The following is a 459,723-nucleotide window of genomic DNA, read 5'->3' as shown; positions in this document are numbered from 1 at the left end:
TGTCGATGACATCCGAGAGCTTCTCGGCGCCGACCACCAGGACATACTCGGCAGCGCCGGAGCGCACCAGGGCGTCGCCTTGGGCCACGCCGTAGCAGTAGCCCGCGCAGGCGGCGGAGATGTCGAAGGCGGGTGCCGGCGTCGCGCCCAAACGGTCGGTGAGGGCGGCGGCAGCGGACGGCGTGGCAAACGGGTGGGTCACGGTGGAGACGATGACGGCACCCAGCTGGGACGCTTCGATGCCGGCGTGCTTGAGTGCCTCGCGGGCTGCGCCTTCGGCCATGTCGATCACGCTGACGTTGGCGGCGGCGCGGTGCCGGGTCACGATGCCGGTGCGCTGGCGGATCCATTCATCGGAGGAATCGATCCACTGGCAGACGTCGTCGTTGGTGACGATCACATCCGGGCGGTACGCCCCGATGCCGACGATGCGCGAGTGTGCGTTGATTGGTGCCTGCTTGAGTACGGGAGTGCTCATGCCTGTCCCTCCAGTTCGGCGAAGAGTGCCAGGGCCGCGGAGAGGTCGTCCGGGGTCTTGACAGCGACGGTCTTGACGCCGGGCATGCCGCGCTTGGCGAGCCCGGCGAGGGTGCCGGCCGGGGCCAGCTCGATCAGGCCGGTTACACCGCGCTGCACCAGGGTCTCCATGCAGAGATCCCAGCGGACGGGGCGGGAGACCTGGGCGATCAGGCTCTCGACGGCGGCAGCACCGGCGCTGACTTCCTTGCCGTCGAAGTTGGACAGCAGAGGGACGGCCGGGTCATGCGGCTTCAGGGACGGCTGCAGTGCTTCCAGGGCGCTCACGGCCGGTGCCATGTGCGAGGTGTGGAAGGCGCCTGCGACCTTGAGCGGGATCACACGGGCCTTTGCCGGCGGGTTCTCGGCCAGGGCCTTGAGCTGTTCGAAGGTGCCTGCGGCGACGGTCTGGCCAGCACCGTTGACGTTGGCGGGAGTGGCACCGGCAGCCTCGATGGCGGCCAGGACCTCTGCGGGGTCGCCGCCGACCACGGCGCTCATGCCGGTCGGCGTGACGGCGGCCGCGGCGGCCATGCTGTTGGCACGCTCCCGGACGAAGGTCATGGCTTCGGCCTCGCTGAGCACGCCAGCCAGGGCCGAGGCCGTGATTTCACCGACGGAGTGCCCGGCAAGAACCACGGGCAGCGTGCTGAGCTCGACGTCGAACAGCGACTTGGCGGCCACAAGGCCTGCCGCGACGATCAGGGGCTGCGCGACGGCGGTGTCCTTGATGGTCTCTTCATCCGAGGTGGTGCCGTGGGCCTTGAGATCAATGCCTGCGATCTCGCTCAGGGCGGCCAGATGGCCCTCCGCGGAAGGCAGTTCCAGCCAGGGGGCCAAAAAACCAGGGGTCTGGGAGCCCTGTCCAGGGCAGACGATTGCAAGCACGTATCCAGCTTTCCAAATTGCCACGTGATCCACCGGTGTTTTCGTACACCAAGCTCACTGGGTCAGTTTGTAGGAAGTCTACAACGGTTCAGTTCTGTGAACGTGATCCGTGTCGTTCGGACGAGGCCTTCGGCTGGGCCGAAAGCCTTCCCACCACCAGCGCCGTTTGGAGGACAAAAGCCTCCCGCGGCAGCAGCGGATCCCATCCGGTGACATCGCAGACGCGCTTCAAACGGTAGCGCACCGTGTTCGCATGGACGAACAGTTCACGGGCGGTTGCCTCGAGCGAATGGCCCAGTTCCAGGTACGTCCCCAGCGTTTCCACCAGTCCGTTGGAGGCGGCCAGCAGCGGCCGGTAGATGTTCTTCACGAGTGAGCGACGGGCGGCGTCGTCGCCCGACACCACCCGCTCCGGCAGGAGATCGTCGGCCGCCACGGGGCGGGGGGCGGACGGCCAGGCCTTCGCGGCGGTGAGGCCCGCGAACGCCGCCTGAGCGGAACTGCTTGCCTCCAGCAGTGAACCGGCCTCAGGCCCGTACACCACGGCGCCCGGGGCAAACAATTCACTTAGCTTCACATACGCCGTGTCGCGGTCCTGCACGCCGCCCAGGATGAGGATCAGCCGGTCTCCCTGGATGCCCACCAGCGCGTCCTCGGCATAGCGTCCCGCGGTGCGGCGCAGCTCGCTGACATAGCTGGCACTGGGTTCCGACGGCGAGTTGCCCACCATCACGGTGAACCTCTCCTGTGCCTTCCAGCCGAGCGCCGCGATCCTGGAGCGCAAGGCGTCGGTGTTCTCTCCGCGCAGGATGGCATCGACAATGAGGGCCTCAAGCCGCGTGTCCCAGGAACCCCGGGACTCGGCTGCACGCGCATAGACATCGGCGGCGGCGAAAGCCACCTCGCGCGAATACCGCAGCACGGCCTCGCGCAGCGAGGGCTGGTCCGATTCCGGCGCGATCACCGGCACCTGGTCCTCCACAACCTCCACCACAATCCGGATCAGCTGGAGCGCCTTCTGCAGGCTGATGGAGCGCGTCAACTCCGTGGGGGCATTGCCGAAGACGTCCGTGAGGATCCACGACGGTGAACTCGGCCGCTCGTACCAGGTCACGAAGGCGGCGATGCCGTTCTGGGCCACCAAGCCGAGCGCCGAGCGTTCATCGGAGCTGAGGCGGCTGTACCAGGGCAGCGACTTCTCCAGCTGGCGCATGATGGTGGTGGACAGCTGGCCCACATTGGCGCGGAGCTGTTTCAGCGTCACCGCCTTTTCCGGCGTCAATGCACGCGACGGCGCTTTGCGCTTCGCGGGGGTCTCTGAGGGCTCTGCCATGGAACGAGCATACGGCCCATCACCGGCAAGCTCCATTTGTGCGAAGGCTACAACTTCCTTTGTCGTGTGTCACCCGCCGTGCCGGGCATCCGGCAGGGAAGTTAAAAGCCCGACGGCGGCCCCCACCGTGTGGTGGAGGCCGCCGTCGTGGAGTATCGCCAGGGCGATGGGTCCTTGGTGCTTAGGCGTCGCCGCCCGAGCCGCCGGTGGTGCCGGCGTTGACATCGAGGAGACGGTACTTCTCGATGGCCTGTGCCGGTGCCTGTGCGTCCACTTCGCCGCGGCGGGCCAGGAGCTGCAGGGTCTTCACGACGATGGAGTGGGTGTCGTTCTTGAAGAAGCGGCGGGCTGCCTGGCGGGTGTCGGAGAAGCCGAAGCCGTCCGCGCCGAGGGAGGCGAACTCGTTCGGGAGGAACTGGCGGATCTGGTCCGGGACGGCCTTCATGTAGTCCGAGACGGCCACGACGGGTCCGGTGGCGCCGGCGAGCTGCCGGGCCACGAAGGGGGTCCGGGCCGGGGCGCCGGGGTTGAGGAAGGCCTCTTCCTCGGCGGCGAGGCCGTCGCGGCGCAGTTCGTTCCAGGAGGTCACGGACCAGACGTCGGCCGAGACGCCCCAGTCGTTGGCGAGGATGGCCTGGGCGTCCAGGGCCCAGGGCACGGACACGCCGGAGGCCAGGAGCTGGGCGCGGGGGCCTTCGGTCTTGGCCGGGGCCAGCAGGTAGATGCCCTTGAGCACGCCTTCCAGGTCCAGGTTCTCCGGCTCCTTGGGCTGGGTGATCGGCTCGTTGTACACGGTGAGGTAGTACATGAGGTTCCGGTCTCCGGAGGCGGGCCCGTACATGCGTTCGAGGCCGTCGCGGATGATGTGGCCGATTTCGTAGCCGTAGGCGGGGTCGTAGGTGAGGACGGCCGGGTTGGTGGAGGCGAGCAGGGGGGAGTGGCCGTCGGCGTGCTGGAGTCCTTCGCCGGTGAGGGTGGTCCGTCCTGCGGTGGCGCCGATGATGAAGCCGCGGGTCATCTGGTCCGCGGCGGCCCAGAAGGCGTCGCCGGTGCGCTGGAAGCCGAACATGGAGTAGAACACGTAGATCGGGACCAGGGGTTCGCCGTGGGTGGCGTAGGCGGTGCCGGCGGCGGTGAAGGCCGCGACGGCGCCGGCTTCGTTGATGCCGGGGTGGATGAGCTGGCCCAGGGGGGATTCCTTGTAGGCCAGGACGAGGTCGCGGTCCACGGAGAGGTAGTTCTGTCCCTTGGGGTTGTAGATCTTCGCGGTGGGGAAGAACGCGTCCATCCCGAAGGTCCGCGACTCATCCGGAACCACGGGCACGAAGCGCTTGCCGAAGTTCTTGTCCCGCATCAGGTCCTTGAGCAGGCGCACGAAGGCCATGGTGGTGGCGGCCTGCTGCTTGCCCGAACCGCGCTTGGAGACCTCGTAGGACTTCTCCTCGGGCAGGGCCACGGTGGCGTGGTTGCTGCGGCGTTCCGGGACGAAACCGCCCAGCTCGGCGCGGCGTTCCATCATGTACTTGATTTCCGGGGCGTCCATGCCGGGGTGGTAGTACGGCGGCCGGTAGAGGTCGGCGTCCAGCTGCTCGTCCGTGATGGGGATGCGCAGGTGGTCACGGAAGGCCTTGAGGTCCTCCATGGTGAGCTTCTTCATCTGGTGGGTCGCGTTGCGTCCCTCGAAGTGGGGTCCGAGGCCGTAGCCCTTGACGGTCTTGGCGAGGATGACGGTGGGCTTGCCCTTGAACTCGGTGGCGGCCTTGTACGCGGCGTAGACCTTGCGGTAGTCGTGGCCGCCGCGCTTGAGCTGCCAGATCTGCTCGTCGGACAGGTCCGCGACCATGTCCTTGGTCTGCGGGGTCTTGCCGAAGAAGTGCTCGCGGACGAAGCCGCCGGACTCGGCCTTGTAGGTCTGGTAGTCCCCGTCCACGGTCTCGTTCATGATCTGCACCAGGGAGCCGTCCTGGTCCTTCTCGAGCAGGGCATCCCATTCCCGGCCCCAGACGACCTTGATCACGTTCCAGCCCGCGCCGCGGAAGAACGCCTCCAGTTCCTGCATGATCTTGCCGTTGCCCCGGACCGGGCCGTCCAGGCGCTGGAGGTTGCAGTTGATGACGAAGTTCAGGTTGTCCAGGTTCTCGTTCGCGGCGAGCTGGAGCAGGCCGCGGGACTCGGGCTCGTCCATCTCGCCGTCGCCCAGGAACGCCCAGACCTGCTGGCCGGAGGTGTCCTTGATGCCCCGGTCGGCCAGGTAGCGGTTGGACTGGGCCTGGTAGATCGCGTTCATCGGGCCGATGCCCATGGACACCGTGGGGAACTCCCAGAACCCGGGCATCAGCCGCGGGTGCGGGTAGGAGGACAGGGCGTGGCCTTCCTTGGACTTCTCCTGCCGGAAGCCGTCCAGGTCCTCCTCCGAAAGCCGGCCCTCCATGAACGCCCGGGCGTACATGCCGGGGGAGGCATGGCCCTGGAAGAAGACCTGGTCCCCGCCCGTGGCGTGGTCCTTGCCGCGGAAGAAGTGGTTGAAGCCGACCTCGTACAGGGTCGCGGCCCCGGCATAGGTCGAGATGTGCCCGCCCACGCCGATGTCGGCCCGCTGGGCCCGGTGCACCATGACCGCCGCGTTCCAGCGCATGTACGCCCGGTAGCGGCGCTCGTACTCCTCGTTCCCGGGGAACGGCGCTTCCTGGTCCACCGGGATCGTGTTCACGTAGTCCGTGGTGGTCACCATCGGCACGCCCACCGAACGGGCACCGGCCCGCTGCAGCAGGCTGCGCATGATGTACTGGGCACGCTCCGTGCCCTGCTCCTGGATCAACGCATCCAGGGACTCGATCCACTCCGCGGTCTCTTCCGGATCACGATCAGGCAGCTGGGCAGTCAACCCGCTGAGGATATGGGAGGTCTCTTCTCCTGCAGCCACGTCCAACCTCTCTTTAGGCGCATCCATCGGCGCCTCAGGTCCGGCAGGGTATCTGCCCGGCATGAACGCGTCGTGTGCGACATCTCGGTTTCAACAGCCCGGTCAGATGCGCCGGGCAGGTCTTATGGTGAGCGTATGGCTGCGCAGTAGTATTCCTGGGGCTGTTGCCCTGCAGCCAAAGCGCTCATGGCCACTCTAGCTTCGACGGCGCCGCGATGCGTAGCCGCGGTGCCGGCCGGGGCGTTGTATGTCACAGTGGGGCCAGATGTGTGACCATGGGCACGGCCCCGACTTGCAGGGGAACAGCCTGTGGTGGTGCGGAATATGGCCCATGGCAGGGACAATGGCTTGAAGCACACGCCCAAAGGGTGTTGGCTGGTAGTAATCGAAGTCACTTCAAGAGGAGGAAACGTGAGCGAGGCCGACGCCGCGACATCGGTAAATGTGGCGGAACGATTGGGTTTCAAGGACGGGGATCTGATCCAGGAACTCGGTTACGACGACGACGTCGACATGGACCTGCGTGACGATATTGAAGACGTCACGGGTTCCGAGTTACTGGATGAAGACGACCACGAAGTTGTAGACGCCGTTATTTTCTGGTGGCGTGACGGCGACGGCGACCTTGTGGATGCCCTGGTTGATTCGCTGACCACGCTGACGGAAGGCGGGGTCGTCTGGGTCCTAACCCCCAAGTCCGGCCGTGACAACTACGTTTCCCCGGCAGACATCCAGGACGCCGCACCCACGGCAGGCCTGCACCTCACCACCTCCGCAGGGGTGTCCAAGGACTGGAGCGCCACGCGCCTTGTGGCGCGGAAGAAGAACAAGTGACTGCAGTCCGGCAGGCGGCTGCCGCGACGGCGGCCGTCCCGCAGCCGGGGCAGGAGGCCCCCGACTTTGAGCTGGTCAACCAGTTCGGTGAACCGGTCCGCCTGTCCTCCCTGCGGGGACGCAACGTCGTCGTGGTCTTCTACCCGTTCGCGTTTTCCGGTATCTGCACGGGGGAGCTGTGCGAGATCCGGGACAACCTGGCCGTCTTCCAGGACGCCAACGCGACGGTTCTGGCCGTCTCCGTGGACAGCAAGTTCACGGTCCGCGCCTACGCGGACAAGGAAGGCTATGAGTTCGACCTCCTGGCGGATTTCTGGCCGCATGGGGCCGTGGCCGAAAAATACGGGGTGTTCGACGCCGGCAGCGGCATGGCCCTGCGCGGCACCTTCATCATCGATGCCGCCGGGATCATCCGGTACGTCGTGGTGAACCCCCGCGGGCAGGCCCGCGATCTGGCCGAGTACCGCCAGGTGTTGGCCGGGCTCGGGGAGAACTAGCCCCATGATGCCGCAGCGGCCGGGGGTCGGCCTGACTGGATTTGCCAGCAGGCCGCCGGCCGCCGCGGAACCACTCGGACTCGAAGAACTCGACGCTGTCCGGGAGGCGGGCGCCATCCTGGGCGGGCTGCCCCTCGCGCTGCTCACCGGCGCCGGCCTGAGCACGGACTCGGGGATCCCCGACTACCGCGGCCCCGGTTCGGCTCCCCGGAACCCCATGACCTACCAGGAGTTCATCGGGAGTCCCGCCAACCGCCGCCGCTACTGGGCCCGGAACCACATCGGCTGGGCCCACCTCCGGCACGCCGATCCCAACGCCGGGCACATTGCCGTCGCGCAGCTGGAACGCCGCGGCCTCCTGAGCGGCCTCATCACGCAAAATGTGGACCGGCTCCACGAGGACGCCGGAAGCGTCAACGTGGTGGACCTGCACGGCAGGTTCGACCACGTGGTTTGCATGGACAACGGGCACGTCTTCACTCGCAAGCTCATCGCCTCCATCCTTGAGGAGATCAACCCCGGCTACCTCGAGGCGGCCCTGGCGGGCGGAATTATCGAGATGGCGCCGGACGCCGATGCCACCGTGGAGGACCCCGGGCTCATCAGCTCATTCGTCATGGCCGTCTGCCCCGTCTGCGGCGGAGTGCTGAAGCCCGATTTCGTGTACTTCGGCGAAAACGTGCCCAAGGATCGTGTTGAGCGCGCCTACTCCATGGTGGACGCGGCCGGGGCCCTGCTGGTGGCGGGCTCGTCACTGACCGTCATGAGCGGCCTGAGGTTCGTGCGCCACGCCTCCAAGGTCGGCAAGCCGGTGGTCATCATCAACAGGGGAACCACCCGCGGCGATGAATTCGCCACCCTCAAACTTGAGGCCGGCGTCAGCGGTGCCCTGACCTGGCTGGCACGCGAATTGCCCGATCTGGAGCCGCCCGCGCCGCCGATTGGTGTTTCCGGCGCTTGATCAGGTAGAGTCTATGTTCGTTGGTCGAAGCGCTGAGGTGCGGAAGGCAGCATCCTGGGTCTTTAGCTCAGCTGGTAGAGCGCCACGTTTACACCGTGGATGTCATCGGTTCGATCCCGGTAGGACCCACCAAGATAGTCTTGTGCAAACCAAGACACCCAGTGGTAATAGAATACAAAGTTGACGTGGCAGTATCGTCTCCTTGAGAGTCATCCCCGGCCTTTTGTCGGGGGTGACTTTTTGGTTCTGGGGCTACTGTTCCGAACTGAGCAATGAGGGACGCAGACGGGTGTGGAACGCCTTCTGCCAGTGCATCGCCAGATACGTCCTCTCGACCGATACGAATATCGGAAAAGAAGGCGTCCAGAATTCGTCGGCGCTCGGTATCGGGTGCATTGCAATAGAACTCTCCTGGGCTTTCAAGTAGGGCTGTGTAGAGAAGGCCCGTGGCAACTCCTCGCTCAATAGACTCGTCGGTGGTACTCAGCCGGTCTTGGATGGCCGCCTGCTCCAACGCGAGGTCTTTGAGTTTGGCTCGGAGCCTAGTGCTGTCGAAGGCTCCATCAGCGGCAAGATTCAGAAGGTTTTCCTCTCGTACAGCAAGGGACTTGAGCTGCTTGCGGTAACTTGCTGATTGAGCCTTTCTAGCATCTTCTGATTCTTCAAGAATGACTTTGAAGGCAGCCCGGAGTTCGGTGCTTATCTCTGTCGAGAGGGAGTAGCTAGCCATGTGTTCAGCGATAGCGGCCTCAACGTCTTGAACGGGCAGCGATCCGAGCGTGCATCCGATATCCATACGCCCGGTGCAAAGGAAGTATTCGTAGGTACCGCCGTTGCCTTTTGCCTCGGCATACACTAGGCGCCGAGAATATCCACGGTCGTGACACTTTTGACAGGCGAGCATCCCTCGAAGGTAGTGGCTGAATATGCGGTCCCGTTGAGTTCGTCGAGCCCGTATCTCAAGGACCGACTGAACGGTGAGGAAGAGATCTGGCGAGACGAGGGATTCGTGCCGCCCCTTGTAGAGCTCGCCTTTGTAGCGAATGAAGCCGGCGTAGTACGGGTCTCGCAGGATCTCGCCGAGCTGGCTATCCGATACGGCCTTTTCGGCCCATCGCTTCGTTGGCCGGGTTGTCAGACCTTGAAGTTCCAGTTCCTCGACGAGTTGCATGATCGAGAATTCCCCCGTGGCGTAGGCCTGGAATCCCCACCGCACCAGCGGACCACGGATTGGATCCACATCAATGGTATTGACGAGGTGGCCGTCTATTTCCTTGCGAGTATTGAGGTAGCCAATGCGCGCTCGGCCAACGGTTCCACCTCGCTGTACTTTGTGAAGGAGCTTATCGCGGATGTCGTGGCCGCCCTTCTTCACTTGGAGCTCGTTGAAGATGTCGGTCATCCCCTCCATGGCTTCGGCGTCAGGACCCTCTCCAAAGTCATCTTTGACGCTTCGAATTTTGACGCCCATCCCTTTGAGCATGTGCTTAGTTAGAGTTGCCTCAAGGCTGTTGCGGAAGGCTCGGTGCCGCATGTAGACCAGCACATATTTTATCTCGCGGTTTTCGCGCACGAATTCAAGGAGCTCTTTGAATTCTGGTCGGTTTTCAATCGACTTTGCGGATTTTCCTGGATCAACAAATTCCTTGAGAATTGGGACACCAAGTTCCTTGGCCAAGTTCCTGGTCAGGTCACGTTGAGTTGCAATGCTGTTTCCATCTTTGTCGATGTCAGTGGCTGTCTCGGTCTGCCGCTGGGTGGAAACACGAAGGTAGGATACTGCAGCCCCCTTGGATGATCGGGTGGATGCGCGGCTCTGGGCGTACTTCCCGAGTCCAAGAGCCTGTTCCATCTCTTGCACGCTGACGTGGTCGGACACTTCTGTTTGGTTCATTGCGGTCAGGCTCCTAATAGTCGGGATTGATTCGTTTGGTGCTGCCAGTCCCGGTTGAGTGGCATGCTTGCACCGGCGCAGCGTTGGGGGCGGTCGATCAGGCCGGTGGCGATGAGGCGGAACCGGATGGAAGCTTCGGAGACGTTGAAGTACTCAGCCAGTTCGCGGGTGGATTGCATGCCGCCGAAAAACACTCTCTTGAGCAGCGGCTTGGGTATGAGCAGGCATCCAGCGAAGTGGTCTGCTGCGCGTTCGGCTTGTTCCTGCGGCGTAGTCCAGGTTGTTCCGGTGTAGAGCCGGTCAGCATGGTTGTGGTCGATGATGTGTTTGTATTCGTGAGCCAGGGTGAAGCGCTGACGGGTCCAGCTTTCGTGCCTGTTGAGTTGGATGACCCAGGAGTTTTCGTCCCAGAAGGCCGCTCCAGATACGGGTAGTTCGACGTATTCGATGCGAACTTTTGGGAGTTCCCCGATCAGTTCGACGGGGATTGGCCCGTCGGTAATGTCGTGGAGCTGGAGCAGTCTCATGGCTTGCCACTCGGCAACTCGCAGTGCTTCTTCCGGTTCGGTGACAGTGCGGTTCGGGATGAGTGAGCGGAGGCTCGACAGGACGCTCCGCTCGGTGATGGTGGTAGAAGGTAGTAGTGTCATGGGTCCTCCTTTCATGAGGTGTTAGCTATTCGTCTTGGCCAAGTGATGGGCCGCTGTTCGGGGAGATGCCGTGGCGTTTGGCGACTTCCTGGAAGTGGCGCTCGATCTCTTTCACGGCCGCTTCGGGCATGTTCTTGTATTTGGTCCTTAGGTACGGGGTGAGTTGAGGAAGGTCGTGTTCGTCAATGACGTGGGACTCGGCTAGGAGCTCCGTCAAGGGCATCTTGAGCGCTGCTGCGATGTCGCGGATGTTGTTGAGCCGGCCGCCGACCTCTCCAGCCTCGAGTCGGGTGATGGACGATGGGTACACGCCGACCCGTCGCGCGAGTTCAGCCGCCGATATGCCAAGCTCGTCACGCCTGGCTCGTATGGCATTTCCGATTCCGGAATATTCTTGATGTTTCATTTGCATTTTCTCCGAGTTGGATTATGAGCGGGCCTTTGCATTTATGCAATGAGTTAAGCGAATTCCACAACGCCCATATCTGTCAACGAAGCGTAGGCTGGGCTATATTCTGGCGTTGAAAACATGAATGGAATTTCCGGCGCGGACGGTGAAGATACTTCCGTTGGCTTGAAGGTCTCGGGCCATGGCGGCTTTGCTGATCCTCACGTAGCCTCGTAGCGACTCGGGTAGCCGTTCGTCGAGGACGGTCTCGTAGTCGAGGTCATCAATGACGTGTTCGACATAGGCCTCGATGTCTTCGTACTCGCCGAGGTAGGCCTCGGTGAAGTAGTGCCAATCTGCGGGGCCGAAGTCCGTGAAATCGAGCCAAGATGCAAACGCTGGCCCGTACTTCTTGATGTGCTCGGCGATGGCGGCCACCCGATCGATGTCGGAGAACTCAGACAGTCTGAGGGGGTCGAAGTCTTTGTAGTCGTGGATCGCCCATTCCTCTGGTGCGGGTTCTTTGGAGGCTGCGAGCATGGCCTGGATTTTCTGGTGGATGGCTCCGGCACCGATAGTGGCGTCGATCCAGGTGCCATGGAGCTTTCCGTTGACATAGTCGGCGAGGGACGCGACGTAGATTGCTGGTGATTTCGCTTCGGTGGCTTCGCGTTCCGGGCTGGCGGCTGCCTCAGGGGTCGTTGGGGCGGGTTCGTGGTTCATGGTGTTCCTCCTTTCCGAGGATGGCTTTTGGTTGATGGGCAGGGACAGCGGAGACGGGTGCCTCAACGCTGCCCCTGCCTGGTGACTCGGACTACCGGGTACGCGCTGGGTGAGGCTTGTCGCTGGCCTGTGTCGGTGTACCGAACAGGCTGGAGATGGCCTCACGACGGGCGGCGGCGTCACGTTCGATTTCTGCCATGGCGGCCTCGGCATGGGTTGCCAGGTCGCCGCCAGCCTTGACCGATGCCACGTGGGCGGTCAGGGCTTTGCGGATTTCGTCGGTGAGGGTGCTGCCCTGCAGCTGAGCGATGAGCGTCAGCTGGGCGTGCATGTCGGGTTCGAGCTGGATGCCCAGCTTCTTGACGTTGGCTTGGGCATCATTGGTGGGTGTTGTCATGACAACTCCTCGGTGCAAGCGACTGGCGGGACTCCTGGATGGAACCCTGGTCACCAGCCGCACAACACCGACGAGTTGCCAGCCGCGTGCGACTACGGGCTGCCGCGCGATTCCTTGATCCTCCGGTCGGCGATCAGGGCAAATTTGTGGTTGAGTTCGATGCCAAGCCAGTCGCGCTGGTGCTTCTCGGCGACGACTGCGGTGGTGCCGCTGCCCATGAACGGGTCGAGGACAATGCCCGGCTCGTAAGCGTCACTATGGGCACACGTTGGTTGGAGGGCGAGCCGGACGGCGGTCGAACCCAGCTTCCGGATGGGTCGGCGCCAGGCGGCATGACAGTGCGTGCAGCGGCGCTCAGGACAGCCGGCCAAGATTGCCCGCTCGGCGAGCACCTTCGGAAAAGCTGCGTGGTGGCCGCCGTAGCCGCGGACGGTCGGGATGATCCAGAGATCGGTGGGGTTCTTCCCGAGCGGGTGGCCAACCCGCCCTTGAGCCGAGAGCGTAGCCAGTCCTCCGACGGTTGAGCTGTTCGGGCCGCGCCAGCTTGGGCGGTTCGGCCTTCGTGTGCGAGCCAAGGGTGGTTTCCCTGGTTTCGTCAGGTGCGGAAGGCGGATGGCATCCAGGTCGAAGAAGTAGCGGGGTTGCTTGGCGAAGACGTAGATGACTTCGTGGGCAGCGGTAAGGCGGTCCTGGGAACGCGACGGCATTGGGTTGGGTTTGCCCCAGACGATCTTGTTTCTGAGAATCCAGCCGTCTGCGATGAGGAGCCGGGCGACGCGTTCCGGGGCGAGCATGAGGCTCTTCTTGGACGCTCCTTGGGCTGGATGGGCGGCATAGCTGTCGCCGAGGTTGAGCCAAAGTGTCCCAGTGGGTGTGAGGACACGGCGGATTTCCTGAGCTATGGCATGAAGGCTTTTGGCCCACTGTTCTGCCGTAAGTTCCATCCCAATCTGCCCGTCTGCCTCGTAGTTTCGTAGCCGGAAGTACGGTGGGCTGGTCAGGCACATGTCGATCGATTCCGATTCCAAGATTCGCAGCCTAGTGAGGGCATCTCCTATGAGGATCTGGTTGCGAGGATCAGCCATGGTGAGCCTCCCTCAGGAGTCCGTCCGCGGCAGCCGACAGTGCAAAGATCCGATAAGCGCGGGAATCGATTCTCGGGTTCCGTTCCAGCGCCCGGGCGAGGTCCCGTTGGCGTCGCTGAACAACGGCCTGTCTCGTCGCGGTCATGGCCCACACAATCACCGGAAAACCGCCGTACCGGCGCTGCTCTTCTCCGCTCTGCCGGTAACTCTCATAGGCCAGGCACTTGCCCACCAGCGTGGGAATGCTTTCGTGCCCCAAGTCGACTTCAACGAAAAAGGCAGCGACATCCTCATCGCCGGCCACTGCCGCCAGCTCGACCTCAAGATCAGGCTTGATGACCTGTGGTGTGCCAAGGAGGTCGGTGTAGTGGCGGTGGGCGGCCGGTTCAGCGGCGAGGCGCACGATCTCCGCGCCGTGTTCCCGGACTCGGTCCTGCAGCTGGGCCGCCAGGCCGGTAGTGGCCAGGGTATGGTCGAGGAACCTCGTTGAGGGGTCTCCCACTCGGCGGCGGGTCCGGGCTGGGTTTTCCTGTCGGAGGACGCGGTCGCCTACGGTATTCACGTAGTAGACGAGTCCGTCAGATCCGGCTCGGACACCACCGATGCGCTGCTCGAGCACGCCGAGAACCCGAAGTTCGCGTAGTCGGGCCAATACCCTTCGACAGGTACGTTCGGCTGAGACGGGACTGGCGTGGGCGGCGAAATGGAAGGCCATCAGCTGGGATCCGGTGACGAAGCGAAACTGGTCCACGCTGCTTAGGATGGCCAGGTCCCGCTCGCTCAGATTCGTCGCCAGAGTCTGCAACCTCTTCCTGCTCACCCTCGATGCGACGTGAGTTGCGGGAAGCGACAGGTTCCCACTTTTCGTCTCCCGTACTCCAGCAGATTTGCCGCTGACCTGGGGCAATGCCGTTGGGGAGTCCAGCACGGGCGGGTAGCCGAGCGGTAGTGCATGCAGCTCACTCACGATTGGCTCCTTCGGCGGCGATTGGAGTTGGAAGGGGGTTCAGGTTCAGTAAGGACGGCGACGCGGAAGGAAACCTCGATGTCCTTGACCGGAACGCCGTAGCCGGTACGGCTGGCCTTTTTGACTACCTCAGGCGGGGAAGTCGACTTGGACGTGTCTTGTGTCCGGCCGGAGGCCCATTCCGTCACCGCGCCGTCGTGAACGAGCTGTGCGTAGACGTGCCTGGCAGGCAGAGCCATGAAGTCCTCCGGCTCCAATCCAGGGGCCATGTCGGCGGCAGCCCTGGCGTCGCGCGGAGCGAGCTGAAAGAACACCCGAGAACGACAGTTCGCCTCAAAAGCCGTGCGCATCGAACTCGGCAATTGATCCAGGAACTGATGCGCCACATGGAACGACGCCTTCAAGCTCCTCGAGAGCGCCAGCGCATCACCAAGATCCGTCGGAAGCCGCAGGTATTCCTGCACCTCATCGAGCACGACCGTGATCGGGTGCCGATCCTTCCGCGCGATAGCGGTTCGTTCTTGGAGAGCTGCCCACAATTCAGCGACCACGAGAGCCCCCAGTAGCTGGGCTGCCTCCGGGCCAAGCTCACCCTTCTGGAGCGGCACCAGCAGGATCTTCTGCTCAGTGAGGACCTGCCGCAGGTTGAAGCGCGGCTGTCCCTGAGCCAGCACATGCCGGAGCTGCTGGCTCATCAGCGGTCGCAGCTTGTTCATGAGCGGCGCCGTCACCTGGGCGGCAGCCTCGGGGGAGAGGTTCTCGAACCAATGCCAGAACGGTCCGGCCACCAGAGGATCGGCGGCAGCAACCGACTGCACGATCCTGGCCCTGAAGGCCCTGTTCGTGAGCAGGAATGGCAGCTGCGCCAAGGTGCCTTCACCACTGCTCGCCAAAGCGAACAGGCTATTACGGAGAATGTCCGAACTACGAGGCCCGAGCGCATCACCGTAGATTGCCTGAAAGGTAGCGAAGAGTTGATCGGCCACCAGCGCAGGACGGCGCCCATGCAAACTAAGTGGGTTCATCCCGACCACGGCCTCACCATCCAGGGCATCAAGGATGACAACATCCTGCAGACGCTCTTTGGGAATATGGCTCAGCAGGTCCTTGATAAGGTCCTTCGGCTCCACCACGACCACTCCTCGTCCGGCTTCCATGTCCTGAATGAGAAGATTCAGCAGGAGCGAGGACTTGCCCACCCCCGTCGGTCCCATCGTCCAAAAGTGCCGGGTACTGTCCTCCATGGAGAGGCCCAACGACTTCCCTTCCGCACCCGGAGCGGTAGCTTCCGCCACCACACGGTCCTCCTCCTTCGCCTCAAACGAAGGCCGAATCTGGCGAGGATGCGCCGGCGGCTGACCAGGATAGAGACTGTCCTTCTCGGTCAGCGGCCAAGCGCTCAGCTGCCCCACCTCCGCAACCGTCAGATGCTGACCCAACGGCAGCAACATCGGCCAAGTGGTCACCGGTCTGTAGATCCGCTGCACAGATTCGGGACGAAACCGCAGCCGCATCCCCGGGGCCGTCAAGCCCCTCAGAGCATTGACCAGATTGCGAGTCAGCGTGTGGGCACGAGCCTCGTCACGAGCATGCACGCCAATCCGCACCAGCGCCACAAACCCGCCCTCAGCACGCTTGCTCGTGAGCCCCCGGCGCACATCACTGCGGCGCTCGCGGGCAGTCCCTGTGAGAAGGACGGAGCTGAGCGACTGGTTGACTTCAGGAACGTTGGCCGGAGTCAGGCGTGGTGGCACACGTGGTCCGAGAACGAGTTGGATAACCAGCTCTTCCCTGCCTGTCACTGCGGTCAGGGCGTTGAGGATAGTGCGGGTGGAACCATCGGCATCCGCCGCCTGGAGAGGTTGGGAGCTGGGGTGCAGGGTCACCCGGCCGGCAGAGGTCGTCGCCGTGCGGGGCGAGTCGTTCTCGACGACGATGGCCCCGGGAACGAGCTTCTCCACGTCCCGTCGGGTGACCTTGCTGAAGCGCTGCTGGGAACCGATGAGATAGCGGAGGCCTTCGCGGCTGGCCCTCGCCTCGAGGATGAGGAGCGGGGCGTGCGTCTGGGCCGACCAGGCCCGAAGGAGCCGGATGATGTGGATGTCTTCCAGAGGCTGCGGCCAGTGGATGCGCTGCCACGCCAGACGTTGGAGGAGTTGGCGGCGGCTATTAGTCACGGGGCGATTCCTCCCGTGGTGGTACCGAGGTAGCGCGTGCCTCGTGGGTAGCTTGTGCTTCCCGTTCGGCGGCGGCCTGTGCCAGGGCAATGGCAGCCCGGCCCAGCTTGCGCAGATCCGGGCGCTCGCGCTGCACGCCGGTAACGACGATGCGACGCTTGGGCTTACTCAGACGGCGAGGCCGCGATTTTGGTGAATTGGTCATAATGGTTTCCCTCCTTCCTGCCGGTGTTGTGGCCTGTGAAGTAATAGCAGCCTTTGCATTTATGCAAAGGTCTGCGCCATACTATGCGTTGCATAAATGCAATGAGCAAGGGCTTTTGTATAAAACACAACACCGGCAGGAACTGGTGATCTCCCGCATTAGGGCAACGGGATTTATTACATGAAATGGGTGGACTTAGTAGCGGTCGCGGAAGAACCTGATGATGGCCCAGCCGCCCCAAACGAGCGCGATGCCCCCTACCGCGATGATGATGAATGGCAGCATCGACTGGATGACCTGCGTGGCGCACCACAACGCCACGGCGGCCAGCAGGATCGACATGCACGCCCCGATGGCCCGGTCGAACCAGGACTTTGGGTTCTGCTCGCTCATACGGCGTTCCTGGCCATCTCCAGGGCCAGTCCCTGCTCCACGCCGTGCCTGGTGCATTCCAGGGCGAAGCGCAGCTGGTCGGACACGAACTGCTTGGTCAGGGCGTAGTAGAGGACCTGGCCCATGGCGTCGGCATAGAAGAGCTGCCACTCCAGGTCCTTCTCGGTAAAGCCGGCCTCGGCCAGCATCACCATCTGCCACCGGGCCAGAGCAAACTCATCCCGGGATGAGAAACTGAGGCCGAGCATGACGTGGTGGCAGTCATGAGCGAAGCGGAAGGCGTAATTCACTTGGGGATCCGTGAACACCACGCCGGTCGAGTTCTCACTCGACACCGGCAGAGGCCGACCATCTTGCATGGACAGTTCGAAGGCTGCTTTCAGGCCCTTGTAGGTGTTCGGTGCGATCGGTGTCGGCTGCCAGCCGAAGCCGAGCTCATCCGCCGTCGCGTTGGCGAAGCCAAGCATCCACCGACTCAGCCGGGAACGAGCCTGGGTCAGCTCCAGCTCGCTGATGTTTTTGGGCATGACAAATGACCCCTCTCTGGAGGCATCTCAAAAGGAAGACAAGGACGGGACGGAACGTCCCAAGAAGTTGCCGGAGTAAGCGGCCCAGTTATCCGCGGCGAGAGCGCATGTGCCGCAGCGCCTCACGATGCTGATGCTGCAGCCGCTCAACGGCGGCGTCCGCCTCGGCCTTGGCCCGACGATACTCGGTGATACTGTCCACCGAGGCCGCCACGAAGTAGGCAATGACAGTCAGAGCGATGATGCTGAGCACCAGAATGATCGACCAGACGAGACTATTCATGACGAGAAGACACCGCCTCGGGCCAGGTCTGGACTGCAGTCACCGCTAGGCTGGCGTACTGCTGCGACAAAAGCCGCACATGGCGGGCCGTGGCCGGATGGGTCACCTGCACGGCATTGGCCAGCTGTTCTAGGTCATTGACCAGCTGGGTCGCTTGAGCAATGAAGTAGTGCGCGGCGGCCTCATGTTCGGGGATTGAGCGTGCGCTATTCTCCCGGCCAAGCAGCGGAGGGAAACGGAAGGCTTTCATGGTTGCACACCTCCCTAGCGCAGCATGCGGCGCACTTCGTGCGCCGCACCTTCCGCGAAACTGTCGGCGATGAAGTTCAACCGCTCTGCAGTGCGAGGATCCCCATCGGCAAGGAACGCCGCTTCACGGCTGAGCATGCCGGTCAGCTGCATCCCCGCGGCGGCGACGTAGCCGGCGGCAGCCACGCGAGTACCGCTGACCAGGCCGCGGGCCACCTCGGCATTCTGTGCCCGCTGCAAGGTCTTGCCCTCTGAGCGGCTGAAGCCCTCGGGCGCCTGAGACAGTCCCTGATTGGTCGGGCGTGGGATGAGGTTCGACATGAATATGGTCCTTACTACTGGTTGAAAACTTCCCCGTGTTCCCGGGGATGTCTCAACGCTAAGAGCGCCCCGAAGAGCGCTCTGAAAGTTGGAATAAAGTTGGAAAACGCGCATCCCGGCGCGGTGAACCCATAGGGAGGCAACGGATGGCTGACCTGGATCCGGATGACGCAGCGTCGCTGGCGGGAGAGCTGGCGTGGCTGCGCAAGAACGAGGGCTTTACACAGCGTCGCCTCTACAAAGCAGCCATCGTTGATGAAGTGCTGCGGCGGTCCTTGGACGACACCTACGAGCGACTCAAGAGCAGGTTCCTCTCCGCTATCTACTCACTCCCGGACGACGAGGCCTCGCTGTTGCTGGACGTTTTCGCCTTGAGCGAGGAGACCGAGACGACGAATTCGATCCTGGAGCGGCGGAAGGTCCATGGGGTCAGGATCGGGCGCGGAACCGAGACAGTCGCCGACCGGGAGGAGCCAGCGCTGAAGCACCTGCACTCCCGACTCGTCACCGGCACCTACCCGCAGTCGCCTCTGGTGCTGCATGTGCCGGAGATGCATGGCGGCATCATCTACGAAGCCGCCAGTACTTTGATCATCATTGAAAACCGGAAATGGAAGGAGACCTGCGAGTACTTCCGCTTCGCCAACATGGTCGAGGGGCTGGAGTACGTCACGATCGGGCGATCCTACGACGGCTGGGTCAACCCGCACGCCGGCGGGGACTTCAAGGTCAACACACGCCCCGTCGATGGCGCTGGCCACGCCGACCACTTCTGGCACCTTGACGCAGCCCGCACCAAAACCGAACCCATGGCCAAGGGTGTCTATGATCTCAGATTCACCATCTACCCTGAGGATGATGGCGAGGAACAGGAGGCCATCTCGCTTGGCAGCCGGGCGTTCCACGAGCGAACCCTGCTGACTACTATCCAGGTGGTGTTCATGGGTGACAAGCCACGCAGTCTCTGGAAGTTCGAGCAGGTCAGTCCCTTTGCCAGGCCGACGGGGGCCAATGAATACAACGCCACGCAACTCGACGGCCGCGGAATCGCCACGCTGCGTTTGCGCGACGTGCATGGCGGGCTTTTCAGCGGGATCGCATGGAGTTGGTAGCCAATAAACCCCTGAAGCCCGGGCATATCTGGCTCTTCGTGAAGAACATCATGTCGAGAACGTCATCTCTGTAACAGCTCCGTCGAATGATCGTTTTTGGTCGGACGAAAGTTTCGTGGCTACTAGACTTCCGTTGGCGTTGTAGGAAATTGAGGAAGGACCGTTTCAAATCGGGGATATTGGTGGTCCTCGTTGAGCTACTGGGTGGTGTTTTCAGCCCGGATGTGGTTGGAACCGGTATCGGGAACTACAAGAAGGGTGACTAGCGGTTCCCTTAGACCCAGATCTCGGAGTATTTACTATGCAAGATGAAACGCCGACAAATCATTCGCACTTGCTAATCGTATAGAAAAGAATCGTCGTCGATAACACGGGCGTTTCGAGAATTGTCATGGCGCTTCTCTCCAGGCTGCCACTGGTCTTCTGTGTCCAGCAGGTCCACCAAATCTGGCAACCCTGAGTCTCCCTCAGCCGGGTCCGGTCGATTTGCCGCATTAAAACGATCGAACATTGTTCGAAGCCTGAACCGTTCGCGAGCTCGCGCATTGGCACGAACGTGTATCTCTGCCTCGGTCAGAGCGTCCTCCACAGCCATCCGCATCTCTGCTTTCGCTCTGCGATCCTCGCCTTTCCTTCGCCATCTATCTCGATTACGCACAATTTGCGCCCACGAATGGGCACGGTCATCAACTGCACTCATCATGTCCGCGTAACCGGTCCGGGGCAGGATCGCTCGCACAAACTTGAGAACGACTGGAGCGACCTCGAAGGCGAAGATCATCCATCTCCACAGCTGCGACTGGCGTGCAGCCCCATCTGAGTAGTACGGATTGCACTCATTAGTGGTGCCCCCTAGGGCCGATCCTGGCGCGGGCGTCGCATTTTCAACCGGTCCGCTGGCCGGAGAACTAGCGGTTGAACTAGGTGACGCGTGGCAGCCGGGGGCCGGAGGCAGGGTCAGCTGATCAAGGGCACCCATCCGAAGGAGGAGACCAGGCGAGCCCAAGACATCGGGAAAGGAATCGTGAAGGACTTGCTTGGCCTCGTCACGTGCCCCTCCTGCGACATATGCGCGAGCCTTAATGACCGCCTCCTCCGTGTCAATCGCTCGCTTGGCGCTATCCACACTGGCTTGGCTGAGATTCAGATAGGGCCCAATCGCGTTCTCGTATGCGCTGTTGGCGGCCTTCACTTCCGGTGGACAGCCCTCGTCCCACCCTTGCCGCGCTACGCCGGCGAGGTCGTACCACGTGTATGTAAATGGGTAACAGGTTGTTGTGGCACCTAGTGCAGCAGCCTGGCCGATACTCGCGTCACGCTGCTGCGTTGCAGCCTTGATCGCAGTTGTAGCATTGTTGAAGCTATCCTGAAGTTTTACCTTTCGGTCGTCAGCGGATTGAATCGTGGCTTTTGAATCACTTGAGAGTTTGTTTGTGAGTTCGTCGACCTTAGTATTCCATCTGCCTTCTTCTGCTACTTGATTTATCTTGAGTTGCTCTTGAATCTCTGCCGCAAAAACCGTCAGAAGCAAGATTTCGGCAAATAGCAATGATGTTATAATAGAGATAATTAATCGTGGCGCGATTTTTATCAATTCAACGATAAGGTGACCAGCCCAACGAGATACCATCGTAAAAGCGCCGTCAGAGGCAGTCGCGTGAAATCCTGCACGAGGATCTGTGACCAACCACCGTTCAAATCCAAGAATGAGGAAAAAGTAGACCCCGCCAACGGCAGCTAAAGCGAACCAAGGGAGATCCCAGATAATCGCCGAAGCGGAAGTTACAGACAGAGTCCCAATCGCGGCAGAAAGCAGAAGCGCACTGCCCATACCGACGTAACTCGCCCGATCGACGCCCCATTTATCTAGTCGAACTAGATCGCCCCCGGCGAGTGTAGCGAGCCAGTCACCCAGACTACTTGGCCTGCGCGCCCTATACCCATCGGAGTGGCCTGGTCCCGAGGTGTCAGTAGATGAGTTATACCCATTGGAGTGGCCTGGTCCCGAGGTGTCAGTAGAGGAGTCCGGTTCTTCTGGAAATCGATCACTCATGATCCCTCAGTATTTTTTACGCACTTGACCACAACTTGCGTTTCGTGGTGGCGGAAAATTCCTTCTCCGGATCGATAACGCGCCCATGGTCGATGCCTCAGTGGTTCAATTCCCAACATGCTCGCTTCACTCATCTCAGCTGCAGGATTCGGCCGGAGAAAGAGGGTATCTGCGTCCCCCACCAGATCACGAAAATGGCTGCGGGCGCGATGAATGTCGTCTGCCCAGATCACGGCAATCTTCGTCTGCCGAAGTGCTTCCGCTACGAGCTTCGCTGACTCCGAGGACGACAGAACATCGCAGAGAACAACCAAGGGACGCCCATCGACTGAAGCACACTCAGCTGCTGTGAGTCTCTCGACGAAAGCGTTGACGGCGCGCTCGGGGTTCGGGAAGTCCGCAAGGATCTCAGTCAAATCGCTTGGCATCAATGTAATGTCCGCGTCCCCCTGCCTTTGACGTTCTGCTCTTGCCACGTAAGCGATCCGGGCTCCGGCCATTGCAGCGCTTAGTTGGACACGAAGAGAGTGCAGAAGTTCTTCCTTACCAGACTCGTTTCCCCCCACAATAAGCAGGCTCCTTTCCCATGGATCAATCAGGATCGGCTCACCATGAACATCCTCTCGACCTAGGACGACTGCCCGTGATCGGTCAGCAAGTTGAAGCCGTTCCATGCTTTCCCCGTCAAGGACGATCGAACCGTCTCTGATCTCCAGCTCAGGCCTACAAACATCTAGGGCGACGGTAGGATTTCTGCCTACGCTGAGCACCGTTGCTAGGGAATATATCTGGACGAGATCGCCTCGTTCAGTCAGACCGAATCCTGGCAATCTGTCTTCTCGTGCAGAGCCGGATGAGTAGTTGGCCCACAACTCAACCGATGCACTGATCTCCGGTCCAACGAAACGAGAAACGTCCTCAGCACGAGGCGCTGAGATGAGTATTCCAACCCCAAACTCTCGCCCGATGCGGATTATGGTCCGAAGCCGCTCCAGCCATGCTGTGATGTTCGAGGAAGAGTCTAGGACTCCGATCAATCGATCGAAGCCGTCTATTACCAGCAAGGTGTCGATTTGCTTCCTCAAGGGTGTTTGCTCTCGCCGAGCGTTGAGAAGTGCCGACACTTGTTCGATGGTTCGTGTCACGGCCGCAACGTCCGACATCGAAGTAGCGGTCCATCCCTGGATATCCCGGCACAAGGCTGAGATGGCTACGCCTCCGTCCAGGACGATAATCTCACCGTCAGAAGCGTCCTTAATCCAGGCATTTGCAATGCTTGCGAGACAGGTGGTCTTGCCGGTACCGGTAGGTCCTGAAACTAGGAAGAGTCCACTCGAGGGTCTGAATTCGTAATCATCCTGCTTGAGGAGTGCAGGGAGATCGCGGCGGCCGACGGATATAGTCCCGTTCTGCCCATGATGTGCAGAACCTCGTAGACGGATCGGCCTCTTCTCCAGTGAAGGCATAAGCTTGACCTGGTCGGCGCGTGGTGCGTCGGTAATCGCGCTCCCAACAACACCAACTAACTCGTCGAGATCTGTCGGGTTTGTGACATCGTCATCAAGCAAGGCCAATTCAAAATCCAAATTCTCAAAGTCCTTGAACGCGCCCACACGGAAAACCTCTACCGAACTTTCACCATCGACAATTGGCTCAATGTATTTGTCGCCAAGGTACGCGGTTTGAAACTCAATCAGGACGCTTCCCTCCAATCGAAGCAGTGCGCGGCCCGGCAGGCTCCGAGGAATCAGCGCGGCTTCAGGAGACTCAATTACCAGCATCGAATCTTCCCTAGATATCGTTTGGAGGCTGATCCTGCCACGGACGTTTGCACGCACCTTCGCGCTAACAACATCGGCGGATGGGCGCTGGGTAGCAAGGACGAGATGTATGCCATATGCGCGCCCTCTTTGTGCAATGTCGAGGATAGCATCTAGCGCTTGCTCTCCGGCGTCCTGCACAAGAGTGGCAAGTTCATCAAATGCCACAACCATCCGGGGGATGACACTATTACTTGATCCTGCCCATTTTCGATACTCCTTATAATTCTTTGCATTGTTGCTATTGGCAAATATTAGCTCTCTCCGACGTATTTCTGCACGAAGGAATTTGAGTCCACGGCCGACCTCAACTCCATCCAGATCATGTACGTAGCCCGCCACGTGACTAGTGTCCAAAAGATCAGGGAACTCGAAAGGAGCAAATGTTGATCCTCCCTTGAAATCGACAAGGAAAAGACAGACATCGCGCGGGCTGTACCGCTGCAGGAGCGAAGCGACGAGTGTTTGAAGTAGCTCGCTTTTGCCGGAATTTGTTGTTCCGGCAATCAACAAGTGAGGTCCGTCGCGCTCAAAATCAAACTCCAGGAGACCAACACTCGAAACACCAAGAAGTGCGGTTAACCCGTCAACGGACGAGCGGTGGGCCCACTCGATGCGTGAAACGTCCGCGACATCTGAGAATCGAATGCGCTCGGGAATGCCTGCATTTGAACCTGTAATCCTAGGGTCGTAGAGTGGCGCAAGGGCTCTTGCAACTCTCCCTGGGTCGGCGATAAACCGACTTACTCCCAGTAAGCCATCCGAGCCGCCCCGCGGCTCCCGCCACTTCGCGACAGCATCCGGCAAAGACGCCAAGTCTACCTTTTCGGGCGAGAACTCAAGCCAGGCGTCAACTGATGCGCTCAGTGTTGTCCGACCGCTCCCAAGCCAAATGAGATGCACTGCTCCCGATCCGGTTCGGAGCGCCTCCTCAAGAATTCCTTGGTCGATCTCGACCGATTCAACAACAAGCAAAATCACATGGTGGGCTTGCCCAATACGGTCTGCCGCAAGCATCGCGGAATTCTCAAGCAGCCCAACCAAGCGCCTGAGGAAATTATCGGCGGCATCGCGACCGTAGACGACGCGGCCCTGGGGCATCAAAGGCGAAACTGAACGAACGTGAGGAATCCAATTCACCCAGTCCATCTGGCGAGTTTCGCGCCATTCAACAGGAAAAAATGCTGCAATACTCAAGTGGGCAGGCGAGTGGGCCCCAATGAGCTGAATCAGATAGTCGGTAAGGGAGGCGACGACGACTGATTCAGGCCCGACTAGCCCAAGATCATGCTCTCGCAGCTCGAAGGCTTTCGGCACACTAATGAGTCTCGGAATGATCGCATCCTCTCGGAGCGTCTTACCCCGTGTTGAAGTTCGCTCAATTAGGTCTTCGTCCTCAAGATTAACGCCAGCAGAGACGGTAATCTCGAATCGACTACTTGCATGACTTTCGCCAAGTCGAATACGCAGGAAATCGGGGTCGGTCACCCCTCTTGTCCAGAGGGGAGGAAGCCGACGATAGGCAGCTGTTGCCCATAGCTCAGTCGCAGGGCATTCTCTCGCCAAATTCTCGATCTCCACACCAGTGAGCTCGTCAAGTCGTTCTAACCCACGATCTAACCAGGATAGCCATGCGTCTCTAAGTTTCTCCGAACGCTGCCTAAATCGCTTTCGAGCTACCCAGACATTAGCAATTGTTGGAAGAGCAAGTAGCGGCATCATCCAGAGAAATTCCCAGCGATTGGACATCAATGTGAAACCAATAGGTATCGCCAGCATCGGCAGGATTTGAGCGAGCTCATACTCAGGCATCTCCCCTGGGGAAGCCGGCGGGTCAAGGCGGTGATAGCGTTCCGGCAATTCCGGCCACTGCGGAAGCGGCTCCCGTGCAACGGGAACATAGGCAATTCGGGACGTAAGGGAGCGATCTTCAACAGTCGAGTAGCGGCGCACCCCGAATGCGGCGCGGGGGGCCGAATCCAAGTCAGGAGCAATAGCAATCAAGGAACCGACCTGCAGGACATGCTGGCCAGGAGACAGCAGGGAGCCGGACAGCATTACGACGAACTCTGAACTCTCTGGGACCAGCAAGAAGAGTCCATCAGAATCATGCTGCAGTGCGATGGTTGAGTTTCCTAGGATCCGGTCATCGACGATCAGGTCTGCCTCAGGTGCCATCGCACCAAGAGTCAATTCACCTTCTGTCGGTAGGAACGTCACGCGACCCCGCGCTGTTCCAAGCTCATCGACGATGCACAGTCGGTCGACGGCCTCGAAGCCTTCCTCTCTCCCAGATTCAAGGTCCCAAACTGGGTCCGAAGCACTTGGATACGGTCGAACGACCAGGCAGAGCGAAACCCCATCGAGCAAATGGCAATGAGACAGTTGACTCGAGGCCGGAAGGAATCCCCCACGGAATTGTTCGGCCCCCGCTTCAGTTCGAATACGCAGAACTTCACGGTAGAAGGAGAGCTCGGAAACCGGCCCTAGTCGCTGGCGCTGGTCATCAGACAGGAGCCCATCATAGATCTCGCGAACAAGCTCCTCCACAGTCGATGTAGATGAGAATTTGGCTCGAATATCCAGGTAGACATCCGAATGAAACCGTCTAGGGTCGAGCTCGACACGCAAGTCGACGGTCGAAACCGAGTTCATGGCCCAACTCCTGAAATCGTAAAGTAAGAGTTCGCTGTTGTAAGCGAGTGGGGGACTTCATTCCTGACTTAGTCAATAAATTTTGGACTCACCGGATGCCACGCCGGGAGGATTTCGATAGGCCTTGGATATTTCGCGTGATCGTCTTCATATGCTTCACGTTTGGGGCGTATTGCCGTCCACGCGGGCTCACTGTCATAGTCGAAGGTCATTTCGAGAGCCAGTCCATCCCGTTTGAGACTTACTTCTGCGATATACCACGTTCCTTTCTTAGGATCGTGCATTACCTGGCGAAGTTCAGCCATGCACAAGGTCACTTCATCGGGCACCTCAACATTATGCACCTGGCCGTCTCGCCCTTCGATTTTCATCCAGGACTCCTCAACTATCGGATGGATAATACCAATCGAGAGCCAAGCAGACTCCCAATCATTGATATTTATCGTCCTTAGTATTGCATCACCAATTGCTAGTTGAATCTCATCTATTTCTCGCATTCGACCTCACCTCCTTTTAGTTAAGGAATTTTCGGGGTGGCTGCCGCGCCCCATCAATATCATATGTAACTTTTAGCATTGCCGGTCGCTGGCTGTCCTGAGGATAAACAATATCGATTGATACGTCAACAGTCTTAGGTGGGTTGCCAGAAATAGCCGCGTCCCATTCTCTCTCCATGGCATAGTATTCGCCGCGATTTACTACGTCTCTCAGCGCAACCAAATTGACGCTTTCACCGGGGCCGCCAAACATGGCGGCAAAAAGATGCGATCCTTCGTCACCAGGAAGTCGGTCCGCGCCGCCTTCTATGCGTTGTCGATATATGTTTCGCCCCTCTGAGGCCGTTGCCGGATCCACTTTCTCAATGATCGATGTCCGAGCGAATACAACTCTAGAGTTTGCGTCAGTTTTGTACTCGAAGCGGCCATCCACGACGTACGTAGTGCTAGGCTCGAGATTATTCAGGACTCGGTTCTTTCCGCTCAAGGCTGATTCAAGTCGTATCACCCGTGCCTCGCCAGCAAGTCGGTCGGCAACTGCCGAAGTGCGGGCAACACCCCGGAGGGAAGTCGCAACAAGCGTCCCGCCACCAGTCAAGAGCCCCGTGAGTATGGTCACTCCCAGCTGTGCTGCGGCGACACCCGGATCATTCTTCCAAGTCTCAAGATTGAGTGCCCCCGCGCCGAGCTTCTGCAGCGTTCCTAGGGGGTCCGTGGCGATGCCCGTTGCGAGCGCGCCCAGGGTCTCAACCGGATGGCTGATCGCGTCCCAAGTTTCGACGACGGGATCCACGAACACGCGTTTGCTCGTATCTCCAAATTCTTCAGCGAAGCCCTGCCACCACGCCCACGGGTTGACATTCACGTTCCCAGCAAAGTCACGAGACTCGCGAGCAGCACTGTCGACCTGGTTCACTCCATTACGTATCCGACGCCGAACTTCTCGTTCGATGTGCTCCATTTCGGCTTCCACTTGCCTAAGGCGGCGGGCCTCTTCTCCAGTGCCAAGTCCGAGTTCCAGCACACCGTTCTTGCTCAAGAGGTCACTCCGCGTACGAGCGAGATTTTCGTAGTAGTGACGCTTTGACAACAGGTAGGAACCCACCTCGGAGAGTGCTTCGGATGCCTTGCGGAATTCATGCGCAGCACGATCAGCGTCTCCTGCGTATCGGAGCAGTATGAGGCCAACCTCAGTGGCCGTTGGAGACTGCCACGTAGACGGCGCAATGGTTCCAGCAATATCTCGAAACGCGTCCCCAGCGCTGAATGACCTTCGTTCCGCGTCGCGGAGTGACTCAGCTGCGGAAACAAATGCGGTTCCATCAGGGATGTACCCAACAGTCACGGCGGCTATTGCCTGTCGAGGGCTTTGGCTCCCTGGCGTTCTGTTTCAGCCACAAGCCCCACATATTCAGAGATGATTGTTGCAAGTTGGTTAGCAGACTGTGACAAATTCGAACTGTCATTCGTCCAGCAGATATTGAATGTCCGTAATGATCCGGAGAGTCCCTCGTCATATATTGACCCACCAACTGCACTGGCGATCCGCCCTTGGGCCAAGTCAATCGGTGCCGTAGCGACAAGTGCAGCCATCGCGGCTCCGCGCAAGTGCTCTGTAAGCCTTGAGATAGCCGTGACATCAACGATGAGCGTGTTCACGTTCTAGAACCCATCGAGCGCTTGACGACCGCTACGCTCGATCTCGTCGTGATTGTCCGCTACCTGACGGACGATACGGGCCAAGCCTTCAAGAGCGTGGACGAGTTCACGTTCCGCCGCCTCCCAGCGTTCGTAAGCATGGGTGTATGAAGTCGCAGACTCCCCGGCCCAAACAGCCTCGGGGCTTGCTACGGCTTTCAGTGTACTGAGGTCATCTAGTCGAGCGGTGGCGTTCGACTCAAGTTTCGCGGCAATCTCGCGTGCTGCGGCTGGATCAATTCGCAATACTGACATGATCGTCGTCCTCTCTAAGGCCACTACGCGACCAGAATGTTGGCACAATGGAATACAAGTGTGATGATAGCGGTACGGAAGACGATCTAATCCTCACCTTTGAAAATATACGAAGTATGACTTCGATGAAGGGTGAAGCTTTCAGCACCACGCTATTCATTGATTCGTTACTGCGAAGAATCTCCAACCTAGACCGGTTGGAAAGGCTATCGATTCTCAGGACTTGTAAGTATTTTGGAGCAACCCACGAAACGCGTCTGGCCTGAGCAGCTGGATCCCAAGGTTCGCCACTATGGCCGAATGGGGTCACGAACACAAGATCGCTGCTGTACCTCGCTCCGTGACCCATGGACTCCCGGCTGGCACTTGGCCGGCCCAAGCCTGATATACGCATTGAAATACGTCACCCTCGCTTGTGTCTTGGTCGTTCGATAGGTGGTGTTGCGAATTCACTGTTCTTGGTTCGATGTCGAGCTGTACCCCTCGGAGTTGCAGCGCTAGGAGCACGAATGTTGGCCTTCCTTCAAGAACCGCGGAAATGAGCTGAGCGCTCTTTGATTGGCTTATGGGTGGCCGGACTCTACGGCGCTGGCGACAAGGGTTCCTGGCCTACTTCACCTCCAACCGCGCCAACAACGGCGGCACCGAAGCCATCAGGGGCATCATCGAATTCCATCGCCGACTCGCCCGCGGCTACCGAAACTACAACACCTACCGCCTCAGAATGCTCCTCGCCGCCGGCGGACTCACATCCCGATCCCCACCGGATGTTCCAAGTGCCACTCTAAGGTCCACTCGAAGGCGACGCCGGATCGAGGGAAAGCCCACCCGTGAGGGCTCAACGTGATGGACTTTTACGGGCTGTGACGGGTGTGCGCTCAATTCGAGCGGGCTTGGGTACATCCGATGAGGTCAAGGACTTTGAGCCTGATAGTCGAGCGTTACGCTCATGCCTCTTGCGGGCTGGTCCGTAGAACGTATCAGACTGGCGTGGTGAATCTTGACATTTGCTTTCCCTCTCTCGGCTGTGGAAAATCTGACCGATACCACAGCTGCAATTTCGGTCGGATCCGAACCTGTAGTGCAGGTACCCTCTTCCCCTTGACCGGAGATATTTCACTCAGCGAATGATCTCATCGGGCAGACAGCACGTTGAACCTGATCGATTCGTAGACAATACATATTGCTACTCCTGCTAGATTCATGCTGACGGGGCCTGGTTGAGACTCCGCGAATGGATCGTTGGATCTGCCTCGCCATCTACCTGTATAGTCGGCTCTCGGTCAATGGGGGCTAAGGAACCAACTCAGATCTCAAGCAGGAGCTGATATGGCGAAGCAAGTAATTTACAGACTGGTCGATGACTTGACCGGAGAACCCATTCCCGAAGGAACTGGCGAGAGTGTTCGCTTCACTTACGGTGGGACCAACTTCGAAATTGATTTCTCTGCCGAGAACGCCGAACAGTTCCACGAGACGCTCGCCAAGTACGCAAAAGCCGGCCGAAAGGTCACTGGAAGCGAGCCGCGCGTGCCTGCCACCAATCGTGGATCGGACAAAGAACGCCTGGCCAGGATCCGTGCATGGGCGGCAGAGAACGGACACAAGGTCAATGCTCGAGGCCGCGTCGCACAGACGATCATCGATTCATACGAGGCTGCTCACTAGCCTCCTGGTAATCCCGTCGCCGGCGTTGAGACACCCGGCATGTTTCCAGCTCGTTCAGCGTGCGCCGGCGCGGGAGTGCCTCACATTCGCCGTAAACAGTGCGCTTACAAAATGGACCTTGGTCATAGATCAGCAGATATGCAGTTCCTCCTTCCGCGGGTCACCCAGCATAAGAGGCGATGCGCGAACCGGTGGACCTTCCGCATAGCATATTCCTATGTCTGATCAGAAGCCGCAGCCCTCACGATTCCTTACGGTAGATCAGGCGGCTGAGTACCTAAATGTCGGGAGGCCCCTCGTTCGAGGTCTCCTGAAGTCCGGCGAGCTGCGGGGCGTTCAAATCGGCGGCCGAAACACTTGGCGAACGAGTCTTGACGATATCCATGCTTATCTTGACGAGGCCTACCGGAAGACCGCTGCGCGTATTGCCGCCGGGGAGATCGACGATTCATTGCCCGGGGAAGATGACTGAGCAGCGCTTCGAGAGCCGCGAGGAGTGGGAACTCATGTATCGGCGAGGTCTCACCCAAACGCAGATAGCCGACTTGTGCTCCGTCCCAAAACAGGACGTAAACCGGGCCATTGGATGGTCAAAGCGTCGGGATGTATCTGTGGAGCAGGAGCACTTGGTAAGTCGGCCTACTCCCACCCAGGAAGATACCGGGCTAACGCCCCTGTGGCTTGGGCGACGTGACGAACTGGCTGACTTTATGTCTAGGGAGGGCCGCACCCCATCGTCTGCAAGCGCTGAAGCAGCGGAGCGAGCCATTGCGCGGTGGGTCAGCGCTCAACGGACGGCAGCCCGACGTGGCATGCTCATGGCTGCCCAGAGGAAGTCGTTAGATGCCATCGGCCGGTGGCAGGAGTTCTCCATAGTCTTTCGCAACGCTGCGGCATGGGACTTGCGAGTACAGCATCTTGTCGCGTACTGGTCGGAGCAGCAACGCTGGCCGTCCTGCAAGACTTATGTAAATGAAGCCGAGCGCTCTTTGGGGATTTGGCTGCATGTACAGCGGCAGAGGGTTTCTCAAGGCACGTTGGCTGACACGCGGCGGATGTCTCTCGATGAGGCGACCCCGGGGTGGAATACGTGGAGATCTCGACGTTAGCTTGTGCTGTGCTCGGACTCTAGGTCCAGACGAAGGCGATGCCGGTTCGAGGGAAAACCCGCCAGTCAAAGCTCAACGTGACGAATTTGCCAGGGACGGTGACCGGTGTCCGCTCGATCTGCGCATGCTTGGTGCTTGCAATGAGGTCAAGGACGCTGACTCTGCTGATGTCGCTGTCGCTGTAGTCGGGCGTGACGCTCATGCCCTTAGTCGGCTGGTCGATATCGAAATGCAGGAGATGGCCGGCCCTCTGCGTGATCGTTTTGTAGGTGTAAGAGATCCGCACGGGCTTTCCGGCTGCGACGCTTTCGTGGCCGAGACTGACGCTGTAGGTCTGGCCGGTTTTGCGTTCAGTGCGGCGGATCAGCCGTTCGATGCCCTCGATCGTGTACTGGACGAGTTCGAAGGCTCCTTTCTTGGCTGCATCAAAGCCTGGCCGAGGGACCAGGTACCAGGTGGCCGTAGATGGGATCTCGCTCACGAGCTCACCGAATTCATCGCGGTCAGAGACGCAGGCAAAGCGCTGCACCTCATGGCTAGGTATGACGGTGTATTCCCATTTCACGGTAACGATGGATCGAGGAGCACCAGCGGCGCTCCTCTCATCTATGGATGAGAGACGGATGTCGACGTCAACGTCATGCCATCTTTCAGGGGCGCGGATAGCCTGGTCCCGAATGTCGGCATAGACCTCTTCGGCGAAGGCTCGCCGAGCCTCATGGCGAGGACGTTGCCGGCGACACTGTCGAGTAGTTCGGGAGTGGCTACTCTCTTGGGGTCTTCGCTCTCGACAGCGAAACTGCGGACAACGGCATCACGGAACCTTGGGGCAGACTCTTCCAGGAGTCGCCCAATACGTTCATCTTCGCGGGCGTCTTTGTCTTTGCCGAACCTCCCCGACTACCGCGCCATCGACACCGTGGTGCTCACGTTCGGGCAGCGCCGGATCCTGGTGGAATGCACTGCCGAGACCGGCTGCCCGTCGTGCGGGGTGATCGGCACGCGCAGCCCCTTAGGGTGTGGTCTCGTCTCGGTAATTCGCGACCCCGATGACTTCGGGTACCGGCAGCAGAGATCATAGCCGGAGGAGGACGACGATAACCACCGCATAGATGGCCACCGCTGCCAGCCATGTGTAGCCAAGAACAAGTCCCGCAACGGCCAAACTCCTTCCCCGTTCACCGCTGCGCTTTATCTGACTGAGCCCTATGTGTCCGAACGGGATTGCGACAATCCCGCCTAGCACGCCAAAAACCAAGGCGAGAACTGCCATGATGTTTTGTCCCGCCCCGGCGGGCGTGGTCGTTGGGTGGCCAGAGCCTATTGCTTCAAATATAGGAGAGCCATCGTTCGCCGTGCCTACTTGCTTCATGAGCATACGCGGCCGCAGTTCAAGTGGCCCCTTTGCTGGCTCAGTCGCTTTGGCTGGTCGGGTGCTCAGCCAGTGCAGGCCTGCGGCGACAAGGATGAGGGCGGCAGAGAATACCACGACGATGATCAAGTAGAAGACCGAATCAGCCACAAGGTTTGATGACTTGAAGTACTCGGGATTCGCTTGAATCATCGCAAATGTGTCGCGGCTGTGCCGGTCAAATATGAACGCTATTCCGTAGATCCAGGATGCAATTAGCATGAACCATGCAATAGCCGCGGGGATCATGCTAAGCCACGCAAGGCGCGCAAGCTTCTTCCACAGGATCCAGCCAATTACATTGAGAACGACCGTGCTTGCCAGGATTATGTAAATCGCCCCAGGGGATTCGATATAGAACTTGCATACGCTGGCTAATACTGTCAGGACAATGCAGGCTCCTGCAATGAGTAGCCTCAGGCTGGATTCATTTCCAGGCTGACGAAGAATTTCACTTTCTTCAAGACCCTCCAATGAATCATGTACTTGCTCGTTAGCCATGAACCCTCACTTAGTGTGTGCTTCTCCGGCCGTCAGTTGCTCAATAAAAATAGAGAAACTGTTCGGAGTTATGGTGGACAACATATTGATCGCCGCGCGGGAAATACCCACCCGATGAAGTTCCGCAGTGGTGCCGTTGCAAGTTGTGTCGGAATTGATCCGGCGCCCCGGTCAGTCACTAGGTGCTCTGCTGTGTGCGCTTCCCCGATTCAAACGCCGCCAAGTGCTGATCTAAGGAGACGGACGAGTTGGCAAACAGGTACGTTCCATCACTACCTATGATGAGAGAACCGCCACCGCGCCCCGGTTTCCACACGTATAGGGCATGGAGTTCCGGTAGATCGCGACGGCAATTTCCGGCTTCCTCAATCGAAATCCCTAAGAATGCAGCGGCTTGTGCAATGAGTTTGTCCGTGTTGAAAACACCACGTTCATTCATGATTTCATACTCCTACGTCCCAATATACGACTGGATTTTTCGGACTTCCGTAGTCAGGCGGCCATCCGTGGATTGTGCCCGTCTGACCATCTAATGCGACGACCTCATTCCCATCGAAATAGGCGTTGAACCAATGCCCAGGACCGAACAATCTGTCAATGCCGACAATGGCGTGCGACCCGGGTACTTGTCGAACGAGATGTTCGCGAATTTCTGACGAAGTCATCGGTGTCTGTTTCCGCCCGGTTGCTTTCTCTACTTCCTCAATTGAGAGGCTTGAAGCCTCTGCAGCTGCAGCCGGGCTGCCATCAAGTCTGTTGAAAACGGCAAGTGCACACGATCCACAGTTGGAAGATCTCGGATCGAACGGATCACCTGAATATCCAGGATTGATCGACTCCAGCCAGCCCCTGACGTCAGCGATCGACTGAACGGCCCTCGTCTCGGGGGCTAGCGGCGAACTTTCACCAAGCGGGCGGGCGTCGAGCGTATTCCCTAGCGTCCGGGCAACGAAATCATCCCCTCGCTGGGCTGCGCGGTCGAGAAGTACTGATGCCAGTTCAGCTGCTTTTGAGGCGTTTTGCAGCGCGGCTAATGCTTGCCGTGGTGCCGGGTGACTGGTTGTACCTATGACGGCACTGGCACGAGTGAATGCGCCGGCGAGATCCACGGCAGTTCTGTGCAAGTGGCTTGCGACTCCCCGTGCTTCCCTGCCGGTTGCATGGAGTGACCCGCAAGCTTCAACGAGGATGCTGCTCATAGTCGCGTCCTACAGTGACGATGCGAACTTCGTGACGGCTCGTTCTGCTTGTTGAAGCGCAGCGATGGCTGCATCCACTTGTTTCTCGGCGGCTCGGAACGTCTGAACCATTTCACGGTCGACGCCTTGGGCACTGCCACCTACCGCGGCCTGGACTTGAGCGATGGCTCTCGAGAATTTGGATTTGAATCCGGCAAGGCCAGCCGCCGTCGTCTTCGCATCATTCCCGATGCTCGCCAGCTGTTGTTTGACGTTTGCAAGTTGCGACATGTCTATGTTCCTTTGTGTCTCTATTGGATATTGAGGGTCATCGAATATTTGTCAGCAGCACGACTGTGACAGCGCAGATGGCAGTCGCCACAACGACGAGGACGATAGCTCGGCGACGCTTTCGTGCGGCCAATGCATGTGCCTGGTGTTGTTGCGCTTCAGCACGTTGGGCGGTGAGGGCCTGCTGTTCAAGTTCACGGCGGCGCCGAAGTGCTTCTGAAGCGTTGGCTCCGGCCTGCGCCTGACTCTGTTCGTGCTGGGACTTCTGTTGGCGTCTGCTTTGAAGAACCCGCAGGCAATCGCCGACGTCCTGGGTTGCCCTCTGCTGTTCTGCGAGGGCTCCTGCGAGTCCGTTGGCCGTAGAGTGCCCTTTGTCAGGTCGAATTTCACGAGGCATCGGCACACCGTCTCGTGTAAGTTCGGCCGCGACAGCTGAGTAGCGAGATTGAATTGATCGGCGTAGTCGGGAGACGCGGTCGAGTTCGGCTTCAAGTACCGTTTCAGCGGCCGCAGTCGATTCGCGGCATGCTTGGTCTGCTGCTTGGATTGCCGTCTTCAGTTCCCTCGGTAGGGCGCTGAGGCTTCGAAGGGCTTCTTCGTATCGCGAGTATTCACTGCCGCTGTTCGGCTCGTTTCGGTCGCTCATGTCAAGCGTCCCAATCCATGCGGAGGAACGCTTCCGCGTCTTGTCGGCAAACCGGCGCAAACGGGACCAAGATGGCTGGTTCGGGCAACTGCGTCCTATCAGCCAATAGCCCTCGATTTCGAGACATACCCCATTTCACAAATGGCCCAAGGAAGGACTGAACCGTGGCCTGATCAACGCGAAGCATCAGTAGCGCATCGATGAATCCGTCGCCACCAAATCCCAAGTGGGACTTGAGCGAGGAAGCATTCGACCACCAACCCAGCATGTGTACTGACAACGTCGGTCCTTCTCGAAGGATGCGTTGGAGGTTTTCAACGGGGCGGTTTGCGAACATGTCGGGAGCTTCGAGGTCGCCGGCCCTGTCAAGGGCAAAGCCAATCAAGTACTTCGTCGGCGCGCCATCTTCGCGAACAGTAAGCTCTCCCGCGCATTCCTGGAGATACTCGACAAAATCGCTTCGCGAGATGGTGCGGATTGGGAAGCCGAGACGCTCCATGAGCATCTCCCAGTCCTTTTGATTGTTGCGTTCGGCCGTGGCCCCATCAAGTAGGTCTAGACTCACGAATTCAGCGTCGCCTTGAGGGTGCTGCAAGGCGAGTGAAAGCGCCGCCGTATGCAGAACGCCTATCGCGCAGTTGGTCCCGCCGTCCTGGTCGCCTGCCTCGCTGGCATCCTCCCCTGCCCCAATCACCGCAAGATTGCGGCCAGGTGAGGCATCGAGGGTAATGGCTCTTGGCTGCTGCCATACGTCAAGTGGCAACCCCAAAACGGCTGCCGGGGCATTGCCGGTCGCCCGTCGACGGTCGCGCAACTGTTGGATGGCGGTAGTCGCCCACGATGGCCTGACTTGTTGACCCCCATCGAAGACATGTGGTGGGGCGATAGTTCCTTTGGAAATATGCCACCAGTGCCGACGAAGTTCATTGATCCTTTTATCGTCTGCGCTTGCAATCGAGACGGACTGGTTCGCGTCGCGTTCGCCGTAGTTAAGGTTGAGTACTGCCTGGCCGCGAAGTCGTACGCGCGCCGCCGCATCATTTCCTTGGCTGAGGGCCACGAACGATTCGGCCCTGTTGTTCTTCAGTGCTATGCGGATCGGGAACTGAGCAAACAGTCCTTGTTCGCGCGAGAGGAGTGCGGAAATCCCCGAGATCGTTTGGGATGCGAGTATGAGGTGTACTCCATAGGACCTGCCGCGTCGGGCGATTGCTTCGAGCAACCGGGCCGCTTCATCTGCAATTTCGTCCGCAGGATCGAAAAGCAAATGAAACTCGTCGATCATGACGACTATTCGGGGCATTCGGTCACTTGGCACCGCTGAACGATATTTGGCTATGTCGTCGCCGTAGGGTCTAAACAGCTTTGCTCGGCGGGCGAACTCACTTTCAATGCGGCGGAGCACGGCTAACCCGAAGTCACGGTCGCTCTCCAGCCCGAGTACTCGTGCCTGAGGTAGGAAGTCTGGGGAATCAGCGGTAGCCGCAAGCGGGTAGAGCGTAACGCCTTCTTTGAAATCAAGCAGGTATAGCTCAAGCTCATCGGGCGAGTATCGCTGGCAGAGGCTGTAGATGATTACTTTGAGAAGGTTCGACTTCCCTTGGCCAACCGCGCCGGTTATGAGCGCGTTGTGGCGCTGAGTATCCGCGTCGCCTAAAACGACGTCGACGGTCTCGTAGCCAGAGCGGCCTACTGCGAACCTAAGCCCGTCACGACTCGATTCCCCCCAGGTTGTCTCCGTCTGTTGGACATCGTCGAACGGAATTGCGGGAATCTTCGACTGGCTGGCCGCCAGGGCAATCTGGTTAACGTCGCGAACAATGAGCGCAGGATCAGCCGTCGTCGGCACAACGTTGAAGTCTGGATGCGCCTGCCATCGGACATCGCTAGATATTGAGGCAAGAACGTTTCCATTTTTCGCTAGTTCTGCCTCGTTCCACCAGGACGGCTTATCGCTTCGAGGATCGCTATGGAAGATGAATGAGATCCCTGCTGCCGGACCTGCCTTGCAGAGCGACATGATCTGTCGATGCGTTGATTCGTCGACGCCGGTTGGATAGTCAGTAAACACCACGATTTGATAGCGCTCGACCGGGTAGCCAAGTCGTGCTCGAGAATCAACCAGCGTCTCGTCAATGCCTCTGAGCAGCTCATCTATACGGCGCACGTCTGCGGTTAGCTGCGTGAGGCACGGTTCTAAGTCACGGGGGTGGCTGAGAACGGTCACAGCCTCCTCGCTGCCAGCACGAAGGGCTGCAAAAGGCGCTAAGACACCTGCCAACAACGGGTCATAAGCAATGAGGTCAAGCTGGCCGGGAGCGGTACCCTTCAGCGCAGCCAGCACAGTAGCGCGAATCAATTCAGTCCCGGTCGAACGCTCCATCCGAAAAACCAAGTTGGCCGTGCCCAATAGCGGCACAACGCATGGCAAATCAATTGGCGAATTGACGCCGACGCTCCTGGCTGACAATTGAAGGCGTCCCAGCTCGATGTGGCTAGCAACATCGAGAATGGAAGGCTCCGCTGGTCGCGTCAGCACCACAGCATCCCGCGCCGTAAGGGTGTACTCCGTAAGCGACTGGGCCGACCTATTTCGGGCCACCGCGTGGGACCTCTCGCGGGCACTTTGGGCAAGGGCGCGAGTCTTCTCTGCCTGAGCGCGAGCTAAGGTTTCAGCATTATTCAGGGAGCCCAGAGCTCCTGCTTGTGCTTCAGTCAGGCGGCGAATTGCCGTCTCAATGTCCGGCATTTATCAGCTCATTCTGGGGGCGCTGAGGACCTCTGGCTATGGTCACCCGTGAGGCGCGCAATAGGCGCCCTTCGAGAACGTAACCGGCACGATGTACCGCGCAGATGGTTCCCGCCGGGAATATCTCACTCGGCTCAATAGTCCCGACAACCTCGTGAAAGCGAGGATCAAATGAACCCCCGTCATCGACTTGTTCCAGACCCCGGCGACCAAAAACTTCTAGTAGCTCATCGACCACCGAGGCAACGAGATCCGGCGTGGGAGGATCGGAACGAAGCCGGTCAATAGCTAAGAGCGCTTCCTTGCATACATCCGCCAGCTCACGCCGCTGCAGCATTTCCTGGGACGCCCTGACCTGCTCCTGGACCGTTTCGTAGAGTGAGTTCCTGGCCCGGTCCTCCATCAGCCGCCGGCGAAACAAGTCGCTTAAGCCCGCCACCTCGTTACAGAGATCGGCAAGGACAGCCCCAGGCTCGTTTGTTTCATCGCCATCCGTCACAGCTCAAGCCCCACTCGGCTGAAGACCACTGCGGCGAACAAACTCTGGCGAACGTTTCGCTTCCCATTTCCAGCCCGGCATGAAGTGTCTCTTCACAAAAAGGACCGGCAAAAGTCCCGCGATCACCAAGAACAATAGGCCCCACATCACCGAGCCCCCACGAGTGGCGCCTGCCATAGAGAAGGCACCGAACATGCCGAAGAACGAAGCTCCAAAGACGGCCGCGTAAATCAGGGCGTTGTTTGAGCCGTACCAACTCTTGCGTTCTGCCTTTGCGCAGACAAGGGAGACTTCGTCGATATGCGCTTTCAGTTCCGGGTCCTTTACCCTGAGTCCCTCTACCATCTGGAGGTTCTTCCTTGTCAGGTCAAGCTGCGCCTCGTTCAGGATCGAGCTGCTTCCATCTGCGTAGCTTGACCACTGATCAGTGGTGGAATCAAGGAGGGCAATCGCGTAGTGGAACTTGAACAAGTCATTGTCAGGGTCCGACTCAGTAGCCTTCCTGAGAAGGGGGATTGCCTCTGCAGCCTTCTCCTGGGCTACGAGAGCTGACCCGACACCCACATTGAAAAACAAGTTGGAAGGGTCAAGGTCACTTGCCCTTTGGTACGCGGTCTGCGCACGTTCAGGGATCCCGGACGCCATGTACAGGTCGCCGAGCTCACAGTGGTAAGACGCCTCGTTCGAGTTCAAACGAATTGCCTCTCCAAGTTCGAACTCGGCATCGGCGACGTTATCGAGGACCCCCGACGTGACTCCCCGCAGATACCAAGCTTCAGCGTTGTCTGGGGTGGCACTCGTTGCCTCACGAGCGGCGTAGTTGGCCTGCGAGGCGCTTCCTGAAGCCAGGTGTTCACGAGCGACCTTCAACCAGTCCCGTCCGCCATTTGGAGAATCCTGAGCCACTGGAGGCTGATTCACATGGGCTACAAGCTGACGGTTATATCCTTCTCGCTGCTCGGGATCCAGCAAGATGCGCTCCGCATCAGACACATGCTGGGTGTACTGCTCAGCGATTGCCCTGGTTTCGGCCTTGGGATGGTTTGCCTTGCGCCGCCATTCGGTGCGCTGCTTCTGTACCGCACGGCGAATAGCCTCAGAATCAGCCGATCGTTCGAGCTCAAGCACTTGGTAGTAATCAACGAAGGTCATTGAAGTCAGTGCCTTTCTATTTGTCTTTTTTGTTACTGAACAGGTAGGACTGCGACTCGCGCTGCCGCTGCTTCGAGCTGTCGATCGTTCATGTTGGCGGCACGGTCCACTTCGAAAGTTCCAAGAGACTTCCCGCTGGTCAGGTCAAGAACCTCAACAAACACCACTTGATCGATGTCGTAGGCGTAGGTGACCCGAATCGGAGCACCTGCAGGGTAGGCAGGAATTGGCAGCGTCTTTTCGCCAACGACCACGACGAAATCCGGGTTAGGATCATCACCCTGAGTCACCTCCACGTGCAGGGCTGTCTGCTGGTCCCGCACCGTTTGAAGGTCCTGGCTGTGTTTGGCAGGAATCTTGCTGTTGCGGGGGATCACGGTCGTATTGATCTTGGTTACGCGATCGTCTTCGACAGTGACCACGCCTAGGGCCTGCGAGGTCACGTCAGAAACAACCAGTGGCTTTCCCTCGAATACCTCAATCTGACTACCTGTGGACGCAGATTCCTCAATAGCCGCTTGTACAGCTGCCCCGAGTGCCACCGCCTGATCAGGATGAATCCTGCGATTTGCGGGACGGCCGGCTCGGCGTTCCACCAACTCACGGACCATCGGCATGCGTGTCGAACCGCCTACCAACAGGACGTGGTCCAGCTGGCTCCAGGTGACACCAGCCTCCTCGAGCACAAGATCCGCCAGGTCCTCGGTACGACGAAGCAGGTCCGCCGTAATCCGTTCGAATTCCTTGCGTGCAGCTTGGACGCGGAACGGTCGCCCGTCCACGGATATGTGCACGTTGGTCGTCGCAACCGTAGTAAGGCTTCGTTTCGCGATCTCTGCCTTTTCCCGTAGAGCAGCCAGCTGCACATGGTCGTCCATAAGGTCTGGACCGCCTTGCTCCCGTACTTGCTGTGCCAGGTACTCCATGAACCTGTTATCAAAGTCAAAGCCGCCAAGATTGCGGTCTCCATCGGTGCCAATTACGTCGAATTCGCCGTTCGTGATCCTCATCAGTGTGACGTCAAAGGTTCCACCGCCCAGATCGAAAACGAGGACCACGCCTTCTTCCGAGGCATCCAGGCCGAATGACAGGGCGGCAGCAGTTGGCTCATTGAGCACGCGCAGGACATTAAGCCCTGCAATCTTTCCGGCCTGCTTGGTCGCCACCCGTCGGGCATCGTCGAAGTACGCCGGTACGGTGATCACCGCGTCGGTGACTGGCTCTCCGAGGGCGAGTTCCGCATCTTCCTTCAGCCGCTTGAGAATGATCGCAGAGACCTCTTCGGCGGTGTATGTCTGGCCCCCGGACGAGTCGAAGCGCCAGGCGGCATCCCCCATGTTGCGCTTGACGAACTGAACTACGTCATCAGGGGCGCTTGGCGCCGAGTGTTTTGCCATGGTGCCTACCAATGGCTCGTCTCGTCCGTCGAAGTTCTGGAAGAGGACAACTGAAGGGGTGATTTCCTCACCGTCTCGGTTTGGCAGGATCTCTGGTTCCCCGGACGGACGCAATACGGCGACCGCCGAGTAGGTCGTTCCTAAGTCAATACCGATAGCGCGTCCCATGTCAGGTCTCTATGCAGCTTCCAGGCGACGAATGATCTTCTTCTTCATGCCGATTACGCCACTGTCGTTGGCGATGCCATATTTTGACTGCCAGGCGGACATCCAGACGGCCACGTGTGAACCACCGTTGGGAAGAGGCGCGATCTCGATCGAGATGACCGCCGTCTTGTCGGACAAGCTGCGGCGCCGCTTGTTGATTGCGCCCGGGCCGGGAGCGTCTTTCCATAGCAAGCCAGAAAAGCACTGTTCGATGATGTCGACCGTGCGCGCCGGGCTGAGCGTCACCTGTGTCTCGAGCTGCGTCTTGGCCACGCTCGTCAGCCAAAGCCCCAGGCTCCAGACGACAATGATCAAGCCCACAAGGGTCAGAATCACTCCACTTGCTGCATCCATCGGGTCCCCACTTTCTCTTGGTGTCAGTTCCCGCCTTGGGAAGAATCTGACTGATACAGACCGTACGAAGCTCGTGGTGACAGCACACGGCCCTTGCGCTGCATGGCGCACTCTGCTAGTGCAAATTCATGCTAGACAATCCCCAGGCTTCCCTCACAACTTCCCTGACACGAGGCCATTCCGGGGTAGTCGGCGGTCGGCGAATCGAGCTGGCATAACGCACGAATTCCGGGGCGGGAATACCGGCGCATTCCAAGGCAATGCGGCGAAGGCGGCCAATTTCAGATCGAGATAATGCAATACGATCCAAGTCCGCGCCCACCGCCCATGCATTCGCCGGCACCCTGCAAGCAGCCTCCAGTAACACCGCCAAGTCTCCATCGAGCTTCAGGCCCAATTTCTGGCGCAAGGCGAACGGCGTTTCGAGGTGATACTCCTCCGGCAACCCCGCCGTAATGAGGAGCGAGGAAAGCTCACCCGAGTTGGCAGACAGCCAGGCGAGTGGAAGGACGTACCGCGCCCCTGCCTCGGCCAGCCTGAGACGGACAAATGGGCTGATTGTCCCTTCGTGAATCGCAACGACAGGAACCTGTGACGTTGCGTCGACCCCAAGCTCGCGGATCAGTGGAATCGCGCCAAAGGCATCAATCTCGCGCGCACTCTGGATCCAGACCAGCACGTAGTCCCAGACACCGACGGTTGAACGATCCACATCATCGACGCCGCTGGACCAGCACAGCACATCAGACTTACTGAGGACATGTTTGAGGCCGGCTCCGACAATCGGGTTGTCCGAGACAACAAGAACTCCGGTTTGCGTTGCCGCACCACGGAAGATCATGGGCTCTATGCCCTCGAGCCAGGCCACCATCGCCGGTTTGCCTGTTCCTCCGTTGAACTCCATCCTCAACGTCTCGACGGCTTCCCGAACCATCGAAACCGGCAGCCCACTGCGTACAAGGTCGACCAAGTATGCAAAGACTTGCGCTTCGGTCAGCAGTTCCTGACCCGACAGCGCTCGCCTGCTGGGTCGATAGCCGATATCCCCGGCATCAATGTGGGGAAAGCAATCCCGGTCAGATGCTTCCAAGTCAGACATCTGAGCACTATCAACGACGCTGCGGATACTGCGCTCAGTATCCATGTCGCGCCGCCAACTCGCGCTTCGACCCGAAGGCCCAATTGAATTCCATGTTCCCCCCGTACTACATGCATTGCCCAATCCGCTGGGCACTTCTTTTTGGACGATCTGGGCGAGTCCGCATGGGTCAAATTCGGCCGTTTCACCGCACACCTGGCGCAAGTCGCACTGGCTCGTTCCCTGCCTCAATGAGGCACAGGCTTGCTGTTGCTGCGACGAGATCACAAAGATATTCGAATAGCTTCGCGTATATCCCTTGAATCAAAGTGCCCGCCGCGCCCGGTTCCAGGATCGCTGCTATTGGAATTACTAATCGAAAACAGCCATCGCCCGTCGACCAAGCGGACCAGCTTGCTTTGCCGCCTTGATCACAAGCTCCTTCTGTTCCTTCGTCAGCGATTTGAGCCCGAATGCCTCCGCCTTCTCGACGGCCTTTTCGTAATCCTCCGCATTTGCCATGTCCCGTCACTCCTTCGAATTCCGACTCTCCCGCTGATGGGTCGAACCACTTGAACCAATTTCGAATTCATGAGATCACGGTCGCTGTCCGGCCGGACCCAAAACATACCCGGCCGGAATCTCCGGACGAACATTCCCCCTGCGTCATATAGGGCCTGAACTTCCGTTCCGCTCCTTGACTTGACTTATGATCGCCATGTTGCATGCAGCCACGCACCGACACAGTGAGGACCCAGTGACCGACGAAACTAAGCCAGAGATAGACAAAATTGAGTCATTTGCTGCTGATTTGAGGCGGCTGAGGCAAGCATCTGGCTCGCCAACCTTTCAGGCTCTGCACCGGACTACGGGCATCTCGAAGACGGTGTTGTCAGACGCGCTAAAGGGCGATCGGCTTCCAACCGAGCCCACCGTCAGCGGGCTCGTTACTGCATTCGGTGAAGATCCTGCTCCGTGGTGCGAACGCCGCGAAAGGATTCGTCGTTCTCTGAACCCCGTTGACGAACCCACAAGAACTTCCTCTACGGTGAACAAGGGCTCCGGAGGTCGAGTTATTTCGGTACGGAAAGCGGCAATTCTGGCCCTTGTTGCCTCTTTGGTTGTTGGGGCCATAGCATCCGTAACAACTGGCATTCTGGTTTCTAATCAGGCGCAAACGCCTCAGGCCAGCGCGCCCAGTCCGACTGAAACAAGTCAGGCCCTTCCCGCAGGCAAGACCGGGGACAACATCTTTGATTCAAAATGCGTCAATGACGGAAAAATCATCGCGAGCGAGGAGCGCGCCGAGAAGGCTCAGCTGCAGATCCTTATGTCGAATCGTTGCAATTCGCTCTGGGCCCGCGTCACTCGGTACGACGGCAAGGCGTATGGAAACACAATCGCAATTCGCATTTACGACAAGAACGAGCCGAGCGGCCCCCTAACACAGCAGGCGGATGCAAAAGATGTTCAGACGATCCTGACAACAATGATCGTTCAAAAGACCGTGACGGATCAGTTCTGCGCAGTCGCGAGCTACACAACAGATGGCAGGAACGTGGACCTCGGACTACCTATCTGCGTCTAGCATCGACCCTTCAGAAGCGCCGACCCCGCCAGGCCAAATGCTAGACACCCTACAGGCGGGGTGGTTCGGTCATGTGATGCAACGAAAAGTTGCCGAGCTCATTGTGGGACTACGAGATCCTGAGCCATTTGGCCATGCGGCTCAGGATTCTCATGGCTCCTCCAAAGGATTCATCCTCATCGAGAGGCAGCAGCGTGCTGAGGCTTTCGACAATTTCCAGGTTCGTCTGCTCGTCGCCGGTTAGTCCCAACTCAAGCGCAGGCCGGAACCGTTTTGCGGGTAAGAGGAAGATGACAGGTCCCGCTGAGACACCGTCCCTGCCGTATTCCTCGCTGAGTGTAAACGCCCGATAGCTGGCCAAAGCGTAGGTCACAGTGCCTTCACTGACGCCATCCTTTGTCAGCCGGTAGGTGAAGGGCTCTGAGTACCGTCGGTCAATCGTAAAGATGCCCACGATTGCGACGATGATGACTGCCGTGAAGGTCCAGTTGCCCAGCAGCGCAGACAAGCCCGCCGCGTATAGGCCGACGACGCAAATGCTGGCGTACCACCACCAACGACGCGGCCGTCCTTCATCTAGTGTCGTCCATGCAAGGTCGGTTGTCGCGGAGAGCATTGTTGAGCGGTTCTTGGTGCTTGAGGTCTTGCGCGCCTCCTTGACTGTCGTCTTCTTCGGGTTGGTCATTCGAAATCTCCGTTACGTGCTTACTGCTTGTTGATGCGATTGTGGTCGTGCGGCTCACGGTGCTCTCCGTCTACCAAGGCGATCCCGGTGCTGGTCCTGATGGACTTCCGCCACCCGAAGGAGGTGATGGCCTGCTTGTTGGTCCGCTTGTACTTGGTGGAGGTTCTGCAATCTCCTCGAGGACGGCACGGACGCCTGGCTTCATGTTGATTGCCGCCTGGCTATCCAAAGCACGTCTGGCTTCTTTGGGGTCGATATGTGCCTTTCCGGCCTCTGCGGAGGCTGGGTCCAGATCAACGAGCTTGGATGCCTGAGCACCTGAGTAGGTAGGGGCAACAGTCTCGCCCTGGTAGGCACTTCCCTGCGCTGCAGCGGCAGTACTCGCCCAGTTCGCGAGATCTGGCGCCTTCTGTCGAACAACGCTTTCGTTACGACGAGATGATTCGACGACGCTACGAGCGTGCCGTTGCATGATCGCCGGGTTCTGCATGATCTTGCGCAGTTCAGCGGTACCGCCACTGGCCAGGAGAAGGTCTGAAGCTGCTTGCATGTCGGTGTCGCTCATTGAGCTGTGCCCGGCTTCGATGTGCTTGAGGATGTCCTCGGGATTGGTGCCGACGTGGTCTTGCAGGACTTTCATCTGTTGCTTGACTGCCTCAGACTGTGCCGAAGCAGCCGTGCCGCTGGCCGCACGGACAATTGCTTCCTTTTGTGCTCGCTGCGATTCTGTCCAGCCCAGTGAGGCGAGCCCGCCTGCGGCGATGGCGGCTGCTCCGCCCCCTTCAACGCTCTTGGCGAACTTGCGGTCTCGGTAGTTGGCCTTGGCCTGTTTGCGGATCGCCCGACCGCGTCCAAAGACGCTGCCCCGGTAGGAATCCCCGAACTTCTTGCCGAGGTTGGCGTTCGCCCGACCGGACATCTTGCTCGCAAGGTTCCCAAGCATTGGCACGGACGCGAGGGCTCCCTTGAGGGCCAGCGGAGTAAGGAACAGTGGGACGACCTGGATGCCGGCCGCAACGATCTGCCCGAGCCAGTTCACGTTGCCGTTGGCTTCCGTGAAGCTGCCAAAGGAGTCACGCAGGATCACAGAGGCCAGCGTCGAGGCGCCAAAGATGAGGGAGATGATCGGGAACAGCAGCAACATGCGGGAGAAGATCTTCCACCAGCTCGTGGCCAGGCTTTTGGTGTTCGGCAGAAGCCAGAAAGCTATAGCGATCGGGGCGGTGACAATGGCGAGGACGATGATGCCTTGGCGGGCTATCAGGATGAGCAAGATCATGAACAATGCCAGCACTGCCGCAAACAGCAGACCGCCGAGCATTGAAAGCATGAAATAGCCGGCCACCACTGTGGTGCCCGCCGCGAGGATGCCGCCGGCGAGATTCGCCCAGCCGTTGGTCCCACCAAGGACGTTGCCACTGGCGGCGTCGATGGCCTTGCCTGCTCCGCTGCTCGCCTGGGACGCCATACCGGTCAGCATGTCTTTAAGGCTGTAGCCAATGATGTTGGACAGGTCGACAGCGATCTGGCAGATAAAGAAGGAGACGTTCATCAGGATGGCCGCGATGACGATCTTCGGGAGCATCTTCTTGACGCCGAGATTACTGAGGCCAACGCTCGTCAGCTGGGAGAAAATGACGAGCAAGAAGGCGATCACCAGGATGATATTGGCGAAGCCCTGCATGGTCTTCCATGTCTCGTATGTTGTGGTCGCCCCCTTCTTAGGGTCGGTGTTGACGACGCTCGTGCCGACCTTCAAGAAATCGTTCGATAGCACCGTAAACATGCTGTCAGCCAGCCCGGAGACGAACGTGATCACCGGACAGACAATCCAGCCGATGCCGTCGATGGCGCATGAGGACGTGTTCTCTGGGCACGTGCCTGTTTTCAAACACTCGGTATCTCCGCCGCCTGATTGGTTGGTGTCAGTTCCGCCGGTGCTTGCGAAGAGGGTATAGCCCTTCACGACGGCGGAGTTCGGGTCGGAGATTTGGCTGGCAATATCGCGGCACGACATCTGCGTGCCATCGTAGATGGTGACCATGTAGCCGGGCCCGCGGTCGCGATCGGCCGAACCGTACTTGGCCGGGGTGGGTGTTGTTGCCCCGGTAGCGAACTCCTGAATGGTGTAGTCGCTTCCGCCAGGTGAAAGCCGGCACTGGCTCTTGAGATTGTCGAGGTAGAGGCGGTAGGCGCCGCCTTTCGCCGTGATACTGCCGATGTCGGTAGTTCCGGACTGAAGGTGGCCTTTCCAGAAGTCGTCGAGCTTGTTCGTCCCTTCGTCGAGGTATCGGTCGTGCCCGCCGGGTGCGATGAAGTCGTTGTTGGCCCCGGCAGTCGTGTCGTCACAGGACACCCCGGATTGCTCACGGGTGAAGCCAAGCTGGCAAAGCAGCTTCGGGCCACTGTCGTAGCCCCACAGGCCAGCCGCGGCCTTGATCCAGGCCCGCCCTTCGCTGTCGCCGCAGTTTTGGTTGCCATCGCCGCTGGTGCCGCGCGGGTCGTTGAACGCTCCGACGTTGATGCCGTTGACCGTGGCTGGCCCCTGGCGGCCATTGAACCATTCGAAATCGGTGGCATTCTGCTGGCTCATCTTTTCGCTGCCGAAGGTCCCCAGGGAGTTCTTGTAAAAGCCCATACCCATGCACGAGCGCAGCGCCTTGTAGTAAGCGAACGACTTGGCTTGATCCGCCGGCGACAGCGAGCCGGTCGGTGCGGCGTTGGCCGCCTGGGCGGGGCCAGCAAGGATCATCAGGCCCGCGAGGAGAAGCACCGCGGCGAACCGGGCCGAACGGTTTAGGGTCCTAAACCACTGAAGGCAGGCCCCGGTGGGGCCTGCCTTCAGTGGTGTATCGAGCCTATGTGAATTTTTGACGCGCATTCGTGCATACATTTAAGCACAAACACGAACATTCGAGAAGGCTACTTACCGAGATTGGAAATCTTGAAGGTCTCGCCTTCCTTCACGTACGTCAGCCTGTAAGTGATCGTCTTGTTGACGCCGTCGTTGATGCCGATCTCGACGGTGGACGCACGGTTCTTCTCGGCGTTGTTGCGTGAGGTGCTGGTGATCTCGAGGACACCGCCGTCCGGCGAGCTACTCACGACCCTGATATCCCCGGTTTCTTCCCACGAGTGATATGGCTCCTTGTCCTCGGGCCAAACATGACCAGAGGTCTTGAACCAAGCGCGTACATGCTGAACGCTTATGTCAATGGATGATCTTGCGGCGTTCTTCAGCCTCTGGTTAGACTCCCAACCATTGACGTACATGTTGTCGGTAAAGAGTTTTGCGTTCTGCGTAGCGATCTCGGTGATGTAGGCGTTCTTGTCGGGGGTGTTGAGCCACTTCTCTCCGTTTTCCTTGGTCGCCCCAGCCATAACCCAAGCGGTGAGGCGCTGCTCGAACGCACGTCCGACTTCTTCCGGCGTCAAGGTCGCCGGGATTTTGATCTGTTCTGCCGTCGGCACAGGAAAGCCATTCTCTGGGCTTGGTACCGTGGGCTCCTTCGTCTCTGGCGCCTTCGCTGTCTCGACGGGGCCCGGTAGTACAGACGCACTGCTGGCAGTATCTGGGCCAGGCTGTGGCCTGCTGTTCTTTGGCTGGTCGATCGCCGCCTTCACGCCGAATACCGCACCGGCGGCAATGAGGCCGGCAGCCACGGTGGCGCTGGCGCCAATAAGGAGTCCGCGGCGCTTCCTGGCAGGCGCTTGGTGGCGCTCGATGAAGTTGGCGGTCTCTGGCGAGGCCATCTCAATGACGTCCTGAGCATGATCGGGCACCTGGTTATCCACGAGACCCTCCGCGTGTGCCTGCGGCAGCGAGGTGTTGTCGAAGGCTTCGTCGACTCGCTCGACGTGATCCGGCAAATCGGCCGGGCTGACGTTGGTCTTGTGGAGCTCTGGATGTTCGATGCTCATGTGAATGGGTTCCTTGCGCGCTTACATGGGCGCATGAAAGTTGGTGACCGCCACGATCCGCGGGAGGCCGATGCCTGCAACCGCCACTATCGGGCAATGCCTTATATATACCACAAACGGCATATATTGTAAAGACGCTCACGGTTTCCACCTCTCAAATCTGGCCAAATTAATAATGCATTATAAATCATGCAAGTGAAAATCTGGCGCTGTCAGAAGTTGGAAGGATGGCGAATGAAAATCCAGATGAAGCATGGGCGGCCTACATGGTCGAGGTGGGCCTACGGTTGCATCGGCTCCGCACGGATGTCGGCCTATCACAAGAAGTCTTGGCGAACCGTGCCGGACTCACCCGCAACCACTACCAGCTGCTCGAAAAGGGCAAGTCGACACCAATTAAGGCGGCGAATCCGCAGCTCAAGGTGTTGGCCTCGTTGGCAGAAGTGCTGAACGTGGAGCTCAGTGATCTCTTGCCGAAACCTGAAGGCATTGCCGTCGGCCGTTAGCTTCCATTGCCCACGGCGTGATGGCTATATTGCCGACGCATTCCGCGCTCGATTTGTAATTATGCGGAAAATGGATGTTCATTCATTTCCAGCCGCTAGATTGGCTCCATGAACATCTCTCTTCATGTCACGGAATCCTTTGCCAACGGTATCCCCGGGTTCAGGCATAACTGGTGGGCCCGCGATCCTGGCAGCGAAGCGTACGACTATCTACTATTTCGCGTCGGTTCAGAAGAGATTGGCCGATGCAAGGTGAAGCACACGAGTTTTCTCGCTGCCGACTACGTGAATCTCGCTCGGGCAGACGCGTATGCCGAAATCACACGCTTCCAGATCCGTGATGATCGGATCAAAGAGGGACTCGGCCGCCAAGCAATCGAACTGGTTGTAGGTCAGTATCCATCCTGTGACCTCTTCACATTTTCCTACGACGCGGACTACTTCTGGTCTAAGGTGGGCTGGCGTCGCTTCGAGAGAACTGACGGGGACGATGGGCATATGCCGCTATTTGTCCACCAAGCGGCCGCAAACAACTAGGCGCGGTCAGAACATGCCGCAACGGTCAGGCGTCCATAACCAGTCATTGTTAGGGCACCTGCGAACATAAAGCCATGCGCCTCCGACGTTCGGCCCTATTCGCAGATTTTTCCGCTGTTCATTTTGTATTAGCTTCGGACCAGGAGAATTCCTGATCTCCCGGAGTTCCATCATTTCACCGCCAGGAGACCAAAGACATGCCCCTGAACGTCACGTCGCGCCGGAGCGCGATCAAACTTAGCATGGCGGGACTTGCCATGGCCGGAATCACCTCCTGCTCGGTATCAGGAGGTATCGCTGCCGCTGGCCAGGGCGAATTCCCGCCTCGAACTATTGGAGATGCGCGCCGCGTTGATGACAATGAAGGTTTCGCCGTGTGGAAGGCCCTCCCGCAGTCAGACGAGGCGGCCAAGAAGAACCGCACCACGGAAGAATTCTTGACAACGGTGAAAGACGGAGTCGTGCGAACCCTTCAGTCGTTGGGCTTCAAAGACACTGACCTGGCGCGAGTGGAATCTGTCGCGCTGTACGTACGGGGAGACCAGCAGGCTGGGGCGGGTTCCAGTCCAGAGGGCAACCATGGCCTTGCAATGTTGGCAGCCGTCACCTTCCCCGATGGCTACAAAGTGGATCAACAGGCTCTGCTGGACTCAGCAAAGCAGAGCGTTCCTGGCGGCACTCCAGGCAAGGAACAGTCGTGGTGTGATGCTACGGGATACTTTGGATTCGGCGTGTCCAGGATTGTGATTGCCAGTGGGAGTGCCGGTGCGTCAGAGGAAGCCGCGTTGAAAGCGATGGTCGACCTGTCGGCGGCAGTTGTGGATAGCGGCTACCTCAAGTAGTCAGAGAATCCACGGAAGGCCGATTTTCGACTTTACGCAGCCGGCACAGATTAGTGCCTGTCTTTCCTGTTTGGAGAACTCGTGTGTGTGAATGTTGATGTGTGCTTTCAATTTGGCAAAAGACGAAAGTTGTGGCATAACCTCTGATCCTGCGTTAGCTACCGGATGCTAGGATCCTGTTGCAAGTTCGACACCAATACCATATGGGGGAATCAATGAAGTTAGCCGGGAACTCATATCTCATGGCAGGAACACTTGCTGTCTGTTCTCTGATCATGGTGGGTTGCGGAGGGTCAGGTCCGTCTTCAACGCCGTCGGGCTCACCGAGTGCGACCTTGCCGGTACCTGCAGTGCCCACTGCGCCATCGGTAAACGCCCCCTCAAACAGGGCAATTCTCGAGGTGGTCGGGACAGCTGTGCTCAAGACTGAACGAGGATTCACCTTCGAAGTTCGCAGTGAATGGGCGCTAAATACAGTTTCGGTAGATCCCAGCAACTCCGATCCTGGCAAGACCTCGATACTATTTGCATCTGCGGGGACGGCAACGCTGGCCAACACAACCGCTGGACGAGGTGTCCAGCCTCGTGGAATGACTTTTGTGACCACCGCTTTTTACGATGCCTCGAGCCCGGTGTGTTCCCGAACGTCCTTGGCCGGGGAGGCCCACCGCGCAGGCGATACTTGCTACGTAAGATTCTCTGGTGCTTTTCTTGGAAACCAAAAGTCCCAAACCGGCCAGTTTGATCTTCCGGCAGGGGGAACTCTTTCGGCGCCATACAGCACTAAGATCAAATCAACGCTGTTTTCGTACACGACGTCCCTGCAAGACGTTCCAGAAGACTCGTCGGATTCAGTTATTGAGGCATTAAAGACGCCAAAGTATTTGACTCTGACCGTTGAATCAAACTGGGGGTTCGACCGCGTTTCTGGTACCTGCATTACTGAGAAGGGCCAGGGAACTTCCACAACTGGAACGGCATTAGTTTTCTCGAAGCCTGAGATTCCATGCGAATCATTCGGTACATATCAGCCACACTAACCGGCTCGTCAAGGTTCCCAGTGAAAACCAAGGGATGCGGCCCAGTTTGGCCCTCGCCCCTTGACGGCGACGAGGTCGCGGCGGGCTAACCACCCGGCCGAAATCCGACGGGAGTAATCGGGCGGCGTGCTTTCATCATAGCCGTCACGGATCCACTCGAGAATTTCTATTTGATGCGTTGTCAGGGGAGGACGCGATGCCATGGCTGAAGGATGTCAGGAAGCCAGACGAATGTCGAGTGCCGGCCGACGCCGATTCACCAGGCAAGGAAGAATTCCTTGCCCAGAGTACTTCATGAGCTTGTCCAAAGCTGGCCGCACGAGCATTGCCTATCGGCGTGCTCTTGGATGACGTCCAGTCTGATCTCGCCCATCCGGATGATGTCTTCATATTCCATTGGCCAATTGCAACATTCAAGAGCGGGACGGAGAAGGCCGTCATCGACCCATGTGGAAAACTCCGCCTTGCGATGCTCTGCTATCGGGGGATCTATCACCGGTATCGTGCCCGTGGTTCAACGACCTCGACTGCCAATGCGACGTCTCGGCGTAGACGGCGGGCCGGCTCGTATCTGCAGACGTCCTGATCAGAGCTCCCTAGCTTCAGCTTCCCATTGCTTCAGAATGTCAGCACGCAGCCGATTCTCGCCCGTCACGATCCGCCGATTCTGACGGATGCGCTGGATGTAGTCGCTGAGCTTGCGAACGTCGCGCTGTCGGTAGCCAAGCTTGTAGGCATACAGCAGCAGGTCACGCTCTTCATAGGCGTAACCCTCCCTGTGAAGTAGCTGCAGGGTTTGTACGACCTGAGCCTTACCTCGTCCGTGCTTGAGGCCACTGGCCTCATCCAAAATCTCCAGTGGCCATTGAATGGCGACGCGAACGACACCTGGCAGCCGGTCAAGGAAGCCTTGTTCAGATACCGTCCCCGAAGGCAGTTGTACTGCGCCGTGAGCCTGAAGCCATAGCTCAAGCTGGTCGAATCCTGGCCAAAGGACCAAGCACAGGTCAGCGTTGCCAACGTCAACACCGTCAGTGATGGTTTCGGCAAGGACTTCGTCGGGAAACAGAATGAGCGCGGACGAGTCGGAACGAAGACCAGAGACAACGTCCGACGCATCGCCCATACGAACGTCCGGGACGCAAGCCTCGATACCGGATAACAGTTCCTTGGTGTGGTCCGGGTTCCGAGGGTCTGAATGGACTGACACGTCCTTATTCGGGCTAGTCTCTAGCCATTCGGCAAGGAAGCCAACGGCAGAGCGCTGCTGGTCCATGGCTACCCAATCGTTCCACGAGATGTAAGCGAGACCTGGTTTGCGAATGAAATCTGTCATGCGGAACAGCTTCCCATGAAGGTACGACAGTCACGTTTTGGCGTATAGCGGCATTGCACCCGTGACAACGATCCATCCTCCGGGCTTCCTGCGTAGATTTAGGACCAGCAGCGATGAAGTCCCGGGCTCAGCCATTGTCGACGGGTAGGCCTGCTTCAGCGTTGGCAAGTGCCCTTTGAAAGGAATCAGGGAACACGCCTTCCGCCACCAAGGAGTAGTTGGATTGAACCCGACGTGTTCCCTTCTTGATATGGACATTCTTGTGCTTGATTTTCCAGCCGAGCGTCCTGAGGTCACGTAGTCGACGCTGCCAGTCCTCCTGGAACGCACCCATTGAGGCGACAACGCCGATCAAGTCGCTCGGTACGAGGTCACCACCGAAGGCTCGCAGCAGCAGCGCAATTCGTCCTTGGGGCTCTGGATGATGGGTTGCCTGGGCGATGGCGTCGGCGTTCTCGTCATAGGTGGCGAACCATGCCTTCTTGCCGGCATTGCAGTCCTGGCACAGGGGTTGAAGGTTTTCCTCGTTGTTGTTGCCACCCCAAGACTGCGGAAGTTTGTGATCAACTTGCAAGACCACATCGTGAACCAGGGGAGCTCTCCCGCACATTGCACACTTGGCTGGTGCAAGCACCCGAGCACGCACGGCCTTGCTGATATGAATCTTTGAGCCAGATTGAGGCGTCACCTTGGGGCTCTCGAGTAGATATCGAGGTGCACGCTCTCCGGGGAGTCGGATCTTGGTGACTTTGAAGTACGGATACAGCTCGCGCACACGGCGGTCGACTTGGTTACGCTCTGTCGAGTCCTCTGCGTGTCGAAGCGTTCTATCAAACGCACGAATCTCGGCCATCGTAGGCGGGTTGTCGCGTCGGTCGTACAGGAAGCCGTATATGAGCTCGTGGATCTCCTGGAGCTCAAACAGTGCAGCCACATGACCCTCACCCGGAACGGGCAGATCCAAGCTGATGGCTGGATGCTCGTGCCCACCTTCAATGCTTTGCTCCATGATTGATGAGGCTAGCCGGCCGGCTGAGGGTGACTCGTTCCAACCTGGTTGTCGATCTGACAAGTGATGATGGCCACTTCCCAGCGCTTGGGCGGCAGATCCCCTTGTAGGAATGACAAGTAGGCGGTGTCCAAATCCTGTCAGTGGTCGTTGTCAGGATAGAGTTGACCCTGTCGATCGACGCCCATGGAGGAACCATCCAGTGACCACATCACTATCAGCCCTAGAGATTTGCGCCGGTGCAGGCGGCCAATCGTCCGGTCTCGAATTGGCGGGATTTGGACATTCGTTGGCGGTCGAGATCGACCGTGATGCCGCCGCTACCCTGCGTCTCAATCGCCCCTCCTGGGACGTTCACGAGGGTGACGTTCGCGAGATCGACGGACGTAAGTACAAGGGCATTGATCTTCTGGCCGGCGGAGTCCCTTGCCCGCCGTTTAGCGTGGCTGGGAAGCAGTTGGGCGCTAACGATGAACGTGATCTCTTCCCGGAAGCGCTACGGCTCGTTCGCGAGGCCAAACCGACGGCCGTGATGCTAGAAAATGTGAAGGGGCTGGCCTCTGCGCGTTTCAATGATTACCGAGAAGCAATCCGCGACGAGCTCCACCGTATGGGGTACCAAACGGATTGGCAGCTCCTCTACAGCTCTGAATTTGGCGTGCCTCAGTTGCGGCCTCGATTCATCTTGGTAGCACTTAAGAGCAGCAAATTCAGCAAGTTTGAGTGGCCGCATCCAGTTGGCTCCCCAGCCAAGGTTGGTGAAGTGCTTAAGGACCTGATGGCAGCCAATGGTTGGGCCGGTGCTGATGCTTGGGCAAAAAAGGCCAACGGCATCGCCCCGACAATCGTCGGTGGCTCCAAGAAGCACGGGGGAGCGGACTTGGGCCCCACTCGTGCGAAGGCTGGCTGGGCTGCTCTCGGAGTTGACGGAAAGGGCATCGTCGACGAGGCGCCGTCCGCTGAAACTCCAGAAGACTTTGTGCCCAGACTTACGAATCGCATGGTGGCACGCGTTCAAGGGTTTGAGGACTCCTGGCAGTTCAGCGGGCGCAAGACTTCTGTCTACCGCCAGATTGGCAACGCCTTTCCTCCGCCCGTGGCAAAAAACGTCGGGTTGTCGATTGCTACCGCGCTGGGCGCCCGGGCTACTACCACGGGCACCCAGCTGATTGCGCGTCAGGCGTCATAGATCCTCTGCAGTCGGGCTTGCCTTCTCGTCGATTCGAGGAGCAAGCCCGACTGATTCCTCAGGCCTTGCCCGCCGCCACCTAGCTCCGGCGATAAGGGCACCGGTCCCATCTTCGGATGGAACGACGCGGGTTGACACGTACTCGTCGGCAAACGGGACCGGCAGGCCTAGATCTCGGGCGATATCTGTCTGTGCCCGATAGGACCCGCCGAGAATGATGTAGCCCTCAGGTGCGAGAGCTTGCCTGGCCCCACCGTTATAGCGAACGCGTTTCTGCGCATCGAGTTGCCTGCTCACTGTGGCGACGATATTTCGATGCACAAGCATCCCCTCAGCGCTCCTGAAGAGTTGGTTGGTCTTTCTTGTGCCAGGACCTGCGGCGAAGATCTTGTCGACCTCCACTTGGGGAAGCTGTAGCAACACGTTGGGTCGAAGCGGGGCATCGCGCCAAAGCCAGGTGATGCTCGACTTGCCGCGATCATTGAGCTGGCTCTTCTTATCCCTATTCACGGACTCGCGCCGTGCATCCGCCGTGATACGCACGAGCCCGAGCGACCAGACTGAGTTCTGGTCGCTGCCAGTGGCTACAAGAGCAAGCTCGCCGAAGACTTCAGGTGGGAGCATCCAGCCACCATAGGACTGGCTCCATTTAGCATCGACTTGGTGGCCGGCGATCCGATAGTCCGTGGTGTCACCACCGTCAAACCCGAACTCGCGCTGTGCGAAAATCTCGAAGAGAGTGCCGAAGTGGGTCTTCTCAGTCTTCATGAGCTGGTCCCAGCGGTAGCGTCCTGTCTCTTGCCCGCCGTAAATCACGTCGTAGGTATGCCGGACAACTTTGGCCCACCGCATGCCAGAGCGATCGAGCTTCCGCAGTTCGGCTACAACTTCTTCGAGGGCGGCATCATGCGGAAGCTCAAAGATTTCAAGAGGCTGAGTCATCATGTCAGCCTACTGGAGTGAATTACCCCACCCCGAAACGAGCCTTCGGCAACAACAGCAGTGTCCAGGTCAGGCTGCCAGGGATTGCGGCGCTGTCGAGCTTCCGTTTTTCGGGACGAATCATTGAGCCTGGATGCCGTCCGCAAGGTAGCTTCAGGCCTGGTGGTCAGGTTTCCGCCAGAACAAAATGCTCAATTCGATCCACAAATTCAAGGGATAGCTTGTATCTAGCAATGATTTCCGCGGGGGTTAGCTCTATGAGCGCACTCGCGTAGTCGTTGTGAACTACTTGGTTACGAAGATCTCCAAGCTGCATGAAAGCACCGTGCTGCGCCTTTAGGACGTCGTCCGCCTTCAGCGCAGCCTTGAACGTTTGACCACAGACCTCACCGAAGCTTGTGAAGAACCCCTGAGCAGTTCCGCCCCGCCAGTCAAACAAGGTGTGATAGCCACGAGCCATCACCTGTTTCGCGACGAAAGCCGCAAGTCTGTCAGTTCCGTGCCGTCCGAAGATCTCAGGAACAAGGGCTTTGACCCTATCCTCCAAGCTGCTCGCGGCCGCTACAAGAAGGTGCTTATGGTAGCTACGATTCAGAGAAGAGAGGCCTGACGGACTCGTACTCAGATCAGAAACTAGTTCGACATAGTCTTGATATAGAAGGTCAACCGCATCATTCACAGTCGCCATTTTCTAGACTGCATCTTCGATGTATTTACGAAGTATGCCAATGCGATTGCGCGTGTTGATGGGTTTCGTCGATCCTTCCTGGAGAGTCTCGGCAAACTCTTCCGTCAGTTTTGCCTTACTAATTGCCTCTGAAATCCTTTGGCGGTCCACCGCTGGTCTTTCAAGTTGCTGCCACGCGGCATATGCGCTCTCAAACAGCACTCCGCTGAACTTTCCCGCACGCAGGAACGGCGAAGGGGTGTCGCTGAATAGCTCGAAAAACCCGGTTAGTCCGTCGTGGGCAGTCCGCGCGTCTTGTGAGGAAAACTTCTTAGCCTTCACGCAGTAATTATTGATGAAGTTGGCCATCGAGCCGCTGAATCCATCGGACGAGCCGGCAAGGGCAAGAGCTCGGAGGAGGAACTCGGTGTCACGCATCCGGGCGTCCGGGTTTGCAGTTCCGACGATGTGGCGCCACGCGGGATCAGAGTTGAGATTGATGACCTCAATGAAGAAGTCTGAATGATACAAGCTTGCGCGAATTTCCTGGGGTGTCAGGTTGACACCTCCGGTATTGAGCCTGTTGAAGAGTTCGAAGACGGCAGAGTTTCCCTCTGGGCTCGTTTGCTTGACTACGATGTTTCTGATCGTTCGCAGGTCAAGTGACGTTCTATCCTCTTTCAGTCCCTTATAGGTGAGGCCGTGGAACCTGTTCGGGGTACCTGATGGCGACTTCGGTAGGGAAAGCTTGAAGGACTCAAAAAATTCGTCGTCCTCCAAGAAGTCGTCATCAATGAATCCTTGCTGGAGACGTGCGCGAAGATCGCCACGAATTTTTGGCTTCGGGAATCGGCCTTTGGAGAAGAAGTAGAGGGTCAGAAGTCGCTGCTGGCCGTCAATCACGAGGAAACTATTTCTCTCCTCTTCGTAGAGAAATACTTGCGGTACAGGCAGCCCAATGAGCAACGACTCAATGAGCTTGGAGGCGCGTTTGCGATCCCAAATGTAGTTTCGCTGGAAGCTTGGTACCTTCATCGCGCCTGAGCCGATGAAGCTAACGATCGTGGAAAAATTCCAGTCGTTGGGCGAGGAGACGAGGTCGTACTCCTGCACTTCGACGTCGTCGGATTCGAGAGAAGCTTCGTCCAACCACGAAGTGTCAGCTGCACTTTCGGTGATCGGATTCGGCGAGTTTTCAAGCAATTGCACGCTATCGGTCATTTGCATCTCCGCTCATACTGCTACGTTGGTCTTCGTTAGAGCCAGAGTATCCAATTTTCATCGCCATTCCTGCCGACAAGCACTTGGTCCTTGATGTCAGTTCTTCGACGACGTCACAGCTCGGATGCAGGCACCGCTTCGGAGCCACTCCCGCTTCGACCGCTGCGAGAGCTAGGTGTCTCAGCCACGTGCAGACGAAGCACGCACTCTGTGTTAGTGCGGCAGAGACCCAGAATTCCCTATAGCCACAAAGGCCTGGGATGAGGTGGTCCGCCGGCAGCCGTGGCCTATCGTGCCCACGCGCAGCCGATCGCCTGCATTGGACCTTGGTTCCTCAGCGCCACCCGCGAGGGTTGGGATGCCGCGGTCGGTTTCGCAGCTCCGGAGAGACGGTTGCTTGGAAAGTTCGGACAGTGAATTTGTAGGGCCCTATGGTATTCCAGTCGCTTATGCAGGGTTCGAGGGCGCCTGATAGAAGTCGAACCGGTGCGATCAGACATTGGATCACGAGATGGCACCGGAGTCGCCCCCAGGACGCCTCCATGCCAGATGCCTTTGAGGAATTGTCTTATCCAGATGGTTGAATAAGAGCGACTGCAAATCGACTGGAACCTAAAGGATTCGGTGTGAGCAGCGATGCGCTCCAAGGTCCATCGCATGCTTGCACGCTAAGGCTACCCGCCGGACGCCGAGGCGAAAGCGATCGAGCTGGTGCTTGAGCAGACAGAGTTATTCGCTAAGGGGGAGGCACCTTGAGGATCACCAGAATCAAGTTTGAGAACTATCGGCGGTTGGCTGACAGAGAGCTATCAGTGCGGGATCACCTGGTCCTCGTCGGTGCGAACGATGTCGGCAAATCGTCGTTTCTGAGGGCAATTGACCTTGTGCTTGGTACGAGTACAGCTCAGCTGTATTCAAATATCTCGATTGACGACTTTCGGACTACTGAGGAACCGTTACTCGTCGAGGTTGACCTCGAAGAGTTTTCAGAAGCTGAGAAGGCGCTCTTCCCCGACGAGATTCAGTATGACCCGTTGCTAGACAAGGCGTGGCTCACTGTCAGGCTGAGTGCGACTGTAGACCCCAGCGAATCAATCTCAATCGCCCGCACGGGTCCGCATGCCGGGACAGGACGCCAACTTTCAAGAGACCAGATCACGGGGCTCGGTTGGAAATTTCTCAGTGCGACTTCGCAGACCCGTGATCTGAGAGAGGATCGTCGCTCCGCCCTCGACGACCTCCTTCGCAGCGTGGACCTCGGCTCGGAGAAGGCGGACTTTGACAAGGTGGCCGAGCGGTTCCAGCTGGAACTGAGTAACTCGGAAGTTCTCGGGAACCTTCGCACGGACCTTGCCGGTCAGCTCTCGAAGGCGCTGCCAGACAAACTGGAGAAGAAGGATCTGTCTTTCGTGAGCGGCGCGTCTGCTGATGAAGACGTACTGAGCGACGTCCGACTTCGCGTGAGTAAGGATGGTGTGGAGCACGAGCTCTCGCAGCAGTCGGATGGTACCCGGGCACTTTACGCAATCGCCCTCTACGACATGATGAGCGCCGGGGCCAATGTTGTCGGCATCGATGAGCCCGAGATTCATTTGCATCCCACCAGTCAGCGTAGCTTGGCGCGGCTCCTCAGAACCAGTACCAACCAGAAGGTTCTTGCCACTCACTCTTCGGATATCGTCGGGGCTTTCGACGCCGACTCGATCGTGGTGGTCCGCCCTGGTGGCGAGCTTGTCCAGCCTGCAGCGGGATTCCTCGCACCGAACGAGCGGACCTTCGTGCAGTGGTGGGTACGAGACAAACTTGAGCCCCTCACGGCTCGTAGGATTATTACCGTCGAAGGGCTTTCTGACCGGGTGGTCCTTGAACGCGTTGCCGAACTCACCGATCGCAACTTGGACCGGCTGGGAGTCTCAGTCATCGAGACCGATGGCTCGGCCGAGATCAAGGCCATCGCGAAGCTGTTCGGCCCGGATGGATTTGACCTCCAGATCTCACGGCTTATCGACCTTGATGCGCGGGATACGACTGAGTCAGCGACAGGCATTCCTGTCGGTGATTTCCCGACGAAGTCGATATGGGTGTCTGACCTCGATCTCGAGGATGAGTACGTCAAGGCTCTTGGCGCCGCTGAGGTGTATGAAGCGCTGAAGAGCAGCGGACAGTTCGGGAGGAATGAGCTTGCAAATTGCACGCCAACGGGGCCTGATGGGACGCATACCGAGGTCGATGTGGCTGGATTCTGCCGCAGGAGCAAGTACAAGATCCGCGCGTCATTGGCCATATTGCCGATCCTCACCCCAGGGAATGCAGAGAAGATCAGCAGCATCGACAACCTCCTCGCAGAAATCGTGGCGTAGATGATCCGTCCCACGAAATCGCAGCTCAAGATCCGAGATGCCGCTGCACGCGATCTCTTGGTGGTCGCACCCGCTGGCTGCGGTAAAACCGAGGCACTCGCTCTTCGTATCCAAGGACTGCTTCAACGCGGAGATGTCGCGGGCCCCCAGAAGATCCTCGTCACGACCTTTTCGAACCGGGCGCGTGACAACATCCGTGACCGGCTCGGCGACTATCTGCCGATCTCGGCGATGCGCGAGCGCGTCACCATCACTAACTTTCACGGACTTGCCGCTCGGCTGTTCCGAGCACATGCCAATGTGATCGATCTCAATGCTGATCTGATCCTGCCCGACGGCGACTGGGTGGGCGCGCACGCGCGATCGAAAGGTCTTGACTTCAATACCACCGCGGCGCTCCAGAAGACGTTGAGAGTGGTAAAGCAAGAGCCTCGGACAGATACTGAGGTTGATTCATTCCTGCAGAAACCAGGCCTCGAGGGCGCGCTTGCCGTAGAACGATTGCGCGTTCAAGAGGGACGTCTCACCTACGATGATCTTCCGAGATTAGCCGAGCTCATCCTTGCCCACGACGCCGTGGCCGATCTCTACCGGGCGCATTTCGGAGCTGTAGTTGTCGATGAGTTCCAGGACCTTACGCCGCAGCAGCTTCGCATTGTTAATCGGATCGGATACAAGCGAACAACATACGCCGGGGATTTGGCGCAAGGGATCTATGGTTTCGCAGGCGCCAAACCAATCGAGGTGCATTCGGCGATTCGGGTTGAGTGTACTGAGGCGGTCGAGTTCTCAGAGTCGCATCGCTCATCACCGGCTGTGCTCGCTATGGTGAATGCCATGGGGCCGCTAACCGGTGGTAGCGCTCTTACCAGTGCAGATCCGGCATCGTGGCCAAACGCAGGCTTGGCAGCCGTTGCCCATCATCAGACCGCTGAGGCTGAAGGCGAGTGGGTCGTAAAGGTTGCGCGAGCACTTGTGAGCCGTGCTTCGAACCATCGAGTTGGGGTCATTGCGCGAACCGTTGGACGTCGTCGATTCGTGGAGGCCGCCCTTGTGGCCGAAGACGTACCCTTTTTCCGGTGGGATGACGGGATCCTTGATACCGACACCGCACGGGCGATCAAGTCGATGTTGGCTGGCTTCGATCTGAAACGGTATGGAGCAGCGACGGACAAGATGGCGTTCCTGCGCGATGCATCAGCGTTCGAGTCCGTGACGGACCCGCGCGGGCGCGAGAGCCTTCTTGACGCCCTCTCCTGGTGCCACGACTTGCTCCGCGATGGCGCGTCACCGCAGGAAGTTCGTGGCCGAGTTCGAGTCGGTGATGCTATAACGCTTATTTCGGCGGCCGGGATTCACCTGCTGACTGGCCACGTCGGCAAGGGGCAGCAGTTCGATTGGGTAATCATCGTCGGTCTCGAAGACGGAGTACTTCCTGATTTCAGGGCGACGACCGCCGAGGAGAAAACCGAAGAGGCTCGGGTGCTCTCGGTCATGATGTCGCGAGCTCGGCACGGAGTTGTACTAAACCGCGCAGCTTCGGTGCCAACGGTCACCGGTTATTCGAAGAGCCGTCCTCCGTCCCCATTCCTCAGCCAAGTTGCTGCAGCTGATCCACTGGATTCAAGAGGCCTCGTTGAGTGGATCGAGCGGGCTGACTGGAAAGCGATTGCTGAAAGGTAGTGCTTTCTCCGTTGGCCGGTCCTAAGCCGAAGTGAATGTCGGACGTCGGCAGTACGGTCAAGGCATCAGCCACGAGTGAAAGAGGAACACGATGTCATCTGACGGCTATCCCAACCCGGTCGCGATCTCTCGACTCAGCGAGGGCGAGACGTCACGCGAACAACAGAACCTGCGCGCAATCACCTGGCTTCTGGAGCAGTCTGGCGGATCGGTCGTGGTCGTCACCCCGCGGAAGGACTTCGACAGCGCAAGCCTCAAGAAGCTGGTCGAACACCCGTGTCACGCATCGGACGTGGCGAGGATTTTCGGCGAACTCTCTTGCCGGCCACCGAGTGGTTCATGAATGGCCGAACCGCCAGAACCTGAACGATCTCTGGGGCGTCGGCGCGGACGCGCTCGTCGTCAGCTAGTGGAACGAACAGGAGACCGTTGAGTGGATCGCGGATGCCAGCCCTGTCCAGCTCTTCGAAGGCCGAACAGTGTCGCCTGTTGTCGAACCGGAGGATGAAATGACTAACGAACCTTTGCCCAACGGTGTCGAAGGGATTCTTGAGCATGTGGCCCACTTGGCGGCCGGCTACTCGTCCGGCTTGAAGTGGAATGAAGAGGACAAGCTCAAGGCTGACGTGATGAATCGGCCCGAGCGATGCGTACCAATCACGGTTGAGCAGGTCCGCGCTAAGTGCCGTGAGTTCGGGATGCGTCCGAACGACATCGATACGATCGCGGAGTTCCGGCAGCGGCGAAAGGCGGGACGTCGATTCAACGTGCGCAGTTCGTACCGCGATTTTCCGTTCAACTAGGCTCGCGGAGCGCCACAGGTGCTTCACCGCTGGATCGCGGTTCGCGGGCCAGACTGAGGTGTTGTCAGTGGCTAGATCTATACTCCTTGCCAGCCGCGTCCCTGCGGCTTAAACGAATGAGAGGCATTGAAGATGACGCTTTACATTGATGGATCGTGGTCAGGATGGTCGGGAGATACGATCGTGCAGCTCACTGATGGTTCGGTCTGGCGACAGACCGAGTACCACTATGAATATCGCTATGCCTACCGGCCGAAGGTCACCGTCTCTGGCGGGAAGATGATCGTCGAGGGGATGAGTAGGCCGATCCGCGTTCGTCGCCTCTGAACCGTCCGGAGCAACTCCAGCACTAGGCTGATGCGGGAGCATTTTGCCTGAGGTCGACACGGTTCTGCGTCCACGCCCGTCACCACTTCTGCGGATTTTGCCGCGTCCACTCCCGCCACCCGTCATAGCTCATTTCCGGGCGGTCGCCCTTCGGGAGCCAGATACGCCGGAACGGATCGGACTCTTCGAAGTGGATCTCGGACCAGGCCAGGTACTCGCCGAGAATCTCGGCATACTGGTGGTCCGGCCCTCGAGCCTCCACGGCTTCTCGAAGGCCGGCGACGACTTCTCTTAGCTCACGATGCCGCACGAAGTCGGTGCGGAGTTGTTCGAGTGTCTTGAGCCACCTGTCGTATCGTGCTACCTGGCTCCGGAGCTCCTCGGCGCGGCGTTGGTTCTCGAGCCGCTGGATCTCCATCTGGCGTCTGTACTCGGCTAGTTCTCGAGCCTTGACCGACATCTGCTCGATTTTTTCGACAGCGCGCACTAGCTTGTCCTCGATGCGCGTCGCCGCAGTGTCGTCGAGGGTGAGAACGTCATACGAAGCAGCGCGAATCTCAAGCCGCATTCGCTCGGTCGGGACGTATTCGTACGTCGGAGGATATGACCAGCTGTACTTTGCTTTGTCGGCCAGCTCTTTCTCCGTTGGGACGTGATTGACGCGCTTCTGCTGCATGCGCAAGCGAATGACAGCCGGGGCATCTCCGGCGTCAATCGAGAAGAGGTCTGGCCCGGGGGAGACCCGGACTCGACGATCGTTCCAGGGGCCCTTCTTGAGCGTCGCCGGATTGGCGATCACCTTCCAACCGCGGCGGAGGGCTTCTTGGGCCAGGGCGTGCAAGATAAGCAGTGCACGCTGCCGCTGTTCTACTGGAACACCCAGCCGTGCCTTATCGTCGACGATGTCCTTGACCGCACTGTGAGGCTGCCGCAGCTGGCTGGGCATTGGAATGGTCTCGTCCTTGACGATTCGCACAGGCTTCGGAGGCGATGGAGCCTGGTCAGCCGGTTCGGGGCTTACCGCTATGGAAGGGTCCTTTGCCGCTTCTGTCTTCGGCTCGGGCCTCGACGATGTCGGCTTCTTCAGCTTTGGCGCTTTCGCCTTGGGATGGCGCCCGTGCTCCAAATAGAACTTCCCTGCCTCGGTGATTGCGATGCGCCAGTGCCCGCGCCGCTTGTCGAGATCGACGAGGCTGCGGTTCTGGAGTGCTACGGCACTCGTCTTGAAGGTATCGTTCGGTGGATAATTCAAGTCGGCTCCGTCCGCGACCCACCGAAGGACGCGGAGCTGCGTGGAGTTGAGGGCGAGATCCATGGGATCAGTCTGACTGTGACCTCCTGGCGACCGCCACCTCTCGAAACTTGAACCCAGCTACGAGGTTGCGCAGCAGACAGGCCGAGCAATGCTTCGTTCTTCATCTCAGCTCCTGCAGCCTCGTTCTCGGACGGTGCCCGGTGCCCCCAATCGCGGGCACCGTCCAATTCTCTGTAGCCGAGTAGCTCGGCTGACCTTGAGGAAAGCAGGGGCGAGTACCCTACTAAAGAAGAACGCTGAACTGCGCGCAGACCGTCGAACCTTGGGGGCACTATGAGCACGCCATTTACGATCCATTCCATCAACGCTTACACGCACGGCTTACTCGGATCGATGATCGGAATGTTTGGTCTTGAGCCAAGCCAAATGCGCGAGCTGGTTCTAGACATGCATGGTCAGGTGACGGAACGCCTGCGCGCTGAGAGCATCGAATACTCTGACCTTCGGAACGCACTCACTCCGACGTCGAAGAAGCACGAAGTTGCTTTCATTTTCGATTCAACCCGCGTTGAAAGCTGGCACTACGGTCTGGAACTAGCCGAGAGTTGGATTCCTATCTTGAGCGATCTTGGGCCGGAGAAGACCGCGATAAGCGTCGGTGACATTATCGGATTGCCGGCCGAGCTGGCATGGTCGGCGTTGCATCGGCACCTCGTCGGTCCGGAGGATTTCCCGATTCTTTCCCCAGAGCTCTATTTCGTCACATACATGACGAATCTCACCGCGGGACAGCTAAAGAAGATGGACAGCGAACTACGGAACAGGACGAGCGCATACCTCGGCTATGTTGACTGTACGGTCTGGAACCCGCTGAAATTTGCGATGCTCCTGCCGCAAGTCGGTCTTCGCATCGGGAGTAAGATCATCACAACAGCCGACGAGGATGGCAATGCCAATCTGCCGGGCTATCCGTTTGAGGCCAGTGGATTTGAAACCATAGGCGTTGACGACGATCAGTACTCGATTCTCCTTGATCATCGACTGGACAACGGAGTGCCCGCTTGGGCGGAAGACGACAGTCGGATAGCCTTGAGTGTCTTGGGAGGTGACTTCTCACCACTTTCAGACGGAGATGTATTCGCGAACGACTTGAGAATTACCTATCTCCAGGAAAGTCACGGAGCATCCCTTCAACGTGCAGGCCTCTTCGGGATCGATAAGGATATTCTGTCCGGAGCCGTCAAGGAGAAGATATCCTCCGGGCTGGTCTACAACCTTCGGTTTATTGAAGGCAGCCGCGGATCAGAGCGAGTACCCGAGTTGGATGCATCGATGTTTACTGTCCAAGTTGAGTTCCCCGACGAAGAAGCTGGGGTGAAGCGCTACCAGGTGGGTTTGAAGTACCGCGCTGTAGATCACTCGAGCGAGATCACTACTTTTTTCTGAGTTCAGGACTTTTCTGTCTATTTGCTCCGCGCCCTTCAGCTGCCGCGCGTGCACAGAGTATCCTCTGCGTTCTGCGGGTGATTGGTGAGTGTGGTCGAGGCGCGGCGGAGTCGGGTTCGCAATGATCCCGGCGCTCTGCCCTGCTCGCAGAGTCCGGGCTAGCGAGACGGGAGGTCCTGCATCGTCATTGGGTGGAGCGGCGTGGGGGATGTTTTGCCGACTGGCGTAGCAGGTGCTGCATGCCTACTTCGCGGCCACAGGTCGACGTGATGAAACTCGCCGAAGCCTACCTCGCCATCGCCAAGGACATGGCACGGCGCCAGGAGGAAGACGGGCAAGAATCGCATCCAAGGGATGACTGCAACAAGGCCGGCTAACCTACCCGTCCGGTGGCCGGCTTTGAACCGCCGCGAGGGCGGAGGGTAACGCCGTTCTTGCGGAGATGGTTAGTGAGCGTTGTCGAGGGGAGTCCGAGTTGGGCGGCGATGACGGCGACGCTTTTGCCGGCGAGGTAGAGCTCCTTGGCCAGGATCATCTGGTCCTGGGTCGGGGACTGGCGGCGAATGGTCGCGTCATGTTCGCGGAGGAGCCGCAGTGCCGTGCGGATGTCGAGGTGGTACTTGGCCGCCAGAACCTTGCTTGACGCGCCGTTCTCGTAGGCGGCGACCAGTTCCTTCACCTGCTCCTCGGTGAGGATGGTTGCGCGGGTCTTGGCGGCTGAAGGCCGCGGGGCGTTCCGTGGCGTGTTTTTTGCCTGGAGATCTGCGAGCAGCGACCGCAGTTCCTCGAGTGATTTTTCAGGGGCGACTGGGTTTGCAAGGCGACCTATGTGGTCCACCGAGGAAACCCCGTCATTCCAAGTCATCGGCTTGGAGCGGCGGGGTTTTTTGCGTTGCCTGACTATTGCGTTGCCTGCGAATCGCCGGCCGGCGCCGTGGCTTGTGCGGGAGATGTACCGGGCGCGTGCCCCGGGGAACCGTCCGGGAATTGGAAGAGCTCTCCACCGCGACTATTGGGGGATGCCGCGGTGGAGAGCTCAAAAATGAATATACAGCGAATTCTTGTCGTTGGGAAACGGGATGTTCCAGGTGTTACCGGCGTCTCGTCCGGTCGAGGTTCCTGAAGGTCGGGGCCATTTCACACGCCTGCCACTATGATGGTTCGTGTTCAGTAGATTGAACGCAGGCATTCACAGACGAAGGAGAATCATGGCCGATTCCCACACCACGCGTTCCACTGAAGGTTTGGGGAGCTCTTCTCCCGCGCCGGCCGTGACACGGGCCGCTGCAGTGCTTGAGGCCTTGGCGGGATCGCCGTCGGGCCGCCTCACGCTGAGCGACCTGGCCCGCGAGCTGGGCATCCCCAAGTCATCCACCTCGAACCTGCTGCTGGCACTTGAGGAGGCCCGGCTGATCACCCGCCAGGGCATGGACTTCGCCCTGGGCCGCAAGCTCGTGGAACTTGGCGCCGCGTACCTGAGCCGCATGGACGAGGTCCAGGAGTTCTACCGGTACTGCGAGCAGGCGCCCGCCCTGTCCGGCGAAACCGTCCGGATTGCGATGCTCGACGGCGACCATGTCATCTACCTGGCCCGCTATGAGGGCCACCCTGCCGTGCGGCTGACATCGAACATCGGCGACAAAATGCCGGTTTCGCTCTGCGGTGTGGGAAAGGCGCTGCTGGCGCAGCTTCACGACCACGACATTGCGGCGCTCTTCCCTGACGGCACTGAGCTGCCGGTGATGACGGCGAAGTCGCTGCGCACGGCGGAAGAACTGAAGGCGGAGATCGTTACCATCCGCGAGCAGGGCTTTGCCTTCGAGGACGAGGAGTCCACGGTGGGAGTCGTCTGCCTGGCCGTGCCGGTTCCCACGCACGGGGCGCACGGCCCCAGCCTGGGCCTGTCCGTTACGGCACTGAAGGCCACCTATTCCCAGGAGCAGGGTGCCCTCATGGTCAAGGAGCTCAAGGAGCTTGCCCGTTCACTCGGCAATCCCATGGGCTGACGCGGCCACATGACGCGCGTCACATTTCGGACTGTTTGAATAAATCCGATTTCACCCTTGGCTGATTGTTCAGCACCATGTACGCTGTTCAATATAGTGGAAATGGCGTTGAAGCCATCGCTATCTCGCCAGGCCAACGGGGGCCTGGAGTGTTCTTGAGGGAGTGCTTGTGACAACTCGTACTAAGACAAAGCTTGCCGACGCCGACGGTGCAGTAGTTGCTCCGGACCAGCTGCGCAAGGCAACTCTTGCAAGTTCCGTAGGATCCGCGCTGGAGTACTACGACTTCTACATCTACGGCCTGGCCTCGGCCCTGATTTTCGGCCCGCTGTTCTTCAAGCCTTTGGGCGACAGTGGAGCATTGATCGCGTCGTTTGCTACCTATGGTGTCGGTTTCGCCGCCCGTCCCTTCGGCGGCATTGTGTTCGGCTACATCGGCGACCGCTACGGCCGGAAAATGGTCCTGTTGCTGACCATCGGCATGATGGGCCTGGCCAGTTTCGCCATCGGCTTGCTGCCGACATTCGAGCAGGCGGGCATGCTCGGTGCCGTGTTGCTGGTCATCCTCCGCATCGTCCAGGGCCTCGGCGCCGGGGCGGAGCAGGCCGGCGCTACGACCCTGATCTCCGAAGTGGCCCCGCGCCGTCGTCGCGGATTCTTCGCTTCGCTGCCGTTCGTGGGCATCCAGCTCGGCACGTTGCTCGGTGCCGGTACCTTTGCCCTGATCGCCCTCGCCAACAAGGACGTCCTGGAAGGCTGGCTCTGGCGGGTGCCCTTCCTGGCCAGCTTCATCCTGATCATCGTGGCGGTGTTCATCCGTCTCAAGCTCAAGGAGACCCCGGTCTTCCAGGAGTTGGAGAAGCACAAGAATGTCGTGAAGAACCCGGTCGGTGAACTGTGGAAGCACTCCAAGAAGAATGTGCTCATCGGCATCGGCCTGCGTATGGGCGAAAACGGCAACTCCTCCATCTACTCTGCCCTGCTCATCGCTTTCCTGGCAGCCAAGGATGGCGGTATTTTCCCGGGGGACAAGTTCATTGGCCCCGTTGGCCTTCTGATTGCTGCCGGCTTCGCTGCCATCATGGTGATCACGTTCGGCGCGCTGTCGGACCGCATCGGTCGGGTCCGCGTCTACCGCTATGGCGCACTGTTTCAGGCCGTCATTGCTTTGCCTGCGTTCTACCTGGTGACGCTCGGCAACGTGACCCTCGTATGGGTCGTGATGGTGGTTGGCATCGCCCTCGGCGTGCAGTCAATGCTTGGTCCCCAGTGCCCGCTGCTCCCTGAGCTCTTCGGTTCCCAGTACCGCTTTACGGGTGTCGCCCTTAGCCGCGAGCTCTCTGCCGTGTTGGCAGGTGGCCTGGTGCCTGTGGTTGGAGCCGTCCTGCTCGGCGCCACTGGCAACTCCTGGATGGTCCTGGCGATCTACTCGCTGGTCCTGGCGCTCATCTCCTTCGTGACCACATTCTTCACCCCGGAAACGGCAGGACGTGACCTCCTGCTGATCGAGGATGCCAAGTAGGCAGCACGCTCTTTCTGCAAGGCGGCGGCCGCTCCCCTAGGGAGAGCGGCCGCCGCCTTGCTGTGCCATGGAGTGCCGGGCCGTCCAGGGCAGTCCCGGAGCATCCAGCCCATGCCATTCCGGCGGATGCCTGTCTGGAGACGCGGAATCCGGAAACGCAGACAGCCCCTCCGGAATCCGGAGGGGCTGTCGGGCTGCCAGGCCGGGCGCCCGGGGAGCCGGCCTTGGTGGACGTGGCCTAGTAGAAGTGGACCGGGTCCACGAGGTGGGGGAGTTCGCCGCCGTCGAGGAAGGTCCGCAGGTTGCTGCAGAAGCGCTCGGCGATGAGGCGGTTCTCCGCGGCGCTGAGGGCCGAGGTGTGCGGGGACACCAGGACCTTGGGGTGGTTCCACAGCGGGCTGTCCTGGGGGAGGGGCTCCACGGCGAAGACGTCCAGGCAGGCGTAGGACACTTGGCCGTTCTCCAGCGCCTCGAGCAGCGCGTCCTCGTCCACCACGGTGCCGCGGCCCACGTTGACGAACACCGTGCCGGGCTGCATGGCGGAGAAGATCTCCTTGTTGAAGAGCCCTTCCGTGTAGGGCGTGCCAGGGAGGGTGTTGACGACGGCGTCGGCGTTGGCCACCAGGCCGGCCAGTCCGCTGTTGTCCGTGACCTCGTCGATGCCTTCGATGGCTTCCACGTTGCGCTTGGTGCCGCTGACCTTCATGCCTAGGGCCCGCGCCACCCGGGCGGTTTCCATGCCGATTTCACCGAGGCCGGCAATGACAACCTTGGAGCCGTTGGCCAGCTTGGTGGGGGTGCGCAGCTCGGGCCAGTGCTTGGCGGCCTGGTCCTGTGCCAGTTCGGCGCTGCGCTTGAAGCCGTTCAGGATGCCGAACGCGGAGAATTCCGCTAGGGGCAGGGCATGTACGCCGGCCGAGGTGGTGACGTGGAACTTCTGGAGCGTCGCCGTGTCCAGTCCGGAGGCCTTGACGGCACCGCCGGCGCCGGCGGCCATGGCGTGGATCCACTGCAGGTGCGGGTTGCTCTTGGCGATCCGGGCCAGGCCGGCCGGGCTCTCGTTGGGGAAGCCGTAGAGGACCTGTGCCTGGTTCAGCATGGCCCAGTAGCGTTCCTCCTGTTCCGGGGTCCGCTGGAAGGCGGGATCGCCGGAGTGGTCGGCGGGGAAGCGTTCCGGCGGCAGGAGCTCGGGTTCGTACAGCACGGTTATGGCTGGGTCCACGGCGCGGATGCGGTCCACATGCTCTGCTTCGAGCGGGACGGCGATTGCGATGGTAAGTTCATCAGTCGTCATGCTGTTCATCATACTGAATGGAGGCTAGGATATTGAACAGCTTTTCCATAAAAGACCACAAAGAAGTGAGGTGTTCGCCGAATATGACAGCCAAGAGCGTCGGATTCGTAGGGCTGGGACTGATGGGATCGCCCATGGCCGCCAACATTGCGCAGGCAGGGTGGACCGTCACGGCATGGAACCGCTCGGAGGCCGCCTTCCGGGACCTCCCCGGCGTCGGCCGTGCATCCGCCGTTGCAGAGCTCCGGGATGAACCGGTCATCATCTTCATGCTCCCGGATCTGCCCTTCATCGAAGAAGCCGCGGCGCCGCTGCTGGAATCCTGGCGGGCGCAACCGCCCGCCCCTGGAACCGCCGTCGTCGTCATGAGTAGCGTCTCTCCCACCGCCGTCCAGGACTTCGGACGCGCCGTCCACATGACCAGCGGCGGGAACGCCGTTGTCGTCGATGCGCCGGTCAGCGGAGGCACCACAGGGGCGCAGGCCGGGACGCTGGCCATCATGGCCGGCGCCACGGAGGACGAATTCCAGCGGCTGCTGCCCCTGTTCGAAACCATGGGAACCACCGTCCGCCGGATGGGGCCGTTGGGTTCCGGTTCCCTCACCAAGGCCTGCAACCAGCTGATCGTGGGGACCACGACGGCGGCGCTCGCCGAGGCCGCCGAGCTCGCCGAACGCTCCGGCATGGACGTCGGGGCCCTCTATGAGGTCCTGGCCGGCGGGCTGGCCGGAAGCCGTGTCCTGGACATCGTGGGACCCCGCCTCGCGGCCAAGGACTATGCCCCCACGGGCCCGGCCAAATTCATGCACAAGGACCTGGGATTCGTCATCCAGAGCGCCGCGGCCGCCGGCAGCGCGGTTCCCATGGCCGCGGCCGGCGTCGGACTCTACGCCGAACTCAAGCGGCAGGGCCTTGGCGAGCAGGACCTCGCCGTCGTACGGCAGGCCATCTCAAACCTCAGCGACTCCTAAGCAAACTCCCGGAACCACGTCAGCAAGAAGGAAAACAAGCAATGAGTGGACTTTTCGATCTCACCGGGCGCGTTGCGCTCATTACGGGCTCCAGCCGCGGAATCGGCAACGCCCTGGCCCATGGCCTGGCCGACGCCGGTGCCACAGTGGTGCTCAACGGCATCAACACCGAGCGCCTCAAGGCCGCGGAGACGGCCATGGCCGCCGAATACCCGGCCGGCCGCATCCACGGCTGCGCCTTCGACGTTACCAGCGACACCGAAGCCGCCCGCGGCGTCGCATGGGTCGAGGACAACGTGGGCCCGCTGGACATCCTGGTCAACAATGCCGGCATCCAGCACCGCGTGCCCATGCTGGACCTCGACGTCAAGGACTGGGAACGCGTCATCACCACGGACCTGACCAGCGCCTTCCTCGTGGGGCGCGAAGCCGCCCGGCACATGATCCCGCGCGGCCGCGGCAAGATCATCAACATCTGCTCGGTCCAGACGGACCTCGCACGCCCCACCATCGCGCCCTACGTGGCGGCCAAGGGCGGGCTGCGCAACCTCACCCGCGCCATGACGGCGGAATGGGCAGCCTCCGGACTGCAGATCAACGGCATCGCGCCGGGTTACATCCACACGGAAATGACGCAGAACCTCGTCGACGATGCCGACTTCAACTCCTGGATCCTCGGGCGCACGCCCGCGCACCGCTGGGGGACCGTCCAGGACCTGGCCGGGCCGGCCGTCTGGCTGGCGTCCGAGGCCTCCAACTTCGTCAACGGCCAGACGATCTTCGTCGACGGCGGAATGACGGTGGTGGTCTGATGCCCGGCTTCCTGCTCCCCGCCTCAGCCCCTGCCGTGGTCGCGCACGCCGCCGGGGACCTCCGCATCGAGGACGTCGCCCTGACCGCCCCCGCGCCGGACCAAGCCGTGGTGGAGATCGCCTACGGCGGGATCTGCGGTTCGGACCTGCACTACTGGCTGCACGGTGCCGCCGGCGAGTCGGTGCTCAAGGCCCCTATGGTCCTGGGCCACGAAATCGTGGGCACCGTGGTCCAGTCGGCCGCGGACGGCAGCGGCCCCGCCGCCGGAACCGCCGTCGCCGTCCACCCGGCCACGCCCGCCCCCGGTGACGCCAAGTACCCGGAGGACCGCCCCAACCTCTCGCCCGGCTGTACCTACCTGGGCAGCGCCGCGCGCTTCCCGCACACGGACGGCGCCTTCAGCCGCTACGCCAAACTGCCCTCCCGGATGCTCCGCGTCCTTCCGGCGGGACTGTCGCTGCGCACGGCCGCCCTCGTGGAGCCGGCAAGCGTGGCCTGGCACGCCGTCGCCCGCGCCGGGGACGTCTCCGGCAAGACCGCCCTGGTCATCGGAAGCGGGCCCATCGGGGCGCTCGCCGTTGCCGTGCTCAAGCGGGCCGGTGCCGCCCGGATCGTGGCCGTGGACATGCATGACAAGCCGCTTGAGATCGCACGGGCCGTGGGCGCCGACGAGGTCCTCAAGGGCGACGACGCCGAGGCCATCGCGGCCGTCGAGGCCGACATTGTGATCGAGTCCTCAGGCAGCCACTTCGGCCTGGCCTCGGCCATCAAGGGCGCTGTGCGCGGCGGAAAAGTGGTGATGGTGGGCCTGTTGCCCTCCGGCCCGCAGCCCGTGTTCATCTCGCTGGCCATCACCCGCGAGCTGGAGCTGCTGGGCTCGTTCCGCTTCAACGACGAGATCGACGAGGTCATCGCGGCACTGGCCGACGGTTCGCTCTTCGTCGATCCGGTGGTGACGCACGAATTTACCCTGGACCGCGGGATCGAGGCCTTTGAGGTGGCCAGGAACTCTGCAGAATCGGGCAAGGTCCTGCTGGACTTCCGGCCTTAACGCCGCTCCACCGGCACGAACACCCTGGGCTGGTCGTGCCAGCTCGGCGCCAGGTCCGTGATGGTCTCCCGCATGATCCTGCTGGAGGCCTCGCGGGCCTCGGCGCCGTTGCCGGCCTCGATCGCGTGGGCCACGTCCATGTGCCACTGCAGGGCATCCTTCTGGGGGTGTTCGGGCATCAGGCCGTGGAGCGTGCGGCCGGTGAGGGTCTCGGTGACCTGGCCGATCAGGTTGGCGAACATTTCATTGCCGGAGCCGGACAGCACCAGTGCGTGGAAACGGATGTCGAGTTCGAGGAAGCGCGGAACGTCCCCGGCTTCCCCGGCATCGCGCATGGCCAGCGAGATCTCCACGAGTTCGTTGCGGAGCGCCTCCGGGGCGTTGGCAGCGGCCAGTTCGGCTGCCACAGGCTCGACGGCGGAGCGGAGTTCGGCGAGGGAGCGCAGCTGGGCGCCGCGGCCTTCGCCGGCCAGGCGCCAGCGGATCACGAGGGGATCGAAGGGGTTCCAGCGGTGGGCCGGCAGGACCCGGATTCCCACGCGCTTGATGGTTTCCACCAGGCCGAGCGACTGCAGGACGCGCACGGCCTCGCGGATCACAGAGCGGGATACCTTGAGTTCATCTTCCAGATGCTCGGCCAGCATCACGTGGCCCGTGGGGAGGGTTCCGGCGACAATGCGGGTGCCCAGATTCTCAACGGCGCGGTGGTGAAGGCTGGTTGACATAACCGTAAGCATAGTAGCGAGCGGCCGTTCCGGAGTTCCACGGACATCCCCGTGCGGTGGCTTCCTGTGCGCGGCATCATAGACTGGTTTGTGACGTGGCCTGTTCCAAAACGTGGGCAGGACTTTCCCGCAACAGCTTTTAATACGTATGGTTTATTCAGCCTTTGGTTTAGAAAACGTTTCCTGTGCCCGGCGCAGGACCGTTTGCACACGATCGAATTGGAGTTTTGATGTCAGCACACATCGGTGTCACCGGCCTTGCGGTGATGGGCGCCAACCTGGCCCGCAACCTTGCACGCAACGGATTCACCGTGGCTCTCCACAACCGCTCCGTCGAAAAGACCGACGCCCTGCTGGAAAAGCATGGCACTGACGGCGACTTCGTCCGCACGGAAACACTGCAGGAACTGGTTGACTCCCTGGAGAAGCCCCGCCGCGTCCTCATCATGGTCAAGGCAGGCGCTCCCGTGGACGCCGTCATCGAGCAGCTGACGCCGCTGCTGGAGCCGGGCGACATCGTCATCGACGCCGGCAACTCGCACTACGAGGACACCCGCCGCCGCGAAGCCGCCCTGGCTGCCAAGGACCTGCACTTCGTGGGCATCGGCGTCTCCGGTGGCGAGGAAGGTGCCCTGAACGGCCCGTCCATCATGCCCGGCGGCTCCAAGGAGTCCTACGACGCTCTCGGCCCGTTGCTGGAGAAGATCTCCGCACACGTCGACGGCAAGCCCTGCTGCGCCTGGATCGGCACCGACGGCGCCGGACACTTCGTCAAGATGGTCCACAACGGCATCGAATACGCCGACATGCAGGTCATCGGCGAAGCCTTCGATCTCCTCCGCTCCGGCGCGGGCATCGAGCCGGCCGAGCAGTCCAAGATCTTCGCCGAATGGAACACGGGCGAGCTGTCCTCCTTCCTCATCGAAATCTCCGCCGAGGTCCTGGGTCACGTTGACGCCAAGACCGGCAAGCCGTTCGTTGACGTGATCGTCGACGCCGCAGGCCAGAAGGGCACCGGCCGCTGGACAGTCATCTCCGCCCTCGAGCTCGGTTCCCCGGTGTCCGGCATTGCCGAATCGGTCTTCGCCCGGGCACTGTCTTCCCAGGCCGAGCAGCGCAAGATCGCCCAGGAAGTCCTGGCCGGCGAGGAAATCGCCGTCGAGATCCCCGCCAACTTCGTCGAGGACGTCCGCCAGGCGCTCTACGCCTCCAAGCTGGTCTCCTACGCCCAGGGCCTGGACATGCTCACCTCTGCCGCCAAGGAATACGGCTGGGACCTGAAGCTGGACGAGATCGCCTCGCTGTGGCGCGGGGGCTGCATCATCCGTGCTGAGCTGCTCAAGGAAATCACCAACGCCTACGCGGCCGAGGAAAAGCCGGCCAACCTGCTGTTCGCCCCGGCTTTCACCAAGGCCATTGCCGACGTCCTGCCGGCATGGCGCCGCGTGGTTGCCACGGCCGTCCAGCTGGGCATCCCGGTTCCCGTGTTCTCCTCCTCCCTGGCCTACTACGACGGCCTGCGCCGCAAGCGCCTTGCCGCCGCCGTGATCCAGGGCCAGCGCGACCTCTTCGGTGCACACACCTACGGCCGTGTTGACGCCGAGGGCACCTTCCACACCCTGTGGAGCGAAGACAAGTCCGAGGTCGAAGCAGTCGACACCCACTAGGGATTGGGGCAGGGTCCCTGCCCACTCGGTTCCTGAAAGGTGCCCCGCTCGGTTCCTGACAAAGGCCGGTGCTTCCCCGTTACGCTGGGAGGTACCGGCCTTTGACGTGCCGGGACCGCAGCCACCCGTGGCCCTGGAGCAAGGACCCGCCATGCCGCAACGAGTCGCATTTGTCACCGGAGCCTCCACCGGGATCGGCTTCGAGGCCGCCATCAAGCTGAACGCTGCGGGCCTGGCGGTCTATGCGGGTGCGCGGCGGGTGGAGAAGATGGAGCCGCTCAGGGCCCACGGCATCACGGTGCTGCCGCTGGATGTCACCGACGACGAGTCCATGGTGGCGGCTGTGGAGACTGTCCTGCACCAGCACGGGCGCTTCGACGTGCTGGTGAACAACGCCGGCTATGGCTCCTACGGTTCGCTGGAGGAAGTGGCGCTCGATGAAGGCCGGCGGCAGTTCGAAGTCAATGTGTTCGGCCTGGCCAGGATGGCGCAGCTGGTGATTCCGGGCATGCGGGCGGCGGGATCCGGGCGGATCATCAATGTGTCCTCGATCGGCGGCAAGATCTACGAGCCGCTCGGCGCCTGGTATCACGGCACCAAGTTTGCGGTGGAAGGCCTTAGCGATTCGCTGCGCCTGGAGCTGAAACAGCATGGCATCGCTGTGGCGATCATTGAACCGGCCGGCACGGACACCGAATGGGGCGCCATCGCGGGCGAGGGCCTGCTGGCAGTCTCCGGCGCGGGCCCGTACCAGGAACAGGCGCGGATTGTGGCAGCGGCACTGGCGTCGACCTCCGGGAGCGGGCTGTCCACGCCTCCGGGGACGGTCGCGAAAGCAATAGTCCATGCGGCCACGGCCAGATGGCCCAGGACCCGCTACCCGGTGGGCAGGGGCGCCTGGACCATCCTGGCGTTGCGGAAGGTACTTCCGGACAGGGCTTTTGACGCCCTGTTCTGGAATTCCTACAAGCGTTTGGCCGGCTAGATCCGGTATTCGATGTAGTACTCGGCCGGGTCCACCGCGGGCTTGGTCTCCGACTTCGCGTCCCGGTGCCGCCAGGTGGCCGGAACGCCGGTGATGATCGATTCCGGCGGGGCGTCCTTCACGACGACGGCATTGGCGCCGATGGCGCTGTCCGCACCGATCGTGATGGGGCCCAGGACCTTCGCCCCGGCACCGATGGTCACGCGGTCACCGATGGTGGGGTGGCGTTTGACCTTGGCCAGGGAGCGGCCGCCGAGCGTCACGCCGTGGTAGATCATGACGTCTTCGCCGATCTCCGCTGTTTCGCCGATGACCACGCCCATGCCGTGGTCAATGAAGAACCTGCGCCCGATGGTGGCGCCGGGGTGGATCTCGATGCCGGTCAGGAAACGTCCCAGCTGGGAAATCAGGCGCGCCGGAAAGCGCAGCCCGGGGGACTGCCAGAGTTTATGCGTCAGCCGGTGGATCCAGATGGCGTGGAGTCCGGAGTACGCGAAAAAGTTCTCAAAAGAGCCTCGAGCCGCCGGGTCGTGAGACCGGGCGGCGTCGAGGTCTTCCTTAAGTCTTGCGACGAAGCTCACAAAGACCTTTCTACAGGAAAATGAAGGCGTGCGGGCGAAGAATCAGCCGCGGATGTCGTCAAACAGGACCGTGGAGATGTAACGCTCTCCGAAGTCCGGGACGATCGCGACGATCAGCTTGCCCTTGTTCTCAGGACGCTTGGCCAGCTCCAGGGCGCCCCACACGGCTGCACCGGCGGAGATGCCGCCCAGGATGCCTTCCTTGGCGCCCAGTGCGCGGGCGGTGGCTACGGAGTCCTCCAAGGTGGCGTCCAGGACCTCGTCGTAGACGTTGGTGTCCAGCACCTCGGGGATGAAGTTGGCGCCGATGCCCTGGATCTTGTGGGGGCCCGGGGCGCCGCCGTTCAGGATGGCGGAGTCCTTCGGTTCGATGGCGACAACCTGGACCTCGGGCTTGCGCTCCTTGAGGACCTGGCCTACGCCGGTCACGGTGCCGCCGGTGCCGATGCCGCCCACGAAGATGTCCACGGCGCCGTCGGTGTCGGCCCAGATTTCCTCGGCGGTGGTGGTGCGGTGGATCTCAGGGTTGGCCGGGTTGGCGAACTGCTGGGCCCAGATGGCGTTTTCCGTGGTGGCAACGATTTCCTGGGCCTTTTCCACGGCACCGCGCATGCCTTCGGAGCCGGGGGTCAGGACGATCTCTGCACCGTAGGCACGCAGCATGACGCGGCGCTCGGTGGACATGGTTTCAGGCATGGTCAGGATGACCTTGTAGCCGCGGGCTGCGCCCACCAGTGCCAGGGCGATGCCCGTGTTGCCGGACGTGCCCTCCACGATAGTGCCGCCCGGCTTCAGGGCTCCGGCCTTCTCGGCGGCGTCAACGATGGACACACCGATGCGGTCCTTGACGCTGTTGGCCGGGTTGTAGAACTCAAGCTTCACTGCGACGGTCGCGTCGAGGCCTTCCGTGAGCCGGTTCAAGCGGACCAGAGGGGTGCGGCCGACCAGCTGGGTGACGTCGTCGTAGATCCTTGCCATGAATGTATGCCTATCTCTGAAGTAGGGAAATGCTGAGGTCAGCCTAACGAGCGCCGGTCACCCGGGCTAAGCGGTAAGCCATGCAGAGTAATATTTCCGGGCCTTGGCGAGCTTGGGGTTGATGATCACCTGGCAGTAGCCCTGCGCCGGGAACTTGGCGTAGAAGTTTTGATGGACTTCTTCGGCCTCAAAGAAATCGGGCAGCCGGCTGACCTCGGTCACAATCGGATGGGACCACAGAGCCTGCGCGCGCTCGATCGCTTCCTCGAAAAGGATCTTCTCTTCCGTGGTCGTATAGAACATCGACGAACGGTACTGGGTGCCGACGTCGTATCCCTGCCGGTTGAGCGTGGTGGGGTCATGGAGGACGAAGAACATGTCCAGGATGACCTCCTCGGGAACCACGGTTTCGTCGAATGTCACGGCCACGACTTCAGCATGGCCCGTGGTGCCCGAGCAGACCTCGTAGTAGTCCGGGTTGCGGACGTGGCCGCCCGTGTAGCCGGACACCACCGCGCTGACGCCCCGGGTTTTCTGGTAGACGGCGTCCAGGCACCAGAAGCAGCCTCCGCCAAGTACAAAAGTTCTCATGACCTCTTCAATGGATCGGGGCGCCGGATGATTCCCGGGATACCTTACGGGACCGTGACGTTGTCCGGACACTGCCGGGAGCCCCGCGCGTGCCGCATGGGGTAAGAATAAGGGTATGGAAGCAGTAAGCACCGCACTCCCCGACGCGGACTCCGGCGAAGAGGCCGGTACCGGTGAACTCCCCGAGACCCCCACGCTGGGCCAGGTCCTCCTGGCAGTAGAAGAGCTCTGGCCCGAATCACTCGCCGAGGACTGGGACGAGGTGGGCCTGGTGGTGGGCCGGCCCACAGCCTCCATCACCAAGGTCCTGTTCGCCGTGGACCCCACGCTGGAAGTGATCGACGAGGCCATTGAATGGGGTGCCGGGTTGCTCATCACGCACCACCCCTTGCTGCTCAAGGGCGTCAACTCGGTGGCCGCCACCTCGGCCAAGGGTCTGGCCGTGCACCGGCTCATCGAAGCCGGGACGGGCCTGCTGACCGTCCACACCAACGGTGACTCCGCCGTCGGGGGTGTTTCCGATGTCCTGGCGGATGCGATGGGACTGGAAAACGTCGCACCGCTCACGCCTGCCAGCAATGGCCTTCCGGAGGAAGGCATCGGGCGTGTCGGCGAGCTCCCCGAGCTGATGACCCTGGGCGACTTTGCCGCCCGCGTGTTCGAAATGCTGCCAGCGGTGGCCGGAGGCGTGCGCGTGGCCGGGGACAAGGACGGGCTGGTGCGCCGCGTCGCTGTCTGTGGCGGGGCCGGCGACAGCCTGTTCGACGCCGTCCGGGCCAGCCAGGCGGACGTCTACGTGACGGCCGACATGCGCCACCACCCGGCGTCGGAGGCCCGCGAAGGCGCGGTGAACGGGCGCCCGTACCTGATCGACGTCTCGCACTGGGCCAGCGAATGGCTGTGGCTGCCTGCTGCGGCCGAAGCGCTCGGGAATGTGCTGGCGGACCAGGGCCACGAGGTGGAGATCCGCGTCAGCACCACCAACAGCGATCCTTGGGACTTCATTCTGACTCCCGGCTAAGCCTGGCGTAGCGAGGCAGGGGAGCACGCTAGGCGCTAGAGTCTAGATGGACGCGGGCTGAGGAGCCCGGCCGGGCCTGAGACACAGTCCCGGCACAACCAAGCGGAGGTAAGCGTGGCCAAGGCAGCACCGGCGGAACAGTTGAAATTGCTTGAGCTGCAGGGGCTGGATGCCAAGCTCAAGTCCTTGGCCGGCCGCCGCCGCGTCCTTGAACAGGACCCGCGCATCACCGACCTGCAGGACGCCCTCTCCGTGGCCAACGGGGAACTGGGCGCCGCGAAGGTGGCCGTCCACGACGCCGAGGCCGAACTGCGCCGCTCCGAAGCGGACGTGGAGCAGGTGGTTTCCCGCATTGAACGCGACGAAGCCAGGCTGAACAGCGGCACGGGACTGTCCAAGGACCTGATGGCCCTGCAAAGCGACATTGCCTCCCTCAACAAGCGCCGCTCCGACCTTGAAGACGTCGAGCTGGAAATCATGGAGCGCCTCGAGGGGCTGCGGGACCGCCAGGCGGCCCAGCAGCTGATCGTGGACGATATCCAGGGCGCGTTCGGCAGCATCCGCGCCGAACTCGACGCCGCCATCGCCGTCATCGCCGCGGAAGAGGCCGAGGTCCGGACCCAGCGGGCAGCCTTCGCAGAAGGCCTCGACGCCGGAATGCTGGCCGTCTACGAAAAGACCATCGCCAAGCGCGGCGTAGGCGCAGCACGGCTCTTCCACGGCAAGTCGGAGGGGTCCGGCATGATGCTGAGCCCCGGCGACCTCGCCGAGGTCAAGGCCGCCGCGGAAGACGACATCGTCTTCTGCCCGGACTCCGGCTGCATCCTGGTTCGCTCCGCCGAGTGGAACTAGGCACCCAGCCGGGGGGCTAGCCCGGCAGGATGATGTTGAGGGCGTGCGCCTTGCGCGCTGTCCCCTCCACAAGCTCCGCAGTCCACGCCTCGCCTGCAGCCTTCAGCAGTTGCTGCGGGGTGGCCGGCGCCCTGCCGCGCCGCGTCAGCAGGTGCCGGGCGAACTCGCCGCGGGTGTGCTTGGCGAAGTGGCTGACCACCGTGCGCTTGCCGTTGGCCTCCGTGAACACGTTGACGGCCACGGTCTGTGCGGCCGGGGGAGTCCACGCCGCCGCATAGGTGCTGGAGCGGCAGTCCACCAGGAGCTCGCCCTCCGTCCGTTCGGCGAGGGCCGCGCTGAGCTGCGGCTTCCAGAACGAGGCAAGGCGCCCGACGTCGGGCAGTGCGGTCCCCATGGACAGACGGTAGGCGGGCACGTGGTCGCCGAAGCCGATGGCGCCCCACAGCGCCGAGACCACCAGGACCGATTCGCTCGCCTTGCGCCGCTGCGTTGCCGTGAGGCTGTTGAAACCAAGGGCATCGTAGAGGACCCCGGAATACACCTGGTGGGCCGGGGCCGCTGGCTCGGCATGCAGGCGGGTGTTGCGCTCGACGTCGGCCTTCAGGGAGGCCCCGACGCCCAGCAGTGCCAGGGCATCCTCGTGCGCGCTGACCGTGCCCAGCGCCTCCAGCACCTTCGCCCGGGACGCGTTCAGGGCGGGAAAGCTCAGGGACTCCCACTCGACGGCGGGGCCGTGGGCAGCGGGGGTCTTGCCTTCGGAAGGCGGCAGCAGAATCAGCACCTGTCGATATTACCGGCGGACGGGAGCAGCCCCCGACGCCGGTAGACTGTAGGGCGGATGGGTTGACCAGGCGGCCGCGCGCCACGCAAGTGGCTCGAGGAACGTCCGGGCTCCGCAGAGCAGGGTGGTGGGTAACGCCCACTCGGGGTAACCCGCAGGCCAGTGCCACAGAGAACAGACCGCCAGGGTCCCTTGGGATCCAGGTAAGGGTGAAACGGTGGTGTAAGAGACCACCAGCTTCCCGGGTGACCGGGAAGGCTAGGTAAACCCCACCCGGAGCAAGGCCAGACAGGGCACGTTCGAGGGCTGCTCGCCCGAGTGCCCGGGTAGGCCGCTGGAGGGCGTCGGCAACGGCGCCCGTAGATGGATGGTCGCTACTCCCCTGCCGGCAACAGCAGGGGAGCACAGAACCCGGCGTATCGGTCAACCCATCCACCCCAAGCACTGTGAGTGATTTCACGCCCTACGGCGGCCACCCCTGGCAGGGTGCCACCGTAGAATGGGAGCTGAACGTGGATGTTCTGCCGCCGGGTCTGCGTTCGCAGCCGGCGGTTTTTCTTTGCTCGCGTTCAAGTGTCCCTGGGCAGACCGAAGCCCAACGGACGCGCGCGCCGCAGGATCAATCCCCGCGGCCGACTTCTGCATACGAGGACGTATGTGGTTGACCCAAGGAAGGTAGTTCTGTGAGCCAGACGTCAGATTCTTGTCTTGATACGTGGATGGGCCGGGAGGCTCTTGCCGAGGCCATGATCCCCGTGATCGGCCGGCTGTACCGCGAAAACAATGTGGTGACGAGCATCCATGGCCGTAGCCTGATCAACAAGTCGACCATGAACATCCTCAAGGCGCACCGCTTCGCGCGCCGGATGAGCAACACCGAGCTCCTGCTCGAAGAAACCGCACCGCTGCTGAACGCCCTGGCTGAACTCGAGCTCGGTGCCGCAGCAATCGACATCGCCCGCCTGACCGAGAAGTTCAAGGCCGAAGGCGCCGGAACCTCCCTGGAAGAATTCCTCCGCGCAGAACTCGCCGACGTCGTCGGCAAGCGCGGCGGGGACGACCGCACCAGCACCGACGTCGTCCTGTACGGCTTCGGCCGCATCGGCCGCCTGCTGGCCCGCATCCTCATCGAAAAGGCCGGCGGCGGACACGGCCTGCGCCTGCGCGCCATCGTCGTCCGCAAGGGCGCCGAGAACGACCTCGCCAAGCGTGCCAGCCTGCTGCGCCGCGACTCCGTCCACGGCTCCTTCGAAGGCACCATCCGCGTGGATGAAGAAGCCAACACCATCACGGCCAACGGCGTCCAGATCCAGGTCATCTACTCGGACAACCCCGCCACGGTCGACTACACCGCCTTCGGCATCCAGGACGCCCTGGTGGTGGACAACACGGGCCGGTGGCGCGACGGTGACGGCCTTGCCCAGCACCTGCAGAGCAAGGGTGTAGCCCGCGTCCTGCTGACCGCCCCGGGCAAGGGGGAACTGAAGAACATCGTCCACGGCATCAACCACGGCGACATCACCGATGCCGACAAGATCGTCACGGCTGCCTCCTGCACCACCAACGCCATCACCCCGGTCCTGAAGGCGATCAACGACAAGTTCGGTGTGGTCCACGGCCACGTCGAGACCGTCCACTCGTTCACCAACGACCAGAACCTGATCGACAACTTCCACAAGGGCGACCGCCGCGGCCGTTCCGCCGCCCTGAACATGGTCATCACCGAAACCGGCGCCGCCAAGGCCGTCGCCAAGGCACTGCCGGAGCTGCTGGGCAAGCTCACCGGCAACGCCATCCGCGTCCCCACCCCGGACGTCTCCATGGCCATCCTGAACCTCAACCTGGAGAACGGCACCACGCGGGACGAAGTCAACGACTACCTGCGTGAAATGTCGCTGCACTCGGATCTCCGCAAGCAGATCGACTACATCGATTCGCCCGACGTCGTCTCCACCGACTTCGTGGGCTCGCGCCGTGCGGGCATCGTGGACGGCCTGGCCACGATCTCCAACGACAAGAACCTCGTGCTGTACGTCTGGTACGACAACGAGTTCGGCTACTCCTGCCAGGTGGTCCGCGTCATGGAAGAGATGGCCGGGGTCAACCCGCCGTCGTTCCCGGCACGCGATGCCGCCTCCGCGCCCGCCGCTGCGGCGCGCGAGACCGTCTCCGTCTAGGGGACGTCTGATCCAGCGGCCCGTCCGAAAGGACTCCGGGGTTTCCCGGCTGAATTGCTGGAATCAGCCGGGAAACCTGACCAGAATGGAGTCATGGAAAGCGAAACGACTCTGGAACACGAAACCACGCTCGAGCGCGCCCTCGACTTGGCACGCGCCAATCACAAGGAAGCCAAGCGTCTGTACGATGCGGCCGTGGCCGGGCTCGCGTCCGGTGACGTGGGCGAGGCCCGCGTGGCCCAGCTGAAAGGGCTCCTTGAGGTCGCGGCCGAGGACGTCCAGCGGGTCATGAAGGAACAGTGACCCTGGAACAATAACCAGCAGGAAGAGGCACCGCGGAGCGCGGTGCCTCAACTGCAGTGTGACTTCTCCTACACACTGTGGATATCGGCTTTGACTGTCGGGGCCCTCACCTAGGCTCAGAGGGAACGATTTCCCCGATTGGACGGAGCCCCTTGAGTACCACCTGGACCGCATACCGGCGCGCGCGGCGCCAATCCCGCCAGGCCTGGGCTCTCCTCGTCGTACTGGCCGTGGGGGCAGCCGCCGGACTTGCCTGGTTCTTCACCAGCGGCCAGTTCGCGGCGGCCGGGCCACTGGCCTCCGGACCCAGCGAAGTCCGGGTCTATGATCCCGCATGGATGAATCCGGTTCGCCCGGTCTTGCCCGTTCCGGCAGGGACCGCGGCCGAGGCCTTGGAAAATCTCCCCGTCAAGGGCCGTGCCGCCAAGGACAACTACGAACGTACGGAATTCGGGCAGGCCTGGCTGGACGTGGACCACAACGGCTGCGATACCCGCAACGACATCCTCCGGCGCGACCTCTCCGACGTCGCCTTCACCGAAGGCTCAAAATGCCGTGTGGCCGCCGGCCGGTTCCAGGAACCCTACACCGGGCAGCAAATCGCGTTCCGCCGCGGCGCCGAGAGCAGTGCGGCGGTCCAGATCGACCACGTTGTTGCCCTGGCAGACGCCTGGCAGAAGGGCGCGCAGCAGCTGACCGCACCACAGCGGCAGAGCCTGGCCAACGATCCCCTGAACCTGGTGGCCGCCGATGGGCCAGAGAACGGCAAGAAGGGTGCCGGCGACGCCGCAACGTGGCTGCCGGCCAACAAGAACATCCGCTGCCACTATGTGGCGCGCCAGATCTCCGTCAAGGCGGCCTACCGGCTCTGGGTTACCGAAGCCGAGAAGGACGCCATGAAACGGGTACTCTCCGCCTGCCCCGGGCAGCAGACCATCCGCCCCGCTTGAGCAGTCCGCCGCAACGGTGGGCGTCGTAGCGGCGTGGCGGCTAAAGGCTGAGGCGGCCGTGGCCGATCTGCCAGGTCCCGCCGTCGTCGATCCGCTCCAGCACTACCCGCTGCAGGGACGTCTCACGCGGGAGCTTGTCCAGACGGTCCAGGCCGCGCTGCCGGAAGGTGAAGTACACGGCATCCGTGGGCTCGTCCGTGCAGCGCCCCACCGTGAAGCGCCGCGCGAAGGAGGCGATGTTGCTCTCCGGCAGCTTTGCGGCGAGGTAGGGGTCAAGCATCCACGAATCGCAGGTGGCCTCGGCAACGGGCCTCTCCGGGAAGAAGCGGGCGAAGAACTCTTTCGCCATCGTGAGGCTTTCATCCACCAGGGCGGGGGACAAGCCGCTGTCCTCCGGGATGTGCACGCCCAGGATCCACTGCCCGTCCGGGACCAGGCTGCCGGCCTCTGTGCCTACCTCGCGGATCAGGTGGTACTGGAGCCTGCCCAGCCTGAACATGTTTCCCGCCATGTGCAGGGTGAGCCAGCCCCAGGTGTCCAGGCCGAAGTCGCCGTGCACGCGGCGGTTGATGCGCAGCTGGAGGCCCAGGTCGCCCAGGATAGCCGCGGTCAGTTCCGGTGCGATGCCGTGGGTGGAATGGAATTCCAGGAGCTCCGGGGCGAAGCGGAGCAGGGCCTCGATCCAGTCCAGCTCCGTGGTGTCCTCAGCCTTGGCATACCCGGACGGGAACGTGCCAAGACGCTCCCGGAGCGCCGCCATGGCACGGACCACGCCCGGGCCGGCCGGGGAGTCCAGGAGCGCAGCGCACTGCGCTGCGTCCTCGCCTGTGATATCGAGGAGCGCGAACAGTTCGGAATGCCGGGCCGCAGTCATGTCAGTGATCGTGTCCGAAGGGATCGGGATCGACGCCAGGCATCCAGGTCAGCCCTGGAACGCCCCAGCCCTGCTTCTTGGCCTGCTTCATGGCCTTCTTCGCATAGCGGTCCACCAGGCGGTTGACGTACAGCTTGCCGTCGAGGTGGTCGTATTCGTGCTGCATGACGCGGGCGAACCAGCCCGTGGCCTCGAAATCAATGGGGTTGCCGTGGCCGTCAAAACCCTGCACCCGGACCCATTCGGCGCGCTGCAGAGGGTAGTGCTCGCCCGGGAAGGACAGGCAGCCCTCAACGTCCTCGTCGGGGTCGGGAAGGGCGCCGGAGACCTTGGACAGGGTCAGCACGGGGTTGACCAGGACGCCCTGTTCGGGGACGCCGTCGTCGTTCGGGTACTTGTAAACGAAGATGCGCCTGCCGACGCCGACCTGCGGGGCTGCGAGGCCCACGGCGTTGGCGGCGTCGTTGGTTTCAAACATGTCCGCGATCAGGGTGCGCAGTTCGTCGTCGAAGACCTCAACTTCGCTGGCCCGGCGGTGCAGAACAGGTTCGCCCCAGATGGTGACTGGCAGGACGGTCATGGCAGGTTCTTCCTCACTGGTTGTGCCAAACGGCAGTGACAGGGCCAAAAAAAACAAAGGCCGCACCGGATAACCGGTGCGGCCTTTGAGTGGAAACCGGCTCAAGAGCCAATCTCGGTGAGGGTGAGCTACGGGGGTTGAACCCGCGACCTCCTGGACCACAACCAGGCGCTCTGCCAACTGAGCTAAGCCCACCATGTGCCTTTGACGTTCAGACCGTTTGACCGGCTTTCCGTGAAGGCAACGACAAATAGCTTACCTGCTGTTTGGGGGTGCTTTTGCCAATTTCGTGCTTTTCGGCAAAAAAACCTTCAAACATGGCCCAGATCACATCTCGCCGTTGGTTCCCAGGGTCTCGGCCGTGGCCATGATCTCCTTGGAAATCCGCTGCGCGGCGGCCGTATCGGGTCCCGGGGCGGGCACGAAAACGGCCTCGCGGTAGTAGCGCAGCTCGTCGATGGAATCCTTGATGTCGCCCAGGGCGCGGTGTCCGCCGTGCTTTGCCGGCGACTGGAAGTAGGCGCGCGGGAACCAGCGGCGGGAGAGTTCCTTGATGGTGCTGACGTCAATGACGCGGTAGTGCAGGTGCTCCACGATGTTGGGCATGTCGCGGGCCAGGAACATCCGGTCGGTGCCCACCGAGTTGCCGCCCAGCGGCGCCTTGCGGGGGTCCGGCACCCACTTCTCGATGTACTCCAGGACTTCGGCCTCGGCCTCGGCCATGGTCTTGCCGTGGGGGAGTTCATCCAGCAGCTTGGACCGGGTGTGCATGTCCCGGACGAAGTCGTTCATCTGCGCCAGGGCGGCATCGTCCGGCTTGATGACGACGTCCACGCCGTCGCCGAGGATGTTCAGTTCAGAGTCGGTCACCAGGGCCGCGACCTCGATGAGGGCATCGTTCTTGAGGTCCAGGCCGGTCATTTCGCAATCGATCCAGACGATGCGTTCATTTGTAATAGGCACCCGTCCAGCCTATCGTTCAGCCGCTTCCACGTGCCCCGATGATAAGATTCTGGAGCGTGGCAGTGTCTTGATTTCCTGCCGCAGACTTCCCCGCACCGGTGCATTTGGCCCCGCGTGGGGCCTATGCCCGGCAACAGATTGGACGACGCTGAGATGACGGTGCCTGTTTCCGCGGCCCCCAAAGCCGATGACGGATCGTCGGGCGCGGCAGCAGCACTCAGCGAAGTGGACAATGCCCGCTCACCGCTGATCGCCGGCTTCATCGGCTCGGCGTTCATGGTCTTCGGTTCGCTGGGCGTCGGCTGGCTGGCACCGGTCTCGGAGCTGCGGCGCTTGCCGTTGTTCATCTGGATGCGCACGGAAGGTGTCGGCGTCGGGCTGTCCATCGTCCTGCTCGCCATCGGCGGCATGCTCCTCGTGCGGGCGTGGCTCCGGCTCGGCCAGCGCGTCCGTGTCTGGGGGCTGCAGGCCCGCAAGGCCACGCTGCAGGCAGTGCTCGCCTGGGGCCTGCCGATGATGTTCACCGTGCCTCTCTTCAGCCGCGACGTCTACGCCTACATCGGCCAGGGCCGGCTCATGGTGGAGGGGATCAACCCCTACGAGCACGGGATCTCGGCACTGCCCAACTACTTCCAGCTCGGTGCCGACAAGATGTGGACCGAGGCCCCCGTGCCGTACGGCCAGTTCTTCCTGTGGATCGAGCAGTTCGTCGTGTGGGCCACCAATGTCCAGCCCGAGGCGAGCATCATGCTCTTCCGCCTGGTGGCCGCCGTCGGGATCGTCCTGTGCATCATCTACGTGCCCAAGCTGGCCGAACTCCATGGCGTCAACCCGCACCGCGCGCTGTGGCTGACCGCGGCAAATCCGCTGTTCCTCACCAACTTCATCGCGAGCGTCCACAACGACGCCCTCATGATCGGCCTGGCCCTCGCCGGCCTGTACTACTGCGCCACCAAGCGCGTGTTCCTGGGCATCGTGCTCGTCACGCTCTCCATCTCCGTCAAACCGATCACCATCGTGTTCCTGCCGTTCATCGGACTCCTCTGGGCCGGCAAGAACGCGAACTGGCCCCGCAAGATCCTCTTCTGGTGCCTGACGGCGGCGCTGACGCTGGGGCTGCTGTATGCCATGAGCCTGGTCAACGGCTACGGATTCGGCTGGGTCAAGGGCCTGTCCGCCCCCGGAAGTATCTGGATCTGGTATGCGCCGATCGGCCTGATCGGCCTGATCGTCGCCTCGATCTTCAACGCCTTCGGGCTGGACGGCTGGGGCATGGCGAAATGGGCGTACGACGCCGGCAAGGTCCTGATGCTCGTGGCAATCGCGTGGCAGGTCTTCCGCGGCGAGCACGACCGCCTCATGCGCCGGCTCACCCTGGCATTCGCAGCGATCGTGTTCCTGGCCCCCATGATCCAGTCCTGGTACGTGGTGTGGCTGATCCCGCTCTTCGCCGTCACCGGTATCCGCAACGACTGGCAGGTCAAGGCCCTGTACTTCATGGTGTCGTTCTTCATGGTGTACGCCATTTCGGACCAGCTGGACGTGTTCCCGTACCTGCAGAGCGAAGACCTCGGACTCGCGCTGACGCTGGCCCGCAACGCGGCCGCGGTCATCGCGCTCCTGTTTGCCGTCTACCTGATCTTCGTGGACCCCAAGACCAAGAGCCTGTTCCGCAAGCGTGACGAGCCAGGGCTCCGCCCGATCATCTGAGGCTCCGCGGGCCCTGCGGTTCAGTCGGAACTGAACCTCAGCCCGCCGGTAGGCGCCTGGTGCTTTCCTTGTAGGAGAGCGGGCTCAGGCTGCCAACGTTCTCGGCGGCGAACGCGCGCACCCAGTCCGGATCGCTCTTGCTGTATTCGCGCAGCGACCAGCCGATGGCCTTTCGGATGAAGAACTCCTTGTCGGCCAGATTGGGTTTGATCACGGCGGCCAGCAGCACGGTGTCGGTCTTGGCCTTTGCGTCAAGCTGGGAAGTGATGGCCGCCCGCCGGATCCACATGTCCGGGTCGCCGGACCACGCCAGCAGGACCGGGGTCATCTTTTCGCGGTGGGCCAGCAGCAGCCCGCAGAGCCGGTGAGCCACGCCGTCCACCAGGTCCCACCACGCCCCGGTGCGGATGATCTCCTCGTAGACCGGCAGCATGTCCAGATCGCCCTGGACCAGTCGCAGCCCCGTCAGGTCGATGGCCGCGTAGCGTTCCTCCCGGTACTCCGCCTCGCGCCAGAGCCGCAGCACGGCATCCCGCAGCTCCGCGGCCGATGCGGGAGGATGCTCCTTTGCCGCGGCCTTGACCATGCGGCGGATCTCGGGGACCCGCACGCCCAGGGACGGCATTTCGGACTTCATGTACGCCTGGGCGCCCTGTGCCCTTTCCTGGTCCGCGGCGGACGTCAGTGCGGCCCGTATGTTCGCGACCAGCTCCCTGTTCTGCATGACTCAACTCTAGGCCGGTCGGAATGTCTGCAGGCCGCCACGGCATAGCCCCGCAGACGTAGAGTTGGGATGACCGCCGCCTCCCTGCCGGCGGAGTGCCGGCTTGGAAGCTTGCCGCATCGAGTGGAGGAACCGCTGTGTCAATGCTGAAAACGCCAGATCAGATAGCCGTCATGCGCGAGGCCGGACGTGTCGTCGCCAACACGCTTGCGGCAGTGAGGCGGCACGCCGCCGTCGGGGTGTCGCTGAAGGAGCTCGACGACGTCGCTGCCGCCGCCATCGCCGGCGCCGGAGCGAAACCGGCCTTCCTTGACTACCACCCGCGGTGGGCGTCGGTGCCGTTCCCGGGCGTCATCTGCACCAGCGTGAACGACGCCGTGGTCCACGGAATCCCGGACGGCTACGCCCTGCAGGACGGCGATCTGCTCAGCGTCGACTGTGGGGCCTTCGTGGACGGCTGGTGCGGGGACGCCGCCGTCAGCTTCATCGTCGGCACCGCGGATCCGGTGGACCAGGCCCTCATCGAAGCCACGGACGCCGCCCTGGCCCGCGGCATTGAGGCGGCCCGGACAGGCAACAAGATGGGCGACCTCGCCTATGCGATCGGCGGCGAGGCGAAGCGGGCCGGCTACGGGATCCTGGCCGACCACGGCGGCCACGGCATCGGCAGGACCATGCATGCCGAGCCGCCGGTCCCCAACATCGGCAGGCCGGGCCGGGGCATCAAGCTTGTGGAGGGACTGGTGATCGCCATTGAGCCCATGCTGATCCTGGGCGGCAAGGACGATTACTACCACGACGACGATGAATGGACCCTGCGTTCGTCCAACGGCAGGCGCGCGGCGCACAGCGAACACACGGTGGCCATCACCGCCGACGGGCCGCTTGTCCTGACGCTTCCCTAAGGCTTGCCCTGCTGTGCGCTGTGGGCGGCGGCCCGGGCCCTTTCGAGGCGCATGACCGCCCGGCCGGTCACCGCCGTCGGAACCGTCTCGAAGCCCGCGGCCCTGAACAGAGAAACGGTGCCGTGGTAGAGATCCCCGGGACCGGCCTTCGGCCTCTGCGCCGGGTCCACGGGGTATCCCTCGAGGACCGCGGCACCGTTGCTGAAGGCATGCCCGACGGCGGCGTGCAGCAAGGCGGCCGCCACGCCGCTGCGGCGATGGCCGGGGGCGACGACGAAGCAGCTCACGGACCAGACGCCGGCCTCCTCCGCCTGGACTTGGGCCGGGTCCTGCATATGGGCGTGGGCGGCGCGGAGAAGCCGCGAGCGTTCGATGCGCGGGTAGCAATGCCGGGGCTCCACGGCGCACCAGCCCACCGGAGCGCCGGCGCGGAAGGCGAGGACGCCCGGCGCAGGAGCGTCGTCGTCGAACCGTGTTTTCAGCAGCTCCTTGCGCGCGGTAGGCGGAGTCGCTTTCCATTCCTGGCCGTTCAGCACAAACCAGCGGCACCAGCAGCTGGCGGGCTCGCCGCGGACGCCGAAGAGCTTCTCGACGTCGGGCCAGGCCGCCGGCCCGGTGGTGACAGCGCCCGGGGGATCGGAGGGTTTCGGGTCCATGGGAACAGGGTAGATCGCCGTGGCCCGGTTTGCCGGGCATTGACCTGCGGCATCCGGCTGGGCAGTTGCCTCACAGGCCTGTAACCGTGGACTGCAAACGAAAAGAGGCCCTGAGCTGCGTTTTCGCAGTTCAGGGCCTCTTCATGCGTGCCCCAGGAGGGAATCGAACCCCCGACCGGCGGATTAGAAGGCCGCTGCTCTATCCCCTGAGCTACTGGGGCGCACGGGCGCTGCACGCAGTCTGTGCCGCGGCGCCACATAGAGTTTACATTGCGGCAGGCGCCCGTGGTGGCAGGCCCGTCCGGATGGTGCACTCCTCCTCCACAGAGGCGATCCGGACCGGGATGTCCACATACGCGAAGAGGGGTCTGCCGTGCTGCCCTGCGCCGCGTGAAGCTGAAGACGCCGGTACGGCATTTCATCTCACGTAAGGACAACACGATGAACGACATCATTACGGTCCGTGGCTTTGTGGCCTCGGAGATCAGGAGTTCCACCACGCCGGGCGGCATTGCCACTGCTTCATTCCGCATTGGCTCCACCGACCGGCGGTTCGACCGCGCCAACAACACCTGGGTGGACGGCAACACGAACTGACTGATCTACCAAAAACGTCATTTGGCGCAGCGGATGCCCCGAGAACTTGCTACACCGCTGCGATTTCAATTCGAATGCGTTGGACAAGACCTTGGAACTTGTCAAGGTTTTCAGTTCGGAGGGCTTCGGCTTCTTCTGCCGATAGTTCGCTACTGAGTAAGGTCCAGTGCCACTTCCTAAGCTCCGCACCAAGGTCATTTGCCAAGGATCGAACCTCTTTGCTACCGACAAGCCGAAGGTCAGGTGCCTTCCAGCTATTGATACTGAGTATGGCCTCCCCTAGAGCCTCTACGTCGCCTCTTCCGGCTTTCGAGAGAAGAGCGAAGGACACTTCTACCTGCTCGATCAGGTTGAGGTAGGTCTTGTACCGGAGTTCATTAGCCCACTTCGCCTTGTCACGCTGGTGAGTGGCTTCAGCCGAAAGCCTGCTGTTTCGCCCTGCCAGCCATTGCCCACCAAGGCCAGAGGTAATGACAGCAATAGCGCCAATGAGAATCTTGAGAGTGTCCGGGTCCATCCCCCAAAGTTACACAAATCGGCCCCCAGCAGGAGTACTGGAGGAAATCCTCAGCTCGCGGCTATCTGACTTTGGTGCCTACATCCAAACGTGCGGAGCGCACGAAGGCTTCTGTTAGAGCAGGAATCTCGCTAATGGCCCGCGTCATCTTTGGTCCGATTGCCATAATTGCGTCTTCGTTGGCTGAGTAGTCCAACTCAACCATTTCCCGTCTGCGTTGGCTGAGCCGGTGCATGTTGTTGACGTGTGTGCCGAAAGATACGGCTGCTGAAGTTACTCCAGGGGCACCAATGAGTCGGATCTGGCTGAGAGCAATGGCGGATCGTCGTTGCACCTCTCCAGCCTCAGCGGCGGGGGGTAACGTTGTGGAGGCTTCGACAATGGCTGATAGGAACTCAGCGTATGCCGATTGTTTGCTGTCTCGTAGCCACCGGGCATGTTCGATGGATTTGTCTTGCCCGTTCTTGATTAGCCCGAAGACGCTAGTAACTACCGCGCCACCAAGTGCGCTCCCAAGTAGGGGTATCCAGAAATCCATGACCCAAACCTACACAGGGAACCGGCTCCACCAGGAGAAGGTCAGGGACGGGCCACGTCGTTTGAAAGCTCCAAGTGGTGCTAGCTGACTTGCCTGAGTTCCTGCCGCTTGATGCGCCTTAGATAGCGCTTGATGTAGCGCGGATGGCGCTCCTTACGCTCCGACCACCGGAAACCGTGCTTTTCCAAGTAGCGACGATGGAAGTGGTCTTGCCATGGGTACACAAGGTACTCGTAGAACATGAAACGTATGGTGTGGCGGAGTGCCTGCTTCTCAATAACCCCGAGATCCTTTCGGATCGACTCTTGGAGTCGGGCAACCGACTGCGTGAGAACTGACCGTTCATTCTCATATCCGTCAGTCTTGACCGCTTCGAGAGCGCGGCGAAGACTGTACTGATTCACGTTGAGGTACGTAGTGACCTCGTCTGAGGCCACGATCAAGAGACGCGCGTTCGTAGTGTCCGTGATGTCCTTATGCTGGCTACTCGCTGGCTCCAAATTGTGGTGACGAGCATCAAGAGAATTGACCGAAGCGTGAACCTGCCGAAGCACATTCGTATAGGCTTCGATCTTCTGATTTCTTAACCACTGATCGTGTTCGGTGGTCTTTCCCAGCTTGGTTCCGAACCAGCTACCGGCCACGGCCAATATTCCAGTAGCCACCGGAACCAGGAACGGCCACCACCATTGACCCTGTTTGATCAGTTCATCCATGCCCCAACCCTACAAAATGAACGGCCTCGGCCAAGGTCTTGCGTACCTTCGTAACTGGACAGCAGACCCTTCTGAGTGACGAATCAGATGGGCTTGTACTCCAAAGTCTTAGCTGCCTCTCGTGTGAAGTCCCTCATCCGTTCCGCGTATTCCTTATTGAGCGTGCCCCATACAACTTCATGTTCTGGACGGTGTTCCTGTATTTCGGCTCTGGCAATGACATAAAGGTTCTTGCAGGCTTCCCTTGCCTTCATTGCTGGCACCGTGACGTGCTCGTCGGCGACAAACAGAAGACGTGACAGAGACGAGATAACTGCCTCTTCAAGTCTTCTTCCGGTCTCGACATCATTGTCCTTGGCGCCGTAGACCTCAGTTTGGATGAACCCCTTCATTGCTGTCAGGGCTTCGTGCACCGAACCAAACACGTCTCCGGCGTGCTGTCGGTTGAACTTTCGTTCTTCTGCTATTCGTTGCTGCTCGGCGTTGGAGTTGTGCGCGCTTGTGGTGATCCATGCCGTGAGCAAGCTCCCTAGAAGGGTGATCAGGCTGGCGGCTCGGGCAATGAGGCCGGTAACAATCAGGCGCGCAGTTTCGTTATCCATGGCCCAAACGTACACAAAATCGGCCCCAGCCAGGGTCTTGCCAACCTGCGTAACGCGGACGCGTCTTTCGAAGAATGCGATAGCATCCGGGCATGACTAACAACAATGAGTTCAACCGTTTGCTCGAAGCTTTCTCAAGCGCTTTCGCACACATGAACGAGAAGTACGACGCCGAAGAATCCGACTCAACGGCATCATTTGAGTCCAAGGAGGCGGTCGTCATCGCTATCGAAAAATACGAACAGGCTTGGCGCGAACTTGACGCCTATGTCACTGCGTCTCTTCCCTCTAAGAAGTAGCACCGCGTCATGAATGAGATTCGAGTTGGGGAAAGATTCCCACTTGATGAAACCGACGTAGGGGACTGTCCAGAGGTCACTATGAAGCTTGGCGTCATAGCGTTCTGTGTGCTCGACACGGGGCACGGTGGCCCACACGTTGCCACCAACGGAGACACTGTAGTCGAAGCTTGGACGTAGGACGCCAAACCGGCCCGTAGCAGGAGAACTACGGGCCGGTGGTCTAGAGGCCGTGGAGCTTGGTCAGGCGGACGCGTGCGGCGTTGGTTGTTGAGTTGGACTGAACACCGGTCATTCGGATTTCTAGGTTTGCGGTAGGGACTCTCACAATGGCCTCAACGAAGGATTCCCAGTATGTCGCGCTGTTCATGTGGGTTGCCTGCCCCATGTAGGTCTCGGCACCTGTAGGGCTTCCCGGCCACGTACCGGAAAGGATAATCCTGTAACCGGAGTTGCTCGGCTCGCTTGCAGGACTAATCAGCCACTGCACGCGGTAGATTCCTGGCTCAGTGAACTTGATCGTCCCGGAGAGCGATCCGGCGGTGGCAAACGTCGGCTGAGGGCTGGACATCTGAGAGGATGCGGCGCTTGACGTATCGACAGTGAGCGTTCCGGCGTCCCATGCTGACAGTGCTCCCCAGACAAAGCCAGCGTTCTTGAAGATGAGGCACTTGGGGGCCTCAAGCTTCTCTTTCATGAGCTGGGAGTAGTCCGCAATTTGGTAGAGCGGATCATCAAAGCTGAGCTGTGGAAATGTTCCAGTTGTATCCATGGTGGTTCCTATCTCGGCCCGATTGAGCGGAGGTCATTGATGGTGAGGTTGTGGAAGTTGCCGATGGGGTAGTCATTGGCGAGTTCGTCGGTGAGCAGGGAGTCGCGAGTGATCGGCACGGGTGCGGAGTAGTCCACTGGCTCGATTTCCAGCTCGACGGCGGGAGTGTTGCCAAGCACGATGCGCCCACCACGGAGCCGCTGATACTGGTTGATCTTCGGGACGCCGGAAATCTTCACGATGAGTCCGTCGCGGTAGTTCATGCTCAGCAGTTGCCAGCCTCCGGCCTGAGGGGTTAGCTCTTTCAGGAGGACGCGGACTGTGCTGGCAAGTCGCCATTTCGGTTCACTCTGTGCGGCAAGGATCTGATTGGCCTTGGTGACGATGACGCCGGTTGGCGCGGCTCCGGTGGTTCCATCCCATGCAAAATCAGATTCGATGCTGCGCTGTTGGGGGACTTTCTTGAGGCTGACCTGATCAACGGAAGACAGTGAGGTGTCATTGAACGTCGTTCGGGAATCGGTGGTCAGGCTGTACGCGAGCTTGACCTGATTGACGGTGTTGGCGTGGTCGATGACAAAAGCGTCATCTTGAATGGCCGATGCCGGAATCTCCACAATCGGAGATCCGTCCCAATAGGGAAGCTCGTTTGTGGTGATGTCTGCTGTCAGGTCAAGGCTGTTGCCATCGAAGAACGTTCCAGCTGTGGCCGTGTTCTCAAGGAGCACGCCGTCAATATCGTGTGTGGTGCCCACGGCAACAGCGCCCTGTACTTGGGCCTCAAGAAAGACGTTGGTCCAAGCTCCTGTTGCTGCGGCCCCGTCTACCTTGATGTACGTCCAGATTCCTGGCGTCAGGGTGTATGTCGTTGACGCTTTGGTTCCCACCGGCGTTGTCCCGTTGCGGAACGTCAGGACCGCCTTGATTCCGGCTGAAGGGCCGTACTTGGTGCGTACCCACATACCGCCTGACCAGACAGCGCCGGAAGCGCCTGAGAGCGTTTCTGTGTACTGCCAGCCAGCCGTACCGCCTGTAGAGGCGACAGTCCATGTGAGGGCACGGTAGGCCTGCCCACGGCGTGCGCCGCCGTCATCGACTCGGAGGTTTCCAAGGAGGAATCCGGGGGTAGCTGCTCCACCTGTTCCGGAACTGTAGGTGTATCCGGTGGAGGTCACATCACCGCTTGGGTTGGAAGACCAGTTCTTGCGGGCCTGAGATCCGGAGACGGTCTTCACCGAACGGGACTTGTCCTTGAGGCCTTCCCACGAGTACACGGCTGAGGCTGCGGTCTGGTCAGAGACAAGGACCGTTGGAAACTTCAGCGGGTCCGTAAGTCGGATAGTTCCGGCGCTGGTAGCGGTCAGGGTTGCGCCCATGGCCATGGCCACCTTCTGGACTGCTTCCAGGGCGTTGTAGGAATCAACGTCCTTGGGTGCAACGTTGGTGTCACCCATGACGGTGTACTCAACGGGGAGGGCGTCAAGGGTGATGCCTGACTGAGCCAGCAGGGTTTGGAGTCTGGCGTAGCGTGTCAGGACGCTTTCCCACGGCCACGGAGAATCCGACAGGCGAAGCTTTGCGGTTTCGGCTATGACATCGGAAGCGGTGAGATTGATCCTGTAGCCACCGGGTTCCTTGTGGTCATCCTGCGCAAGGACTGAATCCACCTTGCCCGTAAAGCAGTTGGAGCCTTCCCCATCCACGACAGCAGCTATATAAACCAAGTCCCCAAGCTTGGGCATGATGGATTCGTGGGTCTTCGGGAGCCAGAGCGACAGGCGGGCACGGGAGCCGTCCGTGTGCTCAAGGCAGGACGGAGCGCCCCACACGATTTCCAGCCCACTCATGACCGTTGGGAGGAGCGGGTAGTCTTCTGCGGCCATCCCGTAGTAGGTTTCGCCGATGTAGGCCATCGAAGTTCCAAGGACTACCAAATGGAGCCACCTCGATCGATCTTTCCGGTTCGGATTGCATCCGAGTTGATGAGTTGTGTGAGTTGTCGGGCGACGGCGTTAGAGTCCAGAGCGCCATTCACCGTGATGTTGTAGTTGTTGATTTCGGTTCGGCCAGAGCTTGCTCCGAAGCCGGCGCCGCCCATGGAGAACAGGCCGGATGCGCCCATGCCAGCGGGGAGGCCGGTGAGGTCATGGCCTATGGACATTTCGACGCCGGTCATGCCAAGGCCCATGAAGTTCATGACGTCTCGGAGCCAGCCCGGCACGGAGAATCCGTTGAACAGTCGCGATACCCAGCCGATGACGTTGGAGACTGCGCCCACGATGTTGTTGAATCCGCCCACGATGAAGTTGATGACTCCGGAGACGATGTTGCGAGCGGTGTTGAACGCATTGGAGAAGGCCGAACTGACAAAGCCGGTGACGGATGAGACGACGCCGATAATGCCCCGGATGATCCCCATGACGGCGTTGATGTACGCGCCCACGATGGAGGCCACGAAAGCGAATCCAACAGCAAAGAAGTTGCGGATGTTCGAGACGATGCCGCCCACGAAGTTTCCGATGCCGTTGAAGATCGACGCGAAGAAGTTTCCGATGTTGCCAAGGGCGTCGTTGATGAAGCCCATGAATCCGGTCCATGCGTCCGTGATGAATCCAACGAAGCCGTTCCACACGTCAGCGCAGAACTTGGCGACGGTTGCCCAGAGATCCTGGAAGAACGTTGTCTGTGTGGCCAGATAGATAATCCCGGCCACGAGTGCGGCGACGGCGACAGCCAGCAGCACGAAGGGGTTCAGTGCGGCAATGGCGTTCATGATTGCCATGGCGATGTTGATGACCAGAATTGCTGCGGCAAGGATTCCCAGACCGACAGCCAGCCCTTGTACAAGTCCGGTGTTCTGGGATACCCAGTCCACCACTACGCCCAAGATCTCAGCGGCCTTGGACATGATCGGCAGCAGGACGGTTCCCACCTTCACGCCCATATCGTTGTAGGCGGCTGTCAGGCGGGCTTGTGCGCCTGCTGCGGTGCCTGCCTCACGGGCATTGGCTCCCAGTGAGTCCGCGCCCTGCTTCTGGATGAGCGAGAGGATAGCGGCTTGCTTCTGCTGGTCGGTGAGTGCGCCGTTGACCTTCTCGAATCCCATGGCTGCGGCCTCAGCGTCGATCTTCGACTGGTTGAGGCTGATTCCATACTTTTCGATGGGGTCCATTTCGCCCTTGAGGGCTGAGGACAGAGCAGCGACGGCATCCGGAACGGTTCCACCGAACTGAGCGGCGAAGTCGGCACCTGTGTTGAGCAGCATGTCGGTCTTGCCCACGAGCTGATCCATGGAGGTTCCGCCGTTTTTGAGCTGGGAACCGATGAGCGCGGCGTACTGCTTGTAGTCGTTTGCGGACAGTCCCAGCTTCTTGGCGGACTCGGAAGCGAGCTGATCCACCTGACCGGACATGTTCTTGAATACGGCATCGACTGCGCCGGAGTTCTGCTCAAAGTCGGAGGCCATTTTTCCGAAGTCGGAACCAACCTTGAGCAGACCAGCGCCCACGGCAAGGGCCGGAAGGGTCAAAGACTTCATCTTGGACTTGAACTGATCCAGTCCGGAAGCTGCTTCGTCCGTTCCCTTCTTGAAATCCTTGGCGTCAGAAATGATCTTTACTGACAGGATTGCGGATTTTGTTGCCATGGGTTACCTCTTGGATGCCTCTTGGTAGGCGTCGTATTCCTTCTGCATGAATTCGAAATAGGTTTGGATAATCAGGTCATCCTCAAGCACCAATACGCTGTAAGGGATTCCTGTTTTATAGCTGAGGGCTACAAGGTTCTGATTAAGAAGACTTGCTTTTGGAGGGCTCTGCCTCTTCCTCGGCTTCTGGCTCGATGTTTAGAACCGTGTCGATGAAATCCTCAGGCTTGACCGTGTCGGCAATAGCTCCGGTGCGGACCAGAGAGCAATAGGAGACAAGCACCATGAAAAGGAACTGTCCGTTCTCCTGAGCCGGGAATCCGTGGCGATTACGTACGATGTCGTAGCGGGCTAGGTCGGCCATCTTGATATCAACCTTGTGGTCTACGGTGTTGCCGTTGGTTTCTGTCGTAAGTGTGAAAGACATTGTTGCCATTTTTATCTCCTGATAAATGGTGTGAATTAGTAAATGTGAGCGACGGAATCAACCGTCTTCATTAGTGCGGCCCAATACAGTTCCACCCATTCGGGTTCTGTATCTTTGGCCGCTTGGGAAAGCCAAGGTTGTTCGTCCTGAACGTGAGGCCGGCCTATGCTGTCCTGATATCCGGAAGGGGTTCCGTAGTGCGTCACCCCGGCGTAGGGAACGGCCTTGTAGCCAAAGCGGATGATGGCCTCACGGGGTGTTCCGGAGGCGCGGCCCGTGTTCTTGAGCTGTCCACCGTCTGTGGAATCAACCGGCGTCAAGGGGAGGGCTGCGGCAAGGACGATTTCAGCGGCACGCTTGTTAGCGGCCTTGAGATCCTGCATGTCTGCACCGGCTTGCTTGAGGGTGCGGACAAGCCTGTTGAGGCCCTCCACCCTGACGCCGACGAATTCCGTAGCCATGCCTTAGACGAACGTTGGAGCGCCGACTAGGACAAAGCTGAAGTCAGACGTTGGCTTGGTGTTGACGTCGCCACCGATTTCGATTGCCTCAACCACAAGAGATCCAGTGATCTTCTTGGCCTTGACGGTGTTGGGGATGAACTCGAAGACGTGAGTCTGTCCACGCATGGTGAAGAGCTTTTCCGTGGTTCCGGCTGCTGTGCCGAAGTCCTGGAGGAGAGTTCCCTCAAGGGTGAAAGACTCCGTGCGGTCACCGGCTACTGACTCGCCTGAAAGAGTGGCGATGTTGTCGCCCTGATCTACGGACGGGACCAGACGGCAAGCTGTGACTTGGCTGGAGAAGTTAACGAGTGCTGCGGCTGCTCCGATGGTGAGGCTTCCGGCACCGATGGTGATGGTATTTACTGCCATGGTGTTTCCTAAGAAATAGTTGTTTGGAGGGTGACCAGCAATGCCGGTGCGGGATTCGAAATGTTGCTGTTGGGCCTATTGATCGGAAGGGCGTCCGCGATCTTGTAGACCGTTCGGACCTTCTGCAAAAGCTCTTGGAGTTTGATCCAGACCTCAGCGCTTCCGGATACGTCAGAGGTCATGAGGAAAAGACTGAATTCCATATTGAATTCCTGATCGTCCAGATAGGGGAATTCGATCGTTGAGGGGACTACCAGAACGCCGGGAAGCTCCAACATGGTTGCTTCCGAAGTTGCGGCAATCCCAGCCGATTTGAGGCTGTCCACGATTTCGTTGATTGCTTCGGTGATCGTGGTCATCAGCCCACCTGTGGCTGTTCGAAGCCGTCAATGTGGAGCAAGCGTGCAATGTCCGAGTCATACTTGGTGATTCGGATTTGTCCGCCGTCCATAGCGCCGTCAATCGTTGCGCCGGGGGAGTTCCTGCGCTTGTACCAGCGAGCGGCAAGAAGTACGGCGGCAAACTTTGTGGTGCTCTCCCAACCGGCGACATTTCTGTCGATTTGCGGGAGAGCATCCACGTAGTAATTGACGGCAGGCACGATAAGCTCTAGGGAATCCAAATTCTGGGTAATGCCCATAAAGCCAATTACGTCTGCCGTGGTGATCATGACTAAGCGCCGGTAACGTTCGTGAACTTGATCAGTGCGCCTGCGTCAAGAGTCTTGAGGGCGTAGAACTTCACAAGCGAAATGTCCTCACCAAAGACCGGTAGGTTGTGTGCGCCGTGGCGGAAGTCCTTGGACTCGCGGAAGTCAATGGCTCGGGCGTCACCAGCAATAACGGTCTTGATGGGAAGGGCCGCGCTGGAAACGATGATCGGTCCGCCTTCAAAGGAAATTGTTCCGTTTGAGATGGAGAGCTTGCCCTGATTCTGGAGCCACCATGGAGCGTTAGCAGCCGGGATATCGCGGATGGCTGCGTGAACGTCAGGGCTGACCAGAACGAAGTCAAGGTTTGCGCCAATGGCGTTCATGGTGTCTGCGGCCTTGTTGACTGCGGCGATAGCACCGGTAGTAGCGGTAACGGCAGGGGAGTCACTAAGAACTCGGTCTACAACGATTGCTTCGGTCTGCGTGTAGTAGGAATCCAGAGCGTCAGCGTAAATGTCAGAGATGACCGAAGCGTCACCGAAGGCCACGATTTCAGCGGAAAGACCAAGAGCTACGGCCTTGGCTACCGGTCCCCACCATTCGCGGGTAGTGGTGAAACCTGGGGATGTCGGAAGCTCAACGCGGTTGCCTGCCCAGTCGGCTACCTGAGTCACGCGGGTACGGCGGGTACCGGTCAGTGTCAGGGAGGTAACGGCACCCTTGAGGAAGCGCTCAGCGATAGGACGGGACACGCGACGGGCATTCCAAAGGGTGCCCAGATCCTGATCCTTGAGGTAGATCTTGGCAGGGTCGAAGTCTGTGTGGACTTCGGCAAGAGCTGCGGTCAGCGGGCCATTCTCGCCACGAGCTGCGGCCAGAAGAGTCTGAGCAAAATCGCCAGGGTAGTTGGCTGAGGCAGCGAAGACGGGAGCAGCCTGGACAACGGAAACGGCTTCCGTTGCTTCTAGAGTTTCGGAATTAGTTTCCATGTGGGTTTCCTTTTCAGGGGTGAGGTTGCCGAAATCAGCGGCCACCAGTTGTGCATTTTTGAAAGCTGGTCGGACTACTAGCCCTGCTCCTGTGAGCTGACCGGCTGTGAGTTTGCCGTCCCTGATAATTGGGTTGGCGATTTCGACGCTGATTCCTGTGCGGAGGCCTTCAGCAGCGAGAGTTAGAGCGTCATTACCTTTGGTGGTGTTGACGATGCGGACAGTTGCCTCAATGCCGGAGTCTGTTTCCTCGACTCGAACGAACTTTCCGATTTGCTTCTTGAAATCGTGCTCTTCGTTGAGTTCCAGAGAATTCACATCTTCCGGAATGGTCACGGAGCCTTTTGAGGCAATGATCTTGCCGACACTGGTAAAGCCCTCTTCACCGAACGGAAGAAGCTTGTAGGTCAGGGTGCGGTCTTCTGCGGAGGCTGTCAGAAGCTCTCCGTATGCGTGGATTTCAGACATTGGGGGATTCCTCGGTAGTTGGTTCCGGTGCGGGAGGGGTTACCGGCTCCGGCCCCGGAAGGGCATCTAGGTTCTCCATGGCGCGGACTTCGTTGACGGTGTAGATACCGGCAGTGAGCGCGACGGCGTACATGTCCATGCGCTCTTTGGTGTCGCCACGGAGCAGCGCGGAAGTGTCGAATTCGGCCACGGTTCCGGCTGGCAGATAGAGGCTGAGAGTCTGCTCAATCGCCACCATGTACGGGCTGATTGCCTCGATGAGTTCGCGGTTCTTACCGGCTGTGTTGGTGTACGTCAGGGACGCTCCGTCAACAGATCCGTCAAGGAAGTACGCGGGGATGGAGAGGGCGCGGGCTAGCTGTAGAACCTGGAAGTTGCGGCCCTCGATAAGCAGGTTCTCTGCGGCCTGTCCCATGGATTGGGCATCCACAGAATCATTGGCGAAAGCAACTGATCCGTAGCGCTTGCGGCGTGCAGAGGACCACTGACCTAGAAGGGCTGTGATCTCGTCCTGAGTCATCTGTCCCTTGGTCTGCTTGAGCAGGATCGACGGGACCGGGTTAGCGCCAACCTCAGCGGCTACGCGCTCAAGTTCCTTGGTGTCTCGGATGAGATCCCCGGCGAAGTTCAGCAAGCCCTCGTGGTGGGCATCGATGCGGATGTAGGAGCCACGGGATACTGGACGGTCAAAGGCTTTGATGAGTTCGCCGTGCTCGTTGACTTCGGCGTTCCACTCCGGAACCAGTCGAAGGGACGCAGGCAGTCCGTTGGACTGTCGGCCCTCAATCAGCAGGAAGCTACGGCCATAGAAGATCAGCCCATCGACAATCCAAGTGACCGTCTGGAAGTTCGGTACGCCTGCCTGTAGCTGATTCAGGAAAGACGGTTGGGTAGCCAGTGGACGCTGCGCCTTCTCGGCAATGAGCGGCATGCGAGCGATGGAGGTAGCAATAAGAGAGCGGGATTTTGCAATGGCCGGAATGCTCATGGCGGTCTTGCGCGTAATGGGGACGTTGGAGGCGTCAGAGGGCAGGCCGTAAAGGGATTCGAACGTCAGGCGCTCAAGGCCGGAATTGTCGGTAAACGGGGACGCAAGAGGCCATTCCTCAATGTATGAGGCGGCAACTTCTTGGCGCGCTGGAAGATTATCCGTGCCAAAGAGGTAATCGAAGAAACCCAAGCGAACTCCAAGTAAAGACAACAAATACAGGTGATTTGAATTGTTTTTTACTTGGCGCTTGGTATATGAAGCCGGAGCGGGAAAGAAAGGAGGAAGAAACCCGCTCCGGCTCGATACTTAAACAAATGATTCTGCCGGAATCACTCATACCATTATACCACATATATTGCAAGCGCAGTTAGTGTGCGTCTGCAACTACTTAGTCAGCAAAGAGGACCATCGGTGCTTCATAGGCCCTTTGTTCGGTGACCATGCGGACGGCGGCGACAGCGGCAATCAGGGCCGGTTCTGAACGCTCATGGGAGAACACCCATCCCTCACCCATGCGCCTTGTAGCAGCGCTGGAAATGGCGTCCCTAAGAGCAATGTGTCCGTCATGCTGAAGGCGTCCGTCTTCCAGAAGGGATTTGAACGAAACTCCGGCAGTCTTGTACTCGTCAGCCTTCAACAGGCGTAGCTCGGCCCCGTAGTTGTCCGCGTAGAAGGCATCCGTAATCATCTGGTTCATCGGGTACTTGTCAGCGGTGATATCCAACGGGTACGAATCCTTGACCTGCTTGAGGGCATCCGGCAACCAACCGATTCCGGCCCCGGTACGTAGGACTTTGATTTGGATGAACTCGCCTTCCTTGAAAGCGGCCACGATTGCGGCTGAGGACTTGTCATAGGCAACTTCCCAGCCGATGCCAACACTTCGGCGCTGCGGGGTGCCAAGAGTCGCGTAGGACTGCGCCCACTTCTTTGTATCCAGCACTGACTCAACGGTGATCGTCTCGCGGTTCATGTAGGAGCGTTCCCACTCGCCACGGCTCATCTGCCCTTGGGCTTGGGCTATGTCGTCCTTGGTGATCAAGCCGCCATGCAAGCCGGGGTGAAAGTCCCAGAGTGAGGCATCCGAAGCGTCCACGCCGTTAGGTAGTGCCCACTCGAAAATGGCAACAGCCGGAGACTCTTCCTGAAGTGCGAGCCGGCCCCTCTTGAGCCAGGAATTGAGGAACGTTGACTTGGGGGTTCCCTTGGTGGAAATGAGCCAGGTCTGGCGAGCGGTGACGGTCTGCATGGCCGGAATCGCGGCACCAAGAATGTCATTGCCCAGCAGCTCATCGAAGCAGAACACCTCATCAAGCACGAGATCAGCGAACGTGTATCCGTGGAGGGATTCGGCATTGGGGACGAACGGAGCTATACGAGATCCGTTGTGGAAGGTGATTCGTGGGCTGTCAGCAGCTCGGCGCACGTGAATGGTGTTACCGAACTTGGAGGCGGAAATGGCGTCTATGAGATCTCGCCAGCGTTCCTGCGCGTCCTTGCCAGTTTGGGCCGTTGCAAAGGCCTTGCGCTTCGGATTGGTCAGCGCTCGGGCCGTCAGGACGGTCCTGATCAGAAGGGACTTACCGGACTGGCGGGGGACCGTCAGGACAATAGTTCCGTAGCGGTAGGAACCGTCAGGATTCTTCTCCGTGGCTACCCTGACAACGTACTTTTGCCATGGGAGCAGGGGAGTGCCTAGCTCCTGAGCGACGCGCTCTACTATCGCCAATTCGTTTTTGGCTCCCGGCGTGGGCTGGGTTGCGTAGAGCGGTTGAGCTGCTCCTAGGGTGTCGAGCCAGTATCCGGCAGAATCCTGCTGGCTAGACATCCCCCAGTTCGGTTAGCTCGTCGAAGAAATCCTGGACCTCATCGGATTGCCTGACTTCCGGCTTGGGGAGGGCTTCCATCGTGGCGCGGATTTCCTTGGAGAGCGCGGCGAACTGTGTGGCGTTAGCTGCGGTGGGTAGTTGCTCCACTAGCTGAGTCAGCAGGGAGACAGTCAGGGCGTGCTCGTCGGTGATGAGGTCAGCGTCTTCAAGGAACTTGATGAATCTCGCCGTATCGTCGGCAATCGTGGGGGATGTGGTCATATCTGGTCCTACTGGAAGATAAAAGGGTTGGGAGAGAGAGGAAAGTAGCGCGCGGGGCTTTGATCAGGTCACGGAGCTAAAGAAATGAGCCATTCCAGCTCATTTGTGTTGGTAGCTCGCCACTCTTCGATCGGGCGGTTCTGTCTGGTGCTGTTGCACAGGAAGTGTGCCGGTTTGAGGTTTGATAGCTCGTCTGATCCGCCATGGGACCGGGCTACTAGGTGGTCTACCGATGGGCCATAGTTCCCGGTGGCTTCAACATCTATCCACTTCCCGCATAGATGACACACTGGCTCATACGTTGCATAGACCAGTTCCATGAGCTTGACGCTGCGCTGTCCTCCATAGCTACTCATGGGCGGGTACCTCTACAGGGGTAGGGGTATCCATGTATGGGGTAGGGTCTATGCGCCCCGCATATCCGTTGCCGTGGTTGAACGGCTTGAGCAGTAGGCCGAAGTGGAGGTGGTAGCCAGTAGTGGCCCCTGTGTTGCCTGAGATGCCGATAACGTCGCCTGCCTTCACTACATCCCCCACGGTGACGTATGTCCGCATGAGGTGGGCATACTCAGTGCGGAATCCTGGGGCTTCCAGCAGAACGGCGATTCCAGCAGCGGCCCCAAGCATGGGCCACTCTCCGGCGTCTCCTGCAAACTCCACAATTCCGTCGTGAGCGGCAAGCACCGGAGCCATGACTAGCCCGAGGTCTAGCCCGTTGTGGCCCTTGAGTCCGAAGCGTCCATAGACCTCGGAATGCTCGCCAAATCCTTGGAGGACGGCGGCGTCTCCGTAATAGGGTCTGATCAGCCTAATATCGGCCTCTGTGGACCTTGTTTTGGGTTTTTGGGTCATTCTGCCTCGTTAAAGTCAAATACCCTCAGGATGGCTCTGAGGGGCCGTCTCTCCGGCTGTCTCGTCGCTATCCCTTGACGTTAGGGTTCGAATGAATAATCGGTGTATCCGGTTCATCGTCATCCGGTGGTTCGCAGTCTTCGCCCTTGCGGGGTAGTGCCCTGCGGATTAGTTCCCATGCCAGATAGGCAAGGATTGCGAATGGGAATAGTTCCTGTGGAACTTGTCCGATTAGCTGGGAGAGGTCCATAAAATCATCCTCCTGATCGGGGGATATCCTCAACCTCTATTATATCATTTAATCCGTGCTAGAATGCGTGGCCAATATCTTCCGGAGCTTCCTGATATGGCTGATTTTGAGGGCTACTAGGGCTATTGCTGTCGCTGCGAATATCCAACTAATCATTAGCGGTACCAACTGTTCTGGTAATCCATCTCGGAGCACTTCCGGTCCAGTGCTTCCGCTGCTGTTTCCCTGCGGTCCTCAAGGGGCTGATCCGTCCACGGGCCTCTGTGGTCGGCGTCTGGCAGTGTGTCGATGTTGTAGTTCATTTCCGCTCCAGCGGTTGAAGTTCGCCGGGTATCCGGCATGGAGCGTCACTACGTCATTGCGTCGTTTGTACTGCTGGGTACTGATGGTTGTCTGGATTGGTTATTGGTTGGGGCTAAAGCCCCCCCCAACCAAACCAACCATCCAACTCACATCCCCAATTTTTGGTTGGTTGGCTGGTTTTACCTAGATCCAACCAACCAACCAGCTATCCGTTGATAGACGGATCTTCAGGGACTACAGCAAACGGAGCAAGTGAGATGAGCTTGTTACGGCCTTCGCCGGTCTCCTGAAGCATTGCTGAGTAGATCATCCAATCCACGGCATCCTTGAACCCCTTGTTGTTCCTGTCGATACCTACCGCGTCAGCCAGCGAACGACGGGACAGCGCCTTACCGGAGGCAGCAACCATGAACTGACGGATGGTGTCCGGATCGGGCTGCTTGGCTGTGTATTCGGAGATGACTGCTTCCATCTTGCCAATCGGGATGCACACTGCGCCTTCGGAATTGAGGTCCGGGATGTGGTCCACGCCCTGGATGTGGTAGCTGATGGAGTCCTTAGGGATAGCGCGGCCCTTGACCTTCGTCCATTCGAGCTTGGCTTTACCGGACTTCTCGCCAATGACTGTGAGCTTGGCCTGTGAGTCGCACTTGCCCATCATTCCGGAAGCACCACGGGCCTTGTTGCCGTCGTGGCCGGTGTGGTGGATGACGATAGCCATGAAGCCGAACGTGTCACCAAGGCGCTTGACCTCACGGAGCACACCAACCATGTCCGTGTTGGAGTTCTCATCCACGCCGGGAGCAAGGTCAATCTGTGTATCGAAGACCATCAACGATGGAGCAATGTTCGCCGTGATGATTTCCTGCTGGAGGTGTGCCCATGAGTCGGTGGCATCTACTTCGGCCTTGCCAATGCCCAGGAACATGTGGTCACCGTCGCCGCCGTCAAGGAACAGCAGGCCGTCAAGTCGGGAAGGGTCAACGTCGGAGTGGAATTTGAGCCAAGCGTCAACGTGCACGGAGACAGCCGCACCACCCTCAGCGGCGACGTAGACGGCATCCTGCGATTCGCCGTTGTTGTTGAGCTTGTATCCCTGCCACTCGGGAAGGCCTGCGCACCAACTCATCACGAGATCCAGAGTCAGCACGGTCTTACCGGCGTAAGATGCGCCGAAGATCTGGCATAGCCCGGTTGCATGGATCTTGTCTTGAACAAGCCAGTTGATTTCCGGAGTCTTCAGCATGTCCGTTACGGACTTGAGGCGGTTGGATGCCTTGGCCTCTTCGGCTTCAACGGTGAGGATGATCTCACGGCGCTGGAATTCCTGAGCTTCGTGAACCATGTTGAAGAGTGCCTGAGGTCCAAACGCGGTCTTGCTGTCGCCGTGCATAAGCCACGTAGGGATGCCCTGATCGGCGTAGGCCTCGACTTCCTCCATGGTGGCTACCTTGGGCATATCGACGTGCATGAGCTTGCCGTGGAAGTCGTAGCGCTTCCAGAAGTGATCTTGGTTGGCCTTCGCCAGTACAACGCTGCGGTTGGAGGAGTTGCGCCAGTCCTTCAACTCTTCACGGAGACCTTCAAGGAACTTGCGTTCGTAGGCCAGCTTGTCGGCGGCTGCTACTGCGGGGTCTGTCTCGTTGAACTTCGGCGGCAGAGCGCGGTTAGGGGTAGTTGCGGTGGTTTCCATGTGGGTGGTTCCTTCTTTGTAGTGGTTCGGTCATGTGACCTGCTTTCGCTTTGACTTTTCTTTGAGTTGAACTTGGCCCCGCTTGGCAGGCGGGTAACCGGGTGCCCCGGCTTGCCGGGGGCTTCTCTACTGGATTAGACGCTTTACTTGCGTCCAGACGGTCTGAGGCTCTGCTTGCTCTTCTAGTCGGGACTCAAGCTGTTGGACCTTGCGCCACAGGTATTCGATGATCGAAGACTGGGGTGCACTTCCATCGAAGTTTGTAGTGGTTGGTTCCAGCTCCTCAATCGCTAGCTCAAGCTCGGTCTTGGGTCGGGACTTCAGCTGCTCTAGGCGTTCGCTGTATCGAGTCCTTCCCGGATTCTCTGCCATGTCCCTAATTGCTGCGTCGTAGCGGCTTGGTGTTGTTTCGCTCATCTGGTTCTGCTTTCTCTGCGGTTGCCAGCTCCGTGCGGAGCCTCTGGATTCTTGTGCGGTACTCGGCTCTGGCTGCTTCCTGCTTCTTGACCATTCGGTCGAAGAGGGTTTCAGCAAGGGTGACCTTGCGTTGCGCCTCGGCCCGTGGTGATCGGTTCATAACGATTCTCTCTAGGCTATTGACTTAATTGATTGCTACATGTATAAGTATACCACATCTTCAGGAAGGTGCGACATGATACTGCTGGCACACCCATTTGTCAACCAAATCGCCATAGACTATGAGAGTTCCTTGGAAACGACAGAACCCCCAGCCAGTGAAGGCCGGGGGTTCGCTTCGGAAGATTTCCGAGAAGGTGGGAGTCTATCAATAAATCGGGAATCATCCAAATTCCCGCCAAGCAGAAATCCCCGCCACTCCGTAGAGTGACGGGGGTCTGCGGCTGGCCTACTTCTTAGGCTTGCCAGCTCCGTTCTTGGTGGGGTCAACAGGCACGTAGGCCTGTCCTGACTTGGGCGTCGGAGGAAGGGTCTTGCCCCTCACTGCCGTCCGCTCTTCGCCAGTGCGGCCGCCACGCGGTCCCACGATTTCGTACTGTCCGGACAAAGGGGCGTCCTGCCCCGGCTTGTAGCTAGCCAATGGCTGGCTCCTGTCATGTTCAGGTGGCCCCGCTGGTCGAGTCTCGGCGTCACGGACTTGCGTCCGCGCCCTTGGCTCGGTGTAAGCTCATAGTCTCCTACCAAGAGATATAAGCCCCAGTCGGTAGCCGCGTTCCCCAAGGCGGTTGCCCTGGGGTTTTTTTCATGACCTCAAGGCCATGCTTCGATACTACATGTAGTGCAAGTACCTAGGCGGAACCCCAAGATGATGTATTACAAGTATGTCATTTAATGCACCGCTCATCCACAGGCCGGGTGCCTCAAAATGTCCGTGATTCCGCCAAATCTGGAGATGAAATCCACACCCTGTGGATGAGTTAGCCACATTTGTGCACCGGCGTGTCGCGTCATCACGGCGTGTCGCGACGCGTTGAGTAGCTGCGCGACTAAGCTGTGCGGCTCTCCAGCGCAACATGTTCCGGATTCCAGCGGACGCCCTTGGCGGTCTTTACCAACGTGATCGACTTCCAGACGCTCTGGATGATCCTTCGGCGCTTGGCCAGACTCATCTCGTCCCACTGGAAAACCAGCTCAATCCCTTCCGCTGCTTCATCTTCCGTGGCAACCCTGACAAGGGAGACGGTCTGTAGCTCGGTCAGCTTCCCGTCAATCTCGGCAAGGCGGGCTTCGTGCTTCTCGCGGGGCTTGCGGTACTCGGACGGCCTGAGGCCTTCCTCTGCGGCCTCTTCCTGCCACTGCGCCCATTCCTGGACCTCAGTTGCGCGTGCGGCCCTCAGTCCTTCTAGCTCCTGCTTATCGGCTTCAACTTCTCCGGTATCCATGAATGCCAGCGCGGCAAGCGTCTTCAAGATGACGTGGTCATCGGTACGCTTCATCGTCTTTGCCACGTGCGCGGAATTGGTGCACCGGTAAGACCACATTTCCTTACGCTTGCCGCTGGCCTTGGTGACGCGTGTCCCGTAGCACTTGCCAAGGCATACGGAGCAGGTAAGCAGTCCACTCAGCAGGGTTTCCCGACTGTTGAGCTTGGTCACTGCTCGCTTGGGATCTTTGAGGATTGCGCACACCCCGCGCCACGTCTCGGGCTTGATGATCTCCGGCCAGTTTCCATCCATCTCTTCGCCCTTGTAGACGCGGAGTCCCGCAATGCGCGGAGAGGTCATGACTCGGTGAAGCGTCGTGTTCTGCCACGGCTTGTCAAGGGTGGATGTGATGCCCTGCTCATTCATCCAGCGGACACAATCGGCCATGCTCTGCCCCTCCAGTAGCATCCCGGCAACGGTCTTGACTGCCTCAGCTTCCTGCTTGACGTGCTTCCCGTCCATCTGGAATCCGAATGGCCTCTTTGACCAGTGAGGCTTGCCAGCGTCCCGGCTCTGGGCAAATGCGGCCTTCTGTCGTGCGCTCCGTCGTTCTGTCTCGGCCTTGGCTACGGATGCTTTGATACGGGCAAAGAGTCGCCCGTTGTCGGTGGAGAGGTCAGCGTCTCCGGCGCACGTGGCAAGGAACAGTCCGCGAGACTCGGCCAGTTCGATCAGGTGCTCAAGCTGCGTAGGGTGCCGGTAGAGCCGGTCAAGGTCATACGAGCTGATAGCGTCGAACTCCCCGGCTTCCCAGTCGGCAAGCATCTGATCGTAGGCAGGGCGCTTGGCGCGTGCGCTGGTAGCACTGACGGAGTTGTCTGTATAGACGGGACCGGCTTCCCATCCCTTGCCCTTGAGCATGGCGCGGATGAGCTTTTCCTGTCGATCCACGGCCAGGGCCTCGCCGGTCTTGTCCTTGCTGATCCTGAGGTAGAGCGCCGATTTTGTCATGACCAAAAATGTACACCACTTGGTTCACGGTGCAATCCTTCCGGCACCTGGCTGGCCACATCGGCTGCAGTGTCAAGAAGGGACAGCGCATCATCGTGGTGGGAAAGCTCAAGCTGCGCCAGTGGGAGCGTGAAGGGAAGATCTACCACGTTGCCGAGATCGACGCCGAAACCGTGGGCCACGACCTCATGTGGGGCTCGGCAAACTTCACGCGGATGGCAAGCACCGCCACACCGGCGGCCGCTGCAGCCGGATCCCCGGAAAGCAATGCCTGGACGCCGGGGGAGGACGGAGAGCAGGCGCCCCCCGAGGACGACGAGGACTCAGTGCCGTCCACGGGCTCGCTTGAGCTTCTGTCCGACGACGAGGACGGGGAATCGCTGCTGGTCGACACCGGAACGGGTGAGTTGGTGGAGACCGACGCTTGAACCGCCGTGCCCGCTGGGGCGGGCAAAGGCGTGCAGGGCGCCTGTGGTGCGGCACGTTTCCCCGTGGCGCTGCCGCACCACAGAGCGGGCATCATAGCGCAGCGGGCGATCTGGGCAACGTGCCGCCAAACCCCGTGGCGCCGCCCGGCGCGGCTCCAATGACACAATGGCAAGGTGATGAGCCGGGCACCCCACCAAACAAAGACCAAACCAACGGCCAAGGGCGGCTCCGCTGGATACCTGGCGCTCGCGGCCGCGGCTGTGGCCCTGGCATTGTCGGCCTGCATGGCTCCGGCACAGCAGCCTCCCGCTGCGACGCCCGCCACTCAGGGCTCCGCCTCCTCAAGTGCCACCGCGCCAGCCACCGGGACTCCGGCACCATCCCAGACCGGCCTGGATCCGGCAACGGCCCAGCTGAAGGCAACACTGGAATCCACCCTCGTGTCTTTGGCTGCGGCCAACCCGAAGCCGGGGCAGGACCAGCTCCGGACCGCCCTGCTCGCCGCCGGTATTCCTGCCGGAACCCTGGAGGTGTCCGTCAGCCGGACGCCCACAGGCCTGGACGTCGACGCGATCGAGGCCGCCACACCTTCCGGCCGGAATTGCGTTGTAGGGCAGGTACGCGACGGCGCCGTGGCCGTGACCGTACTTCCGGTCCTGGCAAGCGGCAAGTGCTTCGTCGGGGATTCACGCTAGGGTCCCGTCCGGGAGCCCGAATGTGAGTTAAGCACGCCTACCCATTAGATTTAACGGCATGGCGGAATTCATTTACACGATGACCAAGGCTCGCAAGGCCGTTGGCGACAAACTTATTTTGGACGATGTCAGCATGTCGTTCTTCCCCGGCGCGAAGATCGGCGTTGTTGGCCCCAACGGTGCCGGCAAGTCCACGATCCTGAAGATCATGGCCGGGCTGGATACCCCGTCCAACGGTGAGGCCCGCCTCAGCGCCGGCTACACCGTGGGCATCCTGTTGCAGGAGCCCCCGCTGAACGAGGAAAAGACCGTCCTGGGCAACGTCCAGGAAGGCGTCGGCGAGATCTACGGCAAGATCCAGCGCTTCAACGAAATCTCCGAGGAAATGGCCAGCCCGGATGCCGACTACGACGTCCTCCTCGAGGAAATGGGCAAGCTGCAGGAAGCCATCGACGCTGCCGATGCCTGGGACCTCGATTCCCAGCTCGAACAGGCCATGGACGCCCTCCGCTGCCCGCCGGCCGACTCCGAAGTCACCATGCTCTCCGGTGGTGAGCGCCGCCGCGTTGCGCTCTGCAAGCTCCTGCTCCAGAAGCCGGACCTGCTGCTCCTCGACGAACCCACCAACCACCTCGACGCCGAAAGCGTCCTGTGGCTGGAACAGCACCTCTCCAGCTACCCGGGCGCCGTGCTGGCCGTGACCCACGACCGGTACTTCCTCGACCACGTTGCAGAGTGGATCGCCGAAGTGGACCGCGGACACCTGTACCCGTACGAAGGCAACTACTCCACCTACCTGGAGAAGAAGCGTGCCCGCCTTGAGGTCCAGGGCAAGAAGGACGCCAAGCAGGCCAAGCGCCTTTCCGAGGAACTCGAGTGGGTGCGCTCCAACGCCAAGGGCCGCCAGACCAAGTCCAAGGCCCGTCTGGCCCGCTACGAGGAAATGGCTGCCGAGGCGGACCGCACCCGGAAGCTTGACTTCGAAGAAATCCAGATCCCGCCGGGACCGCGCCTGGGCGGGCTCGTCCTGGAAGCGAAGAACCTGCAGAAGGGCTTCGACGACCGCGTGCTGATCGACGGGCTTTCCTTCACGCTGCCCCGCAACGGCATCGTGGGCGTCATCGGCCCCAACGGCGTCGGCAAGTCCACGCTCTTCAAGACCATCGTTGGCCTTGAGCCCCTGGACGGCGGCGAACTGAAGATCGGTGACTCTGTCAAGATCTCCTACGCGGACCAGAGCCGCGGCGGCATCGATCCGGAGAAGACCCTGTGGGAGGTCGTCTCGGACGGCCTCGACTACATCCAGGTGGGCCACGTCGAAATGCCATCCCGCGCCTATGTTGCGGCCTTCGGCTTCAAGGGCCCGGACCAGCAGAAGAAGGCAGGTGTGCTCTCCGGTGGTGAGCGCAACCGCCTCAACCTGGCACTGACCCTCAAGCAGGGCGGCAACTTGCTGCTCCTTGACGAACCCACCAACGACCTCGACGTCGAGACCCTGAGCAGCCTTGAAAACGCGCTGCTCGAATTCCCCGGCTGCGCCGTGGTGGTTTCGCACGACCGCTGGTTCCTGGACCGGGTGGCCACGCACATCCTGGCCTACGAAGGCGACGACGAGAACCCGTCCAAGTGGTACTGGTTCGAGGGCAACTTCGATTCCTACGAAGAGAACAAGATTTCTCGCCTCGGCGCGGATGCGGCCAAGCCGCACCGCGTCACGCATCGCCGCCTCACCCGCGACTAGTCGCCCACTGGCCGGTAGACCGCCGGCAGCCGGCGCACGCGTCAGCAACAGGAAACCCCGCACGGAATATGTTCCGGGCGGGGTTTCCTGCATGCAGGGATGCTTTCCTTGCTATGAGTGCGGAGGACGTGCTGTGTGTCAGGCGTGCTCAGGCCTGCGCCGTGTTCCTGCTCTGCAGCTCCTCGGGCACGCGCAGCATGCCTTCCTGTGCCACCGTGGCAACGTGCACGCCGCTGCGGTCGAAGATCTTGCCGGTGGCCAGCCCGCGTGCGCCCTGGGCGCTGGGGGATTCCTGCACGTACAGCAGCCAGTCATCCACACGGACGGGGCGGTGCCACCACATGGCGTGGTCCAGGCTGGCGACGCTCATGCCCGGGGTCATCCAGGCCAGGCCATGCTTGCGCAGGACGGGCTCCAGCAGGGTGTAGTCGCTGGCGTAGGCCAGGGCCGCCCGGTGCAGATTGGGAGCATCCGGGAGCGGGCCGACCGTCTTCATCCAGACGGCGTTGGTGGCCACCTTCTCGGTGGGGGCGAAGACATACAGGGCGGGGTCGACGTGCCGCACGTCGAAGGGCCGCTCGGAAGACATATGGCGGGCCATCGGGTTGTCATACCGGGCCAGCAGATCGGCCGTGCTCGGCAGCGATTCGGGGTCCGGAATGCCTGCGGGCATGGTGGACTGGTGGTCCAGCCCGTCGTCCTCGTGCTGGAACGAGGCGATCATGGACAGGATGGGGACCCCGTCTTGGTACGCGTGCACGCGGCGGGCCGAGAACGAGCGGCCGTCGCGCAGCCGCTGCACGCCAAAGGTGATGGGCTTGTTGGCGTCGCCGGGCCGGAGGAAGTACCCGTGCATGGAGTGGGCCACGCGGTCCGGCTCCACGGTCCGCATTCCGGCCATCATTGACTGGGCCAGCACCTGGCCGCCAAAGACCCGGTGGCGCGGCTGCCTCTGGGAGGGCCCCAGGAAAATGTCTTCGTCCGTTCGGGCACCGTCGAGGCTGCCCAGGTCGAGCAGCCCGATCAGCGTATCCATGGGGTCATCGATGGCGGCCTCTTCGTCAAGGCCGATGTACGCGTCAGTCATGGTTCGACTCTAGACGGCGCCCCAACACCGCTCAACCGCCGACATGCCGGTAGAGTCGGTGACGTGTCCGATCTCCTGACCCAGCCCCTCCGTTTCGCCGATCCCCGCGATCTTGCAGACCTCCGCACCTTCGTCACGCGCGCCAAGAGCATCGATGACGGCGCCATCCGCTTGCAGGCCGCGGGCGCGGTGCTTGCCGCCTACGTGTGCGTCCTGAGGCCGCGGATTCTGGGGGAGTCCACCCCCACGGTCCTGGGCCTGCGGACCATCGGCCTGGCTGAGCCGGCAGAGCTTGATGTCACCGTGACGCTCGCGTCCATCACCGACCGCCTGGCGCGTGCAGAGGCCGACGACGTGGAGCTGCCCGTTCCGCCGTCGACCGTCACCGAGTCCTGGGCGGGCGTCGGGGCGCCGCGCGGCGGCTGGGAGCCGATTGGGGCGGTGTCCGACGCCGATCTGAAGGCGGCGGCGGAGGCCGGGATCGCGGAGGTGGCCGGGATCGTACCGGAGCAGCCGGGTGCCGCGATCGTCAACAATGCGCGGGCCGCTGTCTGGGGCCGGGAACTCCCGGGAGTGGCAGGTGTGCCTGCGGGCGCAGCCTTTGCTGCCTTTGCTCTCGGTTTCCTCGGCGACGGCGAGCACCGCCTCTTCCGCAACGGCCGCTGGTTCCGCCTCAGCGGCAGCCGCGGCCACATCCTGGTCCGGACCGGTGCCGGGCTGGGACTGGTCCGCTAGCCAAGGCCAAGGAACCAGCCCAAGGACGAGCCCACAAGCCGCCCGGAACCCGGGTCAGACCACCGAGGGGCTGTTGACCATGCTCAGTGCTGCCCGTTCCATGTAGTCCCAGAGCGTGCCTTCGTGCAGCGGCGACAGCTCGAGGGCATCAACGGCGGTGCGCATATGGAAAAGCCAGCGGTCCTTGGCCTCCGGCGTGACCCGGAAAGGCATGTGGCGCATGCGCAGGCGCGGGTGGCCGCGTTCCTCGCCGTAGGTGGTGGGGCCGCCCCAGTACTGTTCCAGGAACATGAGGAAGCGCCGCTTGGCCGGCTCCAGATCCTGCTCCGGATACATCGGGCGAAGCAGCGGATCCCCGGCCACGCCGTCGTAGAACACGTCGATGAGCTTCACGAAGGTTTCGTGTCCGCCGATGGCCGCATAGAAGCTGTCCGTGTAGGCGGGCTGGCTGAAGGGATCGTTCTGCATCAGCTGGCGGCGCTGCTCCGGCTGGGGCGCTGCGGATTCCTGTTGGCTGGTCATGTCACTCACTTGCTTTCTCGTCTATATCCGTGGCGGGGCGCGTCGGCGCCGCAACCGCGGCTCCCGGGCCGCCGTCGTCATCCGCTGCGGGCGGTTCCTCCGGCACGTAGTCACCCTGCGAGCGGTTGCCCACGCGCAGGATCTCGCCGTTGCGCAGGTACCAGATGGCGCCGTCCTCCGCGCGGACACGGGTGATGCGCAGGCCCACCGATTCAACGGTACCAACCACTTCGCCGGTCACGATCACATCGCCGATCCCGTACTGGTCCTCGATGGTGATGAAGATGCCGGCCAGGAAATCCCGGATCAGCTGCTGGGCGCCGAAGCCGATGGCCACGCCGAGGATGCCCACGCTGGTCAGCAGCGGCGCGATGTCCACGTTGAGGAACTTGAGCACGTAGATGATCACGATGACCACCACGGCCACGCTGACCACGCTGGTCAGCAGCGAACCGATCGTGTGGGCGCGCTGGGCCCGCCGCTCGTGGTCCAGGGCGCGGATGGCCGGCTGGACCCACTTGAAATGCGGCTTCTTGAAGAAAGTGCTGCCCTCGGCCACACGGCGCGTGATGCGCAGGATGGTGAAGCGGGACAGCAGCCAGACAACCAGCCCGATGCCGAGGGTGACCAGGATCCCCCCAGCGTCGATCCCGCGTGCAGCCGTTTCAGTGGCCAAGGTCAATGGCGTGCCGTACATCTGCGGGGCCGCTCCTCACTGTTGCTGATGGTTTGTCCAGGCAGGCCCGTGTTCGCCGGGCGCTGAACCCTCTGTCCTCAGCCAACACTATCGCCGTAGCGTGGCCCCATGCGCATCCTGATTCTCGGCGGCACGGCATTCCTCTCAGCAGAAACCGCCCGGCAGGCGGTCGCGTCCGGGCATGAGGTCACCTGCCTGGCGCGAGGCAGCTCCGGCGGACCGCCCGACGGCGTGGCCTGGGTCCGTGCCGACCGTTCCGAGGGCGCCACAGCCTACGCCGGGGTGGCAGGCGGGTGGGACGCCGTGGTGGAGGTTTCGCGCGAGCCGCGCCAGGCGCGGCAGGCCTTGGAAGCCTTGGGGCCGCGGACCGCCCACTGGACGTTTGTGTCCAGCTGCTCGGTGTACGCCGGGCATTCCGTGCCGGGCGAAAGGGAGGATGCAGAGCTCCTGCCGCCCCTGCCCGTCGATGAGGATTCAAGCCCCGAAACGTACGGGGAGTCCAAGTCCGCCATCGAGCAGCTGACCGTGGAGTTGGCGGGCGAGAAGTCACATATCGTCCGGGCCGGGCTGATCGGCGGACCGGGGGATTCCTCCGACCGCTACGGCTACTGGCCTGCCCGTTTCGCAGGCGCCGAGGATCCGGTGCTGCTGCCGGACATCCCGGACCACGCCACGCAGATCATCGACGTCAGGGACCTGGCGGCCTGGATTCTGTACGCCGCGGAGCAGCAGGTCACGGGCGCCTTCAACGCCGTGGGAGATGTGGTGCCGTTCGGCGAGTACATCGACGAGTCGCGGCGCCTGGCCGGCCCCCTCGGGGAAACGGTGGTGGCCGGCGAGGACTGGCTGGTGGAGCACGGCGTCCAGTACTGGGCGGGAAAGGACTCGCTCCCGCTCTGGCTGCCGTCAGGCCACGATGGCTTCTCGGCACGCCCCAACGCAGCAGCCCGCGAGCTGGGCCTGGCGCTGCGGCCGTGGCAGGAAACCGTGCGGGACACCCTGGAGGACGAACGGGCCCGCGGCCTGGACCGGGAACGGAAGGCAGGGCTGCGCTCCGCCACGGAGCAGCGGCTCCTCGCCGAGTTCCTGGCAGGCTAGGCCGCGGCCGCCGTCGTGCTTGGCTCGTGCAGGACCGGGAAGTTCACGCTCCGGGCGATGAAACAGACCGCGTTGGCCTCGTGATGGAGCTGGGCCATGAGGGAAACATGGCCGGGATCGGCCACCGTGACCTGAGGCTTCAGCGTGACTGATTCGAACTGGCCGCTGCCGTCGCGGTTCAGGCGCATGAGGCCCTGGGCGTTGTCCACGTAGTCCGTCACCACCACGCCGTGCTTCACCGCGACGTGCAGGAAGGACAGCATGTGGCACTGCGACAGGGCCGCGAGCAGGAGCTGCTCGGGGTTGTAGCGGCTGCGGTCCCCGTGGAATGTCGGATCGGAGGAGCCCTTGAGGACGGGCAGGCCGGGGATCTCGACGTCGTGGTCGCGCGCGTAGCCCCGGTACGAGGACGTGCCCTCGCCGAGGTTTCCGGTCCAGCGCACGGTCAGCGAATAGTGGTGTTCAGCCAAGCTCATGCGGACAGTCTAATGGGGCACCCAACTGGCCCCGGTCCCTTGGCGGAACCGGGGCCAGGGTGGTTTAGACGTCCGCGGCGCGGGCCTTCAGGGCCCGGGCAACGCCGTCGCGGTTTTCCAGCATCATGCGGCGCAGGGCGGCGCTTTCCTCCGGCAGGCCAGCCAGGAACGCGTCTGTGCGGTCCACTGTGGCCTGCGTGGTCAGCTGGGCCGGGTAGAGCCCGACGACGATCTGCTGGGCCAGCGCGTGCGTGCGGTCCCTCACGATCCCGGGCACGGCGTCGAAGTACTTCTCCGCGTAGGGCTCCAGGAGTGCGGTATCCGCCACGCGCATGAAGCCCGTGACGGCGGAACCCTGCAGGGCGTTGGACAGCTCGCCCGTGACCACGATGGATTCCCAGGCCGCGGCCTTGGCCTCCGGGGTGGGGATGGCCGCCTTGGCCAGCGCGGCAGCGTTCTGGCCGTTGGCGGTGTTGTCCCGCTCCAGTTCGGTGTCGATCCGCTCCTGCCCCTCGCGTCCGCCAGCCACCAGGGCGGCGAGCAGCTCCCAGCGCATGTCCTGGTCCACAGTGAGGCCTTCAAGCGTTGATGTGCCGTCCAGCAGGGACTGGATGGTGTCCAGCTGCCCGCTGCTGCGGGCCAGCAGGGCGAAGGACTTGGCGAACTGCAGCTGCGCGTCGGAGCCGGTTTCCACCGTGGACGCGAGTTCCCAGAGCTTGTCCGCCGCGGCAACGGTGGCGGCATCCTTGTGCTCGGCGGCCACGTAGTACGTCAGGGTGGTCGCGAGCTGGCGCAGCTGGACCTGGACCACTGACGAATCGCTCTCGTGGGCGATGTTGGCCAGGATCAGTTCGGCGTAGCCGCGGGCCGGGGTTTCTCCGTCGCGGGCAGCATCCCAGGCCGAACCCCACACGAGGGTGCGGGGCAGGCTGGCGGCGAAGTCCTTCAGGTGCGCCTTGGCCGTGGCGAGGGACGCAGGGTCGAGCCGGACCTTGGCGTAGGCGAGGTCGTCGTCGTTGAGCAGGATCAGCTCCGGGCGCTGCAGGCCTGCCAGGGCGGACACCTCGGTGCGGGCGCCGTCGACGTCGAGCTCTTCGCGGTGCACGCGCTCCAGCTTGCCGTTCGGGGAGACGTTGTAGAAGCCCACCGCCAGGCGGTGCGGGCGCAGGGTGGGCTGGTCCTCGATGGCCGACTGCAGGATGGCGAACGAGGCGATGGTGCCGTTGGCGTCCACCGAGATCTCCGGGACCAGGGTGTTGACGCCGGCGGTTTCGAGCCAGAGCTTGCCCCACACGTCCAGGTCACGGCCGCTGGCTGCTTCGAGTTCCACCATGAGGTCGGCCAGCTCGGTGTTCTTCCAGGCGTGCTTGGCGAAGTACGCACGCACGCCGGACATGAACTCCTCGGGGCCCACCCAGGCCACCAGCTGCCGCAGCACGGAGGCGCCTTTGGCGTAGGTGATGCCGTCGAAGTTCACCTCGACGTCTTCGAGGTTGTTGATCTCGGCGAAGATCGGGTGTGTGGTGGGCAGCTGGTCCTGGCGGTAGGCCCAGGACTTCTCCACGGAGGCGAAAGTGGTCCAGGCCCGGTCAAAGACGGTGTTCTCGACGGCCGCCAGGTGGGACATGTATTCGGCAAAGGACTCGTTGAGCCACAGGTCGTTCCACCAGCGCATGGTGACCAGGTCGCCGAACCACATGTGCGCCAGTTCGTGCAGCACGGTGATGGCGCGGCGTTCCACCTGCGCGCCGGTGACCTTGCCGCGGAAGACGTAGCCTTCCAGGATGGTCACGGCGCCGGCGTTCTCCATGGCGCCGGCGTTGAACTCGGGCACGAAGAGCTGGTCGTACTTTTCGAACGGGTACGGGCAGCCGAACTGTGCCTCGAAGAATTCAAAGCCCTGGCGGGTGAGCTCGAAGATGTTCTCCGCGTCGAGGTACTGCATGAGGGACTTGCGGGCGAACACGCCGAGCGGCACCACGCGGCCGTCGGCGCTGGTGACCTCGCTGCGGACAGCCTGGTACGGGCCTGCGATCAGCGCGGTGACATAGGAGGACAGCCGCGGCGTGGGGGCGAAGTCCCAGACGGAACGGGCGCCGCCGTCGCCACCGGGCGTGGTTTCCGCCGGTGCAGGGGTGGGGGAGTTGGAGATGACGTCCCAATGCGAGGGCGCGGTGACCCGGAACGTGAACGCCGCCTTGAGGTCGGGCTGTTCGAACACGGCAAACATGCGCCGCGAGTCCGGCACCTCGAACTGCGTGTAGAGGTAGACCTCGCCGTCCACGGGGTCCACGAAGCGGTGCAGGCCCTCGCCGGTGTTCATGTACGGGGCATCGGCCACCACGGTGAGTTCGTTCTCGGCGGCAAGCTCCGGAAGCTGGATGCGGATGCCGTCGGCCACCTCGGCAGGGTCCAGTTCGGTGCCGTTCAGCGTGACGCTGTGCACGGTCTCGGTGACGGCGTCGATGAAGCTGGACGATCCGGGCACGGCGGAGAACTTGACCACGGTGGTGGAGCCGAAGACCGTGGCGCCCTTGGTGAGATCGAGGGTGACATCGTAGGACTTGACGTTGAGCAGTTCCGCGCGCTGGGCGGCTTCGGCGCGCGTCAGATTAAGGCCTGGCAAGTGGTGCCTCCAGTGGGTTCGGTGTGCCGGCAGGCGGTGGCCATCGCCGGTGGTGTGAAGTCATTCTTTCACTAGTTCGGCCGTTGGCAAGGTGGTGGATCACAGTGTCGCACCGCGGGGGTAGCGTTGAGCCATGGGAACGTTCCGAGACTCTTTGGACCTCCGGGCCCTCCGCTTCGCCGTGGGGTTTCCCCTGCTGCTGGCGCTGGGCTTCGTGGTGTCCGCGCTGTTGATCCGCCGCGACCTTCCGGAACCGGTGGCCATCATGTGGAACGCCGACGGCGGCAGTTCCTTCGCTCCCTTCGGCGCCTATGTGGCCGGTGCCGCAAGCCTGATCGCCTTGGTGGGCTGGCTTGTCTTCGTCCAGGCCGTCCCGATCGCCCGGCCAGTGGCAATGCGCCGCATCATGATGGGGCTGGGGCTGATGATGAGCCTGTTTGTCACCTCGGTGGCGGCCGCCGGCCTCGTGGGGCAGTCGCGCCTGCCGGATGCGCGCTTGTCCCACGTGGACCCCATCGTCCTGGCGCTGGGCAGCGGGGCCGCAGTGTCCCTTGGCGTGGTCATGGCCTTCGCCTTCAAACCGGACGAGCGCTGGACCCCGGAAGACGACCTCGCCCTGGAGGCCGAGCGGATCCTGCGCGAGGACCCCGCCCTGGCCAGGGACTCCCTGCGGATGTGGGTGCATGCCCGCAGTTCGGTGTTCGTGATGATCGTGGTGGCCGGCCTGTTCCCGGCCGTGCTGATCGCAGTGGCTGTGCCATGGCTGGGCGGCCTGCTGGCCCTGGCGGCACTGCTCGGTGCCGGTTTTCTGTTCGCCAGGGTGCGTGCGGACCGGGGCGGGCTCGAGGTTTTCGCCGGTGGCGTGCTGAAGGTGCTGAAGGTTCCTGCCGTGGACATTGCCGGTGCGGCGGCCGCGGACGTCAAGGCCGCCGACTTCGGCGGGTGGGGCTGGCGGCACCACGACGACGCCACGGCCATGCTCGTCAGCAGCGGCCCCGCCGTCGTCGTCCGCAAACTCAACGGCCGGCGCGTCGCGCTGAGCGCCGGGGACGCAGCCACCGCCGATGAACTCGCCGGCATCCTCAACAGGGCCGCCGCGCGGGCGCACGGCCCCGGGCAAGCCTAGTAACCTAGGAAACGCATCCCACACCGCCGCGCCCGGCCAGCTGCCGCATAGGCGCGCCAGAACGAAATGGACTTCCCGTGACCACACCCCGCGTTCACATTGCCACGGACCACGCCGGCATGGAGCTCAGCGCCCACCTGGTAAGCCACCTCACCGCCAAGGGCTACGACGTGGTGGACCACGGACCCAAGGAATACGACGCCCTGGACGACTACCCGTCCTTCTGCATCAACGCAGCCCTCGCTGTCGTCGCGGACCAGGAAGCCGGCGTCCACGCGCTCGGCATCGTCCTGGGCGGCTCCGGCAACGGCGAGCAGATCGCCGCCAACAAGGTCAAGGGCGTCCGCGCCGCACTGGCCTGGAACCTGTCCACGGCAAAGCTGGCCCGCGAACACAACGACGCCAACGTCATCGCCGTCGGCGGCCGCCAGCACAGCGTGGAGGAAGCCACCGGACTCATCGAGGCCTTCCTGCAGGAACCGTTCAGCAACGATGAACGCCACGTGCGCCGCATCGGCAAGATCGCCGTCTACGAAACCACCGGCGAAGTCCTCGCATAGTGCCTGAAGGGCATTCCGTACACCGCCTGGCACGGCAGTTCCAGGACGTATTCGGCGGCCGGCGGCTGGACGTTTCCAGCCCGCAGGGGCGGTTCACCGCCGGCGCCGGCCTGCTCAGCGGGCACACCATGGTGGAGGCCATGGCCCATGGCAAGCAGATGTTCCTGCGCTTCGACCATGGACTCATCCTCCACGTCCACCTGGGCCTCTACGGCGCCTGGAACTTCGGCGGGGACGGGTCCTTCCGCGGCGCCTCAAGCATCGGCGCTCCGCGGCGGATCGGCGAACGCGAAGCGGCCTCCGAGGACATCGGCGGGGGCTCCTACCAGGGCCCGCCCGAACCCGTCGGGGCCGTCCGGGTCCGGCTGGTCTCGGACCATGGCTGGGCCGATCTGCGCGGGGCCACCACCTGCGCCGCCACCACCGAAGCCGAGGCGCAGGCCGTGCTGGACCGGCTCGGACCGGACCCGCTGCGCAACGTCCCGGGCGACCGGGATGAATTCGTGCGGCGCCTCCGCCGCCGCAAGACCGCCGTCGCGCTGCTGCTGATGGACCAGGCCGTCCTGGCCGGCGTCGGGAACATCTACCGGGCCGAAATCCTGTTCCGGCAGGGCGTGGATCCGTGGACGCCGGGGACCGCAATCGACGCCGGAACGGCGGAGCGCATCTGGGATGACGCGGTCCTGGCCATGTCCGACGGTGTCCGGGACGGCCGGATTGTTACGACGCCCCGGGAGCTGTGGAGCACCGGAACGGAAGGTGCCGGAACGGACGTACCCCACGACGACGAGGCCCACTATGTGTACAAGCGGCATGGCCAGCCCTGCCGCAGTTGCGGGACGGCGGTGGGCCTGACCGAGATCGGGGCGCGCAAACTGTACTGGTGCCCTGGCTGCCAGAACTGAGCGGGCTGCCAGAACTGAGCGGGCTGCCGGAATTGAGGGCCAAACGCAAGAAGGGCCCCTCGCTGAGGGGCCCTTCTTCGTGGAGGGGACGACGGGAATCGAACCCGCGTAATCAGTTTGGAAGACTGAGGCTTTACCATTAAGCTACGTCCCCGGGGTCAACCGCATGGCGCCATGGAGGCGTTCCTGTGGTCTTTCCGGCGGCTGTTGAAGCCGGGTATAACTAAACCGAATTCGGCTGCAGCTGTCAAATGTGCATTCGCGGCTTGCTTGCCCGTAGACTGTCCTGTGCATTCACGGGGTGTAGCTCAGCTTGGCTAGAGCGCCTGCTTTGGGAGCAGGAAGTCGCAGGTTCAAATCCTGTCACCCCGACTCTGTGCATGTGTTCCGATCCGGAAAACAGCAGAACCCCATACCCACAAAACCAGGAGTACTTAGACTGTGAAGAGCGCTGTCGAGAACCTCACCGCCACGCGGGTCAAGCTCAACGTTGAGGTTCCCTTTGAGGAACTGAAGCCGAGCATCGATGCCGCTTACAAGACCGTTGCTTCGCAGATCCAGGTCCCCGGATTCCGCAAGGGCAAGGTTCCCACCAAGCTGATCGACCAGCGCGTCGGCCGCGGCTACGTTCTGGAAACCGCCATCAACGATGGCCTCAACGGCTGGTACCAGGCCGCTGTCCAGGAAACCGGCGTTCGCCCGCTGAGCCGTCCCGAGGTCGAGATCACCGAGGTTCCGGACCCGTCCGCAACCGATGGCGAGCTCAAGTTCCAGGTCGAGATCGACGTCCGTCCGGAAATCGAACTCCCGGACTACGCCGGCATCAAGGTCGAGGTTGCTGCAGCCGAGTCCTCCGACGCCGACGTCGACAAGGCCCTTGACGAACTGCGCGGCCGCTTCGGCACGCTCAAGACCGTCGAGCGTCCCGCCAAGAACGACGACTTCCTCACGATCGACATCACCGCCACGATCGATGGCGCTGACATCGACTCCGCAACCGGTCTGTCCTACCAGGTTGGTGCCGGCACCATGCTGGAAGGCCTCGACGAGGCAGTTTCCGGCCTCTCTGCCGATGAAGAGGCAATCTTCGACACCACACTGGTGGGCGGCGACCACGCCGGCGAAGCAGCCCAGGTCAAGGTTGTTGTCAAGGCCGTCAAGGAGCGCGAGCTTCCCGAGGCCAACGACGACTTCGCCCAGCTGGCTTCCGAGTTCGACACCCTTGCCGAACTGCGCGAAGACCTCGCCAAGCAGGCTGCCGAGTCCAAGGTTGTCGGCCAGGGCGTCGAGGCCCGCGACAAGGTCCTGGACAAGCTCGTTGAGCTCGTCGAGGTTCCCGTGCCGGACTCCGTCGTTGCCGAGCAGATCGAAGCGCACTTCTCCCCGGAGAACGCCCACGGCGAAGGTGACCACGACACCGAGGAGCACCGCGCCGAGGTCAAGGCCAACACCGAGCGCGCCTTCCAGAACGAAGTCATCCTGGACGCCATCGCGGACAAGGAAGAAGTCAACGTCAGCCAGAGCGAGCTGATCGACTACATCGTCACCACCGCCAGCCAGTACGGCATGGACCCGAACCAGTTCGCGCAGATCATCGATCAGAGCGGCCAGGTTCCCATGATGGTTTCCGAGGTCCGCCGCCGCAAGGCTCTGGCCGTGGTCCTGGGCCAGGCAGAGGTTGTCGACTCCGAGGGCAACAAGGTCGACCTGAGCGACTTCGTCCGCCCCGCCGGTGAGGCAGCTGAAGAGGCTCCCGCTGTCGAAGAAGCAGAAGAAGCAGAAGAAGCAGAGACCGTCGCCAGCGACGATCCCGCAGCCGTGAAGTTCTAGCAGCACCGCCTGCCGCCCCCGGATCCGTGGATCCGGGGGCGGCTTGCTTTAACGCCGCAATGGCGGCGCTCCGGAGCGGTTCCGCAATCGTGCGCCGACAGCGAACAGCGCGATTCCGGAGAACAAATCGCCTTCGAAAACGGTTAGTGTCCAAGTAGTGAAGTTCAGTGATGTCACTGGCACCAGCGAGAGGTAAGTACTTATGTCACAGCACGCAGCGGCTCCCCGGATGGCAACTGTCGATCCGGCAGCCCAGGACAACTACATCTACAACCGCCTGCTGAAAGAGCGCATTATCTGGCTCGGCTCAGAAGTTCGTGACGAGAACGCCAACGCCATTTGCTCCCAGCTCCTCCTGCTCTCGGCCGAAGACCCGGACAAGGACATCTACCTGTACATCAACTCTCCGGGCGGCTCCGTCACGGCAGGCATGGCCATCTACGACACAATGCAGTTCATCCCGAACGATGTCGTCACTGTGGCCACCGGCCTGGCAGCCTCCATGGGCCAGTTCCTGCTGTCCTCCGGCACCAAGGGCAAGCGCTACGCAACGCCCAACGCCCGCATCCTGATGCACCAGCCTTCCGGCGGCATCGGCGGCACCGCCTCGGACATCAAGATCCAGGCAGAGCTCATCCTGCACATGAAGAAAGTCATGGCAGAGCTGACGGCTGAACAGACCGGCCAGACCGTGGAGACCATCCTCAAGGACAACGACCGCGACAAGTGGTTCACGGCCACCGAGGCACTCGAATACGGCTTCTTCGACAAGATCTCGGCCCACGCAGGATCCGTCGCCGGCGGCGGCGGAACCCAGAACGCCTCGAACTCCTCGAACTAACCGGCACCAAGAACCACTGATACCAGGAGCAATGAACATGAACTACAACTTCGGATGGTCTGCCGGTAACCTCCCGTCCAGCCGCTACGTCCTGCCGCAGTTCGAAGAGCGCACGCCCTACGGCTTCAAGCGCCAGGACCCGTACACCAAGCTGTTCGAAGACCGCATCATCTTCCTGGGTGTCCAGGTGGACGACGCCTCGGCCGACGACGTCATGGCCCAGCTGCTGGTGCTCGAGTCCACCGACCCGGACCGCGACATCACGCTGTACATCAACTCGCCGGGCGGCTCCTTCACCGCCATGACGGCGATCTACGACACCATGCAGTACATCCGCCCCGAGATCCAGACCGTGTGCCTGGGCCAGGCGGCAAGCGCCGCCGCCGTGCTGCTCGCGGCCGGAACCCCCGGCAAGCGCCTCGCACTGCCGAATGCACGCGTCCTGATCCACCAGCCGGCCCTCTCCGGCGGCCAGGGTGGCCAGGCCTCGGACCTTGAGATCCAGGCTGCCGAAGTCATGCGCATGCGCTCCTGGCTTGAGGACACGTTGGCACACCACTCGGGCCGCACGTCCGAGCAGGTCAACAACGACATCGAGCGTGACAAGATCCTCACGGCCGCCGAGGCCATGGACTACGGCCTGATCGACCAGGTGCTTGACTCCCGCAAGATCAAGCCCCAGGCGATCAGCCGCTAGCTTGCACCAACGACGCCGGTGCGGTTCACGAAATATGGACCGCATCGGCGTTCTGTTTCAACCCAAGGCGCCCATTGTGACCTAGAGTGGAAGTTGTCACGGTGGTGCCACCCCGCGGCCGCGCCGTGCATCTGGGCGCAGGCGCAGCCGCCCCACCCGCTTGAAACGAAGGGATTCACACATGGCTCGGATTGGCGAGAGCACGGATCTGCTGAAGTGTTCTTTCTGCGGAAAGAGCCAGAAGCAGGTACGGAAGCTGATTGCCGGGCCCGGCGTCTACATCTGCGACGAATGCATTGAACTCTGCAACGAGATCATCGAAGAGGAACTCGCGGAAGTATCGGATCTGGGCAGCTTCGAGTTGCCGAAGCCGCGTGAGATCTTCGATTTCCTGCAGGAATACGTCATCGGCCAGGAGCCCGCCAAGCGCTCCCTTGCCGTGGCCGTCTACAACCACTACAAGCGTATCCAGGCCGGACACGCACCCAAGACCGGCAGCCTCGGCGAGGGCGCCCACCACGAGGACGTGGAGATCGCCAAATCCAACATCCTGCTCATCGGCCCTACCGGCTGCGGCAAGACCTATCTCGCGCAGACCCTGGCCCGCCGGCTCAATGTACCGTTCGCCGTCGCCGATGCCACCGCGCTGACGGAGGCCGGCTATGTCGGCGAGGACGTCGAGAACATCCTCCTCAAGCTGATCCAGGCCGCCGACTACGACGTCAAGAAGGCCGAGCAGGGCATCATCTACATCGACGAGATCGACAAGATCTCGCGCAAGAGCGAAAACCCCTCCATCACCCGCGATGTCTCGGGCGAGGGCGTACAGCAGGCGCTGCTGAAGATCCTCGAAGGCACGGTTGCCTCGGTGCCGCCGCAGGGCGGCCGCAAGCACCCGCACCAGGAATTCATCCAGATCGACACCACCAATGTGCTCTTCATCGTGGCCGGTGCTTTCGCCGGACTGGAGGACATCATCGGCTCGCGTTCGGGACGGAAGGGAATCGGCTTTGGGGCCCCGCTCAACGAGGCCCGGGACAACGTGGACACCTACGGCGAGGTCATGCCGGAGGACCTGCTCAAATTCGGGCTCATCCCCGAATTCATCGGCCGCCTGCCTGTCATCACCACGGTCTCCAACCTTGACCGCCCTGCCCTGATCCAGATCCTGTCCAAGCCCAAGAACGCCCTGGTCAAGCAGTACCAGAAGATGTTCCAGCTGGACGGCGTGGAACTTTTGTTCGACGACGATGCCCTGGACGCCATTGCCGACCAGGCCCTGGAACGCGGCACCGGTGCCCGTGGCCTGCGCGCCATCATGGAGGAAGTCCTGCTGCCGGTCATGTTCGATCTGCCCAGCCGCGACGACATCGCCAGCGTGGTCATCACCGCGGATGTGGTGTCCAAGAAGGCACAGCCCACCATGATCGCGCACGAAGTCGTCGCCAAGCGCCGGAATAAGTCCGCCTGAGCCCCGGTTGGCATAATCGGTGGCGGACTCACGACCGTCCGCATGCCTGCGCCCCCTGACGTACTACCGAGGAGTTCCCTGTGCCCGAGCTGACCGCCAACAAGGCCGATTTCTGGTTCGACCCGATGTGCCCGTTCGCGTGGGTGACGTCCCGCTGGATCGGCGAAGTGGAGGACGTCCGTGGTATTGAGACCGAGTGGCACGTCATGAGCCTGTCCGTCCTCAACGAGGGACGCGAATTACCGGCAGAGTACCGCGAAAAGATGGACATCGGCTGGGGTCCCGTCCGCGTCATCATCGCCGCCCAGGAGCTCCACGGCAGCCAGTTCGTCAAGCCCCTGTACGATTCCATGGGAACCCAGATCCACCACGACGGCACCAAGGACTTCACCGCCGTCATCGCCAAGGCCCTGGCCGAGACCGGGCTTCCGGCCGAACTGGCCCGCCATGCAGAGTCCGATGAATTCGACGCCAAGCTGCGTGCCAGCCACGAGGCCGGCATCTCCCTGGTGGGCCAGGACGTCGGAACCCCCGTGGTTGCTGTCAACGGCACGGCGTTCTTCGGACCGGTGCTCACCCGCATCCCGCGCGGCGAAGAGGCCGGCCGGATCTGGGACGCCGCCGTCACGCTGGCCGGCTACCCGCACTTCTTTGAACTCAAGCGCAGCCGCACCGAGAAGCCTGAATTCAACTAACCCCCGCAGGCAGCCAGCCGGCGCTACTTGAGGAACCGGGACGTCCGGCGGTCCGCAAGGATTTTCCCGTTCGTCTGGCACGTGGGGCAGTACTGCAGGGAGGTGTCCGCGAAGGACACCTCCCTGACGGTGTCCCCGCAGACCGGGCACGGCAGCCCGGTGCGCGCATGGACGCGGAAGTTGCTCCGCTTGACGTCCTTCAGGTCGCCGGAGGTCTTGCCGGTTGTCGCCTGCACCGCCGTCTCCAGCACATTGACGAGAGCCTCGTGGAGCCTGTGCACGGTGTCCTGGTCCAGGGATTTGGCGATCGCGAACGGCGAGATCTTCGCGGCATGCAGGATCTCGTCGCTGTAGGCGTTGCCGATTCCCGCAATGACGCTCTGGCTGCGCAGCAGTCCCTTGATTTGCTGGGAACTGCCGGCAAGGATCCCCGCGAGTGTGTCCCCGTCGAAGCCCGGAGCGAGCGGATCTGGCCCCAGCGTGGCAATGCCGGGAACCTGTTGGGGATCCCGCACCACATGGACGGCCAGGCTTTTCTTGGTGCCCGCCTCGGTCAGGTCGACGCCGATGTGTCTGGCGCCGTTGTCGGCGGTGAAGAGGAGCCTCGCCGCGATGTTGCTTCCGCCGAGCCGGAGCTGCGTGGAGCTGGGGCTCTCCGTGTAGCGCAGCCAGCCGGCCTTGGCCAGATGGAAAACGAAGAACAGTCCGTCCGCGTCCAGGCTGATGAACTTTCCGAAGCGCTCGACGCCGGCAATCGTCCGGCCTTCCAGCGCCGAGTAGGGCGGGTCGGCCGTCTTCAGGACGGCGAACGAGGTGATCTGCACCTTCGTCAGCTCGGTCCCGCGGAGCTGGGTGTCCAGGAAGCGGCAGAGTCCGAGGACTTCGGGAAGTTCCGGCATATCCATACTGTGCCACACACGGCTGGACCACCACACGGCAAAAGGGCCTTGGGAGAACTACAAGACTGTAGTTCTCCCAAGGCCCTTGCGCATGTCTGGGGCCGGGACCACAATGGAACTTACCCACTTCGAAAGAAGAGGGACACGGAAACCAAAGATTCAGTGACATGCATCCAACGCAGCCTTCGGCAAAGTTAGACGCAAGCTACCTGTGACGAGGTAGGAAGACCTGAAATTCCAAGGATTCCGCCAGACTGTCAAGCCGTCACCGGACAGCCGAAAAGTCGAAGCCCCACCAACGGCAAAACGCTGATGGGGCTTCCCCTTTGCCCGAAAACGCCCGGGCCACCCGAAAACTCCCGGGCTGGCCGGAGAACACGGGCAGCCCGGAGTCCCGGGCCCCACTTCTAGGCCTGGCCAGGCTCCTCGGCCGGAGCCAGCACCACATCGCTGACCGTCAGCTCGCCTTCACCGGACTGCAGGGTGATTTCCTGCGCGTTGGCGGCTGCCTTGAGGTCGCCGAGGCCCGCCTTGAGCTGGGCCACGAGGGACTCGTTGGCCGTGATGGTCGCGGAGAGCACCCCGGTGCGCTGCTTGACCTTGGCCTCGGACTTGGCCTTGCGGATGCCGCTCAGCGCAACGCCCACCGTGCCCAGCATCGTCGTGTCGCCGTCGGCGATTTCCAGCGCTGCCGGCCAGGCGGCGCGGTGCACCGAACCCGTGCGCCACCAGCTCCAGACCTCTTCGGTGGCGAAGGGCAGGAACGGGGCGAACAGGCGCAGCAGGGAGTCCAGCGCGGTGGCCAGCGCCGCCAGCACCGAGGCCTGCTCGGCCTCGCCGGCGGCACCGTAGGCGCGGTCCTTGATGAGCTCGACGTAGTCGTCGGTGAACTGCCAGAAGAACGACTCGCTGATCTGCAGTGCACGGGCGTAGTCGTAGTTCTCGAAGGCCTTGGTGGACTGGGCCACCACGTCCGAGAGCTGCGCCAGCAGGGCCCGGTCCAGGGGGTTGCTGAGCACGGAGAGGTCCTCAGAGACCACGGAGTTCTCGGTGGCGCCCAGGTTCAGCACGAACTTGGAGGCGTTGAGCAGCTTGATGGCCAGGCGGCGGCCGATCTTCATTTGGGCGATCTCGTAGGCCGTGTCGGCGCCGAGCTTGGCCGAAGCCGCCCAGTAGCGCACAGCGTCGGAGCCGAACTCGTTCAGGACGTCCGTGGGGACAACCACGTTGCCCTTGGACTTGGACATCTTCTTGCGGTCCGGGTCCAGGATCCAGCCGGAGATCGCGGCGTGCTTCCAGGGCGCGCTGACCTGCAGGGCATCGGCACGTACGGCGGAGGAGAACAGCCAGGTGCGGATGATGTCGTGTCCCTGCGGGCGCAGGTCGAAGGGGTAGACCTTGCTGAACAGTTCCTCGTCGCGGCTCCAGCCGCCCACGATCTGCGGGGTAAGCGAGGACGTGGCCCAGGTGTCCAGGACGTCGGCGTCGCCCGTGAAGCCGTTGGGCTTGTCGCGCTGGGCTTCGTCGTAGCCGGGAGCGGCGTCGGCGGCCGGGTCCACGGGGAGCATCTCGTCCGAAGGCAGCACGGGGTGGTCGTAGTCCGGGTTGCCCTGGGCATCCAGCGGGTACCAGACGGGGATCGGCACGCCGAAGAAGCGCTGGCGGGAGACCAGCCAGTCGCCGTTCAGACCGGCAATCCAGTTCTCGTAGCGGGAGCGCATGAAGGAGGGGTGGAAGTTGATTTCCTTGCCACGGCCGATCAGGCGTTCGCGGCGTTCCTCGTCGCGGCCGCCGTTGCGGATGTACCACTGGCGGGAGGTGACAACCTCAAGGGGCTTGTCGCCCTTTTCGAAGAAGTTCACCGGGTGGGTGATCTTCTTCGGCTCGCCGTCCAGCAGGCCTGCAGCGGTGAGCAGCTCCACCACGGCTTCCTTGGCGGAGAACGCAGTCTTGCCGGCAATCGCGGCGTAGGCTTCTTTGCCGGCGGCGGTGGTGATCCACTCGGGAGTGTCGGCAATGATGCGGCCGTCGCGGCCCATGATGGCGCGGGTGGGCAGCTGCAGTTCACGCCACCAGGTGACGTCGGTCAGGTCGCCGAAGGTGCAGACCATGGCGATGCCGGAGCCCTTGTCCGCCTTGGCGAGCGCGTGGGCCTTCACCTCGAGCTCAACATCGAACAGGGGCGACTTCACGGTCTTGCCGAACAGCGGCTGGTAGCGCTCGTCGTCGGGGTTTGCCACCAGGGCGGCACACGCGGCGAGCAGTTCCGGGCGGGTCGTCTCGACGAAGATCTTCTCGCCCTCGGCGGTGAAGAACGGGTAGCGGTAGTACGCGCCGGCAACCTCGCGGTCCTCGAGTTCGGCCTGCGCCACGGCAGTGCGGAAGGTGACGTCCCACAGCGTGGGGGCTTCGGCCATGTAGGCGTCGCCGGCGGACAGGTTCGCGAGGAACGCGCGCTGGGACACCGCACGGGACGTGTCGTCGATGGTGCGGTACGTGAGGTTCCAGTCGACGGACAGGCCCAGGGTCTGGAACAGGTTCTCGAAGACCTTCTCGTCCTCAACCGCGAGTTCCTCGCAGAGCTCGATGAAGTTCTGCCGGGAGACGACGTCGAAGTCGCGCTGGTTCTTCGCAGGGTCCGCCGGCGGGCGGTACGCGGCGTTGTAGGGGATGGCCGGATCGCAGCGGACACCGTAGTAGTTCTGCACGCGGCGCTCGGTGGGCAGGCCGTTGTCGTCCCAGCCCATCGGGTAGAAGACGTTCTTGCCTGTCATGCGCATGTAGCGGGCCTGGACGTCGGTCTGCGTGAAGGAGAACATGTGGCCGACGTGGAGCGAACCCGACGCCGTCGGCGGGGGAGTGTCGATGGAGTAGACCTGCTCCCGGGTGGTCTCCGGGTTGAACTTGTAGGTTCCTTCGGCAAGCCAGCGCTGCGTGAGGGCAGCTTCGAGGCCCTCGAGGGCCGGCTTGTCGGGAACGTTGATCGGGGCGGTTCCGGGCGTGTCTGTGCCCTGCGTTGATTCAGCCATGGGCCAATTGTTTCATGGCCCCCTTTGTTCCGCGGCACGCGGGTCTGTAGTGCCATGCGCCCATGACCGGGTTGGGCCCGCATGGACGCCGTCGGATCCTGCTCAATCATTCGACTCCGGCCTGCAGCCCTGCCCGCAAAACCGGTGCTCCGGCGGGGCAGCGATAAGGTGGTGCCATGACTTTGGCAGCAGAGAACAAGACGGCAGTAGTAACCGGGGCGAGCACAGGAATCGGCGAGGCCACCGTGCGTGCGCTCGCAGGCGCAGGCTGGCGGGTCTTCGCCGTGGCACGCCGTGTGGAGCGGCTCGAGGCGCTCGCGGCCCAGACCGGTGCGGTGCCGTTTGCGGCGGACATCTGCAACGACGACGACGTCGCGGCCCTGCTCGCGGCGGTCACCGAGGCCGGGGGAGCCGACACCCTGGTCAACATCGCAGGCGGCGCCCGCGGTGCGGACACCATCGCCAATGCGAAGACCGAGGACTGGGACTGGATGCTCCAGGTCAACGTACTGGGCACCATGAAGATCACGCGCGCATTCCTGCCGATGCTGCGCGCCCACGGTGAGGCCACCGTCCTGAACCTGACCTCCACGGCCGGGCTCACCGCCTATGAGGGCGGCGGCGGCTACAACGCGGCGAAATACGCCCAGCACGCCATGACCGGCGCCTTGCGCCTGGAAGAAGCGGAAAACAACATCCGCGTGATCGAGGTGCTGCCGGGCCTGGTCCGCACCGAAGAGTTCGCCCTTAACAGGCTTGGTGACGGCGCCGCGGCGGCCAAGGTCTACGCCGGCGTCGAGAAACCCCTCATCGCGGACGACGTCGCCGACATCGTCAAGTACGCAGTGTCCCTGCCGCACCACATCAACCTGGACGAAATCGTGGTCCGCCCCGTGGCGCAGGCGGCCACACACAAGCTGATCCGCAAAGCGCAGTCCTAGCCGTCGCTCAGCCGGTTGCCGGGATCCCCAGGCTCGCCATGATGGCGGCATGGTCCGATCCCGGCACCGGGTGCACGGCATAGCCGCTGCTGCTGACACCGGGACTGGTCACCAGGTGGTCGATCACGATGCCTGGCAGCGGCGGCCCCTCCATGGGCCAGGTGGCCAGCAGCCGCGCGCCGGAGGCAACCCCGACGTCCACCATCTTCCGGCCGTCCGGGCCGCCGTCCACGAGGCGGCGGAACTCAACATGGTCGTAGCTCGCGTTGAAGTCGCCGATCAGCAGCTGGTTGCCCGGCAGGGCTGCGAGGCGTCCCACCGCGGCCAGGTCGTGGCGCCACTGGGCGATGCGGACGTCCACGGGCGGCAGCGTGTGCACATTCGTCACATCGAGCACGGCCGTGGCATCCCCGGCGGTGATGGTCACCCGCACCGTAGGGATCTGGAACGGGGTATCGGGCACCCTGCCCATGGCCTGCAAGGGGTAGGCGGAGTACACGGCGCTGCCTGCGGCGTCGTCCGTGGGATCGCTGATCCGGTTCGGCAGCAGCCGGGCCAGTCCGGCTTTCGCCAGCCCGTCCTCCAGGGCCTGCGAATGTTCCTGGACGGCCAGCAGGCCGATGCCGTTCTCCCTGACCAGCCGCACGATTTCCGCCGGATCCGCCTGGCCGTACTTGGAATTGATGTTCATGGCCTTCAGCTCAAGCAGCCGGGCGCCGGCCTCGGGAACGTGCCGGCCATGGTCCAGGGGGAACAGCCAGAACAGCTGCACCGCCAGCAGCGCCGCCGTGGCCAGGGCCGCCCACACCCGGCGGCTGAACACCGCGAACAGCACGGCAAGGGCGGCCGGAAGCGCCAGCCAGGGGATGAAGGACAAAGCCTGGACCACCGGCGTCGGCCATTGCAGCGGCACCGCACGGAACACGGAAAGCGCGGCGACGGGCAGCGTCGCCACCAGGGCGGCCACCAGCCACCCCACGGCGGCCCGGGGCCGCCGTGGGGCAGCTGCCGGCACGGGAACGGTGGGGACCTCAGACGGGATGGCCATAGCCCGAGTCTAGGCAGCGGCCGCGCCCCGCACCTCATCCCCAGGGCGGACTGCCGAGTGGAGCGAGCGGCGCCGCTGCCGTTAGACTTGGGGCACAAGCTTTGACCCGGCCATCACCGGCGAGCTTCCGGAAGAACGCCCCCGCCCCCGGGGGCCAGTAGAACCGGACGGGTAAGCCCGTCACAGCAGCAATGAGCGGCCGACGCCGGTCCCTCCACGGGAGGGCAGGCATCGGTAAGTGAGGTGGTACCGCGGTACCGGTGTTGTCGCAGGGCAACGCAGGCGCCGTCCTCGCATCCTGATAGACATGAACAGTCCACCAGCTCAGACCAGGATGACGAGATGACCCATTACCCCAAGGCCTCAGCGGCCTCTTCCGGCACGCACGGCGTGTCAGCTTCCGTGAAGTTCCCGGAGGTCGAAGAGCGCATCCTTAAGTATTGGGATGAGGACGGCACCTTCCAGGCAAGCATCGACCAGCGCGATCGCGATCTTCCCGATGGGACCCCCGGCAGCAACGAGTTCGTCTTCTACGACGGCCCTCCCTTCGCCAACGGCCTGCCGCACTACGGCCACCTCCTCACCGGCTACGCCAAGGACCTCGTGGGCCGCTACCAGACCCAGCGCGGCAAGCGCGTGGAACGCCGCTTCGGCTGGGACACCCACGGGCTGCCCGCCGAGCTGGAAGCCATGAAGCAGCTGGGCATGACGGACAAGACCCAGATCGAAGCCATGGGCATCGACAAGTTCAACGACGCCTGCCGCGCCTCCGTCATGAAGTACGCCAACGAGTGGAAGGCCTACGTCACCCGCCAGGCCCGCTGGGTGGACTTCGACAACGACTACAAGACGCTCAATGTCGAGTACATGGAGTCGGTGCTGTGGGCGTTCAAGCAGCTCCACGAGAAGGGCCTCACCTACAACGGCTACCGCGTCCTGCCGTACTGCTGGAAGGATGAGACCCCCCTCTCCAACCATGAACTGCGCATGGACGACGACGTCTACAAGAACCGCCAGGACCAGACCGTCACCGTCACCTTCCCCCTGAAGGCAGGCGAATCGGACGTCTCCAAGGCCCTGGAAGGCGTGCAGGCGCTCGCCTGGACCACCACCCCCTGGACGCTGCCCACCAACCTGGCGCTCGCCGTCGGGCCGGAAATCTCCTACGCCGTGCTGCCTGCCGGCCCCAACGGCGTGAAGGCCGCCTCCTCGGAGGCGCCGGTGACCGGCAGCTTCCTGCTGGCCGCGGACCTGCTGGGCGCCTACGCCAAGGACCTCGGGTACGACGACGCCGCTGCCGCGGCCGCCGCCGTCACCGCCAGCTACACCGGCGCCGAGCTCGAGGGCCTCGAGTACACGCCGCTATGGAACGACTTTGCCGATGCCGAGAAGTTCGGCACTCAGAACGCCTGGCGCATCCTGGTGGCCGACTATGTCACCACCACCGACGGCACGGGCATCGTCCACCAGGCTCCGGCCTTCGGTGAAGACGACCAGAAGGTCTGTGAAGACGCCGGCATCCCCGTGGTGTTGTCCGTGGATGAGGGCGCCAAGTTCCTGCCGCTCTTCGCACACGGGGAACTGGCGGAGATCGTGGGCCTGCAGGTCTTCGACGCCAACAAGCCCATCACCCAGGTCCTGCGCGCCGACGGTCGCATGGTCCGCCAGGCGAGCTACGAGCACAGCTACCCGCACTGCTGGCGCTGCCGCAACCCCCTGATCTACCGTGCGGTGTCCTCCTGGTACGTGGAGGTCACCAAGTTCAAGGACCGCATGTCCGAGCTGAACCAGGACATCAACTGGATCCCGGGCAACGTCAAGGACGGCCAGTTCGGCAAGTGGCTCGCCAACGCCCGCGACTGGTCCATCAGCCGCAACCGCTACTGGGGCTCTCCCATCCCGGTGTGGCAGTCCAGCGACCCCGAATACCCGCGCACGGACGTCTACGGCTCGCTCGCGGACATCGAAGCGGACTTCGGCCGCCTGCCGCTGAACAACGACGGCCAGGTTGACCTGCACCGCCCGTTCATCGATGAACTGACCCGGCCCAACCCGGACGACCCCCGCACGCCCGAAGAGGGCCAGTCCGTGATGCGCCGCGTCGAGGACGTCCTGGACGTCTGGTTCGACTCCGGCTCCATGCCCTATGGCCAGGTCCACTACCCGTTCCAGAACCAGGACTGGTTCGACACGCACAACCCCGCGGACTTCATCGTGGAGTACATCGGCCAGACCCGCGGCTGGTTCTACATGCTGCACATCCTGTCCACCGCACTGTTTGACCGCCCCGCGTTCCGCAACGTCATCAGCCACGGCATCGTGCTCGGCTCGGACGGCCAGAAGATGTCCAAGAGCCTGCGCAACTACCCGGACGTCTCCGAGGTCCTGGACCGCGACGGTTCCGATGCCATGCGCTGGTTCCTCATGGCCAGCCCCATCCTGCGCGGCGGCAACCTGGTGGTCACCGAACAGGGCATCCGCGACGGCGTCCGCCAGGTCATCCTGCCGCTGTGGAACGTGTACAGCTTCTTCACGCTGTACACCAACGCTGCGAACGGCGGATCGGGCTACGACGCGAAGCTGCGCTATGACGGCTACGCCGACACCATGGACCAGTACCTCCTGGCCAACACGGGGGACCTCGTCCGCGATATCACGGACAAGCTGGACAACTACGACATCTCCGGCGCCTGCGACGATCTGCGCGGCTATCTGGACATGCTGACCAACTGGTACGTGCGCCGCAGCCGCCAGCGCTTCTTCGACGAGAACACCGACGCCTTCGACGCCCTCTACACCGCCCTCGAGGCCGTGTGCCGCGTCTCCGCCCCGCTCCTGCCGCTGATCTCGGAAGAGATCTGGCGCGGACTGACAGGCGGCCGCTCGGTGCACCTGGCCGACTGGCCGGAAGCTGCACTGTTCCCGGCCAACGCCCCGCTGGTGGAGGCCATGGACCGCGTCCAGCAGATCTGCTCCACCGGATCCTCGCTGCGCAAGGCGGCCAACCTTCGCGTCCGCCTGCCCCTGCAGGAAATGACGGTGGTGGCACCCGGTGCCGATGCGCTGGAAAGCTTCGGCGCCGTCGTCGCCGATGAACTGAACCTGCGCTCGGTGCGCCTGCTCGACGCCGCCACGGCCTCCCCGGAGGAGTTCGGCATCGAGCAGAAGCTCGTGGTCAACGCCCGCGCCGCCGGGCCGCGCCTGGGCAAGAACGTGCAGCAGGCCATCAAGGGCTCCAAGTCCGGCGACTGGTCCGTCAACGACGCCGGCGTGGTGACTGCGGGCGGGCTCGAGCTCGAACCGCAGGAGTACACCCTGGAAACGGTCGTGGCCGAATCCGCCACCGGGGTTTCCGCCTCCGTGGCCGTCCTGCCCGGCGGCGGCTTCGTGGTCCTGAACACCGAAGTCACCCCGGAGCTTGCAGCCGAAGGCTTGGCCCGCGACATGGTCCGCGCCATCCAGCAGGCCCGCAAGGACGCCGGGTTCAACGTCAGCGACCGCATACACACCACGGTGCTGGCCACCCACGAGGTTGTCGACGCCCTCCGCGCCAACGCGGAACTGGTCAAGAACGAGACCCTGTCCCTGGTGCTCGAACCCGTGGTGTCCGGCGATGCCACCGAGCCGCAGATCACCGTCAACAAAGTAGAGGCCTAGCACATGAGCGACGAATTCTCCGTAGAGAGCGTCTACGCCGAGCTGTTGGGACGCGCTCCCGAGAACAAGATGGAGCCGCGCCTGGCGCCGCTGTTCCGGGCGATGGATGTGCTGGGGGAGCCGAACAAGGCGTTTCCGATCATCCACATCACCGGCACCAACGGCAAGACCTCCACGGCCCGCATGATCGAGGCCGGGCTGCGTGCCCATGGCCTCAGCACCGGCCGCTACACCAGCCCGCACCTGTCCAAGGTCACCGAGCGCATCAGCATCGACGGCGCCCCGGTGCCGGACGCTACGTTCGTGCGGATCTGGGATGAGATCCGGCCCTACCTGGAGATTGTGGACAAGGAACTCGAAGCGGACGGCCAGCCCCGGCTGACGTACTTCGAATGCCTCACCATCCTGGGCTTCGCGATCTTCGCGGACCAGCCCGTCAATGTGGCCGTCATCGAGGTGGGCCTTGGCGGCGTCACCGACGCCACCAACGTGGGCGACGGCCAGGTTTCCGTGATCACGCCCATTTCGCTGGACCATACGGACCTCCTGGGCGAGACCACCGAGGACATTGCCTACGAAAAGGCCGGAATCATCAAGCCCGGCGGCTTCCTGATCAGCGCCGCCCAGCCGGTGGACGCCGCCCAGGTACTGCTGGAGAAGGCCCGTGAAGTGGACGTGCCGTTCCGCTTCGAAGGCGTTGAATTCGGCGTCGAATCCCGCAGCGTTGCCGTCGGCGGCCAGGTCCTCACTGTCCAGGGCCTCGCCGGGCGCTACGAGGAGCTGCTGCTGCCCCTGCACGGTGCCCACCAGGCGGAGAACGCGGCCGTGGCCGTGGCTGCCTTGGAGGCGTTCCTCGGCGGCGGCGAAAGGGAACTCGACGTCGACGTCCTCCGCGAGGCCTTCGGCAACGTCACCTCTCCCGGCCGCCTGGAGGTGGTGCGCACGGCGCCCACCATCATCGTGGACGCCGCCCACAACCCGGACGGCATCCGTGTCTCGGCCGAGGCCATCCAGGAGGCATTCAGCTTCAGCAAGCTGGTGGTGGTGATCGGGATCCTCAAGGAAAAGGACGCCGAGGAGATCCTCCGCCAGCTCAAGGAATCCCTGGGCGGACTCGCTGAGGAATTCTGCTTCACGCAGTCCAACTCGCCGCGCGCCATCCCGGCCGCCCAGCTGGCGGACCTCGCCGTCGATCTCGGCTTCGGTGCCGAGAACGTCCACATCGCCGAGAAACTGGACGACGCCATCGAGTGGGCCGTGGAACGCGCCGAAGCCAACGATGACCTGGCCGGCGGCGTCCTGGTGACCGGCTCCATCACGGTGGTGGCCGAAGCCCGCATGCTGCTCGGAAAGGCGGACGCCTGACATGGCCAAACTCACCAAAGCACAGCGGGAATGGCGCCCGGGCATGCCCAAGAAGCGCCGTTCCACCAAGGTCATGTTCGCCTCCACGGTCCTCCTGCTGGAAGCCTTCGTGGCGTTCTTCGCCACTCTGGTTGTCTTCGGACTGAAACGCGGCGAAGTGGCGCCCGGCCTGATCCTCGGCTTCGGCATTGCGCTCAGCGTGGTGCTGGTCCTGGCCTGCGCTGTGGTGCGCAAGCCGTGGGGCCTGGCCGTCGGCTGGGGCCTGCAGCTCGTCCTGATCCTGACCGGAATCGCGGAGCCGATGATGTTCATCGTGGGCATCCTGTTTGCCATCTGCTGGTGGTACGGGATCCGCACCGGCATGAGGATCGACCGCGAGGTGGCCGAACGCGACCGCCAGCAGGCCGAATGGGACGCAAGCCACGGCGACGAAGCCACCCCCGAAACCCCGTAAACTGGCTGGGAAACCCACCAACCACATTGGAGCAACTGTGAGCATTGAGCGGACCCTCGTCCTGATCAAGCCCGACGGCGTCGCCCGCAACCTCAGCGGCAACATCATCGCCCGTATCGAAGCCAAGGGCTACACCCTGGCAGAGCTGAAGAAGGTCAACGCCAGCCGCGAGCTGCTGGAACAGCACTACGAAGAGCACGTCGGCAAGCCGTTCTACGAGCCGCTGGTCGAGTTCATGCTCAGTGGACCGGTCATTGCGGCCATCTTCGAGGGCCACAGTGTCATCGAAGGCTTCCGCTCCCTGGCCGGCACCACGGACCCCACGACGGCGGCGCCCGGCACCATCCGCGGCGACTTCGGCCGCGATTGGGGTCTGAAGGTCCAGCAGAACCTGGTCCACGGCTCGGACTCCGTCGAATCCGCCGAGCGCGAGATCGGCATCTGGTTCGCGTAGCCGCTGACCTTCCGCCCCGGCCATGAACCCATGGGCGCGAGCGTGCAGCTGAGGCCCCGTTTTCTTAGGAAAACGGGGCCTCAGCTGTTCGCTCGGGCGGGTGCTACGCGGGTGCTACGCGGGTGCTACGCGGGTGCTACACGGTTCGTCGCCGCGGCGTCGCCGCTGTTGCTGCGGGCTCAGTATCCGGAGGTGCCGGCGAAGACCTGGATGAAGGCGAAGAAGATGCTCGCGGCCACGGCCACGTAGAGCAGGGCCGTAATGATCCAGCCCGAGTCGCCCAGCAGCTTTGCCAGCCCGGCGGGGACTTTGATGACGCCGTGAGTGATGTTGCGGATGGTGACCCACACGAAGAGCGGGATCATGACCGCCCACACCACCATGCAGAACGGGCACAGTACGTGGATGGCGTACAGGGCCTGGGACCACAGCCACACGACGAAGGCGAAGCCCAGGGTGACTCCGGTCTGCAGCCCCAGCCAGTAGCCGCGCGAGAACCGCGCTCCGGCCAGCAGGCCCATTGCCGTGGTGATGATGACGGCGAAGGCCACGATCCCGATGAACATGTTGGGGAAGCCGAACAGCGAACTCTGCCAGGTCTGCATCACCGCGCCGCAGGACACCCACGGGTTCACATCGCACAGCGTGATGTGGTTGGGGTCCTTGAGCATTTCGAGCTTCTCCAGGACCAGCGCGCCGGAGGCAAGCCAGCCGATGACGCCCGTGATCAGGAGGAGCCAGGCAAACGGCTTGTCGCGCACGGTCTTCGGAAAGACCTGGATGGCGGCGGCGTCGTTGTGCCGTGCTGGCGGGGAGTCGTTGTGGGCCAGGTTTTCCCTGGCGGTGCTCGACATGGCGGATGCAGTCCTTTTCGGCAAGGCCCGGCGCGGCCGGGGATGGCTCTTGGGAGGATTCTAACGCTGCGGTCTGGATGTCGCTCCCAGCCAGGATTCCCGACGACGGCGGCCGCCCCGGAGGGGAGCCTACCTCCCCATTGCATGGGGGTGTGAGAGAATGAACATGGCCGGAAGCCGTTCCACATGCGGACTCCGGTCCGGTGAGTTGTTCCCAAGACCGCCAACCATGAGCAGGGCATCCCGGATCACGTGATCCTCGGCCGGCCCGCCATGTGAATGGACGGCACCTGGTTGTGGCAACAGAACAACGGGTTTCAGAACAGCGCCGCCGGCCTTCCAGGCCTGCCGCACCCCTCTGCTGGTGCGAGCCGGGAGGCAAACTACCGACTTCTGTCAGGGCCCGAGGGTTTTGACAATATTTGCCCCTCTGGGCGCCGGATGTGGCGGCGCTGCTTGGGCAGGAGTGTTGCCACATATGGATAATGACCAGGTTGTAGCCGTTAACGAAGAAGCGGCATCCGCAGAAGCCGCGGAAGCACCAAAGAAGACCACCAGGACCCGGCGCAAGGCCGCGCCCAAGGCGGCAGCGGCCGAAACCGCTCCCGCAGAGGCCGCTCCTGCGGACAGCACCGCCGAAATCCCGGCCCCTGAGGTTCCTGCCGCCGAGCCCGCCGCGGAGGAACCGGCCGTCAAGGCGCCGGTCCGCCGCAGCCGCGCCCGCAAGGTCGTCGAGCCGGCCGAGCCGCTTCCCGTTTTCGTCGAGGACGCAGCGGAAGCCGCCCCGGAAAGCGAAGCGGCGCCGGAAGCGGCACCCGCCGCAGCCGAAGCCCCGGCAGAAAAGCCGGTCCGCCGCCGTCGAGCCACCACCGCGAAAGCGAAGGCTGCCGAAGCGGCTCCCGTCGAGGAAGCCGCCGTTGAAGACGCTGCCGTGGAAGCGGCCCCTGCCGCGGAAGCACCCGTCGAGGCTCCGGCCGAGGAAGCTCCGCTTGATGAGACCTTGGAAGAGAAGGAAGCAGCCGGCGCGTCTGCGGCCCTGTTCCTCGAACCGGTCACCATCACCTCCATGATTTTCCAGGCACCCGACCTGAGCACCGTCGCCCGCCCCGTCGTCGTCGAGGACGAGGACGAGGACAGCGAAGAGGCCGGGGAAGCCGAAGAAGGCGAGCTCGAGGATGCCGGCAGCCGTCGCCGCCGGCGCAGCCGTGGCCGCCGTGGCCGCCGCGGCACCGAACGTGAAGAAGGCGACGCCGAGGACGCCGGGGAGTCCGACGACGACGCCCCCGCAGCGGAAACGCTGGAGGACGGCGTGACCTCCCGCCGTCGCCGTCGCCGCCGCCGTGGCGACCAGGACCTGGAACTGACGGGTGGCGGAGACGACGATCCGCCCAACACGGTGACCCGTGTGCGTGCCCCCCGCGCCATTAGCGAGGCGCCGGTCAGCAACCGCGTGACCAGTGTCAAGGGCTCCACCCGACTTGAGGCCAAGAAGCAGCGCCGCCGCGAATCCCGCGAGACCGGGCGCCGCCGCCAGGTCATCACCGAGGCCGAGTTCCTGGCCCGCCGCGAATCCGTGGACCGCCAGATGATCGTCCGCCAGCGCGACGACAGAATCCAGATCGGCGTCCTGGAAGACGGCGTGCTCGCCGAGCACTTCGTGTCCAAGACGCAGCAGGACTCCCTGATCGGCAACGTGTACCTGGGCAAGGTCCAGAACGTGCTGCCGTCCATGGAAGCCGCCTTCGTGGACATCGGACGCGGCCGCAATGCCGTGCTGTACGCCGGCGAGGTCAACTGGGACGCCGTCAACCTCGAAGGCCAGCCGCGCCGCATCGAGAACGCGCTCAAGTCCGGCGATTCCGTCCTGGTGCAGGTCACCAAGGACCCGGTGGGCCACAAGGGCGCCCGCCTGACCAGCCAGATCTCCCTCCCGGGCCGCTACCTGGTGTACGTGCCGGGCGGTTCCATGACCGGCATCTCCCGCAAGCTGCCCGACGTCGAGCGCAACCGCCTCAAGCGCATCCTCAAGGACCGCCTGCCGGAGAACGCCGGCGTCATCGTCCGCACCGCCGCCGAAGGCGCGTCGGAAGAAGAGCTGACGCACGACATCAACCGCCTGCGCGCGCAGTGGGAAGGCATCGAAGGCCAGGCCACGTCCACCAAGATCCTGGCCCCCGAGCTGCTCTACGGCGAACCTGACCTCACCATCAAGGTGGTCCGCGATGTCTTCAACGAGGACTTCTCCAAGCTGATCGTCTCCGGTGACGAGGCCTGGGACACCATCGAGGCCTACGTGACCTACGTGGCGCCGGACCTGGTGGGCCGGCTCGAGAAGTGGAGCAAGGACCAGGACATCTTCTCCGCCTGGCGGATCGACGAGCAGATCCACAAGGCCCTGGACCGCAAGGTCTTCCTGCCGTCCGGCGGCTCCCTGGTGATCGACCGCACCGAGGCCATGACCGTAGTGGACGTCAACACCGGCAAGTTCACCGGCAGCGGCGGCAACCTCGAAGAGACCGTCACCAAGAACAACCTTGAAGCGGCAGAGGAAGTCGTCCGCCAGCTGCGGCTGCGCGACATCGGCGGCATCATCGTGATCGACTTCATCGACATGGTGCTCGAGTCCAACCGCGACCTCGTGCTGCGCCGCATGGTGGAGTGCCTGGGCCGCGACCGGACCAAGCACCAGGTGGCTGAAGTGACCTCGTTGGGCTTGGTCCAGATGACCCGCAAGCGCATGGGCACCGGCCTCCTGGAGGTCTTCGGCGAGCAGTGCGAACACTGCGCAGGACGCGGTGTGGTGACCCACGATGAACCCGTGGAACACCGCCGCGCCAACGTGGTAGCCGCCGAGCACCACCGCCCGCACACGGAGTCCCAGCCCGCAGCCCGCACGGACCGCAAGCGCCGCCGCGGCAAGGGCGGCCTGGTCATCGACGCGCCCGTGGCGCCGCAGGCTCCGGCCCCGGCCCAGGCTGCTCCTGTGGCACCGGCCGCAGCGCACGAAGCTGTTGATCCGGTGCGCCAGGCGAAGGCCGAGGCAACGCGCGCCGCACTCGCCAACATCGCGGCCGCTGCCCACGCGGCGCACCTGCACGACGACGAGCTGCACCAAGCTGCTGCCGCTGCGGCTTCCGCTGCGGGACAGGCTGCCGAAGCCACCGACGCCGGTTCCCACGATGTGCGCACGGCACCCGTGCTGCGCTTCGGCGGCGAGGAGGTCGCGCTGCCGTTCGTGGACCACTCCGAGGACGCTGCGTCCACTGCGCCGGCCATGAGCCTGGACCTCCTTGCGGAGGCCTTCCAGCACCTGGGCGAAGCACCCGCTGCCAAGGCGCCGGCCGCCACAGCGCCGGCCGCCACGGCGCAGGCCGCGGCGGCTGAGGAAGCCCAGGGCTCGTCCCGCTCCCGCGGACGGCGTGGCCGCCGCAACCGCAGCGCCAGCCGCGCCCAGGGCGCAGCCAACGAGACCACCGTGGAGCACCACGATGTGGCCCCGCCGGCCGCCGGCGGCACCACGCACGAGGCCAAGGCCCCGGCAGCGGTGAAGGCATCGGCCAAGGCGGCGCAGGCCAACGAGCCGATCATCCTCGGCGTCGGCGTCCCGGCCTCCGAACTCTAGGCTGGCCGGTCTCCGGGCAGGCCGTTCACAGCAGCACCGGGCCCCGGCAGGCTCCGCACAACGCGGACCCTGCCGGGGCCTTGCTGTATCCGGCCCGTTGGCTACACGGCCCAGGGGACGGGAGCCCCGGGGTCACAATGTCCGGGTAACCCGGGGGCGCCGGACGTGTCGGCTACGCTAGGGATCTGACACGGGGTGCCGGCACAAGCCTGGCTGAGATCCAGACCCGTTGAACCTGTCCGGTTAGCACCGGCGAAGGGATGTCTTTCATGACTTCAACGTCCTATTCGACTGTCTACCCGCTTCCCTCCACGGGCCGCAGGATCCCCAGGGTGCTCAGCATCGCCGGTTCCGATCCGTCCGGTGGGGCCGGTATCCAGGCGGACCTGAAAAGCATCGCGGCCAACGGCGGCTACGGCATGGCTGCCGTCACCGCCCTGACCGCCCAGAACACGCAGGGCGTCACCGGCGTCCACGTGCCGCCGGTGGAATTCCTGCGCCAGCAGCTTGAAGCCATCAGCGACGACATCGCCGTGGATGCCGTCAAGATCGGCATGCTGGGCGACGTGGCCGTCATCGACGAGGTCCGCCGCTGGCTCCAGAAGGTGCGGCCCGCCGTCGTGGTCCTTGATCCCGTCATGGTGGCCACCAGCGGCGACCGGCTGCTGCGCGAATCGGCCGAAACCGCCCTGCGGGCCCTGCTGCCGCTTGCGGACCTGATCACGCCCAATCTGCCGGAGCTGGCCATGCTGCTGGGCGAGCCGGAGGCCTCCGACTGGGCCGCGGCCCTGGACCAGGGCAAGCGGCTGGCGGCGGAATGCGGCAACACCGTGCTGGTCAAGGGCGGGCACCTGCCCGGTATGGAATGCCCGGATGCCCTCGTCAACACCACGGGCCTGCTCCGGCAGGACGTGGTGGAAGTCGCCGGAGCCAGGGTCCACACCCGGAACAGCCACGGCACGGGGTGCTCCCTGTCCGCGGCCATGGCCACGGCCCAGGTCCGCCACGGCGATTGGGAAGCGTCCTTGCAGGAGGTCAAGCCCTGGTTGCAGGAGGCGCTGGCCACCTCCGGAAGGCTCGAAGTGGGCCAAGGCAACGGCCCCGTCAACCATTTCCACCAGCTGGAGCGCGCGCTGAGGCCGGGGGAGTACGCCGCGCAGCTGTGGCGGGACGCCTCGCCCGAGCTCCAGGCCATCTACGGCCTGGAGTTCATCCGCGGGCTGCAGTCCGGCGAACTGCCGGAGCGCGAGTTTGCCTACTACCTGGCCCAGGACGCCCTCTATCTCAACGGCTACTCACGGGTCCTGGCCAGGGCCGGCGCCTTGGCCCCCACCGAGGCTGAGCAGCTCTTCTGGGCCAGCGGATCCCAGCAGTGCCTGGAAGTGGAGTCGGAACTGCACCGGAACTGGCTGGCCGGCCGGAACGTGGAGGCGGCCACCGGGCCCGTCACCAAGTCCTACGTGGACCATCTGCTGGCAGCGTCGGCGTCGGGCAGCTACGCCGTGCTGCTCGCCGCCATCCTGCCCTGCTACTGGCTGTACGCGGAGGTGGGGCAGCAGCTCCACGGCGCCTACGTGGAGGCCGGAGCTTCATCGGAGCACCCCTACGCCGATTGGCTGCGTGCCTACGCGGACGAGGACTTCGCGGCCGCCACCAGGCAGGCCATTGACTTCACGGATGCCGCCGCCCGGGCAGCTTCGCCGGCGGAGCGGGACGCCATGCGCGAGGCCTTCGCCTGGTCCTGCCGCTATGAGACGGCGTTTTTCGACGCTCCGCGGCTGCACGCCTGAACGCGGCCACAGCGCGGGCGGCGCGTGCGGCGGGCAGAAAGCCAGGCTGCGCCGCGCGTCGCAGGTGCCGATCCCAACTTAATCGCCGGAAGGCTGTAGGCTGTATGGGCACGGTACCGGACGCAGTGATGCCAGCTTGTGGTGATCATCACCTGGCGGCCTCCGGACCTGGCCTCATTTGCAGCCGAAGGCCAAACTAGCGTAATCTAGATCTTCGGTGCTTACGCCAACACTTGGGTTATGCCCCTTGGAATTGTTCATGGGATGACTCACGGGCTTCGATCTGAAGTCCACGGCGTTGAGGCACAGCGGGAACCAGGCCGGTTTCGGTTCAAGGTTCCGCACGCAAATTTAGTAAGAAACGTCGAGAGAAGTGAGTGCCCAAGTGGTGTACGCGATTGTCCGCGCAGGCGGCCGCCAAGAAAAAGTTTCCGTTGGAGACTACGTAACGCTGAACCGCGTCCCCGGTGGAGCCGGCAGCACGCTTGAGCTGCCCGCCTTGCTCCTGGTTGACGGTGACAAGGTCACCTCCGCCGCTGCGGACCTGGCCAAGGTCAAGGTTACGGCCGAGATCCTCGAAGACCTCCGTGGTCCGAAGATCGTCATCCAGAAGTTCAAGAACAAGACCGGCTACAAGAAGCGCCAGGGTCACCGTCAGGAACTGACCAAGATCAAGATCACGAGCATCAAGTAACTTCTGTTACGTTGTTCCGGTTTTCAGTTTCCCCAGAAATTTAAAGGCAGGCATTTCAAATGGCACATAAAAAAGGCGCGAGCTCCACTCGCAACGGTCGTGACTCCAACGCCCAGTACCTGGGCGTAAAGCGCTTCGGTGGCCAGGTTGTTTCCGCTGGCGAGATCATCGTCCGCCAGCGCGGCACCCACTTCCACCCGGGCGCCGGCGTCGGTCGCGGTGGCGACGACACCCTGTTCGCCCTGCAGGCAGGTGCGGTTGAGTTCGGTACTCGCCGCGGCCGTCGCGTAGTGAACATCGTTGCTGCTGCAGCTGCAGAGTAACAGCAAGTTCTGAACCGGTGGAGCGGGCCAACAGGCCCGCTCCACCGTTCTTTTAACCGCATTACAATCGACTAGGAAGCCTCCGGGCGACTGGTTCAGCAATAGAGGAGATTCACGTGGCGAGCTTTGTAGACCGGGTAGTCCTGCACGTATCCGGCGGTACCGGCGGCCACGGCTGTGTCTCTGTCAAGAGGGAGAAGTTCAAGCCGCTTGGCGGTCCCGACGGCGGCAACGGCGGCGACGGCGGCGACGTGATCCTGCGGGTGGACCACCAGACCACCACGCTGCTTGACTACCACCACGCCCCGCACCGCCACGCCACCAACGGCGGCCCGGGCATGGGCGACTGGCGCGGCGGCAAGAACGGCGAAACCCTCATCCTGCCAGTGCCGGACGGCACCGTCGTCAAGACCAAGGATGGCAAGGTCCTGGCCGACCTCGTGGGCGAAGGCGCCGAATACATTGCCGCAGCTGGCGGCCAGGGCGGCCTCGGCAACTCCTCGCTGTCCTCCCAGAAGCGCAGGGCCCCCGGCTTCGCGCTCCTTGGCATCGAAGGCGATTCCAGCGACATCGTCCTGGAACTGAAGTCGATTGCCGACATCGCGCTGGTGGGCTTCCCATCCGCCGGTAAGTCCAGCCTCATTGCTGCCATGTCCGCCGCGCGGCCCAAGATCGCCGACTACCCCTTCACCACCCTGATTCCCAACCTGGGCGTTGTGGAGTCCGGCGACGTCCGCTTCACCATCGCCGACGTCCCCGGCCTCATCGAAGGTGCCAGCGAAGGCAAGGGCCTGGGCCACAACTTCCTGCGCCACGTTGAGCGCTGCGCCGCCCTGGTCCACGTCCTGGACTGCGGCACGCTCGAATCCGACCGCGATCCGCTCTCCGACCTCTCCATCATCGAGGCCGAGCTGGAGAAGTACGCCGTGGACATGAGCTACGCCGGTGTCGACGGCGAAGTGGTTCCCCTGAACCACCGCCCGCGCCTGGTGGCCCTGAACAAGGTTGACCTCCCGGACGGCAAGGACATGGCGGAATTCGTCCGCCCCGAACTGGAATCACGCGGTTACCGGGTGTTCGAGATCTCGGCCACGAGCCACGAGGGCCTGCGCCAGCTGGGCTTCGCCATGGCCGAGATCGTCAAGGCGGCCCGCGACGCCGTCGCCGCGGCCCCGCCGAAGGTTGCCCCGCCGGTGCTGCGTCCCCGCGCCGTCAACGAGTCCGGCTTCCGGATCCGCCGCGAAGAAAAGAACCTCGAGCCGCTGTTCCGCGTCCTCGGCGAGAAGCCGGTCCGCTGGGTCAAGCAGACCGACTTCACCAACGAGGAAGCCATCGGCTACCTCGCCGACCGCCTGGCCAAGCTCGGCGTCGAAAATGAACTGTTCAAGGTCGGCGCCAAGCCGGGCGATACCGTGGTGATCGGCGAGGACGACGGCGTTGTCTTCGACTGGGAGCCCACCATGATGGCCGGCGCCGAACTGCTGGCCACCCCGCGCGGCACCGACATCCGCATCGCCGATATCGGTGACCGCCCCACCCGTTCGCAGAAGCGCGAAGAGCAGATCGAGCGCCGCGAGGCCAAGGCTGCCGCGCGTGCGGAGCTGGAAGCCGAGCGCAAGGCCGGCATCTGGACCGAATCCGTCAGCCGCCGTCGGGCCGCAGCCCAGCCCCTGAAAGAAAGCAGCCTGGACACCGGTGATGACGCCTAGGACTCCTGAGTCCCCGAAGCACACTGAAGAAGCCGAACGCGCAGCCCTGGCCGGGGCCAAGCGCATTGTGGTCAAGGTCGGCTCCTCGTCGCTGACCAGCATCAAGGGCGGCATTTCGGAGAAGGCGCTGACCGCCCTGGTCAACGCCCTCGCCGAAAAGCGCAACGCCGGCACGGAGATCATCCTGGTTTCCTCCGGCGCCATCGCCGCGGGCCTTGCCCCGCTCGGCCTGGCCAAGCGGCCACGGGACCTGGCCACGCAGCAGGCTGCCGCGAGCGTCGGCCAGGGGCTGCTCATGGCCCGGTATACCCAGGCTTTCGGCGCGCATGGCGTGACCGTCAGCCAGGTGCTGCTGACCGCCGATGACCTCATGCGGCGCACGCAGCACACGAACGCTTTCCGGGCGTTGGACCGCCTGCTGAACCTCGGCGTGGTGCCGGTTGTCAACGAAAACGACACCGTGGCCACGCACGAGATCCGTTTCGGCGACAACGACCGTCTTGCGGCCCTGGTGGCGCACCTCGTCCGGGCCGATGCGCTGGTACTGCTCTCCGACGTCGACGCCCTCTACGACGGCCCGCCGTCGCAGGGCGCCGAGCGCATCCCCCTGGTCCGGGGTCCGCGGGACCTTGAGGACGTCACCATCGGCAAGGCCGGCAAGGCCGGGGTGGGTACAGGCGGCATGATGACCAAGGTCGAGGCCGCGTCCATGGCCGCCGGATCCGGCATCCATGCCCTGGTGACCTCGACGGCGAATGCCGCCGCGGCGCTGGCGGGGGAGGATGTGGGAACCTGGTTCGCCGTCAATGGCAACCGCAAGCCCGTCCGGCTGCTGTGGCTCGCGCACCTCGCGTCCGTTCAGGGGCGCCTGCTGCTCGACGACGGCGCCGTCAAGGCCGTGCGCGACCGCCACACCTCGCTGCTTCCCGCCGGCCTTGCCGGCGTGGACGGCGAATTCGAGGCGGGCGATCCCGTGGAGATGGTTGCCCCCGACGGCACGGTGGTGGCCCGGGGACTGGTGAATTATTCTTCGGTGGAGCTTCCGCGCATGCTGGGACGTTCCACCAAGGAACTCGGCAAGGCCATGGGCCGCGGATATGACCGCGAAGTGGTCCATGTTGACGACCTCGTGCTCGTTTAGCGGCGGGGCTCCACTAAACTTGGAGCATGACTGAAGCGCTCACGCCCGATAGCCCTGTGATTTCCGACGCTGTAGTGTCCGGCCTTGCCGGCATCGCGCCGGAGAGCCCTGCTGCCGCAAGCGAGCCGCTGACCCCGGAGTCCATTGAATCGGCCGTCCACGCCATCGCCGACCGTTCGCGCATGGCTGCCCGCCGCATGGCCCAAGCCAACCGCGCCTGGAAGGACCGCGCCCTGCGTGCCATCGGCGCCAAACTGCTGGAGAACCAGGCCGGCATCCTGGCTGCCAACGCCAAGGACGTCGCCGCCGGCCGGGAGAACGGCACCTCCGCCGCGCTCCTGGACCGGCTCACGCTGACCCCCGCCCGCATCGACGGTCTCGTGGCCGCCCTGGAAAACCTTGCAGGCCTTCCTGACCCCGTGGGCAACGTGGTCCGCGGCCAGACCCTCCCGAACGGTCTGCGCCTGCGCCAGGTCAACGTCCCCATGGGCGTGGTGGCCGCCATCTACGAGGCCCGCCCCAATGTCACGGTGGACATCGCCGGGCTCGCCCTGAAGAGCGGCAATGCCGTCATCCTGCGCGGCGGTTCCGCCGCCGCCCACACAAACTCCGCCCTGGTGTTCCTCCTGCGCGACGCGCTGGAGTCCGTGGGCCTGCCCGCCGACGCCGTCCAGACCGTGGACCAGTACGGCCGGGAAGGCGCCAACGTGCTGATGCGCGCCCGTGGCCGGGTGGACGTGTTGATCCCGCGCGGCGGCCGCGAGCTCATCCAGACGGTGGTGATGAACTCCGCTGTGCCGGTCATCGAGACCGGCGAGGGCAACGTACACATCTTCATCGACGAGTCCGCCGGCGAGGAAATGGCCGTGGACATCCTGCTCAACGCCAAGACACAGCGCCCCAGCGTCTGCAACACCGTGGAGACCCTGCTGGTGCACTCGCGCTCCACGGTGCTTCCCGCCGTCGCGTCCGCCCTGCGGGCTGCAGGCGTCACGCTCCACGTGGACGGCCGCGTTGCCGCCGCCCTGGGCAGCGACGTCGAGACCGTCCCGGCCGACGACGAGGATTGGGCCACGGAATACATGGATCTCGACCTGGCAGTGGCCATGGTGGACAACCTGGATGAAGCCGTCCAGCACATCCGCAAGTGGACCACCGGCCACACCGAGGCCATCCTGACCAACGACCTCAGCAACGCCGAGCGGTTCATCGCCGAGGTCGATTCCGCAGCGGTCATCGTGAACGCTTCCACCCGTTTCACCGACGGCGGTGAGCTGGGGCTCGGTGCCGAGGTTGGAATTTCCACGCAGAAGCTGCACGCCCGCGGCCCCATGGGCCTCACGGAGCTGACCACCACCAAGTGGATCGTCCAAGGCGAAGGCCAAGTCCGCGCCTGACAACGCGGTAACATAGAACAGAAGTCCGCGAACGGCGGGGAGTCCCGCCGTCGACATTTTTTGAGAACTCACTAGGGGAGAAAATGCTGTTCCAGCAGATCGCCACGTCAATCGCCGCGCAGACCGAAGGTGGTCATGAGGAACTCGCCCCGCTGTGGGCCGAGCCTTGGGTCTTCGGCGTTGTGATGTTCGCCCTCCTGCTGGTCCTCATGTTCGTCACGCTCTCCTACACCAACCTGGGCAACCGCCACGAGGCCACCGAAGAGCACTCCGATCCTCACCGCCAGCACCCCAACAAGCACACCCACGGGCAGGGCCACTAACATTATTGCCGCATCACGGCGCGGGGAGTCGGGGCGCAGGCTCCGCCTGGGCGTGATGGGTGGAACCTTTGATCCCATCCATCACGGCCACCTTGTGGCTGCCAGTGAAGTTGCCGCCAAGTTCGATCTCGACGAAGTCGTGTTCGTGCCAACCGGCCAGCCTTGGCAGAAGTCCAGCAAGCACGTCAGCGAACCGGAACACCGCTACCTGATGACTGTTATCGCCACGGCTTCGAACCCCAACTTCACGGTGAGCCGCGTGGATGTAGACCGCCCCGGTCCCACGTACACCATCGACACCCTCCGGGATCTCAGGTCCCTGCGTCCTGACGCCGATCTGTTCTTCATCACCGGTGCAGATGCCTTGGCGCAGATCCTGTCCTGGAAGGATGTGGACGAGCTCTGGTCCCTGGCGCATTTTGTCGGCGTCACCCGGCCCGGGCATGTCCTGGACGACATGGGCCGTGACGACGTCAGCCTGCTCGAAGTCCCCGCCATGGCCATCTCCTCCACGGATTGCCGCGCCCGTGTGGGCTCCGGCAACCCGGTCTGGTACCTGGTGCCGGATGGCGTGGTGCAGTACATCGCCAAGTATGGGCTGTATGCAGCGCAGCCCGGGGCGGGAGAGCCGACGCTCGTCCTGTCCGGATCAGACGACCAAGCACGTACTGAATGAGTTTTGAATGAGCCAGCAACAGCCACCCATCCGTAGCAGACGCGAGCTCCGCCGCGCCCGGGATGAGCGCCTCGAGCAGGCGCCCGGTGCGGGTGCCGAAGCCCCCGACGCCGGTGCTGCGGCACGAGCTGTTGTTCCCGGAGCCCCTGTCTCCGGCGAAGCGCCGGAGACTTCCTCGCAGCCCGATACGGGCAGGGTCCGCCGCGTGGCCGAGGCCCCGGTCGACGCCGTCGCATCCTCGCCCGCGACTGAGCGGTCCTCGCTGGTCCGTGCCCGCGACCGTGCAGCGCTGCGCGCCATCAAGGAACTCGCGGACAAGGAAGAGCAGCTGTCCGGCGGGGGACCGCCCACACGGCGCCAGCTCCGTCTGCAGCAGCTCCAGGAGGAGATTGCCCCGGCAACCTCCGCAGTTCCCACAGTGCCGGGCACGGCCGCGCCTGGTTCGCTTGCCGGAGAAGGCGACGGGGTCAACGGCGGCGACGGCGGTTCGGGTGCCGTGCCGGCTGGGGCCAAAGCGGCCCTGGCCAAGCCGGGAGCCAAGCCGGCCGCGCCCGGAACGGGGCCGACTCCCGCGGACATGTCCGTTGAGCAGGCCCTGGCAGTCCGCCAGCTCATCACCGCCCAGGTGGAAAACCAGACGGCGAAGCTTGAGCACATCGCCGAGGAAGACCCGCTGGCTGTGGATCCTGAGATCCTGGCCCAGCAGATCGCCTTGGCCGAACGTGCTGCGGTGCTGAACCGGCGTGCCGCGGCCAAACAGAAGCTCGCCGAGCAGAACCAGCTTCCGGCGCCCGTGGCGGCGGATCCTTCGGCGGCCAGTAACCTGGCCATGGTCACGCCCCTCGAATTCGTCAAGGTTCCCGGCGTGGACCGGCCGGTCATGAAGCCACCCGGCACAACCTTCGTGCCTGTCATTACTTCGCAGGGGCCGGCGCTGGAGTCTGCCAAACCGGCTTCGGCCAAAGCGGCGAAGCCGGGCCTGGCACGGGGGCGCTCAGGCGTCCTGGCGCGTGCCGAAGCGGCAGCCAAGTCGGCGCCGAACCGGACTGCTTCGCCGGCCCAGGCCGGCGAAGACGAGCCCTTGCATTCCCCGATTGCCGCCAGTTCGGCGTACGGCCTGGAGCCGTTGGACGCCAACACCGCCGGCCTCGGCCGCGCGCAGCGCAACCGGATGATCCAGTTGCTCGTGCTTGCCCTCGGAATCGTCGCCTTGGTTGCAGGCGTCGTCATGATCACCAGCGGCATTTCCCGCTGACACAACGGCTTAGGCCACCCAATAGGCATTCAGCCACAACAAGGAGTCCCATGACTGCACATGAAACATCCATAGCCCTGGCCCGCGACGCCGCCCACGCGGCGGCCGGCAAGCTCGCCGAAGACATCGTGGCCCTGGACGTCAGCGAACGTCTTGCCCTGACTGATGTCTTCCTGATCGCTTCCGCTCCCACGGAGCGGCAGGTCAACGCCATCGTTGACGGCATCGAGGAAGAGCTGCTCAAGCAGGACCTTCGACCGGTCCGCCGCGAAGGCCGCTCCGAGGGCCGCTGGGTTCTCCTGGACTACGCGGACATCGTCATCCACGTCCAGCACGCAGAGGACCGCGTTTTCTACGCCCTGGACCGCCTCTGGAAGGACTGCCCCGTGGTGGACCTGGAGCTCGGCGACGACCCTTCCGCGAAGGCTCCTGTAGCCGAGGAAGTCGAGTAGCAGCAGCGGCCAGGCACCCGAATATGCCCGATTTGGAATTTTCGGAAATGCTGTTCTAAGATATTTGAGTTGCTTCGGAGAGATCCGAAACGGTGAAGGGCTGAAATGCCGGGCACGTGTTTATGAAGCAACGAGAATATGGGGCTGTGGCGCAGCTGGTAGCGCACCTGCATGGCATGCAGGGGGTCAGGGGTTCGAGTCCCCTCAGCTCCACCATATGAGCTCTGCCCGGTTGTGAATCCACGAACCGGGCAGGGCTTTTTGCTTTAACATTCCGTTTCCGGAATCACCCCACGAGCTGCCGTGCCGGGCGGACACTGCGTTCCGCAACCGCGATGACCAGTTTCTCGGGGAGCAGTTTCACGGCAACCCGGGCGACGACGGAATTGAGCCAGCCGTCCACCACGCTGGGCTTGTTGCCGCGGAGGGCGGCCAGCGCAGTATCGACCACCTGTTCCGGAGTGCGCAGGGACCCCACCGCGGCGGCGTCGCCGGCCGTGTCGAAGAACGGAGTGTCCGTTGCGCCGGGGCAGACGGCGAGGGCCTTCACTCCGGTGCCCTGCGTCTCGGCCCAAAGCGCCTGCGTGAAGGAGAGGACGAAGGCCTTGGTTGCGCCGTAGACCGCCATGTGGGGGACCGGCTGGAACGCTGCAGTGCTGGCGATGTTGATGACTGCCCCGAAGCCCCGCTCCACCATGCGGGGCAGGTACCGGGTGGTGGTTCCCACCAGGGTTGTGCAGTTCAACTGGATCTGTTCGGCCAGCCTGTCGGCGTCGGCATTGACCACCTGCCCATGCGAACCGAATCCGGCGTTGTTGACCAGGATGTCCACCTCAATCCCCAGGGCATCAGTTGCTGCGTGGAGGCGTTCCGCGGCATCGGGAACGCTGAGGTCTGCGGCGAGGACCGTGACCTCCGTGCCGCCCTCTCGAAGTTCCTGGGCCATCAGTTCCAGCTTGTCCTGGCTCCGGGCCGCCAGTACCAGGCGGGCACCTTCAGCCGCAAGCCTCCGGGCAAAAACGGCGCCGATGCCCATTGATGCACCGGTGATGAGGGCGGTCTTTCCTGAGATGTTCATCTTTCCTCCTAATAAACTGACTGTGCGGTTTGTTTTTTGATTGTGAGTCGTGCGTTGGGTGTGTGGTGTGGGGGCTACTTGGTGATGAGCTGCTGGTCGAAGAGGTCCAAGAGGAGTTCCGCCCGGCGTTCGAACGCTTCCGCGTCGGCGGGGTCCAGGGCGTTCGTGACGGATTTCAGGCCGTCGAAAGCCGCAATGATGAGGGTCGCGACGTCTGTGGGGTTACCCGGGAAGGTGAACACTCCCGTCGCCCGGCCGCGGTGGAGGATTCCTGAGACCAGGTCCACCCAGGCCGCCAGGGGCGAGGGGCCCGCGTGGTGCCCCTTGACGGAGGCAAGCTGGTTTGCGAGATGCACGATGCCCCATGCGGAAGCGTCACTCAGGACGGCCTTGATCATGAAGTCTCCCAGCCCCCGCAATTGCTGCGCCGGACTATCCAGGCTCAGGATCTGCTCTTCGGCCAGGCGGAGCCATCGCGACTTCTGCTCGTCCACCACGGCCTGGGCCAGTTGCACCTTGGAGGGGAAATGGAAGTAGATGGCGCCCTTGGTAAGACCCACGGCACGGATGATGTCATCCATCCGGGTCTGGTCGAAACCCTTTGAAGCAAAGACGCCGGCCGCGACACGGAGGATCTCATGGCGGGTGGCCTGGCCCTTGGGCGTGCTGCCGGCGTCGCTTGCTTCCATATGGACAAGTTACAAACCGACCAGTAGGTATGTCAAGCGGAAGTGATGGCGGGCATCATGAACGCCCACATGTCGTCGATGCGCTTGAGGACGTCACGGCGCCCGGTCAAGACGTTTGACACCATCTGCACGCCGGTGAAGGACGCTACGAGGTAGCGGGCAAAGTCGGCGGCGTCCAGGTCGGCCCGGATGTCGCCGTCGAGCTGGGCCTGACGGGTCAGGTACTCCATGGTGGCGATCCAGTCGTGGTACGGCCCCGTGACGTCGGCATCGAAGGCAGAGGCCTCGAAGGTGAGCCGGATGCCCGCCCGCACCACCGGTTCGTCGAGCAGCTGCTGCCCGAAGGTCCTGCACATGGTGATCATGGCCTCCAGGGCGGGCAGACCGGCGGCGGCGATCTTTTCCCCTGCCATGCGGACAATCGCGTGCTGCTCCGCGATGACGGCCAGTGCAAGGTCCTGTTTCGACTTGAAGTGGAAGTACAGCGCCCCCTTGGTGACGGACGCGCGCTCCGTGACGTCGCCCAGGCTCGCATTTCCATAGCCGAGCTCCTCGAAGACGGAGGCTGCTCCCTCGATGACTGCCGTCCGGGTGGCTTTGGCGCGCTGCTGCATGATCTGGGGTGGACCTCTCCGGGTTCCGCATACGGTGAGGGCCCCAAAGTGGTTTGTGACCCTCCGTCAATCGTAAACCGGTTGAATGGTTTGTTTAATGACTTCGTCGACCCTACACTCGAAGCAGAGACCGGCCACGCCTTTGGGGTGGCGGGTTGAAGGACGGAAGTATTGGGGGGAGGTGCGGCCGTTTCATCGACCGCACCTCATCCGTTCCGAGGAAACGTTCTGCAGGCACCCAGGCCGGCAGATCCGGCCGATTTCGCATCTCACACCATTGTGGTTTAGTATTGACGAGTTGCTTCGGCGGGAAGAGAAATCCACCGGCCGGAAAGCAGCAAAATCCGGGGCTGTGGCGCAGCTGGTAGCGCACCTGCATGGCATGCAGGGGGTCAGGGGTTCGAGTCCCCTCAGCTCCACTCTGGAAGAAAGACCCCGCTCATTGAGCGGGGTCTTTCTGTTTTCCGGGCTCACAGGGCTCGGATGGAATCACTGGCGTTCCCAACCACCCTCCGCCGCGATCATGTTGTCGAGAGCCCCCGCGGAGGATACATTGTCGGAGGCCGCGGACCATTCCCGGACGGCCCCAATAGCGAAAGTAGGCCAGGTTCAGCGTGAACCCACTGGATCTTGACGGCTTGTTCGGCAGCCTCCGCCGCTTCCCCGATGTCGAGGCAGAGAACCTGCAGGCCCATGACGCCACGGACCGGCTCCTCCTGGAAACCGCGGCCGGATACGTCACCGGGCCGGAAACCCGCGTCGCCGTGATCGGTGACCGCTACGGTGCCCTGACGCTCGGCGCATTGGCGGCCCTCGGCGTCGGGCATGTCCGGGTGTCCCAGGATCTGTACACCGGCACGCTTGCCCTGCAGCACAACGCAGAGGCCGTCGGCCTGTCCGGCCGTTTCGAGCAGCTCGGCCTGGGAGCCGGACTGCTGGACGGCGCCGAGGTGGTGGTCCTGCAGCTGCCCAAGGCGCTGGCCGAGCTGGAGGAAATCGCCGACGCCGTCGCCCGCTTTGCTGCCCCGGATGCGGTCCTGCTCGCCGGGGGCCGCGTCAAGCACATGTCCCTGGGCATGAACGCCGTCCTCGAGCAGAGATTCGGATCGGTCCAAGCGCAGCTCGCGCAGCGTAAGTCCCGGGTCCTGGTGGCGGCGCAGCCCAAGGACGTGCCGGGTGACCCGACGTTCCCGGTGTCCGAGGAGAACAGCGAACTCGGTATCACGGTCTGCGCCCACGGCGCCGCGTTCTCGGGGACCCGGCTGGACATCGGCACGCGGTTCCTGCTCGGATACCTGGACCGCCTGCCGGACGCACGCCATGCGGTGGACCTTGGCTGCGGCACCGGCATCCTGGCCACGATGTACGCCAAGAGCCGGCCGGACGCCCTTGTCACGGCCACAGACCAGTCGGCCGCCGCAGTCGCCTCGGCCAAGGCCACCGCTGCTGCCAATGGCTTGGCATCGCGCATCACCGCGGTCCAGGACGACGCGATGTCCACGTTCGAGGCCGGCAGCGCGGACCTCATCCTGTTGAACCCGCCGTTCCACCTGGGCGCCAGCGTTCACGCCGGCGCCGCGCTGAAGATGTTCGAGGCGGCTGCCCGGGTCCTGGCTCCTGGCGGTGAACTGTGGACGGTCTACAACAGCCACCTGCAGTACCGCCCGGCACTGGAGCGGCTCATCGGCGCCACCACCGAAGAGGGCCGGAATCCGAAGTTCACGGTGACCCGGAGCACCCGCCGCTGACCGCCGTCGGGCCCAATATCACACGCCGGACAGTTCCTCCAGCGTGTGGGAGTACCGGGACGGGCAACGGTATCGTACGATGCAGACACCAGATGTATGGTGAATATTTTTTCCGAATGACTTAGGGGATTCAGTGACTGAGATCCGGCAGCCGACACCGAGGCGCGGAACGAATCTGCCCCGGATGGGTGACTTCAATCTGACCGTCATCCTGGACGCAATCCGGAGAACAAGCGGCGGCCTGAGCCGGGTGGAACTGGCGCAGATTGTAGGGCTGTCCCCGCAGACGATTTCGAACATTTCACGCAGGCTCCTGGACCAGCATCTGATTGTCGAAGCCGGCAAGGAGGGCACCGGGCCCGGGAAACCGCGCACCATCCTCCGCCTGAACCCTTCCGGCATGTACGCCATCGGTGTGCACCTGGACCCGGCGGTGATCACCTTCGTGGTCCTCGACCTGGTGGGCGACGTCGTCAAGCACTCCCGGATCGCGACGCCGGCCGGAAGCAACCCCTCAACGGTCATCACCACCATCGCCGACGAGATCAGGATGCTCATCCAGGACTCCGGCGTGGACCCGGCGAAGGTCGCGGGCCTCGGCGTGGCCGTCCCCGGCCCGATCGACCTCGACGAAGGATCCGTGGTTGACCCGCCCCTGCTGCAGGGCTGGAACAGGGTCCGCATCCGCGAAGCCCTGGCACAGGCCACCGGCATGGAAACGCTCGTGGACAAGGACGTCACCAGCGCCGCCGTCGCCGAAACCTGGGCCGGCGGCCAGAGCGGCACCGGCAGCTTTATCTTCATGTACATGGGCACCGGCATCGGCTGCGGGATCGTGCTGAACGACGAAGTCATCCGCGGCACTTCCGGAAACGCCGGCGAAATCGGCCACATCATCGTGGACCCGGGCGGCCCGCAGTGCGATTGCGGGCTCCAGGGCTGCGTGAAGTCCTCGTGCATCCCAGTCGTCGTGGTGGCCGAGGCCGAGGCCGCCGGCATCCTGGACGGCCACCGCAACGGCACGGAGGGCCCGGAAGTGCAGGAGTACTTCGCCAGGTTGTGCGACGCCGCGGATGCCGGGGATGAGAAGGCCATCGCCATCCTGGACAGGTCCGCCGTTCTGGTCGGACGCGCCGCGGCCGTGGTGACCAACACCCTGGACGTGGAACGCGTGGTCTTCGGCGGCCCCTTCTGGGCCCGCATTTCCAAATACTTCCTGCGGCGCGTCCCGGGCATCATCGAGGAAAACAGCGCGGCGCGGCGGATCCACAGCATTGAGGTGGTCGGCACCGGGGTGGGGGAGGACGTAGGCGCCATCGGCGCAGCCTGCCTGGTCCTAGAACACACGTTGGCGCCACGTGCCCAGAGGCTCCTTCTGGAGGGTTAGCCCTCTCTGCCCGCCGCCGGCGGACCATATTGAACATCCGCAGGGGCTGGGCCAGCTGAAGTGGGGGGCTGCAGCCGCTTTGACCGAATGGAGCACCATGCACCGTCCAGTGCGGTCCGCCGCAACCCTAGCCGCCGCCGTCGCCCTTCTTGTGGTGACCGCCTGTTCTTCGACGCCGCAGGCCACGGAGAGCAAGACCCTGAAGGTGGTCTACCAAAAATCGGATTCCTTCACTGCCCTGGACGAGGTCCTTCAGGACGCGAAGAAGGAATTCGAAGCCGCCAACAGCGGAGTCACCATCGAGCTGCAGCCCATCCAAGCCAACGACGACGACTACGGCACCAAGCTCGCCCTCGCCCAGCGCTCCGGGGACACCGCCCCGGACGTCTTCTATGAGGACACCTTCAAGGTCCGCTCCGACGTCGACGCCGGATACCTCCTGAAGCTGGACGGCTACCTGGAAAAGTGGGAGGACTGGTCCCAGTTCAGCGAGGGCGCCAAGGCCGCTGGCCGCGGGGACGACGGCGGCATCTACGCCGTACCGCTCGGCACCGACACCCGGGCCATCTGGTACAACAAGGCCGTCCTGCAGAAGGCCGGGATCCCTGTGCCATGGCAGCCCACCACCTGGGCCGAGATCCTGGACGCGGCCCGCAAGATGAAGGCCGCCGATCCCACACTGATTCCCTTCAACATGTACGCCGGCAAGGGCACGGGTGAGGGAACGGTCATGCAGAGCTTCTACGAACTGCTCTACGGCACCGGAAGCACGCTCTACGACGAGAAGGAGAAGAAGTGGGTGGTCGGTTCCCAGGGCTTCACGGACTCCCTCGCCTTCCTCGAGACCCTCTACGACGAACAGCTCGCCGTGACTCCGGCGGAAGCGCTGGACTCCAACGTGTGGAAGAAGGTCTTCGGCGAATGGCTGCCGCAGGGCAAGATGGGAGCCACCGTTGAAGGCTCCTACACGCCGTCGTTCTGGCAGAAGGGCGGCAGCTACGAATGGGCCGGTTACACGCAGGACATGGGCGTCGCCAAATTCCCCACGCAGAAGGGCCAGGCCCCCGGCGGGGTGAGCATGTCCGGCGGCTGGACGCTCGCCGTCGGCGCCAAGAGCAAGAACCCCGGGCTAGCGTTCAACTACCTGGCCACCGCCGTGAACAAGAAGAACGCCCTCGCCTTCGACATCAACAACTCGCAGATCGCGGTCCGCAAGGACGTGGCCGCCGAGCCAAGCTACCAGGCGGCCAACCCGTTCGTGAAGGACGTCTCGGAGCTGGTGGCAGTGACGCACTACCGCCCGGCCACGGCCGATTATCCGAGGATCTCCACCGCCGTGCAGGTGGCAACAGAGTCGGTCATCACGGGCAAGCAAAGCCCGGCTGAAGCTGCCGCCGAGTACGACCGGACCGTTGAGAAGCTGGTGGGCGCCGCCAAGGTGCTCAAGAAATGACGCATGGCTTCTCCTAGCGCCCTGCCTCGCCCCCGGGAGGATGACCCCCCAAAGCGCCATCCGCGGTCCTCCTTCCAACGCGGCTTGAGGATGCTGCCGGTGGTGCCCTCCATCGTGTTGCTTCTCCTGTTTCTCCTGGCCCCGGTGCTGTGGTCGTTCTACGCCTCGTTCACGGACGCCTCCCTGTCCGGCAGGGGAGCCAAGGACCCGCAGTGGACCGGGCTGGACAACTACATGCGGATGCTGGGCGACTCGTCGTTCCCGTTGTCCGCGGGGCTGACCTTGGTGTTCGTGGTTGCCTCGGCGATCCTGGGCCAAAACCTGCTGGGCCTTGTCATTGCGCTGCTGATGACCCGCGCCCGGCGGCCCGTCTCGTCGGTGGTGGGCATCGCGGTGGTGGCTTCCTGGGTGCTGCCGGAGATCGTGGCAGCCTTTGCCGCCTATGCCTGGTTCAGCAAGGACGGGACCCTCAACCAGCTGCTTGGCTCCGTGGGTGCGGGCGGCACTAACTGGCTGTACTCGTTCCCCCTGATGGCCATCGTCCTGGCAAACACCTGGCGCGGCACCGCTTTCTCGATGCTCGTCTACCGCGCGGCACTGGCCGAGGTGCCGCAGGACATTTCCGAGGCGGCCCTCGTTGACGGGGCCCGCAGCTGGCAGCGGCTGCTGTTCGTCACCGTGCCGCTGATCCGGAGCAGCATCGCCACCAACCTCATGCTCATCACGCTGCAGACCCTCGCGGTGTTCACGCTCATCTGGGTCATGACGGCAGGCGGCCCGGCCAATTCCAGCACCACCCTGCCCGTGCTCGCCTACCAGGAGGCCTTCAAGTTCGGCGACATCGGCTACGGCACGGCGATCGCCTCGGTGCTCATCCTCATCGGAGTGGTGTTCGGGGCCGCCTATGTCTGGCTCCTGCGGGAGAAGCGGCCATGACGCTGCTGCGCCGCACCGCCCGTCCACCGGCAACGGGCCCGACGGCGGCCCGCAGCGCCCGCCGTCGGGCCCGTCTCCCTGCCGACATCGCGCTCGCCGTGATCGGCGCGTGCTTTGCGCTGCCCCTTCTCTGGCTGGTCCTTGCCGCCGCCGATCCCCAGGCAGGTTTCCAGACGCGCTGGCCGCAAGCGCCGTCGTTCGCGAATTTCCAGGCGGTGCTGACGCCGGAATTGCTGTTCCAGCCGCTGGCGAACAGTTTCCTGCTGTCCGCGGGGACCGCCGGCGTGAACCTGGTGGCCGCGGTGCTGGCGGCGTATCCGCTGTCCCGGTACCAGTCCCGATTCAGCAAGCCCTTCATGTATTCGGTGCTGTTCGGGACCTCGCTGCCCGTCACCGCGATCATGGTGCCCGTCTACGGGCTGTTCGTGCAGCTGCACTTGCTGGACTCCATGCTGGCCACGATTTTCTTCATGGCCACCACCACGCTGCCCATGGCGATCTGGATGACCAAGAACTTCATGGACGCGGTGCCGGTGGAGCTGGAGGAGGCGGCCTGGATGGACGGCGCCTCTGCGCTGGTTGCCCTGCGGACCATCGTGCTGCCCCTCATGAGGCAAGGCCTGGGAGTCGTGTTCATCTTCGTCTTCATCCAGGCCTGGGGGAACTTCTTCGTGCCGTTCATCCTGCTGCTGACCACGGCAAAGCAGCCGGCCGCGGTGTCCATCTTCAGCTTCTTCGGCCAGCACGGGGCCATCGCCTACGGGCAGCTGGCAGCCTTCTCCATCCTCTACTCGGTCCCGGTCCTGGTCCTCTACGTCGTGGTGGCCCGGGGCCATGGGAGTTCGTTCGCCCTGTCCGGGGCGATGAAGGGCTAGCTAGGGTGAGGCCGCGGCGATGGTGAAACTGTCGTTGAACGTGCCTGTGGTCGCCACGAAGGCGGCATTCAAGGTGGTGGAGGTGAACTGCAGATCCAGGTAGCCGTGGCTGGGGTTCGAGTTAAGGCCCGACGACGCCGCGAAGTACCGCGCCTCGCCGTCGGCCGCGTTCACATCACGCAGGGGAACGCCGCCCGTGCCGACGGTGGCGAAAACGGTGCCTGCACCCTTGACCAGCGCGATGTCCGAATCCCGGACGCACGCCGCGTTGTAGGCATCCGGGACGAGCCCCGCGCAGCCCGGCGACGGTGCCAGCTGCTTGCTCCGCTGGTACATGTGCTCGTGCCCGTTGAGGACCAAATCGACTTTCTTGCCGAGCAGCAGATTTGTGAGGGATTTTCCGGAGACACATCCGTACTTCCCCACAGAAATGCACGGAGTGTGCATGCCGACCACCACCCACGGTATGGACGCAGCACGGGCACCGTCAATGGCGGCGGCGGTCCAGTTGAAGCGCGGACTGCCCGCGGAATAGTCCCACGTCCCATCCGGGAACGGGATGCCCGGGGAGATCATGACAAAGCGGACCAGGGGGTTTTGTTGCGGGACGTCAACGTAGTATTGGCGGCCATAGCTGCCGACCAGTCCGGGCAGCCGGTTGGGAAGGCATCCCGCGAATTGGTCGATGTTGCCGTTCTGGCCGTTGCTTTCGTGGTTGCCGGAGACCAGCTCGAAGGGAAAGCCCGGCCCGGTGCGGGAGGTGACAAAATCGCACCAACTACGCTCCGAATCCTTCGCCCCGTAGGACAGGTCGCCAAGGGCCAGGTGCAAGTCGGCCCCGCTGCTTCCTACGCGCGAGAGGACTCCGGCAGCGGCCGCACTGCTCGAATAGTCGCCTGCCGTGGTGACGTGAAGCCGGCCCGGGACAGCCGGGCCGCTGGGGCCTGGGACCGTTGGCTGAGGCATGGCGAGAGGCCCGGTCCCGGCCATGACAGGACCCTGGGAGGGCCCTGAGCCCAAGACCAGCGCTGCACTCACCAGCAGCACTGCCGCGATTCGGCCGCTGCTCATGGGACGCTACTGGAACCTGCAGCTCCGGATTGAGTCAGCTAGTCGATGTCTTCCACGATTTCACCGTATGGGATCGAGTCGTCCAGATGCGCCTGATGGCCCGTGGGGCCCGGGTTGTACAGCACCCGGACGCCGTGCTTCTGGTCCGCGGCCGATTGCATCAGGATGGGCCGGACGGTCTGGATGAAACGCTCGCTCTTGCCGGCGAGGTATTCCGCGTAACTTGCTGGAAGCTGGATCATGGCAAAAGGATAGTCCTGCAGGCCCGCCAAGGGGAGGCTTTGCGGCTGCGGGCTTGGCTGGCGGCTTGACTTCCGGCGGCCGCCGGCTGCGGCGAACAAAGTTCACGAATGTGGCTCCATGAGTCGTAAAACTGCGTCTTAATTCGGCCACCGAGTTGAACGGGGCGTTTTGCCGCCCTAGAGTCGTAGACAAGTTACCGCGGTAACGTGTCAGCGATCCTCCGCTGGATCTGCCTCGCAAGGGCAGAGAGGAGGGTGTGGGTGCCCCCATGTGGGCCTGACATTTGCACACGGACAGCTTCAATCCAGGCGTAACAGTCGCGACTGCGCCCTGCTGGAGTTCGTTGCGTGTATCCCAAACTCAATTCATCGATCGTGCGGCCACGTACCCCCGGGTCTGCTGGCCACCGTTCGCTGACCAAAGCCAAGGACGCAAATGTCACCTCCTAGCCTTATTGACGTACATCCGAATCTTGCCGGAACAGCACCGGTGGCGCTCTCCTATGAGCTCTTCCCGCCGCGTTCCCCGCAAGCCGCCGAATCCCTCTGGACCACCATCGGCGAGCTCGAGGCCACCGATCCGGACTACGTCTCCGTCACCTACGGAGCAAGCGGCTCCAACCGGGACACCGCCGTCGAGCTCATCAACCGCCTGCTGCTGGAGACCACCCTCCGTCCGCTGGCGCACCTGACCTGCGTCGGCAACACCCCCGAGGAACTGGCCGAGATCATCGGCGAACTGCTCGACCACGGCGTCCGGGGCATCCTTGCCCTCCGCGGTGACCTGCCCAAGGACGGCGGCGTGCCTGCCATCGGCTCACTGCGCTACGCCCAGGACCTGATCGAGCTCATCCGCCGCGTGGAGCAGCGCCGCTCGGCCCTGCTGTGCGCCGGCAAGGTGGCCGTGGGCGTTGCCGCCTACCCAACCCGCCACCCCGAGTCGCCGAGTGAAGGCCACGACATCGAGGTGCTGCTGGCCAAGCAGCGCTCCGGCGCCGACTTCGCCATCACCCAGGTGTTCTTCCACACCGAGCAGTACGCGGACCTGCTGTCCCGCGCCCGCCGGGCCGGCGTCACCATCCCGATCATCCCCGGCGTCATGCCGCTGACCAGCCTGCGCCGCCTCAAGCGCCTGGGCGAGCTCACCGGCGTCGAACCCGCACCGGAACTGATCGAGCGGCTGGCCGCTGCGGACAGTGACGCGGAGCGCCGCCGGATCGGCGTCCGCGCCACCGTGGACCTCGCCAACGCCGCACTTCACGCCGGAGCCCCGGGAATCCACCTGTACACCTTCAACGAGCACGCCTGCGCGCTGGACGTACTGGACAAGCTCGCGCTGCCCCGCCCGGCACGGCCCATCAGCCGGCTCAACGCGATCGCCCGCCGCCAGGAACTGGCCAGCTGACGCTGGCCCCTGGCCCCACAGACAAACAACCATTTCACCCACGTCTTCGAGGAAAAACCATGACTGAACAGAACACCACCGCAGCCACCCCGTTCCCGGCAGCGTCGCTGCTCGGCTACCCGCGCATCGGCCGCCGCCGCGAGCTCAAGAAGGCCATCGAAGCCTACTGGGCGGGCAAGATCGACGCCGCCGCACTGGACGCCGCCGCCAAGGACATCCAGCTGACCATCGCCAAGCGCCTCCAGGAACTGGGCCTCAGCGAAGCGGCTGCCGTTCCGGGCACCTTCTCCTACTACGACCAGGTCCTGGACACCACGGCACACCTCGGTGCCGTCCCGGCCCGCTTCGGCAAGCTCCTCAACGCTGAGGGCCAGCTGGACATCGACGGCTACTTCACCCTGGCCCGCGGCAACAAGGATCAGCAGCCGCTGGAAATGACCAAGTGGTTCGACACCAACTACCACTACCTGGTTCCCGAGATCGGCCCCGAGACCGAGTTCACGCTCGCCTCCACCGCCAAGGTTGACGAGTTCGAGTTCGCCCTGGCCAACGGCATCGAAACCCGCCCGTACATCGTGGGCCCGGTCACCTACCTGCTGCTCTCCAAGGCTTCCGACGACGCCCCCGCCGGCTTCGCTCCGCTGTCCCGCCTCGAGGACATCCTGCCGGTCTACGTGCAGCTGCTCGAGAAGCTCGCCGCCGCAGGCGCCAGCTGGATCCAGCTCGACGAGCCCGCCCTGGTTGTTGACCAGGACACCCCGGCCGCCGAGATCGAGGCTGCGGTTGCCCGTGCCTACGAGGTCCTCTCCGGTGCAGCCAAGCGCCCGCAGATCCTTGTCTCCACCCCGTACGGCGCCCTCGACGGCCAGCTCGGCACCCTTGCAGCCACCAATATCGACGCCCTGCACATCGACGTCTTCAAGGGTGCGGTTCCGTCCGCAGCAGCCCTTGCCGGCCTCGGCAACAAGACCCTGGTTGCCGGCGTCGTGGATGGCCACAACATCTGGCGCAACGACCTCGCCGCTTCCGCTGCCAAGCTGGACGAACTGAAGGCCGCCGCAGGCAAGATCGCCGTCTCCACCTCCACCTCCACCCAGCACGTCCCGCACGATGTTGCCGAGGAAACCCAGCTCTCCGAGCAGCTGCGCAGCTGGCTCGCCTTCTCCGACCAGAAGGCCGTCGAGGTCAAGACCCTCGCCGACTACCTGGCCGAGCCGGCTTCCGCCAAGGCAGCCATTGACGAAGCCTCCGCCGTGATCGCTTCCCGCGCCACCGCCGAAGGCGTCCGCCGCGACGACGTCCGCGCCCGCACCGAGGCCCTGACCGAAGCCGACTTCAACCGCTCCGAGTACTCGGTCCGTGAAGCCGCCCAGGAAACGGCCCTGCAGCTGCCGCCGCTGCCCACCACCACCATCGGTTCCTTCCCGCAGACCTCCGAGATCCGTTCGGCGCGAGCCCGCAACAACAAGGGCGACCTCACCAACGAGCAGTACGAGCAGCTCATGAAGGACGAGATCAAGCGCGTTGTCGAGCTGCAGGAAGAGCTCGGCTACGACGTCCTGGTGCACGGCGAGCCCGAGCGCAACGACATGGTCCAGTACTTCGCTGAGAACCTCGAAGGCTTCGACGTCACGGTGCACGGCTGGGTCCAGTCCTACGGCTCCCGCTGCACCCGTCCGTCCATCCTCTGGGGCGACGTCACCCGTTCGGCACCCATCACGGTGGCCTGGGCCGAATACGCGCAGTCGCTGACCGGGAAGCCCATGAAGGGCATGCTCACCGGTCCGGTCACCATCCTGGCCTGGTCCTTCGTCCGCGACGACCAGCCGCTGGGCGAGACCGCCAACCAGGTCGGCCTGGCGCTGCGCGACGAGATCGCCGACCTCGAAGCTGCCGGCATCAAGGTCATCCAGGTGGATGAGCCCGCACTGCGCGAGCTCCTGCCGCTGCGCAAGGCCGACCACGCCGACTACCTCAAGTGGTCCGTGGACTCCTTCCGCCTGTCCACCGCCGGTGCAGCCGACGCCACGCAGATCCACACCCACCTCTGCTACTCGGAGTTCGGCGTGATCATCGACGCGATCGACGGCCTCGATGCCGACGTCACCTCCATCGAAGCCGCACGCTCCCGCATGGAGGTCGTCCACGACCTCGAGTCCCACGGCTTCGGCCGCGGCGTGGGCCCGGGCGTCTACGACATCCACTCGCCGCGTGTTCCGGGCGAGGCCGAGGTCACTGAACTCCTGGCCACCGCCGTCAAGCACGTCCCGTCCCGCCAGCTCTGGGTCAACCCGGACTGCGGCCTGAAGACCCGTGGCTACGCCGAGACCGAAGAGTCCCTGCGCAACCTGGTCAAGGCAACCCAGACGGTCCGCGCCAGCCTGCTGGAAGCAGCAAAGTAGGCCCAAGCAACAGGCGGCCGCCCACCGAAAGGTGGGCGGCCGCTGTTGTTTAAGCCTTCAGGACTCCCAGAGGATTTCGTCGTCCACTACACCGTCTTCGTCCGCCGCGACCACCAGCAGCTCGTCCGTGAAGTGCGACCCCAGGGTGAAGTCCATGACGAAGTAGCGTTCGGGCTGGCCGGGGTAGATGCCCACGTGGCCAAGCTTGAGCGCCTTGAGGAAGACCTCATTGGTGAGTTCTGCCTTGTCCCGCACCCCGAACACCGCCTGGAGCTGCTCCTCCTTGAGCTGCGAGGAGTGGAAATGCAGGAACTGCTGGGGGTTGGTGCCGTCCTGGTCCAGCTCCTCCGCGATCATCTCCCGGACCTGGTCCACCAGCTCGGGCAGGTACCCCAGCCGGTAGTCCACTTTGTGCAGGGCCTTTTCATCGAAGTGGTCGTGGGCCGTGACATTCAGGTCCAGTTCCAGCGGGGCGCCCGCGAGCTCGTGCGAGGCCACATAGCAGTGTTCCCGCCCGTGGTTGAGCTCGATTTCCCCAAAATGCTTGCTCGCTACCTTGCTCATGCCTTCAATCTAGCCCCAACAACCGGCCTGTTCCAGCATCCTGGCAGAATTCACATGCGCCGTTTGGGGGCGGCCTTGGCCGCCGCACCCGTTCCGGAGACCGGGGCCGGTGCGCCGCGGAGGGTGTCGGCCAGCAGCTCGGTAAAGAGCTGCACCTGCGCCGTGCGCTTTTCGTTAATGAGCAGGGCGAAGACGTTGCGGGCGAGCCGGATATCCGGCACGTCCAGGACCACGACGCCGGGCGGCCGGCGCCGCAGGGCGAGTTCCGGGACCAGCGCTGCGCCAAGTCCGGCGGAGGCCATTTCGAGGCTCGCGTGGAAGTCGTCGCTGTAGGCCACCACGCGGGGGTGAAGGTTGCAGCTGGCAAAAAGCCGTTCGATCACCAGGGCGTCGCTGGTGCCGGGGTGGTGGATGATCCATGGCATGTCCGAGAGCTGGGCCGCCTGCATTTCGGCGTCCTCCCGGATTCCCCAGGACGCGGGCAGCACCACGCGGAAGTCGTCGTCGCCGATCCACTGCCGTTCCAGCGAGTGGGGCCAGGCCAGCCCGGACTGGCCCACCTGGTAGACGAGGGCGACGTCGAGCTCGCCGCCGCTGCGCAGGCCCTGGATGGTCTGGGCAGGCTCGGCCACGGACACGCGCAGTTCGATGCCGAGCGTGTTCCAGCGGGGATTGCGGAGAATGTCCGGCAGCACGTAGGTGGCCAGGCTGGGGAAAATGCCAAGACGCAGTTCCTGGGTGGGGGAGTCGTGGGTCCTGGAAGCCGCCGCGAGCAGGGCCTCGACGTCTGTCAGCACCTTGGCGGCGTGCCGGGTCATGGTGGTGGCCGCTTCCGTGGGGACAACGCTGCGTGCCGAGCGGTGGAAGAGCTCGACGCCGGTGTCGCGTTCCAGGGCGGCCATCTGCTGGGAGACGGCCGACGCCGTGTACCCGAGTTGGGCGGCCGCGGCGGCGAAGGAACCCTGCCGGGTCACCTCCAACAGGGTCCGGAGGTGGAGAAGATTGACCATCAGCGTTCCTTTGGCTTGCTTGTGCCCGCCAATGCTGGGATTCCTGCGGACGGCGGCGTCAGAGACACGTTACCGCCGTGGTTTGGATAAGGAAACCTTGCGGTTGAGGCAGGCCCGTGATCCCTGGGCTATGGACTGTGAGTTCCGTCTCCGGGCGGCCCTTCCGGGTGTGGCGTTGATCCCTTGAGGCCTTCCTGGAGGGGTGCTTTCAATGTGTCGCGACACGCCGTGATGATGCGACACGCTGGTGTTTAAATGTGGCTAACTCATCCACAGGGTGTGGATTTCATCTCCGGATTTGGCGGAATCACGGACATTTTGGAGCACCCGGCCTGTGGACGAGCGGTGCATTAAATGACATACTTGTAATACATCATCTTGGGGTCCTGCCGAGTCGCTTGCACTACATGTAGTATCGATTTACGGATTGAGCGGGAAACCAGCACAAGACCAAACAGAGCGTGATGGCTGCCACAGCAGCCTGCGGGCCGGCGCCGGATTCAGTAACTAGTTCCGGATGGGCCTGCCGATACGAAGAGCAGAGACTCTAGCTAAGGGGACAGGGACCATGACCGTTACGGTTTACACGAAGCCGGCCTGTGTTCAGTGCAACGCGACCTACCGCGCACTCGACAAAAAGGGCATCGCCTACCAGAGCGTTGACATCTCCCAGGATGCCGAGGCCCTCGAGCGCCTCAAGGCACTGGGATACATGCAGGCCCCCGTCGTGGTGACCGAGCAGGACCACTGGTCAGGCTTCCGCCCCGACAAGATCGAAGAATTGGCGTTGGCTACGGCTTCCGTAGCTTAGGTCCCTCCGGACATCGGCCAACACGGCAAAGAATTTCAATGTAGGCGAGGTGACTCCCATGGCGGCGCTGGCAACAGTCCCTGCACGTGATGCAGCGGAAGCTGTCAGTACGCGGAGTCACCTCATCTACTTTTCCTCGACATCTGAGAACACCAAGCGCTTCGTCCGGAAACTGGGCAGGGATGCGGCACGCATCCCGCTCCACGCCAAGGATGCGCCGCTGCTCGCGCTGGAACCCTTCGTCCTGGTCCTGCCCACCTACGGCGGCACCAACGGCGAAGGCTCGGTTCCCAAGCAGGTCATCAGGTTTCTGAACAACCCGCAGAACAGGGAACTGATCCGGGGCGTGATCGGTGCGGGAAACACCAACTTCGCGGACAACTACTGCATGGCAGGCGACATCATCGCCGCCAAGTGTGGCGTCCCGCACTTGTACAGATTTGAACTCATGGGGACGCCCGAAGACGTTGATCGGGTCAATCAAGGATTGGAAAAGTTTTGGACACAACTGTCGCAGAAACAGAAGTAGCCGGGAGCAAGACCGTGGACAAGACCGTCGATACGGCCAAGAAGCCGCTGCCTGAGGCCTATAAGGGCCTGGGCTATCACGAGCTCAACGCCATGCTGAACCTGTATGGCCCGAACGGCGAGATCCAGTTCGACGCCGACCGCGAGGCCGCGCACCAGTACTTCCTGCAGCACGTGAACAACAACACCGTGTTCTTCCACGACCTGGAAGAGAAGCTCGACTACCTGGTCAAGAACCAGTACTACGAGCGCGAAACCCTGGACCAGTACACGATGAACTTCATCCGTGAGCTGTTCAACCGCGCCTACAAGAAGAAGTTCCGCTTCGAGACCTTCCTGGGCGCCTTCAAGTTCTACACCTCGTACACGCTCAAGACCTTCGACGGCAAGCGTTTCCTGGAGCGCTACGAAGACCGCGTCTGCATGGTTGCCCTGCACCTGGCCCGCGGCAACGAAGAGCTGGCCGGCCGCCTGGTTGACGAGATCATCGACGGCCGCTTCCAGCCGGCCACGCCCACGTTCCTGAACGCCGGCAAGGCCCAGCGCGGCGAGCTGGTCTCCTGCTTCCTGCTGCGCATCGAAGACAACATGGAGTCGATCGCCCGCGGCATCAACTCCGCCCTGCAGCTTTCCAAGCGCGGCGGCGGCGTGGCCCTCTCGCTGACCAACATCCGCGAGCACGGCGCCCCGATCAAGCAGATCGAAAACCAGTCCTCCGGCGTCATCCCCGTGATGAAGCTCCTCGAAGACAGCTTCTCCTACGCCAACCAGCTGGGTGCCCGCCAGGGTGCAGGTGCCGTGTACCTGCACGCCCACCACCCGGACATCTACCGCTTCCTGGACACCAAGCGTGAAAACGCCGACGAGAAGATCCGCATCAAGACGCTGTCCCTGGGCGTCGTGGTTCCGGACATCACGTTCGAGCTGGCCAAGAAGAACGAGGACATGTACCTCTTCTCCCCGTACGACGTCGAGCGCGTCTACGGCGTCCCCTTCTCCGACATCTCGGTCACCGAGAAGTACTACGAGATGGTTGACGATTCCCGGATCAAGAAGACCAAGATCAGCGCCCGCGAGTTCTTCCAGACCCTCGCGGAGATCCAGTTCGAATCCGGCTACCCGTACATCATGTTCGAGGACACCGTGAACCGGGCCAACCCGATCGCCGGCAAGATCACCATGAGCAACCTGTGCTCGGAGATCCTGCAGGTCTCCACGCCGTCCATTTACGGCGAGGACCTCAGCTACGAGACCATCGGCAAGGACATCTCCTGCAACCTTGGTTCGATGAACATCGCCAAGACCATGGATTCCCCGGACTTCGGCCTCTCCATCGAGACCTCCATCCGTGCCCTGAGCGCGGTGTCGGACATGTCCTTCATCAACTCGGTGCCGTCCATCGCCCAGGGCAACGCCCAGAGCCACGCCATCGGCCTCGGCCAGATGAACCTGCACGGATACCTGGCCCGCGAGCACGTGCACTACGGCTCCGAGGAAGGCCTGGACTTCACCAACATCTACTTCTACACGGTGCTGTTCCACGCCCTGCGTTCCTCGAACAAGCTCTCCATCGAGACCGGCGAGACCTTCGGCGGCTTCGAGAACTCCACGTATGCAAGCGGCGAGTTCTTCGACAAGTACACCGAGCAGGAATGGGCCCCGGAGACGGAGCGCGTCCGCGAGCTGTTCGCCGGCATCCACATCCCCACGCAGGATGACTGGCGCGAGCTGAAGGCTTCCGTCATGGAGCACGGTATCTACAACCAGAACCTGCAGGCCGTCCCACCCACCGGTTCCATCAGCTACATCAACAACTCCACGTCCTCGATCCACCCGGTGGCCGCCAAGATCGAAATCCGCAAGGAAGGCAAGATCGGGCGCGTCTACTACCCGGCGCCGTACCTGGACAACGACAACCTGGAGTACTACCAGGACGCGTACGAGATCGGCTACGAGAAGATCATCGACACCTACGCCGCTGCCACGCAGCACGTGGACCAGGGCCTGTCCCTGACGCTGTTCTTCAAGGACACTGCAACCACCCGCGACATCAACAAGGCGCAGATCTACGCCTGGCGCAAGGGCATCAAGACGCTCTACTACATCCGTCTCCGCCAGCTCGCGCTGGAAGGGACCGAGGTTGAGGGTTGCGTCAGCTGCATGTTGTAACCGATATCGGTTGAATATTGCGGCAGCTGCCGCACGAAAACTGAAGAGTACGACGCCGGGCACGCGCCCGGCGTCGTACGCTTACCTTAAAGAACCCAACGCTAAGGGGATGAAATGACCGAGAAGGTCAAGCTGCTCAGCCACGTCGAAGCAATCAACTGGAACAAGATCCAGGACGACAAGGACGTGGAAGTCTGGAACCGCCTGGTCAACAACTTCTGGCTTCCGGAAAAGGTGCCGCTGTCCAACGACGTCCAGTCGTGGCACACACTGACGCCCGCGGAGCAGCAGCTGACCATGCGCGTGTTCACCGGCCTGACCCTGCTGGACACCATCCAGGGTACGGTAGGCGCCGTCAGCCTCATCCCCGACGCCATCACCCCGCATGAAGAAGCCGTGTACACCAACATCGCCTTCATGGAATCGGTGCACGCCAAGAGCTACTCCTCGATCTTCTCCACCCTGTGCTCCACCAAGGAGATCGACGACGCCTTCCGCTGGTCCCTCGAGAACGAGAACCTGCAGAAGAAGGCCCAGATCGTCATGGACTACTACCAGGGCGACGACCCGCTCAAGCGCAAGGTGGCCTCCACCCTGCTGGAGAGCTTCCTGTTCTACTCGGGCTTCTACCTGCCCATGTACTGGTCTTCCCGTGCCAAGCTCACGAACACGGCCGACCTGATCCGCCTCATCATCCGCGACGAGGCCGTGCACGGCTACTACATCGGCTACAAGTTCCAGAAGGGCCTGGAAGGCCTGTCCGAGGCCCGCAAGCAGGAGATCAAGGACTACACCTTCGAGCTGCTCTTCGAGCTGTACGAAAACGAAGTCCAGTACACGCACGACCTCTACGACGGCGTCGGCCTGGCCGAGGACGTCAAGAAGTTCCTGCACTACAACGCCAACAAGGCCCTCATGAACCTCGGCTACGAGGCCATGTTCCCGGCATCCGTCACCGACGTGAACCCGGCCATTCTCTCGGCCCTGTCCCCGAACGCCGACGAGAACCACGACTTCTTCTCGGGTTCCGGTTCCTCGTATGTGATTGGCAAGGCTGTCAACACTGAGGATGAGGACTGGGAGTTCTAAGTTCCTCCTCCTTTCCTGAATGCTAAATGGGGCCCCGGACAATTGTCAGGGGCCCCATTTGTGTCCTGATCCGGCCGAAGTGTCGGTGTGAATTGCCAGGTTTCCACAGTTTCTGTTTTCCACTCTGAGACGCCGATGGCATGTGGGTAAGGAACCGAGGGGATCCCCGAAGGCTATGCGCGGCGCACCCCCGAAACGCTCATGGCCAGGGCGTTCTCCAACTCCTTGTCCGCCCGGGCCAGCTCGGTAAGAAGCCGGGTCAGCAGTTCCTTGCCGGATTGGCCGCCGGGCTTGCGTCCCAGGTCCTCCAGTTCCTGACACAGGGAGGCGACACCCGTGGCCCCGATGGTCGCTGCGGCGCCTTTGAGCTTGTGGGCTGCTCGTTCGAGTGCGTCTCCGCCGCCGCCCTCCAATGCCGCATGAAGTTCGGCCACGCTGGCGGGGACACCGCGCCGGAAGGCTCCGGCAGCTGTCGGCAGGAGCCCATGCCCGTCTGCGGGGCCCAGTTCACGAAGAACCGCCAGGCGCCCCGGGTCAAGAGCAGGCTCTTCAGCTTCGGGAGCAAGCCCGCGCGGGACCCATCGCTTCAGGGCTTCGTCCAGGTCAGCCAGATCGACGGGTTTGCTGAGGTAGTCATCCATGCCGGCTGAGAGGCAACGCTCACGGTCCTCATCCTGGGCTCCGGCCGTCATGGCAATGATGGGCAGGCGTGCGGAGTGGTTGTCCCGCGCCCGAATCGTCCTCGTGGCCTCGAAGCCGTCCATGACCGGCATGTGGCAATCCATGAGCACAGCTGCGTAGGTGCCGGCGGCTGTAGCGGAGACAGCTTCGGCGCCATCGGCAGCCACATCGGCCTGATAGCCCAGTTTGGCAACCATTTCGCAGGCGACGAGTTGGTTCACTTCATTGTCCTCCACCACCAGTATCCTGCCCCGGGAAGGCCGCTCCGGCCTTGGGGGACGTGCCAGCGCGGACGCCGGTTCGGTAGCTGGGCTTCCGGCCACCAGCCGTGTGAGGCGGTCAAAGAGTTCTGAACCGCGCACGGGTTTCGTGAGCCATTCGCTGATTCCCGCAGCAGTCATATCGGTCTTGGAAACCTGGGACGCGGACGTCAGCATCATGAGCCGGATGCCCCGCAGGACGGGGTCGCCGGACAGCTCGTGAGCAAGCTCGAGGCCGTCCATGTCCGGCATGCACATATCCAGCACGGCAACGTCGAAGGGTTGCCCGGCGGCGGCTGCCGTTCGGGACCGGTCCAGGGCCGTGCGTGCGTCGGCTACCGCGTCCGGCTGCAGTCCCCATGTGTTCAACTGCGATTCCAGCACGAACCTGTTGGTGGCATTGTCGTCCACCACCAGCACGCGCAGCCCGGCCGGCAGGCCCGGGACCGGAGGGGCGGGAACCCGCCCAGGATCTTTTGCCACGGGCAGCCGGATCGAGAACCAGAACGTGCTTCCCTCACCTGGCGTGCTGGTCAAACCGATCTCCCCGCCCATCGCTTGGGTCAGGCGCCGGCAAATCGCCAAGCCCAGCCCGGTGCCGCCATACCGGCGCGTGGTGGAGGCATCGGCCTGGGAAAATGAATCGAACAAGCGCAGATGATCCGCAGCGTCGATACCGATACCGGTATCACTGACCTCGAACCGCACCATCGCGGTCCTTGCGTCCTGCTCCAGGACGTTCACTCGGATGGTCACCTCACCGGATGCAGTGAACTTCACGGCGTTCGAGGCCAGGTTCAGCAAGATCTGCCGGATCCGGCCGGCATCACCGGCCAACTGCGTGGGAACGTCCCGGTGGCAGTATGCGATGAGCTCCAGGCCCTTGCCCTGTGCGGCTTCAGCCAGGAGCCCGGCCACTTCCTCCATCAGGTACTGCGGATCAAAGGGTGTGATGTCCAGGTCGATTTTCCCCGCTTCCAGCTTGGAGAAATCCAGGATGTCGTTGATCAGGGTCAACAAAGCTCCAGCCGCGGTCTGAACCCCTTCGGCGTATTTGTGCTGTGTTTCATCCAGGGGTGTGTCCAGGAGCAGCGTTGTCAGACCCACGACTCCGTTCATCGGTGTCCGGATTTCATGGCTTATGGTCGCCAGGAACTCGGACTTCAACCTGCTCGACTCCAGGGCCGCCTCCCGCGCGGCCAGCAGTTCAGCTTCAGCGGCCCGCCGCGCGGTGATGTCCTGCCCGATTGTCGCAAGTCCGATGACCCCGCGTTCGCCGCGAATGGGGGATACGGTCAAGGACACGGGTACTATTGACCCGTCTTTGCGCACCCGGTCTGTCTCGAAGCTACGGGCCTGCCCGCCAGTGAGGACAGCTGCCAGCACCTCGTCCTCGGCCTGGAGGTGATCCGGAATGAGGAACCGGAGGTCCCGGCCAATCACTTCAGCGGCAGCGTACCCGTAGAGCTTCTCGGCCCCGGGGTTCCAGCTGGTGACGAGTCCCTCGGGAGTCATGCCGATGATCGCGTCGGCGGAGGATCTGACAATGGCACCCAGGCCTTCCAGCTGGCCGAGCGCTTCACGAGCCTGGTCCTGTGCGCGTTGGCGGGACGTAACGTCACGGAAACTCCAGACCCGTCCCACAACTTCATCCCCGACGAGCTGGGGCCGGGAATACCGTTCAAACGTCCGCCCGTCATGGAATTCCAGCATGTCCAGGCTCTCCGCCCTTGGATCGGCGTACAACTCCTGGACCTTGCCTATGAAGCCGTCCGGATCCGAGAGCTGATCCAGGACGAAAGCCAACAGCCGGCCGTCGTCGTGGGACTCCAGGAGCTCCGCGGGGATACCCCACAACTCGGCGAACCGCTCGTTCGAACCGGCAATCGTCCCGTCTGCCCCGACAACGAGAATGCCGTCCGCTGTGGATTCCAGTGTGGCGCTGAGCAGCGACAGGGCATCGCGGAGTTCAGCGTCAACGCGGCGTCGGTCACTTACTTCCCGGACGGAGGCGACGATCTTCATGCTGGGTCCCACTCCGAGCGGAGCGAAGCTGACCTCCATCGGAAATTCGGTGCCGTCACGGTGACGGCCGAACAGTTTCAAGTCAGTCCCTGCCCTGCGCATCCCCGGGTCCTTGGCCAATTGCTCCCGGGTGGCGCCACCGCGGCCCTTGAACCGCTCCGGAAGCAGCATTTCATAGTGCCTGCCCAGCAGCTGGCTCCGCGAATAGCCGAAGAGCCGTTCGGTGTGTGAATTGACGAACGCGACATCCCCATGCTCGTCGATCAAAAGCAATGCGTCGGGTACTGCCTCTATGAGGTCCCTATAGGAGCCGAAGTGATCCAGCGGCTGCATTTCGTTTGTCATTTCGGCCCCCAGCGCTGAATAGATGACAAGCCCGCGCACCTCCGCGGACATCTGGTGGCGGGCACGGCCCTCCCCACGGATAGGTTATCCGGGAACCGACGCGAAAGCACCACAAAACGCTACGTACTTCTTGGCCAAGAGGGCAGCGCCGCCGGACCGGGCCCAGGCTTGCTCGGCGGTGTTGCCCATTGGTGTGCGCACCGTTGCCATCTTGCCGGGCGACGGCCCGGGGAGGAGGATTAGCGGCACATCCTGGAGGCCTCCCATGACCCAGCTTGGCACGTTTGAAAAGTACTTGATCGAGGAATTCTTCGACGACTACAAGGCCGGTGAGTTGTCCCACCGCACATTCACCCGGCGGGTGGCATTCATCACCGGCAGCATGGCGGCAGCTGCCGCCGCCATGACCCTGGTCGGTTGCACCCCTGGGGAGCTGCCACGCAGTACGGACCCCATGCCGACGCCCACGCCCACTCCTTCAGCGGCCTCGGCGTCCGGCACTTCTGCCACGGGAGCCATTCCAGGTGCCAAGAGTCCGCTGTCTGTCCCGGAAGGCGCCCCTGGCCTGACAACTGCCACGGTGCGGTTCCCTTCCGGCGGAACCGAGATCACCGGGTACCTCGCCCGGCCCGACGACGGCGGGGCCGGCTCTGCCGTGCTGATCTGCCACGAGAACCGTGGACTGACGCCGCACATCCAGGACGTGGCCCGCCGTTTCGCCAACGCCGGCTACGCGGCCTTGGCCCTGGACCTCCTGAGCAGGGAAGGCGGGACGGCATCGATGGACCCGGACGCTGTTCCCGGCGCGCTGACGCAGGCAGGAGCCCGGCGGCATGTGTCGGATTTCGCGGCCGCTTTCGACTACCTGAACGGCCAGGACTTCGTCGACTCCGGCCGCGTTGCCATGAACGGGTACTGCTTTGGCGGTGGCATCACGTGGCAGGCGTCCACCGAGATCACGGGCCTGAAAGCAACCGCCGCGTTCTACGGTCCCGCGCCGGATCTCGCCAAGGTTTCCAGCATCAAACCGGCGGTCTTTGGCGTCTACGCGGAACTCGATGCCAGGATCACGGGTGCCATGCCGGCGCTCAGAGACGCCCTGGATGCCACCGATGTCCAACACCAAATGAAGGTCTACCCGGGCGTGGATCATGCCTTCCACAACGACACCGGGGAACGCTATAGGGAGGACCAGGCGACTGCGGCCTGGAACGACATGCTTGCCTGGTTCGGGCAGCACGTCTGAGAGAATCGTGGCCTCGCAACGGCTGGAGGCACTGACACTCCTCCACCAAGGATGACGGCGGCGTTTCCTGAAGTGGCCGTCGCTGACATGCTGGAGAGGTGACATCGATCTCGACGCAAGCACCGCGTACCGCGCTCAGCTTGAAACTGGTGCCAGCCGTGCTGCTCACGGCCTCAGGGGTGGCGCTGTTCGGCGTCGAGGATGACCCCGTTGGCTACAGCGTGCTCGCCATGAGCCTGGTTACGGCCGCAGTCATCGACCGCGAATTCCTGCGGCATCTCGCGCTGGTTGCGGCCGGAATGGTGATCATCAGCCTGGTTCCCCTTAACGCTGATTTGAGCATCCCGCATATGACGCTCATGGGTGGTGCCCTTGCGCTCGCCGTGCTGGTGCCGTGGCTGGTATCGCGGTTCGTACACCGCGAGAAGGTCATCAAATTTCCAGTGAACACGGGCCGCAAATGGCCGATGAGCGCCAAACTGTACCTGATCGCCGTTGTGGCCCTCGGCTACTTCATTCTCCCGGGATACCTGATCAGCACCGAGGTCTACCAAAACTGGCCGGACGCGTCCGATCCCACCATCTTCTGGCGGCTTTTTCTCGGAGTGAATGCTGTTGGAATTTGGGACGAACTGTTTTTCGTCTGCACCACGTTCACCCTGCTGCGGCAGCACTTCCCGGACTGGCTCGCCAACATCCTGCAGGCCGTGATCTTCTCATCGTTCCTCTGGGAGATCGGCTACACGGCCTGGGGTCCGCTGCTGACCTTCCCGTTCGCGCTGCTGCAGGGCTACACCTTCAAGCTGACCAAGTCGCTCAGCTATGTAGTGACGGTGCACCTGCTTTTCGACCTCGTGCTGTTCCTCGCACTGATGCACGCGCACAACCGCGACTGGCTGCCGATCTTCATGTACTGAACCTTGTGCCCGCAGACGCAAGGTCACGGCATCCCTGCCAAGTGCGCGCACGCGTCCCACAGGCGCTTGCGGGCTTCGGGGTCCGCTCCCATGCCAGGCGTGGGGAGCTCCTTGCGTTTGGCCCACAGCTTTCCGGAGACTCCCGCTGTTTCGGGTGACGTGGCGAGCCAGATCGGTGTATCCGCTGCCTTTTCGGCCGGTGCGCCGAACGTGTTCGTGATCCAGCGGAAAGGGCCCCCAACATCCTGCAGGAGCGAAGTGTTCTTGACCAGTCCCGGATGGACGGCGTTGGCCACAACACCCGCGCCACGCAGGCGCTCAGCGAACTCCTGGGTGAGCAGGACACGGGCGAGCATTGTGGGCGGCGTCGAGCGAAGGTAGCTGTATGTGCCCTTTGCCGTCTGGAGGTCGTCGAAGTTCAGCTTCACATTGCCATATCGGGAAGCGATGTTGACGATGCGGGACACGCGCGGCGTAGCAGGGCGGTCCGCAGTTCCGGTGTTGCCGCCTGTCACAGCGGCGTGCCTGAGCGCGTCCAGCAGCACGTTGGTGAGCAGGAAGTACGCCATGACGTTGGTGGCGAAGGTCAGTTCGAGCCCCTCGGAGGTCACCTCGCGTTCCTTTCGGAACACGCCCGCTGCGTTGACCAACACGTCCAGCCTGTCATGGCGGGACAGGAAGTCAGCAGCCGCGGCACGGATCGAGGACTGATCAGAGAGGTCACAGGCCAGTGCCTCAAGCATGGCACCCGGCACGAGCCGGCGGATGCCTGCCACCGCCTCGTTCGCGCGGGCTGTTGAACGCCCCACCACAACGACCACGGCACATTCGCGTGCAAGGCCGGTAGCCACAGCGCCTCCCAAGCCGCCGGCCGCGCCCGTCACCAGTGCCACTGTTCCATCCATGGAAGCCATTGCCTTGCCTCCTGACGCCTTGCCTTGTTGCCGTGCCGATGAGGTGCCTGGAGTTAGGGCTTCCAACGCTGTTCCTCAACTCGCAAACAGCACATCACATGTGAATCGGATTGACCAGCCTCGTGGATAGGGTCAGCAGTATCGATTCCGGATGGACGATCCGACCTGGCCGCGGGCACTGACAGAATGGACGCGTGAGTGACGCCGGTGAATTCGTGGACCTCGCGCTGCAGCGTGAATCCTCATGGGAAAAGGCCATGGAAATCCGCGGGCGCCTCGGCGGCGGGCTGAAGGTCTACGGCGCCTCGGTCGGAGCGGTTCGCGGGACGGTCCGCGACGCCCTGAATCGGCACAAAAACCTCAATCATGACGACATCACCGCGTTGAGTTCCGAGCTGTGGGCAGAACCGGTCTTCGAGCGGCGGCTGGCCGCCGTCGTCCTCCTGCAAAGCAAGGTCGGCATCCTCATCAACACCGATCTCACGCGCCTCGAGGGCTTTCTGAGGCAATCAGGCACGCGGGAACTGGCAGACCCCTTGGCCACCGACGTCGTCCGCCCCCTGCTGCTCAGGCTCGAAGGGCAGGCGAGGGAACGCGCGGAGCGCGTCCTGGACCGCTGGACTGCGGACACAGATCCGTGGCTGCGACGGGCAGCGCTCCTGTCGCGCGCCGGCCAGGCCTGAAGCAGCGGCGGCGATCCTGTCGGTGAACCCTGTCCGACTCAGAATCCAACCATATAGTTGTAAATCCATCTCCCTGCGGGTTAGGGTCGGTAAATTGCCAACCAATTGTTTGGAGATTCATGGAATGCGACCAGATCCGGATACGACCGCTCCACAGCGCAGGGGGCCGGCGATGAAAGTCTTGCTCCTGGGCGCCCGCGGCGCCGTCGGTGGTCATCTGCGCACCGCACTTCTGGCTTCCGGCCACCAGGTGACCAGCGCCGGGAGGAATGCGCCTGACGGGGGAGTGCGCATCGATGCGGCGAACAGCGATCTCGGTGAACTGCTGCGCGAGGCCAGTGGACACGACGTCGTGGTCAATGCATCAGGGGTGGAGAACCCTGCCCTGGGCACGGCGCTCGGCGGCAGTACGCTCATCGACATCAGTGCGAGTGCAGGCTACCTCGGCCGGCTTCAGGCGGCATCCCCGCAGGCCGCCATGGTCCTCGGCGTCGGGCTGGCTCCCGGCCTAAGCACTCTGATGGTGGCGGCCCTGGACCATGAGCCTGGGGATGACATCGACGTGGCCATCATGCTGGGCGCAGGCGAAAAGCATGGTCCGGCAGCCGTCGAGTGGACCCAGCGGCTCATCGGATCGCCGCTCGCCGATCCGCCTGAGGGGCGGACGGTGATGAATCTGCACGAGGCGCGCACCTTCCGCGCGGCAGGTCATGCCCGGCGCTACCTGAGGGCGGATTTCCCCGACCACACGCTCTATGGACGGGCCCGGAACCTTCGCGTGCGCAGCTACTTCGCCCTTGGATCCGTAGCTGCCACGACGGCTCTGGGCATGGTCGCCCGCGTGCCCACGGCCCGGGGCCTGGTCGCCATGGTTCCGCCCATCGGTGATGACAGCTGGTCCATCATCACAAGCAACAGGAGAACCGGGCAGCTGCGTCGTGCGCGAGGATCCAATCAATCCAGATCCACCGCCCTGTTGACCGCGCGAACCGTGGACGCCCTGGCCGGAACACGCCCGTCCGGGGCGGTGACCGTGGATCGTCTGCTGGACCTGGACCACCTTATGGTCGAGGGGATCGAGCTGGACTAGCAGACCTCTTCGGTTTGGCCGCGCCTGGTTACCCAGGGAAGCCGAAGCAGGGGAAGAATTCCTCGACGCCGGGGCGGGCGATTTCGATGCAGCGCGCCTTTACCTGTTCCAGGAGGGCGTTGCTGTCCGTGCCTGAGACTGTCAGTCCGTTGACCGTGACCGACGCGCTCGCCGTGGCGGCCCGCCTCAGGTTGTTGTCCGTCGAGTTCACGTTGCCCAATCCGGGAATGTTCTCGTGGGAGCTGACGGTGTCATGTTCCAGCGGGCCCGTGCCGGTCCACGACGCCGAGAGGCTGATGGTGACCGGGTTGCCGTTGCCATCGGTGCCGGGCAGCTCGGTGGCGATGGATGCACTGTTCAGTCTCGGGTCAACCACCAGCGGTGCCAGATTCTGGCCATCTGCCTCGAACAGCACCACACCGCCGCCAGCCGCCGCCCCGGCTTCTCCCGGCGCCTCGGCGCAGACGTCCGTGATCCGCACGAAGACGCCCGTCAGGCCTTGCTTGTTGACAGGACCTGGCTGGGCGGCGAACATGGCAACGCTCGACGAGACGAAGATTTCGCTCTGTTGGCAGCCGACTGTTTCGACTGCCGCGGCCGAGCCGTGCGACGACGAAATCGTGTGGTAAATGTTGGGGGCAGCGCCCGCCGGCGCTCCCGTCAGTGCAAGCAGGCCCGCTGTGGCGAGTCCAGTGAGCAAGCGCTTCATGGCGACTCCTTTGTACCCATTCTCAGCCTAGACCTGGCCGGCGCTGCGTCAACGCCAGAAGCGGGAAGACCAGGACGGAGAGCATGCCTGCCCCGACCAATGCGGAGGCGGTGCCGGCAGACAGGATCCCTTCATCCGTCCCCACCCCGGTCACCGCGACGATGATGGGGAGTCCGGTGGCGCCCAGAAGGACGGCCGCGCGCCGGTCGGCGGCGGCTGAACCTTTCGGGACCGCAAGCAACGAAGGCAGCCCCCTGACCAGCAAGAGCAGCCCGAGGAAGGCCGGGACCAGCAAGAGCGCCGCAGGGTCGGTCAGCAGAGTGGACAACTGGAACGTCACGCCGGTGTAGACAAAGAAGACCGGCACCAGGAAGCCGTAGGCGACGGCCTCGAGCTTCCGCTCCAGGCCCCTGTGGTCATGGTGCGAGGCGCCCGAGAAGATGACCTGCCAGAGGACCCCTGCCGCGAACACCCCGAGGAGCATGTCCAGCCCCAGCGCCAGGCTGAGCCAGCCAGCCAAGTCCCGCCAAATACAGGGGCCGTCAGCAGCGGGGAGGCAGCCGCCGCGAGAGGGATGAGAGCGCGCTGCCGAGGCACCAGTATGCATGCCGAAAGACTTGGCGACCGCGTGTCACCCCATGAACTTAGGCTAGGCTAAGTTCAATTACTGTGCAGTCATCCGCGGCTGACCATCGGCGAGGAGCATCATGAGCGTTTCCCTGTCTGCGCTGCTGAAGACGTCCACTGCGTCAGCGCACCAGCAAGCCGAATCGTCGTCGTTCGTGGGCGAACTGCTGGAGGGCAGGCTGGATGCCTCCGCCGTCGCCGCCCTGACGGCCCAGCTTTATGTGGTCTACCGGGAACTGGAAGCCGTCGCCAAGGCCCACTACTCGGCGGATCCCTTGCTGGGAGGCTTCCTGGACCCTGCCCTCGACCGCACGGCCGCGCTCGAGGCCGACATGGCCTACCACTTCGGCCGGAACTGGCACAGCCGGCTGGACGAAGGCAACATCGTGGTTGTCCCGGAAGCACACGCCTACGCGGCTGCCATCCGGGAACGCCACAGCTCCGAGATGCTGCTCGCCAACCACTACGTCCGTTACCTCGGTGACCTCTCCGGCGGGCAGATCATCCACCGTCTCGTCCAGCGCCACTACGGAATCCCGGACGAAGGCCTGAACTTCTACCTGTTCCCCGGGCTGGATAACCTGAAACGCTACAAAGACGCCTACCGTGCGCGCCTCGATGACCTGGTGCTGGCCGAAGGCACCGAGGAATCGCTGCTCCAGCATGCCTCGGAGGCCTTTGAGCTGAACCGCCGCGTGTTCGAAGGACTGGGGAACGGTCCGTGGACTCGATCCTGAACCTGCCCTTCGGGATCGCACTGGCCGCCCTGTTCGCCATTGTCATGATCCGGGTGAATGCGACCTACTGGCTCGGCCGCGGTGCTGCCGCCGGTGTGGAGCGCACCAGGCTGGCCGAGGCCCTGCACCGCCCCAAAGCAGCCAAAGCCCAGGCGCTGATCCAGCGCTGGGGCCCCTACGCCGTCGTGCTTTCCTTCCTGACAATCGGTCTCCAGACGGCGGTCAACCTGGCCGCCGGCGCCGCCCGCATGCCAGTCCGCCGGTACCTCCCGGCCGCAATAGCGGGGTCCGTCATCTGGGCCCTGCTGTACGCGACCATCGGGCTCGCGGCGCTTGAGGCGTGGCTGGCCATGGCCGCAGCCTCGCCTGTGGCCGCAGCCCTGGCAGTGGCAGCGATGGCCTGCCTGGCGATATGGCTGGTGGGCCTTCGGCGGCGGCGTCGGGCGGATACGTCCGCAGCGGATAAAGTGGTCTGACTTCCACAGCTGAAATCGCGAAAGGGCCAGAGTTGACTACTGCACTACCGGAGCTGGCAGACGGCGACTTCTACTACCAGTCCCTCGGCGGCGGGCGCTTCCGATCCACCATCCATGCGCAAGGCGCCTGGAATCCGCACGAGCAGCACATGGCACCGGCGTCCGGCATCCTGGCAGATGCGCTGGACCGGCACGAACCCCGCGACGACGTCCGGATGGCACGGATCAGCTACGAAATCCTGGGCCTTATCCCGGGCGGCGACTTCGAGATCACCACCACCACGCTGCGCCCGGGACGGACCATCGAACTGCTCCAGGCCGAACTCTCGGCCGGCGGGCGCGTCGCCATCCGGGCCACCGCCTGGCGCATGGTCACCAGCGATACCAGTGCCGTGGCCGCCGTCGAGGACCCGTCCATGCCGCCGCCGGACGAATGCAAGCCGTGGGACGGCGCCAGCGTGTGGCCCGGCGGCTACATCCGCTCGCTCGAGATGCGCATCGCCGAGGGCCACCGCGCGGGCTCGGGCAAGGTCTGGATCCGCACCGGACACCCGTTGACCGACGCCGCGGACAGCAGCGACCTTGCGCGGCTCATGGGGCTCGTGGACACTGCCAACGGCATCGCCGCCCGCGTCCCCCCGGGCAAGGACAGCTACTCCTTCCCCAATGTGGACCTGCAGATCCACATGTACCGCGCGCCCGTCGGCGAATGGCTGGGCCTGGACAACGCGGTCTCTTTCGGCAGCGACGGCATTGGGCTCACCTCCACGGTGCTGCACGACCTCAGCGGCCCCTTCGGCCGCGCCGAGCAGATCCTGACCCTGAGGAAGAGCTGATGGCCCAGGCAATCCCGGATCACCAAATCCCGGAGCACAAGACGCTGACCGTCGTCCGGCAAAAGGAAACACTGGGGGCGGCAGAAGACCTCGACTTCGGGCTGGAGCTCCTGCGCCGTGCCCGGACCGGACACCTTGGTCCGACGCTGCGCCTCTACCGGCCGCGGCCCACCGTGGCCTTCGGGCAGCGCGACGCCAACCTCCCGGGCTTTGCCGTGGCCGCGGATGCCTGCCGGGAACGCGGCTTCGAGCCTCTCGTGCGCAAGGCCGGCGGCCGCGCGGCCGCCTATCACGAGGGAACCCTGGTGATCGACCACGTCGAGCCGCATCCGGACGCCATCGTGCGGGCCAAGGCCCGCTTCTCCGAGTTCGGTGAGCTGCTGGCCGGTGCCCTGCGCAGCGTCGGCGTCCACGCCGCCGTCGGCGAAATCCCGGGGGAGTACTGCCCCGGCGAGTTCAGCGTCCACGGCCAGGACCCCGACTTCCCCGCCCACCAGATCAAGCTCATCGGCACCGCCCAGCGCGTGGTGTCCGGCGGCTGGCTGTTCAGCTCCGTGGTGGTGGTGGAGAACTCCGGACCCATCCGCGAGGTGCTCACTGCCAGCTACGCCGCCCTCGGCCTCGACTGGGACCCGGCCACCGCCGGCGCCGCCAACGACCTCCTGCCGCACCTGGACGTCCCGGCCGTGGAGGAAGCGGTCATCAAGGCGTACGCGGACTACGCGGAAATCGTCGACGGCGACTTCCGGAGCCTGCTGGCCTGAGCCGGGGCTGCCGGCCGTTGAAGGCCGGCACCACCCGGACTAGGCTGGACGCCAGACCTCCATGGTCCATGGATGCCTGCCTGCGAAGGGAAGGTGTTGGCCGATGGACAGGAAACCGCGGGTGGTCCACGACGGCGACGCGGAGCTGCGCGTGAGCGCGCCGAAGCGATCGGCCGCGGGCCTGCCCAGCCTCACCGAAACCCTGCCGCACGCCGTCCAGCAAATGGGGCCATCGCGCGCGTGGAAGACGCTGCGGGCGATGAACCAAAAGGACGGCTTCGACTGTATGAGCTGCGCCTGGCCCGATCCGCCGGACCGCAAGCTGGCGGAGTTCTGCGAGAACGGCGCCAAAGCGGTGGGCTGGGAAGCCGATCCGCTGAAGATCCCCGCCGGGTTCTGGGACGGGAACGGCGTCGGTTCGCTCGCCGGCCGTTCCGAATACTGGCTGGGCCAGCAGGGCAGGCTGGTGGAACCGGTCTACAAGCCGGCAGGCTCGGAGCACTACCGGCCCGTCGGCTGGGACGAGGCATTCCGCATCATCGCCCGGGAACTCCACGCCCTGGACTCGCCGGACCAGGCCACCTTCTACACCAGCGGGCGCACCAGCAACGAAGCTGCCTTCCTCTACCAGCTGTTCGTGCGCGCCTTCGGGACCAACAACCTGCCCGACTGTTCCAACATGTGCCACGAGTCCACCGGGCTGGCCATGGGGGAGACCATCGGCGTGGGCAAGTCCGCCGTCAGCTACACGGACTTCGCCAAGGCGGATCTGATCATCATCATGGGCCAGAACCCGGGAACCTGCCATCCTCGGATGCTGACCGCCCTGGAAGAGGCAAAGCTTGCCGGCGCCAGCATCGTCGCGGTGAACCCGCTCCCTGAAGCCGGCCTGATCAACTTCAAGAACCCGCAGCGTCCCCGCGGCCTGATCGGCAAGGGCACCGACCTGGCGGACCAGTTCCTGCAGATCCGCCTGGCCGGGGACATGGCCCTGATGCAGGCCGTGTCCAAACGCGTCCTGGATGCCGAGGCGGCGGCGCCCGGGACCGTCCTGGACCACGCCTTCCTGTCCGAACACTGCCAGGGCCTGGCCGAATTCCAGGCGCATTTGGCGGATCTGGACGATCAGGAGGTGCTGGCCGCGACTGGCCTGCAGAGCGTGGAAATCGACGAACTGGCCGCCCGCTACCTGCGCGCGGAGAAGGTCATCATCACCTGGGCCATGGGTCTGACGCAGCACAGGAAGGCCGTGCCCACCATCAAGGAAATCATCAACCTGCTGCTGCTGCGCGGCAACATCGGCAAGCCCGGGGCCGGGCCCTCGCCCATCCGCGGCCACAGCAACGTCCAGGGTGACCGCACCATGGGCATCTGGGAGAAGATGCCGCCGCGATTCCTCGATGCCCTGCAGCAGGAGTTCGGGTTCGAGCCGCCGCGCAAGGACGGCACGGACGTCGTGGACAGCATCCGCGGCATGCGCGATGGCCGGATCAAGGTGCTCGTGGCACTCGGCGGCAACCTGGTACACGCGGTGTCCGACACGGCCGTGGCCGAGAGCGCGGTGCGCAGCACCCGGCTGTCGGTGCAGATCTCGACCAAGCTGAACCGCTCCCATGCCGTGGTCGGAGAGCAAGCGCTGATCCTGCCCGCCCTGGGCCGCAGCGAGATCGACCGCCAGGCGAGCGGGGAACAGTTCGTCACCGTGGAGGACACCGTCTGTGCGGTGCACGCCTCGGCCGGGCGGCTCGAACCGATCTCGGAGCTGGCACTGTCTGAGGTCTCGATCGTGTGCCGGCTCGCGCGGGCGGTACTTGGCGAGAACGTCCCCGTCGACTGGGCGGCGCTGGAGGGCAACTACGATGCGGTGCGCGAGCACATCTCGCATGTTGTGCCGGGCTTCGAGGACTTCAACGCGAAGATCAGGCACCTCGGCGGCTTCGTTCTGCCCCATGGGCCGCGGGACTCGCGCACGTTCCCCACGGCCACCGGAAAGGCGATGTTCACCGTCAACTCCCTGGAGACCATCACGGTGCCGGCCGGCCGCCTGCTCCTGCAGAGCGTGCGGTCCCACGACCAGTTCAACACCACCATGTACAGCCTCAACGACCGCTACCGGGGCGTGAAAAAGGGCCGGATGGTCCTGTTCGTCCACCCAGGGGACCTGGCGGCGCTGGGCCTCAGCGATGGTGGCTATGTGGATGTCCACAGCGAAGCCGACGACGGCGTGGACCGGGTTCTGCGCCAGCTGCGGCTGGTCTCGTACCCCACGGCCCGCGGCTGTGTGACCGCCTACTTCCCGGAGGCCAACGTCCTGGTGCCCCTGGACTCGACCGCCGAGGGGAGCAACACTCCGGCGTCGAAGTCCGTCATTGTCCGGCTGGAGCCGGCTGCCGCTCCACGATTCGAAACGGCAGCCGGTCACCGGTCCCAGGGCGGGGCCTAGTGCCCGCGGGCGATCCATTCCTCCAACTGCGGCGCCTCGGCGCCGATGGTGGTGGAATCCCCGTGGCCGGTCAGCACCACGGTTTCCTCCGGCAGCGCCAGGAGGCGGGTCCGGATGGAATCGATGATGGTGGGGAAATCACTGTACGAGCGGCCAGTGGCGCCCGGGCCGCCCTGGAACAGCGTGTCGCCGCTGAACAGCGTGCCCTCGCTCTTCAGGTGGAACGAGACCGATCCGGGGGAGTGCCCGGGCGTGTGGATGGCCTTGAACTGGACACCGGCAACGCTGAAAGTCTCGCCGTCGGTGATGACGGCGTCCGGGTCCATTTCCGGGTAGACAGCGCGCCACAGCATCCAATCGGCCTGGTGCAGGTGGATCGGGGCCTTGGCCAGGTCCCAGAAAGCGCCCGCCGAGGCGATGTGGTCGTCATGCCCGTGGGTGAGCAGGATGGCCTTCACGGTCCGTCCGCCCACCGCCGCAAAGATGGCTGCGGGATCGTGGGCCGGATCGATCACGATGCATTCGGAGTCGTCGCCGACGATCCAGACGTTGTTGTCCACGTCCCAGGTGCCGCCATCGAGGGAAAAGGTTCCCGACGTCACCACCCGGTCAATGCGGACGGAGGTCTCCTGCGCTGTGGATTCGGGGCTCACAGTTCCACCACCGAGCGGAGGACGGACCCTGCGTGCATCTTGTCGAACGCCGCCTCGATGTCGTTGATGCCAATGCGTTCGGTGACGAAGGCGTCCAGGTCGAGCTTGCCCTGCTTGTAGAGATCCACCAGCATGGGGAAGTCCCGGGACGGCAGGCAGTCGCCGTACCAGGAGGACTTGAGGGAACCGCCGCGGCCAAAAACATCCAGAAGGGGCAGTTCGAGGGTCATCTCCGGCGTCGGGACGCCCACCAGGACCACGGTGCCGGCGAGGTCGCGGGCATAGAAGGCCTGCTTGTACGTTTCGGGGCGGCCGACGGCGTCGATCACCACATCGGCACCGAAACCGCCGGTGAGTGCGCGGATCTGTTCCACGGGGTCCCCCAGGGACGAGTCCACGGTGTGCGTGGCGCCGAGTTCCTTGGCGCGCTCAAGCTTCTTTGCGTCGATGTCGACGGCGATGATGGTGGTGGCGCCGGCAAGGGCCGAACCGGCGATGGCGGCCACTCCGACGCCGCCGCAACCGATCACGGCCACCGAGTCGCCGCGCTTGACGCCGCCGGTGTTGATGGCGGCACCGAGGCCGGCCATCACGCCGCAGCCAAGCAGCCCGACGGCGGCAGCATCGGCGTCGGGGTCCACCTTGGTGCACTGTCCTGCGGCCACGAGGGTCTTTTCGATGAACGCCCCGATGCCGAGGGCCGGCGAGAGTTCGGTGCCATCCTCAAGGGTCATCTTCTGGGTGGCGTTGTGCGTGTTGAAGCAGTACTGGGCCTGGCCGCGCTTGCAGGCCCGGCAGTTGCCGCAGACCGCACGCCAGTTCAGGACCACGCGGTCACCGGGTTCGATCTCGGTGACGCCGGCACCCACTGCACTGACCACGCCCGTGGCCTCGTGTCCGAGCAGGAACGGGAAATCGTCGCTGATGCCGCCCAGTTTGTAGTGCAGGTCGGTGTGGCACACGCCGCTCGTGAGGATGTCCACCAGGGCCTCGCCCGGGCCCGGCTCCGGAACCAGGATTGTTTCCAGAGTGGCCGGTGCGCCTTTGGAACGGACAACAACGCCTTTGACTGCATGGACCATGGATCTCCCCTTAAGAGCAATGCGGAATACGGACTCGCCGTCCGATATTGATCTCAAACTGTCTATCACACAGCACGGTCAAGGGGATGGTGCCGGCCGGTGTCCGGGCCTAATGGCGTCTCCATGACGGACGCCATTAGGCCCGGACCCAGGCGGCTCACGGAATCAGGCGGCGAGGCGCGCTTCAACCTCTGCTGCGGAGGGGTTGGTGGCGGCGGTGCCGTCCGGGAAGAGGACGGTGGGCACCGTCTGGTTGCCGCCGTTGAGCTGCTCCACCAGTGCCGCGGTGCCCTCGACCTCCTCGATGTTGATCTCCTTGTAGCCGATGCCCTTGGCGTCCAGCTGCTTCTTCAACCGGTTGCAGTAGCCGCACCAGGTGGTCGAAAACATGGTGATGGTGCCTGATTCGGGGGTGAAATCCACAGAGTTCTCCTGAGTATTTGAATGGTGGGTCTTCCGGATCAACGGTAACCCGGCGGCGGATATTCCGTTTTGTGCGGGGCTCTGCGTGACGTGCGGGGGATTCCGCCCCGGGGTGCTGGTGCATGGCGGCGGGACGCGGCAGACTGGTCGCATGTGTGGACGCTATGTCATGGCGCGGGCCGTGGGGGACCTGCTGGCGCAATTCGATGCCGAACTTGAACACGATCTTGAAGTGGCCAAGTCGTGGAATGTTGCTCCCACTGCGGAAGTGCCCATTGTCCTGGAGCGGCTCGTCGAGGGGGCCGTGAAGCGGCAGCTGCATGTGGCGCGCTGGGGACTGGTGCCGTCGTGGGCCAAGGATCCCTCCGGCGGTGCAAGGCTCATCAACGCCCGCAGCGAGACGCTCCTGGAAAAACCCTCCTTCCGTAAGGCCGCGGCCTCCCGCCGCTGTGCCGTTCCGGCCGACGGCTACTACGAATGGAAGCAGGGCCCGGGCAAGAGCAAGCAGCCGTACTATGTGCACGCCGCCGACGGCCAGGGCCTGGTGTTCGCCGGCGTGTATGAATGGTGGAAGGATCCCGGCAAGGAATCCGGTGATCCCCTGCGCTGGCTGCTCTCAACGTCCATCGTCACCGCGGATACGCCAACCTCCCAGGGGGGCTCCTCCGTTTTCGATGAACTGACTGCCCTGCATGACCGCGTCCCCTTGCCCATGAGCACCGAAACCATGGAGGCGTGGCTGGATCCGCATGCCGACGACGCCGCCGGGCTGCTGGACATGGTCCGTTCAGGGGCACGCGACGCCGCGTCCGGCTGGACGCTCGACGCGGTGGGTGCCGCCGTCGGGAATGTCCGCAACGATTCGCCGGAGCTGATCAAGCCCGTGGAAGCGCTCTTCTAGCGCTCCGGCGCGCGGGTTCCCTAGAGGGCTTCGGAGACCGCAACGCCCGCCTGGAACTCGCGGCCGTCCGCCTCGCTGAAGGCCGTGATGAGGTGTCCCTTGCCGAGCCCGTGGATGGCCGACGCCGGGAAATGCCCCGTGATGGTGTTGCCGGAGTGCTCCACGCCCTTGAGGTCGTAGTTCTCCTCCGTGCCCTGCGCGTGGTTGAAGGAGTAGAAGGCAATCGCCTCGCCGTTCATGAATTCAATGCCCAGCCGGCGCTGGGAGGAGTGGTCCTCGCTGGAAGCCACGAGGCCCACGACATACGCACCGGAACCCGGTATGTTGCCGTCGATCTCGAACTTGGCCACCACGGTGGCGTTTGTGGCCGTGAGGCTTGCCTGCTTCAGGAGTGCGTCATGGGTGCTCATGGCTCAATCCTGCTCTGTACGCCCCTTGTCGTCCACCCCTCAGTTTCGACGGCCCGCAGTCGGCTTGCCAGTTTCCTAAACTGGATCTTTATTTTAAGGCCAGTTTGAAACTATCGTGATGCTGAACCGTGCAAGACGGCCGCTGTTTCACGTGCAAGAGAAAGAACCTCATGACTTTCGTGCCCCAACGCCTCTTCTCCCAGGTGGACGTCTTCGCCCCAGGACCCAAGGCCGGCAATCCGGTGGCGGTCGTCCATGGCGCAGAGGGCTTGTCCACCCAGCAGATGCAGAGCTTCGCGAGCTGGACGAATCTGTCGGAGACCACCTTCCTGCTGGCGCCAAGCGACCCTGCGGCGGACTACAAGCTCCGCATCTTCACTCCGAGGACTGAGGTCGCCTTCGCCGGGCACCCGACCCTGGGATCCGCCCACGCCTGGCTGGAAAGCGGAGGGCGGCCACAGGCGGCGGCGCATGTGGTGCAGGAGTGCGGGGCCGGCTTGATCACCATCCGGCGCTCGGGCGATGAACTGTCCTTCGCTGCGCCCCCAGTGCGCAGATCGGGACCGGTGGAGATGGCCGTGCTCGAGCAGGCAATCACAAGCCTTGGCCTCCGGCCCGGACAGGTCCTGGGAAGCAACTGGGTCGACAACGGCCCCGGGTGGATCGGAATCCGCCTGGAATCGGCCCAGGAGGTCCTGGACCTCCGCCCCGACTTCGCCGTCATGGATGAGCTCAACATGGGTGTCATTGGTGCATACGGCCGCGGCGGGCCGGCCGATTTCGAAGTCCGGGCGTTCGCGCCAGGCCACGATGTGGACGAAGACCCCGTGACAGGCAGTGTCAATGCCGGACTGGCCCAGTGGCTTCGCGATGAAGGCGTGATCAGCGGCAGCTACACCGTTCAGCAGGGCACGGTGCTCGGACGCGGCGGGCGGCTGTCCGTCAGCGTGGAAGCCGGCAGCGTCTGGGTCGGCGGCATCAGCCGCACGGTGATCGGGGGCCAGGTCTCTTTCTGAATCCGCGTCCCTCGATGCCGGCAACCCGGCTGTGTTCAGGCGCGACGTCGTGAATCACCGTGGTGTTCCGCTCCGCCTGGGTGAGGGTTCGCGAAAGACGAACTTGGGTGTCTCCCGCCAGATCCCGGCGAACTCGACCATGGATGATCTTGCGCACTCGAGTACCGCCGCTGGCAGCGAAAGGCGGCGTGGCCGTCGTCGTACCTTTCAGTGAAGCACTCCCGGATCCAGTGGAACAGCACATGATCCAAGAGACGGCCTGAGCAGTCCTTCGTCGCTGCGAACCGCGGGGGAGTGGGTTTTGTCGGGGGCCCCGAGTAAACTGGATTCATTCGAACATATATTCGAACTGTTGATGGTTTCCGCGATACGGCAGCGGTTCTGTCCCTGGGGCCTGCCTCGGAACGTTTGCCGGGGAATGAATCGGGAAGGTGCGCTTGTGGGGATATTCAGCGAGTCCATCGATGTCGTCTGCACACCCGCCGGCCGGCCGGCGGAAATCCGGTGGCAGGGCCTCGGCTATGTGGTCTGCGCCGAGCCGGTGCGCTGGTATGAGAGACGCCAGTGGTGGGTGGAGGAAAGCCGCGCCCCCTTGGGGAGCGGTGCGGGCCTGGTGGACCACGAGATCTGGCGGGTGCAGCTCGAACGCTCCCCGGAAGCCCCGTCCCCGGATCCCCAGGCGCCCTGGGGCGGGGACGCTGCGGCGGAACCCCTGCTCACCCTCGACCTCGTCCGGCACGTTGGCAGCGGACGCTGGCGCTTGCTGCGCATCCACGACGCCGCCCAGTCCCAGGCCACGGAACCGGACGAGGCGGCCTAAATCATGACCCGCTCCCGCAACGAACCGGCACAATACGCGGAACCGGCACGGTACACATGAGCTTCACCCACCTGCATGTATCCACCGCCTTCAGCGCCCACTACGGGGTGTCCTGGCCCGACGAACTCGCCCAAGCCGCGCACGCAGACGGAGCCACCGCGCTCGCCTGCACGGACCGGGACGGCCTCTACGGAACCGTCAAGCACCTGAAGGCCTGCATGGAAGCCGGGATCGATCCGATCGTCGGCGTCGACCTCGCGGTGTTCGACGACGACGGCGACCACCGCACCCAGGTGGCGGGCCGCGTCGTCGTGCTGGCCCATGGCCACAACAACGGCGCCGGCTACCGCGCCCTGTGCCGTCTTGTCTCGGACGCCCACGCCCGCACCTCGGGGAAGGCCGGCGGGCCCGTACCCGTGGCCGTGACCCGGGCGGAGCTGGCATCGCGGACCCTGCACCCTGAAACCCTCGAACCGGTGCTGACGGTACTGATCGGTCCCGACTCCGACGTCGGACGCGCCATGGGCGGGCGGCGCTACCTCCGCCCCCGGACCCTTTTCAAACGCTGGCTCGACGCCATGCCGCCTGGAACCATCGCCGCAGAGGCCGTCACCCAGCTCAGCGCCCCCGGGGGGCCGTACAGCACGGCACATGCCGTCCGCATGCTCAAGCTCGCCTACGAACACAATGTCCCGGCCGTGCTGAGCAATGCCGTGCGCTACTGCGCCGAAGACGGTGCCGCCACGGCGGACGTCCTGGAATCGGCGCGCACCCTGAAATCGCTCCCGGAACTCTCGGCGGCACCGATGCTCCAGCCCAACGGGCAGGGCTGGCTGAAATCCGCGGAACAGATGCTGGAACTGGGCAAGGAAATCATCGGCGCCGCAGGCTACGGTGCGGCAGCCCTGGGCACGCTGCTGGCCGAAACCGAGGCGCTCGCCGATAAATGCCGCATCGACCCCGTCCTGGACATGGGCTGGAAGCGGCCGCTTGTCCCGGAAGCCTCCGTGATCGGCATTGAGGGAGACCCGCTCAGGGAGCTGTCCCAGCGGTGCGATGCCGGAATCACCAGGCGGTTCCCGGGAATCAGCGGCCAGGCCAAGGAACGCATGCGCTCGCGGCTTGAGCACGAGCTGACGATCATCGGCGATCTTGGCTTCGCCTCCTACTTCCTTACCGTGGCCGAGGTATCGAAGATGATCACCGGGATGGGTGTCCGCTCGGCGGCGCGCGGCTCCGGGGCATCGAGCCTGGTCAACTACCTGACCGGGATCAGCCAGGTGGACCCGCTCCAGCACGACCTCATCTTCGAGCGGTTCCTCTCCGGGGACCGCTCCACCTTGCCGGACATCGACATCGACGTCGAAAGCGCCGAGCGGCACAACGTATACCGGCGGATCTTCAAGCGCTTCGGCGCCGAACGGGTCACCTTGATGAGCATGCAGAACGGCTACCGGGCGCGCGGGGCCGTGCGGGACGCAGGCCTCGCGCTGGGCATGGACGGCGACGAGGTCGGCGAAATCGCCAAGCAGCTGTGGCGCTTTTCGGCACGCAAATTCCGGGAGGCGCTTGAGGAGAAGCCCGAGCTGCGGGACTTCGCCGGAAGGGTGGAAGCCGGCCGCGGGGAACAGGACGGCATGGAGGAGAGCGGGCAGCTGGACATGCTCGTGGACCTCACCGAACGGCTGGACCGGCTGCCGCGGCACATCTCCATGCACCCGTGCGGGGTGATCCTGGGAGACGCCACGCTGCTGGACCGGACCCCCGTGCAGCCAAGCGGGCTGGGGCTGCCCATGAGCCAGTTCGACAAACACGACATGGATCCCATGGGCATGCTCAAGCTCGACGTCCTGGGCGTCCGGATGCAGAGCGCCATGGCCTTCGCCGTGCGTGAGGTCATCCGGCTGCACCCCTCCAAGGCCGAGGTGGTGGAGGCGGGGCGGCACCCGGCAGGCCCGGACGGGACCGGTCCGGACTACATTTTCGCGGACGGCACCATCGACCTCAATGCCGTGCCGCTCGACGACGAACCCACCTACGAGCTGATCCGCAGCACCCACACGCTGGGCTGTTTCCAGATTGAATCGCCCGGCCAGCGCGAGCTCGTGGGCAAGATGGCGCCGCGGGAATTCAACGACCTCATCATCGATATCTCGCTGTTCCGGCCAGGACCCATGAAATCGGACATGGTCCGCCCGTTCCTGGAACACCGGCACGGCTTCGCGCCGGAGGTCTACCCGCATCCCGATCTGAAGCCGGTGCTGCAGGAGACCCATGGCGTGACGGTGTTCCACGAGCAGATCCTGAGAACCTTCGACGTCATGACCCGGTGCGGGCTGGCGAAGGCCGACGAGTACCGCCGCCTGCTGGGCACCGAAGCGGAAGGGAAAGTGGAGGAAATCTTCCGGCGCGAGGCAAGGGCACGGCGCTACCCGGCCGAGGTGGTGGACAAGGTCTGGGGCACGCTGAAGGCCTTCGGCAGCTTCGGGTTCTGCAAAGCCCACGGAGCCGCCTTTGCGGTGCCCACCTACCAGTCGGCCTGGCTGAAGGCACACCACCCGGAGGCGTTCCTTGCCGGGCTGTGGGAACACGATCCCGGCATGTACCCCAAGCGGCTGCTCGTGGCCGAGGCCCGGCGCCTGGGCATTCCCATCCTGCCGCTGGACATCAACCGCAGCCGGGCCGAATACCGGGTGGAACGGATCGAAGAGGGCCCGGACCACGGCAAGCTGGGAATCCGGCTGAGCCTGACCGGGATCTACGGGCTCTCCGGCACGGAACTGAAGCGCATCGTGGCCGGGCAGCCCTACGACTCGCTCGCCGATCTCCGGGCCCGGGCGCGGGTGAGCAAGCCGAACATCAAGCGGCTCGCCCAGCTGGGAGCCTTCGACGCCCTGCACCGGGACTCCGGGGGAGCGGCCAGCCGGGCCGATCTTGTGCACCACCTGCAGATGCTGCAGAACCGGCCTTCCAGGAAGGGCGTCGACCTTGTTGAAGGGCAGCTGGCCCTGCCCCTGGGTGATGTGGAACTGCGGAACCTGGTGCCGGAACTGCCCGAACCCACCTTGGTGGACAACGTGCGCGCCGAGCTGGACCTCATGGCGGTGGACGTGAGCGGGCACCTCATGGAGAGCCACCGGCCGCTGCTGGACCGGCTGGGCGTCACCACGGCAGACAAGCTCCTCGGCCTGCGCAACGGCAGCGAGGTGCTGGTGGCCGGCGTCCGCATCGCCACGCAGACCCCGCCCATGCGCGGCGGCCGGCGGGTGGTCTTCATCAGCATCGACGACGGCACCGGCTGCGTGGACACGGTCTTCTTCCACGAAGCCCAGGAACAGTCCGGGCCGCTGCTTTTCGGGACGCGGCTGCTGCTGATCAGGGGGACCACGCGCCGCACCGGGCCGAAGGGCATCAGCCTGAGTGCCAGCATGGCCTGGGACCTCAGCCGCCCCGAAACGCTGCCCTTGGGGCAAAACCCGGCTTCCGGCGTCGGGATCCCGAAGGAATTCATGCAGCCGGGGCCCCTCGACGGCATCTCCCGCAACCTCGCCATCACGGGCCTTGGCAGCTGAATCCGGGCGTCGGCGCGCTGCTTTGGCCGCCTTCGCCGAAGCGGATACGATTGACGATGGCTGGCTGTGGTCCCCGTACGCCACAAGCTATGAAGCCTTCACTATGAATAGGAGACACCCGTGTCAGATGCCCAACAGATCACCCTCATCGTCGATGGCGAAGAGACCAAGGTGACGGAGGGGACTACCGGCGCGGAACTCTTCTTTGAGCGCCGCGACGTGGTAGTGGCCCGTGTGGACGGCGAACTCAAGGACCTCGACCAGACGCTGCCGGAAGGCGCGCAGGTTGAAGGCGTCACCATTGATTCCCCGGACGGACTCAACGTCCTGCGCCACTCCACTGCACACGTCATGGCCCAGGCCGTGCAGCAACTGCGCCCCGACGCCAAGCTCGGCATCGGCCCGTACATCACCGACGGCTTCTACTTCGACTTCGACGTCGCCGAGCCGTTCACTCCCGAGGACCTCAAGACCCTGGAAAAGATGATGCTCAAGATCATCAACCAGAACCAGAAGTTCGTCCGCCGCGTGGTCAACGAGGACGAGGCCCGCGAGGCCATGAAGAACGAGCCCTACAAGCTTGAGCTGCTCGGCAAGAAGAACGACGCCGTCGGTGCCGGTGAAGGCGTCAACGTCGAGGTCGGCGCCGGCGACATCACCATCTACGACAATGTGGACCGCAAGAGCGGGGACTCAGTCTGGTGCGATCTGTGCCGCGGCCCGCACCTGCCCAACACCAAGCTGATCTCCAACGCCTTCGCGCTGACCCGGTCCTCGGCCGCGTACTGGCTGGGCAACCAGAACAACCAGCAGCTGCAGCGCATCTACGGCACCGCCTGGCCCACCAAGGACGCCCTGAAGGCCTACCAGGAGCGCATTGCCGAGGCCGAGCGCCGCGACCACCGCAAGCTGGGCGTCGAGCTGGATCTGTTCTCCTTCCCGGACGAGCTGGGTTCCGGCCTTCCGGTGTTCCACCCCAAGGGCGGCATCATCCGCAAGGCCATGGAGGACTACTCCCGCCAGCGCCACGTGGAAGCCGGCTACGAGTTTGTCTACACCCCGCACATCACCAAGGGCCACCTCTATGAGGTCTCCGGGCACCTTGACTGGTACAAGGACGGCATGTTCCCGGCGATGCACATCGACGCCGAGCTCAACGAGGACGGCACCGTGCGCAAGCCCGGCCAGGACTACTACCTGAAGCCGATGAACTGCCCCATGCACAACCTGATCTTCCGCTCACGGGGCCGCTCGTACCGCGAACTGCCACTGCGCCTGTTCGAATTCGGTTCGGTGTACCGCTACGAGAAGTCCGGCGTGGTGCACGGCCTGACGCGCGTGCGCGGCATGACACAGGACGACGCCCACATCTACTGCACCCGCGAGCAGATGAAGGACGAGCTCACCACCACGCTGAAGTTCGTGCTCGACCTGCTCAAGGACTACGGCCTGGACGATTTCTACCTGGAGCTCTCCACCAAGAACGAGGACAAGTTCGTGGGCGAGGACGCCGCGTGGGAGGAAGCCACACGCACGCTGGCCGAAGTTGCCGAGGCCTCCGGCCTGGACCTGGTAGCAGACCCGGGTGGAGCCGCGTTCTATGGCCCCAAGATTTCCGTCCAGGCGAAGGACGCCCTGGGCCGCACCTGGCAGATGTCCACCATCCAGCTGGACTTCAACCTGCCGGAGCGCTTCGAACTCGAGTTCCAGGCCGCCGACGGCACGCGCCAGCGCCCCGTCATGATCCACCGCGCCCTGTTCGGCTCGATCGAGCGCTTCATGGGCGTGCTCACCGAGCACTATGCCGGTGCCTTCCCTGCCTGGCTGGCTCCCGTCCAGGTGGTCGGCATCCCGGTGGCGGAGGCCTTCAATGACTACATGTTCGACGTCGTTGGCCAGCTCAAGGCGGCAGGCATCCGTGCGGAGGTCGACATTTCCTCCGACCGCTTCCCGAAGAAGATCCGCACCGCCAGCAAGGACAAGATCCCGTTCGTGCTGATCGCCGGCGGCGAGGACGCCGAAGCGGGCGCGGTTTCCTTCCGCTTCCGCGACGGCAGCCAGGACAACGGCGTGCCCGTGTCCGAGGCGGTCCGCCGGATCGTCGACGCCGTCAAGAACCGCGAGAGCTGACGGGGCGGATCCAGGACGGTGCAGGAGAACACAGGCGCGTCAAGCGAGTATCCGGGCGACGCCGAAGCAACCGATGACTTCGGGCTGGCAGGCGTCCCGGACGCTTTCCAGCGCCTGTGGACTCCACACCGCATGGCCTACATCAAGGGCGGGCAGGAGCAGTTCAAGGGCAAGGACGACTGCCCGTTCTGCGTGGCACCGCAGCGCAGCGATGAGGAATCCCTGATCGTCTACCGCGGCAAGACCTGCTACGTGGTGCTCAACCTGTTCCCGTACAACCCGGGCCACCTCCTGGTGTGCCCGTACCGTCATGTGCCCGACTACACGGACATCACGGCGGAGGAAACGGCGGAGTTCGCCGAACTCACGCAGACCGCCATGCGCGTGCTGCGCAAGGTGTCCAACCCCAGCGGCTTCAACCTGGGCATGAACCAGGGCGTCACCGGCGGGGCGGGCATCGCAGCACACCTGCACCAGCATGTTGTGCCGCGCTGGGGCGGCGACGGGAACTTCTTCCCGATCATTGCCCAGACCAAGGCCATCACCCAGACCCTTGACGAGGTCCGCCGGCTTGTTTCGGAAGCCTGGCCGGGGGAGTCGAATGCTCAATAGGCATGCACGCGGTTTCTTCACCTCCTTGTTTACCCCTCTTGCCCGCTGGCTGCTCAGGATCGGAGTCTCTCCGGACGCGGTCACGGTGGTGGGCACCGCCGGAGTCATGGTGGGGGCCCTGGTCTTCTACCCGATGGGCCAGCTGTGGTGGGGTTCGCTGATCGTTGCGGTCTTCGCGTTCTCCGACGTTGTGGACGGCATCATGGCCCGGCTGCTCGGTGCCAGCGGCCGCTGGGGCAACTTCCTCGATTCAACCCTTGACCGGGCGGCCGACGGCGCCATTTTCATGGGGCTGACCATCTGGTTCTTCACCGAGGGCGCGGACCGTCCCATCGCGGTTTCCGCCTTAGTGTGCCTCGTCCTGGGCATGGTGGTCTCCTATGCCCGGGCGAAGGCCGAATCGCTGGGATTCTCGGCCAATGTGGGCATCGCTGAACGGGCCGAACGGCTTGCGTCAGTCCTGCTGGTTGCCGGACTGACCGGCCTTGGCCTGCCCCCGGTAGTGCTGCTGGTGACCCTTGTCTTGCTGGCGGTGGCCAGCGTGGTCACCATCGCCCAGCGCATGATGGCTGTTCGTCGGCAGGCGATGGCTGCGGCCGAAGGAACGGCCTCCACCTAGCATCTCGGGCGCCGTAGGGTGGCAGTGGACCAGTACGCACCACTTGTCGACCCCAGTGCAACGCCGCATGACGTGGTTGGTGAGTTTGGCCACCCGTCTGCACCGTATGATGAGATGTACTCCTTTTTACCTACTCCTAGGGGCTTTTTGTGTCCAGCAGTGAAGAGACTTCAGCTCAGGTTCCCGTCACCGGCAGCAACCGCGTCAAGCGGGGCATGGCGGAGATGTTGAAGGGCGGCGTCATCATGGACGTCGTCAACGTCGAGCAGGCCCGCATCGCCGAAGATGCCGGTGCCGTGGCGGTCATGGCGCTCGAGCGCGTCCCGGCCGACATCCGCGCCCAGGGTGGCGTGTCCCGCATGTCCGATCCGGACATGATCGACGCGATCATCGCTGCCGTGTCCATCCCGGTCATGGCCAAGGCCCGCATCGGCCACTTCGTCGAGGCCCAGGTCCTGCAGTCCCTCGGTGTCGACTACATCGACGAGTCCGAGGTCCTGACCCCGGCCGACTACGTCAACCACATCGACAAGTGGAACTTCACCGTTCCCTTCGTCTGCGGCGCCACCAACCTCGGCGAGGCCCTGCGCCGCATCAACGAGGGCGCGGCCATGATCCGCTCCAAGGGCGAGGCCGGCACCGGCGATGTCTCCAACGCCACGGGCCACATGCGCCAGATCCGTGCCGAGATCGCCAAGCTCGCCGCCCTGCCCGAGGACGAGCTGTACGTCGCCGCCAAGGAACTGCAGGCACCGTACGAACTGGTCAAGGAAGTTGCCGCCACGGGCAAGCTCCCCGTGGTGCTCTTCACCGCCGGCGGCATCGCCACCCCGGCTGACGCCGCCATGATGATGCAGCTCGGTGCGGACGGCGTGTTCGTCGGTTCCGGCATCTTCAAGTCCGGCAACCCGGCGCAGCGCGCCGCCGCCGTCGTGAAGGCCACCACCTTCTACGACGACGCCGACGTCATCGCCAAGGTCTCCCGCGGCCTGGGCGAAGCCATGGTGGGCATCAACGTGGACGAGATCCCGCAGCCGCACCGCCTCGCAGAGCGCGGCTGGTAAGTCTCACACTTAGGTCTCGGGCAGCGGCAATCCTCTGCGTGCTATTCCCCGCGCTTCGTTGGCAGCCAAGTAGCTGCTCGGGGCGCGGGGCCCCTTTTACGCACGCTGCCGGATCACACCGTCCTTCGCATTAGAGGTCAGTTCTCGACGGCGGCGAGTCACCTATGCTGGGTGACTCGCCGCCGTCGTTCTTTAAGGTGAAGTTATTCGAGGCCGCGGCGCTTCAGGAGGGGTTCCAGCCTGGCGTCCCGGCCTCGGAAGGTGCGGAACGATTCCAGCGGGTCGCGGCTGTTGCCGCGGGACAGGAGCTCCGTACGGAAACGGTCCCCGTTCTCCCGGCTCAGCCCGCCGTTCTCGGTGAACCACTCGACGGTGTCGGCATCCAGGACCTCGCTCCAGATGTAGGAGTAGTACCCGGCGGCGTAGCCGGCGCCCGCGAAAATGTGCTGGAAATAGCCGGTGCGGTAGCGGGGCGGGATGAGGCTGTGGGCCACGCCTGCCGCGGCAAGCGCCTTGGCCTCGAAGGCCAGCGCGTCGGTGGGCACGTCGCCGGCCTCCAGGACATGCCAGGCGAGGTCGAGGAGCGCGGCCCCCAGGTACTCGGTGGTGGCGAAGCCTTCGCCCCACAGCCGGGACTCGTTCAGCTTGTCCACTATGTCCTGCGGCAACGGCTCGCCGGTGGCGTGGTGCCGCGCATAGTTGGCCAGGACCTCCGGCCACATGATCCACATTTCGTTGACCTGGGACGGGTATTCGACAAAGTCCCGGGGCACGGCCGTGCCCGAGAACCGTGGGTACCTGACATCGGAAAACAGGCCGTGCAGGGCGTGCCCGAACTCGTGGAAGAGCGTCCGGACCTCATCGAGAGTCAGCAGTGTGGGTTCACCGGCGGGCGGCTTCGAAATGTTGAGGTTGTTGATCACCACGGCCTTGGTGCCCAGCAAGGAGGACTGCTCCACGAGCGAGTTCATCCACGCACCACCCCGCTTGGATTCGCGTGTGTAGTAGTCGCCCAGGAAGAGTCCGAGCTCCGAGCCGTCGGCGTTGCGCACTTCCCAGACACGGACGTCGGGGTGGTACCCGGCCAGGTCCGCGCGTTCGTGGAACGTGATCCCGTACAGGGACGTCGCGGCGAAGAACACGCCGTCATGCAGGACCTTGTCCAGGCTGAAGAACGGCCGGATTGCCTGCTCGTCCACGGAGAAGCGTTCGCGGCGGACCTTGGCGGAGTAGTACGCCCAGTCCCAGGCTTCCAGAGGGTGGCCGGCGGTCTCCGCCAAGGCGGCGGCTTCCGCGTCGGCGTTCCGGACGGCGGCCGGTGCCAGGCGGTCCATCATGGCCTGGACGGCTTCGAAGTCAGGGGCAGTCTGGCGGTCCACGGTGAGTTCGGCGTAGTTGGCGAAGCCCAGGAGCGTGGCTTTCTCAGCCCGCAGGCGGACCATGGACGTGACCAGTTCGCGGACGTCCAGGCTGCCACCGGCACTGCCACGGGCAAGCGAGGCTTCGTGGAGGCGGCGGCGCACGTCACGGTTCTCCAGGGCGGACATGGCCGGCTGATTGCTCGGCTGGATGAGGGTGAGCAGGTACTTGCCCTCGTGCCCCGCTGTCCTGGCGGCCTCAGCGGAACTGGCGATGTCATCGGCGGGCAGCCCGGCCAGATCAGCGGCATCGTCCAGCAGGAGGGCCGAGGACTTCATCGCCTCCTTGACCCGCTGGCCGAACTCTGTGCCCAGCCGGGAGAGCTCGGCATTGATGCCCTTGAGCCGCTCCTGGCCGGCGTCGTCCAGTTGGATGCCGGACTGGCGGAACTCCTTGAGGTACTCCTCTACCAGGCGCGTTGATTCGCTGTCCAGCCCCGTGACGTCGATCGCTGCGAAACGCTCGAACAGTGCCCTGTTCATGTACACGGCATCCTGGTGCGCCGAGAACTTCGGCGAGAGCCTGGTCTCTAGTTCCCTGATGGTGTCCGTGGCGTCCGCAGAGACCAGTGTGAAGAACGAGGCCGCCGCGCGTTCGAGCAGCCGCCCTGCCCGTTCCATGGCCACGGCGGTGTTCTCAAAGGTGGCGGCTTCGGACTGTTCGGTGATGGCCTGGATTTCTGCAAGGTGCTCGGCGAGCCCGGCGTCCACCGCCTCGGCGAAGTGGGCGTCTTCGATTCCGGCGAAGAGGGGTAGCCCGAACGGCAGGGGACTGGGACTCAGGAGAGGATTGGTCATGAAGTGACTCTTTCACGTAAGAATGCGGCGCTCAACGGTGGCGCGCGAAAAAATGTCCGGGTGCCGCCGTAGGATGGCGGGCATGCGGCCCCCTTTGACTTTCCACCGGCGAACGACAGCGTCACGCACCGCGGCGGCACTGGCCGCCCTGGCCTTGGCGGCGTCCTTGGCGTCCTGCGGGGTGGTGGCGGAATCCAGTGCCGACAAGTCCTCCAGCCCGGCCGCCACCCCGGTGACCGAAACCCCCACGCCCACGCCGGCGCCCACGCCGACGCCCGGCAAGGGTCCGGCGTGCCCGGAGCTGCGCTGCACGTCCATTACCGTCACCGGCGACATGCTGGTGCACACGCAGCTGTGGCAGCAGGCCCGGGAGGACGCGGCGGCAGCCGGGCAGCCCGGCTACACCTTCGTGCCGCTCCTGGAAGGGCAGCGCCGCTACATCCGCAACAGCGACCTCGGCATCTGCCACCAGGAAACGCCCGTTGCCGGGCCTGAGGGCCCGTTCTCCGCCTACCCCTCGTTCAATGTGCCGCCACAGATCATCGCGGCCTCGAAGGACGTCGGCTACCAGGCCTGCACCACCTCGAGCAACCACACCATCGACCGGGGCACGGACGGCCTTCTGCGCACACTGGATGCCCTGGATGCCGCCGGGCTCAAGCACACGGGCTCCTACCGCACGGAGGCCGAGTCCAAGGGCGTCCTGCTGCTCAAGACCGAGGCCGCCACCATTGCCGTGATCGCCGGAACCTACGGCCACAACGGCCAGATCCCGGAATTCCCCTGGCAGGTGGATGAACTGGATCCCGCAGCGATGATCGCCAAGGCCGTGCAGGCCCGGGCGCTGGGCGCGGACATCGTGCTGGGCGTCATGCATGCCGGCGATGAGTACGCCAGCGAGGCCAACGCACAGCAGCAGGACGTGGCCCACACACTCGTGGACAGCGGCCAGTTCACCATGGTCTACGGCCACCACACGCATTCCGTGCTGCCCATCGAGAACTACAAGGGCACCTGGATTGTGTACGGCCTCGGCAACGGCGTCACCGAACTCTCACCCTGGTACGTGGTCAACAACGAGGGCCTGCTGGTACGTGCCCAGTTCGGCCAGGACGCCGCGGGGGTCTGGAAGGCCTCGGACCTGGCCTGGGCGCCGTCGGTCATCGTCCGCGGCCCCTACCGCTGGTGCTCGGTGGCCAGTGATGCCCCGCAGGGGGTCTGTGCCACACCGGCGGCCGACGCCGAAACCCATCTGCGGACCAAGACGGTGGTCGAATCCATGGGGGCGGCCACGGCCGGAGCCCACGAACTCCTCATCACCAAGGAGAAATAGCAGGGCCGTGAGCCCGAAGCCTCAGCGCGGGCGGCGGGCCGCGTGTTCGCGCGCGAGGCGGGCGTAGCCGTCGTCGGGCGTTCCGGGAACGAAGGTTCCGTACTTGCGTTCGACGGCGGTCCGGATCAGAAAGTCGGCAATCGCAGGGTTCTTCGGCAGGAGCGAGCCGTGCAGGTAGCTGGCCACGACGTTGCGGTAGCGGGCGCCCTCGTGCCCGTCCTTGCTGTTGTTTCCGGCACCCTTGGACACCGTGCCCAAAGGTTCGACGCCGGGGCCCAGGGTGGTCTGTCCGCTGTGGTTTTCGTACCCCAGAACTTCGCCGAACTCGGGGGAGTTGAGCGTGACGTTCCCGATCAGGCGCTCGTCCGTGCCGTTGGTTTCGACATCCAGGATGCCGATGCCCGGGATGACCGGACCGGCGCTGGTCTTGAAAAACTTGCCGAACAGCTGGTAGAGGCCGCAGATGACCAGCATGGGCGTGCCGTCGGATGCCAGCTGCTGCAGGGTTTCGCCGCGGGACTGCAGATCGTCCTGGATCAGCAGCTGTCCGCTGTCCTGGCCGCCGCCGCCCACGATGATGTCCACGTCCTCCGGGAACTCGTCGCCCACGTTGTATTCGGACAGCTCCGGGGTGTAGCCGTGCCAGCGGAGCCGCTGCTGCAGGACCAGGGCGTTGCCCCAGTCGCCGTAGATGTTCATTTCACGCGGGTACAGCTGCAGCACGCGGATGGTGCCCTTGCCTGGCTGTGCAGGGCTGCCGGGCTGTGCTGTGGTGTCGTCTGCCGTGGTCATGAGACCACCTCCACTGTGGTGATTTTGGCGAGTTCGCGGCGGATGGCCAGCATGGACGTGTAGGTGCAGAAAATGCGCTTGGGTTTGCCCTGCGAGCCCTGGATGAACGCTGCCAGTGCCGCCGGAATGTCGGTGTCCACGGCGCCGATCCGCACATCGTCGTACTGCAGGCGCAGTGCCATGTCGTAGGCGCGCACCCCGGTGAGGACCTCCACGCCTTCTTCCTGCAGGGAGTCGAACTCCACGTCCCACAGCCAGGACATGTCCCGGCCGTCGGCGTAGTTGTCGTTGATGGCGATCATGGAGGCGTAGCCCTTGGCCGGGAAGGATTTCAGGCCCAGGCGGAAGCCGCTCGGGTTCTTGACCAGCACCAGCTCGAGTGGCAGGCCGTCCACGGTCAGGCTCTCGCCGCGGCCGAACGCCGGGGCCACCTCGGAAAGCGCCTTGACCAGCGTGGTGGCATCCGTGCTGCCGGCGATGGCTCGTGCGAGGGCCAGCGCGGCGGCCGCGTTGAAGATGTTGTACACGCCGCGCAGCTTCATGTGCGTGGTGATGGTTGCACCGTCGAACTCGAAATCGGCGTCTTCGGCACCCACCCGGCGGAGCACGACGTCGGCCTCCGGGGCGGCGGGAACGGCAGCGGCGGTGGCGCTTCCGTGAGCTGTAGCGGCCCCGTGGGCCGTGGCGGCGTGCGGCGCGGCACGCATGTCGTCGTCGTTGGGGAAGGTGCTCCGGAGCGACTCGTCCAGGCCGAAGTAGAGGACTTCGGTTCCGCTTACGGTGGCCGCAATCCGGGCCACCCGGGGGTCCTCGCGGTTAAGGACAACGGTGCCGGTGGTCTTGGCGGCGATGTGCTGCAGGAGCTGGGCGGTCTTGTCGATCTCGCCGAAGCGGTCCAGCTGGTCGCGCAGGACGTTGAGCAGCAGGCTGAAGCGCGGAGGCACCTGGTTGACGAAGTGCACCGCGTGCGCCTCGTCCAGTTCCAGCACGGCGACGTCGGCATCCAGCTGGCCGCGCCAGTCCACCTCGCCCAGCAGGGAGGCGGCAACACCGCGGGTGAAGTTGCTGCCGGTGCGGTTGGTGAAGACCTTCAGCCCCTGGCTCTCGAGCAGCTCCACTACCATCTTGGTGGTGGTCGTCTTGCCGTTGGTGCCGCTGACCACGGCTACGCCGTGCGGGAGCGTGGCAAGCGTGCGCTGCATGAAACGGGGATCGATTTTTTCGACCACCAGGCCGGGCAACGCCGAGCCTCCACCGCGGAGCCTGGACAGTGCACGGACCAGCTTGCCGAGCGGAACGCTGAAGGAAAACATGTTCTGTAATATATCCCAGTTGAGGCATGGAACCTGGCCCGGAGGCTGCTCCCGGGCCCGCGTGCGCACGCCGGCAGCGGCGGGCGCATTATGATGGTCGAATGACCAACCCCCTTTCCAACGCGTCTTCGCGCGTGGGTGCAGGCCTGCGGATCGGCGTCCTGGCGCTGCAAGGCGACTTCCGCGAGCACCTTCACGCCGTGGAGGACGCGGGCGCCACCGGTGTGGGCATCCGCCGCCCGGCCGAGCTCGACGACGTCGACGGCCTCATTATTCCCGGTGGCGAATCCACCACGATCGACAAGCTGTCCCGCATCTTTGAACTCGCCGACCCGATCCGCAAGCGCATCGCCGACGGCCTGCCCGTGTACGGCTCCTGCGCTGGCATGATCCTGCTGGCCGACGATATCGCGGACCCGGCCAAGGACCTGGCCGGCAACCCCCAGCAGACCTTCGGCGGCCTGGACATCACCGTCCGCCGCAATGCCTTCGGCCGCCAGCGCGAGTCCTTCGAAACGGACCTGGACTTCAAGGGCCTTGACTTCAGCGCGGGCGAGAACGGTGTGGACCCTGTTCACGCCGTGTTCATCCGCGGCCCCTGGGTTGAGCGCGTTGGCCCCGGCGTGGAAATCCTGGCCCAGGTGGACCCGGACCACGCCAGCCATACGGCCACGTTGCACGGGTTGGCTAGAATTGTTGCAGTGCGTTCAGGCCAGCTGCTGGCCACCTCCTTCCACCCGGAAGTGACGGGCGAGAAGCGCGTGCATGAACTCTTTATTCGAATGATCAGAGGAGAAGCGTAAAGCATGTCAGGCCACTCCAAATGGGCGACGACCAAACACAAGAAGGCCATCCTCGACAGTCGACGGGCCAAGTCGTTCGCCAAGCTGATCAAGAACATCGAAGTCGCGGCACGCATGGGCGGGCCGGACCTCGCCGGTAACCCGAGCCTCGAACTGGCCGTCACCAAGGCCAAGAAGACCTCGGTGCCCGCCGACAACATCGACCGCGCCATCAAGCGCGGCGCCGGCCTCACCGGCGAAGTGGTGGACTACACCGAGATCATGTACGAAGCCCGCGGACCCCAGGGTTCCGCGCTGCTGATCGAGTGCCTCACGGACAACAAGAACCGTGCGGCCTCGGAAGTGCGGCTCGCCATCTCCCGCAACGGCGGCACCATCGCCGACCCGGGTTCCGTCAGCTACCTGTTCGCCCGCAAGGGCGTCGTGAACCTGCCCAAGAACGGCCTGAGCGAGGACGACGTCCTGATGGCCGTGCTGGACGCAGGCGCGGAGGAAGTCAAGGACAGCGGCGAGAACTGGGAAATCCACTCGGAGCCCCAGGACCTGCAGGCGATCCGCGACGCGCTCAAGGAAGCCGGCATCGACTACGAGTCCGACGAAGCCGAATTCGTGCCCTCGATGCAGGTGCCGCTTGACCTTGAGGGCGCCAAGAAGTTCATGAAGCTCGTGGACGCCCTCGAAGACCTCGACGACGTCCAGAACGTGTACACCAACGCGGACATGAGCGAGGAAGTCCAGGCTGCGCTCGAAGCCGAGTAGCACGCTCATTTTGGCAACTTACAGGGAGGCCCGGACTTGACTCTTCGCGTATTGGGAGTCGATCCGGGCCTCACCCGTTGCGGCATCGGTGTGGTGGACGTTGAGCGGAACCGCCGCGCCACCATGGTTGCCGTGGGCGTGGTGGGCACCTCGCCCGAGCAGACCCTGGACAAGCGTCTTCTGGTCATTGCCGAGACCATCGATGAATGGCTGGAGCGCCACAAACCGGACGTCGTCGCCGTCGAACGCGTCTTCTCGCAGATGAACGTCAGCACCGTCATGGGCGTGGCCCAGGCCTCCGGCGTGGTCATCGCGGCGGCAGCGCGCCGCGGCATCCCGGTGGCGCTGCACACGCCGTCGGAAGTCAAGGCGGCCGTGACCGGCAGCGGATCGGCCAACAAGGATGCCGTGACCAAACTGGTCACCAAGATCCTGCGCCTCGATGCCCCACCCAAGCCCGCCGACGCCGCAGACGCCCTCGCCCTGGCCTTGACCCATGCCTGGCGTGCCGGCAGCGGTGCCGCCGCGTCCGCAACCGGCAACGGCAAGGACTCCCTGACCCCGGCGCAACGGGCCTGGGCCGAAGCAGAGGCGAAGGCGCGCCGTGGACGCTGAAGCTTCCGCGCTCTTGCTACTCTGTTCGTAGATATGTTCGGATAGTCCGCCCCTGCTGCTTCCTGTTTGCCGGGGGACGGACGGTACTTCAGGAGCCGGGTCTTGATCAGTTTTCTCCGCGGAACCGTGGCGCACGTCGGTCTTTCAACGGCTGTCATCGACCTCAACGGCGCCGGAATGAGCGTCTTCGCGACGCCGCAGACCCTGGGCCACCTGAAACTTGGCGAGGAGGCGAAGCTCTTCACCTCCCTGATCGTCCGGGAAGACTCGCTGACCCTTTTCGGCTTTGCCGACGACGACGAACGTGAAGTTTTCGATGTCCTGCTCAGTGTGAGCGGGGTGGGGCCGCGCCTGGCACTTGCCGTGCTGGCCGTCCACGAACCCGAAGCCATCCGTGTGGCCGCCCACACCGGTGACAGCAAGACCTTCACCAAGGTTCCGGGCATCGGCCCCAAGGTGGCGGGCCGCATCGTGCTCGAACTCGCCGGCAAGCTCGTGCCGCACGGCACGGGAACCGTCACCTCCTCTACTCCGGCGCCCTCTGCCGAGACGGTCTGGAAACCGCAGGTGGTCGCCGCAATGACCAGCCTGGGCTGGTCCGAGAAGGATGCCACCGGCAGCATCGACAAGGCGCTGACGGATTCCCCCGGGCTGGCCGAGGAGGGCAATGTTGCCCAGATCCTGCGTGCCACCCTCCGCTGGCTGGGCCAGGACGGTGCCCGCGCAGGGAACCGGGTAGGCAGCCGTGGCTGAGCCGTCCCTTGTCGCCGGGGGAGAAGAGCCGGAGGAGCGCGCCATCGAGGCGGCCCTGCGGCCCAAGAACCTGCACGACTTCGTGGGCCAGCACCGCGTCCGCAAGCAGCTCTCCCTGGTTCTCGAGGCATCACGCATGCGCGGGCGCAGCGCGGACCACGTGCTGTTTTCCGGGCCTCCGGGCCTGGGCAAGACCACGCTCGCCATGATCGTTGCCTCCGAAATGAATGCGCCGCTGCGCATCAGCAGCGGCCCGGCCATCCAGCATGCCGGTGACCTGGCCGCCATCCTGTCCTCGCTTTCGGAGGGGGAGGTGCTCTTCCTGGACGAGATCCACCGGATGTCCCGGCCCGCCGAGGAAATGCTCTACATGGCCATGGAAGACTTCCGTGTGGACATCGTGGTGGGCAAGGGCGCCGGCGCCACCGCCATCCCGCTGGAACTTCCCCCGTTTACCCTGGTTGGGGCCACCACCCGGGCGGGGCTCCTTCCCGGTCCGCTGCGCGACCGCTTCGGGTTCACCGGCCACCTCGAGTTCTATTCCGTCGCGGAACTGGAGCTGGTGCTCCGTCGATCGGCAGGCCTGCTGGACCTGAAGGTCAACTCTGCGGGGTTCAGCGAAATTGCGGGCCGCTCCAGGGGGACGCCCCGCATCGCGAACCGCCTGCTGCGGCGCGTCCGGGACTGGGCGCTGGTGCATGGCATAGAGCAGATCGACGCCCATTCGGCGTCCGCAGCGCTGGACATGTACGAGGTCGACAAACGGGGACTTGACCGACTGGACCGCTCCGTCCTGGAAGCACTGATCACCAAGTTCAACGGTGGGCCCGTGGGCCTGTCCACCCTGGCGATCGCCGTCGGCGAGGAGCCCGAAACGGTGGAAACCGTCGCCGAGCCCTACCTTGTCCGGGAAGGGCTCCTTGGCCGGACCCCGCGGGGGCGGATTGCCATGGCCCCGGCTTGGACGCACCTCGGCTATGCCGTGCCGGCCGGCGTTTTCGGCCAGGAGGCGCTGGCTCTCTTCGGGGAAGAAGAAACGGACGCCGAAACAGCCGACACCGGCCGATAACACCTTGCGTTCAGCTTTTCCCTCTAGACTGGTATGACGCTCGGCACGTCCGAGTCCTTGGATCTGTGCGCCGCCACCGCGGAGCAGCACGCGGCCGGCGGGCAACGCCTCACAGCCGCAGGGTCCGCCGGGACGATGCCGTGGACCAGAAACGTAAGTACAGAACGGAACTTCCCTGTGGATCCAATGACCATACTGCTGTTCGTCATGCTTGGACTTTTTGTCTTCATGATGTTCCGCCGCAACAAGAAGACCCAGCAGCAGCAGGCAACGCTGCAGTCCAAGTTTGCCCCCGGAGTGGACGTCATGACCAGCTTCGGGCTGTTCGGACGTATCGTCTCGATGGACGAGGCCGAGAATAAGGTCGTTCTCGAGCTGTCTCCCGGCACCGAGGCCACCGTGCACCGCCAGGCCGTGACCAAGATCATCGAGCCCACCGAGGCCGCCCCGGTGGTTCCGGACGACGCGTCCTCCCTCACGGCTGCCGAGGCCGAGGCTCCGGCCGGCACTGAAACGCCTGCCTCCTCCGAGACCCCGGACGAGACCATTGCGCGCCTCAACGGCGAGGACAAGAAGGACAGCTAGACCGTAAGCCGCGGGAACACCGCGCGGACAACCTCTCCGGCAGCGGACCGCCGCCGGCAGGCGCTTACCAGCGCCCGCCGGCGGCTGTTCCGGCATCAACAGGAAGATCGATAATGGCACGGACCGGCCCCAAAAACTCAGCCCGCAGGGTGCTGACTTGGCTTGGAGCAATTTTCGTTGTATTGACAGCAGTCCTCGGCGGCGGCGTCATCTCGGGTCACGCGAGCTGGGCGCCCAAGCTGGCCCTGGACCTTGAAGGCGGCACCCAGATGATCCTGGCGCCCAAGGTTGAGGGCTCGGGGGACATCAATGAGGAGCAGCTCAACCAGGCTGTCGCCATCATCCGCCAGCGCGTGGACGGTTCCGGTGTTGCCGAAGCCGAAATCAGCACCCAGTCCGGCCGCAACGTGGTGGTCAGCCTCCCGGGAACCCCTTCCAAGGAAACCCGCGCGCTGATCCAGGCCTCGGCGGACATGAACTTCCGTCCGGTCATTGCCGTCGGTGACGGCAATCCCGTTCCCGTTGAGTCCCGCACTCCGGAGGACCAGCTGCCCAAGCCCGCCGCAGCGCCCGCCAACGCGAGCGACTCCAACTGGGTCACCGCCGACGTCGTGAAGACCTTCGAAGCCTTGGACTGCGTGAACCCTGCAACGGACAAGCAGCAACGCTCCGACCCGGCCAAGCCACTGGTGACCTGCGAGCCCTCCACCGGCCTGAAATACATCCTGGGTCCCGTTGAGGTCAAGGGCCAGGACATCACTGACTCTTCCTTCAGCCAGGTCCAGGGAGCCCAGGGCTCGGTCACCAACTCCTGGGGCGTCAACATCGTGTTCAACGGCGATGCCGCTGCCAAGTTCAAAGCTGTCACCGAGCGCCTGAACCAGTTCTACATCGCCGCCGGCGGCGAGAGCGGCAATGACCCCAAGTCGCAGTTCGCCATCGTCCTGGACGACAAGGTCATTTCGGCGCCGCGTTCCCTTGCTGTCATCACCGACGGCCGTCCGCAGATCACGGGCAACTTCACGCAGGCATCGGCCAAGGCGCTCTCCGACCAGCTCCGCTATGGTGCGCTGCCCATCAGCTTTGAAATCCAGTCCGAGCAGCAGATTTCGGCCACACTCGGTGGCGAACAGCTCCGCCTCGGCCTGCTGGCCGGCCTGATCGGCCTCCTGCTGGTGGTTGTCTACTCGCTGTTCCAGTACCGGGCCCTGGGCTTCGTCACCATTGCCTCCCTGGTGGTGGCAGGTGCCCTGACCTACCTGGCCATCGCCATCCTTGGCTGGACAGAGAACTACCGCCTCTCCCTGGCCGGTGTCGCCGGCCTGATCGTGGCCATCGGCCAGACTGCCGACTCCTTCATCGTCTACTTCGAACGCATCCGCGACGAACTGCGTGAGGGCCGTGGCCTGGTGTCCGCCGTCGAGAACGGCTGGAAGCGCGCCAAGCGCACTGTTCTTGCCTCCAAGGCCGTCAACCTGCTGGCGGCCCTGGTGCTGTACTTCGTGGCCGTGGGCAACGTTCGAGGCTTCGCGTTTACGCTGGGCCTGACGGCCGTGGCCGACCTTCTGGTCGTGTTCATCTTCACCCACCCGGTTCTGCAGCTGCTTGCCCGTACCAAGTTCTTCGGCGAGGGCCACCGGTTCTCCGGCCTTTCGCCGGACCGCCTGGGCGCCGTGCCCCTGTACCGCGGCGCCGGCCGGCTCCGCACGCCTACGGAGAAGCCCGCCGTGGTCCGCGCCCGCAACACCGGCGCCGTGGCCGAGGCAGAACGCCGCATGACCATTGCCGAACGGCGCCTTGCCGAAAAGCAGGGCCAGCTGACTGGCTCTTCCAACGGCACCAAGGAGGAGAAGTAATGACATCGAGCTTCGCAACCTTCGGCAATGAGCTCTACACGGGCAAGCGCTCGTACAACTTTGTTGCCGCCAAGAAGATCTGGTTCATCATCGCGGCCGTGGCCGTGGCCCTGTCCATCCTGATTCCGGCCGCCAAGGGCGGCTTCAACCTGGGAATCGAGTTCCGCGGCGGCTCGGAATTCACGGTCTCCAACGTGAAGACCACCTCCGCTGCCCTCGGTGAAAAGGCGGTCCACGACGTGGTTGCCGGGGCTGTACCGCGCGTTGCCAACGTGGCCGGCACCACCATGCGCATCCAGACGGACAAGCTGAGCGAGGACGAGACCATCCGGGTCAAGGAAGGCCTCACCAGCGCCTACGGCGTCACTGAGAACGAGGTCACCTCCACATTCGTCGGCCCCACCTGGGGACAGGACGTGACCAAGCAGGCACTGATCGGCCTGGTGGTCTTCGTGGGCCTTGCCGCCGTGCTCATGGCGCTCTACTTCCGGACCTGGAAGATGTCGCTGTCAGCCCTCGCGGGCATGCTCGTCACGATGTTCACCACGGCGGGCGTCTACGCCCTCAGCGATTTCGAAGTGACGCCGTCTGCGATCATCGGCTTCCTGACCGTGCTCAGCTACTCGCTGTACGACACGGTGGTGGTCTTCGACAAGATCCGCGAGAACACCGCGGACATCACCACCTCCAGCCGGCGCACGTTCGCCGAAGAGGTCAACCTCGCCGTCAACCAGACCCTGGTCCGGTCCATCAACACCATGATGGTTGCCGTCCTGCCGGTTGCCGCAATCCTCTTCATCGGTGCCGGACTCCTGGGCGCCGGAACCCTGCGCGACCTCTCGCTGGCCCTGTTTGTCGGCATCCTGATCGGCACCGCCGCCACGATCTTCATCGCGGCCCCGCTCTATGCCTGGCTCCGCCAGGGCGAGCCGGAGCTGGTCAAGCAGGCCAAAAAGGTGGCCCAGCGCCGTGCGGATGCTGCCTCCGAGGCAGCCACCGTCTAGCTGACACCACAACGCAAGGGCCGGTCCCGCCACAACGGCGGGGCCGGCCCTTGCTATTGGCGAGTTCGTCATGGTGCTGTCCGGTTGTTGGAGTGTTAACCTGCGGGAATAGACTGGAAGAATTAAATCAGTCGTGAGGGGTGCTTCTGTGGAAGAACGTACGACGTCGGCGCCGCCGGCGGGCGGGGACGACAGTTACAGCGGTGTACCCGGTCCGGGATCTGCTGAGATGGGCCGCGCTTCCGGCGCGGTGCCCCTGGATACTCCCGGCGTGCGTCCCACCTTCCCCGGACGCCGCGAGCGCACGCGTTCGCGGCTTGCCAGGCTCACCGGCCGCGGCGTGGCACCCTACTCACCGATCCTGGAGCCGCTGCTGCGCACGGTGCGCGCCAACAACCCCCGGGAAGACCTGGACCTGATCCAGCGGGCATTCACCGTTGCCGAACGCAGCCACCAGGGGCAGAAGCGCAAGAGCGGCGATCCCTACATCACGCACCCCGTCGCCGTCGCCACCATTCTGGCGGAACTGGGCATGACGGGCACCACCCTGGCCGCGGCGCTGTTGCACGACACCGTCGAGGACACGCCGTACACCCTGGCCGACCTGACGGCGGACTTCGGCCCGGAAGTGGCCATGCTGGTGGACGGCGTCACCAAACTGGACAAGGTCAGCTTCGGCGAGGCAGCGCAGTCCGAGACCGTGCGCAAGATGGTCGTGGCCATGGCCAAGGACATCCGTGTGCTGATGATCAAGCTCGCGGACCGTCTCCACAACGCGCGCACCTGGCGCTTCGTTTCGGCCGAGTCCTCGTCCCGCAAGGCCCGCGAAACCCTGGAGATCTTCGCGCCGCTGGCCCACCGCCTCGGCATGAACACCGTCAAGTGGGAGCTCGAGGACCTCTCCTTCGCGGCCCTGTACCCCAAGGTGTACGAGGAAATCGTCCGCATGGTGGGGGACCGGACGCCGGAGCGCGAAAAGAGCCTCAGCGTCATCCGCAACCAAATCGCCGACGACCTGCGCACCTCCCGCATCAAGGCCACCATCACGGGCCGTCCCAAGCACTACTACTCGATCTACCAGAAGATGATCGTCCGGGACAAGGACTTCGACGACATCAACGACCTCATGGGCGTCCGTGTCCTGGTGGATTCGGTCCGCGACTGCTACGCGGCTCTCGGCACCCTGCATTCGCGGTGGAACCCCCTGCCCGGGCGGTTCAAGGACTACATCGCCATGCCGAAGTTCAACATGTACCAGTCCCTGCACACCACGGTCATCGGCCCGGGCGGCAAGCCCGTGGAGATCCAGATCCGCACCCACGAGATGCACCGCCGTGCCGAATACGGTGTGGCGGCGCACTGGAAGTACAAGGACCAGCCGAACCGCACCGCGGTGGGCCCCGGCAGCCCGCGCGACGGCGACATGGGCTGGCTGCGTTCCTTGGTGGACTGGCAGCAGGAAACCTCCGATCCGGGGGAGTTCCTGGATTCGCTCCGCTACGAGATCAACGCCCGCGAGGTGTTCGTGTTCACCCCCAAGGGCGAGGTCATGGCCCTGCCCGCGGGATCGACCCCCGTGGACTTCGCCTACGCCGTCCACACCGAAGTGGGCCACCGGACCATCGGTGCCCGGGTCAACGGCAAGCTGGTCCCGCTCAACAGCGAACTCAACCACGGCGACTGGGTGGAGATCTTCACGTCCAAGGCCGAAGGTGCCGGTCCCAGCCAGGACTGGCAGCACTTCGTCAAGTCCGCGCGTGCGCGCAACAAGATCCGGCAGTGGTTCAGCAAGGAACGCCGCGAGGAAGCCATCGACCGCGGCAAGGAAATGCTCACGCGCGGGATGCGCAAGCACAACCTCCCCTTGCAGAAGCTCATGACCCATGACGCCCTGTCCAAGGTGGCGGAGGATTTCCACTACGTCGACATTTCCGGGCTCTACGCCGGCGTGGGAGACAACCACACCTCCGTGCAGTCCGTCATGGAGAAGCTCGTTGAGCATCTCGGCGGCAATGAGACGCCGGACGAGGACCTGGACGAGGTCAGCATCCCCACCCAGGTGGCGAAGTCCAAGTTCGCCGATTCCGGCGTGGTGGTCCGCGGCGTGGACGACGTGTGGGTGAAGCTGGCCCGCTGTTGCACGCCCGTACCGCCGGACCCGATCCTGGGCTTCGTGACGCGTGGCTCCGGGGTGTCGGTGCACCGTACGGACTGCACCAACGTTTCCGAACTGCGCGACCAGCCGGACAGGATCGTGGAAGTCGAATGGGCGCCCACGCAGTCCAGTGTCTTCCTGGTGGAGATCCAGGTGGAAGCCCTGGACCGGAAGTCGCTGCTTTCGGACGTCACCCGCGTGCTGTCCGAAAACCACGTCAACATCCTGGCCGCCTCGGTGCACACCTCCAGCGACCGCGTGGCGATCTCCAAGTTTGCGTTTGAAATGGGAGACCCCAAGTACCTGCACCACGTGCTCAGCGCGGTCCGCAGGATCGACGGCGTGTTCGACGTCTACCGCACCACGGGGAACCGCCGGCGCGGCTAGGCACGCGGCGGCACGCATATCAGGCGAGGACTTCCAGCTTGGCCAGGGCCGCCTTCTTGTGCGGCACCCTGGGGGAGGCCTCAACGGCCAGCATCACCAGGCGCAGCCGCACGCCCAGGTCTTCGTGCGCCAGCAGCAGCCTCAGCACGGGCAGGGCGCGTTCGGCCTCCACGTGCAGGGCCACGTCCACGGCCGTGCGCAGCGGGCTGGTGACGAGCATCCCGCCCATGCTCACGACGTCGAACTTGCCGAGCTTGACCTCATGGAGCATACAGCCGCGCGTGGAGCGCAGGCTGGAGATCCGGTGCCCGGCGTCCACCAGCAGGGACAGCCGCTCCGGCGGCTCGCCGCAGCCGTAGATCCATGCCGCCGTCATGCGGCCGGCCACCACCTTGGTCCGGATCTTCTCCGGCACCGTCAGGGCCGCTGCGCGGGCACGCAGCCGCGGCGTCACGCTGACACCCGGGGCCGTGAAACTGCGGCCGTACAGGGGCTGCAGCACGCCGTCGGCGGCCATCGACTGCAGCTCAGCCCAGCTGAACAGCGGGCTCGGAGCGTAGAGCTCCAGGCACTGGGCTTCCTGCTGATGCGGAGACGCGGACTCGTTGACCATTCAGCCATCTTTTCCTGCCCTCCCCAACGAGTACAGGCTCCGTCCCGGTTATGTGGATAACCGGGACGGAGCCTGTATGTGAAGAGCAACGCCTCAGAAGAATGCCTTCGGCGGCGGGTGCTCCGGCCTAGGCGAGGTCGCTGGCCGAACGCTGGATCTGGTCGAGCCAGGACTCGCGGGCTTCGAGAGCTTCGCGGGCTGCCTTGATGCGGCGCTGGTCGCCGGCTTTTTCGGCCTTCTCCAGGTCCTCCCGGAGCCCGGCAATGGCGGATTCCAGCTGTGACAGGGCGCTGTTGGTGCGAGCCTTGGTCTCCGGGTTGCTCCGGCGCCACTTGTCGTCCTCGGCCTCGCGCACGGCGTCCTCCACTTTGCGCAGCCCGGCCTCGATGCGTCCCATGTCTGCGCGCGGGACCTTGCCGGCTTCTTCCCAGCGGTCGCGGATGGACTGCAGGGCCTTCTTGGCGGCGTTGAGGTCCGTGATCGGCAGCAGGGCCTGGGCCTCAACCACGAGCTGTTCCTTGACGGAAAGGTTGACCGTGTACTGCTGGTCGATCTCGTCATTGGCAGCCTGGCGGTTGCTGAAGAAAACGTCCTGGGCGGCGCGGAACCGGGTCCACAGGGCATCGTCATCCTTGCGGCTGGCGCGCGGAGTGGCCTTCCACTGGTCCATGAGGCGGCGGTATTCGCCGGCCGCGTAGCCCCAGTCGGTGGAGGACGAGAGTGCCTCGGCCTCGGCGATGAGGCTCTCCTTGGCCGACTTCGCAGCCGAGTTGGTGCTGTCCAGCTGGGAGAAATAGGCGCGGCGGTGCCGGTCGAACACGGTCCGTGCGGAACGGAACCGCTTCCACAGGGCGTCCTCGTTGCTGCGGCCCAGGCGGATGCCGCTCTTCTGGGCGACCTTCCAGGTCTCGAAGAGCTCGTTCATCCGCGCGCTGGAGGTCTTCCACTGGATCTGGGAAGGATCCTGCGCGGAGATGGTTTCAGCCTCCGCCACGATTGCCTCGCGTGCTGCCAGCTCGGTGGCGCGGACGGCGTCGTGGGCAGCCTTCTCGGATTTCTCCAGCTCGGCAATCCGGACGGAGAGCGACTCAAGGCGGGCTTCGGCGGAGCGGATGTCGCCCACCATGTTGCCCTCGCCAAGCTGCTCGCGCAGATGGGCCACGGTCTTCTGCATGTCGGTCGCAGGAGCCTTGGACTCCACGCGGTGTTCCATGAGGACAACCTGGGCGATGACGTCGTCGAACTTTCGGGCGAAGTAGCCCAGGGCTTCCTCGGGGCTGACCCCGGGGTACTGGCCCACGGGCTGCTCGGCGCCGTCGATCGTCAGGAAGACGTGCCCGTCACCTTCGGCGCGTCCCCACTTGGCGGCCTCGGCCAGCGACGCCGCCGACACTGCCGGGGCGGCGGGAACAACGCCTGCTGCGGCCTTGGGCCGGGCGGCGAAGGCCGAAGGGGAGGGGGCTGCCGGTCGCGGCGTGGCAGGAGTCGCGGGGCTTTCCTCCGGAGCCGCGGCGGGCTCTGCCATCGGGGTTTCCACCGGGGCTTCTGCCGGCGCTTCCGTGCCTGCGCCGTCTTCCTCGGGAGCCGCTGCCGGGGCCTCGGGCGTTGCCGCCTCGGGAGCCTCGACTGCCTCATCGTTGGCCACTACTGCTGTTTCGTCGGATTTCTGACTGTCTGTCACCGCTAAAAGTCTTTCGCTTGGAGGGACTGCTAAGGTAATGCGCCGCGGACCGTGGGTCCGGAGCAAGTTACTTCAGAGAGAACGAGTCTATCGTGACAGCTGCCACAGGGGTGCCGTCGGAAGGGCTGCTGCCGGGAGTGATGCCTGCCGCCGCGATGGTGGTAATGACGTCCAGCCCGGTGGTGACCTTGCCGACCACGGAGTAGCCGCCGGCCTGGTCGGCCGGGATTTCCGTGTCCTTGTAGACAATGAAGAACTGGTGGCCGTTGCCGTAGGCATTCCCGGAGGTGCGCGCCACGGCGATGGTTCCGGCCACGTATTTGTTGTCCGCCGGGGTGTTTTCCAGCGGTCCCCAGCGGTAGGCAGGATCGTCCGAACCGTCCGGGGTCTTGGCCCCGCACTGCAGCAGGGCGAAGGTATCCCCGGTGGTCAACCTGTGGCAGCTGGCCCCGTTGTAGTAGCCGGCGTCGCTGAGCGATTTGTAGACGGCCGCCGCCTGGGGGGCCGTATTTCCGTCAAGTTCGACACCCACAACGCTGCCGTTGAGCTTGAGCTCGCCGGTGAAGGTCTTTCCTGCCGCGGTTTCCGGCTTGGGAATGTCCGGTCCGTTGGAGGGCGACGGCGACGGCGACGGCGAGGTCAGTCCCGCCTCGGCCGCGGCGAACTCCTCCTCCGTGGGGTTGGAACTGAAGACTGCCAGCTGCAGGATGACGGCGAGAACAACAGCAAGGGTGCCGGCACCGACTGCCAGGGTGTTGTCACGGCGGCGCCGTTTCCCCTGTTCCTGCCGCAGTTCGCGCTTGGCCTCCATCTGCCGGATGCGCCGTCTGGCTTCGCGGTCATCCCGCGACCTTGTTGCCAAGAGTCCTCCTGATTGTGTGGACGTATTCCATCGCCGGCAGCAGAACGCGGGCACGGCCCATTAGATGTGCACGCGCCGAAAGCATAAACTGGCTGCCGCACATAGTTTATGCATGACTGGCTGGACGCCCGCCCACAAACGCCCCCGGCGTCGAGCGCGGCGCGATTTGTCCGGGCCGCGCAATCTTGAGGAGAAAATTCCACCATGGCACGTACCGCCTCCTTGTCCGGATTCCCCGAGTGGCTTCCCCAGGAACGGTTGGTGGAGCTGCACGTGCTGGACACGCTGCGGAAGACCTTTGAGCTGCACGGGTTCTCCTCGATTGAAACGCGTGCCGTGGAAACCGTCGGCCAGCTCCTGCGCAAGGGCGAAATCGATAAAGAGGTCTACGGCCTGAGCCGCCTCCAGGATGACGAGGCCCCGGACGCCAGCACGTTAGACAAGCACGATCCCCACGCCTTGGCGCTGCACTTCGACCTGACCGTGCCTTTTGCCCGGTACGTCGTCGAAAACGCCGGCTACCTTGCCTTCCCGTTCCGTCGGTACCAGATCCAGAAGGTTTGGCGTGGTGAGCGCCCGCAGGAGGGCCGTGCCCGGGAATTCACGCAGGCGGACATCGACGTGGTGGGCGACGGCGAACTGCCGTTCCGCTACGACGTCGAGATCGCGCTTGTCATCGCCGAAGCCCTCAGCGCACTGCCCATCCCGGACTTCCGCCTGCGGATCAATAACCGCAAGCTCGCCGAAGGCTTCTACAGGGGCATCGGCCTGACGGACACGGCAGGGGTCCTGCGCAGCATCGACAAGCTCGAGAAGATCGGCGCCGCGAAGGTCGCCGAACTGCTCAAGAGCGAGCTCGGCGCCAGCGACGAACAGGCCGCCCTGGCCCTCCAGCTGGCAGGCATCCGCACCGAGGACACCTCCTTCGTGGCCCAGGTCCGCGCCCTGGGCGTCAACGACGAACTCCTGGAAGAAGGCCTCAGCGAACTCGAACAGGTCATCGAAGCCGCCGTGCAGCGCGCCCCGGGCAAGGTCATTGCAGACCTCAGCATCGCCCGCGGCCTGGACTACTACACGGGCACCGTCGTCGAAACTGTCCTGGTGGGCCACGAGCAGCTCGGTTCCATCTGCTCCGGCGGCCGCTACGACGCCCTGGCCAGCAAGGGCAACCGCAAGTTCCCGGGCGTCGGCCTGTCCATCGGTGTCACCCGCCTGGTCTCGCGCATCCTCAGCCAGGAATTCGCCACGGCTTCCCGCTCGGTACCCACGGCAGTGCTCGTGGCATTGAACAACGACGACAGCTGGTCCGCGGCCCAGGACGTCGCCGCGCAGCTGCGCGGGCGCGGCATCGCCACCGAAGTCGCTGCCAAGGCCGAAAAGTTCGGCAAGCAAATCAAGTTCGCCGACCGCCGCGGCATCCCCTTCGTCTGGTTCACCGACGACGACGGCAAGCACCAGGTCAAGGACATCCGCTCCGGTGAGCAGGTGGACGCCGACCCGGCCAGCTGGACACCGTCCGCGGAAGACCTGCACGTCCGCGTCACCACGGCCTGAGGTGCCACCCGGGCCAGCCCGGTCCTGCAGCGGCGCGGACCCGTCCAGTGGCGGGGAGCCGCTGCAGGGGCGGGTAAACTCGGACGGGATCGTTTTTTGCAATGGTCCCCTGAAACTTCATGCTGAAAGGAATGCTGTGCTGCGCACACATGACCTCGGATCACTTCGTTCCGAGCACATTGGACAGACCGTTACCCTGGCCGGCTGGGTGGGCCGCCGCCGCGATCACGGTGGTGTCGCATTCGTTGACCTGCGTGACGCCTCCGGTGTCTCCCAGGTGGTTGTCCGTGAGGAAGAGGTCTTCCACGGCCTGCGGAACGAATACGTGCTGCAGGTGACGGGCACCGTCAGCAAGCGTCCCGAAGGCAACGAGAACCCCGCCCTCGCCACCGGCGAGATCGAAGTCATCGCCGAGAAGGTAGTGATCCTCAACACCTCGGACCCGCTGCCGTTCCAGATCGACGAGCACGTCGAAGTAGGCGAGGAAGCCCGCCTCAAGCACCGCTACCTGGACCTGCGCCGCCCGGGCCCCGCCCGCAACCTGCGCCTGCGCTCCGAAGCCAACCGCGTGGCCCGCGAGCTTCTGCACCAGCGCGGCTACGTGGAAATCGAAACCCCCACGCTGACCCGCTCCACCCCGGAAGGCGCCCGCGACTTCGTGGTCCCGGCACGCCTGGCACCGGGCTCCTGGTACGCACTCCCGCAGTCCCCGCAGCTCTTCAAGCAGCTGCTGCAGGTGGGCGGCTTCGAGAAGTACTACCAGATCGCCCGCTGCTACCGCGATGAAGACTTCCGCGCGGACCGCCAGCCGGAATTCACCCAGCTGGACATCGAAGCAAGCTTCGTTGACCAGGACGACGTCATCGAGCTCGGCGAGGCAATCGTCAAGGTACTTTGGCAGCTGATCGACGTCGAGATCCCGACGCCGATCCGCCGCATGACGTACCTCGACGCCATGGCCAAGTACGGTTCGGACAAGCCGGACCTGCGCTTCGGCCTGGAGCTCACCGAGCTGACCGAGTTCTTCAAGGACACCAACTTCGGTGTCTTCAAGGCTCCCTACGTAGGCGCCGTGGTCATGCCGGGCGGTGCTTCACAAGCCCGCCGTGCGCTGGATGCCTGGCAGGAATGGGCCAAGCAACGCGGCGCCAAGGGCCTGGCCTACGTGCTGTTCAAGGAAGACGGCGAACTGGCCGGTCCGGTTGCCAAAAACCTCACGGACGAAGAGCGTGCCGGCCTGGCCGACGCCGTCGGTGCCAAGCCGGGCGACTGCATCTTCTTCGCCGCCGGCGAGAAGTCCCCGTCCCGTGCCCTGCTGGGCGCAGCCCGCGTAGAGATCGGCCACCGCACCGGCCTGATCGACCCCAAGGACTGGGCCTTCGTCTGGATCGTGGACGCGCCCATGTTCGAACCGGCCGCCGCCGCCGTTGCCTCCGGCGACGTCGCGGTGGGTGGCGGCCAGTGGACTGCAGTCCACCACGCCTTCACCTCGCCCAAGCCCGAGTTCATGGACAGCTTCGACAAGGACCCCGAGTCCGCCCTGTCCTACGCCTACGACATCGTCTGCAACGGCAACGAGATCGGCGGCGGCTCCATCCGTATCCACGAGCGCGATGTCCAGGAACGCGTCTTCGAGCTCATGGGCCTCGACAAGCAGGACGCCGACACCAAGTTCGGCTTCCTCCTTGAAGGCTTCAAGTATGGTGCCCCGCCGCACGGCGGCATGGCCCTCGGCTGGGACCGCGTTGTCGCCCTGCTCGCAGGCGTGGACTCGATCCGCGACGTCATCGCCTTCCCGAAGTCCGGTGGCGGCTACGACCCGCTGACCGCAGCTCCTGCCCCGATCACGGCGCAGCAGCGCAAGGAAGCCGGCGTGGACTTCAAGCCCGAGGCGAAGCCGCAGGCCGGGCCTGCAGCCAAGTCCGAGTAACGGCATTGTCCAAGTAGCAGCACTGTCCGAAGGCCCCCGTTCCGGCGGGGGCCTTCGGCGTACCAAGACGGGGTTTGGCCCCGCCGATGATTGACCCCGAGGAGGATGCGTGGCGCACGCGATCGACGTGGAACTGATCGAACAGCTGATGGACCAGGCCTGGCCTGCGCCTGACCGGGAAGATACCGGGTCATGGGTCCTGCGGGCCGCCGCCGGCGTCACCCAGCGGGCCAATTCGGTGTGGCCCAGGGACCCGGCCGAGGACCCCGAGGCAGCCATCCGGGCCGCCTCCCTGTGGTACCGGAGCCGCCGCCTGCCCTTGATCTTCCAGGTCTTCGACCACCACCGCAGTGCCGCGCTGAATGAAGTGCTCGATGCCCAGCGCTTCACCCGGCAGTCCGAAACCCTCGTTATGGTCCGCGGCGCAGAGGACCTGCCGCAAAACCGGCCAGCGGGCGTCGAACTTTCGGAAGAGCCCTCCGAGGAGTGGCTGCACTTGTGGTGGTCCGTGGACGGGCGCGGCGGCGACGCCGAACGTGGGACGGCCCGCCAAATCCTCACCGCTTGCCCCTCGCTGTACGCGCTGCTGAGGGACGACGACGGCGTCCCGGCCGCCGTCGGACGCCTCGCTGTTCCCGACGGCGGGGCAGAGGGCTGGGGTGGCATCTACAGCATGGCGACGTCCGCGGCGCACCGCAGGCGCGGATATGGCACCCGGGTGCTGGCTGCGTTACTGAATGCCGGTGCCAAGCGGGGTCTTGAGGGCTTCTGGCTGCTCGTCACGGCGGCCAATCAGGGCGCCCAGGAGCTCTACCGGAATGCGGGCTTCGCGGAGCAGGGAGGGTATCTGTACCGCCAGGCGCCCTTGAAGCGGGCGCCCGGCGGCTGCTGAGCCACGCGGCCGCCGGCTCACACGCCAGGCAGGCCCACGGAGATGCAGAAGGGAATCCGGTTTTCGTCCGGTCCCGTGTGGCCGGCGATGAGCAGTTGTCCTCCGGCCGTTCCGGCGGCCGAGATGTCCAGGTTTTCCCCGGCAAGGACGGGATGGCTGAGCCTGTGCGGAGCAAAGGTGCGTCCGTCGGCGCTGGCCAGCAGCAGGGGCTTCTTGTTGTGCGCTTTCCCCTGGCTTGTCACCAGGACGAAACCGTCGCCCACGGCCAGGACCTCCGGCGGTGCGGTTTTCTGCTCCGTTCCTGATTCGGTGACCGAAGTGCCGGCGGACCAGGTGCCGCCGTCGTCCCCGCTGTAGTAGGTGACGTAGCGCGTGGGCCGGCCCGGCCTCGAGGCCGCGACGACAGCAACTGCGGCCTTCGCGCCAGCCGTCACGGAGACTACCGAGGCGTTGTCGAAACCGTCGGGAACCGGCAGCGTGGCGGTCTTCCAGGACTGCGCATCCGGGGACGTCCACACCACGGGGAGCTGCTTGCCCCGGCTGTTGAGGTGCCCGCCGGCCAGGATGGCGGCTGTGGACGTCTCGGCCAGGCTGGTGATCGCCCGGTCTTCGATGGCCGTGCCCTTGAACTCAGGGGTCCAGACCCTGTTCCAGGACCGGCCGTCCTCGGACGTGGCCAGGGCCGCATTCGTGGTTCCGTCGGCCTCGTACGATCCCGCCGCCAGGAAACCATGGCTTGAGGGCAATACAGTGCTGACAGGTGAGCCGTCGCCGCGCGTGCTGGAACCGAACATGTTGCTGTTGGAAGAGATCCACTCGCCGCCGTCGGCCCGCGACCAGACGACAGGGTCCACGTGGGTCTCGTTCCGGGTGTATCCAAGGATCATCAGGCCCTTGGTGCCGGCGTGAAGACTTGAGAACTTCTCCCGGTGGTCGGGAACCACCGAGGCGTAGCCGGTAACCTTTTGCCCGCCGTCGAGGGTCCAGATCACAGACTCGGTGCCAACGGAGCCGAACGCCGATGTGGTGCCGTCCCTCATGGCGAAACTGCTGATGGCCGGCTTCCGCTCCGCAGGCCCGGGCCCTGTGGGAGGGGTGCGGTCCGTGACCTCACCGTTGGCTGCCACATGCAGCACCGTGCGGCGTGTGTTGCCGTGCCGCGTTTCGGCTGTGGCCAGCAGGAAGCCGTCCCGGACGGCCGCCGTGTCCTGCAGAAGCCGCACTTCGCCCTCCTCCGGCACCGGAACGGCCTGGAGCGGTGCCCACGGACGGCCCGCTTCCTGGTACACCAGTTGCCCGGTGCGCAGTGGATAGGAGCCGCGTTCCTGGATGGCCAGGGCGGAGGACGGCCCGTAGGAGATTGAAGGAGTCCACGGGAAATCACTGTTTGGGCCGGACCATGATTCATCCAGGGACATCGCCCAGTTCCCGCCGGGCGTCCACTGGGCGGCCATGCCGTGGGGGTTCATCAACTGGCCGGCCGTCTTTGGCCAGGCGAAGCCGGTGAACCTGAATTCCGTGCCGGTCCACTCCACGGACCTGAAGCCGTTGCTGTAGTGGCCGATCCCGGAGGCATCGGGGGAGAGGTTCTGCCAGCTCTTGCCGCCGTCGGACGACGCGAAGGCCTGGGCGGTAATCCGGTTGCTGCCCTGGATCTGTCCGGTCACTACGGCGGTTCCGCCACCCGCGGCGGCATCGGTGATGCGGAATCCGCCGCCCACCGACGGCAAGCCGGCCACATCGGCATCCTGGCTGGTCCAGCTTGCGCCATCAGGGCTGGTGTAGATCCGGGTCACCAAAGGATCGCCATTGGGTGCCTCGACGCCGACGAAAACCCATCCTGCGCTGGTTCCCAGCAGTTCGCCCTGAAGCCCGGCAGGCCCGTCGAAGGCGGTGCCGGCCTGGCGGCTGAAGTTCCGGCCATCCGTGCTGGTGAACGGCACGGCCTGCCCATTTTCCCGCCCGAACACCATCCACTGTTGTTCGCGGACTGACAGGTAGGCCAGGGGCATGCCCGGATCAGTGGAGCCGTCGAACAGCACACGGTGCCAACTCCGTCCCGCGTCCGGCGAATACTGGAGACGGTCGCCGTGCAATCCGGGTTCCCAGTGATCCGCTCCGACGATCACTTCGTCGCCACGTGTCACCAGGGAATCAAAGAGCGAGTCGTCACTGCGTTCGGAGGCGCGGTCGGAATCGATGCCGCTCACCGGTAAGTCGACGGTGCCCTGGCCATTGGCACACGAGGTGCAAAGCAGTGCCAGGATTGCGCCGATGGCCGTGAGTCGTCCGATGGTATTCATGCTGTTCCCCCTGCAGGCCTCCGGCGCTTCGTGGCCGGTCCCCAGGAGCTTAGGCAGATGGCGGCCGGGATTTCCTCCCGGAATTGCCTGCCTGTGGATAACTATGCCGGCGGGTCCGTCACCAGGATCCGGATGGCACAGGCGTCTGCAGCCGCCTTGGCGAGGGCTGCGGCCTTGGGCTCGGGGATGTCCAGGAACGCCAGCCGGGAACGGGCAGCGAACTGTTTCATGGCAGGCTGCTCCAGGACCTGCTCCACCAGGAGCCTGTCGCCGCCGGGTACCAGGTATTCCACGCGGTGGGCCCCGAAGACCCGTGCCGCGTGCTCGGCCGCGGACTCGACCAGCGCGTCTGCCTGGTTGCCGCGCCGCCGGGCATAGCGCTGCTGGGACTGCCCGCCGGCGGCCGTCCGCGACTGCACGTAGCGGGTGCCTGTCTTGGACGCGAGGACCCTGCCGCCGCTGGCCGCCGCCACGGCGAAACCGCCGCGCCGCACCAGCAACAGCCCCAGTCCGCGTTCCTGGGCGGCCAGGGAAGCCAGCCGTTCCAGATGGTCCGCGCCCGTGCCGGGCCGCCCGTCCACGGGCCAGGGGGCTTTCAACAGCGCGGTGGCGCCGTCCGCTGCCTGCAGGAGGATGCCGCCGTCGAGGATCTCATCGGCAAGCCGGCCGTGGCTCGCGGCGAACCGCTGCACCCAGCCGGACAGTCGCGCGCCCTGGACGAAGGCGGTGCGGCTCACGGGCCGGGGTTCCGTGGCCTGCTGGCCAACGTGCGGGCGGTCCACGTCGATGTCTCCTTTGTCAGATGTACTGAGTAGCCTATCCATGTGGATGATCTCTTTGGTGCGGGCGCAGACGGCGACGACGAGTCCGACGACGACTCGGGCGTTCCCGGACGCCCGGACGCCGGGCGGGCGCAATCCCAGCGCAGCCCCCTCGCGGTCCGGATGCGGCCGCGTTCGCTCGACGAAGTGGTGGGCCAGCAGCACCTGCTCGGCCAGGGATCGCCCTTGCGCCAGCTCGCCGCCGGCGTCGATGCCACCGGCCCCGCGGGGCCGAGTTCCCTGATCCTCTGGGGCCCTCCGGGTACCGGCAAGACCACGCTTGCCCATGTGATCGCCCGCGGCCCGGGCCGGAAGTTCGTGGAACTGTCCGCGATCACCGCCGGCGTCAAGGATGTGCGGCGGGTCATGGACGATGCCCTGACAGCGCGGGACCTGTACAAGACCACCACTGTGCTGTTTCTCGACGAGATCCACCGCTTCAACAAGGCCCAGCAGGACGCGCTGCTTCCTGGCGTGGAAAACCGCTGGGTGGTCCTGGTTGCCGCGACCACCGAGAACCCGTCGTTCTCTGTGGTCTCGCCCCTGCTGTCCCGTTCGCTGCTGCTGACGCTGAAGCCCCTGGAGGACAGCGACATTAAGGGCCTGCTGCAGCGCGCCGTCGCCGACGCCCGCGGCCTCGGCGGCCGCGTGGAGCTGGGAGCGGAAGCACTCGAACACCTCGTGCGTCTCTCCGGCGGCGATGCCCGGCGTGCCCTGACGGCGCTCGAGGCCGCCGCCGGCGTCGCGTTCGGGGACGTCCCGCCCGACGACGGCGAGCCCGGACTCGCGGACGACGGCGCCCCGGCCGCGCCCGTCGTCGTCGAGCTCCGCCACACCGAACGGGCGCTGGACGTGGCCGCGGTACGGTATGACCGTGCGGGCGACCAGCACTATGACGTCGCCAGCGCCTTCATCAAGTCGATCCGGGGCTCCGACGTGGACGCCGCCCTTCACTACCTGGCCCGGATGCTGGAGGCCGGCGAGGACCCACGGTTCGTGGCCCGCCGCATCGTCATCTCCGCCGCCGAGGACGTGGGCATGGCCGATCCGACGGCCCTCCAGACGGCCGTTGCCGCAGCCCAGGCCGTGCAGCTGATCGGCATGCCCGAAGGCCGGATCATCCTCGCCGAGGCCGTGGTGCACCTGGCCACGGCGCCGAAGTCCAACGCCGCCTACATGGGCATCAACAAGGCCATCGCCGACGTCCGCGCCGGCCTGGGAACCGGCATCCCCGCGCACCTCCGAGACGCCCACTATCCGGGGGCCAAACAGCTCGGCCATGGCCAAAGCTACAAATACGCCCACGACGCACCCCACGGCGTGGCCACGCAGCAGTACCCTCCCGATGACCTGGTGGGCAGGGATTACTACGAGCCCACCGCCAACGGCGCCGAACGCGACATTGCGGCGCGGCTTGAGCGGCTGCGCCGGATCGTCCGGGGCGAATAGCGGCGGCCCCCGCGCACAAGGCGGCGCCCGACGCCGGAGGCCCTGCCCGTGGTAGGATGGTTGCTTGTCTGGCAAGGCCCGGCGCACAATCCCTCGAATTCCGGTTCGATAGATCTGTGCCCTGGGCCCAGTAGCAAAAGGCAGCGGTTGGCCGATGCTCTCCATCGTGGAGGCCAGTAACACTGACACACCGCAGTAATTTGGAAGGACACAAGTGGCTAACAACACTCGTGCTCGCCGTACCGCACGCCTTTCGCGTGCACTCGGCATCGCTCTGACCCCCAAGGCCGCCAAGTACATGGAGCGCCGCCCGTACGGCCCCGGTGAGCATGGCCGTGCCCGCAAGAAGCAGGACTCCGACTACGCCGTACGTCTGCGCGAAAAGCAGCGTCTGCGCGCCCAGTACGGCATCCGCGAAGCACAGATGACCCGTGCCTTCGAAGAAGCACGCCGCACCAAGGGCCTGACCGGTGAAAACCTGGTTGAACTGCTCGAAATGCGCCTCGACGCCCTGGTCCTGCGTGCCGGTTTCGCCCGCACCATCGCCCAGGCCCGCCAGCTGGTTGTGCACCGCCACATCCTGGTTGACGGCATCCGCGTGGACCGCCCGTCCTTCCGCGTCAGCGAAGGCCAGCTCATCCACGTTCACAGCCGCAGCGAAGTCATGGCTCCGTTCCAGGTTGCAGCAGCCGGTGCCCACGTTCTGAACACCGTTCCGGCTTACCTGGACGTCAAGATTGACTCCCTCCAGGCCCGCCTGGTTCGCCGCCCGAAGCGCTCCGAGGTCCCCGTGACCTGCGAAGAGCAGCTCGTCGTCGAATTCTACGCTCGCTAAATTCCGGCAGCGCATACAAAGAAGCCCGTGGCACACGCCGCGGGCTTCTTTGTATGTAAGGTACTTGGGGAAGCCTTGCCGGAGCAGTACCCCGCGGCCGGGCACCCGGTGCACCGCAACGATCCATAGGGAGATGAGTGACATGTCTGGTGGCGATATTGCCGGCCTGATCGCGGCAGGAGTGTTTGCGCTCCTTGTGCTGCTGTTGGCCGTGCCCATCCTGAAGCTCGGCGGCGTCCTGGACGAAGTGCGCCAGTCAATCCGCACCATCAGCGACGGCGCCACACCTCTCATGGACGAAGTCACGGCCACCGTCTCCACCACCAACCAGCAGCTGAAGAAGGTGGACGGCATCGCCTCGAACGTCTCCGACGCCTCGGCCAACATTTCCGCGCTGTCCTCGCTCGTTGCCGCAACAGTGGGTTCCCCCCTCATCAAGGTGGCCGCGTTCAGCTACGGTGTCCGGTCCGCCCTCGCAGGCCGGCGGTCCGCATCGCCCGGCCGCCGCAGCCGCTGAATCCGCCGGAAGGCCAACAACCGTGAAAAGAATTGTCTGGATGGGAATCGGCGTCGCCATCGGCGTCATCGCCTTCCGCAAGATCACCGAAGCCCAGGCCAACCTCGGCCCCGACGGGCTTAACCGCGCCGTCGGCCGGCTGGCCGACGGGTTCTACGATTTCGCCGACGCCGTGCGCGCCGGAATGCACGAACGCGAGGTTGATCTGCGGTCCGCCTTGGGGATCAACGAGCCCGACGCCGGCGCACGCTAGCCGCCGCGGTTCGCCCCCGCGCCCGGAACAGGGCAGAATTAGAAGCTGCGGAACGGCAACGGCCGGTTCTGCGCACAAACTCATGCAGTGAATTGAGAAGGGTAAGTAATCAGCTAATGAAGTCGCAGGAGATCACCAAACGCTGGGTGGACTTTTTTGTCAGCAAGGGCCACACCGCCGTTCCCTCCGCGTCGCTCGTATCCAGCGACCCGTCCCTGCTCTTCACTGTGGCCGGCATGGTGCCCTTCATTCCTTACCTGACCGCGCGGGAAGAACCGCCCTTCAAGCGTGCCACGAGCATCCAGAAGTGCATCCGCACCGGTGACATCGAGGAAGTGGGCAAGACCGCCCGCCACGGCACCTTCTTCCAGATGTGCGGCAACTTCTCCTTCGGCGACTACTTCAAGGAAGACGCCATCAAGTTCGCCTTCGAGCTGCTGACCACCAGCGTGGACGACGGCGGCTACGGCCTGCCCGCGGAACGCCTCTGGGTCACGGTCTACGAAGAAGACGACGAGGCCAAGGAACTGTGGCTGAAGAACACCGGGATCCCCGCCGAGCGCATCCAGCGCATGGGCAAGGCTGACAACTACTGGTCCACGGGCCAGCCCGGCCCCGCCGGCCCCTGCTCCGAGATCTACTACGACCGCGGCCCTGCCTACGGCGTCGAAGGCGGCCCGCTCGCCGACGAAACCCGGTACATCGAAATCTGGAACCTCGTGTTCATGCAGTACCAGATCGAGAATGTCCGCTCCAAGGTGGACTTCGACATTGCCGGCGAACTGCCCCAGAAGAACATCGACACCGGACTTGGCATGGAACGTCTCGCCATGATCCTGCAAGGCGTCGAGAACATGTACGAGACCGACCAGGTCCGTCCCGTGATCGACCGTGCCGCTGCGCTCTCGGGCAAGGAATACACCTCTGCCGAATCCGCCGAGGACCCGCACCACACGGACGACGTCCGCATGCGCGTTGTGGGCGACCACATCCGCTCCGCGCTCATGCTGATCGCCGACGGCGTGTCCCCGTCCAACGAAGGCCGCGGCTACGTGCTGCGCCGCCTCATCCGCCGTGCGGTCCGCGCCATGCGCCTCCTGGGTGTCGAAACCGCCTGCCTGCCCGAGCTCCTGCCGGCCTCGCGCGACGCCATGAAGGGCGTCTACCCCGTGGTGGAGACCGACTTCGACCGCATCAGCCGCATCGCCTACGCCGAGGAGAAGGCGTTCCTGCGCACCATCGCCTCCGGCACTGCGCGCCTCGAGGACGCCGTGGCCGAGTCCAAGGCCGCAGGCGTCCAGCTCTCCGGAGCCGACGCCTTCGCCCTGCACGACACCTACGGCTTCCCGATCGACCTCACCCTGGAAATGGCCGAAGAAGCCGGACTCAAGGTGGACGAGGCCGGATTCCGCGCCCTCATGCTGGAACAGCGCCAGCGTGCCCAGGCAGACGCCAAGGGCAAGAAGGGCGGCCACGCCGACCTCAGCGCCTACCAGGAGATGCTGGGCGAGGGCGAGACCGTCTTCACCGGCTACGGTGAGCTCGACGGCGAATCCCGCGTCCGCGGCATCGTCAGCGGAGGCCAGCGGGTTGCCCACGCCTCCACCGGCGATGAAATCGAACTCGTCCTCAACGAGACCCCGTTCTACGCCGAGGCCGGCGGCCAGTCCGCCGACACCGGCCTCATCACCGGCGACGGCTTCGTCGTCGAGGTCCTCGACGTCCAGCGCCCCGTCAAAGGACTGAGCGTGCACAAGGCGATCGTCCGCGAAGGCGAGATCTCCTCGGACGCCCTGGTGCGCGCCGCCGTCGACCGCGAACGCCGCCACGCCGCCGAGCAGGCCCACACCGGCACGCACATTGTGCACGCCGCCCTGCACCAGATCCTCGGCCCGGAAGCAACCCAGCGCGGCTCCTACAACAAGGCCGGCTACCTGCGCTTCGACTTCGCCTGGGGTGAGGGCCTGAGCACGGCCACGCGGTCCGAGATCGAAGAGGTCTCAAACATCGCCATCCGCAACAACTTCCGCGTGGACACGAAGGTCATGGGCCTGGCCGAGGCCAAGGCCCTGGGCGCCATGGCGCTGTTCGGCGAGAACTACGGCAGCGAAGTGCGTGTTGTGGAGATCGACGGCGCCTGGTCCCGTGAGCTCTGCGGCGGCACGCACGTCGCCAACACCTCACTGATCGGCAGCCTTTCCCTGCTGGGCGAGCAGTCCGTCGGCTCCGGAAACCGCCGAGTGGAGGCTTTTGTGGGCCTTGACGCCTTCCGCCACCTGGCTGCCGAGCGCGCCCTGGTCACCGAGCTCACTGAAATGCTCAAGGTTCCGTCCGGCCAGCTGGCCGAGCGCATCGCCAGCACGCTGAACAAGCTGAAGGCGACGGAGAAGGAACTCGACCGCCTGCGCAAGGAACAGCTCACTGCGGCGGCCGCCACCATCGTCGGAACGGCCCAGGATGCCGCCGGCGTCCGGGTCATCGCGCACGACGCCGGGCAGATCGGCGGCGCCGACGACGTCCGCAACCTTGCCCTGGACCTGCGCAACCGCCTCGGTTCGGAAGCTTCCACCGTGGCAGTGGCCGGTGTCAGCAACGACCGTCCGGTCATCCTGGTGGCCACCAACGAGGCCGCCCGGGAAGCCGGCGTCAAGGCCGGTGCCCTGGTGCGGCTGGCCGCCGGAATCCTCGGCGGCGGCGGTGGCGGCAAGGACGACATCGCCCAGGGCGGCGGCACGGACGCAGCGAAGGTCCCCACGGCCCTCGCCGCCGTCGTGGATGCGATCGCCAAGCGCTGACGGTGGATTCCCCTTCAAGCAGCGACGTCTACCCCCGCGGCATCAAGCTGGGGGTAGACGTCGGTACTGTCCGGGTCGGCCTTGCGATCTGCGACCCGGACGGCATCCTCGCCACGCCGTTCAAGACGGTGAGCAGGGATGCCAAGAAGAACTCGGACGTCCGTGTGATTGTAAAGCAGGCTGCCGAGCGCGGCGCGGTGCAGATCTTCGTGGGGCTGCCACGCACCATGAAGGGCGAAGAGCACGCCTCGGCACGGATGGCCACGGACTACGCCGACCTTCTGGTGGGGGAGCTGCAGCGTGCCGGACTGGACGTTCCCGTGAACCTGGTCGATGAGCGCCTGACCACCGTGACGGCGCACCGCAACCTGCACGAAGCTGGCATGAGCAGCAAGGACCACCGTAAAGTGGTGGATCAGGTTGCTGCTGCCGGAATACTGCAGCATGCGATCGACATGCAAAAAGCCAGGGGATCGGACGCTGGCCGCCGTGTCTACGCACCGGCGCCGTCCGAACCAGCCGCCAGTGCCCCAACACCGCAGGCTGCCCCCGGCACTGACCCACACTCTTCTACGAGGGGAAGGCAATTGTGAGCCCGGTCAACAACGACCCCTCAAACCAGGCGTCCTCAGGAGGCGGCATGCCCCTGACCCGCAAGGAACTCCGCGCCAGGGAACGCTTCCTGGCAACGCAGAACCAGGACATCGTCGAGGTTCCCGATTTCGTGCCGGAGGAGGTAACGGTGCCCGCGCCGGTTTCGGCCGCGTCCACCTTGCCGGCCCCCATTCCCGCGGCCCCGCGCTTCCCAGCCCCGGCCGCCGCACCCCCGGCCGTTTCCAAGCCGGAGCCTGAGCCTGTGCCTGCAGCGGAGCCGGAGCCTCTGCGTGCTGCGGTGCCGGAGCCTGAGCAGCACGCTGACGCCCAGCCGGAGGATGCCGAGCATGGCGACGCCGCGGCGTCGCATCTCCACGCCGAGGCCGTCCAGGACCACGACGCCGCCCAGCACTACGAGGGACACGGCCACGCCGACCTCCACCACGAGGAGCATGCGGACGTCCACTACGACGAGCATGCCTACCTTGAACACCCTGAACTTGAACACCACGAACATGCCGAACACGGCTACATCGAACACGATGGGCATGCCGCGCATGAGTACGACCCCCACCACGGCCATGAGGCGTATGACGGGCATGGCCACGAGACCCTCGAAACCCCGGCTGCCGCCAAGGTGCCGTCCAAGAAGGTCCGCCGCCGTCGCCGCGTTGTGGCGCTGCTGATCACCCTGGGTGTCTTCGTTGCGGCCATAGCCATCGGTGCGCAGTTCCTGCGGCCGCTCCTGGGCATGGACAAACTGAGCGATTACCCGGGGCCGGGCACAGGGTCCGTGACGGTCACCGTCCCCGCCGGCTCCGGCCCGAAGGCGATCGCCGGCGAGCTTGAGGAAAAGCACATCGTGGCCAACGCGGACACGTTCCTCAAAGCGTTCATCGCCGCGGGCGGCGAGTTGTCGCCGGGTGACTTCCAGTTCAGGACCGAAATGAAGAACGCCGATGCCGTGGCCGTCCTGCAGAACCAGGACGCCTCCAAGGTCATCTACTTCGCCCTGAGCGCCGGCCTGCGGATCAACGAATCCCTCGAAGCGATCTCCAAAGGTTCGGGCATTCCCGTGCAGCAGCTCCAGGCACTCAGCAACGCCCCTGCCCAATTCGGTGTACCGGCCAAGGCCAAAAACCTTGAAGGCTTCCTGGCCCCGGGGGAGTACCGCTTCCCCTTGGGCACTGCCGGCAAGGACATCATGCAGAAGCTGGTCAGCACCACGCTGGACGAGCTGAAAGCCCAGGGGATCACGGATCCTGCCAAGCAGTTCGATGCCGTGATCATTGCGAGCATCGTGCAGGCCGAAGGCGGCCAGGCTGACTACGGGAACGTGGCAGGCGCCATCTACAACCGCCTGAAGCCGGGCAACAGCGAGACCTACGGGCTGATCCAGTCCGATGCCACGGTCACATATGGCCTGGGCCGGAAGTCCTTCCACCTCACGGAGGAGGAAAAGGCGGACAAAGCCAATGCGTACAACACCTACGCCAATGCCGGTCTTCCTGTCGGCCCCATCGGTTCGCCCGGAAAGTCGGCCATCGACGCGGCGGCCAAGCCCACGGCCAATGACTACCTCTACTGGGTGACCATTAACCTGGACACCAAGGAGACCAAGTTCTCCAAGACGCTGGCCGAACACAACGTCTACGTTGCGCAGTACAACGCGTGGTGTGCGGCGAACGCAGGCCGATGCGTGTGAGCAGGCGTGCAGCGGTCCTCGGACACCCCGTCTCGCACTCGAAGTCGCCGGCACTGCACCTTGCCGCCTACGCCAAACTCGGCGTCGACATCGCGTACACGGCCATCGACGTCACTGTTGAGCAACTGCCCGCGTTCATGGCTGAGGTGCGTTCGGACGAGTCATGGTGCGGCTTGTCCGTCACCATGCCGCTGAAGTCGGCGATGGCCGCGGAAGTCGACGAGGTCCGCGGTGCAGGGGCCAGCCTCGGCGTCATCAACACCGTGGCCTTCGAGCGGGACGGCAGCGGCGTCCGGCGGATCGGCTACAACACCGACGTTGCGGGCATCGTCCAAGCGGTGCGTTATGCCGGGGCCGTGTCCCGGCCGCGGGCCGCCATCCTGGGCGGGGGAGGCACCTCGGCCGCCGCCATTGCCGCCCTGCACGAACTCGGTTCCAGCCACGTCGACGTGTTCGTCCGCGATGCGTCCCGCGCGGGAGATGCCCAGGCGGCAGCGGCCGCCGTCGGGATTTCGCTCGCGGTGCGCCCCCTCAGCGAGGCCGCCACGGCGCTGGCCGGAGCGGAACTGGCCATCTCCACCCTGCCGCCGCGTGCTGCGGACGGCATCGCGGCGGAACTCGCCGGGCTTCCGGGCACTGCGGCGGGGGTCCTGCTGGACGTGGCCTACGATCCGTGGCCGAGCCGCATTGCCGAGGTCTGGCAAGGACACGGCGGTGCCGTGGTGCCGGGTCTGGAGATGCTGATGTACCAGGCCGTGGAGCAGATACGGTTCTTTACCGGCGGCGAGGTAACCGCCGGTGTCATAGATGTGATGTGTGACTCAGTCGGGCTTCCCCGGCGGGTGTTCTAGTGGCCTTACATGGCAGGATTGGTTCTTATGTTGCGTTGGTTGACTGCCGGTGAATCCCATGGTCCGGCTCTGATCGGAATTATTGAAGGCGTCCCTGCCGGTGTGGAACTCACCAGCGGGCAGATCCGTGATGCCCTGGCGCGTCGCCGCCTCGGCTATGGCCGTGGTGCCCGGATGAAGTTCGAGCAGGACGAAGTCACCGTCATGGGCGGTGTCCGCCACGGCTTGACCCAAGGTGGCCCCGTTGCCATCCAGGTGGGCAACACCGAATGGCCCAAGTGGGAGCAGATCATGTCTGCCGACCCCGTGGATCCCGAACTCCTCGCCGATCAGGCCCGCAACGCCCCGCTGACGCGTCCGCGCCCCGGCCACGCGGACTTCACCGGCATGCAGAAGTACGGCTTCGACGAAGCCCGTCCGGTCCTGGAACGGGCCAGCGCCCGCGAAACGGCCACCCGCGTGGCCCTGGGCACCGTTGCTTCGCAGTTCCTCAAGCAGCTGGGCATTGAACTCGTCAGCCACACCGTCTCCATCGCCAGCGTTGCAGTCCCCGAAGGCCGGCCGCTGCCGATTCCCTCGGACGTGCTGGCCCTCGACGCCGATCCCTTGCGCTGCTTTGACCGCGAAACCTCGGACGCCATGGTGGCCGAGGTGGACGCGGCCCACAAGGAAGGCGAAACCCTGGGCGGCGTGGTGGAGGTCCTTGCCTACGGTCTCCCGCCAGGACTCGGCAGCTACGTGCACTGGGACCGCCGCCTCGACTCCCGCCTCGCCGCCGCCCTCATGGGCATCCAGGCCATCAAGGGCGTGGAGGTCGGCGACGGCTTCCTGACCGCTGCCCGCCGCGGTTCGGCCGCCCACGACGAGATCCTCAGGGACGAGACCGGCAGGATCGTCCGCAAGACCAACCGCGCCGGCGGCATCGAAGGCGGCATGAGCATCGGCGAGGTCCTGCGGGTCCGCGCCGCCATGAAGCCCATCGCCACGGTGCCCCGCGCCCTGCGCACCATCGACATCAGCACCGGTGAGGCAGCCAAGGCGCACCACCAGCGTTCGGACGTCTGTGCCGTGCCGGCTGCCGGCGTGGTGGCCGAAGCCATGGTGGCACTTGTCCTGGCCGAAGCCGTGGCCGAGAAGTTCGGCGGCGACTCCGTGGCCGAGACCTCCCGCAACCTGCAGAGCTACCTGGCCAGCATCCCGGCAGCCCTGGACTCGGTCGGCCACTAGTGGTCCGCATTGCCCCGGCCGGTACTCCCGGCCGGCCCGTGGTGCTGGTGGGACCAATGGCGGTCGGCAAGTCGGCCATCGGCCAGCAGCTCTCCCAGCAGCTGGGGGTGCCGTTCGTGGACACGGATGCCGTGATCGTGGAAGGCCACGGCAGCATCGCCGACATCTTCGCGGGACGCGGCGAGCACGCCTTCCGCGAGATCGAGGCCCGCACTGTTGCCCGAGCCATCGAGACCGGCAAAAGCAACGGCTCGGTGATTTCCCTCGGCGGCGGGGCCGTCCTTGACTCGGGTACGCAGCAGCTCCTAGGAGAGTGCACCGTGGTGTACCTCGAATGCGACGCCTCAACCGTCGCCGAGCGCATCGCCCGTAATACAGGCCGCCCGTTGCTCGCCGGCGATGCCATGGCACGCTGGGAAGCGCTGTTCGCGGCCCGTCGTCCCGTGTATGAGCGCCTGGCACACATCATTGTCGACGTCCGGTCCGGAACCGTGGCGGAAATTGGCCTCCACTTGGAGGAAAGGCTGCTCCAGCATGCGGCCTTGACGAAGGAAGTTGAAAAGTGAGCAACGAAGCAACCGTCATCAAAGTGACCGGCCAGTCCGCCAACGAGAACTACGACGTCGTGGTGGGCAACGGCCTGCTCGGCAGCCTTCCGGCCGCACTGGGAGAGCGCGTGCGCCGTGTGCTGGTCATCCACCCCCGCGCCCTGCGCCTGACAGGCGACACCGTCCGCGACGAGCTCGAAGCGGCCGGCTTCACGGCGCTGACCGCGGAAATCCCGGACGCCGAGGAAGGCAAGCACATCCAGGTGGCGGCCTTCTGCTGGCAGGTCCTGGGACAGAACGACTTCACCCGTTCCGATGCGATCGTGGCAGTGGGCGGCGGCGCCGTCACCGACCTCGCCGGCTTCGTCGCGGCGACGTGGCTGCGTGGCGTCAAGGTCGTCCACATGCCCACCAGCCTTCTCGGCATGGTGGACGCATCCGTGGGCGGCAAGACCGGCATCAACACGGCGGAAGGCAAGAACCTGGTGGGTTCCTTCCACCCGCCCGCGGCCGTGCTCGCGGACCTGGACACCCTGCAGACCCTGCCGAAGAACGAACTGATTTCCGGCATGGCCGAAGTCATCAAATGCGGCTTCATCGCCGACCCGGCCATCCTTGACCTGGTGGAACAGACCCCGGACGCCGTCACGGACCCGGGCTCCGCCGTCGTGCGTGAACTGATCGAACGCGCCATTGCCGTCAAGGCAAAGGTGGTTTCCGAGGACCTCAAGGAATCCGGCCTGCGCGAGATCCTCAACTACGGCCACACCCTCGGCCACGCCATCGAACTGGTGGAGCGCTACTCCTGGCGCCACGGCGCTGCCGTGTCCGTCGGCATGATGTTCGCGGCCGAACTGTCCCGCAGCGTGGGGCGCCTTTCCGACGCCGACGCCGACAGGCACCGCACCATCCTCGAAGGCCTCGGCCTTCCCGTCACCTACCGGCGCGACCGCTGGCAGGGCCTGCTGGACGGCATGCGGCGCGACAAGAAGTCGCGCGGCGACCTGCTGCGCTTCGTGGTGCTCGACGGCGTCGCGAAGCCCGGAATCCTCGACGTTCCGGACACCTCGCTCCTGTTCGCGGCCTACCAGGAGATCGCATCATGACCGCCACGTGCAACGAGTCCATCAGCGACTGGCCCACCGCCGGCTTCCCCGGCGTGCGGATGAACCCGGACACCCTGCTGCCTGTTGTGGTTGACGAAGACGTGCTGGAAGCCGCCCTGGCCGATTCCGTGGACCCGGCGGACCGCATCATGGCCCTGCTCCTGGAAGGCCAGGCCAAGGAAGCCGCGGAACTGCTGGCCGAGGCACGGTACAAGGACCCCGAATCCTTCAGGCTGCGGATCTTCGAAGCCGAAGTGCACCGGGCAACCAACCGCTTCGACCGCGCCACGCAACTGCTCCGGCACCTCATCAGCGAAGTGCAGGGAACGCAGCGTGAAGCGATCGTGCACCAGTACCTGGGCCGGGCCTACTTTGTCAGCGGCAACGCCGGGGCGGCGGCCGAGTCGTTCACCAAGGCACTGGACCTTCGCGTGGCTTTCGCCGCCGACGCCTCGCTCATCTATTCCTCTGCGGTGGCCCTGCAGCGCGCCCGGAACGTGCTCGAACTCGCCTCCTGACGGGCATCCTGAAACGCCTCCTGGCGGCCCCTCGGCGGCCGCATCGCAGGCCACTGCCCAATTGCCGGTAGAATGGTTCTTGGATTTTTGATAAATACGCGCTGGCGGGCCGTTTGGCAAGCTTGCTTGGCATAAACGGCTGGCAGACAGAACCAGCGAAAGAAACCTGAGGATACGAGTGGCAACCACAAACGACATCAAGAATGGAACCGTCCTTAAGCTTGAGGGCCAGCTCTGGAACATCATCGAGTTCCAGCACGTCAAGCCTGGCAAGGGCGGTGCCTTCGTTCGCACCAAAATGCGCAACGTCATGTCCGGCAAGGTAGTCGACAAGACCTTCAATGCCGGCCTCAAGATCGAGACCGCCACGGTTGACCGCCGCGACTACCAGTACCTGTACCAGGACGGCGAAGACTTCGTCTTCATGGACACCCAGGACTACGACCAGATCCACGTTTCTGGCGCAACGGTAGGCGATGCCACCAACTTCATGCTCGAGAACCAGATGGTCAACATCGCCATCCACGAGGGCACCCCGCTCTACATCGAACTGCCTGCAAGCGTCGTTCTCGAAATCACCTACACGGAGCCGGGCCTGCAGGGCGACCGCTCCTCGGCCGGCACCAAGCCTGCCACCGTTGAAACCGGCTACGAGATCCAGGTTCCGCTGTTCGTTGAGCAGGGCACCAAGGTCAAGGTCGACACCCGCGACGGCAGCTACCTGGGCCGGGTCAACGACTAGTGAGTGCCCGCGGTAAGGCCCGTAGCAGGGCCCTTGAAGTTCTCTTCGAGGCGGAGCAGCGCTCCGTCTCGGCTTTCGATGCGCTCAAGGCGCGTCGGGAGGTGACGGATCTGGTGATCAATCCCTATACAGTGGAAATCGTTGAGGGCGTTGTTTCCATGCAGCCCACCATCGACGAATTCCTCGAGACCTATGCCCAGGGCTGGACCCTGGAACGGATGCCGTCCGTTGACCGGATCATCCTGCGCATCGGCACCTGGGAACTTCTCTACAATGACGAGGTTCCGGACGGCGTTGCCGTCAGCGAAGCGGTGGCACTCGCCAAGGTGATGTCCACGGACGAGTCGCCCGCCTTCATCAACGGCCTCCTCGGCCGGCTGCAGAAGCTCAAGCCGTCCCTGCTCGCCTAGGCATCGCTACAGTGCAGGCGAACACACGACGCTGAAACCGCAAGAGGGCCCGTGGCCGCAGGAAACTGCAGCCACGGGCCCTCTTTGCGTATCCACGCGGTGCTCCGTCAGGCGAGGCCCTGAAATTCAGGCGAGGACGGCGGCCCGCAACTGCGGGACATCCACCAGCTGGCGGAGCTCATCATGCTGGTGGATGGGCACGTCCCGCCCGCTCAGGATCCGCTGCCGGGTACAGGCCAGGGCCGTGGCGGCCTTGATGAAGGCGCGCATCTGGGCGGCACGGCCGCTCGATGCGGCCCAGCGGATGGCGGCCTTGCGGCCCCGGACGGTGGCCAGCATGTCAACCTCGGCGGGCGTGAACCAGCCCGCCCGTGCATACTCCAGCAGCCGCTGCCGGGTGAGCTTGCCTTCCGCGAGGCGCAGGAACACGATGCCCAGTGCCGCCATCAGGAAGATCGGGACCTGCACCACGAAGTACTCCACCAGGAAGCCCTCACCCATGCTGTTCCAGCGGTTGTGCAGGAACATGGCGGGAAGCAGGCCGATGAAGAAGGCCAGCACCGAATAGCCCGGGTGCCAGCGCCGCGCCGCAAACCCCATGATGAGCCCGGTGGTGCCCGTGAACAGCGCGTGCGCGAACGGCGACATGACGCCGCGCAGGATGAAGATCCGGACGAGGTCCGTGCCGGGATCGCTGGATTCGGCAATTTCCCGGCCGAAATAGAGGATGTTCTCCGTGAACGCGAAGCCGCCGGCAACCGTGAAGGCGAAGACCACGCCGTCCACGGGACCGTCGAAGTACTTCCTGGCCCCCAGCAGCAGGAGCAGCAGGCCCAGGGACTTGGTGAATTCCTCCACGATCGGTGCCTCCACGGTGGCCATGAAGTACTGGAACTCCGCCTTGTCCGCGGTGGGTGCAGCCAGTACGAAGAGCGGTTGGATCAGCAGTGTTCCGGCGATGGAGACGGCGGCACCCCAGCTGAAGGCGAACCAGAGCAGCCGCTTGGGTTCGGGCTCCCAGCGGTCAATGAGGAACACGGTCAGCAGCACGGCGGACAGGGGGAACAGGGAAGCGATGAAGCCGATCACGAAGCCCGCCACGCCCGTGCTGCCCAGCAGGAAGGGAACCACCAGCAGCAGGCTGAGAAAGGCGAGTACGCCGCCTGCCACCAGCAGGGGCAGGGTGGTCGACGCCGGGAAGCGCCGCCGCGCGGCCTCCGGAGCCGGCCAAGCGGGCTGGGGGAGGGGCGCCGGGTTGCCGGGTGCCGGCTGGTAGTTCCGAGGATCCACGCGGCCCATCCACGTGGGATTCGCGCCGGGCTCCAGGTAGGGGCGGGGATAGGGCCGCGGACCGCCGTGATGCCCGGGTTGGTTCATCGTCATGGCCACGAGCCTATGCGCCGGAATCACCGGATCCAAGGCGGCGCGGCCTTGGGTGCCGGGCTCCGGGAGGCGCCGGGGATGTGACCTTAAGCGCAGTGCCCGGGGCGGGCTTCGGGGCTTCCCCGGACGGCCATTGTGGTAGTTTTGTGGGGCAATGTTCCTTTTTTAATTCCGTCCCGTGAGGCGGGGAAAGGGGAGACGAGCGATGACTGAAGTCACTTCAGCGCAGCTGCCGTCGCGGGTTGTACTCAACCAGGCCGACATCGACCGTGCGCTGACTCGTATCGCCCATGAGATCCTCGAGTCCAACAAGGGCTCCCAGGACCTGGTCCTGCTGGGCATCCCGCGCCGCGGCTATCCGCTCGCCGTGCGCCTCGCCAACAAGATCGCCGCCGCAGACCCTTCGGTCGACGCCGCCGCGATCGTCGGCCAGCTCGATGTCACCATGTTCCGTGACGACCTCTCGCACCAGCCCACCCGGCCCCCGCACCACACCCGGCTGCCGTTGTCCGGCATCGACAACAAGGTTGTTGTCCTGATCGACGACGTCCTCTACTCCGGGCGCACCATCCGCGCGGCCCTCGACGCCCTGGTGGACATCGGGCGCCCGCGCATCGTGCGCCTCGCCGTCCTGGTGGACCGCGGCCACCGCGAACTGCCCATCCGCGCGGACCACGTGGGCAAGAACCTGCCCACTTCCTCCTCGGAAAAGGTCCGCGTCCACCTTGAGGAGCTCGACTCCGTGGACGGCGTCCCCGTCAACGAAGTAGTGATCGAGGCCGGCGCATGAAACACCTGCTCTCCACCGAAGACCTCAGCGCCGTGGACGCCATCCGGATCCTGGACACCGCCGAGGAAATGTCCGCCGTCGGCGACCGCGAGGTCAAGAAGCTGCCGGCCCTGCGCGGCCGTACCGTGGTGAACCTCTTCTTCGAAGACTCCACCCGCACCCGCATCTCCTTCGAAGCCGCCGCCAAGCGGCTCTCGGCGGACGTCATCAACTTCGCCGCCAAGGGTTCCTCGGTTTCCAAGGGCGAGTCGCTCAAGGACACCGCCCAGACCCTCGCGGCCATGGGCGCCGACGCCGTGGTCATCCGGCACTGGGCCTCCGGCGCCCCCCACCGTCTCGCTGCCACGGACTGGATCGACGCCGCCGTCATCAACGCCGGCGACGGCACCCACGAACACCCCACGCAGGCCCTCCTGGACGCCTTCACCATGCGCCGGCACTGGTCGCAGCTCAACGGCACGGCGTCCTCCGGTGCGGACCTGCGGGGCATGCGCGTGGCGATCGCCGGCGACGTCCTGCACTCCCGCGTGGCGCGCTCCAACGTCTGGCTGCTCCGCACCCTGGGTGCGGACGTCACGCTCGTGGCACCGCCCACGCTGCTGCCGATCGGCGTCGAGCACTGGCCCTGCAAGGTCAGCTACAACCTGGACGAAACCCTCGCCGCAGGCGTGGACGCGATGATGATGCTGCGGGTCCAGGGAGAGCGCATGAACGCCTCCTTCTTCCCCTCCACCCGCGAATACTCGCGCCGCTGGGGCTTCGATGACGCCCGCCTGCGGGCCTTGGATGACCTTGGCCTCAAGGACACCATCATCATGCACCCCGGCCCCATGAACCGCGGGCTCGAGATTTCCTCGGCCGCCGCGGATTCGCCCCGGTCCACCGTCCTGGCGCAGGTGCGCAACGGTGTGTCCGTCCGCATGGCCGCCCTGTACCTGCTGCTCTCCGGGGATTCCCGCGAACCAGCCACCACCAATGCTGCAAACCAGCCCAGCAAGGAGAGCCACTGATGGCAGAGAACACCTACCTGATCCGCGGAGCAGCCATTCTTGGCGGCGCCGCCGAGGACCTGCTGATCGCTGACGGAGTCATCGTCGAACGCGGCGCCGGAGCAGCCACCCACAACGCCGCCGCAGGCGCCACCGTCATCGAAGCCGCCGGCCTGGTGGCCCTTCCCGGCATGGTGGACGTGCACACCCACCTGCGCGAACCCGGCCGCGAAGACGCCGAAACCGTCGAGACCGGCACCCGCGCCGCAGCACTCGGCGGGTTCACCGCCGTGCACGCCATGGCCAACAGCAACCCCGTCGCGGACACCGCCGGCGTCGTGGAGCAGGTCCACAGCCTGGGCCGCGCCGCCGGCTGGGTGGACGTCCGTCCCGTCGGCGCCGTCACCGTGGGCCTGGCCGGCGAGCAGCTCGCCGAGCTCGGCGCGATGGCCGACTCCCGCGCCCAGGTGCGCATGTTCTCCGACGACGGCATCTGCGTCCACGACCCCGTGCTGATGCGCCGCGCCCTGGAATACGTCAAGGCGTTCGACGGCGTGGTGGCCCAGCACGCGCAGGAACCCCGCCTCACCGCCGGGGCCCAGATGAACGAAGGCGCCGTCTCCGCTGTGCTCGGCCTCGCCGGCTGGCCGGCCGTGGCCGAGGAAAGCATCATCGCCCGCGACGTCCTGCTCGCCCAGCACGTCGGCTCGCGCCTCCACGTCTGCCACGTCTCCACCGCCGGATCCGTCGAGATCATCCGCTGGGCCAAGGCACGCGGCATCAACGTCACCGCCGAGGTCACCCCGCACCACCTGCTGCTTACCGACGACCTTGTCCGCAGCTACGACCCCGTCTACAAGGTCAACCCGCCGCTGCGCACCGACGCCGATGTCCAGGCCCTGCGCGCCGGCCTCGCCGACGGCACCATCGACGTGGTGGGCACCGACCACGCCCCGCACCCGAGCGAGCACAAGGAATGCGAGTGGGCGCAGGCCGCCATGGGCATGACCGGCCTTGAGACCGCCCTGTCCGTGGTCCAGGCGACCATGATCGAAACCGGCCTGATGGGCTGGGACGACTTCGCGCGCGTCACGTCCGTCACCCCGGCCGTCATCGGCCGCGTGGCAGACCAGGGCCGCCCGCTCGAGGCCGGCGAGCCCGCCAACCTCATCCTCGTGGACCCGGCTGCCCGTTGGACCGTGGATCCCCATAAGATGGCGACCATGGGCCGAAACTCACCGTTCAAGGGCAAGGAGCTGCCCGGCGCCGTCGTGGCCACGTTCTTCAGGGGCCACCCGACCGTCCTGGACGGCAAGCTCAACACCCCCTACCGCTACCCGGATGCCGCCGGGGCAGTCAGCGGGAACTGATGGACAACCAGACCCTGACCATGCTCATCACGGTGCCGTTGATCGTCATCGTCCTGGCCATGATCTGGTGGGGGTGGCGGAACCGGCTCAGGCGGCAGTCCGACGTCGAACACCTCCCCGAAGTGCCGGCGCAACTGAGCCCGGCCGCCGTCGTCGTGGACGGCCAGTACGTGGCCACCACCACGGCGGGCGACTGGCTTGACCGGATCGCCGTGCAGGGACTGGGCATCCGCAGCAACGCGGAACTGAGCGTGCACGCCGAGGGCGTGCTGTTCGACCGCCCGGGTGCCGCGCCGGTGTTCATCCCCCGTGCGGCCCTGGAAGGCAGCCGCCAGGACAGCGGCATGGCCGGCAAGTTCGTCGAAAAGGACGGGCTCGTGGTGGTCAGCTGGAAGCTGGGCAGCCGCGGGCTGGACACCGGCTTCCGGGCCCGGCACGCGGCCGACAAACAGCCCCTCCTCGACGCCCTCCAAGAATTGACCTCCGCAGCCCCTCAGGCAGATGCCGATAGTGGAAAGTAACAAAGTGACGGATAGTAACGAAGTGACCACAGCCAACCCAGCCCCCTCCACAGCAGCCGTTCTGGTTCTGGAAGACGGCCGCATGTTCCGCGGACGCAGCTACGGTGCCCAGGGCACCGCCCTGGGTGAGGCGGTCTTCGCCACCGGCATGACCGGCTACCAGGAGACCATCACCGACCCCTCCTACGCCCGCCAGCTCGTGGTGCAGACCGCACCGCACATCGGCAACACCGGCGTCAACAGCGAAGATGCTGAATCCCGCCGCATCTGGGTTGCGGGCTACATCGTGCGCGACGCCGCCCGCCGCCCCTCCAACTGGCGTTCCGAGCGTTCGCTGGACGAAGAGCTCGTCGAGCAGGGCATCGTGGGCATCCAGGGCGTGGACACCCGCGCCATCACCCGACACCTGCGCGAGCACAAGACCATGCGCGCCGGCATCTTCTCCGGCGACGCCGCCACCGGCGCCGACCAGGAGCTGCTGGACATCGTCCTGGCCAGCGCCCCCATGGAAGGTGCCAGCCTTGCCGAGGAAGTCAGCGTGGACGAGGCCTACATCGTCGAACCCAAGGACCACGGCTGGGTCGGCGAGCCCAACTTCACCATCGCCGCCATCGACCTCGGCATCAAGGCCATGACGCCCATCCGCTTCGCCGAACGCGGCGTCCGCGTCCACGTCCTGCCGGCCACCGCCACCCTGGACGAGGTCAAGGCAGTCAACCCGGACGGCTTCTTCATGTCCAACGGCCCCGGCGACCCCGCCACGGCCGACCGCCAGGTCTCGCTGCTGCGCTCGGTGCTGGACGAAAAGCTGCCGTACTTCGGCATCTGCTTCGGCAACCAGATCCTCGGCCGCGCCTTGGGTTACGGCACCTACAAGCTGCGCTACGGCCACCGCGGCATCAACCAGCCCGTCATGGACCGCCGCACGGGCAAGGTGGAGATCACCTCCCAGAACCACGGCTTTGCCGTGGACGCGCCGATGAACGGCGCCACCGTGGCCCCCGAGTCGCGGTACGGCCGCGTCGAGGTCAGCCACGTCAGCCTGAACGACGACGTCGTGGAGGGCCTCGCGTGCCTCGACATCCCCGCCTTCTCGGTCCAGTACCACCCCGAGGCCGCGGCCGGTCCGCACGACGCCGCGTACCTCTTCGACCGCTTCATCGCGCTCATGGCCGAGACCAAGTCCGGCGCCGCAAACACCACCGAAACCAAGACTGAGGACACGAAGTAATGCCCAAGCGTACAGATCTCAAGAGCGTCCTTGTCATCGGTTCCGGCCCGATCGTCATCGGCCAGGCAGCCGAGTTCGACTACTCCGGCACCCAGGCGCTGCGCGTCCTCAAGGAGGAGGGCCTCCGCGTCATCCTCGTGAACTCCAACCCGGCCACCATCATGACGGACCCCGAGTTCGCCGACGCCACCTACGTCGAGCCGATCACCCCCGAGGTCGTCGAAAAGATCATCGCCAAGGAGCGCCCGGACGCGATCCTGCCGACCCTGGGCGGCCAGACGGCCCTCAACACGGCCATCGCCCTGGACAAGAACGGTGTGCTGGAGAAGTACAACGTGGAGCTCATCGGCGCCAACATCGCCGCCATCGAACTCGGCGAAGACCGCGAAAAGTTCAAGGGCGTCGTGGAACGCTGCGGCGCCGAGTCGGCCCGCAGCCACATCATCCACACCATGGACGAGGCCCTCAAGGCCGCCGAAGACCTGGGCTACCCGATGGTGGTCCGCCCCTCCTTCACCATGGGCGGCCTGGGCTCCGGCCTGGCGTACAACGAAGACGACCTGCGCCGCATCGTCGGCCAGGGCCTGCAGTACAGCCCGACCTCCGAGGTCCTGCTCGAAGAGAGCATCCTCGGCTGGAAGGAATACGAGCTCGAGATGATGCGCGACAAGAACGACAACGTCGTTGTGGTCTGCTCCATCGAGAACTTCGACCCCGTAGGCGTCCACACCGGCGACTCCATCACCGTTGCCCCGGCCCTGACCCTGACGGACCGCGAATACCAGCGCCTGCGCGACATCTCCATCGCCGTCATCCGCGAGGTGGGCGTGGACACCGGCGGCTGCAACATCCAGTTCGCCATCGAACCGGACACCGGCCGTGTGGTGGTCATCGAGATGAACCCCCGCGTTTCGCGCTCCTCGGCGCTGGCCTCCAAGGCCACCGGTTTCGCCATTGCCAAGATCGCCACCAAGCTCTCCCTGGGCTACACCCTGGACGAGATCCCCAACGACATCACGCAGAAGACGCCGGCGTCCTTCGAACCGACCCTCGACTACGTCGTGGTCAAGGTTCCGCGTTTCGCCTTCGAGAAGTTCCCGGCAGCGGACCCCACCCTGACCACCACCATGAAGTCCGTGGGCGAGGCCATGGCCATGGGCCGCAACTTCACCGAGGCCCTGCAGAAGGCGCTCCGCTCCCTGGAACAGAAGGGCTCCCAGTTCGACTTCAGCCCGGTGCCGGAATACGAAGTCGCCGAGCTGATCGAGAAGGCCAAGCGGCCCACCATCGAGCGCCTGTACCAGGTGCAGCGCGCCCTGCTCGGCGGCGCCACCGTTGAGGACCTCTACGCCGCCACCAAGATCGACCCGTGGTTCCTTGACCAGCTGGTGCTGCTCAACGAAACCGCCCAGGAGATCCGCGGCTCCAAGACCCTGACGCAGGACATGCTGAAGAACGCCAAGCGCCACGGCTTCTCGGACGAGCAGATCGGTGCCCTGACGCACAACACCGAGGCCGTTGTCCGAGGTGTCCGCCAGGCCCTGGGCATCCGCCCCGTCTACAAGACCGTGGACACCTGCGCCGCCGAATTCGCCGCGTACACGCCGTACCACTACTCCTCCTACGACGAGGAGGACGAGGTTGCGCTGCACGCCAAGCCGTCCATCCTGATCCTCGGCTCCGGCCCCAACCGCATCGGCCAGGGCATCGAGTTCGACTACTCCTGCGTCCACGCCTCCATGGCGCTGCGCAAGGCCGGCTACGAGACCGTCATGGTCAACTGCAACCCGGAAACCGTCTCCACGGACTACGACGTCTCCACACGCCTCTACTTCGAACCGCTGACCCTTGAGGACGTCCTTGAGGTCATCGCGGCCGAGGAACGCACCGGCGGCGTCATGGGCGTCTTCGTGCAGCTCGGCGGCCAGACCCCGCTCAAGCTCGCCCAGCAGCTGGCCGACGCCGGTGTGCCGATCCTGGGCACCTCGCCCGAGGCGATCGACCTCGCCGAGCACCGCGGCGAATTCTCCCGCGTGCTGGACAACGCCGGACTGATCTCCCCGAAGAACGGCACCGCCGTCTCCTTCGAGGACGCCAAGAAGATCGCCGACGAAATCGGCTACCCGGTCCTGGTCCGCCCGTCCTACGTGCTCGGCGGCCGCGGCATGGAAATCGTCTACGACGAGGCCAACCTGTCCCGTTACATCGCCAACGCGACCGAAATCACCCCGGACCACCCGGTCCTGATCGACCGCTTCCTGGAAGACGCCGTCGAAATCGACGTCGACGCACTCTTTGACGGCACGGACATGTACCTCGGCGGCATCATGGAACACATCGAGGAAGCCGGCATCCACTCCGGCGACTCCGCCTGCGTCCTGCCTCCGATCACGCTGGGCAACGACGTGATCGAGCGCGTCCGCACGGCTACCCGCGCCATCGCCGAAGGCGTGGGCGTCTGCGGCCTCATCAACATCCAGTTCGCGCTGGCCTCCGATGTGCTCTACGTGCTGGAAGCCAACCCCCGCGCCTCCCGCACGGTGCCGTTCGTGTCCAAGGCCACCGGCGTCCAGATGGCAAAAGCCGCGGCCCTCATCGGCACCGGCGTGACCATCCACCAGCTCCGCACCGCCTACAAGATGCTGCCGGAAACCGGCGACGGCTCCACCCTGCCGCTGGACGCGCCGGTCTCCGTCAAGGAAGCCGTGCTGCCGTTCAGCCGCTTCCGCACCCCGGAAGGCAAGGTGGTGGACTCCCTGCTCGGCCCGGAAATGCGCTCCACCGGTGAAGTCATGGGCATCGACAAGCACTTCGACACCGCCTTCGCCAAGAGCCAGGCCGCGGCGAACAACGCGCTGCCCACGGAAGGCAAGATCTTCGTCTCCGTCGCCAACCGGGACAAGCGGGCGGTCATCATGGCCGTCAAGCGCCTCTCGGACCTCGGCTTCGAGATCGTCTCCACCGGCGGCACCGCCGACGTCCTGCGCCGCAACGGCATCCAGGCCAGCACGGTCCGCAAGGTCGCCGAGGGCAGCAGCGCCGAGGGCGAAGGCACCATCGCCGATCTCGTCATTGCCGGTGAGATCGACATGGTCTTCAACACCCCCTCCGGTGGCGAAGCCCGCAGCGACGGCTACGCCCTGCGTGCCGCAGCAACGTCCATCGGCATCCCCTGCATCACCACGGTGGCCGAGTTCAACGCGGCGGTGCAGGCCATCGAAGCCATGCGCACCTACGAATGGTCCGTCACCAGCCTGCAGGAGCACGCCGCCAACCTGACGGCCTCGCAGAACGCAGCCGCACAGAATGCGGCCGTGCAGAATGCCTGAGGGCACCACTGAGCGGCAGCCGGCCCGGGAGACGTTCGGCTCCCGGCTGGCCGCGGCCATGGCCGCGAGGGGTCCCTTGTGCGTGGGCATTGACCCGCACCCGGGCCTCCTGGCGGACTGGGGACTGAACGACGACGTCGCCGCGCTGGAGCGCTTTTCGCTCACGGTCGTGGAGGCCGTGGCTTCGCTCGCTGCCGCGGTGAAGCCGCAGGTGGCGCTCTACGAACGGCACGGCTCCGCCGGCATGGCCGTGCTTGAGCGCACCCTGGCGGCGGCTGCCGACGCCGGCGTGCTGAGCATCGCCGACGCCAAGCGCGGCGACATTGGCTCCACCATGGCGGCCTATGCCGATGCGTGGCTGCGCGACGGCTCGGCCCTGGCCGCGGACTCGGTCACCCTAAGCCCGTACCTGGGCTTTGAATCCCTGCGCCCGGCCCTGGACCTCGCCGCCGAATACGGCCGCGGCGTCTTTGTGCTGGCGCTGACCTCCAACCCGGAGGGCAAGTCGGTGCAGCATGTGGGCGGCGCGGATTCCGTGGCCCGCCGGATCGCGGCTGCGGCCGCCGTCGAGAACCAGCGGTACACCGGCAGCCTGGGCTCGGTAGGGCTCGTGGTCGGTGCCACCATCGGCAGTGCGCTGCAGGACCTCGACGTCGACCTCGGCGCCGTCCGCGGTCCGCTCCTGGCCCCGGGGCTCGGTGCCCAGGGCGCCACGCCGGCGGATCTGCGGGCGACCTTCGGGACCGCCTACCCGTCCGTGCTGGCGACCTCCAGCCGGGGCATCCTGGCCGCCGGACCGTCCCTGGCCGGTCTTCGTGCGGCAACGCAGGAAACCCTGGACGGACTGCTCGCGGCCTGACTCCTTCACGCAACGCGGGGTCACTTACAGCCCATCCGGGCCGCCCTCATGGGCCGTAAGTGACCCCGCGTTGCTTTGTCCCGGGCTGGGTGCCACTGCGCAGGCTTTTTCATTGCGCTGCACAGTGCTAGGCGGTAGCTTCGGGAGCAGTCCACATTGCCGGGCCCGGTGTCCGGCCGGAGGGGAGAAGTGTCCGTGAGCCTGAAGGCATTGACACCGCAGGAGCGTTCAGACGCCCTTGAGAAGGCCGCCAAGGCCCGGGCCGCCCGTGCGGCGGCCAAGGAACGCCTCAAGCGCGGGGAACTGAGCATCGCGGAACTCATCCGGAGCGGCGCCAGCGACGAAGCCATTGCCCGCATGCGCATCATCGAGCTGTTGGAGGCCCTTCCAGGCATCGGCCCGGTCCGCGCGGCCGCGATCATGGCCGACATCGGAATAGCCTCCTCCCGCCGCGTCCGGGGCCTGGGAATCCACCAGGCCCGGGCGCTGGTAGATTTTATGGATACCCAGTAAAGCGTTTGATGCATCTCCCCGAAGGAATTTGTGAGCAAGAAACCGGGACTGACAGTCCTCGCAGGCCCCACTGCCGTTGGCAAGGGAACCGTATCCACGTATATCCGTGACAACTATCCCGAGGTCTGGCTGTCCGTTTCGGCCACCACCCGTGCGGCGCGTCCGGGCGAACAGGATGGCGTCCACTACTTCTTCAAGTCCAGGGAAGAGTTCGAGTCCCTTGTGGCTGCCGGCGAATTCCTGGAGTGGGCCGTGGTGCACGGGCAGAACACCTACGGAACGCTGAAGAGCACGGTGGATGCTGCAATCGCCGAGGGCAAGTCCGTGCTGCTGGAGATCGACCTGCAGGGCGCACGCCAGGTCAAGGCGGCCGTGCCGGACGCCACGTTCGTCTTCCTGGCACCGCCCACCTGGGAGGAAATGGTCCGCAGGCTCGTTGGCCGCGGCACGGAAACTCCGGAAGAACAGCAGCGCCGCCTGGAAACCGCTAAACTGGAACTTGCCGCTGAACCGGAGTTTGACCACACCGTCATCAATGACGACGTACGCCGGGCAGCGGACGAGCTTGTTTCACTCATGGGTCTTACCCCGCACGGGCGCTAAAGCGCCTGCACCTGTCGGACCGCTAGAATTTGGAGATTTCGTGTCCACGAACCTTGAAGGCATCATCAACCCGCCGATCGATTCGCTGCTTAAGGCTGCCGATTCAAAGTACGGTTTGGTGATCTTCGGCGCCAAGCGTGCGCGCCAGATCAACGCCTACTACGCCCAGCTGCACGAGGGCCTGTTCGAGTACGTCGGCCCGCTGGTCGACACCAAGCTGAACGAGAAGTCGCTCTCCATCGCCCTGCGCGAGATCAACGAGGGCATGCTGGTTTCCACCCCGATCGAACCCGCAGAATAAGCAGACTGCTGCTGACGGAGGTCACGTGCGCATAGTCCTCGGAGTCGGGGGAGGGATCGCAGCCTACAAGGTTGCATCGCTCCTCCGGCTTTTTACTGAAGCCGGCCACAAGGTGACGGTCATCCCCACGGAGGCTGCCACCCGATTCGTCGGGGTCGCCACCTGGGAAGCCCTCTCCGGAAACCCCGTCAGCAACAGCGTCTTCGACGACGTCGAGAAGGTCAACCATGTCCGCCTGGGGCATGAGGCCGATCTCATCGTCGTCGCGCCTGCCACGGCGGACCTGCTGGCGAAGGCGGCCACCGGCCAGGCCGGGGACCTGCTCACCAACACCTTGCTCATGGCGCACGGGCCGGTGCTTTTCGCTCCGGCCATGCACACCGAGATGTGGCAGCACGCCGCCACCCAGGCCAACGTCGAGACCCTGCGCAGCCGAGGCGTCACGGTCCTGGAACCCGCCACCGGCAGGCTGACAGGCGCCGACTCGGGTCCGGGCCGCCTGCCCGAACCCGAGGCCATCTTCGCAGCGGCGCTGGCCTTGGCCGGCCCCGCTGCGGACTCCGGCGCTGCGGACTCCCGTGCTTCGGAAGCGCCCGCAGGAGCCGGTCCGCTGGCCGGCCGCACGGTCACGATCTCCGCAGGCGGAACACGCGAGGCCCTGGACCCCGTGCGTTTCCTGGGCAACCGCTCCTCCGGCAAGCAGGGCGCCGCGCTGGCCGCTGCCGCCCTTGCCGCCGGTGCGCACGTCAGGTTCCTGGCCGCACACATGGACGTCCAGCCGCCTGCCGGCGTCGAACTTGTCCGCGTTGAATCGGCCCTTGAACTGCGGGAGGCGGCGCTGCAGGCGGCGGCCGGCTCCGATGTCGTCATCATGGCGGCCGCCGTGGCGGACTTCCGCCCGGCAGAAGTCTCCGAGACCAAGATCAAGAAGTCCGACGACGAGGAAGCACCTCTGGTGCGCCTGGTCCGGAACCCGGACATCCTGCACGAGCTGGTGGAGCGCAGGAACGCCGACGCCGGCAAGCAGCTGATCGTCGGTTTCGCCGCCGAGACCGGCGATGCACAGGGCAATGTCCTCGAACACGCCGCGGCCAAGCTCAAGCGCAAAGGCTGCGACCTCCTCGTGGTGAACCACGTCGGCGTCGGCCGCGTTTTCGGCCAGGACGAGAACTCCGTGGTCATCCTGTCCGGCCACGGCGCAGAACCGCAGTCGGCCTCCGGCTCCAAATCCGATGTCGCCGCCGCCGTCATTGACCGCGTCAGCGACGAACTGAGCCGAGTCTTCCCGGCGCCCTAGGCGCGGACGCACCACGGTTTCTTAGCACAGGGACACACGGCAGAGGCTGCCGGCCCGCGACCCAGTAAGGTAGTCGAGTGACTTTACCGCTGCACCATGAATCCCACCGGACCCAGACCAAGCTCCGCCTCTTCACCTCGGAGTCGGTCACTGAAGGGCACCCGGACAAGATCTGCGACCAGATCAGCGACGCTATCCTTGACGCGCTGCTCGCTGCCGACCCCGAGTCCCGCGTGGCCGTTGAAACCATGGCCACCACGGGCCTGGTCCACGTGGCCGGCGAGGTCACCACGGACGCCTACGTGGAAATTCCGCAGATTGTCCGCGAGACGATCCTGGGCATCGGCTACGACTCCTCGGCCAACGGCTTCGACGGCGCCCGCTGCGGCGTGTCCGTGTCGATCGGACAGCAGTCCAACGACATCGCCGGCGGCGTCTTCAACTCCCTCGAGGCCCGCGAAGGCCGCCAGGAAGACGACTACGACCTCCAGGGCGCAGGCGACCAGGGCATCATGTTCGGCTACGCCAGCGATGAGACCCCCTCCTACATGCCTGTCCCGATCTGGATTGCACACCGCCTGTCCGAGCGCCTCACCGAGGTCCGCAAGAACGGCGAACTCGCCTACCTCCGCCCGGACGGCAAAACCCAGGCCACCATCGGCTATGACGGCGACCGTCCGGTTTCCGTTGAGACCATCGTGATCTCGAGCCAGCACGCCGAGGGCACCAGGCTGGAGCAGCTGCGCGCCGACCTGGCCAGCTACGTGATCGATCCCGTCCTGGCGGCCTCCAATCTGGACATCTCCCGCACGGCCAACATCCTCAACCCGGCCGGCGCCTTTGTCATCGGCGGACCCGTCGGCGATGCGGGCCTGACCGGCCGCAAGATCATCGTGGACACCTACGGCGGCTTCGCCCGCCACGGTGGCGGCGCCTTCTCCGGCAAGGACCCGTCCAAGGTGGACCGTTCCGCGGCCTACGCCATGCGCTGGGTGGCCAAGAACGTGGTTGCCGCCGGTCTCGCCAAGCGCGCAGAAATCCAGATCGCCTACGCCATCGGCCAGGCCCGCCCCGTCGGCACGTACGTTGAGACCTTCGGCACCGAAACCGTCGACCCGGCCAAGATCAGCGAGGCCATCTCGGAGATCTTCGACCTCCGTCCCCGTGCCATCATCGATGCCCTGGACCTCAAGCGTCCCATCTACGCCAAGACCGCTGCGCACGGCCACTTTGGCCGTGACGAGCCCGACTTCACGTGGGAGCGCCTGGACCGGGTTGCGGAGCTCAAGGAATTCTTCAACGCCTGATCCCGAACGGTTCCGCAAGGCGCCAATATTGTCGGTGGCGTGTGCTTTTCTTGAATCAAGAACCCCGCAGCGGGGCAGGCCCCATATGGGAGCTCAGCCCGCTGCGGGGGCACAGCCCGTCCCATGACTGACAACCCGGGGAGGTGAATCCATGGCAGAGCCAATCCTGCAGCCCTCCCTCCTTCTGGGTTTCCCCGAGCCGCAGCGGCCCGCGTCCGGGCCGCCCTTGGCCACCCGTGACCCTGTGGCCCGCGTGCTGCTGGAATCCCCTTTGCCGCACCTGGACAGGCCCTTCGATTACAGCGTCCCGGCCGAACTTGATGCGGCAGCGGCAGCGGGCGTCCGCGTCAAGGTGAAGTTCAACGGCCAGGAACTCAACGGCTACATTCTCGAACGCCGTGGATCCTCCGACGCCGGCCACCCCCTCACGCCGCTGCACAAGGTCGTTTCCCCCGTGCAGGTCCTCACGCCGGAACTGGCCGCCCTCGCGGGTGCGGTGGCAGCCCGCTACGCGGGGACACTCAGTGACGTCCTGCGCAGCGCCATCCCGCCGCGCGTTGCCAAGGTGGAGAAGGAACTCCTGGCGGGGGAGCCGGCTGCCGAAGCCTCGGAGCCGGGTCCTGTGCCCCACGTCCCGGATGCCTCAGCCTGGGCCATGTACGGCAACGGGGCCGCGTTCCTGCAGCACCTTGCCGCCGGCGGCTCGCCCAAGGCCGTCATGACCGCACTGCAGGGGTTCGGGCCCGCCGCGTGGCCGGCGCTCGTGGCCTCCGCCGTGGCGGCCGTCCGTTCGTCCGGGCGCGGCGCCGTCGTGGTGGTGCCCGACTACCGGGACCTCGATCAGGTGGAAGCGGCACTCCAGGCCGCACTTCCGGCGGGCGACGTCGCGCGCCTGAGCGCCGACGACGGCCAGACGCCGCGCTACCGCAGCTACCTCCGCCTGCTCAGCGGCGAGGCAAAGGTGGCCATCGGCACCAGGTCCGCCGCCTACGCGCCCGTGCAGGACCTCGGCCTGGTGGTCTGCTGGGACGACGGCGATGACCTCCACATCGAACAGCGGGCACCCTACGCCCACGCCCGCGAGGTCCTGTTGCTCCGTGCCGGGCAGGGCGATGCCGCCTGCCTCATGGCCGCCCACAGCCGGAGCACCGAACTGCAGCGGCTCGTCGAAAGCGGCTGGGCCGCACCCATCGAGGCACCCCGCACCGTGCTCCGTTCCACCGTTCCCCGGGTACTCAACACCGCGGACAGCTTCGAACAGGAACGCGATCCGCTCGCCCGGATTGCCCGTCTTCCGGGCGCGGCATGGAAGGCTGCCCAGCAGGGCCTGGAACGCGGGCCCGTGCTGGTCCAAGTGGCCCGCTCCGGCTACGCGCCCTCGCTGGTCTGTGAAACGTGCCGGGAGCCGGCCCGCTGCAACTCCTGCACCGGCCCCCTGGCCATCTCCGGTCCGGCCGGATCCTCCGCCGTGCCGCAATGCCGCTGGTGCTCCACGCCCGCCCCGCAATGGCGCTGCAGCCACTGCAACAGCGTCCGCCTGCGCCGCGGTGCCGCAGGCGTGCTGCGCACCGCCGAGGAGCTCGGAAGGGCGTTTCCGGGCAAGGCCGTGGTCACGTCCTCAGGGGACCACGTCAAGGCGACCGTGCCCGACGCCCCGGCCCTGGTGGTCGCAACGGTCGGTGCCGAGCCTGTCGCGCCGAACGGCTACGCTGCCGCCCTGCTGTTGGACGGGAACTCGCTGCTGCGGCGCGAAAACCTCAGGGCCGGAGAAGACACGGTCCGTCGCTGGTTCAATGCCGCCTCGCTGGTCCGTCCTTCCGCCGAGGGAGGCCTGGTGGTCATCACGGCGGACGACACCACCGCCACCGGCGCCCTGCTGCGTTGGGACGCCCCAGGCTACGCCTCGCGTGAGCTGGCACTGCGCAGGGAACTGCAGCTTCCGCCGGCCGTGCGGGTGGCCTCCGTGACGGGCAGCCCCGCCGACGTCGGGCACTTCACGGAAGCACTGGCCGCCACCGTCACGTTGCGTACTGCAGGGCCGGCCCCGGTGCTGATGTACTCGGCGCCGGCCACGGCACCCGGCCCGGCCGCCGGCACCGCCGCGACCCCGGCCGACGACGCCGAGGTCCGCACGCTGTTCTTCATTCCGTATGCCGGGGCCGCCGCGGCCACCCGGGCCATGCGTGCGGTCAGGGCGGCAAACGCCGCCAAGCGGACGTCCGGTCCCGTGCAGTTGCGGCTCGACGGCGTCGACGTCCTCTGATCCTCTGCTTACGGCCTAGCGGCGCGAGCCGCCACGGCTGCGCAGCGCCACGATTTCCTCGGCCGCCGCCAGCAGCTGCCGGGCCGATTCGTCCCAGTTGAAGTCCGCGGCGCGTTCCACCGATCGCCGCGAGCGGGCCTGCCACAGTTCCTCGTTGCCCAGCTCCTGGACGGCGGCGCTGAAGGCTGCGGGCGACTCCGGATCCACGTAGCTGACGGCGTCGGCGCCGACTTCCCGGAAGATGGGGATGTCGCTGGCAATCACCGGGGTGCCCAGGGACATGGCCTCCACGAGCGGGAGCCCGTAGCCTTCGGCCCGGGACAGGCTGATCAGTGCCGTGGAGCGGAGCAGCAGCTCAGCGTACTCGGCGTCGGTCACGCCGTTGTGGAACTGCACCTTGGCACCGTGCGGCACCATGGGTTCGAGCTCGGCGCGCCGTTCCGGCGTGATGCGGCTGAGCAGGTGCAGCGTGAAGTCCGGCAGCGAGGCCATGCCGCGGATCATGGTTTCCACGTTCTTGTACGGCATGAACGATCCCATGTAGAGCAGCGATTTTTCGGCCCCTGCGGCGGGGTCGCGGGGCTGCTGGGCCGGCTGCGGGGCGTTGCCGACGATCCGCACCGGGCGGCGCGTCAGCCGGTATTTGGCAATCAGGGATTCGGTGGTCCGGCTGATCGTGGCCACCACGTCGGCGCGGTTCAGCAGCAGTCGCTGCGGCCAGAACGCCTTGTGGTACAGGCGCCACAGCAGCCGTATGGGGGCGGGGAGGAAACCTGGCGGGGCGGGGTGTTCGTAGTAGATGAGGTCGTGCAGGGTCAGGATGAGGCCGTAATTGCGTCCCCACGTGCCCATGGTCTGCATCGGGGACACCACCACGTCTGCGCCGAGCGGGTTGACCTTCCGCGCCACGAAGAGCTCCAGCGGGGACAGCGGGCTGTTGACCATGACGTACGGGACGTCGGGCAGCAGGGCCAGCTGGCGTTCGTCGCTGATGAGCATGGTGACGTCGGCAATCCTCGAAGTTGCCGCAATGAGGCTGGAGCCGTAACGGCTGATGCCATCGTGGTGGTCCGTCCGGGTGAAGCGGGCGTCGATGACAATTTTCACGCGGGGTGTTCCTCCAGGAAAGTGCGGATGGCGGCTGCGGCCGGGGCCGGCGTCTCGTAGTGGATCAGATGCCCGACGCCGGGGATGACTTCCAGCGTGCCGTCCGGAAGGCGGTCCAGCAGCTTGTGCTGGTCCGGGAGCATCGCGATCTCGTCCTTTTCGCCGGCGATCAACAGCACGGGGAGCGTGAGCTGCTCCGCGACCTCGGCCACGTTGGAAGAGACGGAGGCGCGGAATGACTCCAGCAGGCTCTTGCGGTCGGCGAAGGCACTGAAGTAAGCGTCGTGCTGCCCATGAACGAAGGCCCGCAGCTGCTTGTCCCGGGTCTTGGCCATGGTGACGCTCATGGCGCGCACAATGGCACGGTTGCGCAGCACCGCCAGCCCGAGGCGGCGGGGAAGCTTCGCGGACACCTGGTAGTACAGGACCGCCAGCTTGGTCATGAGGCCCTTGGGGCCCTCCAGAGCCGGTGCGGCGATCGGGTTGACCAGGATCAGCGGATGGACGGCCCCGGGATGGGTAGCCGTGAAGTGGGCCGCGATGATCGAACCGAAGGAGTGGCCCAGCAGGACGGTGTCCGGACCCAGCCCGAGGGCGGCCATGAAAGAGCTGATGAACGTGCCGTAGCGTTCCACGGTGTGCTCGTCCCGGAGGAACGGCTCGGAGCTGCCGAAGGCGGGCAGGTCCGGCATGATGATGCGCATTTCCGGCAGCTGGTCCACCACCCGCAGCAGGCCGTGGTGGTCGCCGCGGAAGCCGTGGATGACCAGGATGGTGCGGGTCCGCGCCGTGGGGTTCACCGGTTCGTAGCTCCAGTAGGCAACGTTGCTGCCGTCGAGATCCACATCCGAGGCACGGGTGCGCCCCGGCAGGGAGCTGCTGAAGAACCCCTTGGCCGGGGCTTGGGCGGGCTCGGGGGAGTGTGTGGTGTCCACGTGTTCCATTCGAAGGATCCTAGTTCACCCGGATCCTAGTTCACATTGTCCGGGTGCGAGCCTGTGCGGTGGTGCCGTTCCAGTCCCGCGATGCCGTCCATGTCCGCGGTGTCCAACTCGAAGTCGAAAACGTCGAAGTTTTCCTTGATGCGCCCGGCCGAACTGGCCTTCGGAATCACCACATTCCCCACCTGGAGGTGCCAGCGGATGATGATCTGCGCCGGAGTGCGGCCGTGCTTTTCCGCGAGTGCGCCGATGGCCGGATCCGCCAGTACGTGCCCCCGGCCAAGCGGGCTCCAGGCCTCCGTGCGGATGCCCAGCTGCTCGTGGAGGGTGCGCAGTGCGCTCTGCTGGAGCCAGGGGTGGAGCTCGATCTGGTTGACCGCGGGAACCACCTCGGCCTTGTGCATGAGCTGTTCGAGGTGGCCGGGCTGGAAATTCGAGACGCCGATGGCCCGGACGCGGCCTTCGCGGTAAAGCGTTTCCATGGCACGGTACGTTTCCAGGAACAGGCCCCGGCCGGCGCAGGGCCAGTGGATGAGGTAGAGGTCCACGTAGTCCAGCCCCAGATTGGCCATGGAGGAGTCAAAGGCGCGTAGTGTGGAATCGTAGCCGTGGTCATCATTCCAGACCTTGGTGGTGACGAAGATGTCCTGGCGTTCCAGGGAATGCACGCCTTCCCCCGAGCCGCCCGTTCCGCCGCCGTCCGAGGCCATGGCGGTGCCAATGGCACCGCCGATGCCGCGGCCGACTCCGGTCTCGTTGCCGTACATGGCGGCGGTGTCGAAATGCCGGTAGCCCTCGCCCAGCGCCGTGGCCACCAGCGCGGCTGCATCGTTGGGCGGCACCTTGTACAGGCCGAATCCCAGTTGGTCGATGTGTACGCCGTTGTTCAGGGGCAGCCGGGGCGAGGGTTTCATAGCAACGACTTTACCCATTCGGGGCCGAATGCTTCAGGACTGCGCGCCGAAACTTACCAGGCGCCGTGCGGAGGCCTCGTCAAGGATCAGGTCCGTGGCAAGGCCCGCTGCCAGCGCTCCCTGCAGCCCGTTGATCTTGGAGGCTCCGGAGACCACGCAGATGCGACGCCGGACCTGCCTGAGCTGATCGTGGCTGGGGCCCGTGGAGCGTTCGTTCAGGGTGATTCCGTCGGAGGACCCGTCGCTGCGGAAGAAGACGGTGGCCACGTCGCCCACCACGTCGTCTGCCGCCAGCAGGCTGAGGTCGCGTTCGTCCAGGTAGCCGCCCGCATAGACGTGGCTCGGATAGTCCGAATCCACGGAGCCGACGCCGAAGATGGCGATGCTCATGCGGGACTGCAGGGCCAGGATGCGCTGCACGCTGCGCTCATTCCACATGGCCGTCTTGGTTGCGGCGTGGTCGAAGAACGCGGGCACCGGGAACTGTTCCACGCGTGCACCGTACGCGCTGCCGAAGCGGCGCATGATGTCGCTGGCGTAGGTGATCCCCGTGGTCTGCATGTTTCCCGCGCCGTTGAGCTGGACCACGATGCTGTCATGGGTGATCTTGCGCGTCAGGTGCCGGCTGACGGCGCTGAGCGTGGCGCCCCAGGCAACGCCGATGATGGCGTTCGAATCCACCAGCGGCCCGATGGTCCTGGCCGCCTGCATGGCCACCCGGTCCAGTGTTTCCGCCTCATTCAGGGTGTCCAGGACCGGCACGACGTGCACATCCACGCCGTATTGGCTGCGGATCATCCCCTCAAGTTCCGGCGCCGTGTCGAGGGGACTGCGGATCTGGATCTGCACCAAGCCGGTGTCCCGGGCCGAGGAGAGCAGCCGGGACACCGTGGAGCGGGAGGTCCTCAGTTCGCGGGCGATGGCGTCCATGGTGAGGTCCTGCAGGTAGTACATCTGGGCTGCCCGGAGGGCGTCCGAGTGGCGTGATCGTGGCATCTCAATTCCGTTCTGCACGTTTGTGCAACTAGCTTGACTCCATTTTCCACTCTTTCAAACAATTGATGTGAAAGGTGCGGCGGCAAGTGGCGCAACACACAACACCAAGCCCAAGGGAGCAGTTTTGGGACACAACAGGAACTCCGGTCCGTCGGCCGCACGGCGGCGCGAATCGGCCGCGGCCCTCCGCGAACGGCCCAGCGCAAAGGTGCTGATCATCGGGGGCGGCATCAACGGCGTCGGGACCTTCCGCGACCTGGCACTCCAGGGTGTTGACGTGGCGCTCGTGGAGCGCGGCGACTACTGCCAGGGCGCCAGCGGCGCATCGTCCCACATGATCCACGGCGGCATCCGCTACCTGGAAAACGGTGAGTTCCGCCTCGTGCAGGAATCCGTGGTGGAGCGCAACAGGCTCCTCCGGATCGCCCCCCACTACGTGAAGCCGCTGCAGACCACCATCCCGATCTTCAGCACGTTCTCGGGAATCCTGTCCGCCCCCATGCGCTTCCTGACCCACAAGCAAGGCAAGCCGAAGGAGCGCGGCGCCTTCCTGATCAAGCTCGGCCTGAGCATGTACGACTTCTTCTCCCGGGATGGCGGCAGCGTGCCCCGCCACCAGTTCCGCGGCCGCGAGAAGGCCCTCGCGGAACTGCCCAGGCTGCACCCTGGCATCAAGTACGCCGCCACCTACTTCGACGCGTCCGTCCACAACCCGGAGCGGCTCACCCTGGACGTCCTGCAGGACGGCGAGAAGGCCGGGATCGGCGGCGGGCTGCCGGGCGGCACCGCCCGCGCCAGCAACTATGTATCCCTCGTCTCCATGGACGGCGCCGCGGACGCTGCCGGCACGGTGCGGCTCCGGGATGAGCTCACCGGAGCCGAGTTCGATTTCCAGGCGGACGTCATCGTCAACACCACCGGCGCCTGGGTGGACCTCACCAACGAGGCCATGGGTGCGGCAAGCGCCTACATGGGCGGTACCAAGGGCTCGCACATCGTGCTCGACCACCCCGGACTGCTGGAGGCCTGCAACGGCCGCGAGATCTTCTTCGAACACACCGACGGCCGGATCGTGCTGATCTACCCGATGGGGGACCGGGTCCTGGTGGGAACTACTGACGTGTACGCCGACATGTCCGAGGACGCCGTTTGCACGGAGGCGGAGGTGGACTACTTCTTCGACCTCGTCGGGCATGTTTTCCCCACCATCGCCGTGGACCGCAGCCACATCGTCTACAGCTTCTCCGGGGTGCGCCCGCTGCCGCGCCACGATGCCACCCAGCCAGGCTTCGTCTCCCGCGACTACCGCATCGAACGCAGCGAACGCCCCGCGCCCGGTGCGGCAGGCGCCCCCGGCGGCAAGGCCGCCGTCGTGCTCAGCCTGGTCGGCGGCAAATGGACCACCTTCCGGGCGCTCGCAGAGCACCTGAGCAATGATGTCCTCCAGGAACTGGGCATGGACCGGAAGGTCTCGACGGCGAAGCTCGCCATCGGCGGCGGTGCCGGCTTCCCGGCCAGCGAAGAGGGCGTGCAGGACTGGATCAAGAAGCACATGGGCCCCGGACTCGACGCCGCACGTGTCGCCGGGCTGCTCACCCGCTACGGCACCCGGGCAGAAACCGTCATTGCCTACCTGAACGCCGGAGACGACACCGCACTGCGGTCCACGCGCGAACTGAGCGTCCGGGAACTGGAATTCATGGCCGAACATGAGCAGATCGGACACCTCGTGGATGTCCTCATCCGCCGCACCTCCCTGGCCTTCCGGGGCCTGGTCACCGGCGAACTCCTGAATGAGATTGCAGCAGCACTGGCCGGGCCCTTGGGCTGGGATGCCGCGGCATGCGAGGCCGAGATCCGGCACGCGCAGGAAGTCCTCCGCCGCTTCCACGGTGTGACTGTTCACAGTCTCGTCGCGTGAAGGTAGCCTGCGTCACAAGAGCTTGACCGTCCGGCGATGGCCCGGACACAAGGGCTGCGGTGTTCCCTCAGTTGACGGAGCGCCGCAGCCGGGCCGGCGGTGAAAGCACCGCCGCCCGAACGGCCCCTCAAACCCGCGGGGGCCGACAACAGAAAAATGAGGAGTCAAAGATGTCTCTTGGAATTGTTTTCCTTTCCGAAGTATTCGGAACCGCAATGCTGACTTTGTTGGGTTGCGGCGTCGTGGCTAACGTTGCGCTTAAGGGGACCAAGGGCAATAGCGGCGGGTTCCTGATGGTGAACTGGGGCTGGGGTATCGCCGTCTTCGCAGGTGTCTTCGTCGCCGCCAAGTCGGGTGCCCACCTGAACCCCGCCGTAACGCTTGGCCTGCTGGTCAACGGCAAAGCCGAGTATGCCCCGGGTGTCGCCGTCAGCTTCGGCTCAACCATGACCTACTTCGGTGCCGAGCTGCTCGGTGCGTTCGTCGGTGCCGTGCTCGCATGGCTCGCCCACAAGCAGCACTTCGACGCCGAACCGCAGGCCGGCAACAAGCTGGCTGTGTTCTCCACCGGCCCGGCCATCCGCTCCACGCCCTGGAACCTCGTCACGGAAATCATCGGCACCTTCGTGCTGGTGTTCGTCATCCTGACCTTCGGCGGAACCCCCTCCGGACTGGGCCCCCTCGCCGTGGCGCTGCTCGTCGTCGGCATCGGCGCATCGCTCGGTGGCCCCACCGGCTATGCCATCAACCCGGCCCGTGACCTGGGCCCGCGCATCGCCCACGCCATCCTGCCCATCAAGGGCAAGGGCAGCAGCGACTGGGCGTACTCCTGGATCCCGGTCGTGGGGCCGCTGGCAGGCGGTACCCTCGCCGGCCTGGTTGCCATCTGGGTTCCGATGATCATGCCTTCCGTCGCACCGTAGTCCTGCCGGACTTCCAACCCTGACCCAAACAATCAAGACAAGGACGTCAAACCGTGAACCAGTACGTAATCGCCATTGACCAGGGCACCACGAGCTCGCGCGCCATCGTGTTCGACCACGCCGGAAACATCGTTTCCAGCGGCCAGATGGAACATGAGCAGATCTTCCCGCAGGCCGGATGGGTTGAGCACAACCCGGCCGAGATCTGGGACAACACCCGCGAGGTCATCGGCTCCGCCCTTTCCAAGGCGAACCTGACCCGGCACGACATCGCCGCCGTCGGCATCACCAACCAGCGCGAAACCACCGTCGTGTGGGACAAGAACACCGGCGAGCCGGTCTACAACGCCATCGTCTGGCAGGACACCCGCACGCAGGCGATCGTGGACGAGCTGGCGCAGGACGGCGGCCCGGAGCGCTTCAAGCAGAAGGTCGGCCTTCCGCTGGCCACCTACTTCTCCGGCACCAAGATCAAGTGGATCCTGGACAACGTCGAAGGCGCCCGGGCCCGGGCAGAGGCCGGGGACCTGCTCTTCGGCAACACCGACTGCTGGGTCCTGTGGAACCTGACGGGCGGCGTGGACGGCGGTGTGCACGCCACGGACGTCACCAACGCCTCCCGCACCCTGTTCATGGATCTCGATACCCTGCAGTGGGACCAGGACATCCTGGACGCCTTCGGCGTTCCTTTGTCCATGATGCCCGCCATCAAGTCCTCCTCCGAGGTCTACGGACACGTTCACACCTCGCAGCTCCTCCGCGAAGTGCCCGTGTCCGGCATCCTCGGCGACCAGCAGGCGGCAACGTTCGGCCAGGCGGCATTCCAGGCCGGCGAGGCCAAGAACACCTACGGCACGGGCTGCTTCCTGATCTTCAACACGGGCGAGGAAATCGTCCACTCGAAGAACGGCCTGCTGACCACGCTAGGCTACAAGTTGGGCGACGCCAAGCCCCACTATGCACTGGAAGGCTCCATTGCCGTCACCGGTTCGCTGATCCAGTGGCTGCGCGACAACCTGGGCATGATCAGCTCCGCCCCCGAGGTGGAACAGTTGGCCGCCGGTGTGGAGGACAACGGCGGCGTGTACATCGTGCCGGCCTTCTCGGGACTGTTCGCACCGTACTGGCGTGCGGACGCCCGCGGCGCAATCGTCGGGCTGACCCGCTTCGCCAACAAGGGCCACATCGCCCGGGCAGCGCTGGAGGCCACGGCCTTCCAGACCCGTGAAGTGCTCGACGCCGTGAACGCGGACTCGGGCGTCCCGTTGACCGAACTGAAGGTCGACGGCGGCATGGTCGCCAATGAGGCGCTCATGCAGTTCCAGGCCGACATCCTGGGCGTCCCCGTGGTCCGTCCGAAGGTCGTGGAAACCACGGCCCTCGGCGCAGCCTACGCGGCCGGCCTTGCCGTCGGCTTCTGGAAGGACCTTGGCGAGCTAACAGCCAACTGGGGCGAGGACAAGCGCTGGGAGCCGCAGATGCCGGCCGAGGAGCAGGACCGCCAGATGCGCCTCTGGAAGAAGGCCGTGACCAAGTCCATGGACTGGGTGGACGAGGACGTGAAGTAGGCCGGGAAGGCACCAAAACGGAGGGCGGGCCAGTTGAACTGGTCCGCCCTCCACCACATGCGGCCACGTCGTCAGGAACCGCCCACCTGCACCTCCGCGGGGGAGGTTTTGGCATAGACGCTCCGGCTGACTGAGTATCCGCGGCGGTCCTGCTCAAGGGCTGCCGCGTTGGCCTCGTCCAGTTGGGCGGCGCTCATCATCCGGGTGGAGACGAGATCCATGAACTCCTGGTCCGGACCGCCCACTGCCGTTACCTTGATGAGGCCGGTTCCGGCCGAGTAGAACTTACGCTGATGGCCGGCGTCCGGCGGCTCCAGCGGGTTGTACTCGTCGATCACGAGGACATCGTCATAGCAACCGGTCGGTACGCAGACCTGCTGGTTCTTCTGGAAGACGGTGCCGCAGTCCAGGAAGCCCACCTTCGGTGCGTATGCCTGGACGTGGTCCGGCGCGCGCAGGGACGGCTTGGCCGGCATCATTGTGCCTGCCTGGGCCTTCGCCAGGCCATGGATGAATGTGCTGGGCGCGCCTACGAAGGTTCCGCCTTCATACTCTTCGGGATACTCGCCGAACAGCCACACCGAGCCTTGGCGGTCCTGGGCGAAGAACGCAAGTTCGGACTCCTGAAGTTGGCCGTCCTGGTAGTCCCGGTCCCACAGTACCCGCGTGGTCACGCCGCCGATCACCTTGGTCAGCCCGGTGACGGTGTGCACCACGGAGTGTTCATGGACACCGTCGGCCGAGGTAACAGTGCCCGTGGTGGTGAACTGCATGCCTGGCTTGAGCGATAACCACTTGTTGCTGATGGTGGTGGGTTTCAGGAAGTCGCCCGCGTTGTAGTTGATCGCCGAGCCCGGCCCGCACAGTTCGGGTGAGGGAGGTGCCGCTGCCGCCGTGGCCGTGGAGGCCAGCGTGATGGTGCCGAGCACCAGCATGAGCACGCCGCTGCCCGCTGTGAGGCGATTTCGTCGTTGGAACATGGTGCCTTCCTTCCAAGGGATGAGGGGATGGCGTTCTGCCGCTAGCCCGCAGTCGCCGGAACCGGCTGACGACGGCCATGCTCGCCAGGCGCTTTCGGTTTGGCGAAGCGCAGGTACAGCGAGGGGACGATGAACAGGTTGACCAACGTCGACGTGACGAGGCCGCCCAGGATCACCACCGCCATGGGGTGCTCGATCTCGTGGCCCGGGATATTGCCCATCACGACCAACGGCACCAGGGCCAAGGCGGTGGCAAGGGTGGTCATGAGGATCGGGGACAAGCGTTCGGCAGCCCCCCGCAGGACCAGTGCGCGTCCGAAGGGCATGCCCTCGAACTGCTCCAGATGCTGGCAGTGGTTGATGAGCAGAATGCCATTGCGGGCTGCGATCCCCATCAGCGTCAGGAAACCGACCAGCGAACCAAGGGACAGGATTCCGCCGCTGAGGTGGGCTGCGATCACCCCGCCCACCAGGGCCACCGGCAGGGTGAGGATGGCGAGGGTCGCCAGCCGCCAGCTTCTGAAAGCGGCCTGCAGGAGAAGATAGACAACGATGAGCGCGCCAATCGAATAGAACAGCAGCCGTTGGGATGCGGCCTGGCGTTCGGCGTATTCGCCGAGGACAACCGCGCTGTAACCGACCGGGAACTCGATCGACTCCATACCGGACTTGAGTTTCTCCACGACCTTCGCCAAATCGCCTTCCTTGACGTTGGCACTGACGTCGATGCGCCTGGATCCCTCCGAACGCTCGATGACGTTGGGCGTGGGCTTGACCGAAACCTTGGCTACCTCAGCCAAACGGATCTTTTTCCCGCCCGGCGTATCCAGGACAAGGTTCTCAATGTTTGTCACGCTCGTCCGGATCTCCGGGGCGCTCCACACCTGGACATCGTAGGCTTTCCCATCCCGGTATACGTCGCCCACCTCTTCGCCGGCCACCAGGGTCGCCGCGGCGCGGCGCACATCGCCGGGCTTAAGTCCGAAGCGGTTGGCTGCGTCCAGGTCCACTTCCACATCGATCTGCGGAATGCTGGCCTGCAGGGCAACCTTGGCGCCGATGGCTCCCTCGGTTCCGGCGAGGATCTCCTTGATCTTGTCGGCCTCCTGGCGGAGTATCGAAAGATCGTCGCCATAGACGCGGACGACGACGGCGTAGCCGGTTCCGGTGAGCACCTCGCGGATGCGTTCCTTGAGGTAGGTCTGCACGTCCCGTTGGATTCCGGGGTAGCCTTCCACAACTGCCTGGACCGATGCCAGGGTCTTGTCGTAGTCGACGCCGGGGTCAACGCTGATCCAGTTTTCACCGAAGTTGACACCTACGACCTCATCGGCAGCGAAGGCCTGGCCGATATGGGAGCCGCAATTGTTCACGCCCGGAATGGTCATGAGCTCGTTGCAGGCCAGTTGGCTGACACGGACTTCTTCGGCGTTTGACGTGCCCGGCTGCGTGACCCAGTGCATCAGGAAATCGCGTTCCTTGAAGGAGGGCAACAGTGACTGGCCCAGCAGCGGCGCCGCCACGATGCCGATGACGCCGACGGCCGCCAAGGAAATGTACCCCGGAACGGGCCGGCGGACGATGGGCCGGAGCGCATTGCCGTACCAGCGCTTCAGAACCCTGACAACGGGCGGATCCCGGTCTTCCAATTTGGCATTTCGCAGGAAGATGTAGGCCATGGCCGGGGTAACGGTCAATGCCACAAACATCGACGCGAACACCGCGAGGGTGTAGGACGTTGCCAGTGGCCGGAAGAACGCTCCGGTGAGCCCGTCCAGGAAGAAGATCGGAACCGTCGCAGCGACGATAATCAGCGTGGCATAGACGATTGGCCCGCGGACCTCAAGCGAAGCGTTGACCACTACCCTGGCAGTGCTGCCGGTCCCGCCGGTTGCCCGGTGGTGCCGGAGCCGCCTGACGATATTCTCGACGTCGATGATGGCATCGTCCACCACCACCCCCACGGCAATCACCAACCCGGCAAGCACCATGGTGTTGACAGTGCCGCCGGTCCAATAGAGCACCAAGGCCGCCGCCACAAGTGACAAGGGGATGGCCAACACGCTGACCAGCGCCGTCCGCCACTGGAAGAGGAAGACGCTCAGCACCATGATGACCAGCAGGCATCCAAGGAGCAGGGCCAGGCCCAGGTTGTTCAGGGATTCCTCAATGAACGTCGCCGGCCGGAATATCGTGGTGTCCACGGATATGCCGGTCAGTCCGGGCTCCAGCTGCTTCAGTGCCTCTTCAACCCCGCGTGTCACTTCGAGGGTGTTGCCCCAAGGCAGCTTTTCCACGATCAGCATCAGTCCGGGACCGCCGTTAATGACAGCGTCGCCGATGAGCTGCTGATGATCCTCTACCACGTTTGCTACGTCGCTCAGCTTGAGCGGCGGCAGTCCCTCCCGGTCCTCCAGTGCCACCTGGGCGAGGTCCTCGGGCGAAGTGATGGGCTGGATGTGCCGTATCCCGATTGATTGGCTGGGAGTGTCCAGGGCACCGCCAGTGCCGATCAGGGCGCCGGAGGAGTACTTGAGCAGGCCGGCGTCCAAGGCGTTGGCCGTGGTACTCATCACGGTCTCCAGGCTGACATTGTTGGCTGCCAGCCTGGCCGGATCGGCCTGGACCTGGAGCATCTGGAGGCGCTCGCCCCAGATTGCCACGTTCGCCACACCCGGTACGCGGAGCAGATGGGCCCTGATGTTCCAGTAGGAAATCATGGACATCTCGATCAGGGACCGGGTGTCGGAGGACAGCCCGATCTTCATGACCCGGCTCGTGGAAGACAGAGGCTGCAGCATAAGGGGCGGCGCTGCCCAAGTGGGCAGGGTCGGGATGACCGTCGCCATCCGCTCGGACACCAGCTGCCGTGCCGTCAGCAGATCCGTGCCGTTCTCGAACTCCATTACAATCGAGGACAGCTGCGGTACGGACTTGGACCGCATGTGGTGGAGGCCGTCGATACCGTTGAAGGCTTCTTCCATGGGAACCGAAACCAGTTCCTCCACCTCGGCGGCGGTAAGTCCCAGGCAGGCTGTCTGGACCTCGACCTTCGGCGGCGCAAATTCGGGGAACACATCCACGGAGGCGCTGCTCAGCTGGGTGCCTCCCACGATCATCAGTGCCGCCGCCATCGCAATGATGATCGATCTGAACCTTAGGCTGGCCGCGACTATTCGGCGCATGTCATTTGCCCGTTACGAACTCTGCGCCAAACAATTCAGCCGCAGCTACGGTTACCACTGCTGTGCCCACGGCGGGTCCGGCGCTGGCCGTGACGGCGCCGGCTTCGACTTTGGTCACTGTGACGGCCTGGCGCTCGTACACGCGTGGCGCTGAGTTGACGTAGACCCAGGTTTTCCCCTGCGCGTCGTACAGCAGCGCAGCATAGGGGAGCAGGAGGCCTGCGCCCCCCGGAGCCGGCTTGACTGTGTCCGTGCGCAGTTCCAGCCTGTCAATGGCCCTCTGGCTCAGCGTGATGCGTGCAATGCCGGTGGTGGCATTCTTTTCCACCGTGGCAGGCGCTTCAGTTGCAGAAGATTCAGCCAATGCTGAGGGTTGAGCGCAGGCGGGCAGCGAAAACAGCAGTGCTGCGCAGGCAGCGGCCGCCACTGGCAGGCGCCGCAGGGGCCTTTTGCTGGTCATGATACTTCCACCTTTTCCGGCATAACGGGCATGACTGGTATTTCCGATTCGTAGACTTCCGACCACTCTTCCGGCTCGGTGCGGGGACCGAACCAGAGCGTGAGCAGCGGGAGTACGAAGATCCCCACAAGCGTTGTGGTTACGAGGCCGCTGCCAATGATCAGCAGCATCGGCACGATCAGGGCCTGGCCTACTGTTCCGCCGAAGAAGGCTGGCGGTATCAGCACGAGGAACGTGATGAGTGCCGATTTCAAGACCGGCGATATCCGGTCCCGTGCCGCCATCATGACCACGTCAGTGCGGGATATCTGGGCGGACTCCCGCCAGAGTTCATCGACACGCGCGGACAGGAGCGCCGCGTTACGGGCAGCGATGGCCAGGACGGCCGCAAACGCAGTCAGCGACAGCCAGGACAGGGACGCTGCCCCGATCCATGCGCCGATCGCCGCTCCGGCCATCGCCGCGGGAAGCGCCAGGAACACGGCCAGGGCCAGTTTCCAGCTCCTCACTGCGGTCTGGAGCAGAAGCAGCACAGCCAGGATGGCCGCGACTCCGAGCCCATGAACCAAGGTGTCTGCCGCCTGCAGCTGGCTGTACTTCATCGGGATCTCGGCGTGGTATTCGAGCGGGAACTGGATTTGGTGGATCGCCGCCTCGATATCCCGCTGGATGTCTGCCAACGGGCGCCCACTGACGTCAGCCACGACGTCGATCCGCCGCGAGGTGTCATCGTGCTGGATGACAACTTCGTTGGGGACCATGCGGACGTCGGCGATCTGGCCCAGCTGGACGTGGCCGCCGTTAGGGGCATCGATGAGCAGCTCACGAATACTGGTCAGGTCATCCCGGACGCCGACCGCACCGCGCACGACTACTTCGAACACCTTCTGCTGCTCAAAGAGGTTGCCGACCACGATGCCCTGCATGAGTGTTGCCGCGGCGCGCCTGGCGTCACCGGGCTTGATGCCGAACTTTTGGGCAGCTTCGAGATTGACCTGGACCTCTACGATCGGGGTCATGGCCGTGGCGGCGATGGTGGGGTTCTTCACGCCGTCAATCTTCTGAAGGGCCTGGCGGACTTCTTCTGCCTTTTCGCGGAGCACCGGCATTTCCAATCCGTAGACCCGGACAGCAAACCCCGGTTCCAGGTTGGAGCGCATGTCGCCAATGGTCTGTTGTGAGTAGTTCAGCACGTTGTGCGCGACGCCGGGATAGCCCTCCACGACTTCCCGTACTGCCTGCTCTGTTTCGGAGAAGTTGGCGTCCGGCGAGATCGACACCCACAGCTCGGCAGAGCTGTTGCCGACCACCTGGTCCGCGGAGATGGCCCGCCCCACGTGCCCGCCGACTCCGGAAACGCCCGGGAGGGCCCTGAGTTCAGCGGAGGCAAGGCCGGCAATCCGCCGCACTTCGTCAGTGGCTGTCCCGGCCATGGTGTCCCACTGAACCAACAGGGTCCGGTCGGGCATGGTGGGAACGAGCGGCCGGTTTCCCGCAAGTTGCGAGCCGGCAGCGATGCCGAGGATCCCAACGACCACGACAGCCACAACCGCCAGCGGCTTCCTGGAGTTGACCCCGCCCAGGGCGCGGTCATAGTACGCCTTCCCACGCCCGACGGCGGGCAGTTCCTTGCCCGTCGCGGTCTTCGGCGGAAGCAGGAAATACGCCAACACGGGCGTCACGGACAGGCCTACGAGCAAGGCAGCGGCCAAGGTCAGCGCCAGCGACCAGAAAAGCGGTGAAAGGAACGAGCCGCCCACTCCGGTCACGAAGAGGGTCGGAACCAGAACAACAACCATCATCAGTGATGCGTGGAACAGCGGGGTGCGGACGCCCCGGACAATGTGGCTTATCCGCGACCTCGGGGGAGCCTGCAGGTCCATCGCCTGCTGAACCGCAGCCTGCCGCGAGTGGGCCTGGATGTCTTCGACGATGTCGCCCACTATTACGGACGTGCCGAGCAGAACGCCCATCAGGATGGTGATGTTCAATGTCGCGTTTTGGGCGAACAGCACCGCCGCCGCCGTCGTGACCGTGGTGGCGATGGCCACGAGCGCGATCAGGGCGGCCCGCCAGGAGCGGAAGAGCAGCCAGAACAGGGCCACCGCGATCAGCAGGCTGATCAGCAGTGCGAGTCCGAGGCTGTTGACAGAGTCCTGGACACCGGTGGCGGGCCGGAAAACGGAGGTATCGATCTGGATACCCGTGAGGCCTGGCTCCATGTCCTTCAGGGCGGCCTCTACATTCTTGGTGACCTCCACGGCGTTGGTGCCGGGAAATTTTTCGATGACGAGCATGAGGCCGGCGTCGGATCCGGCAATGGCGTCACCGATCAGCGGCTGGTGGTCCTCCTTGACTTGGGCAATGTCGCCCAGGCGCAACACCGGGTTCGTGTCCTCCACGCTCACCTTGGCCAGGTCGGCCGGGGTTCGGATAGGAAGGACATGCTGGATGCCAAGGCGTTGGCTGGGAGACTCCACGAAGCCCCCGGTGCCCGGAGTCGACGCTTCGAGGAAGCTCAAGGGCGAAACCCAGACGGCGTTGCCGGTGGTCTTGACAAGCTGCTCCAGGGTAATGCCCTTATCACGCAGCTGCGTCGGAGTTACTTCAACCTGGAGCTGTTGTTCACGCTGGCCCCAGATGGACACGTTCGCCACGCCCGGGATGCCGATGAGCCGCGGCTTGATCTTCCACCGGGCCAGGACGGACATCTCAATGCCCGAGAGCTCCTTGGAGTTCATCCTGACCATCAGCACCCGGCTGGTGGAGGACAAAGGCTGCATGATGAGCGGCGGCGCCGAGACGTTTGGCAGCGCGTGGGCCTGCGTCATCCGTTCGGCGACCAACTGGCGGGCGCGCAGGAGGTCCGTTCCAGGCTCGAAGACGAGTTCGATGGACGACAGCCCCGCGACGGATTTCGAGCGGATCTCGTCCAGCCAGGCCACCCCATTGAGGAGGTCTGCTTCCATCGGTGCGGTAATAAGCTGCTCAACTTCAACAGCGGAGAGGCCCAGGGCCTCAGTCTGGATCTCGACCTGTGCGGGGGCGAACTCCGGCATGGTGTCCACAGCAATATGTGGAGCGTTCACGACGCCAAAAGTAATGAGGCCCGCCGCGAGAGCGAGAACCAGAATCCGGAACTGCATACTGAAGCGGGTGACCCAGCCAAACATGGCTAGACTCTCGCCAATCTCAGTCCATCATGACGGTGTATGGGGAAAAAACGCGAAACATTCATGCCAGGCTCCTCGACCTGAGACCGTCCAGTTTCCCCACAGACTTGACATTACAATGGCGCGATTCGTCCCGTTTGGCAATAGTTGATCGAAATCCAATTTGTCAATGTTATGAAGCAGTGCTATCCAACGGCGTTCAGGGCCCGGAGGCTGGCCCGGCAGCGCGCTCCACCTCGATGGTGCCGGCGCTGCCGTCAACGGTGACCATCTGACCCGGCCTCCGGACGCGGGTTGTATTGCCGGTGCCGACGACCGCCCGGATTCCGCTGCACGTGAACCTCGCAGCCGCCCCATGCGTGCCACTCCTGTGCGCTAAAGTAGTTCTATGCGTGCGATCCTTCTGCTTAGCTAGCCGCCTGGTATCCGAAGAAAAAACGGTAACCGTGCGGCGGCCCCTCCATGGCGAGGGGCTTTTGTGTGTCTTGGCCTGTTTCCGGGCCGGCGGCAGGAGGATCAGACCGTTGTGGCAGCACCGATGCCATGACAGAACAGAAGAGGGCAGCAGTGAGCGTTCAGCCGGAGACAGAGACCGGAACAGCACAGACGGCCGCGGCCGAGGCGCCTGAAGAGGGCGTCTACAGCTTCGCGGCCATGGAGGCCAAGTGGCCGCAGGTTTGGGAAGACCTCAAGGTCTTCACTCCCGCCGACGACGGCTCGCGCGAGCGGCGCTACGTGCTGGACATGTTCCCGTACCCGTCCGGCGACCTGCACATGGGCCACGCCGAGGCGTTCGCCATGGGCGACGTCGTGGCACGCTATCTGCGCCAGAAGGGCTTCGACGTCCTGCACCCCATCGGCTGGGACTCCTTCGGCCTGCCCGCCGAAAACGCCGCCATCAAGCGCAACGCCCACCCGAGCGAGTGGACCTACGCCAACATCGACACCCAGGCGGCCTCGTTCAAGCGCTACGCCATCTCGGCCGACTGGTCCCGCCGCCTGCACACCTCGGACCCCGAGTACTACCGGTGGACCCAGTGGCTGTTCAAGCGTTTCTACGAGCGCGGCCTGGCCTACCGCAAGGACTCGCCCGTCAACTGGTGCCCGAAGGACCTCACGGTCCTCGCCAACGAGCAGGTCGTCAACGGTGCCTGCGAACGCTGCGGCACCCCCGTCACCAAGAAGTCCCTGAACCAGTGGTACTTCAGGATCACCGAATACGCCGACCGGCTCCTCGAGGACATGTCCCAGCTGCAGGGCCATTGGCCCGAGCGCGTGCTGGCCATGCAGCGGAACTGGATCGGCCGCTCCGAGGGCGCGCACGTCCGCTTTGTCATCGAGGCTACGGATGACCGCGCGGAACGCGAAGTCACGGTGTTCACCACCCGCCCGGACACGCTCTACGGCGCAACCTTCTTCGTCGTCGCGGCGGACGCCCACCTGGCACTGGACCTGGTGGCCCCGGAACAGCATGACGAACTCATGGCCTACCGCGAAAAGGTCAAGGCACTGTCCGAGATCGAGCGGCAGTCCACAGAGCGCGAGAAGACCGGCGTCTTCACCGGACGCTACGCCATCAACCCGCTCAACGGCGAGAAGCTGCCGGTCTGGGCCGCCGACTACGTGCTGGCCGACTATGGCACGGGCGCCATCATGGCCGTTCCGGCACACGACCAGCGCGACCTCGACTTCGCCAAGGCGTTCGGGCTGCCCGTCCGGGCCGTCCTGGACACCGGCGAGGAAGACCCTGCAGCTACCGGCACGGCCACCGCCGGCGAAGGCACCCTGATGAACTCCGGCTCGCTGGACGGGCTGAGCAAGTCCGAAGGCATCCCGGCAGCGATCGATATCCTCGAGAAGCTGGGCACGGGCGAGAAGTTCGTGAACTTCAGACTCCGCGACTGGCTGCTGAGCCGCCAGCGCTTCTGGGGCACCCCGATCCCGATCATCCACTGCGCCGAATGCGGCGAAGTCCCCGTGCCCGATAACCAGCTTCCCGTGAAGCTGCCCGAGGACCTGCGCGGCGAGGCTTTGGCGCCGAAGGGCACCTCCCCGCTGGCCGCCGCCGTCGAATGGGTCAACGTCGAGTGCCCCAACTGCGGCCGTGCTGCCCAGCGCGACACGGACACCATGGACACGTTCGTGGACTCCTCCTGGTACTTCCTGCGGTTCGTGTCCCCGGACTATACCGAAGGCCCCTTCGATCCCGCGAAGATCAACGAATGGATGCCGGTGGGGCAGTACGTGGGCGGCGTTGAGCACGCTATCCTGCACCTTCTCTACGCCCGCTTCTTCACCAAGGTCATCAAGGATATCGGCCTGATCGAAGCCGACGAACCGTTCAGCGCCCTGCTCAACCAGGGCCAGGTGCTCAACGGCGGCAAGGCCATGAGCAAGTCGCTCGGCAACGGCGTCGACCTCGGCGAGCAGCTGGACAAGTTCGGCGTGGACGCCGTCCGCCTGACCATGATCTTCGCGTCCCCGCCCGAGGACGACGTCGACTGGGCCGATGTTTCGCCGTCAGGCTCGGCAAAGTTCCTGGCCCGCGCGTGGCGCCTGGGCCAGGACGTCAGCAGCGAACCGGGTGCCGACGCCGCCACCGGCGACCGTGCCCTGCGCACTGTCACGCACAAGACCATCGCCGACGCCGCCGAACTCCTGGACAACAACAAGTTCAACGTTGTTGTTGCCCGCCTGATGGAGCTCGTCAACGCGACGCGCAAGACGATCGACTCCGGTGCCGGCGGCGCCGACCCGGCCGTCCGCGAAGCCGTCGAAGCCGTGGCCGTGATCCTGAGCCTCTTCGCCCCGTACACGGCCGAGGACCTCTGGAACACGCTGGGCCACCCGGCGTCCGTCGCCAATGCCGGCTGGCCTGCGCACGACGCATCCCTGCTCGTCCAGGACACCGTCACCGCCGTGGTCCAGGTCCAGGGCAAGGTCCGCGACCGCCTCGAGGTGTCCCCGGACATCAGCGAGGACGAACTGCGCGAGCTGGCCCTGGCCAGCGACAACGTCCAGCGCGCCCTCGACGGCCGCGGCATCCGCACTGTGATCGTGCGGGCGCCTAAACTGGTCAACATCGTCCCGGCCTAGCCGGGCATCCGGCCGCCGGCACCAGCCGGCGGCCGGCCACGACCGTTGGAGGTACCGTTGCCGGACCGCGAACCGCCCGCCTGGGTGTGGCTCAAGGAAAGACTCTCCCGCCTCCGCCAAAGCACGACGCCGGTGCCCGCCGCCGGGGAAGCGGCCGCCGCCGTCGTGCGAACCGCCGTCGTTACCGACTCCGCCGCCGCCCTGCCGGCTGCCTGGGTCACGGACTTTGCCGCCGACGGACGGCTTGCCGTGGTGCCGATGCCCGTGATGGTGGGCGAGGAAATCTACGGCGAGGGCGAAGACGACATCATGGAGACGCTCGCCCTGGCGCTGGCCTCGGGTTCGTCCGTCAAGACCTCGCGGCCATCTCCCGGGCAGTTTGAGCAGGCGTACATCGCGGCACAGCGCCGAGGCTTTGAGTCCGTCGTCTCAATCCACATCTCTTCCGAGTTGTCCGGCACCGTGGACGCCGCACGGCTCGCCGCGGCCCGCGTGGGCATTCCCGTGGACGTCGTCGATTCACGCACCGTGGGCATGGCACAGGGGATGGGTGTCCAGAGCGCGCTCGTGGCGGCCGCAGATGGCCGCACCGCCGCTGAGGTCCGTGCCTTTGCCGAGGAACGGATGGCGCGGACCAAGGTCTATTTCTATGTGCCCAGCCTCGAACAGCTCCGCCGCGGCGGCCGCATAGGTACGGCAGCCTCCCTGCTCGGCACAGTGCTCGCCATCAAGCCGATTCTCGCCGTCGACGACGGCAGGATCGTGCCGCTGGAGAAGGTCCGTTCGGCGGCGAAGGCCATTGCCCGACTCGAGGAGATCGTCGCGGCCGACGTCGCCTCCCGCCCCGCCGGCCAGCAGCGGCTGGCGGTCCACCACTTCGGCAACCTGGCAGAGGCTGAGATGCTCGCCGCCCGGCTCGCAGAGAAATGCCTCGGATGCCCGCCTGCCCAGATCAGTGCCCTTCCCGCCGTGCTGGCCGCCCATGCCGGGCTCGGTGTCCTGGCCGTGATCGTCGGGGAAAGCAGCACTCCCGTCCCGCCCGGGCCGGATTCGGCTGGCCTCCCTGAGGCCCCGTCCGCCGTGGAACCCCCGCCGCCCGCAGCCGGCGACTGATCCTCCACAACCGCCACGGGGGCGGTCTATCCACATAGGCCCTCGACGGGGCTGCCTCCGGTGCCCGGAAATCCTAGGCTCGGTCACATGCCACGCTGGAACCGGGATGACTCAGCCGATGCGGCTGCCCGTGCTGTCCGGCACCGATTCACGGCGCGGCTGGGCGCCCCGGGTGGCAAGGAACCGCTGCTGCCCCTGGGCCACGACGAAGCCCCGCCCGCGGTCGGCGGTGTCGCCACGGACGAGGGCGGCCACGAGCGGCCGCCGGCCCGGGTCCGCTGGCGGACACCGGGGCGCGTGGCCGTGCTGCTGGCCCTTGCCGCCATCGTCCTGCTTGGTTTCCTGGCCTGGCGCGCCGCGGCCCAGACAACCACCATCGAGCCGCTGGACCATGCCACGCCGTCAGGGGGCGGCAGCCCCGGGGCCGGAGCGCCTGGCGGAACCGGCGATGCAGCCGATGATGGCGGCTCTGCCCGGGGCGGCGAGGCGGATTCCAGGCAGATCGTGCTGCACGTTGCCGGGGCCGTGCAGCATCCCGGGGTGGTTCGCTTGCCGCAGGGCAGCAGGGTCTTCGAGGCCATCGCGGCGGCGGGCGGCGCCACGCCCACGGCTGACGTGAATGGCCTCAACCTTGCCGCGGTGGTCCAGGACGGCACCAAGATCCATGTACCTGCCGTAGGGGAGCCGCCTTCCGCTGCGGTTTCCGGCGAGGGAGTGTTGGGCGGGGACGCGGGAAGCGGTGCCGGCGGCGGTGGAAAAGTGAACCTGAACACCGCATCGGCGGAAGAACTCGGCACGCTTCCGCGCGTAGGACCCGTGATGGCCCAACGGATCGTGGATTGGCGCCGGGAACATGGGCCCTTCGCGTCCGTCGAGGAACTCGATGCTGTCGATGGTGTGGGCCCTAAACTGATGGAATCGCTCAAGAACCTGGTGACGGTCTGAATGGCACGCGCAGGAGGGCGCCGGGCCGGCGCAGACGGTAGCCCCGCCGGCAGGAGCGCCGGAAGCGATGCGGCCCGCCGCCGCGCCGATCTCCGGCTGGTGCCGGCCGCTCTGTGCCCGTGGGCAGTTGCCGTGGCCGGGGCCTTCCTTCCAACCTTTTGGACCCTGCTCCTGTGTGCCGGGCTGGCCCTCGGCGCGGTGCTGCTGCTCGCCGGGCGCCGGAAGAAGATGCCACGCCGGAGCATCCCGGCCACCGTGGGCCTCGCGTGCATCCTCGGTGTGGCGGTGGGAGCCCATTCGGCACTGGTTGGCTCCCAGCGCGACGGCGCCCTCGCTGATGCTGTGACCGGGGGCGATGGTGTTGTGGTCCAGCTGCTGCTGGCAGGGGATCCCAGGGAAGCCTCCCCGCCCGGCGCCCCGGCGGACCGCGAACGGTGGTCGGTCCCCGCGGACGTCATCGAAGTGACGGCCAACAGCATGCTGATCCGGGGCTCGGCGAGGATTCTCGTGGTGGGTGGGGAAGCCTGGCGCCACACCGCCCCCGGCCAGCGGATCCGGACCACCGGGAAGCTCAAGCCCGCCAAGCCCGGCCAGTCCGAGGCCGGCATTCTGTCTGCAAGCTCGCGTCCCACGGTGCTGGAGCCCGGCTCCGGCTTCCTGCAGGCACCGGGCGGGCTGCGGGAGCAGTTCCGGCTGGCCGCGAGCTGGCTTCCGGCCGACGCTGCCGGGCTTCTCCCTGGCATGGTCCTCGGCGACACTGCTTCGCTGGATGAAGGCCTCGAAGCGGACATGAAAACCACCGGTATGACCCACCTGACGGCTGTCTCCGGCGCCAACTGCAGCCTCGTCCTGGGCGGTTTCGTGCTGCTGGCCCGCACCCTCCGCCTGCCCCGTCCGTGCGCGTCATTGCTGGCGCTGGGCGGGCTGGGCGCCTTCGTGATGATGGTGGGCCCCGATGCCAGCGTGCTGCGCGCCGCCGTCATGGGCGCGGTGGGACTGTCAGCCATCACGGGAGGGCGGCAAGGGCGGTCCCTTAGCTTCCTCTGCACCGCCGTCGCCGGGCTGCTGCTTCTCGATCCCTCGCTCGGCGTGGAGTTCGGATTCCTGCTGTCCGTCCTGGCCACCCTTGGGATCGTCCTGCTGGCATCCCGGATGGCTGCCTGGATGCCGGACGCCATGCCGCGCTGGCTCGCGGCCGGCATCGCCGTGCCGTTGTCTGCGCAGCTGCTGTGCGGTCCCGTCATCGTTGCCCTGCAACCGCAGTTCAGCAGCTATGCCCTGGTGGCCAACGTGGCCGCCGCGCCCCTGGTGGCGCCCGTGACGATCCTGGGCACCGCGGCCGTCCCGCTGGTGGCCGTGGCACCGGGACTGGCTGTGGTTCCCCTGGGCCTTGCCGGGTTCAGTGCAGGGGGTGTCGCCGGAATCGCCCGCTTCTTCGCCGGGCTTCCGGGGGCGGCGCTGCCGTGGTCGGAGGGAACCGGGGGCATGGCTGCCATGCTGCTGCTGTCTGCCGTGACCGTCCTGCTGCTGTGGATGGTGCTGCACCCCGTGGCGGTGCACCGGGCGGTGCTGGCGCTGCATGCACTCCTAGCCTGGCTGATCGCGGCCCTCGAAGAGGAGATGCGGGGCGCCCTGCGGCACAGCAGGGGATCCAGTGGCCCACGCCGTGGCATGTCCCGGCGTCCCGCCCGTGGCAGACTTGAAGTCTGCAAAAACCCTCCCGGAAGGAACCAACTGTGGCTGCTGCCCAAACGACGAGGGCCAAGAGTGCCGCGGCGAACACCGCCAGCTGGCGGGACGTTGCGCCGGCCGCCGTAGTCCTTATCACCGGCCCCGAAGACTATCTGGGAATCCGGGCCATGGACCGGGTCCGGGCCCAGGTGCGGGCCGCCGCGCCGGAAGTGGAACTCAGCAGGCTCAACGCTTCCAGCTATGAGCCGGGCTCGCTGGCCATGGCCGTGACGCCTTCATTGTTCGGCGAAGCCAAGCTCATCGAAATCGAAGGCCTCGAGGCCATGAATGACGCCTTCCTGGCCGATGCCCTGGGCTACCTCGGGCATACGGACGCCGACGTGGTCCTGGTGCTGAGGCATGCGGGCGGGGTCCGTGGCAAGAAGCTGCTGGACGCCGTCAAAGCGGGGGGTTGGCCGGTGGTGGACTGCCAGCCGCTGAAGAAGGACGCGGAGAAGACCGCCTTCGTCATGTCCGAGTTCAAGGCCGGCGGCCGGCGGATCGAGCCGGAGGCCGTGCAGGCCTTGGTCAATGCCGTGGGTGCCAGCCTGTCCGAGCTTGCGGCGGCCTGCAGCCAGCTCATCGCCGACGCCACCACGGCCGTTGATGCCGCAACCGTGGAGCGGTACTACGGCGGGCGCGTGGAGGCCACGGCCTTCAAGGTGGCGGATGCCGCCATGGCCGGCAACGGGCCGCTTGCCCTGTCCACCCTCCGCCATGCCCTGGCTACGGGCGTCGACCCCGTTCCGCTGGTGGCGGCACTCGCTGCCAAGCTGCGGACTCTGGCCAAGGTGGCCGGGGCGCAGGGATCTTCGGCGCAGATCGCCAAGCAGTTGGGCATGCAGCCCTGGCTTGTGGAGCAGGCGCAGCGTGACGTCCGCAAGTGGACCCCCGAAGGCCTCATCCGCTCCATCCAGGTCACCGCCGAGGCCGACGCCCAGGTCAAGGGCCTCTCACGGGACCCTGTTTACGCCGTCGAGCACGCCGTGACGGTCATCGCCACCTCGGTCCGCCGGAACTGACCCCGCCGGAACTGACCCCGCCGGAACTGACCCCGCCGGAACTGACCCCGCCGGAACTGACCCCGCCGGAACTGACCCCGCCGGAACTGACCCCGCCGGTACTGACCAGGATCGGGCAGTCCGCTAGACCAAGTGGCAGGCACCCACAGGGTGCCTACCACTTGATCAGCTCAGTCGAACTGGAGAAACCTTAGAGTGCGTTGACCTTCTTGGAGATCGCCGACTTGCGGTTTGCAGCGTTGTTCTTGTGAATAACGCCCTTGCTGACAGCCTTGTCCAGCTTGCGGCTGGCAGCAACAAGAGCAGTTGCAGCAGCATCCTTGTCCGAGGACTCAACGGCGACGGCAACGGCGCGGATGGCCGTCTTCAGCTCAGACTTGACTGCGTTGTTACGCAGGCGGGCCTTCTCGTTGGTGAGGATGCGCTTCTTCTGGGACTTGATATTAGCCACGTGTGTGAACTCTCTTTTTAATGCGGAAATGGTCTAGAGGGTTTTCAGGTTGGCCATCGACTGAGCGGCGTGGGGATGCCTATGGCAGCCAACCATGAGTGGCCGTCGACCTGCACGGACACACAGCTATAAAGGATAGCAGATTCGTGCGCCACGGCCGGAAATGCGGCTAGTTCCAGCCGTGTCGCGCCCTCAGGGACCGGGACACCGCCTGGAATGTGGAGCTGTCCAGGATGGCGCCTTCGCGCCGGACGGCGGACGGATTGACCCGGATGATCCTGTCCAGCTTCACCTCGCTGGGACGCCGTTCGCGGTCCCAGGGGCCGACGCCGATGTCCACATAGTCTCCGGCCCTGGCCCCGTTGTCGTGGTCCTTGCTGGTCAGCATGAGTCCCAGCAGCCACTTGCCGTCCCGCGCCACCAGCAGGACGGGACGGTCCTTACCGCGGGAATGGTCTTCCTCGAACGGCACCCAGCTCCAGACGATTTCGCCGGGATCCGGCTGGCCGTCCGGTTTGGGGGAGTAGTGGACCGACGCCACGCCCTCGAAGTCGCCCGGATAGGAGCCCGCGGGCTTCCCGGCGGCCGGACGCCCCGCAGTCGGACGCCCCGCCGTCGGACGTCCCGACGCCGGACGCCGCACCTTGGTGGGGGCCGCCGCCTTGCCGCCCAGGAACCGCAGTGAACGCTTGATCAGATCGCCGAGGGTACGCAGTTGGAATGCCATGGCACTACGGTACTGTGCCCTGTTGGTGCCTTGCCGGGAGTCCAGGCCGGCCAATGTACGGCGAACCGCGCGTTCATGGGAGACTAGAGGTTCAAATACGCGGCATGAGCCGGGTGGCCATCGCCACTCCGGAAAACGGCCGTGTGAGTGTCGACAGTAAGGACCCTGCGTGTCTCCCATGGCCCGCACCGCACCGGTGCCCGCCGCGACAGATCCGGCCATCATCCGGAACTTCTGCATCATTGCCCACATCGACCACGGTAAATCCACCCTGGCCGACCGCATGCTGCAGTACACCGGCGTCGTTCAATCACGCGACATGAAGGCCCAGTATCTGGACCGCATGGACATCGAACGTGAGCGTGGCATCACCATCAAGTCGCAGGCAGTCCGCATGCCCTGGGAACTGGATGGCACCAGCTATGCGCTGAACATGATCGATACCCCCGGCCACGTCGACTTCACCTATGAAGTCTCGCGCTCCCTGGCAGCCTGTGAAGGTGCAGTGCTCCTGGTGGACGCGGCGCAAGGCATCGAAGCCCAGACCCTGGCCAACCTTTACCTGGCGATGGAAAACAACCTCACCATCATCCCGGTGCTCAACAAGATCGACCTCCCCGCTGCGCAGCCTGAAAAGTACGCGGCGGAACTGGCCAACCTTATCGGCGGCGATCCCGACGACGTTCTCCGTGTCTCCGGCAAGACCGGCGCCGGCGTCGAGGCCCTCCTGGACAAGATCGTCCGCGATCTGCCGGCCCCGGTCGGCGACCCCAACGCCCCGGCCCGTGCCATGATCTTCGACTCGGTCTATGACACCTACCGCGGCGTGGTCACCTACGTCCGTGTGGTGGACGGCATGCTGCACCCGCGTGAGCGCATCCAGATGATGTCCACCCGCGCCACCCACGAGCTCCTGGAAATCGGTGTCAGCTCCCCGGAGCCCACCCCGTCCAAGGGCCTGGGCGTGGGCGAGGTCGGCTACCTGATCACCGGCGTGAAGGACGTCCGCCAGTCCAAGGTGGGCGACACCGTGACCAACCTGGCCAAGCCGGCCTCGCAGTCCCTGGCCGGCTACGCGGATGCCAAGCCCATGGTCTTCTCCGGCCTGTATCCGCTGGACGGCACCGACTATCCGGTGCTCCGCGATGCCCTCGAAAAGCTGATGCTCAACGACGCCGCACTCGTGTACGAGCCCGAGACGTCCGCGGCGCTGGGCTTCGGCTTCCGCGTGGGCTTCCTGGGCCTGCTGCACCTGGAAATCACCCGTGAACGCCTCGAGCGCGAGTACAACCTGGACCTGATCTCCACCGCCCCCAACGTGGAGTACGAGGTGACGCTGGAGGACAAGAAGGTCGTCCACGTCACCAACCCCAGCGAGTACCCCACCGGCAAGATCGCCGAGGTCCGCGAGCCGATGGTGTCCGCCACCATCCTGGCGCCCAACGAGTTCGTCGGCGCCATCATGGAATTGTGCCAGAGCCGCCGCGGCATCATGGGCGGCATGGACTACCTCTCCGAGGACCGGGTGGAAATCCGGTACCGCCTGCCGCTGGCCGAGATCGTCTTCGACTTCTTCGACATCCTCAAGTCCAAGACCCGCGGCTACGGCTCGCTGGACTGGAAGGCCGACGGCGAGCAGGTGTCCGATCTGGTCAAGGTGGACATCATGCTCCAGGGCGAGCAGGTGGACGCCTTCTCCGCGATCACCCACCGTGACAAGGCCTACGCCTACGGTGTGATGATGACCGGCAAGCTGCGCGAGCTCATCCCGCGCCAGCAGTTCGAGGTGCCCATCCAGGCCGCCATCGGCTCCCGCATCATCGCCCGCGAAAGCATCCGGGCGATCCGCAAGGACGTTCTTGCGAAATGCTACGGCGGCGACATCTCCCGTAAGCGCAAGCTGCTCGAGAAGCAGAAGGAAGGCAAGAAGCGCATGAAGATGGTGGGCCGCGTCGAGGTGCCCCAGGAGGCCTTCATCGCAGCGCTGACCACGGACGAGTCGAAGGACAAGGCCAAGAAGTAATGCGGCTGTTCGCCCACAAAGCAGCTGGAGCTGCGCCAGGCGGCACGCATGCCTAGCGTCCTGCCGCTCGGCGACCCGGCACCTGCGGACGGCCTCCTGCCGCCGCAGGTGCTCGACGGCGTCGGGCAGCGCAAGTTCGGGCTGTACGTCCACATCCCCTTCTGTGCCGTCCGCTGCGGCTACTGCGACTTCAACACCTACACGGCCACTGAGCTCGGTGGCGGGGCCTCGCAGGATGCCTACGCCACCACGGCGGTGTCCGAAGTGGACTTCGCCGCCCGCGCGCTGGCGGCGTCGGGGCTCCCGCACCGGCCCATGGGCACCGTCTTCTTCGGCGGCGGCACCCCCACGCTGCTCCCCGCGGAGGACCTCGCGCGGATCCTGGCGGCCGCCGTCGGGCACTGGGGCCTGGAACCCGGCGCCGAAGTGACCACGGAAGCCAACCCGGACTCGGTCACGCGGGAGTCCCTGCAGTTTCTCGCGGATGCCGGCTTCACCAGGGTCTCCTTCGGCATGCAGTCCGCCGTGCCCCACGTCCTGAAGGTCCTGGACCGTACCCACACGCCCAGCCGCGTCCCGCAGGTGGTGCAGTGGGCGCGCGACGCCGGCCTCGCCGTCAGCCTGGACCTCATCTACGGCACGCCCGGCGAATCGATGGACGACTGGCGGCAATCCCTGGAGACCGCGCTGTCCTACGGGCCGGACCATATCAGCGCCTATGCCCTGATCGTGGAGGACGGCACCAAGCTTGCCGCCCAGATCCGCCGCGGCGAGGTTCCTGGAATCGACGACGACGACCACGCGGACAAGTACGAGCTCGCCGAGCAGCTGATCACCGAAGCCGGTCTCACCTGGTATGAGGTCAGCAACTGGTCGCGGACGCCGGAGCAGGCCTGCCGGCACAACCTCGCCTACTGGCGCGGGGACGACTGGTGGGGCATCGGCCCGGGCGCGCATTCCCATGTGGGCGGCGTGCGGTGGTGGAACGTCAAGCACCCCACCGCCTACGCTTCCCGGCTGGCCGGCGGTTTATCGCCCGCAGCAGGCAGGGAAACGCTCGACGCCGGAACCCGGGAGATGGAGCGCATCATGCTGGAGGCCCGCCTCGGCGCTGGACTGGCTGTCGACGCCCTCGACAAGGTCGGCCGCCATGCCATGGCCGGGCTCATCGCCGAGGGGCTGGTAGATCCCGCTGCCGCGTTCAAGGGCAGGCTGGTTCTGACGCTGAAGGGCCGCCTGCTGGCCGACGCCGTGGTACGCCGGATCCTTCCGGACTAGCGCTGAGGCCCCTTCCCGACACTCGCAAGCTCGCGTCGGGGCCCCGGGACGCCGCTTAGGGCTCCGATCCGACGGTACTTGATCAAGCACAGGTTCAGGCAGTACCTGGGCCCGTCCAGCGCCGGGCTCTGTCCAGGCTTGGGCGTGAGGAATACCATGTAGCTGGGTGGCCCGCGATCTGGAGGTTCCGGGGGCCCCGGGCCCGCCCGCTGGTCTCAATCACAGTGGTTGGAGAAGCCATGTCTACTGCTTCAGCTCAGTCCCCGTTCGGCGTTTCCTGGCGCAGCGCGCTGCTCTTTGTGGCCGTTGTTGCAGGTTTCCTCTTGTTGTCCCTGATGACCTTCGATCCCAAGGTGGGCACCCTGGCCTGGGTCATCCGCATCGTGGGCACCGCAGTGTGGCTCGGTTTTGCCGGCTACCTCGGCTACCGCGACATCGTCCAGAAGACCGGAGACGGTCCGCAGGACATCGACCACGTTCCGTTCGACCGCTGGTCGTGGATCCACGCCTCCGCCGGCGCCATGCTGGGGTTCTGGTCGGTGCCGTTCGTCCTGGTGGCCGTGATTACGGTCGCCTGGGAGTTCTTCGAGAGGTACGTGCCGGGGTTCGGTGAGAAGGAGAGCTTTGCCAACCGCGTCGTGGACGTGGTTGGCGCGTGGATCGGCTGGGTGCTGCTGGCACTGCTGATCGCGTGGGTGGAAAGCGATTCCGTGCCGTTCCTTCTTCCGTCGCCGGACGCCTGGATCCGCAACCTCTGACCGCGGCCGCAAGCGGCAGCCCCGGCGTCGCTCGCCGGATCCGACGCTACTTGATCAAGCGCAGGTTCAGGCGGTAGCGGTGCGGCTGGCCGTGGTTGACGCGGATGCCGGCGGAGACGGAGAAGCAGGTCAGCGCGATCCAGATGCCGGTGGCAATAACGGCAAACAGGTTCCCCACCACAGGCAGCAGCACCAGGATGTTCGCAAGCACAGCGGCGATGGTGGGCGGAAGCGTGAAATTCAGGGCTTCCTTGGATTCCTGCGCCGTGAAGGGGCCGCGGTCGCGGAAGATCAGCCAGATCAGCAGGGAAGGCAGGCAGCCCAGGATGCCGCCGAAGTGTGCCAGCGTGGCCCACTGCCGGTCTTCGCTGGCTGTCAGGGGGAGGGCGTTGGCAGGAGCGCCATGGTACTGGGGCTGGCCTGCGGCGCTGCCCGGTTCTTCAGGAGCGTTCTGTGCCACTGTTTCTTCCTTAGGCTGTAAAGACGGTGCGGTCGTGCTGTCCCAGAATACTTCCTTGGCGCTTCATCGGCGGACCAACTCCCCGTTGCACTGTGGCAAATTGCCGCGGGAGCAGGGGCCGCTTGCTCAGGGAACCGTCAGGAAGTCGATGACTTCCTCCACCCTCCCCAGCAACGAGGCTTCCAGGTCCGCGTAGCTGCGCACGGCGCCGAGGAGCTTCTGCCAGCCGAGGCCAACGTCCTCGGCGGTGCCCGACGGCCAGCCGAAGGCCTTGAGGATCCCCGTTTTCCAGTCCATGCCGCGCGGGACCTCGGGCCACTGTTCAATGCCCAGCACCCTGGGCCGGATGGCCTGCCACACATCCACATAGGGGTGGCCAACAATCAGCACGTTCCCCGCCGCCCCGGGCAGGGACATGGCCTCCGCGGCGATCCTGGATTCCTTGGAGCCTGGCACCAGGTGGTCAACCAGGATGCCGAGCTTGCGGCCGGGACCGGGGGAGAAAGCCGCGATCGCGGCCCTCAGGTCGTCGACGCCGTGCAGCGGCTCGACGACGATGCCCTCCACGCGGAGGTCGTCACCCCACACCTTTTCCACGAGTTCGGCGTCGTGCTTGCCTTCCACCCAGATGCGGCTGGCCTTCGCCACCTGGGCGCGCCGGCCTTCGACGCGGACGGAACCGGAGGCAGTCCGTCCCGCCGCTGCCTCGGCGCTGGCGGGAGGGCGGCCGGCCGGCGGCATGAGGCGGATAGCCTGGCCCTCGAGCAGGAAGCCGAAGCCAAGCTGGAAGGATCTCGTCTTGCCGCGCCGGTCCTCGAGGGCCACAACGTGCATGCCCCCGGACTTTTCCACCCGCGTGACTTCGCCCACCCAGCCGGACTGCACGTCCTCGAGCACCATGCCGCGCTGCACTGCAACCTCGGGAAGCCGGCGTTTGGCCGGAGCAGACATGTCCTGCGGGCCCCAGTTGTCGTAGGACACAGTCTTCACACCACTTAGCATCGGATCCTCACCGGCCGGACGGGCCGGCGGCTCCTGCGTGAAGGCATTCTCGGCGCAGGCGGTTCAATGCTAGCAACGGCTTGGCTCATACTAGACTTGTTAGCACTTGGGCATGTTGAGTGCTAAGCAGAGGTCCGGCGGACAGCCGCATCCGGGCCTGGATTGCTCTGACGGGAGGTGTTGCAGTGAGCGAGCCACGGAAGCTGGAAGTGCTGCGCGCCATCGTTGAGGACTACGTCCACTCCCGGGAGCCCGTGGGTTCCAAAGCCCTGGTTGAGCGCCACCACCTGGGCGTCTCCAGCGCCACCATCCGCAACGACATGGCCGTCCTCGAAGAGGAAGGCCTGATCGCAGCGCCCCATACCAGCGCCGGCCGCATTCCCACGGACAAGGGCTATCGCCTGTTCGTGGACCGCATCTCGGCCGTCAAACCGCTGTCGGCGGCGGAACGCCGCGCCATCCACTCCCTCCTGGAGGGACCGGACGAACTCGAGGACATCCTCGAACGCACCGTCAGGCTCCTGTCGCAGCTGACCAACCAGGTCGCCGTCGTGCAGTATCCGCACCTCAGCCGCGCCCGCGTGCGGCACGTCGAATTCGTGCTGCTTGCCCCGCGCCAGGTCCTGGTGGTGTTGATCGCCGATACCGGCAATGTGGAGCAGAAAGTCATCGACGTCGGTGCGGACGTATCGGACGAAGCCCTGACCGAACTGCGGGCACGCTTCCTCGGCAGCATCTCCGGCTCGCAGCTGGACCTGATGCAGCAGGTGCTGCCATCGGTCGTGGCGCTTTGTCCGCCCGCGCTCCGTGGCCTGGCCCAGGTCCTCGCCCACGGACTGGAAAAGCTGACCAGCAGCAGCCGTGAAGAGCGGATCCTGATGGCCGGCACGGCCAACCTTGCCCGGTCCAACGTCGACTTCCCGCTCAGCATCGGACCGGTCCTTGAGGCCCTCGAAGAGCAGGTGGTCATGCTTCGTCTGCTCTCCGACATGGGCGATGACCCGCGTGGCGTGACGGTCAGCATCGGGCGCGAGAACCCCTATGACGGCCTCTCCGAGGCCTCCGTGGTGGCAACGGGCTATGGTCCCGGAACGAATGCCAAGATCGGTGTCCTGGGCCCCACACGCATGGACTATCCCACTACCATGGCGGCCGTCCGCGCGGTCGCCCGCTACCTTTCCCGCATTCTCGGCGGCTGACAAGCCTGCCGCCAGCAACGATCGCAGTACAACCAGGAAGAGATACCGATTTTGAGCAGCCACTATGACGTTTTGGGAGTCTCATCGGAAGCCACCGGTGAAGAAATCAAGAAGGCGTACCGCAAGCTGGCACGCAAGCTGCACCCTGACGTCAATCCCGGAGAAGACGTAGCCGAGCAGTTCAAGGCAGTCACCCACGCGTACGAGGTCCTCTCCGACCCGCAGAAGCGCCGCGTGTACGACACCACCGGCAACGAGAACGGCACCGACAACGGCTTCGGTGGAGGCTACTCCGGCCAGGGCTTCGCCTTCCAGGACATCTTCGATACCTTCTTCGGCGGCGGCGGCCATGGCGGCCCCGCCTCCCGCGTCCGCCGCGGCCAGGACGCCCTCATCAGCGTCCGCATCGAACTGCGCGATGCCGTCTTCGGCGTCAACAAGAAGCTCGAAGTGGACACGGCCGTGGTCTGCCCCACGTGCAACGGCTCCTGCTGCCGCGAGGGCACCCACCCCGAACGCTGCGACATCTGCGGCGGCAGCGGCCAGGTCCAGCGCGCGGTCCGTTCCATCCTGGGCCAGGTCATGACCGCAGCCCCCTGCGGCTCCTGCGAAGGCTTCGGCACCATCATCAAGGACCCCTGCAACGAGTGCAGCGGCCAGGGCCGCATCCGCAGCCGCCGTTCGCTGACCATCAAGGTCCCTGCCGGCGTTGCCACCGGCACGCGCATCCAGTTGTCCGGCCAGGGCGAGGCAGGGCCCGCAGGCGGCCCCGCCGGCGATCTGTACGTGGAGATCCGCGTCAACAACGATTCCACGTACATGCGCGACGGCGACGACCTCCACGCCACGCTCAGCGTCCCCATGACGGCCGCCGCCCTTGGCACCGAGCTGCGCCTGGAAACCTTCGACGGCACGCAGACCATCGACGTCAAGGCCGGAACGCAGTCCGGCGAGGTCATCACGCTGCGCAGCCTGGGCGTCACGCACCTGCGCGGCTACGGCCGTGGCGACCTGAAGGTGCACCTGCACGTGGAAACGCCCGGCAAGCTTGACGCGGCCCAGGAAGAACTCCTGCAGCAGCTGGCCAGGCTGCGCGGCGAGCAGTTCACCGAAGGCAAGCTCGTGGCCAGCGGCGGCGTGTTCGCCAAGCTCCGGGACAAGCTCGGTAACCTGTAGCGGTGAGCAACCCCGTATTCTTCGCCCCGGCCGGTGCCCTGGACGGGCTGGGGCCCGGTTCGGTGTTCGTCCTGGACGGTGCCGAGGCCCGGCACGCCGTGACCGTGAAGCGCCTTGCCGTAGGCGAGCCCGTGGACATCGCCGACGGTGCGGGAAAGCGGCTCACCGGCAGGGTCTCCGAGGCCGGATCCGGAACCCTGGCCGTGGTGGCCTCCGAGATCCTGGACGAACCCCGCCCGGCGATCCGGCTGGTCCTGGTCCAGGCCCTCGCCAAAGGTGACCGGGACGAACTTGCGGCCGAGACCGCCACGGAACTCGGCATCGACTCGGTGGTTCCCTGGCAGTCCGAACGCTCCATTGTGCGCTGGAAGGGCGACCGCGCCGCGAAAGCCCACGCGAAATGGCAGTCCGTGGTCACCGCGGCGGCCAAGCAGGCACGCCGCGCCTGGATCCCGGACGTCCGCTCCATCGTGGACACTGCCGGGCTGGCCAAGGCCGTCGAGTCGGCGGACCTGGCCGTCATCCTGCACGAGGACGCCCGGAGGCCGCTCCGGACGGTGCTGGAACAGTGGCGGGAGGAGCTGCCGGAGCAAGGTTCCGGGGAACAGCGGTCCCGCGAAGTGCTGCTGATTGTGGGACCGGAGGGTGGAATCTCGCCCCGCGAGGTCACCCGCCTGAGCGACGCCGGCGCCGTCACCGCCCTGTTGGGCCACCACGTGCTGCGGTCGTCGACGGCGGGACCCGCCGCCGTCGTGCTCTCCAGCGACATCCTGGGCCGCTGGTGAGCTGCCGCATGTGATGTCGGAGCTGTCACCGGCCTGCCGTCACCATCCACCCGTCGTCAGCGGACGCTGAAGGTCCTGGTGTCCGTGTTCAGCTCCGTTGCACCGGCCGGGCCGCCAAGCTGGGAGACACGGAGCTCGTACTTTCCTTGCGCCAGGGTCACCGCAAAGCTGAAGACGCCGCCCTCACCGGGAACGGTGGACGCTGTTGTCTGTCCGTTGAGGTAGTCCGATTTCTCGCCGGTTCCGCTCTCGCGCTGGATCTGCCAGCGCAGGGCCTTGGCCGTGTCGGTGCTGCGGCCGTTGAACTTGACCGGGCCCCCGGGCAGCGACATGTCTTCCTGCGGATCAATGATCCAGACCGGGGCCACCAGCGAGGCATCGCGGGCCATGGGCCCACCAAGCTTGACTTGCCCGAAGGCCATGAAGTCCTTGTGGCCATCGACCAGGATCACCACCTGGATCTGCTGCCCCGAATTCACCAGGCCCGAGGTGGAGGCCGCCGCGCTGGCGGTGTAGACCAGCTGCTGCACGGCCCGCTCGGCCATGCCGGCATCCAGGTTCGAATTGAAGGCGTCCCGTGACATGTCCACGGTGATGATGTTCTTGCCCGAGATCGACGTCGCCAGGCTGGCCGGGTCCTGCCACGGGGTGAAGAAATCGTGGTCGAGGGGCTTCTGCGCCATCATGATCCGCAAGGCCGTCGTGATGGGGTTCTCGTCGCCGGTAATGTCCCGGAATTCACGGTAGAGGGAGATGTCGGCGCCGCTGCGCCCGATCCAGTACACCGGAACCTTGGTGGAGGCCTGCGTCGTTTCGAGCGGGGCGTTGCTGGCCGGTGCTGTCTGCGCCACAACCGACGGGGTGGTGGACGGGGGCGGAGTACTTCCACCGCTCGCGATGCAGCCCGTCAGGAGGAGCGCAGCAAGCAGCACGGGTGCCGCCTTCGCGGACCGGGTCCGCTTCCGGGCGCCCTCGAGGGTGCTCGCCTGCTGGGTGATCTCGATTTTCCTTGCCTCCGGGCTGCGTTGGGGCCTGCCCTGTCCAGATCGGCCTTTTCGTGCCGTATTGCCAGCTTGACACACGGCCGGGGCAGTCGGCGGGGCTTTTGCCGGAGGCAAGTCAACTGCAATCGGATTGATATGCGGCCGATGCTGAGTTGAGATCAAATTCCGGGAACACCCCGGAAACGCCGCCGCCGCCCGTCTGCTCTGCGGGTCCCCGGCCGGCAGGCTGGCGTAGGATTGAAGGCATTCCGGCATCCGTGCGGGACCTCCGGGTTCTGGACGGTTGACGGAGACCATGTAGCGGAAGTTCCCGAACCGGAGGAGCACGGGCCAAACGGCCGGCACTATGACTGAATCACTGAATGGACGGCCGCGGGCCAACAACGGCAACATCGCACCGACGGAATTTCCGCACAGCGTTCCGGGTACCCGTACGGAAGTTGTCGTCTTCGACAACTCCGACCAGATGGTTCAGTCGCTTGGCAGCCACGATGAGGCCCTGCGCTTCATCGAGGAACAGTTTCCCGGCGTCGACTTCCACGTGCGGGGCAACGAACTGTCCATGAGCGGCCCAACCACGATCATGCCGCGCATCATGCGGCTGCTGGAGGAAGTCAGGGGACTGGTTGCCAAGGGGACCATCATCACGCCGGACATCCTGCAGCAACTCGTGTCCCTGTTGCGCAGCCAGTCCGTGCAGAACCCCGTGGACGTCCTCACCCACAACATCCTCTCGAGCCGCGGCCGGACCATCCGACCCAAGACGCTGAACCAGAAGAATTATGTGGACGCGATTGACGCGAACACCGTGATCTTCGGGATTGGCCCCGCTGGTACGGGCAAGACTTACCTTGCTGTGGCCAAGGCAGTCCAGGCGCTGCAGCTCAAAGAGGTCAGCCGCATCATCCTGACCCGGCCCGCCGTCGAAGCAGGCGAGCGCCTGGGCTTCCTCCCGGGCACAATGAGCGACAAGATCGATCCGTACCTGCGCCCTCTCTACGACGCCCTGCACGACATGATGGATCCCGAATCCATTCCCCGGCTCATGGCGGCCGGCACGCTCGAAGTGGCGCCGCTTGCCTACATGCGCGGCCGCACCCTCAACGATGCCTTCATCATTCTCGACGAAGCCCAGAACACCACGCCGGAACAAATGAAGATGTTCCTCACGCGCCTCGGCTTCGGCTCCAAGATGGTGGTTACGGGGGATGTCACCCAGGTGGACCTGCCCGTTGGCGCCACGTCAGGGCTGAGGATCGTCCGGGAAATCCTCAACGGGATTGAGGACATCAATTTCACGGTCCTTGACGCTGCCGACGTGGTCCGGCACCGGTTGGTGGCGGATATCGTGACCGCCTACGGCAACTGGGACGAAGCGCACCGGACCGGTGCCCGCCCAACAGGTCCCCAACACCAACGTGGAGAACGCAAATGAGCATTGAAGTCAACAACGAGTCCGGCGTCCAAGTGGACGAGGTGCAGCTGGTCACGCTGGCGCGCTTCATTTTTGAGCGGCTCTACATCCACCCGCAGGCCGAGCTGTCCATCCTCCTGGTGGACGAGCCCGCCATGGAAAAGCTCCACATCGAGCTGATGGATGAGCCCGGCTCCACGGATGTGTTGTCGGTTCCCATGGACGAGCTGACACCGGGCACACCCGGCAAGCCGACGCCCCAGGGAATGCTCGGGGACATTGCCATCTGCCCGCAGGTTGCCGAGGTCCAGGCGCGCAACGCCGGGCATGCGACGCAGGACGAGATGCTCCTGCTGACCACCCACGGCATCCTGCACCTGCTCGGCTTCGATCACGCCGAGCCGGAGGAAAAGGAAGAAATGTTCGGCCTGCAGCGCGATCTGCTGTCTGAGTTCCTGGGCAAGGAAGCCCCCACGGAGACCATGAAGTGACCCCTGTCATCCTCGTCGGCATGGCGTTGGTGTTCCTGAGCTTCGTCGCCCTGCTGACTGCCGCCGAGGCTGCCTTCAACTTCGTGCCGCGCCACGAAGCCGAACAGGCCGTCCTCAAGAGCCGCGGGAATTCCCTGCGTCGTATCCTGGAAAACCCGGTGGCCCATATCCGGGCCCTGCGGTTCTGGCGGGTCTGGTTCGAAATGGCGGCAGCGGTCGCCGTCGCCGTCGTCATGCTCAGCCTGCTGGACAACGTCTGGCTCGCCGGACTCGCGGCCACGGGCATCATGGCTGTCATCGGCTTTGTCCTGGTCGGCGTCTCCCCGCGGCAGCTGGGGCGCACGCATTCCGCCGGCGTGGTGCGTTTCACCGCACCCCTCATCAGGTTCCTGTGCTGGATCCTGGGCCCCATCCCCGGCTGGCTTGTGGCCCTGGGCAGCGCCGTGGCGCCGGGCGCGCCGGCCGGCGACGATGCATTCGTCAGCGAGGAAGAGTTCCGGGAATTCGTGGACCGCGCAGCGGAATCGGACATGATCGAGGACAACGAGGCCGAGTTGATCCACTCGGTCTTCGATTTCGGCGACACCCTGGTCCGCTCCGTCATGGTTCCGCGGACGGACATTGTGAGCCTTGGCACAGGCACCGGACTCGAGGAAGCCATGGCGCTGTTCCTGCGCTCCGGCTACTCGCGCATCCCGGTCATCGGCGAAAACACCGACCAGATCCTGGGCATCCTGTACCTCAAGGACGTTGCTGCCGCCCTGCACCATGGCGACGCGCTCCAGCGGCCGGGCGATGTTGATTCCCTGGCACGGGAGGCCCGCTACGTTCCCGAATCCAAACCGGTCAGCGATCTCCTGAAGGAACTGCAGCAGGAATCCACGCACGTGGCCATTGTCATCGACGAATACGGCGGAACCGCAGGTCTTGTGACGCTGGAGGACCTCATCGAAGAAATCGTCGGCGAGATCGTGGACGAGTACGATGCCGCCGCCGAGGAAGCCGTCGACCTGGGTGACGGCAGCTTCCGGGTCAGCGCCCGGATGAGCATCGACGACCTCGGGGAACTGTTCGACATCGACCTTGACGACGACGAAGTGGACAGCGTGGGCGGGCTGTTCGCCAAGGCCCTCGGACAGGTCCCGATCGCCGGCAGCGCCGTCGAAGTCAGCGGGGTGTCCCTAAAGGCAGATAGGCTGGAGGGTCGCCGAAACCGGGTCAGCCACATCATTGCGGCAGCCATGCCGAAGGAAGACACTGACCTTGAAGACCTTCTTGACGAGGCCGACACAACGCAACAGGGAGTTCCACGTGAGCAAGCAAAATAAGAAGTCCGACGCCGATGACGCTTACGGTGGCTTCCACGCCGGGTTCTCGGTCCTCGTGGGCAGGCCCAACGCCGGCAAGTCCACGCTGACCAATGCGCTGGTCGGCCAGAAGGTCGCCATTACCTCGGCCAAGCCGCAGACCACCCGCCACACCATCCGCGGCATCGTCCACCGCGAGGACGCCCAGCTGATCCTTGTGGACACCCCGGGCCTGCACCGCCCGCGTACGCTCCTGGGCAAGCGCCTCAACGACCTGGTCGCGGACACGCTCGCCGAGGTGGACGCCATCGGCTTCTGCCTGCCGGCCAACGAGAAGATCGGCCCGGGCGACAAGTACATCGCCGCCCAGCTGGCCGCCATCGGCAACAAGCCGGTCATCGCGATTGTCACCAAGGCCGACACCGTGGACCGCCAGGCGCTGACGGAACAGCTCCTTGCCGTCGCCGCACTGGGCCGCGAGGTCATGGGTGAGGCAGGCTGGGCGGATATCGTCCCGGTCTCCGCCGTCGACGGCTTCCAGGTTGCCACCGTGGCCGATGTCCTCATCGGACACATGCCGGCGTCTCCGCCGCTGTATCCGGACGGGCACCTGACGGACGAGCCCGAAGCCGTCATGATCGCCGAGCTCATCCGCGAGGCGGCCCTCGAGGGCGTCCGCGACGAGCTTCCGCACTCCCTGGCCGTGGTGGTCGAAGAAATCGTGTCTCGCGAAGGCCGCACGGAAGACAACCCGCTGCTGGACGTCCGCGTGAACCTGTACGTCGAGCGTCCCTCGCAGAAAGCCATCATCATCGGCAAGGGTGGTGCGCGGTTGCGCGAAGTCGGAACCAATGCCCGCAAGGGAATCGAGACGCTCCTGGGCACACGGATCTACCTCGACCTGCACGTCAAAGTTGCCAAGGACTGGCAGCGTGACCCCAAGCAGCTGGTGAAGCTCGGCTTCTGATTCCCGGCCCCGGACACTGCGTACGCCGGGGCGCCCCGAGGGACTTCCCAGATTCGGCCACTATGATGGCCGGAATCCAATGTTCGAGGAAAGGTACACCGAGTAGTGCGACGTCGCGACGCCCGCGCACAGGTCTCCGGCGCAGCCGGTCCCGGTGCAGCACGCCATGGGACAGGCCCCGGCACGCCCCGCCACATGAATCCGCAGAAAGGTCTTCCGCTCTGGCTGAAGATCGTGACTGGCGTGGTTGCCGTGGTTCTTGTCGCCGGTGTTGCCTTTGCGGCTTTCTGGTACATCCGCCTCCAGACGAACATCACCAAGGAACCGCTGACCGCAGGCCAGAAGACGCAGTCGGCCGTCAGCGACAGCACCGACAGGCTTCAGATCCTCATCCTTGGCTCGGACACCCGTGAGGGGAAAAACGCCCAGTACGGTGGGGTGGAGATGTCGGCAGGCTATGGCAACTCGGACGTCATGATGCTGCTGGACATCTCCGCAGACAATAAACGCGTCAGCGTCATCAGCTTCCCCCGCGATTTGCTGGTGGATGTTCCACAGTGCACCGACCGGAAGACGAATACAGTATTCCCCGCACGCAGCGGGGTCATGATCAACGAGGCCATGGCCGAAGCCGGCATCGGCTGCGCCGTGGACACGGTCAACAAGCTGACCGGCCTGGAAATCGACCACTTCATGATGGCCGACTTCAATGCCGTCAAGGAACTGTCCAAATCCGTCGGCGGCGTCCAGGTCTGCGTCAGTGATGCGGTCTTCGATCCGGACTCCGGCCTGCGTCTGCCCAAGGGCAACTCCATGGTGGAAGGCGAGCAGGCCCTGTCCTTCCTTCGGAGCCGCCATGCCTTCGGCGACGGCAGCGACCTCGGCCGGATCAAGGCGCAGCAGAGTTTCCTGTCCTCGCTGACCCGCAAACTGAAGGCGGACGGTACGCTGGGCAACCCCCAGAAGCTCCTGACTATTGCCGACGTCGTGACCCAGAACCTCACCGTTGATGAGGGCCTGGCCAGTGTGCCCGCGCTCCTGACCATCGGCAGCAGGCTCAAGGACATCGACGTTTCCAAGGTTGCGTTCGTCTCCGCACCGATCACCGCGGCACGGAGTGACGTCAACAGGCTGGAACTTCTCGAGCCCCAGGCCTCGCAGTTGTTCGGGGCCCTCCGGGCCGACCTGGACCTGACAACACCCGGAGCCACCGCCAGCCCCACGCCCAGCGCCTCAGCCAGTGCTGAACCCACCGCCAGCGCCTCGGCTCCGGCAACCCCCGCAGTGCCCGCCTACAACAAGGCCCTCCAGCCGGTCGCCGTGGCCGACGGCAGCGGACTGGCCGGGCGTGCCCAGGAACTCATGGCGACCCTGACCGGCGACGGCTTCACCCAGGCCATCGCCTATGCCGCCAACCCGGTCGCACAGACCGTGGTCTACTACGGTGATGGTTTTGCGGACGTCGCCGCCGATGTGGCTGCCCTCTACGGCATCCCGGCCGCCCAAGTGCAGCTCTCCAAAGCGGTGTCCGGCGTCCAGTTCTATGTCGGCGGGGACTTCAGCAGCGGAAGCACGTATGGTGCCGCATCCGTCCCCGACGATGTCGTCAACCAAACGGCCGGCGATGCGGTGTGCCAGACGGCCAATCCCTTCCTGATCACGGGCTAGCCGGCCCAGCCCGGCAGCACGGCCGCTGCGCAACAGCCTGCCGCCCGTTCCGGGCGGCAGGCTGTTGTCTTCCTACCAGATGCTGACGCGCTCCTCCGGCGACATCCACATGGCGTCGTCCCGGTCCACGCCGAACGCCTCATGGAATGAACCGAGGTTCCGGGCGATGGCGTTCGTGCGGAACTCGTTGGGGGAGTGGGGGTCGGTGGCGAGGCGCCGGACGGCCTCTTCCGGGCGGATGACCTGCCGCCATCCGGCAGCCCAGGACATGAAGAAGCGCTGCTGGCCGGTCATGCCATCCAGTACCTCAGGCTCGGCGCCGTCCAGGCTCAGCAAGTAGGCCTTATAGGCGATGGTCAGCCCGCCAAGATCGCCGATGTTCTCGCCCAGCGTCAGCTTGCCGTTGACCTTGTGCTCCGGGGCGGCGTGCGGGGAGAGGGCATCGAACTGGGCCACCAGCTTGGCCGTCAGCCCTTCAAACGCCGTGCGGTCATCCGCGCTCCACCAGTTGCGGAGTGCGCCGCTGCCGTCGAACTGTGAGCCCTGGTCGTCGAAGCCGTGCCCGATCTCGTGCCCGATGACGGCGCCGATGCCGCCGTAGTTGACGGCGTCGTCTGCCTCGGCGGTGAAGAACGGAGGCTGCAGGATCGCGGCAGGGAACACAATCTCATTCAGCATCGGGTGGTAGTAGGCGTTGACGGTCTGCGGCGTCATGAGCCACTTGTTCAGGTCCACGGGCTTGCCCACCTCATCCAGGTGGCGGTCGACGTCGGCGTTGTGCGCGCGTTCGACGTTGCCCAGCAGGTCCGCAGGATCGATCACGACCGCCGAGTAGTCGATCCACTCATCCGGGAAGCCGATCTTGGGGCGGAACGCGGCCAGCTTCTTCAGCGCTTCCTCTTTGGTCTCCTGGCCCATCCACTCCAGCCCGGTGATGCTCTGCCGGTAGGCCTCGATCAAGTTGGCGACGAGCGTCTGCATCCTTGCCTTGTGGCCTTCCGGGAAGTGCCGGTCAACGTAGATCTGGCCGACAGCTTCGCCAAGGGCGGCCTCGACGACGGCGACGCCCCGCTTCCAGCGGTCCTTGTTCTGCGGTGTGCCGCTCAGCGTGGTGCCGTAGAAGGCGAAATTGGCCTCCACGAACTCGCGGGACAGGTACGGGGCCGCCGAATTGACCACGCGGAGTGCGAGCCACTCCTGCCACGTTCCCAACTCCACCGTTTCGAGCAGCGCCGCGGCGCCGGTGAAGAAGTCCGGGGTGCTGAACACCAGTTCAGTCCGCTTGTCCGGATCAATCCGGGCGGCCTCGAACCAGGTGTCCAGCAAAGGGAAGAGCTTGCTGCCTTCTTCCGCCGTCTTCAGGTTGTAGGTCTTCTGGGGATCCCGCAGCGTGACGTTGTCCCAGTGGTGTGAGGCCAGTGCGGTTTCCAGGGCGACGATGCGGCCGGCAGCTGCCTCGGCATCGGGGACACCGGCCAGGCCAAGGATCCCGGCGATGTACTCACCGTAGCCTGCCACGATCGGCGCGAATTTTTCCTCGCGGTAGTAGGACTCGTCGGGCAGGCCCAGCCCGCCCTGGCCGGTGTAGAGCAGCACGCGCTCCGGGTTGCCGGCGTCGGGCGCGGGGTAGATTGAGAACAGGCCCGACACGTCACAGCGGAACAGGCGCCCCACGAGCGCCATCAGCTCAGCAACGGAGCCGGTGGAGAAGACCTCGGCCAGCCGTGCCCGGATCGGTTCCATCCCTTTCGCCTCCGCGGCGGCCTCGTCCATGAAGCTCGCGTACAGTGCACCTACCTGGCGCTCGACGCCGGTACCGGCGGCGCCCTTCGCCGCGGCTTCCTCGATGATCGCCTTGACGGCCAGCTCGGCGCCGTCCCGCAACGAGGTGAACGTTCCCTCGAGCGGCCTGTCAGCGGGGATCTCGGTGTTCTTCAGCCAGGCGCCGTTGACGTGCTGGTAAAGGTCGTCCTGCGGCCGGACGCTGTGATCGATGTTGGACAGGGTGATCCCCGACTGTGGCACAAGAGCTCCTTGGACGACGCTGCGCGGCCGGCGTTGCCACCGTTGCCGCGTCTGCATAGTGGACGTTGCATAGGGTGTTGCACTGTCATCATACGCAACGTGTTACTGTGAAAATGTGCGTGCAGGAATGCTTCTTCTTAGCTGCCGCGGCGAGGCCTAAAGCGATCTGACGCTGGGCCATCCTCGCCGCGGAGTTTCGTGTTGCCCGGCCAAGCTTCCGTAGACTCTGAGAGAAAAGGCCTCCACTCCATGCGCAATGCACAAAAGCCCTCCGGCATGCCGATCCACCGCTACATTCCCTTCCAGGACCAGATCAGCGTTGAGCTCCCGGACCGCACCTGGCCGGACAAGGTCATCACCCAGGCACCCCGCTGGTGCGCCGTGGACCTCCGTGACGGCAACCAGGCGCTGATCGACCCCATGAGCCCGGCCCGCAAGCTGAAGATGTTCCAGCTGCTGGTCAAGATGGGCTTCAAGGAAATCGAGGTTGGTTTCCCCTCCGCCTCGCAGACCGACTTCGACTTCGTGCGCCAGCTGATCGAAGGCGGCCACATCCCGGACGACGTCACCATCCAGGTCCTGACCCAGGCCCGCGAGCACCTGATCGAGCGGACCTACGAGTCCCTGGTCGGTGCCAAGCAGGCCATCGTCCACCTCTACAACTCCACGTCCGTGCTGCAGCGCCGGGTGGTCTTCAACCAGGACGAGGACGGTATCCTCGACATCGCACTGCAAGGTGCGCGCCTGTGCAAGAAGTACGAGGAAACCCTCACTGACACCCACATCACGTACGAGTACTCGCCCGAGTCATTCACCGGGACCGAGCTCGAATACGCCGTCCGCGTCTGCAACGCCATCGCCGATATCTTCGAGGCGTCCGCCGACAAGCAGGTCATCATCAACCTGCCCGCCACGGTCGAAATGGCCACCCCGAACGTCTACGCGGACTCGATCGAGTGGATGCACCGCAATCTGCACCCGCGCGAGGGCATCATCATCTCCCTTCACCCGCACAATGACCGAGGCACCGGCGTTGCCGCCGCGGAACTCGGCTACCTGGCCGGCGCCGACCGCATCGAAGGCTGCCTGTTCGGCAACGGTGAGCGCACCGGCAACGTGGACCTCGTCACCCTGGGCCTGAACATGTTCGTCCAGGGCGTAGACCCGATGATCGACTTCTCGGACATCGACGAGATCCGCCGCACGGTGGAGTACTGCAACCAGCTGCCCGTACCGGAGCGCTCACCCTACGGCGGAGACCTCGTCTTCACCGCATTCTCCGGCTCCCACCAGGACGCCATCAAGAAAGGCTTCGAAGCCCTGGAGAAGGATGCGGCAGCCGCCGGCAAGGAAGTCGACGACTTCACCTGGCAGGTTCCCTACCTGCCCATCGACCCCAAGGACCTGGGTCGCAGCTATGAGGCCGTCATCCGCGTCAACTCGCAGTCCGGCAAGGGCGGCGTGGCGTACCTGCTCAAGAACGAGCACAACCTGGACCTCCCGCGCCGTGCGCAGATCGAGTTCTCCGGTGTCATCCAGCGGCAGACCGACGCCGTCGGCGGTGAGGTCAGCGGAGCCCAGCTGTGGCAGGTCTTCCAGGACGAGTACCTGCCCTCAGATGACGCCGCCAGCCAGTGGGGCCGTTACTCACTGGGCAGTGTCAGCACCGAAACCGATGAAACCGGTGCAATGACCATGAACGCCACGCTGCGCATCGACGGCACGGAAGCCCGCCGGACCGGCCACGGCAATGGCCCCATAGCCGCCCTGCTCGACATCCTGCACCATGACGGTGTGGACGTCCGCGTCCTTGACTACAGCGAACACGCCCTCTCGGAGGGTGGCAGCGCCAGCGCGGCCGCCTATGTCGAGTGCGCTGTTGGCGAGCGGGTCCTGTGGGGCGTGGGCATCGACCCCAGCACCACCACCTCCTCGCTGAAGGCCCTGATTTCTGCCGTGAACCGCGCAGTCCGGGACGCCCGGGCCTGAGTACCGCCCTGTGTGGCGCCGGGATTCACCGGCGCCACACAGCCCTGGTGGTGCGCGGCAACAGCGGCATGGTGCGAAGATTGACTGTGGCCAATCCTTCCTTTGCAGCACGGTCCTACCGGGACGACGCCGTAGTGCTGCGCACCCACAAACTCGGTGAGGCCGACCGCATCATCACCCTGCTCACCAAGCACCACGGGCAGGTGCGGGCCGTCGCCAAGGGTGTGCGACGGACCAGCAGCCGCTTCGGGGCGCGGTTGGAACCGTTCATGGTGGCCGATCTGCAGCTTGTCTCCGGCCGCACGCTCGATATCGTGACCCAGGCCGTGGCCAAGGGCGCCTACGGCAGCAGCATTGCCGCCGACTATGGGCGCTACACCGTGGCCGCCGCCATGACGGAGACCGCCGAGAAACTGACCGACGCCGATGCCGAATCGGGCACCGCGCAGTACAACCTGCTGGTTGGTGCGCTGGCAGCGTTGAGCCGTTCGGACCATCCACCGGAACTGATTCTCGATTCCTATTTGCTCCGTGCCCTGGCCACCGGTGGCTGGGCACCGAGCTTCACCGATTGTGCCCGATGCGGTGCCGCGGGGCCGCACAGCGCCTTCGCGGCGCCGCTGGGCGGCATGGTCTGCGCCGAGTGCCGCCCACCGGGATCACCGGCACCGGCACCGGAGACCGTCATCCTGCTGGGCGCACTGCTGACCGGCGACTGGAAAACTGCAGAGGGTTCCGATTCCCAGCACCGCCGCGAAGCCGCCGGCCTCGTGGCGAGCTACCTGCAATGGCACCTTGAACGAGCATTGAAATCCCTTAGACACGTGGAGCGAAGCTGACTGTGGCACTCGGAAAGAAGAGCAAGACAAGCCAGGCCCGGACTGCCCCGGTGACCGCGCCGTATCCGCATGCGTCCGGGGCCGTGCCCCCCGCCATCCCTGCGGAATTGATACCCCGGCACGTCGCCATTGTCATGGACGGCAACGGCCGCTGGGCCAACCAGCGGGGCCTGCCCCGCATTGAGGGCCACAAAGCAGGCGAACCTGCGCTGCTGGACGTCATGGCCGGTGCCATTGAACTGGGCATCAAATACGTCAGCGTCTACGCATTCTCCACCGAGAACTGGCGGCGGTCGCCTGAGGAAATCCGCTTCCTCATGGGATTCAACAAGGACGTGCTACGGCGCCAGCGAAACCAGCTTGACGACTGGGGCGTGCGCATCCGCTGGGCCGGCCGGCGGCCCCGGCTGTGGGGTTCAGTCATCAAGGAACTTGAGGATGCCGAGGACTACACCCGCGGCAACGACACCTGCACGCTGACCATGTGCGTCAACTACGGGGGGCGGGCCGAGATCGCCGACGCCGTGTCCGCGATCGCCCACGATGTGGCGGCCGGGCGGCTGAAGCCGGGGTCCGTCACCGAGAAGACGATCCAGAAGTACTTGGATGAGCCGGATCTGCCGGACGTGGACCTGTTCCTGCGCAGCTCCGGCGAGCAGCGGCTGTCGAACTTCCTGCTCTGGCAGTCCGCCTATGCCGAGTTTGTCTTCATGGACACGCTCTGGCCCGACGTCGACCGCCGCACCTTGTGGGACGCCGTCGAAATCTATGCCAAACGCGACCGCCGCTACGGCGGCGCTGTGGACGCCGCCCCGGCGCAATAGGGCCGCGCTGCGGCCTGGCACCCGGACCAGCCGCCAGCGGCGGTACGGATCGGCAGGTGCGGCTCAGTAGGGGTACGAGGCCAGCCAGATGGCAACGTCGCGGTACGCCTGCTGCCGGATGGTCCGCCGCGACAGGAACACGTCGTGCAGGGCGCCGGGGTAGCGGAACACGGCGGTGCGGCGGCCGAGGCCGAGGGCCCGCCGTGACGTTTCCTCGACGTCGATCACGGCGTCCGCCCGCATGAGCTCCGCGGACCACTCCGCCTGGATGCGGGTGCGCCCCGACAGCAGCACCAGCACGGGTGCGTCGATGTTGAGTTTGCGTTCGACGGCGCTGTGCCCGGCAAGGACGGCCTTGCTCCAGCCCGCCCGGATGGGGAACGACGCCTTGGGCCGCCAGGCGGAGTCGAGCAGCCATTCGCCGTGTGCCTCGCTGCTGACGCTTTCCCAGTAGGCGGGCATTTCGGGAAAACGGAAGGGACGCTTGGGGTCCGTCCGGGCGAAGGGCTCCACCAGGTGCATCGCAATGCTCCGGATGAGGCTGCTGCCCTGCAGTTCGAGCCACGGTGCGTTCAGCGTCAGCGTGCCGATGCGGCCAGGATGGCGGTCCGCCCACAGTGCGGCCACCAGGCCTCCCAGGGAATGGGCGATCATATGGATGGTGGGAGCCGTGGTGCTCCCGGTGCGGGCAAGGACGTCCTGCTCAATCGCGAGCAGCGCGGCCGCGATGTCTTCGTCGTAGGCGGCCAGATCGGTCGTATAGCCCGGGGTCTGGCCCGGCAGGAGGCTGCGGCCGAACTTGCGCAGGTCGAGTGCATAGAAGTGGAACCCGGAAGCGCCCAAGTACTCGGCCAGTTCGGTCTGCAGGAAGTAGTCGGCCCATCCGTGCAGGTAGAGCACGGCCCGTGGCGGGCCCGCGGGATCCACGGGAATGTTCCGCCTCCGGCGCTTGGTGAATGCGGTCAGAGCATCCAGGATCCCGTGCGGGTGCATCGGGCCAGGTGGAAGGTGGCGGACGAGGGTTGCCTTAACAGGCCCCTCTTCATCCGGGAGCAAGGGAAGCTCCAGAGCCTCAAACCCCTGCCCCAGCACATCCGGAGTCCAGAGCGGACGGGTGGTTTCGTTGACGCTCATTGCACCCCTTCGAGCCGGTGGTCCGGCTCCTCGTACTCGATGAAACCCCGGATCCACCGGGCCAGCCTGGCATAGGCATCGGCCCGGACCGGGGCCGCGGACAGGAAGACGTCGTGCAGGCCGCCATCCACGCGCTCCAGCGTGACCGTGCGGCCCAGTGCCATGGCGCGCACGGCAATGACGTTGACATCCAGGACAGCATCGGAGCGCCGCATCACTTCCTGCCACACCATGCCGTTTGCGCTTGTGGACGAGGTCAGCACCAGCACCGGAATGTCGATGCGCAGCCCACGGGCCACCCTGGAATGGCCGGCGAGCACGGCCCGGAGCCAGCCGGCGCGGACGGGAAAGGCCATGGGCGGCCTGATCTTGTCGTCCACCAGCCATTCGCCTTCCGCGGAGAGGCTGATGCTGCGGTAGTAGAAACCCCTCTCGGGCAGCCGCAGAACTGTGGTGGGGCGCAGCCGCGCAATCGGGCCGACCATGGTCTGTGCCGCACGCCGCACAAGCGAGCTGCCGTGCATTTCAAGCCAGGGGCTGTTCAGCACCAAGTACTGGACGTCCTCGGGGTTCCGGCTGACCCACAGGGCAGCGATGAGCCCCCCGGTGGAGTGGCCCATAAGGGTGAGTGCATGGGTGCCGGCCGCGGCCTGGGCCTGCTCCGCACGGATGAGATCGATCGCGTTCCTGATCTCGGCGTCGTAGTCGTCCAGGTGGGCTACGTAGCCGCCAGGCGTTTCCGGCCGGAGGCTGCGCCCGTGGTTGTGCATGTCGAGGGCATAGAACGTGAATCCGTGCTGGCTCCAGAACCGTGCCAGCTCCACATTGAAGAAGTAGTCGCTCCAGCCGTGCAGGAACAACACGGCGCCGTTTCTGCCGGACCGGACGGTACCGTCCGGTCCGGCAGCTGAATTGAGGTGGCGGACCAGTGTGGCCCGGCGGACTACTCCGTCGGAGCCGGCTGCTTCAAAGGCGCAGGCCTGGAAGTCCTCGCCCAGGATGTCGGTTTCCCACTCCATGGCACCAGCTTAGACACCGGCCACTGCTGCGCGGCCGGCAGCCCGGCCGGAGAACAGGCAACCGCCCAGGAAGGTCCCCTCCAGCGCGCGGTACCGGTGGATGCCGCCGCCGCCGAAACCCGCTGCCTCGCCCGCGGCGTAGAGCCCGGCCAGCGTCTGGCCACCGGCGTCGAGCACCCTTGACTCAAGGTCCGTCTGCAGCCCACCCAGGCTTTTCCGCGTTAGCACGGACAGACGGACCGCCAGCAGGGGGCCGTGCGCTGGATCTGTGAGGCGGTGCGGCGGAACCACGCGCATCGCTTGTCGGTGGCAAGCGGCGGGCAGCGCGGATCGCCGCCAGCTGGAGGTCCTTGCCGAGCCCGCTGTCCACCTGCAGGTCCCGTGCATGGATCATCGCCTCCAGCTGCCGCGCATCGATGAGGCCTTTCCCGGTCAAGTCGTTCATCCTGGCGGCGAGTTCCCGCGGCGTCGCGGCCTCCAGGAAGTCGACGCCGTGCTCCAGGAACCGCCGGATGGGGGAGTCGCTGCCCGGTTTGAGCCGCGATGCCAGCAGCCTGATGTCCTTGCCGGTCAGGTCAGGGTTCTGCTCCGATCCGGACAAGGCGAATTCCTTCAGCGCAATCGTCCGGTTGAGCACGAACCAGGAGTAGCCATGCCCGGTCCCGAGGATGTGCCGCAGGGCACCGAGGGAATCGAAGCCGGGGAACAACGGTGCCGGCAGTTGCTGCCCCGTCGCATCCAGCCACAGGGACGACGGTCCGGGCAGGATCCGGATCCCGTGGTCCGGCCAGACCGGATCATGGTTGTGGACGCCCTCCGGGTAGTGCCACATGCGGTCGCCGTTGACCAGGGCACCACCGGCCGCGGCCACCACCGGCAGGAACTCCCCGTCCACCGACGCCGGCACGCCGCTCAGCAGGTGCGCGGGCGGGGCCGTACCCTCCGGCCACTGCCTCCGGACGGTTGCGTGGTTTCCGCCGATGCCGCCTGTGGTCACCACCACGGCCCCGGCCTCCGCCTCGAAGACGCCGACGGCGGTCCGGGAGGATGCCACGCCGCGTCCGGCGGGTGACCGCTCCAGGAGCTCGCCGTTGACCCCCGTGACCCGGCCCGCCGTCGTCGTCAAGGCAGTAGCCCGGTGGCGGAAGTGCATTGACACTTTGCCGGCCGCAACCCCCTCGCGGACTTTCGCAAGGAAGGGTTCAACAATGGCCGGTCCGGTGCCCCATGCAACGTGGAAGCGCGGAACGGAGTTGCCGTGCCCCTGCGGGCCGTAGCCGCCGCGTTCGGCCCACTGCACCAGCGGGAACAGGCCGATGCCAAGGCTCCTGAGCCAGGAACGTTTCTCGCCGGCGGCGAAGTGGACGTAGGCCTCGGCCCACCGGCGGGCCATCGCATCTTCAGGGCGGTCGAAGGCCGCCGAATCCAGCCAATCCGACAACGCGAGCTCGGCGCTGTCCTTCACGCCCAGCCGCCGCTGCTCCGGGGAGTCCACCAGGAAGAGCCCGCCGAACGACCAGTGCGCCTGGCCTCCCACGGAGGCTTCCGGTTCCTGGTCCAGCACGGCAACGCGCTTGCCGGCCGTGTACGCCTGTGCAGCGGCCACCAGCCCGGACAGGCCCGCACCGACCACTACGACGTCGGCCCTGATCCGCCCATCGGCATGATGTGTGTCACGTTCAGGGATCGGCATGCGTACATGCTAGCCCTCGGCGTGGTCACCGGTTTGGTGCACGGGTGGGAAACCGGAAAACTAGGAGCATGCGCGTTTACCCCACCTTCTTCAAGCTGGCCTTCTCCTGGATGGATGCCGAAAAAGCCCACAAGATCGGCTTCCAGGCGATCAGGACAGCCCACCGCACGGGTGCAGGCCGGATTCTTGCGAAGATGACAGCCCCCGATGCCTCACTGCGCACGGAGGCATTCGGCCTGACGTTCCCCTCGCCGTTCGGCCTGGCCGCAGGATTCGACAAGGAGGGCCACGGCATCGAGGCGTTGGCCGAACTCGGCTTCGGCCACGTCGAGGTGGGCACCATCACCGGCCAGGCGCAGCCCGGCAACGACAAGCCGCGCCTGTTCCGCCTCATCGAGGACCGGGCCGTGGTCAACCGCATGGGCTTCAACAACGACGGCGCCGCGGCCGTGGCACCGCGCCTCAAGGCCGCCCGCGCCGCGCTCCAGGGCTCCTACCCCGGGGTCCGGCCCATCATCGGCGTCAACATCGGCAAGACCAAGCTTGTTGAGCTTGAGGACGCCGTGGAGGACTACCTGGTCAGTGCGCGGAGCCTGGCGCCTGCCGCCGACTACCTGGTGGTCAACGTTAGCTCGCCCAACACCCCCGGCCTGCGCCTGCTGCAGAACGTGGAAACCCTCCGGCCTTTGCTCCGCGCCGTCGGCGACGCCGCCGATGAGGCGGCAGGGCGCCACGTGCCGCTGCTGGTGAAGATCGCGCCGGACCTCAGCGATGAGGACATCGACGACGTCGCCCGCCTCGCGCTCGACCTCAAGCTCGACGGCATCATCGCCACCAACACTACGATTTCCCGGGACGGCCTGGTGGCGGACTCCGGCAAAGTCGAAGCCCTGGGCGCCGGAGGGCTCTCGGGAGCCCCGCTCAAACAGCGTTCGCTTGAGGTCCTGCGCCGGCTCAAGGCCGCCGTAGGGGAGGAGCTGGTGCTCATCGCCGTGGGTGGCGTGGAATCGGCCGGGGACGTCCAGGAACGCCTCGACGCCGGCGCCACTCTGGTCCAGGGCTACACGGCGTTCCTCTACGAGGGTCCGTTCTGGGCAGCCGGCATTAACAAGGCCCTGGCAAAGGGGCGTAAGACGAAGTAGGCGCTACCGGCCATCCGAGGCTGGACTGCTGACAAAGAAGCACCCCGGACCATTGGTCCGGGGTGCTTCTTCAATAATCGGCTGTTTGGCCGCTAGGACGGGAACTCCCCGCGCTTCACCAGCGGTTTGGGCAGGCGGAGCTTGCGGAACTGCAGGGAGCGCATGCTGCCGTACCAGACGGTGCCGCGTTCCACCTCGCCGAACTTCTCGAGCAGCCGCTTGCGCAGCTTCCTGGACAGGATGAAGACGTCCACGAAGACTGCAAGGAACATGACCCAGAAGCCGATCAGCACGTAGCTCAGCTGCTCGCTGGACGACGGAATGATCAGCGAGATCACCACGAAGAGCAGGGCCCCGAACATGAGGTACTCGCCCAGGCTGAAGCGTGCATCCACGTAGTCGCGGGCGTAGCGCTTCTGGGGTCCCTTGTCGCGCAGCGGCAGGTACTTCTCGTCCCCTGTATCGAGGGCCTGGCGCATTTTCTGGCGCTGGTCCTGGATTGCCGCACGCTCGGCTTCCTTCGAGGCCTTGCGGTCCGTTGGCACCAGGGGGCGCTTGCGGGCGGCCTCCTGGTCCTTGCGCTTGGGTGTCGGGGTACCCTTGCCGGCACCTGACTCCTGCGCGGCGGCGTGGGCCTGGTCAACTACGTCTTGAGCGCTGGGCTCTTCCTTTTTACGTCCAAACACGCATCAAGAATACCCCGCGGGATAGTGGCGCGGATTACGTGACGGCAGCGGCGCCACGGCCCCCGTTCCGTACTGCCCTCGTATCGGTGCGCGGGTCCCCGTTGTAGTGTTTTGGCCATGACTTCAACAAGCGCGGAGATCCCGCAGAACCAGCAAGGGAATCCCGGCACCATCAACGTCGAGGCCCTGCGCCAGGCCGTCAACTCCTCCTTTGACAGGACCGTGGCCAGCCTGAAGGACCTGGTGGCCATCCCCGGCATCGCCTGGCCCAGCTTCGACCCGGCCCAGCTCGAGCGCAGCGCCGACGCTGTGGCGGAACTGGTCCGCGCCGCCGGTATCGAAGACGTACAGATACTGCGCTGCGACAAGGAAGACGGCACACCCGGCGGGCCCGCCGTCGTCGCGCGTCGCCAGGCAGCCCCTGGCAAGCCGACCATCCTTCTGTACGCACACCACGACGTGCAGCCGCCGGGCGACAGCGCCCTCTGGGAATCGGAGCCCTTCACGGCGGAGGAGCGCAATGGCCGCCTCTACGGCCGCGGCGCCGCCGACGACAAAGCCGGAATCATGGCCCACCTGGCAGCCCACGCCGCTGTGGCCGAGGTCCTCGGATCCGGCTTCGGGTTGGGCGTGACATTCTTTTTCGAAGGCGAGGAAGAGGCAGGCTCGCCAACCTTCCGGACGTTCCTGGAGACGCACCGGGAGCTTCTGCGCGCCGACGTCATCGTGGTGGCCGATTCCAGCAACTGGAAGGTGGGCGTCCCCGCGCTGACCACCAGCCTGCGCGGACTCGTCGACGGGACCTTCGAGGTCCGGGTCCTTGAGCACGCAGTGCACTCCGGCATGTTCGGCGGCCCTGTTCTCGACGCCCCCACGTTGCTGTCCCGCCTGATCGCGACCCTGCACGACGACGACGGCAATGTCGCCGTCGCCGGCCTGGTTGCCAGGGACGAGGTCGACGTCGACCTCACCGAAGCCGAATACCGTGCCGATGCGTCAGTGCTCAACGGCGTCCGGCTGGCCGGCTCGGGCACCATCGCTTCCCGCCTGTGGACCAAGCCGGCCCTCTCCATCATCGGGATCGATGCGCCAGCCGTTGACGTCGCGTCGAACACCCTCATCCCTTCGGCCCGGGCGAAGTTCAGCATGCGACTGGCTCCCGGCCAGGATCCGCAGTCCGCCATGGACGCCATGCGGCAGCACGTTGAAAGCCATGCACCCTTTGGAGCCCGCGTGACCTTCACCCCGGGGGAGTCCGGCAACGCGTTCTCCACGGACACCACGTCCCCTGCGGCCCGCATCGCCATGTGGGCGCTTGGGGAGTCCTGGGGGGTCAAGGCCGTGGAGATGGGCATCGGCGGTTCCATCCCGTTCATTGCCGACCTGACCGAGATGTATCCCGAAGTCCAGATCCTGGTCACGGGCGTTGAGGACCCGGATTCGCGCGCCCACAGCGCCAACGAGTCCCTGCACCTCGAGGATTTCCGGCATGCCGTGCTGGCGGAAGCGCTGATGCTTGCGCGCCTGAACGCTGAAGGCCTCGGAGGCTAGTCGCACAGGCCCTGCCCTTGCCAGGGGACCCGGTCACGTTTTTGGGAACAAGCCGATGGCGGCCGCGGTTACGTCAGGAGTTATAGCTATGCGTCCACTCGACGTAGCATGGAGCTATAGCCCGTACGTCATTTGGTAAGGGCAGGCAGCGCGGATGCGCCGCCGCCAGGAGCGTCATAAGAAGGTAGGCCAATGAGCACTGCAACCAACGAAAACAGCACCGGAGCCACGCTCGCCGCAGGCGAGGAGCTTCCCACGCACGAGGTCCAGCTGACCGACGTAGCAGCAGGCAAGGTCCGGAGCCTCCTCGAGCAGGAAGGGCGTACCGATCTGCGACTTCGCGTTGCCGTGCAGCCAGGCGGCTGCTCGGGCCTCATCTACCAGCTCTACTTCGACGAGCGCCTCCTTGACGGAGACGCTGTCCGCGACTACGACGGCGTCGAAGTTGTGGTCGACAAGATGAGCGTTCCGTACCTGAGCGGCGCAAGCATCGACTTCGAGGACACCATCTCGAAGCAGGGCTTCACCATTGACAACCCGAATGCTGGCGGCTCCTGCGCCTGCGGCGATTCGTTCCACTGATCTGAGTCATTCGCCGCATGTCGGCCCAGTTCGGACAGGGTTTCGACCCGAAGCGGACCAAGGGGCCGACATGTCTGCGAAAACTGCTGCGTAGCGGTAAGCTCTACATCGGGTAGTAAAACTTTTAGTGTGCCCGGTGGGCCTTTGGCCTGCCGGGAGACAGCAACAAGAGGAAGGGCCGTCTGTGAGTTCGCAGAACCGAACCGGCAGCCGACGCATAAAGATCACATCGATCACTGGCTTGGCACTAGCCGGCGCGTTGGTTTTGACCGGATGTTCGCCAGAGGTAGAGAAGGGTTGGCTGCCGACAGAGCGCGGTACCACCAACCACACCGACCGGATCATGGACCTCTGGGTCAACTCATGGATCGCGGCCCTGGCCGTCGGCATCATCACGTGGGGCTTGCTGGTCTGGTGCATCATCGCCTACCGTCGCCGCAAGGGCACCACGGGTTTCCCCCGGCAGCTCAGCTACAACCTGCCGCTTGAGGTCTTCTACTTGACGATCCCGCTGTTCATGGTGCTGGTGTTCTTCTACTTCACCGACCAGGACCAGCGTGCCATCGATGACCGCTCCCAGCCGGCCGACGTCGTCGTCGACGTCCGCGGCAAGCAGTGGGCTTGGGACTTCAACTACAAGCAGGGCCAGGTCATCTCGGAAGACCTCCATGAGGCCGGCGTCCAGGCACACCTCACGGGCAACGAAGTCGACAAGGAAAAGCTCCCCACCCTGTACCTGCCGGTCGGCAAGTCGGTTGACCTGGAGCTGAACTCCCGCGACGTCATCCACTCTTTCTGGGTTCCCGCCTTCCTTCAGAAGCGCGACATGATCCCGGGCAAGACCAACTACATCAGGTTCACCCCCACCAAGGAGGGTACCTACGACGGCAAGTGCGCCGAACTCTGCGGCGAATACCACTCCGAGATGCTGTTCCGCGTCAAGGTTGTCTCCGAGTCTGAGTTCCAGGCCCACATGGACAAGCTGCGCCAGGACGGCAACACGGGCCTGCTCGGCGAAGAGTACGACCGCAACCCGAACCTGAACGAAATTAAGTAAGGGGAGCGACGTGGCTACATACACTCAATCCGCCGGGATCCTTGAGGCTCCCGTAGTACCTAAATCCAAGGGGCGCATCGTCGTCAACTGGATCACCTCCACGGACCACAAGACCATCGGGTACATGTACCTGATCGCGTCCTTCGTGTTCTTCTGCCTCGGCGGCGTCATGGCGCTGCTGATCCGTGCTGAACTGTTCGAACCCGGTATGCAGATCCTGCAGACCAAGGAGCAGTACAACCAGATGTTCACGATGCACGGCACCGTGATGCTCCTGATGTTCGCTACGCCGCTGTTCGCGGGCTTCGCCAACGTCATCATGCCGCTGCAGATCGGTGCACCCGACGTCGCGTTCCCGCGACTGAACGCACTGGCCTTCTGGTTCTTCCTCTTTGGCTCCACCATCGCCGTATCCGGCTTCATCACTCCGCAGGGTGCTGCATCCTTCGGTTGGTTCGCCTACGCGCCGCTGTCCAACACCACGTTCAGCCCCGGCGTCGGTGGTGACCTTTGGGTCTTCGGCCTTGCCCTGTCCGGCTTCGGCACCATCCTCGGTGCGGTGAACTTCATCACCACCATCATCTGCATGCGTGCCCCGGGCATGACCATGTGGCGCATGCCGATCTTCACCTGGAACACGCTCGTCACGGCCATCCTGGTCCTGATGGCGTTCCCGCCGCTGGCCGCCGCCCTGTTCGCGCTTGGCGCCGACCGCCGCTTCGGTGCACACATCTTCGACCCTGAGAACGGCGGAGCTGTGCTGTGGCAGCACCTGTTCTGGTTCTTCGGCCACCCCGAGGTGTACATCATCGCCCTGCCGTTCTTCGGCATCGTGTCTGAAATCTTCCCGGTCTTCAGCCGCAAGCCGATCTTCGGCTACAAGGGTCTTGTCTACGCGACCATCGCCATTGCAGCCCTGTCCGTGACCGTGTGGGCACACCACATGTACGTCACCGGTTCCGTGCTGCTGCCGTTCTTCGCCTTCATGACCATGCTGATCGCGGTACCCACCGGCGTGAAGTTCTTCAACTGGATCGGTACCCTGTGGCAGGGCTCCATCACCTTCGAAACCCCCATGCTCTGGAGCATCGGCTTCCTGGTGACCTTCCTCTTCGGTGGCCTGACCGGCATCATCCTGGCCTCCCCGCCGCTGGACTTCCACGTCTCCGACTCCTACTTCGTGGTTGCGCACTTCCACTACGTGGTCTTCGGCACCGTCGTGTTCGCCATGTTCGCAGGCTTCTACTTCTGGTGGCCGAAGTGGACGGGCAAGATGCTCAACGAGCGTCTTGGCAAGATCCACTTCTGGCTCCTGTTCCTGGGCTTCCACGGCACATTCCTGATCCAGCACTGGCTCGGCGTCGAGGGCATGCCCCGCCGCTACGCCGACTACATGCCGCAGGACAACTTCACCTGGATGAACCAGTTCTCCACGATCTCCTCCTTCGTCCTGGGTGCCTCGCTCCTGCCGTTCTTCTGGAACGTCTACATCACCTGGCGCAGCAACAAGAAGGTTGAAGTCGATGACCCGTGGGGCTTCGGTGCGTCGCTGGAGTGGGCAACTTCCTGCCCGCCGCCGCGCCACAACTTCACCTCCCTGCCCCGCATCCGTTCGGAGCGCCCTGCACTGGACCTGCACCACCCCGAGCTGGCCCCGTCGCACAGCATCGCTGAACTGAAGGAGAGCGCCAAGTGAAAGTTGAATCGTGGCTCTTCGGAGCCGGTGTCTTCTTCTTCATCCCCGTCTCCCTGGCCTACGGCTTCCTGACCCACTGGTCTGAGTGGGTCGGCATCCTGGGCATCCTGCTGGTCGGCGGCCTCGCCGGCATGATCGGCGCGTACCTCGGCTTCACAGGCAGGCGCATCGGCATGCGTCCCGAGGACCGTCCCGACGCCGAAATCCACGAAGGCGCCGGCGAGCAGGGGCACTTCAGCCCCTGGAGCTGGTGGCCGCTGGTCCTCGGCCTGGCTTGCGCCGGAGGCTTCCTCGGCCTGGCCGTGGGCTTCTGGGTGACGTTCGTTGCCGCTGGCCTCGCCCTCGTGGCACTCGTCGGCTGGGTCTTCGAATACAGCCGCGGAGATCACGCGCACTAGCACTTCCTGCAAAACCACGACGGCGGGCCTCACCATTTCGGTGGGGCCCGCCGTCGTAGTTTAAGTCCGGTGCGCTAGCCGTCAGCGGCTGTCGCTGGCCTGCAGGAGTGCGGACAACGCGGCCAGGGCGCCTTCTGCGTCGCCGATCGTGCTGCCGGCCGGCAGGGCGTCCGCAGAGACCTCCAGCAGCACCTCGCAGCCATGGCCGAAGTCCTCGCTCATGACCTCCAGCAGCGAGCGGGCATCCACCGGGTTCCTGCCGGGCTTCCTGATCGTCACGGGCAGTCCCGTGTCGGTGACGGCCCGGACAAACATGGCCGCTGCACGGGCGTGCAGGCCTATCTCCGCGGCGACGATGGCTTTGTGCTCCGGCAAGCGGGCTCCTTTGCTCTGACGGACGTGTGCCGCCACTGAATTTAGTTCCATACAAGGGTAGCGCCGCGGCGACTGCCGCGCGTGCCGGGTACTGGTCTAGACCTGAATGTGGTGTGGCCTACCCTTGTTATATGAAGCAAAGTGAGCAGGGGCGCCGCAGTGGCTGACGCATCCGCGATCGCAGGTGAAATCGACCGGAACAGCGGCGTGCCCATCTATGTGCAGTTGCGGGAAATCCTCCGCGCATTCATCGGGGAGTCCTGTCCACCGGGGTCGGCATTGCCCTCCGAACGTGATCTCTCGGAGCGGTTCGGGCTGGCCCGCATGACCGTCCGTCAGGCGATCGACGCCCTGGTCGGTGAGGAGGTCATCGAGCGCGTCGTGGGCCTTGGAACATTCGTCAAGAAGCCCAAGCTGGATCTCCAGGTGAAACTGACGTCCTACAGCGAGGAGATGCAGCGGCGCGGCATGGTCCCCGCGGCGAAGGTCCTCAGCTTCGAGCAAATCGCCGCCAGCGCCTTTCTGGCGCGCGAACTGCAGCTGGACGAAGGAACACCCCTCGTCCGCTTCCGGAGGCTTCTGTTGGCCGATAACGAGCCAATGAGCGTGGACGAGAACTTCATTCCAGCGCACCGCGTTCCGGGGCTGTTGGATGAGGCTCCGCCTACGTCCCTCTACAACGTCCTGAGCGAACGCTACGGCCTGGTCATGGAATGGGGCGAGGACATGATCGAGGCGACTGCCGCCTCGCCGTCCACCGCCCGGCTGCTGAACGTCGATGTCGGTTCTCCGTTGCTGAAGATCCAGAGGCACGCCTTTGTCGCCAGGGCCATGGTGGACTATTCCGTCTCCTATTACCGGGCGGACAGGTACAAGCTGTGGATTCCGCTGCAGCGTCCCGGAACAAGGCCAACGCGCAACTATTCGACCGGCTACCGCACCTCGTAGAGCACGCGGGAGCATCCGGAAACACAGAAAGAGGGGGCCCGGTCCAGTGGACCGGGCCCCCCTCTCTGCTTGAGCGGATCAGCTAGTGGCTGAGGCTCTTCTGCTCGTCGGCAGACTCAATGGCTTCGTGGTGGCCGTGTGCGTGGGCCGCCTCGAGTTCCGCCGGCGTTGCCGGGGCAACACGGTCCTCGAAGAACCACTTGGACAGCGCAGCGCGGCGCTTTTCCTTGTTGGTGACCACACCGTGCTCGTTCGGAACGGCCGGCAGCGGGGCCGGAGAGTCGAAACCGACCAGCTTGTAGCGCTTGTACTCGTCCAACGGTGCGTGGACTTCGATGAACTCACCGTGCGGCAGGCGCACGATGCGTCCGGTTTCGCGGCCGTGGAGCGCGATTTCGCGGTCCTTGCGCTGAAGGGCCAGGGCCACGCGCTTGGTCACGATGAAGGCCAGTACCGGGCCGATGAAGAACAGGGTACGAAGCCAGTAGGTCACATCGTTCAGCGACACGTGGAAGTGCGTGGCGATGAGGTCGGAACCTGCAGCGGCCCACATGACGCAGTACCAGGTGAAGCCGGCCACGCCGATCGCGGTACGGGTGGGAGCGTTGCGCGGGCGGTCCAGGACGTGGTGCTCGCGGTTGTCCTTGGTCACCCAGCGTTCGATCCACGGGTACATGAACAGCACGGTGAAGATGATGCCTGCAGGCACCAGGGCCGGGAGCAGGACGTTCAGCGTCAGGGTGTGACCGAAGACGACGTACTCGAAGTGGAAGTCGTTGATGACACCCGGCATCAGGCGGAGAGCACCGTCAACGAAGCCGATGTACCAGTCAGGCTGGGTACCGGCCGAGACCGGGGACGGGTCATACGGGCCGTAGTTCCAGATCGGGTTGATCGTGAATGCCGCAGCCATCAGGGCCAGCACACCGAAGACAATGAAGAAGAATCCGCCTGCCTTCGCAGCGTAAACCGGACCAAGCGGGTAGCCGACGACGTTGCCGTCGTTGCGGCCGGGGCCGGGGTACTGGGTGTGCTTGTGGACGACCACCATGAACAGGTGGACGACGATCATCAGCAGGATCAGCGCAGGTACGAGCAGGATGTGCAGCACGTAGAGGCGTCCGATGATGGCCGTGCCGGGGAATTCCCCGCCGAACAGGAAGAACGAGATGTACGTTCCGACCACCGGAATGGACTTGATGACGCCGTCGATGATGCGCAGGCCGTTGCCGGAAAGCAGGTCATCGGGGAGCGAGTAACCGGTGAAGCCGGCAGCCATGGCCAGGATCAGCAGCACGCCGCCGACAACCCAGTTCATTTCGCGCGGCTTGCGGAAGGCGCCCGTGAAGAAGACACGAAGCATGTGGACACCAAGGGAGGCCACGAACAGCAGGGCCGCCCAGTGGTGGACCTGGCGCATGAACAGGCCGCCGCGGATGTCGAAGGAAATGTTCAGCGAAGAGCTGTAGGCGACGGACATTTCGACGTTGTACAGCGGCGTGTAGGAACCCTGGTAATGGGTTTCCGCCATGGACGGGTCGAAGAAGAACGTCAGGAAGGTTCCCGACATCAGCAGGATGACGAAGGAATACAGCGCCACCTCACCGAACATGAAAGACCAGTGGTCGGGGAAGACCTTGCGGCCGAATTCGCGCAGGATGCCGGAGCCGCCCACACGCTCGTCGACGAAGTCAGTAAAACGGCCAACTTTGGTCTTGGCGACGAAGGGGGCTTCAGCTGTTGATGCGGCGCTCATGCTCGTCACGCTCCCAGTAACTCGGTCCGACAGGTTCTTTGAAGTCGCTCGTGGCTACCAGGTAGCCCTCAGCATCGATGGCGATCGGCAGCTGGGGGAGCGGGCGGCTTGCCGGGCCGAAGATGACCTTGCATTCCTGCGTGAGGTCGAACGTCGACTGGTGGCAAGGGCACAGCAGGTGGTGGGTCTGCTGCTCGTAGAGAGCAACAGGGCAGCCAACGTGCGTGCAGATCTTCGAGTAGGCAACGATGCCGTTGTAGCCCCAGTTCTCGCGCCCCGGTGAGGGGTTGAGCGAATCCGGGTTCAGACGCATAAGCAGAACAACGGCCTTGGCCTTTTCGTTCAGCTTGCCTTCGTGGAGCTCGTTGAGACCTTCGGGAATGACGTGGAACGCCGAACCGATGGTGACATCCGAGGCCTTGATGGGGGTGCCGTCGGGGTCACGGGTGAGCCGCTTGAGCTTGCCGCCTTCCGGTGCCCACATGGTGTGCGCCAGCTTGTCGTCAGGGCGCGGGCCCAGGTCGCCGAAAATGGCCAGCGCCGGCAGCGGGGCCAGAGCCACGGCACCCAGAAGGGTGTTGCGGATCAGCGGACGGCGCTTGATGCCGGTTTCCTCAACGATGTCGTCGACGATGCGTACAGCCGCCTGGCGGTCTTCCTCGCTGCGGATACCGTGGCGCTCTTCCGAAACTTCGTGGTCCGGCATGAGGGCCTTGGCCCAGTGCACGATGCCCGTACCGATGCCCAGCATCGCGAATGCGGTGCCGAGACCCAGCAGAAGGTTCTGCGTGCGGATCGTGGCAATCGACGAGTCGTGTCCCAGATCGATGGCGAAGTACGCCACCAGGAAGATCACGGTACCGACGATCGAGCTGCCAAACAGAATGGCCACCTGACGCTCGGCACGCTTTGCGGCCTTCGGGTCCGTGTCAGCCAGGCGCAAACGATGCGGAGGAAGTCCAGGATCCTGGAACTTCTCCACTTCATTCTGACCAGCCGTAGCTACGGTGCCCGAGTGGTTCGGACTGCCGTCACTATGGTTGCCCATAATTCGCCTCATCCTTCTCTCGTTGTCTCGGCCTGGGCCGAGTTAATTATCAGTTCCAACCTGCTGACGTGCAGCAGAAGTTTTTGCGGCCTTGGTGCGGCTACGAAGTGCGCGATGTCAGCCAGATGGTGAACGCGATGATGACGCCCAGGCCTGCCACCCACACAAAGAGGCCTTCGGACACCGGACCGAGGGCGCCGAGGTCGGCACCGCCCGGGGAGCCGTTGGCTTCGATGGTCTTCAGGAAGGTGATGATGTCACGCTTTCCTTCGGGGGTGACATTCGAATCATTGAACACGGGCATGTTCTGGGGGCCCGTGGCCATGGCTTCGTAGATGTGCTTGCCGGTAACGTCCGCCAGGGCAGGGGCAAATTTGCCGCGCGTCAGGGCGCCGCCTGCTGCCGCAGCGTTGTGGCACATGGCGCAGTTGACCCGGAAGAGCTCGCCGCCCTTGGCTGCGTCTCCCTTTTCGTCAAGCAGGTGCTCTTCGGGAATGGCCGGGCCGGCGCCCAGTGATGCTACGTAGGCGGACAGTTCGTGTGTCTGCTGGTCGTTGAACTGCTGCGGCTTGGCCTGGGCCTGGGGGCCATTCATCTGCATGGGCATACGGCCGGTGCCAACTTGGAAGTCAACTGCGGCTGCACCTACGCCGACCAGCGAGGGGCCGTCCTTGGTCCCGCTGGCACCCATGCCGTGGCACGTGGCGCAGTTGGCGGCAAAGAGCTTGCCACCCTCCTCTGCGTCGTTCGCGCTGAAGCTGGTGGTGTCGGCCTTGGCCTGGTTGACAGTTGTGGCAACGGCGTAGAGCCCACCAGTGAGGAGGAGCCCCATCAGCAGCAGCGCTATCGCTGCCAGTGGGTGACGTCGCTTTTGCGAGAGTGCCTTCACGTGGTGGTTCCTTTATTCGATCCTGCGTCGGCTCCGTGAGCCGCTTCTTGAAATTCTGCCTCTTGTAGAAAAAGAGTCAAAGCGGGGCTTACTTGAGGACGTAGATGACCAGGAAGAGGCCGATCCAGACAACGTCAACGAAGTGCCAGTAGTACGAGGTGACAATGGCCGACGTCGCTTCAAAGTGCCCGAACTTCTTGGCGGCAAAAGCACGGCCGATGATGAAGAGGAAAGCAATCAGACCGCCGATGACGTGGAGGCCGTGGAAGCCGGTCGTGATGTAGAACGCAGAGCCATAAGCGTTGGAAGACAGCGACACGTGCTCGGAGACGAGCATGGCGTATTCCGTGGTCTGGCCGGCTACGAAGAAGGCACCCATGATGAAGGTCAGGGCGAACCATTCGGTCATGCCCCAGCGGGTGAACTGCAGCGGGCCGCCCGTGCGGCGCGGTTCAAGCCGCTCGGCGGCGAAGACGCCCATCTGGCAGGTGAAGGAACTTGCCACGAGGACAATGGTGTTTACGAGCGCAAACGGGAAGTTGAGCTTGGCGGTCTCTTCGGCCCACATCAGTCCGGATGTGGAACGCAGAGTGAAGTACATGGCAAAGAGACCGGCGAAGAACATCAACTCACTGGACAGCCAAACAACGGTTCCAACAGAAACCAGGTTGGGGCGGTTCAGCGTCGGGTGCGCCGGGGTACTGGGGGCATGGGTCGCAGATGTCACAAGGACATTATGTCTGTAAAAGTCCAGACTTCCCAATGCGAACCACCGAATCCGGGGACTTTTTCTACAAAGACGCGAAATCGCGCCGAAAAGTTCCCGGCGGGACCAGCATTGGTCACGGGAGCCGCTCGCTCGATAGCATCAGGAGGTGACTTCACCGGCATCGGCACAGCAAACCAGCAGCACCTGGCCTGGGCTCATCTCTGCGCTCATCAACGGCACCGACCTCGAAGTGGGCCAAACGGCATGGGCCATGAACACGATCATGTCGGGCGAAGCGACTCCGGCTCAGATCGCGGGGTTCCTTGTGGCACTGCGGGCAAAGGGCGAGACAGTGGAAGAGCTGACAGGCCTGGTCGAGGCCATGGTCGGACATGCGAACCCCATCTCCATCGCCGGCGAAAAGCTGGACATCGTCGGTACCGGCGGAGACCAGCTGAACACCGTGAACATCTCAACCATGGCCGCACTCGTATGCGCCGGCGCCGGCGCCCGGGTGGTCAAGCATGGCAACCGGGCGGCATCGTCGTCGTCGGGCTCTGCCGACGTCCTGGAAGCACTGGGTGTGCGTCTCGACCTGCCGATTGACAGGGTGGCGCGGAACGCGGAAGAGGCGGGAATCACCTTCTGCTTTGCCCAGGTCTTCCACCCTTCCTTTCGCCACACTGCGGTTCCGCGGAAGGAACTGGCCATCCCGACGGCCTTCAACTTCCTGGGCCCACTGACCAATCCCGCCCATGTGCAGGCCTCGGCCGTGGGTGTCGCCAACGCCCGGATGGCCCCGCTCGTGGCAGGCGTCCTAGCACGTCGCGGCAGCCGGGGCTTGGTCTTCCGCGGCGATGACGGCCTCGACGAACTCACCCCGACAGGGCCTTCCACTGTCTGGGAAATCCGGGACGGCAGAGTAACCGAGCAGTCGTTCTCGCCTGCCGAACTCGGGATCCGGACCTCCACGGTGGCAGACCTGCGAGGCGGGGACGCCGCCGCCAACGCGGTGGTGGTCCGTGACGTGCTCGCGGGCCGGACCGGCCCGGTCCGCGATGCCGTGCTGCTCAACGCTGCGGCGGGCCTTGTCTCCTTCGATACACAGGCCCGCGGAACACTGGCAGAGCGCATGAGCGCCGCCCTTGGGACCGCCGCGGAATCCATCGACTCCGGAAAAGCTGCCGCTGTCCTGGCGAAATGGATCGAGCTCAGCCAAGGCTAGCCGTCGTTCCTACCAGTCAAGTCCTTTCCCCGCCAAAGCAAAGAGCCGCCGGCATGGTGCCGGCGGCTCTTTGCATTGACGTCCGAAGCGCCTACTGCTCGAACCCCAGGGCGAAGGCCGCGTCAAGATCGTGCTGCGAGTAGGAGCGGAAAGCAATGTGGGTGGTGGTGTGGACCACGGCCGGCACTTTGGAGAGCCGGTCGGCAATGACATCGGCGAGTTCCTCATGCTGGGATACCCGGGCCACAGCAATGAGGTCCCATTCGCCGGTGACTGAATAGACCTCGCTGATGCCCTGGATGGCAGAGATTTCCTCCGCGGTTTCCGGGATGCGCGAAGCATCCGTCTTGATCAAAACGAAAGCGGTGATCACTTAAGGCCTTTCCGGAAAAGCATCGTTGCGGTTGCTTTCAAGCCTAGTACATGAGGCCCTTCGGCGAGGCGCTTCAGGCACGTGGCCGCGATGCCCTGAACCGGGTCACCAACGCGATGATTCCGCGGTAGCCGAGCAGGAATAAGGCCAGGCTGATCAGCGCAACGATCACGAAGGGCAGAACCACGGACTGCCCGGTGACGGCCCGCAGAAGCATTCCACCTGCCACGGCGCCGATCCACACAGCCACCCCCGACGGCCAGAGTGCCAGTGGGGCGCGCCAGACCCGCGCGGCGAGCCAGGCAATGGCCGCGCCGGCCAGGAAAGGCCATGCTGTTGCGAAGACGCCCGTGATGATGTCTCCGCGTGCATGGGCATCACGGCCGATGGCAGCGAAGACGAGGATCAGCAGGGCATCGGCCGCCGCCGTGAACGCGGCTGCCGGACGTGGGGTGCGGGAAGTTGAACGCATGCCTCTGACACTATCGGGGGCGCCGCCCTTGTACGAACCCGGCAAACACTTCAAGATGGCGCCAAAGGGAGATCCGTTGCCAGCCGCCCAGGAGGAACCGTTGAAGCTCATTCAGGTAGCCCAGCACGCCGAGGACCTTGACCGGGCGTCGGCGTTCTATGCGCAGCTCCTCGAGGCGGAGCCGCGCGCAGTCTTCGATCCGCCAGGCCTGCTCTTCTTTGATCTCGGCGGGGTGAGGCTCCTGCTGGAGAAGGGAGCGCCGTCGTCGTTGATCTACCTGGAAGTTGCCGACATCCATGGCCGTATCGAGGACCTCCGCCGTCGCGGCGTGAGAATCATCACCGATCCCCACGTCATCTTCACACACGAGGACGGGCGCCTCGGTCCCGCCGGATCCGAGGAATGGATGGCCTTCTTCGAGGACAGCGAAGGAAACACCGTGGGCCTCGTCAGCCGGATGCGTGCCGCCGGCGACTAGACGATATGTGTGAGGGGGCTGCGGCCCGGGGTGGGTTCTGGTCCTTCTGATCGTCCATTGTCGCCGGGACGGCTCCGGACCGCGGGCTGTGGGGTGTGCCCGGGTCCCGGGGCCGCGCTGTCCGGGGCCTGGTCCCCGGCGTGAATGGCCTTTATCGGAAGGACCGGGAAACTGGTGGGCTGGAACCTTCTCTTCAAGTTCCCGTGGGTTGTCCCCAGACTTAATCCGTTGGGGCAGAGCCACATTTGAAGGTTGGAGGTTCCAGCTATGTTCGAGCGTACTCACGTGGGCCTGGATGTCCACGCCCTGTCGGTTGTTGCCTGCGCGATCGACGGGCAGACCGGTGAGGTTCTCCGGGCCCGGCTGACCCCGGACCATGGGGAGATCCTGGCCTGGGTCCAGGGGCTGCCTGGCCCGTCCCGGGTCGTTTACGAAGCCGAGCCCGACCGGTTTCGTCCTGGCCCGGGTGTTGCGGGCGGCCGGTGTTGATTGTGTGGTCGCGGCCCAGTCCAAGCTCCAACGCCCGCCCGGGGACCGGGTAAAAACGGACCGCAACGATGCCCTGCATCTGGCCCGGCTCTTGAAGCTGGACCAGATCACCGAGGTCACCGTCCCGGGCCCCGGGCAGGAAGCGGCCAGGGACCTGGTCCGGGCCCGGGAAGATACCCGCGGGGGACCTGATGCGGGCCCGGCACCGGGTCTCGAAACTGCTGCTGCGCCAGGGCATCCACTACAGCGGCGGGGACACCTGGACCCAGACCCACATGGGCTGGCTCTACCGGCAACGCTTCGACTCCGCGCCCCTGCAGCTGGCCTACGATCTTGCCCTTGAGGCTGTCACGCAGGCTCTGGCCCGGCGGGACCGCCTGGATGCGGCCATCACGAAAATCGCCTATGACAGCGAATACACCCCGGTGGTGCGGGCGCTGGAATGCCTGCGCGGGGTCTCGACGCTGACCGCGTTCGGCCTGGCCGTCGAGATCGGGGACTGGAACCGGTTCACCGGATCCACGATCGGCGCCTACCTGGGCCTGGTGCCGTCGGAGAACTCCTCCGGCCAGCGCCGCGCCCAGGGCGGCATCACCAAGACCGGCAACACCCACGCCCGCCGGCTGCTCATCGAGGCCGCCTGGCACCATCGCCGGCCCTACACCCACCCCTCAACGCTTATGCGTTCGCGGTGGGAAGCCGCCACCCCCCGCGGCACGGGCCCGCGGGCAGGGTCGAGCAACCGGCGCCTCCATGAGCGCTGGCTCGTCTACCTCGAACACCGGAAACGGCCCGTGGTCGCGAACGTCGCGATCGCCCGGGAACTGGCCGGCTGGTGCTGGTCTCTGGCCAGCGAAGCTCAAACCGCCGCCACACAGCAGCGGCCCTGAAAACCCCCCGGGGCCTCTGCGTCGGTGTCTCGCAGCGCGTGGAGTGAACTCGCGTCACTCCTATGGGCAGCCCCCCAACGGGGCCACGCCCGACCCTAGAGAAGCGATACCCTCCAGCCGAACACCTTCGCCCTGCGGTAACCAACCCGCGCATATTAGTCTGACCACGCCGTCGCCAACGACACGCTGAACACCAAACAGACGCCCCGGCCCACCATCAAAGAAGCGGCCCCAGCTCCACACTGAACTGGTCCCCGAATGTTGGACTGGCTAAATGGGATTCTAGGCTGCAAGGGTCTGGGCACGGTATTGCACCGGGCTCAGGCCCTTGAGCTTTGTGGAGATCCGTTCGGTGTTGTACCAGCGGATGTACTCGTGCAAAGCCGTTGCCAGTGCTTCGGTGTTGAGGAACCGGACGTAGTGGAAGAGTTCTTCCTTGAGGTGTCCGAAGTAGTTCTCCATGACGGCGTTGTCGTAGCAGTTGCCCTTGCGGGACATCGATTGGGCCGCGCCAGCGACCTTGCAGGAGGTTCCGCCAGGAGGCGTGCTGGTACTGGAAGCCCTGGTCCGAATGCACGAGCGGCTGCTGGCCGGACTCGAGCGTCGCCAGGGCCTCGCGCAGTGAGGTGTTGGTCAGCTCCAGGTTCGGGGACGAACCGATGGTGTAGGAGATGATCTGCCGGTCGAAGAGGTCCATGACCGGTGAGAGATAGAGCTTCCGGTCCCCGACGCGGAACTCCGTCACGTCGGTAACCCACTTCTGGTTCGGGGCATCAGCGTCGAACTCCCGGTTCAGCAGGTTCGGGGCAATGGCGCCCTGTTCGCCTCGGTAGGAGTTGTAGCGCTTCTTCCGCCGGACCTTGCAGAGCAGTTGCAGTAAGCGCATCAGCTTCAGCACGGTCTTCTTCGCGACCGTCCAGCCTTGCTTGACCAGCTCGGTGTGGATGCGGCGGTGCCCGTACCGGCCGTGGTTCTTCTCGAAGATCTCCGTGACTGCAGCCTTGAGTGCTTCCTTCGGATCGGGTGCCTGGAGACGGGCCTGGTGATAGAAGAACGTCGACCGGGCAAGCCCTGAGACATCCAGCAGAACGGGCAGGGGGAAGTCAGCCTTGAGGGCGATGAGTGCCTGGACCTTCACCGTTGTTTTTGCGCCCTCAAGGCCCGCAATTTTCCCAGGTACGCCACCTCGGCGCGCAACCGCTCGTTCTCCCGCCGCAACCTCTCCAACTCGGGCAGCTCCGCAGGCGGCGGGGAATCTGGCTTCCGGGGCCTGCCTTTGGGCTTGGGCCGCAACCCGTCCTCGCCCTCCAGCCGATACGCCCTGATCCAGGCTTCCAGTAGGCGAGGCGAGGACAAACCGGCCTCCACCGCCAGATCCGGGGCAGTCTCGCCAGCGATGAACCGTTCGACCAACGCGAGCTTAGATTCGAAAGAGTACTTCTGCTTCGTCGGCTTGGTCACCAGCGCTCCTCGACCATGGATCCTCCACCGCCGATAGAGACGCTTGACCGGCGCCCGAGACACAGCCAGCGCCCTGGCCGTCGCCTTATCCGCGATGCCCTTCTCAAACCACGCTACCGCGGCCTCGCGCTGATCCTCTGATAACGAACTGCTCGCATACATAAAACTGCTCCCCGGGAGTCGGAACTGAATTTCTCAGTCCAACTTCCGGGGAGCAGTTCACACACCCGGGACCGCTTCGTCCTGCCTCTTGACAGAAACGACTACATATTAGGAGTGGAGGAGCCGGGGCTGTCGTCGTGCGCACCGCAGCCGGGCGTTGTGTCATGAATGCGGCGGTACTAGCCTCGAACGGGGACCAAAGGGTTCCGGAGTCTTGAAAGGGTGGCACCATGCAGAAGATTTCCACATGCCTCTGGTTCGACAGTGAGGCCGAGGAGGCCGCTGGGTTCTACACAAGTCTTTTTGCCGGTTCGTCCATCGGCCAGACCATGCCTGGACCCGACGGCAAGGCCATCACGGTGGAGTTCCAGATTGAGGGCAGGGAGTTCACGGCGTTGAACGGCGGTCCGGCGTTCAATTTCACGGAGGGGGTTTCGCTGGTGGTCAACTGTGCCACCCAGGAAGAAGTCGACAAGTACTGGGATGCTCTGGTTGCCGGTGGAGAAGAAAGCCAATGCGGCTGGCTCAAGGACAAGTACGGACTGTCCTGGCAGATCGTCCCCACTGCCCTGCCCGGACTTTTGACCGGCCCTGACGCAGCCGGCGCCCAGCGTGCCATGGAGGCCATGCTCCAGATGCAGAAGCTCGACATCAACGTCCTGCAGAAGGCGTACGACGGCGACTGAAAGTTTCGGAGGACAGCCACCTTTGCGTCCTGTTAGCATGACGGCACGGCGACGTGCGCCCGCCAACCGAATGAGGAGAACCGACCATGACAACCCGCCTCAACCCGTATCTTTCCTTCCGCGACAATGCCAGAGACGCCATCACGTTCTATGAGACTGTCTTCGGTGGTGAACTCACCATCAGCACCTTCGGTGAATACCAGGCCAGCGAAGATCCAGCCGAAGCCGACAAGGTCATGCACGGCATGCTGGTTTCCGGGAACGGACTCGTGCTCATGGCTTCGGACACGCCCAACAGCATGGATTACACGCCGGGCAACAACATCTCAGTATCCCTGAGCGGCGAGAACGCCGACGAGGCCGAGTTGCGCGGCTACTGGGACAAACTGTCCGACGGCGGCACGGTCACCATGCCGCTGGAGCCGGCACCGTGGGGTGACACCTTCGGCATGTGCATCGACAAGTTCGGCATTGCCTGGCTCGTCAACATTGCGGGTGCCCCGGCCGCCTAGTCCGGGTGCTTCATCCAGCGCGAAGGGGCTCCGTCCGATTGAGTGTGGACGGGGCCCCTTTCATGCCCACATGCCCGAGCGGGCACGGCTGCGTGCCGGACGGGTGGATGGCGCGGTCCTAGTTCTTAAGATGTTGCGTGAGGACTTCGTATTCCTCCACGCCAAGGATCTGCATGTGTTGTGCTTCGCTGCTCTCCGTCCGGATCACGTTCGCAGCTTGCTGGCTTGCCGTCAGACTCTCTTCGCTGTCCCATAGCGTGATGGAAAGGGATGTGGTTCCAGTTCCTTTGAGGTAGTAAATCCCCTGGCATCCGGGGAGCTCGAGGACCCGGTTGACAGTGTCTTCGGTGGGGGCGCCTGTGGTGCCTGGGCCCGGCTGGTAAGTGCTGACTCGAGCGAACATGGGTTTCCTCCGGTCGTCATCCTTGGCGTCTGTTTGCCGTTGGAGCCCGTGAAGGCGTGGCTGGAGTGAACCAGCTCCTGGGCACTGCGGTGTGGGCTCCTTCCATCAGTAAGCACCGAAGAAGGCCAGTGGGCAAGCTCCATTGGGGTCGCCGCCGTGGTCTGCAGGGTGGCAGGGCTCTTTCCGGTGGTTGGCAATGGTGTGGGTGGGTAGGGTGGGGTGTTCGTGGTGTTTTGGTGTGGGGTGGTTGGTGTGTGGGGGTGGTGTGGTGCGTGCTAGGCCGTATGTGTTCCGGCAGGTCCCGACGGTGTGGGTGGACTACAGCACGGGGGCGGGGGTGTTTTCGGATGGCCGTGGGGTGGCCGCGGTTCCGGGCGCGGGGCGGAAGAGCCCGAACTTGGCCGACATCCTGGAGATGGCGGGGTGGGCGGGCGCGGAGCGGGTGATGTTCACCGGAAGGGTGCCGGTGAACGAGCGTTCGGTCCGGCATTGGCTCCTCGTCCGTACGCCGGGTTGGTCTGCGGGCTGGGCCGACCCGTCCGGGAGAATGGTGGGGCATTGGCTCGGGACCCCGGTGACGGGCCGGTTCGAACGGGCCGCGACGGGGCAGCGGATCGAGGTGAGAACGGCCGCGGAGTGGTTCGGGAACACGGCCCTGTCTCCGGGACAGGCCCGCCTGGCGTGGGACGCGACGGCGTTCCTGGTCGGGGAAGCGTTCAAAGGCCAGGTGCTGGGGAAGACCCCGGCGGCGACGGGCACGAACCTGTGGGCCGCGTCGTTGCCGGCGGGGCTGGATCCGGAACCGGTCACGGACGATATCGCCCAGGAACTGCACCGCACCACGGGCCAGCACCATCTCGAGCATCTGGTCGCGGGCCCGGCGTCAAGCACCCATGAGGACTGCGTGCCCCTGGTGGACCCGGCCGCCCGGCCTCGTTTGGGGGCGTTCGCGTATGTTGACGGGCGTTTCATGTACGCGGCGCTGTGCCGGGAGCTCGGGACCGGCCCGGGAACACGGTTGAACCGTGCGGACACGGTCGATCTGCTGGACCGCGACCCTTACGCGAGGGCCCGGGTGCTGGTCCGCTTCAAGGTCCCCGAGTCATGGAATCATGTCGGTGTCCTGGGCGTGCAGCACCGTGATCCCGGGCAGGGCTGGTATTACCCGAACCGGCCGGGCGCGGCCGGGCAGGCCTGGGCGGACACGGCCGAGTTGCATGTCGCCCGGAAGGCCGGGTGGATGATCGATCCGCTGGAATCCGTGGCGTTCACGAAGACCATCGCCGGCGCCGGGGGCAAGGCTGTCGCGGCCCGGCCCTTGGATACCTTCGCGAACCGGGTGATCCGGATCCGTGAGCTGGTGGACACGGACCCGGAAATGCCGGTGCCGGTCAAAGCGGGCGTGAGCGCGGCGTTACGGGCGATCATGATCCAGACGATCGGCGCGTTTGCGTCCCGGGGCCGGGCCTCGACGGTGGTCGCGTGGAGCCCGCAGGATGTCCCGGCGGAATATCTTTCGAGCATGGAACGCAAGGGCGAGGCGTTCGTGTACCGGGTGTCGGCGCCGGTCTCTTCCCAGCAGCGCCCGTATTACCGGCCGGAACTCGCGGTCCAGGTGTGGGCGCGGGGCCGGGCGAGGGTGCTGCTGGGCCCGAGCGCGCTGGGGGCCGGACACGGCCGGGGCGTTGACGGTGCCTCCCGGTACCTTGCTGGGCATCAATGGTGACGCGATCTACACCAGTTACGTCCCTGGCTGGGCGAAACCGGTCCGGCATGGGGGCGGGGACGACGGGAAGATCGGGCGTCTGCGCCTGCAGGGGGGTGGTGGAGAACGTGAAGACACCGCTGACCCGGGAGGAACGGGACCGGTTGCGGGTCCGGGCGGTGCGGGCGGGCACGGACTCGGCGTTTTTCGACACCGAGTTCGCGACCCCGGAGGATTGATCCATGGCTGTCATTGATCCGGGCCGGATGAGCCCGCAGGAACTGGTCCTCCACCTGAGGGCCGTCTACGGCTATACGTGGAAGGAGCTGGGGGAGCGGCTGGGCCGTTCGGAGCGGATGCTGCGCAAGGTCGCGGCCGGGCAAAGCCGCGGCGAGGCGTACCGGCAGGCGTTGACCGAGCTCCACGAGCGCGGTGAAGTCACGCACATGCCCTCGCGCTGCGGCGCGGCAGGGACGGGCATCTGGTGCCGGTGCGTGCGAAGGCTGGCACCCCGGCTAGGCACGGTGGTCCCGGAGGACACCGGGGGGCACCTTCGCGCGGCTCTCCGCCCGCGGGGGCGTTCCACAGCACCACCACCGATTTCCCGGAGGGCGGCAGGCAGTACAGTGTCCAGATGCCCAAGAGCGCCCGGGCGAAGGGCCGCCTCGCGGGCATCGGCGAACTCCACCAGCGTTTGCTCTCGATTTCCCGGTCCCAGGCCCGGCACGACAAACGGGTGAAGCTGCAGGTCATCTACCGTACGGACGGGCGGGGCCGTGTCATGGAGATCGGTTCCAAATCCGGGTACCACGCCTCCGACATCCTCAGCGATGTCAGGGACCTGCACGGCGGGGACATGACGTCCTGGATCCTCTCCCAGAGCCGGGAGCGTTACGAGAACCTGGACCTGAAAAAATCACCGCTGGTCTCGGTCACGATGACGGTCTTCAATGCCGTCCGGACCAAGCCTGCCCGCAAGGCCCAGGACGCCGCGGGAACCCAGCCGGCGCCGCCGACGCTGAACCGACCACACCACCCCGCCAAGGGCCAACCCTGCCGGACAGCACCGGACAGCACGGGACAATACGGGGCTGGACACCGGGAAGGGCGCTCGCCGCCGGTGGGGCCCGGGTGCGGGTGTGCCCTTGCTGCCGGGCCGTGCCATGGCCCGGTGGCAGGGGCACGCATGATCTCGTGCCTGCAAAAGAGGAATCTGCACATGAGGGGGGCGTCCCGGTGCGTCATGGGGGGTGCGGGGCGTGAAGAATGAAAGGTACCCCATCACTGAAAAGGAACCCCCGTTGCCATGAGTACTTTGAAGGAACGCCTCCACGCCGATGTCATCACCCATATGAAAGACCGTGACAAGACCGCGCTGGCCACGGTCCGTAACGTGCTGGGCGAGATCGAAACCCGCGAAAAGTCCGGCAAGAGCCCCGTCGCGCTCGACGACGCCCAGGTCACGGCCTTGCTCCAGAAGGAGGCCGCGAAACGCCGCGACACGGCCCGCATCTACGCCGAGGCCGGCGAGAGCGGCCGTGCGGCCGCGGAGATCGCCGAGGCCGAAATCATCGAAAGCTACCTGCCCCGGGCGCTGGGCGCAGCCGAGGTCGAAACCATCATCGACGAGGCCCTCGCCGCGCTCAGGGCCCAGGGCCAGGAACCCACCCTGCGCCAGATGGGCGCCGTGATGAAGCCCGTGACCGCGAAGATCGCCGGCCGCTTCGACGGCAAGGCCGTTAGCGACCTCGTCCGGGCCCGCCTGAGCTGACCGCCGCCCCCGCACCGGCTCCACCCGGCGAAGGGGTGCCATCGTGGGAAGGGGTGCCGCCGCGGCCGATGGCCCGCCCCGGGCCCGCACCACGCTCCGGGGGGCCTCGGACGGCGTCAACGGCTCCCCGCCTGCCCCCGTGCCCCCCCCCCTTGACGGGGCCGGCCACGCAAGCCGCTCCGCCCCCCCCCCGGCGTGGGCGGCCTGCGGCACCCCACGCTCTGGGGGGCCGGCGCCGGGACGGCGCCTGCCGCCCCCCGGGCCGGGCTCCGGGGTCCCTGCCCTGCTTAGCGCCGCATGAAGAGTGCTGTCTTGGCGTGCATGGCGCTCGCGGCGAGTTCGTAGAACACGACGATCAGTCCGAGGACTTGGCCGGCATCCGTGACCGTGCATTCGACCGAGCGCTCGCTCGTGCGCCGCGCACCCGGAATCGACAGGGCAAGCTCGGCGGCGGTTGCCGTGGGCATATCCACCGCAACCCTGAACTGCGTCGGCAGTTCCGGAACGGTGAGGGTTGCCGCGTTCCGCACGGCGCGCGCCGCGGCGTCGCGGATGGCTCCGCGGGCCACGGAAGGCGCAAGCGATGCGGTGGACGTGTAGCCGTGCGCGACTTTGACCTCGACGGCCTCGACTCCGGCGAACTGCTCCCGTGCGATGCGGCAGATCACGTCATCGCCGCTGACGAGCCCGACGGGTACCCCGAGCGAGGCCGCGTACATGGCGTTGACCTCGGCCTCCGAGACCACCGCACCGTTCACCCGTACCTGCGTGAAGTGGCTTGAAAAGGTGTGCGCAAGCACGCCGTATTCTCCCGCGGGGGCGTGGTAGCCGATGAACAAGGCGACGTCGCAATCCGCGGTGAGTCCCTCGGCCATGCACTGCGCCTTCGGACTGCCGAACACGACGATGGCCCGGGGGTCCAGAAGCTCGTGGATCAGGTTGTCCATCGTGCCGTGCGAATCGTTGATGACAACCTCCTCCGCACCGGCGTCGAAGGCACCCGCGATGGCGGCGTTTGCCTCAAGCGTCATCAATTCCTGTGCACGTGGATAGCCGTAGCCGCCGCGGACGACCTGGTCAAAGGTCGCGACGCCGGCGACGCCCTCCATGTCGATCGAGATGAATGTCTTGACGCTCACGAGCTCTCCTTCGAAGGTGGGGCGCGCAGACGGGACTGCGCCCATGGACCTCAGTATTGCGGCCACACACCTCACCGCGCCTGGGCCGGGGCAACCAATGCAGGGCTTCAGCATTGTTTGATCGGACGAAGTGCGGGGGCGGTGGAGCGTCGAAGGTAGAGGGACAAGACACCAGTGGACTCACCGCCACGAGAAGGGGAATCACCGTGACGCCCAACACCTCTACGAACCGCCCGCTTGAGCTCGAAGATCTCGGGCGCTTCGTGGTGCTTGAGCCGAGACCGCGATCTCGCCAGATGGCACGCTCGTGGTCTTCACCCGCACGGAAACCTTGAACGGCACGGCGCACAGCTCGCTCTGGGCGGTCAGCGACGGCTCCGAGGCCCGCCCTCTGACGAGCGGCCCGGCCGATTCCGGCCCGCAATTCGTTCCCGATGGCTCCGCTGTGCTCTTCCTGCGGGCCTCCGATGGACCAGCCCAGGTGTACCTGCTGCCCATCGGAGGAGGCGAGGCGCGGGCACTGAGCTGCGCCGCCGACTTCCCCCCCTGGGTGTTGCGGCCGCGCGCGTCAGCCCCGAGGGCCTGCGCCTGGCCATCACCGCACCGGTTTCGCGCAACGCAACGGGATCCGTGGTGGAAGAGCCGATCGTGATCGACAGGCTCGGCTTCAAGACCGATGGGCTCGGCTGGAACGCGGCCGTTCGGCTGCACCTCTTCGTGAGCGAGATCGCCTCCGGCCACGTGCGGCGCCTCAGCGACGGCGACTGGAATGCCAGCGAGGCAAACTGGTCCCCCGACGGCCTGCTGATCGCCTTCACGGCCGCCATCGAACCTGGCAGCGACCTCGATTGGACGAGCGGCGCCTACGTGCTCGACGTCGACGCCAAGATGCCGCTGCCGCGCCGCATCGGCCAGGCCACCAGCGTCAGCGGGGCACTGTCATGGTCACCGGATGGTGGCTCCGTGATCGCGGTCGGGAATCGCGCTCCGCGCACCGGCAACGCCGAGCTCCTTCGTCTTTACCTCGGCACGGATGCGGCCGACGCCTCGCTCACTGCCGCGCTGGACCGCAATGTCATGGCCGGCTTCCCGGGCTACCCCGGCGGGCGCCCGACGTTTCGTGCCGACGGCTCCGAGATCCTCTACTGCCCACGAGAGCGCGGCTGGACGCAGCTGCACGCGCTCGCCGCCGATGGCACGGGCTCACGGGCATTGCTCGCAGGGCCCCACCAGGTGGTCTCTGCCCTGTCCGTGGCGTCCGCTTGCGCGCGTGTGGCCTTCGTGCTCACGACCCAGCAGAGCCTGGGTGAGGTCGCGACGCTGGACCTGGCGACGGGCGTCCTGACGGTGCTCACGAGATTGCGCGAGAGCACCCTGGCCGGCATCGAGCTGTTCGAGGCCGAAGAACGCGAGTTCACCATCACCGATGGCACGCGCGTTCATGGGTGGTTGCTCTCGGCCCCGCAGACCGAGGGCGCGGCGCCCCTGCTGCTCGACATTCACGGCGGCCCCCACAACGCCTGGAGCGGTGTCGCTGACGGCGTTCATCTTTACCACCAGGTCTTGGCGGCGAAGGGCTGGCGCATCCTGATGGTGAACCCCCCCGCGGTTCGGATGGCTACGGGGACGCCTTCTACCGGGCCGTAAACGGGGGCTGGGGCACCGCCGATGAACGCGACTTCCTCGAGCCGATCGACACGCTCGTTGCCGAGGGCCTCGCGGACCCCGACCGCCTCGCCGTGACCGGTTACAGCTACGGAGGCTTCGGCACCTGTGCGCTCACGGCAACGACCCCCCGGTTTGCCGCGGCCGTCGCCGGTGGCCTGATCTGCAACTTCTCCAGCATGGCCGCCGATGGCGAGCACGCCGCGTACTTTTCCGAGATGAGCACCGGGGTTGCGCCGCTGGGCCACTACCGCGAGCTTCTGGACGGCTCGCCGATCGCCCGGGTCACCAATGTCAGAACGCCGACCCTCATCCTGCACGGAGCCGAGGACGCAAGCTGTCCCGTCGGGCAGGGCGAGGAATGGTTCAAGGCCCTGCGCCTGGCCGGGGTGCCGGCCCGCCTTGTTCTCTACCCGGGCGGGAGCCACCTGTTCATCCTGAACGGCCCGATCGAGTATCGCATCGACTACAACCGCCGTCTCATCGAGTGGCTCGAAAGCTACACACGGCCCGTCTCGCGCGCGCGGCCGCGCGGCCTCACCGCCGCCGGCCACGGTGCCGGCTTCTGGCGCCGCCGCCTGGACGTTCTGCGCACCCGCTACGGGGTCACCGCCGCACAGTTCGGCATCGTGCGGCTCAACGAGAACGGCACCCCGATCGAGTGCACCACGGCGAGCTCGGGAGTGCTCGACACCGGCTCCGGGGTATCCACGACGGACGACGCGCTTTTCCAGATCGGCTCGATCACCAAGGTCTGGACAACGGTCCTCATCATGCAACTCCTCGACGAGGGGCGCCTGGAGCTGGATGCGCCGGTGCAGAGCATTCTGCCCGATTTCGCCCTCGCGGATCACGCCACCGCTGCCGCCGTCACCGTGCGGCACCTGCTGATCCACACGAGCGGCATCGACGGGGACCTCTTCACCGACACCGGCCCGGGCGATGACTGCGTCGAGCGCTACGTCGAGTCACTGAGGAGCGCCAGGCAGGTGCACCCGATCGACGAGCGTTTCTCGTACTGCAACGCAGGCTTCGTCGTCGCGGGACGGATCATCGAGGTGCTGCGAGGCTGCACCTGGGACGCCGCGCTACGCAAGCACATCATCGCCCCCCCCCCATGGGACTCGAACACACGATCACCCTGACCTCGGACGCCCCACGCTTCGCCACCGCAACGGGGCACACTGGCTTCGGCGAGGCAGCCGCGCCGGTTTCGACGTGGCCGATCACGCGCTCCATGGGGCCAGCGGGCCTGATCACGGCGAGCATCGGGGACCTGCTCAGCTTCGCCCAGACCGCGCTCCGCGGCGGTATCGCACCCAACGGCACACGCATACTCTCCGCCGAATCGGCCAGCGCCATGCTCGAGGAACAGGTGAGCCTGCGCGCAGTATCGCCCGCGACCATTGGCTGGGGGCTCGGCTGGTTCCTCGAAGACTGGAAAGGAACATTCGTCTACGGACACGATGGGGGCACCATCGGCCAACGCGCCTATCTGCGGGTCTTCCCGGAGGACGGTTTCGCGCTCGCGCTGCTGAGCACGGGAGGCCAACCGGATGGCCTCTACCGGGAATTGTTCGGCGATGCCGCCAGCGCCGTCTCGGCGGCGCGGATTCCGGATGCCTTGCAGGCGGACCCGGAGGGCCCGTCCGCCGCGCTTGCCGCAGAGATTGCCCTGACACCGCTCAGCTACGCCTCCGGCGCAGCGGCGCTCACTTTCGAGAACGGCGAGCATGGTCCGCAGCTGACCATGCGCGAACTCACCGACATCCTGCAGGACGGCGCGGAGCCCAAAGCAACCACCCTCAGGCTTGTGCCCGCCACCGAGCCCGGCGTCTTGCTCTTCACCGCGCCCGACTCCGCGGGCTGGGCCCACTTCCGTCCGCTTGAGAAGGGCGCCTATCTCGGGTACCGCTACATGCCCCACGGTGATGCCTCGTGACCGGTGCTCTGCCCACGAGCCAGGCCAGGCGCGACAAGATCGCCTCACGTGCCGAGGCCCAGGCCCAGGCACTGGCTGCGGCCAGCGGGATCAGCGTCCGCACCCTGCACGACCCGGCCGACATGGAGTTGGCCTCCGCCCTGCTCGCGACGATCTGGAAGGCCGAGGGAAACGCCCCGCACATCGACCCGGGCCTGCTCGTCGCGCTCGCCCACGCGCACAACTACGTGGCGGGCGCCTACCGCGGCGCGGACCTGATTGCCGTGTGCGTCGGGTTCTTCCACCCGCCCCCGGACCGGGCGCTGCACTCACACATCGCGGGCGTCCGCGGCGGGAGCGTCGGGGCCGGGGTCGGCAAGGCACTCAAACACCATGAGCGGGCCTGGTGCCTTCGCCGCGGGACCGACACCATGACGTGGACCTTTGATCCGCTCATTGCGCGCAACGCCTACTTCAACATCCACCGGCTCGGGACAGCCGCAAGCGAATACTTGCCCAATTTCTACGGAGAGATGACCGACAGCATCAACCGCGGCCAGGACAGCGACCGGATGCTGCTGGCCTGGGATCTGCTGCGGGAGCCCGGTGCCCGCATCGCGGCAGGCACCCCGGAACCGGAGGCCTGTGTCCTGCACAACGAGGACGGGGTGCCGCGCCTGTGCCTCGATTCCCCGGGCTCGGCGCAGCGCGTCCGGGTCGAGATCCCCTCCGACATCGAAACGATGCGCATCGAGCATCCCGAGCGGGCCGCCCGCTGGCGCCCCGCGCTCCGTGAGGCCCTCGCACCACTCATGAACGACGGCTGGCAGGTCACCGACTTCGCCCGCCGCGGCCACTACAGTCTCGAAAGGACCCCCGCACGTGCGCATTCTCAGCATTGACCTCATCGATATCACCCTGCCCCTCGTCTCGCCCTTCACCACCTCGTTCAGCACCCAAACCTCCCGCGCACCGCTGCTCGTCAAGGTCAGCGCCGAGCACAACGGCCGTGAGGTGACCGGCTGGGGCGAGTGCGTGGTCCTGGACGGGCCCGTGTACTCGCCCGAGTACCTCGATGGCGCGCGCGAGGTGTTGCAGCGCTTCCTGATTCCGGCGCTCTACGCCTGGCAGGAGGCGGGCAAGGCACTCACCGCCGAGCTCGTCGGCCACGTCCTTGAGCACATCGTGGGCCACCGCATGGCCAAGGCCGCGCTCGAAATGGCGATCCTCGATGCCCAGCTGCGGGCGACGGACATCTCCTTCGCCTCCTATTTCGGCACGACCGTCGAGGCGGTTCCGTCCGGCGTTTCGGTTGGAATCCAGAAGTCAATCCCGGATCTGCTTTCCGCCGTAGGCGGCTACATCGACCAGGGCTACGTGCGCATCAAACTCAAGATCCAGCAGGGCTGGGACATCGAGCCCGTCCGCGCAGTGCGGGAGCGCTTTGGCGATATCCCGTTGCAGGTAGACGCGAACACCGCCTACCGGCTCGTCGACGCCCCGCACCTGCGCAAGCTCGATCCCTTCAACCTGCTGCTGATCGAGCAGCCGCTCGCTGAGGACGATCTGCGCCAGCACGCCCTCCTCGCCCGTGAAATCTCGACGCCGATGTGCCTGGACGAGTCGATTGTCTCTGCCGCCTCCGCCGCCGACGCCATCGCCCTGGGGGCCGCGGCAATTATCAACATCAAGCCCGGACGCGTTGGCGGGTACCTCGAAGCCAAACGTATTCACGACATCGCCGTCGCCCATGGGGTCGCTGTGTGGTGCGGCGGGATGCTCGAGACCGGCCTGGGACGTGCGGCAAATGCGGCACTCGCCGGCCTGCCCGGATTCACCTTGCCCGGAGACATCTCGGCATCGGAGCGCTTCTACACGCAGGACATCACCGAACCCTTCCGCATCGAAGAGGGCCGGATCCGGATCCCGAGCGGCCCGGGCATCGGCGTCGAACCGATCCCTGCGGTGCTCGCCGAGGCGACGACAGCGACCCTGACGGTCGCCCCACAGTGAGCCCAGAGCCCAGAGCCCAGAGCCCAGAGCGAGCGCTCGCCGTTAGCTGAGTAGGCGCAGCTGGATCATGGCTGCGAAGCGCGCTTCCGGGTCGCTCAGGTCGATCTGTCCGATGGCGGAGAGCCGGCGCAGGCGGTAGCGGAAGGTGTTCGGGTGGGTGTACACGAGCGCGGACGCCGCAGCGACGTCGCCGAAGGCATCCAGCCAGGCGCGGAGAGTTTCAACAAGTTGTGCGTTGCGTGCCCGGTCGTACTCGAGCAGCCGTGCGACCGGGCCGCTGGGGCGGTCCCCGCGGGCGGCGGCAAGGTCTCCGAGTTCGACCAGAAGCGCCTCAACCTGCACATCGTCGAAGATCGCGAGCTGGGCATGCGAGCGGCCGAGTTGAAGCACGCGCAGGGCGCGATCGGCGCTGACGCGGGAAGCGGGCAGTGCCGCATGGTCTTCGGCGATGGTGCCGATACCGAGCAGCAGGCGCCGGTCACCGCCGATGCGGGCGAGGAATTCTTTGGCAACTCGTGCGGCGCGCCGCTCGGCGTCGGCTTGATCCGGGCGAACGCTGACGACACCGTAGACGATGTTGCCGATGAGGGCGGCGGCGGAGCGGGGGTATACCGCGCCCAGGTGCATCGAGAGGGCGTCGGCGATGCGTTGCCGTGCGGCGAGAAGACGCGCATGTGCGGGCCCGCCCTCCTCGTCCTCTTCGGAATCTGCGGCAGCGAGCGCCAGCACCACACAGCGGTGATCGGTGAGGCGCAACCGTGAGGCCGCCTCGGCTGCGCCGGCCCCGCCCTCAAGCACCGTGGCCAGGAGATCGGCCCGCAGCCTGCGCTCAACGTCGGCGCCGGCGCGTATCCGCAGCATGTGCAGCGCGACGAGCTTCGCGGCATCCTTGAGCGCCCCGATCCGGTCTTCCGGCATGGGTTCGCGCACCGCAACCCAGATGGAGCCGAGAATCTCGTCGCCCGCACGTACCGCGAGCGCCACCCGGGGGTAGGAGGCCACGTGGGCGTCGGCGTCGACGGGAGCGACCTGGATGGGGTCGGTGCTGCGGTACAGCTCGCGGAACACGCCGCGCTGTTCCAACTGGCGCAGGTAGCGCTCGGGAACCTGACGGCCGAGGATGGTCTCGACGCGGGCGGGATCGGCTTCGTCTTGTTTGCCGGAGAAGGCGAGGACCCGGGAGTTGCGGTCCTCGATCGTGACGGGCGCGTTGAGAAGGGTCGAAATTGCGTTGGCGAGCGAGAAGAGGTCACCGGCGGGCATTCCACCGAGGCCTTGTGGTCCGCTCTCGCCGACATCGCCCTCCGCGATGAGCGAGCGCAGCATCGAAGTGAGTTGGGCCCAGGAGGCGCCGCGGGTCAGCGCGAGCACGGGAATGCCGGATTCTTCGGACGCGCGGATGACCGCCGGGTCTGCACTCACTGGCGCCCGGAGCACGAGGCCGGCGGCGTCTTGGGTGGCGAGTGTTGTGAGCAGCTCGACGATTTCCTCGCTCTCGCGCATCCCGACGCCGAGCACGAGCGCACCGTGTGAGGGGACCGCATCGTCGAGGCAGTCGTGGATGATGACCGTCTCGATCTGCTGTTGGGCCTCCGCGTTTCCGCAGACGAGCTCAAGAAGGGTCGTTCCGAGGTCTTCGAGCACCCGGCCAAGGCTTGAGCGCGGACGTGTCGTCACTGAAATGAGCACGTCTCCGACACTACGGGCGGACGGTACGACTCGACATTGTTGCGCACGACGAAATCGTACCCCGATTTCGTCCGGTGTTACCGAATGCAGCCCGGCGGTGTTCCGTGGACGAGCAGGGCGCCAAGGTCAGGACCGCGCCTTCGTGTCGATGACATAGCGGCGCGAGGAATCGAAGCCGAGCACCCGCCCGCCATCATCCATGAGCGCACCCAGGCTCTCGCGCAGGGCGGCCCGCCAGCGCGAAGCGGTCTCGGGCGCCCTGCGGCGCAGCGCCTCGATGTCATCCGGGGGCCGGACAAGCACGAGCCCCGCTCCGGTTCTTCGCCTGGCCGGCTCCTCGTGCGCGGAGGGCTCAAGCAGCGTCTGGGCGTCATCGGCCCGGTGTGCGCCCGGCCCCCGGAGCCGCGGGCGTTCCGTGGCAGGCCGCGGCCACGCATTCGAGCGTCGACGCCCGCGATATGGCTGTGCAGTGCCTGCTGTGAGGGTGCGGCAAAGAACCCCATGCACGCACCGACCAGCTTCCCGCCGTCGAAATTGCCCGCAGGGTTTCCGTATTGACCGGCCCCCGGGCCAGATCCGAGGCCCAAATGCGCTCGAAGAGCGCCACGACCTCGGAGAATTCCTCGACCTGGTGCAGCAGACGGATCGTGATGCCCGCGGAGTCCGCCGCGGCCCGCGCCGCCTGACGGGCGTCCTCGAGGAGGCCTTCACTTGTGCCGCTGGCGCCCAGGGCCCTCATCATGCCGATACCGATGCGGCAGGATCCGTGCGTGCAAACTCGTGGATGAGCTCGGCGATGAGCGCATGGACGAGGCCAGTACGTTCGATCCATGCCCCAACGAGCGCGTGTTCATTGTCCGCGTGCGCACCACCGCCCACCGCGCCGAGCCCGTCGAGCGTAGGAACGCCGATCCCGGCCGTGAAGTTGCCATCGGAGGCCCCGCCGACCGAGGCGCCCTCAAGACGGCCGAGCCCAAGCTCCTCAGCCAAGCGGCTGGCACGGGCGAACAATCCCAACGCGGCCGATTCCTCCAGTGGCGGACGGTTCGCCCCACCGGTGACGTTCAGCACGGCATCGGGTAACGTCGCCGCGAGCCCGCGCATTGCCGTGTCCACCCTGTCTTGCTCGGCGAGCGTGCGCACCCGCACGTCCACGGCGAAACTGGATGCGGCCGGGACGGTGTTTGTGGTCGTGCCGGAGCGCAGCAACGTCGGCGTGACCGTCGTGCCCAGTTCCGCGTCGCCCAGGCCTGCAACGGCAAGGATCTGGTGCGCGGCCTCGATCGAAGCGTTGACACCGCGCTCGGGCTCAAGACCGGCGTGCGCCGCCCGCCCCTGCACCGCGACCTCGTACAGTGAGACACCCTTGCGGGCAACCTTGAGCGCGCCACCGTCGGCCGATGCCTCAAGAACGAGGGCAGCGGCGCAGCCCAGGGCCTCGTCTTCGATGAGCTGCCGGGAGCTGGGCGAACCGAGCTCCTCGTCGCCGGTCACCAGCAGGCTCACGCCATCACGGTTCGGAAGGGCCGCAATGGCATGGAACGCCATCACCAGTCCGGCCTTCATATCGAAGGAGCCCGGCCCGCGCAGCACGTCGCCGTTGACCTCGAACGGATGCTCGATGAGCGATCCGACCGGCCAGACCGTGTCGTGGTGGCAGAGGACGAGAACCCGGGGGGTACCGAAGCGCCAGCGCAGGTGGGTGTGCCCCTCGATCACGATCCGCTCGGGGGAGCAGCCGAGCAGCCGTTCCCCGAGCTCGGTGATCGTGTCCGCGCTGCGGGCGATGGCAGCCAGGTCCGCGGAGGGCGATTCGCGTTCGATGACCGTACGCAGGTCTTCGAGCATCTGCTGGGTGTCGAAGTTCACAACGCCACCTTGGGCATGGCCCGTGCACCGAAATGCACGTACTGCTCGCCCGTCGGCAGTGCGTAGAAAACCAGCGAGAGCCACCCCTGGGTGCCGGGCGCCCGCAGCGCGAATTGGCCATCGCTCACCGGGGTGAGGGCGTACTCTTCGACGGGATTCGGCATGGATTTGGCGACGACGCCGCTCACGGTCGTGCGCATGCGCACGGCTTCCTCCTCCTTGAAGACCTCCATGAGGACGCCGGAGCGCTCGTAGGTACCCAGATACGCCGACATGTCGCCCGTGTACGGCTCCGCTGGCGGGCCGAACGATCCCGGAATCGAGATCTCGGCCAGTTCGCCGAAGATCTCGTTGTAGAGCTCGATGTACAGATCGCGTGTGTTGCCGCCGTTGGTGAGCAGCGTCACGGCGAGGCCATCTTCTGGCAGGATCCGCAGGAAGGCGGCCTGGCCGATCGTGTTGCCGTCGTGACCGTAGAGGCGCTTTCCGCCCCAGTCGAAGCGGATCCAGCCCAGGCCCCAGGAATCGCCGAGCACGTACGGGTCAGGAACGTCGCTCTGGTGCGTGGTCATGAGCTCGGCGCTCTGCGCCGAGAGAATGCGGGTGCCGTCGGTCGCGAGCCCGGACCTCAGATGCATGCGGGCGAACTCGAGCACGTCTGCCGCGGTGGCATCGATGAGTCCGGCGGGGCCAAGGGAGCGGGGGAGTGACCACATCGGGGCGAGAAGGGGGCCGTTCTCGTCGGCGCCCACATGGCCGGCGGCGGCACGGTGGAGCAGAGCCTCCTCGGGCAGCGTCACGGTGTGCTTGAGGCCCAGCGGTGTGAACAGGCGATCGCGAAGGGCGTCATCCCAGCTGAGACCGGTGAGCTTTTCGATCACGCGGCCCATGAGTGCGAAGCCGGAGTTGCAGTACGAGAAGGTCGCCCCGATGGGGTGGTTCTGCTTGACCTCGGAGAGGGCCTGGACGTACTTTTCGAGGCAGTCGTCGCCACGGCCGGTGTCGGTGAAAACGTCACCGTCGATGCCGCTGGTGTGGGTGAGCAGGTGACGCATTGTCACCGACTTGCTCACCTCGGCGTCGGCGACCCGGAACTCGGGGACCACGTCGAGGATCGGAGCATCGAGGTCGAGCTTGCCCTCGTCGACGAGCTGCATGATGACGGTCGCCGTCCACACTTTCGAGATCGAGCCGATCTGGAAGACGGAGTCCTCGGTGGTCTGGACGCCGGTGTTGATGTTGAGAACGCCGTGGCTCGCCAGGACAGGCTCCTCGCCCAGGCGCAGGATGCCGAGCGTGGCCCCGGGAACTTTGTGGGCGGCGGCCAGCTCGCTCAGGCGCTGCTGCCAGTGCGCGGCGTTGAGGGCCTTCTTGCGAACGGGGGTGCCGGCGGCCGGGGCGTAGCGCTCCACCCAGTCGACGATGCGCTTGTTCCAGTCGGCGCGGTGCGAGGGCGCCCCGTTGAGAATAAACAGGTGCGAGCCGCCCGGGTAGAGCACGAGCTCGCTGGGCACGTCCTGTTCGCGGAGGGCGGTGAACCACTGCTCGGCCTGGCCGACCGGGCAACGGTGGTCCTCGCCGCCCTGCACGATGAGGGTCGGGGTTCGGACCTGGCCCACCAGGCTGTAGGGCGATTGCGGGGCCAGGAGTTCCGGGTTCTTCCACGGCAGGGCACCGTTCTCAAGGCGCGACAGGAAGTGGCCGGCGTCCGATGTGCCCGCGACACTCGTGAGGTCGGCGACAACACCGCCGGCGACGGCCGCGGCGAAGCGGTTCTCGCGCGAGGTGAGGTAGCAGGCCATGAAGCCGCCGTAGCTGTAGCCGGTGACGGCGAGTCGTGCAGGGTCGGCAACACCCTCGGCGACGAGATCGTCGATCGGCTCGAGGAAGTCCTTGGCGTCGCTCGTGCCCCAGCCGCCGAGAACTCCGCGGAAGAAGTCGTTGCCGTAGCCGTCGCTGCCGCGCGGGTTGAGCGTGAGCACAGCCCAGCCGCGGGCAACGAGTTCGTGGTGGTAGGCGTGGACGGGGTCCGCGGCCCCGTTCCACGCATTGTGCGGCCCGCCGTGCACATCGAGCAGGAGCGGCAGGGGGCCGGTGCGCTGCGGGTCCCGGCGCAGCCAGCCGTGCACGAGGAGGCCATCCGAGGTCGTGAAGCTCCGCGGCTCGGCGACGATGAGGCCGGTCTCCTCCGGCGAGTAGCTCGTGAGCGGCGTAGCGGTGCCAGAGCGCAGATCGACCGTGGCGATTTCACCGAAGGACGTTTCCGTCGAGAGCACGATCGCGGCGGTGTTGCCGACGACGGAAACCCCGGACACGTTGGCCGCTCCGCCGACGATGACACGCTGCACCGCACCGTCGATGCCCGTAGCGTAGAGGTGGGTGTAACCGCCGTCGCGCAGGCAGAAGAAGACTGTCTGGCCATCGGCACTCAGTTGCGGGAAAGCGCCCGGGTAGCCCGCGCCGCCCGGCATGACATTGCGGTCCAGGGCCGAGGTGATGTCCCGCGGCGCTTCGCCGTCCAGGGGAAGGAGCAGCACGCTCGCGTTTCCCACCTCGGCATCGGTGCGACCGACGGCGATGAGCTTGGCGCCATCAGGGGTCCAGCCGGTGACGGCGAGCTGCACATCGGCGGCACCGACGAGGCGTGGCCTGGCGTTGCCCTCGCTGGAGGACACCACATAGGCGGCCGTCTCGAAGGTGAGGTCTGAATCGGCCTCTTTGCCGGTGGAGAAGGCGATCCGTTCGCCGTCCGGGGACCAGACCGGATCACCGGCGTGCCAGTCGCCGCGGGTCAGCCGGGTGATCTCGCCGCTGCCCAGGGCCACGACGTGGATGTGCTTGCGCAGCGTGCCAAGGAGACCGGCACCGTCGGCCTTGTAGCCGAGCCTGTTGATGACGATTGGTGCCGTGCGGCGCTTCGCGGCGTCATCGCTGCCTTCGCCGGGCAACGCAGCAGAGTCGATGGGGCCGCAGAACGCGATGCGCGTGCCGTCGCCGCTCCACACGGGGGGCAGCCGGCGCCGAGCGGCTGCGTCGTGACCTGCTCGGCTTCGCCGCCGCCGACCGGCAGAACCCAGATCTGCGGCGGCCCATCCTGGGCGCGCAGGAAGGCCAGACGTGTGCCATCCGGACTCCACCTCGGTGTCGAGTCGCCGGTTCCAAGGGTCAAGCGGCGCGGTTCCCCGCCCTCGGCGGCCACGAGCCACAGTGAGCGTTCGTCGCGGTCTTCGGCGCGGTTGGTGCTCTTCAGAACATAGGCGATGCTGCCACCGTCCGGCGACAGGGCGGGCTGCTCTGGAAGCTGCGTGGCAATGAGCTTGTCAATGCTTACACGTTGTTGTGCCATCGTGAGTCTCCTGTTCAAGGGGGTACGTTGTGCGGGGTCTAGCTGGAGCGGATGCTGTCGCCAAGCGGGGTCGACAGCTCGGGGTACCCGCCCAAGGAGCTTGCGGGCCCGGCGAAGTGGCAGGCCGCGGCGTGCCGCGCCGTCGTGGGAAGCGGCGGCGGGCTCTGCACGCAGATCTGACGCCCGGGGTGGACCAGCGGCCCCATCGGGCAACGAGGGTTGAAGCGGCACCCGCTCGGCGGGTGATGGGGGTCTGCGGGCTCGACGTCCAACAGGGCGGCCGGATCAACGGCAAGAAGGTTGCCGTGGCGGGTCGGCACGGAGGCGAGCAGCTCGCGGGTATACGGGTGCTTGGCGTTGTTCAGCACCTCATCGACCGGTCCGAGCTCGACGATGTGGCCGAGGTACATCACGGCGATGTAGTCGCTCAGATAGCGCACCACCGAGAGGTTGTGCGAGATGAACAGCATCGTGAGCTCCAGCTCGGCGCAGACATCGCGCACGAGGTTCAGCACCGAGCCCTGCACCGACACGTCAAGCGCCGAGGTGATCTCATCGGCGATGATGACCTCGGGCCGTGCGGCAAGCGCCCGGGCCAGGCCGATGCGCTGGCGTTGGCCGCCCGAGAGGGCACCCGGCAGCGAACCCGCACGGTCGGGGTCAAGGTTGACAAGCTCAAGCAAACGCCCGACCTCGGCGCGCTTGGCCGCGGCCGAGGAGAACGTGCCGCGCGGAATCATCTCGGCGATGGACTCCCCGATCGTCATCCGCGGATCGAGCGAGGAGAACGGGTCCTGGAAGACCATCTGAATCGGATCTGCAGCGCCGCAGTTTCCTGACATCGACACCGTCGAGCGTGATCGTGCCGCCCGTGACAGGGGCGAGCCCGATGGCAGCGCGGGCGAGCGTGGACTTGCCCGAACCTGATTCGCCGACGAGGCCGACGACGGACCCGGAGGGGATGGTCAGCGAGGCGTCATCGACGGCGGTCAGGCCCGTGCCACGGGACCCGTATCTCACGCTGACATGATCAAAACGTAGCTCGCTCACCGCGTGCCTCCCACAGTTGCGACCGGCGCAGCTTCGGTGTGCGCGGCGGCGCTGCCTGGCTCCGGCAGCCTCACGCCGCTATCGCCCCCTACGGGGTTCCAGCAGGCGATCCGGTGCCTGCCGCCGTGGATCTCCAGCTCGGGGTCGGATTCGCGGCACTGTGCCGTCGCCAGCGGGCAACGAGCGGCGAAGGCGCATCCGGGCGGCACCTCCCCGGGTGCCGGCGGGCGGCCGGGAATCACACCGAGGGGCTCTTCGCGGTCGGTGTCCAGATCGGGCACGACCTCAAGCAGGGCGCGGGTATAGGGGTGGCGTGCGCCCGTGTAGAGGTCCGCCGTCGGAAGATCTTCGACGATGCGCCCGGCGTACATGACCAGCACGCGCTCGCAGCTTTGCGAGACGACGGCGATGTCGTGGCTGATCAGCAGGATCGCCGCGTTCGTGTCGGTGCGCACCCGCGCCAGGAGCCGAAGAACCTGGCGCTGTACCGTGACATCGAGGGCGGTGGTCGGTTCGTCGGCGATGATCAGCTTGGGGCTGTTCATGAGGCCCATCGCGATCATCGCGCGCTGTCGCATCCCGCCGGAGAACTCGTGCGGGTACTGTTCGGCGCGCCGGGCGGCTGCGGGCACGCGCACTGCCTGGAGCCGCCTGACGGCGCGTTCCATGGCATCCTGTCTGCTCATGCCCTGGTGTTCCTGTGCGGCTTCGGCGAGTTGGCTGCCGATGCGTCGGGTGGGGTTGAACGAGGTCATGGGGTCCTGAAACACCATTGCCAGTGACGTGCCGAGCAGCCCACGAATGGTCTTCTCCGGTGCGGTCAGGATCTGGATGCCGTTGAACTCGAGGCGATCGGCGTCCACGACCCCTGGTGGTTCGATGAGTCGGGAGGCGGCCAGCGCGGTCAGGCTTTTGCCCGAGCCGGATTCGCCGACCACTCCCAGCGCCTCACCCTCCCTGATCTCGAAGCTCACTCCGCGAACGGGGTGCACCAGGCCGCCGGGTGTTGGGTATGAGACGCGGAGGTTCTCGATGCTCAGGATCGTGCCGGTGGAAACGGTGGAAACGGTGGGAACCGCACGGGTGGTGGGCTGCGGCAGCGGCGGGAGCGTCCAACGACCGATGGCGACGCGGCCACCGGCAACGGATGCGGCGCTCTCGCCGAGGAGGTTGAACGCGAGGCTAGGCAACGATGACGGCGGCGGCCGGGCCGAAGGCTGCGGCGGGGTTGATGTAGATGCGGTTGAGTCCCTCGCTGAGCAGCTTGCCCCAGTCGTAGGCGGGAAGCTGTACGCCGATCCCGAGAAAAGACAGGCCGGCGAAGGCCAGCAGCGCACCGCCGGCGGCAACGGTCGCGTTGACGATGAGAGGCTCGGCAATGTTTGGCAGTACGTGCCGGATGAGGATGCGCAGGCGCGAGACGCCGGCGGTGCGCGCGGCGGAGATGAAGTCACGGCCGGCGATCGCGGCAGACATGGTCTGGGTGAGGCGGGCAAAGCTCGGGGCCATGGCAAAGCCGATGGCGAGCACGGCCCCGGTGGTGCCGACGCCGAAGACCACGGCGAAGAACAGCGCGAGCAGGAGGCCGGGGAAAGCGACGGCAATGTTGACGATGCCGACGACGAGGCGTCCGGCCCAGCGCGGGAGCACGGAGGGGGCCGTACCGAGCAGGGTTCCGACCGTGACGCCGATGAGGACTGCGATGACGGCGAGGGCGACCGAGAGCTGGGTGGCAACCAACACGCGGGCGAGGACGTCGCGCCCCAGCGCATCCGTTCCAAGGAGGTGTTCAGCGCTTGGACCTTGCTGTGTGCCATAGGTGTCGATGGCCTGGGCCTGTGCGCCCCCAGAGCAGGGGGGGGCAAAGATCGCGAGCAGGGCGACGAGAAGGACGAGAACCGTGGCGGTGGCCCCGACCGGGCTACGGACGATGGAAAGCCACTTCAGGCGAGTGGGCATCAGGACTCCCGGATTGTTGAGCGCGGATCGAGAAGTGCAAGGACGATATCGATGAGGAGGTTGACGAGAAGTACACCGATTCCATAGATGAGCACGATGGACTGCACCACCGGGTAGTCCTTGGACAGGATGGACTGCACGATCATGGTGCCCAGGCCCGGCCAGGCGAAGATGTTTTCGACAAGCACGGTGCCCGCGACCATGCCGCTGAGGAGGAGACCGGTGAGGGTGAGCGTCGCCGTCATGGCGTTGGGGAGGGCGTGGCGGATATAGATCTTGCGCGGGGCCAGGCGCTTGGCGCGGGCGGTGCGCACGAAGTCCTGGCCGAGGACGCTGAGGACCTCGACGCGGATGATGCGGGAGAAGACAGCGATTGGCCCGACGGCCAGGGCGACAACGGGTAAGACCAGCGCCAACGGGCTGTCATTGCCGAGCGATCGGGAACCACCCGAGGTTGACCGCGAAGATGTAGACGAGCCCGACGCCGAGGAGGAACTCGGGGATTGCGGCGAACACCACACAAATGATGGCGAAGCTGAGTTCGAGCCCGCGTCTGCGGCCGCCGCGGGTCACCACGGCCATGGTGACGCCGAGCGGAAGGGCGACGAGCAGAACGAGGAGGCAGGCGAGCAGGGCGATCTGCACAGTGGCAGGGAACCGTGTCGCGATAATGTGGGGGACCGGCTCGTTCGTGATGGTGGAAACCCCGAGATTTCCGGTGAAGAGCTTGGCGAAGTAGTTCACGTATTGCACGATCAGCGGCTGGTCGAGGCCGAGCGCGGCGCGCCGGGCCTCGACCAGCTCGACTGGTGCGTTCATGCCCAGTGCCGCGCGAACGGGGTCCCCGGGCACGAGGTGGATCATGAGGAAGGCCGCCGTGATCAGCACCCACAGCGAGACGATGAACTGTCCGCCCCGTCGCAGCGCGAAGCTCAGCCAGGGGCTGATTCCTGCCCGTGGTGCGGCGGCGGGTGCGGCAGCGGGTGTGGCCACTGTTTCGGCTGTGGTGCTGGTCATGGGGCTGCCCACCTTCTCGGGTTACTTGAACAGACGAATTGACGCGGGCTCGAGACTGTCGCTCTGAGTGAACTTCGCCTTGCTGCCGAACACAGACACAACCGAGTTCGCGAACGGGATGACGTCTGCGGCGCCGATCAGTGCCGCCTCGGCGTCCGACCAGTCCTCACAACCTTCTTTGCCCGGTTTCGTCGCGGCAGAGCTCGCGGCGGCGATGTAGTCCGCGTTATCGGTGTAGCCGAAGTTTGAGCCGTTCGGCGGGGTTTTGCCGGAGAAGAACGGCACGATCTGGCTGGGCAGGCCAACGCCCAGTGAGATGAGTGAAACGTCCCAGTCGCCGGTACCGAAGAGCGTCTCGCTCACGCCGTTGGCATCGACACCCCTGGGGGTCGCCTCAACGCCGATCTTTTTCCACATCGACTGCAGCAGCTCTGAGGTCGAGCCGAAAGAGTCGGAAATATACGAGGGGTAGATGACGCTCAGTGAGAGCTTCGCTCCGTTCTTCTGGCGTATACCGTCCGATCCGGGCTTCCAGTCGGCGGAATCGAGCGCGTCGGCTGCGGCCTTCACATCGAAGGCCGGGATGCTGGCCGCCGCCACGTCGGCATTGCAGGGGTTCGGCGCCAGGTTGACGAGATTGCTCGGCGCGGTGCCTGTGCCGCTTGAGAGAACCGCGCGCAGCTCTTCGAGGTTCAGGCCCTGGGTGAGGGCAATGCGAAGTGCCTCATCAGAAAGCAGCTTCTTTGGGTTCTTGTTGAAGTGAATCTGTCCCAAACCAGCCTGAACATCATGGGAGAAGAGCTTCTTGGCGCGCAGCCGCCCGGAATCGGGCCCCACAACCTGTGCGGCGTTCAGCTCGCCGGAAAGCAGCAGATTTGTCGCGGTGGTCTCGTTGGGCAGGACCTTGAAGATGACCGTGGCGGGGATGCCGGCCTGCTTCGGGTCCCAGGTGCCGGGCCCCCAAACGAACTCTTTGCGCCGGGTCAGTGTGTACTGCGAGTTCGGGGCGATCCCGGTCATCGTGTACATGCCGGTCGCGCCTTCCCCCTTGGCGAGCGCATCCGCGTTGGCAAGCGCCGGCCCGCACACCATGTGCACGCTGCCAACGTTTTCGAGCAGGAACGCGTCGGGCGCGCCGCTCCTCACACTCAGCACGCCGGTTGCGTCCTCGCCTGTCGCGACGGTGCCGGCCTGTACGTTTAGCCCGACGAGGGGGTGAGCCGTTCTTCGGGTCCGCAATGAAGTTGATGTTCTCCGCGAGCATTGATGCGGTGATCACGGTGCCGTCAGCGCAGGTGGCGTCGTTGCGCAGGGTGAAGGTGGCGTTGGTGGTGTCGGCCTCCCACGCGCTCGCGAGCCCGGAAAGGATGGTGCCGTCGTTGCCTACCTCGACGAGGCGCGAATAGAGGAAGCGGTCGATGGTGCGCGCGACACTCATCGCGGTAATCATGGGGTTGAGGTTTCCCGGGTCGGCGCCGATTGCCATCGTGAAGGTGCCGTCGGTGGCAAGCTCGCCGCCGGCGTCGTTGCCGGAAGCGCCGGGCGCGGTGCAGGCCGTGAGCGTGAGTGCTGCCGCCCCAACGAGGGCGACGAGTGGGGTGATGGAACGCATGGGATGCCTCCAGCTGTTGTGTGCGGGATGGGATGTGTGCGGGTGCAGTTACGAGGAAAGCGTCCGGAGGTGCTCAACCGCGAGGTGACCGGCGACGCCGATGGAGGCGTCGACGGCGGGCAGCCGCTCTGCCAGCGAGTCAGCTCTGGTGAAGACGGCGACCGCATACTGCCGTCCGTCCGGGTAGGTGACGACGCCCGCCTCATTGCGCACTGCGGGCACGGTTCCCGTCTTCGCGGCAATCAGTACATCACTCGGGAATCCCGACGACAGCCGGTGCGGCCAGATCTGCTGTGCCATGATGTCCCTGGCGATCTTGCAGGCCGCCGGAGACGCCGCGGTGTCAGTCCAGATGGCATTCAGCAGTGTCGTGATGTCCCGCGGAGTCGACGCGGCAGTGCGCAGCGGATCAAGGATCGACAAGCCCCAGATCTGCTCGGCCGTCGCCGCACCCAGCAGCTCCTCAAGGTCGCTCTCCGACCCGCCGCCGAGGTCTTCAACAACCGAAGCGAACAAGTCTTCGCAGCAGCCGATCAGACGCGTCTGGCTGAGCCTCAGGTCGCTCACGACCTGCTCAACTGCCTCCCGACCTAGCCGGTGGTAGAGGACGTCGGTTGCGGCGTTATCGCTCATCACCATCATGTTGTAGGCAAGGTCACGCCAGCTGGCCTCGACATCGTCGGCGAATCCCGCGGTGCCAACCCCGCCGGTGCGGTAGCGCGCAGTGACAATTGTCCGCCCGCTCGGATCCAGCCGGCCGGCATCAACCGCGCGAACAAAGGCGACCAGGACAAAGACCTTGAAGACGGACGCAAGAATTACACGCTCGTCGGAGCGGACCGAGACCTCGTCGCCGCCGTCCGCTCCGACTTCACGCGCGTGCAGGAAACCGGTGGCTCCAACCCGCGTGAAGACATCCGAGATCGCAGCGCTCATGCCGACACGCGCCGATCGGCGCGACCAGTGTGCAAGTACAGCGCGTTGCCGTCGCCGTCGTTGCCCACGAAGGCATGCGGTGTGTGCATCCCATGACGGGCTTTACGCGGGATAAGGGTGTCGCCCTTCCAATGCACCAGCTCGACCCGGGGCTGCTCCGGGGCAAGCCCGGCGAAGATCCCCTTCATCTTCTGTTCGATCCAGATCCGCCCCTCTGCGTCCTGGGTGACATGGGAGTCCGCGACCTGTGAGCTGTAGGTGCCGACGTAGCGCGAGGCATCGATGGCGTGGACGTCGTTGGCGGGGGCGGGAAGCTCCGGCACGACAACGCCAGTGAGACGGTTGATGACGGGGGAGATGAGCTCCCTGTAAAGGCCAAGAGCATCGCCGCCGTTTGTCAGCACCGCAACCGCGGCCTTCTGCCCAGGGATCACGCGGAGGAAAGCGGTCTGGCCGATTGTTCCTCCGTCATGGCCGATGACGGGCCCGCCCTCCCAATTGAACAGCTCCCAGCCAAGACCCCAGCTATCGCCCATGAGACCGAGCTCCGGAAGCTTGACCTGCTGTTCCTGCATTGCTGCAACGCTTTCGGCGCTCAGGACCTGTTTGCCATCCGGGCCAACTCCGCCGTCGATGTGCATCTTCGCGAAGGCGACAAGGTTGCTCGCGCTCATAGCGAAAACGGATCCGGCCGGAGCGTTCGAACGCACCAGCGACCAGACCTGCGCCGGCTCCGGGGGCAGCACCCTCGCTCGAGCTGAGATGACCAAGCGCCGCACGGAACATGATTGCCTCGCCCGCCCCCGTGGCCGCGTGCTTGAGCCGCAGCGGATCGATCAGGTACTCGCGCAAGCAAGCCTCATAGTGCTTGCCACGAACAACCTCCACGATCCGGCCCAGAACCGAGAAAGCCGCGTTGTTGTAAGAGAACATTTCGCCGGGTTCGAAAAGCTGCGGCACCTCGGCGAGGACCGGCATGAACTTCTCGACGGCGTCCTCGCCCTCGGTCGTGGCCGTGAAGATATCGCCCTCAAAACCGGAAAGATGGCTGAGAAGCTGACGAACGGTGATCCTCGCCGCAGCGGCCTCATCGGCAATGACAAAGTCCTTGACGTAGCGGCGAACAGGCGCGTCAAGGTCGACGAGCCCCTCATCAACAAGCTGCATGACCAGCGAGGCCGTCCAGACCTTGGTAATGGAACCGATCTGGAAGACCGAATCAGCGGTGGCCTCAACACCGCTCGCCTTGTTCAAGATGCCTGCCGCGGTCCGGACCACCTCGCCATCACCGAGAATCGCCACAGATGCAGCGGGTACCTGGTACTTGGCGATGAGGCCAGGCAGCCTTTCCTCAACCCAAGCACCCACCTGTGACAGTGATTCCACCATGAAAGTTCCTCCTCGTTGAGAATGCGATTTCGCTGAGCCTATTCGCTGCGGCCACACCAAAAACTGGTAGCAAACGACGAGACTTGCGTGCAGCTTGGTTCGATCGCACAAGGTGGCGCGCTCGCCGCCGGATGGGTCGGGCCCCCTTTGCGCGTGTGGACGGTGTGATCATCCAGACCATGAAGTACTTGTAGCGGATCCGCAGTTCCATGGCTCGTCGGAAGAGCCCCACGGTAGGGCGGAGACTCAGCGCGGTGTCGTTGGCGCGTACCTGGACGCCCCAGCACTCAATGTCCACTACGGCACATGGGCGTGGATGATTTGAAGCCATGAACTGACACGGAACCGGGCGACAAGATTCATGGCAACAGTCCGGGCCTCCCAAAGCAACAAGGGATTAGTGAACGCCGAGGCTATGCGGCAAATACTGAATTCGGGGAGCACCGACAGCCAACTACCGGCGCGCTCGCGGTTTCCGGTGCGGTAACAGACCCCCAGGCCCCGGGGGTCTGCCTCTGCCCTCTTTACCTTGGAGCGGATGCCCAATGTTGGACAGATGTGATGTCCGTTGTACACAGCGGTTCCGTGGGGCGTGCGAACTGTCCGCCTTGTGTGGCTAAGGCGTTCCGGGCGGCGGGTAGCTGGGGCGCCTATTCCTCGTCCGGTCCCGATCAAACCCTCCGTCCCGCCGCCCGGTATCCCAACATCCGGCATTCGACAGCGCCGGTATCCCAACATCCAGCATTCCAAGGCGCCGGTATCCCAAGCATCGGGCTGGGGGCGTCCGTTTGTGCTGCAATCCGACCACCGCCGACGCATTCACCCTCACCAGGCAACCCCGAACACCCCGAACCGGCCGATAAACACTCTCCTCCTCCAACGCCGTGAACGGCTCACGGAAAAACTACGCCCACACAGGGAACCACCACCGTGCACGATTGCCGCGAAACCGGGCATCAGTGAGCCACCCATCCCGATCACTCTCACCGAACGGCGCTCGCCGTCCCGGACCCCTGCGCACCGCCTTGAATGAGGTGGTGGTGAGGTTGATGGGCTGGAAGCCCCTTGCCCGGACGCTCCTGCCGCCCCACGCACACCAGCCGACCCCCCGGACAAAACCGTGCTGTTCGTAGACGCCTCAGGCACTGGGACCGCGAAGCCCAAGACAAGCGATGGCCTCAAAGCCCAACAAAGGCCCGCACCTCCAGCCGGGTACGGGAGCCACCATAGCCACGACACCGCTCAGCCCTGGACGGCTGCCATGACGCGCTCGCCGTTGAAGCATTCCACCATCAACCCACGTACCAACCGGGCATGCAGAGAGACAGGCCCACCCAACCCAAGTACCTCACCACGCACCAACGGTGCACGCCCGCACTCCTTGCCGCCAGGCCGTCAGAGAGTGCGCCCCGCCTGTCCAGTGCAAGTGGTTGATGGGTTCTCGTAGTGGAGCAGAGGACGACGGCGACTCCCAGCTGTCAGCCGGTGTATGGAAGTCTTCCCAGCAGCCGGCGCCGTCAAGCCAATGCGCGAAGGGCACCGAAAAGCTGAGATATGGGGCCGACTTCCCCTGGCTGGTATGTCGTGATGCTGCCAGGCGGCGCGGCCGCAGGCCTTGGTAGGGGCTTCTTTGGTGGCGGGCCGCGGCAGGGCGTGCCAGCCCCGGGGGTGGTGGCGTGTGCGTTTTCCTTGGCAGCGCGGGGACCGCCCCCGGGCTGCAAGGCCCGGGGGCGGATGTGTGAGTGTTGCAGGGGATGGGGAGAACGCCAGTAGGGCACATACGACGGCTCGAGGGCGTCGCGCTAGAACCGGGGGAGGCAATCGACGGGTGCGGGGGGCCGGCGCGCCAGCGTTCCGGCACAGCACCGCCACCCACCGCTCAACCCGATCACGCACCAATGCGAGCGCCGCCCATAAAACCCAACCACGCACCCCCCACGCACCCATGGTGAACAGCAAAGCACTCAACCCCATCACCCACAGTAGGCCGCCAGGCGGCAGGGGAGTGCGCCAGCACTCCCGCCTGGATAGGGCTGGCGCCCCGTCTCGTGCAAATGGCGCATATCTTAAGCTGGCAGCAAACTTTGTAAGTATTGGGGCAATGCCGCTCGTCTCCTCGGTGTGAAATCATGATTGGGTTTTATGGGCGCTCGCGTGGTGCGTGATCAGGTGGTGATGAGATGACGGTGCTGTCGCCAGCAGCTGCTGTAAATCGGTGCCTCAGTTCTGACGCGACGCCGGAAGCAAATTTGCTGTATTCTCCCAATCCCCTGCAACGCTCACGCATCCGCCCCGGGCCTTGCAATGCCGAAGTCCCAGCAAACGCGCGCACACGCCTGCCCCCGGGCTGGCGCGCCCTGCGCAGCCGCCTGAAACTGCAAGACCTGCTGACGCCACGACATGCCAGCCGGGAAGTCGGCTAACTTTTCGGTGCGCTCGCGCATTGACATGCAGGAAGATAAGCCGCGTAGCTGACGGCAGAGTCGTCGCCAGCTCCCGCTACGATTATCAACCGCGCGCTCGTTGGCGCGGAGCGCATTCTGACGGCCTGGCATCAGGGTAAGCGGGCGTGTTGGTGCGTGGTGAAGGTACTGGCCCAGACAAATGCATCTCTGCAAATGCCGAGTTTGACGCGTGGGTTGATGGTGGAATGCTTCGAGCGGCAGCGCGGCTCGTAACAGCCGTCAGGCGCGATATGGTGGCTCCCCGTACCCGACTGGGGTGCCGACTATTGGCGCAGGCCATCCTTTATTGGGCTTCTCTGGTGCCTGAATACGAACGGCAGTTTATCAGCGTCGGCGTCTGTGAGCGGCAAGCCTCGGAAGAACTTCAACCGCCGCGCCTGTTCAGGCGGTCACTAAAGTCCGGAACAGCGAAGTATTGCCGTCTGCTGATCAGGATACCGGCGCTATCAGCAATGCCAGCGATGTTGGAATTGCCGATGCGGCAGAGGCGGGACCAGACGGCGATAGGCAATACCGCCCGGAACGCCTTAACCCTGCAAAGACGACGCCCCGCGGAACCGCTGTGGCAACAATCGCCAGCGTTAAATCCGCTCCAGATGGAAGACGAGAACAGACGAGACCTGAGTCTATTACCACGCCGGAAACCGCAGTACGCGGCTCCCAGTGTATTGCCGCATGGCCCGGCGATTCTGAAATCAGAGCCCGGATATTGCCATGAATCTTAATCGTATTCCGTAATCGGCATGACTCAAATCATCCACGCCCGTAATGCGCAGTGAGACGATTGAGATAACAGGGCATCGGAAGTACGCGCCAGTACGCTGGTCCACGCCTACCGGCTCTTCCGGCAGTATAGACACAGCGATCCTGATATTCCTGCCATCCACGCGCGCAGAAGGCCGGTAAAATCCGGCGGGCGCGCTTTTTTGTGCGATCGAACAAATACGCAAATAAATAAAATCGTTGCCACCAGTTTTGGTGGCCACGGCTGAATAGGCAATATACATTCTCAACAGACTTTCATCAATTGGGATCACCCTGTCGCAGGTAGCTAGGTGAGGAAGGCTGCCTGTATCGTTACCAATTACCCGCCATCTATGGCGATTCGCCAGATGCTGGTGTCCGGACCGCGGCGGGCATCTGAACTGGGCGAGCGATGTGGGCGGTCTTCCCGGACGTTCCGTGGGTCTGGATGACGGTCGTGCAGCGCTGTTGATGGTATTCGCCGCTGCGTCAGGACTTTGTCATTACGTGGATGGATATCGAAGCTTCTCAGCCATCTTTCCGGTTTTGAGGGCGATATCTTCACGGCCACGACCGAGGGCGAGGACGCCGTCGAGAAGTTCATGCCGGTCCTCGCCGAGGTGCCGCAGCTTTTCGAACCCGGCGAAATGTTCTCTTACAACAACGCGGCTTTCTCGGTTCTGGGCCGGATCGTGGAGGTTGTTCGTGGCAAGCACTATGAGGCTTGCTTGCGCGAGTACCTGATCGATCCGCTGCGGCTCAAGCACGCGGCCACGGGGGCGGGCGAGGCAATCATGTTCCGTGCGGCGCTTGGTCATCTCAGCTCGAGCGAGGGTGCTGCCCCGGAGCCGGCGCAGGTCTGGTCGCTGGTGCGTTCGAACGCTCCGGCCGGATCCGTTTTCGCTATGAGCGCGAGCAACCTTGTCGCCTTCGCGAAGATGCACATCGACGGCGGAGTTGGCCCGGATGGCAAACAGGTCCTGAGCGCCGAAAGCGTTGCAGCAATGCAGGAACAGCAGGTCAAGCTTCCGGAGCTCGGTCTCATGGGCGATAGCTGGGGTCTTGGCTGGGAGCTGTTCAATTGGGAGGGCGGGCCCGTCATCGGCCATGACGGAGGAACAATCGGCCAGACCGCTTTCCTCCGCGTGATCCCTGGGCAGAAGGCCGCGGTTGCGGTGCTGACAAACGGCGGCGATGCTCTTGGCCTTTACAGGGAGCTCATCTCCCCCGTCATCAACCGTCTCACTGGCGTTGTCGTGCCGGAGCTTCCCGCCCCCGCCAACGACGTCCACGCCATCGATGCCTCGCGCTACGTCGGCACCTACAGCTCACAGGTCGCGGACTCCCATGTCACCCAGGACGCAGAGGGGCGGATCTGGATCGAACAGAAGATGAAGGGGATCTTCGCCGGGCTTGCCCCGGAGCAGCCCCGGGTCGAGCTGGTGCATTGGAAGGGCGACACCCTTATCCCGCGTAAAGCCCGTCATGGGATGCACACACCGCATGCCTTCGTGGGCAACGACGGCGACGGCAACGCGCTGTACTTGCACACTGGTCGCGCCGATCGGCGCGTGTCGGCATGAGCGCTGCGATCTCGGATGTCTTCACGCGGGTTGGAGCCACCGGTTTCCTGCACGCGCGTGAAGTCGGAGCGGACGGCGGCGACGAGGTCTCGGTCCGCTCCGACGAGCGTGTAATTCTTGCGTCCGTCTTCAAGGTCTTTGTCCTGGTCGCCTTTGTTCGCGCGGTTGATGCCGGCCGGCTGGATCCGAGCGGGCGGACAATTGTCACTGCGCGCTACCGCACCGGCGGGGTTGGCACCGCGGGATTCGCCGACGATGTCGAGGCCAGCTGGCGTGACCTTGCCTACAACATGATGGTGATGAGCGATAACGCCGCAACCGACGTCCTCTACCACCGGCTAGGTCGGGAGGCAGTTGAGCAGGTCGTGAGCGACCTGAGGCTCAGCCAGACGCGTCTGATCGGCTGCTGCGAAGACTTGTTCGCTTCGGTTGTTGAAGACCTCGGCGGCGGGTCGGAGAGCGACCTTGAGGAGCTGCTGGGTGCGGCGACGGCCGAGCAGATCTGGGGCTTGTCGATCCTTGATCCGCTGCGCACTGCCGCGTCGACTCCGCGGGACATCACGACACTGCTGAATGCCATCTGGACTGACACCGCGGCGTCTCCGGCGGCCTGCAAGATCGCCAGGGACATCATGGCACAGCAGATCTGGCCGCACCGGCTGTCGTCGGGATTCCCGAGTGATGTACTGATTGCCGCGAAGACGGGAACCGTGCCCGCAGTGCGCAATGAGGCGGGCGTCGTCACCTACCCGGACGGACGGCAGTATGCGGTCGCCGTCTTCACCAGAGCTGACTCGCTGGCAGAGCGGCTGCCCGCCGTCGACGCCTCCATCGGCGTCGCCGGTCACCTCGCGGTTGAGCACCTCCGGACGCTTTCCTCGTAACTGCACCCGCACACATCCCATCCCGCACACAACAGCTGGAGGCATCCCATGCGTTCCATCACCCCACTCGTCGCCCTCGTTGGGGCGGCAGCACTCACGCTCACGGCCTGCACCGCGCCCGGCGCTTCCGGCAACGACGCCGGCGGCGAGCTTGCCACCGACGGCACCTTCACGATGGCAATCGGCGCCGACCCGGGAAACCTCAACCCCATGATTACCGCGATGAGTGTCGCGCGCACCATCGACCGCTTCCTCTATTCGCGCCTCGTCGAGGTAGGCAACGACGGCACCATCCTTTCCGGGCTCGCGAGCGCGTGGGAGGCCGACACCACCAACGCCACCTTCACCCTGCGCAACGACGCCACCTGCGCTGACGGCACCGTGATCACCGCATCAATGCTCGCGGAGAACATCAACTTCATTGCGGACCCGAAGAACGGCTCACCCCTCGTCGGGCTAAACGTACAGGCCGGCACCGTCGCGACAGGCGAGGACGCAACCGGCGTGCTGAGTGTGAGGAGCGGCGCGCCCGACGCGTTCCTGCTCGAAAACGTTGGCAGCGTGCACATGGTGTGCGGGCCGGCGCTTGCCAACGCGGATGCGCTCGCCAAGGGGGAAGGCGCGACCGGCATGTACACGATGACCGGGATCGCCCCGAACTCGCAGTACACACTGACCCGGCGCAAAGAGTTCGTTTGGGGGCCCGGCACCTGGGACCCGAAGCAGGCCGGCATCCCCGCCACGGTCATCTTCAAGGTCCTGCCCAACGAGACCACCGCGACAAATCTGCTGCTTTCCGGCGAGCTGAACGCCGCACAGGTTGTGGGGCCCGATTCCGGGCGGCTGCGCGCCAAGAAGCTCTTCTCCCATGATGTTCAGGCTGGTTTGGGACAGATTCACTTCAACAAGAACCCAAAGAAGCTGCTTTCTGATGAGGCACTTCGCATTGCCCTCACCCAGGGCCTGAACCTCGAAGAGCTGCGCGCGGTTCTCTCAAGCGGCACAGGCACCGCGCCGAGCAATCTCGTCAACCTGGCGCCGAACCCCTGCAATGCCGACGTGGCGGCGGCCAGCATCCCGGCCTTCGATGTGAAGGCCGCAGCCGACGCGCTCGATTCCGCCGGCTGGAAGCCCGGATCGGACGGTATACGCCAGAAGAACGGAGCGAAGCTCTCACTGAGCGTCATCTACCCCTCGTATATTTCCGACTCTTTCGGCTCGACCTCAGAGCTGCTGCAGTCGATGTGGAAAAAGATCGGCGTTGAGGCGACCCCCAGGGGTGTCGATGCCAACGGCGTGAGCGAGACGCTCTTCGGTACCGGCGACTGGGACGTTTCACTCATCTCACTGGGCGTTGGCCTGCCCAGCCAGATCGTGCCGTTCTTCTCCGGCAAAACCCCGCCGAACGGCTCAAACTTCGGCTACACCGATAACGCGGACTACATCGCCGCCGCGAGCTCTGCCGCGACGAAACCGGGCAAAGAAGGTTGTGAGGACTGGTCGGACGCCGAGGCGGCACTGATCGGCGCCGCAGACGTCATCCCGTTCGCGAACTCGGTTGTGTCTGTGTTCGGCAGCAAGGCGAAGTTCACTCAGAGCGACAGTCTCGAGCCCGCGTCAATTCGTCTGTTCAAGTAACCCGAGAAGGTGGGCAGCCCCATGACCAGCACCACAGCCGAAACAGTGGCCACACCCGCTGCCGCACCCGCCGCCGCACCACGGGCAGGAATCAGCCCCTGGCTGAGCTTCGCGCTGCGACGGGGCGGACAGTTCATCGTCTCGCTGTGGGTGCTGATCACGGCGGCCTTCCTCATGATCCACCTCGTGCCCGGGGACCCCGTTCGCGCGGCACTGGGCATGAACGCACCAGTCGAGCTGGTCGAGGCCCGGCGCGCCGCGCTCGGCCTCGACCAGCCGCTGATCGTGCAATACGTGAACTACTTCGCCAAGCTCTTCACCGGAAATCTCGGGGTTTCCACCATCACGAACGAGCCGGTCCCCCACATTATCGCGACACGGTTCCCTGCCACTGTGCAGATCGCCCTGCTCGCCTGCCTCCTCGTTCTGCTCGTCGCCCTTCCGCTCGGCGTCACCATGGCCGTGGTGACCCGCGGCGGCCGCAGACGCGGGCTCGAACTCAGCTTCGCCATCATTTGTGTGGTGTTCGCCGCAATCCCCGAGTTCCTCCTCGGCGTCGGGCTCGTCTACATCTTCGCGGTCAACCTCGGGTGGTTCCCGATCGCCGGCAATGACAGCCCGTTGGCGCTGGTCTTACCCGTTGTCGCCCTGGCCGTCGGGCCAATCGCTGTCTTCTCCCGCATCATCCGCGTCGAGGTCCTCAGCGTCCTCGGCCAGGACTTCGTGCGCACCGCCCGCGCCAAGCGCCTGGCCCCGCGCAAGATCTATATCCGCCACGCCCTCCCCAACGCCATGACGGCGACGCTCACCCTCACCGGTCTCCTCCTCAGCGGCATGGTCGCGGGCACCGTGCTTGTCGAAAACATCTTCGCCTGGCCGGGCCTGGGCACCATGATCGTGCAGTCCATCCTGTCCAAGGACTACCCGGTGGTGCAGTCCATCGTGCTCATCTATGGAATCGGTGTACTTCTCGTCAACCTCCTCATCGATATCGTCCTTGCACTTCTCGATCCGCGCTCAACAATCCGGGAGTCCTGATGCCCACTCGCCTGAAGTGGCTTTCCATCGTCCGTAGCCCGGTCGGGGCCACCGCCACGGTTCTCGTCCTTCTCGTCGCCCTGCTCGCGATCTTTGCCCCCCTGCTCTGGGGCGCACAGGCCCAGGCCATCGACACCTATGGCACACAGCAAGGTCCAAGCGCTGAACACCTCCTTGGAACGGATGCGCTGGGGCGCGACGTCCTCGCCCGCGTGTTGGTTGCCACCCAGCTCTCGGTCGCCCTCGCCGTCATCGCAGTCCTCATCGGCGTCACGGTCGGAACCCTGCTCGGTACGGCCCCCTCCGTGCTCCCGCGCTGGGCCGGACGCCTCGTCGTCGGCATCGTCAACATTGCCGTCGCTTTCCCCGGCCTCCTGCTCGCGCTGTTCTTCGCCGTGGTCTTCGGCGTCGGCACCACCGGGGCCGTGCTCGCCATCGGCTTTGCCATGGCCCCGAGCTTTGCCCGCCTCACCCAGACCATGTCTGCCGCGATCGCCGGCCGTGACTTCATCTCCGCCGCGCGCACCGCCGGCGTCTCGCGCCTGCGCATCCTCATCCGGCACGTACTGCCAAACATTGCCGAGCCTCTCATCGTCAACGCGACCGTTGCCGCCGGCGGTGCGCTGCTGGCCTTCGCCGGCCTGTCTTTTCTCGGGATCGGCGTACAGCTTCCCGCCTACGACTGGGGCAAGCTGCTCAGCGAGGGACTCAACCGCATCTACATCAACCCCGCCGCAGCCTTCGGCCCGGCCGCCGCCGTCATCGTTGCCGGCCTCGCGTTCAACCTCCTCGGCGAGAGCGCCGCATCCGTTGCCGGTGGCCGCGTCGCCATCGGTCGTTGGACGCTCCCGCCGCTGCCGCAGCCCACCACCCGTGCGGTTCCCACCGTTTCCACCGTTTCCACCGGCACGATCCTGAGCATCGAGAACCTCCGCGTCTCATACCCAACACCCGGCGGCCTGGTGCACCCCGTTCGCGGAGTGAGCTTCGAGATCAGGGAGGGTGAGGCGCTGGGAGTGGTCGGCGAATCCGGCTCGGGCAAAAGCCTGACCGCGCTGGCCGCCTCCCGACTCATCGAACCACCAGGGGTCGTGGACGCCGATCGCCTCGAGTTCAACGGCATCCAGATCCTGACCGCACCGGAGAAGACCATTCGTGGGCTGCTCGGCACGTCACTGGCAATGGTGTTTCAGGACCCCATGACCTCGTTCAACCCCACCCGACGCATCGGCAGCCAACTCGCCGAAGCCGCACAGGAACACCAGGGCATGAGCAGACAGGATGCCATGGAACGCGCCGTCAGGCGGCTCCAGGCAGTGCGCGTGCCCGCAGCCGCCCGGCGCGCCGAACAGTACCCGCACGAGTTCTCCGGCGGGATGCGACAGCGCGCGATGATCGCGATGGGCCTCATGAACAGCCCCAAGCTGATCATCGCCGACGAACCGACCACCGCCCTCGATGTCACGGTACAGCGCCAGGTTCTTCGGCTCCTGGCGCGGGTGCGCACCGACACGAACGCGGCGATCCTGCTGATCAGCCACGACATCGCCGTCGTCTCGCAAAGCTGCGAGCGCGTGCTGGTCATGTACGCCGGGCGCATCGTCGAAGATCTTCCGACGGCGGACCTCTACACGGGCGCACGCCACCCCTATACCCGCGCCCTGCTTGAGGTCGTGCCCGATCTGGACACCGACCGCGAAGAGCCCCTCGGTGTGATTCCCGGCCGCCCGCTCGGCACCCGGGGAGGTGCCGCCCGGATGCGCCTTCGCCGCTCGTTGCCCGCTGGCGACGGCACAGTGCCGCGAATCCGACCCCGAGCTGGAGATCCACGGCGGCAGGCACCGGATCGCCTGCTGGAACCCCGTAGGGGGCGATAGCGGCGTGAGGCTGCCGGAGCCAGGCAGCGCCGCCGCGCACACCGAAGCTGCGCCGGTCGCAACTGTGGGAGGCACGCGGTGAGCGAGCTACGTTTTGATCATGTCAGCGTGAGATACGGGTCCCGTGGCACGGGCCTGACCGCCGTCGATGACGCCTCGCTGACCATCCCCTCCGGGTCCGTCGTCGGCCTCGTCGGCGAATCAGGTTCGGGCAAGTCCACGCTCGCCCGCGCTGCCATCGGGCTCGCCCCTGTCACGGGCGGCACGATCACGCTCGACGGTGTCGATGTCAGGAAACTGCGGCGCCGGCATCCGATTCAGATGGTCTTCCAGGACCCGTTCTCCTCGCTCGATCCGCGGATGACGATCGGGGAGTCCATCGCCGAGATGATTCCGCGCGGCACGTTCTCCTCGGCCGCGGCCAAGCGCGCCGAGGTCGGGCGTTTGCTTGAGCTTGTCAACCTTGACCCCGACCGTGCGGGTTCGCTGCCGGGTGCCCTCTCGGGCGGCCAACGCCAGCGCATCGGCCTGGCCCGGGCGCTTGCCGCACGGCCCGAGGTCATCATCGCCGATGAGATCACCTCGGCGCTTGACGTGTCGGTGCAGGGCTCGGTGCTGAACCTCGTGCGCGATGTCTGCGCCGAGCTGGAGCTCACGATGCTGTTCATCTCGCACAACCTCTCGGTGGTGCGCTATCTGAGCGACTACATCGCCGTGATGTACCTCGGCCACATCGTCGAGCTCGGACCGGTCGATGAGGTGCTGAACAACGCCAAGCACCCGTATACCCGCGAGCTGCTCGCCTCCGTGCCGACCCGCCACGGCAACCTTCTTGCCGTTGATCCGGCCGCCCTGTTGGACGTCGAGCCCGCAGACCCCCATCACCCGCCGAGCGGGTGCCGCTTCAACCCTCGTTGCCCGATGGGGCCGCTGGTCCACCCCGGGCGTCAGATCTGCGTGCAGAGCCCGCCGCCGCTTCCCACGACGGCGCGGCACGCCGCGGCCTGCCACTTCGCCGGGCCCGCAAGCTCCTTGGGCGGGTACCCCGAGCTGTCGACCCCGCTTGGCGACAGCATCCGCTCCAGCTAGACCCCGCACAACGTACCCCCTTGAACAGGAGACTCACGATGGCACAACAACGTGTAAGCATTGACAAGCTCATTGCCACGCAGCTTCCAGAGCAGCCCGCCCTGTCGCCGGACGGTGGCAGCATCGCCTATGTTCTGAAGAGCACCAACCGCGCCGAAGACCGCGACGAACGCTCACTGTGGCTCGTGGCCGCCGAGGGCGGGGAACCGCGCCGCTTGACCCTTGGAACCGGCGACTCGACACCGAGGTGGAGTCCGGATGGCACACGTCTGGCCTTCCTGCGCGCCCAGGATGGGCCGCCGCAGATCTGGGTTCTGCCGGTCGGCGGCGGCGAAGCCGAGCAGGTCACGACGCAGCCGCTCGGCGCCGGCGCCCCCGTGTGGAGCGGCGACGGCACGCGCATCGCGTTCTGCGGCCCCATCGACTCTGCTGCGTTGCCCGGCGAAGGCAGCGATGACGCCGCGAAGCGCCGCACGGCACCAATCGTCATCAACAGGCTCGGCTACAAGGCCGACGGTGCCGGTCTCCTTGGCACGCTGCGCAAGCACATCCACGTCGTGGCCCTGGGCAGCGGCGAGATCACCCGGCTGACCCGCGGCGACTGGCACGCCGGTGATCCGGTCTGGTCCCCGGACGGCGAACGGATCGCCTTCTCCACCGGCAAAGAGGCCGATTCAGACCTCACCTTCGAGACGGCCGCCTATGTGGTGTCCTCCAGCGAGGGCAACGCCAGGCCACGCCTCGTCGGTGCCGCCGATGTGCAGCTCGCCGTCACCGGCTGGACCCCTGATGGCGCCAAGCTCATCGCCGTCGGTCGCACCGATGCCGAGGTGGGAAACGCGAGCGTGCTGCTCCTTCCCCTGGACGGCGAAGCGCCGCGGGACATCACCTCGGCCCTGGACCGCAATGTCATGCCGGGCGGCGCGGGCTACCCGGGCGCTTTCCCGCAACTGAGTGCCGATGGCCAGACAGTCTTCTTCTGCCTGCGCGACGGCGGTTACACCCACCTCTACGCTACGGGCATCGACGGTGCGGTGCAGCGTGTCATCGTCGGCGGAGCGGCCAACGTGTCCGGGGTTTCCGTCGTCGGCAACACCGCCGCGATCGTGCTCTCGACGGAAACGTCCTTCGGTGAAATCGCCACGGTCGATCTGCGCTCTGGCACCGCTACGCCGCTCACGAGCTACTCGCCGGAGGAGACCGGCCTCATCGTCGCCGAGCCGCGGAGCTTCACGACCTCGGATGGCCTCCTCGTGCACGGCTGGCTGCGCCGGGACCCGCAGCGCACCGGCCCCCTGCCGCTCCTGCTCGATGTGCACGGCGGGCCGCACAATGCGTGGAACGGGGCCGCGGACCCCGTCCACGCCTACCACCACGAACTCGTTGCCCGCGGCTGGGCTGTGCTCACGCTCAACCCGCGCGGCAGCGACGGCTACGGCAACGACTTCTTCCGCGGAGTTCTCGGCGGCTGGGGCACGAGCGACGCCAAGGACTTCCTCGAGCCGATCGACGATCTCGTCGCCGAGGGTGTTGCCGACCCTGCACGACTCGCCGTCACCGGCTACAGCTACGGCGGCTTCATGGCCTGCTACCTCACCTCGCGCGAGAACCGCTTCGCCGCGGCCGTCGCCGGCGGTGTTGTCGCCGACCTCACGAGTGTCGCGGGCACATCGGACGCCGGCCACTTCCTGTCGCGCCTTGAGAACGGTGCCCTGCCGTGGAAGAACCCGGAACTCCTGGCCCCGCAATCGCCCTACAGCCTGGTGGGCCAGGTCCGAACCCCGACCCTCATCGTGCAGGGCGGCGAGGACCACCGTTGCCCGGTCGGCCAGGCCGAGCAGTGGTTCACCGCCCTCCGCGAACAGGACGTGCCCAGCGAGCTCGTGCTCTACCCGGGCGGCTCGCACCTGTTTATTCTCAACGGGGCGCCCTCGCACCGCGCCGACTGGAACAAGCGCATCGTCGACTGGGTGGAGCGCTACGCCCCGGCCGCCGGCACCCCCGTTCGCAAGAAGGCCCTCAACGCCGCGCACTGGCAGCAGCGCCTGAGCGAGCTGGCCGCCGCCCACAAAGTTCCCGGGGCCACGCTCGGCATCCTGCGCCTGGGCGAGGAGCCTGTCCTGGCGAGCCACGGCGTTCTCAACATCAACACCGGCGTCCAGACCACCGAGGACTCCGTCTTCCAGATCGGCTCGATCTCGAAAGTGTGGACGGCGACCGTCATCATGCAGCTCGTCGACGAGGGCAAGCTCGACCTCGATGCTCCGATCCTCGACGTGGTCCCCGAGTTCCGGGTCGCCGACGCCGAGGTGAGCAAGTCGGTGACAATGCGTCACCTGCTCACCCACACCAGCGGCATCGACGGTGACGTTTTCACCGACACCGGCCGTGGCGACGACTGCCTCGAAAAGTACGTCCAGGCCCTCTCCGAGGTCAAGCAGAACCACCCCATCGGGGCGACCTTCTCGTACTGCAACTCCGGCTTCGCACTCATGGGCCGCGTGATCGAAAAGCTCACCGGTCTCAGCTGGGATGACGCCCTTCGCGATCGCCTGTTCACACCGCTGGGCCTCAAGCACACCGTGACGCTGCCCGAGGAGGCTCTGCTCCACCGTGCCGCCGCCGGCCATGTGGGCGCCGACGAGAACGGCCCCCCTTCTCGCCCCGATGTGGTCACTCCCCCGCTCCCTTGGCCCCGCCGGACTCATCGATGCCACCGCGGCAGACGTGCTCGAGTTCGCCCGCATGCATCTGAGGTCCGGGCTCGCGACCGACGGCACCCGCATTCTCTCGGCGCAGAGCGCCGAGCTCATGACCACGCACCAGAGCGACGTTCCTGACCCGTACGTGCTCGGCGATTCCTGGGGCCTGGGCTGGATCCGCTTCGACTGGGGCGGAAAGCGCCTCTACGGTCACGACGGCAACACGATCGGCCAGGCCGCCTTCCTGCGGATCCTGCCAGAAGATGGCCTCGCCGTGACGCTGCTCACCAACGGCGGCAACACACGCGATCTGTACATCGAGCTCTACAACGAGATCTTCGGCGAACTGGCCGAGATCTCGATTCCGGGATCGTTCGGCCCGCCAGCGGAGCCGTACACGGGCGACATGTCGGCGTATCTGGGTACCTACGAGCGCTCCGGCGTCCTCATGGAGGTCTTCAAGGAGGAGGAAGCCGTGCGCATGCGCACGACCGTGAGCGGCGTCGTCGCCAAATCCATGCCGAATCCCGTCGAAGAGTACGCCCTCACCCCGGTGAGCGATGGCCAATTCGCGCTGCGGGCGCCCGGCACCCAGGGGTGGCTCTCGCTGGTTTTCTACGCACTGCCGACGGGCGAGCAGTACGTGCATTTCGGTGCACGGGCCATGCCCAAGGTGGCGTTGTGAACTTCGACACCCAGCAGATGCTCGAAGACCTGCGTACGGTCATCGAACGCGAATCGCCCTCCGCGGACCTGGCTGCCATCGCCCGCAGCGCGGACACGATCACCGAGCTCGGGGAACGGCTGCTCGGCTGCTCCCCCGAGCGGATCGTGATCGAGGGGCACACCCACCTGCGCTGGCGCTTCGGTACCCCCCGGGTTCTCGTCCTCTGCCACCACGACACGGTCTGGCCGGTCGGATCGCTCATCGAGCATCCGTTCGAGGTCAACGGCGACGTGCTGCGCGGGCCGGGCTCCTTCGATATGAAGGCCGGACTGGTGATGGCGTTCCATGCCATTGCGGCCCTTCCGAACCGTGATGGCGTGAGCCTGCTGGTGACCGGCGACGAGGAGCTCGGTTCGCCCAGCTCCCGGCAGCTCATCGAAGACGAGGCCCTGGGCTGCGCCGCTGCCCTCGTTCTTGAGGCATCGGCCGACGGTGGCGCGCTCAAGGTTGCCCGCAAGGGTGTCTCACTGTACGAGGTCGCGGTGCAGGGGCGGGCGGCGCACGCCGGTCTTGAGCCCGAGCGCGGTGTCAACGCTTCGATCGAGGCCGCGCACCAGATCCTTGCCGTTGCAGGCCTGGGCGACGCGGAACTGGGCACGACGGTCACGCCGACGTTGCTGCGCTCCGGCACGACCACAAACACCGTCCCGGCCGCATCCAGTTTCGCCGTGGACGTGCGGGTGCGCACGCTCGCCGAGCAAGACAGGGTGGACACGGCAATGCGCGGGCTCGCGGCGACGTTACCCGATGCCGTGCTGAACGTCACCGGTGGGGCGAACCGTCCGCCACTGGAGGAATCGGCCGCGTTGGGATTGTTCGCCCGTGCCAGCCGCTTGGCTGAGGAGCTTGGGCTCGGCCGTCTTGAGGGCGCCTCGGTCGGCGGGGCCTCCGATGGCAACTTCACGGCCGGGATCGGCGTTCCTACGCTCGACGGGCTCGGCGCGGTGGGCGGTGGTGCGCACGCGGACAATGAACACGCGCTCGTTGGGGCATGGATCGAACGTACTGGCCTCGTCCATGCGCTCATCGCCGAGCTCATCCACGAGTTTGCACGCACGGATCCTGCCGCATCGGTATCGGCATGATGAGGGCCCTGGGCGCCAGCGGCACAAGTGAAGGCCTCCTCGAGGACGCCCGTCAGGCGGCGCGGGCCGCGGCGGACTCCGCGGGCATCACGATCCGTCTGCTGCACCAGGTCGAGGAATTCTCCGAGGTCGTGGCGCTCTTCGAGCGCATTTGGGCCTCGGATCTGGCCCGGGGGCCGGTCAATACGGAAACCCTGCGGGCAATTTCGACGGCGGGAAGCTGGTCGGTGCGTGCATGGGGTTCTTTGCCGCACCCTCACAGCAGGCACTGCACAGCCATATCGCGGGCGTCGACGCTCGAATGCGTGGCCGCGGCCTGCCACGGAACGCCCGCGGCTCCGGGGCCGGGCGCACACCGGGCCGATGACGCCCAGACGCTGCTTGAGCCCTCCGCGCACGAGGAGCCGGCCAGGCGAAGAACCGGAGCGGGGCTCGTGCTTGTCCGGCCCCCGGATGACATCGAGGCGCTGCGCCGCAGGGCGCCCGAGACCGCTTCGCGCTGGCGGGCCGCCCTGCGCGAGAGCCTGGGTGCGCTCATGGATGATGGCGGGCGGGTGCTCGGCTTCGATTCCTCGCGCCGCTATGTCATCGACACGAAGGCGCGGTCCTGACCTTGGCGCCCTGCTCGTCCACGGAACACCGCCGGGCTGCATTCGGTAACACCGGACGAAATCGGGGTACGATTTCGTCGTGCGCAACAATGTCGAGTCGTACCGTCCGCCCGTAGTGTCGGAGACGTGCTCATTTCAGTGACGACACGTCCGCGCTCAAGCCTTGGCCGGGTGCTCGAAGACCTCGGAACGACCCTTCTTGAGCTCGTCTGCGGAAACGCGGAGGCCCAACAGCAGATCGAGACGGTCATCATCCACGACTGCCTCGACGATGCGGTCCCCTCACACGGTGCGCTCGTGCTCGGCGTCGGGATGCGCGAGAGCGAGGAAATCGTCGAGCTGCTCACAACACTCGCCACCCAAGACGCCGCTCGGCCTCGTGCTCCGGGCGCCAGTGAGTGCAGACCCGGCGGTCATCCGCGCGTCCGAAGAATCCGGCATTCCCGTGCTCGCGCTGACCCGCGGCGCCTCCTGGGCCCAACTCACTTCGATGCTGCGCTCGCTCATCGCGGAGGGCGATGTCGGCGAGAGCGGACCACAAGGCCTCGGTGGAATGCCCGCCGGTGACCTCTTCTCGCTCGCCAACGCAATTTCGACCCTTCTCAACGCGCCCGTCACGATCGAGGACCGCAACTCCCGGGTCCTCGCCTTCTCCGGCAAACAAGACGAAGCCGATCCCGCCCGCGTCGAGACCATCCTCGGCCGTCAGGTTCCCGAGCGCTACCTGCGCCAGTTGGAACAGCGCGGCGTGTTCCGCGAGCTGTACCGCAGCACCGACCCCATCCAGGTCGCTCCCGTCGACGCCGACGCCCACGTGGCCTCCTACCCCCGGGTGGCGCTCGCGGTACGTGCGGGCGACGAGATTCTCGGCTCCATCTGGGTTGCGGTGCGCGAACCCATGCCGGAAGACCGGATCGGGGCGCTCAAGGATGCCGCGAAGCTCGTCGCGCTGCACATGCTGCGGATACGCGCCGGCGCCGACGTTGAGCGCAGGCTGCGGGCCGATCTCCTGGCCACGGTGCTTGAGGGCGGGGCCGGCGCAGCCGAGGCGGCCTCACGGTTGCGCCTCACCGATCACCGCTGTGTGGTGCTGGCGCTCGCTGCCGCAGATTCCGAAGAGGACGAGGAGGGCGGGCCCGCACATGCGCGTCTTCTCGCCGCACGGCAACGCATCGCCGACGCCCTCTCGATGCACCTGGGCGCGGTATACCCCCGCTCCGCCGCCGCCCTCATCGGCAACATCGTCTACGGTGTCGTCAGCGTTCGCCCGGATCAAGCCGACGCCGAGCGGCGCGCCGCACGAGTTGCCAAAGAATTCCTCGCCCGCATCGGCGGTGACCGGCGCCTGCTGCTCGGTATCGGCACCATCGCCGAAGACCATGCGGCACTGCCCGCTTCCCGCGTCAGCGCCGATCGCGCCCTGCGCGTGCTTCAACTCGGCCGCTCGCATGCCCAGCTCGCGATCTTCGACGATGTGCAGGTTGAGGCGCTTCTGGTCGAACTCGGAGACCTTGCCGCCGCCCGCGGGGACCGCCCCAGCGGCCCGGTCGCACGGCTGCTCGAGTACGACCGGGCACGCAACGCACAACTTGTTGAAACTCTCCGCGCCTGGCTGGATGCCTTCGGCGACGTCGCTGCGGCGTCCGCGCTCGTGTACACCCACCCGAACACCTTCCGCTACCGCCTGCGCCGGCTCTCCGCCATCGGACAGATCGACCTGAGCGACCCGGAAGCGCGCTTCGCAGCCATGATCCAGCTGCGCCTACTCAGCTAACGGCGAGCGCTCGCTCTGGGCTCTGGGCTCTGGGCTCTGGGCTCACTGTGGGGCGACCGTCAGGGTCGCTGTCGTCGCCTCGGCGAGCACCGCAGGGATCGGTTCGACGCCGATGCCCGGGCCGCTCGGGATCCGGATCCGGCCCTCTTCGATGCGGAAGGGTTCGGTGATGTCCTGCGTGTAGAAGCGCTCCGATGCCGAGATGTCTCCGGGCAAGGTGAATCCGGGCAGGCCGGCGAGTGCCGCATTTGCCGCACGTCCCAGGCCGGTCTCGAGCATCCCGCCGCACCACACAGCGACCCCATGGGCGACGGCGATGTCGTGAATACGTTTGGCTTCGAGGTACCCGCCAACGCGTCCGGGCTTGATGTTGATAATTGCCGCGGCCCCCAGGGCGATGGCGTCGGCGGCGGAGGCGGCAGAGACAATCGACTCGTCCAGGCACATCGGCGTCGAGATTTCACGGGCGAGGAGGGCGTGCTGGCGCAGATCGTCCTCAGCGAGCGGCTGCTCGATCAGCAGCAGGTTGAAGGGATCGAGCTTGCGCAGGTGCGGGGCGTCGACGAGCCGGTAGGCGGTGTTCGCGTCTACCTGCAACGGGATATCGCCAAAGCGCTCCCGCACTGCGCGGACGGGCTCGATGTCCCAGCCCTGCTGGATCTTGAGTTTGATGCGCACGTAGCCCTGGTCGATGTAGCCGCCTACGGCGGAAAGCAGATCCGGGATTGACTTCTGGATTCCAACCGAAACGCCGGACGGAACCGCCTCGACGGTCGTGCCGAAATAGGAGGCGAAGGAGATGTCCGTCGCCCGCAGCTGGGCATCGAGGATCGCCATTTCGAGCGCGGCCTTGGCCATGCGGTGGCCCACGATGTGCTCAAGGACGTGGCCGACGAGCTCGGCGGTGAGTGCCTTGCCCGCCTCCTGCCAGGCGTAGAGCGCCGGAATCAGGAAGCGCTGCAACACCTCGCGCGCGCCATCGAGGTACTCGGGCGAGTACACGGGCCCGTCCAGGACCACGCACTCGCCCCAGCCGGTCACCTCACGGCCGTTGTGCTCGGCGCTGACCTTGACGAGCAGCGGTGCGCGGGAGGTTTGGGTGCTGAACGAGGTGGTGAAGGGCGAGACGAGGGGCAGGGTGATATCGATGAGGTCAATGCTGAGAATGCGCACGTGCGGGGGTCCTTTCGAGACTGTAGTGGCCGCGGCGGGCGAAGTCGGTGACCTGCCAGCCGTCGTTCATGAGTGGTGCGAGGGCCTCACGGAGCGCGGGGCGCCAGCGGGCGGCCCGCTCGGGATGCTCGATGCGCATCGTTTCGATGTCGGAGGGGATCTCGACCCGGACGCGCTGCGCCGAGCCCGGGGAATCGAGGCACAGGCGCGGCACCCCGTCCTCGTTGTGCAGGACACAGGCCTCCGGTTCCGGGGTGCCTGCCGCGATGCGGGCACCGGGCTCCCGCAGCAGATCCCAGGCCAGCAGCATCCGGTCGCTGTCCTGGCCGCGGTTGATGCTGTCGGTCATCTCTCCGTAGAAATTGGGCAAGTATTCGCTTGCGGCTGTCCCGAGCCGGTGGATGTTGAAGTAGGCGTTGCGCGCAATGAGCGGATCAAAGGTCCACGTCATGGTGTCGGTCCCGCGGCGAAGGCACCAGGCCCGCTCATGGTGTTTGAGTGCCTTGCCGACCCCGGCCCCGACGCTCCCGCCGCGGACGCCCGCGATGTGTGAGTGCAGCGCCCGGTCCGGGGGCGGGTGGAAGAACCCGACGCACACGGCAATCAGGTCCGCGCCGCGGTAGGCGCCCGCCACGTAGTTGTGCGCGTGGGCGAGCGCGACGAGCAGGCCCGGGTCGATGTGCGGGGCGTTTCCCTCGGCCTTCCAGATCGTCGCGAGCAGGGCGGAGGCCAACTCCATGTCGGCCGGGTCGTGCAGGGTGCGGACGCTGATCCCGCTGGCCGCAGCCAGTGCCTGGGCCTGGGCCTCGGCACGTGAGGCGATCTTGTCGCGCCTGGCCTGGCTCGTGGGCAGAGCACCGGTCACGAGGCATCACCGTGGGGCATGTAGCGGTACCCGAGATAGGCGCCCTTCTCAAGCGGACGGAAGTGGGCCCAGCCCGCGGAGTCGGGCGCGGTGAAGAGCAAGACGCCGGGCTCGGTGGCGGGCACAAGCCTGAGGGTGGTTGCTTTGGGCTCCGCGCCGTCCTGCAGGATGTCGGTGAGTTCGCGCATGGTCAGCTGCGGACCATGCTCGCCGTTCTCGAAAGTGAGCGCCGCTGCGCCGGAGGCGTAGCTGAGCGGTGTCAGGGCAATCTCTGCGGCAAGCGCGGCGGACGGGCCCTCCGGGTCCGCCTGCAAGGCATCCGGAATCCGCGCCGCCGAGACGGCGCTGGCGGCATCGCCGAACAATTCCCGGTAGAGGCCATCCGGTTGGCCTCCCGTGCTCAGCAGCGCGAGCGCGAAACCGTCCTCCGGGAAGACCCGCAGATAGGCGCGTTGGCCGATGGTGCCCCCATCGTGTCCGTAGACGAATGTTCCTTTCCAGTCTTCGAGGAACCAGCCGAGCCCCCAGCCAATGGTCGCGGGCGATACTGCGCGCAGGCTCACCTGTTCCTCGAGCATGGCGCTGGCCGATTCGGCGGAGAGTATGCGTGTGCCGTTGGGTGCGATACCGCCGCGGAGCGCGGTCTGGGCGAAGCTGAGCAGGTCCCCGATGCTCGCCGTGATCAGGCCCGCTGGCCCCATGGAGCGCGTGATCGGCCACGTCGAAACCGGCGCGGCTGCCTCGCCGAAGCCAGTGTGCCCCGTTGCGGTGGCGAAGCGTGGGGCGTCCGAGGTCAGGGTGATCGTGTGTTCGAGTCCCATGGGGGCGATGATGTGCTTGCGTAGCGCGGCGTCCCAGGTGCAGCCTCGCAGCACCTCGATGATCCGTCCCGCGACGACGAAGCCTGCGTTGCAGTACGAGAAACGCTCGTCGATCGGGTGCACCTGCCTGGCGCTCCTCAGTGACTCGACGTAGCGCTCGACGCAGTCATCGCCCGGGCCGGTGTCGGTGAAGAGGTCCCCGTCGATGCCGCTCGTGTGGATCAGCAGGTGCCGCACGGTGACGGCGGCAGCGGTGGCGTGATCCGCGAGGGCGAAATCGGGCAGAATGCTCTGCACCGGCGCATCCAGCTCCAGGCGCCCCTCGTCGAGGAGTTGCATGATGAGGACCGTTGTCCAGACCTTGGTGATCGAGCCGATCTGGAAAAGCGCGTCGTCCGTCGTGGATACCCCGGAGCCGGTGTCGAGCACTCCCGAGCTCGCCGTGGTGCACTCGATCGGGGTGCCGTTCTCGTTGAGCCGCACGATGCCGAACTGTGCGGCGGTGACCCCGTAGCGGGTGCGCAGAACGTCCAGGCGGCGGCGCCAGAAGCCGGCACCGTGGCCGCATGGCGGTGAGGCCGCGCGGCCGCGCGCGCGAGACGGGCCGTGTGTAGCTTTCGAGCCACTCGATGAGACGGCGGTTGTAGTCGATGCGATACTCGATCGGGCCGTTCAGGATGAACAGGTGGCTCCCGCCCGGGTAGAGAACAAGGCGGGCCGGCACCCCGGCCAGGCGCAGGGCCTTGAACCATTCCTCGCCCTGCCCGACGGGACAGCTTGCGTCCTCGGCTCCGTGCAGGATGAGGGTCGGCGTTCTGACATTGGTGACCCGGGCGATCGGCGAGCCGTCCAGAAGCTCGCGGTAGTGGCCCAGCGGCGCAACCCCGGTGCTCATCTCGGAAAAGTACGCGGCGTGCTCGCCATCGGCGGCCATGCTGGAGAAGTTGCAGATCAGGCCACCGGCGACGGCCGCGGCAAACCGGGGGGTCGTTGCCGTGAGCGCACAGGTGCCGAAGCCTCCGTAGCTGTAACCGGTCACGGCGAGGCGGTCGGGGTCCGCGAGGCCCTCGGCAACGAGCGTGTCGATCGGCTCGAGGAAGTCGCGTTCATCGGCGGTGCCCCAGCCCCCGTTTACGGCCCGGTAGAAGGCGTCCCCGTAGCCATCCGAACCGCGGGGGTTCACCATCAGGATGCGCCAGCCCTTCGCCGCCAAGACCTGGTGGTAAAGATGAACGCCGTCAGCGACACCGCTCCAGGCGTTGTGGGGGCCGCCGTGAATGTCGAGCAGCAGGGGCGCCGCGCCCTCGGTCTGCGGGGCCGAGAGCAACCACCCATGAACGCGCGTGCCATCGGTGATGGTGAACTCGCGTTCTTCGGCCTCGAACAGCTCGATGCCGGCCAGGGTGCTCTCGCGCAATCTCGTGAGCACCGTCAGGACGCCCGTCGCCAGGTCCAGCGTCGCGACCTCACCCAGGCTCTGCTGGGTCGTGAGCACGAAGGCCACACGCGCGCAAGCGGACGCCACGGACAGGGCAGAGACCACCTGGTGGGGCCCTGCGAGCAATGCCCGTGAGCCCGTGCCATCGGCGGCGAGCGCGTGCAGCTGCGTCCAGCCGCGCTCTCGTGGGCAGTAGAGGATCTCGGAGCCGTCGGCACGAAACGTCGGGCGCCCGCCGGGGTAGCCCGGGAAGCCGAGCCATGACATTGCGGTCCAGCGCGGCAGTGAGCGAGGCGTCGGCCGCATCCGTGCCGAGGTAAAGACGAAGGAGCTCGGCGTTGCCGGTGCGCGGAGCGCGATTCCCGACCGCGATCACGGAGCCACCATCCGGTGACCATGACAGTGCCCCGCTGACGCTGGTGGCCTGGCCGATGCGGCGCGGCAGCGGCATCTTGGCGTCGACGTCGAGCACGTAGGCGCCGCTCGTCCAATCGAGGTCGCTGCCAGGTTCGATGGCGGCCGTGAAGGCGATCAGCAGGCCGTCGGGGGACCAGTTTGCCTCGCTGGCATTCCAGTCGCCGTCGCTGAGGCGCCGCACGTGGCCGGAGGCGATCTCGCTCACGAAGAGGTGCAGCCGAACGGCCGCGTTCCAGCCGAGCCCATCGGTCTTGAAGCCGAGCCTGTCGATCACGATCGGCTCTTCCACCACGGATCCCGTTGCGTTGCGCGAAACCGGTGCGGTGATGGCCAGGCGCAGGCCCTCGGGGCTGACGCGCGCGGCCGCAACACCCAGGGGGAAGTCGGCGGCGCAGCTCAGTGCCCGCGCCTCGCCTCCTCCGATGGGCAGCAGGTACACCTGGGCTGGTCCATCGGAGGCCCGCAGGAAGAGCACAGCGGAGCCATCGGGAACGAATTGCGGGCCGGAATCGGCCGGGCCGCTCGTCAGAGGGCGGGCCTCGGAGCCGTCGCTGACCGCCCAGAGCGAGCTGTGCGCCGTGCCGTTCAAGGTTTCCGTGCGGGTGAAGACCACGAGCGTGCCATCTGGCGAGATCGCGGTCTCGGCCGGCACCACGAAGCGCCCGAGATCTTCGAGCTCAAGCGGGCGGTTCGTAGAGGTGTTGGGCGTCACGGTGATTCCCCTTCTCGTGGCGGTGAGTCCACTGGTGTCTTGTCCCTCTACCTTCGACGCTCCACCGCCCCCGCACTTCGTCCGATCAAACAATGCTGAAGCCCTGCATTGGTTGCCCCGGCCCAGGCGCGGTGAGGTGTGTGGCCGCAATACTGAGGTCCATGGGCGCAGTCCCGTCTGCGCGCCCCACCTTCGAAGGAGAGCTCGTGAGCGTCAAGACATTCATCTCGATCGACATGGAGGGCGTCGCCGGCGTCGCGACCTTTGACCAGGTCGTCCGCGGCGGCTACGGCTATCCACGTGCACAGGAATTGATGACGCTTGAGGCAAACGCCGCCATCGCGGGTGCCTTCGACGCCGGTGCGGAGGAGGTTGTCATCAACGATTCGCACGGCACGATGGACAACCTGATCCACGAGCTTCTGGACCCCCGGGCCATCGTCGTGTTCGGCAGTCCGAAGGCGCAGTGCATGGCCGAGGGACTCACCGCGGATTGCGACGTCGCCTTGTTCATCGGCTACCACGCCCCCCGCGGGAGAATACGGCGTGCTTGCGCACACCTTTTCAAGCCACTTCACGCAGGTACGGGTGAACGGTGCGGTGGTCTCGGAGGCCGAGGTCAACGCCATGTACGCGGCCTCGCTCGGGGTACCCGTCGGGCTCGTCAGCGGCGATGACGTGATCTGCCGCATCGCACGGGAGCAGTTCGCCGGAGTCGAGGCCGTCGAGGTCAAAGTCGCGCACGGCTACACGTCCACCGCATCGCTTGCGCCTTCCGTGGCCCGCGGAGCCATCCGCGACGCCGCGGCGCGCGCCGTGCGGAACGCGGCAACCCTCACCGTTCCGGAACTGCCGACGCAGTTCAGGGTTGCGGTGGATATGCCCACGGCAACCGCCGCCGAGCTTGCCCTGTCGATTCCGGGTGCGCGGCGCACGAGCGAGCGCTCGGTCGAATGCACGGTCACGGATGCCGGCCAAGTCCTCGGACTGATCGTCGTGTTCTACGAACTCGCCGCGAGCGCCATGCACGCCAAGACAGCACTCTTCATGCGGCGCTAAGCAGGGCAGGGACCCCGGAGCCCGGCCCGGGGGCGGCAGGCGCCGTCCCGGCGCCGGCCCCCAGAGCGTGGGGTGCCGCAGGCCGCCCACGCCGGGGGGCGGAGCGGCTTGCGTGGCCGGCCCGTCAAGGGGGGGCACGGGGCAGGCGGGGAGCCGTTGACGCCGTCCGAGGCCCCCGGAGCGTGGTGCGGGCCCGGGGCGGGCCATCGGCCGCGGCGGCACCCCTTCCCACGATGGCACCCCTTCGCCGGGTGGAGCCGGTGCGGGGGCGGCGGTCAGCTCAGGCGGGCCCGGACGAGGTCGCTAACGGCCTTGCCGTCGAAGCGGCCGGCGATCTTCGCGGTCACGGGCTTCATCACGGCGCCCATCTGGCGCAGGGTGGGTTCCTGGCCCTGGGCCCTGAGCGCGGCGAGGGCCTCGTCGATGATGGTTTCGACCTCGGCTGCGCCCAGCGCCCGGGGCAGGTAGCTTTCGATGATTTCGGCCTCGGCGATCTCCGCGGCCGCACGGCCGCTCTCGCCGGCCTCGGCGTAGATGCGGGCCGTGTCGCGGCGTTTCGCGGCCTCCTTCTGGAGCAAGGCCGTGACCTGGGCGTCGTCGAGCGCGACGGGGCTCTTGCCGGACTTTTCGCGGGTTTCGATCTCGCCCAGCACGTTACGGACCGTGGCCAGCGCGGTCTTGTCACGGTCTTTCATATGGGTGATGACATCGGCGTGGAGGCGTTCCTTCAAAGTACTCATGGCAACGGGGGTTCCTTTTCAGTGATGGGGTACCTTTCATTCTTCACGCCCCGCACCCCCATGACGCACCGGGACGCCCCCTCATGTGCAGATTCCTCTTTTGCAGGCACGAGATCATGCGTGCCCCTGCCACCGGGCCATGGCACGGCCCGGCAGCAAGGGCACACCCGCACCCGGGCCCCACCGGCGGCGAGCGCCCTTCCCGGTGTCCAGCCCCGTATTGTCCCGTGCTGTCCGGTGCTGTCCGGCAGGGTTGGCCCTTGGCGGGGTGGTGTGGTCGGTTCAGCGTCGGCGGCGCCGGCGGGTTCCCGCGGCGTCCTGGGCCTTGCGGGCAGGCTTGGTCCGGACGGCATTGAAGACCGTCATCGTGACCGAGACCAGCGGTGATTTTTTCAGGTCCAGGTTCTCGTAACGCTCCCGGCTCTGGGAGAGGATCCAGGACGTCATGTCCCCGCCGTGCAGGTCCCTGACATCGCTGAGGATGTCGGAGGCGTGGTACCCGGATTTGGAACCGATCTCCATGACACGGCCCCGCCCGTCCGTACGGTAGATGACCTGCAGCTTCACCCGTTTGTCGTGCCGGGCCTGGGACCGGGAAATCGAGAGCAAACGCTGGTGGAGTTCGCCGATGCCCGCGAGGCGGCCCTTCGCCCGGGCGCTCTTGGGCATCTGGACACTGTACTGCCTGCCGCCCTCCGGGAAATCGGTGGTGGTGCTGTGGAACGCCCCGCGGGCGGAGAGCCGCGCGAAGGTGCCCCCGGTGTCCTCCGGGACCACCGTGCCGGCCGGGGTGCCGGCCTTCGCACGCACCGGCACCAGATGCCCGTCCCTGCCGCGCCGGCGCGAGGGCATGTGCGTGACTTCACCGCGCTCGTGGAGCTCGGTCAACGCCTGCCGGTACGCCTCGCCGCGGCTTTGCCCGGCCGCGACCTTGCGCAGCATCCGCTCCGAACGGCCCAGCCGCTCCCCCAGCTCCTTCCACGTATAGCCGTAGACGGCCCTCAGGTGGAGGACCAGTTCCTGCGGGCTCATCCGGCCCGGATCAATGACAGCCATGGATCAATCCTCCGGGGTCGCGAACTCGGTGTCGAAAAACGCCGAGTCCGTGCCCGCCCGCACCGCCCGGACCCGCAACCGGTCCCGTTCCTCCCGGGTCAGCGGTGTCTTCACGTTCTCCACCACCCCCTGCAGGCGCAGACGCCCGATCTTCCCGTCGTCCCCGCCCCCATGCCGGACCGGTTTCGCCCAGCCAGGGACGTAACTGGTGTAGATCGCGTCACCATTGATGCCCAGCAAGGTACCGGGAGGCACCGTCAACGCCCCGGCCGTGTCCGGCCCCAGCGCGCTCGGGCCCAGCAGCACCCTCGCCCGGCCCCGCGCCCACACCTGGACCGCGAGTTCCGGCCGGTAATACGGGCGCTGCTGGGAAGAGACCGGCGCCGACACCCGGTACACGAACGCCTCGCCCTTGCGTTCCATGCTCGAAAGATATTCCGCCGGGACATCCTGCGGGCTCCACGCGACCACCGTCGAGGCCCGGCCCCGGGACGCAAACGCGCCGATCGTCTGGATCATGATCGCCCGTAACGCCGCGCTCACGCCCGCTTTGACCGGCACCGGCATTTCCGGGTCCGTGTCCACCAGCTCACGGATCCGGATCACCCGGTTCGCGAAGGTATCCAAGGGCCGGGCCGCGACAGCCTTGCCCCCGGCGCCGGCGATGGTCTTCGTGAACGCCACGGATTCCAGCGGATCGATCATCCACCCGGCCTTCCGGGCGACATGCAACTCGGCCGTGTCCGCCCAGGCCTGCCCGGCCGCGCCCGGCCGGTTCGGGTAATACCAGCCCTGCCCGGGATCACGGTGCTGCACGCCCAGGACACCGACATGATTCCATGACTCGGGGACCTTGAAGCGGACCAGCACCCGGGCCCTCGCGTAAGGGTCGCGGTCCAGCAGATCGACCGTGTCCGCACGGTTCAACCGTGTTCCCGGGCCGGTCCCGAGCTCCCGGCACAGCGCCGCGTACATGAAACGCCCGTCAACATACGCGAACGCCCCCAAACGAGGCCGGGCGGCCGGGTCCACCAGGGGCACGCAGTCCTCATGGGTGCTTGACGCCGGGCCCGCGACCAGATGCTCGAGATGGTGCTGGCCCGTGGTGCGGTGCAGTTCCTGGGCGATATCGTCCGTGACCGGTTCCGGATCCAGCCCCCGCCGACAACGACGCGGCCCACAGGTTCGTGCCCGTCGCCGCCGGGGTCTTCCCCAGCACCTGGCCTTTGAACGCTTCCCCGACCAGGAACGCCGTCGCGTCCCACGCCAGGCGGGCCTGTCCCGGAGACAGGGCCGTGTTCCCGAACCACTCCGCGGCCGTTCTCACCTCGATCCGCTGCCCCGTCGCGGCCCGTTCGAACCGGCCCGTCACCGGGGTCCCGAGCCAATGCCCCACCATTCTCCCGGACGGGTCGGCCCAGCCCGCAGACCAACCCGGCGTACGGACGAGGAGCCAATGCCGGACCGAACGCTCGTTCACCGGCACCCTTCCGGTGAACATCACCCGCTCCGCGCCCGCCCACCCCGCCATCTCCAGGATGTCGGCCAAGTTCGGGCTCTTCCGCCCCGCGCCCGGAACCGCGGCCACCCCACGGCCATCCGAAAACACCCCCGCCCCCGTGCTGTAGTCCACCCACACCGTCGGGACCTGCCGGAACACATACGGCCTAGCACGCACCACACCACCCCCACACACCAACCACCCCACACCAAAACACCACGAACACCCCACCCTACCCACCCACACCATTGCCAACCACCCCCCACACACTGAGAATGAAGCATGCCGGTATACGTGAGGTCCTTGGAAACCGCCGTTCCTCCCACCGTTCTTGTCCAGACGCAGGCCCGCGACGTCTTTGCCACCCAGGCAGGTCTGACACGCCTCGGATCCAGGCTTGTCACCACATGCTTTGATTCTGCGGCCATAGACACCCGCTACACCGCGGTCGCGGAATTGAGCCTCGATGCCCGCCCCGACAACCCGGCCTTTTTCAACCGGGCCACCAATGAAGTCATGAGTCCAAGCACCAAAGTCAGGAACGAACTCTTTGCCACGGAAGCCACCAAGCTGTTCATAGAGGCTGCGAAGGCCGCAGTCTCCGCGGTCCAGGATCTTGATCTGGCTGACATAACCCACGTCATCACGGTTTCCTGCACCGGTTTCTACAACCCGGGGCCCGACTACAAGGTGGTCCGTGCGCTCGGACTGAGTCCGGCCGTGCAGCGCTATCACTTGGGCTTCATGGGCTGCTACGCGGCCTTTCCCGCACTCAGGGCAGCCCGGCAGTTCTGCGAGGCTGATCCGGCCGCCGTCGTCCTGGTGATCTGTGCGGAGCTATGCTCCCTGCACGTGCGCACGTCCAATGATCCGGACACCATCATGGGCTCGGCAATCTTTGCGGACGGCGCCGCCGCCGCCGTCGTGAGCGCCCGTGAACCGCAGGGGCCGGATCCGGTCATCCGCCTCGACCACTTCGAAACCGTTCTGACGCCCGTCGGCGAGGAAGCCATGGCCTGGAACATCGGTGACGAAGGTTTTGAAATGGTGCTCGGCACGTATGTCCCGCACATCATCGAAGAACACATCACCGGGGCGCTCGAGCCACTCCTGGCGCGGGAACCTGCGCTGAAGGGACTCGCTTACCGCGACATCACACACTGGGCCATCCATCCCGGCGGGCGCAGCATCCTGGACAAAGTGGAGGCCAAGCTCGAGCTCACGGAGGAACAGCTGGTGCCCTCGCGCGAAACCCTGCGCAACTTCGGCAACATGAGCAGCGCCACAGTGTTGTTTGTCCTCAAACACATCCTCGAGCAGGCACCCGCCGGACGCGAGGAGAGAATCTGTTCCATGGCGTTCGGCCCGGGCCTTACCGTGGAGACAGGACTGTTCACCTTGGTCTCCGCCGGGCCCTGATGCCGGCCGGGTTGCTCCGCGAGCGTGCCGTGGACGCGGTTGAGGACATGGACAAGGCGGACTGCGATCTCCGCCGTCTCAACCGCAGTTACGCGCGATTCCCGATGGTCAACCGTTTGCTGTCCGGCTGGCACGGCATCTACCGGGAGCAGATCAGGCCGCTGCTGGTTTCGCAGGGCGCCGCGACGCTGCTGGACATCGGTTGCGGGGGCGGCGACGTCGCCCGCAACCTGGCCGGCTGGGCCCGGCGCGACGGCCTGGCGTTGGAGGTGACTGGCATCGACCCGGACGAGCGCGCGTTCCGCTTTGCCAGTCACGCGGTGCCCAACGACGCCGTGACGTACCGGAAGTGCTTCAGCAGTGAGCTCGTGGCTGAGGGACGCCGCTTCGACGTCGTGATTTCCAACCACATCCTCCACCACCTCACGCCCGAGCAGTTGGCCGGCGTGCTGGACGACTCCGAGCAACTCTGCACCGGATGGGCCATCCACAACGATCTCCGTCGCAGTGCGGCCGCCTACTATCTCTTCGGGGCCGGCTTCTGGCCGTTGGGACTCGGTTCCTACATCTGCGGCGACGGGCTCACATCCATCCGAAGGAGCTACACGCCGGATGAACTGCGTGCAGCCGTGCCGCCCGCGTGGCAAGTGGAATGGCATGGGCCCTGGCACAACCTGCTGACGTACCGGCAGGAAGATCGCACCGGTGCATGACGTCATCATCGTTGGCGCGGGCCCCGTGGGCCTGTTCATGGGAGCACTCCTGCTCCGCCAAGGGCTGGACGTCTCCATCCTGGAACAACGCGGAACCCGCAGCGGACGAAGCAGGGCCATCGGCATCCATCCGCCCGCACTGGCCGTGCTGGACACGGTCGCGGCCGCAGCGCCCTTGGCCGAGCAGGGCGTCCGGATCGTCCGCGGCACGGCCTACAGCCGTGGGCGGAGGGTGGCCGGACTGGACTTCAGTGGAACGTCGCCGGAGTTTCCCTTCATACTGTCCGTGCCGCAGGCAAGCACCGAGCAGGTGCTCGAGGACATCGTCCGGGATGCGGCCCCGGAGGCCCTGCGCCGTGGCGTCGAGGTGCTTGACGTGCTCGACGCCGGCGGCAGCGTCCTTGTCCGGGCCCGCCTCGGCGATGAGGTGCTCGAGTTGTCGTCGAGACTCGTGATTGCCGCGGACGGCGCCCATTCACGGATCCGCGGCCGCCTGGGGCAGCAAGACCGCGTGCGCCACTATCCGGACTGCTACATCATGGGCGACTTTGGCGACAGTACTCCGCACGGGCATGACGCCGTGCTGTTCCTGGAGCCTGAGGGCATCGTGGAGTGCTTTCCGTTGCCGGGTGGCATCCGCCGCTGGGTGGTCCGGCTGGGCGAACCGTGCATGGAGCCGACTGCGGAGCTCCTCGCTCACTTGATCCGGGTCCGCACGGGCACGGCGCTCGATGCGGAAAGCAATTCGATGCTTAGCGCTTTCGAGGTCCGCTCGAGGCTTGCCAGGCGAACCATCCACGGAAGGGTGGCGCTGTTGGGCGACGCCGCGCACGAGATCAGCCCGATCGGTGGCCAGGGCATGAATCTGGGCTGGCTTGACGCCGCTGCCCTGGCCCCGCTCGTCGGCATGGCACTGGCCGGCAGAGCTGTGGGCCGGGAGCTGCAGGAATACGAGCGGAGCCGCCACCATGTGGCTTCACGTGCAGCGTGGCAGGCCGGCCTGAACATGGCCCTCGGGCGGCCCCTGCCTCCGCAGGTGCTCGCCGCCAGAAACCGGATGTTCGCCGGCGCCATCGCGATACCCGCCGTCGCGGACCTGGTGGCACGTCGCTTCACCATGCACTGACACGCCCTGGGTCAAGAATGGAGCCCTCCCAGCAGTTCTCAGTACCGCTGCCTCAGTCCGGCTGAGTGTAGTAGCAGTCGTAGCTGTCCTGGCTGATGATCATGCCGTCACGCACTTCGAAGACCGCCATGCTGCGCGCCCGGATGGTGTCCCCGGCATCCCAGTGCGGGAGGTCCATCAGCAACGTGGCGGACCAGTTCATTTCCAGCACCACACGGTTGCCGTCGCACGTGCTTCGCACGACCTCGAAGCGCTGCCCGGCAACGATGTCACCGCTCTGATCGGCCCCGGACAGCGTTTCCTGCAGATCCCGGGTCGCCCCGGATTTCGCCAGGGCATTCGGCCATTCCGTGAGCCGGAACTCCTCGGCCAGATAGGGCCGCAGCCGCCCGGCACCACCGCCGGCCTCCACTGCCCGGACGAATCCAAGCACGCATTCCAAAGGGGTCGTTTCGCTCATCCGACGAGCCTAGCCCAGGCCGCACGTCCACGCCCGTGGGGGCCAGGTACAGACTTCCGCGCAACGTCTTAGACTGCAGTCATGGGTGCCCGGACGCAAGCAGTGGGCGGACGACGACGGCGCGCGGCCGCCGTCGGGCATTGCATTGCCGTGATGATGCTCGCGGCAGTCCTTCCCACCTCGTGCGCGTCGGACGGCACCGGCACTCCCTCACCGGACACCACGCCCGCCGTTCCGGGGCTGACCGGACAGATCAACCAGTCCCGCGACAACTACGCCACCCACGTCATCGAGCTCCAACTCAGCAACACCGGGATGCGGCCGGTCACGGTGGTCAGTGCAGTGCTCGACTCCCCGGCCTTCAACGGCCCCGCCGTTTGGTCCTCCAGCACGGACGGCACGGAAATACCGCCGGGCCTGGCGAAGAGCCTGCCGGCACAGCTTCCGGCGGCCGTGTGCAGTGCGTCGGAACCAAAGCCGCAGCCCGCCGCCCAGATGACCGTGCAGTTGCGTGGAACCCCGGACCTCATCCAGCTGCCCGTGACGGATCCATTCGGAGTGCTGGACCGTAACCACGCGGAACTGTGCCTGGACCGGAACATGGCAGATGTGGTGAGGCTTTCCTGGCTGCCCGTGCTTCACGCCGATGCGGCGGCGGGGACGGCGGTACTGCAGCTGAGCCTTGAACCGGTTGGAGGTCCGGGCTCGGTGACGATCGAATCGATCGGTGAAACGACGCTGCTCGCGGCAGATCCCGCACGGCAGTGGCCCCGGAACGTCACCGTGCGCGGCATTGATCCGCCCAGCCGGCTCGAGCTGCATATCCGGCCGGCACGCTGCGATCCCCACGCCGTCGCCGAGGACAAAGTCGGCACACTCATTCCGTTCCACGTTTCGCTCAACGGGAGCGGGAGCAGGAGCAGCGGGACGGTCAAGGTGGCTGCTCCCGCGGCGCTGCGCGGTGACATCCTGGACTTCGTCACGGCTGCATGCAGCGGACGATAGGCTCGAAGGATGAGCCACCAGCCCCGACCCATCGCCGCGAGCCCAGGGACCACGTTCAGTGCCTCCCGCATCAGGGACACGGTCCTGCAGCTTCTGGACCTCGAGGACCTGCCGCCCATCGTGCAGGCCGGACACCCGGTCCTGCGGCAGCACGCGGCTCCGTACGACGGCCAGCTTGACGACGCCGAACTCGGGCTGCTCATCGGCCGGATGCGCGCGGTCATGCACGCCGCACCCGGCGTCGGGCTTGCGGCGCCGCAGCTGGGCATTCCGCTGCAGCTCGCAGTCCTGGAGGACCAGTTCGACATCGATCCGGCCGCGGCGGCACTGCGCGGACGCGGACCGTTGGAGTTCTTCGCCATGCTCAATCCACGCTATGAGCCGTTGGGCGCCGAATCTGCCTCGTTCTTCGAAGGCTGTTTGTCGGTCAACGGCCTGCAGGCGGTGGTCACCAGGCACCGGGACGTGCGCCTCGAGTATCTGCGTCCGGACGGTGCGGGCGCGGCCGCGGACTTCACCGGCTGGCAGGCCCGGATCGTGCAGCACGAAACGGACCACCTGCACGGAGCGCTCTACCTCGACCGCGCCGAACTGAGGTCCCTGTCCAACAACTCCGAGTACTCGGCCAACTGGGCAGGGCACGGAATCGATGCGGCCCGCCGGGCCTTGGGCTTCCTCAACGACTGACAGTCAGCGGCAACGGCGGCTCCCGGCCCCGTAGGATTGAGACCATGCTTCCCGACGCCGTTGCCTCCTTGCGCTGTCCCGTTTGCCAGGACCCGCTGCGCCGGACCACCAGTCCCCGGGCTGCCCTCGTCTGCGGCAACGGACACAGCTTCGACGCCGCCAAGCAGGGCTATTTCAACCTCCTGACCGGCAAGGGGACGCCCTTCGAAGCCGACTCGGCCGACATGGTGGCAGCCCGCCATGCTTTCCTGGCGGCGGGCCACTACACGGCCATGGCGGCCGCAGTTGCGGAGCTGGCCGCGCCGGCGCTTGCCCCTCCCGACGCCGTGGTGCTCGACGCCGGCACGGGCACAGGCCACTACCTGCGGGCAGTCCTGGACCGTTCGCCCGCCGCCGCCATCGGCCTGGACATCTCCAAGTTCGCGCTCCGCCGGGCGGCCCGGCTGAATCCGGACGCCGTCAACCTCGTGTGGGACATCTGGCGCCCGTTGCCGATCGCCGACGCCGCCGTCGACGTCGTGCTGGTGGTGTTTGCTCCGCGCAACCCAGCCGAATTTGCACGCGTCCTCCGGCCGGGTGGGAGTCTCATCGTGGTGACGCCCCGCCCTGGCCACCTGGCGGAGATTGCCGAGCGCAGCGGAATGCTCGGCATCGAGGACGGCAAGGCCGAACGCCTTTCCGAAAGGATGCAGGAGCACTTCGCGCACGGCACCACTACGGAACTGGATATCAGGCTGGAATTGAGCGGGGCCGAGCTCGCAGACCTCGCCTACATGGGCCCGGCCGGGCATCACCTGGACCGTGCGGAACTGGCACGGTCGGTGCAGGACGACGGCGCCGTCACGGCCAACGCCAAGTTTGCCATCACCGTATTCAACACCGCCAAGCAGGCGTCCTGACGGGAACGCAACCGCCGGGCTAGGATGGAAAGACAGCTACTGCGATTCCGCCAATGCGGGTCCGGGAACAAGGGGGAACGATGTTCGAATGGCTTGGCGAGAACTGGTGGGCCCTGTGGCTCACAGTCTTCCTGGCGTTTGCCGTGGTGGAGATGCTGACTCTGGATCTCTTCTTCATCATGCTCGGCGGCGGGGCCCTGGCGGGGCTGATCGCAGACTTCGCCGGCGCCGATTTCTGGCTGCAGATCGTGGTCTTCTCCGTCGTCTCCCTCCTGATGATCGCATTCGTCCGTCCTGTCGCGCTCAAACACCTGCGCAAGGGACCGGCGGAGCAGCGCACCAATGTTGACCGGCTCATCGGACAGTCCGCCCTCGTCATGGAAGCAGTGAGCGGCACCGGCGGCCTCGTCAAAATCGGCGGCGACGTCTGGAGTGCGCGGAGCACCGGCGGCCTGATTGAGGCCGGGGAAACGGTGGAAGTGACCAAGATCGACGGCGCGACGGCGGTGGTCGCTTCGACTTCCGACAACAGCCCGCACTAAACGCAGCCAGCAGAAAACGTCCGCGGCGGACAGCGTTCCATGCCACTGCCGCGGTGTACACCGCATCAAACCACGCAACTGGGGAATGAAGGAGATGTATGGATGGCTTGGGAGGAACAGCAGCCGCGATAGTGCTGATTGTTCTCGTCATATTTGTAATCATCGTGTTGGTCCGCTCGGTCCGGATCATCCCGCAGGCACGTGCCGGCGTCGTTGAACGTCTCGGCAAGTACCAGCGCACGCTCAACCCGGGGCTTACCATCCTGATCCCGTTTGTCGACCGGCTCCTGCCGCTTCTCGACCTCCGCGAACAGGTGGTGTCGTTCCCGCCGCAGCCGGTGATCACCGAGGACAACCTGGTTGTCTCCATCGACACCGTGGTGTACTTCCAGGTGACGGACCCCCGGGCCGCCACGTATGAGATCGCCAACTACATCCAGGCAGTGGAACAGCTGACGACCACCACGCTCCGCAACGTGGTGGGCGGGCTCAACCTTGAAGAAGCCCTGACCTCGCGCGACCAGATCAACGGCCAGCTGCGTGGCGTGCTGGACGAAGCCACCGGGCGCTGGGGCATCCGAGTTTCCCGAGTTGAGCTCAAGGCCATCGACCCGCCCCACTCCATCCAGGACTCGATGGAAAAGCAGATGCGCGCCGAGCGTGACCGTCGTGCAGCCATCCTGACCGCCGAAGGCACCAAACAGTCGCAGATCCTGACTGCCGAGGGCCAGCGACAGGCTGCCATCCTCGCGGCCGAAGGTGACGCCAAGGCAGCCATCCTGCGCGCCGACGGTGAAGCCCAGGCCATCCAGAAGGTCTTCGACGCAATCCACAAGGGCAACCCGGACCAGAAGCTGCTGGCCTACCAGTACCTTCAGACCCTTCCCAAGATCGCGGAAGGATCCTCGAACAAGCTCTGGATCGTCCCCAGCGAAATCGGCGAGGCCTTGAAGGGCATCGGCCGTGCGCTGGGCGGAACCAACGCGGAGTCCCCGGCCGCCGGGCTGTTCACGAACGCGAGCGGCAGCGAAAACAGCGAGGCCAAGAGTTCCGCTGAATAGCCGCCGGGGGAACTGATGTTCAACGGCACATGGCCGGCCAGGTTCTGGCCGGCCATTGCTGTTCTCCGGTTCCCGCGCGGTTCAGCCCGCTGCTTTGTCCTGCCGGGCGGAAACCGCGTATAATGGGATATTTGTCCGGCCGGATCATTCCGAACGGAACAATAAAGCTTGGTCAGGCGTTTCATCTAGTGATGCAACGAGTGCAGACAGTAGTCCGGAAGACGCGCAATCGGCATCCGGCTAGCGCGGGGTACGGCTCCGCGAACAGACAGAGGAGTAATCATGAGCGATCGCAGCCTGCGGGGTATGCGCCTTGGCGCCCAGAGCATGGAAACCGAATCCGGTGTGGAGCCGGCACCGCGCCAGCGGGTCGAATACCGCTGCGAGGACGGCGAGCAGGTCTTCGTCACTTTCTCCGCCGAAGCCGAAATCCCTCCTGTCTGGGTTTCCAAGACCGGCAAGGAAGCCCTCCTGGTGGACGGCGAACGCCCGGTTGACGCCAACGAGAAGGCTGTCCGCACCCACTGGGACATGCTGCTGGAACGCCGCAGCCTTCCGGAGCTGGAGACCATCCTCGAGGACCGCCTGAACATCCTCCGCGAACGCCGTGGGGAACGCCGCTCGGCCTAAGGCTGTGGCCGCCCTGTAGACGGGCATCTGGACAACAAAGGCCGGGCCGGTCACTGTGTAAGTTTCACAGTGACCGGCCCGGCCTTTTGGTCTGGCGTGGTTTGGCCGGGACTCCGGGCTACTTGGCCACCGGGGTCTTGCGGCCGGTCAGCTTTGCCCAGCGTGCGGCGAGACCCCACCTCGTGACGTTGATCATGGCCTCGACAACAATGTTTCCGCTCATCTTGGATGCGCCCAGTTCACGCTCCACGAAGGTGATGGGACGCTCTTCGATCTTCAGGCCGAGCTTCGCCACACGCCAGGCGAGGTCCACCTGAAAGCCGTAGCCAACCGACTCAACCTCGTCCAGCTTGAGTGCTTCAAGTGTGCTGCGCCGGAAGGCACGGTATCCGCCCGTAACGTCCTTGATTTTCATGCCGAGCATGATCCGTGAATAGGTGCTGCCGATCCGGGAGATTGCTTGGCGGTACAGCGGCCAGTTGACCACGCTGCCGCCTGGCACCCAGCGGGAGCCCATGGCGAGGTCGGCGCCGTCGTTGATGGCGTCCAGGAGCAGTGGCAGCTGTTCCGGCTGGTGCGAACCGTCGGCGTCCATTTCGACCAAGACGTCGTAGCCGGCGGCAAGGCCCCACCTGAATCCTGCGATGTACGCGGCACCCAGGCCTTCCTTGCCCTTTCGGTGCAGTACATGGACCTGGCTGTCCTCGGCGGCAATGCTGTCCGCGAGCCGCCCAGTACCGTCGGGGCTGTTGTCATCAACCACCAGGACGTCGGAGGCGGGCACCGCGGCTCGCAGCCTTCCGAGGGTTATCGGCAGGGATTCCAGCTCGTTGTAGGTGGGAATGATCGTCAGGACACGCAAGAAGAGGCCTTTCCTTGATGGAGCGGTCAGTGTGCCGGAGCAGCCATGGGGCTGGCATTCTGGCGCAACTCTCCATTATAGGACGAAGGAAGGCGGCCTCCCGCTAGCTGTGGTGCCTGCCACATGCCGAAGCTACGCAGCACCGGCATGTTGCGGGCAGGTCCACAAGTCCAGGACCAGTTGGATCCGGACGTGCTGCGTGCCGGACGAACTGTTTTCTAGAACCTTATGGACCTGCCCACACTGCATGCCGCGACCATGGAATCGAGGATCCACCGGCACAGGTGGCGGGAGGATCCGACGGCGGCCGGATGCCCGGATATTCACCCCGGGACCATCCGTAGAGCCTCAATGCTACGGACTTGACGGGAACTGTCAACCAGCCCGTGAGCTGGGGCAACGTGTATCGTCCCAGCTCAGAGGCTGCTTGTCCGGGCGGAAATTGCCCTTGGATGGAACGCTCATGGCGGGGACTGCACTGGCGGGTTCAGCCTCGCAGTGCGGGGCTGGCGAAGAGCTCCTGGCCTTCGCGGACCGTCTGCAGGCAGGCGGGGTCGTTGCCGGTATCGAGAGCCGGCAGCAGGGGCGTACGCGCCCGCGGATCGGTGCTCCAGGACTGCACGCGGTTGTCTGCCACCTGGACCATGAGCTCTTCCACTTCCCACACGGCAAAGCTGGCCGGTGCCCCGGGCACCAGCTGGCCCATGAGCGGATTCCGGTACTTGCTGGCGCGCCAGCCCGCCCGTGTGTGTCCCAGGAACGCCGCCCGTGCGGAAATGCGCTGCTCCGGGTTGTTGTGTTCCAGGCACGCGCGGACACTGGACCAGGGACGCAGCGGCGTGACGGGGCTGTCGCTGCCGAAGGCCACCGGGACACCCTTCGAGTAGAAGGCGGCGAAGGGGTTCATCTCCCTGCTGCGCTCCCCCAGCCGCTGCTCATACAGCCCGCCGGGGGTCCCCCACACGGCGTCGAAGGCCGGCTGGGCACTGACCGTGACGGAGTACGTCGCCAGACGCTCCAGCGCCGCGGAGCTGGCCATCTCGACGTGTTCGAAGCGGTGGCCGGCAGCTCGGACCCGCTGCTCGCCCGCCTCGGCGGCGGCCAGATCGAGCGCATCCAGCGCAGCTTCGAGGCCGGCGTCGCCGATGACGTGGAAGCCGGCCTGAATCCCCAGCACGGAACAGGCTGCCAGGTGTTTGGCAGCGTCATCCACGGAAAGGTACAGGCTGCCCCGATGGCCCGCGGCATCGCTGTAGTCTTCCCGGAGTGCTGCAGTCCTCGAGCCGATGGAACCATCGATGTTGAGGTCTCCGGCGAGTCCGAGGACGGGCGTGCCCAGGCCATCCAGAATGCTCTGTGCGTGCCCGGAAGAGGTGGCCAGCTCGCCCCAATAGGGCAGGACCTCGGGCATGGCGCCGCCGTCGTTCCAGGATGCAGCCATGCGCAGGTCGTCGGTGCTGCAAATATGCGGCGCCGACATTTCAGCGACCGCAACATATCCGTTTGCAGCGGCTTCGCGGAGGGCCGCGCCTTGGTAGCCGCGGCGGTCTGCCTCGGGCAGTTGCCGCGCAGCCAGCCGGGCAGCCGTGTGTGCCGCACGCACCACCTGCGTTCCGCCGTCGAAGCCATCCATGCCGTCCAGCCCGGCCGCGGCCACAAGCGACTGCGACACCAGTGCGGAGTGGACGTCGATCCTGGACAGGTAGACAGGCCTGCCACGGGCAGCGCGCCCGAGCTCTTCAGGAGTCGGCAGTGTCCTGTCCTGCCACATGGTCTCGTCCCAGCCGTGGCCCAGAACGGTTCCGTCAGTGGGCGCAGTGGCGACGGCGTCGAGCAGTTCGCGGGCGGAGCGGGCACTGCTCAGCTGCAGCCCCGCCAGGGCCATGCCGGTTTCGGTGAGGTGGACATGCGAGTCCACGAAGCCGGGTGCCAACAGGGCCCCACGAAGGTCGATGATATCCATGGACGCATCGGCGATCGAGGTTGCTGCCTGCTCGGAACCAACCCAGGCGACGGTGTCGCCGTCAACCAACATGGCGGTGGCGAAGGGGTCTGCGGCGGTGTAGACCGAGCCGTTGCGGTACATCGTCACCTTGCGCGGCTGGGTGCTGCCGCCGGGCGTGCCGGGCTGGTTCATGCGTGCTGCTCCTTGGGAAATCTGGAAAGTGGAATGGTCAGGCAACGGTGGAGTAGGCCACCACGCCACGGCGGATGAGGTCGATCGATTCGCGGCAGATTCTGGTGACGCGCGGATCGAGCGCGGGAACCTTGGCAAGCTGGTCGAGCAGGTCCACCACCTGCTTGGCCCAGCGGACAAAGTCACCGGCCGCCATGTCGGTTCCGTTGAGTACGTCCTGGAGATGCCGCCCCTTGGCCCATTTGAAGATCGGCCACATGAGGCCGAGCTCCGGCTCCCCGGTCAGCGGAAGCTTGTTCTGCTCTTCGGTGTCCTCCAGCAGGGACCATTCACGGACCACGATGTCGACGGCGGTCTCCAGCGATACGGACGGCATCTTGGGCCGCAGTCCCCGGTCCTCACGTTTGGCTTGGTAAACCAGCGTGCTCGCCAGCGCCGCCATCTCGGCGGCGTCGAGATCGTTGATGGCTCCCTGCCGGAGGGACTGGGAGATGAGCAGGTCCTTCTCGCCGTAGATCCGGCGCAGGCGCTGGCCGTCGGCACTGATGGCCGGCTGGCCGCCGCCGGCTGCTTGCAGGTACCCGTAGCTCGACAAGACGTCGCACACTCGGTCGAAAGTCTTCGCGATGGTGTTGGTGCGGCCCTGGATCTGCCGGACCAGCCCGTCCGTATCCTGGCGAAGCTTCCACCAGCGCTCCGACCACCGGGCATGGTCCTCGCGTTCGCTGCAGCCATGGCAAGGGTGGGCGCGCAGGGCCCGGCGCAGCTCGGCGATCTTCTTTTCCTGGTCCGGCATCCGCGAGCCAAGCCCGAAGTCCTCGTTCCTGCTGCTGCGTCCGACCCTGGGCACGTCCTCGCGCACCGCGTTGCGCAGGGATGCGGCGAGGTCGCGCCGGGGCTTGGGCAGCTTGGCATTGAAAGATTTCGGAATTCGGATCCGGGTCACTGGCGTGACCGGGCCGTCGACGTCGTGCACGCCGATCCGGCGCAACTGGTTGTCCGCCGTCAGCACCGCCGGCCGCGGCTCACGGGCGTTGTCGTCCGAGTTCAGCACCACGGCGTAGCCCGGGGTCCGCCCCCCTGACAGGTTGATGACATCACCGGGGATCAGCCGCGTCAGCGAAGCCCCTACATGGGACTTGAGCGCCCGCTGTTTGTTCCGCGCCGCGTGGTTCTCGGCGTCGCTGAGTTCGCGCCGCAGCTTGGCGTACGTGGTGAAGTCACCAAGGTGGCACTTCATGGATTCAGCGTAGCCGGCCAGGGACTCTTCCCTGCTGCGCACCTGGCGGGCAAGTCCCACCACGGAACGGTCGGCCTGGAACTGCGCGAAGGAGGATTCGAGGATTTCGCGGGCACGCTCCCTGCCGAACTGGGCTATCAGGTTGATGCTCATGTTGTAAGTGGGCCGGAAACTTGAGTTGAGCGGGTAGGTCCGGCGGGATGCCAGACCGGCCACTGCAGCCGGATCCGTGCCGGGCTGCCAAAGAACCACCGCGTGGCCTTCGACGTCGATGCCGCGTCTTCCAGCACGTCCGGTGAGCTGCGTGTACTCCCCCGCAGTGATGTTGACGTGCGCTTCGCCGTTGAACTTGTCCAGCTTTTCCAGCACCACTGAACGGGCGGGCATGTTGACGCCGAGCGCGAGGGTTTCGGTGGCGAAGACGGCCTTGACGAGCCCGTCGGCGAAGAGCTTCTCCACGACTTCCTTGAACGTGGGCAGCATTCCTGCGTGGTGGGCTGCCAGCCCGCGCAGGAGGCCGTCACGCCAGCTCCAGAATCCGAGGACGTCGAGGTCGTCCGCCGGGATCTCGCGGCTGGCTTCATCTACACGGAGCGCGATGATCTGCTGTTCGCGTTCGGTGGTGAGCCACAGCCCGGCAGCGGCACATTGCGCCACGGCGGCGTCGCAGCCGGCCCGGGAAAAAATGAAGGTGATGGCGGGCAGCAGGTCCTGGCGGTCGAGGCTGGCGATGACCTGGGGCCTGCTGGCCTTCCGGACGGGGCTGCGCTGCTCGCTGGAACTGCGTTCCTCGCGCTGGCGGTGCTGGCGGCGCTGGCTGCGTCCGCCGTGGCCGAACCGCCCGTTGAAGTTCATCCGGCTTTCGGCGCGGGCCATGGAGAGGAGTTCGGGGTTCACTTCGAATTCCGGGCCGGCTGACGGCGTCTGTCCCGTCCGCGCGGTGCTTGCCTTGCCGACGCGGCTGTCCGCAGGGGCGACAGCCGCCATGACAGCCGCGCGGTCGGACCCGTCCGGCTCGGCGGCCTCGGGGGCGATCTCGTCGAAACTGGTGTCGCCGGCGAAGAGGTCGACAATTTCCTTGCCCACCATAACGTGCTGCCACAGGGGTACCGGGCGGTGCTCGGAGACGATCACGTCGGTGTGGCCGCGGACGGTATCCAGCCAGGCACCGAATTCCTCGGCATTGGAGACGGTGGCACTGAGCGATGCCACCTGCACCTCGCTCGGCAAGTGGATGATGACTTCCTCCCACACGGCCCCGCGGAAGCGGTCCGCGAGGTAGTGGACTTCGTCCATGACGACGTAGCCCAAGTCACCCAGGGTTGCCGAATCGGCGTACAGCATGTTCCGAAGGACTTCCGTGGTCATCACGACGACGGGGGCCTCGCCGTTGATGGTGGTGTCGCCCGTCAGAAGGCCTACGTTACCGGAGCCGTACTTTGCCGACAGCTCGAAGAACTTCTGGTTGCTGAGCGCCTTGATGGGCGTCGTGTAGAAGGCCTTAAGCCCCCGTTCCAGGGCCAGGTAGATGGCGAATTCGCCGACGATGGTCTTGCCGGCCCCTGTCGGGGCCGCGACCAGCACGCCGCGGCCCTCTTGGAGGGACCGGCACGCCTCGCGCTGAAAGTCGTCCAGCTCGAACTCCAGGGTCCGGGCAAAAGCGCCAAGATGACTCTTTGCCTCGGCGGTCCGCTGCGCGGCCGCCTGGAAGCTGTCTGATGGTGAGGGAGACCCGGAAATGGAGGACATGCTTCAAGCCTAGTGGCCGTGTGTCTAGAGATTCTCCAGATCGGCGGCCGAGGTACCGGTGTCGGCAGTGGCTTCTGTCTCAGCGGCCCGCTTGGCAGCACGACGCTCGCGGCGGCGGTCGTTGAGCAGGCACACGCCGATCGCGGCGAAGAAGAGCAGAAGCATCGGAGCCGCCAGGTAGAACATGCTCATGGCGTCCGCGCCGGGAGCTGCCATGGCCGCAAACAGGCACACAAGGAAGATCGTGATGCGCCAGCTCTTCACCAACTGCTTGCCCTTGATGATTCCGGCCAGGTTCAGTCCCACAAGCACCACGGGAACCAGGAACGCGATGCCGAACGCCAGAAGGAGCCGGAGCACGAATGCCAGGTAGATCTCGGCACTGATGAAGTTGGAGCCACCCACCGGGGTGAAGTCCGTGAGAACACGGACAGCGTTCGGCAGGACCAACCAGGCCAGCAGCACGCCGCCCACGAACAGGGGAACCGCCGCGGCCACAAAGGAAAGCGCCAGGCGCCGTTCCTTCTTGTGCAGGCCGGGGACGATGAACGCCCAGAGCTGGTAGATCCAGACCGGGCTGGCCACGATCAGACCGAGAAACACCGAGACCTGGACCATGAGGTCGAACGAGCTTGCCACGCCGTCAAAGTTCAGCGTGGCCAGCCGGCCCTCTTTTTCATTCAGGTCCTTGATCGGTTTGATCAGCGCTTCAAGCAGGGGCTGATAGGCGATGAAACCGATCACGGTGCCAAGGATGACTGCGATGGCGGCCTTGAACAGCCGGTTCTTCAGCTCCTTGAGGTGGTCCAGCAATGCCATCCGGGCTTCAGGATTGGCTTTGCGCCCCTTTGTCTGTACCACTTCCGCTTAGACGCGGTTGGACGGCGGAACGTCGGTGTCGTCGCCGCTCTTGGTCTTGGTGTCCGGGTGCTCCACTACTTTGCCTTCGACGGCGTCGGAGCCTTCTTTGGCCTCCGTGGAGCCGTCCTTCTTCATTTCGCGGACTTCGGACTTGAAAATGCGCATCGACTGCCCGATGCTGCGCGCCATGGACGGCAGCTTCGGTGCTGCAAAGAGCACCAGGGCGAGAACGATGATGATGATGAGATGCCAGCCTTCGAGCCTCATGTGGGGAGGTCCTTTCCTTTTGGATACATCCTACGTCTAACTGAATTCTATGTCGTGCAGGGACTGGGGCTGGCCCCGTTCTGCCTTGCGCAATACGCGCCTTTTGCGGCGGACTTCCCGGCGGGAGGCTTTGGCCGTCACGTAATCATGCCGCATCTGTTCCGGCGAGGCAAAAACGGCCGAACCGGCCGGCTTCGCAGCTTCAGAGGGTTCTACGTCGGAGGTTTCTCCGAAAGGGTCGAGATGGCTGAAACGTTTCCCCCCGGCAGACAATTCATGAACTGTTGCCATGAACTGGCGGAACAAACGGATGCCCAGCAGGACGTAGAAGAGCAGCGACAGTGCTACGAGCGCGATCCACAGCAGGATCCATGACCACCAAGGCATCTGAGTAGTCTAGCGAGCCGGCATGTCAGTCTGCGTACTGCGCCAGTGCGGCGGAGAGCCAGTCCGCGATGGCCTGCCCCACCGGGCGCGGCTCCAGAACCCGGACCGCTCCACCGTGCTGCGCCACGAACATGGGCAGCCAGTCGGTGCTGCCGAACCGGACCTCGGCCAGCATCCCGCCGTCGGGCAGCGGTGCAGTCCGTTCGGCGTAATAGTCATCGGCGAGGCCGGCTCCCTGCCGGCTCAGCTGCAGAACCACCAAGGTGTCGTCATCGCTGGTGGTGAAGAGCTTCGCGGGGAAACCTTCCGCGGCCACGGCAAGGCCGGACGCCGGCCGGCCGTTGGCTTCGAGCTCCTCCACGCGGTCAAGCCGGAAGTTCCGCAGTCCCTGCTTGCTGTGGCAGTAGGCCTCGAAGTACCAGGTCCTGTCCAGGGAATACAGACGCAGGGGGTCGACGTCCCGTTCGGAGACGGAGTCCCGTTGGAGGGAGAAGTAGCGCAGGCGCAGCTGCTGGCCGTCGCGGATTGCCTGCGTGATGGTTTCGAACGCCCGTGAGTCTTCCGGTGCCACGGATTGGCCTGCCAGCGAGCTGGCGAGGCGCCCGGCGCCGCCTGCTGCGCCGGTCAGTTTGAGCGTCACCGATTCGAGTACGTCCCCGGACATGCCCGCCAGCGCCGGCAGGTCCCCGAGCATGGCCAGGCCCGTGAGGAGGGCGCCGGCTTCGTCTTCGCTGAAGCGCACGGGCCGGTTCAAGTCCAGGTGCTCGCTGATGTAGACGTGGTCGTTCTCCCACTGGATGTCCAGCAGTTCGTCCGGATAGCCCTCGGGCAGCCCGGAGCAGATGAGGATCTTCAGGTCCTCGATCAGTTCCTTGCGTGTGACACCGAACCGCTCGGCGACGTCCTGGATGTGCAGGCCCTGGTGGTGGACCAGGAATGGAACCAGCTGGAGCATGCGGGTGAGCTGCTCCTCGGATGTCCGCTTCCGGGCGCGCGGGACCGGTCCGGCGTCCGGGAAATCCACGGGGATGGAGGGGGCCGCGGCGAAAGCCGCTGCAGCCTCCAGGCGGCGCAGCACCGCTGCCCGCAATTCCGCCGGGGCAGCAACGTGGACGTTGGGCCCATAGGACGCGAGTTCTTCGGCGAGCTGTTCCGGATCCCGGAACGTGAGGCTGAGCCGGTCACGGCCTTCGCGCCCCGCGCCGTCGACGGGATCTTCCTCGGCACGCTTGCGGAGACCGAGGAGCCGGCCCGTCACTACGTCAAGGACCGCCCGCTGGAGGGGCAGCTCGCTAAGGGTGTCAAGCTCAGCGCGGGCGTCGAACGCCTCCGGCGGCTCGAACGTCCCGCTGGTGTCAACGGTGACCGCGGTCGTCATCCGGGACAGGCGGAAAAAACGCTTGGCCGAGCGTGCGCGGTCCAGCCCCACCAGGTACCACTGCCCGAAACGGCTGCCGAGCCCCCAAGGCTCCACCACCCGGTACTCCTCCCGTCCGGTGCTGCCGGCCAAGTAGCCGAAGCTGACGGGATGCTGGCCGTGCATGGCCGCCACGACGTCGTCGAACGCCTGCCCGGCGGGTTTGATGCGGGGCTGCAGGCCCGAGGGAAGTTCGACGTCGGCGAGCCCGCCGCCCGCCTGCAGCTTCCGCATGGCGCTGACCGCCGCGGAACCCAGCGCGGCCCGCTCCCATAGCTGCGCGGCCAGCATCAGCACGGTGCACTCGGCAGGAGTCAGACTCACGTCCGGCAGACGGTTGGCTTCCTTGCCGATGCGGTAGCGCGTGGATGCGGGGTCGTCCTCGCCGAAACCCCGGTCCGTGATCGTTTCGATCTCGAAGCCGAACTGGCGCAGATCAACCTTGTCCCGCTCAAACATGCGTCCGAAGGCAACGTCATTCCCGGCGTCGTCGTGGTAAACCTTCTCGCGCAGGACGGCACGGGAAAGCCCCAGTTCCGTGTTCAACAGGGCCAGGAGCAGATTGAGGAGTCGTTCAGTACGTGATGCGGACACCCTGCCACGTTACTAAAGTCCCCGTGCAAAGCGTGAAGGCGCGTCACCTGCCGGATGGATTCCGGGAGATGACGCGCCTTCGTGCTTCGATCCGAAGCGGGTGTTGCGTGGCGTCCTGGGTTAGCGGACGGCGACGAGGTCCACAACGAAGATCAGTGCTTCATTGGGCTTGATCGCTCCGCCGGCACCGCGGGAGCCGTAGGCAAGCTCGGAAGGGATCTCCAGGCGGCGGCGGCCGCCGACCTTCATGCCCAGCAGGCCCTGGTCCCAGCCCTGGATGACCTGGCCGACGCCGACGCGGAAGTCCAGCGGTGCGCCCCGGCCCCAGGAAGCGTCGAATTCTTCGCCCGTGGACCAGGCGACGCCCACGTAGTGGGTGGAAACGGTGTCGCCGGCCTTGGCCTCAGCGCCGCTGCCTTCGATGATGTCGGTGATGACGAGTTCCGTGGGAACGTCGCCTTCGGGGAAGTCGATTTCCGGCTTCGTGCGGTCGAGATCACGCTGACCAAATGACATGGTTGCTCCTTGCTTGGATACGGAGTTGGGTTACGGACAAATATGTGGAAACAGCTGGGGGCTACTTGGCGCCGAGGATGTCGACGACGAACACGAGGTCACCCTTGGCTTCGCCCTGTCCTGCCTCACCGTAGGCGAGGTCCTTCGGGATGACCAGGAGGACGCGCGAGCCGACGGTCTTGCCGGCAAGTCCCTGGGTCCAGCCCTTGATGACGCCGGTCAGCGGGAAGCTGGCGGGCTGGCCGCGGTCGAAGCTGGAATCGAACTTCACGCCGCCCACGAGGTTGACGCCCACGTAGTTGACGGTCAGTGTGTTGCTGGCCGTGACCGCCGGGCCCGAGCCCTTGATGAGGTCCTGGGCGATGAGCTGTGTGGGGGCGCTGACGCCTTCCACGGAGATCTCGGGGATGCCCTTGTCGTTGACCTTGACGGTGGGCAGACCGGCCGGCGGGGTCACGGTTTCGCCTTCGGGCTTGTCCAGGACCTTGGCCGAGTCCTTCACGGACGTCACCTTGAGAATGAACAGGCGGGTCTCCTTCGAGGCCTCGCCGGTCTGGGCCTGCGACGGGACGGCATAGCCCAGCTGGGAGCCGACCTTGGTACCGACGAAGGCGTTGTACAGGACGGCGTCCTGGGCCTTGAATTCGTCATTCAACTCAATGGCTTCGGGCTCGGTGTCGTACGAGTCACCAAGTGCCTTGCCGTCCTTGCCGTCCAGGGCGATGAAGGAGACCGAGATCGTCTGGCCGGCCTTGACACGGTCGCCGCCGCCTTCGGCTACCACCTTCACGGTGGCCTCGGCAACTTCCAAAGGCTTGGCGAAGTCAACGCCGGGAGCCTTCTTGTCGCCGTTGTCCGTGACCTTGACGGAGTCAAGCTTGGCGGTTTCGCCTGCTGACTGGCTGGTGGGCTCCGGGCTTGGGCTGCCTCCGCATGCGGTGAGCAGCAGGAGGCCCGGAATGAGAATTGCTAGGAGTCGGCGCACAGAATGAACTTTCGTCGGGGCACAAGGAGAGCCTGGCCGCGCACTGGGCGCGGCCAAGCACTGGGCGGCCTCGTAGAGGCCACCATCCAGAATAACCCGCCAAGCTGGGAGTCAGCTCATTGAATCAAGGAGTGCGTCGACCCGCTCATCGACACTGCGGAAGGGATCCTTGCACAGAATGGTCTGGTGGGCGCGGTCGTTCAGCTTCAGGTGGACCCAGTCAACGGTGTAGTCCCGGCCAAGTTCCTGGGCCCTACGGACGAAGTCTCCACGGAGCTTGGCGCGCGTCGTCTGGGGCGGAGCGTCCACGGCGTCCTTGACCTCGGTCTCGGTGACGACCCTCTTGACGGCGCCGCGGGACTGCAGCAGGTAGTACAGACCGCGCTGGCGGGAGATGTCGTGGTACGTCAGGTCCAGCTGGGCGATCCGGGCCGAATCAAGGCCGATGCCATGCCGCTGCATGTAGCTGTCCATGAGCTTCTTCTTGATGGCCCAGTCCACCTCGGTATCGATGCCGCTGGTGTCGCCGCTTTCGATCGCGTCCAGGGTCCGTCCCCACAGGTCGAGGATGAGCGGCACGTGGGCGTTGTGGGCGCCGTTGGCGGCGACGAACTCGGTGACCTTGGCGAAGTATTCGCGCTGGATCTCAAGTGCCGATAGCTGCCGGCCGTTCGCCAGCCGCACCAGGGCCCGGCCGGTGAGGTCGTGCGAGATCTCCCGGATGCTGCGGATGGGGTTCTCCATGCGCATGTCCCGCATGATGACTCCGGCCTCGATCATGCGCAGGATGAGGTCCACTGTCCCCACCTTGAGCAGGGCCGAGGTTTCCGACATGTTGGAGTCGCCGACGATCACGTGCAGGCGCCGGAAGAACTCCGCATCGGCGTGCGGCTCATCGCGGGTGTTGATGATGGGCCTGGACCTGGTGGTGGCGGAGGAGACGCCCTCCCAGATGTGGTCGGCCCGCTGCGAGAACGCGAACGTGGCCCCGTGCGGGGTCTTCAGCACCTTGCCGGCGCCGGCAATCAGCTGGCGGGTGACGAGGAACGGGATGAGGATTTCGGCCAGCCGGGAGAATTCGCCCCTGCGCGGGATGAGGTAGTTTTCGTGGCTTCCGTAGGAGTTCCCTGCGGAGTCCGTGTTGTTCTTGAACAGGTACACGGTGCCGTTGAATCCCTCGGCGGACAAGCGCATCTGTGCTTCGTCCACCAGGTCGTCAAGGATGAGCTCGCCCGCGCGGTCATGCGCGATGAGCTGGGCGAGGTCGTCGCATTCAGCCGTCGCGTATTCGGGATGCGAGCCGACGTCAAGGTAAAGCCGCGAACCGTTGGTCAGGAACACATTGGAAGAACGTCCCCAGCTGACCACTTTGCGGAACAAGTACCTGGCGACCTCCTCCGGGGCCAGTGGACGTGAGTCCGGACTCGAATACGAGATGCCGAACTCGGTCTCGATGCCGAAAATCCTCTTATCCATCTCAGGCCTCCTCAGCCAGCAGCTGTGTGATGTCTTCCGCTCCCAGTCGGCGGAAGGCCCTGCGCGATCCCCTGCTGCTTTCCGAACCGCGGTCCAGTACGGCGATCTCGACGGCGGTGGCCGGCAGGGCGTCCACCTCTTTGTCCGTTGCCAGGGCCTTGACGGCCAGGCGCATCGCGGCGGCCAGGTCCAGTTCGGATTTCCACCCGGCCCTGACCACGTCTGCCACCTGTTCCGCGAGGCCCCCCATCACCACAAAGCCGTTCTCGTCGGCGATGGACCCGTCAAAGGTGAGCCGGTAAAGGTGGTCGTCGGCCTGGTTCAGCCCGACTTCGGCCACTGCCAGCTCAACCTCAAAAGGCTTCTGCTCGGCTGTGAACACAGCACCGAGGCTCTGCGCGTAGACGCTGGCCAGCCCGCGTGCTGTGACGTCCTCCCGGTCATAGGAATAGCCGCGCACATCGGCGTACCGGACGCCGGCCTGCCGGAGGCTTTCGAATTCGTTGTACTTGCCGACCGCGGCGAAACCGATCTTGTCGTAGATCTCGCCGATTTTGTGCAGGGACGGCGAGGGGTTCTCGGCCACGAAGGCAATTCCGTCGGCGCAACTGACCACCACCACGGAGCGTCCCCGTGCGATGCCCTTCCGTGCGAAGTCCGCACGGTCCTTCATCAGCTGTTCGGGCGATACGTAGAACTGCTGGGTCATCTCAGGCCTCCCTCCGTGCGACGGTGCGCGATTCGACTATTCCTTCGGCGATGGCCGCCAGATCCCGTTCGGGGATGCGGCGGTTTCCGGCCCGGTTCACCGTGTAGACCACCGGCCAGAGCTGCCGAACGGCGTCGGGGCCGCCGGTGGCCGAGTCGTCGTCGGCGGCGTCGTATAGTGCCTCGACGGCGACCGCGACGGCCTCTTCCTCCGTGAGGTTCGGCCGCCACAGTTTCTTGAGGGCGCCCCGCGCGAAGACGGAACCGGAGCCCACCGAGTGGTGCTCCTGCTCCTCATAGCGGCCGCCGGTCACGTCGTAGGAGAACAGCCGGCCGACGCCCATGACGGTGTCGAAGCCGGCGAAAAGCGGGACCACGGCGAGGCCCTGCATGGCCATGGGCAGGTTTCCCCGGATCATGGCACCGAGCCGGTTGGCCTTGCCATCCAGGCTGAGGAGGGTTCCTTCGATTTTTTCGTAGTGCTCCAGCTCAACCTGGAACAGCCGCGTGATGTCGATGGCCAGGCCGGCCGTGCCCGCGATGCCAAGGACCGAGAACTGGTCGGCCGGGAAGACCTTTTCAATGTGGCGGCTGGCGATGACGTTGCCCATGGTGGCGCGCCTGTCCCCCGCCATCAGCACACCTCCCGCATAGGAGATCGCGACGATGGTGGTGGCGTGCGGCGTGGGCGGGACGCTCCCCGCCGGAAGAGCCTGGCCGAAGGGAAGCAGCTCCGGCCTGGAGCGTTGCAGATGCTCGGTAAACGAGGACGTTGCCTGGGTGGCCAGGTGGCGGGCGGGTAGGTCCTGCATTGCTGCGCTCCTTCGACTCTCACATCCGATGCCCGGCGGCCTCACACCGGCCGGGCCGTACAACCTTGTTCCGCCGCGGCTACTGGCCGCCTTTTTGGACGAAGGCCCGGACGAATTCCTCGGCGTTGGATTCCAGCACGCCGTCGATTTCGTCCAGAAGATCATCCACTCCCTGGGTGGCTGCCGAGGCCTGGGCCTCCGGAGCTGCCGGCGGGGCCTCGGGGACGTCCACCTCGGATTCAGTCTCGCGTGACTGTGGTTGTTGTTGCTCCTGCGCTGCCATTTCCTTCTCCCTACTGTCCGTCCCCGCCTGTGGGGACTTCCTTAATGCCATATTGCCACGGCTGCAGCCGCTTCGCCCTGCTTTGCGGGGCCCTCGGTTAAGCCCGTGGCGGAGCGGTGTTCTGCCCCATCAGTTCGGCCAGGAACGACGCCGCATCCGCGTGGCGCCGGAACAGCGGCCCTGTCAGGAATTCGGTTCCCCGCAGCGGCTCCCGCGTGGGCACACGCTGCAGTTTGCCCATTCCCGGGACATCGAAAATGACCGAATCCCAGCTGGCCCCGACCACGTCGTTGCCGAAGTTGGACACGCATTTTCCGCGGAAGAAGGCGCGGGTGTCCGACGGCGGTTCCAGCACCGCGCGGCTGATGTCGCCGTCGTCGACGATTCTCTGCATCCTGTCCCGGGACAGCAGGCGGTGGTACAAGCCCTTTTCGGGACGGATGTCCGACCACTGCAGGTCCACGAGGCCCAGCCGGGCATCGTTCCAGGCGAGGCCGTCGCGGTTGCGGTAGCCGTCGAGGAGGGACATCTTGGCCAGCCACTCCACTGAAGATGCCGCGGCGGCCAGGTCTCCGCCGAGGGCGGTCAGGGTGGCCTCCCAGCGCTCCAGGACTTCGTGGGTGTGGCCGTCGCCGGTGAAGGCATCGGATACGCCCGATTCCTGGGCGAGCTTGGCCGCGGCCTCGTAGTAGATCCACTGGATGTCCAAGGCGGTGACCCTTCGCCCGTCCAGGAGCCGGACCGTGGCGGTGAGGGAGGTGTCATGGCTGACGGTTTGCAGGGCCTGGACCGGTTCGTGGACTTCGATCTTCGGCGCCTGGCCGGCTTCGATGAGGCTGAGCACCATGGCGGTGGTTCCGAACTTCAGGTAGTTGGAGACCTGGCTGAGGTTCGCGTCGCCGATGATCACGTGGAGCCGGCGGTACTTGTCCGCCGTGGCATGGGGCTCATCGCGGGTGTTGATAATGGGCCGCCGGATGGTGGTCTCGAGGCCTACCTCGGCCTCGAAGAAGTCGGCGCGCTGGCTGATCTGGTAGCCGGGCGTGGAGCTGTCCTGGCCCCGGCCGACCCGGCCGGCGCCGCACACCACCTGGCGCGAGACGAAGAACGGCGTCAGGCCACGGATGATGTCACCGAACGGCACGGAGCGGGGCATGAGGTAGTTCTCATGCGAGCCGTAGGAGACGGACTTGTTGTCCGTGTTGTTCTTGTAGAGATTGATGGCCGGCAGCTCCGGATCCGAGGCCACCCTGCGCACCGTAGCGAGTGCCACGAGGTCCCCGGCGGCATCCCAGGTGACAACATCCCGGGGGTTGGTAACTTCGGGGCTCGAGTATTCGGGGTGGGCGTGGTCCACGTACAGCCGTGCCCCGTTGCCCAGGACCATGTTCATGAGGAGCGAACCGGATTCGTCCGCGCCGTCGGATTCCAGCTCCTGCCGGCCATAGGCCAAGGCGACGGCCTCGGCGTCGAGCACGGGGGGCTGGTCGGTCAGCTGGCTCGGATCCGCGGAGGCCCGCTCAAGGGTCCAGCCGCGCGCGTCGTGGAGCGGTTCCTCGTCCGTGTAGTCCCACCGTGTTTCGGCACCGCCGGCGGCACGCTGCCGTGTGACGGCGGCGTAGGCCTGGATGATCCGTGCGGACATCATGGTGGCGTTCGCGCCCGGGGCCGACGGCGCGTGGATGCCGTATTCGGTCTCCGAACCCATGACGCGCATGGCGCCGCCGACGGGAAGCTTCTCGGACGGCGCGCCCTCGGGGTGCCCCGTCACAGGTACTGGCCGGTGTTGGGCGTCGTTTCGATCGACTTCCCGGGCTCCTGGCCGGCCTTGCCCTGGACGATGGTGCGGATGTAGGTGATGCGTTCGCCCTTCTTGCCGGAGATGCGTGCCCAGTCATCCGGGTTGGTGGTGTTGGGCATGTCCTCGTGCTCGCGGAACTCATCCACCACGGCGCGGAGCAGGTGGTCGATGCGCAGGCCCTTCTGGTTGGTGGTCAGCAGGTCCTTGATGGCGTACTTCTTGGCACGGTCCACCACGTTCTGCACCACGGCGCCGGAGTTGAAGTCCTTGAAGTAGAGCATCTCGGTGTCGCCGTTGGCGTACGTGACTTCGAGGTACTCGTTGGACTTCTCGGTGGAGTACATGGCTTCCACCGTCCGCTGGACCATGGCGTCCACGGTGGCCTGGACGTCTCCGCCGTACTCGGCCAGGTCGGTGGCATGGAACGGGAGGTCGGTGGTGATGTATTTGCTGAAGATATCGGCGGCGGCCTCGGCATCGGGGCGCTGGATCTTGACCTTCACGTCCAGGCGGCCGGGACGCAGGATGGCCGGGTCGATCATGTCCTCACGGTTGGAGGCACCGATGACGATCACGTTGTCGAGCCGCTCCACGCCGTCGATCTCGCTCAGCAGCTGCGGCACGATGGTGGTCTCGACGTCGGAGGACACGCCGGTGCCGCGGGTGCGGAACAGGGAGTCCATCTCGTCGAAGAACACCACCACGGGGCTGCCGTCCGAGGCCTTTTCCCGGGCGCGGGCGAAGATCTGGCGGATGTGCCGTTCGGTTTCACCAACGTACTTGTCGAGGAGCTCGGGGCCCTTGATGTTCAGGAAGTAGCTCTTGAGGTCGAGGTTGCCGGCACGCTCGGCGGCACGTGCCGCCAGCGAGTTGGCCACGGCCTTGGCGATGAGGGTCTTGCCGCAGCCCGGCGGGCCGTACAGCAGGATGCCTTTGGGGGCCTTGAGGCCGTGTTCGCGGTACAGGTCCGGGTGCAGGAAGGGAAGCTCGACGGCGTCGCGGATCTGTTCGATCTGCGGGCCCAGTCCGCCGATGTCCTCGTAGGTGATGTCCGGGACTTCCTCGAGGACGAGGTTCTCGACTTCTGCGCGGGGCACCTTTTCCAGGGCGTAGCCCGTTCGGGAATCCAGCGACAAGGCGTCACCGATTTTCAGGTGCTGGCCCTGCAGGGCGCCCGAGAGGCGCACCACGCGTTCCTCGTCGGCGCGGCCCACCACCAGGGCACGGTCCTTGCCCAGCAGTTCCTTGAGCGTGACCAGTTCGCCGGCGCGTTCGTAGCCGAGTCCGGCGACGATCAGGAGGGCCTCGTTGAGCAGGACTTCCTGGCCCACGGCGAGCTGGTTGACGTTGACCAGCGGGCTGATGCCGACGCGCATCTTCCGGCCCGCGTTGAAGATGTCCACGGATTCCTCCGTGGCGGCCTGGCCGGAACTGCCCGCGGTGGGCAGCCGGCGCGGGTTGATCTGGACCACGGTGCCGAAACTGTAGGGCGGCTGGCCTTCCTGTTCCAGGGCGCCTTTCAGGCGGAGGATCTCGGCCTTGGCCGCCTCCAGCATCGTCACCAGCTTGGTGTTGTTCTGGGTGGCTGCGGCCAGTTGCCGGTCAATGTGGCGCAGTTTGTCGCGCAGGATGTTGATCTGGCGCTCGGCCACGGTCATGTCGCCGGCAGGGTCCGACGGCGGCACGGCGGCCGGTACGCGGGCCGTCACCCCTTCCGCTGCTGCGGTCGGTTCCTCCGGAGTTGTCCGTCCGAAGTCGTTGTTCGACGTATCCACGATTCATCAGCCCCTTCCTGCGCTTAACAAGACCTTAGACCCGAAAAGCGCAGGGAGGACGCTGACATCCGGAATGCGGACTACTTTGTGACCTTTGCTCAGCTTGTGACCGAGGGGTCGTCCTGGACATTGGTGCCGGCGATGGCATCGCGGGCGGCACGGCGGAGCTTCTTGTCGGAGACGGCGCGCTCCCCCACGGCACCGGGGGTCCAGGCGTTGAGGTCCTCTTCGCTGAATTCGGTCTTGGACGGGCGGCGCTTGACGGAAATGCCCGTGACGCCGTCCGCCAGGCGGCGGGTCACCAGCAGGAAGCCGGTGTGGGCCACCATGCGGTGGTCCGGGCGCACGGCCAGGCCTTCAAGGTGCCAGCCGCGGACCATGGATTCCCAGGCGTCGGGCTCGGTGAAGCGGCCGTCGGCGCGGATGGCCTCGGCGGTGCGGGACAGCTGGGTGACGGTGGCGACGTAGTTGATCCATACGCCGCCGGGTGCCAGCACCGTGGCCACGGCGTCCAGGCACTCCCAGGGAGCGAGCATGTCCAGCACCACGCGGTCGACGGAACCGGGCTCTTCCGCGCGGACCACTTCCTCCTGGAAGTCGCCCAAGGAGATCTTCCAGGCCGGGTGCGCGCCGCCGAAGATGGTCTCCACGTTGCCGCGGGCGATGTCGGCGAATTCCTCGCGGCGTTCGAAGGAGTGCAGGTAGCCGCCGTCGCCGACGGCGCGCAGCAGCGAGATGGACAGCGCGCCGGAGCCGACACCTGCCTCCACCACGCGGGCGCCGGGGAAGATGTCCGCCATGGTGACGATCTGGCCGGCGTCCTTCGGGTACACCACGGCCGCGCCGCGGGGCATGGAGAGCACGAAGTCGGAGAGCAGCGGGCGCAGGGTCTGGTACTGCTGGCCCACGTTGTTGCTGACCACGGAACCGTCCACCTTGCCGATGATTTCGTCGTGGTTCAGAAAGCCGCGGTGCGTGTGGAACGCTCCGCCGATTTCCAGGGTGACGGTGTTCATGCGGCCGCGTTCGTCCGTGAGCTGGACCCGCTCGCCCACCCGGAAGGGTCCACGGCGCCGTGCGGCGCCGGTCGGCTGGACGGCAGGGGTGGCCGCGCCGATGGCCGTGTCGTTGATGGCCAAGTCGTTGGCGGCGGTTTCGCTGCTCATTGGTGTTTCCTCGCTCCTGTACGGCGGTTGCCGTCAATTATTGCTGCCTCGTGGCGCGTCAAAGCTGTCCGGGATATTTCACGGCCGGCACGTAACTCTACCGGCTGGGGCGTCAGGGACGCCCGTTTCGGCGGGGTTCTTTACCTGTAATCGCTGTCACTACCGCCTGTTGCCGCAGCAGGCCCGTCACCGTTCCGTTGTGGTCCACTACGGCGTACTCGCCGCCGTCGAGCCGTGAAAGGTACTGGATCAGTTCCTGCCCCTTGGACCATTCAGGCACATAGGCGCCCGCGGCAAGCGCGTGGGCTACGGCGGTGACGGGTGTGGCCGCCGCTGCGCCGGGAGGGACCGCCGCGGTTGCCGCACCGTCGACAAGGCCCTGCGGCTTGCCGTCCGGGCCACAGATCACGACGGCGGGCGTTCCGGCGGGCGCGATCCTCAGCACGTCTTCCACGGTGGCGGAATTAGGGATCCCGACGGCGGGTTCGGCCAGCGCGACGGCGCTCACCAGGTGCAGGCGGCTGCGGAAGCGTCCGCTTTGGATGGCTCCCGAGGCCCCCACCCACAGGAACCCGCAGACGAGGACCGTGATAAGCAGGATGCTGACCTCGGGCAGCGTTCCGCTGAGCAGCGGCAGGCCGATGAACCAGATGACCAGGCCCGCGACGATCACACGGCCGGCCCAACCGGCCGCCACCGTGCCCTTTTCCTGGCTTCCCGTGGCTTTCCACACGGCGGATTCGACCAGGCGGCCGCCGTCCAGGGGCAGGCCGGGCAGGACGTTGAAGATCCCGATCAGGAGGTTGGCCCACATGAGGATGTTGGCCAGGATCTCCACGACGCCCGAGACAGCACCGGAGAGAAGCAAGGCCCACGTCAGGCCGGCGAGAACGAAGTTCGCAGCCGGACCGGCGAGGGCCACCAGCACGGAACGGCCGGGAGAAGCGGTGAAGCTCTCAAACTGGGTATGCCCGCCCCACAGGTTCAGGACGATCTTCTCTGTGGGCCACTTGAAGGCCTTCGCGCTGAGCGCATGGGCGAGCTCGTGGACCAGCACGGAAAAAGCCAGCAGCAACGCATAAGCGAAGGCCACGAGGTAGGCGCCGAACCCCAGCCCGGGCATCCGCAGGAGCAGTGCCGGACCATAGACGATCACGGTGAAACCCGCGATGACAAACCACGAATAGGCCAGGAACACGGGAATACCGGCGATGCGGCCCAGCGGTATGCCCTCTCTTTTCCTGCTGTGGGCGCCGTGCTGCGCTGTACCAGGGCTGCTCACTTAGTTGACTCCTTCAACGAGCAGGCCGGCATCGGCATCCCGCAGAGCGGCCCTCGCGGCCACCAGTTCTTCAAGGTCGGCGACGCCCCGGCCCCGCAGCGAGTCCCACGTGGCGCGGCGTGCATCGTCCGGTAACGGCATCTGGTGCGGGATGCCTACGGTGACCACGCCCGAGGCAATGGCTGCTGCCACGCCGGGGACAGAGTCTTCCAATGCCACGCAGTGGTCCACGGTCACGGCCGAGTCGCTGGCGCGCAGGCGCTCGACGGCGGTGAGATAGGCCTCGGGGTGGGGCTTGCCCTGGGTCACGGTGTCGCCCGTGACCAGGAATTCGAAGTACGGCTTAGGCAGGCTGTCCACAACGACCTGGGCGAGCGGACCCTCGGACATGGTGACCAGGGCGCAGCGGACGCCGGCGCCGTGAAGGTCATCGAGCAGTTCGCGGGCACCCGGCCGCCACGGCACTTCCGTGCGGACCTGCCGGATGACTTCGGCGCTGAGGAGGTCGATGATGTCGCGGGCCTCCATGCGGACGCCCGCCTGCTGCAGGATGCCCGCGGAGTGCAGCAGCGACTGGCCCACCAGTTGCATGGCCTGTTCGTGCGACCAACGCCCTCCGTGGGCTTCCACGAGCGCATACTCCGCAGCGATCCAGTACGGCTCCGTGTCCACGAGAGTGCCATCCATATCCCAGAGAGCTGCTTTGAGGAAGGGCTGGGTGGCTGAGGATTGCATGGCTTCAAGTCTACGTGGAAGCCCGGGGCCGGCTGGCCGCCTTGCCGTGCGGACCCTCACCGGCATGCCGCAAGCCGGAATGCCATGCATCCGACCGCGTCTTGGACGTAGGGTGAGTGGATGAACAGTGTGGACGGGACCCCCGAGGGACAGGACAGCGCACCGGAGCCCGAGCGATTTCTCCAGGCCGGACCGGAAGGCGGCCGCGTCACCGTGATGCTGGCGGCCTTTGAGGGCTGGAACGACGCGGGAGAGGCGGCCAGTGATGCCCTGCACTATTTGAACAAGCTCTGGGACGGCAAGAAGGTCGCCACGGTGGATGCTGAAGACTACTACGATTTCCAGTTCACCCGGCCAACGGTCCGCCGTACATCCACCGGCGCGCGCAAAGTTAAATGGCCATCCACCCGGATCTACCGGGCGTCCGTCCCGGACAGCAATGTGGACGTTGTCTTTGTCCTCGGCAGCGAACCGTCCTACCGGTGGCGCGCCTACACGACGGAACTGCTGGTCCATGCCGAGGCCCTCGGCGTGGACGCCGTGGTGCTCATCGGGGCGCTGCTGGCCGATGTGCCGCACAGCCGCCCCATCCCGGTGAGCACCACCACCGAGGACAGTGGCCTGCGGGAGCGCATGAACCTGGAGTCTTCGCAGTATGAGGGCCCCGTGGGGATTGTGGGCGTCCTGGCGGAATTCGCGCTGCTTGCCGGCCTGCCCACAGTGTCCCTGTGGGCAGCCGTGCCGCATTACGTGGCGCAGCCGCCGTCGCCGAAGGCCCAGCTGGCCATCCTGCACAAGGTCGAGGACCTCCTGCAGGTGCCGCTGGACACGCACAGCCTTGCCGAGGAATCGGAGGCCTGGGAGCGCGGCGTGGACGAGCTCGCCACGGAAGACCCCGAGATTGCGGCGTACGTGCGGCAGCTAGAGGAGGCGAAGGACACCGCCGATCTCCCCGAGGCCACCGGCGAATCGATCGCACGCGAGTTCGAGCGCTACCTCAAGCGCAGGGGCAAGGAACGCCCCTGACGGCCGGGGCCCGGCGCCGCAAACGCCGGGCCCCAGTACTCAGGAGCTCAGTACTCCGGAGCTCAGTGCTCAGGAGCTGTCAGAGCTCGACGCCGAGCAGGGCGTTGACGGCGTCACTCACCAGGGCGCTGTCGATGGGCGAGTTCGGGGTTTCGCTGCGCACGGCCCCGGCAGCCCAGGCGTCGACGGCGGCAATTGCCCCCGGCGCGTTGAGGTCGTTGGCGAGTTCGCGGCGCATGAGGGCCAGCAGCTCCGCGGCCGAACCCTCCGGTGCGTTCTCACGGGCGGCCCGCCACGTGCTGAGCCGCTCCTTCGCAGCGTCAAAACCTTCGCTCGTCCAGGACCAGTCCGAGCGGTAATGGTTGGCCAGAATGGCCAGGCGGATTGCCGCCGGTTCCTCGCCGGCCGCGCGCAGCTTGGAGACGAGGACCAGGTTTCCCTTGGACTTGCTCATCTTTTCGCCGTCCAGGCCCACCATCCCGGCGTGCGCATAGTGGCGTGCCAGTGGCACACCCGCCAGGGAGTAGGCGTGCCCTGCACCCATTTCGTGGTGCGGGAAAATCAGGTCCGAGCCGCCGCCCTGCACCGTGAACGGTGCGGGAAGGTACTTCTGGGCGATGACCGTGCATTCGATGTGCCAGCCAGGACGTCCGTCGCCCAGCGAGCTGCCGGGCCAGCTGGGTTCGCCGTCGCGGGCCACCCGCCACAGCAGCGGATCAAGGGCCTGGCGCTTCCCGGCACGGCCGGGGTCGCCGCCGCGTTCGGCGAAAAGCTCCAGCATTTCCGCCTCCCCGAGGCGGGAAACGTCACCCAGCGTCCAGGCGTCAGGGGCATCGGACTGCTTGCCGGCGGCCTCGACGTCGTAGTAGATATCGCCGTCGGGCTCTCCCCCGGTGCCCGCCACGCGGTACGCAAGCCCGTCCTCGATGAGTTTCTCAATGGCGGGAACAATCCCGGGGATCGCTTCCACGGCGCCGATGTAGTGGTTGGGTGCCAGGACGTTCAGGGCGTCCATGTCCGTGTGGAAGAGCTCGATCTGGCTCGCGGCGAGCTCGCGCCAGTCCACGCCGGTGGCCGCGGCCCGCTCCAGCAGGGGATCGTCGACGTCGGTGACGTTCTGGACGTACGAAACGCGCTGGCCGCCGTCCCGCCAAGCCCGGTTGAGAAGGTCGAAGGCGACGTAGCTGGCCGCATGGCCCATGTGGGTGGCGTCATACGGGGTGATGCCGCAGACATACATGGACTGCTCGCCCTGCGGTTCGACGTCCGTGATCCTGCCAAGGGCCGTGTCAAAGAGTCGGAGTTGCGGCATGCTGCCGGGCAGTTCAGGCACAGGGCGGGAGGTCCACGATTTCACAGCTCAACCTTAGTGCTAGGCGCTGATGACATTGAAACCGAGCAACACATACAGGGCGAGGCCGAGCACGATCCGGTACCAGACAAACAGCCGGTAGCTGCGGGTGGAAACGAACTTCAGGAACCAGCCGATGATGACATATCCCACGACGAAGGCGATGACGGTGGCCATGGCTGTTTCCGGGAGGCCATAGGGCCCGGTGATGCCTTCGTTGGATACGGTTTTGTACAGCTGGTACAACCCGCTGCCGAAGACCGCTGGAATGGCCAGCAGGAAGGAGTACCGGGCGGCTGCCTCACGGGTGTAGCCCATGAGCAGGCCCGCCGTGATGGTCCCGCCGGAGCGGGATACCCCGGGGATCAGCGCCATGGCCTGGGCAAGGCCGAACAGGATGCCGTGCTTGTAGCTCAACTCGCTGAGCTCGCGCTCTTGCCTGCCGACGGCATCGGCCACCGCGAGGATCATGCCAAAGACAATGAGCATGGTGGCCACGATCCACATGCTGCGCAGTACGGATTCAATCTGGTCCTGGAACAGCAGGCCGAGGACGATGATCGGCAGGCTTCCCAGGATCACCAGCCAGCCCATGCGGGCGTCGGGGTGGTTGCGGGCAACAGTTCCGCGGAGCGAACCAAACCATGCGCAGACAATCCGCACAATGTCCCGCCAGAAGAACACAATGACGGCGGTTTCCGTGCCCAGCTGCGTGATGGCCGTGAAGGCCGCCCCCGGATCGGCCGCTGTCGGAAGGAACGAGCCGACAATGCGCAGATGCGCACTGGAGGATATCGGGAGGAATTCGGTAAGGCCCTGCACCAGGCCAAGCAAGGCTGCTTCTATCCAGTTCACGTGAATAGACCCTACGTCATGAAGTCGGGGAACTGCCCGTAAGCTTGCAGTCATGCAGCAGCGTTACGTCGGCAACAGCGGTTTTCGAGTCTCTTCGGTGTCCCTGGGGACCATGTCCTGGGCTCAGGAAACGGATGAGCAGGATGCCGCCGAGTTGCTCCACACTTTCATCGCCGCCGGGGGCACCCTGATCGACACCGCGGCCTCGTATGCCCAAGGCCAGGCCGAGGCCATGCTGGGCGCCATGCTGGGCGACGTAGTGGCGCGCTCGGAAGTGGTGATCTCCACGAAGGCGGGGGTCTCGACGTCGGACGCGCGGCGCAGCGTGGATGCCTCGCGCGGGGCGATGCTCTCCTCGCTCGATGCGAGTCTGGCACGGCTGGGAACCGACTACGTGGACATCTGGTTCGCCCATGCTTGGGACGACAACGTGCCGTTGGACGAAACGCTCTCCGCGCTTGAATTGGCGCAGCGCAGCGGCCGGGCCCGCTATGTGGGCATCTCCAACTACAACGGCTGGCAGACGGCCAAGGCCGCCGCGGTCGCAGGCCTCACCTTGGTGGCCAACCAGTCCGAGTATTCGCTGCTCCAGCGCAAGCCTGAGGATGAACTCGTTCCGGCAATCGAGGACGCCGGACTGGGACTCATGGCCTGGGCGCCGCTTGGCCGCGGAGTGCTGAGCGGCAAGTACCGCGGCCAGATCCCCGGAGATTCCCGGGCAGCGCAGGGCCGTTTGTCGGCCTACGTGGAACCGTATCTGGAAGCCAGAGGCTCCCGCGTGGTGGAAGCCGTGGCCATGGCGGCACGCGGCCTGGGACGCACGCCTCTGGATGTATCCCTGAGCTGGCTGCTGTCCCGTCCGGGCGTTGCCACGGCAATCGTGGGGGCACGCAATACGGTCCAGCTCAAGGAACTCCTGGATTCACAGCTGACGCCCTTGCCGGCAGAGATCGCCCGTGCCCTCGAGGATGTTTCAGCCGTCTAGCTCATCATCCGCGGCCTGACCGGCCCACTTACTGGTCCTCGCTACTGCTGGTCGACGATTTCGAGGTCGTCCTCGTCGATCAGTTCATCATCGTCGTCGTCGGCTTCGTCTTCGTCCTCGTCGAAGACCTGCAGCGGTGTCACTTCCGAGTAAGCCTCGTACAGTGCGTCCTCGTACACTTCGAAGGCATCCGCGACGGCGAAAAATGCTGCCTCCACGGCTGGATCACCCTCGCCTCTGCGGGCGGATGCGGCCACCAAGTGTTCTTCCAATGCGGCGGTCAAGGACTGAAGCGCGACACGCGGATCGATGCTCATGACTTCACGTTAGCCCGAAATAGACGAAAATGGAGAGGGATGAGAGAACAATTTCTGAGCAGCTCGGTTGAGCGCCTGCGGGACTATGCCAAGCAGTACGAGTACCTCGTAGTGTCCGTCAGTCCTGACGATTCCTTGCCGGATGTCCGCCGCAGGATCGTGGAACACGCCGAGTACGGCAAGTGGGAACTGGAGCGCAGCATCCTCTATGTGGGCGGCGGACGCCGCTTCTGGCTGCGCCGCAAGGTGACCACGGTGCAGCGGACCGTATAAGGTCCTGGCGCTGCAGCGCAGCGCTGCAGACGCCCTGCAGCGCCCTCCCCTGCCTTCACTGCTCGAGCGGTCCCAGCCAGGCGTTGGCCACCGTGCTGTGCGCCGATTCCTCGTTCGAGGGGTGGAAAATCCCTGCCAGCACGTCGCGGTACAGCCGTTCAAGCTCGGAACCACGGAAGTAGCTGGAGCCTCCGGAGACCCGGATAGCCGTGTCCACCACGGCCCGGGCGTTCTCCGTGGCCCGGATCTTGAGGCCCACCAGCTTGGGGAACCACTGCGGTCCGTGGTCCACCAGCGCATCCACATCGTGCGCGATGGAGGCGAGCTGTGGCTGGATTCCGTCCATCGCCATGGCCGCTCCGGCAATCTTCCAGCGGATGTCGGGATCCTGCGCGTAGCTGCGGCCACCGTACTTGGCCGAGCTCCGTCGTTTCGCGGCTTCCACGGCCAGGGTGAAGGCACGTTCGCCGATGCCCGTGTAGACGGCGGCCAGGAGCGTTTCGAAGCAGGCGAAAATGGCAAAAATCAGGGGATCCTGGTTGGGTCCCACCGGCAGCTTCCGGAAGATCCGCTCCGCCGGAACCATGGCACCCTGCAGGAGCGTGGTGTTCGACTGGCTGGCACGCATGCCCAGGGTGTTCCAGTCCGTGAGGGTCTCATGGCCAGGGGTCGCCCGTTCGATGAAGCCGAACACCAGCTCGCCGTCGCCGTTGCGGGCGGCGGCGTCCTTGCCGAAGATCCCCAGCCGGCTCCAGCCAGGGGAGAGGCTGGTGAAGATCTTCCGGCCGGTGAAGCTGTAGCCCCCATCGTCCTGCGGTGCGGCCGTGGTCCCGGAGTCGAAGAGCATGGAATCGTTGCCGGCTTCTGAAATGCCAAAGGCGAACACTTCCCCCTGCCCTGCCTCCTTCAGCACGAAACCCAGCGAGTCGTCGCCGCGCGCCGCCAGGACGTGCGCGACGCCGGTCCACACCAGGTGCATGTTCACGGCGAGCGCCGTGGCCGGGGCCGCCGTCGCCAGCCTGCGCTGCAGCGCAGCCGCCGCTTCCAGCCCAAGGCCCAGCCCTCCGTCGGGGACAGGGACGAAGACCTTGAGGTACCCGGCGGCGGCAAGTTCCGCCAGATCCTCGTGGAAGAAGGAATTGTCCTGGTCATAGCCCGCGGCGCGGCCGCGGATGCGTTCCAGGAGCTCGTCGGGCAGGATCTCCTCGGGAGTCAACGCACCGCTCCCCTAGTAGTTGCTGAGCAGCGTGTTCAGCACGCGGCTGCCGAACTTCAGGGAGTCCGCCGGGACCCGTTCATCCACGCCGTGGAACATGCCCGTGAAGTCGAGATCGTCGGGGAGCATGAGGGGCGCGAAGCCGTAGCCGGTGATGCCGATCTTGCTGAGCGATTTATTGTCGGTGCCGCCGGACAAGGTGTACGGCAGCACCTTGGCGCCGGGATCCTCAGAGTGGAGTGCGTCGATCATGGCGTCCACCAGGTTGCCTGCGAAGGGAACCTCCAGGGACACGTCCTTGTTGACGTAGCTGACATCCACGCCCTCCCCGGCCAGTTGCTTGATGGTCTCGAACACGAGTTCCTGCTGGCCCGGCAGGGTGCGGCAGTCCACCAGGGCCTCGGCCGATTCCGGAATGACGTTGTGTTTGTAGCCCGAGCGCAGCAGCGTGGGGTTGGAAGTGTTCTGCAGGGTGGCACCGACAAAGCGGGCCACGGTGCCGAGTTCCTTGAGCAGGATGTCAGGGTTGCTGGCGTCGAACTCGACGCCGGTCAGTTCCGTCACGCCGTCCAGGAACTGGCGGGTGGTGGGCGTCAGTTCGATGGGCCAGTGGTATTCGCCGATCCGGGTCACAGCTCCGGCCAGGCGGGTGATGGCGTTGTCCGTATTGATCTGCGAACCGTGGCCTGCGCGGCCGTGGGCCATCAGCCTCAGCCAGGAGATGCCCTTCTCTGCCGTCTGGAGCAGGTAGGTGCGCTGGCCGCCGATGGTTGCCGAGAAGCCGCCCACCTCGGAGATGGCCTCGGTGGCGCCATCGAACAGCTCACGGCGGTGTTCGATGGCGTAGCGGGCGCCGTACGTACCGCCGGCTTCCTCATCGGCGAAGAAGGCAAAGACGATGTCGCGTTTGGGCTTGCGGCCTGTCCGGGCGAAATCGCGCATGACGGAAAGGATCATGGCATCCATGTCCTTCATGTCCACGGCACCGCGGCCCCAGATAAGGCCGTCCTTCAACTCGCCGGAAAAGGGATCGACGCTCCACTGGTCCTTCAGCGCCGGCACGACGTCCAGGTGGCCATGTACCACCAAGGCCTCCGCGGAGGGATCCTCGCCGGCCAACCGGCTCACCACGTTGGCGCGGCCGGGGGCGGATTCGAAGATTTCGACGTCCAGACCGACCTCGCTGATCAGCGCGGCCGTGTATTCGGCGGCGGCACGCTCACCCGGTCCCGAATCATCGCCGAAGTTCGAGGTATCGATCCGGATGAGTTCCTGGCAGATCCGGACTACTTCGTCCTCGGGGCGGATGGCAGACATGGAACTCTCCTTGCTTGGCGGGCTGTTGGTCCGGGGACACCGGACGGTTCCCCGCCCGCAGGCTGCCCCACGTCCCTTCAGCCTACCCACCGGCGGCCGGGTCAAGGTGGTGGATTCCGGCGATTCACGACGCGGAAATATGGGCAACCGGGCCCTGACCAGCACCGATTTTTTCATGGCCGGAATCCGTGTTAGAGTTTTTCTCGCTGCTTCGAAGGAAAGAGAAGCGCCGGAAGGCGCAGAACCGGACTTTGAATACCACCTGCGCGGGTGGCGGAATGGCAGACGCGCTAGCTTGAGGTGCTAGTCCTCGAAAGGGGGTGGGGGTTCAAGTCCCCCTCCGCGCACAAGTACAAGGCCTGGAATCCACGGATTCCGGGCCTTGTTTGTTTTGGCGTTTGCTTGGGCAGGAATCGAGAAATGGGATCCCGGCTCTTTGCGCGTGCGAAAGAGCCGGGATCCCACGTCCGGATGATGGCCCTACAGGGCGGCCACGCTCCCGCTGAAATGCCGGCGGCCGCTGCGGGGATTCCAGGCGACGTAGTCGGAGCGCTCCCAGGCCCCTGCGCTGGACTGCGTGGTGCCGATGCCCAGAGCCACCCGTGCGGGAAGGAACACGGGCGCCTCGAAGGCGACCTCCCAGACAAAGGATTCACTCTTCACGGCCCCGACGTCGGCGAGCGCCCGCGAGGCCAGGTACATGCCGTGCGCGATGGAACGCCGCAGGCCCAACGCCTTGGCGGACAGCACGCTCAGGTGGATGGGGTTGAAGTCGCCCGACACGGCGGCATAGCTGCGTCCGGCGTCCAGCCCCAGCTGCCACACAGCAGTGGGGTCCGGTGCCTTGAAGTCCGACGGCACGGACGGCGCCGTCGGCTTGTCGATGCCGGGCAGGAACACTCCCTTGGACAGGTACGTGGAAACGCCCCGCCACAGCAGTGCGCCGCTCCCGTGGCTGCGCACCTCGGCGACGACGTCCAGCTGGGTTCCGGCTCGGTGTCCGCGCAGATCTTCCGCCCAGGCACGGATGTCCAGGGATTCGGTGAAGGGCACCGGCGCGTGCTGCACCACGTGGTTGCGGAGGTGGATCATGCCCAGGAGGGGCAGAGGAAAGTTGTCCCGGTTCATGACGCTCATGGCCACGGGGAACGCCAAGGCGTGGATGAAGCCGGCCGGCAGCAGGTCACTGGCCGTCTCCCCCACGAGGTGCTGGTAGCTGGTCAGGTTCCCGACGTCGGCCAGCACGCCCCGGACCTCGTGGCTCTCTGCCGGGAGCGCGGTTCCGGCAGCGGACCCCAGCACGCGGCGGCGGGCGGCCATGGCTGCCGCGTTGACGTACAGCTTGGACAGCGACGGCAGTTCGCCGAGGATGATGGTCTGCGCCGCGCTCATGCCCCCACCAGATTCTGCCCGCACACCCTCAGCACCTCGCCGGAGATGCCCCCGGCAGCGTCGCTGGCCAGGAAGGCGATGGCTTCTGCAACGTCGCCGGGCTGGCCGCCCTGCTGGAGGGAGTTGAGCCGGCGGGCGATCTCGCGCGTGGCGAAGGGGATCCGTGCGGTCATTTCGGTTTCGATGAAACCGGGCGCGACGGCGTTGATCGAACCACCGCCGTCGGCAAGCAGCGGTGCCGTGGCACGGACCATTCCGATCACACCTCCCTTGGAAGCAGCGTAGTTGCTCTGCCCGCGGTTGCCCGCGATGCCGCTGGTGGAGGCGACGGAAACTATCCGGGGGTGATCCGTGAAGTGGCCGGATGCCATCAAGGCCTCGTTGATCCGCAGCTGCGAAGCGATGTTCACGGCCATCACCGAGTTCCAGCGGCCTTCATCCATGTTGGCCAGCAGACGGTCCCGCGTGATGCCGGCGTTGTGGATGACGATGTCCAGGCGGCCGTGCCGTTCCATGGCGTGCCCGATGATCCGTTGCCCGGCGTCGGTACGGCTGATGTCCAGCTGCAGCGCCGAGCCGTGGACTTCGTTCGCGACTTCCGCCAGATGGTCACCGGCGGCGGGGATGTCCACCACCACGAGCTTGGCACCATCGCGGTACAGGGTCCGGGCAATCGCCGCACCGATCCCGCGGGCCGCGCCCGTGACGACGGCGACCTTGCCCGCAAGCGGCTTCCCGGCGTCGTCGGGCAATGCGCCCGCGGCGGAGGTGACGGTCAGGAACTGGCCGTCCACGAAGGCCGAGCGTCCGGAGAGGAAGAATCGCAGAGCACCAAGCGCCGAGGGGCTGGTGGACTCGACGCCGTCGGCAAGGATGATGCCGTTGGCCGTGGCGCCTGCCCGCAGTTCCTTGGCAACGGAGCGCAGGAGGCCATCGACTCCCTGGCGGGCCGCCGCCACCGCCGGCGTCGCGGCCGAGGATGCTGCGCGGGAGACGGTGACCAGGCGGGCGTTCGGGGCCAGATCGCGCAGGGACGCCCCCACGGTCAGCACGGGCTTGCCGAGGTCATCAGGATGCTCGACGGCGTCGAGCACCAGGACGATGGCGCCCAGTTTTTCCTTGGGAAGGGCGTTGCGGCGGACGTCGAGGCCCCAGGCCAGAAGTTCGGTGGCCAGCCCGTCCGCGCCGATGCCCTCGCCCTGTACCAGGACAGGGCCGGTGAGCAGCGGATCGCCCGGATTGTGCCGGCGAAGCACCACGGGCTGGGGCAGGCCAAGTTTCCTGGCGAGGTCCTTGCCGAAACCCCGGCTGACGAATTGCGTGTATTTGTCCGTCACGGTTCCTCCTAGTGGGCTTCCAGGATGGCGACGACGCCCTGTCCGCCGGCGGCGCAAATGGAGATGAGGCCGCGTGCCGGACGGCCGTCCACCTGCCCCTTGTCGTGCAGCATCTTGGCGAGCGAGGCAACGATCCGGCCACCGGTGGCAGCGAACGGGTGTCCCGCGGCCAGCGAGGAGCCGTTGACGTTGAGTTTGGCGCGGTCGATCTTGCCAAGGGCGCCGTCCAGGCCGAGCCGGGCCCGGCCGAAATCCTCGTCTTCCCAGGCGGCGAGGGTGCTGAGCACGGTGCCGGCGAAGGCCTCGTGGATTTCGAAGAAGTCGATGTCCTCGAAGCCCAGCCCGTTGCGGGCCAGGAGGCGGGGCACGGCAAAGACCGGGGCCATGAGCAGGCCGTCCTTTCCGTGGACGAAATCGACGGCGGCCGCCTCGCCGTCCAGCACGGTGGCCAACTTCGGCAGGCCGCGGGCATCCGCCCACTCTTCACTGGCCAGAAGGACCGTGGAGGCACCGTCGGTGAGCGGCGTGGAGTTTCCGGCGGTCATGGTTGCTTCGGAGCCGAGGTTCCTGCCGAAGACAGGCTTAAGGCTGGCGAGCTTCTCCAGGGTGGTATCGGCACGGAGGTTCGAATCGCGGCTCAGGCCCCGGTAGGGCGTGATGAGATCGTCGAAGAAACCGCCCTCATAGGCGGCCGCCAGGTTGTGGTGGCTGTTGTAGGCGAGTTCGTCCTGGGCTTCACGGCTGATCTTCCACTGGGCCGTGGTGAGTGCCTGGTGTTCCCCCATGGACAGGCCGGTGCGGGGCTCCCCGGTGTTGGGGGCGTCCGGGGCAAGGTCCTTCGGACGGATCCGGGCCAGCGTGCGCAGCTTCTGGGTGGTGGACTTGGCGCGGTTGAGGTCCAGCAGGATTTCCCGGAGGCCCTCACTGACGGCGATGGGGGCGTCCGATGCCGAGTCGACGCCGCCGGCGATCGCCGAGTCGATCTGGCCCAGCTTGATCTTGTTGGCCAGCCCCAGGACGGTTTCCAGGCCCGTGGCACAGGCCTGCTGGAGGTCGTAGGCGGGGGTCTCGGCCGAGAGTGCGGAGCCGAGCACGGCTTCACGGGTGAGGTTGAAGTCGCGGGAGTGCTTCAGCACGGCGCCTGCGGCGACCTCGCCGATGCGCTCTTCCTGGAGCCCGAAGCGGGCAATCAGCCCGTCAAGTGCTGCGGTCAGCATGTCCTGGTTGGAGGACTTGGTGTAGGCGCCGCTGGTGCGGGCGAACGGGATGCGGTTGCCGCCCACCACCACGGCCTTGCGCAGGCGGGGAGCTGCGCTGGGGGTTTCCTGGGCCCGGAATGCGGCCTCTTCTGCTGCAGCCATGGCTGTCTCCTTTGATCACAACGGTTACTGATACCCAGCGTACCTGATACGCTGGGTATCGTGAACGTGTCCCACCCGGAAAATTCAGCTCCCGCCGGCGCCATCATCGACGCCGGCGCCCCGGCCGTCGACGGCCGCGCTTCGCGCTGGCAGAACCACCGCGAGGAGCGCCGCCGGGAACTCATCAAGGCCGCCCGCAAGGCCGTCCACGCGCTGGGCAGCGATGCCTCCATGGAGGACATTGCCACCGCCGCCGGCACCTCGAAGTCCGTGTATTACCGCTATTTCGGAGACAAGGCCGGGCTTCAGCAGGCCATGGGCGAAGTGGTCCTGGGGCAGATGCAGCGGCGCATGCGTGAGGCGGCCCAGTCCGCCGAATCCCCGCGCGAGGGACTGTTCGCCATGGTGTCGGCCTACCTGCAGATGGCCGAATCCAGCCCCAGCGTCTATGCGTTCGTGACGCGCCTGACCCCCGGGGAGGCGTCGGCACAGGATGCGATAGCTGCCTCAGGCGCGCTCGGCAACTTCTTCGAACAGATCACGGCGATGATCGCGCGGCCCATGCGCGAGTACATCGGTGCCGGGAAGGAACCACTGATCGACTACTGGCCGACGGCGGCCATCGGCCTGGTGCGCAACGCCGGTGAAATGTGGTTCGGCTCCCCCGCCTCACCTGAAAAGCCGGATCAGGCCGCCATGGCCGCCCGCATCACCGACTGGCTGTGCGTGGGAATCGCACCCGAACTCAAGACCAACACCCAGAACCAGCAATGACCCATCAGTTGTCCGGAACCAAAGAAGGAATCACCATGACTGAAGTAGCTGACCGCACCACTGCCGGCGCCCCGGCAACTTCTCCGGAAGAGCCCGAAACCGTCCTGCCCGCCGTCGACGTCGCGGCCCTGGGCGAGCTCCTGCTGGGCGACTGGGCGGACATCCGCCGCGCGGCCAGGGAGCTCGCAGGCCGCCCGGAGGTCCACAAGATCGAAGGGCTCACGCACACGGAGCACCGCGAGCGCGTGTTCAGCCAGCTGAAGTACCTCGTGGACAACAACGCCGTCCACCGCGCTTTCCCCACGCGGCTGGGCGGCTCCGATAACCACGGCGGCAACGTAGCCGGCTTCGCGGAACTGGTTACCGCCGATCCCTCCCTGCAGATCAAAGCCGGTGTGCAGTGGGGCCTCTTCGGCTCCGCCGTCATGCACCTGGGCACCCAGGAGCACCACGACAAGTGGCTCCCGGGCATCATGAGCCTGGCCATCCCCGGCTGCTTTGCCATGACCGAGACCGGCCATGGCTCGGACGTGGCAAGCATCGCGACCACCGCCACCTTTGACGAGGACAGCCAGGAGTTCGTCATCGACACCCCCTTCCGTGCGGCATGGAAGGACTACATCGGCAATGCCGCCAAGGACGGCCTGGCCGCCGTGGTGTTCGCCCAGCTGATCACCAAGAACGTCAACCACGGCGTGCACGCCTTCTACGTTGAACTCCGCGACCCGGACACGAAAGCCTTCCTCCCGGGCATCGGCGGGGAGGACGACGGCATCAAGGGCGGCCTGAACGGGATCGACAACGGCCGGCTCCACTTCACCGGCCTCCGGATCCCGCGCACGCACCTGCTCAACCGCTACGGCAACGTCGCCCCCGACGGCACATACTCGTCCAGCATCGAAAGCCCGGGCCGCCGCTTCTTCACGATGCTCGGCACGCTGGTCCAAGGACGCGTCTCGCTGGACGGCGCCGCGGTCGCCGCCAGCAAGCTGGCACTCAAGACAGCCATCCAGTACGCCACGGAGCGCCGCCAATTCAACGCTTCCTCCCCCACTGACGAGGAAGTCCTGCTGGACTACCAGCGGCACCAGCGCCGCCTGTTCACCCGGCTGGCCACCACGTATGCGGCCGGTTTCGCCCATGACCAGCTGCTGCAGAAATTCGACGACGTCTTCTCCGGCGCCCACGACACCGACGCCGACCGCCAGGACCTGGAAACACTCGCCGCAGCCCTCAAGCCGCTGAGCACCTGGCACGCGCTCGATACGCTGCAGGAATGCCGTGAGGCCTGCGGCGGCGCTGGTTTCCTGATCGAGAACCGCTTCGCCTCCCTGCGCGCGGACCTGGATGTCTACGCCACCTTCGAAGGCGACAACACCGTCCTCCTCCAGCTCGTGGCCAAGCGCCTGCTGGCCGACTACGCCAAGGAATTCCGCAACGCGGACTTCGGCGTGCTGGCCCGCTACGTGGTGGAGCAGGCGGCCGACGTCGCGCTGAACCGCACCGGGCTCCGGCAGGTGGCCCAGTTCGTTGCCGACACCGGTTCCGTCCAGAAGTCGGCCTTGGCGCTGCGCGACGAGGAAGGGCAGCGCACGCTCCTGACCGACCGGGTGCAGTCCATGGTGGCCGAGGTGGGCTCGGCGCTCAAGGGGGCAAACAAGCTGCCGCAGCACCAGGCCGCGGCACTGTTCAACCAGCACCAGGATGACCTGATCGACGCCGCCCAGGCCCACGCCGAACTCCTGCAATGGGAGGCCTTCACCGAGGCCCTGGGCAAGGTCACCGACCCCGGCACCAAGCAGGTCCTCACCTGGCTGCGCGACCTCTTCGGGCTCTCCCTGATCGAGCAGCACCTGTCCTGGTACCTTATGAACGGGCGCCTCTCCATGCAGCGGGGCCGCACCGTGGGCAGCTACGTCAACCGGCTGCTCACCAAGATCCGGCCGCATGCGCTGGACCTCGTGGACGCCTTCGGCTACGGCCCCGAGCACCTGCGAGCGGCAATCGCCTCCGGCGCGGAAGCCACGCGCCAGGACGAGGCGCGCAGCTACTTCCAGGCCCTCCGCGCCAGCGGAAGCGCCCCGGCCGAGGAGAAGGCGCTGCTCGCCCTGAAGGGCTCCAAGAGCCGCTAACACGCAGCGATGTCCCGTTGGTGAACTCTTGCGGAATCCTTGATGGACGACGACGGCGCCGCTCCCCTCCTGAGGGGAACGGCGCCGTCGTCGTTTGCTGTCCTGCGTTGATGTTCCGGGTTGCTGCCCCGGTTGCTGTCCCGGCGGTTTTCCGGTCTAGCGGCCCGCCGGCCCTAGGGAACGGCCGGAGCGGCGGCGAGCACCGAGCGGTAGACCTCAAGGGTGGTTTCCGTGATGGATTCCCAGGAGAAGTGCTCCTCCGCGCGTTTGCGGCCGGCCGCTCCCATGGCGCGGGCCCGGGCCGGATCCGACACAACCTCCGTGAGGGCGGCGGCAAATTCGCTGACGAACTTTTCCGGGTCCAACGGGGTGCCGGTACCGTCCGTGACCTGCTCCAGCTCCACGAGGAGGCCGGTTTCGCCGTGCTGGACGACCTCCGGGATGCCGCCCGTTGCGCTGGCGACCACCGCCGCACCGCAGGCCATGGCCTCGAGGTTCACGATGCCGAGCGGCTCGTAGATGGACGGGCAGGCAAAGGCCGTGGCATGGCTGAGCACCTGGATGAGTTCGTGGCGGGGCAGCATGCGTTCGATGAGCACCACGCCGTCGCGCTGGCTCTGCAGTTCCCCGATGAGCCGAGCCGTTTCTGCGGCGAGCTCGGGCGTGTCGGCCGCGCCGAGGCACAGGACAAGCTGCACGTCCGCCGGGAGGCTGGCGGCTGCCCTGAGGAGGTAAGGAACGCCCTTCTGCCGGGTGTTCCGGCCGACGAAGACCACGCTGGGCCTGGCCGGGTCGATGCCCAGGGCCCGGATGGCGTCGTCTTCCTCGTCACGCTGCCACAGCCCAACGTCGATGCCGTTGTGGACCACGCGCACCTTGGCGGGATCCACGTTGGGGTAGCTCCGCAGGATGTCCTTGCGCATGCCGTCCGAGACAGCGATGATGGCCGCCGCGGCTTCATACGCGGTCTTCTCCACCCATGAGGACAGGGCATAGCCGCCACCGAGCTGCTCGGCCTTCCACGGGCGCAGGGGCTCCAGGCTGTGGGCACTGAGCACATGCGGGATCCCATGCAGCAGCGAGGCCAGGTGCCCGGCCATGTTCGCGTACCAGGTGTGCGAGTGGACGAGGTCCGCACCCGCAATGTCCGGGACTATCCGAAGATCGACGCCCAGCGTCTGCACGGCGGCGTTGGCCTCGCCCAGGTCATCCGGCGTCGCATACGACGTCACCGAGGCCCCGTGGAAGCCGGGATCGCGGGGCGCACCGAAGGCCCGGACGTGCAGATCGACGTGCTGGGCGAGCACGCGGCTGAGCTCGGCTACGTGGACGCCGGCACCGCCATAGATTTCGGGAGGGAATTCTTTAGTCACAATGTCTATTCGCACGGTACCCAACGTAGTCGTTCCCGCGTATGTGTTCTAGTGTGAAAGGGTCCGGAAAATCGGACCTTTGGGGGCACAAAGACGTACGGGGAGCGACCACCATGGCGTTAAAGAAAGTATTGGCAATCGTACTGGCAGGCGGCGAAGGCAACCGCCTCATGCCCCTTACCGCGGACCGGGCCAAGCCCGCCGTCCCGTTTGCCGGGGGCTATCGGCTCATTGACTTTGCATTATCGAATCTGGTCAATTCCCGCTATCTGCAGATCGTGGTGCTGACGCAGTACAAGTCGCACAGCCTTGACCGGCACATCTCGGAGACCTGGCGCATGTCCACGCAGCTGGGCAAGTACGTGGCTTCCGTCCCCGCGCAGCAGCGTGTGGGCAAGAGCTGGTTCCTCGGCAGTGCCAACGCCATCTACCAGTCGCTCAACCTGATCCACGACGCCGACCCCGACATCGTCGTGGTGGTTGGCGCGGACCACGTCTACCGCATGGACTTCGAGCAGATGGTGGAGCAGCACGTGGCAAGCGGCGCCAAGGCAACGGTTGCCGCGGTACGCCAGCCCCTGTCCATGGCAAACCAGTTCGGCGTGATCGAAGTCGATCCGAACGATCCCCAGAAGATTGCCGCTTTCGTTGAGAAGCCTGCCAGCACGCCGGGCCTGGAAGCGGATCCCACCCAGTTCCTGGCCTCCATGGGCAACTACGTCTTCAATGCCGATGCCCTGGTGGACGCGCTCCGCATCGACGCCGAACGCCTCGACACCAAGCACGACATGGGCGGCGACATCATCCCCTACTTCGTGGACAAGGGCGAGGCGGGGGTCTATGACTTCACGCTCAATGACATTCCCGGTGCCACGGACCGCGACAGGACGTACTGGCGCGACGTCGGCACCATCGACTCCTTCTATGACGCCCACATGGACCTCATCTCGCCCGTGCCGGTGTTCAACCTCTACAACACGGAATGGCCCATCTACACGCGGCAGAGCATTTCGGCACCGGCCAAGTTCGTCCGTGGCGAAGGCAACGCCGTGGGAACGGCCCTTGACTCGATCGTCGCCAGCGGCGTAGTGGTCTCGGGCGGCATCGTGGAGGGTTCCGTGCTGTCCAACGATGTCTACATCGGCACCGGTAGCCGCGTCCAGGACTCCGTGATCATGGACAAGGTCCGGGTGGGCGAAGGAGCCGTCATCAAGCGTGCCATCATCGACAAGAACGTGAAAATCCCGGCCGGTGCCGCCATCGGGCTCGACGCCGAGCTGGACCGCGCGCGCGGCTTCAAGATCACGGAATCGGGCATCACGGTCCTGGCCAAGGGACAACACGTCCCCGAGCCGGACGCCGCCGAACTCGCACTGTCCGCGGACTACCGGCACAGCCTCCCGGAAGCCGTCCGGGCGGCCACGGAAAACCACCCGGACATCCGTGATTCGGCGGAGAAAATAGCCGGCATCCAGGCGGCGGCCGCCATCGTTGCCCCGTCCGCCGGACCGCGCGTGTCCGCACAGGTCTAGGCACCAGGCCCGGCCACCAGCACCGCCGGAAACCGACGCGGAACCTCGAGGCAGGCCACCGGCCTCCAAGGCTGTAAAATCAGGTCAATGAGCTCCACCGATCTGACGCCTGAAGAGATCCAGGCCTGCCTCAAGGTTCTGACCACGATCCACGTCTATGACGAGGAGCATCCGGACTATGTCGCGGTCCGCCGCGCCACCGGCAAGATGTTCAAGGCCGTCAAACGGCACCGGCGCGTCACCAAGCGCGATCTGATCGCCGAGGCCGACCGCGCCGTCATCGCCCTGACAGCCACAGCCGCCCCGGACCGGATCGACGACGAAACCCGCGGCAACAAGCTGGCCACCTCGGCCACGGGCGAGGTCGCGGGCCACCTGATCCGCTCCCGCCCCTGCTACATCTGCAAGCAGCACTACACACAGGTGGATGCCTTCTACCACCAGCTGTGCCCCGAGTGTGCCGCGTTCAGCCACTCCAAGCGCGACGCCCGCACGGACCTGAGCGGACGCCGGGCACTGCTGACGGGCGGACGGGCCAAGATCGGCATGTACATCGCGCTCCGGCTCCTCAGGGACGGCGCCCACACCACCATCACCACCAGGTTCCCCAAGGATGCGGCACGCCGCTTCGCGGCCATGGAGGACAGCGCGGAATGGCTGCACCGGCTGCGGATCGTGGGCATCGACCTCCGCGACCCGTCCCAGGTGATGGCACTCACAGACTCCCTGAACGAGGCCGGCCCGCTGGACATCATCATCAACAATGCGGCCCAGACCGTCCGCCGCTCCGGCAACGCCTACAAGCCCCTGGTCGATGCCGAGGACGAGCCCCTGCCCGCAGAGCTTCTGCCCGCCAACGGCGGCCCGGAGTTGGTGACGTTCGGCCATGCCCACGACAAGCACCCCCTGGCCCTTGCCAGCAGCGTGACCGAGCATCCGGTCCTGGCCGGTGACGCCATCACCTCGCTGGCGTTGTCGACGGGCTCGGCCTCGCTGGAGCGCATCGCGGCCGGCACGGCAATTGACGCCGGCGGCCTGGTGCCGGACCTGGCGGCCATCAACAGTTGGACGCAGGTCGTGGATGAGGTGGATCCGCTCGAAATGCTTGAGGTGCAGCTGTGCAACGTCACGGCCCCGTTCCTGCTGGTCAGCCGCCTCCGCGGCGCCATGAAGCGTTCGACTGCGCACCGCAAATACATCGTGAACGTTTCCGCCATGGAGGGGCAGTTCTCCCGGGCCTACAAAGGCCCGGGCCACCCGCACACCAACATGGCCAAGGCCGCCTTGAACATGATGACCCGTACGAGTGCCCAGGAAATGCTGGACGCCGACGGCATCCTCATGACCGCCGTCGATACCGGCTGGATCACCGACGAGCGCCCGCACTACACCAAAGTCCGGCTCATGGAGGAAGGCTTCCATGCGCCGCTGGACCTCGTGGATGGGGCGGCACGCGTGTACGACCCCATCGTCATGGGCGAAAACGGCGAGGACCAGTACGGCGTCTTCCTCAAGGACTACAAGCCGTCCCCCTGGTAGCTATTGCGTAGTCCAGATGGAGAGAGATATGGCCCTTGGGAGCGTTCCCAGGGGCCATATCTCTCCATGAACCGCCTATGCCAGGCGGGTGATCTCCACGGTGACCGTGAGCGCTGATCCTCCGCCGCCGGACAGCACGCCCTTCAGCGGCGGCACATCCCGGTAGTCGCGTCCGCGGGCAACGGTCACGTGGAAGTCTCCGGCCGGCTTGTGGTTGGTGGGGTCCCAACTGCGCCATTCTCCGTCCCACCACTCCAGCCAGGCGTGCGACTGCCCGGCCACGGCTTCGCCGATGGCCGCCGAAGAGCGCGGGTGGATGTAGCCCGACACGTAGCGTGCGGGAATCCCGCAGCTGCGCAGGGCTCCGATGGCCAGGTGTGCGAGGTCCTGGCACACGCCTTGGCGCTGGTTCCAGGCCTCCTCGGCGTTGGTGGTCACGCCCGTGGTGCCCTTCATGTAGGTCATCTCACCGCGCATCCATTCGAAGACGGCCAGCGCGGCCTCGTGCGGATTCTTGCCGGCCACCACGCCGGGAACGATCGCCAGGACTTCCTCGCCGGGGCCGCTGAGCCGCGACTGCGGCAGCCAGTCGCTGAATTGGTCGCGGGTCTCCTCGGAGGCCATGACGTCCCAGCCGACGATGTCGTCCTCGGTGGCCACCCGCTCGGTGCGGTGGACCTCCACCGTGGCGGTTGCCACAACCTCGAGGCGTTCGTGCGGAACCTGCATGTCAAAGGCCGTCACACGAGTGCCCCAGTAGTCCCGGTAGGTGCTGACGGACGCGTGCGACGGCGAGACCTTCAGGGAGGATTCCAGCACCACCTGCTGCGGATCCGTCAAAGGGGTCATGCGTGCCTCGTTGTAGGACAGAGTCACCCGGCGGTTGTATTTGTAGGCTGTCTTGTGCACGATGCTCAGACGGGTCATGAAACTTCTCCCACCCAGGCATGCTCATCCGCCTGATTGAAGTACTTACGGGAAATCGCATCGGACGCCTGCGTGACGGCTTTCTGCACACGTTCCATGTGTTCAGGGAGCTCTGACATGAGGTCGTCCGTGCGGTGGAACTCGAGGAAGGTCCGGGCCTGGCCCACGATGCGCCGGGCGTCGTTGATGAAGCCGACGCGCTGGGCGGAGGGGTCCAGCTTGGCCAGGCATTCATCGGCGTCGCGCAGGGCGAACACGATGGAGCGCGGGAACAGCCGGTCCAGCAGCAGGAATTCGGCAGCGTGCTGGTCACCGAAGGCGGCCCGGCGTGTCCTGAGGAAGGACTCGTAGGCACCCGCGCAGCGCAGCATGTTCACCCAGGACATGCCGGCGGACTGGACGTCCCGGGTGGAGAGCATCCGGGCAGTCATGTCGGCCCGCTCCAGGGAACGGCCCAGAACCAGGAAGAGCCAGCTTTCGTCGTGGCTCACGGTGGAGTCGGCGAGGCCGCGCACCATGGCGGTCCGTTCCAGGACCCAGTTGCAGAAGCGGTACGTGCCCACCACGTCCTTGCGGTGCTGGTTCAGCCCGTAGTACGTGGTGTTCAGCCCTTCCCACATCGATGATGACACCGTCTCGCGGGCACGGCGGGCGTTTTCGCGCGCAGCGCTGAGGGCACCCGCGATGGACGAGGCGCTCTGTTTGTCGTAGGCGAGCGAGTGCAGGAGTTCCGGCAAGCCGAAGTCCTCGCTCTGCGGCCGGGCCCCCATCACGGCAAGGAGTTCGCGTGCCACGCTGCGCTGTTCTTCCAGGGGCAGGTGGTTAAGCCGTTCCAGGTGGACGTCCAGGATCCGGGCGGTGCCGTCGGCACGCTCAACGTAGCGTCCGATCCAGAAAAGTGATTCAGCAATACGGCTCAGCATGGGACTGTGCCTCCTTCGCGTCCTGCAGGTCGACGTTCAATAAGTTTCGATGCGGCCATCCCGCGGCTCACTGCTGCTGGTCCGTCTGGCGGTCACGCCAATTGCTTTCCACGGGCCACACGGAGACCTGCTCGCGCACGGTGACCGTCTGGCGCGGCAGCGCCTCGTCGGGAAGCTGCGGGGTGTCCGCGAGGACCCAGGTGTCCTTGGAGCCGCCGCCCTGGGAGGAGTTCACGATCAGCGAGCCCTCCTTCAGGGCCACCCGGGTGAGTCCGCCGGGCAGCACCCAGACGTCCTCGCCGTCGTTGACCGCGAACGGCCGCAGGTCCACGTGCCGCGGGCCGAACCGGTCCCCGGACAGCGTGGGCACCGTGGACAGCTGCAGCACCGGCTGCGCGATCCAGCCGCGCGGATCGGCGAGCACCCGCTTGCGCAGGGCCTCGAGCTCCTCCCTGGACGCGTCCGGGCCGATCACCAGGCCCTTGCCGCCGGAACCGTCCACGGGCTTGACCACGAGCTCGTCCAGGCGGTCCAGCACATGCTCCCGGGCGTCCTTTTCCTCGAGCCGGAAGGTGTCCACATTGGCGATCACCGGCTCCTCGTGCAGGTAGTACCGGATCAGGTCCGGCACATAGGAATAGACGAGCTTGTCATCGGCCACCCCGTTGCCCACCGCGTTGGCGATGGTGACCCCGCCGGCCCGGGCGGCGTTGACCAGCCCCGGGCAGCCCAGCATCGAATCGGAACGGAACTGCAGCGGATCCAGGAAATCGTCGTCGATGCGCTTGTAGATCACATCCACGCGCTGCTCCCCCGCCGTGGTGCGCATGTAGACGCGGTTCCCGCGGCAGATCAGGTCCCGGCCCTCCACCAGCTCCACGCCCATGAGCCCGGCCAGCAGGGTGTGCTCGAAATACGCGCTGTTGAACACCCCCGGGGTCAGGACCACCACCGTGGGGTCATCGACCCCGGACGGCGCGGTCTTGCGCAGCGCGGACAGCAGCCGGCGCGGATACTCCTCCACGGGCCGGATGTGCTGCTGGCCGAAGGCCTCCGGCAGGCCCTTGGCCATCGCCTGGCGGTTCTCCAGCACGTAGCTGACCCCGGAAGGGACCCGGACGTTGTCCTCCAGGACCCGGAACGTGCCCGCCGCGTCACGGACCACGTCGATGCCGGACACATGCACCCGGACCCCGCCCGCCGGCTCGAAACCGTGCACGGCACGGTGGAAGTGCGCGCTGGTGGTCACCAGCTGCCGCGGAATCACCCCGTCCGAGACCACCGACATCCGCCCGTACACATCGTTCAGGAACGCCTCGAGCGCCCGCACCCGCTGGGCCACCCCGCGCTCCAGGACATCCCACTCATCGGCCGGGATCACCCGCGGCACGATGTCCAGCGGGAACGGCCGCTCCTCCCCCGCATAGTCGAAGGTCACGCCACGGTCCAGGAACGTCCGCGCCATGGAGTCAGCCCGGGCGGTGACATCCGCCAGCGACAACTCACTCAGGGCACCGGCCACCTGGCCGTACGATTTTCGGGCCTCTTGGCCGGGAGCAAACATCTCGTCGTAGGCACCGCTGCGGGCCGCGGCCTCGGAGTAACCCTGGAATAGCTCAGACATGGGAATTAGACAATCACCTTTTTGATTCGAACGCATTACGCACTAGTTGTGTTGCGCGGTCCGGGTCCTCACCGGTTCGCGTTTTCCAGCCGTCATCGGGCAGGGTTGGAGCATGCCGTTCAACAGGTACCTCAGGCCGCTGGCCCGTTTGGGGCCCGGGCTGGTCCTGGCCGTTGCGGCAACAGGGCTTGCCTTCATCGTCCATGCCATGCTGCCCGCCGTGCCGGCCATGACGGCAGCTGTTGCTTTAGGTTTGCTCTCAGCAAATATACCGGGCACAGCCGTGTGGACCGCAGGACGCGCCCGCCCCGGCCTGGACTTCGCCGGCAAGCACCTCATGCGGGCCGGCATCGTGTTGCTGGGGCTGAAGGTCAGCATGGTGGATGTGCTCGGCCTGGGCTGGACCGCGTTGCTGCTGATCACCGGCGTGGTGCTGGCCAGTTTCACCGGAACGTACGGCCTGGCCCGGCTGCTGCGTCTCCCGCGCGAAACGGCCCTCCTGATCGCCACCGGGTTCTCGATCTGCGGCGCCTCGGCCATCGGCGCCATGGCCGCCGTCCGCCGCATCAAACACCAGGACACGGTGCTGCCCGTGGCCCTCGTGACCCTGTGCGGGACGCTTGCCATCGGAGTGCTCCCGCTCCTCATGCACCCCCTCGGACTCAGCCCGGAGCGTTTCGGTGCGTGGACCGGGGCCTCGGTCCACGACGTCGGCCAGGTGGTGGCCACAGCGCAGACTGCCGGTGCCGCGGCACTGGGGATCGCCGTCGTCGTCAAGCTGACAAGGGTGATCCTGCTGGCCCCCATCACGGCGGCGGCCGGTGTCCAGCAACGGATCGTGCACCGCAGGGAGCGGGCCGGCATCCTCGCGGCGGGCGGGCCGGACGGCGGCGGCGGCGCCTTCCCGCCAGTGGTCCCGCTGTTCGTGCTCGGCTTCATGGCCATGGTGGGCATCCGTTCGCTGGGCTGGGCATCCCCGGTGGCTCTCGAGGCCGCCGGTGCGGTGCAGGACCTGCTCCTGGCAGCAGCTCTGTTCGGGCTCGGTTCGGCCGTGCGCATCCGCACCCTGCTGCACACCGGGGGCCGGGCGCTGCTGCTCGCTTTGGGTTCCTGGCTGCTCATCGCAGGGCTGGGCCTGGGCGCCGTCTGGATCATGATTAGATAGCTGTGTGTCGAATCACAATCTCTCGCGCGATGAAGCCGCCACCCGTTCAGCCCTGATCAGCACACACCGCTACGACGTCTCCCTGGACGTGCGGCAGGCGGCAGATCCCGCCGTCGCCGGCTACACCAGCACCAGCACCATCGCCTTCGCCGCGGCGCCCGGATCGTCCACTTTCCTGGACTTCATCTGCGGCGGGGTGCACCGCGTGGTCCTCAACGGCACCGAACTGGACAGCGCCCGGGTGGTGGACCGCGACCGGATCCTCCTGGCGGATCTGCAGGCCGAGAACGAGGTGACCGTCACGGGCACCGCACTCTACAGCCGCTCCGGCGAGGGCATGCACCGTTTCGTGGACCCGGCCGACGGCCAGTGCTACCTCTACACGCAGTACGAACCCGCCGATGCCCGGCGCGTCTTCGCCAACTTCGAACAGCCGGACCTCAAGGCCGAGTTCACTTTCCACGTCACCGCCCCCACCGGCTGGCACGTGGCGTCCAACGGCGCCGAGGCAGCACGCACGGTCCTGGCAGAGGACCCGGCGGCGAGCCGCTGGGATTTTGCCACCACCAAGCGGATGTCCACCTACATCACCACGGTGCTGGCCGGCCCCTACTTCAAGGCCGAGTCCCACTGGAGCAAAGCGCTCGAGGACGGCAGCACCCTGGACGTGCCGCTGGCCCTTTACTGCCGGGCCTCGATGCAGGACTCTTTCGACGCCGATGAGCTCTTCCGGCTGACCAGGAACGGCCTGGACTTCTTCAACGAGCTCTTTGACTACCCGTACCCCTGGGGCAAATACGACCAGGCCTTCGTGCCCGAGTACAACCTCGGCGCCATGGAAAACCCCGGCCTGGTCACTTTCACCGAAAAGTACGTCTTCGCCTCCCGCGCCACGGATGCGCAGTACCAGGCCCGTGCCAACACGCTGATGCACGAGATGGCGCACATGTGGTTCGGCGACCTCGTCACCATGCGCTGGTGGGATGATCTGTGGCTCAAGGAGTCCTTCGCCGATTACATGGGAACCCTGGGCGTGGACGAGGCCACCGACTGGGACAGCGCCTGGGTGAACTTCGCCAACAAGCGCAAGGCCTGGGCGTACCTCCAGGACCAGCTGCCCACCACCCACCCGATCGTGGCGGACATTCCGGACCTCGAGGCCGCCAAGCAGAACTTTGACGGCATCACCTACGCCAAGGGCGCCTCGGTGCTCAAGCAGCTCGTGGCCTACGTGGGCTTCGAACCGTTCATCGAAGGGTCCCGGCAGTACTTCCGCGACCACGAGTTCGGCAACACCTCGCTGCAGGACCTCCTGTCCGCCCTCAGCGCCGCCTCGGGCCGGGACCTGGGCGAATGGGCCGGGCAATGGCTGCAGACCTCCGGGATCTCCACCGTCACGGCGAACGTCACCGACGACGACGGCACAATGGGCGCCGTGATCCTCGAACAGGACTCCGTGGACCCCCTCACGGGCAGGCAGGAGCATCGGCCGCACCGGCTGCGGATCGGGCTGTACGACTTCAACGCCGCACGAGAGCTCCTCCGGACCGGGAGCATCGATGCCGACGTTTCCGGCGCGTCCACGCTGGTGGCCGGCCTGGCGGGGCTCCCCCGGCCGGCCCTCCTGCTCGTCAACGACGAGGACCTCAGCTACGCCAAGGTCCGGCTCGACGCCACGTCCGAGGCCACCGTGCGCGCTTCCCTGGACCGCATCGCCGACCCGATGGCACGCGCCCTGTGCTGGACGGCCCTCTGGGACTCGGCGCGCGACGGCGTCACCCCCGCGGAACTGTACGTATCCGCCGTCGAGCAGTTCGCCCCGGCAGAGAGCGGGATCGGCGTACTGCTGAACGTGCTCGGAAACGCCGCCACCGCCGTCGAGCGCTATGTTCCTGCTGCCGCCCGCGGCACGGTCCGCAACGGCTTCCTTGGCGTCGCGGCACGGCAGCTGCGGACGGCAGACGCCGGAACAGACCAGCAGCTCGCCTGGGCGCGGACCGTTGCGGACGTTTCCCGGCACGACGCCGCCGAACTGGGACTCGTACGCGGAATCCTGGACGGCAGCACAGTCATCCCCGGCCTGACCGTGGACGCCGAACTGCGCTGGAGCCTCTGGCAGGCCCTCGCCGCCAACGGCGCCGCCACACAGGACGAGATCGACGCCGAGCTGGCCGCCGACAACACGGCCGCGGGCCGCGAAGGGCATGCCACGGCTTCGGCCGCCCGCCCGGACGCCGCCGTCAAGGCCGCGGCGTGGGACGCCGCGGTCAACGGCACCTCGCTGTCCAACGAGATCCTCAGCGCCACCATTGCGGGCTTCGCCACCGGCCCGGCCCCCTTGCTGGAGCCCTACGCGGAGCCGTACTTCGGATTGCTGGAGCGGATCTGGGCGGAGCGCAGCATCGAGATTGCCGGCAGGATCGTGCGGGGACTGTTCCCGGCGGGCCAGGACCTGGCCGAGGGCATGGCGCCGCTGGATCACCCCGTGCTGCAGCGCTGCGACGAGTGGCTGGCGGCCCGGACCGAGGCGCCGCGGGCCTTGCGGCGCATCATCATCGAACAGCGCAGCCACCTGCTGCGTGCCCTCACGGCGCAGGCGGCAGGGGTACCCGTCCGCTGACGGCCGCCGTTCGCCGAAACGTCAGGGAACCCTGTTCAGCCATTCCGTGGTCCCGAACTTGGCGGCGACGCGTTCCTTGGCGATGGCCAGTTCGGCCTCGGACACGCTGGATTCAACGGCGCCGTAGCGTTCGGTGAAGACGTCCTGCATGGCGGCAATGATCTCCATGCGGGACAGGCCCGTCTGCCGGCGGAGCGGGTCCACGCGCTTCTTGGCGCTGCGCGTGCCCTTGTCCGAAAGCTTTTCCTTGCCGATGCGCAGGACCTCCACCATCTTGTCGGCGTCGATGTCGTAGCTCATGGTCACGTGGTGGAGCATGCCGCCGTTGGCGAGGCGCTTCTGCGCTGCGCCGCCGATCTTGCCCTGTTCCGTGGCGATGTCATTGAGTGGAACATAGAACGCGCTGATGCCCAGCTTTTCCAGTGCGGCCATGACCCATGCATCCAGGAAGGCGTAGGAGTCGGCAAAGCTGATGCCGTCCACCAGCGTCTGCGGCAGGTACAACGAGTACGTGATGCAGTTGCCGGCCTCCATGAACATGGCGCCGCCCCCGCTGATCCGGCGGACCACGGTGATGCCGTGCCGGGCCACGCCGCCGGGGTCCACCTCGTTGCGGACGGACTGGAAGCTGCCGATCACCACGGATGGTTCCTCCCAGTCCCAGAAGCGCAGGGTGGGGTTGCGCCGCCCGGCACCGACTTCCTCGGTGAGGACCTCGTCCAGGGCCACGTTGACGTGCGTGGGCAGGACCGAGGGCGGGATGATTTCCCACTGGTGGTCCGCCCAGCCGCTCGCCCGGGACAGGGCCCGGCGGACGGTGACGGCGACGGCATCGGCGGAGAAACCGAACAGCACGGTGTCGGCGGGAAGGGCTGCGGTGACGGCGGCGGAGATGTCGGCCGCGGGGGCGGACTCGGGAAGTCCGGTGAGCGCGCGGTTGATGTCCAGCAGGGCCTCGTCCGGTTCGAGGAAGAAGTCGCCGCTGAGCGAGACCCCGGCCAGGTGGCCGTCAACGACGTCGAGGTCCACCACCACCAGTTTCCCGCCGGGGACCTTGTATTCGCCGTGGAGGCGGGTGCCGTGGTCGGGCGCTGCGCTGGAATCGGAGGTCATGCGCTCCATCTTGCCGGAAAACACAAATGCCCGCATTGCCGGATAATCCGGCAATGCGGGCACTCGCGAAACGCTTGGGTGAAGTGTATTACTTCTTGCCGAAGCCCGCGAAGCGAGCGTTGAAGCGCTCGACACGGCCTGCGGAGTCCATGATGCGCTGCTTGCCCGTGTAGAACGGGTGGGACTCCGAAGAGATTTCGACGTCGATAACCGGGTAGGTGTTGCCGTCTTCCCACTCGATGGTCTTCGAGGAAGACACGGTGGACTTGGTCAGGAACTTAACGCCGGAAGCCAGGTCGTTGAAAACAACAGCTTCGTACTTCGGGTGGATATCAGACTTCATAATGGGACCTTTGTTCACGCAACTGGATTTTGCCAGCTGCCAGGTATGAATGGGAGTGGTCCTGCGCCTGCCGTTCAGAACGATTGCCAGGTGCCGGGCCAACAATCAATCATAGCCGAAGCGGCAGCGCCCCACGAACACGCCTGCTGTTCGGCGGGTCCGGGAAACGGGTGCTCAGTCCTGCGGCCGCAGTTCCCAGAACGCCACCGCCGAGGCGGCTGCCACGTTGAGGGAGTCGACGCCGGCGCGCATGGGGATCTTCACGGCAAGGTCGACGGCGGCGAGCGTCTCGGCGCTCATGCCGGCGCCTTCGGTGCCGAGCACCAGGGCAAGCCGCGGGATCCTCCGGGCGGCGAGCTCGTCGAGGTCCACGGCGTCGTCCGTGAGTTCCATGGCGGCCACGGTGAAGCCCTGCGCCCTGAGTTCTTCCAGCGCGCCGGGCCAGCTGTCCAGCCGCGCCCACGGGACCTGGAAGACCGTGCCCATGCTGACGCGCACACTGCGCCGGTAGAGGGGGTCCCCGCACCGCGGCGAGACCAGCACGGCGTCCACGCCGAGGGCCGCTGCGGAGCGGAAGATGGCGCCCACGTTGGTGTGGTCCACGATGTCCTCGAGCACGGCGACGCGCTGTGCGCCGGCCAGGAGTTCCGCCAGCGGCACGGGGGCCGGGCGGTGCATCGCCGCCATGGCGCCGCGGTGCAGGTGGAATCCGGTGATCTCTTCCAGGAGCTGGGCCTTGCCGATGTAGACGGGCACGTCCGGGAAGTCCTGGAAGACGTCGTCGAGGTCCTCCAGCCATTTCTCGGCCAGGAAGAAGGAGCGGGGCTGGTGTCCGGCAGCCAGGGCCCGGCGGAGCACCCGGGAGGATTCGGCGATGTACATGCCTTCCTCCGGCTCACGGAGCTTGCGCAGGTGCACGTCGGTCAGCCGCGTGTAGTCGGCCACACGCGGGTCATCGGCGGTTTCGAGGTAGTGGAAGGTCACCGGGTGATTATTTCAGCAGATTGGCGATCATGAAGCCGAGGGCCACCAGGCCCAGGGCGAAGATCACCGTTCTGAGCACCACGGGCTTGAGGCGCCGGCCCACTTTGGAACCGACCACGCCGCCGATGAGCGAACTGACGGCAATGAGGCCCACCACGGGCCATTCGATCCGGCCGAAGGCGAACAGCAGATAGGAACATGCAGCCACAATGTTGACGGCCAGCACGAGGATGTTCTTCATGGCGTTGGCGTTCTGGATGGTCCCGGTCATGAAGACGCCCAGGATGCCGACCAGCAGGATGCCCTGGGCAGCCACGAAGTAGCCCCCATAGATGCCGGCCAGGAAGACGAGGAGCACCAGGATGGCGCCGTGGCCTTTGTCGTGGAGGGCGTGCTCCGGGTTTTCGGCGCGGTCGCGGACCCATTGCTGCAGCTTCGGCTGGAAAACCACCATGAGCAGTGCGAGCACGATCAGGATGGGCGCGGCATAGTGGAACACCTTCTCCGGCAGGTGCAGGAGGAGCCAGGCCCCGGTGATGCCGCCCAGAATCGAGGCAGGCAGCAGCCGCAGCAACTGGCGGCCGCGGCCCTTGAGTTCATGGCGGTAGCCCCAGGCCCCGGAGGCGTTCCCGGCCACCAGCCCCATGGCGTTGCTGATCGAGGCCGTCACGGGCGCATAGCCCAGGGCGATCAGCACGGGGAAGGTCACCAGGGTGCCGGAACCGACCACGCTGTTGATGGTTCCAGCCCAGAGGCCGGCAAAGAAGATGATGACGCCGTTGAGGATCTCCACAATAAGACGCGCGGCGGCTAGCGGCGGGCGGTGGCCGTGTATCGGCCGGAGCTCTCCGTCACGTCCAGGGGCAGCCCGAAGGTGGTGCTGAGGTGGTCGGCGGTCAGGACGTCGCCTATGGGGCCTGCGGCCACCACGCCGCCGTCGCGCAGCAGCATCGCGTGGGTGAAGCCCGGCGGGACTTCCTCGAGGTGGTGGGTGACCAGGACCATGGCGGGTGCGTCCTCGTCGTGGGCCAATTCGCTGAGCCGGTGCACGAGTTCCTCGCGGCCGCCCAGGTCCAGACCGGCTGCCGGCTCGTCTAGCAGGAGGAGTTCGGGGTCCGTCATGAGGGCGCGGGCGATCTGGACGCGCTTGCGTTCGCCTTCGGACAGGGAAGCGAAGGAGCGGTTCAGGAGCGGGCCCATGCCCCACTCGTTGAGCAGGCCGAAGGCGCGGCGTTCGTCGTCGCGCTCGTAGCCTTCGCGCCAGCGGCCGGTGACGCCGTACGCCGCGGTCACCACCACGTTGAGCACATTTTCGTGTTCCGGGATCTGGGTCGCCAGTGCGGCAGAGGACAGACCGATGCGGGGGCGCAGTTCAAAGACGTCAACGCGGCCCAGCGTCTCGTCGAGGATGCCGGCGGTGCCGGAACTCGGGTGCAGGCGGGCCGCCGCAATCTGGAGGAGAGTGGTCTTGCCGGCTCCATTGGGGCCGAGGATGACCCAGCGTTCGCCTTCATTGACCTGCCAGTCGACCTTGTCCAGCAGAGTCTTGGTACCTCGGACAACGCTGACGGAAGCCAATTCAAGAACATCACTCATAGGAGTAGACACTAGGACAAAAAGCAGCGTGACTGATAACCGGATCCGGCGGTGCCCGGGGGCGGCGAAACGAATTCGGGGCGGCGTGCCGCGCTCGATAGGATTGGGGACATGACTTCGAACTTGGCTGCGGTCAGCTATGGCGTGAATTTGTCCCCGGTGGAGCTGGAACACCTGCGCAAGGTGCTCTCCGACGTGGGGGCCTCCTTCACGTCCGAGGCCCGCTCGGGCGATGAGCGGTTCGGGGTCTACACGATCGGCCTGGCCGTCGACGGCGGCACCGCTGCGGACCTCGCGGAGATCCGCCGTCGCGTAGCCGACGCCGCAGGCGAGGGCGTGGACACCGCGATCGTTCCTGCCGGTCTGCGCGGGGCGCCGCGCAAGCTCCTCATCATGGATGTCGACTCCACCCTCATCCAGCAGGAAGTCATCGAACTGCTCGCCGCCCACGCCGGCAAACGCGAGGAAGTCGCGGCCGTCACCGAAGCCGCCATGCGCGGCGAACTGGACTTCGCCCAAAGCCTGCACGCCCGCGTGGCCGTGCTGGCCGGGCTGCCCGCCGCCGTCGTCGACTCCGTGCGCGAGGAAGTCCGCCTCAGCCTGGGCGCCGCCGAACTGGTGGCCGCGTTCAAGGCCGCAGGCCACGTGGTGGCTGTCGTATCGGGCGGCTTCAACCAGATCCTCGGCCCGATCGCCGGTCAGCTCGGCCTGGACTACTGGATCGCCAACGAACTGGAAATCGTCGACGGCGTCCTGACCGGCAAGGTCCTGGGCGCCGTGATCGACCGGGCCGCGAAGGAAAAGTACCTCCGCGAATGGGCTGCCGCCGAGGGCATCAGCCTGGAGCACAGCATCGCCGTGGGCGACGGCGCCAACGACCTCGACATGCTGGGAGCGGCAGGGATCGGGATCGCCTTCAACGCCAAGCCCGCCGTCCGCGCCGTGGCGGATGCCGCCATCAACATGCCGTACCTGGACGCCGTCCGGCACATCGCCGGAGTCTGATCCGGCCCCACGCAAGGCAGCAGACACGAAGGAGCGGCCCGGGACTGATGTCCCGGGCCGCTCCTTTATGTTGCTGCGGACGTTACTCGGCGGTCTTGCCGAAGTAGTCGGCGCCGCCGACGTACTCGGTGTGGCCGGACTCGACGTCGGCAGTCACCATCTTGGCGACCTCCGCGGCGAACTCCTCCACCGAGTAGAGCTTGCCGGCCTCGGTGCGGCGGGCCTCGATGGCGCCCGGGTTGGAGCGGTCCAGGAGCGTAGCCGTGACGGTGCCTTCGATCATGTCGCCGGACACCACCACCAGGGAGATGCCCTTGTCGGCCAGATTGGGGAGCAGCTCACGCAGAGCCACTTCGCCGGCGCGCTTGCTGCGGGCAACCGGTTCGTATTCGGGCATGGTGGGCACGGTGTCCACGAAGTGCGCCTGGTGGCTGGTGACGAAGACCACGCGGGAACCTTCCGGCATGAGCGGCACGGCGGCGTTGAGCATGTTGATCTGGGCGTCGCGGTTCAGCTTGAGGGCGTAGTCCGCCTCCATGCCCGACTCCATGCCGCCGGATGCGTTGAGCACCAGCACGTCGAGGGAACCGAATTCCTCCATGGCGGTGCTGGCCAGGGCGTGCACGCCCTCCGCGGTGGTGAGGTCAGCGCCCACTGCTGCGGCGCGGCCGCCGGCAGCCTGGATGTCCGCCACGACCTTGTTGGCGCGAGGCGCCTTCTGGCGGTAGTTGACGACGACGGCAGCGCCCTCGCCTGCCAGGATCCTGGCTACCTCTGCGCCGATTCCGCGTGAAGAACCGGTGACGATCGCGGTCTTGTTGTCCAGCAGTCCCATTCGAGCTCCTTTTGTTCAAAACATCCAAAATACTGTGGGTTCAGGAACCATCATGCCAGCGGGCAAGGGCATTGCCTTTGTCCGTGACCCACAAAAAACGCCTGGCGACCTGGTTGGCCGCCGGTGCCGGAAAGATCTAGTGGCCCATTCCCAGGCCGCCGTCCACCGGGATGACCGCGCCGGAGATGTAGGCGGCCTCGTCGCTGGCGATCCAGCGGACCACGTTCGCGACCTCGGAGGCTTCGGCGAAGCGGGCCGCCGGGACGCTGGCCAAGTAGGCCTTCTGCGTGTCCTCCGGAAGGGCCGCTGTCATGTCCGTGTTGATAAAGCCCGGTGCCACCACGTTCGCCGTGATGCCGCGGCTGCCCAGTTCACGGGTCAGGGAGCGGGCGATGCCCACCATGCCCGCCTTGGACGCCGAGTAGTTGATCTGGCCCGGAGCGCCGTAGAGGCCGGAGACCGAGGAAATCAGGACCACGCGGCCCTTGCGCAGGCGGATCATGCCCTTGGAGGCGCGCTTGATGACGCGGAAGGCACCTGTGAGGTTGGTGTCGATGACCGAGGCGAAATCGTCCTCGCTCATGCGCAGCAGGAGGGTGTCCTTGGTGATGCCCGCGTTGGCCACGAGGACCTCCACGGGGCCGTGTGCTTCTTCGACGATCTTGAAGGCTGCGTCCAGCGAGGCCTCGTCCGTGACGTCGGCCTGGACTCCCAGGATGCCTGCCGGGAGCTCGGATTCGCTGCGGTACGTCACGGCCACCTTGTCGCCGTTGGCGAGGAAGGACTCCGCGATAGCGAGGCCGATTCCGCGGTTGCCGCCGGTGATGAGGACGCTGCGGCCGGTGGATACTGCTTCAGACATGCTGTGGCTCCGGATTCTGCGGCACGCCTGTGCCGCGGTGAAAGAGGGATTTTCCTGCCTTTGATCTTAGCCGCCAGCCATGGCAACGTGCCGGTAGCCGCGTCCCGCGTGGTTTGGGCGGCCCTGCCGTTGGTGAGAGAATTGAGGGGAGCCTTATTGGAGCGTGATGATTCAGCCGTGACACGAGAGAACAGTCCCCTGCAGCAAGTGCCCGGGGATCCGGACGCGGTTTCAAGCGACCCCGAAGTCCACAGCATCACCGACGCCGCGGCTGCCCACTCGGACGACATGCGGGACCGCATGATCAAGTACGCCGTGGCCATGGGCATCCGCATGGTGTGCATCGTCCTGATCTTCGTGGTGGACGGCTGGTTCAAGATCATCGCCGTGGCGGGCGCCGTGTTCCTGCCGTGGATCGCCGTGGTCATCGCCAACGGCAGCGACAAGGCAGAAGTCCACAGCGATGCCCTGCTGGACTACGTTCCGGCGGTCGAGATCGAAGGTTCCACGGCGGCGACACCGGCCCCTGAGACCCCGCCGGTGACCGTGTTGGAGGGCGAACTGGTCGACGACGACGATCCCGACGGCGGCGCGGGCACGGACGGAACGGGCACAAACCAGGCCACAAACCGGTCCGGCAGACAGCAATCCGGCACACACCGGGACACAGACAGCGGCGAGGAACGGGCAGCTTCATGAACATCTTCAACCTTGGCGGCCTGGGACCGGGCAGCCAGGAGGACGGGCGTGCGCCCGGAACCCCCTCCGAAGCCCTCTGCTCCCGCAAGGGCTGCCGCTCCGGCGCGGACTGGCAGCTGCTGTGGAACAACCCGCGTATCCACACCCCCGAACGCCGCAAGGTCTGGCTCGCGTGCCAGGAACACCGGGAATGGCTGGAGGACTACCTGCAGACCCGGGACCTCTGGAAGGACACCATCCCCTTCGACGCCACGGCCGGGGCAGACGCCACCGCCGGCACGGGCGGAGCCGGCTGAATGTACCGTTTTCTGTTCTCCAGCAAATGGCTGGGCTACTTTGTGCTGGCGCTCATCTTCGCCACGGCCTGCGTTTTCCTGGGCCGCTGGCAGATGGACCGCCGGGCCGAGACGCTCGCCGAAATCAACCGCGTGGTCAGCAACTACTCCGCCGCTCCCGTTCCTTTTGCTGACGTCAAGGAGCAGTTCGCCGGCCTGGATCCAGAACGTGAATGGACCCAGGTGGAGCTGCGCGGGCACTATGACGTCGCCGGACAGCGGGTCGTACGGAACCGGCCGCTCAACGGGCAGCCGGGCTACGACGTCGTGGTTCCCTTCCGCCTGGCCACCGGCGAGGCCGTGGTGATCGACCGCGGCTGGCTGCCCATCGGCAACAACACGCCGGGACACCCCGACGTCGTGCCGGCACCTCCCGCGGGCGAGGTCACCGTGGTGGCCCGCCTCAAGCCGTCCGAACCCAAGCTGGACCGCGGCGCCGTCGACGGCCAGCTGGCCTCGATCGACCTGCCCGGCTTCGCCGCCGAACTGGACTATCCGCTGCAGACCGGCGCCTACGGCCAGATCGCCAGCGAGACGCCTGCCGTGGAGCCCATGCCGGCGGCGTTCCCCAAACCTGCCACGGAGGAGGGCACGCACCTGTCCTATTCGCTGCAGTGGTTCGCGTTCGGCGTCCTGATGTTCATCGGCTTCGGCTACGCGGCGCGCCAGCAGGCCCGGAATGCGGCCATCGACGCCGAGGACGATGACGGCGAGGATATCCCCGCGGCGGGCGCGCCACCGCGCCGCCGGACGCCGCCGGCACGGAAGGGCAAGCGGCCCACGTCCGAGGAAGAGGAAGACGCAATTCTGGATGCCCAAGGATACTGAATGATCCCCGCTCCCGTTCTCAATGTGAAGGCCGCGCTCACCCGGGCCGGCGCCGCGGACACCGTCCGGATCTTCGAGGACGCGGTCCCGACGGCGGCAGCCGCGGCTTCGGTGCTGGGCTGCGACGTCGCAGCAATCACCAACAGCTTGGTGTTCGAACTCGACGGCGGCCCGTTGCTGATTCTTGCCAGCGGCGCAGCGAAAGTGGACACCGCACTCGTGGCCGGGCTCCTGGGCGCAAGCAAGATCCGCCGGGCCTCCCCCACCTTCGTCCTGGAACACACCGGCCAGGAAGTAGGAGGAGTGGCGCCTGTAGGCCACCCGGAGAAGCTCAGGACCCTCCTGGACGAGTCCCTCAAGGACCACGAGATCCTCTGGGCAGGCGCCGGAGACCACAATTCAATGTTCAGCATCAGCTACGAGCAGCTCAGAAAAATCACCAACGCCGAAGAACTCCAGGTCCGCTAGTTCCCGCAAGGGTGACGTGCCCGCCAGCGGAGGGACGCGTTTGATTTGCGTAGCGTGCGTCCAAGCGGGGGCCCACGCCGTCAGGGTTCCCTGGCCGAGCTTGCGAGGCTAGGGAGACGGTGGGGAGTACGAGCGAGCACGCGGCAAATCGGGCGCGGCGCGCAGCGGAAGGCGAGCCCGGGCGGCCTACGCCAGCGTAATCAGGTCCAGGTAGTCTTCGTTCCAGTGGTCCTCGACGCCGTCCGGCAGCAGCACGACGCGTTCCGGGTTCAGTGCCGAGACGGCTCCTTCGTCGTGGCTGACCATGACGACGGCGCCGCTGTAGTTCTTCAGGGCGCCCAGGATCTCGGCGCGGCTGGCCGGGTCAAGGTTGTTGGTGGGTTCGTCCAGCAGCAGCACGTTGGCGCTGGAGGCGACAATCGTGGCGAGGGCCAGGCGGGTCTTTTCACCCCCGGAGAGCACACCGGCGGGCTTGTCCACGTCATCGCCGGAGAACAGGAACGAACCGAGGATGCCGCGGACTTCGGCGTCCTTCATGTCCGGGGCGGAAGAGCGCATGTTCTCCAGGACCGTGCGCTCGACGTCGAGCGTCTCGTGCTCCTGGGCGTAGTAGCCCACCTTGAGGCCGTGGCCTGGGATGATCTCGCCGGTGTCCGGCTTGTCCACGCCGGCCAGCATGCGCAGCAGGGTGGTCTTGCCGGCACCGTTGAGGCCCAGGATGACCACCTTGGAGCCGCGGTCGATGGCCAGGTCCACGTCCGTGAAGATCTCGAGCGAGCCGTAGGACTTGCTGAGGCCTTCGGCGGTCAGCGGGGTCTTGCCGCAGGGCGAGGGATCCGGGAAGCGCAGGGCTGCCACGCGGTCGTTTTCGCGCACGGCCTCCAGCCCGCTGAGGAGCCGCTCGGCGCGCTTGGCCATGTTCTGGGCGGCAACGGCCTTGGTGGCCTTGGCACGCATCTTGTTGGCCTGGTCGATCAGGACCTGGGCCTTCTTCTCGGCGTTGGCGCGTTCGCGCTTGCGGGCGCGCTCGTCCGTTTCACGCTGGAGCACGTAGCGCTTCCAGTCCATGTTGTAGTAGTCGATCTGGGCGCGGTTGGCATCCAGCAGGTACACCTTATTAACCGTGGCCTCGAGCAGTTCGGTGTCGTGGCTGATCACGATCAGCCCGCCCTGGTGGTTCTTCAGGAACTCCCGCAGCCAGGTGATGGAGTCGGCGTCGAGGTGGTTGGTGGGTTCGTCGAGGAGCAGGGTCTCGGCGTCCGAGTACAGGATGCGCGCCAATTCCACACGGCGGCGCTGGCCGCCGGAAAGAGTCTTCAACGGCTGGTTCAGCAGCCGGTCCGGCAGGGCGAGGTTGGAGGAGATCGCGGCGGCTTCGGCCTCGGCGGCGTAGCCGCCACCGGCCAGGAACTCGGCTTCGAGCCGGTCATAGCGGTTCATGGCCTTGCGCTGCACAGCGGCGTCGCCGCTGGCCATTTCCTCATGGGCCTTCTTGAGCTTGCCGACGACGACGTCCAGGCCGCGGGCGGAGAGGATGCGGTCGCGCGCGAGCTGCTCCATGTCCGGGGTGCGGGGATCCTGAGGCAGGTAGCCGATCTCGCCGCTGCGGGTTACCTTGCCGCCGGCCGGAAGGCCTTCGCCTGCGAGAACCCGGGTGAGAGTGGTCTTGCCGGCACCGTTTCGGCCGACGAGCCCGATCTTGTCCCCTTTGTCCACCCTGAAGTTGACTTGGTCCATGAGCAGGCGTGCGCCGGCGCGGAGTTCAAGGTCCTGGACGGTAATCAATTCGGGTGATGCCTTTCAATGGGGAACGCCTGCTGAACCGGTTGGCCCGGTATGTGCGGCGGATTCGGCCATGAGAACGGCCTAGTCAAGTCTACCGGCTGCCCGGCACCTGACCAGCATCGGCGTGCCCCGAGTCCCGAACGGCCCTTCCGGAAGCCGCTTTTGTCTCCGGCCTGAGAAGACCCGGCAGCAGAACTGTAGGGACCCTCCAAAATGTCCCCTGTTGTTCCTCCGTATTCTCGGAGTCAGGGGAAAGCAGTTCCGCAATTCCACACCCTTCACAGCACTTCCCGATAGGACCTGTCATGAGCCAGCCTGACACCGCAGCCGCACCGCGCGCGGCCTCCCGCACCCGCTGGGGCGCCACCGACCTTGGATTGATCGCCGTCTTCGCCGCCCTCGTGGCCGCTTCCGCGCTCATCCCGGGAATCCCCGTCGGCGCCCTGGGCGTGCCGATCACCCTGCAGCTGCTCGCCGTCGTACTGACCGGACTGGTGCTGGGCGGCGGGCGCGGTTTCGCCGCCGTCGGGCTCTATCTCCTCCTGGGCCTGGCCGGGCTCCCGATCTTCAGCGGCGGCCGCAGCGGACCGGGCATCCTGGCCACCCCCTCGGCCGGCTACATCATCGGGTTCCCGCTGGCCGCCGCCGCGGCGGGTTGGCTGGCCGGCGTCGTGATCCGCAGGACCGCCAAGTACCGCACGGTCTTCCTGTTCCTTGCCGCCCTGGTGGGCACCGTTGTCCTGGTCCACGGCCTGGGCGTGCTGGGCATGATGGTCAACGGCAAGCTGGACTTCACCAAGGCCTTCCTGGCGGACCTCCCCTACTACCCGGGGGACATCCTGAAGTGCTTCCTGGCGTCCGTCATTGCCGTATCGCTCCACAAGGCGTTCCCGGACGTCCTGGTCCGCCGCGTCCGGCAGCTGCGCTAGCGCGGGGTCGGTTTCAGCGGCAGGCTCCGGGGCAGGAACAATCGGTACATGAACACCATCATTTTCAACGGGGTCGCGGTGCGTGTGGCGGTCGACGGCAGCCACACGGCCAAGACCCTGCTGCAGGACGTCTCACTTGAACTCACGGAACGCAGAATCGGCGTCATCGGGGCCAACGGCTCCGGGAAGTCCACCCTGCTGCGGCTCCTGAACGGACTCGTGGAGCCGAGCGAGGGCACGGTGACCGTCAACGGATCCGACACTGCGTCCGAAGTGCGGCACGTCCGCGGCCAGGTGGGATTCGTGTTCACCGATCCCCTGTCGCAACTGGTCATGCCCACCGGCCGTGAAGATGTGGAGCTTTCCCTGCGCCGCTCGATCAAGAATGGCCGGGAACGCGCCGCCCGCGCCGAGGCCGTGCTGGACCGTTTCGGGCTGCTGCGCCTGGCGGACCAGAGCATCTACGAGCTCTCCGGCGGCGAACGCCAGCTCCTGGCACTGTGCGCCGTCCTGGCAGTGGATCCCAAGGTTCTGGTGCTCGACGAGCCGTCCACGCTGCTGGACCTGCGCAACCGCGAACTCCTGCGCCGCACGCTCGCCGGACTGGAGCAGCAGATCATCATGTCCACCCACGACCTCGAGCTCGCGCTGGACATGGAACGCGTCCTGGTGGTTGACGACGGCCGGATAGTGTTCGACGGCGGAGCGGCCGAGGCCGTGGCCCGGTACCGCGCGCTGTGCGCCGCCGGGCTCGAAGCAGTTCCGGAAGGCGTGCACAGGCCATGAGGGGCCACGGCTTCCTGATCGCCAACTACGTCCGTGGCAACTCTGTCGTCCACCGGACGCCGCTTTGGCTGAAGTTCCTGCTGGTGGCCGGCTGCGGGACGGCCTCGTTCCTGATCGTCGACTGGCTGGTGTCCGCAGCCGTGCTGGCCGTGATGTGCGGCCTGTTCCTGCTCACCGGAGCCGGGGCAGGCCGTTTGTGGCGGGCGGTCTGGATGGTGGCGCCGATCCTCATTGTCATTGGCCTGTTCCAGTGGTGGCAGCTGGGCGGCCCCACCGCGGCCAGGATCGTGCTCAACGTGCTGGTGTGCGTGGTTGCGGCGTCCGTGCTGACGGCCACTACCCCGGTGCAGGACCTGCTGGACGGTGTGGTGTCCTTGGCCAAGCCCCTCAAGCGCTTCGGCGCCGACCCCGAACGCTTTGCCCTCACCATCGCAGTGATGCTGCGCAGCATCCCGTTCATTGCCGGCGCCTTCTCCGACGTCAGGGATTCCGCACGGGCCCGCGGCCTGGAACGCAATCCGCGCGCACTGGTCTTGCCGGTGTTCATCACCACGGTGGCCTACGCCCGCCAGACCGGTGACGCGCTGGCCGCCCGAGGCCTGGGCGAAGCCGAGGACTGAGTCCGGCAGCCTCAGAGGCGCGAATACCGCAGCAGGGCCGCGGTACCCATGCCGCCGGCAATGCTGATCATCGCCAGGGCCAGGCTCTCCGCTCCCGTGGCACTGTGCGCAGCACGGGCCTGCGCGAGCAAGCGGGTCACCAGCACGGCACCGGACGCACCGTAACCATGCCCGAACGCGAGGGCCCCGCCGTCGGCGTTTGCCCGTTCCGGATCAAGTCCCAGCTCGTCCATGCAGGCGATCGTCTGCGAGGCGAATGCCTCATTGAACTCCACGAGATCGAGCTGTGCCGCCTCCACGCCGTGGGCTGCGAGGAGCCGCCGCGCCGCCAGGGCGGCTCCGATGCCCAGCAGCGTGGGGTCCACACCTGCCGTGTCGCAGCCCAGAACCAGCAGCCCGTCCGCCGCACCCAGCTCCCGGGCGCGTTTGAGGGAGGTAACCACGACGGCGGAGGCGGCGTCCGCGTCGAAGCAGGAGTTTCCGGCGGTGACGGTTCCGCCGGCCACGAAGGCGGCCGGGAAGCGGGCCATGAGCGCCGGCTTCAGCGAGGCCCGGGGGCCGTCGTCGGCATCGACCGTCTTGCCGGAGGCCTCAAGCGCCACGGTCTCGCCTGCAAAGACCCCGGCCCCGGCAGCAGCCACGGCCCGGCCATGGCTGCGCAGGGCGTACTCGTCCTGCCGTTTGCGGGTCACCCCGAATTCGCGGGCCACGTTTTCGGCGGCCACGCCCATGTCCGGATCACCCAAGGAGGGCGGCACGAAGCGGGCCCTGGTGTAGAACTCCAGCCCGCCGTCGTCGTTGCGGTCGGCACGGGCAGGGGCGGTGCTGATGCTTTCGACTCCGCCGGCCAGGAACACCGGATCCCCGCCGGCGGCCACCAGGCGCGCGGCCAGGGAAATGGCGTCCAGGCCCGATCCGCACTGCCGGTCCACGGTGAGGCCCGGGACGCTGGCGGGCATTCCTGCCTGGAGCGCCGCGAACCTGGCCACGTTGCCGCCGCCGCCCACGGCATTGCCGATCACGACGTCGCTGACCCCGGCCGGATCGATCCCGGTGGACTCCACGAGCGCCGCCAGCACGGGTGCCAGCAGATCGTGGGCGCGCAGTGACTTGAGCTGGCCGTTGGCGCGGCAGATCGGGGTGCGTAGTGCCGCGATGATGACGGGCTGGCGCGATGCGGCGTCACGGCCCGGCACGGGGGCAGTGTCGTCCCAAACCGGGCCCACGCTAGGCAAGGGGTTTGGCCCGGGGATCATGGTTCTTGATCCAGTCGAGGAACACCTTCCGGCTGACCTTGCCGCGGTCCGTCATGGGAAGCTCGGACAGGGCGAAGTACTGCAGGGGCCGCTTGTCGCGGGCGAGCAGTCCGTCCAGGCCGGTCCTCAGCTGCGTGGCGGTGACCGCCCCGTAGGCGGGCAGCACCCCTGCCACCACCTTTTGGCCACGGATGTCGTCCACGGCACCGGCGGCGACGGCCGCCGAGATCCCCGGGACCGAAGCCAGCGCGAGCTCCACCTCGTGCGGGTAGACGTTTTTGCCGGAGGTGATGATCATGTCCGAGCGGCGGCCCAGGATGTGCAGGACACCGTGGTCCAGGTAGCCCTGGTCCCCTACCGTGTACCAGCCGTCGAAGCACCTCAGCGCCTGGCCGTCGTCGCCCCACAGGTAGCCGTTGCTGACCATGCCGCTGCGGACGCTGATGTTGCCGTGTTCGCCGTCGGCCAGTTCCGCGCCCGAGTCGTCCAGGATCTTCAGCTCGACGCCGGGGAACGGCTTCCCGATGCCGGTGCCGCCGGCGTCGAGCGGTTCCCCTGCGGCAAGCCGGGTACCCGAGACGAAACTGAGCTCGGAGGCACCGTAGTACTCGAAAATGGCGGCGTGCGGCGCCCAGCGCCGTGCGGCCTCGAGGGTGCGGGCATCCAGTTTGGAACCGGCGCAGATGATGCTGTTGATGCCCGAGGCGTCCACACCGCCGGCCAGGCCGCGTTCACTGAGCAGGCGCAGCATGGTGGGTGCCAGCACGAGCCGGGTGATGCCGTCGTGGCTGATGGCCGCATGGGCCTCGCCGACGTCGAACGATTCCAGGGTGTGGAACGCGGCCCCGGCGTAAAGGCACTCGGACAGGGCGTACAGGTTGAGGCTTGCCGAGAGCGGCCCCGGGGCAAGGGTCCGGTCCTGCGGTGTCAGGCCGAAAAACTCGATGGAGGCGTCGAAGGACGCCTGCCAGGACTGCCTGGAACGGGTGAAGGCCTTCGGTACGGAGGTGGTTCCCGAGGTGAGGCCGATCAGGAACGTCGACGCCGGATCGCCGTCCGCCAGTTCCCCGCCCGCTTCGCCGGCAGGCCCGCCGATGCGGTCCCGGACGTCGTCGATCATGGGCTGCGGCCACAGCGAGTCCAGCACGGCACAGCGCCGTTCGCCGGCAACCGCCGCAGCGTAGGACTCCACGAAGGACAGGGAATTGGGCTCGGCAAGGATGGTGGTGGCGGTGGTGGCGCGCAGCCGCTGCGTTGCGGCGTCGCGGAGACCGCCCCAGTTGAGCCGGCTGCTGCCCACTACGACGGCGGTGTCGTGGGGGCGCTCATCGGCCCAGAGCTGAAGTTTGTCCAGGAATGGCATTGGATTGATTTTACCGGCAGCCTTGCCTTCCGGTCTGCTCCGTGACGGCTATCGTGGCAATATGAGTTTCAATGACGGGGTCCAGCTGGACCCATCCCAGGTGGAGGACCGCCGTGGCGGCGGCATGCGGCGCGGAACCAAGATCGGCGGCGGCATTGGCGGCGGCATCGTGGTCCTGCTGCTGGCACTCCTGGGGATCACCAACCCCCAGCTGATCGAAGGCCTCGCCGGCAGCGGAAGCCAGCCACCCGCCGTCGGAAGCGGCGCTTCCAGCGGCGGCACCCAGGAATGCAGGACCGGCGCCGACGCCGACCAGCGCCTGGACTGCCGCATCACCGGCACCGCCAACAGCCTCAACAATTTCTGGCCGGCGTACCTGGCCGACTACAACGTCAAATACCCGCGCCCCAGGACTGTGCTGTTCAGCGGGGCCACGAACACCGGATGCGGTCCCGCCTCCACCGCCGTGGGGCCCTTCTACTGCCCGGCGGACAGCACCGCCTACTTCGACCCCGGCTTCTTCGAGGAACTCGTCACCCGCTTCGGTTCTTCCGGAGGGCCGCTGGCCCAGGAATACGTGGTGGCCCATGAATTCGGCCACCACGTCCAGGACGTCCTGGGCAACCTCGACCTCGCCCAGCAGGACCCGCAGGGGCCACAGTCAGGCGCCGTGCGGGTTGAACTCCAGGCCGACTGCTACGCCGGCCTCTGGGTCCGGTACGCCACCACCCAGAAGGATCCGCAGAGCGGCCGGCCGTTCCTTGACCCACTGACCGAGAAGGACCTGCAGGACGCCCTGTCCGCCGCCTCGGCCGTGGGCGATGACCGCATCCAGGCGGCCGCCACTGGCCGGGTGTCCCCGGAATCCTGGACGCACGGTTCCAGTGCCCAGCGGCAGAAGTGGTTCTACACCGGCTACAGCACCGGCGACATCAACAAGTGCGACACCTTCGGGGTGGCGGCGCCCTAGCCGATACGGCCCGGATACGCCGACGGCGGGTGCCTGGCTCATATGAGCCGGGCACCCGCCGTTTCACGTCAGGGGCCTCCGCCGCCGAGGGTTCCCTGGCCGAAGCGAAGCGAGGCTAGGGAGGCGGTGGGGACCTAGATGTTGAAGCCGAGGGCCCGCATCTGGTCCTTGCCGTCGTCGGTGATCCGTTCCGGACCCCATGGCGGCATCCATACCCAGTTGAGGCGCCAGTCGTCCACGACTCCGTCGAGGGACTTGCCCACCTGCTCTTCGAGCACGTCCGTCAGCGGGCAGGCCGCCGTCGTCAGCGTCATGTCGATCAGCAGGGCACCGTCGTCGTCCGAGTACTTCAGGCCGTACAGCAGGCCAAGGTCAACCACATTGACGCCGAGTTCGGGGTCAATGACGTCCTTGAGTGCCTCCTCGACGTCCTCAAGGCTGGTGCGCGCCGTGTTGGTATCGGTCATGGCGGGTCCTAACTAGGCCTGTGCAGCTGCGGCGATGGTGGCTGCGCCGGCGCCGGTGGCGTAGCGGTCGTAGCCCTCTTCTTCGAGACGGTCGGCCAGCTCGGGGCCGCCCTCCTCGACAACCTGGCCGTCAACGAAGACGTGGACGAAGTCCGGCTTGATGTAGCGCAGGATGCGGGTGTAGTGCGTGATGAGCAGCGTGCCCATGTTGCCGCCTTCGTGGGCGCGGTTGACGCCCTCGGAGACAACCTTGAGGGCGTCGACGTCCAGGCCGGAGTCGGTCTCGTCCAGGACGGCGAACTTCGGCTTGAAGAGCTCGAGCTGCAGGATTTCCACGCGCTTCTTCTCACCGCCGGAGAAGCCTTCGTTGACGTTGCGCTGGGCGAAGTCGGCGTCGATGCGCAGCTGCGCCATGGCGGCCTTGACGTCCTTGGTCCAGGTGCGCAGTGCCGGTGCTTCGCCGTCGATGGCGGTCTTGGCGGTGCGCAGGAAGTTCGTCATGGTGACGCCCGGAACCTCCACGGGGTACTGCATGGCGAGGAAGACACCGGCGCGGGCGCGCTCGTCAACGCTCATGGCCAGCACGTCTTCGCCGTCCAGCGTGATGCTGCCGCTGGTGACGGTGTAGCGCGGGTGGCCGGCAATGGTGGAGGCCAGGGTGGACTTGCCCGAACCGTTGGGGCCCATGATCGCGTGGGTCTCGCCGGTCTTGATGGTCAGGCTGACGCCCTTCAGGATCTCCTTGGTGCCCTGCTCCGTCTCAATGCTGACGTGCAGGTCCTTGATCTCAAGAGTAGACATGCTCTTCTTTCTTTCGTTCGTAAGTCTCAGTACTTCTCAAGCAATGGATCTCAGTAGTTCTCTACCGAGGCGCCGTTCACAACGTTGCTCACGTCCACGTAGACGTCGTCACCATCGAGGGTGACGGCGAAAACGGGAACGGGGTCGTAGGCGGGGAGCTGGAGCGGCTGGCCGCTGCGCAGATCGAACTGGGAGCCGTGGCCCCAGCACTCGATGGCGCAGCCTTCAATCTCGCCCTCGGACAGGGAGATGTCCGCATGCGAGCAGGTGTCCCCGATGGCGTGGATCTCTCCCATCGAGTCCCTCACGATGGCTACGGGGTAGTCATCGATCAGGATGCGCAGCGCCTGCTTGACCTGAATGTCGTTGGCGTTGCACACCAGTTCGCCTTTTGGCTGTTCGCTCATGTGGATTTCTTCCTGCCCGGCCGTTGTTAGTTGTCGCTCGCAGCGAGCTCACGCTCAACAGCCGCGGTCAGGCGCTCTTCGAGAGCCGGGACCTTGATCTGCTGGATGATCTCGTTGAGGAAGCCGCGCACCACCAGACGGCGGGCCACATCTTCCGGGATGCCGCGTGCCATGAGGTAGAACAGGTGTTCGTCGTCGAGGCGGCCGGTGGCGCTGGCGTGGCCGGCACCTTCGATCAGGCCGGTCTCGATCTCAAGGTTGGGAACCGAGTCGGCGCGGGCACCGTCGGTCAGCAGCAGGTTGCGGTTGGCCTCGTAGCTGTCCGTGCCTTCGGCTTCCTTGCGGATCAGGACGTCGCCGACCCAGACCGCGTGGGCGTTGCGGCCCTGCAGTGCGCCCTTGTACAGGACGTTCGACTTGCAGTTGGCCACGGCGTGGTCAACGAACAGGCGCTGCTCAAGGTGCTGGCCGGCGTCGGCAAAGTACAGGCCGAACATTTCGGCCTCGCCACCGGGAGCCGTGAAGCGGGTGGACGGCGTCACGCGGACGAGGTCGCCGCCCAGGCTGACCACGATGTGCTTGAACTTCGCGTCGCGGCCCAGCTTGGCCTGCTGCGAGGAAGCGTGCACGGCGTTGTCGTTCCATTCCTGGAGCGAGATGACGGTGAGCTGCGCACCGTCTTCGACGATGATCTCGACGTTCTCGGACACGACCGCGGTGCCCTGGTGGTCCAGGATCACCACGGACTTGGAGAAGCGCTCGGCAACAATCACGATGTGCTGCGCGGATGCCTCTTCACCGGCACCGGTGACGAGCACGGAGATTTCGTCCTCGGCCTCAAGCTCGGCGGGAACGGTGACGACCGTCGCTTCGGCGAAGTTTTCCCAGGCATTGGCGGACACGCGGTCCTCCGGGATGCCGGCCTGGCCGATGCGCTGGTCATCGCGGCCGACGGTCTCGACGACAACGCCGGCGGGGGCCGTGACGGCGACGGACGGGGCCGCGCCGTTGAGGACGCTGTTGTGGAGGCCGCGCAGTCGCTTGAGCGGGGTGAAGCGCCAGTCTTCCTCCAGGCCCGTGAGGGGCTTGAAGTCCGCGAGCTGGTAGGAGGTCAGGCGGCCGGCGCGGGAGCTGTCCGGGATGCCGACGCCGCCGCCGTGCGAGTGGCTCTTGGCGGAGTCCCCGGCGAGCGGACCTGCCGACGGCGCTGCCGCCGTACCGGCGTTGATCGGCGAGAGGCTCTCGCCTTCCTCGGTGAAGCCGTCGATGAACGGCTGGGCCGAGGGCGCGCCGATGCGCGCCTTTTCAGTAGTGATGTCAGTCATTAACCGACCGATCCTTCCATCTGCAGTTCAATCAGGCGGTTCAGCTCAAGGGCGTATTCCATGGGCAGCTCACGGGCGATCGGCTCAATGAAGCCGCGCACGATCATGGCCATGGCCTCGTCCTCGCGCATGCCGCGGGACATCAGATAGAACAGCTGCTCTTCGCTGACGCGGGAAACGGTGGCTTCGT

420 protein-coding genes, 8 tRNA genes, 1 other RNA gene, 8 pseudogenes and 1 riboswitch (2 of these 438 running past the window's edge) are annotated in these 459,723 nt (G+C 65.0%); of the genes and pseudogenes, 224 read left to right on the top strand and 213 right to left on the bottom strand.

Annotated elements, in window-relative coordinates:
• The 4 genes from NVV90_RS12490 to aceE form a co-directional block, all read right to left on the bottom strand.
• Positions 1-478: the start of a beta-ketoacyl-ACP synthase III gene (locus tag NVV90_RS12490; protein WP_258437608.1), read on the bottom strand. 584 nt of this gene lie to the left of the window's left edge; the window shows 478 of its 1,062 coding nt (coding positions 1-478); the start codon lies at positions 476-478; its stop codon lies off the left edge, out of view.
• Complete coding sequence (locus tag NVV90_RS12485; RefSeq protein WP_258437607.1) at positions 475-1,404, bottom strand: ACP S-malonyltransferase; 930 nt, start codon at positions 1,402-1,404, stop codon at positions 475-477. The genes NVV90_RS12490 and NVV90_RS12485 overlap by 4 nt, the downstream gene beginning before the upstream one ends.
• 88 nt (positions 1,405-1,492) lie before the next feature.
• Complete coding sequence (locus tag NVV90_RS12480) at positions 1,493-2,737, bottom strand: CdaR family transcriptional regulator (RefSeq protein WP_258437606.1); 1,245 nt, start codon at positions 2,735-2,737, stop codon at positions 1,493-1,495.
• Positions 2,738-2,918: 181 nt separating this feature from the next.
• Complete coding sequence (aceE, locus tag NVV90_RS12475; RefSeq protein WP_258437605.1) at positions 2,919-5,687, bottom strand: pyruvate dehydrogenase (acetyl-transferring), homodimeric type; 2,769 nt, start codon at positions 5,685-5,687, stop codon at positions 2,919-2,921.
• A 384-nt stretch (positions 5,688-6,071) separates the two neighbouring features.
• Here aceE and NVV90_RS12470 point away from each other — a divergent pair, with 384 nt between their 5' ends.
• From NVV90_RS12470 to NVV90_RS12455, 4 genes are all read left to right on the top strand, one after another.
• On the top strand, positions 6,072-6,494 hold the full coding sequence (locus NVV90_RS12470; RefSeq protein WP_258437604.1) for a DUF3052 domain-containing protein: 423 nt from the start codon (positions 6,072-6,074) through the stop codon (positions 6,492-6,494).
• Positions 6,491-6,991, top strand: coding sequence for a peroxiredoxin (locus NVV90_RS12465; RefSeq protein ID WP_258437603.1), 501 nt, complete (start codon positions 6,491-6,493; stop codon positions 6,989-6,991). Before NVV90_RS12470 ends, NVV90_RS12465 begins: the two co-directional genes overlap by 4 nt.
• A 4-nt stretch (positions 6,992-6,995) precedes the next feature.
• The gene (locus NVV90_RS12460; RefSeq protein ID WP_258437602.1) at positions 6,996-7,952 is read left to right on the top strand and encodes an NAD-dependent protein deacetylase; all 957 of its coding nucleotides are present in this window, start codon (positions 6,996-6,998) and stop codon (positions 7,950-7,952) included.
• Between the two features lie 56 nt (positions 7,953-8,008).
• Positions 8,009-8,084, top strand: a tRNA-Val gene (locus NVV90_RS12455).
• Here NVV90_RS12455 and NVV90_RS21095 read toward each other — a convergent pair.
• The 14 genes from NVV90_RS21095 to NVV90_RS12385 form a co-directional block, all read right to left on the bottom strand.
• The gene (locus NVV90_RS21095) at positions 8,041-9,804 is read right to left on the bottom strand and encodes a recombinase family protein (RefSeq protein WP_396125401.1); all 1,764 of its coding nucleotides are present in this window, start codon (positions 9,802-9,804) and stop codon (positions 8,041-8,043) included. The two genes, NVV90_RS12455 and NVV90_RS21095, sit on opposite strands and share 44 nt — an antisense overlap.
• A 47-nt stretch (positions 9,805-9,851) precedes the next feature.
• Entirely contained in the window at positions 9,852-10,496 is a 645-nt protein-coding gene (locus NVV90_RS12445) for an ImmA/IrrE family metallo-endopeptidase (protein ID WP_258437600.1), read from the bottom strand.
• Positions 10,497-10,521: 25 nt separating this feature from the next.
• Positions 10,522-10,902: a helix-turn-helix domain-containing protein gene (locus NVV90_RS12440; protein ID WP_258437599.1), complete on the bottom strand. Its 381-nt coding sequence runs from the start codon at positions 10,900-10,902 to the stop codon at positions 10,522-10,524.
• A gap of 102 nt (positions 10,903-11,004) precedes the next feature.
• Complete coding sequence (locus NVV90_RS12435; RefSeq protein WP_258437598.1) at positions 11,005-11,607, bottom strand: antirestriction protein ArdA; 603 nt, start codon at positions 11,605-11,607, stop codon at positions 11,005-11,007.
• Positions 11,608-11,698: 91 nt separating this feature from the next.
• Entirely contained in the window at positions 11,699-12,004 is a 306-nt protein-coding gene (locus NVV90_RS12430; RefSeq protein ID WP_258437597.1) for a hypothetical protein, read from the bottom strand.
• 92 nt (positions 12,005-12,096) lie between these two features.
• The gene (locus tag NVV90_RS12425; RefSeq protein ID WP_258437596.1) at positions 12,097-13,032 is read right to left on the bottom strand and encodes a site-specific DNA-methyltransferase; all 936 of its coding nucleotides are present in this window, start codon (positions 13,030-13,032) and stop codon (positions 12,097-12,099) included.
• A gap of 49 nt (positions 13,033-13,081) precedes the next feature.
• On the bottom strand, positions 13,082-14,056 hold the full coding sequence (locus NVV90_RS12420; RefSeq protein ID WP_258437595.1) for a replication-relaxation family protein: 975 nt from the start codon (positions 14,054-14,056) through the stop codon (positions 13,082-13,084).
• The gene (locus NVV90_RS12415) at positions 14,053-16,233 is read right to left on the bottom strand and encodes a type IV secretory system conjugative DNA transfer family protein (protein WP_258437594.1); all 2,181 of its coding nucleotides are present in this window, start codon (positions 16,231-16,233) and stop codon (positions 14,053-14,055) included. Before NVV90_RS12415 ends, NVV90_RS12420 begins: the two co-directional genes overlap by 4 nt.
• On the bottom strand, positions 16,226-16,438 hold the full coding sequence (locus NVV90_RS12410; protein ID WP_258437593.1) for a hypothetical protein: 213 nt from the start codon (positions 16,436-16,438) through the stop codon (positions 16,226-16,228). The genes NVV90_RS12415 and NVV90_RS12410 overlap by 8 nt, the downstream gene beginning before the upstream one ends.
• A gap of 195 nt (positions 16,439-16,633) precedes the next feature.
• On the bottom strand, positions 16,634-16,831 hold the full coding sequence (locus tag NVV90_RS12405) for a hypothetical protein (RefSeq protein WP_258437592.1): 198 nt from the start codon (positions 16,829-16,831) through the stop codon (positions 16,634-16,636).
• Positions 16,828-17,358 carry a hypothetical protein gene (locus NVV90_RS12400; RefSeq protein ID WP_258437591.1) on the bottom strand — a complete coding sequence of 177 codons (531 nt, stop codon included), beginning with the start codon at positions 17,356-17,358 and terminating at the stop codon, positions 16,828-16,830. Before NVV90_RS12400 ends, NVV90_RS12405 begins: the two co-directional genes overlap by 4 nt.
• An 88-nt stretch (positions 17,359-17,446) precedes the next feature.
• The gene (locus NVV90_RS12395) at positions 17,447-17,641 is read right to left on the bottom strand and encodes a hypothetical protein (protein WP_258437590.1); all 195 of its coding nucleotides are present in this window, start codon (positions 17,639-17,641) and stop codon (positions 17,447-17,449) included.
• Positions 17,634-17,891 carry a hypothetical protein gene (locus NVV90_RS12390; protein WP_258437589.1) on the bottom strand — a complete coding sequence of 86 codons (258 nt, stop codon included), beginning with the start codon at positions 17,889-17,891 and terminating at the stop codon, positions 17,634-17,636. Before NVV90_RS12390 ends, NVV90_RS12395 begins: the two co-directional genes overlap by 8 nt.
• Positions 17,892-17,905: 14 nt before the next feature.
• Positions 17,906-18,211, bottom strand: coding sequence for a hypothetical protein (locus NVV90_RS12385; protein ID WP_258437588.1), 306 nt, complete (start codon positions 18,209-18,211; stop codon positions 17,906-17,908).
• A 146-nt stretch (positions 18,212-18,357) separates the two neighbouring features.
• Here NVV90_RS12385 and NVV90_RS12380 point away from each other — a divergent pair, with 146 nt between their 5' ends.
• Positions 18,358-19,323, top strand: coding sequence for a hypothetical protein (locus NVV90_RS12380; protein ID WP_258437587.1), 966 nt, complete (start codon positions 18,358-18,360; stop codon positions 19,321-19,323).
• Between the two features lie 337 nt (positions 19,324-19,660).
• Here the strand turns inward: NVV90_RS12380 and NVV90_RS12375 are convergent, their stop codons facing one another.
• From NVV90_RS12375 to NVV90_RS12350, 6 genes are all read right to left on the bottom strand, one after another.
• On the bottom strand, positions 19,661-21,154 hold the full coding sequence (locus NVV90_RS12375; protein WP_258437586.1) for a DUF4407 domain-containing protein: 1,494 nt from the start codon (positions 21,152-21,154) through the stop codon (positions 19,661-19,663).
• Between the two features lie 218 nt (positions 21,155-21,372).
• Positions 21,373-25,851: an FtsK/SpoIIIE domain-containing protein gene (locus NVV90_RS12370; RefSeq protein WP_258437585.1), complete on the bottom strand. Its 4,479-nt coding sequence runs from the start codon at positions 25,849-25,851 to the stop codon at positions 21,373-21,375.
• A 68-nt stretch (positions 25,852-25,919) separates the two neighbouring features.
• Positions 25,920-26,348 (bottom strand): hypothetical protein, encoded by a 429-nt coding sequence (locus tag NVV90_RS12365; RefSeq protein ID WP_258437584.1) that lies wholly within the window; start codon positions 26,346-26,348, stop codon positions 25,920-25,922.
• Positions 26,349-26,364: 16 nt separating this feature from the next.
• A complete protein-coding gene (locus NVV90_RS12360) occupies positions 26,365-27,387 on the bottom strand; it encodes a DNA/RNA non-specific endonuclease (protein WP_258437583.1) in 1,023 nt (340 codons plus the stop codon).
• 311 nt (positions 27,388-27,698) lie between these two features.
• On the bottom strand, positions 27,699-28,007 hold the full coding sequence (locus tag NVV90_RS12355; RefSeq protein WP_258437582.1) for a hypothetical protein: 309 nt from the start codon (positions 28,005-28,007) through the stop codon (positions 27,699-27,701).
• A gap of 3 nt (positions 28,008-28,010) precedes the next feature.
• Positions 28,011-28,301 (bottom strand): WXG100 family type VII secretion target, encoded by a 291-nt coding sequence (locus NVV90_RS12350; protein ID WP_258437581.1) that lies wholly within the window; start codon positions 28,299-28,301, stop codon positions 28,011-28,013.
• Between the two features lie 571 nt (positions 28,302-28,872).
• Here NVV90_RS12350 and NVV90_RS12345 point away from each other — a divergent pair.
• From NVV90_RS12345 to NVV90_RS21090, 4 genes and pseudogenes are all read left to right on the top strand, one after another.
• Positions 28,873-29,049: pseudogene (locus tag NVV90_RS12345) on the top strand (transposase); the annotation flags it as partial.
• Between the two features lie 581 nt (positions 29,050-29,630).
• Positions 29,631-29,969, top strand: a complete 339-nt coding sequence (locus tag NVV90_RS12340; RefSeq protein WP_258437580.1) for an Lsr2 family protein — start codon at positions 29,631-29,633, stop codon at positions 29,967-29,969.
• A 217-nt stretch (positions 29,970-30,186) separates the two neighbouring features.
• The gene (locus tag NVV90_RS12335) at positions 30,187-30,441 is read left to right on the top strand and encodes an excisionase family DNA-binding protein (protein WP_258437579.1); all 255 of its coding nucleotides are present in this window, start codon (positions 30,187-30,189) and stop codon (positions 30,439-30,441) included.
• A complete protein-coding gene (locus NVV90_RS21090; RefSeq protein ID WP_396125304.1) occupies positions 30,353-31,078 on the top strand; it encodes a helicase associated domain-containing protein in 726 nt (241 codons plus the stop codon). Before NVV90_RS12335 ends, NVV90_RS21090 begins: the two co-directional genes overlap by 89 nt.
• Positions 31,079-31,097: 19 nt before the next feature.
• On the opposite strand, the gene NVV90_RS12330 is transcribed toward NVV90_RS21090, so the two are convergent.
• The 12 genes from NVV90_RS12330 to NVV90_RS12280 all read right to left on the bottom strand — a co-directional run bounded on the left by NVV90_RS12330 (position 31,098) and on the right by NVV90_RS12280 (position 43,063).
• Positions 31,098-31,643, bottom strand: a complete 546-nt coding sequence (locus tag NVV90_RS12330; protein ID WP_258437578.1) for a hypothetical protein — start codon at positions 31,641-31,643, stop codon at positions 31,098-31,100.
• Positions 31,644-32,153: 510 nt separating this feature from the next.
• On the bottom strand, positions 32,154-32,990 hold the full coding sequence (locus tag NVV90_RS12325; RefSeq protein ID WP_258437577.1) for a DUF4190 domain-containing protein: 837 nt from the start codon (positions 32,988-32,990) through the stop codon (positions 32,154-32,156).
• A 178-nt stretch (positions 32,991-33,168) separates the two neighbouring features.
• Positions 33,169-33,429 (bottom strand): hypothetical protein, encoded by a 261-nt coding sequence (locus tag NVV90_RS12320; protein WP_258437576.1) that lies wholly within the window; start codon positions 33,427-33,429, stop codon positions 33,169-33,171.
• 4 nt (positions 33,430-33,433) lie between these two features.
• Complete coding sequence (locus NVV90_RS12315; protein WP_258437575.1) at positions 33,434-34,189, bottom strand: toxin glutamine deamidase domain-containing protein; 756 nt, start codon at positions 34,187-34,189, stop codon at positions 33,434-33,436.
• Between the two features lie 9 nt (positions 34,190-34,198).
• Positions 34,199-34,459, bottom strand: a complete 261-nt coding sequence (locus NVV90_RS12310) for a hypothetical protein (protein WP_258437574.1) — start codon at positions 34,457-34,459, stop codon at positions 34,199-34,201.
• Between the two features lie 647 nt (positions 34,460-35,106).
• The gene (locus NVV90_RS12305) at positions 35,107-37,854 is read right to left on the bottom strand and encodes an FtsK/SpoIIIE domain-containing protein (protein ID WP_258437573.1); all 2,748 of its coding nucleotides are present in this window, start codon (positions 37,852-37,854) and stop codon (positions 35,107-35,109) included.
• Positions 37,841-38,191 (bottom strand): nucleotide exchange factor GrpE, encoded by a 351-nt coding sequence (locus NVV90_RS21085; RefSeq protein WP_396125400.1) that lies wholly within the window; start codon positions 38,189-38,191, stop codon positions 37,841-37,843. Before NVV90_RS21085 ends, NVV90_RS12305 begins: the two co-directional genes overlap by 14 nt.
• A gap of 165 nt (positions 38,192-38,356) precedes the next feature.
• Positions 38,357-39,505: a tetratricopeptide repeat protein gene (locus NVV90_RS12300; RefSeq protein WP_258437572.1), complete on the bottom strand. Its 1,149-nt coding sequence runs from the start codon at positions 39,503-39,505 to the stop codon at positions 38,357-38,359.
• Between the two features lie 32 nt (positions 39,506-39,537).
• Positions 39,538-41,070, bottom strand: coding sequence for an Hsp70 family protein (locus NVV90_RS12295; RefSeq protein ID WP_258437571.1), 1,533 nt, complete (start codon positions 41,068-41,070; stop codon positions 39,538-39,540).
• A 9-nt stretch (positions 41,071-41,079) separates the two neighbouring features.
• Positions 41,080-41,424, bottom strand: coding sequence for a hypothetical protein (locus NVV90_RS12290; protein ID WP_258437570.1), 345 nt, complete (start codon positions 41,422-41,424; stop codon positions 41,080-41,082).
• Between the two features lie 154 nt (positions 41,425-41,578).
• On the bottom strand, positions 41,579-42,562 hold the full coding sequence (locus NVV90_RS12285) for a hypothetical protein (RefSeq protein ID WP_258437569.1): 984 nt from the start codon (positions 42,560-42,562) through the stop codon (positions 41,579-41,581).
• Between the two features lie 351 nt (positions 42,563-42,913).
• A complete protein-coding gene (locus NVV90_RS12280; protein ID WP_258437568.1) occupies positions 42,914-43,063 on the bottom strand; it encodes a hypothetical protein in 150 nt (49 codons plus the stop codon).
• A gap of 235 nt (positions 43,064-43,298) precedes the next feature.
• On the opposite strand from NVV90_RS12280, the gene NVV90_RS12275 reads away from it, so the two are divergent.
• Complete coding sequence (locus tag NVV90_RS12275; protein ID WP_258437567.1) at positions 43,299-44,129, top strand: helix-turn-helix transcriptional regulator; 831 nt, start codon at positions 43,299-43,301, stop codon at positions 44,127-44,129.
• Positions 44,130-44,238: 109 nt separating this feature from the next.
• Here NVV90_RS12275 and NVV90_RS12270 read toward each other — a convergent pair whose 3' ends face one another.
• The 3 genes from NVV90_RS12270 to NVV90_RS12260 form a co-directional block, all read right to left on the bottom strand.
• On the bottom strand, positions 44,239-44,814 hold the full coding sequence (locus NVV90_RS12270) for a hypothetical protein (RefSeq protein WP_258437566.1): 576 nt from the start codon (positions 44,812-44,814) through the stop codon (positions 44,239-44,241).
• A gap of 70 nt (positions 44,815-44,884) precedes the next feature.
• Complete coding sequence (locus tag NVV90_RS12265; protein WP_258437565.1) at positions 44,885-47,695, bottom strand: hypothetical protein; 2,811 nt, start codon at positions 47,693-47,695, stop codon at positions 44,885-44,887.
• A 41-nt stretch (positions 47,696-47,736) separates the two neighbouring features.
• The gene (locus NVV90_RS12260) at positions 47,737-48,735 is read right to left on the bottom strand and encodes a hypothetical protein (protein WP_258437564.1); all 999 of its coding nucleotides are present in this window, start codon (positions 48,733-48,735) and stop codon (positions 47,737-47,739) included.
• 227 nt (positions 48,736-48,962) lie between these two features.
• On the opposite strand from NVV90_RS12260, the gene NVV90_RS12255 reads away from it, so the two are divergent.
• The 3 genes from NVV90_RS12255 to NVV90_RS12245 all read left to right on the top strand — a co-directional run bounded on the left by NVV90_RS12255 (position 48,963) and on the right by NVV90_RS12245 (position 50,620).
• Positions 48,963-49,241 (top strand): helix-turn-helix domain-containing protein, encoded by a 279-nt coding sequence (locus tag NVV90_RS12255; RefSeq protein ID WP_258437563.1) that lies wholly within the window; start codon positions 48,963-48,965, stop codon positions 49,239-49,241.
• Positions 49,242-49,349: 108 nt separating this feature from the next.
• Positions 49,350-49,778, top strand: coding sequence for a hypothetical protein (locus tag NVV90_RS12250; protein ID WP_258437562.1), 429 nt, complete (start codon positions 49,350-49,352; stop codon positions 49,776-49,778).
• A 197-nt stretch (positions 49,779-49,975) separates the two neighbouring features.
• Positions 49,976-50,620 (top strand): hypothetical protein, encoded by a 645-nt coding sequence (locus NVV90_RS12245; protein ID WP_258437561.1) that lies wholly within the window; start codon positions 49,976-49,978, stop codon positions 50,618-50,620.
• Between the two features lie 1,626 nt (positions 50,621-52,246).
• On the opposite strand, the gene NVV90_RS12240 is transcribed toward NVV90_RS12245, so the two are convergent.
• Positions 52,247-52,996, bottom strand: a complete 750-nt coding sequence (locus NVV90_RS12240) for a hypothetical protein (RefSeq protein WP_258437560.1) — start codon at positions 52,994-52,996, stop codon at positions 52,247-52,249.
• Positions 52,997-53,123: 127 nt separating this feature from the next.
• Complete coding sequence (locus NVV90_RS12235) at positions 53,124-54,005, bottom strand: HNH endonuclease (RefSeq protein WP_258437559.1); 882 nt, start codon at positions 54,003-54,005, stop codon at positions 53,124-53,126.
• Between the two features lie 202 nt (positions 54,006-54,207).
• Here NVV90_RS12235 and NVV90_RS12230 point away from each other — a divergent pair, with 202 nt between their 5' ends.
• On the top strand, positions 54,208-55,194 hold the full coding sequence (locus NVV90_RS12230) for a DNA cytosine methyltransferase (protein ID WP_258437558.1): 987 nt from the start codon (positions 54,208-54,210) through the stop codon (positions 55,192-55,194).
• On the opposite strand, the gene NVV90_RS12225 is transcribed toward NVV90_RS12230, so the two are convergent.
• From NVV90_RS12225 to NVV90_RS12215, 3 genes are all read right to left on the bottom strand, one after another.
• Positions 55,189-56,139: a NaeI family type II restriction endonuclease gene (locus tag NVV90_RS12225; RefSeq protein ID WP_258437557.1), complete on the bottom strand. Its 951-nt coding sequence runs from the start codon at positions 56,137-56,139 to the stop codon at positions 55,189-55,191. The genes NVV90_RS12230 and NVV90_RS12225 overlap by 6 nt on opposite strands.
• Before the next feature lie 163 nt (positions 56,140-56,302).
• Positions 56,303-56,815, bottom strand: coding sequence for a HEPN domain-containing protein (locus tag NVV90_RS12220; protein WP_258437556.1), 513 nt, complete (start codon positions 56,813-56,815; stop codon positions 56,303-56,305).
• Positions 56,816-56,827: 12 nt separating this feature from the next.
• The gene (locus NVV90_RS12215; RefSeq protein ID WP_258437555.1) at positions 56,828-58,024 is read right to left on the bottom strand and encodes a DUF262 domain-containing protein; all 1,197 of its coding nucleotides are present in this window, start codon (positions 58,022-58,024) and stop codon (positions 56,828-56,830) included.
• Between the two features lie 600 nt (positions 58,025-58,624).
• On the opposite strand from NVV90_RS12215, the pseudogene NVV90_RS21080 reads away from it, so the two are divergent.
• From NVV90_RS21080 to NVV90_RS12190, 6 genes and pseudogenes are all read left to right on the top strand, one after another.
• A pseudogene (locus NVV90_RS21080) lies at positions 58,625-58,780 on the top strand (type I restriction enzyme endonuclease domain-containing protein); the annotation flags it as partial.
• Positions 58,777-60,384: an ATP-dependent endonuclease gene (locus tag NVV90_RS12210; RefSeq protein ID WP_258437554.1), complete on the top strand. Its 1,608-nt coding sequence runs from the start codon at positions 58,777-58,779 to the stop codon at positions 60,382-60,384. The pseudogene NVV90_RS21080 and the gene NVV90_RS12210, both read left to right, overlap by 4 nt.
• Entirely contained in the window at positions 60,385-62,067 is a 1,683-nt protein-coding gene (locus NVV90_RS12205; protein WP_258437553.1) for a UvrD-helicase domain-containing protein, read from the top strand. It begins immediately after the preceding gene.
• A 91-nt stretch (positions 62,068-62,158) separates the two neighbouring features.
• A complete protein-coding gene (locus NVV90_RS12200; RefSeq protein WP_258437552.1) occupies positions 62,159-62,410 on the top strand; it encodes a hypothetical protein in 252 nt (83 codons plus the stop codon).
• Positions 62,411-62,576: 166 nt separating this feature from the next.
• The gene (locus NVV90_RS12195) at positions 62,577-62,870 is read left to right on the top strand and encodes a hypothetical protein (protein WP_258437551.1); all 294 of its coding nucleotides are present in this window, start codon (positions 62,577-62,579) and stop codon (positions 62,868-62,870) included.
• A 132-nt stretch (positions 62,871-63,002) separates the two neighbouring features.
• Complete coding sequence (locus NVV90_RS12190) at positions 63,003-63,197, top strand: hypothetical protein (RefSeq protein WP_258437550.1); 195 nt, start codon at positions 63,003-63,005, stop codon at positions 63,195-63,197.
• Positions 63,198-63,276: 79 nt separating this feature from the next.
• On the opposite strand, the gene NVV90_RS12185 is transcribed toward NVV90_RS12190, so the two are convergent.
• Positions 63,277-64,512, bottom strand: a complete 1,236-nt coding sequence (locus NVV90_RS12185) for a hypothetical protein (RefSeq protein WP_258437549.1) — start codon at positions 64,510-64,512, stop codon at positions 63,277-63,279.
• Between the two features lie 273 nt (positions 64,513-64,785).
• On the opposite strand from NVV90_RS12185, the gene NVV90_RS12180 reads away from it, so the two are divergent.
• Both NVV90_RS12180 and NVV90_RS12175 read left to right on the top strand, forming a co-directional pair.
• A complete protein-coding gene (locus tag NVV90_RS12180) occupies positions 64,786-65,898 on the top strand; it encodes a hypothetical protein (RefSeq protein WP_258437548.1) in 1,113 nt (370 codons plus the stop codon).
• A gap of 239 nt (positions 65,899-66,137) precedes the next feature.
• Positions 66,138-66,275, top strand: a complete 138-nt coding sequence (locus NVV90_RS12175; protein ID WP_258437547.1) for a hypothetical protein — start codon at positions 66,138-66,140, stop codon at positions 66,273-66,275.
• Here NVV90_RS12175 and NVV90_RS12170 read toward each other — a convergent pair.
• A complete protein-coding gene (locus tag NVV90_RS12170) occupies positions 66,272-66,577 on the bottom strand; it encodes a hypothetical protein (protein WP_258437546.1) in 306 nt (101 codons plus the stop codon). The genes NVV90_RS12175 and NVV90_RS12170 overlap by 4 nt on opposite strands.
• Positions 66,578-67,106: 529 nt before the next feature.
• Between NVV90_RS12170 and NVV90_RS12165 the strand changes: the two genes are divergently transcribed.
• A complete protein-coding gene (locus NVV90_RS12165) occupies positions 67,107-67,904 on the top strand; it encodes an IclR family transcriptional regulator (RefSeq protein WP_258437545.1) in 798 nt (265 codons plus the stop codon).
• 163 nt (positions 67,905-68,067) lie between these two features.
• Positions 68,068-69,426 (top strand): MFS transporter, encoded by a 1,359-nt coding sequence (locus tag NVV90_RS12160; RefSeq protein WP_258437544.1) that lies wholly within the window; start codon positions 68,068-68,070, stop codon positions 69,424-69,426.
• Between the two features lie 238 nt (positions 69,427-69,664).
• Here NVV90_RS12160 and NVV90_RS12155 read toward each other — a convergent pair whose 3' ends face one another.
• Positions 69,665-70,732 (bottom strand): D-2-hydroxyacid dehydrogenase, encoded by a 1,068-nt coding sequence (locus NVV90_RS12155; protein ID WP_309304055.1) that lies wholly within the window; start codon positions 70,730-70,732, stop codon positions 69,665-69,667.
• A 71-nt stretch (positions 70,733-70,803) separates the two neighbouring features.
• On the opposite strand from NVV90_RS12155, the gene NVV90_RS12150 reads away from it, so the two are divergent.
• Genes NVV90_RS12150 through NVV90_RS12140 form a run of 3 tightly spaced genes read left to right on the top strand, consistent with a single transcriptional unit; the run spans position 70,804 to position 73,555 of the window.
• Entirely contained in the window at positions 70,804-71,691 is an 888-nt protein-coding gene (locus tag NVV90_RS12150) for an NAD(P)-dependent oxidoreductase (RefSeq protein WP_258437542.1), read from the top strand.
• Positions 71,692-71,732: 41 nt separating this feature from the next.
• Complete coding sequence (locus NVV90_RS12145; RefSeq protein WP_258437541.1) at positions 71,733-72,503, top strand: SDR family oxidoreductase; 771 nt, start codon at positions 71,733-71,735, stop codon at positions 72,501-72,503.
• A complete protein-coding gene (locus NVV90_RS12140) occupies positions 72,503-73,555 on the top strand; it encodes an L-idonate 5-dehydrogenase (protein ID WP_258437540.1) in 1,053 nt (350 codons plus the stop codon). The genes NVV90_RS12145 and NVV90_RS12140 overlap by 1 nt, the downstream gene beginning before the upstream one ends.
• Here the strand turns inward: NVV90_RS12140 and NVV90_RS12135 are convergent.
• On the bottom strand, positions 73,552-74,280 hold the full coding sequence (locus tag NVV90_RS12135) for a FadR/GntR family transcriptional regulator (RefSeq protein ID WP_258437539.1): 729 nt from the start codon (positions 74,278-74,280) through the stop codon (positions 73,552-73,554). The genes NVV90_RS12140 and NVV90_RS12135 overlap by 4 nt on opposite strands.
• Before the next feature lie 230 nt (positions 74,281-74,510).
• On the opposite strand from NVV90_RS12135, the gene gndA reads away from it, so the two are divergent.
• Both gndA and NVV90_RS12125 read left to right on the top strand, forming a co-directional pair.
• Complete coding sequence (gndA, locus tag NVV90_RS12130; RefSeq protein WP_207617794.1) at positions 74,511-75,947, top strand: NADP-dependent phosphogluconate dehydrogenase; 1,437 nt, start codon at positions 74,511-74,513, stop codon at positions 75,945-75,947.
• Positions 75,948-76,098: 151 nt separating this feature from the next.
• A complete protein-coding gene (locus NVV90_RS12125) occupies positions 76,099-76,932 on the top strand; it encodes an oxidoreductase (protein WP_258437538.1) in 834 nt (277 codons plus the stop codon).
• Here NVV90_RS12125 and epsC read toward each other — a convergent pair.
• The 3 genes from epsC to msrA all read right to left on the bottom strand — a co-directional run bounded on the left by epsC (position 76,929) and on the right by msrA (position 79,082).
• A complete protein-coding gene (gene epsC, locus NVV90_RS12120) occupies positions 76,929-77,513 on the bottom strand; it encodes a serine O-acetyltransferase EpsC (protein WP_258437537.1) in 585 nt (194 codons plus the stop codon). The genes NVV90_RS12125 and epsC overlap by 4 nt on opposite strands.
• 42 nt (positions 77,514-77,555) lie before the next feature.
• A complete protein-coding gene (gene cysK, locus NVV90_RS12115; RefSeq protein WP_258437536.1) occupies positions 77,556-78,491 on the bottom strand; it encodes a cysteine synthase A in 936 nt (311 codons plus the stop codon).
• Positions 78,492-78,557: 66 nt separating this feature from the next.
• Entirely contained in the window at positions 78,558-79,082 is a 525-nt protein-coding gene (gene msrA / locus NVV90_RS12110) for a peptide-methionine (S)-S-oxide reductase MsrA (RefSeq protein ID WP_258437535.1), read from the bottom strand.
• A gap of 115 nt (positions 79,083-79,197) precedes the next feature.
• Between msrA and NVV90_RS12105 the strand changes: the two genes are divergently transcribed.
• Together NVV90_RS12105 and NVV90_RS12100 are read left to right on the top strand one after the other, a co-directional pair.
• The gene (locus tag NVV90_RS12105) at positions 79,198-80,103 is read left to right on the top strand and encodes a Nif3-like dinuclear metal center hexameric protein (RefSeq protein WP_258437534.1); all 906 of its coding nucleotides are present in this window, start codon (positions 79,198-79,200) and stop codon (positions 80,101-80,103) included.
• Between the two features lie 114 nt (positions 80,104-80,217).
• Positions 80,218-80,955 (top strand): zinc ribbon domain-containing protein, encoded by a 738-nt coding sequence (locus NVV90_RS12100; protein WP_258437533.1) that lies wholly within the window; start codon positions 80,218-80,220, stop codon positions 80,953-80,955.
• Positions 80,956-80,971: 16 nt separating this feature from the next.
• Here NVV90_RS12100 and NVV90_RS12095 read toward each other — a convergent pair whose 3' ends face one another.
• On the bottom strand, positions 80,972-81,736 hold the full coding sequence (locus tag NVV90_RS12095) for a YaaA family protein (RefSeq protein ID WP_258437532.1): 765 nt from the start codon (positions 81,734-81,736) through the stop codon (positions 80,972-80,974).
• Positions 81,737-81,794: 58 nt separating this feature from the next.
• On the opposite strand from NVV90_RS12095, the gene rnpB reads away from it, so the two are divergent.
• From rnpB to NVV90_RS12075, 4 genes are all read left to right on the top strand, one after another.
• Positions 81,795-82,171: RNase P RNA component class A (rnpB, locus tag NVV90_RS12090), an RNA gene on the top strand.
• Positions 82,172-82,455: 284 nt separating this feature from the next.
• Entirely contained in the window at positions 82,456-83,913 is a 1,458-nt protein-coding gene (locus tag NVV90_RS12085) for a glyceraldehyde-3-phosphate dehydrogenase (RefSeq protein ID WP_258441159.1), read from the top strand.
• Between the two features lie 93 nt (positions 83,914-84,006).
• Positions 84,007-84,216 (top strand): hypothetical protein, encoded by a 210-nt coding sequence (locus NVV90_RS12080; RefSeq protein ID WP_258437531.1) that lies wholly within the window; start codon positions 84,007-84,009, stop codon positions 84,214-84,216.
• Between the two features lie 152 nt (positions 84,217-84,368).
• Entirely contained in the window at positions 84,369-85,166 is a 798-nt protein-coding gene (locus tag NVV90_RS12075; protein ID WP_258437530.1) for an HNH endonuclease family protein, read from the top strand.
• A gap of 40 nt (positions 85,167-85,206) precedes the next feature.
• On the opposite strand, the gene NVV90_RS12070 is transcribed toward NVV90_RS12075, so the two are convergent.
• The 4 genes from NVV90_RS12070 to orn all read right to left on the bottom strand — a co-directional run bounded on the left by NVV90_RS12070 (position 85,207) and on the right by orn (position 87,541).
• The gene (locus tag NVV90_RS12070) at positions 85,207-86,040 is read right to left on the bottom strand and encodes an acyltransferase domain-containing protein (protein ID WP_258437529.1); all 834 of its coding nucleotides are present in this window, start codon (positions 86,038-86,040) and stop codon (positions 85,207-85,209) included.
• Position 86,041: 1 nt separating this feature from the next.
• Positions 86,042-86,620 (bottom strand): peptide deformylase, encoded by a 579-nt coding sequence (gene def / locus NVV90_RS12065; protein ID WP_258437528.1) that lies wholly within the window; start codon positions 86,618-86,620, stop codon positions 86,042-86,044.
• Between the two features lie 122 nt (positions 86,621-86,742).
• Positions 86,743-86,815: transfer RNA gene (locus NVV90_RS12060), tRNA-His, on the bottom strand.
• 132 nt (positions 86,816-86,947) lie between these two features.
• Positions 86,948-87,541: an oligoribonuclease gene (gene orn, locus NVV90_RS12055; RefSeq protein WP_258441158.1), complete on the bottom strand. Its 594-nt coding sequence runs from the start codon at positions 87,539-87,541 to the stop codon at positions 86,948-86,950.
• A gap of 195 nt (positions 87,542-87,736) precedes the next feature.
• Here orn and mptB point away from each other — a divergent pair, with 195 nt between their 5' ends.
• Positions 87,737-89,293, top strand: a complete 1,557-nt coding sequence (gene mptB / locus NVV90_RS12050) for a polyprenol phosphomannose-dependent alpha 1,6 mannosyltransferase MptB (protein WP_258441157.1) — start codon at positions 87,737-87,739, stop codon at positions 89,291-89,293.
• 37 nt (positions 89,294-89,330) lie between these two features.
• Here mptB and NVV90_RS12045 read toward each other — a convergent pair whose 3' ends face one another.
• Positions 89,331-90,017, bottom strand: coding sequence for a DNA alkylation repair protein (locus tag NVV90_RS12045; RefSeq protein WP_258437527.1), 687 nt, complete (start codon positions 90,015-90,017; stop codon positions 89,331-89,333).
• 137 nt (positions 90,018-90,154) lie between these two features.
• Here NVV90_RS12045 and map point away from each other — a divergent pair, with 137 nt between their 5' ends.
• A complete protein-coding gene (map, locus tag NVV90_RS12040; protein ID WP_258437526.1) occupies positions 90,155-90,922 on the top strand; it encodes a type I methionyl aminopeptidase in 768 nt (255 codons plus the stop codon).
• Here map and NVV90_RS12035 read toward each other — a convergent pair.
• Both NVV90_RS12035 and NVV90_RS12030 read right to left on the bottom strand, forming a co-directional pair.
• Positions 90,919-91,578 (bottom strand): GNAT family N-acetyltransferase, encoded by a 660-nt coding sequence (locus NVV90_RS12035; RefSeq protein ID WP_258437525.1) that lies wholly within the window; start codon positions 91,576-91,578, stop codon positions 90,919-90,921. The two genes, map and NVV90_RS12035, sit on opposite strands and share 4 nt — an antisense overlap.
• A 148-nt stretch (positions 91,579-91,726) precedes the next feature.
• A tRNA-Arg gene (locus tag NVV90_RS12030) sits at positions 91,727-91,799 on the bottom strand.
• Positions 91,800-92,019: 220 nt separating this feature from the next.
• On the opposite strand from NVV90_RS12030, the pseudogene NVV90_RS12025 reads away from it, so the two are divergent.
• Positions 92,020-92,172, top strand: a pseudogene (locus NVV90_RS12025) (single-stranded DNA-binding protein); the annotation flags it as partial.
• 52 nt (positions 92,173-92,224) lie between these two features.
• Here the strand turns inward: NVV90_RS12025 and NVV90_RS12020 are convergent.
• From NVV90_RS12020 to NVV90_RS12005, 4 genes are all read right to left on the bottom strand, one after another.
• Positions 92,225-92,692 (bottom strand): hypothetical protein, encoded by a 468-nt coding sequence (locus NVV90_RS12020; protein ID WP_258437524.1) that lies wholly within the window; start codon positions 92,690-92,692, stop codon positions 92,225-92,227.
• A gap of 61 nt (positions 92,693-92,753) precedes the next feature.
• The gene (locus NVV90_RS12015; RefSeq protein ID WP_258437523.1) at positions 92,754-93,230 is read right to left on the bottom strand and encodes a hypothetical protein; all 477 of its coding nucleotides are present in this window, start codon (positions 93,228-93,230) and stop codon (positions 92,754-92,756) included.
• Positions 93,231-93,310: 80 nt separating this feature from the next.
• The gene (locus NVV90_RS12010; RefSeq protein WP_258437522.1) at positions 93,311-93,946 is read right to left on the bottom strand and encodes a hypothetical protein; all 636 of its coding nucleotides are present in this window, start codon (positions 93,944-93,946) and stop codon (positions 93,311-93,313) included.
• Between the two features lie 83 nt (positions 93,947-94,029).
• Positions 94,030-94,548: a hypothetical protein gene (locus NVV90_RS12005; protein WP_258437521.1), complete on the bottom strand. Its 519-nt coding sequence runs from the start codon at positions 94,546-94,548 to the stop codon at positions 94,030-94,032.
• A 92-nt stretch (positions 94,549-94,640) separates the two neighbouring features.
• Between NVV90_RS12005 and NVV90_RS12000 the strand changes: the two genes are divergently transcribed.
• Positions 94,641-94,847 carry a hypothetical protein gene (locus NVV90_RS12000; RefSeq protein ID WP_258437520.1) on the top strand — a complete coding sequence of 69 codons (207 nt, stop codon included), beginning with the start codon at positions 94,641-94,643 and terminating at the stop codon, positions 94,845-94,847.
• A 223-nt stretch (positions 94,848-95,070) separates the two neighbouring features.
• Here NVV90_RS12000 and NVV90_RS11995 read toward each other — a convergent pair whose 3' ends face one another.
• The 17 genes from NVV90_RS11995 to NVV90_RS11920 form a co-directional block, all read right to left on the bottom strand.
• A complete protein-coding gene (locus NVV90_RS11995) occupies positions 95,071-95,619 on the bottom strand; it encodes a hypothetical protein (protein WP_258437519.1) in 549 nt (182 codons plus the stop codon).
• An 8-nt stretch (positions 95,620-95,627) separates the two neighbouring features.
• The gene (locus NVV90_RS11990; protein WP_258437518.1) at positions 95,628-97,532 is read right to left on the bottom strand and encodes a hypothetical protein; all 1,905 of its coding nucleotides are present in this window, start codon (positions 97,530-97,532) and stop codon (positions 95,628-95,630) included.
• Between the two features lie 14 nt (positions 97,533-97,546).
• Positions 97,547-99,265, bottom strand: coding sequence for a hypothetical protein (locus tag NVV90_RS11985; protein ID WP_258437517.1), 1,719 nt, complete (start codon positions 99,263-99,265; stop codon positions 97,547-97,549).
• Between the two features lie 142 nt (positions 99,266-99,407).
• Positions 99,408-99,692 carry a hypothetical protein gene (locus tag NVV90_RS11980; protein WP_258437516.1) on the bottom strand — a complete coding sequence of 95 codons (285 nt, stop codon included), beginning with the start codon at positions 99,690-99,692 and terminating at the stop codon, positions 99,408-99,410.
• 35 nt (positions 99,693-99,727) lie between these two features.
• Entirely contained in the window at positions 99,728-100,075 is a 348-nt protein-coding gene (locus NVV90_RS11975) for a hypothetical protein (RefSeq protein WP_258437515.1), read from the bottom strand.
• An 81-nt stretch (positions 100,076-100,156) separates the two neighbouring features.
• Positions 100,157-100,564: a hypothetical protein gene (locus tag NVV90_RS11970; RefSeq protein ID WP_258437514.1), complete on the bottom strand. Its 408-nt coding sequence runs from the start codon at positions 100,562-100,564 to the stop codon at positions 100,157-100,159.
• Between the two features lie 8 nt (positions 100,565-100,572).
• On the bottom strand, positions 100,573-100,923 hold the full coding sequence (locus NVV90_RS11965; RefSeq protein ID WP_258437513.1) for a hypothetical protein: 351 nt from the start codon (positions 100,921-100,923) through the stop codon (positions 100,573-100,575).
• Complete coding sequence (locus NVV90_RS11960; RefSeq protein ID WP_258437512.1) at positions 100,923-101,234, bottom strand: hypothetical protein; 312 nt, start codon at positions 101,232-101,234, stop codon at positions 100,923-100,925. Before NVV90_RS11960 ends, NVV90_RS11965 begins: the two co-directional genes overlap by 1 nt.
• Before the next feature lie 2 nt (positions 101,235-101,236).
• On the bottom strand, positions 101,237-102,673 hold the full coding sequence (locus tag NVV90_RS11955; RefSeq protein WP_258437511.1) for a hypothetical protein: 1,437 nt from the start codon (positions 102,671-102,673) through the stop codon (positions 101,237-101,239).
• Entirely contained in the window at positions 102,666-103,853 is a 1,188-nt protein-coding gene (locus NVV90_RS11950) for a phage portal protein (protein WP_258437510.1), read from the bottom strand. Before NVV90_RS11950 ends, NVV90_RS11955 begins: the two co-directional genes overlap by 8 nt.
• A 199-nt stretch (positions 103,854-104,052) precedes the next feature.
• A complete protein-coding gene (locus NVV90_RS11945) occupies positions 104,053-105,492 on the bottom strand; it encodes a phage terminase family protein (RefSeq protein ID WP_258437509.1) in 1,440 nt (479 codons plus the stop codon).
• Positions 105,485-105,754 (bottom strand): hypothetical protein, encoded by a 270-nt coding sequence (locus NVV90_RS11940; RefSeq protein WP_258437508.1) that lies wholly within the window; start codon positions 105,752-105,754, stop codon positions 105,485-105,487. The genes NVV90_RS11945 and NVV90_RS11940 overlap by 8 nt, the downstream gene beginning before the upstream one ends.
• Positions 105,755-105,822: 68 nt before the next feature.
• Positions 105,823-106,074: an HNH endonuclease gene (locus NVV90_RS21075; protein WP_396125399.1), complete on the bottom strand. Its 252-nt coding sequence runs from the start codon at positions 106,072-106,074 to the stop codon at positions 105,823-105,825.
• A gap of 28 nt (positions 106,075-106,102) precedes the next feature.
• Positions 106,103-106,606, bottom strand: a complete 504-nt coding sequence (locus NVV90_RS11935; protein ID WP_258437507.1) for a M23 family metallopeptidase — start codon at positions 106,604-106,606, stop codon at positions 106,103-106,105.
• Positions 106,607-107,364: 758 nt separating this feature from the next.
• Positions 107,365-108,852, bottom strand: coding sequence for an AAA family ATPase (locus NVV90_RS11930; RefSeq protein ID WP_258437506.1), 1,488 nt, complete (start codon positions 108,850-108,852; stop codon positions 107,365-107,367).
• A 126-nt stretch (positions 108,853-108,978) separates the two neighbouring features.
• Complete coding sequence (locus NVV90_RS11925) at positions 108,979-109,269, bottom strand: hypothetical protein (RefSeq protein WP_258437505.1); 291 nt, start codon at positions 109,267-109,269, stop codon at positions 108,979-108,981.
• Between the two features lie 1,046 nt (positions 109,270-110,315).
• On the bottom strand, positions 110,316-111,704 hold the full coding sequence (locus tag NVV90_RS11920) for a recombinase family protein (protein ID WP_258437504.1): 1,389 nt from the start codon (positions 111,702-111,704) through the stop codon (positions 110,316-110,318).
• Between the two features lie 8 nt (positions 111,705-111,712).
• Between NVV90_RS11920 and NVV90_RS11915 the strand changes: the two genes are divergently transcribed.
• From NVV90_RS11915 to ettA, 3 genes are all read left to right on the top strand, one after another.
• Positions 111,713-112,132 carry a single-stranded DNA-binding protein gene (locus tag NVV90_RS11915; RefSeq protein ID WP_258437503.1) on the top strand — a complete coding sequence of 140 codons (420 nt, stop codon included), beginning with the start codon at positions 111,713-111,715 and terminating at the stop codon, positions 112,130-112,132.
• Between the two features lie 177 nt (positions 112,133-112,309).
• Positions 112,310-112,828 carry a DUF6993 domain-containing protein gene (locus NVV90_RS11910; protein ID WP_258437502.1) on the top strand — a complete coding sequence of 173 codons (519 nt, stop codon included), beginning with the start codon at positions 112,310-112,312 and terminating at the stop codon, positions 112,826-112,828.
• A gap of 58 nt (positions 112,829-112,886) precedes the next feature.
• Positions 112,887-114,569 (top strand): energy-dependent translational throttle protein EttA, encoded by a 1,683-nt coding sequence (ettA, locus tag NVV90_RS11905; RefSeq protein ID WP_258437501.1) that lies wholly within the window; start codon positions 112,887-112,889, stop codon positions 114,567-114,569.
• Between the two features lie 148 nt (positions 114,570-114,717).
• Here the strand turns inward: ettA and NVV90_RS11900 are convergent, their stop codons facing one another.
• Positions 114,718-115,656 carry an acyl-CoA thioesterase II gene (locus tag NVV90_RS11900; protein WP_258437500.1) on the bottom strand — a complete coding sequence of 313 codons (939 nt, stop codon included), beginning with the start codon at positions 115,654-115,656 and terminating at the stop codon, positions 114,718-114,720.
• A 63-nt stretch (positions 115,657-115,719) separates the two neighbouring features.
• Here NVV90_RS11900 and NVV90_RS11895 point away from each other — a divergent pair, with 63 nt between their 5' ends.
• Positions 115,720-116,391, top strand: a complete 672-nt coding sequence (locus NVV90_RS11895; RefSeq protein WP_258437499.1) for a hypothetical protein — start codon at positions 115,720-115,722, stop codon at positions 116,389-116,391.
• A gap of 54 nt (positions 116,392-116,445) precedes the next feature.
• On the opposite strand, the gene NVV90_RS11890 is transcribed toward NVV90_RS11895, so the two are convergent.
• Together NVV90_RS11890 and NVV90_RS11885 are read right to left on the bottom strand one after the other, a co-directional pair.
• The gene (locus NVV90_RS11890; RefSeq protein ID WP_309304054.1) at positions 116,446-116,913 is read right to left on the bottom strand and encodes a globin; all 468 of its coding nucleotides are present in this window, start codon (positions 116,911-116,913) and stop codon (positions 116,446-116,448) included.
• A 1-nt stretch (position 116,914) separates the two neighbouring features.
• Positions 116,915-117,610 carry a mechanosensitive ion channel family protein gene (locus NVV90_RS11885; RefSeq protein WP_258437498.1) on the bottom strand — a complete coding sequence of 232 codons (696 nt, stop codon included), beginning with the start codon at positions 117,608-117,610 and terminating at the stop codon, positions 116,915-116,917.
• Between the two features lie 108 nt (positions 117,611-117,718).
• Here NVV90_RS11885 and NVV90_RS11880 point away from each other — a divergent pair, with 108 nt between their 5' ends.
• Positions 117,719-118,708, top strand: a complete 990-nt coding sequence (locus NVV90_RS11880; RefSeq protein ID WP_258437497.1) for an NAD-dependent epimerase/dehydratase family protein — start codon at positions 117,719-117,721, stop codon at positions 118,706-118,708.
• Here the strand turns inward: NVV90_RS11880 and NVV90_RS11875 are convergent.
• Positions 118,705-119,184, bottom strand: coding sequence for an OsmC family protein (locus NVV90_RS11875; RefSeq protein ID WP_258437496.1), 480 nt, complete (start codon positions 119,182-119,184; stop codon positions 118,705-118,707). The two genes, NVV90_RS11880 and NVV90_RS11875, sit on opposite strands and share 4 nt — an antisense overlap.
• 64 nt (positions 119,185-119,248) lie before the next feature.
• The gene (gene pepN, locus NVV90_RS11870) at positions 119,249-121,810 is read right to left on the bottom strand and encodes an aminopeptidase N (RefSeq protein WP_258437495.1); all 2,562 of its coding nucleotides are present in this window, start codon (positions 121,808-121,810) and stop codon (positions 119,249-119,251) included.
• A gap of 133 nt (positions 121,811-121,943) precedes the next feature.
• Between pepN (NVV90_RS11870) and NVV90_RS11865 the strand changes: the two genes are divergently transcribed.
• The 3 genes from NVV90_RS11865 (at position 121,944) to NVV90_RS11855 (ending at position 124,401) form a co-directional block, all read left to right on the top strand.
• Positions 121,944-122,936, top strand: a complete 993-nt coding sequence (locus NVV90_RS11865) for a hypothetical protein (RefSeq protein WP_258437494.1) — start codon at positions 121,944-121,946, stop codon at positions 122,934-122,936.
• Between the two features lie 119 nt (positions 122,937-123,055).
• Complete coding sequence (locus tag NVV90_RS11860) at positions 123,056-123,496, top strand: ribose-5-phosphate isomerase (RefSeq protein WP_258441155.1); 441 nt, start codon at positions 123,056-123,058, stop codon at positions 123,494-123,496.
• Positions 123,496-124,401 carry an Fpg/Nei family DNA glycosylase gene (locus tag NVV90_RS11855; RefSeq protein ID WP_258437493.1) on the top strand — a complete coding sequence of 302 codons (906 nt, stop codon included), beginning with the start codon at positions 123,496-123,498 and terminating at the stop codon, positions 124,399-124,401. The genes NVV90_RS11860 and NVV90_RS11855 overlap by 1 nt, the downstream gene beginning before the upstream one ends.
• An 80-nt stretch (positions 124,402-124,481) precedes the next feature.
• Here the strand turns inward: NVV90_RS11855 and NVV90_RS11850 are convergent.
• Positions 124,482-124,555, bottom strand: a tRNA-Gly gene (locus NVV90_RS11850).
• Between the two features lie 143 nt (positions 124,556-124,698).
• Here NVV90_RS11850 and NVV90_RS11845 point away from each other — a divergent pair.
• From NVV90_RS11845 to NVV90_RS11820, 6 genes are all read left to right on the top strand, one after another.
• A tRNA-Pro gene (locus NVV90_RS11845) sits at positions 124,699-124,773 on the top strand.
• A 69-nt stretch (positions 124,774-124,842) separates the two neighbouring features.
• Positions 124,843-126,231: a trigger factor gene (gene tig, locus NVV90_RS11840; RefSeq protein ID WP_258437492.1), complete on the top strand. Its 1,389-nt coding sequence runs from the start codon at positions 124,843-124,845 to the stop codon at positions 126,229-126,231.
• Positions 126,232-126,460: 229 nt separating this feature from the next.
• A complete protein-coding gene (locus tag NVV90_RS11835; protein WP_258441154.1) occupies positions 126,461-127,072 on the top strand; it encodes an ATP-dependent Clp protease proteolytic subunit in 612 nt (203 codons plus the stop codon).
• Positions 127,073-127,109: 37 nt separating this feature from the next.
• Positions 127,110-127,769: an ATP-dependent Clp protease proteolytic subunit gene (locus tag NVV90_RS11830; RefSeq protein ID WP_258437491.1), complete on the top strand. Its 660-nt coding sequence runs from the start codon at positions 127,110-127,112 to the stop codon at positions 127,767-127,769.
• Positions 127,770-127,950: 181 nt separating this feature from the next.
• Positions 127,951-129,240 carry an ATP-dependent Clp protease ATP-binding subunit ClpX gene (gene clpX, locus NVV90_RS11825; RefSeq protein ID WP_258437490.1) on the top strand — a complete coding sequence of 430 codons (1,290 nt, stop codon included), beginning with the start codon at positions 127,951-127,953 and terminating at the stop codon, positions 129,238-129,240.
• Between the two features lie 125 nt (positions 129,241-129,365).
• Entirely contained in the window at positions 129,366-129,935 is a 570-nt protein-coding gene (locus NVV90_RS11820) for a disulfide bond formation protein DsbA (RefSeq protein ID WP_258441153.1), read from the top strand.
• 23 nt (positions 129,936-129,958) lie between these two features.
• Here the strand turns inward: NVV90_RS11820 and NVV90_RS11815 are convergent, their stop codons facing one another.
• A complete protein-coding gene (locus NVV90_RS11815; RefSeq protein ID WP_258437489.1) occupies positions 129,959-130,834 on the bottom strand; it encodes an Fpg/Nei family DNA glycosylase in 876 nt (291 codons plus the stop codon).
• A 407-nt stretch (positions 130,835-131,241) separates the two neighbouring features.
• A complete protein-coding gene (valS, locus tag NVV90_RS11810) occupies positions 131,242-133,863 on the bottom strand; it encodes a valine--tRNA ligase (RefSeq protein WP_258437488.1) in 2,622 nt (873 codons plus the stop codon).
• 176 nt (positions 133,864-134,039) lie between these two features.
• Between valS and NVV90_RS11805 the strand changes: the two genes are divergently transcribed.
• On the top strand, positions 134,040-134,804 hold the full coding sequence (locus NVV90_RS11805; RefSeq protein WP_258437487.1) for an SDR family oxidoreductase: 765 nt from the start codon (positions 134,040-134,042) through the stop codon (positions 134,802-134,804).
• A gap of 7 nt (positions 134,805-134,811) precedes the next feature.
• Here NVV90_RS11805 and NVV90_RS11800 read toward each other — a convergent pair whose 3' ends face one another.
• Positions 134,812-135,852: an endonuclease/exonuclease/phosphatase family protein gene (locus NVV90_RS11800; RefSeq protein ID WP_258437486.1), complete on the bottom strand. Its 1,041-nt coding sequence runs from the start codon at positions 135,850-135,852 to the stop codon at positions 134,812-134,814.
• A gap of 342 nt (positions 135,853-136,194) precedes the next feature.
• Between NVV90_RS11800 and ileS the strand changes: the two genes are divergently transcribed.
• From ileS to ndk, 4 genes are read left to right on the top strand one after another with little or no spacing between them, the layout of a single operon-like run.
• Entirely contained in the window at positions 136,195-139,509 is a 3,315-nt protein-coding gene (gene ileS / locus NVV90_RS11795) for an isoleucine--tRNA ligase (protein WP_258437485.1), read from the top strand.
• Positions 139,510-139,512: 3 nt separating this feature from the next.
• The gene (locus tag NVV90_RS11790) at positions 139,513-140,874 is read left to right on the top strand and encodes a folylpolyglutamate synthase/dihydrofolate synthase family protein (protein WP_258437484.1); all 1,362 of its coding nucleotides are present in this window, start codon (positions 139,513-139,515) and stop codon (positions 140,872-140,874) included.
• A gap of 1 nt (position 140,875) precedes the next feature.
• Positions 140,876-141,328 (top strand): DUF4233 domain-containing protein, encoded by a 453-nt coding sequence (locus NVV90_RS11785; RefSeq protein ID WP_258437483.1) that lies wholly within the window; start codon positions 140,876-140,878, stop codon positions 141,326-141,328.
• Between the two features lie 37 nt (positions 141,329-141,365).
• On the top strand, positions 141,366-141,782 hold the full coding sequence (gene ndk / locus NVV90_RS11780; protein WP_258437482.1) for a nucleoside-diphosphate kinase: 417 nt from the start codon (positions 141,366-141,368) through the stop codon (positions 141,780-141,782).
• 179 nt (positions 141,783-141,961) lie between these two features.
• Here ndk and NVV90_RS11775 read toward each other — a convergent pair whose 3' ends face one another.
• Positions 141,962-142,636, bottom strand: a complete 675-nt coding sequence (locus tag NVV90_RS11775; protein WP_258437481.1) for a vitamin K epoxide reductase family protein — start codon at positions 142,634-142,636, stop codon at positions 141,962-141,964.
• A gap of 478 nt (positions 142,637-143,114) precedes the next feature.
• On the opposite strand from NVV90_RS11775, the gene NVV90_RS11770 reads away from it, so the two are divergent.
• The 12 genes from NVV90_RS11770 (at position 143,115) to NVV90_RS11715 (ending at position 156,234) form a co-directional block, all read left to right on the top strand.
• Complete coding sequence (locus NVV90_RS11770) at positions 143,115-146,258, top strand: Rne/Rng family ribonuclease (protein ID WP_258437480.1); 3,144 nt, start codon at positions 143,115-143,117, stop codon at positions 146,256-146,258.
• A gap of 181 nt (positions 146,259-146,439) precedes the next feature.
• Positions 146,440-146,536: riboswitch (TPP riboswitch) on the top strand.
• Complete coding sequence (gene thiD, locus NVV90_RS11765) at positions 146,528-148,048, top strand: bifunctional hydroxymethylpyrimidine kinase/phosphomethylpyrimidine kinase (RefSeq protein ID WP_258437479.1); 1,521 nt, start codon at positions 146,528-146,530, stop codon at positions 148,046-148,048. Its footprint overlaps the riboswitch before it by 9 nt.
• 385 nt (positions 148,049-148,433) lie before the next feature.
• Positions 148,434-148,742 carry a 50S ribosomal protein L21 gene (gene rplU / locus NVV90_RS11760; RefSeq protein ID WP_207616561.1) on the top strand — a complete coding sequence of 103 codons (309 nt, stop codon included), beginning with the start codon at positions 148,434-148,436 and terminating at the stop codon, positions 148,740-148,742.
• 59 nt (positions 148,743-148,801) lie between these two features.
• Positions 148,802-149,065, top strand: a complete 264-nt coding sequence (gene rpmA, locus NVV90_RS11755; RefSeq protein WP_003803426.1) for a 50S ribosomal protein L27 — start codon at positions 148,802-148,804, stop codon at positions 149,063-149,065.
• 116 nt (positions 149,066-149,181) lie between these two features.
• On the top strand, positions 149,182-150,774 hold the full coding sequence (gene obgE, locus NVV90_RS11750) for a GTPase ObgE (protein ID WP_258437478.1): 1,593 nt from the start codon (positions 149,182-149,184) through the stop codon (positions 150,772-150,774).
• On the top strand, positions 150,764-151,915 hold the full coding sequence (gene proB / locus NVV90_RS11745) for a glutamate 5-kinase (RefSeq protein ID WP_258437477.1): 1,152 nt from the start codon (positions 150,764-150,766) through the stop codon (positions 151,913-151,915). Before obgE ends, proB begins: the two co-directional genes overlap by 11 nt.
• Before the next feature lie 26 nt (positions 151,916-151,941).
• Positions 151,942-153,312: a glutamate-5-semialdehyde dehydrogenase gene (locus NVV90_RS11740; protein WP_258437476.1), complete on the top strand. Its 1,371-nt coding sequence runs from the start codon at positions 151,942-151,944 to the stop codon at positions 153,310-153,312.
• 83 nt (positions 153,313-153,395) lie between these two features.
• A complete protein-coding gene (locus NVV90_RS11735) occupies positions 153,396-153,635 on the top strand; it encodes a hypothetical protein (RefSeq protein ID WP_258437475.1) in 240 nt (79 codons plus the stop codon).
• A 55-nt stretch (positions 153,636-153,690) separates the two neighbouring features.
• Positions 153,691-154,311, top strand: a complete 621-nt coding sequence (gene nadD / locus NVV90_RS11730; protein ID WP_258441152.1) for a nicotinate-nucleotide adenylyltransferase — start codon at positions 153,691-153,693, stop codon at positions 154,309-154,311.
• Between the two features lie 7 nt (positions 154,312-154,318).
• Positions 154,319-155,566: a hypothetical protein gene (locus NVV90_RS11725; protein WP_258437474.1), complete on the top strand. Its 1,248-nt coding sequence runs from the start codon at positions 154,319-154,321 to the stop codon at positions 155,564-155,566.
• 50 nt (positions 155,567-155,616) lie between these two features.
• Positions 155,617-156,018 carry a ribosome silencing factor gene (gene rsfS / locus NVV90_RS11720; protein ID WP_258437473.1) on the top strand — a complete coding sequence of 134 codons (402 nt, stop codon included), beginning with the start codon at positions 155,617-155,619 and terminating at the stop codon, positions 156,016-156,018.
• A 140-nt stretch (positions 156,019-156,158) separates the two neighbouring features.
• Positions 156,159-156,234 (top strand) — tRNA-Ala (locus NVV90_RS11715).
• Positions 156,235-156,304: 70 nt separating this feature from the next.
• Here the strand turns inward: NVV90_RS11715 and NVV90_RS11710 are convergent.
• The 3 genes from NVV90_RS11710 to NVV90_RS11700 form a co-directional block, all read right to left on the bottom strand.
• Positions 156,305-157,096, bottom strand: coding sequence for an SDR family oxidoreductase (locus NVV90_RS11710; RefSeq protein WP_258437472.1), 792 nt, complete (start codon positions 157,094-157,096; stop codon positions 156,305-156,307).
• 74 nt (positions 157,097-157,170) lie between these two features.
• Entirely contained in the window at positions 157,171-157,785 is a 615-nt protein-coding gene (locus tag NVV90_RS11705; protein WP_258437471.1) for a TetR/AcrR family transcriptional regulator, read from the bottom strand.
• Positions 157,786-157,817: 32 nt separating this feature from the next.
• Positions 157,818-158,399 carry a ScbR family autoregulator-binding transcription factor gene (locus NVV90_RS11700; protein ID WP_258437470.1) on the bottom strand — a complete coding sequence of 194 codons (582 nt, stop codon included), beginning with the start codon at positions 158,397-158,399 and terminating at the stop codon, positions 157,818-157,820.
• Between the two features lie 346 nt (positions 158,400-158,745).
• On the opposite strand from NVV90_RS11700, the gene NVV90_RS11695 reads away from it, so the two are divergent.
• The 6 genes from NVV90_RS11695 (at position 158,746) to NVV90_RS11670 (ending at position 164,798) form a co-directional block, all read left to right on the top strand.
• Positions 158,746-158,818 (top strand) — tRNA-Ala (locus NVV90_RS11695).
• Between the two features lie 195 nt (positions 158,819-159,013).
• On the top strand, positions 159,014-160,147 hold the full coding sequence (locus NVV90_RS11690) for a methyltransferase (protein ID WP_258437469.1): 1,134 nt from the start codon (positions 159,014-159,016) through the stop codon (positions 160,145-160,147).
• 184 nt (positions 160,148-160,331) lie between these two features.
• Positions 160,332-161,534, top strand: a complete 1,203-nt coding sequence (locus tag NVV90_RS11685; protein ID WP_258437468.1) for an ROK family transcriptional regulator — start codon at positions 160,332-160,334, stop codon at positions 161,532-161,534.
• Positions 161,535-161,631: 97 nt separating this feature from the next.
• A complete protein-coding gene (locus NVV90_RS11680) occupies positions 161,632-162,987 on the top strand; it encodes an extracellular solute-binding protein (protein WP_258437467.1) in 1,356 nt (451 codons plus the stop codon).
• A 90-nt stretch (positions 162,988-163,077) separates the two neighbouring features.
• A complete protein-coding gene (locus NVV90_RS11675) occupies positions 163,078-163,923 on the top strand; it encodes a carbohydrate ABC transporter permease (protein ID WP_258441151.1) in 846 nt (281 codons plus the stop codon).
• Entirely contained in the window at positions 163,920-164,798 is an 879-nt protein-coding gene (locus tag NVV90_RS11670) for a carbohydrate ABC transporter permease (protein WP_258437466.1), read from the top strand. Before NVV90_RS11675 ends, NVV90_RS11670 begins: the two co-directional genes overlap by 4 nt.
• On the opposite strand, the gene NVV90_RS11665 is transcribed toward NVV90_RS11670, so the two are convergent.
• Complete coding sequence (locus NVV90_RS11665; RefSeq protein WP_258437465.1) at positions 164,799-165,869, bottom strand: metallophosphoesterase; 1,071 nt, start codon at positions 165,867-165,869, stop codon at positions 164,799-164,801. It abuts the gene before it with no gap.
• Between the two features lie 38 nt (positions 165,870-165,907).
• Positions 165,908-166,111 (bottom strand): hypothetical protein, encoded by a 204-nt coding sequence (locus tag NVV90_RS11660; RefSeq protein WP_258437464.1) that lies wholly within the window; start codon positions 166,109-166,111, stop codon positions 165,908-165,910.
• Positions 166,112-166,547: 436 nt separating this feature from the next.
• On the opposite strand from NVV90_RS11660, the gene NVV90_RS11655 reads away from it, so the two are divergent.
• Both NVV90_RS11655 and metE read left to right on the top strand, forming a co-directional pair.
• On the top strand, positions 166,548-167,516 hold the full coding sequence (locus NVV90_RS11655) for a methylenetetrahydrofolate reductase (protein ID WP_258437463.1): 969 nt from the start codon (positions 166,548-166,550) through the stop codon (positions 167,514-167,516).
• A gap of 59 nt (positions 167,517-167,575) precedes the next feature.
• A complete protein-coding gene (metE, locus tag NVV90_RS11650; RefSeq protein WP_258437462.1) occupies positions 167,576-169,918 on the top strand; it encodes a 5-methyltetrahydropteroyltriglutamate--homocysteine S-methyltransferase in 2,343 nt (780 codons plus the stop codon).
• Positions 169,919-169,975: 57 nt separating this feature from the next.
• Here the strand turns inward: metE and NVV90_RS11645 are convergent, their stop codons facing one another.
• Positions 169,976-170,482, bottom strand: a complete 507-nt coding sequence (locus tag NVV90_RS11645) for a DUF2004 domain-containing protein (RefSeq protein WP_258437461.1) — start codon at positions 170,480-170,482, stop codon at positions 169,976-169,978.
• Positions 170,483-170,532: 50 nt separating this feature from the next.
• Positions 170,533-171,492, bottom strand: coding sequence for a LysR family transcriptional regulator (locus NVV90_RS11640; RefSeq protein ID WP_258437460.1), 960 nt, complete (start codon positions 171,490-171,492; stop codon positions 170,533-170,535).
• A gap of 568 nt (positions 171,493-172,060) precedes the next feature.
• On the opposite strand from NVV90_RS11640, the gene nrdH reads away from it, so the two are divergent.
• From nrdH to nrdF, 4 genes are all read left to right on the top strand, one after another.
• Entirely contained in the window at positions 172,061-172,303 is a 243-nt protein-coding gene (nrdH, locus tag NVV90_RS11635; protein WP_258437459.1) for a glutaredoxin-like protein NrdH, read from the top strand.
• 58 nt (positions 172,304-172,361) lie between these two features.
• Positions 172,362-172,832, top strand: a complete 471-nt coding sequence (gene nrdI / locus NVV90_RS11630; RefSeq protein ID WP_258437458.1) for a class Ib ribonucleoside-diphosphate reductase assembly flavoprotein NrdI — start codon at positions 172,362-172,364, stop codon at positions 172,830-172,832.
• Positions 172,833-172,879: 47 nt separating this feature from the next.
• Complete coding sequence (gene nrdE, locus NVV90_RS11625; RefSeq protein WP_258441150.1) at positions 172,880-175,000, top strand: class 1b ribonucleoside-diphosphate reductase subunit alpha; 2,121 nt, start codon at positions 172,880-172,882, stop codon at positions 174,998-175,000.
• Between the two features lie 114 nt (positions 175,001-175,114).
• On the top strand, positions 175,115-176,089 hold the full coding sequence (nrdF, locus tag NVV90_RS11620) for a class 1b ribonucleoside-diphosphate reductase subunit beta (protein WP_258437457.1): 975 nt from the start codon (positions 175,115-175,117) through the stop codon (positions 176,087-176,089).
• 173 nt (positions 176,090-176,262) lie between these two features.
• Here nrdF and NVV90_RS11615 read toward each other — a convergent pair whose 3' ends face one another.
• Positions 176,263-179,400, bottom strand: a complete 3,138-nt coding sequence (locus tag NVV90_RS11615) for a PAS domain S-box protein (RefSeq protein ID WP_258437456.1) — start codon at positions 179,398-179,400, stop codon at positions 176,263-176,265.
• A gap of 265 nt (positions 179,401-179,665) precedes the next feature.
• Between NVV90_RS11615 and NVV90_RS11610 the strand changes: the two genes are divergently transcribed.
• The gene (locus NVV90_RS11610; protein ID WP_258437455.1) at positions 179,666-180,646 is read left to right on the top strand and encodes a dienelactone hydrolase family protein; all 981 of its coding nucleotides are present in this window, start codon (positions 179,666-179,668) and stop codon (positions 180,644-180,646) included.
• Between the two features lie 98 nt (positions 180,647-180,744).
• Positions 180,745-181,563 carry a type II CAAX endopeptidase family protein gene (locus NVV90_RS11605; RefSeq protein WP_258437454.1) on the top strand — a complete coding sequence of 273 codons (819 nt, stop codon included), beginning with the start codon at positions 180,745-180,747 and terminating at the stop codon, positions 181,561-181,563.
• Positions 181,564-181,586: 23 nt separating this feature from the next.
• On the opposite strand, the gene NVV90_RS11600 is transcribed toward NVV90_RS11605, so the two are convergent.
• Complete coding sequence (locus NVV90_RS11600) at positions 181,587-182,477, bottom strand: SDR family NAD(P)-dependent oxidoreductase (RefSeq protein WP_258437453.1); 891 nt, start codon at positions 182,475-182,477, stop codon at positions 181,587-181,589.
• Between the two features lie 194 nt (positions 182,478-182,671).
• On the opposite strand from NVV90_RS11600, the gene NVV90_RS11595 reads away from it, so the two are divergent.
• Together NVV90_RS11595 and NVV90_RS11590 are read left to right on the top strand one after the other, a co-directional pair.
• Entirely contained in the window at positions 182,672-183,160 is a 489-nt protein-coding gene (locus tag NVV90_RS11595) for a DNA alkylation repair protein (RefSeq protein ID WP_258437452.1), read from the top strand.
• 172 nt (positions 183,161-183,332) lie between these two features.
• Complete coding sequence (locus tag NVV90_RS11590) at positions 183,333-184,250, top strand: hypothetical protein (protein WP_258437451.1); 918 nt, start codon at positions 183,333-183,335, stop codon at positions 184,248-184,250.
• 28 nt (positions 184,251-184,278) lie between these two features.
• Here the strand turns inward: NVV90_RS11590 and NVV90_RS11585 are convergent, their stop codons facing one another.
• Both NVV90_RS11585 and NVV90_RS11580 read right to left on the bottom strand, forming a co-directional pair.
• The gene (locus tag NVV90_RS11585; RefSeq protein WP_258437450.1) at positions 184,279-184,959 is read right to left on the bottom strand and encodes a hypothetical protein; all 681 of its coding nucleotides are present in this window, start codon (positions 184,957-184,959) and stop codon (positions 184,279-184,281) included.
• A 22-nt stretch (positions 184,960-184,981) separates the two neighbouring features.
• On the bottom strand, positions 184,982-185,479 hold the full coding sequence (locus NVV90_RS11580; protein WP_258437449.1) for a cation:proton antiporter: 498 nt from the start codon (positions 185,477-185,479) through the stop codon (positions 184,982-184,984).
• Between the two features lie 187 nt (positions 185,480-185,666).
• Here NVV90_RS11580 and NVV90_RS11575 point away from each other — a divergent pair, with 187 nt between their 5' ends.
• From NVV90_RS11575 to NVV90_RS11555, 5 genes are all read left to right on the top strand, one after another.
• Positions 185,667-186,323, top strand: a complete 657-nt coding sequence (locus NVV90_RS11575; protein ID WP_258437448.1) for a heme oxygenase (biliverdin-producing) — start codon at positions 185,667-185,669, stop codon at positions 186,321-186,323.
• Positions 186,308-186,799 carry a DedA family protein gene (locus NVV90_RS11570; protein ID WP_258437447.1) on the top strand — a complete coding sequence of 164 codons (492 nt, stop codon included), beginning with the start codon at positions 186,308-186,310 and terminating at the stop codon, positions 186,797-186,799. Before NVV90_RS11575 ends, NVV90_RS11570 begins: the two co-directional genes overlap by 16 nt.
• A gap of 32 nt (positions 186,800-186,831) precedes the next feature.
• Positions 186,832-187,635: a thioesterase family protein gene (locus tag NVV90_RS11565; protein WP_258437446.1), complete on the top strand. Its 804-nt coding sequence runs from the start codon at positions 186,832-186,834 to the stop codon at positions 187,633-187,635.
• Positions 187,635-188,399: a lipoyl protein ligase domain-containing protein gene (locus NVV90_RS11560; RefSeq protein WP_258437445.1), complete on the top strand. Its 765-nt coding sequence runs from the start codon at positions 187,635-187,637 to the stop codon at positions 188,397-188,399. Before NVV90_RS11565 ends, NVV90_RS11560 begins: the two co-directional genes overlap by 1 nt.
• A 103-nt stretch (positions 188,400-188,502) precedes the next feature.
• A complete protein-coding gene (locus NVV90_RS11555) occupies positions 188,503-190,842 on the top strand; it encodes an FdhF/YdeP family oxidoreductase (RefSeq protein WP_258437444.1) in 2,340 nt (779 codons plus the stop codon).
• Here the strand turns inward: NVV90_RS11555 and NVV90_RS11550 are convergent.
• The 3 genes from NVV90_RS11550 to NVV90_RS11540 form a co-directional block, all read right to left on the bottom strand.
• The gene (locus tag NVV90_RS11550; RefSeq protein ID WP_258437443.1) at positions 190,839-191,495 is read right to left on the bottom strand and encodes an MBL fold metallo-hydrolase; all 657 of its coding nucleotides are present in this window, start codon (positions 191,493-191,495) and stop codon (positions 190,839-190,841) included. The genes NVV90_RS11555 and NVV90_RS11550 overlap by 4 nt on opposite strands.
• Positions 191,492-192,577, bottom strand: coding sequence for an S-(hydroxymethyl)mycothiol dehydrogenase (locus NVV90_RS11545; protein ID WP_258437442.1), 1,086 nt, complete (start codon positions 192,575-192,577; stop codon positions 191,492-191,494). The genes NVV90_RS11550 and NVV90_RS11545 overlap by 4 nt, the downstream gene beginning before the upstream one ends.
• A gap of 165 nt (positions 192,578-192,742) precedes the next feature.
• Positions 192,743-193,000: a mycoredoxin gene (locus NVV90_RS11540; RefSeq protein ID WP_207616483.1), complete on the bottom strand. Its 258-nt coding sequence runs from the start codon at positions 192,998-193,000 to the stop codon at positions 192,743-192,745.
• 169 nt (positions 193,001-193,169) lie between these two features.
• Here NVV90_RS11540 and NVV90_RS11535 point away from each other — a divergent pair, with 169 nt between their 5' ends.
• The gene (locus NVV90_RS11535; RefSeq protein ID WP_258441149.1) at positions 193,170-193,901 is read left to right on the top strand and encodes an SOS response-associated peptidase; all 732 of its coding nucleotides are present in this window, start codon (positions 193,170-193,172) and stop codon (positions 193,899-193,901) included.
• A 20-nt stretch (positions 193,902-193,921) separates the two neighbouring features.
• Here NVV90_RS11535 and NVV90_RS11530 read toward each other — a convergent pair whose 3' ends face one another.
• On the bottom strand, positions 193,922-194,311 hold the full coding sequence (locus NVV90_RS11530) for a hypothetical protein (protein WP_258437441.1): 390 nt from the start codon (positions 194,309-194,311) through the stop codon (positions 193,922-193,924).
• Between the two features lie 170 nt (positions 194,312-194,481).
• Here NVV90_RS11530 and NVV90_RS11525 point away from each other — a divergent pair, with 170 nt between their 5' ends.
• The 7 genes from NVV90_RS11525 (at position 194,482) to pdxS (ending at position 204,144) form a co-directional block, all read left to right on the top strand.
• Entirely contained in the window at positions 194,482-195,327 is an 846-nt protein-coding gene (locus NVV90_RS11525) for a PhzF family phenazine biosynthesis protein (protein ID WP_258437440.1), read from the top strand.
• Between the two features lie 439 nt (positions 195,328-195,766).
• On the top strand, positions 195,767-196,147 hold the full coding sequence (locus tag NVV90_RS11520) for a hypothetical protein (protein ID WP_258437439.1): 381 nt from the start codon (positions 195,767-195,769) through the stop codon (positions 196,145-196,147).
• Between the two features lie 56 nt (positions 196,148-196,203).
• The gene (locus NVV90_RS11515; protein ID WP_258437438.1) at positions 196,204-199,719 is read left to right on the top strand and encodes a DNA polymerase III subunit alpha; all 3,516 of its coding nucleotides are present in this window, start codon (positions 196,204-196,206) and stop codon (positions 199,717-199,719) included.
• Between the two features lie 120 nt (positions 199,720-199,839).
• The gene (gene thrS / locus NVV90_RS11510; RefSeq protein ID WP_258437437.1) at positions 199,840-201,849 is read left to right on the top strand and encodes a threonine--tRNA ligase; all 2,010 of its coding nucleotides are present in this window, start codon (positions 199,840-199,842) and stop codon (positions 201,847-201,849) included.
• A gap of 18 nt (positions 201,850-201,867) precedes the next feature.
• The gene (locus NVV90_RS11505; protein ID WP_258437436.1) at positions 201,868-202,461 is read left to right on the top strand and encodes an HIT domain-containing protein; all 594 of its coding nucleotides are present in this window, start codon (positions 201,868-201,870) and stop codon (positions 202,459-202,461) included.
• Complete coding sequence (gene pgsA, locus NVV90_RS11500) at positions 202,451-203,080, top strand: phosphatidylinositol phosphate synthase (RefSeq protein WP_258437435.1); 630 nt, start codon at positions 202,451-202,453, stop codon at positions 203,078-203,080. The genes NVV90_RS11505 and pgsA overlap by 11 nt, the downstream gene beginning before the upstream one ends.
• A 215-nt stretch (positions 203,081-203,295) precedes the next feature.
• Positions 203,296-204,144, top strand: a complete 849-nt coding sequence (gene pdxS / locus NVV90_RS11495; protein ID WP_258441148.1) for a pyridoxal 5'-phosphate synthase lyase subunit PdxS — start codon at positions 203,296-203,298, stop codon at positions 204,142-204,144.
• Positions 204,145-204,347: 203 nt separating this feature from the next.
• On the opposite strand, the gene NVV90_RS11490 is transcribed toward pdxS, so the two are convergent.
• Entirely contained in the window at positions 204,348-206,360 is a 2,013-nt protein-coding gene (locus NVV90_RS11490) for a M3 family metallopeptidase (RefSeq protein WP_258437434.1), read from the bottom strand.
• A gap of 82 nt (positions 206,361-206,442) precedes the next feature.
• On the opposite strand from NVV90_RS11490, the gene NVV90_RS11485 reads away from it, so the two are divergent.
• Positions 206,443-207,693, top strand: coding sequence for a CapA family protein (locus tag NVV90_RS11485; RefSeq protein ID WP_258437433.1), 1,251 nt, complete (start codon positions 206,443-206,445; stop codon positions 207,691-207,693).
• A gap of 21 nt (positions 207,694-207,714) precedes the next feature.
• On the opposite strand, the gene NVV90_RS11480 is transcribed toward NVV90_RS11485, so the two are convergent.
• Both NVV90_RS11480 and NVV90_RS11475 read right to left on the bottom strand, forming a co-directional pair.
• Positions 207,715-208,485 carry a type 1 glutamine amidotransferase gene (locus tag NVV90_RS11480; RefSeq protein ID WP_258437432.1) on the bottom strand — a complete coding sequence of 257 codons (771 nt, stop codon included), beginning with the start codon at positions 208,483-208,485 and terminating at the stop codon, positions 207,715-207,717.
• Complete coding sequence (locus tag NVV90_RS11475) at positions 208,482-209,798, bottom strand: Mur ligase family protein (protein WP_258437431.1); 1,317 nt, start codon at positions 209,796-209,798, stop codon at positions 208,482-208,484. The genes NVV90_RS11480 and NVV90_RS11475 overlap by 4 nt, the downstream gene beginning before the upstream one ends.
• 101 nt (positions 209,799-209,899) lie before the next feature.
• On the opposite strand from NVV90_RS11475, the gene pdxT reads away from it, so the two are divergent.
• The 9 genes from pdxT to NVV90_RS11430 all read left to right on the top strand — a co-directional run bounded on the left by pdxT (position 209,900) and on the right by NVV90_RS11430 (position 219,784).
• A complete protein-coding gene (gene pdxT, locus NVV90_RS11470) occupies positions 209,900-210,601 on the top strand; it encodes a pyridoxal 5'-phosphate synthase glutaminase subunit PdxT (protein ID WP_258437430.1) in 702 nt (233 codons plus the stop codon).
• Between the two features lie 3 nt (positions 210,602-210,604).
• Positions 210,605-211,360: a YebC/PmpR family DNA-binding transcriptional regulator gene (locus NVV90_RS11465; protein ID WP_258437429.1), complete on the top strand. Its 756-nt coding sequence runs from the start codon at positions 210,605-210,607 to the stop codon at positions 211,358-211,360.
• 36 nt (positions 211,361-211,396) lie between these two features.
• Positions 211,397-211,975, top strand: coding sequence for a crossover junction endodeoxyribonuclease RuvC (ruvC, locus tag NVV90_RS11460; protein ID WP_258437428.1), 579 nt, complete (start codon positions 211,397-211,399; stop codon positions 211,973-211,975).
• A 102-nt stretch (positions 211,976-212,077) separates the two neighbouring features.
• The gene (gene ruvA, locus NVV90_RS11455) at positions 212,078-212,728 is read left to right on the top strand and encodes a Holliday junction branch migration protein RuvA (protein ID WP_258437427.1); all 651 of its coding nucleotides are present in this window, start codon (positions 212,078-212,080) and stop codon (positions 212,726-212,728) included.
• A complete protein-coding gene (gene ruvB / locus NVV90_RS11450) occupies positions 212,721-213,797 on the top strand; it encodes a Holliday junction branch migration DNA helicase RuvB (RefSeq protein ID WP_258437426.1) in 1,077 nt (358 codons plus the stop codon). The genes ruvA and ruvB overlap by 8 nt, the downstream gene beginning before the upstream one ends.
• 186 nt (positions 213,798-213,983) lie before the next feature.
• Positions 213,984-214,382, top strand: coding sequence for a preprotein translocase subunit YajC (yajC, locus tag NVV90_RS11445; RefSeq protein ID WP_258437425.1), 399 nt, complete (start codon positions 213,984-213,986; stop codon positions 214,380-214,382).
• Positions 214,383-214,495: 113 nt separating this feature from the next.
• Positions 214,496-216,238: a protein translocase subunit SecD gene (secD, locus tag NVV90_RS11440; protein WP_258437424.1), complete on the top strand. Its 1,743-nt coding sequence runs from the start codon at positions 214,496-214,498 to the stop codon at positions 216,236-216,238.
• Positions 216,238-217,242, top strand: coding sequence for a protein translocase subunit SecF (gene secF, locus NVV90_RS11435; protein WP_258437423.1), 1,005 nt, complete (start codon positions 216,238-216,240; stop codon positions 217,240-217,242). The genes secD and secF overlap by 1 nt, the downstream gene beginning before the upstream one ends.
• Before the next feature lie 148 nt (positions 217,243-217,390).
• The gene (locus tag NVV90_RS11430; RefSeq protein WP_258437422.1) at positions 217,391-219,784 is read left to right on the top strand and encodes a bifunctional (p)ppGpp synthetase/guanosine-3',5'-bis(diphosphate) 3'-pyrophosphohydrolase; all 2,394 of its coding nucleotides are present in this window, start codon (positions 217,391-217,393) and stop codon (positions 219,782-219,784) included.
• Between the two features lie 19 nt (positions 219,785-219,803).
• Here NVV90_RS11430 and NVV90_RS11425 read toward each other — a convergent pair whose 3' ends face one another.
• The 3 genes from NVV90_RS11425 to NVV90_RS11415 form a co-directional block, all read right to left on the bottom strand.
• Positions 219,804-220,397 carry a hypothetical protein gene (locus NVV90_RS11425; RefSeq protein ID WP_258437421.1) on the bottom strand — a complete coding sequence of 198 codons (594 nt, stop codon included), beginning with the start codon at positions 220,395-220,397 and terminating at the stop codon, positions 219,804-219,806.
• Between the two features lie 127 nt (positions 220,398-220,524).
• A complete protein-coding gene (locus NVV90_RS11420; protein WP_258437420.1) occupies positions 220,525-222,078 on the bottom strand; it encodes a DUF349 domain-containing protein in 1,554 nt (517 codons plus the stop codon).
• Between the two features lie 67 nt (positions 222,079-222,145).
• Positions 222,146-222,940 (bottom strand): peptidylprolyl isomerase, encoded by a 795-nt coding sequence (locus NVV90_RS11415; protein WP_258437419.1) that lies wholly within the window; start codon positions 222,938-222,940, stop codon positions 222,146-222,148.
• A 204-nt stretch (positions 222,941-223,144) separates the two neighbouring features.
• On the opposite strand from NVV90_RS11415, the gene hisS reads away from it, so the two are divergent.
• From hisS to NVV90_RS11400, 3 genes are all read left to right on the top strand, one after another.
• The gene (gene hisS, locus NVV90_RS11410) at positions 223,145-224,494 is read left to right on the top strand and encodes a histidine--tRNA ligase (protein WP_258437418.1); all 1,350 of its coding nucleotides are present in this window, start codon (positions 223,145-223,147) and stop codon (positions 224,492-224,494) included.
• 136 nt (positions 224,495-224,630) lie between these two features.
• Positions 224,631-226,424 carry an aspartate--tRNA ligase gene (gene aspS, locus NVV90_RS11405; protein WP_258437417.1) on the top strand — a complete coding sequence of 598 codons (1,794 nt, stop codon included), beginning with the start codon at positions 224,631-224,633 and terminating at the stop codon, positions 226,422-226,424.
• 148 nt (positions 226,425-226,572) lie between these two features.
• Positions 226,573-227,316 (top strand): GNAT family N-acetyltransferase, encoded by a 744-nt coding sequence (locus tag NVV90_RS11400; RefSeq protein ID WP_258441147.1) that lies wholly within the window; start codon positions 226,573-226,575, stop codon positions 227,314-227,316.
• Between the two features lie 17 nt (positions 227,317-227,333).
• Here NVV90_RS11400 and NVV90_RS11395 read toward each other — a convergent pair whose 3' ends face one another.
• Positions 227,334-229,619: a hypothetical protein gene (locus NVV90_RS11395; protein ID WP_258437416.1), complete on the bottom strand. Its 2,286-nt coding sequence runs from the start codon at positions 229,617-229,619 to the stop codon at positions 227,334-227,336.
• A 101-nt stretch (positions 229,620-229,720) separates the two neighbouring features.
• Entirely contained in the window at positions 229,721-230,401 is a 681-nt protein-coding gene (locus NVV90_RS11390) for an acVLRF1 family peptidyl-tRNA hydrolase (RefSeq protein ID WP_258437415.1), read from the bottom strand.
• A gap of 42 nt (positions 230,402-230,443) precedes the next feature.
• Between NVV90_RS11390 and NVV90_RS11385 the strand changes: the two genes are divergently transcribed.
• The 14 genes from NVV90_RS11385 to nusB all read left to right on the top strand — a co-directional run bounded on the left by NVV90_RS11385 (position 230,444) and on the right by nusB (position 243,990).
• Positions 230,444-231,889, top strand: a complete 1,446-nt coding sequence (locus NVV90_RS11385) for a replication-associated recombination protein A (RefSeq protein ID WP_258437414.1) — start codon at positions 230,444-230,446, stop codon at positions 231,887-231,889.
• A gap of 214 nt (positions 231,890-232,103) precedes the next feature.
• A complete protein-coding gene (gene rpsD, locus NVV90_RS11380) occupies positions 232,104-232,724 on the top strand; it encodes a 30S ribosomal protein S4 (RefSeq protein WP_258437413.1) in 621 nt (206 codons plus the stop codon).
• A gap of 142 nt (positions 232,725-232,866) precedes the next feature.
• Positions 232,867-233,241 (top strand): DUF948 domain-containing protein, encoded by a 375-nt coding sequence (locus tag NVV90_RS11375; protein WP_258441146.1) that lies wholly within the window; start codon positions 232,867-232,869, stop codon positions 233,239-233,241.
• A gap of 40 nt (positions 233,242-233,281) precedes the next feature.
• Complete coding sequence (locus NVV90_RS11370; protein WP_258441145.1) at positions 233,282-233,494, top strand: hypothetical protein; 213 nt, start codon at positions 233,282-233,284, stop codon at positions 233,492-233,494.
• A 116-nt stretch (positions 233,495-233,610) separates the two neighbouring features.
• On the top strand, positions 233,611-236,289 hold the full coding sequence (gene alaS / locus NVV90_RS11365) for an alanine--tRNA ligase (RefSeq protein WP_258437412.1): 2,679 nt from the start codon (positions 233,611-233,613) through the stop codon (positions 236,287-236,289).
• A gap of 2 nt (positions 236,290-236,291) precedes the next feature.
• Positions 236,292-236,882: a Holliday junction resolvase RuvX gene (ruvX, locus tag NVV90_RS11360; protein ID WP_258437411.1), complete on the top strand. Its 591-nt coding sequence runs from the start codon at positions 236,292-236,294 to the stop codon at positions 236,880-236,882.
• Between the two features lie 47 nt (positions 236,883-236,929).
• Positions 236,930-238,588 (top strand): endolytic transglycosylase MltG, encoded by a 1,659-nt coding sequence (gene mltG, locus NVV90_RS11355; protein WP_258437410.1) that lies wholly within the window; start codon positions 236,930-236,932, stop codon positions 238,586-238,588.
• Entirely contained in the window at positions 238,585-239,439 is an 855-nt protein-coding gene (locus NVV90_RS11350; RefSeq protein ID WP_258437409.1) for a shikimate dehydrogenase, read from the top strand. The genes mltG and NVV90_RS11350 overlap by 4 nt, the downstream gene beginning before the upstream one ends.
• Positions 239,440-239,466: 27 nt before the next feature.
• Positions 239,467-240,666: a chorismate synthase gene (gene aroC / locus NVV90_RS11345; protein WP_258437408.1), complete on the top strand. Its 1,200-nt coding sequence runs from the start codon at positions 239,467-239,469 to the stop codon at positions 240,664-240,666.
• A gap of 56 nt (positions 240,667-240,722) precedes the next feature.
• Positions 240,723-241,232 (top strand): shikimate kinase, encoded by a 510-nt coding sequence (locus tag NVV90_RS11340; protein WP_258437406.1) that lies wholly within the window; start codon positions 240,723-240,725, stop codon positions 241,230-241,232.
• A complete protein-coding gene (gene aroB / locus NVV90_RS11335; RefSeq protein ID WP_258437405.1) occupies positions 241,229-242,320 on the top strand; it encodes a 3-dehydroquinate synthase in 1,092 nt (363 codons plus the stop codon). The genes NVV90_RS11340 and aroB overlap by 4 nt, the downstream gene beginning before the upstream one ends.
• Positions 242,317-242,838, top strand: a complete 522-nt coding sequence (locus tag NVV90_RS11330) for a lipopolysaccharide assembly protein LapB (protein WP_258437404.1) — start codon at positions 242,317-242,319, stop codon at positions 242,836-242,838. The genes aroB and NVV90_RS11330 overlap by 4 nt, the downstream gene beginning before the upstream one ends.
• Before the next feature lie 178 nt (positions 242,839-243,016).
• The gene (efp, locus tag NVV90_RS11325) at positions 243,017-243,580 is read left to right on the top strand and encodes an elongation factor P (RefSeq protein WP_258437403.1); all 564 of its coding nucleotides are present in this window, start codon (positions 243,017-243,019) and stop codon (positions 243,578-243,580) included.
• Positions 243,580-243,990: a transcription antitermination factor NusB gene (gene nusB / locus NVV90_RS11320; protein ID WP_258437402.1), complete on the top strand. Its 411-nt coding sequence runs from the start codon at positions 243,580-243,582 to the stop codon at positions 243,988-243,990. Before efp ends, nusB begins: the two co-directional genes overlap by 1 nt.
• A gap of 126 nt (positions 243,991-244,116) precedes the next feature.
• Here nusB and NVV90_RS11315 read toward each other — a convergent pair whose 3' ends face one another.
• Positions 244,117-245,373, bottom strand: a complete 1,257-nt coding sequence (locus NVV90_RS11315) for a PrsW family intramembrane metalloprotease (RefSeq protein ID WP_258437401.1) — start codon at positions 245,371-245,373, stop codon at positions 244,117-244,119.
• A 205-nt stretch (positions 245,374-245,578) separates the two neighbouring features.
• Here NVV90_RS11315 and pyrR point away from each other — a divergent pair, with 205 nt between their 5' ends.
• From pyrR to NVV90_RS11250, 13 genes are all read left to right on the top strand, one after another.
• Positions 245,579-246,163: a bifunctional pyr operon transcriptional regulator/uracil phosphoribosyltransferase PyrR gene (pyrR, locus tag NVV90_RS11310; protein ID WP_258437400.1), complete on the top strand. Its 585-nt coding sequence runs from the start codon at positions 245,579-245,581 to the stop codon at positions 246,161-246,163.
• Positions 246,160-247,173 carry an aspartate carbamoyltransferase catalytic subunit gene (locus NVV90_RS11305; RefSeq protein ID WP_258437399.1) on the top strand — a complete coding sequence of 338 codons (1,014 nt, stop codon included), beginning with the start codon at positions 246,160-246,162 and terminating at the stop codon, positions 247,171-247,173. The genes pyrR and NVV90_RS11305 overlap by 4 nt, the downstream gene beginning before the upstream one ends.
• Positions 247,173-248,522, top strand: a complete 1,350-nt coding sequence (locus tag NVV90_RS11300; RefSeq protein WP_258437398.1) for a dihydroorotase — start codon at positions 247,173-247,175, stop codon at positions 248,520-248,522. The genes NVV90_RS11305 and NVV90_RS11300 overlap by 1 nt, the downstream gene beginning before the upstream one ends.
• A complete protein-coding gene (locus NVV90_RS11295) occupies positions 248,522-249,043 on the top strand; it encodes a DUF2207 domain-containing protein (protein ID WP_258437397.1) in 522 nt (173 codons plus the stop codon). Before NVV90_RS11300 ends, NVV90_RS11295 begins: the two co-directional genes overlap by 1 nt.
• On the top strand, positions 249,024-250,274 hold the full coding sequence (gene carA / locus NVV90_RS11290; protein WP_258437395.1) for a glutamine-hydrolyzing carbamoyl-phosphate synthase small subunit: 1,251 nt from the start codon (positions 249,024-249,026) through the stop codon (positions 250,272-250,274). The genes NVV90_RS11295 and carA overlap by 20 nt, the downstream gene beginning before the upstream one ends.
• Positions 250,274-253,603, top strand: a complete 3,330-nt coding sequence (carB, locus tag NVV90_RS11285; protein WP_258437393.1) for a carbamoyl-phosphate synthase large subunit — start codon at positions 250,274-250,276, stop codon at positions 253,601-253,603. Before carA ends, carB begins: the two co-directional genes overlap by 1 nt.
• Positions 253,596-254,462, top strand: coding sequence for an orotidine-5'-phosphate decarboxylase (gene pyrF, locus NVV90_RS11280; protein ID WP_258437392.1), 867 nt, complete (start codon positions 253,596-253,598; stop codon positions 254,460-254,462). The genes carB and pyrF overlap by 8 nt, the downstream gene beginning before the upstream one ends.
• A gap of 195 nt (positions 254,463-254,657) precedes the next feature.
• A complete protein-coding gene (gene mihF / locus NVV90_RS11275) occupies positions 254,658-254,975 on the top strand; it encodes an integration host factor, actinobacterial type (protein ID WP_258437391.1) in 318 nt (105 codons plus the stop codon).
• A 30-nt stretch (positions 254,976-255,005) separates the two neighbouring features.
• Positions 255,006-255,578, top strand: coding sequence for a guanylate kinase (gene gmk, locus NVV90_RS11270; protein ID WP_258437390.1), 573 nt, complete (start codon positions 255,006-255,008; stop codon positions 255,576-255,578).
• 40 nt (positions 255,579-255,618) lie between these two features.
• Positions 255,619-255,879 carry a DNA-directed RNA polymerase subunit omega gene (gene rpoZ, locus NVV90_RS11265; protein WP_258437389.1) on the top strand — a complete coding sequence of 87 codons (261 nt, stop codon included), beginning with the start codon at positions 255,619-255,621 and terminating at the stop codon, positions 255,877-255,879.
• Between the two features lie 25 nt (positions 255,880-255,904).
• On the top strand, positions 255,905-257,176 hold the full coding sequence (gene coaBC / locus NVV90_RS11260; RefSeq protein ID WP_258437388.1) for a bifunctional phosphopantothenoylcysteine decarboxylase/phosphopantothenate--cysteine ligase CoaBC: 1,272 nt from the start codon (positions 255,905-255,907) through the stop codon (positions 257,174-257,176).
• A gap of 77 nt (positions 257,177-257,253) precedes the next feature.
• Entirely contained in the window at positions 257,254-258,483 is a 1,230-nt protein-coding gene (metK, locus tag NVV90_RS11255) for a methionine adenosyltransferase (protein ID WP_258437387.1), read from the top strand.
• A 151-nt stretch (positions 258,484-258,634) separates the two neighbouring features.
• Positions 258,635-260,746, top strand: a complete 2,112-nt coding sequence (locus tag NVV90_RS11250) for a primosomal protein N' (RefSeq protein WP_258437386.1) — start codon at positions 258,635-258,637, stop codon at positions 260,744-260,746.
• 15 nt (positions 260,747-260,761) lie between these two features.
• On the opposite strand, the gene NVV90_RS11245 is transcribed toward NVV90_RS11250, so the two are convergent.
• The 4 genes from NVV90_RS11245 to NVV90_RS11230 are packed head-to-tail and all read right to left on the bottom strand — an operon-like array spanning position 260,762 to position 264,704.
• Positions 260,762-261,853, bottom strand: a complete 1,092-nt coding sequence (locus NVV90_RS11245; protein ID WP_258437385.1) for a glycosyltransferase family 1 protein — start codon at positions 261,851-261,853, stop codon at positions 260,762-260,764.
• A complete protein-coding gene (locus NVV90_RS11240; protein WP_258437384.1) occupies positions 261,850-262,797 on the bottom strand; it encodes an alpha/beta fold hydrolase in 948 nt (315 codons plus the stop codon). Before NVV90_RS11240 ends, NVV90_RS11245 begins: the two co-directional genes overlap by 4 nt.
• Positions 262,798-262,823: 26 nt before the next feature.
• On the bottom strand, positions 262,824-263,708 hold the full coding sequence (locus NVV90_RS11235) for an aldo/keto reductase (protein WP_258437383.1): 885 nt from the start codon (positions 263,706-263,708) through the stop codon (positions 262,824-262,826).
• Positions 263,709-263,741: 33 nt separating this feature from the next.
• Positions 263,742-264,704 carry a sugar-binding transcriptional regulator gene (locus NVV90_RS11230; RefSeq protein WP_258437382.1) on the bottom strand — a complete coding sequence of 321 codons (963 nt, stop codon included), beginning with the start codon at positions 264,702-264,704 and terminating at the stop codon, positions 263,742-263,744.
• Positions 264,705-264,828: 124 nt separating this feature from the next.
• Between NVV90_RS11230 and NVV90_RS11225 the strand changes: the two genes are divergently transcribed.
• From NVV90_RS11225 to glpK, 3 genes are all read left to right on the top strand, one after another.
• Positions 264,829-266,625, top strand: a complete 1,797-nt coding sequence (locus tag NVV90_RS11225) for a glycerol-3-phosphate dehydrogenase/oxidase (RefSeq protein ID WP_258437381.1) — start codon at positions 264,829-264,831, stop codon at positions 266,623-266,625.
• A gap of 170 nt (positions 266,626-266,795) precedes the next feature.
• On the top strand, positions 266,796-267,548 hold the full coding sequence (locus NVV90_RS11220; protein WP_258437380.1) for an MIP/aquaporin family protein: 753 nt from the start codon (positions 266,796-266,798) through the stop codon (positions 267,546-267,548).
• A gap of 53 nt (positions 267,549-267,601) precedes the next feature.
• Complete coding sequence (gene glpK, locus NVV90_RS11215) at positions 267,602-269,116, top strand: glycerol kinase GlpK (protein ID WP_258437379.1); 1,515 nt, start codon at positions 267,602-267,604, stop codon at positions 269,114-269,116.
• Between the two features lie 71 nt (positions 269,117-269,187).
• Here the strand turns inward: glpK and NVV90_RS11210 are convergent, their stop codons facing one another.
• From NVV90_RS11210 to NVV90_RS11195, 4 genes are read right to left on the bottom strand one after another with little or no spacing between them, the layout of a single operon-like run.
• Complete coding sequence (locus tag NVV90_RS11210; protein WP_258437378.1) at positions 269,188-270,096, bottom strand: hypothetical protein; 909 nt, start codon at positions 270,094-270,096, stop codon at positions 269,188-269,190.
• 41 nt (positions 270,097-270,137) lie between these two features.
• Positions 270,138-273,230 carry an efflux RND transporter permease subunit gene (locus tag NVV90_RS11205; RefSeq protein ID WP_258437377.1) on the bottom strand — a complete coding sequence of 1,031 codons (3,093 nt, stop codon included), beginning with the start codon at positions 273,228-273,230 and terminating at the stop codon, positions 270,138-270,140.
• A 52-nt stretch (positions 273,231-273,282) separates the two neighbouring features.
• On the bottom strand, positions 273,283-273,741 hold the full coding sequence (locus tag NVV90_RS11200) for a hypothetical protein (protein ID WP_258437376.1): 459 nt from the start codon (positions 273,739-273,741) through the stop codon (positions 273,283-273,285).
• On the bottom strand, positions 273,738-276,887 hold the full coding sequence (locus NVV90_RS11195) for an efflux RND transporter permease subunit (RefSeq protein ID WP_258441144.1): 3,150 nt from the start codon (positions 276,885-276,887) through the stop codon (positions 273,738-273,740). The genes NVV90_RS11200 and NVV90_RS11195 overlap by 4 nt, the downstream gene beginning before the upstream one ends.
• 594 nt (positions 276,888-277,481) lie before the next feature.
• On the opposite strand from NVV90_RS11195, the gene leuS reads away from it, so the two are divergent.
• The 5 genes from leuS (at position 277,482) to holA (ending at position 284,821) form a co-directional block, all read left to right on the top strand.
• Complete coding sequence (gene leuS / locus NVV90_RS11190; RefSeq protein ID WP_258441143.1) at positions 277,482-280,010, top strand: leucine--tRNA ligase; 2,529 nt, start codon at positions 277,482-277,484, stop codon at positions 280,008-280,010.
• A 57-nt stretch (positions 280,011-280,067) separates the two neighbouring features.
• The gene (locus tag NVV90_RS11185; protein WP_258437375.1) at positions 280,068-281,123 is read left to right on the top strand and encodes a DegV family protein; all 1,056 of its coding nucleotides are present in this window, start codon (positions 280,068-280,070) and stop codon (positions 281,121-281,123) included.
• Between the two features lie 87 nt (positions 281,124-281,210).
• Positions 281,211-282,068: a ComEA family DNA-binding protein gene (locus NVV90_RS11180; RefSeq protein WP_258437374.1), complete on the top strand. Its 858-nt coding sequence runs from the start codon at positions 281,211-281,213 to the stop codon at positions 282,066-282,068.
• Positions 282,069-283,886, top strand: a complete 1,818-nt coding sequence (locus NVV90_RS11175) for a ComEC/Rec2 family competence protein (RefSeq protein ID WP_258437373.1) — start codon at positions 282,069-282,071, stop codon at positions 283,884-283,886.
• Complete coding sequence (gene holA, locus NVV90_RS11170) at positions 283,805-284,821, top strand: DNA polymerase III subunit delta (RefSeq protein WP_258437372.1); 1,017 nt, start codon at positions 283,805-283,807, stop codon at positions 284,819-284,821. The genes NVV90_RS11175 and holA overlap by 82 nt, the downstream gene beginning before the upstream one ends.
• Positions 284,822-285,011: 190 nt before the next feature.
• Here holA and rpsT read toward each other — a convergent pair whose 3' ends face one another.
• Positions 285,012-285,272, bottom strand: coding sequence for a 30S ribosomal protein S20 (rpsT, locus tag NVV90_RS11165; protein ID WP_207616215.1), 261 nt, complete (start codon positions 285,270-285,272; stop codon positions 285,012-285,014).
• Positions 285,273-285,441: 169 nt separating this feature from the next.
• Positions 285,442-285,999, bottom strand: a complete 558-nt coding sequence (locus tag NVV90_RS11160; protein WP_258437371.1) for a type II toxin-antitoxin system PemK/MazF family toxin — start codon at positions 285,997-285,999, stop codon at positions 285,442-285,444.
• A gap of 169 nt (positions 286,000-286,168) precedes the next feature.
• Between NVV90_RS11160 and lepA the strand changes: the two genes are divergently transcribed.
• The 3 genes from lepA (at position 286,169) to NVV90_RS11145 (ending at position 290,058) form a co-directional block, all read left to right on the top strand.
• A complete protein-coding gene (gene lepA / locus NVV90_RS11155; RefSeq protein ID WP_258437370.1) occupies positions 286,169-288,022 on the top strand; it encodes a translation elongation factor 4 in 1,854 nt (617 codons plus the stop codon).
• Positions 288,023-288,070: 48 nt separating this feature from the next.
• Positions 288,071-289,300: a radical SAM family heme chaperone HemW gene (gene hemW, locus NVV90_RS11150; RefSeq protein ID WP_258437369.1), complete on the top strand. Its 1,230-nt coding sequence runs from the start codon at positions 288,071-288,073 to the stop codon at positions 289,298-289,300.
• Positions 289,301-289,539: 239 nt separating this feature from the next.
• The gene (locus NVV90_RS11145; protein WP_258437368.1) at positions 289,540-290,058 is read left to right on the top strand and encodes a hypothetical protein; all 519 of its coding nucleotides are present in this window, start codon (positions 289,540-289,542) and stop codon (positions 290,056-290,058) included.
• A 46-nt stretch (positions 290,059-290,104) separates the two neighbouring features.
• Here NVV90_RS11145 and NVV90_RS11140 read toward each other — a convergent pair whose 3' ends face one another.
• Together NVV90_RS11140 and NVV90_RS11135 are read right to left on the bottom strand one after the other, a co-directional pair.
• Positions 290,105-290,518: a DUF4870 domain-containing protein gene (locus tag NVV90_RS11140; protein ID WP_258437367.1), complete on the bottom strand. Its 414-nt coding sequence runs from the start codon at positions 290,516-290,518 to the stop codon at positions 290,105-290,107.
• 126 nt (positions 290,519-290,644) lie between these two features.
• On the bottom strand, positions 290,645-291,499 hold the full coding sequence (locus tag NVV90_RS11135) for a DUF3097 domain-containing protein (protein ID WP_258441142.1): 855 nt from the start codon (positions 291,497-291,499) through the stop codon (positions 290,645-290,647).
• 206 nt (positions 291,500-291,705) lie between these two features.
• Here NVV90_RS11135 and hrcA point away from each other — a divergent pair, with 206 nt between their 5' ends.
• The 3 genes from hrcA to NVV90_RS11120 are packed head-to-tail and all read left to right on the top strand — an operon-like array spanning position 291,706 to position 294,680.
• A complete protein-coding gene (gene hrcA, locus NVV90_RS11130; RefSeq protein ID WP_258437366.1) occupies positions 291,706-292,719 on the top strand; it encodes a heat-inducible transcriptional repressor HrcA in 1,014 nt (337 codons plus the stop codon).
• A 51-nt stretch (positions 292,720-292,770) separates the two neighbouring features.
• A complete protein-coding gene (gene dnaJ, locus NVV90_RS11125) occupies positions 292,771-293,895 on the top strand; it encodes a molecular chaperone DnaJ (RefSeq protein ID WP_258437365.1) in 1,125 nt (374 codons plus the stop codon).
• 2 nt (positions 293,896-293,897) lie between these two features.
• A complete protein-coding gene (locus tag NVV90_RS11120; RefSeq protein ID WP_258437364.1) occupies positions 293,898-294,680 on the top strand; it encodes a 16S rRNA (uracil(1498)-N(3))-methyltransferase in 783 nt (260 codons plus the stop codon).
• Positions 294,681-294,736: 56 nt separating this feature from the next.
• Here the strand turns inward: NVV90_RS11120 and NVV90_RS11115 are convergent, their stop codons facing one another.
• The gene (locus NVV90_RS11115) at positions 294,737-295,609 is read right to left on the bottom strand and encodes a GerMN domain-containing protein (protein ID WP_258441141.1); all 873 of its coding nucleotides are present in this window, start codon (positions 295,607-295,609) and stop codon (positions 294,737-294,739) included.
• 421 nt (positions 295,610-296,030) lie between these two features.
• Between NVV90_RS11115 and NVV90_RS11110 the strand changes: the two genes are divergently transcribed.
• The 5 genes from NVV90_RS11110 (at position 296,031) to NVV90_RS11090 (ending at position 301,531) form a co-directional block, all read left to right on the top strand.
• Positions 296,031-297,119 (top strand): PhoH family protein, encoded by a 1,089-nt coding sequence (locus tag NVV90_RS11110; RefSeq protein ID WP_258437363.1) that lies wholly within the window; start codon positions 296,031-296,033, stop codon positions 297,117-297,119.
• Positions 297,116-297,589 carry an rRNA maturation RNase YbeY gene (gene ybeY / locus NVV90_RS11105; protein ID WP_258437362.1) on the top strand — a complete coding sequence of 158 codons (474 nt, stop codon included), beginning with the start codon at positions 297,116-297,118 and terminating at the stop codon, positions 297,587-297,589. The genes NVV90_RS11110 and ybeY overlap by 4 nt, the downstream gene beginning before the upstream one ends.
• Positions 297,586-298,917 (top strand): hemolysin family protein, encoded by a 1,332-nt coding sequence (locus tag NVV90_RS11100; protein ID WP_258437361.1) that lies wholly within the window; start codon positions 297,586-297,588, stop codon positions 298,915-298,917. Before ybeY ends, NVV90_RS11100 begins: the two co-directional genes overlap by 4 nt.
• The gene (era, locus tag NVV90_RS11095; RefSeq protein ID WP_258437360.1) at positions 298,901-299,863 is read left to right on the top strand and encodes a GTPase Era; all 963 of its coding nucleotides are present in this window, start codon (positions 298,901-298,903) and stop codon (positions 299,861-299,863) included. The genes NVV90_RS11100 and era overlap by 17 nt, the downstream gene beginning before the upstream one ends.
• A gap of 195 nt (positions 299,864-300,058) precedes the next feature.
• Positions 300,059-301,531: an LCP family protein gene (locus NVV90_RS11090; protein WP_309304053.1), complete on the top strand. Its 1,473-nt coding sequence runs from the start codon at positions 300,059-300,061 to the stop codon at positions 301,529-301,531.
• Positions 301,532-301,603: 72 nt separating this feature from the next.
• On the opposite strand, the gene NVV90_RS11085 is transcribed toward NVV90_RS11090, so the two are convergent.
• Complete coding sequence (locus tag NVV90_RS11085) at positions 301,604-303,556, bottom strand: M13 family metallopeptidase (RefSeq protein WP_258437358.1); 1,953 nt, start codon at positions 303,554-303,556, stop codon at positions 301,604-301,606.
• A gap of 249 nt (positions 303,557-303,805) precedes the next feature.
• On the opposite strand from NVV90_RS11085, the gene leuA reads away from it, so the two are divergent.
• From leuA to NVV90_RS11070, 3 genes are all read left to right on the top strand, one after another.
• Entirely contained in the window at positions 303,806-305,545 is a 1,740-nt protein-coding gene (gene leuA, locus NVV90_RS11080; RefSeq protein ID WP_258437357.1) for a 2-isopropylmalate synthase, read from the top strand.
• An 86-nt stretch (positions 305,546-305,631) separates the two neighbouring features.
• Complete coding sequence (gene recO / locus NVV90_RS11075) at positions 305,632-306,384, top strand: DNA repair protein RecO (protein WP_258437356.1); 753 nt, start codon at positions 305,632-305,634, stop codon at positions 306,382-306,384.
• A gap of 2 nt (positions 306,385-306,386) precedes the next feature.
• Positions 306,387-307,208: an isoprenyl transferase gene (locus NVV90_RS11070; protein ID WP_258437355.1), complete on the top strand. Its 822-nt coding sequence runs from the start codon at positions 306,387-306,389 to the stop codon at positions 307,206-307,208.
• 63 nt (positions 307,209-307,271) lie between these two features.
• Here NVV90_RS11070 and NVV90_RS11065 read toward each other — a convergent pair whose 3' ends face one another.
• The 3 genes and pseudogenes from NVV90_RS11065 to NVV90_RS11055 all read right to left on the bottom strand — a co-directional run bounded on the left by NVV90_RS11065 (position 307,272) and on the right by NVV90_RS11055 (position 311,054).
• Positions 307,272-308,342, bottom strand: coding sequence for an alpha/beta hydrolase (locus NVV90_RS11065; RefSeq protein ID WP_258437354.1), 1,071 nt, complete (start codon positions 308,340-308,342; stop codon positions 307,272-307,274).
• Positions 308,339-309,361, bottom strand: a complete 1,023-nt coding sequence (locus tag NVV90_RS11060) for an alpha/beta hydrolase (protein WP_258437353.1) — start codon at positions 309,359-309,361, stop codon at positions 308,339-308,341. The genes NVV90_RS11065 and NVV90_RS11060 overlap by 4 nt, the downstream gene beginning before the upstream one ends.
• A gap of 9 nt (positions 309,362-309,370) precedes the next feature.
• Positions 309,371-311,054: pseudogene (locus NVV90_RS11055) on the bottom strand (FAD-binding dehydrogenase).
• Between the two features lie 68 nt (positions 311,055-311,122).
• Between NVV90_RS11055 and NVV90_RS11050 the strand changes: the two are divergent.
• On the top strand, positions 311,123-312,196 hold the full coding sequence (locus NVV90_RS11050) for a quinone-dependent dihydroorotate dehydrogenase (protein ID WP_258437352.1): 1,074 nt from the start codon (positions 311,123-311,125) through the stop codon (positions 312,194-312,196).
• 92 nt (positions 312,197-312,288) lie between these two features.
• On the opposite strand, the gene NVV90_RS11045 is transcribed toward NVV90_RS11050, so the two are convergent.
• Positions 312,289-312,882, bottom strand: coding sequence for a DUF3043 domain-containing protein (locus NVV90_RS11045; protein WP_258437351.1), 594 nt, complete (start codon positions 312,880-312,882; stop codon positions 312,289-312,291).
• 117 nt (positions 312,883-312,999) lie between these two features.
• On the opposite strand from NVV90_RS11045, the gene NVV90_RS11040 reads away from it, so the two are divergent.
• The 5 genes from NVV90_RS11040 (at position 313,000) to NVV90_RS11020 (ending at position 318,166) form a co-directional block, all read left to right on the top strand.
• Positions 313,000-314,433 carry a dipeptidase gene (locus NVV90_RS11040; protein WP_258437350.1) on the top strand — a complete coding sequence of 478 codons (1,434 nt, stop codon included), beginning with the start codon at positions 313,000-313,002 and terminating at the stop codon, positions 314,431-314,433.
• Between the two features lie 192 nt (positions 314,434-314,625).
• Entirely contained in the window at positions 314,626-315,015 is a 390-nt protein-coding gene (locus NVV90_RS11035) for an iron-sulfur cluster assembly accessory protein (RefSeq protein WP_207616195.1), read from the top strand.
• A 184-nt stretch (positions 315,016-315,199) separates the two neighbouring features.
• Entirely contained in the window at positions 315,200-316,072 is an 873-nt protein-coding gene (coxB, locus tag NVV90_RS11030) for a cytochrome c oxidase subunit II (RefSeq protein ID WP_258437349.1), read from the top strand.
• A gap of 10 nt (positions 316,073-316,082) precedes the next feature.
• Entirely contained in the window at positions 316,083-317,768 is a 1,686-nt protein-coding gene (gene ctaD, locus NVV90_RS11025; protein ID WP_258437348.1) for a cytochrome c oxidase subunit I, read from the top strand.
• Entirely contained in the window at positions 317,765-318,166 is a 402-nt protein-coding gene (locus NVV90_RS11020) for a cytochrome c oxidase subunit 4 (protein ID WP_258437347.1), read from the top strand. Before ctaD ends, NVV90_RS11020 begins: the two co-directional genes overlap by 4 nt.
• A gap of 81 nt (positions 318,167-318,247) precedes the next feature.
• Here the strand turns inward: NVV90_RS11020 and NVV90_RS11015 are convergent, their stop codons facing one another.
• Positions 318,248-318,541 carry an HPr family phosphocarrier protein gene (locus NVV90_RS11015; protein WP_258437346.1) on the bottom strand — a complete coding sequence of 98 codons (294 nt, stop codon included), beginning with the start codon at positions 318,539-318,541 and terminating at the stop codon, positions 318,248-318,250.
• Positions 318,542-318,700: 159 nt separating this feature from the next.
• On the opposite strand from NVV90_RS11015, the gene NVV90_RS11010 reads away from it, so the two are divergent.
• Positions 318,701-319,489, top strand: a complete 789-nt coding sequence (locus NVV90_RS11010; RefSeq protein WP_258437345.1) for a GntR family transcriptional regulator — start codon at positions 318,701-318,703, stop codon at positions 319,487-319,489.
• A gap of 82 nt (positions 319,490-319,571) precedes the next feature.
• On the opposite strand, the gene NVV90_RS11005 is transcribed toward NVV90_RS11010, so the two are convergent.
• The 4 genes from NVV90_RS11005 to NVV90_RS10990 all read right to left on the bottom strand — a co-directional run bounded on the left by NVV90_RS11005 (position 319,572) and on the right by NVV90_RS10990 (position 323,945).
• On the bottom strand, positions 319,572-321,245 hold the full coding sequence (locus tag NVV90_RS11005) for a ubiquinol-cytochrome c reductase cytochrome b subunit (protein WP_258437344.1): 1,674 nt from the start codon (positions 321,243-321,245) through the stop codon (positions 319,572-319,574).
• Complete coding sequence (locus NVV90_RS11000) at positions 321,223-322,293, bottom strand: ubiquinol-cytochrome c reductase iron-sulfur subunit (protein ID WP_258437343.1); 1,071 nt, start codon at positions 322,291-322,293, stop codon at positions 321,223-321,225. The genes NVV90_RS11005 and NVV90_RS11000 overlap by 23 nt, the downstream gene beginning before the upstream one ends.
• A gap of 100 nt (positions 322,294-322,393) precedes the next feature.
• Positions 322,394-323,182: a c-type cytochrome gene (locus NVV90_RS10995; protein WP_258437342.1), complete on the bottom strand. Its 789-nt coding sequence runs from the start codon at positions 323,180-323,182 to the stop codon at positions 322,394-322,396.
• Positions 323,183-323,270: 88 nt separating this feature from the next.
• A complete protein-coding gene (locus NVV90_RS10990; protein ID WP_309304052.1) occupies positions 323,271-323,945 on the bottom strand; it encodes a heme-copper oxidase subunit III in 675 nt (224 codons plus the stop codon).
• A 112-nt stretch (positions 323,946-324,057) separates the two neighbouring features.
• Here NVV90_RS10990 and trpD point away from each other — a divergent pair, with 112 nt between their 5' ends.
• Entirely contained in the window at positions 324,058-325,116 is a 1,059-nt protein-coding gene (gene trpD, locus NVV90_RS10985) for an anthranilate phosphoribosyltransferase (RefSeq protein ID WP_258437340.1), read from the top strand.
• 91 nt (positions 325,117-325,207) lie between these two features.
• On the opposite strand, the gene NVV90_RS10980 is transcribed toward trpD, so the two are convergent.
• Both NVV90_RS10980 and NVV90_RS10975 read right to left on the bottom strand, forming a co-directional pair.
• On the bottom strand, positions 325,208-325,489 hold the full coding sequence (locus NVV90_RS10980) for an Lrp/AsnC family transcriptional regulator (RefSeq protein ID WP_258437339.1): 282 nt from the start codon (positions 325,487-325,489) through the stop codon (positions 325,208-325,210).
• Between the two features lie 73 nt (positions 325,490-325,562).
• On the bottom strand, positions 325,563-325,961 hold the full coding sequence (locus tag NVV90_RS10975; RefSeq protein WP_258437338.1) for a DUF3054 domain-containing protein: 399 nt from the start codon (positions 325,959-325,961) through the stop codon (positions 325,563-325,565).
• A 100-nt stretch (positions 325,962-326,061) separates the two neighbouring features.
• On the opposite strand from NVV90_RS10975, the gene NVV90_RS10970 reads away from it, so the two are divergent.
• The 3 genes from NVV90_RS10970 to NVV90_RS10960 all read left to right on the top strand — a co-directional run bounded on the left by NVV90_RS10970 (position 326,062) and on the right by NVV90_RS10960 (position 327,818).
• Positions 326,062-326,439 carry a VOC family protein gene (locus NVV90_RS10970; RefSeq protein ID WP_258437337.1) on the top strand — a complete coding sequence of 126 codons (378 nt, stop codon included), beginning with the start codon at positions 326,062-326,064 and terminating at the stop codon, positions 326,437-326,439.
• Positions 326,440-326,706: 267 nt separating this feature from the next.
• Positions 326,707-326,928 carry a hypothetical protein gene (locus NVV90_RS10965; protein ID WP_258437336.1) on the top strand — a complete coding sequence of 74 codons (222 nt, stop codon included), beginning with the start codon at positions 326,707-326,709 and terminating at the stop codon, positions 326,926-326,928.
• A gap of 191 nt (positions 326,929-327,119) precedes the next feature.
• Positions 327,120-327,818 (top strand): transposase, encoded by a 699-nt coding sequence (locus tag NVV90_RS10960; RefSeq protein WP_258437335.1) that lies wholly within the window; start codon positions 327,120-327,122, stop codon positions 327,816-327,818.
• Positions 327,819-328,100: 282 nt separating this feature from the next.
• On the opposite strand, the gene NVV90_RS10955 is transcribed toward NVV90_RS10960, so the two are convergent.
• The 3 genes and pseudogenes from NVV90_RS10955 to NVV90_RS10945 form a co-directional block, all read right to left on the bottom strand.
• Positions 328,101-328,280, bottom strand: coding sequence for an integrase core domain-containing protein (locus NVV90_RS10955; RefSeq protein WP_258441140.1), 180 nt, complete (start codon positions 328,278-328,280; stop codon positions 328,101-328,103).
• Between the two features lie 118 nt (positions 328,281-328,398).
• A pseudogene (locus NVV90_RS10950) lies at positions 328,399-328,956 on the bottom strand (IS3 family transposase); the annotation flags it as partial.
• Entirely contained in the window at positions 328,953-329,279 is a 327-nt protein-coding gene (locus NVV90_RS10945; RefSeq protein WP_258437334.1) for a helix-turn-helix domain-containing protein, read from the bottom strand. The gene NVV90_RS10945 and the pseudogene NVV90_RS10950, both read right to left, overlap by 4 nt.
• Before the next feature lie 392 nt (positions 329,280-329,671).
• Between NVV90_RS10945 and NVV90_RS10940 the strand changes: the two genes are divergently transcribed.
• From NVV90_RS10940 to NVV90_RS10920, 5 genes are all read left to right on the top strand, one after another.
• The gene (locus tag NVV90_RS10940) at positions 329,672-330,127 is read left to right on the top strand and encodes a VOC family protein (protein WP_258437333.1); all 456 of its coding nucleotides are present in this window, start codon (positions 329,672-329,674) and stop codon (positions 330,125-330,127) included.
• 86 nt (positions 330,128-330,213) lie between these two features.
• Entirely contained in the window at positions 330,214-330,639 is a 426-nt protein-coding gene (locus NVV90_RS10935; protein WP_258437332.1) for a VOC family protein, read from the top strand.
• 800 nt (positions 330,640-331,439) lie between these two features.
• Positions 331,440-332,768, top strand: a complete 1,329-nt coding sequence (locus tag NVV90_RS10930; RefSeq protein ID WP_258437331.1) for a hypothetical protein — start codon at positions 331,440-331,442, stop codon at positions 332,766-332,768.
• 613 nt (positions 332,769-333,381) lie between these two features.
• The gene (locus NVV90_RS10925; protein WP_258437330.1) at positions 333,382-334,017 is read left to right on the top strand and encodes a hypothetical protein; all 636 of its coding nucleotides are present in this window, start codon (positions 333,382-333,384) and stop codon (positions 334,015-334,017) included.
• Positions 334,018-334,053: 36 nt separating this feature from the next.
• Complete coding sequence (locus NVV90_RS10920; RefSeq protein ID WP_258437296.1) at positions 334,054-334,518, top strand: GatB/YqeY domain-containing protein; 465 nt, start codon at positions 334,054-334,056, stop codon at positions 334,516-334,518.
• A 287-nt stretch (positions 334,519-334,805) separates the two neighbouring features.
• Here the strand turns inward: NVV90_RS10920 and NVV90_RS10915 are convergent, their stop codons facing one another.
• Positions 334,806-335,657, bottom strand: coding sequence for a M55 family metallopeptidase (locus NVV90_RS10915; RefSeq protein ID WP_258437329.1), 852 nt, complete (start codon positions 335,655-335,657; stop codon positions 334,806-334,808).
• 717 nt (positions 335,658-336,374) lie between these two features.
• Here NVV90_RS10915 and NVV90_RS10910 point away from each other — a divergent pair.
• Genes NVV90_RS10910 through menC (NVV90_RS10890) form a run of 5 tightly spaced genes read left to right on the top strand, consistent with a single transcriptional unit; the run spans position 336,375 to position 341,256 of the window.
• Positions 336,375-337,304, top strand: coding sequence for a hypothetical protein (locus NVV90_RS10910; protein WP_258437328.1), 930 nt, complete (start codon positions 336,375-336,377; stop codon positions 337,302-337,304).
• A complete protein-coding gene (locus NVV90_RS10905; RefSeq protein ID WP_258441139.1) occupies positions 337,235-338,467 on the top strand; it encodes a prolyl oligopeptidase family serine peptidase in 1,233 nt (410 codons plus the stop codon). Before NVV90_RS10910 ends, NVV90_RS10905 begins: the two co-directional genes overlap by 70 nt.
• Entirely contained in the window at positions 338,440-339,264 is an 825-nt protein-coding gene (locus NVV90_RS10900; protein WP_258437327.1) for a serine hydrolase, read from the top strand. Before NVV90_RS10905 ends, NVV90_RS10900 begins: the two co-directional genes overlap by 28 nt.
• Complete coding sequence (locus NVV90_RS10895; RefSeq protein ID WP_258437301.1) at positions 339,261-340,145, top strand: hypothetical protein; 885 nt, start codon at positions 339,261-339,263, stop codon at positions 340,143-340,145. The genes NVV90_RS10900 and NVV90_RS10895 overlap by 4 nt, the downstream gene beginning before the upstream one ends.
• The gene (gene menC, locus NVV90_RS10890) at positions 340,126-341,256 is read left to right on the top strand and encodes an o-succinylbenzoate synthase (protein ID WP_258437302.1); all 1,131 of its coding nucleotides are present in this window, start codon (positions 340,126-340,128) and stop codon (positions 341,254-341,256) included. Before NVV90_RS10895 ends, menC (NVV90_RS10890) begins: the two co-directional genes overlap by 20 nt.
• A 42-nt stretch (positions 341,257-341,298) precedes the next feature.
• On the opposite strand, the gene NVV90_RS10885 is transcribed toward menC (NVV90_RS10890), so the two are convergent.
• From NVV90_RS10885 to NVV90_RS10815, 16 genes and pseudogenes are all read right to left on the bottom strand, one after another.
• Positions 341,299-342,945, bottom strand: a complete 1,647-nt coding sequence (locus NVV90_RS10885) for a CdaR family transcriptional regulator (RefSeq protein ID WP_258437326.1) — start codon at positions 342,943-342,945, stop codon at positions 341,299-341,301.
• Between the two features lie 126 nt (positions 342,946-343,071).
• Positions 343,072-343,248 carry a hypothetical protein gene (locus NVV90_RS10880; RefSeq protein ID WP_258437325.1) on the bottom strand — a complete coding sequence of 59 codons (177 nt, stop codon included), beginning with the start codon at positions 343,246-343,248 and terminating at the stop codon, positions 343,072-343,074.
• A gap of 67 nt (positions 343,249-343,315) precedes the next feature.
• Entirely contained in the window at positions 343,316-343,687 is a 372-nt protein-coding gene (locus tag NVV90_RS10875) for a hypothetical protein (RefSeq protein WP_258437324.1), read from the bottom strand.
• Positions 343,684-344,814 carry a M20 family metallopeptidase gene (locus tag NVV90_RS10870; RefSeq protein WP_258437305.1) on the bottom strand — a complete coding sequence of 377 codons (1,131 nt, stop codon included), beginning with the start codon at positions 344,812-344,814 and terminating at the stop codon, positions 343,684-343,686. Before NVV90_RS10870 ends, NVV90_RS10875 begins: the two co-directional genes overlap by 4 nt.
• Positions 344,811-347,819, bottom strand: a complete 3,009-nt coding sequence (locus NVV90_RS10865; protein ID WP_258437323.1) for a serine hydrolase — start codon at positions 347,817-347,819, stop codon at positions 344,811-344,813. The genes NVV90_RS10870 and NVV90_RS10865 overlap by 4 nt, the downstream gene beginning before the upstream one ends.
• A 379-nt stretch (positions 347,820-348,198) precedes the next feature.
• Positions 348,199-349,002, bottom strand: coding sequence for an ABC transporter ATP-binding protein (locus NVV90_RS10860; protein WP_258437321.1), 804 nt, complete (start codon positions 349,000-349,002; stop codon positions 348,199-348,201).
• Positions 349,003-349,045: 43 nt separating this feature from the next.
• Positions 349,046-349,180, bottom strand: a pseudogene (locus NVV90_RS21070) (ATP-binding cassette domain-containing protein); the annotation flags it as partial.
• A 26-nt stretch (positions 349,181-349,206) separates the two neighbouring features.
• Positions 349,207-350,400 carry an ABC transporter ATP-binding protein gene (locus NVV90_RS10855; protein ID WP_258437320.1) on the bottom strand — a complete coding sequence of 398 codons (1,194 nt, stop codon included), beginning with the start codon at positions 350,398-350,400 and terminating at the stop codon, positions 349,207-349,209.
• A complete protein-coding gene (locus NVV90_RS10850) occupies positions 350,393-351,169 on the bottom strand; it encodes an ABC transporter permease (protein WP_258437319.1) in 777 nt (258 codons plus the stop codon). Before NVV90_RS10850 ends, NVV90_RS10855 begins: the two co-directional genes overlap by 8 nt.
• Complete coding sequence (locus NVV90_RS10845; protein ID WP_258437318.1) at positions 351,169-351,585, bottom strand: ABC transporter permease; 417 nt, start codon at positions 351,583-351,585, stop codon at positions 351,169-351,171. The genes NVV90_RS10850 and NVV90_RS10845 overlap by 1 nt, the downstream gene beginning before the upstream one ends.
• Before the next feature lie 7 nt (positions 351,586-351,592).
• Positions 351,593-352,186: an ABC transporter permease gene (locus NVV90_RS10840; protein WP_258437317.1), complete on the bottom strand. Its 594-nt coding sequence runs from the start codon at positions 352,184-352,186 to the stop codon at positions 351,593-351,595.
• 21 nt (positions 352,187-352,207) lie between these two features.
• The gene (locus NVV90_RS10835) at positions 352,208-353,341 is read right to left on the bottom strand and encodes an ABC transporter substrate-binding protein (protein WP_258437315.1); all 1,134 of its coding nucleotides are present in this window, start codon (positions 353,339-353,341) and stop codon (positions 352,208-352,210) included.
• Positions 353,342-353,846: 505 nt separating this feature from the next.
• Positions 353,847-354,734 (bottom strand): serine hydrolase, encoded by an 888-nt coding sequence (locus tag NVV90_RS10830; protein ID WP_258437311.1) that lies wholly within the window; start codon positions 354,732-354,734, stop codon positions 353,847-353,849.
• Positions 354,731-355,408, bottom strand: coding sequence for a serine hydrolase (locus NVV90_RS10825; RefSeq protein ID WP_258437314.1), 678 nt, complete (start codon positions 355,406-355,408; stop codon positions 354,731-354,733). The genes NVV90_RS10830 and NVV90_RS10825 overlap by 4 nt, the downstream gene beginning before the upstream one ends.
• 136 nt (positions 355,409-355,544) lie before the next feature.
• Positions 355,545-356,123 (bottom strand): annotated as a pseudogene (locus NVV90_RS10820) (serine hydrolase domain-containing protein); the annotation flags it as partial.
• A gap of 3,160 nt (positions 356,124-359,283) precedes the next feature.
• Entirely contained in the window at positions 359,284-359,595 is a 312-nt protein-coding gene (locus tag NVV90_RS10815; protein ID WP_258437313.1) for a hypothetical protein, read from the bottom strand.
• Between the two features lie 234 nt (positions 359,596-359,829).
• On the opposite strand from NVV90_RS10815, the gene NVV90_RS10810 reads away from it, so the two are divergent.
• The 11 genes from NVV90_RS10810 (at position 359,830) to NVV90_RS10760 (ending at position 374,340) form a co-directional block, all read left to right on the top strand.
• Positions 359,830-360,915, top strand: coding sequence for a serine hydrolase (locus NVV90_RS10810; protein ID WP_258437312.1), 1,086 nt, complete (start codon positions 359,830-359,832; stop codon positions 360,913-360,915).
• Entirely contained in the window at positions 360,912-361,799 is an 888-nt protein-coding gene (locus NVV90_RS10805; RefSeq protein WP_258437311.1) for a serine hydrolase, read from the top strand. Before NVV90_RS10810 ends, NVV90_RS10805 begins: the two co-directional genes overlap by 4 nt.
• 48 nt (positions 361,800-361,847) lie before the next feature.
• On the top strand, positions 361,848-363,437 hold the full coding sequence (locus tag NVV90_RS10800) for an ABC transporter substrate-binding protein (RefSeq protein WP_258437310.1): 1,590 nt from the start codon (positions 361,848-361,850) through the stop codon (positions 363,435-363,437).
• A gap of 21 nt (positions 363,438-363,458) precedes the next feature.
• Entirely contained in the window at positions 363,459-364,475 is a 1,017-nt protein-coding gene (locus NVV90_RS10795; protein WP_258437309.1) for an ABC transporter permease, read from the top strand.
• Positions 364,475-366,352, top strand: a complete 1,878-nt coding sequence (locus tag NVV90_RS10790; RefSeq protein WP_258437308.1) for a dipeptide/oligopeptide/nickel ABC transporter permease/ATP-binding protein — start codon at positions 364,475-364,477, stop codon at positions 366,350-366,352. The genes NVV90_RS10795 and NVV90_RS10790 overlap by 1 nt, the downstream gene beginning before the upstream one ends.
• Before the next feature lie 108 nt (positions 366,353-366,460).
• Positions 366,461-367,441, top strand: coding sequence for an ABC transporter ATP-binding protein (locus NVV90_RS10785; RefSeq protein ID WP_258437307.1), 981 nt, complete (start codon positions 366,461-366,463; stop codon positions 367,439-367,441).
• A 38-nt stretch (positions 367,442-367,479) separates the two neighbouring features.
• Positions 367,480-370,281: a serine hydrolase gene (locus NVV90_RS10780; protein ID WP_396125303.1), complete on the top strand. Its 2,802-nt coding sequence runs from the start codon at positions 367,480-367,482 to the stop codon at positions 370,279-370,281.
• Positions 370,187-370,828, top strand: a complete 642-nt coding sequence (locus tag NVV90_RS10775; RefSeq protein WP_396125302.1) for a serine hydrolase — start codon at positions 370,187-370,189, stop codon at positions 370,826-370,828. Before NVV90_RS10780 ends, NVV90_RS10775 begins: the two co-directional genes overlap by 95 nt.
• Entirely contained in the window at positions 370,825-371,955 is a 1,131-nt protein-coding gene (locus tag NVV90_RS10770; protein ID WP_258437305.1) for a M20 family metallopeptidase, read from the top strand. The genes NVV90_RS10775 and NVV90_RS10770 overlap by 4 nt, the downstream gene beginning before the upstream one ends.
• A complete protein-coding gene (locus NVV90_RS10765) occupies positions 371,952-372,566 on the top strand; it encodes a hypothetical protein (RefSeq protein WP_258437304.1) in 615 nt (204 codons plus the stop codon). The genes NVV90_RS10770 and NVV90_RS10765 overlap by 4 nt, the downstream gene beginning before the upstream one ends.
• Positions 372,567-372,960: 394 nt before the next feature.
• Complete coding sequence (locus NVV90_RS10760) at positions 372,961-374,340, top strand: CdaR family transcriptional regulator (RefSeq protein ID WP_258437303.1); 1,380 nt, start codon at positions 372,961-372,963, stop codon at positions 374,338-374,340.
• Between the two features lie 42 nt (positions 374,341-374,382).
• Here the strand turns inward: NVV90_RS10760 and menC (NVV90_RS10755) are convergent, their stop codons facing one another.
• The 5 genes and pseudogenes from menC (NVV90_RS10755) to NVV90_RS10735 form a co-directional block, all read right to left on the bottom strand.
• Complete coding sequence (menC, locus tag NVV90_RS10755; RefSeq protein ID WP_258437302.1) at positions 374,383-375,513, bottom strand: o-succinylbenzoate synthase; 1,131 nt, start codon at positions 375,511-375,513, stop codon at positions 374,383-374,385.
• On the bottom strand, positions 375,494-376,378 hold the full coding sequence (locus NVV90_RS10750) for a hypothetical protein (protein ID WP_258437301.1): 885 nt from the start codon (positions 376,376-376,378) through the stop codon (positions 375,494-375,496). Before NVV90_RS10750 ends, menC (NVV90_RS10755) begins: the two co-directional genes overlap by 20 nt.
• Positions 376,375-377,628 carry a serine hydrolase gene (locus NVV90_RS10745; RefSeq protein WP_258437300.1) on the bottom strand — a complete coding sequence of 418 codons (1,254 nt, stop codon included), beginning with the start codon at positions 377,626-377,628 and terminating at the stop codon, positions 376,375-376,377. The genes NVV90_RS10750 and NVV90_RS10745 overlap by 4 nt, the downstream gene beginning before the upstream one ends.
• Positions 377,629-377,869: 241 nt before the next feature.
• Positions 377,870-378,385: pseudogene (locus NVV90_RS10740) on the bottom strand (prolyl oligopeptidase family serine peptidase); the annotation flags it as partial.
• A gap of 280 nt (positions 378,386-378,665) precedes the next feature.
• The gene (locus tag NVV90_RS10735) at positions 378,666-379,766 is read right to left on the bottom strand and encodes a hypothetical protein (protein ID WP_258437299.1); all 1,101 of its coding nucleotides are present in this window, start codon (positions 379,764-379,766) and stop codon (positions 378,666-378,668) included.
• 206 nt (positions 379,767-379,972) lie between these two features.
• On the opposite strand from NVV90_RS10735, the gene NVV90_RS10730 reads away from it, so the two are divergent.
• Entirely contained in the window at positions 379,973-380,443 is a 471-nt protein-coding gene (locus tag NVV90_RS10730; protein WP_258437298.1) for a M55 family metallopeptidase, read from the top strand.
• Positions 380,355-380,825 (top strand): M55 family metallopeptidase, encoded by a 471-nt coding sequence (locus NVV90_RS10725; RefSeq protein WP_258437297.1) that lies wholly within the window; start codon positions 380,355-380,357, stop codon positions 380,823-380,825. Before NVV90_RS10730 ends, NVV90_RS10725 begins: the two co-directional genes overlap by 89 nt.
• 275 nt (positions 380,826-381,100) lie before the next feature.
• On the opposite strand, the gene NVV90_RS10720 is transcribed toward NVV90_RS10725, so the two are convergent.
• The 3 genes from NVV90_RS10720 to NVV90_RS10710 all read right to left on the bottom strand — a co-directional run bounded on the left by NVV90_RS10720 (position 381,101) and on the right by NVV90_RS10710 (position 383,662).
• Positions 381,101-381,565, bottom strand: coding sequence for a GatB/YqeY domain-containing protein (locus tag NVV90_RS10720; RefSeq protein ID WP_258437296.1), 465 nt, complete (start codon positions 381,563-381,565; stop codon positions 381,101-381,103).
• A 282-nt stretch (positions 381,566-381,847) separates the two neighbouring features.
• Positions 381,848-382,621, bottom strand: a complete 774-nt coding sequence (locus NVV90_RS10715) for a hypothetical protein (protein WP_258437295.1) — start codon at positions 382,619-382,621, stop codon at positions 381,848-381,850.
• A 3-nt stretch (positions 382,622-382,624) separates the two neighbouring features.
• Positions 382,625-383,662 (bottom strand): hypothetical protein, encoded by a 1,038-nt coding sequence (locus NVV90_RS10710; RefSeq protein ID WP_258437294.1) that lies wholly within the window; start codon positions 383,660-383,662, stop codon positions 382,625-382,627.
• Positions 383,663-383,916: 254 nt separating this feature from the next.
• Here NVV90_RS10710 and NVV90_RS10705 point away from each other — a divergent pair, with 254 nt between their 5' ends.
• From NVV90_RS10705 to NVV90_RS10690, 4 genes are all read left to right on the top strand, one after another.
• Positions 383,917-384,249, top strand: a complete 333-nt coding sequence (locus tag NVV90_RS10705) for a hypothetical protein (protein WP_258437293.1) — start codon at positions 383,917-383,919, stop codon at positions 384,247-384,249.
• Between the two features lie 155 nt (positions 384,250-384,404).
• Complete coding sequence (locus NVV90_RS10700) at positions 384,405-385,541, top strand: type III polyketide synthase (RefSeq protein ID WP_258437292.1); 1,137 nt, start codon at positions 384,405-384,407, stop codon at positions 385,539-385,541.
• On the top strand, positions 385,538-386,254 hold the full coding sequence (locus NVV90_RS10695) for a class I SAM-dependent methyltransferase (RefSeq protein WP_258441138.1): 717 nt from the start codon (positions 385,538-385,540) through the stop codon (positions 386,252-386,254). Before NVV90_RS10700 ends, NVV90_RS10695 begins: the two co-directional genes overlap by 4 nt.
• Positions 386,247-387,380: an NAD(P)/FAD-dependent oxidoreductase gene (locus tag NVV90_RS10690; RefSeq protein WP_258437291.1), complete on the top strand. Its 1,134-nt coding sequence runs from the start codon at positions 386,247-386,249 to the stop codon at positions 387,378-387,380. Before NVV90_RS10695 ends, NVV90_RS10690 begins: the two co-directional genes overlap by 8 nt.
• 52 nt (positions 387,381-387,432) lie before the next feature.
• Here the strand turns inward: NVV90_RS10690 and NVV90_RS10685 are convergent, their stop codons facing one another.
• A complete protein-coding gene (locus NVV90_RS10685) occupies positions 387,433-387,840 on the bottom strand; it encodes a nuclear transport factor 2 family protein (RefSeq protein ID WP_258437290.1) in 408 nt (135 codons plus the stop codon).
• A gap of 81 nt (positions 387,841-387,921) precedes the next feature.
• Here NVV90_RS10685 and NVV90_RS10680 point away from each other — a divergent pair, with 81 nt between their 5' ends.
• From NVV90_RS10680 to NVV90_RS10655, 6 genes are all read left to right on the top strand, one after another.
• A complete protein-coding gene (locus NVV90_RS10680) occupies positions 387,922-388,845 on the top strand; it encodes a hypothetical protein (protein ID WP_258437289.1) in 924 nt (307 codons plus the stop codon).
• A gap of 9 nt (positions 388,846-388,854) precedes the next feature.
• Positions 388,855-389,532: a peptide deformylase gene (locus NVV90_RS10675; protein WP_258437288.1), complete on the top strand. Its 678-nt coding sequence runs from the start codon at positions 388,855-388,857 to the stop codon at positions 389,530-389,532.
• 44 nt (positions 389,533-389,576) lie between these two features.
• Entirely contained in the window at positions 389,577-390,431 is an 855-nt protein-coding gene (locus NVV90_RS10670) for a methyltransferase domain-containing protein (RefSeq protein WP_258437287.1), read from the top strand.
• An 80-nt stretch (positions 390,432-390,511) separates the two neighbouring features.
• Positions 390,512-390,973 carry an NfeD family protein gene (locus NVV90_RS10665; RefSeq protein ID WP_258437286.1) on the top strand — a complete coding sequence of 154 codons (462 nt, stop codon included), beginning with the start codon at positions 390,512-390,514 and terminating at the stop codon, positions 390,971-390,973.
• A gap of 98 nt (positions 390,974-391,071) precedes the next feature.
• Complete coding sequence (locus NVV90_RS10660) at positions 391,072-392,034, top strand: SPFH domain-containing protein (RefSeq protein ID WP_258437285.1); 963 nt, start codon at positions 391,072-391,074, stop codon at positions 392,032-392,034.
• 282 nt (positions 392,035-392,316) lie between these two features.
• Positions 392,317-392,664, top strand: a complete 348-nt coding sequence (locus tag NVV90_RS10655; protein ID WP_207616960.1) for an RNA polymerase-binding protein RbpA — start codon at positions 392,317-392,319, stop codon at positions 392,662-392,664.
• Between the two features lie 118 nt (positions 392,665-392,782).
• Here the strand turns inward: NVV90_RS10655 and NVV90_RS10650 are convergent, their stop codons facing one another.
• From NVV90_RS10650 to NVV90_RS10565, 18 genes are all read right to left on the bottom strand, one after another.
• On the bottom strand, positions 392,783-393,526 hold the full coding sequence (locus NVV90_RS10650; RefSeq protein ID WP_258437283.1) for a polyprenol monophosphomannose synthase: 744 nt from the start codon (positions 393,524-393,526) through the stop codon (positions 392,783-392,785).
• A 487-nt stretch (positions 393,527-394,013) separates the two neighbouring features.
• On the bottom strand, positions 394,014-395,663 hold the full coding sequence (locus NVV90_RS10645) for an amidohydrolase (protein ID WP_258437281.1): 1,650 nt from the start codon (positions 395,661-395,663) through the stop codon (positions 394,014-394,016).
• 37 nt (positions 395,664-395,700) lie between these two features.
• On the bottom strand, positions 395,701-398,652 hold the full coding sequence (locus NVV90_RS10640; RefSeq protein ID WP_258437280.1) for an RNA helicase: 2,952 nt from the start codon (positions 398,650-398,652) through the stop codon (positions 395,701-395,703).
• Between the two features lie 24 nt (positions 398,653-398,676).
• The gene (gene tatC, locus NVV90_RS10635) at positions 398,677-399,471 is read right to left on the bottom strand and encodes a twin-arginine translocase subunit TatC (protein WP_258437279.1); all 795 of its coding nucleotides are present in this window, start codon (positions 399,469-399,471) and stop codon (positions 398,677-398,679) included.
• Between the two features lie 48 nt (positions 399,472-399,519).
• Positions 399,520-399,780: a Sec-independent protein translocase subunit TatA gene (tatA, locus tag NVV90_RS10630; RefSeq protein ID WP_258437278.1), complete on the bottom strand. Its 261-nt coding sequence runs from the start codon at positions 399,778-399,780 to the stop codon at positions 399,520-399,522.
• A 36-nt stretch (positions 399,781-399,816) separates the two neighbouring features.
• Complete coding sequence (locus NVV90_RS10625) at positions 399,817-400,167, bottom strand: hypothetical protein (RefSeq protein ID WP_258437277.1); 351 nt, start codon at positions 400,165-400,167, stop codon at positions 399,817-399,819.
• Between the two features lie 25 nt (positions 400,168-400,192).
• The gene (locus NVV90_RS10620; RefSeq protein WP_258437276.1) at positions 400,193-402,178 is read right to left on the bottom strand and encodes a YafY family protein; all 1,986 of its coding nucleotides are present in this window, start codon (positions 402,176-402,178) and stop codon (positions 400,193-400,195) included.
• A gap of 120 nt (positions 402,179-402,298) precedes the next feature.
• Positions 402,299-402,694: an FKBP-type peptidyl-prolyl cis-trans isomerase gene (locus tag NVV90_RS10615; protein WP_207616952.1), complete on the bottom strand. Its 396-nt coding sequence runs from the start codon at positions 402,692-402,694 to the stop codon at positions 402,299-402,301.
• Between the two features lie 61 nt (positions 402,695-402,755).
• Complete coding sequence (locus NVV90_RS10610; RefSeq protein ID WP_258437275.1) at positions 402,756-403,679, bottom strand: FKBP-type peptidyl-prolyl cis-trans isomerase; 924 nt, start codon at positions 403,677-403,679, stop codon at positions 402,756-402,758.
• 111 nt (positions 403,680-403,790) lie between these two features.
• A complete protein-coding gene (gene pafA, locus NVV90_RS10605) occupies positions 403,791-405,155 on the bottom strand; it encodes a Pup--protein ligase (RefSeq protein ID WP_258437274.1) in 1,365 nt (454 codons plus the stop codon).
• A gap of 1 nt (position 405,156) precedes the next feature.
• Entirely contained in the window at positions 405,157-405,864 is a 708-nt protein-coding gene (prcA, locus tag NVV90_RS10600) for a proteasome subunit alpha (protein WP_258437273.1), read from the bottom strand.
• Between the two features lies 1 nt (position 405,865).
• Complete coding sequence (gene prcB / locus NVV90_RS10595; protein WP_258437272.1) at positions 405,866-406,675, bottom strand: proteasome subunit beta; 810 nt, start codon at positions 406,673-406,675, stop codon at positions 405,866-405,868.
• 79 nt (positions 406,676-406,754) lie between these two features.
• Complete coding sequence (locus NVV90_RS10590) at positions 406,755-406,958, bottom strand: ubiquitin-like protein Pup (protein ID WP_207616947.1); 204 nt, start codon at positions 406,956-406,958, stop codon at positions 406,755-406,757.
• A 97-nt stretch (positions 406,959-407,055) separates the two neighbouring features.
• Positions 407,056-408,675, bottom strand: coding sequence for a depupylase/deamidase Dop (gene dop, locus NVV90_RS10585; RefSeq protein WP_258441137.1), 1,620 nt, complete (start codon positions 408,673-408,675; stop codon positions 407,056-407,058).
• A 50-nt stretch (positions 408,676-408,725) separates the two neighbouring features.
• Complete coding sequence (gene arc, locus NVV90_RS10580) at positions 408,726-410,534, bottom strand: proteasome ATPase (protein WP_258437271.1); 1,809 nt, start codon at positions 410,532-410,534, stop codon at positions 408,726-408,728.
• Positions 410,535-410,632: 98 nt separating this feature from the next.
• The gene (locus NVV90_RS10575; protein ID WP_258437270.1) at positions 410,633-411,700 is read right to left on the bottom strand and encodes a tRNA (adenine-N1)-methyltransferase; all 1,068 of its coding nucleotides are present in this window, start codon (positions 411,698-411,700) and stop codon (positions 410,633-410,635) included.
• A 112-nt stretch (positions 411,701-411,812) separates the two neighbouring features.
• Entirely contained in the window at positions 411,813-412,982 is a 1,170-nt protein-coding gene (locus NVV90_RS10570; protein WP_258437269.1) for a site-2 protease family protein, read from the bottom strand.
• Positions 412,983-413,717 carry an HAD family phosphatase gene (locus NVV90_RS10565; RefSeq protein ID WP_258437268.1) on the bottom strand — a complete coding sequence of 245 codons (735 nt, stop codon included), beginning with the start codon at positions 413,715-413,717 and terminating at the stop codon, positions 412,983-412,985. It abuts the gene before it with no gap.
• Between the two features lie 120 nt (positions 413,718-413,837).
• On the opposite strand from NVV90_RS10565, the gene NVV90_RS10560 reads away from it, so the two are divergent.
• Complete coding sequence (locus tag NVV90_RS10560) at positions 413,838-414,743, top strand: PAC2 family protein (RefSeq protein ID WP_258437267.1); 906 nt, start codon at positions 413,838-413,840, stop codon at positions 414,741-414,743.
• Positions 414,744-414,822: 79 nt separating this feature from the next.
• Here NVV90_RS10560 and mshC read toward each other — a convergent pair whose 3' ends face one another.
• Both mshC and NVV90_RS10550 read right to left on the bottom strand, forming a co-directional pair.
• A complete protein-coding gene (mshC, locus tag NVV90_RS10555; RefSeq protein ID WP_258437266.1) occupies positions 414,823-416,100 on the bottom strand; it encodes a cysteine--1-D-myo-inosityl 2-amino-2-deoxy-alpha-D-glucopyranoside ligase in 1,278 nt (425 codons plus the stop codon).
• Positions 416,101-416,115: 15 nt separating this feature from the next.
• The gene (locus NVV90_RS10550) at positions 416,116-416,949 is read right to left on the bottom strand and encodes an undecaprenyl-diphosphate phosphatase (protein ID WP_258437265.1); all 834 of its coding nucleotides are present in this window, start codon (positions 416,947-416,949) and stop codon (positions 416,116-416,118) included.
• A 52-nt stretch (positions 416,950-417,001) separates the two neighbouring features.
• Between NVV90_RS10550 and NVV90_RS10545 the strand changes: the two genes are divergently transcribed.
• On the top strand, positions 417,002-417,934 hold the full coding sequence (locus tag NVV90_RS10545; protein ID WP_258437264.1) for an aldo/keto reductase: 933 nt from the start codon (positions 417,002-417,004) through the stop codon (positions 417,932-417,934).
• 41 nt (positions 417,935-417,975) lie between these two features.
• Here the strand turns inward: NVV90_RS10545 and NVV90_RS10540 are convergent, their stop codons facing one another.
• Positions 417,976-418,251, bottom strand: a complete 276-nt coding sequence (locus NVV90_RS10540; RefSeq protein ID WP_258437263.1) for a hypothetical protein — start codon at positions 418,249-418,251, stop codon at positions 417,976-417,978.
• 39 nt (positions 418,252-418,290) lie between these two features.
• Here NVV90_RS10540 and NVV90_RS10535 point away from each other — a divergent pair, with 39 nt between their 5' ends.
• Positions 418,291-418,524, top strand: coding sequence for a DUF5703 family protein (locus NVV90_RS10535; RefSeq protein WP_258437261.1), 234 nt, complete (start codon positions 418,291-418,293; stop codon positions 418,522-418,524).
• 55 nt (positions 418,525-418,579) lie between these two features.
• On the opposite strand, the gene NVV90_RS10530 is transcribed toward NVV90_RS10535, so the two are convergent.
• Both NVV90_RS10530 and NVV90_RS10525 read right to left on the bottom strand, forming a co-directional pair.
• Complete coding sequence (locus tag NVV90_RS10530; RefSeq protein ID WP_258437260.1) at positions 418,580-419,740, bottom strand: acyl-CoA dehydrogenase family protein; 1,161 nt, start codon at positions 419,738-419,740, stop codon at positions 418,580-418,582.
• 12 nt (positions 419,741-419,752) lie between these two features.
• Positions 419,753-421,057 carry a M20/M25/M40 family metallo-hydrolase gene (locus tag NVV90_RS10525; protein WP_258437259.1) on the bottom strand — a complete coding sequence of 435 codons (1,305 nt, stop codon included), beginning with the start codon at positions 421,055-421,057 and terminating at the stop codon, positions 419,753-419,755.
• A gap of 264 nt (positions 421,058-421,321) precedes the next feature.
• On the opposite strand from NVV90_RS10525, the gene NVV90_RS10520 reads away from it, so the two are divergent.
• A tRNA-Leu gene (locus NVV90_RS10520) sits at positions 421,322-421,404 on the top strand.
• Positions 421,405-421,537: 133 nt separating this feature from the next.
• Here the strand turns inward: NVV90_RS10520 and NVV90_RS10515 are convergent.
• From NVV90_RS10515 to NVV90_RS10505, 3 genes are read right to left on the bottom strand one after another with little or no spacing between them, the layout of a single operon-like run.
• The gene (locus NVV90_RS10515) at positions 421,538-422,449 is read right to left on the bottom strand and encodes a MaoC/PaaZ C-terminal domain-containing protein (RefSeq protein WP_258437258.1); all 912 of its coding nucleotides are present in this window, start codon (positions 422,447-422,449) and stop codon (positions 421,538-421,540) included.
• Positions 422,446-423,786 (bottom strand): 3-oxoacyl-ACP reductase, encoded by a 1,341-nt coding sequence (locus NVV90_RS10510; RefSeq protein WP_258437257.1) that lies wholly within the window; start codon positions 423,784-423,786, stop codon positions 422,446-422,448. The genes NVV90_RS10515 and NVV90_RS10510 overlap by 4 nt, the downstream gene beginning before the upstream one ends.
• Before the next feature lie 8 nt (positions 423,787-423,794).
• Positions 423,795-425,147, bottom strand: coding sequence for an acetyl-CoA C-acetyltransferase (locus NVV90_RS10505; RefSeq protein WP_258437256.1), 1,353 nt, complete (start codon positions 425,145-425,147; stop codon positions 423,795-423,797).
• A 66-nt stretch (positions 425,148-425,213) separates the two neighbouring features.
• On the opposite strand from NVV90_RS10505, the gene NVV90_RS10500 reads away from it, so the two are divergent.
• Both NVV90_RS10500 and NVV90_RS10495 read left to right on the top strand, forming a co-directional pair.
• The gene (locus tag NVV90_RS10500) at positions 425,214-425,921 is read left to right on the top strand and encodes a TetR/AcrR family transcriptional regulator (RefSeq protein ID WP_396125398.1); all 708 of its coding nucleotides are present in this window, start codon (positions 425,214-425,216) and stop codon (positions 425,919-425,921) included.
• Between the two features lie 35 nt (positions 425,922-425,956).
• The gene (locus NVV90_RS10495) at positions 425,957-428,053 is read left to right on the top strand and encodes an acyl-CoA dehydrogenase (RefSeq protein WP_258437254.1); all 2,097 of its coding nucleotides are present in this window, start codon (positions 425,957-425,959) and stop codon (positions 428,051-428,053) included.
• A gap of 173 nt (positions 428,054-428,226) precedes the next feature.
• Here the strand turns inward: NVV90_RS10495 and glgA are convergent, their stop codons facing one another.
• The gene (gene glgA / locus NVV90_RS10490; RefSeq protein ID WP_258437253.1) at positions 428,227-429,441 is read right to left on the bottom strand and encodes a glycogen synthase; all 1,215 of its coding nucleotides are present in this window, start codon (positions 429,439-429,441) and stop codon (positions 428,227-428,229) included.
• A gap of 98 nt (positions 429,442-429,539) precedes the next feature.
• Between glgA and glgC the strand changes: the two genes are divergently transcribed.
• Positions 429,540-430,958 (top strand): glucose-1-phosphate adenylyltransferase, encoded by a 1,419-nt coding sequence (gene glgC, locus NVV90_RS10485; protein ID WP_258437252.1) that lies wholly within the window; start codon positions 429,540-429,542, stop codon positions 430,956-430,958.
• An 87-nt stretch (positions 430,959-431,045) separates the two neighbouring features.
• Positions 431,046-432,497 carry an SDR family NAD(P)-dependent oxidoreductase gene (locus NVV90_RS10480; protein WP_258437251.1) on the top strand — a complete coding sequence of 484 codons (1,452 nt, stop codon included), beginning with the start codon at positions 431,046-431,048 and terminating at the stop codon, positions 432,495-432,497.
• A 75-nt stretch (positions 432,498-432,572) separates the two neighbouring features.
• Here the strand turns inward: NVV90_RS10480 and NVV90_RS10475 are convergent, their stop codons facing one another.
• The 3 genes from NVV90_RS10475 to NVV90_RS10465 all read right to left on the bottom strand — a co-directional run bounded on the left by NVV90_RS10475 (position 432,573) and on the right by NVV90_RS10465 (position 435,971).
• Positions 432,573-433,424, bottom strand: a complete 852-nt coding sequence (locus NVV90_RS10475) for a transglutaminase family protein (protein WP_258437250.1) — start codon at positions 433,422-433,424, stop codon at positions 432,573-432,575.
• Positions 433,421-434,347, bottom strand: a complete 927-nt coding sequence (locus NVV90_RS10470; RefSeq protein ID WP_258437249.1) for an alpha-E domain-containing protein — start codon at positions 434,345-434,347, stop codon at positions 433,421-433,423. Before NVV90_RS10470 ends, NVV90_RS10475 begins: the two co-directional genes overlap by 4 nt.
• Before the next feature lie 67 nt (positions 434,348-434,414).
• Entirely contained in the window at positions 434,415-435,971 is a 1,557-nt protein-coding gene (locus NVV90_RS10465; protein ID WP_258437248.1) for a circularly permuted type 2 ATP-grasp protein, read from the bottom strand.
• A 112-nt stretch (positions 435,972-436,083) separates the two neighbouring features.
• On the opposite strand from NVV90_RS10465, the gene NVV90_RS10460 reads away from it, so the two are divergent.
• Positions 436,084-437,136, top strand: coding sequence for a YeiH family protein (locus tag NVV90_RS10460; RefSeq protein WP_258437247.1), 1,053 nt, complete (start codon positions 436,084-436,086; stop codon positions 437,134-437,136).
• A 4-nt stretch (positions 437,137-437,140) separates the two neighbouring features.
• Positions 437,141-439,756 (top strand): aminopeptidase N, encoded by a 2,616-nt coding sequence (gene pepN / locus NVV90_RS10455; RefSeq protein ID WP_258437245.1) that lies wholly within the window; start codon positions 437,141-437,143, stop codon positions 439,754-439,756.
• 21 nt (positions 439,757-439,777) lie between these two features.
• On the opposite strand, the gene NVV90_RS10450 is transcribed toward pepN (NVV90_RS10455), so the two are convergent.
• From NVV90_RS10450 to NVV90_RS10430, 5 genes are all read right to left on the bottom strand, one after another.
• A complete protein-coding gene (locus tag NVV90_RS10450) occupies positions 439,778-440,878 on the bottom strand; it encodes a biotin/lipoate A/B protein ligase family protein (RefSeq protein ID WP_258441136.1) in 1,101 nt (366 codons plus the stop codon).
• 79 nt (positions 440,879-440,957) lie between these two features.
• Positions 440,958-441,212 (bottom strand): type B 50S ribosomal protein L31, encoded by a 255-nt coding sequence (locus NVV90_RS10445; RefSeq protein ID WP_207616918.1) that lies wholly within the window; start codon positions 441,210-441,212, stop codon positions 440,958-440,960.
• Between the two features lie 174 nt (positions 441,213-441,386).
• Complete coding sequence (locus NVV90_RS10440; RefSeq protein ID WP_258437244.1) at positions 441,387-442,196, bottom strand: RNA methyltransferase; 810 nt, start codon at positions 442,194-442,196, stop codon at positions 441,387-441,389.
• 7 nt (positions 442,197-442,203) lie between these two features.
• Positions 442,204-442,989 (bottom strand): sulfite exporter TauE/SafE family protein, encoded by a 786-nt coding sequence (locus NVV90_RS10435; protein ID WP_258437243.1) that lies wholly within the window; start codon positions 442,987-442,989, stop codon positions 442,204-442,206.
• Between the two features lie 17 nt (positions 442,990-443,006).
• Positions 443,007-443,792 (bottom strand): ABC transporter ATP-binding protein, encoded by a 786-nt coding sequence (locus tag NVV90_RS10430; protein ID WP_258437242.1) that lies wholly within the window; start codon positions 443,790-443,792, stop codon positions 443,007-443,009.
• Between the two features lie 111 nt (positions 443,793-443,903).
• Here NVV90_RS10430 and serB point away from each other — a divergent pair, with 111 nt between their 5' ends.
• Entirely contained in the window at positions 443,904-444,797 is an 894-nt protein-coding gene (gene serB, locus NVV90_RS10425) for a phosphoserine phosphatase SerB (protein WP_258437241.1), read from the top strand.
• Between the two features lie 82 nt (positions 444,798-444,879).
• On the opposite strand, the gene NVV90_RS10420 is transcribed toward serB, so the two are convergent.
• Together NVV90_RS10420 and fabG are read right to left on the bottom strand one after the other, a co-directional pair.
• The gene (locus NVV90_RS10420; protein WP_258437240.1) at positions 444,880-445,632 is read right to left on the bottom strand and encodes an SDR family oxidoreductase; all 753 of its coding nucleotides are present in this window, start codon (positions 445,630-445,632) and stop codon (positions 444,880-444,882) included.
• A gap of 136 nt (positions 445,633-445,768) precedes the next feature.
• Positions 445,769-446,494 (bottom strand): 3-oxoacyl-ACP reductase FabG, encoded by a 726-nt coding sequence (gene fabG, locus NVV90_RS10415; protein WP_258437239.1) that lies wholly within the window; start codon positions 446,492-446,494, stop codon positions 445,769-445,771.
• A gap of 177 nt (positions 446,495-446,671) precedes the next feature.
• Between fabG and NVV90_RS10410 the strand changes: the two genes are divergently transcribed.
• From NVV90_RS10410 to NVV90_RS10395, 4 genes are read left to right on the top strand one after another with little or no spacing between them, the layout of a single operon-like run.
• On the top strand, positions 446,672-447,193 hold the full coding sequence (locus tag NVV90_RS10410) for a DUF3099 domain-containing protein (RefSeq protein WP_396125301.1): 522 nt from the start codon (positions 446,672-446,674) through the stop codon (positions 447,191-447,193).
• The gene (locus NVV90_RS10405; RefSeq protein ID WP_258437237.1) at positions 447,190-447,489 is read left to right on the top strand and encodes a hypothetical protein; all 300 of its coding nucleotides are present in this window, start codon (positions 447,190-447,192) and stop codon (positions 447,487-447,489) included. Before NVV90_RS10410 ends, NVV90_RS10405 begins: the two co-directional genes overlap by 4 nt.
• Positions 447,490-448,356 carry an SURF1 family protein gene (locus NVV90_RS10400; RefSeq protein ID WP_258437236.1) on the top strand — a complete coding sequence of 289 codons (867 nt, stop codon included), beginning with the start codon at positions 447,490-447,492 and terminating at the stop codon, positions 448,354-448,356. It begins immediately after the preceding gene.
• Positions 448,357-448,824, top strand: a complete 468-nt coding sequence (locus tag NVV90_RS10395; protein ID WP_258437235.1) for a YbaK/EbsC family protein — start codon at positions 448,357-448,359, stop codon at positions 448,822-448,824.
• Positions 448,825-449,010: 186 nt separating this feature from the next.
• Here NVV90_RS10395 and NVV90_RS10390 read toward each other — a convergent pair whose 3' ends face one another.
• Entirely contained in the window at positions 449,011-450,609 is a 1,599-nt protein-coding gene (locus NVV90_RS10390) for an ABC-F family ATP-binding cassette domain-containing protein (RefSeq protein ID WP_258437234.1), read from the bottom strand.
• 305 nt (positions 450,610-450,914) lie between these two features.
• Between NVV90_RS10390 and NVV90_RS10385 the strand changes: the two genes are divergently transcribed.
• From NVV90_RS10385 to NVV90_RS10375, 3 genes are read left to right on the top strand one after another with little or no spacing between them, the layout of a single operon-like run.
• Positions 450,915-451,538: a biotin transporter BioY gene (locus NVV90_RS10385; RefSeq protein WP_258437233.1), complete on the top strand. Its 624-nt coding sequence runs from the start codon at positions 450,915-450,917 to the stop codon at positions 451,536-451,538.
• Between the two features lie 48 nt (positions 451,539-451,586).
• Positions 451,587-452,324 (top strand): energy-coupling factor ABC transporter ATP-binding protein, encoded by a 738-nt coding sequence (locus NVV90_RS10380; RefSeq protein ID WP_258437232.1) that lies wholly within the window; start codon positions 451,587-451,589, stop codon positions 452,322-452,324.
• Positions 452,321-452,944 (top strand): energy-coupling factor transporter transmembrane protein EcfT, encoded by a 624-nt coding sequence (locus NVV90_RS10375; protein WP_258437231.1) that lies wholly within the window; start codon positions 452,321-452,323, stop codon positions 452,942-452,944. Before NVV90_RS10380 ends, NVV90_RS10375 begins: the two co-directional genes overlap by 4 nt.
• Before the next feature lie 11 nt (positions 452,945-452,955).
• On the opposite strand, the gene NVV90_RS10370 is transcribed toward NVV90_RS10375, so the two are convergent.
• Entirely contained in the window at positions 452,956-454,200 is a 1,245-nt protein-coding gene (locus tag NVV90_RS10370) for a thiolase family protein (protein ID WP_396125300.1), read from the bottom strand.
• Positions 454,172-455,563 (bottom strand): class I adenylate-forming enzyme family protein, encoded by a 1,392-nt coding sequence (locus tag NVV90_RS10365; protein WP_258437229.1) that lies wholly within the window; start codon positions 455,561-455,563, stop codon positions 454,172-454,174. Before NVV90_RS10365 ends, NVV90_RS10370 begins: the two co-directional genes overlap by 29 nt.
• A gap of 61 nt (positions 455,564-455,624) precedes the next feature.
• Between NVV90_RS10365 and NVV90_RS10360 the strand changes: the two genes are divergently transcribed.
• Entirely contained in the window at positions 455,625-456,533 is a 909-nt protein-coding gene (locus NVV90_RS10360; protein WP_258437228.1) for a neutral zinc metallopeptidase, read from the top strand.
• Positions 456,534-456,667: 134 nt separating this feature from the next.
• On the opposite strand, the gene NVV90_RS10355 is transcribed toward NVV90_RS10360, so the two are convergent.
• The 5 genes in view from NVV90_RS10355 to sufB are tightly spaced (at most 50 nt apart) and all read right to left on the bottom strand, a layout consistent with a single transcriptional unit that may run on beyond the window.
• The gene (locus NVV90_RS10355; RefSeq protein WP_207616901.1) at positions 456,668-457,000 is read right to left on the bottom strand and encodes a metal-sulfur cluster assembly factor; all 333 of its coding nucleotides are present in this window, start codon (positions 456,998-457,000) and stop codon (positions 456,668-456,670) included.
• Between the two features lie 12 nt (positions 457,001-457,012).
• On the bottom strand, positions 457,013-457,801 hold the full coding sequence (gene sufC, locus NVV90_RS10350) for a Fe-S cluster assembly ATPase SufC (protein ID WP_258437227.1): 789 nt from the start codon (positions 457,799-457,801) through the stop codon (positions 457,013-457,015).
• Positions 457,802-457,851: 50 nt separating this feature from the next.
• Positions 457,852-458,208, bottom strand: coding sequence for a non-heme iron oxygenase ferredoxin subunit (locus tag NVV90_RS10345; RefSeq protein ID WP_258437226.1), 357 nt, complete (start codon positions 458,206-458,208; stop codon positions 457,852-457,854).
• 26 nt (positions 458,209-458,234) lie between these two features.
• Complete coding sequence (gene sufD, locus NVV90_RS10340; RefSeq protein WP_258437225.1) at positions 458,235-459,533, bottom strand: Fe-S cluster assembly protein SufD; 1,299 nt, start codon at positions 459,531-459,533, stop codon at positions 458,235-458,237.
• Positions 459,533-459,723, bottom strand: partial view of a Fe-S cluster assembly protein SufB gene (gene sufB / locus NVV90_RS10335; RefSeq protein WP_207616897.1) — the final stretch only. 1,273 nt of this gene lie beyond the right edge of the window; the window shows 191 of its 1,464 coding nt (coding positions 1,274-1,464); its start codon lies beyond the right edge, outside the window; the stop codon is at positions 459,533-459,535. Before sufB ends, sufD begins: the two co-directional genes overlap by 1 nt.

It is taken from the genome of Arthrobacter sp. CJ23, assembly GCF_024741795.1.
In the GTDB taxonomy this organism is placed as follows: Bacteria; Actinomycetota; Actinomycetes; order Actinomycetales; family Micrococcaceae; genus Arthrobacter.
This window is presented reverse-complemented; position numbering and strand designations above follow the sequence as displayed.

Coding starts and splice junctions, on each gene's coding strand:
- thiD (WP_258437479.1), top strand. CDS start 146,528: ATGACTTCAACGTCCTATTCGACTGTCTACCCGCTTCCCTCCACGGGC.
- NVV90_RS10805 (WP_258437311.1), top strand. CDS start 360,912: ATGAGCGCTGCGATCTCGGATGTCTTCACGCGGGTTGGAGCCACCGGT.
- NVV90_RS11475 (WP_258437431.1), bottom strand. CDS start 209,798: ATGTTTTCCTTCAGCGTTCCGCTCGGCAAGCTGGTCCGTGCACTGTCC.
- NVV90_RS12480 (WP_258437606.1), bottom strand. CDS start 2,737: ATGGCAGAGCCCTCAGAGACCCCCGCGAAGCGCAAAGCGCCGTCGCGT.
- NVV90_RS10775 (WP_396125302.1), top strand. CDS start 370,187: ATGCATCTGAGGTCCGGGCTCGCGACCGACGGCACCCGCATTCTCTCG.
- NVV90_RS12300 (WP_258437572.1), bottom strand. CDS start 39,505: ATGACCTTCGTTGATTACTACCAAGTGCTTGAGCTCGAACGATCGGCT.
- NVV90_RS10815 (WP_258437313.1), bottom strand. CDS start 359,595: ATGTATATTGCCTATTCAGCCGTGGCCACCAAAACTGGTGGCAACGAT.
- NVV90_RS10380 (WP_258437232.1), top strand. CDS start 451,587: ATGAACACCATCATTTTCAACGGGGTCGCGGTGCGTGTGGCGGTCGAC.
- NVV90_RS10675 (WP_258437288.1), top strand. CDS start 388,855: ATGAGCCACCAGCCCCGACCCATCGCCGCGAGCCCAGGGACCACGTTC.
- NVV90_RS10840 (WP_258437317.1), bottom strand. CDS start 352,186: ATGACCAGCACCACAGCCGAAACAGTGGCCACACCCGCTGCCGCACCC.
- fabG (WP_258437239.1), bottom strand. CDS start 446,494: ATGTCTGAAGCAGTATCCACCGGCCGCAGCGTCCTCATCACCGGCGGC.
- tatA (WP_258437278.1), bottom strand. CDS start 399,780: ATGAGGCTCGAAGGCTGGCATCTCATCATCATCATCGTTCTCGCCCTG.
- NVV90_RS10795 (WP_258437309.1), top strand. CDS start 363,459: ATGACCAGCACCACAGCCGAAACAGTGGCCACACCCGCTGCCGCACCC.
- NVV90_RS11575 (WP_258437448.1), top strand. CDS start 185,667: ATGAGCGTTTCCCTGTCTGCGCTGCTGAAGACGTCCACTGCGTCAGCG.
- NVV90_RS10405 (WP_258437237.1), top strand. CDS start 447,190: ATGAACATCTTCAACCTTGGCGGCCTGGGACCGGGCAGCCAGGAGGAC.
- NVV90_RS11640 (WP_258437460.1), bottom strand. CDS start 171,492: ATGGTCAATCTTCTCCACCTCCGGACCCTGTTGGAGGTGACCCGGCAG.
- NVV90_RS10355 (WP_207616901.1), bottom strand. CDS start 457,000: ATGACCGATACCAACACGGCGCGCACCAGCCTTGAGGACGTCGAGGAG.
- pgsA (WP_258437435.1), top strand. CDS start 202,451: ATGCTCAATAGGCATGCACGCGGTTTCTTCACCTCCTTGTTTACCCCT.
- NVV90_RS10900 (WP_258437327.1), top strand. CDS start 338,440: ATGGGACTCGAACACACGATCACCCTGACCTCGGACGCCCCACGCTTC.
- NVV90_RS10955 (WP_258441140.1), bottom strand. CDS start 328,280: ATGGAGAACTACTTCGGACACCTCAAGGAAGAACTCTTCCACTACGTC.
- NVV90_RS11925 (WP_258437505.1), bottom strand. CDS start 109,269: ATGAGCGAAACAACACCAAGCCGCTACGACGCAGCAATTAGGGACATG.
- NVV90_RS10960 (WP_258437335.1), top strand. CDS start 327,120: ATGCGGGCCCGGCACCGGGTCTCGAAACTGCTGCTGCGCCAGGGCATC.
- NVV90_RS12315 (WP_258437575.1), bottom strand. CDS start 34,189: ATGAGCAGCATCCTCGTTGAAGCTTGCGGGTCACTCCATGCAACCGGC.
- NVV90_RS10545 (WP_258437264.1), top strand. CDS start 417,002: ATGCAGCAGCGTTACGTCGGCAACAGCGGTTTTCGAGTCTCTTCGGTG.
- NVV90_RS12105 (WP_258437534.1), top strand. CDS start 79,198: ATGGAAGCAGTAAGCACCGCACTCCCCGACGCGGACTCCGGCGAAGAG.
- NVV90_RS12350 (WP_258437581.1), bottom strand. CDS start 28,301: ATGTCAGTATTGCGAATTGATCCAGCCGCAGCACGCGAGATTGCCGCG.
- NVV90_RS11530 (WP_258437441.1), bottom strand. CDS start 194,311: ATGAGCACCCATGACGCACTCCTGAAGCAGGCAAGCCTCACGGCCACA.
- NVV90_RS12435 (WP_258437598.1), bottom strand. CDS start 11,607: ATGAACCACGAACCCGCCCCAACGACCCCTGAGGCAGCCGCCAGCCCG.
- NVV90_RS12375 (WP_258437586.1), bottom strand. CDS start 21,154: ATGGGCAGTGCGCTTCTGCTTTCTGCCGCGATTGGGACTCTGTCTGTA.
- NVV90_RS11555 (WP_258437444.1), top strand. CDS start 188,503: ATGGACAGGAAACCGCGGGTGGTCCACGACGGCGACGCGGAGCTGCGC.
- metE (WP_258437462.1), top strand. CDS start 167,576: ATGACTGAACAGAACACCACCGCAGCCACCCCGTTCCCGGCAGCGTCG.
- NVV90_RS11775 (WP_258437481.1), bottom strand. CDS start 142,636: ATGTCGAGCACCGCCAGGGAAAACCTGGCCCACAACGACTCCCCGCCA.
- NVV90_RS11425 (WP_258437421.1), bottom strand. CDS start 220,397: ATGGTCAACGAGTCCGCGTCTCCGCATCAGCAGGAAGCCCAGTGCCTG.
- NVV90_RS11220 (WP_258437380.1), top strand. CDS start 266,796: ATGTCTCTTGGAATTGTTTTCCTTTCCGAAGTATTCGGAACCGCAATG.
- NVV90_RS11195 (WP_258441144.1), bottom strand. CDS start 276,887: ATGCAGTTCCGGATTCTGGTTCTCGCTCTCGCGGCGGGCCTCATTACT.
- NVV90_RS12335 (WP_258437579.1), top strand. CDS start 30,187: ATGTCTGATCAGAAGCCGCAGCCCTCACGATTCCTTACGGTAGATCAG.
- NVV90_RS12175 (WP_258437547.1), top strand. CDS start 66,138: ATGCCTACTTCGCGGCCACAGGTCGACGTGATGAAACTCGCCGAAGCC.
- NVV90_RS10495 (WP_258437254.1), top strand. CDS start 425,957: ATGACTGAAGTAGCTGACCGCACCACTGCCGGCGCCCCGGCAACTTCT.
- NVV90_RS11110 (WP_258437363.1), top strand. CDS start 296,031: ATGACTGAATCACTGAATGGACGGCCGCGGGCCAACAACGGCAACATC.
- NVV90_RS10560 (WP_258437267.1), top strand. CDS start 413,838: ATGAACAGTGTGGACGGGACCCCCGAGGGACAGGACAGCGCACCGGAG.
- NVV90_RS11945 (WP_258437509.1), bottom strand. CDS start 105,492: ATGTCTAGCCAGCAGGATTCTGCCGGATACTGGCTCGACACCCTAGGA.
- NVV90_RS21075 (WP_396125399.1), bottom strand. CDS start 106,074: ATGGAACTGGTCTATGCAACGTATGAGCCAGTGTGTCATCTATGCGGG.
- NVV90_RS12285 (WP_258437569.1), bottom strand. CDS start 42,562: ATGTCTGACTTGGAAGCATCTGACCGGGATTGCTTTCCCCACATTGAT.
- NVV90_RS11865 (WP_258437494.1), top strand. CDS start 121,944: ATGGGAACGTTCCGAGACTCTTTGGACCTCCGGGCCCTCCGCTTCGCC.
- NVV90_RS11515 (WP_258437438.1), top strand. CDS start 196,204: ATGAGCTTCACCCACCTGCATGTATCCACCGCCTTCAGCGCCCACTAC.
- def (WP_258437528.1), bottom strand. CDS start 86,620: ATGACCGTCCTGCCAGTCACCATCTGGGGCGAACCTGTTCTGCACCGC.
- NVV90_RS11980 (WP_258437516.1), bottom strand. CDS start 99,692: ATGTCTTTCACACTTACGACAGAAACCAACGGCAACACCGTAGACCAC.
- NVV90_RS10515 (WP_258437258.1), bottom strand. CDS start 422,449: ATGAGCGCGGCGCAGACCATCATCCTCGGCGAACTGCCGTCGCTGTCC.
- NVV90_RS12390 (WP_258437589.1), bottom strand. CDS start 17,891: ATGAAAGCCTTCCGTTTCCCTCCGCTGCTTGGCCGGGAGAATAGCGCA.
- NVV90_RS11315 (WP_258437401.1), bottom strand. CDS start 245,373: ATGACGATGAACCAACCCGGGCATCACGGCGGTCCGCGGCCCTATCCC.
- NVV90_RS12165 (WP_258437545.1), top strand. CDS start 67,107: ATGGCCGATTCCCACACCACGCGTTCCACTGAAGGTTTGGGGAGCTCT.
- NVV90_RS11535 (WP_258441149.1), top strand. CDS start 193,170: ATGGCGCGGGCCGTGGGGGACCTGCTGGCGCAATTCGATGCCGAACTT.
- rsfS (WP_258437473.1), top strand. CDS start 155,617: ATGACTGCACATGAAACATCCATAGCCCTGGCCCGCGACGCCGCCCAC.
- NVV90_RS12260 (WP_258437564.1), bottom strand. CDS start 48,735: ATGAGCATCGAACATCCAGAGCTCCACAAGACCAACGTCAGCCCGGCC.
- prcA (WP_258437273.1), bottom strand. CDS start 405,864: ATGACCCAGCAGTTCTACGTATCGCCCGAACAGCTGATGAAGGACCGT.
- alaS (WP_258437412.1), top strand. CDS start 233,611: ATGAAGTCGCAGGAGATCACCAAACGCTGGGTGGACTTTTTTGTCAGC.
- NVV90_RS10420 (WP_258437240.1), bottom strand. CDS start 445,632: ATGGGACTGCTGGACAACAAGACCGCGATCGTCACCGGTTCTTCACGC.
- NVV90_RS10505 (WP_258437256.1), bottom strand. CDS start 425,147: ATGGCTGCAGCAGAAGAGGCCGCATTCCGGGCCCAGGAAACCCCCAGC.
- NVV90_RS10715 (WP_258437295.1), bottom strand. CDS start 382,621: ATGGCTGTCATTGATCCGGGCCGGATGAGCCCGCAGGAACTGGTCCTC.
- NVV90_RS11815 (WP_258437489.1), bottom strand. CDS start 130,834: ATGCCGGAACTTCCCGAAGTCCTCGGACTCTGCCGCTTCCTGGACACC.
- NVV90_RS10625 (WP_258437277.1), bottom strand. CDS start 400,167: ATGCCTTGGTGGTCATGGATCCTGCTGTGGATCGCGCTCGTAGCACTG.
- NVV90_RS12005 (WP_258437521.1), bottom strand. CDS start 94,548: ATGGATAACGAAACTGCGCGCCTGATTGTTACCGGCCTCATTGCCCGA.
- NVV90_RS10460 (WP_258437247.1), top strand. CDS start 436,084: ATGCCGTTCAACAGGTACCTCAGGCCGCTGGCCCGTTTGGGGCCCGGG.
- carB (WP_258437393.1), top strand. CDS start 250,274: ATGCCCAAGCGTACAGATCTCAAGAGCGTCCTTGTCATCGGTTCCGGC.
- NVV90_RS10965 (WP_258437336.1), top strand. CDS start 326,707: ATGTTCGAGCGTACTCACGTGGGCCTGGATGTCCACGCCCTGTCGGTT.
- NVV90_RS11785 (WP_258437483.1), top strand. CDS start 140,876: ATGGCCAAACTCACCAAAGCACAGCGGGAATGGCGCCCGGGCATGCCC.
- NVV90_RS12180 (WP_258437548.1), top strand. CDS start 64,786: ATGAGCACGCCATTTACGATCCATTCCATCAACGCTTACACGCACGGC.
- NVV90_RS10640 (WP_258437280.1), bottom strand. CDS start 398,652: ATGTCCTCCATTTCCGGGTCTCCCTCACCATCAGACAGCTTCCAGGCG.
- prcB (WP_258437272.1), bottom strand. CDS start 406,675: ATGCAGGACCTACCCGCCCGCCACCTGGCCACCCAGGCAACGTCCTCG.
- NVV90_RS12310 (WP_258437574.1), bottom strand. CDS start 34,459: ATGTCGCAACTTGCAAACGTCAAACAACAGCTGGCGAGCATCGGGAAT.
- NVV90_RS11965 (WP_258437513.1), bottom strand. CDS start 100,923: ATGACCACGATCACCGAAGCAATCAACGAAATCGTGGACAGCCTCAAA.
- pdxT (WP_258437430.1), top strand. CDS start 209,900: ATGACCAACCCCCTTTCCAACGCGTCTTCGCGCGTGGGTGCAGGCCTG.
- NVV90_RS11175 (WP_258437373.1), top strand. CDS start 282,069: ATGGCACGCGCAGGAGGGCGCCGGGCCGGCGCAGACGGTAGCCCCGCC.
- glgC (WP_258437252.1), top strand. CDS start 429,540: ATGGCGTTAAAGAAAGTATTGGCAATCGTACTGGCAGGCGGCGAAGGC.
- NVV90_RS10875 (WP_258437324.1), bottom strand. CDS start 343,687: ATGATGAGGGCCCTGGGCGCCAGCGGCACAAGTGAAGGCCTCCTCGAG.
- NVV90_RS11985 (WP_258437517.1), bottom strand. CDS start 99,265: ATGGCAACAAAATCCGCAATCCTGTCAGTAAAGATCATTTCTGACGCC.
- NVV90_RS12365 (WP_258437584.1), bottom strand. CDS start 26,348: ATGCGAGAAATAGATGAGATTCAACTAGCAATTGGTGATGCAATACTA.
- NVV90_RS10590 (WP_207616947.1), bottom strand. CDS start 406,958: ATGGCAGCGCAGGAGCAACAACAACCACAGTCACGCGAGACTGAATCC.
- NVV90_RS11240 (WP_258437384.1), bottom strand. CDS start 262,797: ATGGAACACGTGGACACCACACACTCCCCCGAGCCCGCCCAAGCCCCG.
- NVV90_RS10975 (WP_258437338.1), bottom strand. CDS start 325,961: ATGCGTTCAACTTCCCGCACCCCACGTCCGGCAGCCGCGTTCACGGCG.
- NVV90_RS11955 (WP_258437511.1), bottom strand. CDS start 102,673: ATGTCTGAAATCCACGCATACGGAGAGCTTCTGACAGCCTCCGCAGAA.
- NVV90_RS11375 (WP_258441146.1), top strand. CDS start 232,867: ATGTCTGGTGGCGATATTGCCGGCCTGATCGCGGCAGGAGTGTTTGCG.
- NVV90_RS11670 (WP_258437466.1), top strand. CDS start 163,920: ATGACGCTGCTGCGCCGCACCGCCCGTCCACCGGCAACGGGCCCGACG.
- sufC (WP_258437227.1), bottom strand. CDS start 457,801: ATGTCTACTCTTGAGATCAAGGACCTGCACGTCAGCATTGAGACGGAG.
- aceE (WP_258437605.1), bottom strand. CDS start 5,687: ATGGATGCGCCTAAAGAGAGGTTGGACGTGGCTGCAGGAGAAGAGACC.
- NVV90_RS11090 (WP_309304053.1), top strand. CDS start 300,059: ATGAATCCGCAGAAAGGTCTTCCGCTCTGGCTGAAGATCGTGACTGGC.
- NVV90_RS11005 (WP_258437344.1), bottom strand. CDS start 321,245: ATGAGCGCCGCATCAACAGCTGAAGCCCCCTTCGTCGCCAAGACCAAA.
- NVV90_RS11065 (WP_258437354.1), bottom strand. CDS start 308,342: ATGAGCGTCAACGAAACCACCCGTCCGCTCTGGACTCCGGATGTGCTG.
- orn (WP_258441158.1), bottom strand. CDS start 87,541: ATGACCGGCCTGGACCTCAAGAACGATGCCCTCATCGAGGTCGCGGCC.
- NVV90_RS11050 (WP_258437352.1), top strand. CDS start 311,123: ATGCGCGTTTACCCCACCTTCTTCAAGCTGGCCTTCTCCTGGATGGAT.
- NVV90_RS12340 (WP_258437580.1), top strand. CDS start 29,631: ATGGCGAAGCAAGTAATTTACAGACTGGTCGATGACTTGACCGGAGAA.
- ettA (WP_258437501.1), top strand. CDS start 112,887: ATGGCGGAATTCATTTACACGATGACCAAGGCTCGCAAGGCCGTTGGC.
- carA (WP_258437395.1), top strand. CDS start 249,024: ATGCCGATAGTGGAAAGTAACAAAGTGACGGATAGTAACGAAGTGACC.
- NVV90_RS11835 (WP_258441154.1), top strand. CDS start 126,461: ATGGCAACTGTCGATCCGGCAGCCCAGGACAACTACATCTACAACCGC.
- NVV90_RS11485 (WP_258437433.1), top strand. CDS start 206,443: ATGCGGCCCCCTTTGACTTTCCACCGGCGAACGACAGCGTCACGCACC.
- NVV90_RS12145 (WP_258437541.1), top strand. CDS start 71,733: ATGAGTGGACTTTTCGATCTCACCGGGCGCGTTGCGCTCATTACGGGC.
- NVV90_RS10385 (WP_258437233.1), top strand. CDS start 450,915: ATGAGCCAGCCTGACACCGCAGCCGCACCGCGCGCGGCCTCCCGCACC.
- NVV90_RS11145 (WP_258437368.1), top strand. CDS start 289,540: ATGTCTACTGCTTCAGCTCAGTCCCCGTTCGGCGTTTCCTGGCGCAGC.
- NVV90_RS11665 (WP_258437465.1), bottom strand. CDS start 165,869: ATGAGCAGCGGCCGAATCGCGGCAGTGCTGCTGGTGAGTGCAGCGCTG.
- NVV90_RS11710 (WP_258437472.1), bottom strand. CDS start 157,096: ATGAACATCTCAGGAAAGACCGCCCTCATCACCGGTGCATCAATGGGC.
- NVV90_RS11525 (WP_258437440.1), top strand. CDS start 194,482: ATGACTTTCGTGCCCCAACGCCTCTTCTCCCAGGTGGACGTCTTCGCC.
- NVV90_RS11990 (WP_258437518.1), bottom strand. CDS start 97,532: ATGGCCTACATCGGCGAAACCTACTACGGGATGGCCGCAGAAGACTAC.
- NVV90_RS11725 (WP_258437474.1), top strand. CDS start 154,319: ATGAGCCAGCAACAGCCACCCATCCGTAGCAGACGCGAGCTCCGCCGC.
- NVV90_RS12205 (WP_258437553.1), top strand. CDS start 60,385: ATGATCCGTCCCACGAAATCGCAGCTCAAGATCCGAGATGCCGCTGCA.
- NVV90_RS10720 (WP_258437296.1), bottom strand. CDS start 381,565: ATGAGTACTTTGAAGGAACGCCTCCACGCCGATGTCATCACCCATATG.
- NVV90_RS10800 (WP_258437310.1), top strand. CDS start 361,848: ATGCGTTCCATCACCCCACTCGTCGCCCTCGTTGGGGCGGCAGCACTC.
- NVV90_RS10345 (WP_258437226.1), bottom strand. CDS start 458,208: ATGAGCGAACAGCCAAAAGGCGAACTGGTGTGCAACGCCAACGACATT.
- NVV90_RS11740 (WP_258437476.1), top strand. CDS start 151,942: ATGACTGAAGCGCTCACGCCCGATAGCCCTGTGATTTCCGACGCTGTA.
- nadD (WP_258441152.1), top strand. CDS start 153,691: ATGGGTGGAACCTTTGATCCCATCCATCACGGCCACCTTGTGGCTGCC.
- NVV90_RS11685 (WP_258437468.1), top strand. CDS start 160,332: ATGGGTGACTTCAATCTGACCGTCATCCTGGACGCAATCCGGAGAACA.
- NVV90_RS11735 (WP_258437475.1), top strand. CDS start 153,396: ATGCTGTTCCAGCAGATCGCCACGTCAATCGCCGCGCAGACCGAAGGT.
- NVV90_RS12195 (WP_258437551.1), top strand. CDS start 62,577: ATGACTAACGAACCTTTGCCCAACGGTGTCGAAGGGATTCTTGAGCAT.
- NVV90_RS11960 (WP_258437512.1), bottom strand. CDS start 101,234: ATGATCACCACGGCAGACGTAATTGGCTTTATGGGCATTACCCAGAAT.
- NVV90_RS11370 (WP_258441145.1), top strand. CDS start 233,282: ATGGGAATCGGCGTCGCCATCGGCGTCATCGCCTTCCGCAAGATCACC.
- NVV90_RS10765 (WP_258437304.1), top strand. CDS start 371,952: ATGATGAGGGCCCTGGGCGCCAGCGGCACAAGTGAAGGCCTCCTCGAG.
- NVV90_RS11875 (WP_258437496.1), bottom strand. CDS start 119,184: ATGAGCTTGGCTGAACACCACTATTCGCTGACCGTGCGCTGGACCGGA.
- NVV90_RS11560 (WP_258437445.1), top strand. CDS start 187,635: ATGGCCCAGGCAATCCCGGATCACCAAATCCCGGAGCACAAGACGCTG.
- NVV90_RS10825 (WP_258437314.1), bottom strand. CDS start 355,408: ATGAGCGCGAGCAACCTTGTCGCCTTCGCGAAGATGCACATCGACGGC.
- NVV90_RS11545 (WP_258437442.1), bottom strand. CDS start 192,577: ATGGTCCATGCAGTCAAAGGCGTTGTTGTCCGTTCCAAAGGCGCACCG.
- NVV90_RS10645 (WP_258437281.1), bottom strand. CDS start 395,663: ATGAACCAGCCCGGCACGCCCGGCGGCAGCACCCAGCCGCGCAAGGTG.
- NVV90_RS10445 (WP_207616918.1), bottom strand. CDS start 441,212: ATGAAGTCTGATATCCACCCGAAGTACGAAGCTGTTGTTTTCAACGAC.
- NVV90_RS21085 (WP_396125400.1), bottom strand. CDS start 38,191: ATGCTGCAGCGGCGTGAGCTGGCGGATGTATGCAAGGAAGCGCTCTTA.
- NVV90_RS11400 (WP_258441147.1), top strand. CDS start 226,573: ATGGACCAGGCCTGGCCTGCGCCTGACCGGGAAGATACCGGGTCATGG.
- NVV90_RS11180 (WP_258437374.1), top strand. CDS start 281,211: ATGCCACGCTGGAACCGGGATGACTCAGCCGATGCGGCTGCCCGTGCT.
- NVV90_RS11920 (WP_258437504.1), bottom strand. CDS start 111,704: ATGACAAAATCGGCGCTCTACCTCAGGATCAGCAAGGACAAGACCGGC.
- NVV90_RS11295 (WP_258437397.1), top strand. CDS start 248,522: ATGGACAACCAGACCCTGACCATGCTCATCACGGTGCCGTTGATCGTC.
- NVV90_RS12385 (WP_258437588.1), bottom strand. CDS start 18,211: ATGTCGAACCTCATCCCACGCCCGACCAATCAGGGACTGTCTCAGGCG.
- NVV90_RS11600 (WP_258437453.1), bottom strand. CDS start 182,477: ATGGCTTCCATGGATGGAACAGTGGCACTGGTGACGGGCGCGGCCGGC.
- pdxS (WP_258441148.1), top strand. CDS start 203,296: ATGGCGGAGATGTTGAAGGGCGGCGTCATCATGGACGTCGTCAACGTC.
- NVV90_RS11675 (WP_258441151.1), top strand. CDS start 163,078: ATGCTGCCGGTGGTGCCCTCCATCGTGTTGCTTCTCCTGTTTCTCCTG.
- NVV90_RS10925 (WP_258437330.1), top strand. CDS start 333,382: ATGCCCAAGAGCGCCCGGGCGAAGGGCCGCCTCGCGGGCATCGGCGAA.
- ileS (WP_258437485.1), top strand. CDS start 136,195: ATGACCCATTACCCCAAGGCCTCAGCGGCCTCTTCCGGCACGCACGGC.
- nrdI (WP_258437458.1), top strand. CDS start 172,362: ATGGCGGCGCTGGCAACAGTCCCTGCACGTGATGCAGCGGAAGCTGTC.
- NVV90_RS10780 (WP_396125303.1), top strand. CDS start 367,480: ATGGCACAACAACGTGTAAGCATTGACAAGCTCATTGCCACGCAGCTT.
- NVV90_RS11340 (WP_258437406.1), top strand. CDS start 240,723: ATGGCGGTCGGCAAGTCGGCCATCGGCCAGCAGCTCTCCCAGCAGCTG.
- NVV90_RS10685 (WP_258437290.1), bottom strand. CDS start 387,840: ATGAGCGAAACGACCCCTTTGGAATGCGTGCTTGGATTCGTCCGGGCA.
- aroC (WP_258437408.1), top strand. CDS start 239,467: ATGTTGCGTTGGTTGACTGCCGGTGAATCCCATGGTCCGGCTCTGATC.
- pafA (WP_258437274.1), bottom strand. CDS start 405,155: ATGGATAAGAGGATTTTCGGCATCGAGACCGAGTTCGGCATCTCGTAT.
- NVV90_RS12320 (WP_258437576.1), bottom strand. CDS start 33,429: ATGAATGAACGTGGTGTTTTCAACACGGACAAACTCATTGCACAAGCC.
- NVV90_RS12295 (WP_258437571.1), bottom strand. CDS start 41,070: ATGGGACGCGCTATCGGTATTGACTTAGGAACGACCTACTCGGCGGTC.
- NVV90_RS11880 (WP_258437497.1), top strand. CDS start 117,719: ATGCGCATCCTGATTCTCGGCGGCACGGCATTCCTCTCAGCAGAAACC.
- NVV90_RS12370 (WP_258437585.1), bottom strand. CDS start 25,851: ATGAACTCGGTTTCGACCGTCGACTTGCGTGTCGAGCTCGACCCTAGA.
- NVV90_RS10790 (WP_258437308.1), top strand. CDS start 364,475: ATGCCCACTCGCCTGAAGTGGCTTTCCATCGTCCGTAGCCCGGTCGGG.
- NVV90_RS10670 (WP_258437287.1), top strand. CDS start 389,577: ATGCTTCCCGACGCCGTTGCCTCCTTGCGCTGTCCCGTTTGCCAGGAC.
- NVV90_RS11235 (WP_258437383.1), bottom strand. CDS start 263,708: ATGAAACCCTCGCCCCGGCTGCCCCTGAACAACGGCGTACACATCGAC.
- NVV90_RS10465 (WP_258437248.1), bottom strand. CDS start 435,971: ATGTCTGAGCTATTCCAGGGTTACTCCGAGGCCGCGGCCCGCAGCGGT.
- NVV90_RS10615 (WP_207616952.1), bottom strand. CDS start 402,694: ATGTCATTTGGTCAGCGTGATCTCGACCGCACGAAGCCGGAAATCGAC.
- NVV90_RS10535 (WP_258437261.1), top strand. CDS start 418,291: ATGAGAGAACAATTTCTGAGCAGCTCGGTTGAGCGCCTGCGGGACTAT.
- NVV90_RS10700 (WP_258437292.1), top strand. CDS start 384,405: ATGCCGGTATACGTGAGGTCCTTGGAAACCGCCGTTCCTCCCACCGTT.
- NVV90_RS11250 (WP_258437386.1), top strand. CDS start 258,635: ATGGCAGAGCCAATCCTGCAGCCCTCCCTCCTTCTGGGTTTCCCCGAG.
- NVV90_RS11660 (WP_258437464.1), bottom strand. CDS start 166,111: ATGATCCAGCTTCCAGCAAGTTACGCGGAATACCTCGCCGGCAAGAGC.
- NVV90_RS10830 (WP_258437311.1), bottom strand. CDS start 354,734: ATGAGCGCTGCGATCTCGGATGTCTTCACGCGGGTTGGAGCCACCGGT.
- NVV90_RS11160 (WP_258437371.1), bottom strand. CDS start 285,999: ATGGCATTCCAACTGCGTACCCTCGGCGATCTGATCAAGCGTTCACTG.
- NVV90_RS11615 (WP_258437456.1), bottom strand. CDS start 179,400: ATGACAAACGAAATGCAGCCGCTGGATCACTTCGGCTCCTATAGGGAC.
- NVV90_RS12240 (WP_258437560.1), bottom strand. CDS start 52,996: ATGACAGATTTCATTCGCAAACCAGGTCTCGCTTACATCTCGTGGAAC.
- NVV90_RS11000 (WP_258437343.1), bottom strand. CDS start 322,293: ATGGGCAACCATAGTGACGGCAGTCCGAACCACTCGGGCACCGTAGCT.
- NVV90_RS11330 (WP_258437404.1), top strand. CDS start 242,317: ATGACCGCCACGTGCAACGAGTCCATCAGCGACTGGCCCACCGCCGGC.
- NVV90_RS11300 (WP_258437398.1), top strand. CDS start 247,173: ATGGCAGAGAACACCTACCTGATCCGCGGAGCAGCCATTCTTGGCGGC.
- NVV90_RS10470 (WP_258437249.1), bottom strand. CDS start 434,347: ATGCTGAGCCGTATTGCTGAATCACTTTTCTGGATCGGACGCTACGTT.
- NVV90_RS10370 (WP_396125300.1), bottom strand. CDS start 454,200: ATGATCCCCGGGCCAAACCCCTTGCCTAGCGTGGGCCCGGTTTGGGAC.
- mptB (WP_258441157.1), top strand. CDS start 87,737: ATGACGGTGCCTGTTTCCGCGGCCCCCAAAGCCGATGACGGATCGTCG.
- NVV90_RS12000 (WP_258437520.1), top strand. CDS start 94,641: ATGACTAACAACAATGAGTTCAACCGTTTGCTCGAAGCTTTCTCAAGC.
- NVV90_RS11585 (WP_258437450.1), bottom strand. CDS start 184,959: ATGAAGCGCTTGCTCACTGGACTCGCCACAGCGGGCCTGCTTGCACTG.
- NVV90_RS12045 (WP_258437527.1), bottom strand. CDS start 90,017: ATGCAGAACAGGGAGCTGGTCGCGAACATACGGGCCGCACTGACGTCC.
- NVV90_RS10375 (WP_258437231.1), top strand. CDS start 452,321: ATGAGGGGCCACGGCTTCCTGATCGCCAACTACGTCCGTGGCAACTCT.
- NVV90_RS10565 (WP_258437268.1), bottom strand. CDS start 413,717: ATGCAATCCTCAGCCACCCAGCCCTTCCTCAAAGCAGCTCTCTGGGAT.
- NVV90_RS11210 (WP_258437378.1), bottom strand. CDS start 270,096: ATGTTCCAACGACGAAATCGCCTCACAGCGGGCAGCGGCGTGCTCATG.
- yajC (WP_258437425.1), top strand. CDS start 213,984: ATGACCATACTGCTGTTCGTCATGCTTGGACTTTTTGTCTTCATGATG.
- NVV90_RS12430 (WP_258437597.1), bottom strand. CDS start 12,004: ATGACAACACCCACCAATGATGCCCAAGCCAACGTCAAGAAGCTGGGC.
- NVV90_RS10395 (WP_258437235.1), top strand. CDS start 448,357: ATGATCCCCGCTCCCGTTCTCAATGTGAAGGCCGCGCTCACCCGGGCC.
- serB (WP_258437241.1), top strand. CDS start 443,904: ATGACTTCGAACTTGGCTGCGGTCAGCTATGGCGTGAATTTGTCCCCG.
- proB (WP_258437477.1), top strand. CDS start 150,764: ATGACGCCTAGGACTCCTGAGTCCCCGAAGCACACTGAAGAAGCCGAA.
- NVV90_RS11465 (WP_258437429.1), top strand. CDS start 210,605: ATGTCAGGCCACTCCAAATGGGCGACGACCAAACACAAGAAGGCCATC.
- NVV90_RS12085 (WP_258441159.1), top strand. CDS start 82,456: ATGGGCCGGGAGGCTCTTGCCGAGGCCATGATCCCCGTGATCGGCCGG.
- NVV90_RS12035 (WP_258437525.1), bottom strand. CDS start 91,578: ATGGACCCGAAACCCTCCGATCCCCCGGGCGCTGTCACCACCGGGCCG.
- NVV90_RS12280 (WP_258437568.1), bottom strand. CDS start 43,063: ATGGCAAATGCGGAGGATTACGAAAAGGCCGTCGAGAAGGCGGAGGCA.
- mltG (WP_258437410.1), top strand. CDS start 236,930: ATGCCCCTGACCCGCAAGGAACTCCGCGCCAGGGAACGCTTCCTGGCA.
- pyrR (WP_258437400.1), top strand. CDS start 245,579: ATGACTGAAGTCACTTCAGCGCAGCTGCCGTCGCGGGTTGTACTCAAC.
- NVV90_RS12405 (WP_258437592.1), bottom strand. CDS start 16,831: ATGAGCGAGCAGAACCCAAAGTCCTGGTTCGACCGGGCCATCGGGGCG.
- NVV90_RS10525 (WP_258437259.1), bottom strand. CDS start 421,057: ATGTCTGCCATCCGCCCCGAGGACGAAGTAGTCCGGATCTGCCAGGAA.
- NVV90_RS10860 (WP_258437321.1), bottom strand. CDS start 349,002: ATGTCAGGAAACTGCGGCGCTGCAGATCCGATTCAGATGGTCTTCCAG.
- NVV90_RS12190 (WP_258437550.1), top strand. CDS start 63,003: ATGACGCTTTACATTGATGGATCGTGGTCAGGATGGTCGGGAGATACG.
- NVV90_RS10540 (WP_258437263.1), bottom strand. CDS start 418,251: ATGAGCATCGATCCGCGTGTCGCGCTTCAGTCCTTGACCGCCGCATTG.
- NVV90_RS10430 (WP_258437242.1), bottom strand. CDS start 443,792: ATGAGTGATGTTCTTGAATTGGCTTCCGTCAGCGTTGTCCGAGGTACC.
- NVV90_RS10660 (WP_258437285.1), top strand. CDS start 391,072: ATGGATGGCTTGGGAGGAACAGCAGCCGCGATAGTGCTGATTGTTCTC.
- NVV90_RS10450 (WP_258441136.1), bottom strand. CDS start 440,878: ATGGAGCGCATGACCTCCGATTCCAGCGCAGCGCCCGACCACGGCACC.
- NVV90_RS11060 (WP_258437353.1), bottom strand. CDS start 309,361: ATGGAGTGGGAAACCGACATCCTGGGCGAGGACTTCCAGGCCTGCGCC.
- NVV90_RS10575 (WP_258437270.1), bottom strand. CDS start 411,700: ATGAGCAGCGAAACCGCCGCCAACGACTTGGCCATCAACGACACGGCC.
- NVV90_RS11205 (WP_258437377.1), bottom strand. CDS start 273,230: ATGGCGGCGGCACTGATGATCGTGGGAGGCACCCAGCTGAGCAGCGCC.
- nrdF (WP_258437457.1), top strand. CDS start 175,115: ATGACCGAGAAGGTCAAGCTGCTCAGCCACGTCGAAGCAATCAACTGG.
- msrA (WP_258437535.1), bottom strand. CDS start 79,082: ATGAGAACTTTTGTACTTGGCGGAGGCTGCTTCTGGTGCCTGGACGCC.
- NVV90_RS10850 (WP_258437319.1), bottom strand. CDS start 351,169: ATGCCCACTCGCCTGAAGTGGCTTTCCATCGTCCGTAGCCCGGTCGGG.
- hisS (WP_258437418.1), top strand. CDS start 223,145: ATGGCACGTACCGCCTCCTTGTCCGGATTCCCCGAGTGGCTTCCCCAG.
- NVV90_RS11395 (WP_258437416.1), bottom strand. CDS start 229,619: ATGAATACCATCGGACGACTCACGGCCATCGGCGCAATCCTGGCACTG.
- cysK (WP_258437536.1), bottom strand. CDS start 78,491: ATGGCAAGGATCTACGACGACGTCACCCAGCTGGTCGGCCGCACCCCT.
- NVV90_RS10400 (WP_258437236.1), top strand. CDS start 447,490: ATGTACCGTTTTCTGTTCTCCAGCAAATGGCTGGGCTACTTTGTGCTG.
- NVV90_RS10480 (WP_258437251.1), top strand. CDS start 431,046: ATGAGCTCCACCGATCTGACGCCTGAAGAGATCCAGGCCTGCCTCAAG.
- NVV90_RS12265 (WP_258437565.1), bottom strand. CDS start 47,695: ATGCGCGTCAAAAATTCACATAGGCTCGATACACCACTGAAGGCAGGC.
- NVV90_RS12150 (WP_258437542.1), top strand. CDS start 70,804: ATGACAGCCAAGAGCGTCGGATTCGTAGGGCTGGGACTGATGGGATCG.
- clpX (WP_258437490.1), top strand. CDS start 127,951: ATGGCTCGGATTGGCGAGAGCACGGATCTGCTGAAGTGTTCTTTCTGC.
- secF (WP_258437423.1), top strand. CDS start 216,238: ATGACATCGAGCTTCGCAACCTTCGGCAATGAGCTCTACACGGGCAAG.
- NVV90_RS11655 (WP_258437463.1), top strand. CDS start 166,548: ATGTCACCTCCTAGCCTTATTGACGTACATCCGAATCTTGCCGGAACA.
- ybeY (WP_258437362.1), top strand. CDS start 297,116: ATGAGCATTGAAGTCAACAACGAGTCCGGCGTCCAAGTGGACGAGGTG.
- NVV90_RS12235 (WP_258437559.1), bottom strand. CDS start 54,005: ATGGAGCAAAGCATTGAAGGTGGGCACGAGCATCCAGCCATCAGCTTG.
- NVV90_RS12080 (WP_258437531.1), top strand. CDS start 84,007: ATGGAAAGCGAAACGACTCTGGAACACGAAACCACGCTCGAGCGCGCC.
- NVV90_RS12410 (WP_258437593.1), bottom strand. CDS start 16,438: ATGACCAATTCACCAAAATCGCGGCCTCGCCGTCTGAGTAAGCCCAAG.
- NVV90_RS12270 (WP_258437566.1), bottom strand. CDS start 44,814: ATGACCAACCCGAAGAAGACGACAGTCAAGGAGGCGCGCAAGACCTCA.
- NVV90_RS12010 (WP_258437522.1), bottom strand. CDS start 93,946: ATGGATGAACTGATCAAACAGGGTCAATGGTGGTGGCCGTTCCTGGTT.
- NVV90_RS12250 (WP_258437562.1), top strand. CDS start 49,350: ATGAACATCTCTCTTCATGTCACGGAATCCTTTGCCAACGGTATCCCC.
- gndA (WP_207617794.1), top strand. CDS start 74,511: ATGTCAGCACACATCGGTGTCACCGGCCTTGCGGTGATGGGCGCCAAC.
- NVV90_RS21095 (WP_396125401.1), bottom strand. CDS start 9,804: ATGGAACAGGCTCTTGGACTCGGGAAGTACGCCCAGAGCCGCGCATCC.
- NVV90_RS12395 (WP_258437590.1), bottom strand. CDS start 17,641: ATGAATAGTCTCGTCTGGTCGATCATTCTGGTGCTCAGCATCATCGCT.
- NVV90_RS11930 (WP_258437506.1), bottom strand. CDS start 108,852: ATGGAAACCACCGCAACTACCCCTAACCGCGCTCTGCCGCCGAAGTTC.
- NVV90_RS11645 (WP_258437461.1), bottom strand. CDS start 170,482: ATGAGCAAGGTAGCGAGCAAGCATTTTGGGGAAATCGAGCTCAACCAC.
- rpmA (WP_003803426.1), top strand. CDS start 148,802: ATGGCACATAAAAAAGGCGCGAGCTCCACTCGCAACGGTCGTGACTCC.
- tatC (WP_258437279.1), bottom strand. CDS start 399,471: ATGGCATTGCTGGACCACCTCAAGGAGCTGAAGAACCGGCTGTTCAAG.
- secD (WP_258437424.1), top strand. CDS start 214,496: ATGGCACGGACCGGCCCCAAAAACTCAGCCCGCAGGGTGCTGACTTGG.
- NVV90_RS11590 (WP_258437451.1), top strand. CDS start 183,333: ATGAAAGTCTTGCTCCTGGGCGCCCGCGGCGCCGTCGGTGGTCATCTG.
- NVV90_RS11305 (WP_258437399.1), top strand. CDS start 246,160: ATGAAACACCTGCTCTCCACCGAAGACCTCAGCGCCGTGGACGCCATC.
- NVV90_RS11860 (WP_258441155.1), top strand. CDS start 123,056: ATGGAGCTCAGCGCCCACCTGGTAAGCCACCTCACCGCCAAGGGCTAC.
- NVV90_RS12380 (WP_258437587.1), top strand. CDS start 18,358: ATGGCTGACCTGGATCCGGATGACGCAGCGTCGCTGGCGGGAGAGCTG.
- NVV90_RS10365 (WP_258437229.1), bottom strand. CDS start 455,563: ATGCCATTCCTGGACAAACTTCAGCTCTGGGCCGATGAGCGCCCCCAC.
- nrdH (WP_258437459.1), top strand. CDS start 172,061: ATGACCGTTACGGTTTACACGAAGCCGGCCTGTGTTCAGTGCAACGCG.
- NVV90_RS12305 (WP_258437573.1), bottom strand. CDS start 37,854: ATGCCGGACATTGAGACGGCAATTCGCCGCCTGACTGAAGCACAAGCA.
- valS (WP_258437488.1), bottom strand. CDS start 133,863: ATGGCTGAATCAACGCAGGGCACAGACACGCCCGGAACCGCCCCGATC.
- NVV90_RS11970 (WP_258437514.1), bottom strand. CDS start 100,564: ATGGCAGTAAATACCATCACCATCGGTGCCGGAAGCCTCACCATCGGA.
- NVV90_RS10935 (WP_258437332.1), top strand. CDS start 330,214: ATGACAACCCGCCTCAACCCGTATCTTTCCTTCCGCGACAATGCCAGA.
- NVV90_RS10655 (WP_207616960.1), top strand. CDS start 392,317: ATGAGCGATCGCAGCCTGCGGGGTATGCGCCTTGGCGCCCAGAGCATG.
- NVV90_RS10360 (WP_258437228.1), top strand. CDS start 455,625: ATGAGTTTCAATGACGGGGTCCAGCTGGACCCATCCCAGGTGGAGGAC.
- NVV90_RS12225 (WP_258437557.1), bottom strand. CDS start 56,139: ATGATGACTCAGCCTCTTGAAATCTTTGAGCTTCCGCATGATGCCGCC.
- NVV90_RS11800 (WP_258437486.1), bottom strand. CDS start 135,852: ATGGCCATCCCGTCTGAGGTCCCCACCGTTCCCGTGCCGGCAGCTGCC.
- NVV90_RS12215 (WP_258437555.1), bottom strand. CDS start 58,024: ATGACCGATAGCGTGCAATTGCTTGAAAACTCGCCGAATCCGATCACC.
- NVV90_RS11230 (WP_258437382.1), bottom strand. CDS start 264,704: ATGCCACGATCACGCCACTCGGACGCCCTCCGGGCAGCCCAGATGTAC.
- NVV90_RS10475 (WP_258437250.1), bottom strand. CDS start 433,424: ATGACCCGTCTGAGCATCGTGCACAAGACAGCCTACAAATACAACCGC.
- NVV90_RS21090 (WP_396125304.1), top strand. CDS start 30,353: ATGCTTATCTTGACGAGGCCTACCGGAAGACCGCTGCGCGTATTGCCG.
- hemW (WP_258437369.1), top strand. CDS start 288,071: ATGCCTAGCGTCCTGCCGCTCGGCGACCCGGCACCTGCGGACGGCCTC.
- NVV90_RS11910 (WP_258437502.1), top strand. CDS start 112,310: ATGAGCCGGGCACCCCACCAAACAAAGACCAAACCAACGGCCAAGGGC.
- NVV90_RS12200 (WP_258437552.1), top strand. CDS start 62,159: ATGTCATCTGACGGCTATCCCAACCCGGTCGCGATCTCTCGACTCAGC.
- NVV90_RS12445 (WP_258437600.1), bottom strand. CDS start 10,496: ATGACACTACTACCTTCTACCACCATCACCGAGCGGAGCGTCCTGTCG.
- NVV90_RS11820 (WP_258441153.1), top strand. CDS start 129,366: ATGTGCCCGTTCGCGTGGGTGACGTCCCGCTGGATCGGCGAAGTGGAG.
- NVV90_RS12325 (WP_258437577.1), bottom strand. CDS start 32,990: ATGGCTAACGAGCAAGTACATGATTCATTGGAGGGTCTTGAAGAAAGT.
- NVV90_RS11830 (WP_258437491.1), top strand. CDS start 127,110: ATGAACTACAACTTCGGATGGTCTGCCGGTAACCTCCCGTCCAGCCGC.
- NVV90_RS11890 (WP_309304054.1), bottom strand. CDS start 116,913: ATGACCAGCCAACAGGAATCCGCAGCGCCCCAGCCGGAGCAGCGCCGC.
- NVV90_RS11935 (WP_258437507.1), bottom strand. CDS start 106,606: ATGACCCAAAAACCCAAAACAAGGTCCACAGAGGCCGATATTAGGCTG.
- NVV90_RS11900 (WP_258437500.1), bottom strand. CDS start 115,656: ATGACTGACGCGTACATCGGCCTTGACGAAGAGGCCGCCATCGATGAC.
- NVV90_RS11480 (WP_258437432.1), bottom strand. CDS start 208,485: ATGACCACGGCAGACGACACCACAGCACAGCCCGGCAGCCCTGCACAG.
- leuA (WP_258437357.1), top strand. CDS start 303,806: ATGCGCAATGCACAAAAGCCCTCCGGCATGCCGATCCACCGCTACATT.
- NVV90_RS11040 (WP_258437350.1), top strand. CDS start 313,000: ATGACTTCAACAAGCGCGGAGATCCCGCAGAACCAGCAAGGGAATCCC.
- NVV90_RS12440 (WP_258437599.1), bottom strand. CDS start 10,902: ATGAAACATCAAGAATATTCCGGAATCGGAAATGCCATACGAGCCAGG.
- NVV90_RS11885 (WP_258437498.1), bottom strand. CDS start 117,610: ATGTACGGCACGCCATTGACCTTGGCCACTGAAACGGCTGCACGCGGG.
- NVV90_RS11680 (WP_258437467.1), top strand. CDS start 161,632: ATGCACCGTCCAGTGCGGTCCGCCGCAACCCTAGCCGCCGCCGTCGCC.
- NVV90_RS12020 (WP_258437524.1), bottom strand. CDS start 92,692: ATGGACCCGGACACTCTCAAGATTCTCATTGGCGCTATTGCTGTCATT.
- NVV90_RS12070 (WP_258437529.1), bottom strand. CDS start 86,040: ATGACTGCGGCCCGGCATTCCGAACTGTTCGCGCTCCTCGATATCACA.
- NVV90_RS12245 (WP_258437561.1), top strand. CDS start 49,976: ATGCCCCTGAACGTCACGTCGCGCCGGAGCGCGATCAAACTTAGCATG.
- NVV90_RS11940 (WP_258437508.1), bottom strand. CDS start 105,754: ATGACCACATCCCCCACGATTGCCGACGATACGGCGAGATTCATCAAG.
- NVV90_RS12400 (WP_258437591.1), bottom strand. CDS start 17,358: ATGCCCAAAAACATCAGCGAGCTGGAGCTGACCCAGGCTCGTTCCCGG.
- NVV90_RS11490 (WP_258437434.1), bottom strand. CDS start 206,360: ATGACCAATCCTCTCCTGAGTCCCAGTCCCCTGCCGTTCGGGCTACCC.
- NVV90_RS11995 (WP_258437519.1), bottom strand. CDS start 95,619: ATGGATACAACTGGAACATTTCCACAGCTCAGCTTTGATGATCCGCTC.
- NVV90_RS11035 (WP_207616195.1), top strand. CDS start 314,626: ATGAGCACTGCAACCAACGAAAACAGCACCGGAGCCACGCTCGCCGCA.
- NVV90_RS10920 (WP_258437296.1), top strand. CDS start 334,054: ATGAGTACTTTGAAGGAACGCCTCCACGCCGATGTCATCACCCATATG.
- NVV90_RS11770 (WP_258437480.1), top strand. CDS start 143,115: ATGGATAATGACCAGGTTGTAGCCGTTAACGAAGAAGCGGCATCCGCA.
- NVV90_RS12185 (WP_258437549.1), bottom strand. CDS start 64,512: ATGGATCTCGCCCTCAACTCCACGCAGCTCCGCGTCCTTCGGTGGGTC.
- NVV90_RS12255 (WP_258437563.1), top strand. CDS start 48,963: ATGGCGAATGAAAATCCAGATGAAGCATGGGCGGCCTACATGGTCGAG.
- sufD (WP_258437225.1), bottom strand. CDS start 459,533: ATGACTGACATCACTACTGAAAAGGCGCGCATCGGCGCGCCCTCGGCC.
- NVV90_RS11805 (WP_258437487.1), top strand. CDS start 134,040: ATGACTTTGGCAGCAGAGAACAAGACGGCAGTAGTAACCGGGGCGAGC.
- NVV90_RS11200 (WP_258437376.1), bottom strand. CDS start 273,741: ATGACCAGCAAAAGGCCCCTGCGGCGCCTGCCAGTGGCGGCCGCTGCC.
- NVV90_RS12140 (WP_258437540.1), top strand. CDS start 72,503: ATGCCCGGCTTCCTGCTCCCCGCCTCAGCCCCTGCCGTGGTCGCGCAC.
- NVV90_RS11700 (WP_258437470.1), bottom strand. CDS start 158,399: ATGCAGCAGCGCGCCAAAGCCACCCGGACGGCAGTCATCGAGGGAGCA.
- pyrF (WP_258437392.1), top strand. CDS start 253,596: ATGCCTGAGGGCACCACTGAGCGGCAGCCGGCCCGGGAGACGTTCGGC.
- NVV90_RS12135 (WP_258437539.1), bottom strand. CDS start 74,280: ATGTCAACCAGCCTTCACCACCGCGCCGTTGAGAATCTGGGCACCCGC.
- NVV90_RS12155 (WP_309304055.1), bottom strand. CDS start 70,732: ATGATGAACAGCATGACGACTGATGAACTTACCATCGCAATCGCCGTC.
- NVV90_RS11610 (WP_258437455.1), top strand. CDS start 179,666: ATGACCCAGCTTGGCACGTTTGAAAAGTACTTGATCGAGGAATTCTTC.
- NVV90_RS12125 (WP_258437538.1), top strand. CDS start 76,099: ATGCCGCAACGAGTCGCATTTGTCACCGGAGCCTCCACCGGGATCGGC.
- dop (WP_258441137.1), bottom strand. CDS start 408,675: ATGCGCGTCATGGGTTCGGAGACCGAATACGGCATCCACGCGCCGTCG.
- NVV90_RS11975 (WP_258437515.1), bottom strand. CDS start 100,075: ATGCAGGATCTCAAGGCCGCTAACAAGCGTGCCGCTGAAATCGTCCTT.
- NVV90_RS12460 (WP_258437602.1), top strand. CDS start 6,996: ATGATGCCGCAGCGGCCGGGGGTCGGCCTGACTGGATTTGCCAGCAGG.
- NVV90_RS11915 (WP_258437503.1), top strand. CDS start 111,713: ATGTACACCACTTGGTTCACGGTGCAATCCTTCCGGCACCTGGCTGGC.
- NVV90_RS10680 (WP_258437289.1), top strand. CDS start 387,922: ATGGGTGCCCGGACGCAAGCAGTGGGCGGACGACGACGGCGCGCGGCC.
- NVV90_RS10940 (WP_258437333.1), top strand. CDS start 329,672: ATGCAGAAGATTTCCACATGCCTCTGGTTCGACAGTGAGGCCGAGGAG.
- NVV90_RS12015 (WP_258437523.1), bottom strand. CDS start 93,230: ATGGATTTCTGGATACCCCTACTTGGGAGCGCACTTGGTGGCGCGGTA.
- NVV90_RS11705 (WP_258437471.1), bottom strand. CDS start 157,785: ATGGAAGCAAGCGACGCCGGCAGCACGCCCAAGGGCCAGGCCACCCGC.
- NVV90_RS11790 (WP_258437484.1), top strand. CDS start 139,513: ATGAGCGACGAATTCTCCGTAGAGAGCGTCTACGCCGAGCTGTTGGGA.
- NVV90_RS10665 (WP_258437286.1), top strand. CDS start 390,512: ATGTTCGAATGGCTTGGCGAGAACTGGTGGGCCCTGTGGCTCACAGTC.